This window comes from Pantoea sp. XAF26B01_ASV70 (genome assembly GCF_054512635.1).
In genome coordinates this window covers 736346-1196743 of sequence record NZ_CM137251.1, presented here as the reverse complement: position 1 = coordinate 1196743, position 460398 = coordinate 736346, and the positions used below count along the sequence as shown (strand labels likewise).

General features: G+C 55.1%; 431 protein-coding genes, 9 tRNA genes, 3 rRNA genes, 2 other RNA genes, 6 pseudogenes and 1 other annotated feature (2 of these 452 only partly in view). Of the genes and pseudogenes, 187 read left to right on the top strand and 264 right to left on the bottom strand.

The window, feature by feature from the left end:
• Positions 1–133: the end of a phosphoribosylglycinamide formyltransferase gene (gene purN / locus ACX8ZY_RS05760; protein WP_010260066.1), read on the top strand. 506 nt of this gene lie to the left of the window's left edge; only the last 133 of its 639 coding nucleotides appear in the window; the start codon falls outside the window, past its left edge; it ends in the stop codon at positions 131–133.
• 109 nt (positions 134–242) lie between these two features.
• Here purN and pstB read toward each other — a convergent pair whose 3' ends face one another.
• From pstB to ACX8ZY_RS05745, 3 genes are read right to left on the bottom strand one after another with little or no spacing between them, the layout of a single operon-like run.
• Positions 243–1010, bottom strand: coding sequence for a phosphate ABC transporter ATP-binding protein PstB (pstB, locus tag ACX8ZY_RS05755; RefSeq protein ID WP_421665270.1), 768 nt, complete (start codon positions 1008–1010; stop codon positions 243–245).
• A gap of 12 nt (positions 1011–1022) precedes the next feature.
• Positions 1023–2657, bottom strand: a complete 1635-nt coding sequence (pstA, locus tag ACX8ZY_RS05750; protein WP_010260070.1) for a phosphate ABC transporter permease PstA — start codon at positions 2655–2657, stop codon at positions 1023–1025.
• On the bottom strand, positions 2654–4741 hold the full coding sequence (locus ACX8ZY_RS05745; protein ID WP_256849947.1) for an ABC transporter permease subunit: 2088 nt from the start codon (positions 4739–4741) through the stop codon (positions 2654–2656). Before ACX8ZY_RS05745 ends, pstA begins: the two co-directional genes overlap by 4 nt.
• 150 nt (positions 4742–4891) lie before the next feature.
• On the opposite strand from ACX8ZY_RS05745, the gene ppk1 reads away from it, so the two are divergent.
• The 5 genes from ppk1 (at position 4892) to mgtE (ending at position 11001) form a co-directional block, all read left to right on the top strand.
• Positions 4892–6952 (top strand): polyphosphate kinase 1, encoded by a 2061-nt coding sequence (ppk1, locus tag ACX8ZY_RS05740; protein ID WP_010260075.1) that lies wholly within the window; start codon positions 4892–4894, stop codon positions 6950–6952.
• 5 nt (positions 6953–6957) lie between these two features.
• Positions 6958–8484 carry an exopolyphosphatase gene (ppx, locus tag ACX8ZY_RS05735; protein WP_010260078.1) on the top strand — a complete coding sequence of 509 codons (1527 nt, stop codon included), beginning with the start codon at positions 6958–6960 and terminating at the stop codon, positions 8482–8484.
• A 41-nt stretch (positions 8485–8525) separates the two neighbouring features.
• Complete coding sequence (gene tehB / locus ACX8ZY_RS05730) at positions 8526–9140, top strand: tellurite resistance methyltransferase TehB (RefSeq protein ID WP_010671332.1); 615 nt, start codon at positions 8526–8528, stop codon at positions 9138–9140.
• 101 nt (positions 9141–9241) lie between these two features.
• Positions 9242–9427: a YfgG family protein gene (locus ACX8ZY_RS05725; RefSeq protein ID WP_010671331.1), complete on the top strand. Its 186-nt coding sequence runs from the start codon at positions 9242–9244 to the stop codon at positions 9425–9427.
• 140 nt (positions 9428–9567) lie between these two features.
• Positions 9568–11001 (top strand): magnesium transporter, encoded by a 1434-nt coding sequence (gene mgtE, locus ACX8ZY_RS05720; protein WP_320513360.1) that lies wholly within the window; start codon positions 9568–9570, stop codon positions 10999–11001.
• A 3-nt stretch (positions 11002–11004) separates the two neighbouring features.
• Here mgtE and ACX8ZY_RS05715 read toward each other — a convergent pair whose 3' ends face one another.
• Positions 11005–11502, bottom strand: coding sequence for a helix-turn-helix transcriptional regulator (locus ACX8ZY_RS05715; protein ID WP_022624132.1), 498 nt, complete (start codon positions 11500–11502; stop codon positions 11005–11007).
• A 20-nt stretch (positions 11503–11522) separates the two neighbouring features.
• A complete protein-coding gene (locus tag ACX8ZY_RS05710; protein ID WP_307618444.1) occupies positions 11523–11768 on the bottom strand; it encodes a hypothetical protein in 246 nt (81 codons plus the stop codon).
• Positions 11769–11961: 193 nt separating this feature from the next.
• On the opposite strand from ACX8ZY_RS05710, the gene ACX8ZY_RS05705 reads away from it, so the two are divergent.
• Positions 11962–12141 (top strand): hypothetical protein, encoded by a 180-nt coding sequence (locus ACX8ZY_RS05705; RefSeq protein WP_022624131.1) that lies wholly within the window; start codon positions 11962–11964, stop codon positions 12139–12141.
• Between the two features lie 30 nt (positions 12142–12171).
• Here ACX8ZY_RS05705 and ACX8ZY_RS05700 read toward each other — a convergent pair whose 3' ends face one another.
• The 3 genes from ACX8ZY_RS05700 to guaB form a co-directional block, all read right to left on the bottom strand.
• On the bottom strand, positions 12172–12945 hold the full coding sequence (locus tag ACX8ZY_RS05700; protein WP_191920008.1) for a DUF3750 domain-containing protein: 774 nt from the start codon (positions 12943–12945) through the stop codon (positions 12172–12174).
• A 310-nt stretch (positions 12946–13255) separates the two neighbouring features.
• Positions 13256–14836 (bottom strand): glutamine-hydrolyzing GMP synthase, encoded by a 1581-nt coding sequence (guaA, locus tag ACX8ZY_RS05695; protein ID WP_022624130.1) that lies wholly within the window; start codon positions 14834–14836, stop codon positions 13256–13258.
• A gap of 68 nt (positions 14837–14904) precedes the next feature.
• Complete coding sequence (gene guaB, locus ACX8ZY_RS05690) at positions 14905–16371, bottom strand: IMP dehydrogenase (protein WP_010671324.1); 1467 nt, start codon at positions 16369–16371, stop codon at positions 14905–14907.
• A 168-nt stretch (positions 16372–16539) separates the two neighbouring features.
• Between guaB and xseA the strand changes: the two genes are divergently transcribed.
• The 3 genes from xseA (at position 16540) to ACX8ZY_RS05675 (ending at position 19702) form a co-directional block, all read left to right on the top strand.
• On the top strand, positions 16540–17913 hold the full coding sequence (gene xseA / locus ACX8ZY_RS05685) for an exodeoxyribonuclease VII large subunit (protein ID WP_111534410.1): 1374 nt from the start codon (positions 16540–16542) through the stop codon (positions 17911–17913).
• 446 nt (positions 17914–18359) lie between these two features.
• Positions 18360–19373 carry a M4 family metallopeptidase gene (locus ACX8ZY_RS05680; protein WP_459260720.1) on the top strand — a complete coding sequence of 338 codons (1014 nt, stop codon included), beginning with the start codon at positions 18360–18362 and terminating at the stop codon, positions 19371–19373.
• The gene (locus tag ACX8ZY_RS05675) at positions 19370–19702 is read left to right on the top strand and encodes a protealysin inhibitor emfourin (protein WP_010671321.1); all 333 of its coding nucleotides are present in this window, start codon (positions 19370–19372) and stop codon (positions 19700–19702) included. Before ACX8ZY_RS05680 ends, ACX8ZY_RS05675 begins: the two co-directional genes overlap by 4 nt.
• Before the next feature lie 44 nt (positions 19703–19746).
• On the opposite strand, the gene ACX8ZY_RS05670 is transcribed toward ACX8ZY_RS05675, so the two are convergent.
• The 13 genes from ACX8ZY_RS05670 to ACX8ZY_RS05610 all read right to left on the bottom strand — a co-directional run bounded on the left by ACX8ZY_RS05670 (position 19747) and on the right by ACX8ZY_RS05610 (position 39870).
• Positions 19747–22188, bottom strand: a complete 2442-nt coding sequence (locus ACX8ZY_RS05670) for a glucose/quinate/shikimate family membrane-bound PQQ-dependent dehydrogenase (RefSeq protein ID WP_010257526.1) — start codon at positions 22186–22188, stop codon at positions 19747–19749.
• Between the two features lie 312 nt (positions 22189–22500).
• The gene (locus ACX8ZY_RS05665; protein WP_010257531.1) at positions 22501–22722 is read right to left on the bottom strand and encodes a zinc ribbon domain-containing protein; all 222 of its coding nucleotides are present in this window, start codon (positions 22720–22722) and stop codon (positions 22501–22503) included.
• Between the two features lie 62 nt (positions 22723–22784).
• Positions 22785–24275, bottom strand: coding sequence for a ribosome biogenesis GTPase Der (der, locus tag ACX8ZY_RS05660; RefSeq protein ID WP_010257536.1), 1491 nt, complete (start codon positions 24273–24275; stop codon positions 22785–22787).
• A 174-nt stretch (positions 24276–24449) separates the two neighbouring features.
• Entirely contained in the window at positions 24450–25631 is a 1182-nt protein-coding gene (gene bamB / locus ACX8ZY_RS05655) for an outer membrane protein assembly factor BamB (RefSeq protein WP_010257539.1), read from the bottom strand.
• A gap of 19 nt (positions 25632–25650) precedes the next feature.
• The gene (locus ACX8ZY_RS05650; protein ID WP_320513358.1) at positions 25651–26268 is read right to left on the bottom strand and encodes a YfgM family protein; all 618 of its coding nucleotides are present in this window, start codon (positions 26266–26268) and stop codon (positions 25651–25653) included.
• Positions 26269–26307: 39 nt separating this feature from the next.
• On the bottom strand, positions 26308–27582 hold the full coding sequence (hisS, locus tag ACX8ZY_RS05645; protein ID WP_010257545.1) for a histidine--tRNA ligase: 1275 nt from the start codon (positions 27580–27582) through the stop codon (positions 26308–26310).
• 105 nt (positions 27583–27687) lie between these two features.
• Positions 27688–28809: a flavodoxin-dependent (E)-4-hydroxy-3-methylbut-2-enyl-diphosphate synthase gene (gene ispG, locus ACX8ZY_RS05640; RefSeq protein WP_003848692.1), complete on the bottom strand. Its 1122-nt coding sequence runs from the start codon at positions 28807–28809 to the stop codon at positions 27688–27690.
• Between the two features lie 37 nt (positions 28810–28846).
• Entirely contained in the window at positions 28847–29866 is a 1020-nt protein-coding gene (gene rodZ / locus ACX8ZY_RS05635; protein ID WP_033758630.1) for a cytoskeleton protein RodZ, read from the bottom strand.
• On the bottom strand, positions 29856–30590 hold the full coding sequence (gene pilW, locus ACX8ZY_RS05630) for a type IV pilus biogenesis/stability protein PilW (protein ID WP_033772872.1): 735 nt from the start codon (positions 30588–30590) through the stop codon (positions 29856–29858). Before pilW ends, rodZ begins: the two co-directional genes overlap by 11 nt.
• A gap of 80 nt (positions 30591–30670) precedes the next feature.
• On the bottom strand, positions 30671–31840 hold the full coding sequence (locus ACX8ZY_RS05625) for a bifunctional tRNA (adenosine(37)-C2)-methyltransferase TrmG/ribosomal RNA large subunit methyltransferase RlmN (protein ID WP_010257560.1): 1170 nt from the start codon (positions 31838–31840) through the stop codon (positions 30671–30673).
• Between the two features lie 187 nt (positions 31841–32027).
• Positions 32028–32459 (bottom strand): nucleoside-diphosphate kinase, encoded by a 432-nt coding sequence (gene ndk / locus ACX8ZY_RS05620; protein ID WP_003848684.1) that lies wholly within the window; start codon positions 32457–32459, stop codon positions 32028–32030.
• A gap of 175 nt (positions 32460–32634) precedes the next feature.
• Entirely contained in the window at positions 32635–34974 is a 2340-nt protein-coding gene (pbpC, locus tag ACX8ZY_RS05615) for a peptidoglycan glycosyltransferase PbpC (RefSeq protein WP_158131447.1), read from the bottom strand.
• Positions 34975–39870 carry an alpha-2-macroglobulin family protein gene (locus tag ACX8ZY_RS05610; RefSeq protein WP_421665268.1) on the bottom strand — a complete coding sequence of 1632 codons (4896 nt, stop codon included), beginning with the start codon at positions 39868–39870 and terminating at the stop codon, positions 34975–34977.
• Between the two features lie 146 nt (positions 39871–40016).
• Between ACX8ZY_RS05610 and sseA the strand changes: the two genes are divergently transcribed.
• Complete coding sequence (gene sseA, locus ACX8ZY_RS05605) at positions 40017–40859, top strand: 3-mercaptopyruvate sulfurtransferase (protein WP_258994198.1); 843 nt, start codon at positions 40017–40019, stop codon at positions 40857–40859.
• Positions 40860–40899: 40 nt separating this feature from the next.
• On the opposite strand, the gene sseB is transcribed toward sseA, so the two are convergent.
• The 5 genes from sseB to trmJ form a co-directional block, all read right to left on the bottom strand.
• Entirely contained in the window at positions 40900–41664 is a 765-nt protein-coding gene (gene sseB / locus ACX8ZY_RS05600; protein ID WP_010257582.1) for an enhanced serine sensitivity protein SseB, read from the bottom strand.
• Between the two features lie 46 nt (positions 41665–41710).
• Positions 41711–42997 (bottom strand): aminopeptidase PepB, encoded by a 1287-nt coding sequence (gene pepB / locus ACX8ZY_RS05595; RefSeq protein ID WP_010257585.1) that lies wholly within the window; start codon positions 42995–42997, stop codon positions 41711–41713.
• Positions 42998–43158: 161 nt separating this feature from the next.
• The gene (locus ACX8ZY_RS05590) at positions 43159–44319 is read right to left on the bottom strand and encodes an IscS subfamily cysteine desulfurase (protein WP_421665267.1); all 1161 of its coding nucleotides are present in this window, start codon (positions 44317–44319) and stop codon (positions 43159–43161) included.
• 88 nt (positions 44320–44407) lie between these two features.
• Positions 44408–44905 (bottom strand): Fe-S cluster assembly transcriptional regulator IscR, encoded by a 498-nt coding sequence (gene iscR, locus ACX8ZY_RS05585; RefSeq protein ID WP_010257591.1) that lies wholly within the window; start codon positions 44903–44905, stop codon positions 44408–44410.
• Positions 44906–45035: 130 nt separating this feature from the next.
• Positions 45036–45788: a tRNA (cytosine(32)/uridine(32)-2'-O)-methyltransferase TrmJ gene (gene trmJ / locus ACX8ZY_RS05580; protein ID WP_010257594.1), complete on the bottom strand. Its 753-nt coding sequence runs from the start codon at positions 45786–45788 to the stop codon at positions 45036–45038.
• Between the two features lie 132 nt (positions 45789–45920).
• On the opposite strand from trmJ, the gene suhB reads away from it, so the two are divergent.
• The gene (gene suhB, locus ACX8ZY_RS05575) at positions 45921–46724 is read left to right on the top strand and encodes an inositol-1-monophosphatase (RefSeq protein ID WP_008926709.1); all 804 of its coding nucleotides are present in this window, start codon (positions 45921–45923) and stop codon (positions 46722–46724) included.
• 63 nt (positions 46725–46787) lie between these two features.
• Here suhB and ACX8ZY_RS05570 read toward each other — a convergent pair whose 3' ends face one another.
• From ACX8ZY_RS05570 to ACX8ZY_RS05560, 3 genes are all read right to left on the bottom strand, one after another.
• The gene (locus ACX8ZY_RS05570) at positions 46788–47801 is read right to left on the bottom strand and encodes a TIGR04086 family membrane protein (RefSeq protein WP_010257601.1); all 1014 of its coding nucleotides are present in this window, start codon (positions 47799–47801) and stop codon (positions 46788–46790) included.
• Positions 47802–48005: 204 nt separating this feature from the next.
• Positions 48006–48986, bottom strand: a complete 981-nt coding sequence (locus ACX8ZY_RS05565) for a nickel/cobalt transporter (RefSeq protein ID WP_208443343.1) — start codon at positions 48984–48986, stop codon at positions 48006–48008.
• The gene (locus tag ACX8ZY_RS05560; RefSeq protein WP_421665266.1) at positions 48977–49603 is read right to left on the bottom strand and encodes a DUF1007 family protein; all 627 of its coding nucleotides are present in this window, start codon (positions 49601–49603) and stop codon (positions 48977–48979) included. The genes ACX8ZY_RS05565 and ACX8ZY_RS05560 overlap by 10 nt, the downstream gene beginning before the upstream one ends.
• A 155-nt stretch (positions 49604–49758) precedes the next feature.
• On the opposite strand from ACX8ZY_RS05560, the gene csiE reads away from it, so the two are divergent.
• Positions 49759–51027: a stationary phase inducible protein CsiE gene (gene csiE / locus ACX8ZY_RS05555; protein WP_010671313.1), complete on the top strand. Its 1269-nt coding sequence runs from the start codon at positions 49759–49761 to the stop codon at positions 51025–51027.
• Here the strand turns inward: csiE and ACX8ZY_RS05550 are convergent.
• Both ACX8ZY_RS05550 and glyA read right to left on the bottom strand, forming a co-directional pair.
• A complete protein-coding gene (locus ACX8ZY_RS05550) occupies positions 51009–52157 on the bottom strand; it encodes a 3-phenylpropionate MFS transporter (protein WP_033772425.1) in 1149 nt (382 codons plus the stop codon). The two genes, csiE and ACX8ZY_RS05550, sit on opposite strands and share 19 nt — an antisense overlap.
• 128 nt (positions 52158–52285) lie before the next feature.
• Positions 52286–53539 (bottom strand): serine hydroxymethyltransferase, encoded by a 1254-nt coding sequence (glyA, locus tag ACX8ZY_RS05545; RefSeq protein WP_010257616.1) that lies wholly within the window; start codon positions 53537–53539, stop codon positions 52286–52288.
• Positions 53540–53866: 327 nt separating this feature from the next.
• Here glyA and hmpA point away from each other — a divergent pair, with 327 nt between their 5' ends.
• Positions 53867–55051 carry an NO-inducible flavohemoprotein gene (hmpA, locus tag ACX8ZY_RS05540; RefSeq protein ID WP_124890208.1) on the top strand — a complete coding sequence of 395 codons (1185 nt, stop codon included), beginning with the start codon at positions 53867–53869 and terminating at the stop codon, positions 55049–55051.
• Positions 55052–55117: 66 nt separating this feature from the next.
• Here the strand turns inward: hmpA and glnB are convergent, their stop codons facing one another.
• The 5 genes from glnB to purL all read right to left on the bottom strand — a co-directional run bounded on the left by glnB (position 55118) and on the right by purL (position 63541).
• Positions 55118–55456 (bottom strand): nitrogen regulatory protein P-II, encoded by a 339-nt coding sequence (glnB, locus tag ACX8ZY_RS05535; protein ID WP_003848647.1) that lies wholly within the window; start codon positions 55454–55456, stop codon positions 55118–55120.
• A 184-nt stretch (positions 55457–55640) separates the two neighbouring features.
• The gene (glrR, locus tag ACX8ZY_RS05530) at positions 55641–56975 is read right to left on the bottom strand and encodes a two-component system response regulator GlrR (RefSeq protein ID WP_010257627.1); all 1335 of its coding nucleotides are present in this window, start codon (positions 56973–56975) and stop codon (positions 55641–55643) included.
• The gene (gene qseG / locus ACX8ZY_RS05525) at positions 56975–57643 is read right to left on the bottom strand and encodes a two-component system QseEF-associated lipoprotein QseG (RefSeq protein WP_033788051.1); all 669 of its coding nucleotides are present in this window, start codon (positions 57641–57643) and stop codon (positions 56975–56977) included. The genes glrR and qseG overlap by 1 nt, the downstream gene beginning before the upstream one ends.
• Positions 57644–57646: 3 nt before the next feature.
• Positions 57647–59074 (bottom strand): sensor histidine kinase, encoded by a 1428-nt coding sequence (locus tag ACX8ZY_RS05520; RefSeq protein WP_064690323.1) that lies wholly within the window; start codon positions 59072–59074, stop codon positions 57647–57649.
• 579 nt (positions 59075–59653) lie between these two features.
• Positions 59654–63541, bottom strand: coding sequence for a phosphoribosylformylglycinamidine synthase (gene purL / locus ACX8ZY_RS05515; protein WP_137230154.1), 3888 nt, complete (start codon positions 63539–63541; stop codon positions 59654–59656).
• A 267-nt stretch (positions 63542–63808) separates the two neighbouring features.
• On the opposite strand from purL, the gene mltF reads away from it, so the two are divergent.
• Positions 63809–65275 (top strand): membrane-bound lytic murein transglycosylase MltF, encoded by a 1467-nt coding sequence (gene mltF / locus ACX8ZY_RS05510; RefSeq protein WP_033758659.1) that lies wholly within the window; start codon positions 63809–63811, stop codon positions 65273–65275.
• On the opposite strand, the gene tadA is transcribed toward mltF, so the two are convergent.
• Both tadA and yfhb read right to left on the bottom strand, forming a co-directional pair.
• Positions 65272–65763, bottom strand: coding sequence for a tRNA adenosine(34) deaminase TadA (gene tadA / locus ACX8ZY_RS05505; protein ID WP_421665265.1), 492 nt, complete (start codon positions 65761–65763; stop codon positions 65272–65274). The two genes, mltF and tadA, sit on opposite strands and share 4 nt — an antisense overlap.
• A 63-nt stretch (positions 65764–65826) precedes the next feature.
• Positions 65827–66465 (bottom strand): phosphatidylglycerophosphatase C, encoded by a 639-nt coding sequence (yfhb, locus tag ACX8ZY_RS05500; protein ID WP_010257641.1) that lies wholly within the window; start codon positions 66463–66465, stop codon positions 65827–65829.
• 154 nt (positions 66466–66619) lie between these two features.
• On the opposite strand from yfhb, the gene ACX8ZY_RS05495 reads away from it, so the two are divergent.
• Both ACX8ZY_RS05495 and ACX8ZY_RS05490 read left to right on the top strand, forming a co-directional pair.
• On the top strand, positions 66620–67459 hold the full coding sequence (locus ACX8ZY_RS05495; protein ID WP_010257643.1) for a MurR/RpiR family transcriptional regulator: 840 nt from the start codon (positions 66620–66622) through the stop codon (positions 67457–67459).
• A gap of 55 nt (positions 67460–67514) precedes the next feature.
• Positions 67515–67763 (top strand): YfhL family 4Fe-4S dicluster ferredoxin, encoded by a 249-nt coding sequence (locus ACX8ZY_RS05490; RefSeq protein WP_010671305.1) that lies wholly within the window; start codon positions 67515–67517, stop codon positions 67761–67763.
• Here the strand turns inward: ACX8ZY_RS05490 and acpS are convergent.
• The 11 genes from acpS to rpoE all read right to left on the bottom strand — a co-directional run bounded on the left by acpS (position 67760) and on the right by rpoE (position 77214).
• Positions 67760–68140 (bottom strand): holo-ACP synthase, encoded by a 381-nt coding sequence (acpS, locus tag ACX8ZY_RS05485; protein ID WP_033758661.1) that lies wholly within the window; start codon positions 68138–68140, stop codon positions 67760–67762. The two genes, ACX8ZY_RS05490 and acpS, sit on opposite strands and share 4 nt — an antisense overlap.
• On the bottom strand, positions 68140–68871 hold the full coding sequence (gene pdxJ / locus ACX8ZY_RS05480; RefSeq protein WP_010257647.1) for a pyridoxine 5'-phosphate synthase: 732 nt from the start codon (positions 68869–68871) through the stop codon (positions 68140–68142). Before pdxJ ends, acpS begins: the two co-directional genes overlap by 1 nt.
• A 72-nt stretch (positions 68872–68943) precedes the next feature.
• Entirely contained in the window at positions 68944–69672 is a 729-nt protein-coding gene (recO, locus tag ACX8ZY_RS05475) for a DNA repair protein RecO (protein ID WP_010257651.1), read from the bottom strand.
• Positions 69673–69676: 4 nt separating this feature from the next.
• On the bottom strand, positions 69677–70582 hold the full coding sequence (era, locus tag ACX8ZY_RS05470; protein WP_010257653.1) for a GTPase Era: 906 nt from the start codon (positions 70580–70582) through the stop codon (positions 69677–69679).
• A gap of 141 nt (positions 70583–70723) precedes the next feature.
• A complete protein-coding gene (rnc, locus tag ACX8ZY_RS05465; protein WP_010257656.1) occupies positions 70724–71404 on the bottom strand; it encodes a ribonuclease III in 681 nt (226 codons plus the stop codon).
• A 131-nt stretch (positions 71405–71535) separates the two neighbouring features.
• On the bottom strand, positions 71536–72510 hold the full coding sequence (gene lepB / locus ACX8ZY_RS05460) for a signal peptidase I (protein WP_207254050.1): 975 nt from the start codon (positions 72508–72510) through the stop codon (positions 71536–71538).
• Between the two features lie 9 nt (positions 72511–72519).
• Entirely contained in the window at positions 72520–74319 is a 1800-nt protein-coding gene (gene lepA / locus ACX8ZY_RS05455) for a translation elongation factor 4 (protein ID WP_010257661.1), read from the bottom strand.
• 218 nt (positions 74320–74537) lie between these two features.
• Complete coding sequence (gene rseC, locus ACX8ZY_RS05450; protein ID WP_010257664.1) at positions 74538–75002, bottom strand: SoxR-reducing system protein RseC; 465 nt, start codon at positions 75000–75002, stop codon at positions 74538–74540.
• Positions 74999–75955 carry a sigma-E factor regulatory protein RseB gene (gene rseB / locus ACX8ZY_RS05445; protein ID WP_137244784.1) on the bottom strand — a complete coding sequence of 319 codons (957 nt, stop codon included), beginning with the start codon at positions 75953–75955 and terminating at the stop codon, positions 74999–75001. The genes rseC and rseB overlap by 4 nt, the downstream gene beginning before the upstream one ends.
• The gene (gene rseA / locus ACX8ZY_RS05440; RefSeq protein ID WP_010257667.1) at positions 75955–76608 is read right to left on the bottom strand and encodes an anti-sigma-E factor RseA; all 654 of its coding nucleotides are present in this window, start codon (positions 76606–76608) and stop codon (positions 75955–75957) included. The genes rseB and rseA overlap by 1 nt, the downstream gene beginning before the upstream one ends.
• A 27-nt stretch (positions 76609–76635) precedes the next feature.
• A complete protein-coding gene (rpoE, locus tag ACX8ZY_RS05435) occupies positions 76636–77214 on the bottom strand; it encodes an RNA polymerase sigma factor RpoE (RefSeq protein WP_010257669.1) in 579 nt (192 codons plus the stop codon).
• Positions 77215–77628: 414 nt separating this feature from the next.
• On the opposite strand from rpoE, the gene nadB reads away from it, so the two are divergent.
• Positions 77629–79248 (top strand): L-aspartate oxidase, encoded by a 1620-nt coding sequence (gene nadB, locus ACX8ZY_RS05430; protein ID WP_010671303.1) that lies wholly within the window; start codon positions 77629–77631, stop codon positions 79246–79248.
• On the opposite strand, the gene trmN is transcribed toward nadB, so the two are convergent.
• Positions 79233–79982 carry a tRNA(1)(Val) (adenine(37)-N(6))-methyltransferase TrmN gene (gene trmN, locus ACX8ZY_RS05425; protein WP_061703688.1) on the bottom strand — a complete coding sequence of 250 codons (750 nt, stop codon included), beginning with the start codon at positions 79980–79982 and terminating at the stop codon, positions 79233–79235. The two genes, nadB and trmN, sit on opposite strands and share 16 nt — an antisense overlap.
• A gap of 165 nt (positions 79983–80147) precedes the next feature.
• Between trmN and srmB the strand changes: the two genes are divergently transcribed.
• Entirely contained in the window at positions 80148–81476 is a 1329-nt protein-coding gene (srmB, locus tag ACX8ZY_RS05420; RefSeq protein ID WP_010257676.1) for an ATP-dependent RNA helicase SrmB, read from the top strand.
• Positions 81477–81693: 217 nt separating this feature from the next.
• Here the strand turns inward: srmB and grcA are convergent, their stop codons facing one another.
• Positions 81694–82077: an autonomous glycyl radical cofactor GrcA gene (grcA, locus tag ACX8ZY_RS05415; protein WP_010672180.1), complete on the bottom strand. Its 384-nt coding sequence runs from the start codon at positions 82075–82077 to the stop codon at positions 81694–81696.
• A 242-nt stretch (positions 82078–82319) separates the two neighbouring features.
• Here grcA and ung point away from each other — a divergent pair, with 242 nt between their 5' ends.
• Positions 82320–83000, top strand: a complete 681-nt coding sequence (ung, locus tag ACX8ZY_RS05410) for a uracil-DNA glycosylase (protein WP_010257681.1) — start codon at positions 82320–82322, stop codon at positions 82998–83000.
• Positions 83001–83059: 59 nt separating this feature from the next.
• Here the strand turns inward: ung and grpE are convergent, their stop codons facing one another.
• Entirely contained in the window at positions 83060–83641 is a 582-nt protein-coding gene (gene grpE, locus ACX8ZY_RS05405; protein ID WP_010257683.1) for a nucleotide exchange factor GrpE, read from the bottom strand.
• Between the two features lie 122 nt (positions 83642–83763).
• Here grpE and nadK point away from each other — a divergent pair, with 122 nt between their 5' ends.
• The 3 genes from nadK (at position 83764) to bamE (ending at position 86922) form a co-directional block, all read left to right on the top strand.
• Positions 83764–84642 (top strand): NAD(+) kinase, encoded by an 879-nt coding sequence (nadK, locus tag ACX8ZY_RS05400; RefSeq protein ID WP_010257685.1) that lies wholly within the window; start codon positions 83764–83766, stop codon positions 84640–84642.
• An 84-nt stretch (positions 84643–84726) separates the two neighbouring features.
• Positions 84727–86388 (top strand): DNA repair protein RecN, encoded by a 1662-nt coding sequence (recN, locus tag ACX8ZY_RS05395; RefSeq protein WP_010672177.1) that lies wholly within the window; start codon positions 84727–84729, stop codon positions 86386–86388.
• Between the two features lie 186 nt (positions 86389–86574).
• On the top strand, positions 86575–86922 hold the full coding sequence (gene bamE / locus ACX8ZY_RS05390) for an outer membrane protein assembly factor BamE (protein WP_010672176.1): 348 nt from the start codon (positions 86575–86577) through the stop codon (positions 86920–86922).
• 95 nt (positions 86923–87017) lie between these two features.
• Here the strand turns inward: bamE and ACX8ZY_RS05385 are convergent, their stop codons facing one another.
• Both ACX8ZY_RS05385 and ACX8ZY_RS05380 read right to left on the bottom strand, forming a co-directional pair.
• Positions 87018–87311 carry an RnfH family protein gene (locus tag ACX8ZY_RS05385; protein ID WP_010672175.1) on the bottom strand — a complete coding sequence of 98 codons (294 nt, stop codon included), beginning with the start codon at positions 87309–87311 and terminating at the stop codon, positions 87018–87020.
• Positions 87304–87738: a type II toxin-antitoxin system RatA family toxin gene (locus ACX8ZY_RS05380; protein ID WP_010257692.1), complete on the bottom strand. Its 435-nt coding sequence runs from the start codon at positions 87736–87738 to the stop codon at positions 87304–87306. Before ACX8ZY_RS05380 ends, ACX8ZY_RS05385 begins: the two co-directional genes overlap by 8 nt.
• Before the next feature lie 158 nt (positions 87739–87896).
• Here ACX8ZY_RS05380 and smpB point away from each other — a divergent pair, with 158 nt between their 5' ends.
• The 5 genes from smpB (at position 87897) to ACX8ZY_RS05355 (ending at position 91934) form a co-directional block, all read left to right on the top strand.
• Positions 87897–88379, top strand: coding sequence for an SsrA-binding protein SmpB (smpB, locus tag ACX8ZY_RS05375; RefSeq protein ID WP_010257694.1), 483 nt, complete (start codon positions 87897–87899; stop codon positions 88377–88379).
• 43 nt (positions 88380–88422) lie between these two features.
• Positions 88423–88784: a transfer-messenger RNA gene (ssrA, locus tag ACX8ZY_RS05370) on the top strand.
• 191 nt (positions 88785–88975) lie between these two features.
• Positions 88976–90172, top strand: a complete 1197-nt coding sequence (locus ACX8ZY_RS05365) for an integrase domain-containing protein (RefSeq protein ID WP_421665264.1) — start codon at positions 88976–88978, stop codon at positions 90170–90172.
• Entirely contained in the window at positions 90173–91345 is a 1173-nt protein-coding gene (locus tag ACX8ZY_RS05360; protein ID WP_421665263.1) for an AAA family ATPase, read from the top strand.
• Positions 91338–91934 (top strand): HNH endonuclease, encoded by a 597-nt coding sequence (locus ACX8ZY_RS05355; protein WP_421665262.1) that lies wholly within the window; start codon positions 91338–91340, stop codon positions 91932–91934. Before ACX8ZY_RS05360 ends, ACX8ZY_RS05355 begins: the two co-directional genes overlap by 8 nt.
• Positions 91935–91980: 46 nt before the next feature.
• Here ACX8ZY_RS05355 and ACX8ZY_RS05350 read toward each other — a convergent pair whose 3' ends face one another.
• The 3 genes and pseudogenes from ACX8ZY_RS05350 to ACX8ZY_RS05340 all read right to left on the bottom strand — a co-directional run bounded on the left by ACX8ZY_RS05350 (position 91981) and on the right by ACX8ZY_RS05340 (position 93286).
• Positions 91981–92205, bottom strand: coding sequence for a DUF2188 domain-containing protein (locus ACX8ZY_RS05350; RefSeq protein WP_421665261.1), 225 nt, complete (start codon positions 92203–92205; stop codon positions 91981–91983).
• 447 nt (positions 92206–92652) lie between these two features.
• Positions 92653–92903: pseudogene (locus ACX8ZY_RS05345) on the bottom strand (ogr/Delta-like zinc finger family protein).
• A 32-nt stretch (positions 92904–92935) separates the two neighbouring features.
• The gene (locus ACX8ZY_RS05340; RefSeq protein WP_421665389.1) at positions 92936–93286 is read right to left on the bottom strand and encodes a hypothetical protein; all 351 of its coding nucleotides are present in this window, start codon (positions 93284–93286) and stop codon (positions 92936–92938) included.
• Here ACX8ZY_RS05340 and ACX8ZY_RS05335 point away from each other — a divergent pair.
• Positions 93258–94966, top strand: a pseudogene (locus ACX8ZY_RS05335) (primase-like DNA-binding domain-containing protein); the annotation flags it as partial. The gene ACX8ZY_RS05340 and the pseudogene ACX8ZY_RS05335 overlap by 29 nt on opposite strands.
• Positions 94967–95252: 286 nt before the next feature.
• On the opposite strand, the gene ACX8ZY_RS05330 reads toward ACX8ZY_RS05335, so the two are convergent.
• The 6 genes from ACX8ZY_RS05330 to ACX8ZY_RS05305 form a co-directional block, all read right to left on the bottom strand.
• Positions 95253–95834 (bottom strand): hypothetical protein, encoded by a 582-nt coding sequence (locus ACX8ZY_RS05330; protein ID WP_421665260.1) that lies wholly within the window; start codon positions 95832–95834, stop codon positions 95253–95255.
• A 15-nt stretch (positions 95835–95849) separates the two neighbouring features.
• Positions 95850–96176: an STAS-like domain-containing protein gene (locus ACX8ZY_RS05325; protein ID WP_421665259.1), complete on the bottom strand. Its 327-nt coding sequence runs from the start codon at positions 96174–96176 to the stop codon at positions 95850–95852.
• 4 nt (positions 96177–96180) lie between these two features.
• On the bottom strand, positions 96181–97107 hold the full coding sequence (locus tag ACX8ZY_RS05320) for a hypothetical protein (protein WP_459260692.1): 927 nt from the start codon (positions 97105–97107) through the stop codon (positions 96181–96183).
• Between the two features lie 1186 nt (positions 97108–98293).
• Complete coding sequence (locus ACX8ZY_RS05315) at positions 98294–100492, bottom strand: DEAD/DEAH box helicase (RefSeq protein ID WP_421665257.1); 2199 nt, start codon at positions 100490–100492, stop codon at positions 98294–98296.
• Positions 100489–101805, bottom strand: coding sequence for an ATP-binding protein (locus ACX8ZY_RS05310; protein WP_124890273.1), 1317 nt, complete (start codon positions 101803–101805; stop codon positions 100489–100491). The genes ACX8ZY_RS05315 and ACX8ZY_RS05310 overlap by 4 nt, the downstream gene beginning before the upstream one ends.
• Before the next feature lie 3 nt (positions 101806–101808).
• On the bottom strand, positions 101809–104118 hold the full coding sequence (locus ACX8ZY_RS05305; RefSeq protein ID WP_421665256.1) for a TerB N-terminal domain-containing protein: 2310 nt from the start codon (positions 104116–104118) through the stop codon (positions 101809–101811).
• 254 nt (positions 104119–104372) lie between these two features.
• Here ACX8ZY_RS05305 and ACX8ZY_RS05300 point away from each other — a divergent pair.
• The 6 genes and pseudogenes from ACX8ZY_RS05300 to ACX8ZY_RS05275 all read left to right on the top strand — a co-directional run.
• A pseudogene (locus ACX8ZY_RS05300) lies at positions 104373–104669 on the top strand (transposase); the annotation flags it as partial.
• A 489-nt stretch (positions 104670–105158) separates the two neighbouring features.
• On the top strand, positions 105159–105989 hold the full coding sequence (locus ACX8ZY_RS05295) for an RNase A-like domain-containing protein (RefSeq protein ID WP_421665255.1): 831 nt from the start codon (positions 105159–105161) through the stop codon (positions 105987–105989).
• Between the two features lie 3 nt (positions 105990–105992).
• On the top strand, positions 105993–106295 hold the full coding sequence (locus tag ACX8ZY_RS05290; protein ID WP_010672164.1) for a contact-dependent growth inhibition system immunity protein: 303 nt from the start codon (positions 105993–105995) through the stop codon (positions 106293–106295).
• A 288-nt stretch (positions 106296–106583) separates the two neighbouring features.
• The gene (locus ACX8ZY_RS05285; protein WP_010672163.1) at positions 106584–106829 is read left to right on the top strand and encodes a YmjA family protein; all 246 of its coding nucleotides are present in this window, start codon (positions 106584–106586) and stop codon (positions 106827–106829) included.
• A gap of 342 nt (positions 106830–107171) precedes the next feature.
• Entirely contained in the window at positions 107172–107660 is a 489-nt protein-coding gene (locus ACX8ZY_RS05280) for a cold-shock protein (protein ID WP_010257735.1), read from the top strand.
• Between the two features lie 326 nt (positions 107661–107986).
• Positions 107987–108841, top strand: a complete 855-nt coding sequence (locus ACX8ZY_RS05275; RefSeq protein WP_010257738.1) for a PA4780 family RIO1-like protein kinase — start codon at positions 107987–107989, stop codon at positions 108839–108841.
• 67 nt (positions 108842–108908) lie between these two features.
• On the opposite strand, the gene ACX8ZY_RS05270 is transcribed toward ACX8ZY_RS05275, so the two are convergent.
• Both ACX8ZY_RS05270 and mgtA read right to left on the bottom strand, forming a co-directional pair.
• Positions 108909–108956 (bottom strand): hypothetical protein, encoded by a 48-nt coding sequence (locus ACX8ZY_RS05270; RefSeq protein WP_370584677.1) that lies wholly within the window; start codon positions 108954–108956, stop codon positions 108909–108911.
• A 49-nt stretch (positions 108957–109005) separates the two neighbouring features.
• Positions 109006–111708: a magnesium-translocating P-type ATPase gene (gene mgtA, locus ACX8ZY_RS05265; RefSeq protein ID WP_421665254.1), complete on the bottom strand. Its 2703-nt coding sequence runs from the start codon at positions 111706–111708 to the stop codon at positions 109006–109008.
• Positions 111709–112366: 658 nt separating this feature from the next.
• Between mgtA and ACX8ZY_RS05260 the strand changes: the two genes are divergently transcribed.
• The 6 genes from ACX8ZY_RS05260 (at position 112367) to speG (ending at position 118139) form a co-directional block, all read left to right on the top strand.
• Positions 112367–113935 carry an ABC transporter substrate-binding protein gene (locus ACX8ZY_RS05260; protein ID WP_010257743.1) on the top strand — a complete coding sequence of 523 codons (1569 nt, stop codon included), beginning with the start codon at positions 112367–112369 and terminating at the stop codon, positions 113933–113935.
• Positions 113935–114987 (top strand): ABC transporter permease, encoded by a 1053-nt coding sequence (locus tag ACX8ZY_RS05255; RefSeq protein WP_010257745.1) that lies wholly within the window; start codon positions 113935–113937, stop codon positions 114985–114987. Before ACX8ZY_RS05260 ends, ACX8ZY_RS05255 begins: the two co-directional genes overlap by 1 nt.
• On the top strand, positions 114984–115841 hold the full coding sequence (locus tag ACX8ZY_RS05250; protein ID WP_010257750.1) for an ABC transporter permease: 858 nt from the start codon (positions 114984–114986) through the stop codon (positions 115839–115841). The genes ACX8ZY_RS05255 and ACX8ZY_RS05250 overlap by 4 nt, the downstream gene beginning before the upstream one ends.
• Complete coding sequence (locus ACX8ZY_RS05245; protein ID WP_010672160.1) at positions 115831–116661, top strand: ABC transporter ATP-binding protein; 831 nt, start codon at positions 115831–115833, stop codon at positions 116659–116661. Before ACX8ZY_RS05250 ends, ACX8ZY_RS05245 begins: the two co-directional genes overlap by 11 nt.
• On the top strand, positions 116654–117331 hold the full coding sequence (locus tag ACX8ZY_RS05240; RefSeq protein WP_154210726.1) for an ABC transporter ATP-binding protein: 678 nt from the start codon (positions 116654–116656) through the stop codon (positions 117329–117331). Before ACX8ZY_RS05245 ends, ACX8ZY_RS05240 begins: the two co-directional genes overlap by 8 nt.
• A 262-nt stretch (positions 117332–117593) precedes the next feature.
• Positions 117594–118139, top strand: a complete 546-nt coding sequence (gene speG / locus ACX8ZY_RS05235; RefSeq protein ID WP_003850356.1) for a spermidine N1-acetyltransferase — start codon at positions 117594–117596, stop codon at positions 118137–118139.
• Here speG and ACX8ZY_RS05230 read toward each other — a convergent pair whose 3' ends face one another.
• The 4 genes from ACX8ZY_RS05230 to ACX8ZY_RS05215 form a co-directional block, all read right to left on the bottom strand.
• Positions 118140–118559, bottom strand: a complete 420-nt coding sequence (locus ACX8ZY_RS05230) for a hypothetical protein (protein WP_010257757.1) — start codon at positions 118557–118559, stop codon at positions 118140–118142.
• An 85-nt stretch (positions 118560–118644) separates the two neighbouring features.
• Positions 118645–119580, bottom strand: coding sequence for a homocysteine S-methyltransferase (gene mmuM, locus ACX8ZY_RS05225; RefSeq protein WP_010257759.1), 936 nt, complete (start codon positions 119578–119580; stop codon positions 118645–118647).
• Positions 119570–120979, bottom strand: a complete 1410-nt coding sequence (mmuP, locus tag ACX8ZY_RS05220; RefSeq protein WP_033758676.1) for an S-methylmethionine permease — start codon at positions 120977–120979, stop codon at positions 119570–119572. Before mmuP ends, mmuM begins: the two co-directional genes overlap by 11 nt.
• A gap of 135 nt (positions 120980–121114) precedes the next feature.
• A complete protein-coding gene (locus tag ACX8ZY_RS05215; RefSeq protein WP_003850360.1) occupies positions 121115–121450 on the bottom strand; it encodes a DUF2002 family protein in 336 nt (111 codons plus the stop codon).
• 153 nt (positions 121451–121603) lie between these two features.
• Between ACX8ZY_RS05215 and ACX8ZY_RS05210 the strand changes: the two genes are divergently transcribed.
• The 12 genes from ACX8ZY_RS05210 (at position 121604) to emrB (ending at position 134916) form a co-directional block, all read left to right on the top strand.
• A complete protein-coding gene (locus ACX8ZY_RS05210) occupies positions 121604–121921 on the top strand; it encodes a DUF883 family protein (protein ID WP_010257764.1) in 318 nt (105 codons plus the stop codon).
• A gap of 303 nt (positions 121922–122224) precedes the next feature.
• The gene (gene nrdH, locus ACX8ZY_RS05205; RefSeq protein WP_010257769.1) at positions 122225–122467 is read left to right on the top strand and encodes a glutaredoxin-like protein NrdH; all 243 of its coding nucleotides are present in this window, start codon (positions 122225–122227) and stop codon (positions 122465–122467) included.
• Positions 122468–122471: 4 nt separating this feature from the next.
• Positions 122472–122885 (top strand): class Ib ribonucleoside-diphosphate reductase assembly flavoprotein NrdI, encoded by a 414-nt coding sequence (nrdI, locus tag ACX8ZY_RS05200; protein ID WP_010257771.1) that lies wholly within the window; start codon positions 122472–122474, stop codon positions 122883–122885.
• Positions 122855–124993 (top strand): class 1b ribonucleoside-diphosphate reductase subunit alpha, encoded by a 2139-nt coding sequence (nrdE, locus tag ACX8ZY_RS05195; RefSeq protein WP_122889765.1) that lies wholly within the window; start codon positions 122855–122857, stop codon positions 124991–124993. Before nrdI ends, nrdE begins: the two co-directional genes overlap by 31 nt.
• Before the next feature lie 8 nt (positions 124994–125001).
• Positions 125002–125961, top strand: a complete 960-nt coding sequence (gene nrdF, locus ACX8ZY_RS05190) for a class 1b ribonucleoside-diphosphate reductase subunit beta (protein ID WP_010672156.1) — start codon at positions 125002–125004, stop codon at positions 125959–125961.
• A 501-nt stretch (positions 125962–126462) separates the two neighbouring features.
• The gene (gene proV / locus ACX8ZY_RS05185) at positions 126463–127659 is read left to right on the top strand and encodes a glycine betaine/L-proline ABC transporter ATP-binding protein ProV (protein WP_010672155.1); all 1197 of its coding nucleotides are present in this window, start codon (positions 126463–126465) and stop codon (positions 127657–127659) included.
• Entirely contained in the window at positions 127656–128747 is a 1092-nt protein-coding gene (gene proW / locus ACX8ZY_RS05180; protein ID WP_010257782.1) for a glycine betaine/L-proline ABC transporter permease ProW, read from the top strand. Before proV ends, proW begins: the two co-directional genes overlap by 4 nt.
• A gap of 61 nt (positions 128748–128808) precedes the next feature.
• Positions 128809–129807: a glycine betaine/L-proline ABC transporter substrate-binding protein ProX gene (gene proX / locus ACX8ZY_RS05175; protein WP_010257785.1), complete on the top strand. Its 999-nt coding sequence runs from the start codon at positions 128809–128811 to the stop codon at positions 129805–129807.
• A gap of 213 nt (positions 129808–130020) precedes the next feature.
• A complete protein-coding gene (locus tag ACX8ZY_RS05170; RefSeq protein WP_045139739.1) occupies positions 130021–131208 on the top strand; it encodes an MFS transporter in 1188 nt (395 codons plus the stop codon).
• Between the two features lie 302 nt (positions 131209–131510).
• On the top strand, positions 131511–132041 hold the full coding sequence (gene mprA / locus ACX8ZY_RS05165) for a transcriptional repressor MprA (RefSeq protein ID WP_003850381.1): 531 nt from the start codon (positions 131511–131513) through the stop codon (positions 132039–132041).
• Between the two features lie 150 nt (positions 132042–132191).
• Positions 132192–133364, top strand: coding sequence for a multidrug efflux MFS transporter periplasmic adaptor subunit EmrA (gene emrA, locus ACX8ZY_RS05160; RefSeq protein ID WP_010257791.1), 1173 nt, complete (start codon positions 132192–132194; stop codon positions 133362–133364).
• A gap of 16 nt (positions 133365–133380) precedes the next feature.
• Positions 133381–134916, top strand: a complete 1536-nt coding sequence (gene emrB, locus ACX8ZY_RS05155) for a multidrug efflux MFS transporter permease subunit EmrB (protein WP_010257793.1) — start codon at positions 133381–133383, stop codon at positions 134914–134916.
• 36 nt (positions 134917–134952) lie between these two features.
• On the opposite strand, the gene ACX8ZY_RS05150 is transcribed toward emrB, so the two are convergent.
• A complete protein-coding gene (locus tag ACX8ZY_RS05150; RefSeq protein ID WP_010672152.1) occupies positions 134953–136134 on the bottom strand; it encodes a tRNA/rRNA methyltransferase in 1182 nt (393 codons plus the stop codon).
• A gap of 159 nt (positions 136135–136293) precedes the next feature.
• Here ACX8ZY_RS05150 and trxC point away from each other — a divergent pair, with 159 nt between their 5' ends.
• From trxC to ACX8ZY_RS05125, 5 genes and pseudogenes are all read left to right on the top strand, one after another.
• A complete protein-coding gene (trxC, locus tag ACX8ZY_RS05145; RefSeq protein WP_010257800.1) occupies positions 136294–136713 on the top strand; it encodes a thioredoxin TrxC in 420 nt (139 codons plus the stop codon).
• A gap of 81 nt (positions 136714–136794) precedes the next feature.
• Complete coding sequence (locus ACX8ZY_RS05140; RefSeq protein ID WP_421665253.1) at positions 136795–137472, top strand: tRNA-uridine aminocarboxypropyltransferase; 678 nt, start codon at positions 136795–136797, stop codon at positions 137470–137472.
• A 138-nt stretch (positions 137473–137610) separates the two neighbouring features.
• Positions 137611–140268: a bifunctional acetate--CoA ligase family protein/GNAT family N-acetyltransferase gene (locus tag ACX8ZY_RS05135; RefSeq protein WP_124890284.1), complete on the top strand. Its 2658-nt coding sequence runs from the start codon at positions 137611–137613 to the stop codon at positions 140266–140268.
• Between the two features lie 117 nt (positions 140269–140385).
• Positions 140386–141741: a CDP-diacylglycerol--serine O-phosphatidyltransferase gene (gene pssA, locus ACX8ZY_RS05130; RefSeq protein WP_029519515.1), complete on the top strand. Its 1356-nt coding sequence runs from the start codon at positions 140386–140388 to the stop codon at positions 141739–141741.
• Positions 141742–141767: 26 nt separating this feature from the next.
• Positions 141768–142074 (top strand): annotated as a pseudogene (locus ACX8ZY_RS05125) (YfiM family lipoprotein).
• Between the two features lie 9 nt (positions 142075–142083).
• Here ACX8ZY_RS05125 and ACX8ZY_RS05120 read toward each other — a convergent pair.
• The 9 genes from ACX8ZY_RS05120 to rluD all read right to left on the bottom strand — a co-directional run bounded on the left by ACX8ZY_RS05120 (position 142084) and on the right by rluD (position 153767).
• Positions 142084–143373, bottom strand: coding sequence for an MFS family transporter (locus ACX8ZY_RS05120; protein WP_010257813.1), 1290 nt, complete (start codon positions 143371–143373; stop codon positions 142084–142086).
• Positions 143374–143650: 277 nt separating this feature from the next.
• A 5S ribosomal RNA gene (gene rrf / locus ACX8ZY_RS05115) occupies positions 143651–143766 on the bottom strand.
• Positions 143767–143857: 91 nt separating this feature from the next.
• A 23S ribosomal RNA gene (locus tag ACX8ZY_RS05110) occupies positions 143858–146766 on the bottom strand.
• A 209-nt stretch (positions 146767–146975) separates the two neighbouring features.
• Positions 146976–147051: transfer RNA gene (locus ACX8ZY_RS05105), tRNA-Ala, on the bottom strand.
• Between the two features lie 146 nt (positions 147052–147197).
• Positions 147198–147274: transfer RNA gene (locus tag ACX8ZY_RS05100), tRNA-Ile, on the bottom strand.
• A 74-nt stretch (positions 147275–147348) separates the two neighbouring features.
• Positions 147349–148890, bottom strand: a 16S ribosomal RNA gene (locus tag ACX8ZY_RS05095).
• Together the 16S, 23S and 5S rRNA genes with 2 tRNA genes alongside form the textbook arrangement of a ribosomal RNA operon.
• A 472-nt stretch (positions 148891–149362) precedes the next feature.
• Positions 149363–151948 (bottom strand): ATP-dependent chaperone ClpB, encoded by a 2586-nt coding sequence (clpB, locus tag ACX8ZY_RS05090; RefSeq protein ID WP_029519628.1) that lies wholly within the window; start codon positions 151946–151948, stop codon positions 149363–149365.
• Between the two features lie 113 nt (positions 151949–152061).
• A complete protein-coding gene (yfiH, locus tag ACX8ZY_RS05085) occupies positions 152062–152790 on the bottom strand; it encodes a purine nucleoside phosphorylase YfiH (RefSeq protein ID WP_425021283.1) in 729 nt (242 codons plus the stop codon).
• Entirely contained in the window at positions 152790–153767 is a 978-nt protein-coding gene (gene rluD / locus ACX8ZY_RS05080) for a 23S rRNA pseudouridine(1911/1915/1917) synthase RluD (protein WP_010248442.1), read from the bottom strand. The genes yfiH and rluD overlap by 1 nt, the downstream gene beginning before the upstream one ends.
• Before the next feature lie 129 nt (positions 153768–153896).
• On the opposite strand from rluD, the gene bamD reads away from it, so the two are divergent.
• The 4 genes from bamD (at position 153897) to pheA (ending at position 156657) form a co-directional block, all read left to right on the top strand.
• The gene (bamD, locus tag ACX8ZY_RS05075) at positions 153897–154628 is read left to right on the top strand and encodes an outer membrane protein assembly factor BamD (RefSeq protein WP_010248444.1); all 732 of its coding nucleotides are present in this window, start codon (positions 153897–153899) and stop codon (positions 154626–154628) included.
• Between the two features lie 281 nt (positions 154629–154909).
• The gene (gene raiA, locus ACX8ZY_RS05070; protein ID WP_003849030.1) at positions 154910–155245 is read left to right on the top strand and encodes a ribosome-associated translation inhibitor RaiA; all 336 of its coding nucleotides are present in this window, start codon (positions 154910–154912) and stop codon (positions 155243–155245) included.
• A 101-nt stretch (positions 155246–155346) separates the two neighbouring features.
• Positions 155347–155471 (top strand) — a sequence feature (Phe leader region).
• Positions 155348–155395, top strand: a complete 48-nt coding sequence (gene pheL, locus ACX8ZY_RS05065) for a pheA operon leader peptide PheL (protein ID WP_193555295.1) — start codon at positions 155348–155350, stop codon at positions 155393–155395. Its footprint overlaps the feature before it by 48 nt.
• Before the next feature lie 22 nt (positions 155472–155493).
• Positions 155494–156657: a bifunctional chorismate mutase/prephenate dehydratase gene (pheA, locus tag ACX8ZY_RS05060; RefSeq protein WP_010248448.1), complete on the top strand. Its 1164-nt coding sequence runs from the start codon at positions 155494–155496 to the stop codon at positions 156655–156657.
• 56 nt (positions 156658–156713) lie between these two features.
• Here the strand turns inward: pheA and tyrA are convergent, their stop codons facing one another.
• Together tyrA and ACX8ZY_RS05050 are read right to left on the bottom strand one after the other, a co-directional pair.
• Entirely contained in the window at positions 156714–157835 is a 1122-nt protein-coding gene (gene tyrA, locus ACX8ZY_RS05055) for a bifunctional chorismate mutase/prephenate dehydrogenase (RefSeq protein ID WP_033758683.1), read from the bottom strand.
• A gap of 5 nt (positions 157836–157840) precedes the next feature.
• Positions 157841–158920, bottom strand: coding sequence for a 3-deoxy-7-phosphoheptulonate synthase (locus ACX8ZY_RS05050; protein ID WP_010248468.1), 1080 nt, complete (start codon positions 158918–158920; stop codon positions 157841–157843).
• Between the two features lie 288 nt (positions 158921–159208).
• Between ACX8ZY_RS05050 and ACX8ZY_RS05045 the strand changes: the two genes are divergently transcribed.
• A complete protein-coding gene (locus ACX8ZY_RS05045; RefSeq protein ID WP_010248470.1) occupies positions 159209–159745 on the top strand; it encodes a GNAT family N-acetyltransferase in 537 nt (178 codons plus the stop codon).
• A gap of 96 nt (positions 159746–159841) precedes the next feature.
• On the opposite strand, the gene rplS is transcribed toward ACX8ZY_RS05045, so the two are convergent.
• The 5 genes from rplS to ffh all read right to left on the bottom strand — a co-directional run bounded on the left by rplS (position 159842) and on the right by ffh (position 163353).
• A complete protein-coding gene (gene rplS / locus ACX8ZY_RS05040; protein ID WP_003849035.1) occupies positions 159842–160189 on the bottom strand; it encodes a 50S ribosomal protein L19 in 348 nt (115 codons plus the stop codon).
• Positions 160190–160233: 44 nt separating this feature from the next.
• Entirely contained in the window at positions 160234–160998 is a 765-nt protein-coding gene (gene trmD, locus ACX8ZY_RS05035) for a tRNA (guanosine(37)-N1)-methyltransferase TrmD (protein ID WP_010248477.1), read from the bottom strand.
• 35 nt (positions 160999–161033) lie between these two features.
• Positions 161034–161582 (bottom strand): ribosome maturation factor RimM, encoded by a 549-nt coding sequence (rimM, locus tag ACX8ZY_RS05030; RefSeq protein WP_010248480.1) that lies wholly within the window; start codon positions 161580–161582, stop codon positions 161034–161036.
• Between the two features lie 18 nt (positions 161583–161600).
• The gene (rpsP, locus tag ACX8ZY_RS05025; protein WP_003849041.1) at positions 161601–161849 is read right to left on the bottom strand and encodes a 30S ribosomal protein S16; all 249 of its coding nucleotides are present in this window, start codon (positions 161847–161849) and stop codon (positions 161601–161603) included.
• A gap of 142 nt (positions 161850–161991) precedes the next feature.
• On the bottom strand, positions 161992–163353 hold the full coding sequence (gene ffh, locus ACX8ZY_RS05020) for a signal recognition particle protein (protein ID WP_010248486.1): 1362 nt from the start codon (positions 163351–163353) through the stop codon (positions 161992–161994).
• A gap of 166 nt (positions 163354–163519) precedes the next feature.
• Here ffh and ACX8ZY_RS05015 point away from each other — a divergent pair, with 166 nt between their 5' ends.
• Both ACX8ZY_RS05015 and ACX8ZY_RS05010 read left to right on the top strand, forming a co-directional pair.
• Entirely contained in the window at positions 163520–164320 is an 801-nt protein-coding gene (locus ACX8ZY_RS05015) for a cytochrome C assembly family protein (protein ID WP_010248489.1), read from the top strand.
• A 15-nt stretch (positions 164321–164335) separates the two neighbouring features.
• The gene (locus ACX8ZY_RS05010; protein ID WP_022623780.1) at positions 164336–165622 is read left to right on the top strand and encodes an HlyC/CorC family transporter; all 1287 of its coding nucleotides are present in this window, start codon (positions 164336–164338) and stop codon (positions 165620–165622) included.
• Between the two features lie 61 nt (positions 165623–165683).
• On the opposite strand, the gene luxS is transcribed toward ACX8ZY_RS05010, so the two are convergent.
• From luxS to tam, 14 genes are all read right to left on the bottom strand, one after another.
• Positions 165684–166199, bottom strand: a complete 516-nt coding sequence (gene luxS, locus ACX8ZY_RS05005; RefSeq protein ID WP_009086888.1) for an S-ribosylhomocysteine lyase — start codon at positions 166197–166199, stop codon at positions 165684–165686.
• A 150-nt stretch (positions 166200–166349) separates the two neighbouring features.
• Positions 166350–167957, bottom strand: coding sequence for a glutamate--cysteine ligase (gene gshA / locus ACX8ZY_RS05000; RefSeq protein WP_033770020.1), 1608 nt, complete (start codon positions 167955–167957; stop codon positions 166350–166352).
• A gap of 31 nt (positions 167958–167988) precedes the next feature.
• Positions 167989–168417 (bottom strand): YqaA family protein, encoded by a 429-nt coding sequence (locus ACX8ZY_RS04995; RefSeq protein WP_010248498.1) that lies wholly within the window; start codon positions 168415–168417, stop codon positions 167989–167991.
• Positions 168414–168980 carry a fructose-1-phosphate/6-phosphogluconate phosphatase gene (yqaB, locus tag ACX8ZY_RS04990; protein WP_031594176.1) on the bottom strand — a complete coding sequence of 189 codons (567 nt, stop codon included), beginning with the start codon at positions 168978–168980 and terminating at the stop codon, positions 168414–168416. Before yqaB ends, ACX8ZY_RS04995 begins: the two co-directional genes overlap by 4 nt.
• Before the next feature lie 596 nt (positions 168981–169576).
• Positions 169577–169653: transfer RNA gene (locus ACX8ZY_RS04985), tRNA-Arg, on the bottom strand.
• A 222-nt stretch (positions 169654–169875) separates the two neighbouring features.
• Positions 169876–169952, bottom strand: a tRNA-Arg gene (locus tag ACX8ZY_RS04980).
• Between the two features lie 75 nt (positions 169953–170027).
• Positions 170028–170104: transfer RNA gene (locus ACX8ZY_RS04975), tRNA-Arg, on the bottom strand.
• An 8-nt stretch (positions 170105–170112) separates the two neighbouring features.
• A tRNA-Ser gene (locus ACX8ZY_RS04970) sits at positions 170113–170205 on the bottom strand.
• Between the two features lie 283 nt (positions 170206–170488).
• On the bottom strand, positions 170489–170674 hold the full coding sequence (gene csrA / locus ACX8ZY_RS04965) for a carbon storage regulator CsrA (protein ID WP_008927091.1): 186 nt from the start codon (positions 170672–170674) through the stop codon (positions 170489–170491).
• Between the two features lie 250 nt (positions 170675–170924).
• Complete coding sequence (gene alaS / locus ACX8ZY_RS04960) at positions 170925–173552, bottom strand: alanine--tRNA ligase (RefSeq protein ID WP_010248506.1); 2628 nt, start codon at positions 173550–173552, stop codon at positions 170925–170927.
• Between the two features lie 133 nt (positions 173553–173685).
• Positions 173686–174204 carry a regulatory protein RecX gene (locus tag ACX8ZY_RS04955; RefSeq protein WP_010248508.1) on the bottom strand — a complete coding sequence of 173 codons (519 nt, stop codon included), beginning with the start codon at positions 174202–174204 and terminating at the stop codon, positions 173686–173688.
• Positions 174205–174326: 122 nt separating this feature from the next.
• Positions 174327–175394, bottom strand: a complete 1068-nt coding sequence (recA, locus tag ACX8ZY_RS04950; RefSeq protein WP_010248510.1) for a recombinase RecA — start codon at positions 175392–175394, stop codon at positions 174327–174329.
• A 95-nt stretch (positions 175395–175489) separates the two neighbouring features.
• Positions 175490–175984: a nicotinamide-nucleotide amidase gene (gene pncC / locus ACX8ZY_RS04945; protein ID WP_187495309.1), complete on the bottom strand. Its 495-nt coding sequence runs from the start codon at positions 175982–175984 to the stop codon at positions 175490–175492.
• Between the two features lie 105 nt (positions 175985–176089).
• The gene (gene tam, locus ACX8ZY_RS04940; RefSeq protein ID WP_033770048.1) at positions 176090–176866 is read right to left on the bottom strand and encodes a trans-aconitate 2-methyltransferase; all 777 of its coding nucleotides are present in this window, start codon (positions 176864–176866) and stop codon (positions 176090–176092) included.
• 167 nt (positions 176867–177033) lie between these two features.
• On the opposite strand from tam, the gene ACX8ZY_RS04935 reads away from it, so the two are divergent.
• Positions 177034–177921, top strand: a complete 888-nt coding sequence (locus ACX8ZY_RS04935; protein WP_033758690.1) for a dihydrodipicolinate synthase family protein — start codon at positions 177034–177036, stop codon at positions 177919–177921.
• Between the two features lie 34 nt (positions 177922–177955).
• Here the strand turns inward: ACX8ZY_RS04935 and ACX8ZY_RS04930 are convergent, their stop codons facing one another.
• The 7 genes from ACX8ZY_RS04930 to ACX8ZY_RS04900 form a co-directional block, all read right to left on the bottom strand.
• Entirely contained in the window at positions 177956–178291 is a 336-nt protein-coding gene (locus ACX8ZY_RS04930) for a zinc ribbon domain-containing protein YjdM (RefSeq protein ID WP_010248517.1), read from the bottom strand.
• An 80-nt stretch (positions 178292–178371) separates the two neighbouring features.
• Positions 178372–179454, bottom strand: coding sequence for a lytic murein transglycosylase B (gene mltB / locus ACX8ZY_RS04925; protein WP_010248519.1), 1083 nt, complete (start codon positions 179452–179454; stop codon positions 178372–178374).
• Positions 179455–179603: 149 nt separating this feature from the next.
• Complete coding sequence (gene narI / locus ACX8ZY_RS04920; RefSeq protein WP_010248521.1) at positions 179604–180281, bottom strand: respiratory nitrate reductase subunit gamma; 678 nt, start codon at positions 180279–180281, stop codon at positions 179604–179606.
• Complete coding sequence (gene narJ, locus ACX8ZY_RS04915) at positions 180278–181006, bottom strand: nitrate reductase molybdenum cofactor assembly chaperone (RefSeq protein WP_459260677.1); 729 nt, start codon at positions 181004–181006, stop codon at positions 180278–180280. Before narJ ends, narI begins: the two co-directional genes overlap by 4 nt.
• Entirely contained in the window at positions 181003–182547 is a 1545-nt protein-coding gene (gene narH, locus ACX8ZY_RS04910; RefSeq protein WP_010248525.1) for a nitrate reductase subunit beta, read from the bottom strand. Before narH ends, narJ begins: the two co-directional genes overlap by 4 nt.
• Positions 182544–186305, bottom strand: a complete 3762-nt coding sequence (locus tag ACX8ZY_RS04905) for a nitrate reductase subunit alpha (RefSeq protein WP_158131419.1) — start codon at positions 186303–186305, stop codon at positions 182544–182546. The genes narH and ACX8ZY_RS04905 overlap by 4 nt, the downstream gene beginning before the upstream one ends.
• A gap of 101 nt (positions 186306–186406) precedes the next feature.
• Complete coding sequence (locus ACX8ZY_RS04900; protein ID WP_010248529.1) at positions 186407–187798, bottom strand: NarK family nitrate/nitrite MFS transporter; 1392 nt, start codon at positions 187796–187798, stop codon at positions 186407–186409.
• Between the two features lie 361 nt (positions 187799–188159).
• On the opposite strand from ACX8ZY_RS04900, the gene narL reads away from it, so the two are divergent.
• Together narL and mutS are read left to right on the top strand one after the other, a co-directional pair.
• Positions 188160–188762, top strand: coding sequence for a two-component system response regulator NarL (gene narL, locus ACX8ZY_RS04895; protein ID WP_050442355.1), 603 nt, complete (start codon positions 188160–188162; stop codon positions 188760–188762).
• A 306-nt stretch (positions 188763–189068) separates the two neighbouring features.
• Positions 189069–191630, top strand: a complete 2562-nt coding sequence (gene mutS, locus ACX8ZY_RS04890) for a DNA mismatch repair protein MutS (RefSeq protein WP_010248533.1) — start codon at positions 189069–189071, stop codon at positions 191628–191630.
• Positions 191631–191769: 139 nt separating this feature from the next.
• Here mutS and rpoS read toward each other — a convergent pair whose 3' ends face one another.
• The 13 genes from rpoS to cysG form a co-directional block, all read right to left on the bottom strand.
• Positions 191770–192762, bottom strand: a complete 993-nt coding sequence (gene rpoS, locus ACX8ZY_RS04885; protein ID WP_003849090.1) for an RNA polymerase sigma factor RpoS — start codon at positions 192760–192762, stop codon at positions 191770–191772.
• A gap of 57 nt (positions 192763–192819) precedes the next feature.
• Positions 192820–193920: a murein hydrolase activator NlpD gene (nlpD, locus tag ACX8ZY_RS04880; protein ID WP_010248535.1), complete on the bottom strand. Its 1101-nt coding sequence runs from the start codon at positions 193918–193920 to the stop codon at positions 192820–192822.
• A 162-nt stretch (positions 193921–194082) separates the two neighbouring features.
• On the bottom strand, positions 194083–194709 hold the full coding sequence (locus ACX8ZY_RS04875; RefSeq protein WP_010248537.1) for a protein-L-isoaspartate(D-aspartate) O-methyltransferase: 627 nt from the start codon (positions 194707–194709) through the stop codon (positions 194083–194085).
• Positions 194703–195464: a 5'/3'-nucleotidase SurE gene (surE, locus tag ACX8ZY_RS04870; protein ID WP_158131418.1), complete on the bottom strand. Its 762-nt coding sequence runs from the start codon at positions 195462–195464 to the stop codon at positions 194703–194705. Before surE ends, ACX8ZY_RS04875 begins: the two co-directional genes overlap by 7 nt.
• Before the next feature lie 191 nt (positions 195465–195655).
• Positions 195656–196696 (bottom strand): tRNA pseudouridine(13) synthase TruD, encoded by a 1041-nt coding sequence (gene truD / locus ACX8ZY_RS04865; protein WP_158131417.1) that lies wholly within the window; start codon positions 196694–196696, stop codon positions 195656–195658.
• A complete protein-coding gene (gene ispF / locus ACX8ZY_RS04860; protein ID WP_010672129.1) occupies positions 196693–197175 on the bottom strand; it encodes a 2-C-methyl-D-erythritol 2,4-cyclodiphosphate synthase in 483 nt (160 codons plus the stop codon). Before ispF ends, truD begins: the two co-directional genes overlap by 4 nt.
• On the bottom strand, positions 197175–197891 hold the full coding sequence (ispD, locus tag ACX8ZY_RS04855; RefSeq protein WP_010248543.1) for a 2-C-methyl-D-erythritol 4-phosphate cytidylyltransferase: 717 nt from the start codon (positions 197889–197891) through the stop codon (positions 197175–197177). The genes ispF and ispD overlap by 1 nt, the downstream gene beginning before the upstream one ends.
• 3 nt (positions 197892–197894) lie before the next feature.
• Positions 197895–198212: a cell division protein FtsB gene (gene ftsB, locus ACX8ZY_RS04850; RefSeq protein ID WP_010248545.1), complete on the bottom strand. Its 318-nt coding sequence runs from the start codon at positions 198210–198212 to the stop codon at positions 197895–197897.
• 177 nt (positions 198213–198389) lie between these two features.
• Positions 198390–198710 (bottom strand): DUF3561 family protein, encoded by a 321-nt coding sequence (locus ACX8ZY_RS04845; RefSeq protein ID WP_010248547.1) that lies wholly within the window; start codon positions 198708–198710, stop codon positions 198390–198392.
• A 54-nt stretch (positions 198711–198764) separates the two neighbouring features.
• A complete protein-coding gene (cysC, locus tag ACX8ZY_RS04840) occupies positions 198765–199370 on the bottom strand; it encodes an adenylyl-sulfate kinase (RefSeq protein ID WP_010672130.1) in 606 nt (201 codons plus the stop codon).
• Positions 199370–200797 carry a sulfate adenylyltransferase subunit CysN gene (cysN, locus tag ACX8ZY_RS04835; protein WP_124890295.1) on the bottom strand — a complete coding sequence of 476 codons (1428 nt, stop codon included), beginning with the start codon at positions 200795–200797 and terminating at the stop codon, positions 199370–199372. The genes cysC and cysN overlap by 1 nt, the downstream gene beginning before the upstream one ends.
• A gap of 11 nt (positions 200798–200808) precedes the next feature.
• Positions 200809–201717 (bottom strand): sulfate adenylyltransferase subunit CysD, encoded by a 909-nt coding sequence (gene cysD / locus ACX8ZY_RS04830; protein WP_010248554.1) that lies wholly within the window; start codon positions 201715–201717, stop codon positions 200809–200811.
• 9 nt (positions 201718–201726) lie between these two features.
• Positions 201727–203142, bottom strand: a complete 1416-nt coding sequence (cysG, locus tag ACX8ZY_RS04825; RefSeq protein ID WP_421665250.1) for a siroheme synthase CysG — start codon at positions 203140–203142, stop codon at positions 201727–201729.
• Between the two features lie 362 nt (positions 203143–203504).
• Between cysG and ACX8ZY_RS04820 the strand changes: the two genes are divergently transcribed.
• Together ACX8ZY_RS04820 and ACX8ZY_RS04815 are read left to right on the top strand one after the other, a co-directional pair.
• Positions 203505–204518: an aminopeptidase gene (locus ACX8ZY_RS04820; protein ID WP_459260676.1), complete on the top strand. Its 1014-nt coding sequence runs from the start codon at positions 203505–203507 to the stop codon at positions 204516–204518.
• A gap of 9 nt (positions 204519–204527) precedes the next feature.
• The gene (locus tag ACX8ZY_RS04815) at positions 204528–204812 is read left to right on the top strand and encodes a YciI family protein (protein WP_459260675.1); all 285 of its coding nucleotides are present in this window, start codon (positions 204528–204530) and stop codon (positions 204810–204812) included.
• A 60-nt stretch (positions 204813–204872) separates the two neighbouring features.
• On the opposite strand, the gene ACX8ZY_RS04810 is transcribed toward ACX8ZY_RS04815, so the two are convergent.
• The 3 genes from ACX8ZY_RS04810 to cysJ are packed head-to-tail and all read right to left on the bottom strand — an operon-like array spanning position 204873 to position 209136.
• A complete protein-coding gene (locus ACX8ZY_RS04810; RefSeq protein WP_010248562.1) occupies positions 204873–205607 on the bottom strand; it encodes a phosphoadenylyl-sulfate reductase in 735 nt (244 codons plus the stop codon).
• A complete protein-coding gene (gene cysI / locus ACX8ZY_RS04805; RefSeq protein WP_022623798.1) occupies positions 205604–207325 on the bottom strand; it encodes an assimilatory sulfite reductase (NADPH) hemoprotein subunit in 1722 nt (573 codons plus the stop codon). Before cysI ends, ACX8ZY_RS04810 begins: the two co-directional genes overlap by 4 nt.
• On the bottom strand, positions 207325–209136 hold the full coding sequence (gene cysJ, locus ACX8ZY_RS04800; protein WP_459260674.1) for an NADPH-dependent assimilatory sulfite reductase flavoprotein subunit: 1812 nt from the start codon (positions 209134–209136) through the stop codon (positions 207325–207327). Before cysJ ends, cysI begins: the two co-directional genes overlap by 1 nt.
• Positions 209137–209435: 299 nt before the next feature.
• Here cysJ and queD point away from each other — a divergent pair, with 299 nt between their 5' ends.
• Positions 209436–209795 carry a 6-carboxytetrahydropterin synthase QueD gene (queD, locus tag ACX8ZY_RS04795; protein ID WP_010248568.1) on the top strand — a complete coding sequence of 120 codons (360 nt, stop codon included), beginning with the start codon at positions 209436–209438 and terminating at the stop codon, positions 209793–209795.
• A 109-nt stretch (positions 209796–209904) separates the two neighbouring features.
• Here the strand turns inward: queD and queE are convergent, their stop codons facing one another.
• The 6 genes from queE to rlmD all read right to left on the bottom strand — a co-directional run bounded on the left by queE (position 209905) and on the right by rlmD (position 218740).
• Complete coding sequence (gene queE / locus ACX8ZY_RS04790; protein WP_010248569.1) at positions 209905–210576, bottom strand: 7-carboxy-7-deazaguanine synthase QueE; 672 nt, start codon at positions 210574–210576, stop codon at positions 209905–209907.
• 400 nt (positions 210577–210976) lie between these two features.
• Positions 210977–212272, bottom strand: a complete 1296-nt coding sequence (gene eno, locus ACX8ZY_RS04785; protein WP_010248571.1) for a phosphopyruvate hydratase — start codon at positions 212270–212272, stop codon at positions 210977–210979.
• Positions 212273–212348: 76 nt separating this feature from the next.
• Positions 212349–213986, bottom strand: coding sequence for a glutamine hydrolyzing CTP synthase (gene pyrG, locus ACX8ZY_RS04780; RefSeq protein WP_010248572.1), 1638 nt, complete (start codon positions 213984–213986; stop codon positions 212349–212351).
• A gap of 229 nt (positions 213987–214215) precedes the next feature.
• Positions 214216–215004 carry a nucleoside triphosphate pyrophosphohydrolase gene (gene mazG / locus ACX8ZY_RS04775; protein WP_050680051.1) on the bottom strand — a complete coding sequence of 263 codons (789 nt, stop codon included), beginning with the start codon at positions 215002–215004 and terminating at the stop codon, positions 214216–214218.
• 158 nt (positions 215005–215162) lie between these two features.
• Entirely contained in the window at positions 215163–217394 is a 2232-nt protein-coding gene (gene relA, locus ACX8ZY_RS04770; protein WP_010248576.1) for a GTP diphosphokinase, read from the bottom strand.
• Between the two features lie 29 nt (positions 217395–217423).
• Positions 217424–218740: a 23S rRNA (uracil(1939)-C(5))-methyltransferase RlmD gene (rlmD, locus tag ACX8ZY_RS04765; RefSeq protein WP_421665249.1), complete on the bottom strand. Its 1317-nt coding sequence runs from the start codon at positions 218738–218740 to the stop codon at positions 217424–217426.
• Between the two features lie 94 nt (positions 218741–218834).
• On the opposite strand from rlmD, the gene barA reads away from it, so the two are divergent.
• Entirely contained in the window at positions 218835–221564 is a 2730-nt protein-coding gene (gene barA, locus ACX8ZY_RS04760) for a two-component sensor histidine kinase BarA (protein ID WP_191918843.1), read from the top strand.
• Between the two features lie 54 nt (positions 221565–221618).
• On the opposite strand, the gene ACX8ZY_RS04755 is transcribed toward barA, so the two are convergent.
• The 6 genes from ACX8ZY_RS04755 to ACX8ZY_RS04730 form a co-directional block, all read right to left on the bottom strand.
• Positions 221619–222758 (bottom strand): glycerate kinase, encoded by a 1140-nt coding sequence (locus ACX8ZY_RS04755; protein WP_031291930.1) that lies wholly within the window; start codon positions 222756–222758, stop codon positions 221619–221621.
• Between the two features lie 75 nt (positions 222759–222833).
• Entirely contained in the window at positions 222834–223718 is an 885-nt protein-coding gene (gene garR, locus ACX8ZY_RS04750; RefSeq protein ID WP_010248583.1) for a 2-hydroxy-3-oxopropionate reductase, read from the bottom strand.
• Positions 223719–223737: 19 nt separating this feature from the next.
• A complete protein-coding gene (gene garL, locus ACX8ZY_RS04745) occupies positions 223738–224508 on the bottom strand; it encodes a 2-dehydro-3-deoxyglucarate aldolase (protein ID WP_010248585.1) in 771 nt (256 codons plus the stop codon).
• Positions 224509–224553: 45 nt separating this feature from the next.
• Entirely contained in the window at positions 224554–225885 is a 1332-nt protein-coding gene (gudD, locus tag ACX8ZY_RS04740) for a glucarate dehydratase (RefSeq protein ID WP_010248587.1), read from the bottom strand.
• A gap of 10 nt (positions 225886–225895) precedes the next feature.
• Positions 225896–227242 carry an enolase C-terminal domain-like protein gene (locus ACX8ZY_RS04735; protein WP_421665247.1) on the bottom strand — a complete coding sequence of 449 codons (1347 nt, stop codon included), beginning with the start codon at positions 227240–227242 and terminating at the stop codon, positions 225896–225898.
• Entirely contained in the window at positions 227239–228600 is a 1362-nt protein-coding gene (locus ACX8ZY_RS04730; RefSeq protein WP_010248591.1) for an MFS transporter, read from the bottom strand. Before ACX8ZY_RS04730 ends, ACX8ZY_RS04735 begins: the two co-directional genes overlap by 4 nt.
• 574 nt (positions 228601–229174) lie before the next feature.
• Here ACX8ZY_RS04730 and garD point away from each other — a divergent pair.
• On the top strand, positions 229175–230734 hold the full coding sequence (gene garD / locus ACX8ZY_RS04725; RefSeq protein WP_010672140.1) for a galactarate dehydratase: 1560 nt from the start codon (positions 229175–229177) through the stop codon (positions 230732–230734).
• Between the two features lie 77 nt (positions 230735–230811).
• On the opposite strand, the gene ACX8ZY_RS04720 is transcribed toward garD, so the two are convergent.
• The 4 genes from ACX8ZY_RS04720 to syd all read right to left on the bottom strand — a co-directional run bounded on the left by ACX8ZY_RS04720 (position 230812) and on the right by syd (position 233515).
• Positions 230812–231258, bottom strand: a complete 447-nt coding sequence (locus ACX8ZY_RS04720) for a flavodoxin (protein ID WP_010248594.1) — start codon at positions 231256–231258, stop codon at positions 230812–230814.
• A 12-nt stretch (positions 231259–231270) separates the two neighbouring features.
• On the bottom strand, positions 231271–232050 hold the full coding sequence (gene truC / locus ACX8ZY_RS04715) for a tRNA pseudouridine(65) synthase TruC (RefSeq protein ID WP_033772508.1): 780 nt from the start codon (positions 232048–232050) through the stop codon (positions 231271–231273).
• Complete coding sequence (locus ACX8ZY_RS04710) at positions 232050–232379, bottom strand: YqcC family protein (RefSeq protein ID WP_010248600.1); 330 nt, start codon at positions 232377–232379, stop codon at positions 232050–232052. Before ACX8ZY_RS04710 ends, truC begins: the two co-directional genes overlap by 1 nt.
• A gap of 587 nt (positions 232380–232966) precedes the next feature.
• Complete coding sequence (gene syd, locus ACX8ZY_RS04705) at positions 232967–233515, bottom strand: SecY-interacting protein (RefSeq protein WP_010672142.1); 549 nt, start codon at positions 233513–233515, stop codon at positions 232967–232969.
• A gap of 62 nt (positions 233516–233577) precedes the next feature.
• Here syd and queF point away from each other — a divergent pair, with 62 nt between their 5' ends.
• The 3 genes from queF (at position 233578) to xni (ending at position 236747) form a co-directional block, all read left to right on the top strand.
• A complete protein-coding gene (gene queF / locus ACX8ZY_RS04700; protein WP_022623809.1) occupies positions 233578–234423 on the top strand; it encodes an NADPH-dependent 7-cyano-7-deazaguanine reductase QueF in 846 nt (281 codons plus the stop codon).
• A 169-nt stretch (positions 234424–234592) separates the two neighbouring features.
• Positions 234593–235957: a nucleotide 5'-monophosphate nucleosidase PpnN gene (gene ppnN / locus ACX8ZY_RS04695; RefSeq protein ID WP_010248605.1), complete on the top strand. Its 1365-nt coding sequence runs from the start codon at positions 234593–234595 to the stop codon at positions 235955–235957.
• Positions 235958–235991: 34 nt separating this feature from the next.
• Positions 235992–236747 carry a flap endonuclease Xni gene (xni, locus tag ACX8ZY_RS04690; RefSeq protein WP_158131411.1) on the top strand — a complete coding sequence of 252 codons (756 nt, stop codon included), beginning with the start codon at positions 235992–235994 and terminating at the stop codon, positions 236745–236747.
• 24 nt (positions 236748–236771) lie between these two features.
• On the opposite strand, the gene rlmM is transcribed toward xni, so the two are convergent.
• The 4 genes from rlmM to ACX8ZY_RS04670 all read right to left on the bottom strand — a co-directional run bounded on the left by rlmM (position 236772) and on the right by ACX8ZY_RS04670 (position 239787).
• Complete coding sequence (gene rlmM, locus ACX8ZY_RS04685) at positions 236772–237872, bottom strand: 23S rRNA (cytidine(2498)-2'-O)-methyltransferase RlmM (RefSeq protein WP_010248609.1); 1101 nt, start codon at positions 237870–237872, stop codon at positions 236772–236774.
• A complete protein-coding gene (locus ACX8ZY_RS04680) occupies positions 237865–238260 on the bottom strand; it encodes a DUF423 domain-containing protein (RefSeq protein ID WP_010248611.1) in 396 nt (131 codons plus the stop codon). The genes rlmM and ACX8ZY_RS04680 overlap by 8 nt, the downstream gene beginning before the upstream one ends.
• A gap of 50 nt (positions 238261–238310) precedes the next feature.
• Positions 238311–239228, bottom strand: a complete 918-nt coding sequence (locus ACX8ZY_RS04675) for a transcriptional regulator GcvA (protein ID WP_003854641.1) — start codon at positions 239226–239228, stop codon at positions 238311–238313.
• A gap of 334 nt (positions 239229–239562) precedes the next feature.
• The gene (locus tag ACX8ZY_RS04670; protein WP_010248613.1) at positions 239563–239787 is read right to left on the bottom strand and encodes a YgdI/YgdR family lipoprotein; all 225 of its coding nucleotides are present in this window, start codon (positions 239785–239787) and stop codon (positions 239563–239565) included.
• Positions 239788–239996: 209 nt separating this feature from the next.
• Here ACX8ZY_RS04670 and csdA point away from each other — a divergent pair, with 209 nt between their 5' ends.
• Both csdA and csdE read left to right on the top strand, forming a co-directional pair.
• The gene (gene csdA / locus ACX8ZY_RS04665) at positions 239997–241205 is read left to right on the top strand and encodes a cysteine desulfurase CsdA (protein WP_022623811.1); all 1209 of its coding nucleotides are present in this window, start codon (positions 239997–239999) and stop codon (positions 241203–241205) included.
• Between the two features lie 2 nt (positions 241206–241207).
• Positions 241208–241663: a cysteine desulfurase sulfur acceptor subunit CsdE gene (gene csdE / locus ACX8ZY_RS04660; RefSeq protein WP_010672147.1), complete on the top strand. Its 456-nt coding sequence runs from the start codon at positions 241208–241210 to the stop codon at positions 241661–241663.
• Here csdE and tcdA read toward each other — a convergent pair.
• Complete coding sequence (tcdA, locus tag ACX8ZY_RS04655; RefSeq protein WP_010248618.1) at positions 241642–242454, bottom strand: tRNA cyclic N6-threonylcarbamoyladenosine(37) synthase TcdA; 813 nt, start codon at positions 242452–242454, stop codon at positions 241642–241644. The two genes, csdE and tcdA, sit on opposite strands and share 22 nt — an antisense overlap.
• 48 nt (positions 242455–242502) lie before the next feature.
• On the bottom strand, positions 242503–243651 hold the full coding sequence (mltA, locus tag ACX8ZY_RS04650) for a murein transglycosylase A (protein ID WP_010248620.1): 1149 nt from the start codon (positions 243649–243651) through the stop codon (positions 242503–242505).
• A gap of 203 nt (positions 243652–243854) precedes the next feature.
• Between mltA and ACX8ZY_RS04645 the strand changes: the two genes are divergently transcribed.
• The 3 genes from ACX8ZY_RS04645 to ACX8ZY_RS04635 all read left to right on the top strand — a co-directional run bounded on the left by ACX8ZY_RS04645 (position 243855) and on the right by ACX8ZY_RS04635 (position 244204).
• Positions 243855–243931: transfer RNA gene (locus ACX8ZY_RS04645), tRNA-Met, on the top strand.
• A 65-nt stretch (positions 243932–243996) separates the two neighbouring features.
• Positions 243997–244073: transfer RNA gene (locus tag ACX8ZY_RS04640), tRNA-Met, on the top strand.
• Positions 244074–244127: 54 nt separating this feature from the next.
• Positions 244128–244204: transfer RNA gene (locus tag ACX8ZY_RS04635), tRNA-Met, on the top strand.
• Positions 244205–244314: 110 nt separating this feature from the next.
• Here ACX8ZY_RS04635 and amiC read toward each other — a convergent pair.
• Positions 244315–245559: an N-acetylmuramoyl-L-alanine amidase AmiC gene (gene amiC / locus ACX8ZY_RS04630; protein WP_033772514.1), complete on the bottom strand. Its 1245-nt coding sequence runs from the start codon at positions 245557–245559 to the stop codon at positions 244315–244317.
• Positions 245560–245791: 232 nt separating this feature from the next.
• Between amiC and argA the strand changes: the two genes are divergently transcribed.
• Positions 245792–247120, top strand: a complete 1329-nt coding sequence (argA, locus tag ACX8ZY_RS04625; protein WP_010248624.1) for an amino-acid N-acetyltransferase — start codon at positions 245792–245794, stop codon at positions 247118–247120.
• Between the two features lie 49 nt (positions 247121–247169).
• Here argA and recD read toward each other — a convergent pair whose 3' ends face one another.
• The 12 genes from recD to rppH all read right to left on the bottom strand — a co-directional run bounded on the left by recD (position 247170) and on the right by rppH (position 265677).
• Positions 247170–249011, bottom strand: coding sequence for an exodeoxyribonuclease V subunit alpha (recD, locus tag ACX8ZY_RS04620; RefSeq protein ID WP_010671032.1), 1842 nt, complete (start codon positions 249009–249011; stop codon positions 247170–247172).
• Positions 249008–252547 (bottom strand): exodeoxyribonuclease V subunit beta, encoded by a 3540-nt coding sequence (gene recB / locus ACX8ZY_RS04615; protein ID WP_421665246.1) that lies wholly within the window; start codon positions 252545–252547, stop codon positions 249008–249010. The genes recD and recB overlap by 4 nt, the downstream gene beginning before the upstream one ends.
• Complete coding sequence (gene ptrA, locus ACX8ZY_RS04610) at positions 252544–255435, bottom strand: pitrilysin (protein ID WP_158149024.1); 2892 nt, start codon at positions 255433–255435, stop codon at positions 252544–252546. The genes recB and ptrA overlap by 4 nt, the downstream gene beginning before the upstream one ends.
• A 108-nt stretch (positions 255436–255543) precedes the next feature.
• Positions 255544–258921 (bottom strand): exodeoxyribonuclease V subunit gamma, encoded by a 3378-nt coding sequence (recC, locus tag ACX8ZY_RS04605; protein WP_158149023.1) that lies wholly within the window; start codon positions 258919–258921, stop codon positions 255544–255546.
• A gap of 101 nt (positions 258922–259022) precedes the next feature.
• Entirely contained in the window at positions 259023–259349 is a 327-nt protein-coding gene (locus ACX8ZY_RS04600; RefSeq protein ID WP_244641243.1) for a prepilin-type N-terminal cleavage/methylation domain-containing protein, read from the bottom strand.
• Positions 259309–259713 carry a DUF2509 family protein gene (locus tag ACX8ZY_RS04595; protein WP_033758709.1) on the bottom strand — a complete coding sequence of 135 codons (405 nt, stop codon included), beginning with the start codon at positions 259711–259713 and terminating at the stop codon, positions 259309–259311. The genes ACX8ZY_RS04600 and ACX8ZY_RS04595 overlap by 41 nt, the downstream gene beginning before the upstream one ends.
• Positions 259710–260237: a prepilin peptidase-dependent protein gene (locus tag ACX8ZY_RS04590; RefSeq protein WP_192073220.1), complete on the bottom strand. Its 528-nt coding sequence runs from the start codon at positions 260235–260237 to the stop codon at positions 259710–259712. The genes ACX8ZY_RS04595 and ACX8ZY_RS04590 overlap by 4 nt, the downstream gene beginning before the upstream one ends.
• A complete protein-coding gene (locus ACX8ZY_RS04585) occupies positions 260234–260704 on the bottom strand; it encodes a prepilin-type N-terminal cleavage/methylation domain-containing protein (protein WP_158149022.1) in 471 nt (156 codons plus the stop codon). Before ACX8ZY_RS04585 ends, ACX8ZY_RS04590 begins: the two co-directional genes overlap by 4 nt.
• Before the next feature lie 187 nt (positions 260705–260891).
• Entirely contained in the window at positions 260892–261686 is a 795-nt protein-coding gene (gene thyA, locus ACX8ZY_RS04580) for a thymidylate synthase (RefSeq protein ID WP_033769926.1), read from the bottom strand.
• A complete protein-coding gene (lgt, locus tag ACX8ZY_RS04575) occupies positions 261683–262564 on the bottom strand; it encodes a prolipoprotein diacylglyceryl transferase (RefSeq protein ID WP_010248645.1) in 882 nt (293 codons plus the stop codon). The genes thyA and lgt overlap by 4 nt, the downstream gene beginning before the upstream one ends.
• 326 nt (positions 262565–262890) lie before the next feature.
• A complete protein-coding gene (gene ptsP, locus ACX8ZY_RS04570; RefSeq protein ID WP_010671041.1) occupies positions 262891–265137 on the bottom strand; it encodes a phosphoenolpyruvate--protein phosphotransferase in 2247 nt (748 codons plus the stop codon).
• A gap of 12 nt (positions 265138–265149) precedes the next feature.
• Positions 265150–265677, bottom strand: coding sequence for an RNA pyrophosphohydrolase (rppH, locus tag ACX8ZY_RS04565; RefSeq protein ID WP_009087042.1), 528 nt, complete (start codon positions 265675–265677; stop codon positions 265150–265152).
• A gap of 684 nt (positions 265678–266361) precedes the next feature.
• Here rppH and mutH point away from each other — a divergent pair.
• From mutH to ACX8ZY_RS04545, 4 genes are all read left to right on the top strand, one after another.
• A complete protein-coding gene (gene mutH / locus ACX8ZY_RS04560; RefSeq protein WP_010248652.1) occupies positions 266362–267039 on the top strand; it encodes a DNA mismatch repair endonuclease MutH in 678 nt (225 codons plus the stop codon).
• A 99-nt stretch (positions 267040–267138) separates the two neighbouring features.
• Positions 267139–267849: a TerC family protein gene (locus ACX8ZY_RS04555; RefSeq protein WP_010248654.1), complete on the top strand. Its 711-nt coding sequence runs from the start codon at positions 267139–267141 to the stop codon at positions 267847–267849.
• Positions 267850–267967: 118 nt separating this feature from the next.
• Entirely contained in the window at positions 267968–268186 is a 219-nt protein-coding gene (locus tag ACX8ZY_RS04550; RefSeq protein ID WP_003853956.1) for a YgdI/YgdR family lipoprotein, read from the top strand.
• A 140-nt stretch (positions 268187–268326) separates the two neighbouring features.
• Positions 268327–269367: an NADP(H)-dependent aldo-keto reductase gene (locus ACX8ZY_RS04545; protein ID WP_187496083.1), complete on the top strand. Its 1041-nt coding sequence runs from the start codon at positions 268327–268329 to the stop codon at positions 269365–269367.
• A gap of 40 nt (positions 269368–269407) precedes the next feature.
• On the opposite strand, the gene ACX8ZY_RS04540 is transcribed toward ACX8ZY_RS04545, so the two are convergent.
• From ACX8ZY_RS04540 to ACX8ZY_RS04520, 5 genes are all read right to left on the bottom strand, one after another.
• Positions 269408–269860 carry a GNAT family N-acetyltransferase gene (locus ACX8ZY_RS04540; RefSeq protein WP_061901157.1) on the bottom strand — a complete coding sequence of 151 codons (453 nt, stop codon included), beginning with the start codon at positions 269858–269860 and terminating at the stop codon, positions 269408–269410.
• The gene (locus ACX8ZY_RS04535; RefSeq protein ID WP_010248663.1) at positions 269857–270630 is read right to left on the bottom strand and encodes an FCD domain-containing protein; all 774 of its coding nucleotides are present in this window, start codon (positions 270628–270630) and stop codon (positions 269857–269859) included. Before ACX8ZY_RS04535 ends, ACX8ZY_RS04540 begins: the two co-directional genes overlap by 4 nt.
• 96 nt (positions 270631–270726) lie before the next feature.
• Positions 270727–271044, bottom strand: a complete 318-nt coding sequence (locus ACX8ZY_RS04530) for a PTS sugar transporter subunit IIB (RefSeq protein WP_010248665.1) — start codon at positions 271042–271044, stop codon at positions 270727–270729.
• Between the two features lie 15 nt (positions 271045–271059).
• A complete protein-coding gene (locus tag ACX8ZY_RS04525; protein WP_421665245.1) occupies positions 271060–272487 on the bottom strand; it encodes a glycoside hydrolase family 1 protein in 1428 nt (475 codons plus the stop codon).
• Positions 272484–273842, bottom strand: coding sequence for a PTS sugar transporter subunit IIC (locus ACX8ZY_RS04520; protein WP_010248669.1), 1359 nt, complete (start codon positions 273840–273842; stop codon positions 272484–272486). Before ACX8ZY_RS04520 ends, ACX8ZY_RS04525 begins: the two co-directional genes overlap by 4 nt.
• 178 nt (positions 273843–274020) lie before the next feature.
• On the opposite strand from ACX8ZY_RS04520, the gene ACX8ZY_RS04515 reads away from it, so the two are divergent.
• Positions 274021–274329, top strand: a complete 309-nt coding sequence (locus ACX8ZY_RS04515) for a PTS lactose/cellobiose transporter subunit IIA (protein ID WP_010671044.1) — start codon at positions 274021–274023, stop codon at positions 274327–274329.
• 32 nt (positions 274330–274361) lie between these two features.
• On the opposite strand, the gene lysA is transcribed toward ACX8ZY_RS04515, so the two are convergent.
• A complete protein-coding gene (lysA, locus tag ACX8ZY_RS04510; RefSeq protein ID WP_033758716.1) occupies positions 274362–275618 on the bottom strand; it encodes a diaminopimelate decarboxylase in 1257 nt (418 codons plus the stop codon).
• 102 nt (positions 275619–275720) lie between these two features.
• Here lysA and ACX8ZY_RS04505 point away from each other — a divergent pair, with 102 nt between their 5' ends.
• Positions 275721–276641 (top strand): LysR family transcriptional regulator, encoded by a 921-nt coding sequence (locus ACX8ZY_RS04505; RefSeq protein ID WP_421665244.1) that lies wholly within the window; start codon positions 275721–275723, stop codon positions 276639–276641.
• On the opposite strand, the gene ACX8ZY_RS04500 is transcribed toward ACX8ZY_RS04505, so the two are convergent.
• Positions 276638–277801, bottom strand: coding sequence for an MFS transporter (locus ACX8ZY_RS04500; RefSeq protein WP_010248677.1), 1164 nt, complete (start codon positions 277799–277801; stop codon positions 276638–276640). The two genes, ACX8ZY_RS04505 and ACX8ZY_RS04500, sit on opposite strands and share 4 nt — an antisense overlap.
• A gap of 361 nt (positions 277802–278162) precedes the next feature.
• Here ACX8ZY_RS04500 and ACX8ZY_RS04495 point away from each other — a divergent pair, with 361 nt between their 5' ends.
• The gene (locus tag ACX8ZY_RS04495; RefSeq protein ID WP_421665243.1) at positions 278163–278789 is read left to right on the top strand and encodes a serine protease family protein; all 627 of its coding nucleotides are present in this window, start codon (positions 278163–278165) and stop codon (positions 278787–278789) included.
• 300 nt (positions 278790–279089) lie between these two features.
• On the opposite strand, the gene lysS is transcribed toward ACX8ZY_RS04495, so the two are convergent.
• The 14 genes from lysS to ACX8ZY_RS04425 form a co-directional block, all read right to left on the bottom strand.
• Positions 279090–280610, bottom strand: coding sequence for a lysine--tRNA ligase (lysS, locus tag ACX8ZY_RS04490; RefSeq protein WP_010248682.1), 1521 nt, complete (start codon positions 280608–280610; stop codon positions 279090–279092).
• Between the two features lie 9 nt (positions 280611–280619).
• Positions 280620–281718 (bottom strand): peptide chain release factor 2 gene (prfB, locus tag ACX8ZY_RS04485; protein WP_099257461.1). Its coding sequence is split into 2 segments (ribosomal slippage): positions 280620–281642 and positions 281644–281718, totalling 1098 coding nucleotides; the frame shifts between segments, so codons are not numbered across the junction.
• A 231-nt stretch (positions 281719–281949) separates the two neighbouring features.
• Complete coding sequence (gene recJ / locus ACX8ZY_RS04480; RefSeq protein ID WP_033769918.1) at positions 281950–283683, bottom strand: single-stranded-DNA-specific exonuclease RecJ; 1734 nt, start codon at positions 283681–283683, stop codon at positions 281950–281952.
• Positions 283684–283686: 3 nt separating this feature from the next.
• Positions 283687–284400: a bifunctional protein-disulfide isomerase/oxidoreductase DsbC gene (gene dsbC, locus ACX8ZY_RS04475; protein WP_010671049.1), complete on the bottom strand. Its 714-nt coding sequence runs from the start codon at positions 284398–284400 to the stop codon at positions 283687–283689.
• 21 nt (positions 284401–284421) lie between these two features.
• Entirely contained in the window at positions 284422–285315 is an 894-nt protein-coding gene (xerD, locus tag ACX8ZY_RS04470; protein WP_010248689.1) for a site-specific tyrosine recombinase XerD, read from the bottom strand.
• A 260-nt stretch (positions 285316–285575) separates the two neighbouring features.
• Positions 285576–285794, bottom strand: coding sequence for an ogr/Delta-like zinc finger family protein (locus tag ACX8ZY_RS04465; RefSeq protein WP_187508690.1), 219 nt, complete (start codon positions 285792–285794; stop codon positions 285576–285578).
• Positions 285795–285872: 78 nt separating this feature from the next.
• Positions 285873–286973 (bottom strand): phage late control D family protein, encoded by a 1101-nt coding sequence (locus tag ACX8ZY_RS04460; protein ID WP_187508689.1) that lies wholly within the window; start codon positions 286971–286973, stop codon positions 285873–285875.
• The gene (locus tag ACX8ZY_RS04455) at positions 286970–287455 is read right to left on the bottom strand and encodes a phage tail protein (RefSeq protein ID WP_010248695.1); all 486 of its coding nucleotides are present in this window, start codon (positions 287453–287455) and stop codon (positions 286970–286972) included. Before ACX8ZY_RS04455 ends, ACX8ZY_RS04460 begins: the two co-directional genes overlap by 4 nt.
• A complete protein-coding gene (locus ACX8ZY_RS04450; RefSeq protein ID WP_187508688.1) occupies positions 287452–290487 on the bottom strand; it encodes a phage tail tape measure protein in 3036 nt (1011 codons plus the stop codon). The genes ACX8ZY_RS04455 and ACX8ZY_RS04450 overlap by 4 nt, the downstream gene beginning before the upstream one ends.
• Complete coding sequence (locus ACX8ZY_RS04445; RefSeq protein WP_071778615.1) at positions 290480–290620, bottom strand: GpE family phage tail protein; 141 nt, start codon at positions 290618–290620, stop codon at positions 290480–290482. Before ACX8ZY_RS04445 ends, ACX8ZY_RS04450 begins: the two co-directional genes overlap by 8 nt.
• Entirely contained in the window at positions 290617–290925 is a 309-nt protein-coding gene (locus ACX8ZY_RS04440; protein ID WP_061063398.1) for a phage tail assembly protein, read from the bottom strand. The genes ACX8ZY_RS04445 and ACX8ZY_RS04440 overlap by 4 nt, the downstream gene beginning before the upstream one ends.
• A 56-nt stretch (positions 290926–290981) precedes the next feature.
• Positions 290982–291497, bottom strand: a complete 516-nt coding sequence (locus ACX8ZY_RS04435) for a phage major tail tube protein (RefSeq protein WP_187508687.1) — start codon at positions 291495–291497, stop codon at positions 290982–290984.
• A 12-nt stretch (positions 291498–291509) separates the two neighbouring features.
• Positions 291510–292679 (bottom strand): phage tail sheath protein, encoded by a 1170-nt coding sequence (locus ACX8ZY_RS04430; protein ID WP_010248702.1) that lies wholly within the window; start codon positions 292677–292679, stop codon positions 291510–291512.
• A gap of 45 nt (positions 292680–292724) precedes the next feature.
• A complete protein-coding gene (locus ACX8ZY_RS04425) occupies positions 292725–293348 on the bottom strand; it encodes a recombinase family protein (protein ID WP_187508686.1) in 624 nt (207 codons plus the stop codon).
• A gap of 60 nt (positions 293349–293408) precedes the next feature.
• Between ACX8ZY_RS04425 and ACX8ZY_RS04420 the strand changes: the two genes are divergently transcribed.
• Positions 293409–294047 carry a glycine-rich domain-containing protein gene (locus tag ACX8ZY_RS04420; protein WP_242458874.1) on the top strand — a complete coding sequence of 213 codons (639 nt, stop codon included), beginning with the start codon at positions 293409–293411 and terminating at the stop codon, positions 294045–294047.
• Positions 294047–294439: a tail fiber assembly protein gene (locus tag ACX8ZY_RS04415; RefSeq protein WP_187508685.1), complete on the top strand. Its 393-nt coding sequence runs from the start codon at positions 294047–294049 to the stop codon at positions 294437–294439. The genes ACX8ZY_RS04420 and ACX8ZY_RS04415 overlap by 1 nt, the downstream gene beginning before the upstream one ends.
• 27 nt (positions 294440–294466) lie before the next feature.
• On the opposite strand, the gene ACX8ZY_RS04410 is transcribed toward ACX8ZY_RS04415, so the two are convergent.
• The 18 genes from ACX8ZY_RS04410 to ACX8ZY_RS04325 form a co-directional block, all read right to left on the bottom strand.
• Entirely contained in the window at positions 294467–294868 is a 402-nt protein-coding gene (locus ACX8ZY_RS04410; RefSeq protein ID WP_187508684.1) for a tail fiber assembly protein, read from the bottom strand.
• The gene (locus ACX8ZY_RS04405) at positions 294869–295828 is read right to left on the bottom strand and encodes a phage tail protein (protein WP_242458873.1); all 960 of its coding nucleotides are present in this window, start codon (positions 295826–295828) and stop codon (positions 294869–294871) included.
• Positions 295825–296436 carry a phage tail protein I gene (locus ACX8ZY_RS04400; RefSeq protein ID WP_187508683.1) on the bottom strand — a complete coding sequence of 204 codons (612 nt, stop codon included), beginning with the start codon at positions 296434–296436 and terminating at the stop codon, positions 295825–295827. The genes ACX8ZY_RS04405 and ACX8ZY_RS04400 overlap by 4 nt, the downstream gene beginning before the upstream one ends.
• On the bottom strand, positions 296433–297347 hold the full coding sequence (locus ACX8ZY_RS04395) for a baseplate J/gp47 family protein (protein ID WP_187508682.1): 915 nt from the start codon (positions 297345–297347) through the stop codon (positions 296433–296435). Before ACX8ZY_RS04395 ends, ACX8ZY_RS04400 begins: the two co-directional genes overlap by 4 nt.
• The gene (locus ACX8ZY_RS04390) at positions 297334–297690 is read right to left on the bottom strand and encodes a GPW/gp25 family protein (RefSeq protein ID WP_187508681.1); all 357 of its coding nucleotides are present in this window, start codon (positions 297688–297690) and stop codon (positions 297334–297336) included. Before ACX8ZY_RS04390 ends, ACX8ZY_RS04395 begins: the two co-directional genes overlap by 14 nt.
• On the bottom strand, positions 297687–298265 hold the full coding sequence (locus tag ACX8ZY_RS04385) for a phage baseplate assembly protein V (RefSeq protein ID WP_187508680.1): 579 nt from the start codon (positions 298263–298265) through the stop codon (positions 297687–297689). The genes ACX8ZY_RS04390 and ACX8ZY_RS04385 overlap by 4 nt, the downstream gene beginning before the upstream one ends.
• Positions 298266–298341: 76 nt before the next feature.
• The gene (locus tag ACX8ZY_RS04380) at positions 298342–298788 is read right to left on the bottom strand and encodes a phage virion morphogenesis protein (RefSeq protein ID WP_187508679.1); all 447 of its coding nucleotides are present in this window, start codon (positions 298786–298788) and stop codon (positions 298342–298344) included.
• Positions 298781–299212, bottom strand: a complete 432-nt coding sequence (locus ACX8ZY_RS04375) for a phage tail protein (RefSeq protein ID WP_187508678.1) — start codon at positions 299210–299212, stop codon at positions 298781–298783. Before ACX8ZY_RS04375 ends, ACX8ZY_RS04380 begins: the two co-directional genes overlap by 8 nt.
• A complete protein-coding gene (gene lysC / locus ACX8ZY_RS04370) occupies positions 299175–299414 on the bottom strand; it encodes an Rz1-like lysis system protein LysC (RefSeq protein WP_234305609.1) in 240 nt (79 codons plus the stop codon). Before lysC ends, ACX8ZY_RS04375 begins: the two co-directional genes overlap by 38 nt.
• A complete protein-coding gene (gene lysB / locus ACX8ZY_RS04365; RefSeq protein WP_010248724.1) occupies positions 299308–299736 on the bottom strand; it encodes an Rz-like lysis system protein LysB in 429 nt (142 codons plus the stop codon). The genes lysC and lysB overlap by 107 nt, the downstream gene beginning before the upstream one ends.
• Positions 299733–300104, bottom strand: coding sequence for a DNZ54_00345 family protein (locus ACX8ZY_RS04360; RefSeq protein WP_187508677.1), 372 nt, complete (start codon positions 300102–300104; stop codon positions 299733–299735). Before ACX8ZY_RS04360 ends, lysB begins: the two co-directional genes overlap by 4 nt.
• Before the next feature lies 1 nt (position 300105).
• The gene (locus tag ACX8ZY_RS04355) at positions 300106–300615 is read right to left on the bottom strand and encodes a lysozyme (RefSeq protein ID WP_187508676.1); all 510 of its coding nucleotides are present in this window, start codon (positions 300613–300615) and stop codon (positions 300106–300108) included.
• Positions 300596–300808 (bottom strand): phage holin family protein, encoded by a 213-nt coding sequence (locus ACX8ZY_RS04350; protein ID WP_013359096.1) that lies wholly within the window; start codon positions 300806–300808, stop codon positions 300596–300598. Before ACX8ZY_RS04350 ends, ACX8ZY_RS04355 begins: the two co-directional genes overlap by 20 nt.
• A 3-nt stretch (positions 300809–300811) precedes the next feature.
• Positions 300812–301015: a tail protein X gene (locus ACX8ZY_RS04345; protein ID WP_010248731.1), complete on the bottom strand. Its 204-nt coding sequence runs from the start codon at positions 301013–301015 to the stop codon at positions 300812–300814.
• Complete coding sequence (locus ACX8ZY_RS04340; RefSeq protein ID WP_187508675.1) at positions 301015–301479, bottom strand: head completion/stabilization protein; 465 nt, start codon at positions 301477–301479, stop codon at positions 301015–301017. The genes ACX8ZY_RS04345 and ACX8ZY_RS04340 overlap by 1 nt, the downstream gene beginning before the upstream one ends.
• Before the next feature lie 99 nt (positions 301480–301578).
• Positions 301579–302229 (bottom strand): phage terminase small subunit, encoded by a 651-nt coding sequence (locus ACX8ZY_RS04335; protein ID WP_010248736.1) that lies wholly within the window; start codon positions 302227–302229, stop codon positions 301579–301581.
• A 3-nt stretch (positions 302230–302232) separates the two neighbouring features.
• Positions 302233–303315: a phage major capsid protein, P2 family gene (locus tag ACX8ZY_RS04330; RefSeq protein ID WP_187508674.1), complete on the bottom strand. Its 1083-nt coding sequence runs from the start codon at positions 303313–303315 to the stop codon at positions 302233–302235.
• Positions 303316–303331: 16 nt separating this feature from the next.
• Positions 303332–304186, bottom strand: a complete 855-nt coding sequence (locus ACX8ZY_RS04325; RefSeq protein WP_187508673.1) for a GPO family capsid scaffolding protein — start codon at positions 304184–304186, stop codon at positions 303332–303334.
• Between the two features lie 143 nt (positions 304187–304329).
• Between ACX8ZY_RS04325 and ACX8ZY_RS04320 the strand changes: the two genes are divergently transcribed.
• Both ACX8ZY_RS04320 and ACX8ZY_RS04315 read left to right on the top strand, forming a co-directional pair.
• Entirely contained in the window at positions 304330–306099 is a 1770-nt protein-coding gene (locus ACX8ZY_RS04320) for a terminase ATPase subunit family protein (RefSeq protein WP_187508672.1), read from the top strand.
• Positions 306100–306147: 48 nt separating this feature from the next.
• On the top strand, positions 306148–307134 hold the full coding sequence (locus ACX8ZY_RS04315; RefSeq protein WP_459261089.1) for a phage portal protein: 987 nt from the start codon (positions 306148–306150) through the stop codon (positions 307132–307134).
• Positions 307135–307168: 34 nt separating this feature from the next.
• On the opposite strand, the gene ACX8ZY_RS04310 is transcribed toward ACX8ZY_RS04315, so the two are convergent.
• The 15 genes from ACX8ZY_RS04310 to ACX8ZY_RS04240 all read right to left on the bottom strand — a co-directional run bounded on the left by ACX8ZY_RS04310 (position 307169) and on the right by ACX8ZY_RS04240 (position 315360).
• Positions 307169–307978 (bottom strand): hypothetical protein, encoded by an 810-nt coding sequence (locus ACX8ZY_RS04310; protein ID WP_187508670.1) that lies wholly within the window; start codon positions 307976–307978, stop codon positions 307169–307171.
• Positions 307978–308217 carry a hypothetical protein gene (locus ACX8ZY_RS04305; RefSeq protein WP_187508669.1) on the bottom strand — a complete coding sequence of 80 codons (240 nt, stop codon included), beginning with the start codon at positions 308215–308217 and terminating at the stop codon, positions 307978–307980. Before ACX8ZY_RS04305 ends, ACX8ZY_RS04310 begins: the two co-directional genes overlap by 1 nt.
• Positions 308218–308908: 691 nt before the next feature.
• Positions 308909–309175 carry a hypothetical protein gene (locus ACX8ZY_RS04300; protein ID WP_010248748.1) on the bottom strand — a complete coding sequence of 89 codons (267 nt, stop codon included), beginning with the start codon at positions 309173–309175 and terminating at the stop codon, positions 308909–308911.
• Between the two features lie 73 nt (positions 309176–309248).
• Entirely contained in the window at positions 309249–309488 is a 240-nt protein-coding gene (locus ACX8ZY_RS04295) for a DinI-like family protein (RefSeq protein ID WP_010248749.1), read from the bottom strand.
• Between the two features lie 9 nt (positions 309489–309497).
• Entirely contained in the window at positions 309498–309686 is a 189-nt protein-coding gene (locus ACX8ZY_RS04290; protein ID WP_010248751.1) for a hypothetical protein, read from the bottom strand.
• Between the two features lie 197 nt (positions 309687–309883).
• Positions 309884–312253 (bottom strand): replication endonuclease, encoded by a 2370-nt coding sequence (locus ACX8ZY_RS04285; protein WP_187508668.1) that lies wholly within the window; start codon positions 312251–312253, stop codon positions 309884–309886.
• Positions 312253–313053: a DNA adenine methylase gene (locus tag ACX8ZY_RS04280; protein WP_187508667.1), complete on the bottom strand. Its 801-nt coding sequence runs from the start codon at positions 313051–313053 to the stop codon at positions 312253–312255. Before ACX8ZY_RS04280 ends, ACX8ZY_RS04285 begins: the two co-directional genes overlap by 1 nt.
• Positions 313050–313346: a DUF3850 domain-containing protein gene (locus ACX8ZY_RS04275; RefSeq protein ID WP_187508666.1), complete on the bottom strand. Its 297-nt coding sequence runs from the start codon at positions 313344–313346 to the stop codon at positions 313050–313052. Before ACX8ZY_RS04275 ends, ACX8ZY_RS04280 begins: the two co-directional genes overlap by 4 nt.
• The gene (locus tag ACX8ZY_RS04270) at positions 313343–313570 is read right to left on the bottom strand and encodes a TraR/DksA family transcriptional regulator (RefSeq protein WP_187508665.1); all 228 of its coding nucleotides are present in this window, start codon (positions 313568–313570) and stop codon (positions 313343–313345) included. Before ACX8ZY_RS04270 ends, ACX8ZY_RS04275 begins: the two co-directional genes overlap by 4 nt.
• Complete coding sequence (locus ACX8ZY_RS04265; RefSeq protein ID WP_061063428.1) at positions 313570–313797, bottom strand: DUF2732 family protein; 228 nt, start codon at positions 313795–313797, stop codon at positions 313570–313572. The genes ACX8ZY_RS04270 and ACX8ZY_RS04265 overlap by 1 nt, the downstream gene beginning before the upstream one ends.
• A gap of 69 nt (positions 313798–313866) precedes the next feature.
• Positions 313867–314205, bottom strand: a complete 339-nt coding sequence (locus ACX8ZY_RS04260; protein WP_010248762.1) for a DUF5347 family protein — start codon at positions 314203–314205, stop codon at positions 313867–313869.
• Entirely contained in the window at positions 314169–314363 is a 195-nt protein-coding gene (locus ACX8ZY_RS04255; protein ID WP_010248765.1) for a phage filamentation protein Fil family protein, read from the bottom strand. The genes ACX8ZY_RS04260 and ACX8ZY_RS04255 overlap by 37 nt, the downstream gene beginning before the upstream one ends.
• The gene (locus ACX8ZY_RS04250; protein ID WP_071778617.1) at positions 314348–314545 is read right to left on the bottom strand and encodes a hypothetical protein; all 198 of its coding nucleotides are present in this window, start codon (positions 314543–314545) and stop codon (positions 314348–314350) included. The genes ACX8ZY_RS04255 and ACX8ZY_RS04250 overlap by 16 nt, the downstream gene beginning before the upstream one ends.
• A 4-nt stretch (positions 314546–314549) precedes the next feature.
• Positions 314550–315059 carry a phage regulatory CII family protein gene (locus tag ACX8ZY_RS04245; RefSeq protein WP_010248768.1) on the bottom strand — a complete coding sequence of 170 codons (510 nt, stop codon included), beginning with the start codon at positions 315057–315059 and terminating at the stop codon, positions 314550–314552.
• Positions 315060–315129: 70 nt separating this feature from the next.
• The gene (locus tag ACX8ZY_RS04240; RefSeq protein WP_029519635.1) at positions 315130–315360 is read right to left on the bottom strand and encodes a hypothetical protein; all 231 of its coding nucleotides are present in this window, start codon (positions 315358–315360) and stop codon (positions 315130–315132) included.
• Between the two features lie 140 nt (positions 315361–315500).
• Between ACX8ZY_RS04240 and ACX8ZY_RS04235 the strand changes: the two genes are divergently transcribed.
• The 3 genes from ACX8ZY_RS04235 (at position 315501) to fldB (ending at position 317702) form a co-directional block, all read left to right on the top strand.
• Positions 315501–316064, top strand: coding sequence for a phage repressor protein CI (locus ACX8ZY_RS04235; protein WP_010248774.1), 564 nt, complete (start codon positions 315501–315503; stop codon positions 316062–316064).
• 2 nt (positions 316065–316066) lie between these two features.
• Complete coding sequence (locus tag ACX8ZY_RS04230; RefSeq protein WP_010248776.1) at positions 316067–317113, top strand: phage integrase; 1047 nt, start codon at positions 316067–316069, stop codon at positions 317111–317113.
• A gap of 70 nt (positions 317114–317183) precedes the next feature.
• Complete coding sequence (gene fldB / locus ACX8ZY_RS04225; RefSeq protein ID WP_010248777.1) at positions 317184–317702, top strand: flavodoxin FldB; 519 nt, start codon at positions 317184–317186, stop codon at positions 317700–317702.
• A gap of 128 nt (positions 317703–317830) precedes the next feature.
• On the opposite strand, the gene ACX8ZY_RS04220 is transcribed toward fldB, so the two are convergent.
• Positions 317831–318241: a protein YgfX gene (locus tag ACX8ZY_RS04220; protein ID WP_010671050.1), complete on the bottom strand. Its 411-nt coding sequence runs from the start codon at positions 318239–318241 to the stop codon at positions 317831–317833.
• The gene (gene sdhE, locus ACX8ZY_RS04215) at positions 318216–318482 is read right to left on the bottom strand and encodes an FAD assembly factor SdhE (RefSeq protein ID WP_010248781.1); all 267 of its coding nucleotides are present in this window, start codon (positions 318480–318482) and stop codon (positions 318216–318218) included. Before sdhE ends, ACX8ZY_RS04220 begins: the two co-directional genes overlap by 26 nt.
• A 226-nt stretch (positions 318483–318708) precedes the next feature.
• On the opposite strand from sdhE, the gene ygfZ reads away from it, so the two are divergent.
• Positions 318709–319695, top strand: coding sequence for a tRNA-modifying protein YgfZ (ygfZ, locus tag ACX8ZY_RS04210; RefSeq protein WP_010671051.1), 987 nt, complete (start codon positions 318709–318711; stop codon positions 319693–319695).
• 61 nt (positions 319696–319756) lie between these two features.
• Here ygfZ and trhA read toward each other — a convergent pair whose 3' ends face one another.
• Positions 319757–320422 carry a PAQR family membrane homeostasis protein TrhA gene (trhA, locus tag ACX8ZY_RS04205; RefSeq protein ID WP_267713207.1) on the bottom strand — a complete coding sequence of 222 codons (666 nt, stop codon included), beginning with the start codon at positions 320420–320422 and terminating at the stop codon, positions 319757–319759.
• 169 nt (positions 320423–320591) lie between these two features.
• Here trhA and ACX8ZY_RS04200 point away from each other — a divergent pair, with 169 nt between their 5' ends.
• Entirely contained in the window at positions 320592–321311 is a 720-nt protein-coding gene (locus ACX8ZY_RS04200; RefSeq protein WP_010248792.1) for a MurR/RpiR family transcriptional regulator, read from the top strand.
• Between the two features lie 115 nt (positions 321312–321426).
• Positions 321427–322866: a 6-phospho-beta-glucosidase gene (locus tag ACX8ZY_RS04195; protein ID WP_029519408.1), complete on the top strand. Its 1440-nt coding sequence runs from the start codon at positions 321427–321429 to the stop codon at positions 322864–322866.
• A 30-nt stretch (positions 322867–322896) separates the two neighbouring features.
• Here the strand turns inward: ACX8ZY_RS04195 and ACX8ZY_RS04190 are convergent, their stop codons facing one another.
• The 8 genes from ACX8ZY_RS04190 to ACX8ZY_RS04155 form a co-directional block, all read right to left on the bottom strand.
• Positions 322897–323640: an SDR family oxidoreductase gene (locus tag ACX8ZY_RS04190; RefSeq protein WP_061902050.1), complete on the bottom strand. Its 744-nt coding sequence runs from the start codon at positions 323638–323640 to the stop codon at positions 322897–322899.
• A 67-nt stretch (positions 323641–323707) separates the two neighbouring features.
• The gene (gene gcvP, locus ACX8ZY_RS04185) at positions 323708–326581 is read right to left on the bottom strand and encodes an aminomethyl-transferring glycine dehydrogenase (RefSeq protein ID WP_172608876.1); all 2874 of its coding nucleotides are present in this window, start codon (positions 326579–326581) and stop codon (positions 323708–323710) included.
• Between the two features lie 80 nt (positions 326582–326661).
• Positions 326662–327048 (bottom strand): glycine cleavage system protein GcvH, encoded by a 387-nt coding sequence (gene gcvH / locus ACX8ZY_RS04180; protein ID WP_010248802.1) that lies wholly within the window; start codon positions 327046–327048, stop codon positions 326662–326664.
• A gap of 23 nt (positions 327049–327071) precedes the next feature.
• The gene (gene gcvT, locus ACX8ZY_RS04175; RefSeq protein ID WP_010671055.1) at positions 327072–328169 is read right to left on the bottom strand and encodes a glycine cleavage system aminomethyltransferase GcvT; all 1098 of its coding nucleotides are present in this window, start codon (positions 328167–328169) and stop codon (positions 327072–327074) included.
• A 432-nt stretch (positions 328170–328601) separates the two neighbouring features.
• A complete protein-coding gene (gene ubiI / locus ACX8ZY_RS04170) occupies positions 328602–329804 on the bottom strand; it encodes an FAD-dependent 2-octaprenylphenol hydroxylase (RefSeq protein ID WP_010671056.1) in 1203 nt (400 codons plus the stop codon).
• Between the two features lie 13 nt (positions 329805–329817).
• Entirely contained in the window at positions 329818–330996 is a 1179-nt protein-coding gene (gene ubiH, locus ACX8ZY_RS04165; protein WP_158131398.1) for a 2-octaprenyl-6-methoxyphenyl hydroxylase, read from the bottom strand.
• Positions 330993–332315: a Xaa-Pro aminopeptidase gene (pepP, locus tag ACX8ZY_RS04160; protein WP_158131397.1), complete on the bottom strand. Its 1323-nt coding sequence runs from the start codon at positions 332313–332315 to the stop codon at positions 330993–330995. Before pepP ends, ubiH begins: the two co-directional genes overlap by 4 nt.
• Positions 332316–332361: 46 nt before the next feature.
• Complete coding sequence (locus tag ACX8ZY_RS04155; protein WP_022623836.1) at positions 332362–332940, bottom strand: YecA/YgfB family protein; 579 nt, start codon at positions 332938–332940, stop codon at positions 332362–332364.
• A gap of 170 nt (positions 332941–333110) precedes the next feature.
• On the opposite strand from ACX8ZY_RS04155, the gene zapA reads away from it, so the two are divergent.
• The 3 genes from zapA to ACX8ZY_RS04140 all read left to right on the top strand — a co-directional run bounded on the left by zapA (position 333111) and on the right by ACX8ZY_RS04140 (position 334348).
• A complete protein-coding gene (gene zapA / locus ACX8ZY_RS04150; RefSeq protein ID WP_008925677.1) occupies positions 333111–333440 on the top strand; it encodes a cell division protein ZapA in 330 nt (109 codons plus the stop codon).
• Positions 333441–333479: 39 nt separating this feature from the next.
• Positions 333480–333662: non-coding RNA, 6S RNA (gene ssrS, locus ACX8ZY_RS04145), on the top strand.
• Positions 333663–333754: 92 nt separating this feature from the next.
• Complete coding sequence (locus ACX8ZY_RS04140; protein WP_010671060.1) at positions 333755–334348, top strand: 5-formyltetrahydrofolate cyclo-ligase; 594 nt, start codon at positions 333755–333757, stop codon at positions 334346–334348.
• A gap of 344 nt (positions 334349–334692) precedes the next feature.
• Here ACX8ZY_RS04140 and serA read toward each other — a convergent pair whose 3' ends face one another.
• Together serA and rpiA are read right to left on the bottom strand one after the other, a co-directional pair.
• Entirely contained in the window at positions 334693–335931 is a 1239-nt protein-coding gene (gene serA, locus ACX8ZY_RS04135; protein ID WP_010248817.1) for a phosphoglycerate dehydrogenase, read from the bottom strand.
• A gap of 279 nt (positions 335932–336210) precedes the next feature.
• Complete coding sequence (rpiA, locus tag ACX8ZY_RS04130; RefSeq protein ID WP_010248819.1) at positions 336211–336870, bottom strand: ribose-5-phosphate isomerase RpiA; 660 nt, start codon at positions 336868–336870, stop codon at positions 336211–336213.
• A 182-nt stretch (positions 336871–337052) separates the two neighbouring features.
• On the opposite strand from rpiA, the gene ACX8ZY_RS04125 reads away from it, so the two are divergent.
• Positions 337053–337958: a LysR family transcriptional regulator ArgP gene (locus ACX8ZY_RS04125; protein ID WP_010248822.1), complete on the top strand. Its 906-nt coding sequence runs from the start codon at positions 337053–337055 to the stop codon at positions 337956–337958.
• A 256-nt stretch (positions 337959–338214) separates the two neighbouring features.
• On the opposite strand, the gene ACX8ZY_RS04120 is transcribed toward ACX8ZY_RS04125, so the two are convergent.
• The 7 genes from ACX8ZY_RS04120 to tkt form a co-directional block, all read right to left on the bottom strand.
• Complete coding sequence (locus tag ACX8ZY_RS04120; RefSeq protein WP_010248826.1) at positions 338215–338937, bottom strand: oxidative stress defense protein; 723 nt, start codon at positions 338935–338937, stop codon at positions 338215–338217.
• 143 nt (positions 338938–339080) lie between these two features.
• Positions 339081–339704, bottom strand: a complete 624-nt coding sequence (gene argO, locus ACX8ZY_RS04115; RefSeq protein WP_010671062.1) for an arginine exporter ArgO — start codon at positions 339702–339704, stop codon at positions 339081–339083.
• Between the two features lie 124 nt (positions 339705–339828).
• Positions 339829–340710: a small-conductance mechanosensitive channel MscS gene (mscS, locus tag ACX8ZY_RS04110; RefSeq protein ID WP_022623840.1), complete on the bottom strand. Its 882-nt coding sequence runs from the start codon at positions 340708–340710 to the stop codon at positions 339829–339831.
• Between the two features lie 190 nt (positions 340711–340900).
• Positions 340901–341980, bottom strand: a complete 1080-nt coding sequence (gene fbaA / locus ACX8ZY_RS04105) for a class II fructose-bisphosphate aldolase (protein WP_010248835.1) — start codon at positions 341978–341980, stop codon at positions 340901–340903.
• Between the two features lie 105 nt (positions 341981–342085).
• Positions 342086–343249 (bottom strand): phosphoglycerate kinase, encoded by a 1164-nt coding sequence (gene pgk, locus ACX8ZY_RS04100; protein ID WP_010248837.1) that lies wholly within the window; start codon positions 343247–343249, stop codon positions 342086–342088.
• A gap of 51 nt (positions 343250–343300) precedes the next feature.
• Complete coding sequence (gene epd / locus ACX8ZY_RS04095) at positions 343301–344320, bottom strand: erythrose-4-phosphate dehydrogenase (RefSeq protein WP_010671063.1); 1020 nt, start codon at positions 344318–344320, stop codon at positions 343301–343303.
• A 314-nt stretch (positions 344321–344634) separates the two neighbouring features.
• Positions 344635–346629: a transketolase gene (tkt, locus tag ACX8ZY_RS04090; RefSeq protein ID WP_050680498.1), complete on the bottom strand. Its 1995-nt coding sequence runs from the start codon at positions 346627–346629 to the stop codon at positions 344635–344637.
• A gap of 271 nt (positions 346630–346900) precedes the next feature.
• On the opposite strand from tkt, the gene loiP reads away from it, so the two are divergent.
• A complete protein-coding gene (gene loiP / locus ACX8ZY_RS04085; RefSeq protein ID WP_010671064.1) occupies positions 346901–347656 on the top strand; it encodes a metalloprotease LoiP in 756 nt (251 codons plus the stop codon).
• 55 nt (positions 347657–347711) lie between these two features.
• Here loiP and ACX8ZY_RS04080 read toward each other — a convergent pair whose 3' ends face one another.
• The 3 genes from ACX8ZY_RS04080 to speA all read right to left on the bottom strand — a co-directional run bounded on the left by ACX8ZY_RS04080 (position 347712) and on the right by speA (position 351385).
• The gene (locus ACX8ZY_RS04080; protein ID WP_010248845.1) at positions 347712–348122 is read right to left on the bottom strand and encodes a YidB family protein; all 411 of its coding nucleotides are present in this window, start codon (positions 348120–348122) and stop codon (positions 347712–347714) included.
• A 196-nt stretch (positions 348123–348318) separates the two neighbouring features.
• Positions 348319–349239, bottom strand: coding sequence for an agmatinase (speB, locus tag ACX8ZY_RS04075; RefSeq protein ID WP_010248847.1), 921 nt, complete (start codon positions 349237–349239; stop codon positions 348319–348321).
• Positions 349240–349408: 169 nt separating this feature from the next.
• A complete protein-coding gene (gene speA, locus ACX8ZY_RS04070) occupies positions 349409–351385 on the bottom strand; it encodes a biosynthetic arginine decarboxylase (RefSeq protein WP_010248849.1) in 1977 nt (658 codons plus the stop codon).
• Positions 351386–352228: 843 nt separating this feature from the next.
• On the opposite strand from speA, the gene metK reads away from it, so the two are divergent.
• Positions 352229–353380 (top strand): methionine adenosyltransferase, encoded by a 1152-nt coding sequence (gene metK / locus ACX8ZY_RS04065; protein WP_010248851.1) that lies wholly within the window; start codon positions 352229–352231, stop codon positions 353378–353380.
• 534 nt (positions 353381–353914) lie between these two features.
• A complete protein-coding gene (locus ACX8ZY_RS04060; RefSeq protein WP_033772546.1) occupies positions 353915–355312 on the top strand; it encodes a sugar porter family MFS transporter in 1398 nt (465 codons plus the stop codon).
• An 81-nt stretch (positions 355313–355393) separates the two neighbouring features.
• On the opposite strand, the gene ACX8ZY_RS04055 is transcribed toward ACX8ZY_RS04060, so the two are convergent.
• Both ACX8ZY_RS04055 and ACX8ZY_RS04050 read right to left on the bottom strand, forming a co-directional pair.
• Positions 355394–356626 (bottom strand): O-antigen ligase family protein, encoded by a 1233-nt coding sequence (locus ACX8ZY_RS04055; RefSeq protein WP_421665242.1) that lies wholly within the window; start codon positions 356624–356626, stop codon positions 355394–355396.
• 25 nt (positions 356627–356651) lie between these two features.
• Complete coding sequence (locus tag ACX8ZY_RS04050; RefSeq protein ID WP_061902044.1) at positions 356652–357800, bottom strand: glycosyltransferase; 1149 nt, start codon at positions 357798–357800, stop codon at positions 356652–356654.
• 141 nt (positions 357801–357941) lie between these two features.
• Between ACX8ZY_RS04050 and ACX8ZY_RS04045 the strand changes: the two genes are divergently transcribed.
• From ACX8ZY_RS04045 to ruvX, 6 genes are all read left to right on the top strand, one after another.
• On the top strand, positions 357942–358454 hold the full coding sequence (locus ACX8ZY_RS04045) for a SprT family zinc-dependent metalloprotease (RefSeq protein WP_069026548.1): 513 nt from the start codon (positions 357942–357944) through the stop codon (positions 358452–358454).
• Positions 358455–358530: 76 nt separating this feature from the next.
• On the top strand, positions 358531–359235 hold the full coding sequence (gene endA, locus ACX8ZY_RS04040) for a deoxyribonuclease I (protein WP_264353519.1): 705 nt from the start codon (positions 358531–358533) through the stop codon (positions 359233–359235).
• A 70-nt stretch (positions 359236–359305) separates the two neighbouring features.
• Positions 359306–360037 carry a 16S rRNA (uracil(1498)-N(3))-methyltransferase gene (gene rsmE / locus ACX8ZY_RS04035; RefSeq protein ID WP_010248866.1) on the top strand — a complete coding sequence of 244 codons (732 nt, stop codon included), beginning with the start codon at positions 359306–359308 and terminating at the stop codon, positions 360035–360037.
• Between the two features lie 106 nt (positions 360038–360143).
• The gene (gshB, locus tag ACX8ZY_RS04030) at positions 360144–361088 is read left to right on the top strand and encodes a glutathione synthase (RefSeq protein WP_010248868.1); all 945 of its coding nucleotides are present in this window, start codon (positions 360144–360146) and stop codon (positions 361086–361088) included.
• An 87-nt stretch (positions 361089–361175) separates the two neighbouring features.
• Positions 361176–361739, top strand: a complete 564-nt coding sequence (locus ACX8ZY_RS04025; protein WP_010248870.1) for a YqgE/AlgH family protein — start codon at positions 361176–361178, stop codon at positions 361737–361739.
• A complete protein-coding gene (gene ruvX / locus ACX8ZY_RS04020; RefSeq protein ID WP_003853387.1) occupies positions 361739–362158 on the top strand; it encodes a Holliday junction resolvase RuvX in 420 nt (139 codons plus the stop codon). Before ACX8ZY_RS04025 ends, ruvX begins: the two co-directional genes overlap by 1 nt.
• A 5-nt stretch (positions 362159–362163) precedes the next feature.
• Here ruvX and ACX8ZY_RS04015 read toward each other — a convergent pair whose 3' ends face one another.
• On the bottom strand, positions 362164–363159 hold the full coding sequence (locus ACX8ZY_RS04015) for a type IV pilus twitching motility protein PilT (protein WP_404543918.1): 996 nt from the start codon (positions 363157–363159) through the stop codon (positions 362164–362166).
• Between the two features lie 14 nt (positions 363160–363173).
• Here ACX8ZY_RS04015 and ACX8ZY_RS04010 point away from each other — a divergent pair, with 14 nt between their 5' ends.
• Genes ACX8ZY_RS04010 through hemW form a run of 4 tightly spaced genes read left to right on the top strand, consistent with a single transcriptional unit; the run spans position 363174 to position 366195 of the window.
• On the top strand, positions 363174–363881 hold the full coding sequence (locus ACX8ZY_RS04010; RefSeq protein ID WP_010671071.1) for a YggS family pyridoxal phosphate-dependent enzyme: 708 nt from the start codon (positions 363174–363176) through the stop codon (positions 363879–363881).
• Positions 363882–363893: 12 nt separating this feature from the next.
• The gene (locus tag ACX8ZY_RS04005; protein ID WP_010248879.1) at positions 363894–364448 is read left to right on the top strand and encodes a YggT family protein; all 555 of its coding nucleotides are present in this window, start codon (positions 363894–363896) and stop codon (positions 364446–364448) included.
• Positions 364449–364469: 21 nt separating this feature from the next.
• Positions 364470–365063, top strand: a complete 594-nt coding sequence (locus tag ACX8ZY_RS04000) for an XTP/dITP diphosphatase (protein ID WP_033769898.1) — start codon at positions 364470–364472, stop codon at positions 365061–365063.
• Positions 365056–366195: a radical SAM family heme chaperone HemW gene (hemW, locus tag ACX8ZY_RS03995; RefSeq protein ID WP_010248883.1), complete on the top strand. Its 1140-nt coding sequence runs from the start codon at positions 365056–365058 to the stop codon at positions 366193–366195. The genes ACX8ZY_RS04000 and hemW overlap by 8 nt, the downstream gene beginning before the upstream one ends.
• A 36-nt stretch (positions 366196–366231) precedes the next feature.
• Here the strand turns inward: hemW and ACX8ZY_RS03990 are convergent, their stop codons facing one another.
• From ACX8ZY_RS03990 to trmB, 3 genes are all read right to left on the bottom strand, one after another.
• Complete coding sequence (locus ACX8ZY_RS03990; protein ID WP_010671073.1) at positions 366232–366948, bottom strand: YggN family protein; 717 nt, start codon at positions 366946–366948, stop codon at positions 366232–366234.
• 65 nt (positions 366949–367013) lie between these two features.
• Positions 367014–367340: a YggL family protein gene (locus ACX8ZY_RS03985; protein WP_003853403.1), complete on the bottom strand. Its 327-nt coding sequence runs from the start codon at positions 367338–367340 to the stop codon at positions 367014–367016.
• Positions 367340–368059, bottom strand: coding sequence for a tRNA (guanosine(46)-N7)-methyltransferase TrmB (gene trmB / locus ACX8ZY_RS03980; protein ID WP_010248887.1), 720 nt, complete (start codon positions 368057–368059; stop codon positions 367340–367342). Before trmB ends, ACX8ZY_RS03985 begins: the two co-directional genes overlap by 1 nt.
• A 154-nt stretch (positions 368060–368213) precedes the next feature.
• On the opposite strand from trmB, the gene mutY reads away from it, so the two are divergent.
• The 3 genes from mutY to mltC are packed head-to-tail and all read left to right on the top strand — an operon-like array spanning position 368214 to position 370705.
• On the top strand, positions 368214–369299 hold the full coding sequence (gene mutY, locus ACX8ZY_RS03975) for an A/G-specific adenine glycosylase (protein WP_010248889.1): 1086 nt from the start codon (positions 368214–368216) through the stop codon (positions 369297–369299).
• Positions 369299–369571, top strand: coding sequence for an oxidative damage protection protein (locus ACX8ZY_RS03970; RefSeq protein ID WP_003853409.1), 273 nt, complete (start codon positions 369299–369301; stop codon positions 369569–369571). Before mutY ends, ACX8ZY_RS03970 begins: the two co-directional genes overlap by 1 nt.
• A gap of 54 nt (positions 369572–369625) precedes the next feature.
• A complete protein-coding gene (gene mltC, locus ACX8ZY_RS03965; RefSeq protein WP_010248892.1) occupies positions 369626–370705 on the top strand; it encodes a membrane-bound lytic murein transglycosylase MltC in 1080 nt (359 codons plus the stop codon).
• Positions 370706–371600: 895 nt separating this feature from the next.
• Here the strand turns inward: mltC and ACX8ZY_RS03960 are convergent.
• Positions 371601–373754, bottom strand: a complete 2154-nt coding sequence (locus ACX8ZY_RS03960; protein ID WP_022623848.1) for an ornithine decarboxylase — start codon at positions 373752–373754, stop codon at positions 371601–371603.
• Between the two features lie 565 nt (positions 373755–374319).
• Here ACX8ZY_RS03960 and acuI point away from each other — a divergent pair.
• Entirely contained in the window at positions 374320–375303 is a 984-nt protein-coding gene (gene acuI, locus ACX8ZY_RS03955) for an acrylyl-CoA reductase (NADPH) (protein ID WP_033772552.1), read from the top strand.
• A 27-nt stretch (positions 375304–375330) separates the two neighbouring features.
• Here the strand turns inward: acuI and ACX8ZY_RS03950 are convergent, their stop codons facing one another.
• From ACX8ZY_RS03950 to ACX8ZY_RS03925, 6 genes are all read right to left on the bottom strand, one after another.
• Complete coding sequence (locus ACX8ZY_RS03950) at positions 375331–375828, bottom strand: CinA family protein (RefSeq protein WP_010671076.1); 498 nt, start codon at positions 375826–375828, stop codon at positions 375331–375333.
• Between the two features lie 91 nt (positions 375829–375919).
• The gene (locus ACX8ZY_RS03945) at positions 375920–376696 is read right to left on the bottom strand and encodes a heme ABC transporter ATP-binding protein (RefSeq protein ID WP_301249366.1); all 777 of its coding nucleotides are present in this window, start codon (positions 376694–376696) and stop codon (positions 375920–375922) included.
• Positions 376696–377694 (bottom strand): FecCD family ABC transporter permease, encoded by a 999-nt coding sequence (locus ACX8ZY_RS03940; RefSeq protein ID WP_010671078.1) that lies wholly within the window; start codon positions 377692–377694, stop codon positions 376696–376698. Before ACX8ZY_RS03940 ends, ACX8ZY_RS03945 begins: the two co-directional genes overlap by 1 nt.
• Entirely contained in the window at positions 377687–378508 is an 822-nt protein-coding gene (locus tag ACX8ZY_RS03935) for a heme/hemin ABC transporter substrate-binding protein (RefSeq protein ID WP_277972000.1), read from the bottom strand. Before ACX8ZY_RS03935 ends, ACX8ZY_RS03940 begins: the two co-directional genes overlap by 8 nt.
• Complete coding sequence (locus ACX8ZY_RS03930) at positions 378505–379536, bottom strand: hemin-degrading factor (RefSeq protein WP_010248907.1); 1032 nt, start codon at positions 379534–379536, stop codon at positions 378505–378507. The genes ACX8ZY_RS03935 and ACX8ZY_RS03930 overlap by 4 nt, the downstream gene beginning before the upstream one ends.
• A 49-nt stretch (positions 379537–379585) precedes the next feature.
• The gene (locus tag ACX8ZY_RS03925) at positions 379586–381958 is read right to left on the bottom strand and encodes a TonB-dependent receptor domain-containing protein (RefSeq protein ID WP_421665241.1); all 2373 of its coding nucleotides are present in this window, start codon (positions 381956–381958) and stop codon (positions 379586–379588) included.
• A 239-nt stretch (positions 381959–382197) separates the two neighbouring features.
• Here ACX8ZY_RS03925 and ACX8ZY_RS03920 point away from each other — a divergent pair, with 239 nt between their 5' ends.
• On the top strand, positions 382198–382494 hold the full coding sequence (locus tag ACX8ZY_RS03920) for an Rdx family protein (RefSeq protein ID WP_010248912.1): 297 nt from the start codon (positions 382198–382200) through the stop codon (positions 382492–382494).
• A gap of 8 nt (positions 382495–382502) precedes the next feature.
• Here ACX8ZY_RS03920 and ACX8ZY_RS03915 read toward each other — a convergent pair whose 3' ends face one another.
• The 8 genes from ACX8ZY_RS03915 to ACX8ZY_RS03880 form a co-directional block, all read right to left on the bottom strand.
• Positions 382503–383042 carry a PadR family transcriptional regulator gene (locus ACX8ZY_RS03915; protein ID WP_421665240.1) on the bottom strand — a complete coding sequence of 180 codons (540 nt, stop codon included), beginning with the start codon at positions 383040–383042 and terminating at the stop codon, positions 382503–382505.
• 73 nt (positions 383043–383115) lie between these two features.
• Positions 383116–383898 carry a siderophore-interacting protein gene (locus tag ACX8ZY_RS03910; RefSeq protein WP_022623856.1) on the bottom strand — a complete coding sequence of 261 codons (783 nt, stop codon included), beginning with the start codon at positions 383896–383898 and terminating at the stop codon, positions 383116–383118.
• 331 nt (positions 383899–384229) lie between these two features.
• Positions 384230–384424, bottom strand: coding sequence for a hypothetical protein (locus ACX8ZY_RS03905; protein ID WP_010671084.1), 195 nt, complete (start codon positions 384422–384424; stop codon positions 384230–384232).
• A gap of 218 nt (positions 384425–384642) precedes the next feature.
• A complete protein-coding gene (locus ACX8ZY_RS03900) occupies positions 384643–385512 on the bottom strand; it encodes a helix-turn-helix domain-containing protein (protein ID WP_010248922.1) in 870 nt (289 codons plus the stop codon).
• A gap of 218 nt (positions 385513–385730) precedes the next feature.
• Positions 385731–385904 (bottom strand): DUF2474 domain-containing protein, encoded by a 174-nt coding sequence (locus ACX8ZY_RS03895; protein WP_010671086.1) that lies wholly within the window; start codon positions 385902–385904, stop codon positions 385731–385733.
• A 1-nt stretch (position 385905) separates the two neighbouring features.
• Positions 385906–386910 carry a cytochrome d ubiquinol oxidase subunit II gene (gene cydB, locus ACX8ZY_RS03890; protein ID WP_421665239.1) on the bottom strand — a complete coding sequence of 335 codons (1005 nt, stop codon included), beginning with the start codon at positions 386908–386910 and terminating at the stop codon, positions 385906–385908.
• A gap of 1 nt (position 386911) precedes the next feature.
• On the bottom strand, positions 386912–388324 hold the full coding sequence (locus ACX8ZY_RS03885; protein WP_010671087.1) for a cytochrome ubiquinol oxidase subunit I: 1413 nt from the start codon (positions 388322–388324) through the stop codon (positions 386912–386914).
• Positions 388325–389104: 780 nt separating this feature from the next.
• Complete coding sequence (locus tag ACX8ZY_RS03880; protein ID WP_010248931.1) at positions 389105–389485, bottom strand: winged helix-turn-helix transcriptional regulator; 381 nt, start codon at positions 389483–389485, stop codon at positions 389105–389107.
• Between the two features lie 98 nt (positions 389486–389583).
• On the opposite strand from ACX8ZY_RS03880, the gene ACX8ZY_RS03875 reads away from it, so the two are divergent.
• Together ACX8ZY_RS03875 and treF are read left to right on the top strand one after the other, a co-directional pair.
• Complete coding sequence (locus ACX8ZY_RS03875; protein ID WP_179257215.1) at positions 389584–390441, top strand: SDR family oxidoreductase; 858 nt, start codon at positions 389584–389586, stop codon at positions 390439–390441.
• 350 nt (positions 390442–390791) lie between these two features.
• On the top strand, positions 390792–392450 hold the full coding sequence (gene treF, locus ACX8ZY_RS03870) for an alpha,alpha-trehalase TreF (protein WP_331843227.1): 1659 nt from the start codon (positions 390792–390794) through the stop codon (positions 392448–392450).
• 80 nt (positions 392451–392530) lie between these two features.
• Here treF and ACX8ZY_RS03865 read toward each other — a convergent pair whose 3' ends face one another.
• The 4 genes from ACX8ZY_RS03865 to ACX8ZY_RS03850 form a co-directional block, all read right to left on the bottom strand.
• Positions 392531–393037: a ferritin-like domain-containing protein gene (locus ACX8ZY_RS03865; protein WP_033758779.1), complete on the bottom strand. Its 507-nt coding sequence runs from the start codon at positions 393035–393037 to the stop codon at positions 392531–392533.
• A gap of 10 nt (positions 393038–393047) precedes the next feature.
• Positions 393048–393530, bottom strand: coding sequence for a YciE/YciF ferroxidase family protein (locus tag ACX8ZY_RS03860; RefSeq protein ID WP_033758778.1), 483 nt, complete (start codon positions 393528–393530; stop codon positions 393048–393050).
• 503 nt (positions 393531–394033) lie between these two features.
• The gene (locus ACX8ZY_RS03855; RefSeq protein ID WP_004571242.1) at positions 394034–394198 is read right to left on the bottom strand and encodes a con-10 family general stress protein; all 165 of its coding nucleotides are present in this window, start codon (positions 394196–394198) and stop codon (positions 394034–394036) included.
• A 746-nt stretch (positions 394199–394944) separates the two neighbouring features.
• Entirely contained in the window at positions 394945–395910 is a 966-nt protein-coding gene (locus ACX8ZY_RS03850) for a diguanylate cyclase domain-containing protein (protein ID WP_459260673.1), read from the bottom strand.
• A gap of 528 nt (positions 395911–396438) precedes the next feature.
• Here ACX8ZY_RS03850 and ACX8ZY_RS03845 point away from each other — a divergent pair.
• The 3 genes and pseudogenes from ACX8ZY_RS03845 to ACX8ZY_RS03835 form a co-directional block, all read left to right on the top strand.
• Positions 396439–396654, top strand: a pseudogene (locus ACX8ZY_RS03845) (ParA family protein); the annotation flags it as partial.
• Between the two features lie 287 nt (positions 396655–396941).
• Positions 396942–397094 (top strand): AcaB family transcriptional regulator, encoded by a 153-nt coding sequence (locus ACX8ZY_RS03840; RefSeq protein WP_421665237.1) that lies wholly within the window; start codon positions 396942–396944, stop codon positions 397092–397094.
• Positions 397095–397147: 53 nt separating this feature from the next.
• Positions 397148–397336: an AcaB family transcriptional regulator gene (locus ACX8ZY_RS03835; protein ID WP_421665236.1), complete on the top strand. Its 189-nt coding sequence runs from the start codon at positions 397148–397150 to the stop codon at positions 397334–397336.
• Positions 397337–397663: 327 nt separating this feature from the next.
• Here the strand turns inward: ACX8ZY_RS03835 and ACX8ZY_RS03830 are convergent, their stop codons facing one another.
• A complete protein-coding gene (locus tag ACX8ZY_RS03830; protein ID WP_421665235.1) occupies positions 397664–397954 on the bottom strand; it encodes a hypothetical protein in 291 nt (96 codons plus the stop codon).
• Positions 397955–398046: 92 nt separating this feature from the next.
• Between ACX8ZY_RS03830 and ACX8ZY_RS03825 the strand changes: the two are divergent.
• The 53 genes and pseudogenes from ACX8ZY_RS03825 (at position 398047) to ACX8ZY_RS03565 (ending at position 446585) form a co-directional block, all read left to right on the top strand.
• A pseudogene (locus ACX8ZY_RS03825) lies at positions 398047–398460 on the top strand (DUF3577 domain-containing protein).
• 151 nt (positions 398461–398611) lie between these two features.
• Positions 398612–400951, top strand: a complete 2340-nt coding sequence (locus tag ACX8ZY_RS03820) for a DEAD/DEAH box helicase (protein WP_459260672.1) — start codon at positions 398612–398614, stop codon at positions 400949–400951.
• Positions 400912–401847, top strand: a complete 936-nt coding sequence (locus ACX8ZY_RS03815) for a hypothetical protein (RefSeq protein WP_459260671.1) — start codon at positions 400912–400914, stop codon at positions 401845–401847. Before ACX8ZY_RS03820 ends, ACX8ZY_RS03815 begins: the two co-directional genes overlap by 40 nt.
• A 693-nt stretch (positions 401848–402540) precedes the next feature.
• Complete coding sequence (locus ACX8ZY_RS03810) at positions 402541–402858, top strand: DUF4400 domain-containing protein (RefSeq protein WP_421665233.1); 318 nt, start codon at positions 402541–402543, stop codon at positions 402856–402858.
• A gap of 139 nt (positions 402859–402997) precedes the next feature.
• A complete protein-coding gene (locus ACX8ZY_RS03805; RefSeq protein ID WP_421665232.1) occupies positions 402998–403648 on the top strand; it encodes a hypothetical protein in 651 nt (216 codons plus the stop codon).
• Between the two features lie 12 nt (positions 403649–403660).
• Positions 403661–404203 (top strand): hypothetical protein, encoded by a 543-nt coding sequence (locus ACX8ZY_RS03800; RefSeq protein ID WP_421665231.1) that lies wholly within the window; start codon positions 403661–403663, stop codon positions 404201–404203.
• Positions 404204–404718: 515 nt separating this feature from the next.
• Complete coding sequence (locus tag ACX8ZY_RS03795; protein WP_421665230.1) at positions 404719–404817, top strand: hypothetical protein; 99 nt, start codon at positions 404719–404721, stop codon at positions 404815–404817.
• A 214-nt stretch (positions 404818–405031) separates the two neighbouring features.
• Positions 405032–405166: a DUF2976 domain-containing protein gene (locus ACX8ZY_RS03790; protein WP_421665229.1), complete on the top strand. Its 135-nt coding sequence runs from the start codon at positions 405032–405034 to the stop codon at positions 405164–405166.
• A 385-nt stretch (positions 405167–405551) separates the two neighbouring features.
• The gene (locus tag ACX8ZY_RS03785; RefSeq protein ID WP_459260670.1) at positions 405552–406439 is read left to right on the top strand and encodes a ParA family protein; all 888 of its coding nucleotides are present in this window, start codon (positions 405552–405554) and stop codon (positions 406437–406439) included.
• Positions 406432–407796 (top strand): SPI-7-type island replicative DNA helicase, encoded by a 1365-nt coding sequence (gene dnaB-PI / locus ACX8ZY_RS03780; RefSeq protein ID WP_459260669.1) that lies wholly within the window; start codon positions 406432–406434, stop codon positions 407794–407796. The genes ACX8ZY_RS03785 and dnaB-PI overlap by 8 nt, the downstream gene beginning before the upstream one ends.
• On the top strand, positions 407793–409502 hold the full coding sequence (locus ACX8ZY_RS03775; protein ID WP_459260668.1) for a ParB family protein: 1710 nt from the start codon (positions 407793–407795) through the stop codon (positions 409500–409502). Before dnaB-PI ends, ACX8ZY_RS03775 begins: the two co-directional genes overlap by 4 nt.
• Positions 409495–409752, top strand: a complete 258-nt coding sequence (locus tag ACX8ZY_RS03770; RefSeq protein WP_459260667.1) for a TraR/DksA C4-type zinc finger protein — start codon at positions 409495–409497, stop codon at positions 409750–409752. Before ACX8ZY_RS03775 ends, ACX8ZY_RS03770 begins: the two co-directional genes overlap by 8 nt.
• Positions 409742–410485: a DUF2786 domain-containing protein gene (locus tag ACX8ZY_RS03765; protein WP_459260666.1), complete on the top strand. Its 744-nt coding sequence runs from the start codon at positions 409742–409744 to the stop codon at positions 410483–410485. Before ACX8ZY_RS03770 ends, ACX8ZY_RS03765 begins: the two co-directional genes overlap by 11 nt.
• Positions 410486–410569: 84 nt before the next feature.
• Positions 410570–411166, top strand: coding sequence for a DUF2857 domain-containing protein (locus tag ACX8ZY_RS03760; RefSeq protein WP_069025672.1), 597 nt, complete (start codon positions 410570–410572; stop codon positions 411164–411166).
• On the top strand, positions 411166–411396 hold the full coding sequence (locus tag ACX8ZY_RS03755) for a ParE family toxin-like protein (RefSeq protein WP_069025673.1): 231 nt from the start codon (positions 411166–411168) through the stop codon (positions 411394–411396). The genes ACX8ZY_RS03760 and ACX8ZY_RS03755 overlap by 1 nt, the downstream gene beginning before the upstream one ends.
• A 78-nt stretch (positions 411397–411474) precedes the next feature.
• A complete protein-coding gene (locus tag ACX8ZY_RS03750; RefSeq protein ID WP_459260665.1) occupies positions 411475–412719 on the top strand; it encodes an STY4528 family pathogenicity island replication protein in 1245 nt (414 codons plus the stop codon).
• A 380-nt stretch (positions 412720–413099) separates the two neighbouring features.
• Positions 413100–413825, top strand: a complete 726-nt coding sequence (locus ACX8ZY_RS03745; RefSeq protein WP_459260664.1) for a PFL_4669 family integrating conjugative element protein — start codon at positions 413100–413102, stop codon at positions 413823–413825.
• Between the two features lie 13 nt (positions 413826–413838).
• Positions 413839–415857 carry a DNA topoisomerase III gene (locus ACX8ZY_RS03740; RefSeq protein WP_459260663.1) on the top strand — a complete coding sequence of 673 codons (2019 nt, stop codon included), beginning with the start codon at positions 413839–413841 and terminating at the stop codon, positions 415855–415857.
• 631 nt (positions 415858–416488) lie between these two features.
• Positions 416489–417001: an STY4534 family ICE replication protein gene (locus ACX8ZY_RS03735; RefSeq protein ID WP_459260662.1), complete on the top strand. Its 513-nt coding sequence runs from the start codon at positions 416489–416491 to the stop codon at positions 416999–417001.
• 75 nt (positions 417002–417076) lie between these two features.
• Entirely contained in the window at positions 417077–417631 is a 555-nt protein-coding gene (locus tag ACX8ZY_RS03730; RefSeq protein ID WP_459260661.1) for a single-stranded DNA-binding protein, read from the top strand.
• Between the two features lie 99 nt (positions 417632–417730).
• Positions 417731–418162 (top strand): DUF29 domain-containing protein, encoded by a 432-nt coding sequence (locus ACX8ZY_RS03725; RefSeq protein WP_311902400.1) that lies wholly within the window; start codon positions 417731–417733, stop codon positions 418160–418162.
• Positions 418163–418734: 572 nt separating this feature from the next.
• Positions 418735–420030, top strand: coding sequence for a PFGI-1 class ICE element type IV pilus protein PilL2 (pilL2, locus tag ACX8ZY_RS03720; RefSeq protein ID WP_459260660.1), 1296 nt, complete (start codon positions 418735–418737; stop codon positions 420028–420030).
• 1 nt (position 420031) lies between these two features.
• A complete protein-coding gene (gene pilM / locus ACX8ZY_RS03715; protein WP_459260659.1) occupies positions 420032–420475 on the top strand; it encodes a type IV pilus biogenesis protein PilM in 444 nt (147 codons plus the stop codon).
• Positions 420476–420485: 10 nt separating this feature from the next.
• A complete protein-coding gene (gene pilN / locus ACX8ZY_RS03710) occupies positions 420486–422159 on the top strand; it encodes a PilN family type IVB pilus formation outer membrane protein (protein ID WP_459260658.1) in 1674 nt (557 codons plus the stop codon).
• Between the two features lie 2 nt (positions 422160–422161).
• Positions 422162–423451: a type 4b pilus protein PilO2 gene (gene pilO2, locus ACX8ZY_RS03705; protein ID WP_459260657.1), complete on the top strand. Its 1290-nt coding sequence runs from the start codon at positions 422162–422164 to the stop codon at positions 423449–423451.
• Positions 423438–423947, top strand: a complete 510-nt coding sequence (gene pilP / locus ACX8ZY_RS03700) for a type IV pilus biogenesis protein PilP (RefSeq protein ID WP_459260656.1) — start codon at positions 423438–423440, stop codon at positions 423945–423947. Before pilO2 ends, pilP begins: the two co-directional genes overlap by 14 nt.
• Positions 423948–423954: 7 nt before the next feature.
• Positions 423955–425517, top strand: coding sequence for a GspE/PulE family protein (locus tag ACX8ZY_RS03695; RefSeq protein ID WP_459260655.1), 1563 nt, complete (start codon positions 423955–423957; stop codon positions 425515–425517).
• On the top strand, positions 425507–426622 hold the full coding sequence (locus tag ACX8ZY_RS03690; protein ID WP_459260654.1) for a type II secretion system F family protein: 1116 nt from the start codon (positions 425507–425509) through the stop codon (positions 426620–426622). Before ACX8ZY_RS03695 ends, ACX8ZY_RS03690 begins: the two co-directional genes overlap by 11 nt.
• Before the next feature lie 9 nt (positions 426623–426631).
• On the top strand, positions 426632–427222 hold the full coding sequence (locus ACX8ZY_RS03685; RefSeq protein WP_459260653.1) for a type 4 pilus major pilin: 591 nt from the start codon (positions 426632–426634) through the stop codon (positions 427220–427222).
• Positions 427223–427226: 4 nt separating this feature from the next.
• Entirely contained in the window at positions 427227–427712 is a 486-nt protein-coding gene (locus ACX8ZY_RS03680) for a lytic transglycosylase domain-containing protein (protein ID WP_459260652.1), read from the top strand.
• Positions 427709–428386, top strand: coding sequence for an A24 family peptidase (locus tag ACX8ZY_RS03675; RefSeq protein ID WP_459260651.1), 678 nt, complete (start codon positions 427709–427711; stop codon positions 428384–428386). Before ACX8ZY_RS03680 ends, ACX8ZY_RS03675 begins: the two co-directional genes overlap by 4 nt.
• Positions 428387–428391: 5 nt before the next feature.
• Positions 428392–429798: a shufflon system plasmid conjugative transfer pilus tip adhesin PilV gene (gene pilV, locus ACX8ZY_RS03670; protein ID WP_459260650.1), complete on the top strand. Its 1407-nt coding sequence runs from the start codon at positions 428392–428394 to the stop codon at positions 429796–429798.
• A 214-nt stretch (positions 429799–430012) separates the two neighbouring features.
• Positions 430013–430858, top strand: coding sequence for a plasmid transfer protein (locus tag ACX8ZY_RS03665; RefSeq protein ID WP_459260649.1), 846 nt, complete (start codon positions 430013–430015; stop codon positions 430856–430858).
• Between the two features lie 11 nt (positions 430859–430869).
• On the top strand, positions 430870–431583 hold the full coding sequence (locus ACX8ZY_RS03660; protein WP_459260648.1) for a TIGR03759 family integrating conjugative element protein: 714 nt from the start codon (positions 430870–430872) through the stop codon (positions 431581–431583).
• Positions 431562–432179, top strand: coding sequence for a lysozyme family protein (locus ACX8ZY_RS03655; RefSeq protein WP_459260647.1), 618 nt, complete (start codon positions 431562–431564; stop codon positions 432177–432179). The genes ACX8ZY_RS03660 and ACX8ZY_RS03655 overlap by 22 nt, the downstream gene beginning before the upstream one ends.
• Positions 432176–432706, top strand: a complete 531-nt coding sequence (locus ACX8ZY_RS03650) for an integrating conjugative element protein (protein ID WP_459260646.1) — start codon at positions 432176–432178, stop codon at positions 432704–432706. Before ACX8ZY_RS03655 ends, ACX8ZY_RS03650 begins: the two co-directional genes overlap by 4 nt.
• Positions 432706–433335: a restriction endonuclease gene (locus ACX8ZY_RS03645; protein WP_459261086.1), complete on the top strand. Its 630-nt coding sequence runs from the start codon at positions 432706–432708 to the stop codon at positions 433333–433335. The genes ACX8ZY_RS03650 and ACX8ZY_RS03645 overlap by 1 nt, the downstream gene beginning before the upstream one ends.
• An 11-nt stretch (positions 433336–433346) precedes the next feature.
• Positions 433347–433796: a hypothetical protein gene (locus ACX8ZY_RS03640; protein ID WP_459260645.1), complete on the top strand. Its 450-nt coding sequence runs from the start codon at positions 433347–433349 to the stop codon at positions 433794–433796.
• A gap of 228 nt (positions 433797–434024) precedes the next feature.
• Complete coding sequence (locus ACX8ZY_RS03635) at positions 434025–434579, top strand: hypothetical protein (RefSeq protein WP_459260644.1); 555 nt, start codon at positions 434025–434027, stop codon at positions 434577–434579.
• Entirely contained in the window at positions 434576–436690 is a 2115-nt protein-coding gene (gene traD, locus ACX8ZY_RS03630) for a type IV conjugative transfer system coupling protein TraD (protein WP_459260643.1), read from the top strand. The genes ACX8ZY_RS03635 and traD overlap by 4 nt, the downstream gene beginning before the upstream one ends.
• Positions 436677–437438 (top strand): TIGR03747 family integrating conjugative element membrane protein, encoded by a 762-nt coding sequence (locus ACX8ZY_RS03625; protein WP_459260642.1) that lies wholly within the window; start codon positions 436677–436679, stop codon positions 437436–437438. The genes traD and ACX8ZY_RS03625 overlap by 14 nt, the downstream gene beginning before the upstream one ends.
• A gap of 154 nt (positions 437439–437592) precedes the next feature.
• Positions 437593–437985, top strand: a complete 393-nt coding sequence (locus ACX8ZY_RS03620; protein ID WP_459260641.1) for a hypothetical protein — start codon at positions 437593–437595, stop codon at positions 437983–437985.
• A gap of 331 nt (positions 437986–438316) precedes the next feature.
• Positions 438317–438634 carry an integrative conjugative element protein, RAQPRD family gene (locus tag ACX8ZY_RS03615; protein WP_459260640.1) on the top strand — a complete coding sequence of 106 codons (318 nt, stop codon included), beginning with the start codon at positions 438317–438319 and terminating at the stop codon, positions 438632–438634.
• Positions 438631–438870, top strand: coding sequence for a TIGR03758 family integrating conjugative element protein (locus ACX8ZY_RS03610; protein ID WP_311902636.1), 240 nt, complete (start codon positions 438631–438633; stop codon positions 438868–438870). The genes ACX8ZY_RS03615 and ACX8ZY_RS03610 overlap by 4 nt, the downstream gene beginning before the upstream one ends.
• Positions 438871–438882: 12 nt before the next feature.
• Complete coding sequence (locus ACX8ZY_RS03605; RefSeq protein WP_311902368.1) at positions 438883–439242, top strand: TIGR03745 family integrating conjugative element membrane protein; 360 nt, start codon at positions 438883–438885, stop codon at positions 439240–439242.
• A gap of 9 nt (positions 439243–439251) precedes the next feature.
• Positions 439252–439626 carry a TIGR03750 family conjugal transfer protein gene (locus ACX8ZY_RS03600; RefSeq protein ID WP_311902367.1) on the top strand — a complete coding sequence of 125 codons (375 nt, stop codon included), beginning with the start codon at positions 439252–439254 and terminating at the stop codon, positions 439624–439626.
• Positions 439623–440282, top strand: coding sequence for a PFL_4703 family integrating conjugative element protein (locus ACX8ZY_RS03595; RefSeq protein WP_459260639.1), 660 nt, complete (start codon positions 439623–439625; stop codon positions 440280–440282). Before ACX8ZY_RS03600 ends, ACX8ZY_RS03595 begins: the two co-directional genes overlap by 4 nt.
• On the top strand, positions 440282–441160 hold the full coding sequence (locus ACX8ZY_RS03590) for a TIGR03749 family integrating conjugative element protein (RefSeq protein ID WP_459261085.1): 879 nt from the start codon (positions 440282–440284) through the stop codon (positions 441158–441160). Before ACX8ZY_RS03595 ends, ACX8ZY_RS03590 begins: the two co-directional genes overlap by 1 nt.
• Complete coding sequence (locus ACX8ZY_RS03585; protein ID WP_459260638.1) at positions 441157–442686, top strand: TIGR03752 family integrating conjugative element protein; 1530 nt, start codon at positions 441157–441159, stop codon at positions 442684–442686. Before ACX8ZY_RS03590 ends, ACX8ZY_RS03585 begins: the two co-directional genes overlap by 4 nt.
• Positions 442686–442961 (top strand): DUF7446 family protein, encoded by a 276-nt coding sequence (locus tag ACX8ZY_RS03580; protein WP_459260637.1) that lies wholly within the window; start codon positions 442686–442688, stop codon positions 442959–442961. The genes ACX8ZY_RS03585 and ACX8ZY_RS03580 overlap by 1 nt, the downstream gene beginning before the upstream one ends.
• Positions 442948–443364, top strand: a complete 417-nt coding sequence (locus ACX8ZY_RS03575; RefSeq protein WP_459261083.1) for a TIGR03751 family conjugal transfer lipoprotein — start codon at positions 442948–442950, stop codon at positions 443362–443364. The genes ACX8ZY_RS03580 and ACX8ZY_RS03575 overlap by 14 nt, the downstream gene beginning before the upstream one ends.
• Positions 443365–446169, top strand: coding sequence for a conjugative transfer ATPase (locus tag ACX8ZY_RS03570; protein WP_459260636.1), 2805 nt, complete (start codon positions 443365–443367; stop codon positions 446167–446169). It begins immediately after the preceding gene.
• Positions 446170–446180: 11 nt separating this feature from the next.
• The gene (locus tag ACX8ZY_RS03565; RefSeq protein ID WP_459260635.1) at positions 446181–446585 is read left to right on the top strand and encodes a hypothetical protein; all 405 of its coding nucleotides are present in this window, start codon (positions 446181–446183) and stop codon (positions 446583–446585) included.
• 160 nt (positions 446586–446745) lie between these two features.
• Here the strand turns inward: ACX8ZY_RS03565 and ACX8ZY_RS03560 are convergent, their stop codons facing one another.
• Positions 446746–447744: a PDDEXK family nuclease gene (locus ACX8ZY_RS03560; RefSeq protein WP_459260634.1), complete on the bottom strand. Its 999-nt coding sequence runs from the start codon at positions 447742–447744 to the stop codon at positions 446746–446748.
• 462 nt (positions 447745–448206) lie between these two features.
• On the opposite strand from ACX8ZY_RS03560, the gene ACX8ZY_RS03555 reads away from it, so the two are divergent.
• Positions 448207–450642 carry an ATP-binding protein gene (locus tag ACX8ZY_RS03555; protein ID WP_459260633.1) on the top strand — a complete coding sequence of 812 codons (2436 nt, stop codon included), beginning with the start codon at positions 448207–448209 and terminating at the stop codon, positions 450640–450642.
• Positions 450643–450786: 144 nt separating this feature from the next.
• Here the strand turns inward: ACX8ZY_RS03555 and ACX8ZY_RS03550 are convergent, their stop codons facing one another.
• On the bottom strand, positions 450787–452811 hold the full coding sequence (locus tag ACX8ZY_RS03550) for an acyltransferase family protein (protein ID WP_459260632.1): 2025 nt from the start codon (positions 452809–452811) through the stop codon (positions 450787–450789).
• Between the two features lie 312 nt (positions 452812–453123).
• On the opposite strand from ACX8ZY_RS03550, the gene ACX8ZY_RS03545 reads away from it, so the two are divergent.
• Genes ACX8ZY_RS03545 through ACX8ZY_RS03525 form a run of 5 tightly spaced genes read left to right on the top strand, consistent with a single transcriptional unit; the run spans position 453124 to position 457797 of the window.
• Positions 453124–453531, top strand: coding sequence for a TIGR03757 family integrating conjugative element protein (locus tag ACX8ZY_RS03545; protein ID WP_459260631.1), 408 nt, complete (start codon positions 453124–453126; stop codon positions 453529–453531).
• Between the two features lie 2 nt (positions 453532–453533).
• The gene (locus tag ACX8ZY_RS03540; RefSeq protein ID WP_459261082.1) at positions 453534–454499 is read left to right on the top strand and encodes a TIGR03756 family integrating conjugative element protein; all 966 of its coding nucleotides are present in this window, start codon (positions 453534–453536) and stop codon (positions 454497–454499) included.
• A 47-nt stretch (positions 454500–454546) separates the two neighbouring features.
• Entirely contained in the window at positions 454547–455926 is a 1380-nt protein-coding gene (locus ACX8ZY_RS03535) for an integrating conjugative element protein (RefSeq protein WP_459261080.1), read from the top strand.
• 1 nt (position 455927) lies between these two features.
• Complete coding sequence (locus ACX8ZY_RS03530; protein WP_459260630.1) at positions 455928–456275, top strand: hypothetical protein; 348 nt, start codon at positions 455928–455930, stop codon at positions 456273–456275.
• Position 456276: 1 nt separating this feature from the next.
• A complete protein-coding gene (locus tag ACX8ZY_RS03525; protein ID WP_459260629.1) occupies positions 456277–457797 on the top strand; it encodes a conjugal transfer protein TraG N-terminal domain-containing protein in 1521 nt (506 codons plus the stop codon).
• A 43-nt stretch (positions 457798–457840) separates the two neighbouring features.
• Here the strand turns inward: ACX8ZY_RS03525 and ACX8ZY_RS03520 are convergent, their stop codons facing one another.
• Positions 457841–458065, bottom strand: coding sequence for a hypothetical protein (locus ACX8ZY_RS03520; protein WP_459260628.1), 225 nt, complete (start codon positions 458063–458065; stop codon positions 457841–457843).
• A 235-nt stretch (positions 458066–458300) separates the two neighbouring features.
• Between ACX8ZY_RS03520 and ACX8ZY_RS03515 the strand changes: the two genes are divergently transcribed.
• Both ACX8ZY_RS03515 and ACX8ZY_RS03510 read left to right on the top strand, forming a co-directional pair.
• Positions 458301–459167, top strand: a complete 867-nt coding sequence (locus ACX8ZY_RS03515) for a hypothetical protein (RefSeq protein WP_459260627.1) — start codon at positions 458301–458303, stop codon at positions 459165–459167.
• A 977-nt stretch (positions 459168–460144) separates the two neighbouring features.
• On the top strand, positions 460145–460398 hold the start of the coding sequence (locus ACX8ZY_RS03510) for an integrase domain-containing protein (RefSeq protein ID WP_459260626.1). Its footprint extends 628 nt past the window's final position; only the first 254 of its 882 coding nucleotides appear in the window; the start codon lies at positions 460145–460147; its stop codon lies beyond the right edge, outside the window.

The window sequence follows — 460398 nt, the reverse complement described above, 5'->3', positions numbered from 1 at the left end:
GGTGCAGCATCAGGAGCATGCCATCTATCCGATGGTAATCGGCTGGTTTGTTGAGGGTCGTCTGGCGATGCGTGACGGCAAGGCCTGGCTGGATGGCGAACCGCTGCCGCCGCAGGGTTATGCTAACGACTGACCCGACAGGGGAAGCCGGGGCTTCCCCTGAAGTGCTGGCGGTCAGGGTAAAGGCTCAGGGAGCCTTTGAGCCGTCTGACATAACAACCTGCTCTGCTCCCGTTACTGACTTAACCGTAACGCCCCGTAATATAATCTTCGGTCCGTCGCTGTTTTGGCGCGGTAAAGATACGGTCAGTCTCATCAAACTCAACTAACGCGCCCTGATGCATAAACGCGGTGTAATCTGACACGCGAGAAGCCTGCTGCATGTTGTGCGTCACCAGCACCAGTGTGAAATGCTGCTTGAGCGTGGTCATCAGCTCTTCAATCACCAGCGTGGAGATGGGATCCAGCGCGGAGGTCGGCTCATCCAGCAGCAGAACTTCCGGTTCAATCGCAATGGCGCGGGCAATCACCAGCCGCTGCTGCTGTCCGGTCGAGAGCGTCAGCGCATTCTGTGACAGCTGATCTTTAACCTCACTCCACAGCGCCGCCGCGCGCAGCGCACGTTCACAGGCTTCGTTCAGCACCCGCCGATCGCGTACACCCTGTAAACGCAGCCCGTAGACCACATTTTCATAGATCGATTTTGGAAAAGGATTGGGGCGCTGAAACACCATGCCGACCCGACGACGCAGCGCCGAGAGATCCTGCTCAGGTCGCAGGATCGGCTGCGATCCCAGCAACACCTCACCCTCGACCCGGCAATGATCAATCACATCATTCATGCGATTAAAGCAACGCAGCAGCGTCGATTTGCCACAGCCGGAGGGACCAATCAGCGCGATAATCTTGTTTTTTGGCACCTGCAGCGAAATAGCCTGCAGCGCCTGGCGCTCGCCATACCACAGCGACAGCTGGTTAACGGTCAGCGCGATATCCGTGTCGGACGTCATAGTCATAGCCTGTTATTGAGTCATAAGGCGATAGCGTTCACGCAGACGGTGACGCAGGCCCATCGCCAGCAGATTAAGCGACAGAATAATCAGCACCAGCAGCAGCGCGGTGGCGAACACCAGCGGCCGGTCAGCTTCAATATTCGGACTCTGAAACGCCAGATCGTAAATCTGGAAGCCCAGATGCATAAATTTGCGATCCAGATGCAGATAAGGAAACACCGCGTCGACGGGCAGTTCCGGCACCATTTTTACCACGCCAACCAGCATCAGCGGCGCGGTTTCACCAGCGGCACGCGCCACCGCCAGAATCAGGCCGGTCAGCATGGCAGGCACCGCCATCGGCAGCACCACGTTCCACAGGGTTTCCGCCTGAGTCGCGCCCAGCGCCAGCGACCCCTGCCGCAGGCTGTTGGGAATGCGGGATAGTCCCTCTTCGGTCGCCACAATCACCACCGGCAGCGTTAGTAACGCCAGAGTCAGCGACGCCCACAGCAAACCAGGTGTCCCGAAGGTGGGATTGGGCAGCGCGCTGGCGAAGAAGAGCTGGTCTATCGTGCCGCCCACCAGCCAGACAAAGAAGCCCAGACCAAATACGCCATAGACGATTGAAGGAACGCCTGCCAGATTGACCACCGCGATGCGCACCAGTCTGGTCAGCGCATTGCGTCCGGCATATTCATGCAGCCAGATGGCGGCGATGACACCCAGCGGCATCACGACCACCGACATCAGCAGCACCATCAGCACGGTGCCAAAGATCGCCGGGAACGCCCCGGATTCACTCTCGCCTTCAGCGGGTGAATCACTGACGAAACGCCACAGCTGATGCAGAAAATGCAGCGTTTTGCCGGTCAGCGTCATCGCGTTCGGCTTCCAGCTGTCAACGATTTCGGTCAGCGGGATCGCATGTTCGGTGCCATGCACATCCCGCAGGATTAACAGATCGCGCTGACTCTGCTGTTGCAGCGAAGCCAGTGTCTCGCTCAGCTGATTAAAACGGCGCTGCAAAGCGGCCTGATTGGCCTGATATTCTGACTCGGCCTGCAGATCAAAGCGCCCGGCAGCACGGTTTGTGGCCGCCTGCTCATCAAGCTGCTCACGCTGGCTGTTGAGGCGCGCCATATCGACCCGGCGAATCTGATTAGCCTGCCGCACCAGCATCTGCACCTGTCCGAGCCGCTGATGCAGCAGTGCATCGGGATCCTGCGCAGTCAGCTCTTCATTATCCTCACGCAGGCCGACAAACCAGCCGTATGCCTGACCGTGGCTGCGGCGCTGCAGCACCATGATGTCCGCAGGCTGGCTGACCTGCGCTGCCGTGCGACTGTAAACCACCCGGAAATCGGGTGCGTCCCAGTCACGGTTACCGGTTTTAATCAGATAACGATTAACCTGTCCGCCGCTGTTGCCCTGCTCATCTGCCGGGGCCGGAAAGCGCCGCTGATGTTCCAGGGTTTCACCCAGCAGGCGCGTCTCGGCCCCTTCAGGCTGGCTAAAAGTGTAGAGATCGACGCGCTGCGGCCAGAAAGCGCGCACGCCCTGCCAGGCCAGTAACCCAATCAGCAGCGTAAAGGCCAGCAGGCAGACGGCTACGGCACCGGCGGTTAGCCAGCGCCAGCGATCGTTCTGTTGCATCGCTTTCATGCCTGCTCCTCGTGCTGGCTGTAGCGCTGGCGCAGCCGCTGACGGATCAGCTCGGCAACCGTGTTGATCACCAGCGTAAACAGCAGCAGCATCAGGGCGCTAAGAAACAGCACGCGATAATGAGCACTCCCCGCCGCCGCTTCCGGCATCTCAATGGCGATATTGGCGGACAGCGCGCGCAGGCCGCTGAACAGGCCACCTTCACTTTGCGGCGTGTTGCCGGTCGCCATCAGCAAAATCATGGTTTCTCCTACGGCACGCCCCAGACCAATCATCAGAGCGGCAAAAATACCGGCGGAAGCACCCGGCAGCACGACGCGGGTCAGGGTTTGCCACGGCGTCGCGCCCAGTGCCAGCGAGCCCTGCCCCAGTGCAGCCGGCACGCTGAACAGCGCATCCTCAGAGAGGGTAAAGATCAGCGGTACCAGCGCAAAGCCCATCGCCAGCGCGGCCACCAGCAGATTGCGCTGTTCGTAATGCGGCAGCCAGTCGCCCGCATCCGGTATCAACAGCGTGGGCAGCCACAGCGACAGCAGCGTGACCAGCAGCAACAGCGGCAGCAGAATCAGCACTTCATGACCCGGCTGACGCCAGCGCGGCGGTAAACGCGCGCTGAACACGCCGCACAGCAGCAGCGTGCCCGCCAGCGTCAGCGGCAGCAGCAGCACACCCACCAGCGCCTGACCAATATGCGGCGCGAGCCAGATCCCGGCAATCAGCCCCACCACTACGCTTGGCAGCGCACCCATCATCTCAATGGCCGGTTTGACCCAGCGTCGCAGGCCTGGCGCCATAAACCAGGCGGTGTACATCGCCGCCGCCAGCGCCAGCGGTGTGGCAAACAGCAGCGCTAAACTCGCCGCTTTCAGCGTACCCATCACCATCGGCATCAGGCTGAACTTGGCCTGATAACTGTCACCCGCCGCGGTCGATTGCCAGATCCAGTCCGGTCCGGGGTAATTTTCATACCAGATTTTTTGCCAGAAATTGCGCCAGGTGACGTCCGGCCACGGATTATCAAGCCGCAGGGTCTGCCAGCTTCCCGCCCGTTCAATCAGCAGGCTGTCGCCACGTGGCGAAAACTGCGCCTGCACAATGCCAGGTTCCAGCTGACGCTGCAGTATCGGGCCATCCTGCTTGCTGGCAAACAGCCGCAGCATCCCCTGTTTACTGAGCGTCGCAAACACGCGGCGTTGTGATTCCGTCACCAGAATGGTCTCACCGTCGCTGTTGGCAAAAGTACGAATGCGCTGCAGGCGCGGCCCCTGTTCGCTGGCGATAGCAAACCACTGCGTGACGCCGCTGCCATCCTGGATCAGCAGGCTTGTGCCGCCCACCAGCAGATGCAGACTTTTTGGCCGCTGCGGCAGGGCGTGCGTTTCGCGCAATAGTGCACGGTCATCGTCAAGTTGCCAGACCCGCAGCAGATTGCCTTCGGTGGTGTAGAGCAGATCGCCGGACGGCGAGAGCGCCAGCAGATCCAGCTGGCGTTGCGGCAGCGGGATAACCGAGGCCTGGCGATCGGTGCCGAGCGTCAGCACCCGGAGTCCGGCCTCAGTGAGTGCGGCTATACGCCACTGACCCGCATGGCGCGTCGCCAGCGCCATCTTCGTCACTGCGCCATCGGGCAGATGAAACGGTTTGTCTCCCAGCGGAAAACGCCACTGCTGGTCGGCGGTTGGCTGAATCAGAGTCAGCGCACCCTGCATATTCAGCAGTAACGTCTGCTCATCGGCACTCCGCACTATCTCCCCGGGCGGCGGGGTCAGGGCCAGTGCCGGTTCCGCAGGCTGACCATCCAGCGGAATAAAACGCGCCGCACCGCGCTCGCTGATGCGCCAGCCGACCTTCCCCTGATTGCCAATCGCTAAGGCTGGCGCACGATCCCAGAGTTGCTGGCTGGCCGCAATCTGCAGGCCCGGCGCATTAAACAGCGGTAATACCACGCCAATCAGCCAGCAGAAGAGCAGCAGCATCAATAGCAGGATCGCCACGCCACAGCAGGTGACCAGTCGCCGTGTCAGACGGTCAACGGCACGACGCTTACGATCGCTGAATTGGACAGGAATGTGGTTTGCGCTCATGCGGTTCCGCTAGCAGGCCAAAATAAGCCGCTATGTTGCCCGTAGCCGATTGATAAGACAACTCCTGGCGTTGGACAACGCTGCCATACTCTCGCCATAATGTTGGTGGATACTGGATCTTCAGTCCTGCAACCGCTAAATGGAGTGAGAATGGGTCAGGTAAAGCTTTATATTGAAAAAGAATTAAGCTGGTTATCCTTTAATGAACGGGTTTTGCAGGAAGCAGCAGACAAAAGCAATCCACTGATTGAGCGGATGCGCTTTCTGGGTATCTACTCCAATAATCTCGACGAATTCTATAAAGTGCGTTTCGCAGACCTCAAACGCCGCATTCTGATTGGTGAAGAGCAGGGTTCCGCCAGTACGCCACGCCATCTGTTTAAGAAAATTCAGCAGCGGGTAATGAAGTCCGATCAGGAGTTTGATGCGTTATATAACGATCTGCTGCTGGAGATGGCACGTAACCAGATCTTCCTGATCAACGAACGTCAGCTCTCATCCAATCAGCAGGCGTGGCTGCGCCACTACTTCAAGCACGAACTGCGTCAGCATATCTCGCCGATTCTGATCACCCATGAAACGGATCTGACCGAATTCCTTAAAGATGACTACACCTATCTGGCGGTAGAGATCATTCGCGGTGACAATATTCAGTATGCGCTGCTGGAAATTCCGTCCGACAAAGTCCCGCGTTTCATCAATTTACCGGCTGAGCCACCGCGCCGCCGTAAGCCAATGATCCTGCTGGATAACATTCTGCGCTACTGCCTGGATGACATTTTTAAAGGTTTCTACGACTACGACGCGCTCAACGCCTATTCAATGAAAATGACGCGTGACGCCGAGTACGACCTGGTCACGGAGATGGAGTCGAGCCTGCTGGAGCTGATGTCCTCCAGCCTGAAGCAGCGACTGACGGCGGAACCGGTGCGTTTCGTCTACCAGCGCGATATGCCAGACACGATGGTGTCGCTGCTGTGCCACAAGCTTTCCATCTCAAACCTGGACTCCATCCTGCCAGGCGGCCGCTACCACAACTTCAAAGACTTTATCGGCTTCCCTAACGTCGGCAAAAATAACCTGGTGAACCGCCCGCTGCCGCAGATTCGCCACATCGGCTTTGATGGCTTTCGCAACGGCTTTGATGCGATTCGCAATCGCGACGTGCTGCTCTACTACCCGTACCACACCTTTGAGCATGTGCTGGAGCTGCTGCGTCAGGCGTCGTTCGACCCCAGCGTGCTTGCGATAAAAATCAACATCTACCGCGTTGCTAAGCATTCCCGCATCATGGATGCGATGATCCATGCCGCCTATAACGGTAAAAAAGTCACGGTGGTGGTGGAGCTGCAGGCGCGCTTTGATGAAGAAGCCAATATTTACTGGGCGAAACGCCTGACTGAAGCGGGCGTGCATGTCATTTTCTCCGCACCAGGCCTGAAGATCCACGCCAAGCTGTTCCTGATTTCACGCCGCGAAGGCGAAGAGATTGTGCGCTACGCGCATATCGGTACCGGCAACTTTAACGAGAAAACCGCGCGTCTCTATACGGACTACTCGTTGCTGACCGCGGATGCGCGCATCACCAATGAAGTACGTCGGGTGTTCAACTTTATTGAGAATCCCTACCGGCCCGTGACGTTCGATCATCTGATGGTCTCGCCGCAGAACTCGCGCCGGATGCTGTATGAGCTAATCGACACCGAAATTGCTAATGCGCAGCAGAATAAGCCCTGCGGCATTACTCTGAAAATCAACAATCTGGTGGACAAAGGTCTGGTTGATCGGCTTTATACAGCCTCCAGCGTAGGGGTGAAGGTTAATCTTCTGGTGCGCGGAATGTGCTCATTAATCCCTGACTTGCCCGGGATCAGTGAAAATATTCGTGTCATCAGTATTGTTGACCGTTATCTGGAACACGATCGCGTCTATATTTTTGAGAATGGCGGCGATAAGAAGGTGTTCCTCTCCTCCGCTGACTGGATGACACGTAACATTGATTACCGTATCGAAGTGGCAGTGGCGATTCTCGATCCCCACATCCGGCAGCGCATACTCGACATTATTGCTATTCAGTTGAGTGATACGGTGAAAGCCCGCATCGTCGATAAAGAGTTGAGTAACCATTACGTCCAGCGCGGCAATCGTCGTAAAGTGCGATCGCAGCTGGCCATTTATGATTACATCAAGAAACTGGAACAACCTGAATAAATCCTATGCCAATTTCTCATAAAAGTACGCCAAAACCCCAGGAGTTTGCGGCGATTGACCTGGGCTCGAACAGTTTCCATATGGTGATTGCGCGGGTTGTCGATGGTGCGATGCAGGTACTGGGCCGCCTTAAGCAGCGCGTCCATCTGGCTGACGGGCTGGATGCCCGGCACAACCTCAGCGAGGAAGCGATGGAGCGAGGGTTAGCCTGCCTGGCCCTGTTCGCCGAGCGCCTGCAGGGGTTCAGTCCGAGCAACGTGACGATTGTCGGTACCCACACGCTGCGCGAGGCGGTCAACGCCGAAACCTTCCTGCAACGTGCGGCCGAGGTGATCCCCTATCCGATCGAGGTGATTTCGGGCCATGAAGAGGCTCGCCTGATCTTTATGGGCGTTGAACATACCCAGCCGGAGAAAGGCCGCAAGCTGGTGATCGATATCGGCGGCGGATCAACCGAGCTGGTCATTGGCGAGGATTTTGAACCGCAACTGGTTGAGAGCCGACGCATGGGTTGCGTCAGTTTCGCCCAGCTCTATTTCCCGAAAGGCGAAATCAGCCGTGAAAACTTCCGTCGCGCCCGTTTAGCGGCCGCGCAGAAGCTGGAAACGCTGGCGTGGCAATATCGTCTGCATGGCTGGCAATATGCGCTGGGCGCGTCCGGCACCATCAAAGCCGCCTGCGAAGTGCTGCTGGCGATGGATGAAAAAGAGAAGCTGATTACGCCTGAGCGCCTCGAAAAGCTTTATGACGAGGTGATGAAACACAAATCCTTTGCTGCACTCAGCCTGCCGGGTCTGTCGGAAGAGCGTAAAGGCGTGTTTGTACCCGGGCTGGCGATTCTGTGCGGCGTATTTGATGCGCTGGCCATTCGCGAATTGCGCCTCTCCGACGGTGCGCTGCGTGAAGGTGTGCTCTATGAGATGGAGGGCCGTTTCCGCCATCAGGATATTCGTAGCCGTACTGCACAGAGTCTGGCGAACCATTACGCTATCGACAGCGATCAGGCACGACGCGTGCTCGACACCACCGAGCAGCTTTATCTGCAGTGGCGCGAGCAGAATCAGAAACTGGCGAATCCACAACTGGCCGCACTGCTGAAATGGGCGGCGATGCTGCACGAAGTGGGCCTGACCATCAATCACAGCGGCCTGCAACGCCATTCAGCCTATATTCTGCAAAACACCAACCTGCCGGGCTTCAATCAGGATCAGCAGATGCTGCTGGCGGCGCTGGTCAGATTCCATCGTAAAGCGATAAAGCTTGATGAGCTGCCGCGCGTGACGCTGTTCAAGAAAAAGCAGTTTGTACCGCTGATCTTCCTGCTTCGCCTGGGTACCCTGTTGAATAATCAGCGACAGGCCACCACGCGTCCGGAGGCGTTAACCCTGAAATGCGATGACGGCCACTGGACGCTGACCTTCCCGGCGGGCTACTTCACGCAGAACAACCTGGTTCAGCTCGATCTTGAACGGGAGCAGGTTTACTGGAATGACGTCACGGGATGGAAACTGATCCTCGAAGAAGAAGTCTGACAACACGGGCGCCTGGCGCCCGTTTAACTGAAATGATGAATATGACACAACCAACCGCACCCCTTTCAGGCGAAAACTATTTTGCCGAAACCTATGGTTTAACGCCGCCCCACTCCGAAGTGGTTGCGGCGCTGCCCCAGCTCAACGTCGGCAAGGCGCTTGACCTTGGCTGTGGCGTGGGACGCAATACGCTGTTTCTGAATCAGCACGGTTTTGACGTCACGGCGTGGGATCATAATCCGCAAAGCCTGGCGCGCCTGCAGGAGATTATTGCGCAGGAAAATCTCAGCGGCATTCATACCGAGCAGCGCGACCTGAACAACACGCGCTTTAATGGCGGCTTCAACTTTGTGCTATCGACTGTGGTGATGATGTTCCTGCAGCCGCAGACTATTCCGCAGCTGATTGCCGACATGCAGGCCTGTACGGTCAGAGACGGTTTTAACCTGATCGTGGCGGCGATGAACACGGACGATATGCCCTGCCCGGCTGATTTCTCCTTTGCGTTTAAATCAGGCGAGCTCAGCCACTACTACCGCAACTGGCACATCGTGAAGTACAACGAGCACCCCGGTCAGTTGCATCGCACAGATGAAAATGGCAACCGCATCACCTGTCGTTTTGCGACGCTGCTGGCGCAAAAAGCGAGTTACTGATTTTTATCTGCTGTTTTTTTCAACAGCGATTGATTTCATCAGGCGACTGTGACTAAATATTGCAGTCGCCCCAGATGGGGTCATTACAGGAACCACCCCGCGTGAACAGCGCTATTTCTCCCCGAAGACGTCAAAAAACCGGCACCATGACCCGCATTGTGCTGCTGATTAGTTTTATCATTCTTTTTAGTCGCCTGATTTTTATCCTGCCTGCTGCCTTCGAGCATCATCAGCAACAGAAAGCTATTCCTGAACCGGTTGCCATAACATCAGGCGATACGCGATAGCGAATAACCAATAACGACATTTCGCCTGAAACGCACCTGAAACTTAAACGTTATCCAGATAACTGGACTCTTTTTTGCATCCCTTTTTCAGGCGAAACGCTACACTTCGTGCTGGTGCTTTCAGACTTAAGGGATCCAATGTGTCTGCCTCTCACTCTCAACGTTTAAGTGAAATACGTCATCGCATTCTGACGCTGCTGCTCAGCGAGCACGATCTGGTTGATGCCCTGCTGGAGAAATCGGGCGATCTCAATCCTGAACAGCAACGTGAAAATGCGGCCCAGCGTGACGCGCTGGAGCAGGACATTCTGCAACTGCATGCCGCTGACCTCGCGGATATTCTCGAAGCCCTGCCCGAAGAAGAACGTCAGGCGCTGTGGCGGCTGGTGCCGAACGAGCGGCGCGGCCATGTGCTGGTTGAAGCGTCTGAAACGGTCTGGGCAAGCCTCACCGAAGAGATGAGCGACCGCGATATCCTGCGCGCTATCCAGCCGCTGGATATCGACGATCAGGTCTGGCTGGCGCGTTATCTGCCACGTGACCTGACCGGACGCCTGCTGGCAACGGTGGAGCCCGCCCTGCGCGCCCGCATGCTCGATATGGTGCAGCTTGACCGTGACCGCGTAGGCCGGGTGATGGATTTCAATATCCTGACGGTGCGTGAAGATGTCACGCTTGCAACGGTGCAACGCTTTCTGCGCAAGCGCAAAAGCATGCCGGGCGGTACCGATAAACTCTTTATCACCAATAAAGATAATCAGCTGCTGGGCGAGCTGCTGCTGACGGACATCCTGCTTAACAAACCCAAAACCCTGGTGAGCGACGTGATGAACGCCCGCCCTACCACCTTCCAGCTCAATGATAAGGCCGAAGACGCTGCCAGCGCCTTTGAACGTTATAACCTCATTTCAGCCGCCGTCACCGATGCCAGGGGCAAGCTGATTGGCCGCGTGACCATTGAAGACATCATCGACCTGGTGAATGCCGAAAACGAAAGCAACATTCGTAAAATGGGGGGTATCAGTCAGGAAGAGGATGTGTTCGCGCCGGTGCGTAAATCGGTACGTAAACGCTGGGCCTGGCTGGCGATTAACCTCTGTACCGCCTTTGTCGCCTCCCGGGTTATCGGGCTGTTTGAAGGGACGATTTCGCAAATCGTGGCGCTGGCCACGCTGATGCCGATCGTCGCGGGTATCGGCGGCAATACCGGTAATCAGACTATCACCATGATTGTGCGGGCGCTGGCCTTACATCAGGTTGAACCGGGCAACTTTTCGTTTTTGATCGTCCGCGAGCTTGGCGTGGCGCTGATCAACGGCCTGTTCTGGGGCGGCATCATGGGCGGCATCACCTGGCTGATGTATGACAATATGGCGCTGGGCGGCGTTATGATGCTGGCCATGGCGCTTAATCTGCTGCTGGCCGCGCTGATGGGCGTGCTGGTGCCGCTGTTCATGACTAAAATGAATCGCGATCCCGCCGTCGGCTCCAGCGTATTGATCACCGCCCTTACCGACACCGGCGGCTTCTTTATTTTCCTGGGGCTGGCGACGATCTTCCTGCTGCCGCACTAATCGTCAGGCTTGCAGACCGTAACGTTGCAACGACCCGTTAAGATTGCGCTGCCGCGTTACCTGTGCCAGCTCTCGGGTCGCCGCAGGCAGCGTATAGTTACCTCGCTGACTCAGCCACTCCAGCACATCCGCTAAGTGCCAGATGGCGGTTTTACCGTCATGCACCGGCAGCGGAAACGGCGGGCGGTGGCTGAGCATCAGCTTACGCATATTCTGACGCGTCATGCCGATGATCTCCGCCACATCCGTCAATCCCACAAAATCGGGTGCGGCTTCCACCAGCGTGGCCCCCGGTATCGCACGCAGCACATCCTCTTCTGCCTGCTTCAATACATCCGTTGCAGAGTCGGACTCCCGGGTGAACTCCAGTGCAATTCTGCCCGGCATGCCCAGGCCGATTAGCGCATCATCACAGCCTGCCGCTGCCAGCGTTTCCAGCAGTTCATCCACCGGCGCATGCCCTTCCGGCAGGCTGAACCGTAATGTGAAACAATATTCCATATGCTTCTCCTTGTGCTGCATCAGGACTTCAGATAGTGACAGTTGTCGACCACGCGTCGCAGCGCGCGGGCATGCTGATGTGCGTTTTTTGGTGTGCTCCAGATACAGGTCAGACAAAACTCCCCACATCGGCACATCAACAGATTTTTCGGACAGTACATTTTGCCCCAGGCGTGATTGCCTCCCGTGACGACCAGCCAGCCATGGGATTCGGCGTAACGTAACGCCGTTTCGATCTCTTTGTTGGGATGCCGCTTCCTTGCCATGTTTTTCCCTATCCTGACGCCGAATTGATAAGTTGTCAACTGACAACCTGATGAAATTATCTTAGTGCGGCTCAGCATGCGCAGACTTTTTCTCGCAGTAAAACAGTCAGGGTATAAACTGGAAAACGTCACACAAAAAACGATCAGCGCCAGAAGTCATCTGGCAGCAGAAGCGATAATCAACGGAGGCAATATGTTTAAAGCAGAGGATTTTGTTCAGTCGAAAACCGGCGGCCCGAAAATGCAGGTGCTGCGCGTAGAAGGCGATACCTTATGGTGTGCACGCGTTGATGATGCGGCGAAAAAAGAGATCGAAGTGAAAGCAGAGAGCGTCAATCTCTATCACGAAGAGGGTGACTTTGGCGTGTGCTGAGGTGAAACGGCCCCTGACGGGGCCAGACTGTCAGGGCTTATCCTGCTGAAGGTTGTCATTTCCCAGGCCGCCAATAAACGGCAGACGCAGCCGGAACGGTGTGAAATCGACTCCCATGTTCAGACCCAGCAGATTGACTTCAAGTCCCTCTTCTGCACCCAGCGTCACTCCCGCCACGCCCAGAATCGACACCTGCAGGCCGCGCCCGGATGGCGGCAGCCCGACCGGACGCCACAGTGGCCGGTAATCTTTTCCCAGCGCGTTAGCGGGCAGATCAAGCCTTAAAGCGGGTACTTCGCGGCCAATATGCGCCAGGAAGGTGTTGCTGTTTGGTCCAGGCCAGGCGCGGTAGGTTGTCGGCCACGGATAGGATTTAATGGCGGCTTCAATCTGCGGGATCATCGCTTCTGCTTCCGGTCCGCGATGTTCCACCAGCAGCCGCGGTTTTGCGCCATACCAGTAGCCATCAGGCAGGTTGGTGTTGCGCCGGACTTTATCGCCGCTGCCCCAGCTAATCACTTCGTAGCGAGTGAAACGCGTTTCACCTGCGCGCTTGAAGATGATCCACGGATGCACCGCCACCGCCCCTTTCCAGCCGTAAGTCGGCGCAGCATAGACCTGTACAATAGCAAGGCTATATAAAGCGCGCGGGTCGGGCGCTATCCCGGCCGAATCGCGGCGGGCCGACCACCAGCCGCCCTGCTCTGTGTTATCGCTGTGACGCGTCGCCTGCGCGATGCTGGCTCCCAGCGATAGCAGCAGTACGGCAACAAAAAACAGGCTGAACACTTTAAGTGAGAGCATGACAACATTCCTGGTGACGTAAGAATCGCGAAACGCCTGTTCAGCAGACGGTTTCAGTAAGCGGCGGCTTTGGGATACGGACGATCGATGAAAGCGGCGGATAAAAGCGGGACACAACTGACGTCAGTTGCGGGCTTTTACTGCATGGAGGATAGCGTAATTTCCGGCAAAGTGAATAATAAAACGCCAGCGGCGAGGCGGGATGCGCTGAAAAGTTAAAACGGCGAGTCTGCGCACGGTCAGAGCAATAAAAAAAGCCCGCTGAGGAGCGGGCTGCAGACTTATCAGGGATTAACTGGCTGAGGCCAGGTTATTCCCACTCAATCGTCGCTGGTGGCTTACCGCTGATGTCATACACCACGCGGGAGATGCCGTCGACTTCATTGATGATGCGGTTAGAGACACGGCCAAGGAACTCATATGGCAGGTGCGCCCAGTGTGCGGTCATAAAGTCGATGGTTTCCACCGCACGCAGCGAGACAACCCAGTCATATTTACGGCCATCGCCCATTACGCCGACTGAACGTACCGGCAGGAAGACGGTGAAGGCCTGGCTGACTTTGTTATAGAGATCCGCTTTATGCAGCTCTTCAATGAAGATGGCATCGGCACGGCGCAGCAGGTCGCAATACTCTTTCTTCACTTCGCCCAGCACGCGCACGCCCAGACCTGGGCCCGGGAACGGATGGCGATAGAGCATGTCGTAAGGCAGGCCCAGCTCCAGACCAATCTTACGCACTTCATCTTTGAACAGCTCACGCAGCGGCTCAACCAGGCCCATCTTCATCTCTTTCGGCAGGCCGCCGACGTTGTGATGCGATTTGATGACGTGCGCCTTACCGGTTGCAGAGGCCGCAGACTCAATAACATCCGGATAGATGGTGCCCTGTGCCAGCCACTTAACGTCCTGCAGCTTCAGCGCTTCTTCGTCGAAGACTTCCACAAAGACGCGACCGATAATTTTACGTTTCGCTTCCGGCTCATTCTCACCTGCCAGCGCGTCGAGGAAGCGCGCTTCGCCTTCAACGTGAATAATGTTGAGGCCGAAGTGGTCGCCAAACATATCCATAACCTGTTGTGCTTCGTTCAGGCGCAGCAGGCCGTTATCTACGAACACACAGGTCAGACGGTCGCCAATGGCGCGATGCAGCAGCATTGCCGTCACGGAGGAGTCAACACCACCTGACAGGCCAAGGATCACTTTGTCGTTGCCGACCTGCACACGCAGGCGTTCAACCGCATCTTCAATGATTTTGGCTGGCGTCCACAGGGCTTCACATTCACAGATGTCGATAACGAAGCGCTCAAGCATCCGCAGGCCCTGGCGGGTATGGGTCACTTCCGGGTGGAACTGCACGCCGTAGAAGCGCTTCTCTTCGTTAGCCATAATGGCGAACGGACAGGTTTCTGTGCTGGCAACGGTCACGAAGTCAGCCGGGATCGCCGTGACTTTGTCGCCGTGGCTCATCCAGACATCCAGCAGCGGTTTGCCAGCGGCGCTGATCGCATCTTCAATATCGCGAACCAGGGCGCTTGGCGTCGTCACTTCAACCTGCGCATAACCAAACTCACGCTCGGTTGAGCCAGCAACGGTACCGCCCAGCTGCATCGCCATCGTCTGCATACCGTAGCAGACACCCAGCACCGGCACGCCAGCGCTGAAGACATATTCAGGCGCACGCGGGCTGTTCAGTTCGGTGGTGCTTTCCGGACCACCGGAAAGGATGATGCCGCTTGGATTGAACTGGCGAATCTGCTCTTCGGTGACATCCCATGCCCAGAGTTCACAGTAAACGCCCAGCTCGCGCACGCGACGTGCAACCAGCTGAGTATATTGTGAGCCGAAATCGAGAATCAGAATGCGATGCTTATGGATATTTTCCGTCGTCATTGAGGGTTTTCCAGAACGGTGACTTGATCAATAAAAGCGCCCGGCTGAAGCCGGGCGGGAAATCGGGATTATGAACCCATGCGGTAGTTCGGTGACTCTTTGGTGATGGTCACATCATGCACGTGGCTCTCATTGATGCCGGCGCCGCTGATGCGGACAAACTCCGCCTTAGTACGCAGGTCATCAATGGTCGGGCAACCGGTCAGGCCCATGCACGAGCGCAGGCCGCCCATCTGCTGATGCACGATCTCTTTCAGACGGCCTTTATAGGCCACGCGACCTTCGATACCTTCAGGCACCAGTTTGTCAGCGGCGTTATCGGTCTGGAAGTAGCGGTCAGAAGAGCCTTTAGACATCGCGCCCAGTGAACCCATACCGCGATAGGATTTGAACGAACGGCCCTGATAAAGTTCGATCTCGCCCGGTGACTCTTCGGTCCCCGCCAGCATCGAACCGACCATGACACAGGACGCACCGGCGGCGATCGCTTTCGCGATGTCGCCGGAGAAACGGATACCGCCATCGGCAATCACCGGAATACCGGTGCCTTCCAGCGCGGTGACTGCGTCAGAGACGGCTGTGATCTGCGGAACGCCCACGCCGGTTACGATACGGGTAGTACAGATAGAGCCCGGGCCGATACCCACTTTAACGGCGCTGACGCCTGCCGCAACCAGCGCCAGTGCGCCGGCACCGGTGGCTACGTTGCCGCCGACGATTTCAAGGTCCGGGTATTTGGCACGGGTTTCACGGATACGTGACAGCACGCCTTCAGAATGGCCGTGTGAAGAGTCAATCAGCAGCACGTCAACGCCCGCTGCAACCAGCGCATCGATACGCTCTTCGTTACCTGCACCTGCGCCAACTGCCGCACCGACACGCAGACGACCCTGCTCATCTTTACAGGCGTTAGGTTTACGTTCAGCTTTCTGGAAATCTTTAACGGTGATCATGCCCAGCAGATGGAAGCTGTCATCTACCACCAGCGCTTTCTCAACGCGCTTTTCATGCATCCTGTGCAGTACCACATCGCGCGCTTCGCCCTCTTTCACCGTCACCAGACGATCTTTCGGGGTCATGACTGCAGAGACAGGCTGAGAAAGGTCAGTGACAAAGCGCACGTCACGACCGGTGATGATACCCACCAGTTCGTTGTCGCGGTTAACCACCGGATAGCCCGCAAAGCCGTTGCGCTCGGTCAGCGCTTTGACGTCAGCCAGTGGGGTGGTTGGCAGGACGGTCTGTGGTTCAGTCACCACGCCGCTTTCATGTTTCTTCACCTTGCGCACTTCGTCCGCCTGGCGTTCGATTGACATATTTTTATGGATGAAGCCAAGGCCGCCTTCCTGTGCCAGCGCAATCGCCAGACCCGACTCGGTCACGGTGTCCATGGCAGCGGAGAGCATAGGAATATTTAAACGGATATTTTTGGTCAGCTGGGTGCTGAGATCGGCCGTATTCGGCAGGACGGTGGAGTGTGCAGGGACGAGCAGAACGTCGTCAAAAGTGAGTGCTTCTTTAGCGATTCTTAACATGGCAATACTCCACCTCGGGTGATTGAGAATAGATAAAATATTGCCGCGGCATTATACAGGCCGTAATCGATTGCCTCCAGCATTATTTACGAAAAACTCTTGATCCGCACTGGCAGCCCTGTAGTATCGATGAATTAACCTGCTGATTTGGAATTTGATCTTCGTCACATGTCGCTGCCACCCATCGCCAATATTTTTACCGTCAGCCGTCTCAATACGACAGTGCGTCAGCTGCTGGAGAAAGAGATGGGCCTGGTCTGGATCAGCGCCGAGATCTCCAACTTCACGCAACCGGCATCCGGTCACTGGTACTTCACGCTGAAAGATGATGGCGCTCAGGTTCGCTGTGCTATGTTCCGCAACAGTAACCGACGCGTTACCTTTCGTCCGCAGCATGGTCAGCAGGTGCTGGTTCGCGCCAACATCACTCTCTATGAGCCACGCGGTGACTATCAGCTGATTGCCGAAAGTATGCATCCGGCGGGTGAAGGCTTGCTGCAGCAGCAGTTTGAACTGCTGAAAGCAAAACTGGCCACCGAAGGACTGTTTGATCCGCAGCATAAGCAACCGCTGCCGGAACCGGCGCGTCAGGTCGGGGTAATCACCTCTTCCACCGGCGCGGCGCTGCACGATGTGTTACGCGTGCTGCATCGCCGTGATCCCTCCCTGCCCGTGGTCATCTACCCGACCGTGGTTCAGGGCGTCGATGCGCCAGCGGCTATCGTCCGGGCGATTGAAATCGCCAACCTGCGCAACGAGTGCGACGTATTAATTGTCGGACGCGGCGGCGGTTCGCTGGAAGATTTGTGGGGCTTTAACGATGAACGCGTGGCGCGCGCCATTTTTGCCAGCCGCATTCCCATCGTCAGCGCGGTGGGTCATGAAACCGATGTCACCATTGCCGACTTCGTTGCCGATTTACGCGCGCCCACCCCTTCCGCCGCGGCTGAAATTGTCAGCCGTAACCAGCTGGAGTTACTGCGTCAGTTGCAGTCACAGCAACAGCGGCTGGAGATGGCGATGGATTACTACCTGGCACGTCAGCAGCGGCTTTACTCCCGCCTTGAGCATCGTCTGCAACAGCAGCATCCGCAGCTGCGTCTGGCCCGTCAGCAGACCGCCCTGTTCCGCCTGCAGCAGCGACTGGGAGAAGCGATGGAAACCCGCCTGCGTCACGCCACGCGTCAGCAGGATCGCCTGTCGCATCGACTCAATGCCCAGCAGCCTCAGCAGCGGCTGTTCGATGCGCAAAAACAGCTGCAAAGCTGGCACTACCGCCTGCAGCAGAGCATGACAAAACAGCTGAGCACCAGCAAACAGCACTTTGGTCAGTTGGTGGCGCAGCTGGAAGGCGTCAGCCCGCTGGCGACGCTGGCGCGTGGTTTTAGCGTGACCACCGACACTGCCGGACAGGTGGTGAAGAAAACCGCACAGCTCCAGAGCGGCGACCTGCTCCGTACCCGTCTTGATGATGGCTGGGTTGAAAGCCAGGTGACGCAGTTACTGCCTGAGAAAAAGCGCCGCCGCAAAACCGCCTCCTGACTCTGCCCGTCAGCTCACATTTTTACACTTAACGCTGGCCTCACTAATGAGGTCTAACCCGCCTGATGGGTCTATACTTTCTGGCACATTCCCTGTCGCCAGGGCGTTTCAGATGGCTTGCCAAAGTTGTTGCCTCAGAAAAGCGCCGCCGCAAAACTGCCTCCTGACTCTGCCCGTCAGCTCACACTTTAACACTTAACGCTGGCCTCACTAATGAGGTCTAACCAGCCTGACGGGTCTATACTTTCTGGCACATTCCCTGTCGCCAGGGCGTTTCAGATGGCTTGCCAACGTTGTTGCCTCAGAAAAGCGCCGCCGCAAAACCGCCTCCTGACTCTGCCCGTCAGCTCACACTTTTACACTTAACGCTGGCCTCACTAATGAGGTCTAACCAGCCTGACGGGTCTATACTTTCTGGCACATTCCCTGTCGCCAAGGAGTTTCAGATGGCTTATTGCGTTATTCCTCCCTATATCCTTCGCAAAATCATCGCGCACGGTTCCGGCCACCAGCAGGAGCAGGCGCGTCGCACCCTGACACACGTCCAGCACCTGATGGCGGAACACTGGCAAAAGCAGCCGGTGGCAAAAAACGCGGCAGGCGGCCACGTGGATCGTGAAATTTATGATGCGCAAAGTCAGCAGACCCTGCCAGGTAAGCTGATTCGTCAGGAGGGCCAGCCCGGCAATGACGACGTGGCGGCTGAGGAAGCATGGGACTATCTTGGCGTAACCTATGACTTCTTCTGGCAGGCTTATCAGCGTAATTCGCTGGATAATCAGGGGCTGAAATTGCTCGGTACCGTGCACTACGGTGACAAATACCAGAACGCCTTCTGGAACGGTCAGCAAATGGTATTTGGTGATGGTGACGGCGAAATCTTTAATCGCTTCACCATTGCGATTGACGTTGTGGCGCACGAACTGGCGCATGGCGTGACGGAAAATGAAGCCGGCTTGATCTACTTCGAGCAGGCTGGTGCTCTGAATGAGTCGCTGTCAGATGTGTTTGGCTCGCTGGTGAAACAGTTCAGTAAAAAACAGCGTGCCGATGAGGCGGACTGGATTATCGGCGAAGGCCTGCTGGCAAGCGGCATCAATGGGCGTGGTCTGCGATCGATGTCTGAACCTGGCTCTGCCTATGATGACCCGATGCTGGGCAAAGATCCGCAACCGGCACACATGGATCATTACGTGAAGACACGTGAAGATAATGGCGGGGTTCATATCAACTCCGGCATCCCTAACCGGGCTTTTTATCTGGCAGCAATAGCACTGGGTGGTTATGCCTGGGAACAGGCGGGATATGCCTGGTACGACACGGTGTGTGACGACGAACTGCCACAGGATGCTGACTTTAAGACCTTTGCCCGCTTCACCGTTCAGCATGGTAAAAAACGGTTCAACGAATCGGTCGGCAGTGCTATTGAACAGGCGTGGAAGGAGGTTGGCGTGCTATGAGTGACCTGCCCGAACTCACTGATGACGCCACCATCATCGTCGCGCGTGAAGGCGGCATGGCCTTTATTCCGGGGCTACGCGCCGAACGACGCTTTATGCTGGGCGATCTGCCGCCGCCAGAAAGAGAGCGCGTCTGCCATGCGCTGCAGCAGGCGATGCCGCTGGGCGAACCGGAGGAGAAAGCCGCGCAGGTGGGCAGTGGCGACCAGCGCTATTTTCGCATCCAGATTCAGTATGCAACCCACCGCGAGGTTGGGACGATAGTGCTGTTGATTCCGGAACAGGTGGCGCCGCCTGAGTTGCAGGCGCTGTGGCGCGACGGCAAATAAGCAAAAAAAGGGCCGACAATGTCGGCCCTTTTCATTAAGCGTTGTTACTTGCTGTCTGGCAGCGCGTAAGCAATCACATAATCACCACGGTCCGGTGACTGACGTGCGCCACCTGCCGAGATCAGGATGTACTGCTTACCATCTTTCGGTGAGACGTAGCTCATCGGTCCACCCTGACTGCCCACCGGCAGACGTGCTTTCCACACCTCTTTGCCGGTTGAAGAGTCAAAGGCGCGCAGATAGTAATCCTGCGTACCCGCGATGAACACCAGGCCGCCCTGCGTGGCCAGCGTACCGCCCAGCGTTGGCATGCCAACCGGCATTTTCACGCGCATCTTGATACCGAATGGTCCGGTATCCTGCACCGTGCCGACCGGCACCTGCCAGACGATTTTCTGCGTTTTCATGTCAATCGCCGACAGCGTACCAAATGGCGGTTTCTGACATGGGATGCCCAGCGGTGACATAAAGCGATTTTTATTCACAGCATATGGCGTGCCTTTCAGCGGAACGGCACCCATACCGGTGTTGATCGCTTCGCCGCCGTTGCTGCCACGCGCAATATTGCTGGTATCAGCCGGGATCATCTGAACCCACAAACCCAGACGCATATCATTGACGAACAACAGGTGGTTGTTCGGATCGACCGACATGCTGCCCCAGTTCATACCGCCCAGCGAACCCGGGAAGCTCAGAGACTTGTCGGTGTCCGGCACGGTGAACAGGCCGTCATAGCGCATGGATTTGAAGCCAATGCGGCAGGCCAGCTGATCAAACGGCGTGGCACCCCACATGTCAGACTCTTTCAGCGTCTGGTTGCCAATCTGCGGCATCCCGGTCGAGTGTGGCTGCGTTTTAGTGTACTGCTCGTTCGGGATATGGCCCTGCGGCATCGGCAGTTCTTCGACTTTAGTCAGCGGCTTGCCGGTCATACGGTCAAGAACGAAGATCATGCCGGTTTTGCCGCCAATCACTACCGCTGGTGTGGTAGTGCCATCTTTTTGCGGGAAGTCGATCAGGCTTGGCTGCATCGGCAGGTCAAAGTCCCACAGATCGTTATGCACGGTCTGATAGACCCACTTCTCTTTACCGGTCGTGGCATCCAGCGCCAGAACCGATGCGCCATATTTGTGATCCAGTTCAGTACGGTTCGCACCCCAGAGGTCAACCGACGAACTGCCCATTGGAATGAACACGGTGTTCATTGCCGGGTCGTAAGACATTGGCGCCCATGAGTTCGGCGTACTGCGGGTATAATCTTTACCCGGCATCAATATCGCATTCGGGTCAACATTGCCTGGGTCAAACGCCCAGCGCATCTGGCCGGTGATAACGTCAAAGCCACGCAACACGCCACCCGGCATATCCGTCTGTACGTTATCCGCTACGCGACCGCCGACCACCACAGTGGTGCCAGCCAGGGTTGGCGCTGAGGTCAGCTGATATTGCGGATCCGGTGCCTTGCCCATGCCCGCTTTGAGATCAACGATGCCGTGATCGCCAAAGTTTTCACAGAACTCACCGTTGTCAGCATTGATCGCAATCAGACGCGCGTCGATGGTGTTCATCAGAATACGACGCTGACAGCTGTCACCGGCTGGCAACACTGCGGCAGTCACAGGTGAAGACCCCGGCTTATCTGGCTGCTGCAGCGGTTTCGTGGCGTCAAAGTAAGCCAGACCACGACAGCGCGGCCAGACTTCCGCTTTGGCATTGATTTCACGTTTCCAGATCTGCTTACCGCTGTTGGCTTCAACGGCGATGACGTTGTTGTGCGGTGTGCAGAGATAAAGGGTATTGCCAATCTGCAACGGTGTCTGCTGATCTTCTGCGCCGTTGCCGGTCGGGCTGACAGGGGTATCACCGGTGCGGAAGGTCCAGGCCACCTGCAGATCTTTCACGTTGTCGCGGGTGATTTGATCCAGCGCCACAAAGCGGCTGCCCTGCGGGGTATTACCGTAGTTATCCCAGTCTTTCTGCTGTTTCGCTTTATCTACCGGGATCAGCGGCAGCTCTTCGCCCGTGCCTGCAACGGTAGGATGTGGCTGGAACATCTGCACCAGCGTAACAACCATGCCTGCCGCCAGCAGCGCAGAGAACGCATAAGAGGGTTTTGCCAGTGAGTGCTTACCTTCATGTTTACGCAGTGAAGGCCAGATCAGGAAGGCAAGCAGCATCAGTCCGGCAGGCACCATCAGGCGTGATACCAGCGGCCAGAACTCCAGGCCCGCGTCGAATAGCGACCAGATCAGGGTGCCGACAAAGACCAGCAGGAACAGAACCACTGCCGAGGATTTGCGACGGAAGAACTGAATTGCGGAGAGTACAGTGACGATACCCGCAATTAAAAAGTACCCGCTGCCACCAAGTGCAACCAGTTTGCCGCCGCCAATTGCAAAAAACAGACCGGTGGCAAGCAGCACCAGTCCGAGCAGCACGGATGCTATTCCCAGCCCCTTTCCGGAGCGGGAGGATGTTTCAGCCATAATACTTACTCTCCTGAATAAACAGAGCGCCCGGACAGATGCCATCCGGACGCCGGCGCGATAAGTCAGTCCGCGCCAGGCACCGCTCGGTTTCAAATCAAATATAAACAGACCCGCGTCCGTGAGATCGAGGGGCCGGAAGAACACGGATGTGGCTTGCCCCTCCCACGACGCGGCAGGATTGTACCACCTGGTACATTACAGAGTGAACATCTACAACCCATTTGTTACGGCGCAATAGCATTTTTGCTACAAAATGAGCCAGTCGTTGCTCTGAATTCTCAGACGTTTTAAGCGTAGCTGAAAGCGGCGTCAGTGACCTGGCGGCTGGAAAAGGACGCGCTTGCGGGAGATAAGGCCATGTCCGTTCCGGCAAAAATAGTCCACCGCGCCGCAGGCTTTGAGCACCTCAAGCGGCTGATGACACGCCGGACAGCAGGGTTGTGCGGGGTAATGCGTACCGCAGGTATTACAGATAAATTCACCGTCACTGAGCGACAGCGGTTGCTGACATTTTTCGCAAATAATAGTCACTATTTTCTCCCTGCTCCGGTTTATTCAGGGCAAAAAAAAGAGGGCCAGATGGCCCTCTATTCTTAACGCTTGTTCTTTTTCATATGCGCCAGCAGACGCTTACGTTTACGCTGCTGCGTTGGTGTCAGCAGGTTACGTTTGCCTTCGTAAGGGTTATCACCCTCTTTGAACTGAATACGAATTGGCGTTCCCATCACGTTGAGTGATTTACGGAAATAGTTCATCAGGTAGCGTTTGTAAGAATCTGGCAGATCCTTAACCTGATTACCGTGGATTACCACGATAGGCGGGTTATAGCCCCCCGCGTGCGCGTATTTGAGCTTAACGCGACGACTGCGTACCAGCGGTGGCTGGTGATCGTCTGCCGCCATGTTCATGATACGGGTCAGCAGCGAGGTGTTTACACGCTTCGTCGAACAGTCATAGGCTTCAGTGATCGACTCAAACAGATTGCCGACGCCGCTGCCGTGCAGCGCAGAGATAAAGTGGATGCGGGCGAAGTCGATAAAGCCCAGACGGTAGTCCAGTGTCTCTTTCACTTCATCACGCACTTCCTGCGACAGGCCATCCCATTTGTTGACCACAATCACCAGCGAACGACCACTGTTGAGAATGAAGCCAAGCAGCGACAGATCCTGATCGGAAATACCGGCATGGGCATCAATCACCAGCATCACCACGTTGGCATCTTCAATCGCCTGCAGCGTCTTGATCACCGAGAATTTCTCTACGGTATCAGAGATTTTGGCACGCTTACGCACGCCCGCCGTGTCGATCAGAACGTATTCACGTCCATCACGCTCCATCGGAATATAGATGCTGTCGCGGGTGGTGCCCGGCATATCGTAGACCACCACGCGGTCTTCACCGAGAATACGGTTGGTAAGCGTTGACTTACCTACGTTAGGACGGCCAACAATCGCCAGTTTGATCGGCAGGCCCGTCGGGTCGAAGTTTTCTTCTTCCTCGGCGGCTTCCTGCTCAGCAATCTCGTCAGCTTCAAGCGCAGCCCAGTATGCCTGGTTCTCTTCTTCTTCCGTGAGCTCGACCGTCTCAACTTTGTCCATCCATGGCAGCAGTGCCTCTTCTATCAGGCTGCTCACACCACGACCATGCGATGCCGCAATGGCGTGGATCTCGCCCAGGCCCAGTGAATAGAAGTCCACAACCGCCTGATCAGGATCCATCCCGTCAGTTTTGTTGGCCACCAGGAAAGTCGCTTTCTGGCGGGAACGGAGATGCTTAGCGATTTGCTGATCGGCGGCCATCATGCCCGCACGCGCATCGACCATAAACAGCACGACATCCGCTTCTTCAATCGCCAGCAGTGACTGCTCGGCCATCCGCGTTTCAACACCCTCTTCGGTGCCGTCGATACCACCGGTATCAATAACAATAAATTCGCGCCCTTCCACTTCGGCGCGACCATATTTGCGATCGCGAGTCAGTCCAGGAAAATCCGCTACCAGCGCATCACGTGTGCGGGTTAAGCGGTTAAATAGCGTAGATTTTCCCACATTGGGACGCCCAACCAGCGCGACCACAGGTACCATAACAAAATGCCTCAATAAATAATTAATCGCCCGAATGGCGTGATTATAACGGCTCTGGCCGTCAAGTTCAGGCTTAAGGCGCAAAGAATACCATGCCTGACTAAAAACGAAACGGCCCCTGATTAAATCAGGAGCCGTCGGAACGGAGGATTTCACCTGCCAGACGTGTACCCGTTAACGGGTAATCGCATAAACCTCACCATCTTTCGACTGGATCAGCAGCTTATCGCTGGCGACCACCGGCTCGGTCTGGAAGCCTGAGCTATCCAGTTCCTGCTGCGCAACAAAACGACCATCCGTGGTGTTCAGCCAGTGCAGATAACCTTCGCTGTCGCCGACAACCAGATAGCCGTTGTAGAGCACCGGCGAAGTCAGGTTGCGATGCAGCAGATCGCTTTGACGCCAGATGGCGACACCGCCGTCAGCGTTAAGCGCAATCACACGATCGTCCTGATCGACCAGATAGATGCGGCCGGCATCCACAATCAGATCTTTCACACCACCAATTTCGCGTTTCCACAAAATCTGGCCGGAACGCAGATCCAGTGCTGTCAGATTGCCGTTATACGCCAGCGCGTAAACCACGCCATTGACGATAACCGGAGTGGTATCGACATCGTTAAGACGATCGATCTCAGTGGCACCGCTGACCTGGGAAATACGCTGCTGCCAGACCAGTTGTCCCTGGTTCAGCACCACGGCACTGACACGACCATTGTCGCCACCGACAATCGCGCCACCAAAAGCGACAGCCGGAGCAGATTCACCGCGCAGAGACAACGCTGGCATATCCAGGTTGACGCTCCACTTTACGGCACCGCTGCTCTGATCCAGGCCCTGCAACATGCCGTTGCTGGTATGAACCAGCACCAGACCATCGCTGACTACCGGACGTGACAGGGCTTCACCGGCGACTTTCGTCTGCCACGCCAGGCTACCATCACTGCTGTTGAGGGCATAAACCTGGCCGCGCTCGCTGCCAACATAGACCCGATCGCCATCAGCCGTCAGGCCACCTGATAACATGGCTGAGCGATTTTTAGAGAAGAAGCCGGTTTTCTCAGAGAGATCGACTTTCCATTTTTCTTTACCGTCTGCGGCATCGAGCGCTTTGACGATACCAAAGCGGTCAGCAGCATAAACCGTATTATCCTGCCAGGCAGGATGCAGATTTGAGTAGAAATCACCGACACCATCGCCTACCGAGGTGCTCCACACTTTCTGTGGCGTGAACTGATTTTCCACCTTCGGCAACGGGGCCATTTTTACTACATCTTCTTCGCCGCTAAACAGCGAACAACCGCTGAGCAAAGTGACTGAAATCAGTCCCGGCAGCAGGTATTTACGTAATTCCATGCGCTCTCTCTTGACTGGCTTAGCTTAAGTTATTCATCTTCATCTGCATCATTTGCTTCAATGCCGGAGAGGCGTCAGATTCAACCCCTTTACTCCAGGCATCGCGCGCGCCCTGCTTGTCGCCTTTGGTCAGCAGCGCTTCGCCGCGAATATCGGCCACAATGGCTGTCCAGCCATCACCCTTCACACCGTCAAGGGTTTTAAGCGCCGCATCCGCTTGATTCTGTTGCAGTTGAATGCGTGCCAGGCGCAGGTTAATCACCGCCTGCAGATTGGCATCTTTGGTATCTTTCAGTCCGTTTTGCAGCAGCGTCGCGGCTTTATCAAGCTGACCGGCGTCAACAAACTGCTTCGCCAGATCCATCGCAGCCAGCGCACCGTAGGTGTTGCTGTTTTCACTGGCAAAACGGTTTACCGCTTCCAGCGTCTCCGGTTTGCCCGCCTGCATGGCGCTGGTGAGCTGCTGATACTGCGCTGATACTGTCTTCGCCGTATCGTCCTGATGACTGCTCCAGTAACGCCAGCCGCCCAGCGCAGCAATGCCGATCACCACGCCAATAGCTAACGCTTTGCCATTGTTGGCAAAAAAGTTGCGCAGCGCGTCGGTCTGCTCGTTCTCATTGCTATACACTTCCACGCAATCCCTCTCCTTTCTATGGTTGGTGCTGTGTCACGCTTACTGTAACAGCGAGCGCAAGACAGCAGCAGCCTCTGCCTGATCCAGCGTTTGCTGCTCGCCACGGCGCAGATCTTTAATCACGACCTGACCGGCTTTGACCTCGTCCTCGCCTAACACCAGTGCGACGCGAGCGCCCCACTTGTCAGCACGGGCAAACTGTTTCTTGAAGTTGCCGCCGCCAAAGTTGGTCATCAGCCTCAGTTCTGGCGCTTCATCACGCAATTTCTCAGCCAGCTGCATTGCTGCAGACTGCACGCCCTGACCTGAAGCGATAACATAGACATCCACATTGCTCGTCGGTTCAAATTCAGGATTAACCGCCTGAACCAGCAGCACCAGACGCTCCATGCCCATGGCAAAGCCAACGGCAGGTGTTGCGCGGCCACCGAGCTGCTCAACCAGGCCATCATAGCGACCGCCACCACATACCGTGCCCTGTGAACCCAGGCTATCGGTGACCCACTCAATCACGGTGCGATTGTAATAATCAAGACCGCGTACCAGACGCTGATTGACGGTGTAGCTGATCCCGGCGTCATCCAGCAGGGCACACAGGCCGCTGAAATGTTCACGTGATTCGTCATCAAGATAGTCGCCAAGCTGTGGCGCATCATTCAGTAACTGCTGAATATCGGGATTTTTAGTGTCGAGAACGCGCATCGGATTGGTGTACATGCGGCGTTTACAATCCTCATCCAGCACCTCTTTATGCTGTTCAAGGAAGGCGACCAGCGCGTCGCGGTAATGCGCGCGTGCTTCCAGCGAACCGATAGAGTTGAGTTCCAGACGAACGTGTTCAGAGATACCCAGGGCTTTCCACCAGCGGGCGTTCAGCATGATCAGTTCAGCATCGATGTCCGGTCCCTGCAGACCAAACACTTCCACGCCAATCTGGTAGAACTGACGATAGCGGCCTTTCTGCGGACGCTCATAGCGGAACATCGGGCCCATATACCACAGGCGCTGCTCCTGGTTGTAGAGTAAACCGTGTTCGATACCGGCTCGCACGCAACCTGCAGTGCCTTCCGGACGCAGCGTCAGGCTTTCACCGTTGCGGTCTTCGAAGGTATACATCTCTTTTTCAACCACGTCGGTGACTTCACCGATGGCGCGTTTAAACAGTGGGGTTTGCTCCACCAGCGGTAAGCGAATTTCGCTGTAACCGTAGCTCGCCAGCGTCTGCTTGAGAACGCCTTCAATCCGTTGCCAGAGGGCGGTATCCGCAGGCAGGTAGTCGTTCATCCCGCGAATCGCCTGAATATTCTTCGCCACGTTAGAATCTCTTAATGCAAAAAAACCTGTCCGGCATCATACCTTATGAGGATGAAACCGCACAGGTTCAGTCAAAAAAGTCACGCACGCAAACCGCGTACGCCATTATTTTTCCAGATGCTGCACATCAATACGGCGACTGGCATCCAGCATCGACGCTTTAGCACGAATGCGCGCTTCCAGCTGATCGATCATGTCATTGTTGTCGAGACGATCGCGCTGACGCACACCATCCTCGTAGAAACCACTCTTCTTGCTGCCGCCGGTCACGCCCAGCGTAGAGAGGGTCGCCTCGCCAGGTCCGTTGACCACGCAGCCGATGATGGAGACATCCATCGGGGTGATGAGGTCTTCCAGACGCTGCTCCAGCGCGTTGACCGTGCCGATAACGTCGAACTCCTGACGTGAGCAGGTCGGACAGGCGATGAAGTTGATGCCACGAGAACGGATGCGCAGTGACTTGAGGATATCGAAACCGACTTTGACTTCTTCTACCGGATCGGCGGCCAGCGAGATACGCAGCGTATCGCCGATCCCTTCTGACAGCAGCAGACCCAGTCCAATCGCCGATTTCACTGCGCCAGCCCGCGCGCCGCCCGCTTCGGTGATACCGAGATGCAGTGGCTGTTCAATCTGTTTCGCCAGCAGACGATAAGATTCAACCGCGAGGAAGACGTCAGAGGCTTTGACGCTGACTTTGAATTGATCGAAGTTAAGACGGTCGAGATGATCGACATGGCGCATGGCTGATTCCAGCAACGCCTGCGGCGTCGGCTCGCCATACTTTTCCTGCAGATCTTTCTCCAGCGAACCGGCGTTCACGCCGATTCGAATCGGAATATTGTTGTCGCGCGCGCAGTCTACCACCATACGGATGCGCTCATTGTTCCCGATATTACCGGGATTGATGCGCAGGCAGTCGACGCCATACTCGGCGACTTTCAGGGCGATGCGGTAGTCAAAATGAATATCTGCAACCAGCGGGACGTTTACCTGCTGTTTGATCAGCCTGAATGCTTCTGCGGCATCCATGGTAGGCACCGAGATACGAACGATATCGACACCGACTCGCTCAAGGGCTTTGATCTGATTTACCGTCGCCTCCACGTCAGTGGTGCGGGTGTTGGTCATCGACTGGACAGCGATGGGTGCGCCGTCACCGACCGGCACCTTGCCGACGTAAATGCGTTTGGATTTACGACGGATAATGGGTGCTTCGTTATGCATATTTCTTCTCCACAATTGCCCGGTACGCGATACGCTGTTATTGCGCACCCAACGTCAGGCGAGCAACCTGGTTATTACGGATAAAACGACTTAAATCAACGGGCTGATTCTGATATTGCACCTGAACAGCGGAAGGCGCGCCAATTTTCAGACGATACGGAGGCGTTCCTGCGAGGCTGAGTTTACCACCACTGCGCTGAATGCCGCTGAACAGTTTTTTGCCGGTGGCATCGCTCACTTCCAGCCAGCAGTCGGCGTTAAAGGTCATCACCACCGCATTAGGGTCAGCAGCCGGTTCACTGACCGCCGCTGCACCTACTGGCATCTGAGGTGCCGTGCTGTTATTGGTATTCGTGTTCGCGGCCGCAGGTGCAGCCGCTGAGTTGTCCACGGGCGCCTGGCTCGGTGAAACCACGGCATTGCTGGTGGTATCCGGCTGTGCGGTGGTCGCGCTATTGCTGCCAGTGGCAGCCGGAGCCGCACTCGCTGGCGCACTGGCTGCGCTGTTGTCACTGGTGGTATTGCTTTCGTCAGGCGCGGCAGGTGCCGCGCTGTCACCACTGGATTCACCCAGCGGAATCGACTGGCCGCTATCACCGCTGCTGCTGTTCTGATCGGTCATCGGCACCAGATCATCCTGTGACTCTTTATGATTCTGCCACCACCAGGCACCGGTCAGACCCACCACCACAAACACCACCAGCCAGGTGAAAATCATCAACCAGCCGTCGCGTTTCTTGCGGCGTTTGCCCAGCGAGAAACTTTGCATCGGCTCGATCTTTGAAGCCCGAATCGGTGTCTGTTTCGCCATCATCGGCAGCAGTTCCTCTTCAGGAATGTGCACCAGACGCGCGTAGGAGCGAATGTATCCGCGCAGGAACGTGGAGGCCAGATCGGCAGGCGATTTGTCTTCCTCGATATCACGCACGGTAGAAAGTTTCAGGCACAGGCGTTCAGCGACGTTCTGCTGCGTCAGCCCCATCTGCTCACGGGCCAGACGCAGGCGTTCACCTGTTGAATGTAATGCAGAGTTTTCTTGAGTGGCTTCAGTATTCATTAGCTAAATAACGCTGGTACTGTATCGATTGCGGAAAACGTCGCGCTAACTGGTCGCCATAACGTGAAACGTCAGCGGCATCTCCCTGTAGCGCGGCGAAACGTAAGTGTAACGCCAGACTTCGTGCCGTTGCGGGCAGCTGTTGCTGGTAAATATCAAGCAAAACCTGCACCTTCGCCAGATGGTTATCTGCCATCTGCTTTTCAGCTTCCGACAGCAGCGAATCAGCTTTGCGTCTGTCAGCCTCAATGGCCTGGCGTAGTGTCCTGCGGGCAGCGGCAATATCGCCAGCCTGCAGATAACAAAACCCTGCCAGTTCAAGCGCGTCATTGCGTGCATCAAACTGCGGTGCTGCGCTTGCCCGACTAAACTGTTGATGCGCTTCGCCATACTGCCTTAAAGCGCAGAGAAACGCACCGTAATTGTTAGCAACAAAACCATTATCCGGGGCCTGCTGCTGTGCCAGTATAAACCGTGCCTGCGCCGCTGTCTGATTACCCTGCTTCTGCGCCAGTCGAGCCAGCGCAAGCGAGACCCGGTAATCCTCTGGCGCGGCGGCCTGTGCCCGCAGAAAGTTTCGCTCAGCTGCGGCATAGTCGCCACCCGCCAGATAGTGCATCCCTAACTGCAGACGCACCTCTTCTGCTCCGGGTTCGTGATGCTGGCTGACACACCCGCTTACAACAAACAGCGCCAGTAAAACGGCAGGTAATCCGTTACGCATAATCGTTTCCATCCGGTTGACGTTGACAGGCTGCAGCCTGCCACGCGTCATCACTTCAGGAAACGCTCCGAGTCACTCTTCTAGAGAGCCTTCACAGAGATGGCTTCACCCGCCATTTTTTTACGCATCGTACGCTTGGTACGGTCGATCACCTCACCGGCTAACTGACCACAGGCGGCATCGATATCGTCGCCACGGGTTTTACGCACGATGGTCGTAAAACCATAGTCCATCAGGACTTTGGAGAAACGATCGATGCGGCTGTTGGAGCTACGGCCATAAGGCGCGCCCGGGAAGGGGTTCCAGGGGATCAGGTTGATTTTACACGGTGTTTCTTTCAGTAATGCGGCGAGTTCATGCGCATCATCTGTGCTGTCATTGACGTGATCCAGCAACACATACTCAATGGTCACGCGTCCCTGATTGGCGTTGGATTTGCCAATGTAGCGTTTCACCGCCGCCAGGAAGGTTTCGATATTGTACTTTTTGTTGATCGGGACAATATCATCACGCAGCTTATCGTTAGGCGCGTGCAGGGAAATCGCCAGCGCGACGTCGATCATATCGCCCAGTTTATCCAGCGCAGGCACCACACCCGAGGTAGAGAGGGTCACGCGACGCTTCGACAGACCAAAACCGAAGTCATCCAGCATGATCTCCATCGCCGGGACCACGTTATTGAGGTTGAGCAGCGGCTCGCCCATGCCCATCATCACCACGTTGGTGATAGGACGCTGGCCGGTGATTTTGGCTGCGCCGACAATTTTCGCCGCGCGCCACACCTGACCAATAATTTCTGACACCCGCAGGTTACGGTTAAAGCCCTGCTGTGCGGTCGAACAGAATTTACACTCCAGCGCACAACCCACCTGTGAAGAGACACAGAGCGTGGCGCGGTCCCCTTCCGGGATATAGACCGTTTCCACCAGCTGGTCGCCCACACGAATGGCCCATTTGATGGTGCCGTCGGTAGAGCGCATCTCTTCTGCCACTTCTGGCGCACGGATCTCCGTCAGCTCCATCAGCCGGTTACGCAGCTTTTTGTTGATGTCGGTCATCTGCTCGAAGTCATCGCAGCAGTAGTGATAAATCCACTTCATGACCTGATCGGCGCGGAAAGGCTTTTCGCCCAGCGACAGGAAGAATTCGCGCATCTGCTGACGGTTGAGATCCAGCAGGTTTATTTTCTGGCTTTTGGGGGAGACGACAATAGGGGATGCGGACGCGGACGTCACAATCTGTTCGGACATAATATTCTCTGGCCTCGTTGTTACACGTTATGGCGCTGTTCAGGGATAGGTGAAAAAAATTGCGCCTTCATTAAGCTGAGTCAATGAAGGCGCAATATTGTACAACATCTGCAGCCTGATAACAGGCGGGAGTGACCTCCCCTACGCAGATTTTTGTAAAGCCGACGTAACGTTTATCGCCAGGCGATTAACGGGTACGTGGGCAGATCTCGTTTTCGCCAAAGAAATAAGCGATTTCGCGGGCAGCGGATTCAGCAGAATCTGAACCGTGCGTGGCGTTTTCGGTGAAGCTGTCAGCGTAGTCAGCACGCAGTGTGCCAGCCAGTGCGTTTGCCGGGTTAGTGGCACCCATCAGGTCACGGTGACGCTGAACGGCATTTTCACCTTCCAGCACGGAAACAACAACCGGGCCAGAGGTCATGAATTCAACCAGACCATCGAAGAATGGCTTGCCCTGGTGCTCAGCGTAAAAACCTTCAGCCTGCTCTTTGCTCAGCTGCAGCATTTTTGCGCCAACGATTTTGAAGCCAGCGCTTTCAAAACGGTTGTAGATAGCACCAATCACATTTTTAGCGACGGCGTTTGGCTTGATGATAGAAAAAGTACGTTCGATTGCCATGATGACCTCTGTCTTAACGTTCTGAAGAAACCGGTGGCGTCCGCCCCGGTTAAGAAACGGCGCCGATTATAGGGGCTGAGTCCGGCATTGCCTATCAGAGATCCCTAATTTGATGAAAATTCTTGATCTGAGTCGAAGCAGACGCGCCATAGTTATGATTTAGCGCAAAAAAGCGTCAGCCCCGGCTGAAGGTGACGGAGACAAGTTGCCCCTCTTCATCCATCACCACCAGCTGATACTCGCCCGGATGATCGAGCTGCAGCGACAGGCTGTCTGCGGCGTTCTGCGTCATCAGAGGCTCACCATTCAGGAACCACCAGCGCTGCGCGCCCTGCCCTCCCTGCACCGCGACCGGCATTGTCAGCGCGCTCCTGCCCGGCAGCGGTCTGACAATTTGCCCCTCAATCACGCCGGTAACGATCAGCGGAGCGCTGCTGCCCTGCTGTAACGGCGGACACCGGGCATCGACAGGGGGCAGACGTTGCGCCCGCCGCTCCTGAGGCGGCAGCCAGGCCTCCAGCGGCAGCGGCCAGACCAGCCGTTCATGGCGGGTGGCGCCGGGGCAGTCTGCTGCGACGCGCAGTCCCTGCGCATTCTGCCAGTAGCCCAGGCGTAATCCGCTGAGGCTCTCCTGGCCGGGAGCCAGCAATGTAGGCGGCAGCGTGTCGGCGGCAACCCAGCTTTGCCGCCGCTGGCGACAGTTTTCGTCTCCGGCGGGCAACGGCTGACCGCCAGGCCAGCAAATGGTCGCCACCGTCACCGAGGCCGGCCGCGGATCGCCCGGAACGTCACGTCTGCCGAGGCGACTCATCAGCAGGCTGTTGATCTGATTCATGACGGGCACGGCAGAGGCAAAACCAAACTGCCCGGCAACCGGCGTCGCATCCGGTCTTCCGACCCAGACGCCAATCAGATAACGGGGATTGATCCCCACCGACCAGGCGTCGCGGTAGCCATAACTGGTGCCGGTTTTCCAGGCCAGTGGCACCACATCGGGTACGCTGCCATTGCCCGCGGGCTGCGCTTCCCCGGCCAGGATACGCCGGATGATCCACGCCGACGCAGGCGAAAGCAGCGGCCGCTGCTGTAAAGGTTGATCGGGCATCCAGCGCAGCTGGCCGGCGTTGCCGTGGCGGGCAAAGGCGCTGTAGGCAGCCACGATCTCATCCATGCGCGCTCCGGTGCCGCCGAGAATCAGGGAAAGATTAGGTTCAGCGCCGGGGGGAAAACGTAAGTTCAGACCGACATTGCGCAGGCGCGCTGCAACGTTTTTCGGTCCCAGCGCCTCCAGAAGCTGCACCGCAGGCAGATTCAGCGACCGCACCAGTGCGTCACTGGCGCTGACCGGCCCGTGAAATCCGGTATCGAAGTTGCCTGGCCGGTAATCACCAAAGCGACGCGGCACATCCTGCAGCAGTGATTCAGCATGAATCAGCCCCTCATCCAGCGCCATGCCGTAAATAAAGGGTTTTAACACCGAGCCTGGCGAACGCACGCTGGCGATCATATCCACATGGCCAAAACGGCTGTCATCGGTAAAGTCAGCCGAGCCGACGTAGCCGCGAACCGCCATGGTGGTGTGATCCACCACCAGCATCGCCAGCGAAGTGCGTGGAGGAAGCTGATTTTTAACATTCAGCGCCAGGCTTTCCAGTTCGCGCTGCAGTGAGGGGTCGAGCGTAGAGACAATCTTATCGCTGTGGCTGATCGACAGCAGTCGCCGGGCCAGCAGCGGCGCCATCTGTGGCATCTGGCGCGGCGGCAGCCATACCGGCTCCTGACGGATTTCCGCCACCTGTTCAGCGGACCAGATGCGGTATTCCGCCAGCCGATCCAGCACTTTGTTGCGTGCGGCTTCTGCCCGCTCTGGCCAGCGATCGGGTCGCAGACGGCTGGGTGCCTGCGGCAAAACGGCCAGCAGCGCCGCCTCGCCCGGCGTCAGTTGTGACGGGGCTTTTCCCAGCCAGCTCCAGCTTGCCGCGCCCACCCCTTCCAGCGTGCCGCCAAAGGGCGCACGGTTAAGGTAGAGCGTCAGGATGTCTCGTTTGGAAAGATGCCACTCCAGCTGCAGCGCACGCCACGCCTGAATTATCTTGCCGCGCAGCGTCCGGGGTTGCGGGTCGATAAGGCGTGCCACCTGCATAGTCAGCGTGCTGCCTCCGGAAATCACGCTCTGATGGCGCAGATCCTGCCAGGCGGCGCGCAGCAGAGCCAGGGGATTGATGCCGGGGTGATACCAGAACCAGCGATCTTCATAGGTCAGCAGCGCCTGCAGATAGGCCGGAGCCACCTCCTCTGGCGTGACCGGATAGCGCCAGATCCCCTTGCTGTCTGCAAAGCGCCACAATGGTGTACCGTCGCTGGCAACAATCACCCGCGCAGGTTGCACCTGTTTAAGCGGCAACGGGAAAAGCCGATCCAGCCCCCATATCGCCAGCCACAGCGCCAGAAAAAAAAGCGGCAGCGCGAGCCACCACTTTTTGATGCTGCTGACGTTTACCACGCGTCGCGTCACTTACTGAATATGCAGCTGTGACGGCGTGCTGCCGGTGGCGCGCCACTCCGGCACATACATCGACTCGACCTGCGGTGGTGGCATCAGATAGCGACCCGGTGTGACCGCCCGCGCCAGGTAGACCAGCGTCGCGGGACGATAAGTATCCACCGCCAGTGCCGCCACAAAGCGATCGTCACGGAACTCAATGTGTCTGATGTCAGCCTGCTGCATGTCACCCATGCTCTCCTTCAGCGCATCCGCACTGTCGCCGAGGCTGGCGCTGCTGTCTGCCAGGTTCTGGTTTTCCAGCTCCAGACCGGCAGGCAGCAGATCCACCACCAGCGCATCGGTGATGCTGCGCTTCGACGAAACGGTCAGACGCACCACCAGCAACTCGCCGCTGCGCAGATTACTGAGATCGGCGGCTTTGCCATCCAGCGTAAAGTATTCACGTTTTATCCCGAGCACATTGCTCTCCGGCTGTGGCGCGGCCAGCGGATAACCGGTGACATCCAGACGACCATACAGCGGCGCACTGCCCGGATTACTGATGGCTAAGCCCTGCAACAGTCGTTCAGCCCCCAGCCCTTTATTCAGTGGCGCATCGCCCTGCAGAGGCTGTGCATTGCCCGACAGTTGCGCCTGCCAGCTTCCGCCCTGCGCACGCTGCAGCGTATGCGCCGCTAAATAGAGCGCGTTATTCTCCTGAGTCGAGAACCAGCGCTTGCCGTTGACCTCTTTTGACAGCGACAGCAGCAGACTATTCTGCAAATCAGGCTGCAGCTTATTCTCTGCTAACAGGGCTATCATCATCCCCTCATCGCGCACCGTGCTGCCATAGTCGCCATACCACTCTTTATCTGAGCGCGTCAGACTGGCACCCTGCATGATCGCAAGCGATGCGCGCTGCCCGTCACCCATCAGCTTCAGCGCCACGCCAAGCTGCATCAGCGCCAGGCCGGAGCGGGCCTTCTCACGCTTTTCATACAATGCGCGTAGCGCACCCAGCGGCGCACGCTGCTGACGCGCCAGCACCAGTCCGGCGTAAGCCTGCACGCTGAACTGCAGCGCGGCGTTGTTATCACTGCCGCCGCCACTGATCTGCGCGGGATCCTGCAGATAGCGCAGCAGCCGTGCGTTAGCGCGCTCAATTACGTTATCCGGCAGCGCATAGCCCGCCTCGCTGGCGCGAAGCAGGAAATCGGTCACGTAAGGCGTCAGCCAGAACTCCTCCTCACTCTGTTTGTCCCACAGCCCGAAGCTACCGTTGGCCCGCTGCATGCCCGCCAGACGGGCAATGCCGGTGTCGACGGCGGCCCGGCGCGCCTCATCACTGCTGGTTTTTATCCCCATCGCGGTCAGCTCGGCATGGCTGGTGTAGAGCGACGGCCAGAGGCCGCTGGTGGTCTGTTCCAGACAGCCGTAGGGATAGGCATAAAGCGCACTGATATAGCTGGCGATATTGAGCGGCGGACGATTGCTCAGCGTCAGCTGTCCACTCAGGGTCTGAGCATCCAGGCCGGTAAACGCGGTTGCCGCGACCTGCCAGGGCTGATCGGAATTGATGACGGCATCGAAATTCAGTGTCCGGGCCGGATAAGGTGGTCTGACGCCGATTTTCCACTGCTGTTTGCTGGGCTTCACCTGCTCGCCCGGCAGGTTCAGACCGGAAATCTGCACGGCGACCTCACCATCACCAAAGCCGGTTTTCGCCGTGACCGGAATCTGAAGTGTGGTACGTGCGCCTTTGGCCAGCGTCACGCTCTGGCTGGCAGCCCCGGCCAGATCCACTAAGCCACTGCTGCTCAGATCCACCTTCAGGGTTTGCGGCAGATCGGTCAGGTTAGTGAGATCCAGCGCCAGTGAGGCTGTATCGCCGCTGGCAAGGAAGCGCGGGGTGGCCAGTTCGCTGATCAGCGGCGCCGCGACCACCAGTTTACGTTCGGCCGCTCCGAAGCTGTCGTCGCTCCATGCCTGGGTCATCAGCCGCAGTTCACCGTTAAAGGTCGGGATCGGCAGCGTAATCGACCCGTTGCCCTCTTTATCCAGCGTGACTGCCTGTAACTGCTGCGCCACGATATTGACGTGCGTCACCGGCTTTTTGCCGCCGCGCGTCATCGATTCATCTTCGCCATCACCACCAAAACGCAGTGCCGCGAGCCGACCACCGCCTTCGATCAGCTGGCCAAAGACGTCGTACTGATCGACGTTATAGCGTTTACGACCAAAAAACGCCTGCCACGGATCGGGGGTTTTATAATCCGTGACGCTCAGAACGCCGCTGTCCACTGCTGACAGCAGTACATTCACTTTTTCAGGCAGCGGGCCGCCGTCACGACTGGCGTGGACTTTTACCGTCAGGCGTTGCTCAGGACGGATTTTATCGGGCGCATCCAGCGTCAGATTTAAGCGGCGCGCCTCCGTCGCCATCGGCAGATGCAACAGCCCCACCGCGCGTTTTGGCGTTGCGCCACTGACCTTATCGCCGTCTCGCACCACGATGGCGCTGAAGTAGAGATCGTGACGCTGCCAGCTCTCAGCAACAGGGACATCCACCGTTGTGCCGCCCTTAGGTACGGTCAGTGGCTGCCACCAGAGCGTGCCGCTGCTCGACTCCACCATCAGGTAACCTTTACCGGCCGCCGGTGACTCAACCTGCAGATGCACGGTGTCGCCCGGCTGGTAAGCGGCTTTATCCAGCTTCAGTCTGACCTGATCCGGGCGCAATGCCCCCGTGCCGTTGGTGTTATCCTGCCAGTCATAACCCGCCTGGAACCGGACACTGCTGACGATCTTCTCGCCCGCCTGCACTTCCAGCCGGTAGTGGCCCCACTCGACCGGGAAGCTGACTTTGGTGCTGCCATCAGCCGGGACAGAGATGGCGCGTTCATCTTCCTGCAGATCCTTGTCGCTATACTGCGACTGCCAGCCTTCGCTGTCAGAGAAGCTCCAGTAGTAATCATGGCGTTCACGGATCAGGCGAACATCCAGCTTCTCTGCCGCCAGTTTTTTGCCCTGACTGTTGGCATAGACAATGTCGAATTCGGCCAGGCTCTGTTCCGGCACAGTCGGCTCATCGTGATAGCTGTCACTGCGGTAGTCATAAACCGCCTTGTTACCAAACAGCGGCCGGATACCTGGCAGCGCTTCAGCGGGCCAGATGGCCTGGGTGGCACGACGGGTGACCGGACGTCCGCCGGTTTCCAGCAGGCTGGCCTGCAGGATCAGATTGAGCGGAGAGTGGAGCTGATCCCACTGATTTCCTACCGTGAGTTGTGCTTTACCGCTGGCGTCGAGCTTGAGATCCACCTCATCCAGCGTCCGCTTTAACCCCTCTTCGGTGATGTCACCAAACTGATAGCCTGGCAGTGCAGTCACCGCCTCGCGTGCCGGTCGCAGATAGAGTTGCCCCTGTAGCGTGTTACCTGCTGCTGGGGCGCCATAGAGATAGCGCCCCTCAATACCGAACTCAACACTGGCATCAACGGCCTGTGGCTGAGGGTCATTTTTCAGGGTTAACGCCATACGCTCTGGCAGAAAATCTTCGACGTGAAACTTCCACTCTCGCTTGAGGTTATCGCCGGTATTCAGTCGCAACATCCAGTCGCCGGTCATGGCCGACGCGGGCAGCGCCAGTCGCTGCTGGTAGAATCCCGCTTCAGGCTGCCAGACAAAAGTCCGCATCACCTGGCCATCGGGCTGCACCAGCTCCGCTTTGATCGGCTGCGCGGGCAAGGGGTGTCCGTCGGCATCGCGAAGCAGCGCATTCACGATGACCGTTTCGCCAGGACGATAGATATCGCGCGGACCAAAAACAAACAGCTGTTTGTCATAGCCCTGCGGCCCCGCGACCGGGAATTCAGCGAGATCCAGCGCCGGACGCGCCAGGTCGATCATTGAGGTCTGTTCTCCCTGAATTGCCAGCAGGAGCTTGCCTTTTTCATCCGCCTTGAGGCTCAGATGACCGGTGCTGTCACTGGTACCGCTTTGCAGCACCTGCCCCTTCTCATCCAGTAACCTGACGCTGACCCCGGAAAGCGGCTGACCGTCTGCCAGACTCTGGGCGAACAGTTCGAACCGGGTCGGGAAGCGATGCAGTGACAGGCCAATATCGCTGAGGGTGAAAAGCGTGGCGGGCTGGCTGTAGCGATAAGTACCGGCCTGCTTCATCACCGCCAGATAGACGCCCGGCTGCTGAAGTGCGGTAATGTCACGCATCGGCAGCTGCAATTTTTCACGCGTGTTACGCGCCGGATTGAGCTCAAAGCGTCCGCTATAGACCAGCTGGCTGCTTTTCAGCAGCTCCTGCGACTGCCAGCTTGAGAGGTTGTTGCCGTAATTCCACTGCGAGAGAAATTCCGCCAGGCCGGCATTCTTTATCCGGAAGAAATCGACATCGACCTGGTCAACATTCAGCGCCAGCACCGGCAGTCCGTGCGTGATACGCAGCGGCAGCAGTGAACCGCGACTGGCAAAGCCCACCATCGGCTGGATATCACGGGTGGCGATTTTCTGACTGTAATCGGCGGCAAGCGTCTCTCCGCTGGCCGCGCGCAGTCCCGCATCCACCGTGACGGTGAAGTGACGTGACGGCTCGGGATGGCGGAAGCGCAACGTTTTGCGGTTAGCAGAAAGTTCCCAGCCGCCATCCACCCGGCCCTGTTTATCGTCGGTCAGCCTGACTTTTTGCGCGATATCCTGTTTATCATCAAGCGGCTGACTGAAGGTTAAGACCAGCGCAGCGGCATTATCGATCTGCAGTTCCGAGAGATCGATAATCGTCAGCAGTTTGCTGACCTGGGAGGTTGCGGGTGCTTCTGCCGCCTGGAGAGGCAAAACAGGTAACAGGGTCGCTGACAGCAGCGAGCCACCGATCAGCATGCTGAGCAGCAGCCGGGTATTGCGTTTCTTCATGGTAGTTCCTTCACCGGGACGCAGGGAGTGTCGTTTGATTACGCAGCGCAATTTCATATCAATGCTCGCATTTAATCAACGCTTCTCTTGAGATGGTGCGCACATTCCCTGACACTGGTATGACAGATTGCTGAGATGAGGTTGTTATGACGACGCCACTGTTTGTGTCCGCCGACTGGTTACAAGAGCACTACAACGATGAGCGGCTTCAGGTGCTGGATGCACGGTTGTTGCCACCCGGTATGGAAGCGGTTCGCGATATCCAGGCCGAATATCTGGCGGGTCATTTACCCGACGCCCCTTACTTCGATATTGAAGCGCTTTCCGATCACACCAGCCCTTACCCCCATATGCTGCCCCGCGCCGAAAGTTTTGCCGTCGCGATGCGTGAACTGGGTGTCAGCAGTGATAAGCACCTGGTGGTGTATGACGAGGGTAATCTCTTTTCTGCGCCACGCGCCTGGTGGATGCTGAAAACCTTTGGTGTGGCTCAGGTGTCGATTCTGGCCGGGGGCTTGCAGGGCTGGAAAGAAGCTGGTTTTGCGCTGGCAACCGGCGAAGTGAATCTGCCGGAAGGTGAGTTTGAGGCCCACGCAGATGAAAGCCGGGTGAAACGCCTGACGGACGTACTGCTGATCAGCCATGAAGGCGGCGCACAGATTATTGATGCGCGTCCTGCCAATCGCTTTAACGCCGAAGTGGATGAACCACGTCCCGGATTGCATCGCGGACACATTCCCAACAGCCTGAACGTGCCGTGGAACAGCCTGGCTGAACAGGGAAAACTCAAGCCGGAGGCGGAACTTCAGACGCTGTTTGCCGATGCGGGCGTCGATATTACCCAACCGGTGGTCGCCAGCTGTGGCTCAGGCGTGACGGCGGTGGTGGTGATTCTGGCGCTGACGGCGCTGGGCGCACGGGATGTCACGCTGTATGACGGATCCTGGGGCGAATGGGGCAGTCGCGACGACTTACCTATCGCGAAATAAAAAACAGGCGGCCCATGAGCCGCCTGTTTACGTTGTTGTCTCAGATAATCCGCTCACTGCCCTTGAAGTCGCGCAGGAAACTGCCCCAGCGACGCTCATAGAATGGCGTGATGTGGGCGGTAAAGAAGTGGCTGATGCCGCGATCGTTCAGCGTCACCTCACAGATATCAACCGGCGCATCGTCCGGCAGCGTATCGGTTGCCACGCTGCCCGCCGCCTGAATGATCGTCTCAATGTTGCTGTCCGCTTCAATGCCAATCAGCAGATTGGGCGCTTCGTCAGCCCGCTCACGGATACTGGCGATAAACGCGCGACGCACCTGCTTATGCTTACTGAAGAGCTGAGTCAGTGAGTCGATCATCTGCGCAGGGGGTTCAGCCACCTCAGACAGCAATAGTGACTGTCCGCCTTCCAGCACGGTTTGCTGGCTTAGTGCACTGCCCTCTTCCGCCAGCAGATGGGTGATCTCGGCCGCAGTAAACTCTTTACCGGAAGGCAGTTTGGGATTGAGAAACAGCGTCTCGCCGCGCGTAATCTCAAACAGCGTTCGTACCGGCAGACGCAGCCAGGACTGCTCACCGCTCACCGCTTCACTCATCGCCTCTTCTGACGTGAAAAAAGGAATGATGCTGCTGCCATCCTCTTTTTCCCAGTGCTGCAGATCAACAGGCGTGCTGGCATCAAGCTGTTGCGTGGTGCTTTCACCTGGCACCCAGGCATCAGATTCCAGCAGCAGCTGAAAAAACTCGGGCCGATGGGCAGGCTCAGTGGCCGCCAGCTTCAGCACCTCTTCAAGACGATTCATAGTTTCCCTTTGAACAGCGGCGGCATCAGCCACCGCTGAGATCGGCTTATTTCAGTAACAGATTGGCGAGGGTACGCACGCCAAGACCTGTTGCACCCGCCGCCCACTGGTCAACTGCGCCTTTGCGATAGGTCGCGGAGCAGTCGATGTGCAGCCAGCCCTGCTGATAGTTACTGACGAAGTGTGACAGGAACGCTGCCGCGCTACTGGCACCCGCCGCATGTGACGGGCTGGCGATGTTATTGAGATCGGCGAAGTTAGACGGCAGATGGCTGCGATGGAATTCGGCCAGCGGCAGACGCCAGAAAGGTTCGTTCTCACTCACCGCGCTGCCCATCAGCGACTGTGCCATCACATCATCAAAGGTAAACAGCGCATGGTAATCGTTGCCCAGCGCCGTCTTGGCCGCACCGGTCAGCGTCGCAGCATCGATGATCATCGTCGGGTTCTGCTCGCTGGCGTCGATTAAACCGTCGGCCAGGACCAGACGCCCTTCCGCATCGGTGTTCATCACTTCCACCGATTTACCGTTGCGATAGCGAATAATGTCGCCCAGTTTAAAGGCGTTGCTGCTGACCATATTATCGGCACAGCAGAGGTAGAGTTTGACGCGCTTGTTAAGACCGCGCGAAATCGCCATGGCCAGCGCGCCGGTGACGGTCGCCGCGCCGCCCATGTCAGATTTCATTGAGTCCATGAAGCTGCTCTGCTTCAGGCTGTAGCCACCGGTATCAAAGGTAATGCCTTTACCGACCAGACAGGCGTAGACCGGGGCATCGTCGTCGCCGGTCGGGTTGTAATCGAGCGCCAGAAATACCGGCGGACGATTTGAACCGCGTCCAACGGTGTGCAGGCCCATATACCCCTGTACCCGCAGATCGTCGCCTTTGGTGATGCGATAGCTGACGGCGCTGCCGCCCACTTCACTGATCAGATCGACTGCATTGTGCGCCAGCTGTTCCGGCCCCAGATCTTCCGCGGGCAGGTTAATAACGTTGCGAACCCAGTCGATAATTTTCAGACGGCGATCAAACTCCGCCTGCTCATGTTCGCCCAGCGCCGGCCACTCAACCTGACGCTGGCCTTTCGGACCACGGAAGCCCTGCCAGAATGCCCAGCACTGCTCAAGGTGCCAGCCTTCGCCGGTCAGCGCCACATGGCGGATCCCCTGGCTGTCGATTTTGTGAGCCGCACGCTGAATGATATTCAGCGCATCCGCGCCGGTCAGATGCAGTGTCATGCCGCTGTCGTTGCTGCTGAGAATCGCTTTTTCGCCCCAGCGCGCATCGGCGGGCTGGCTGCTAAGCGTAATATTCATGGGTTGTGTGGTCATCGAAAAGCTCCATAATCGTTATCTGTTTCATCCAGCCTGATTGTTATAACGGCTTTAATAAGATGTTAAATATAATTCGCAGAGAGACCTGATAACAGATTCCGTCAGGTGTTGCCAGCGAAGTGCAAATATAGGCGCAATTTCCGGACTATGACCGGATATCAGGATTTCATTAAGGCCCGCAGACGGGTCACTGATTTCTGCACCAGGGCAATGGCGTAGTCGATCTCTTCCTCGGTTGTGAAGCGTCCCAGCGAGAAGCGCAACGAACTGTGCGCCAGCTCTTCACTCAGGCCCATCGCCCGCAATACATAGGAAGGCTCCAGGCTGGCGGAGGTACAGGCCGAGCCGGAAGAGAGCGCCAGATCTTTCAGCGCCATGATCAGTGATTCACCCTCAACGTCAGCAAAACTGAGGTTAAGAATGTTCGGTGCGCTCTGATGCAGATCGCCATTGAGGGTGACGTCGGGCAGTGTGCTGATGCCCTGCCACAGGCGATTGCGCAGAGTCTGCAGTCGCGCCATCTCGGTTTCGCGCTCTTCTGCTGCGATACGATACGCCTCGCCCATGCCGACAATCTGATGCACCGGCAATGTCCCGGATCGCATACCGCGTTCATGTCCGCCGCCGTGGATCTGCGCAGCAATCTGCACACGCGGTTTACGCCGGACATAGAGTGCGCCGATGCCTTTCGGGCCATAGAGTTTATGGGCAGAAAAGGACATCAAATCAACCGGTAACTGGCTGAGATCGATAGGCAGCTTGCCGACGCTCTGGGTCGCATCCACATGAAACAGAATCTCACGTTCGCGGCAGAGTTCGCCAAAGGCGGCGATATCCTGAATCACTCCGGTTTCATTATTAACGTGCATCAGGGTGACTAAAATCGTGTCGTCGCGCAGCGCCGCACGCAGCTGGTCAGGCGAGATAATGCCGTTAGCCGCCGGGGTGAGATAAGTGACAGCAAAGCCTTCACGCTCAAGCTGCTGGCAGCTATCAAGCACCGCTTTATGTTCTGTCTGGCTGGTGATGATATGTTTGCCGCGCGCCTGATGGGCGTGAGCTGCACCTTTAATCGCGAGGTTATCGGATTCAGTGGCGCCAGAGGTAAAGATGATTTCACGCGGATCGGCATTGACCAGTTCGGCGATATGATTACGCGCAACATCAACCGCTTCTTCAGACTGCCAGCCAAAACGGTGCGATCGCGAGGCCGGATTACCGAACGTGCCATCCAGCGTCAGAAACTGCATCATTTTGCTGGCCACACGCGGATCGGCCGGCGTGGTGGCGGCGTAATCCAGGTAAATCGGTAATTTCATTGCGCTACAGCTCCGTATAAAAAATCATACGTCTTTATAGCAGATTCGGCCCTGACCGCGTTAGCAGTAAGGGCCGCAACAGCGGGGATTACGAGGCGCGTTGGTTGACGTTAATTTCCTGCGTGCGCGGGCTCTGGAAGCGACGATTATCAATCGCATTCTGACGATCGGCTACATCCAGGATCTCCTGATTATTCACCAGCTCAGCCAGTGTAATATTGTTCAGGAAGTCACTGATACGCACGCTCAGATCGCGCCACAGCACGTGAGTCAGGCAACGCTCGCCGCCCTGGCAGCCTTCTTTACCCTGACATTTGGTGGCATCAACAGACTCATCAACGGCGGTGATCACTTCACCGACAGAGATGGTATTAGACGCTTTACCCAACAGATAACCGCCGCCCGGACCACGTACGCTGGACACCAGCTCATTTTTACGCAATCGGGAGAATAACTGCTCCAGATAGGAGAGCGAAATGCCCTGACGCTCTGAAATATCAGCCAGCGGGACCGGGCCTTCATGGGAGTGAAGGGCAACGTCCAGCATTGCAGTAACGGCATAACGTCCTTTGGATGTCAGTCTCATAGCGTACGACCTCAATAGCGTCCGGTTATCGGAGGATTAGCAACAGATGCTCTGAAGTCTGCCATTCCCGAGTAAATTGGTCAACTATTTAACCTGGTAAATTAGTCAGGTATTTAACCTGGTAATTCACTCAACTATTATCTGCTTCTTTTTTATCGTTTTTTCGCTTTTCAAACGACGAAAGCATGCCGCGCAGGATGTTCAGTTCATCGCGTTCCGGGCGGGCACGGGTGTAAAGACGACGCAGTTTGCTCATCACCTGGCCAGGATTGGCTTCACGGATAAAGCCGCTGTTCAGCATCATCTGTTCCATATGCTGATAGAAGCGCTCCAGGTCATCCACCAGCGGATAAGGTGACTCTTCATACTGTGGCGGCGGGCTGGCCTGCTCCTGCGCCTGTAACCATGCCATGCGCACTTCATAGGCGATAATCTGTACGGCCATCGCCAGATTCAGCGAGCTGTATTCCGGGTTTGCCTGAATTGCGACGTGATAGTGGCACTTCTGCAACTCGTCATTGGTCAGGCCGACACGTTCACGACCAAAAACCAGCGCAACCGGTGCCTGCTGGCCCTCTTCCACGCTTTTCACGCCACATTCGCGCGCATCCAGCATCGGCCAGGGCAGCGAGCGGGAACGTGCGCTGGTGCCGACCACCAGACTGCATCCGGCAATGGCCTCATCCAGCGAGTCGACAATTTTGGCGTCGCCGATAACGTCGCTGGCACCGGCCGCGAGTGAGATAGCCTGTGAGTCAGGCTTGACCAGCGGATTAACCAGATAGAGGTTGGTTAAGCCCATGGTTTTCATGGCGCGCGCAACGGAGCCCATGTTACCGGTGTGAGAAGTCTCGACCAGCACGATACGAATATTTTGCAACATGATTAGGGATACTCAGAAACGGGTCAGTAAAATCAGTAGAGAGAATATTAACATAAAGCAGGACATTTACCGAACACGCTGCTATACTCCGCGCCGTTTTCCCCGTTCTTTAACATCCAGCGAGAGATACCGATGCATCCAATGCTCAACATTGCCGTGCGCGCAGCGCGCAAGGCCGGAAATTTAATTGCCAAATATTATGAAACCCCGGACGCCGTCGAAGCCAGCCAGAAAGGCAGCAACGACTTCGTAACGAATGTTGACCGCGAAGCAGAACGCCTGATTATCGAAATTATTCGTAAATCTTACCCGAAACATACCATCATCACTGAAGAAAGCGGTGAACTGGCGGGCGAAGATCAGGATGTTCAATGGGTTATCGATCCGCTGGATGGCACATCAAACTTCATCAAACGTTTACCCCACTTTGCTGTTTCTATCGCTGTGCGCATTAAAGGCCGCACCGAAGTCGCCGTCGTTTACGATCCAATGCGCAATGAACTCTTCACCTCTTCACGCGGTCAGGGCGCTCAGCTGAATGGCTATCGTCTGCGTGGCAGCACGGCCCGCGATCTGGATGGCACCGTTCTGGCGACCGGCTTCCCGTTCAAAATGAAGCAGCACGCGCCGGCTTACATGAATATCATGACCAAACTCTTTACCCAGTGTGCTGACTTCCGCCGCACCGGTTCTGCTGCGCTGGATCTGGCCTATGTGGCTGCCGGTCGCGTAGATGGCTATTTTGAGATTGGCCTGAAGCCGTGGGATTTTGCGGCGGGGGAACTGCTGGTCCGTGAAGCGGGCGGTCTGGTGACTGATTTCACCGGCAACCACGGCTATCTGCTGTCAGGTAACCTGGTCGCGGGTAACCCACGTGTGGTGAAATCGATGCTGTCGAACATGCGTGATGAGCTGAGCGAAGCGTTAAAACGCTAAGTCTCAGTACAGAAAAAGGCGGCTTCTCAGCCGCCTTTTTTATTGCCTGTTACTCAGTGATGATTAACGACGTTCGTGTGACAGCACCTGACGAGGCTGAGTACGACGACCTACCATACCCATCACACCTGCCAGCACCGCTTCGATGATCAGCAGAATCAGGGCATACCAGCTCGCTTTCGCAGTCGCGGCAGCGGCTTTTTCACCGGCTTCACGCGCTTTCTGTTCAGCCTGCTGTTTCAGTTCCTGATACTTCTGAACGGCCTGCTGATAGCTCTGTTCAGTTTTGGCCACGATCTGATCCACTTCCTGATCGCTTTTGCCGGTGCGCGCTTTGATAATATTTTTCAGCGCATCACGATCGGCTGCCTGCAGGGTATCGGAATGACGATCCATCACCCCTTTTAACCAGTTAGCCAGATCAGTATCCGCTGTCTGTGGATGGTTTGCGGTGTTGTTAGCCTGGTTTTCAGCATTCTGCGCTTCTTTATTTGCATCCTGCTTTAAATTCTCTGGCTGTAATTCCGGTTTCCCGGTCTGGCGTAAAGTCGTTTCCAGTTCGTTCTGCAGGTTATCTAAATTAATATTACTCTCCTGCAGTTTGTCTTTTGCCATTTGGGTAACGGATGGCGCAGCGGCGGAAATACCACTACCCAGCGCCTGGAAGCCTGAGCCCACAATATTCATCGCGCCGCCTAATACACTGGTCGCCAGCGCAATAGCCAGGTAAATAGTGAAAATTGTGCTAAGGCCAAACATCAGTAAACCGTGCAGTGCGCCTTCGCGCTGAGCCAGTCGGCCTGCAACATAACTACCTGCAGCCATCGCGACCAGCATTTCAATGGCAGTCCAGACCAGCGCGCCTGTGCCCAGGCCGTCGAGTGGATTCTGTTCTTTCATCGGATCAATGGTTGTTGCACCAATGGCGGTTCCCAGCAGCGTCAGAATAATGTGAACGATCAACGCACAAATGACACCGGCAAACACGGCGCTCCAGGAAATACGTTTTAACGGCAATCCAGCAGGCCCGGTCGCCAGCGTTTCGGTGTAGCCATTATTAATACGGGTATCAGCCATGAAATATACTCCTCGCAATAAACAGAAAGCGGTCTTGATCTTTTATCATCCCGACGGCGGAATGCCGTTTTGGTATTATCAGCGTAGACAGGGAATAGTCATTTCACCACTAAACCAGCCAGAGAAAAAAATAAAGAGATGAATTCAGAGATAATTAACGAAGAGAAGAGCGCAGCGGCAATTTTATTTCCGCTGCGCTTTTATTCAGAAAGGTCGAATTCCGCCACCCAGCGTCATCTGCGCTGACTGCCATAGCGCGATACCCGCTACGATTAAAATCAGGCTGCCGGTTAAGGCCAGCGCGGGGATCAGCAGTCGCGTCATGCCTGCGGCAACGCCAGGCTGTGCCAGCCGTTGTGCCACCGTGCGCGCCTGCTGAACCAGCAGGCCAATCGCCGAAATGGTCAGTGCCGTGCCCAGCGCCATCACTGCAGCAGAGATAACCCCCCAGCCATAGACACCAATCACTTTGGCAAACAGCAGCATCATAATCGCGCCGGAACAGGGACGTAATCCCATCGACACCACCACCAGCAGCTGGGTTTTCACGCTGAGATTGCCGCTCATCTGCTGCGGTGTCGGAAGATGCGCGTGTCCACATCCGCACTGATCGTCATGCTGATGGTGAGGTTTGAAGGCGCGAAATACCGGGGCCGGACGCGGACGCAATGTCCGCCACAGCGAACGCAGCGCCCGATAACCGATCATCACGCCCAGCCCGATCACCAACAGATAACTGCCCTTCTCCAGCCAGAAACTGCTGAGATGCAGCTGTCGCGATGACGTTTTCAGTAGTACCAGCATCACCGTCACCAGGGCAATCGCCACCGAACCCTGCAGCAGTGAGGCGAGCAGCGTCAGCCTGATACTGGTTTTCACTCTGGTGGGATGGGTTGCCAGAAAGGTCGCGATCACCACTTTGCCATGGCCCGGCCCCAGCGCGTGCAGTACGCCATAAAGCAGGCTGAATATCACCAGCGAAATGCCTGCCTGGTGGGGCTGCTCCGCAACCTGCTGTAGCAGCTGAGTCATCTGCCGATGCAGATCTTTTTGCCACAGTACGCTCTGCATCAGAATCTGCGGCCAGTAGAGCCAGACCAGCAATGCGCTGCTCAGCAGCACGCCCGCCATCAGCCACAGCGGCCAGAGGCGGGAAGCCCGTAACGGTGTGGAGATTACTGACATGTCAGTATCACCGTCTGGGCAAACTGGCGGCCTAAATCCATCTCCTCTGCAGGCGCGTCGGCTTTATCCAGCGACAGCGCATACTGCTTAAGTGAATCATTGGGCTTTGGCGTGTTCAGCGCGAACTTGCAGCGCGCCTGCAGCGCCGTCGGCAGCGTTAACGCACCGGGATTGTCATAGAACATATCGACGAAATAGGTGGGATCAAAAGTCAGGATCTCAAAGCGCTGCCCGGTCAGCTTCGGGGGTTCCGCCAGCGGCAGAATAAATTCCAGCACCGCTTTATGGCCGTTACGTGACAGGTTGTATTCGGTTGGCAGATTCAAAAACTTTACCCGCTGTTGGTTGTGCCAGATTTCAGAAAAGTAGTGCTGGCCCAGCACGTTCGCCATCACGCCTGCCGCCAGCTTCTTCCACACCACGCTGCCTGGTTTCGCCTCGCCCGCGTCGTAAAGCAGATCGGCGGAGGTAATCTCATCCATGGTCCAGGTCATCTTTAATCCGGTAAAGGTTTCATCCTGCGCCACCAGTTCGGTTTTCATATCGATGAAGCTGTGAGGATGTGCCATTACAGCCGGACTTAAGACCATCAAGAGGGCAAAGAGTGTGCGTTTCATAATGTTATAAAGTAACGTTCCCGATGAAAAGAATCTATAAGTAACAAAATTTTGTGACCCGCCTTAAACCTCCGGCAAATAAACCGCGTAAACCGCGCAGGCGCTGACGGGGTTGACTATTCTTAGCTCAAAATAGCCTGCTGGAAACCTGATTGATGAGTTCTGCTACCCCTTTGGCACCACTCTTCACCCGCTCACAGCGTCAGTGCCATCTTTTATTGCTGCTGTTTCTGCCGACACCCGTGCTTACGCTTGAAAAAGTCTGCCAGCTGAATGGCGTCGATCCTGCTGTTGCCCGACAGGATATCGCGGATGTGGGCCTTGAGATACAGCGATATCACCAGCTGGAATTGCATCAGATGGTTGATGGCAGCTTTCGTCTTCATGGCACAGAGTTGGATCGGCGCCTCTGTCTGCTGCACAACCTGCGACGCAGTTTGCGTTTATCGCAGGATTTCGTCTGCGACCATTTTGCAGCTCCCCTGCGTCAGCGCCTGAAGGTGATGAAGATTGAGAAGGCGCTGTGGGATGAGACCAATTTACAGGCGCTGATCCAGCACTGTAGCCTGCGTCTGAAGCGCGATTTCAGCGAACGCGACCGGCTTTTTCTGCAGATTTTCATGAAATATGGATTGTGCCAGCGCCAGCCGGTGCTGTTCAGTGAAGCGCAGTGTCACTGGCTGCAGCAGAAGGCTGAGCGGCAGGCTGCCGAGGATGTGATTCACCACTGGCGCAAACGCTGCCACCTTGCGCCGCCCGTCAGTGAAACCGACTTCTGGACACTGCTGTTCAGCCAGATACATACGCCTGTCGTGGATGCGATTGCCCATCCTGCTGAGCAGCAGTTAATGGCTGCGACCCAGCAGTTAATTAATGACTTTGAACGGTGTGCCGACATCACTTTTGCTGATCGCGACGAGCTGCTTAACCAGCTCTATCCTCATCTGGCACAGGCGCTGGATCGCACCCACTTCACTATCGGCATCGACAACAGCGTGGCGCTGGATGTCAGCCGCCTCTATCCCCGCCTGTTGCGCACCACTCAGCAGGCGCTGCAGGCGTTTGAGCAGCAATACGGGATTGCGTTCAGCCCGGAAGAGGTGAGCTTAATTACCGTTATTTTTGGTGCCTGGCTGATGCAGGAGAATGCGTTGCAGGAGAAGCAGGTGCTGATTCTGACGGGTGACGATACCGATCTGGAGCAGGATGTGGAGCAGCAGATCCGGGAGATCACGCTGCTGCCGATCAATATTACCTATCAGGACGTGAAACAGTTTCAGCGGGATGGCGCACCGCGGGATGTGGACATCATCATTTCGCCCTACCCCACCTCGCTGCCACTCTTCTCCCCGCCGCTGGTGCATGCGGAACTGCCGCTGACGTTACACCATCAGCAGCGGATTCGTTATTTACTGGAGTCGTAGCCGGGACGCAGAAATAGCGCGGGCAGCGCCACCAGTGCCATCACCCAGAACAGATGCCCCTGCAGATGAGCGAACAGCACGCCGCAGATCATGGTCATTATCGCAATGCCACCCCCCATCGCCAGCGCGGAATAGAGCGACTGCAGACGGATCACTTCCGCTCCCTGACGCGCCGCAATAAAACGCATCGCCGCCAGATGACAGACGGTGAAGCTGCCACAGTGGAGGATTTGCGCCACAATCAGCAGCGGCAGCGCGGTAGTGGCGCCCATCAGACTCCAGCGGATCAACGCACAAATGCCCGAAAGCAGCAGCAGATCGCGCGCGCTCCAGCGGCGGAACAACCGGTTGCTCAGGGCAAACACGACGATTTCGGCCACCACGCCCAGCGACCAGAGATAACCCACCGTGGAGGCGGAATAGCCACTCTCCTGCCACCAGATAGCACTGAAGCCGTAATAGGCGGCGTGCGCACCCTGCAGCAGTGTTACGCAGAGCATAAATCGCCATACCGCATTCTCACGCAGCAATTCACGCCACACCTGCCAGCCGCCGCCCGCCGCGCCCTGCCGTTCATTACCCTGTGGCTGGGTGGCGGGTGACAGCATCATGCCTGCCAGCATAGAGATGACGCCGACGGAAAGCAGCAGCAGAATGGCGTTTGAAGAGTAAGCACTGACCAGCACGCCGGTTAACGCCGAGCTGATTACAAAGGCCAGCGAACCCCACAGCCTGACCGGCCCATACGCCAGCCCTATCTGCTGTGTCCAGGTGGCGGCCAGCGCATCGCTGAGCGGGACCAGCGGCGAGAAAAAGAGGTTAAAGCCGATCATGACCGTCAGCAGCCACATCCACTGCTCACCCACCCAGAAACCGGCAGCGAACAGGCAGGTCATCAGCGCCAGCAGACGCAGCGCCGTAATCAACCGTGAAGGATTTTTGACCTGAGAAGCGATAAGCAGACTGCCGACAAAGCGTGCCACCATGCCACAGCCGAGCAGCAGGCCAATCTTTTCAGCATCAAGACCGGTGCCTTTCAGCCACACGCCCCAGAATGGCAGATAGATGCCGTAACAGAAGAAGTAAGTGAAGTAGCCCAATCCGAGCCATCTGGCGGAGCCGATTGCCATATTCCCTCCAGCAAGAGTGCTGCCTGGCAGCATGAGTGGGCGCTACTCTGGCAGAGCGCCGCAGGACAGGCAATAAAAAAGGATGGCTGATGCCATCCTTTGTATGCTGTCTCACAACAGGTTAACGATTAAGCGTAGACCGGCAGACGGCTGCAGATTTCCAGCACTTTCTTTTTGGTGCGCTCAATGGTCGCTTCGTCATTGACGTTATCCAGCACATCCGCGATCCAGCCAGCCAGCTCACGCACGTCCGCTTCGTTGAAGCCACGACGGGTAACAGCTGGCGTACCGATACGGATACCGGAAGTGACAAACGGGCTTTTCGGATCGTTAGGCACGCTGTTTTTATTAACCGTGATGTTGGCACGGCCCAGCGCCGCATCCGCTTCTTTACCAGTCAGGTTTTTGCTCACCAGATCGATCAGGAACAGATGGTTATACGTGCCGCCAGAAACGATGTCATAGCCACGCTCAATCAGCACCTCAACCATCGCTTTGGCGTTTTTTGCCACCTGCTGCTGGTAGGTTTTGAATTCCGGCTCCATCGCCTCTTTGAACGCAACCGCTTTACCAGCGATAACGTGCATCAGAGGACCGCCCTGACCGCCAGGGAAGACAGCAGAGTTCAGTTTCTTATAGAAATCTTCGTCGCCGTTTTTCGCCAGAATGATACCACCGCGCGGACCCGCCAGCGTTTTGTGAGTGGTAGAGGTCACGATGTGCGCATGCGGGATCGGACTCGGGTAAACGTCTGCAGCAATCAGGCCGGCAACGTGTGCCATGTCCACAAACAGCCATGCACCTACGCTATCCGCGATTTCGCGCATTTTCGCCCAGTCGCAAACGCCGGAGTAAGCTGAGAATCCGCCAACGATCATTTTTGGCTTGTGGGTTTTCGCCAGTTCAGCCAGTTCGTCGTAGTCAATTTTACCGGTCTCATCGATACCGTAAGCCACAACATTATAGAGTTTGCCCGACAGGTTAACCGGTGAGCCGTGAGTCAGGTGTCCACCGTGCGCCAGGTTCATCCCCAGAATAGTATCGCCCGGCTGCAGCAGCGCGGTGTAAACCGCAAAGTTAGCCTGTGAACCTGAGTGTGGCTGCACGTTAGCGTAATCGGCACCAAACAGTTCTTTTGCGCGATCGATCGCCAGTTGCTCAACGATATCAACGTACTCACAGCCGCCGTAGTAGCGTTTGCCCGGATAGCCTTCAGCGTATTTATTGGTGAGCTGAGAACCTTGTGCCTGCATAACACGCGGGCTGGTGTAGTTTTCAGAAGCAATCAGTTCAATGTGCTCTTCCTGACGCACTGTCTCCTGCTCCATCGCCTGCCACAACTCGGCATCGTAATCGGCAATGTTCATATCACGCTTTAACATCCGGATCTCCTGACTCAGCTAACTTTCTGACGGTATTTACCCCCCTTCAGGGGCGAAGGCCCACAGTGTAAACCGTTTTAACAGGTGAAGGTAGGGTGAACCTCCTCTTTTTACGCAAACGATTGGCTGGCTACTGGCAGGGCTTTTTTACACCTTTTCACCCTGTTCAGACGCCACAATTTTTCTTCAGGATGTGACGGCGGTTTCTCAGGATGCACCAAAAAGTTGCCACTTTGACAACCGGGAAATTTATCGGGTTATTTACACCACAGGCGAGACGGCTATAAGATGCATTTAAAATACATCTTTAAATGAGAGGCCGCTTTTATGCTTGATGCACACACTATCGCCACGGTTAAATCGACCCTGCCTGCCATCGCCGCCTGTGGTCCTGCGCTTACCGCACACTTCTATGACCGTATGCTGTCGCACCATCCTGAACTCAAAAATGTTTTCAATATGAACAACCAGCGCAATGGCGATCAGCGTGAAGCGCTGTTCAACGCCATTTGCGCCTATGGCGCGAATCTGGAGAACCTGGCCGTGCTGCTGCCTGCGGTGGAAAAGATTGCACAGAAACATACCAGCCTGAATATTCAGCCTGCGCAATACGCCATCGTCGGTGAAAATCTGCTGGCAACCATTAAAGAGCTGCTGAATCCGGGTGAAGAGGCGCTGGCAGCCTGGGGCCGGGCCTATGGCGTACTGGCAGATGTGTTCATTAATCGCGAAGAGGAGATTTATCAGGCGACGGAGCAGCAAACCGGTGGCTGGCGCGGCACTCGTGCGTTTCGCATCAGTGCTGTTGAGCAGCAGAGCGAGGTGATTAAAAGCTTTACCTTCAGTCCGGTAGATGGCGGCCCGGTAGCGGCCTTTAAACCGGGTCAGTATCTGACGGTGCATCTGCAGCCCGCCAGTTTCGAACATCACCAGATTCGCCAGTACTCGCTTACTCACCTCAGTAATGGCAAAGATTACCGGATTGCGGTGAAACGTGAAGCGCAGGGCACCGTCTCCGGCTGGCTGCATCAGAATGGCAAAGTGGGTGATGAGCTGATGCTGGCCGCACCGCATGGCGACTTCTTCCTTGAGGTCGATGCTGCAACCCCGGTGGCGCTGATATCCGCGGGCGTGGGTCAGACGCCGATGCTGGCCATGCTGCATGCCCTGGCGGCCCGCCAGCACCGCGCGCCGGTCAGCTGGCTGCACGCAGCAGAGAACGGCAAACAGCACGCATTTGGCCCGGAAGTGATAGCTACGGGCGCGCAGCTCACCGATTTCGTCAGTCAGGTCTGGTATCGCGATCCCGCCGCTGAAGATGCCGGTCGCTATGACGCGCAGGGTCTGATGGATATCACCGCGATCTCCGCACGTCTCGCCTCACCCGACACCCACTTCTACCTCTGCGGTCCGCTGCCCTTTATGCAGCATGTGGTGGCGCAACTGCGTGATGCCAGCGTGGCAGATACACGCATTCATTACGAACTTTTTGGACCTCATAAAGGCATGTGATTGAGCGATAAAAAAAGCCCGCAGCGCGGGCTTCTTTATGCTGATAAAGAGCTGATAAAGATATAATCAGATCGCCTCTTCATCCTCTTCGCCAGTTCGGATGCGCACCACGCGCGCCACGTCGAAGACAAAGATTTTACCGTCACCGATTTTGCCGGTCTGCGCAGTGCGCATAATGGTCTCGACGCAGGTATCAACGATATCGTCGCCCACCACCATCTCGATTTTCACTTTAGGTAAAAAGTCGACCATATACTCTGCGCCGCGGTAAAGCTCGGTGTGCCCTTTCTGGCGGCCAAAACCCTTTACTTCACTCACGGTCATCCCGGTGATGCCGACTTCCGCTAAGGCTTCACGGACATCATCGAGTTTGAATGGTTTGATAATCGCATCAATCTTTTTCATGTCAGACCCTTTTTCACTCCCTCCATGGTCAGAGGGTTTATCAAGTATAAATGTTGCTGGCGCTGTCGGGCGGTAATATCCGGGATTCTTCAGGTTGCCGCAAGCGCTGCCAGATTATGCTGACCGCACCCATTCTGATTCGGGCCTGAGCAGGCAACCTGCCGGTATCACTCCGCAGCCTCCGCTACTCTTTGAAATCACTGGCATCCAGCTCATGACGAGACAGCAGCTTATAGAACTCCGTGCGGTTGCGTCCAGCCAGACGTGCGGCATTGGTCACATTGCCTTTGGTCATCTGCAACAGCTTACGCAGATAGTTCAGCTCAAACTGATTGCGCGCCTCAGCAAAGGTCGGCAAAGCGCTGTTCTCACCGCTTAACGCCTGCTCCACCAGCGCATCGCTGATCACCGGCGATGAACTCAGCGCCACACACTGCTCAATAACGTTAACCAGCTGACGCACGTTGCCCGGCCAGCTGGCCGCCATCAACCGCTTCATCGCATCAACGGAAAAACTGCGGATCTGCGGTTTATGCCGTTCCGCCGCCTGACGCAACAGATGATTAGCCAGCAGCGGAATATCTTCAGTGCGCTGATGCAGCGCCGGAATCTTCAGGTTCACCACATTAAGACGATAGAAGAGATCCTCACGAAACTCCTTTTTCTCCATCGCCTTCGGCAGATCGCGATGCGTGGCTGAAATAATGCGCACGTCAATCTCAATATCATGATCGCTGCCCAGCGGCCTGACCTTACGCTCCTGCAACACCCGCAGCAACTTAACCTGTAGCGGTTGCGGCATATCGCCAATCTCATCCAGGAACAGCGTGCCACCACCTGCAGTTTTAAACAGACCATCACGGGCACTGACTGCGCCGGTAAAGGCCCCTTTGGCATGCCCGAACAGCTCTGACTCCAGCAACTGCTCCGGCAGTGCGCCACAGTTAATGGCGACAAAGGGCTTGCCGTTTCGCGGGCTGGCAGCGTGAATCGCCTGAGCCAGCATCTCTTTACCGGTGCCGCTCTGCCCGTTAATCAGCACGCTGACGTCCGACTGCGCCACCATATGTGCCTGCTCCAGCAGCCGCAACATCAGCGGGCTGCGGGTGACGATCGCTTCCCGCCAGCGGTCATCGCTGACCGGCGCCTGCTGAGCCAGTGCTTCATCAATCGCTTTGTAAAGCGCATCTTTATCCACCGGCTTGGTCAGGAAGCTGAAGACGCCCTGCTGCGTGGCGGAAACTGCGTCCGGGATTGAGCCGTGTGCCGTCAGGATAATCACTGGCAGACCGGTGTGGCGTTTCTGGATCTCGCCAAACAGCGCCAGACCATCCATCTCATCCATCCGCAGATCGCTGATCACCAGCTCGATTTTTTCTTTCTGCAGCAGACGCAACGCTTCGGGTCCGCTGGCCGCGGTGGTGACCTGATAACCTTCGCTGCGAAGACGCATGCCCAGCAGCTTCAGCAGGCTGGGATCGTCATCCACCAGCAGCAGTTTTGCCGCTTGTCTGACCATTATTGCTCCTCATCCTGCGGCAGCGCAGTGCCATGGCCGCTGTCAGACACATCCGGGGCTTTCCGCGATGAAAGCTGGCGCTCAATATCAGTAAGCCGCTCCAGCTTATGCTGCGTGTCGCTGAGCTGCTGCTGTTGTTTAACCATCTGCTGGCGTATCGCCTCCAGCTGGGTATCGCTGCTCTGTTGCAGATGAACATAACGGGTGCGCGCTTCACTCAGGTCGAGCTGCGCGGCCTGATTACTGCGCCACAACTGGAACAGCGGACGCACAGACTGCGGGAAATCGCTGCTGTAGCGATCCAGGGTTTCAACATAGCGACGACGCTCCACTGGCGTCACGTTGCCGTTCGACATCAGCACGCCCTGCTTGAAGGCGCGCGACCAGCTCTCAACCGGCCAGCGGTGAGCTTCGGCTCGGGCCTCGGCGGGGGAAAGGCGTTCAGCACAATCGATCGCCCGCATCCAGTAGAGGGGATTACTCAGTGCCGCACTATTCTCTATCGTCCACAGGTCACTGCAGCGGGTCGCCAGGTAATCAGCCACGCTGACCTCGGGTTCCGCTACCTGATGGCCTGACGGCAGGGATGAGGTGGCCGGGGAGGTCGTACATCCGCTGAGCAGCAGCGTGGTCAGTGTGCTCAACAGCAAAGCGGGTAAATATTTCATCAGTCAGACATTCCCGGCTGTGGTGTTCAGTTCAATTCGAAAACAGACGTCAGCCTGCTCGCAGGAGACCAGCGTCAGGTCGCCATGCATCCGGCGCAGGCAATCTTTGGCAATACTCAATCCCAGCCCGCTGCCTTTTACCGGCCCTTTGCGCTGCTGGCTACCCTGGAAAAAAGGTTCGAAAATCATTGCCTGCTCTTCCGGCGGGATCGGCGTACCGCTGTTCGCGACATCAATCCAGACCCGATCGCCCTGCTGCTGACTGCGCAGCCAGATGGTACCGGATTCGCTGCCGTAGTTCACGGCGTTCGAATAGAGATTATCGATGACCCGCATCAGTAACATCGGTTCGGCAAGGCAGTGACTGACCGCCAGATCGACAACCGTCTGCATGAGTTTGGCGCGCGCCGAGAGTGCATGTGCATTCACCACCCCCTCCACAATTTCCGCCACGCTGACCGGTTCCAGCTGGATCGGGCCATCTGCCAGTTTACGGTTGTAATCAAGCAGCTGTTCAATCAGCCGCTGCAGATGACGGCTGCTGCCGTCGAGGATAGTGACCACCTCTTTTTGATCGGCGTTCAGCGACCCGGCTACCTCGTCCGCCAGCAGTTCGGTGCCTTCACGCAGGCTGGCCAGCGGCGTTTTCAGTTCGTGAGAAAGATGGCGCAGGAATTCATGGCGCTGCGATTCCAGCCACTGAAGCCGTTCGCTGAGCCAGACGATGCGCTGTCCCAGCGAGCGTAACTCGCGCGGGCCGCGAAATGTCACGCTGTTACCCAGTTCCCGGCCTTCGCCAAGCCGGTTGATCATCCGCTCAATACGCTTGACCGGCCCGATAATCATGCCGGTAAACAGCGTCATCAACGCCAGACTGATGATAAACAGAATCAGCGCCTGCCAGCCAAAAAACTGGCCGCGATCGGCAATTTCGCGCTGCAGCTGAAGGCCGCGCGAAAACACCACTTCGCGCGTGTCCTGCACCATCTGCGCATTGGTGGCAGAAAAACGATCCAGCGCCTCTGCGGCAGGCGTAACCGGATTACCGTTATCGCACTTTAACGGTGTCAGCAGCGGCAACGTCGCCTGTAAAGTCTGGAATGCGGGCAGCTCGGGCAGGCTGGCGCTGTGCGAACTCAGCATCTGGCTGTAGCGGGTGTGCTGGGTCTGATAAAGGCGCGCCAGCGAGGCATCATCCAGCACGCAGTACTGGCGATAGCTGCGCTCCAGCTCAACCGCCGTTCGTGCCATCGCCTCACTTCTGCGAACATCGGTGAAGGTATTGCGGTTGGTATCCGCTGCCTGTTCGCTTAACGCAGAGAGACTTTCCCACGCCTGCCAGGCCAGCACCAGCAACGGCAGCAGCACCAGAACAAATGCCATCAGCACCAGCTGACGCAGAGAACGGGGAAATAAACGCCATTTTTTCACGCAGCCGCTTCCTTAAGATTTGCTGTCTGGATGCTAACGGACTCTGTCAGCGGAAGAAAGGTGTCGGCGGAAGAAAGGGGAACAAAAGAAAACGGCAGGCTCGATGGCCTGCCGCTGGCACGACGCGTGATGCATCGCGTAAAAATGGGTGGAGCCTTACTCAACGTTACGTCCGGTGTTTGATAACGCAAGCGATTATCGGTCAGTTGGACGGCAGGCTCCGTTTGGTGCGTCATTCGGGCTTTATGAGCTCTTCTCCGCTAAGCGGGGCAATCATAAACAGGTGAATGAGCAGCTGCATGAGTATAGCAAGTTCCATGCCAGGAAATAAATCATTATATTTTTCAGCAGATTGAATAAGCTTACCGGACAACTGTTGCGCAAAATCTGATTACAGTAAGTGAAAACTGTCTCCGCTGAGCGACATGAAATCGCGCCAGAGAGGCGCCCATTAAAAATCAACGAGATAGATGTCGCCAAAAAGAGACAGTACGACATGCTCATTGTCGCCATTTGCCAACAGAGCCACAAAAAAGAGCAGGAGGCACACTGGCCTCCTGCTCTTTTCAGCGGATTACATTAACCCAGCTGTTTACGCGCATTGCGGAAAATACGCATCCACGGGCTGTCTTCGCCCCACTCTGCCGGATGCCAGGAGTTGCTGACGGTGCGGAATACCCGCTCCGGATGCGGCATCATGATAGTGACGCGACCACTTTCATTAGTCACGGCAGTGATGCCGTTTGGTGAGCCATTCGGGTTAGCCGGATAGGTTTCTGTTACCTTGCCGAAGTTATCGACAAAGCGCAGTGCCACCAGCCCTTTCGACTCCAGCGCCGCCAGATGCGAAGCATCACGCACTTCAACAAAGCCTTCACCGTGCGAAACGGCGATAGGCATATGCGAACCGGCCATGCCGTCCAGCAACAGCGAGGGACTGGCGGCCACTTCTACCAGACTGAAGCGCGCTTCAAAGCGCTCAGACTGGTTACGCACAAAGCGCGGCCAGAGATCGCTGCCTGGGATCAGTTCACGCAGATTAGACATCATCTGGCAGCCGTTGCAGACGCCCAGCGCCAGGGTTTGCGGACGATGGAAGAAGGTTTCGAACTCGTCACGCACGCGCGGATTAAACAGAATCGATTTCGCCCAGCCCTCACCGGCACCCAGCACATCGCCGTAGGAGAAGCCGCCACAGGCGACCAGTGCCTGGAACTCTTCCAGACCGCGACGTCCAGCCAGCAGATCGCTCATGTGAACGTCAATGGCGGTGAAACCTGCCCGATCAAAGGCGGCGGCCATCTCTACATGGGAGTTCACGCCCTGCTCACGCAGCACCGCGACCCTTGGACGTGCGCCAGTGGCGATCATCGGGGCAGCAACATCTTCCTGCGGATTAAATGTCAGATTAACGTTCAGGCCAGGATCGCTGTCGTTTTTCTTCGCTTCATGTTCCTGATCGGCACACGCCGGGTTGTCGCGCAGACGCTGCATCTGCCAGGTGGTTTCCGCCCACCAGGTACGCAACGTGTTGCGGCTTTCACTGTAGACCGCACTGTCACCAGAACGGATCACAAAGCGATCGCCCGGCTGCGCGCTGCCCAGCAGATGCGTCGAGTCGGCAAGGCCGTGATCCGCCAGGATCTGCTCAACCACGGCGCGATCGGCGGCGTTGATCTGAATCACCGCGCCCAGCTCCTCGGTAAACAGGGAGGCCAGCGCATCGTTACCCAGCGAGGCGATGTCAACGTCGATGCCGCAGTGACCGGCAAACGCCATCTCGGCCAGCGTCACCAGCAGACCACCGTCGGAACGATCGTGATAAGCCAGCAGTTTCTGCTCAGCCACCAGCGCCTGGATGGCATTGAAGAAGCCCGCCAGCTGAGCGGCATCGCGCACGTCGGCAGGTTTGTCGCCAAGCTGACGATAAACCTGTGACAGCGCGGTTGCGCCCAGCGTATTCGCGCCGTTGCCCAGATCGATCAGCAGCAGCAGGTTATCCTGATCGGCCTGCAGTTGTGGCGTGACGGTGCGACGGACATCTTCGACGCGGGCAAAAGCGGTAATCACCAGCGACAGCGGTGAGGTCATTTCGCGCTGTTCGCTGCCTTCCTGCCAGCGTGTTTTCATCGACATCGAATCTTTACCGACCGGGATGGTGATCCCCAGCGCCGGGCAAAGCTCTTCGCCGACCGCTTTCACCGCCGCATATAAACCGGCATCTTCACCCGGATGACCGGCTGCGGACATCCAGTTTGCAGAAAGCTTCACACGCTTCAGCGAACCAATATGGGTAGCCGCCAGGTTGGTCAGTGCTTCACCGACGGCCAGACGACCCGAGGCCGCGAAGTCCAGCAGCGCAACCGGTGAACGTTCGCCCAGGGCAAACGCTTCGCCGTGATAGCTGTCGAGGCTGGCGGTAGTCACTGCACAGTTGGCAACCGGGATCTGCCACGGTCCCACCATCTGGTCGCGCGCAACCATGCCGGTCACGCTGCGGTCACCGATGGTGATCAGGAAGGTTTTTTCCGCCACGGCAGGCAGATGCAGCACGCGGTTCACCGCATCGACCAGCGTAATGCCGTCACGCTGCAGGGCAGTACCCTGGGTCTGCTGCGTCACCACATCCCGCGTCATCTTCGGCGTTTTGCCCAGCAGGACATCAAGTGGCATATCGATCGGCTTATTACCGAAATGACTATCTTCCAGGCTCAGGTGCAGCTCTTCGGTGGCTTCACCAATGACCGCGAACGGTGCGCGTTCACGCTGGCAAATTGCCTCAAACTGCGCCAGCTGATCGGGTGCCACTGCCATCACATAACGTTCCTGTGATTCGTTACACCAGACCTCCAGCGGACTCATGCCTGGCTCATCACTCAGGATGTCACGCAGGTTAAACCGGCCGCCACGACCGCCATCGCTGACCAGCTCCGGCATCGCATTGGAGAGGCCGCCAGCGCCCACGTCGTGGATAAACAGAATCGGGTTCTCATCGCCCAGCTGCCAGCAGCGGTCGATCACTTCCTGACAACGACGCTCCATCTCCGGGTTATCACGCTGTACCGAGGCAAAGTCGAGATCGGCATCAGACTGACCCGAGGCCATTGATGATGCCGCGCCGCCGCCCAGGCCGATGTTCATTGCCGGACCGCCCAGCACCACCAGCTTCGCGCCTACGGTGATTTCACCTTTCTGCACGTGATCGGCACGGATATTCCCGATGCCGCCCGCCAGCATAATCGGCTTATGGTAGCCACGCAGCTCAGTGCCGTTGTGGCTGGTGACCTGCTCTTCATAGGTACGGAAGTAACCATTCAGAGCCGGACGACCAAATTCATTGTTAAATGCAGCACCGCCCAGCGGGCCATCGGTCATGATTTCCAGCGCGCTGACGATGCGGGCCGGTTTGCCGAAGTCCTCTTCCCACGGCTGTTCAAAGCCAGGGATACGCAGGTTCGATACGGAGAAACCGACGAGGCCCGCTTTTGGCTTCGAACCCCTTCCGGTTGCGCCTTCATCACGGATTTCACCACCGGAACCGGTCGCAGCACCGGGCCACGGCGAGATGGCCGTTGGGTGGTTATGGGTTTCCACCTTCATCAGGATGTGTGCGGCTTCCTGATGCCAGCGGTATTCGCTCTCTCCGGCGTCAGCAAAGAAGCGGCCAACCTCTGAGCCTTCCATCACAGCGGCGTTATCTTTGTAAGCAGAGAGCACGTAGTCCGGCGTCTGCTCCATGGTGTTTTTGATCATCTTAAACAGCGACTTTGGCTGTTTCTCGCCGTCGATAATCCAGTCGGCGTTGAAGATCTTGTGACGACAGTGCTCAGAGTTCGCCTGCGCAAACATATAGAGTTCAATGTCGTTGGGATTGCGGCCCAGTGCGGTAAACGCCGCCACCAGATAGTCGATTTCATCGTCGGCCAGCGCCAGACCCAGTGAGATATTCGCCTGAACCAGCGCCTGACGGCCCTCACCCAGCAGATCGACACTTTTCACCGGCTGTGGCGTGTGATGCGCGAACAGCTGTTCAGCCTGCGCCAGATCGCCGAAGACCGTTTCCATCATCCGATCGTGCAGCAGTGTGCCCAGCGTTTGCCACTGTGCTTCCGTCAGTTGTGGGGCCTGTACATAAAAGGCCAGGCCGCGCTCCAGGCGACGTACCTGCGGCAGGCCGCAGTTGTGGGCAATGTCAGTGGCTTTGGATGACCAGGGCGAAATGGTGCCGGGACGAGGCGTCACCAGCAGCAGACGCCCCTGTGGGGCATGTTCAGCGAGAGAGGGACCATATTTCAGCAGGCGCTGCAGACGGCTCTGTTCGTCAGCGCTTAAGGGCGTGCTGACATCAGCAAAATGGATGTACTCAGCGTAAATATCACTCACCGGCAGATGAGCGTCCTGAAAGCGGGTCAGCAGTTTGTTTACACGAAATGCCGACAGGGCGGGCGAACCACGCAGAATTTCCATTAATAAATCTCTCGTCAGGGCGCCGGGCGACGCTTCATTGGGCGCAACAGGGAAAACGGGGCGTATTATAGAGAAAGCGACCTCGCGACGAAACCGTTTGCGCACAATTTTTGGCGACCCGGATTTGCCTGAATTTTGCGCAAAAGCTGCTATAAAAGTTGCTCAGCGTGATTTTGTTGCGCAAAATGCCCCTCGCTCTGGGAGTTCAAAGAAGACAAATACTGCCTTTAAAAGACAGAGGCCTTAGAGCCAGCGAGAGATAACTATTTGAAACGCCTAAAATTTAATTATCTGTTTATCGGTCTGGTTGCCGTGCTGTTAGCGTTAGCGCTATGGCCATCCATTCCCTGGTATGGGGGTGGGCAGGACCAGATTTCACAGATTAAATCACGGGGAGTACTGCGTGTCAGTACTATCAATTCCCCGTTGACTTACTACACAGTGAACCAATCTCCGGCCGGTATGGATTATGAGCTGGCAAAACGCTTCGCCGATTATCTGGGCGTCAAACTCAAGGTGACAGTACGTCCCAACCTGAGCGATCTGTTTGACGATTTAGATGATGGCAAAGCCGATTTGCTGGCCGCGGGTCTGAACTACAACAGCGAACGCCTGACCCGCTATCAGACCGGGCCAGGCTACTACAACGTTTCGCAGCAGCTGGTCTATCGCGTGGATAAGCCGCGCCCTAAAAACCTCGGTGACTTAAAGGGGCGGCTGACTGTTGCGTCAGGATCGGCGTATCTGTCAACGCTGAAGAGCGCGCGGTCAAATCAGTACCCCGATCTGGACTGGGCGATCTCCACCGATCAGAGCCCTAAAGCCCTGCTGGAAGCGGTGGCAGACGGCAAGCTCGACTATACGATTGGCGACTCCGTGACCATCGCTCTGCTGCAGCGCATCTATCCGCAGCTGGCGGTGGCGTTTGACGTCACTGATGAAGAGCCGGTCACCTGGTATGTGCGGCACAGCGATGACGACAGCCTGAATGCCGCGATGCTCGACTTCTTTAACGGTATGGGTGAAGAAGGGGCGATGGCGCGGCTGGAGGAGAAATATCTCGGCCACGTCGGCACCTTTGATTATGTCGATACCCGCACTTTCCTGCGCGCCATCGATAACACGCTGCCTGACATCAAACCGCTGTTTGAGAAGTACGCCACCAGCATTGACTGGCGACTGCTGGCGGCAATCTCCTATCAGGAGTCGCACTGGAACCCGCAGGCCACCTCCCCTACCGGCGTGCGCGGCATGATGATGCTGACCCGTAACACCGCTGAGAGCCTGGACGTGGGCGACCGGACGGATCCCGAACAGAGCATTCGCGGCGGCAGTCAGTATCTGCAGGATATGATGGCGAAGGTGCCGCAGACCATCCCGGAAGATGAGCGCATCTGGTTTGCGCTGGCGGCCTATAACATGGGCTATGCCCATATGCTGGATGTCCGTAAACTCACTGCCCGCCAGGGGGGTAATCCAGATAGCTGGGCGGATGTGAAGCTGCGTCTGCCCATGCTGAGCCAGAAGCGTTACTACACCCAGACGGCTTATGGCTATGCCCGTGGGCATGAAGCCTATAACTATGTGGAGAACATCCGCAAATATCAGTTAAGCCTGGTGGGTTATCTGCAGGAGCAGGAAAAACGCCTGGCGCAGCAGGCTGAAGCACAACAAGCACAGGCCGAACTGGCCAAAGGCTATCCGGCGGTCGAACCGAAGATCGCCATGAATTAATCCTGGCGTTGCGCCTGACGCAGCGATTTTTTCTGCTCGCGACGCATACGGAAGAAGTCGCTCAGCATAGCGGCACACTCTTCAGCCAGCACGCCGCTCTGTAATTCAACCTGATGATTCATGCCGGGGTGCCCCAGCACATCGAGCAGCGATCCTGCAGCCCCACTTTTGATGTCGTGCGCACCGTAGACCAGCCGGCTGATGCGGCTGTGAACCATAGCGCCGGCGCACATCACGCACGGCTCCAGCGTCACGTAGAGCGTGGTATCCAGCAGACGATAATTTTCCAGTACTTTACCGCCCTGCCGCAACGCCATAATCTCCGCATGCGCCGTCGGATCGTGCTGGCCGATGGGCCGGTTCCAGCCTTCACCGATCACCCGGTCATTCTGAACCAGCACCGCACCCACCGGCACTTCGCCCTGCTCCCACGCCCGGCGCGCCAGGTCAAGCGCATGGCGCATCCAGTATTCATCTTGTTGTTTCATGCTGACCACTCCGGGCGACAGAAAAGCGGCGCATTATAGCGGTCTCACCGATCCTTTAGAAACTTATTCCAGCTGTTGCAGCTCACCTGCGGGTGTTACGCGCCAGCGATGCTGACAGAAAAACAGCAGCGGGTTGTCCTGTTTGCTGTCGCTATAGCCGCTGTAGAGCTGTAGCGGCGTGCCGATTTTCTCTTCCAGTTGTGCCACTTTCTCATGGCCGAGGCAGCGCATTGCCAGTACCCGCCCGCCCCAGCCGCGCTGCATCTGACTGGCAATCAGCTTCACGCGTGGCAGAAACGCGGAGTCGTAATAGACCTGCTCCACGAGAGACTGTGGCGATCCGGTGATGAGCCAGACGTCAGCATCATCACTGCCGAGATAATCGGTAAGGCGCTGCTGAACCACCGGAAAGGCTTTGACGCGCAGGCGGAACCACTGCGCAAATTCGGCTTCGAGTTGCAGCAGCGTCCGCTCAGAACGGCCAAAAGTAATAGACCAGAGCAGCAGGCTCATGGGCCAGCGTGCCGCCCGGCCTTTAAACAGCAAGCCGATACCCACTACCGGCAATAACGGCACCACCAGCAGCAGATTAAGCGGTCGGCGACGCAGCAGATAGCGCATAAAAGTGCCGAACATGTCCTGCTGGTGCAAAGTGCCATCCAGGTCAAAAAATACGACGCGACGTTGTGTTCCCCTGGTCAAACAACTCTCCTTCAGGCTGATTCTGGAATGATAAAGAGTAGTGTAGCCATCATCAGGCGCTACGGCGATGACTGTCATTTTTAATTCCGATGACTACAATGCCTGATGAATAGTTTATTCTTCACAGATTATCCCTGAATTACGAGGATTGGGCATGAGTTCATTGCTGCGCATTCGCCAGCTTTATCCACGTCTGGCATTGAACGAGCGTCGGCTGGCTGATTTTCTACTGTCGCAACCCGATCGGGCGCGCCACCTGAGTTCGCAAAAGCTGGCGGAAGAGTCTGGCGTCAGCCAGTCGAGCGTGGTGAAGTTTGCTCAGAAACTGGGATACAAAGGTTTTCCGGCGCTTAAGCTGGCCCTGAGTGAGTCACTGGCGGACAAAGATGCCATTACCGTACATAACCATATCCTCAGCGACGATCCCCTTAAAATGGTGGGTGAGAAGCTGCTGACGGAGAAACTCTCGGCAATACGCGCCACGCTGGATATCAACAGCGAAGAGAAACTCAACGATGTGTTACAGCTGCTGAAAAATGCCCGGCGTATTTTACTGGTGGGCATCGGCGCTTCGGGTCTGGTGGCGAAGGACTTCTCCTGGAAGCTGATGAAGATCGGCATCAATGCGGTGGCGGAGCAGGATATGCACGCCCTGCTGGCCAGCGTGCAGGCGATGGGGCCCGGCGATGTGCTGCTCGCCATCTCTTACACCGGTGAACGGCGGGAGATCAATCTGGCCGCGCAGGAGGCGGTTCAGGTGGGCGCCGATGTGGTGGCCTTTACCGGCTTTACGCCGAATACGCTGCAGCAGAGCGCCAGTTACTGTCTCTATACGGTGGCGGAGGAGCAGAGTACCCGCAGCGCGGCCATCTCCTCGACCACGGCGCAGCTGGCCCTGACCGATCTGCTGTTTATGGCGCTGGTGCAAAACGATCCGGAACGCGCGTCCAGTCATATTCGCCACAGCGAAGCGCTGGTGAAAAAGCTGGTCTGATCAGCGGCAGCGCGTATAATACCCGCGCTTTTTCTGTTGTTATCAGGTGGGTAAAATGGCGCTGTTGATTACGTCCAGATGCATTAACTGCGATATGTGTGAACCGGAGTGCCCGAACCAGGCCATTTCACTGGGCGATGCGATCTATGAGATTGATGTCAGCCGCTGCACGGAATGCGTCGGGCACTATGAGACGCCAACCTGTCAGCAGGTATGCCCCATCGACAACACCATCATCATTGACCCACAGCACACCGAATCACGCGATGCGCTGTGGGAGAAGTTCGTGCTGCTGCACGGCTAGCTTTCAATGATCACCGTGGCGCAGGCGTAGTGACGCTCATCGGCCAGCGTCACGTGAACGTGTTTAACGCCCAGCCTCTCTGCCACTTCAGCGGCATGCTGAAAGAAGCGTAATCCCGGTTTTCCCAGCGCATCGTTGTAAACTTCAAACTGATTAAATGCCAGACCACCGCGAATGCCGGTGCCAAAGGCTTTTGCCGCCGCCTCTTTTACCGCAAAGCGTTTAGAGAGAAAGCGCACCGGCTGCTTGTGCGACTGATATTGCTGCCATTCGGCTTCGCTCAGCACCCGCCGTGCCAGCCGGTCGCCAGAGCGCTCTATCACCCCGGCGATACGTTCAATCTCAACGATGTCCGTACCCAGTCCCAGAATAGCCATCAGCGACGGGCTTCACGCAGCAGTTGCTTCATCTCTTTCACCGCATCCGGCAGGCCACTCATCACCGCACGACCAATAATCGCATGGCCGATATTCAGCTCATGCATTTCCGGCAGCGCCGCAATCGGCAGCACGTTGTGATAGGTCAGACCGTGACCGGCATTGACCTTCAGTCCCAGGCTGGCGGCAAAGGTCGCGGCGTGGCGGATACGCGCCAGCTCAGCGTCACGCGCCAGTCCCTCTGGTGCTTCGGCGTAAGCGCCGGTATGAATTTCGATGTAAGGCGCGCCGCTGGCCACGGCCGCTTCAATCTGACGGTGATCGGCATCGATAAACAGCGAAACCAGAATGCCCGCGTCACTCAGCAGTCGTACGGCCGCGTTCATCTTCTCCTGCTGCCCCGCCACATCCAGCCCGCCTTCAGTGGTCACTTCCTGACGCTTTTCCGGCACCAGGCAGCAGAAGTGGGGCTGAATATCACAGGCGATGCCGATCATCTCATCGGTGACCGCCATCTCCAGATTCATCCGCGTCTGGATGGTGTCACGCAGGATACGCACGTCGCGATCAGTGATGTGACGGCGATCTTCGCGCAGGTGCACGGTAATACCGTCTGCGCCCGCCTGCTCGGCGATAAACGCCGCCTGTACCGGATCGGGATAGTTTGTCCCACGGGCGTTACGCACCGTGGCAATGTGATCGATATTGACGCCTAACAGCAACTCAGCCATGACCATCCTCACTTCTTATTCATCGTGATGTTGAGTGTACCGCGCAAAGTGAAACAGGCGGTACGACCCGCGCTATTCTTCTGCCTGTTCAGGCTTTTTCTTCGGGATAAACTGGCGGAACAGCTCCTGACTCTTCAGCGGCTTGCCACCAAGATAGGGCTTCAGGGCGATGCGGGTAAACCGCTTCGCGGCGCGCAGGGTGTCGGCATCGGGAAACTCTCGCTCGCACAGGGCGCGCAACTCGCGGCCGGTAAAGCTGCGCTGATTGACCACCAGGCTGGCAATAAAGCCGCGCTCTTCGCGGTAGCTGTAGGTCATGTTGTCGCTGACCGGCTCGCCGCTGCCGGCACAGTGCAGGAAATCGACGCCATAACCCAGGTGACCGAGCAGCGCCAGTTCAAAACGTCGCAGTGCCGGTTCGGGCTTGCCGTGCGTTGAGGCTAATGCCTGAAGGCAGTTGAGATAGTCGAAGAAGAGTTCTGAGAAGGGGAATTCCTGCTGCAATACGCGAGAGACCAGCTCATTGACGTAGAGACCGCAGTAGAGCGTGATGCCGCTGAGCGGTAAGGCCAGCGACACCGCTTCGGCATTGCGCAGGGTTTTGACTTCCCCGCGCCCGCTCCAGCGAACCAGCAGCGGGGTAAAAGGCTGTAACGCCCCCTTCAGCTGCGAGCGCCGCGAACGTGCGCCCTTGGCCAGAACCCGCACCCGCCCTTCGCTTTCGCTGAACAGGTCGAGCAGCAGACTGGTTTCGCTGAAGGGGCGACTATGCAGCACAAAGGCGCGTTGCCAGCCTTCCATTGAATCAGAGATCGTCTGTATAACCCAGGCTGCGCAGCGCACGTTCGTCATCTGCCCAGCCGGATTTCACTTTCACCCACAGTTCGAGATGCACTTTCGCTTCGAACATCTCTTCCATGTCTCTGCGCGCTTCTGTTCCGATGACTTTGATTTTGGCGCCTTTGTTGCCAATCACCATCTTCTTCTGCCCTTCGCGCTCAACCAGAATCAGACCGTGAATGTCGTAACCGCCACGTTCGTTGGTCACGAAGCGCTCGATCTCAACCGTAACGGAGTAAGGCAGTTCAGCACCCAGGAAGCGCATCAGTTTTTCACGGATCATCTCTGACGCCATGAAACGCTGTGAGCGGTCGGTGATGTAATCTTCCGGGAAGTGATGATCGGCCTGCGGCAGATGCTTGCGGGTAATCGCCGCAATGGTATCGACGTTTTTGCCGCTCTCAGCGGAAATAGGCACGATATCGAGGAAGTTCATCTGCTGGCTCAGGAACTGCAGATGCGGCAGCAGAATGCTTTTATCCTGGATGTTATCGACCTTATTGATCGCCAGCACCACCGGCACTTTATTGTCGCGCAGTTTGCCCAACACCATCTCATCATCGGGCGTCCAGCGGGTGCCTTCAACCACGAAGATCACCAGTTCAACGTCGCCAATGGAACTGCTGGCTGCGCGGTTCATCAGACGGTTAATGGCGCGCTTCTCTTCCATGTGCAGACCGGGAGTATCGACGTAGATCGCCTGATATTCGCCTTCGGTATGAATGCCCATGATGCGGTGGCGCGTGGTTTGCGGCTTACGCGAGGTGATCGACACCTTCTGCCCCAGCAACTGGTTCAGTAAGGTGGATTTACCGACGTTTGGTCGGCCAACAATCGCGACAAAGCCGCAATAAGTAACGTTTTCGCTCATTCGAGTCCTGAATTGTTCAGCGCCTGATGCGGCGCCGAAAGAGTGCTATTTGAGTCATGTGTCATTCAGCGTCTTCTGACGCCGGGATAGAGTGTCAGGTTAATGGTCAGTGCCGGTTCCGGCACTGTCACCCCGACAGATCTATTCAAGACCTAATTTTATCAGTGCCTGTTCAGCCGCTGCCTGCTCAGCTTTACGACGGCTGGAGCCGACGCCGACAACCGGCTCGGCCATGCCACTCACCTGACAGTGAATGGTGAATTCCTGATCGTGGGCTTCGCCACGTACCTGTACCACCAGATAACTTGGCAGCGGCAGATGACGTCCCTGCAGATACTCCTGCAGACGCGTTTTCGGATCTTTTTGTTTGTCGCCAGGACTGATTTCGTCGAGGCGGGTCTGATACCAGTCGAGGATCAGCTGCTCTACCCGCTCAATACTGCTGTCGAGGAAGATACCGCCAATCAGCGCTTCCACCGTATCCGCCAGGATCGATTCACGACGGAAACCGCCGCTTTTCAGCTCACCGGGTCCCAGGCGCAGGCACTCGCCAAGATCAAATTCGCGAGCCATTTCAGCCAGCGTGTTGCCCCTCACCAGCGTGGCGCGCATGCGGCTCATGTCACCTTCATCAACCCGCGGGAAGCGGTGATAAAGGGCATTAGCAATCACATAGCTAAGAATAGAATCGCCAAGAAATTCCAGGCGTTCGTTGTGCTTACTGCTGGCGCTGCGGTGAGTCAGGGCCTGCTGTAACAGTTCCGAATGAGTAAAAGTGTAGCCCAGTTTGCGCTGAAGCTTGTTAATCAGGATGGGGTTCATGCGATTCCAGTTCTTTGTTGCGTCTGTGACTCTGCATACCAAACGGGGCTGGTAATCCAACACGTTCCGTTTGGTGTGCAGTGGCCTCCCTGAGGAGGCCACCCGATTTGCCTGTTAATCAGACAATAATGTTAGTGGATACCACCGATGCGACTGAATCGCACGCCGGTTGGCCACTGGCCTTCTTGTTTCTCAAAGCTCATCCAGATAGCGACCGCTTTACCGACCAGATTACGCTCCGGGACAAAGCCCCAGTAGCGGCTGTCGGCGCTGTTATCACGGTTGTCGCCCATCATGAAGTATTGCCCTTTCGGCACGACCCAGCTCGCCTGCGGCTGACCCGGCTGCTGATAATACATGCCTGCCTGACTCTGCGCTTCGTTTACCAGCAGAATGTCATGCGTCACGTTACCGATTGTCTCTTTGCGGGTTCCCAGGCGCAAACCACCGCGCAGGGTATCGCCCTGCGGCACCTGATAAAAACCGTTGCCGGTTTCGTTGCCATCAAAGCCGCTAAAGGTCTGAACAAATTTGCTAGGCTCAACGTCGGTGTAAGTCACCGCTAACGCTGTGTCACAGGCTTTATCATCGGAGCAGGTCGGTTTCACCGTCAGCGTTTTGCTGTAAGGATCATAAATGACTTTGTCGCCCGGCAGGCCGATAACGCGCTTAATGTAATCCAGGCTCGGATCTTTCGGGTATTTAAATACCGCGATATCGCCGCGCTTCGGCTGACCGGTTGGGATCAGCGTCGTCTGGGTGATCGGATCCTTGATGCCGTAAGCAAACTTCTCCACCAGGATAAAATCACCAATCAGCAGCGTCGGCATCATCGAGCCAGAGGGAATCTGGAATGGTTCGTAGATAAACGAACGCACGATGAAAACCACGGCCAGCACCGGGAACACGGATGCGGTCGTTTCAACCCAGCCTGGCTTTGCAGCGACCTTCGCCAGCGTTTTGCTGTCGAGCGCGTTACCGGTCTGGGCCTGAGCCTCAGCCTGTTTCGCGCGACGCGCGGGTGCCCATTTAAAACGATCAATTACCCATACGATGCCAGTAATCAGCGTCGCTATCGCCAGAATCAGGGCGAACATATTAGCCATTGGAAATCCTTATTTGCTGTCCTTACCGACATGCAGAATGGCGAGGAACGCTTCCTGTGGCAGCTCAACGTTACCAACCTGCTTCATTCGCTTCTTACCATCTTTCTGCTTCTGCAACAGTTTCTTCTTACGGCTGACGTCACCGCCATAACACTTGGCGAGAACGTTTTTACGCAGCTGTTTCACCGTTGAACGCGCGATAATGTGGTTGCCAATGGCAGCCTGAATCGCAATATCAAACTGCTGACGCGGGATGAGCTCTTTCATTTTCTCAACCAGATCGCGTCCGCGATAAGGCGCGTTGTCACGGTGGGTAATCAGCGCCAGCGCATCCACACGCTCAGAGTTAATCAGTACGTCGACGCGTACCATGTCTGAAGGCTGGAAACGTTTAAAGTTGTAATCCAGCGAGGCATAACCGCGCGAGGTTGATTTCAGACGGTCAAAGAAGTCGAGTACCACTTCAGCCATCGGAATTTCGTAAGTCAGTGCCACCTGGTTGCCGTGGTAAACCATGTTGGTCTGCACGCCACGCTTCTCAATACAGAGCGTGATGACGTTGCCCAGATACTCCTGCGGCAGCAGCATGTGACATTCGGCAATCGGTTCACGCAGCTCTTCGATATTGTTCAGTGCCGGCAGCTTGGATGGGCTGTCGACATGAACGATTTCGCCGCTGGTGGTCACGACTTCATACACCACCGTCGGTGCGGTAGTGATCAGATCGAGATCGTATTCGCGCTCCAGACGCTCCTGGATGATCTCCATGTGCAGCAGACCGAGGAAGCCGCAGCGGAAACCAAAGCCCAGCGCCGTTGAGCTTTCTGGCTCATAGAACAGCGAGGCGTCGTTCAGGCTCAGCTTACCGAGCGCATCACGGAACGCTTCATAGTCGTCAGAGCTGATTGGGAACAGACCGGCGTAAACCTGCGGCTTCACTTTTTTAAAGCCTGGCAGCGCTTTGTCTGCCGGGTTACGTGCGGTAGTCAGCGTATCGCCCACGGGTGCGCCGAGGATATCTTTAATGGCGCAGACCAGCCAGCCTACTTCACCGCAGTTCAGCTCATTACGATCAACCCGTTTCGGGGTGAAGATACCCAGGCGGTCAGCGTTATAAACCTGACCGGTGCTCAGGACTTTGATCTTGTCGCCTTTGCGCATGGTGCCGTTTTTCACGCGCACCAGGGAAACAACACCAAGGTAGTTATCGAACCAGGAGTCGATAATCAGTGCCTGCAGCGGCGCTTCCGGATCGCCTTCTGGCGGCGGAATGTCGCGCACTAAGCGTTCCAGCACTTCCGGAACGCCGACGCCGGTTTTAGCTGAGCAGCGCACCGCGTCAGTTGCATCAATGCCGACGATATCTTCAATTTCCTGCGCGGCGCGATCGGGATCGGCAGCGGGCAGGTCAATTTTGTTCAGAACCGGCACCACTTCCAGATCCATCTCCATCGCGGTGTAGCAGTTCGCCAGTGTCTGCGCTTCAACACCCTGACCGGCATCCACCACGAGCAGCGCGCCTTCGCAGGCGGCCAGTGAGCGGGAAACTTCATAGGAGAAGTCTACGTGGCCTGGGGTATCGATGAAATTGAGCTGGTAAGTTTGGCCGTCTTTCGCGTGATAATCGAGTGTGACGCTCTGTGCTTTGATGGTGATGCCACGCTCGCGCTCCAGATCCATAGAGTCAAGAACCTGCGCAGCCATTTCACGAGCGGTGAGGCCGCCGCAAATCTGAATCAGGCGGTCAGAGAGCGTAGATTTGCCATGGTCGATATGAGCGATGATGGAGAAATTTCTTATGTGCTTCATTTATTGGGATATCTTCGCTTAAAATTCAGTTGAAAACCTGAGCACAGACACATTCAGGAAGATCGCTCTTTACCCACAATCCTGTCAGCCTCATTAATGACGACGCATATTACACTGTTAACGCCGCGCATAAAAGAATGGAACGTGGTGGAAGCGAAACAGATATCTGCGCGAGGCAGAACAGACAAAGGCCGCGGGATGCGCGGCCTGGACGTGCGTTACGCTTCGCTTTCAACACGCAGCGCATCGGGAGGCAAGGCGATGTTCAGAATGACCGGCTGAAAGGCTTCCCGATCGCCGAATTTCATTGAAACGCCTTTGGCGACAATAAAACCCCCGATGCCGCCCAGCAGCGCACCGCAGGCGGCGGCCAGATCGCTGCTGAACAGCGCCTGAAACAGCCCGGAAACCAGGAACAGGCCAAACAGCGGCGTCATGTAGACCAGCAACGCTGAACCCAGCAGGCTGCTCTCTTTGATACCGAGTTCGATCCGCTGCCCCGGCTGCAGCGGCTTGCTGCTGGCGATTTGCATCACGTGGGCATTCTTCGGACCGAGCTTATTCAGCATATGGCTGCCACAGCCTTTACGCGCCTGGCAGCTGTTGCAGGAGGTTTTAGCTTCGGTGTGCAGCGTGGCGATGCCATCCTGCCATGCCACCACGGTGGCCCATTCTCTCATCATTTTTGTGACCCCAGGTCGATGCTGTCCGCAATACGTTTTGCGGTAGAGGGCGGTAATTCGCCGATCACCGCTATTTCGCTATTATTGCGCACAACGGTCTGTACCGTACGACGCCCAGTGCGCAATGTCTGCGTTGTGCTGGTTTTATCGGCCGGCGTCACGTTGATCGCGAAACTAAACAGGCCATCGCTGTAGAGCTTCGATTCCATATTTTTGTTCAGACCGGGTAGCGTGCGACGATTCTGCGACACCAGCGACATACCGGCAGGTATCCAGCCAGGCTGCCAGGTGAGCGTGACCGCATCCCCTTTCGGCACGGAAAGCGACGGAGGCAGATTGGCTTTCTCCAGCCCCTGCATCAGATTACGCACCCCTTCGTCCACTGCAAAGCTGATGACGCGGAACTGCTCCAGCGTTTCGCCATCACGATCGAGCAGGTCGATGCGCAGCGGCAGCTTGGTGTCCACATCCAGCCAGACCACATAGCTGTAACGGGTGCCATCGCGTGAAACGATGCGCAACACATCACACATCTGATCGGCAATGCGCGAGCGGCCTACGGTAATAAAATCATAGGCTGTGGCGAGCTTGGTGAAGTCAGCAAAAATCACCGACGGCAAAGCATCGATAATGTGATTGCCGGGTAGCGAAAAGGGATCGAGGCCGGGTTCGAAGTAACTGATATCGTTGCCGCGCTGGATGACTTCCCGACGTGGCCCGTCCATCTGCAACAGCTGCGCGAATATCCGGTTATCGATTACAGCATGACGATAACGCAGCGATTCGATGCCGATGCGGGAAACGTTGATATAGGCGAATTCGTAGTTGAGGTTCTGACTTGCCTGCTCCATCTGCTGCAATAGCGCCCCGGACGCAGAAGGTTGCGCCGGGGCGGCAGATGACCACAACAGGCTGCCTGTCAGCAGGCTAACAGCATACCAAAGCGGCTTCATTACTGCTGTTGCTGTCCTAATGATTGGTTTCCGGGAACATCAACCTGCGCCTGTTTTGGCGCAGTGGTTTCAAACTGCAGCTGGTCAGCGTGCAGGCGACGTTGCAGTTCGTAATCCTGCAGCATGGCATTTACGCGACGACGCTGGTCCTGAACCTGCTGGTTAGAACTGTTGGTGTCAAATGCATCAGACGGCACGCCCAGGCTCACCGGAGACGCTTTGCCCATCATCGGCATCGTATTGAACACCGGAGAGTCAGAGGTCTGCGTGGCGCTGCCCTCTGGCTGGTTATAGTGCTGAACGCCTACGATCACGGCCAGTGAAACACAGGCAGCGACACCGACCTGGGTCAGTTGCGCAGCCCACGGGCGCGCTTTTTTCCAGAACGGCATTTTTTCCCAGCGGGAAGGTTCTGGCTGAGCTTCAGGGATCAGCGTTGTAACCGTACGCAACGGTTCTTTTTCGATGGCAGCAGCGACGCGCGCAGAAATATCAAAATGCAGGACATCGCCCACATCACCGCGCATGGTGTCGCGAATGAGATGATAGCTTGCCCAGCTTTTCTGTAATTCTGCGTCCTTAGACAAGGCGGAAAACAGCTCGTTATCTAAGGTCTCACCATCCATTAAAGCGGAAAGTTTTTCTTTCTGCATGCCTATGTACCCTTCCAGTAGCCGTTATCACTGACGTTGGATAAGCGGTTGAACTTTGTTATCAATGGCCTCTCGCGCACGAAAGATACGTGATCGAACAGTGCCTACCGGGCAATCCATAATGACGGCGATCTCTTCATAACTCAGACCGTCCAGTTCCCTGAGGGTGATTGCCATACGCAAGTCCTCGGGTAGCGCCTCGATGGTACGAAAGACAATTTGTTTCAATTCTTCTGACAACATTAAGTTCTCAGGGTTCGAAATTTCTTTTAATGCACCCGCACTTTCGAAATTTTCTGCGTCAATAGCATCCACATCGCTGGATGGCGGACGACGCCCCTGAGCAACCAGGTAATTTTTCGCTGTATTTACCGCAATGCGGTACAGCCAGGTATAAAACGCGCTATCGCCCCGGAATGAATCCAGTGCGCGATACGCTTTAATAAACGATTCCTGTACTACATCAGGTACGTCGCCCGAGGGAACATAGCGTGAAACCAGGCTCGCCACTTTATGCTGGTAACGAATCACCAGTAAGTTGAAAGCTTTTTGATCTCCCTTCTGTACGCGCTCGACAAGGACCTGGTCCGTCAACTGCTCGCTCATCCGAGGTAATGTCTCCCCAAATTTTTCATACGCATAAAGTAACTGCCAGCACATCTCATGGTTCTGAGCAAGCATGCGCTTAGAGTTGTGATGTGGTGCGAAGTTCACTTCTCGCCCTGATATTTACCGCTCCGATGGACATTACACAGGTTCTTCGTTTTCGTTCAGTGTAAGGAGCGTAAATCGCAGGCAGAGTAACCTATGACAACAGCTTTTTCATCATTAAATCCTTTAGGTTTAATAAGTTTGCTATAAAAAACCGCGCCAAAAGCAGTCCGGTTTTAACTCACTGATATTAAGTAACTTTGGGAAATCATCAGACAAAAACCTGCGCCAGATGTTTAAAATACTTCACAGCAACCCCCATTGCGCTTATGCTCAGCCCTATTCTTGTTTAGTAAATTAAACATTATGATGAATGCGAACCCGGATTATCAGTGTGATGTACTCATTGTGGGCAGCGGTGCTGCTGGCCTGTCGCTGGCGTTACGGCTGGCAAAACAGTACCAGGTGACAGTTCTCAGTAAAGCGCAGGTCAATGAGGGGTCAACCCTTTACGCCCAGGGCGGTATTGCTGCGGTATTTGATGAGACTGACAGCATCGAGTCACACATCGAAGATACGCTGATTGCCGGAGCAGGATTATGCGACCGTGAAGCCGTCTCGTTTATCGCCAGTAATGCCCGGCATTGCGTGCAGTGGCTGATCGACAACGGTGTCGCCTTTGATCTCGATCCGCAGGCGGCCGGCGACATGCGTTATCACCTGACGCGGGAAGGCGGCCACAGTCATCGCCGTATCCTGCACAGCGCTGACGCCACAGGCCATGCGGTTGAAACGACGCTGGTAAGCCAGGCGTTGAGCCATCCCAACATCCGGATTCTGGAACGCACCAACGCGGTCGATCTGATTCTTTCAGATAAAATCGGCCTGCCAGGCCCACGCCGTGTAGTAGGCGCGTGGATCTGGAACCGTAATCGCGAACAGGTGGAAACCTGTCGGGCACGGGCCGTGGTGGTTGCAACCGGTGGTGCCGCCAAGGTCTATCAATATACGACTAACCCCGACATCGCCTCCGGTGACGGGATCGCAATGGCCTGGCGTGCCGGCTGCCGGGTTGCCAATCTGGAATTTAACCAGTTCCACCCGACCTGCCTGTTTCATCCGCAGGCGCAGAATTTCCTGTTAACCGAAGCGTTACGCGGAGAAGGTGCCTGGCTGTTGCGTCCCGATGGCAGCCGTTTCATGCCCGATTTCGATGAGCGTGCCGAACTCGCCCCGCGCGATATCGTCGCCCGGGCCATCGATCATGAGATGAAGCGGCTGGGCGTTGACTGTATGTATCTGGATATCAGCCACCAGCCTGAGGAGTTTGTTCGCGCGCACTTCCCGATGATCTATGAGAAGTTGCTGACCTTTGGCTTTGACCTCACCAAAGAACCCATCCCGATTGTGCCTGCCGCGCACTATACCTGTGGCGGCGTAGTCGTTGATCAGCACGGCCAGACCGACGTCAGTGGCCTCTATGCCATCGGTGAGGTGAGTTATACCGGCCTGCATGGCGCTAACCGCATGGCATCCAATTCGCTGCTGGAGTGTCTGGTTTATGGCTGGTCCGCTGCAGAGGAGCTGATTCGCACCCTGCCGGCCATCGAAGCCGTTACTGCGCTACCCGCATGGGATGAAAGCCAGGTCGATGACGCCGATGAGCGCGTGGTGATCCAGCATAACTGGCACGAGCTACGGTTATTCATGTGGGATTACATGGGAATCGTCCGCACGACCCGCCGACTGGAGCGGGCGCTGCGCCGCATCAACCTGCTTCAGCAGGAGATCGATGAATATTATCGTCATTTCCGCCTCTCTAATAACCTGCTGGAGCTACGGAATCTGGTGCAGGTCGCTGACCTGATGGTGCGCTGTGCGCTGGAGCGAAAAGAGAGTCGCGGCCTGCACTATATCCGCGACTACCCGGATTTACTGCCCGAGGCGCGGCCAACCATCCTGACGCCGCCGGACTACATAAAAAGGTAGAACTCCCGCGTCAGGCTACACCACTCATCAGAATAGCGGGTGTCCGGCGTACGGATAGCAAGGCGCTCCAGCAGGGTTTCCCCGGCCTGCGGCGACAGCCCCAGCAGAACGCGGTGTGGCGGACGATGGGCATATTCCGCCACGTCCAGCCGGAAACGCAGATGCCAGCCATCCGCCTGCGCCAGGGCGATGAATTCCTGGCCGGTCGCGGTGGGCAGCACCACGCAGAACATCCCCTCTTCTTCAATCAATAATGCAGCACTGCGTAACAGTGTCTGATGATCGAGCGAGGCCGTGGCACGGGCGCTGTCCCGTGCCGCTGTCGAACAGGCCACGCCAGGCGCAAAATAAGGCGGATTGCTGACGATTAGCGAGTAACGTTTATCGCACTGTTCGGCCCAGTCGGCGATATCACGCTGATGAACCTGAATACGTTCAGGCCACGGCGACTGCTGCACATTCTCCTGCGCCTGAAGCGCGGCTTCCGGTTCTAGCTCGACCGCATCGATGTTGACCGGCGATGGCGTACGCTGCGCCAGCATCAGCGCGATAAGCCCGCTGCCGCTGCCAATATCCAGAATACGTTTTACCCCGGCAACCGGTGCCCAGGCCCCAAGCAGAATGGCATCGGTGCCCACTTTCATCGCACAGCGATCGTGCGCGACAAAAAATTGTTTAAAGGTAAAACCGTTCTTGTTTAACTGTGGCCGTTCACGCGGCTTATCCTGCATCATTCGTCACTACCATCGTTTTTTTCCTGCCGTACGGCAGCGCATGAGTGTAACGTGACAACAGAGGGAATTCACGCGGCAGACAACCCCAGGCGCAGCCGAAACGGATTAACAGATGAAGATTCAGTCTGATCTGTCTATAATCAGCGCCCCAAACTGAGGTAGACCATGACAGTAACCACATTTTCCGAACTCGAACTCGACGAAAGCCTGCTACAAGCGTTGCAGGAAAAAGGCTTTACGCGCCCAACAGTGATCCAGGCTGCTGCAATTCCGCCCGCGCTGGAGGGCCGTGACGTTCTGGGTTCGGCACCTACAGGGACCGGGAAAACCGCCGCGTATCTGTTACCGGCGTTGCAGCACCTCCTTGATTTTCCGCGTAAGAAATCTGGCCCGCCACGCATCCTGATTGTGACCCCGACCCGCGAACTGGCGATGCAGGTCGCCGATCATGCGCGTGAGCTGGCGAAACATACCCATCTGGACATCGCCACCATCACCGGCGGCGTGGCCTATATGAACCATGCCGAAGTGTTCAGCGAAAACCAGGACATCGTGGTCGCCACCACCGGCCGTCTGCTGCAGTACATCAAAGAAGAGAACTTTGACTGCCGCGCAGTAGAAACCCTGGTGCTGGATGAAGCGGACCGCATGCTCGATATGGGCTTTGCCCAGGATATCGAAACCATCGCGGCTGAAACGCGCTGGCGCAAGCAAACCCTGCTGTTCTCTGCCACGCTGGAAGGCGACAATATCCGTGACTTCGCCGAGCGTCTGCTGAACGATCCGGTTGAGCTGGAAGCGGACCCAAGCCGCCGTGAGCGCAAAAAGATCCAGCAGTGGTACTACCGCGCTGACGATCTGCAGCACAAAACCAAATTACTGATCCATCTGCTGAAACAGCCGGATGTGACGCGCAGCATCGTGTTCGTGCGTAAGCGTGAACGTCTGCATGAGCTGGTGAGCTGGCTGCACGAAGCGGGGATTCGTAGCAGCTATCTTGAAGGCGAAATGGTGCAGGCAAAGCGTAACGAAGCGATTAAACGTCTGAGTGAAGGCCGCGTTAACGTGCTGGTTGCGACGGATATCGCCGCGCGCGGCATTGACGTTGAAGATGTCAGTCACGTCTTCAACTATGACATGACGCGCACCGCCGATACCTATCTGCACCGCATCGGGCGTACCGGTCGTGCGGGCCGTAAAGGCATCGCCATCTCACTGGTTGAAGCGCACGATTTCGTGCTGCTGGGCAAAATCACCCGCTATGTGAACGAGCCGATCAAAGCGCGCGTGATTGATGAGCTGCGTCCTGAGACGCGGGCACCAAGTGCTAAAACGACCGGCAAACCGTCGAAAAAGGTTCTGGCGAAGCGTGCAGAGCAGAAAGCCAGTGAAACAGAAAAACCGCGTGTGAAAAAACGCCATCGTGATGCCAAAAATGTCGGCAAACGCCGCAAGGCAAGCGGCAGTACGCCAGCTAACGAGAATGCGGAATAAATCATCGCAGCTATAAAAAAATCGCCTCACAGGAGGCGATTTTTTTTATCTGATAATCAGTAACAGCCCTTTCACAATCTTTTATCTGCCAGAGCGCTTTCTTCATGACACTGGCATCAGCGTGCCGGGAAGTTAACTGTTTATCTTATTCATAATATTAATAAAAATTGCTGTGTGCGCTTTGCGCTAATTTTCAGCAACCGATAACTCAGGCTGCTCAAAGACTTTCAGTAAAGGTACGGGTAATCACGTCGCGCTGCTGCTCAGGTGTCAGTGAGTTAAAACGCACGGCATAGCCTGAAACACGGATAGTCAGCTGCGGATAGTTTTCAGGATGTTTAACTGCATCTTCCAGCGTTTCGCGACGCAGAACGTTGACGTTCAGATGCTGTCCACCTTCAACACGTACCTGAGGTTTGATTTCAACCGGCACTTCACGGTAAGCGAATTCGCCCAGTTCGCTGATGGCGACAACCTGATCTTCTTCGTAGCCCGCTTTTGCACACAGGCAACGCGCTTCGGCTTTCTCTTCGTCCAGCAGCCAGAAGGAGTTCAGTAGTTGTGAATTGTTTGATTGAGTGATCTGGATACCAGTGATCATGATTGCGTCTCCCGGGTAATACGTGGATAAATCAAATTTGAGGCCCCGGTATATCACCTTTGATCTCGGACAGTTTTGACCTGTATCAATATTAATCAGGCATTCCGGCCGCTTTTAAGCTAACCCGTTGATCTCAATACCCCTGTCACCTAAACTTAATTTGTATTATTCAAATTATTTTTGCCTTCAGGTCAGCGGCAGGAACCGCTAAGCTTATGGCACTAACGTTAAGGGAGTTAAACATGGCTGAAAAGCTGACCTGGCACGACGTGCTGGCTGAAGAGAAAGAGAAACCCTATTTTATCGAGACGCTGAAGCAGGTCGCCGATCAACGCGCCGCAGGTGTCACGGTCTATCCGCCGCAGAAAGATGTCTTCAACGCCTTTCGCCTGACGGAACTGGGCGACGTCAACGTCGTGATACTCGGTCAGGATCCCTATCACGGGCCTCATCAGGCGCACGGCCTGGCCTTCTCGGTACTGCCCGGCGTCCAGGTGCCGCCCTCTCTGCAGAATATCTACAAAGAGCTGATGCAGGATATTCCAGGCTTTCAGAAGCCCAATCATGGCTTTCTTGAGAGCTGGGCAAAACAGGGCGTGATGTTGCTGAACACCGTGTTGACGGTTGAGGCGGGCAAAGCGCATTCCCATGCGCGATTTGGCTGGGAGACCTTTACGGATAATGTGATTGCGGCGATTAACCAGCACTGTGAAGGGGTGATTTTTCTGCTGTGGGGTTCACATGCGCAGAAGAAAGGCAGCATTATCGATCGCCAGCGCCATCACGTGTTGCAGGCTCCGCATCCCTCGCCGCTCTCCGCGCACCGTGGCTTTTTCGGCTGCAAACACTTTTCAACAACCAATGAGCTGCTGAGCGCTGCCGGTAAAAAGCCGGTGGACTGGACGCCGGTTTTACCGGACTAACGCCAGAAAGCACACGGCCGCGTCAGTGCGCGGCCGTGTAACGGGATTCAGGCGTTGAATCAGCTTTTCGCTTTAGAAACCGCAACCATCGCAGGGCGCAGCAGGCGGCCATTCAGCGTATAGCCACGCTGCATCACCAGCATGACATGGTTTGGCTCAAACTCTTCAGACTCCATCATCGACATAGCCTGATGCACTTCCGGGTTAAACGGCACGCCGGTTTCGCCGACCACTTCAACACCGAATTTACGCACGGCGCCCAGCAGGCCTTTCAGGGTCAGTTCAATCCCTTCAATCATCGAAGCCAGCTGTGGATCCTCTTTGTTCGCCACTTCCAGCGCACGCTCGAGACTGTCGATTACCGGCAGCAGTTCGTTGGCAAACTTCTCAAGCGCAAATTTGTGCGCCTTCTCAACGTCCATCTCGGCACGACGACGAATGTTCTCAATCTCTGCCTGCGCACGCAGCTGGGCATCGCGCACACCGGTCTGTGACTGCGCTAATTCAGCTTCGAGCTGAGCAATACGCTCATCACGCGGATCCACCTCTGCCGCTGTCTCCGCTTCCTGAGGTTGCTGCTGATCCTGCTGAATTTCGTCTGAGACTTGCTCGTTTGGGGTGTTCTGTTCTTTACTACTCATGAATTTCTCCGCGTTTTGCACATTCATTTCGCTGGTTGGCTTATTATGGGGATTGGTATGACGGATTCAAGGGAACCTATCACATTGCCTTACCGTTTTGGCTTATAAGGAACACCGACCAGATGAACAAACACTTTAACTGCATTGGTATTGTGGGCCATCCGCGCCATCCCACCGCGTTAACCACGCATGAGATGCTCTGGCGCTGGCTGACAGCCAAAGGTTATCAAGTGATCGTTGAGAAGCAAATTGCGCAGGAGCTGTCGCTTCACGACGTGCAGACGGGCACGCTGGCGGAGATTGGTCAGCAGGCCGATTTAGCGGTCGTGGTGGGCGGTGATGGCAATATGCTGGGCGCAGCGCGGGTGCTGGCGCGCTACGACATTAAAGTGATTGGGATTAACCGCGGTAATCTCGGCTTTCTCACCGACCTTGACCCGGACAATGCGCAGCAGCAGCTGGATGAGGTGCTACAGGGCAACTATTTCGTCGAGAGCCGCTTTCTGCTGGAAGCGCAGGTGTGCAAATCTGACTGCTCGCCGCGCATTGGCTCCGCTATCAACGAAGTGGTGCTGCATCCCGGCAAAGTCGCGCACATGATCGAATTTGAAGTCTACATCGATGAAGTGTTTGCCTTCTCCCAGCGATCGGATGGGCTGATTATTTCGACACCCACCGGCTCGACCGCCTATTCGCTCTCTGCGGGCGGCCCGATTCTGACGCCGTCACTCGAAGCAATCGTGCTGGTGCCGATGTTCCCGCATACGCTGTCAGCGCGGCCACTGGTCATCAACAGCAGCAGTACCATCCGTTTGCGCTTTTCCTCGCGTCGCAGCGACCTGGAAATCAGCTGTGACAGCCAGATTGCGCTGCCGATACAGGAAGGCGAGGATGTACTGATACGACGCAGCGCCAACCACCTGAACCTGATTCATCCCAAAAACTACAGCTATTTCAATACACTGAGTTCAAAACTGGGCTGGTCAAAAAAATTATTCTGAAATGCGGCATCACCTCTTTACTGGATAAAAAACCAGTTTATACTGTATGAAAAACCATATGTGTTTATTCATACAGGTGAACCTATGCTGGCCCAACTGACCATCAGTAATTTCGCTATCGTTCGTGAGCTCGACATTGATTTTCAACGCGGCATGACAGCAATCACTGGTGAGACCGGTGCCGGTAAGTCTATCGCGATTGATGCGCTGGGATTATGCCTGGGTGGTCGTGCTGATGCCGACATGGTGCGTCAGGGTGCCAGCCGGGCCGACCTCTGCGCACGTTTCCAGCTTAAGTCCTCCCCTTCTGCTCAGCGCTGGCTGATAGATAATCATCTGGATGACGGCAACGAATGTCTGCTGCGCCGGGTTATCAGCGCTGACGGACGTTCCCGTGGCTTTATCAATGGCACGGCGGTGCCGCTCTCTCAGCTGCGCGATCTCGGCCAGTTACTGATTCAGATCCACGGTCAGCATGCCCATCAGCTTCTGCTCAAACCAGACCACCAGAAACATCTGCTGGATGCCTATGCCGGTCACGACGATCTGCTGCAGCAAATGCGCGCCAGCTATCAGACCTGGCATCAGAGCTGCCGCACCCTGGCGCTGCATCAGCAGCAGGCGCAGGAGCGCGAATCCCGTCGCGAGCTGTTGCAGTATCAGTTGAAAGAGCTGAACGACTTCGCTCCGCAGCAGGGTGAATATGAGCAGATCGACGAAGAATACAAGCGTCTGGCCAACAGCGGACAGCTGCTGTCGACCAGCCAGCAGGCACTGCAACTGTTAGCAGACAGCGATGACAATAATCTCAACAGCCTGCTCTACAGCGCGCGTGAGATGATTTCAGAACTGACCTCGCTGGATGAGAAACTGAATGGCGTTCACAACCTGCTGGAAGAGGCGGCGATTCAGCTGAGCGAAGCCAGTGATGAGCTGCGCCACTACTGCGACAGCCTCGATCTGGACCCTAACCGCCTGTACGAACTGGAACAGCGCATTTCGCGCCAGATCGCCTTAGCCCGTAAACATCACGTCACTCCTGAAGGGCTGCCTGAACTGCATCAGCAACTGCTGGCAGAAGCGGAACTGCTGTCTCAGCATGAGAGCGATCAGGAGAGCCTGCAATCACTGGTGGGTGAACACTATCAGGCAGCGTTGTACAGCGCAGAGCAGCTGCATCAGCAGCGCAGCCACTATGCCGATGAGTTGCAGCTGCTGATTACCCAGAGTATGCATCTGCTCTCGATGCCGCATGGCCAGTTTAAAATCGCGCTGACCTTTAACCCGGATCAGCTGACCGCAGACGGTGCGAGCCGCGTCGATTTCCAGGTGACCACTAACCCAGGTCAGCCACTGCAGCCGCTGGGCAAAGTTGCTTCGGGCGGTGAACTGTCACGTATCGCCCTGGCGATTCAGGTGATCACCGCGAAGAAAATGGAAACGCCGGCGATGATTTTCGATGAAGTGGATGTTGGAATCAGCGGCCCGACCGCCGCCGTGGTGGGTAAACTGTTGCGTCAGCTGGGCGAATCGACTCAGGTGATGTGCGTAACCCACCTGCCGCAGGTTGCCGGTTGTGGTCATCAGCACTTTTATGTCAGCAAAGAGACCGATGGTGCGATGACCGAGACCCATATGCAGCCGCTGGACAAGCGTGCACGTCTGCAGGAACTGGCGCGACTGCTGGGTGGCAGCGAGGTCACACGCAATACCCTGGCCAACGCAAAAGAACTTTTAGCCGCATAGCAGCGCACTTTTTTAACCGGCTGGGGTCATAAGCTTGCTCTGTAGAGGTTTCCAATAGCGAAAAGGTTTATTATCATCGGCACTTATGTCGCCAAAGTAATAAAGCCTGCCGCAGGCAGAGTTCAGATTTTGATGGCAAGAAAACCGCCTGTAAAAGGCGTTTGGCCCCGGAAAAGGAATGTATAGATGCGCTGTAAAACGCTGACTGCCGCGGCAGTAGTAATGTTGATGATGACCGCCGGATGTTCCACCTTAGAGCGCGTGGTCTATCGTCCTGATATCAACCAGGGTAACTATCTGGTAGCTAACGACGTAGCCAAGATCCATACCGGTATGACACAGCAACAGGTGGCTTACACCCTCGGTACGCCGATGATGAAAGACCCGTTTGGCAGCAACGTATGGTATTACGTGTTCCGTCAGGAGCCAGGTCATGAGCGCGTGAAGCAGCAGACGCTGACACTGAACTTTGATGGTAACGGTGTTCTGACTAACATCGACAATAAGCAGAATCTGGCCAGAAACAGCGACTGATTGAACGTAAGACCGTTTAAACGACAGACAGCAAAAAGGCGCACTGAGCGCCTTTTTTTATGCCCGCTATCCACTGAGCCTGAAGGGATAGCGACTTATTTTTTGCTTTCTGCCGCTCGCTCTGCGCGCTGACGGCGCAGCTCTTTGGGATCGGCAATCAGCGGACGATAGATCTCAATACGATCGCCCTCATTAACTTCATCACCCAGCTTCACTGGCCGACTGTAGATGCCGACTTTATTACTGGTGAGGTCAATCTCCCTACGCAGTTCCAGTAGCCCTGACTTGTGGATGGCCTGCTCTACCGTGCTGCCCTGCTCCACTTTCACGTAAAGCTGATACTGTTTTTCAGGTAAGGCGTAGACCACCTCAACGGAGATCTCAGGCACTGTAGACCTCTTTGGCACGCTGAGTGAAAGCCTGCACCATGCTGTTGGCAAGCTCTTTGAAGATACGGCCAAAGGCCATCTCTACCAGCATGTTGGTGAATTCAAACTCCAGGCTTAATTCAACCTTGCAGGCGTCATCGCCCAGCGAGACGAACTTCCAGCCGCCGGTCAGCTTGCGGAACGGTCCATCAACCAGTTGCATATGGATGCTCTGGTTATCTGTCAGAGTATTGCGGGTGGTAAATGTCTTGCTGATGCCCGCTTTCGACACATCCACGGACGCAGTCATCTGATTATCTGACGCATCCAGCACGCGGCTTCCGGTGCAACCCGGCAGGAATTGCGGATAGGCATCCACATCATTTACAAGTTTGTACATCTGCCCGGCACTAAACGGGACCAGCGCCGAACGACTAATCTGAGCCATAATGGTTCCTGTTCATCACGAAACCGCTGAATAATAGCATTTTCAGCGATTAAACAAAAATGTCCCCGAGTGAGGGTGTGCTAGAATATCCCGTTTCCTGCCGCCCCGCTGGACTGGGGATGCGATAACCGACTAAGTGATGTAAAATACGCCGCACTATGACAAAGAAAAAAGCACACAAACCCGGTTCTGCCACTGTTGCCATGAACAAACGCGCCCGTCACGAGTACTTCATTGAAGAGGAGTACGAAGCGGGATTGTCGTTACAAGGATGGGAAGTTAAGTCACTTCGTGCTGGTAAAGCCAACATCAGCGACAGCTATATTCTGCTGCGCGATGGCGAAGCCTTTCTGTTCGGTTCAACCTTTCAACCCTTAGCCGTTGCCTCCAGTCACGTGGTCTGTGACCCAACGCGCAGCCGTAAGCTGCTGCTGAAGCAACGTGAACTCGACTCCCTGTATGGCCGCGTAAACCGCGAAGGCTACACCATTGTGGCGCTGTCGCTGTACTGGAAGAACGCCTGGTGCAAACTGAAGATTGGTGTTGCACGCGGTAAAAAAGAGCACGACAAGCGCGATGATATCAAAGACCGCGAATGGCAATTAGACAAAGCACGTATCATGAAGAATTCAAAGCGTTAAGCACTGGATTTTGAGTTGTTTTGTTGTTAGTATTTGAAGTTCTGGGGCTGATTCTGGACTCGACGGGATTGTGAAGCCTTAGGAGCATGCCGAGGGGCGGTTTGCCTCGTAAAAAGCCGCAAAAAAATAGTCGCAAACGACGAAAACTACGCACTAGCAGCTTAATAACCTGCTTAGAGCCTTCTCTCCCTAGCTTCCGCTCTTAAGACGGGGATCAAGAGAAGTCAAACCCAAAAGAGATCGCGTGGATGCCTTGCCTGGGGTTGAAGCGTTAAATCCAATCAGGCTAGTCTGTTAGTGGCGTGTCTGTTCGCAGCTAACCGGCGAATGTAAAAACTGACTAAGCATGTAGTGCCGACGGTGTAGTAATTTCGGACGCGGGTTCAACTCCCGCCAGCTCCACCAAATTCTTGGTTGATGGTTACCAGAACCATCATCGAAGTCCTGAGAGCCCGCAAGGTGAAAGCCTTGCGGGCTTTTTTGTGTTTGTAACCCTCCGAGACGATCCGCCTGAATCCAGAGGTAATTGGTATAAGAATTGGTATACGGTAAGATATATCCTAAAAACGTATACCAATTCACGCAGGAACGTCTCCATGGCTAGGACAACGCGCCTTATAACCAATACTAAAGTACTTAGCTCAAAAGCCATCGATAAAGATTCAACACTGCATGACGGCGATGGGCTTTTTATGTTGGTAAAGACTACCGGCAAGAAGCTTTGGCGTTTTCGCTACCAACGACCTTCGACTAAGCAGCGAACTATGCTGGGCTTAGGTGCCTTCCCTGCCCTTTCGCTGGTAGATGCAAGACGACTACGTGCTGAGTACCTCTCATTACTCGCAAATGGTATTGACCCACAGACCCAAGCTGAACAGGTCACAGAACAGCAGCAGATCGCCTTAGACAGCATTTTCTCAACTGTAGCCTCTAACTGGTTTTCATTGAAGCGAGCCACCGTTACCCCCGATTACGCGAAAGATATTTGGCGTTCTCTTGAGAGAGATATTTTTCCAGCCATTGGCAAGATTCCCGTGCAGGAGATTAAAGCTCGCAAGCTCATAGAGGCATTGGAACCGATTAAGGCCCGTGGTGCTCTTGAAACCGTTCGCCGGCTGGTGCATCGTATTAATGAGATTATGATTTATGCCGTTAATACCGGGCTAATTGATTCTAATCCTGCATCAGGGATAGGCATGGCTTTTGAAAAGCCCAAAAAGCAGAATATTCCAACACTGCGACCGGAAGAATTGCCGAAGCTTATGCGTTCTTTGAAAATGTCTAACCTATCCGTTCCAACTCGGTGCCTAATTGAATGGCAGCTTTTAACCCTTGTGCGTCCTTCGGAAGCATCCGGTACTCGATGGGCAGAGATCGATCTTGATGCAAAACTCTGGATAATTCCAGCCGAACGGATGAAGGCGAAGCGTGAGCATATTGTACCTCTATCTCCTCAGGCGTTAGAGATTCTGGAAGTGATGAAGCCAATCGGCGCACATCGTGAACATGTTTTTCCGAGCAGAAATGATCCCAAAAAACCGATGAATAGCCAGACTGCAAATGCCGCTTTGAAGAGAATTGGTTATGAAGGTAAGTTAGTAGCTCATGGGTTGCGTTCGATTGCGAGCACTTATCTGAATGAATCAGAATTTAATTCAGATATTATTGAGGCGGCACTGGCTCACGTCGATAAGAATGAAGTAAGACGAGCTCATAACCGTTCAACTTACTTGACGCAGAGAGTGGAATTAATGAATTTTTGGGGTTTAAAAATCAAGTGTGAGAAAAAATAGATGAAATCAGAATCAACATCGCTAGTCAGTATTATCACAGGAAACAATGGCTCAGGGAAAAGCTCGATATTAGCTGAAATTTCAAAGCAAGAATTCGTTACAGGAAAAAATGTAATATGTTTATCAAACACATCAACCAATAAGTTCCCAAGAATAAAAAGCCATCGTTTTCACGTTCTTAATCAGTCATCTAATACACTTACCAAAGCAGTAAAAAAAATAGTGATAACTAACAGTCACAATAAGATAGGATCATCGCATGCACACATTTTCCCAAGAGTGTTGGCATATTTAGATTTCAATGAGCAACTCACCTTTAAATTTACAATCTTCCCCTATGAAAGTTTCATTAGAAAATTTCAATCCGAGATGTACAAAAACGAGTCAATCGGTAGTGACATCGATGAAATAACAACTCACCTAAAAAATCTAATCGAAATAAATGATGACACTTCTTCTAATGATTATGGAGTGAAAGGTTCTCACATACTTTATTTGGAGTATGCTTTCACATATGAGTCAGAAAAAAGAATCAACATCCTACACAATCGTCTTATTGAACTAATGCTAAAGCATGAGCGAATTCTAAAAAAGAATCATTTAATACATAACATTGAAATAACCCTAAGCCGTGGGCATAGTATAATACCATCCTCTCATTTAAGTTCCGGCGAGGCATGCTATATGGCAACGCTGGCTTTTATCCTTACATATATATCGGATAAGAGCGTAATAGTAATTGATGAGCCTGAGAATAGTTTACATCCTCGCTGGCAAAAAAAATACACATCAAATCTTCTGGATCTATTATATTATTTCGACATAAAAATAATATTAGCGACACATTCGCCCATGATTGTTATAGGGGCGGTTGAAGACAATACCAGCCTAAGTGTCTTCAAATCGGAAAATAGCACTCTTTATCCTCTTGAAGGAAATGAAACCAATATTGATGAAGTAATGGTGGATGTGTTCGGTGTACTAACGTCAAGAAGCAGATATTTTAGCTACAAGATAAATGAGATTCTTAATGAATATAACAATAACAAAATAGATATAAATTCAGCACGCGATAAATTAAATAAAACAAAATCACTCGGACCTGATGAAAGTCAAATGAAAATAATTGAAGCGGCCAATGAAATATTGAATCAAATGGTGAAAAATGCCTAACTTCACATTTACAGCAGAAAATATCGATCACATTCGCACTGCTATATCCGAAAATAAATCCGATAACAAGGTAAAGGTGTGGGAACATAAATTGCTTGAATCCATGAGAAGAGAACTCAAACAATACATTCTTTCCAACCGTAATGATGGTATTAAATGTGCTTATTGCTTAAAGGATTTTTATAATGAACATAATATGAGTATTGATGTTGAACACATTCTCCCCAAGTCACAATACCCAGAATATACGTTCACACTCAAAAATTTAGCGGTGGCCTGCAAGAGATGTAACTTATTAATAAAAAGAAATGACATTTCATTTTTGAACGCCAACTTCATAAGAAAAAAACCGTTTAACTCAAAATATTACAAAATACTCCACCCTGTCATCGACAGAAAAAATCACTTATCTCTTTTGGATGTCCATTTCAATGGATGCCACATTATCAAGTATCAAACAAACAGTGAAAAAGCAAACAACACCTACATTTACTTCAAGTTAAATGAAGTTGAGATAGAAACATTAAATAGCGCCCAAGGAATAAAACACATAATTGACTTACTTCACACATACAACCCAAGAAATTAGCAATAAAAAACATCTAAGTAGCCGCCGCAAGGCGGCTTTCACTCAATTAGCCTTTGGATTTTCTTGGATCATCTTTCCGCTGATAAGTGCGCTCTTCTTGAAATCGCCCGTCCTCTTTGTGAATTTTAACCGAGCCTGTTTTATCAGTCATATATTCTTTCATTTCCCTGACAATCTCACTTTTAGTTGTCGCCGTCTTACTTGGCCTTTCATTACCTTCTTTCTGAAGTTTCCACTTATCACCATCCTTAGTAATGTGATATTTATCCATTAGAACCTCCAAGTGTAGTTAGACATAACAGATGACAGTAAAAATTTTATACAGAACGAGGCACTAGATTTGTGCCGTAACTCTCATTCTGAAACTACGCCTCCGACAAACACAATAAATAATATTGGCAACGAATCGACGGTTGGTTTTACTGCATCTACATATCGCATACCGGAGATCATATTAATATTACGTTCTACCAATAGCGCGCAATGCTACCCCCGCCTCGCCTGCCCGTTTTGTGCATCGTTTTTTATGCAACTGCATGAACCATGTAAAGCCGGGCCGGGCGTGGGCTGAGATGATGTCTGTAACCCCGCATTCTGCATGCAAATCCATGCACCTTATGCATGCATCGCTGTTTACAAACCGGGCTGGCCAGAAAAAGGGCGTTGAAAGGGCGAAATGCGGACACAAAAAAGCCTCTGTTTTCAGCGGCCGTGGTAGTTAATGCAGGGTGCGGAAGGATGAACCGTAGCGCCCGATAGTCTGGCGTTCTTTAACCGGCTCCGGGGTGACTGCGGGGGCCGGTTCGGGCTGCGGCGGCGAGGTGATCACCTTCGTGATGCTCTCGCTGGTTTTAAATGAGCAGGAGCAGTCGAGATTAGTGCACTGGTGATAGCGTTCTTTAACCTGTTCGGACATATAGCGGCTTGATTTGGCATGCGCCGGGCTTTTGCATGCGGACAGTGCATCATTTGGCATTGCCCTCTTTGAGACGTTCGCGTTTTTACTTTAGCGTTTCAGTCAGTTTTTGCCTGCCCATGGGACTCTGATACAGCTTCATATCGACGCCGGTCAGCGCCGGACGCCACAGCCCGATATTCTCCAGCACGGGAGCTTCCGTCAGCGCCTTCTCAGGCAGCGCTGCGGCCGCACGGGTCAGCGCATTACCAATCAGCTCCGCCACGACCTGCATATCGCTGAGCGCGTCGTCGTCACGGGGATTGACCTTCTCACGCTGAAGGCGCAGGCGGATGGCCCACAGCAGCGACGGGCTGACGTTGCGCAGCGCAGACTGCCAGGTCGCATCGGCAAACTCATTAAAGGTTGTCCTCTGGCTGACCGAGGGGGACGCCACCGGCCTGACGGTGCACCGGCTCAACGGCCAGGCGGTGTATGTCGCTCTGAGCGCCAACAACCTGCCTGCGCTGGCAGAGCTGCTGCATGCTGAATACCCGAATGCGCTGATACTGATTGCCGCTGATAATGACGAAAACGGCACCGGTCAGCTGCGCGCCGAAGCGGCCGCGAAGCGCTGCAACGGCAAACCCGCGCTGCCGCCGATGCCCGGCGACTGGAACGACGTCTTTCAGGCCGAGGGCGAAATGACCACTCAGGCAATGCTGACCGCGTTTACCCAGCCGAAAGCGCTCAGCCCGTTTGAGTCGGTGAGCGAGGCCGACCTGAAGGCCATGAGTGCCAGCCAGAAGGCCGAGCTGCTGGCTGCGCACTACCTCAACACGCTGGCCGTGCCGGTGGTGGGCGAAGACCTGTGTCGGTATGAGGGCGGCGCGTGGCAGGTGCTGCCGTACCGCGTGCTCCGCCGCGAGATTGCCGCGAGATTGCCGCGCTGTTCCAGAAGGTGCGCGCGCCGTTCTCCGCCACCGGTATCGGCGGCGTTGTGGATACCCTCAAGCCGATGGTGCCGCAGATGGGTGCACCGGGCCGGCGGCTGATTGGCTTTCGTAACGGCGTATTCGACACCGCAACCGGCATCTTCAGCCCGCATAAAAAAGAGCACTGGCTGCGCACCATTAACAGCGTCGACTACACCACTCCGAAGGCGGGCGAAAACCTGGCCGACGACGCGCCAAACTTCTGGCAGTGGCTGACGCGGGCGGCAGGTCGCAATGAGGCAAAGCAGGAGCGTATCCTCGCGGCGCTATTTATGGTGCTGGCAAACCGCTACGACTGGAAGCTGTTCCTTGAGGTGACCGGCCCCGGCGGCAGCCGAAAAAGCGTGATGGCTTCGATTGCCCGCCTGCTGGCCGGGGAAGACAACACCACGGCCGCCACCATCGACACGCTGGAGTCGTCCCGCGAACGCGCCAGCGTGGTTGGCTACTCGCTGATTATTTTGCCCGACTAGGAAAAATGGAGCGGCGACGGCGCGGGCATCAAGGCGATTACCGGCGGTGACGCCGTGGCGATTGACCCGAAGTACCGCGACGCCTATTCAACACACATCCCGGCGGTGATACTGGCGGTGAACAATAACCCGATGCGCTTCAGCGACCGCAGCGGCGGCGTGTCCCGTCGCCGGGTTATCCTGCCGTTCCCGGACGTGATACCGGCGAACGAACGTGACCCGCAGCTGCTGGAAAAGATTGCCGGTGAGCTGGCGGTTATCGTGCGCCACCTGATGCAGCGCTTCACACGTCCTGACGACGCCCGCGAGCTGTTGCAGGCGCAGCAGTCGTCAGAAGAAGCGCTGGAAATCAAGCGCAGCGCCGACCCGCTGGTCGACTTCTGCGGCTATCTGACCCCGCTCAGCACGGCAACCGGGCTGTTTATCGGCAACGCGAATATCCGGCCCATGAACCCACGCCGCTACCTGTATCACGCCTACCTGTCCTTTATGGAGGCCAGAGGCCATCAGCATCCCATGAGCCTGACGGCGTTCGGGCAGGCGGTGCCGCAGACCCTGAAGGAGTACGAGATTGAGCTGCTGAAGCGTAAGACGAAGAACGGCATCCAGACCAGCCTAGAGCTAAGCGAAGACTGCGAGGCCGACTGGCTGCCGCGCTGCGATGCATAAGTAATTCAATAACACCAAACCGGCTACGGCCGGTTTCTATGTAGCTAAAGTAGGCTGACTAATAAAATATTATCAGTTCTCGTTTTGAAGCAGCGCATGGTCGGAAATAAATAAATTTTTTTGATCAAGTATAAATTAGAGATATCCATTTCCAATTCTATTTTTTTAATTTACTTTGCCAGTCGACCATGTACTAAAAGCCTATATTGACAATATGACGCAGCACGAAGTGATCAAAGCAGGTCATGATAATACTGTTATCAATATAATTGAAACGAGGGATATATCATTGAAGACTTTTATGCCACTCATCTATCTCATCTGATTTTTCCTTTATTCTTTCCCAAATTTTTTTGTGCGATGAAGGAGGGTATTTAATTTGAAAATGATCATATACCTCCCCCATCATATTAATACATTCATTCATGATATCACTGGTTCGGTCAGATCTACTGGAAGGTGAAAGCTTATGAGCTTCTTCGCATTCATATGTAGAAGATAGAATCAAAGTTGATACTCTGGATTCAATCCCTACACCGCGTTGCTCAAGAAGAGTAAAGTATCGGCTAGCCTGATTGGATTTTGAAAATATAATCATGATATGTTCAGACGCTGCATTTTCAGCTTTAGAGCTAAGAGCAGGATCAAGCGGGTCAAACTCAGAGGTTTTTTTTAACCAAAAATTGATTGATACATCTGAAATTTCATTAATAACTTTTGCTAATGCATCAACTAATGATTTTGTTTCAGAACGCGTAGCAATTTTCATTTGATTACTATAAGTAACCGCCCAACCTACAAAAACCAATACAACACTGGTAAAACTAAACATCCATCCATATTTGGACATTTCTGACAAAAAACTCATACAAAACCAACCACCCTAAAAAGATTGAGGTTGAGCCTGATCGATAAATTTTTCGATCAGCTCTTTATAAAATGGCATATCACTTTTTATAATAAGCCTTTTTTTCAGATCAGTTTTTGCTACACCTTCACGTCTCACCAATCCCCCAAAAGCTTCTTCAAGAAACGATGAACCAACCCCCATAGAGATACCACGGAAGTCTATAACCACTTTTTCGGTGCCTTCTTTTAATGCAGGCACAAGAAACTCTCGCCTAAATCGCTCAGCACTGTTTGGGCTATCTGAACCGTATCTGCCGAACGGTTTTTTTGAGAAATCTTTTGCAATAACTATGTTTGTCATGACCTCATCTCCTGGGAGTAAGTGACCATTCAAGCAAGGTTCCAGGTATGTACTCACTGATTTTCTCGCATCTAGGCTGATCGTCATTAGAATTATAGCTGTAACTCACGTTGCCAGTTAAGATCAGAAGTGTTTCAGCATCCCCACCACCTGATTCAATCGGTCTCTTTATGTCTTCAGAGCCGTTTCCTCTGCCTGAGTCTACAAACCTAGTTTGACCTTGGAGCATGGCTTTTCTTACTGAAGATATCTGTTTTTCATAGCTAATACTATCGGCATTTGGACTAAAGGTTTTGAAGATACCTAAGCCTAAATCACAGATGATAAACACAACTGTGTTGTCTTCTTCACTAAACCAAGCACACTGCCACCAACGCTTACCTTTCATTAACGACAAATCTCGGCTAAAACTTGAGTGTTCATACGCATGGTGAGAGACATTGAGTAAGGCTTCTCCGATCGCCACCTCAAGAAGGGCGTGCTGACTCTCATCTAAAGAGGCCTTTAACTTCAAAACCTGTACCGTCGATGCTAAATGTTCATAGGGGTCAACTGCGGTCTGAAAAAATCTCCCTTCAGCAACTAAAGACTCCATTTTTTTTTCAGTATTGGCCATCAGTGCTTTTGAAAGCCCGGTCTGAATGATCCACTTATAACCCTCTGGACTGCTCTCTCTTTTTGGCCACCGGAAACTAAAAAGGTTCATATCTTCTGTTAGTAATCTTGCGCGGTTAACTATAGCGAACAGCAATAGTGACGCTGCAGCTGACGCAAATGTCACTTTTTCAAAGCTTATTACAACTTTCTTCTTGAGAAGGATGCTCTGCTTATCGATAGATTTCAGGAAAACTAAGGTGTCATACCTTGATTCATCTGAATAGATGCACAATTTAGGAGGGGCCTTTAAGGATTCCATTGAAATAATTTTCAACTCAACTGATAAAAAAGATGCGAGAGTTTACATAAATTTTATTGCATTGTTAACACTTAGATACGCTATTTTTAACTAAAGACATGAGAATAAACCTAAAAATATAAATATTTTCCTATATTTTTAGGTTTATCAATGTGATAGAAACCTTAGTGTAAATTTTGATTACTGCTGATTTTAGCAAAAGCTTAAGTATCTCTTACCTAACAAATTTAATGGCATCTTTAAAGCTCACGCGCTGAAAACCTGAAAATTTTTTGAGCGTTATATTATCCGTAAGATTCAAATCTAAATTGTGCTTTTTAGCCTCGAATGATTCTATGTCGCGTACCTAGACAGTGTTATAGGAGCTTAAGACATATGAGATAAAGCTGTCTAGGTACAAGATAAACATCTTCAATTCAACCAGCTAGTAGCAGCACAATGACTGCGAGTCCAATCAGCCGTAGCGCCGGGAGTCATAAATCATTTGTTAACCATTAAATCTGATACGGCATAATTTTATGCCTGAAAGTGAACGGTGTTCACCGTGGGTGAAGAGTAGTGAACAGTGTGCACTTAAGTAATCACAACTTAACTCATTGATGTAAAATGAAAAAAAATAAAGAGTGAACAGTGTGAGCACTTTTCCGTAAAATCTTTTTTCTGAAAATCCTCAAAGAATTAGTTTAGCATTTACTCTTTCATACCACGGCATCACGTCCATACTTCAATAACTTCAACCTGCTATAGCTAATGGCAACATGTGTAACTGACTATGCATAGTCACTAACTATTGACCTTTTAAAAGCCACAGACGAAACGGCATTGGTATACGGTTAGGTATATCAACGAAAGTTGAATTCAATTAAATCAATTATAAACACTAAGTTGTAGAAAAAATTCAGACTCCGCCAGCTCCACCAAATTCTTGGTTGATGGTTGCCAGAACCATCATCGAAGTCCTGAGAGCCCGCAAGGTGAAAGCCTTGCGGGCTTTTTTGTGTTTGTAATTTGTCCCGTGAAGTCTGAAGACAACTGATTGGATTCCAAACAAGGCCCAACTCGCGAGCATCTTAACGCCAGGAGCTGAACTAGGTGACGTTGAGCAAAATGCTCATCGTCCGCTTTGCACCAAGAGGGGGCATTGCTAACAGCAACTGGCCTCAAACAACGGGGGAACAAATCCCACTATTGCGTAGCTAGTTTATTGAAGATGCTGCTTCAACCAAATACAAGTACCTTCAATGTCATACGCTTTTTCCCCAAATCCCTTCGCAAGAAGGGACTCTGGTAAATACTCGTCATATTTATCCAAGTACTTTTCTGGAACATCTGTAGCAAGATCAAATGCAGATGGTAAGCCTGACAACAGCATTTTTTTAAGCGCCTGTTGAACAGTTGTTACACTTGCATCATCAATCTCGATAACACCTGCGAAAGAATTAGCTTTAAAACCACAACGTATGAGCAAGGCTGTAATCGTATTCACAACTTTATCCCCCATCCAGGGAATTACGTAACAGTGTTGCCCACTCGTAATAAAATACTCATTTTGCAGGTTATAACGCTGAAAGTTACTACTGCCTTCCGCAAATAGGTTTCTGGCGGCAGCATCGGCATAATCTACTCTCTTACAACCTATCGCTATGCGGTAATCACTTTCCCTATAGATAGCGAGCATTTCCTGACGAACGGCATCATGAATAGACATTCCTCCCCCACTAAATTGTGGTGGCTGACCGCCTTTGGTCGCCTCTACATAGATAACTTTTCTCTCTGTCTCGATCTCTGTCACTTTCCAGCGCCGCCCACCGAAGATGATGTGTTGGTCTGGTAGCAGTGGGGAGTCCACAGGTATTGTTCCAAGGGTTCTGTTTCCGGTGACAATGCGGAACTCTTCTGGTGTATTGAACACGGCATAAAAAGTGTAATGGTTAGTCAGTTTCTCCCCCTCTGCCCCAACAACCATTTCGCCGCTAGCAAGTTGAGTGAGCAGGCCACAGGTTCCCATATGTTTAAGCAGACTTTTGAAATCGTTTAAATCTACATTTTTAAACGGCCCTGTCTGACATAGTTGTGACCAGAGCTGATCAGCACGAACTCCACCCCATTGTGCCGTAATAGCAAGAACCTGGTGTAGCAGCGTGGAGTAATGCATCTGTCGAGCATCAGCTGGTTCAAACCATTGTTTAGAGATCATCAGTCTGATCATTGCCATCGACTGGACCAACTGCAGCCGTAGGTGGTCAACGATACTGCTAGTCACAGTAAGCTCATTTTCTGTAATTAGCATTCTTAGAACTGATGGGGAGTCGCGTCGCCCAGAACGCCCCATGCGCTGACGCAGACTGGAAACAGAATGCGGAGGCGTAACTTGAACAACCGACTTAACCTTACCGATATCAATTCCCAACTCGAGCGTCATTGTACAAACAGCTGTTGTGGGTAAATTTCCTTTCTGAAGCCGAGCTTCAAGCGCCTCACGTATTTCCCTGGCAAGAGAACCATGGTGGGGAAAAAATTCATTCGGAACAATATGTTCCTCACACATGTCGCTCAACGTTGCCGCAATGCTTTCAGTGCGCTTTCGGCTGTTTGCAAAGACCAAATGAGAATCACCACGGCAAAGTCTAAAAATGTCAGCGCAAAGGTCATGTTCAGCTGAACTCTGAAGTTCTTCCTCTTTTTGGAGTACTCGCTCCAGGTACCCTTTGACCTGTACCTGAAGAGTGGCCGTGCTATTACTATCAGTAACAGTTACGCAGGGGAGTCGTTTGTCCGGGCGCAACAGTTCAGGCACTTTATCCAGTTCCCCCAGCGTGGCACTCAACGCAACGCGGGGAATTGGATTTACCTGGCGTCCTAGCACATGGTCAATTCTATTGAGCAGAGAAAGCAGCTGTACGCCTCGCTCTGAGCCAATAAAAGCGTGAAACTCATCAATAACAATGTATGCGACTGAAGAAAACGCCTGTTTGAGCCAGCCCATTGAGTTTATGAGTAAAGACTCAAGTGACTCAGGTGTAATGAGTAAAATGCCAGCAGGGTTCGTCCGAGCCTTCTTCTTTTTGCTTTGTGGTACATCCCCGTGCCAGGGAGTCACTGGCATGTCCAATGCATCGCCAAGGCTCTCAAGACGACGGTGCTGATCGTTAATCAATGCCTTCAACGGACTGATATAGATGATGCCAAATCCATCAGTGAGATCTGCAACTGCCGAACAGGCAGGAAGAAAGAAAGCCTCTGTTTTACCCGCTGCTGTACCTGCACTGATTAGCACGTCTCGATCACGGGCTAAAATTTCCGGGATAGAACTCTCCTGCAAGGGCCTTAATGTAGACCACCCCTGCTTGTAAACCCACTTACGGACGCGGGGATCGAGACTATCGTAGGCACTGCTCATAGTTTGAAGTTCGCAAGGCCGTCGTCGTCATCACTTTCCTCCACAATGGCGTCATCCATATCGCTGGGTCTGTCCACTTCAATTGCCACACCCTCGATTAGTGTTTGCCAGTTCATCTTTCTGTTTTGTTCCAGCACGGCCAGCATATCCAGGAAACCTTTTATGGTATTACGGGGGGTACGGAAGTAAGCGTCTCCAATGGTTTTACTACAGTGATGCAGAAATCCAGTCAGTGCCTCATCTGGTACCAGATAATTCTCTAACTCTCCGCCTGCAAAAACATGGCGAAGATTTCTCAGTAAAATATAGAGTTCCTCAGGGGTGAGGCTTGCAAGATGCAAAGTGGGAGACGAATAGTCAATCACTCCTGCTTTTTGCGCGAATCGGTTTTCAGCCAGACGTGATTGGAGCGCCTCATAGCTGTAAAGACCTTTGCGCGGATCGAAAAGGAACTCTGGCGTCCCCCCGAGAATAAAACCAATATTCTCGGCTGAGCCTTGCAGGCAGTCATTCAGAATCCGCAAAATCTGTTCGTAGTTCGCTGTTCTTGCTTGCGTATTATTCAGCTTAAAGAGGTTCACCATTTCGTCGAGGCTGACCAAAAGACCGGCATAGCCTGCCTGTCGGACAAAAAGACTCATCAGTTTCAAAGAATCATAGAATGAAGCGTCTGAGATAATAGTCCGAACGTCGAGATCGTTTCGAGCATCAGTTTTGGTGGTGTACTCTCCCCGCAACCAGCGAATGGCATTAGATTTTAGCGTTTCGTTATCCTGCTCATGCCCCCGCCAGAATGCATCAATGACCTTCGCAAAGTCATATCCGCCCACCATATCTGACAGAGCTGCCAGGCGTTTATGAATAACTGATGAAACCTCTGAGCCGTCCGTGTCAGCTTCCTTTCTTGCCTCCGTAACGAACCTTTCAACAACGCTAAGTAACGCATTACCATCCGGCTTGTTTCTGGTGGACATGTTTTTCATAAGTTCTGAATAGAGATTACGAGCCTGACCTCCCGATGAGTGAATACGTCTGTCAGGAGAAAGGTCTGCACTGACTGACACCAGCTTCTTCTCTAGCGCAATAGAGCGCACAACACTCAGAAAGAACGTTTTACCAGAACCATACTCACCGATGATAAGCCTGAAGCTTGCACCACCGTCAGCAATCCTCTCAATATCCTGATGGAGAGCAGTGATCTCATTCACGCGGCCAACCTGGATATGCTGAATGCCAATCCTTGGCGTTACACCTGACTTAAGTGATTGAATAATAGCATCGCGTTCTTTCACTCTTATACGTGTTAAAGACATTCACTATCCCTCTAATTCTTTGGCAATTTCCAGGTCAACCCAGATATCATCATCGGCATCGTCCAGCACCGGAGCATCAACAACCGCATAGGACCAGTCATTGATCACCTCAAGCGCACCGCCGAGCATCAAATTCAAATTTCCGCACAATTCTGTCGCCTCTTTCCGGGACCACTGTTCTTTCTCCAGCAAACTGCGATAAAGCTGGCTATGTGCGGAGTCAAGGCCCCCCGCCTCCGTTAATAAGGCTGCAGCACTTACTGGTTCTTCCGGTTCTTCTTCAGTGAAAATTGTGTTCAGTAATTTACGGACATCATCCGTGGCAGACTCGTGGCGGGCAAGTACATTAGCATCCAGTGTGAACCCTGCCGTTGGCTGAACAGCTGGTACCGACGAGACGAGATCATGTTCAGCTGCGGAATGCTGATGGATATTGCTCGAGACAGATGAGGGATCCAGACCTAAACTTGAATAAATCTTCTCAAGCTGTTTAATTTCAGCAGGCGCTATTGTCCCATCCGAGCAGGCAACACTAACGATAACTTTACCCACAGCAGCTTTTCCCGCAGCCCCCATCAACTCAATCCTGCTTTTCATTCCCGTCATATTGGCTGGGGTATGAAGCTGCCAAGTTAAATACGCATGTAGAGAGCGCTTTTCATCATCGGTGAAGCCAGTATTATTGTTGATGGCATTCTCAAGCACTTTCTGCTCGGCTTGATCAAGAGAATTGTCAATCAAAGCTACCATCGCCCCTAATCTGAGAGTCATTACAGCTGAGATAAATTCAGCTGAAGGTGAGAAGCGTCCACCTTCGGCGGCTGGGAATAGAACAAGTGCACCATCAACATCAGCCTTCACAAGGTGATAATACGGGTCAGGTGCCAGGCTGTAGCCCATCTTCAGAGCAAAGGCCTGCATCAAATCGGCCTCTTTTTTATTGATTTTAGTGGGGCAACTGGCATTCATATGTGCCCAAAATTCAGCAACTGAGACTAATCCCTCATTACCGAGGATCGCCTCATCAGCCCAGAGTTTGAATGAGCTTAATATTTTTTCTGCGCTTTCATTAACGATCTCTGAAGGGAGCAACATAATTGCAGCAGTATCATTGACTGAAGTACCTTTTCTACCAAGGTAACGACTGTAAGCATCAAGTTCATCTGTACATATTTCGGCAAGGGCCATAATTTTCTGGACAGGTCCCTTCAATGCACTTGGATCAGGCAGGTCGGGAACAGGAAGTCGGACGCCTCGTAAACTAGGACTTGCCGGTGTGTAATCTAAACGTAAGCGCGTTTTATTCGCCTTAACGACCATCCCTTCACCATATTTGAGGGTGTAACGCCGTTTGAAAAGCGCAGCAAACTCTTTGGCACAGCGGCGAGCCGGGGTACGCAGCGCATACTCGGTATGGTTTATTACCCATTTCAATGCCAGTTCGGCAGATACAGGAACGCCCTCATGCACAGTTTTTGCCAGAGCCAGCTTAAATTGCATGCCATTGCTGAAACCTGAGTCGCTATCGAGCGCAGTGGCTAAATCCATGTTCGGGCGCAGAATAGACATGGCTTCGAGTAACTGGGTCGAATATCCACGGAAAGAGCGGTTCTCATTGAATACTGATCTTAACCGGGAGATTTCATTGAACAGGTTACGGAACTCAGCATTAGAGACATTTTGGTCAGTAGAATCTACAAGTGCTTTTCTTTCCAGACCGTAGAGATATATAAAAACATAGCCTATGGGACATGAAGGGTCGGACCTATCGCTGGCAAGCCAACTGACATACGCGCCACGTGCTTCTGGTGAAAGAGAGGAAAAACTTGGCCAGTACCCTAATGAACTGTCTTCGTAATAAAAAGAAGTGGGTTGTATCTTACATGTGTCATCAATTAATGATGCCTCACTTCCATCGTCATAATAGCCGCCTGACTCCTGATCTGAGGGCTTCATACGTTGCCCTAAGTAAATGTAGCCACCGCTAATTGCTACACCAGCTACAGTTATCATCTCACCTGGAAGTACCCACCGCGCCAATGCTCCTGCTGATTTTGAAGTTTTCTGATGATGATTGGTTGTTACTCGGAATTCTACGCCCCGGCCACTGCTCAGTGTAAAGGTTGCCAAGTCGTCATCTTTACCATCATCTTTTCGCACAAGGTCCTCTTTTTTCTTGATGTCAGCAACCCATGCTTTGGGTGGAGCTTTGACTGTTCTGGGAACAGAAGGCCCTGCAGACCTATGCTTTTTCTTTTTGAAAAAAAACAAATAAATAACATAAATCGCTGCTAAAAATATCCATAACTCCATGAATATAAACCTTAAAAATGACTTCTCATGCACACCGAAAAGAGGGTGAGGAAAAGCATAGCAAGTGGAATAATCTCAAAATAATACTTCTAATTTGCGAGGGTTAAAAGCAAATCGCCATCAAAATTAACCCAATTATTTAAGCGATAAAATTCATTGAATAACGCACTTAACCAGCATTGATGACCTGCTCCTCTTTGATTAATTCACCGCGATATTAGTAATGTCTTCATAAGTCACATGAAGACATCCCCATGAAGAAGCGATTTTCCGACGAGCAGCTCATCAATGTCCTCCGCGAGACCAAAGGCGGGGTTTCGGCACGGGAACTCTGCGGCAAGCATGCTATTTCAAACGCTACCTTCTACACTTGACGCAAAAAGTTTGGCGGCATGGAGGTACCCGAAGTGAAGCAGCACTGGGCCGATAGCTCTGTTGACAGACCAGATGCGGGATGCCTTGGAAGTCAAATGTTAGGCAATGGGGCTTTCGAAACGTCGTGCCTGCAGGTTAACAGGTTTCCCCTGTCAACCTGTCGTAAGGAAAGCAAAATGCTAATCTCACAGACGAAGAGACTCCTTCTGTAAACTCCCCTTCCCACAAAAAACCTGACATTTTCTTTTAGGACCAACAATGGTTCCAAAATGAAAGTCTAACTGAAGGTCACAAGCCACTGAACAACAAGTCATATAACCTATTCAGGCTCAGCCTGCCGACCATTATCGAAGTCCTTAGAGCGCGTAAGATGAAAATTTTACGTGCTTTTTGTATCTGCGATCTTCTTTAAAACATACATCCCAATTGATGCAATTATTGCTTAATCTTCTGACTAATTTCATAAACTAACGAAACTGGCTAGCGCCCTGCTGTGTGAGTTAACCACCATAGTTAGTGACCTGAGTATATTATTTTAAAAACAAAAAATGAATAATTCAGATAACGAAGATTTAGAGAAACAGTGTTTATTTAAGTTAGATCTAATCAAGGCACATACTTGCCTGGTTTAAAAAGGATTTCGTTCACACAGATGGAGTTGAATCATGGATGATGGGTTAAAAATTGTATTGTCTCCTGTGCAGCTGGCTGCTGCCCTTTCTGACAAATCAGTCACCGAATCAGAGACTATGTCTAACCGTCTTATGGGCGGGCTGGGGCTGGTAATGGGAACGCTGGAGCTGGCCGGGGCAACTGCGCTTTGTATGGCACCCGAGCCTACAGGCTTAACAAAGGCGGCCTGCATCATTGTTGGCGCGCACAGCATGGACAGTATTAATACCGCAGCAAATCAGGTTCTGAGCGGCAAGAATGTTCGTAGTGCAACATATCGCGCCGCCGTTGAGATGGCGAAACAGTTTGGTGCTGATGAAGATACTGCCTGGAAGGTAGGTTTGACCGTGGATGTTGCTGTACCTGTTGCTCTTTCTCTGGGGGCTGGAGCAGTTAGAGTTGCAGCCATTCGGACAGGACGCATCAAACTTATTCAACATGAATCAGTAACTGGTCACACGCCCGGAGGCCATGCAATTTTAAAGCATATTGGTAAAACGCAGCATGAATTAGCAGCCCGGTTAAAAAGCACAGAAAATATGGCTCGCCCGCCAAATGCCATTAGTTCTTTCACCAATATAGATCTGGCCGAAAAATCAGTATCCGATGCCATAAAAGTAAATAAAGAGTGGATAAAAATTTGGGCGGCAAGCAGACCAGGACATAATTTAAACATCAAATATGACACCGGGAAAGCCATTGGTTACTCCCTGTTCAGGGGTAGTCAAAAACTGACTCCGGCAACGAAAGTCAAGGTTGTTCTTAAATATGAATTGTACAACGGCAAGCCTTACTATATTCTGACTGCATTCCCGGAGGTTTAAATTATGTTACTCACTACTAATATAGATATTCTGATTGAAGGGACATTAAATCAGGACTTTGATTTTATTACAGGTGCTGACACCATTGATGAAGCTATTGATATTTATACAGCTGAATTAACACTCCAGGACCGTGAAGACCTAAAAAAAGAAGTGATGAACTTTCTGACATATGATGATGAAATGATAAAATCAGAGTTCAGAGACAGGTATATTAACGCCTTTGCACCGGAAGATGGTAAAGGGTTGCTTCTGCGAATACTTGAAAGCATCAACAAGCATAGTGACCATGGCAATCCCTTATAAACGAGCATTGGTGTTCGATGGAGGGTTACCAGAACTTCATCGAACTCCTCAAAGCCCGCGAGATAAACGTACTGCGGGCTTTTTGTGTCTGTGCAGCCCTGCGGCCTTCCGTGCGGATGCGTTTCAGGCATGTATATCAACACTTTCTGCAATGTCATTACTATAGTTCCTTCCGCCCTCCCCACTCCCCCTTTACAGCCCCAACCCAAACACGAAATAATACCCCTCTACGCCGGGCCACAACGCCCTGCCAACGCTTAAACCCAAACTCAACTCTGCGGACAATTTATGAATAACGAAATCTCTCTCAAATACTATGATGTCGCAGATGAGTATGCGACGGAGTCCGCTAAGCCGGTGAGCGAAGCTGAACGTACCCCGCTGGCGCATTACTTCCAGCTGCTGATCACCCGTCTGATGAACAACGAAGAGATCAGTGAAGAGTCGCAGCAGGATATGGCGCGTGAAGCGGGTATCGATGAGCAGCGTATTGATGAGATTGCCGAGTTCCTGAACCGCTGGGGCAACGAGTAACAAACACTCACCGGCAGACGAGCTTTGCGCAGTTTGCCGGTAATCTGCCTGACTCAACAACCTGATTCGACACAGCGCCGGTATCCCCGTAACAACGCCCAGTGCTGATAGCCACGTGTCTCACGTGGCTGATGTCCGTTCCCTGACCTACCACCCCATCACTTCGTCTTTATCTGTCGCTACACACACTCCATCACACACGCCTTCATCCGCCACAAAGCCCCCTTCCGCCGCTCACCCTCTGGCGCACCTGAAAATTATCATCCAGACTTATATAGTCTGCGCAGGCATTGTGTTTTACACTGCGCGCTGTAAAAAACTGAGTAGATTAAGCAGGCAAAAATGGCGATGAACGGAACGATCACAACCTGGTTTGAAGATAAAGGTTTTGGCTTTATCAAAGATGAAAACGGTGATAACCGCTATTTTCATGTGATTAAGGTCGCCAATCCTGATCTGATCAAGAAAGATGCGGCGGTGACGTTTGAACCCACCACCAACAACAAGGGCTTATCCGCCTATGCGGTGAAGGTCGCGCCGACAAGCAAATACATCTATATCGCAGGCGAGCGGCTCAAGATCACCTCGATTAAGTCTTATCTGGTCTACAACGAAGAAGTGCCGGTCGATGCCGGTGTCGATAAAGAGAACGCGGTGTTGTCAGTGGGACTGTTGCTGAATAATATCCGGCCGAAAACTGACCCGAACGCCAATGAGATGCGCTCGCTGAAAAAGCTGGCCGTCACCACCTTCCAGGGTACGACACTGATCTTCTCTGAAGACGAGATCGACATTGAAAGCACGGTTAAAGTGCTTAAAGGCCTGAAGTAATCCCGAATGCGGGCCGAAATTCTGTTGGCAGGATTTCGGCCTTCAGCCTCCCGCCAGCCTGCTATTCAGGCACATTTCTCTGACACGAAATCCCCGCCCACAGGGCTGATACATGACAAAGCGCTCCTCTGGCGGATAAAACCGTCCTGCTCTCCCCTCTAATCCATTGTTTATGATAAAACAAAGGTCAAAAGCGCAGCTCATCAAGGTTCATCCCCACAAAGCGACTTTCCAGGGTAGAATTAGAAACTTTGTTCAGTCATTGCCAATGTTTTCCATCATCGCAAAGTGATACGAAAAGCGGGTGAAATAAGGTATAAAGCCGCATGAAAATCCCAAACAGAATCCAGCCCCTGGTCGATGACGGCCTGATTGACGATGTCCTGCAGCGGCTGAAAAGCGGCAAAGAAGCAGACGTCTATACCGTGCTATGCGGCGGCAAGGTGCAGTGCGCCAAAGTCTATAAAGAAGCGACCCAGCGTAGCTTCAAGCAGGCCGTGCAGTATCAGGAAGGTCGTAAAACCCGTAACAGCCGTAACGCCCGCGCCATGCAGAAAGGCACAAAGTTCGGCCGTAAGCAGCAGGAAGAGTCCTGGCAGACCGCCGAAGTAGATGCCCTGTTCCGCCTGGCGAACGCCGGTGTTCGCGTGCCACAACCTTATCTCTGCATCGACGGTGTGTTACTGATGGAGCTGGTGACCGATGCCAATGGCTCGGTCGCGCCACGTCTCAGCGATGTCTCTCTGTCTGAAGAGCAGGCGGTGACGGATTTCCACACCATGATCCGTAACATCGTTCGTATGCTCTGTGCCGGTATCGTTCACGGTGACTTATCCGAGTTCAACGTACTGCTGGATGACCAGGGACCGGTGATTATCGACCTGCCACAGGCGGTCGATGCGGCGGCCAATAACCATGCCGAGTCGATGTTCGAACGTGACGTGGACAACATCACCTCCTACTACGGTCAGTTCGCTCCGCAGCTGCTGAAGACGCGCTACGCCAAAGAGATCTGGCTGCTCTATGAAGATGGCAAGCTGACGCCGGAAACACCGCTTACCGGGAAGTTTGTGGAAGAGGAGCGCGTAGTCGATATGGATTCTCTGATGGATGAGATCATCACCGCAGAAGATGAATATTACGAGCGCCAGCGCGCCAGCCGTGAGCGCGACGAAGAGTAACTGCATCAATAAAAAAAGGCAGCGAGTCCCCTCGCTGCCTCTCACTTACCGCACTATCACAACGCCATCACCGCACGATGACCGTCAGCGCAATCAGAGTTAAGCCGATGATCATCACGCCGACAAAGACCTTATCGAGCCTGCTTTTTTTCATCTTCTCCTCCCTAGAACCACTGACCAAAGCGACGGATATAGAATCTTTTCATGCCCTGCGCCACCAGGCAGTAGCTGAACAGCGTCAGCACCAGCCACGGGAAATATTGCCATGGCAGTGGCACCAGACCGACCATCGCACCCAGCGGTGAGAACGGGATCAGGATGCCCAGCGCCATCACCGCCAGCGTAGTCAGCATCACCGGTAAGGTGGCGCGGCTCTGAATAAACGGAATCTTCCGGGTACGCAGCATATGCACTACCAGCGTCTGTGACAGTAGCCCCTCAATAAACCAGCCGGACTGGAACAGCGACTGCACGCCTGCATGGTTAGCGCCGAAAACAAACCACATCAGCGCAAAGGTGGTGACGTCAAAAATTGACGAGGTCGGACCCATCCACAGCATGAAGCGTTTGATGTTGCCGGCATCCCATTTACGCGGCTTATTCAGAAACTCACGGTCAACCTTGTCCCACGGCAGCGCCAGCTGGGAAACGTCATACATCAGGTTCTGAATCAGCAGATGAATCGACAGCATCGGCAGAAACGGAATAAAGGCACTGGCCACCAGCAGCGAGAAAACGTTGCCGAAGTTGGAGCTGGCGGTCATGTTGAGATACTTGATGATGTTGCCAAAGGTCTCGCGTCCTTTGAGTACACCCTCATTCAGCACCTGTAAATCCTTCTCCAGCAGGATGATGTCCGATGAGGCTTTCGCCACATCCGCCGCGCTGTCCACGGAAATCCCGGTGTCGGCTGCCCGCAGCGCAGGCGCGTCGTTAATGCCATCGCCCAGGAACCCGACGGTGTGACCGTTCTGCTGCATCAGCCGCACCAGACGGGATTTTTGCAGCGGCGTCAGCTGAGCAAACAGGGTGCAGCGCTCGGCTTCCTGAGCCAGCTCATCATCGTTCATCGCCTCAATCTGATCGCCGGTCAGCATGGCCGGATCGGTCAGCCCGACATCGGCACAGACCCGCAGCGTCACCAGCGGATTGTCACCGGTCAGCACTTTCACCGTCACACCGCTGTCACGCAGGGCTTTAATCGCCTTACCCGCGCTGGCTTTAGGCGGATCGCGGAAGGTCAGCATTCCCTGGATAATCAGATCGCGCTCATCGCTGTCGCTGAGCGGCGCGTGCAGCTCGCCATCACGGGTTGCCACCAGCAGCACGCGATAACCCTGCTGATGATAGTGTTCAGTCTGCGCCAGCAGCGCCGCGCGCTGTGCCGCATCCAGTGCGACCACCGTGTCGCCCTGCCGCACGGCAATGCTGACGGCCAGCATCTCTTCCACTGCGCCTTTGCAGATCAGTTGTGAACGATGCTGAGTCAGATCTTCCACCAGCACCGACACCCGACGGCGGGTAAAATCAAACGGCAGCTCATCGATCAGCTGGAACTGGCTGCGCTGAGACTGTGAAATGACCTTGTCGCCCGCGCAGAGTAAGGCGCGATCCATCAGGTTTTTCGCGCCACTCTGGCTGCCGCTGTTGAGCCATGCCAGCAGCAGCACCTGTGCATCTTCGTTGCCCCGCGCATCCAGATGATGCGCCAGCAGGATGGTGTCCTGGGTCAGCGTGCCGGTTTTATCAGTGCAGAGCACATCCATCGCGCCGAGGTTCTGAATGGCGTTGAGCTTTTTAACGATCACTTTGCGGCGTGACATCGCAATCGCGCCCTTAGCCAGGTTGGCGCTGACAATCATCGGCAGCATTTCCGGGGTCAGTCCGACCGCAACGGCCAGTGCAAACAGCGTGGCATCCATCCAGTCGCCTTTGGTGAAGCCGTTAATCAGCAGCACCACCGGAACCATCACCAGCATAAAGCGGATCAGCAGCTTGCTGACGCTGTTCACCCCGCGATCAAACGCGGTTTGCGGACGGCTTCCGGTCAGCGATGAGGCCAGGGAGCCGAACCAGGTTTCGCCGCCCGTCGCTACCACGACTGCGCTGGCTGTGCCGCTGGCCACGCTGGTGCCCATCAGGCAGATATTCGGTGATGCCAGCCGCTCCTGGGCGGTCTGACCTTTGGCATCGATACCCGCATCGCTGCTCTGTTTCTCAACCGGCAGCGACTCGCCGGTCAGTACTGCTTCACTGATAAACAGATTACGTGAACTCAGCAGACGGACATCGGCAGGCACCTGATCGCCGGTGCTGAGCAGAATGATATCGCCCGGCACCAGTTCACTCATATCCACATCCTGACGCTGCGCGGTTTCGCTGCCTGGCTCACGGCGCAACACGGTGACCTGGCTGCGCACCAGTGACTTCAGTGCCTGCGCCGCACGGTTAGTGCGAAACTCCTGCCAGAAGCGCAGCAGCCCGCTCAGCATCACCATGGTGAAGATGATGATCACGCCGGAGAGATCGGTCTCCTGACCGGCGCGCAGCGGCAGAATATAGTCGGTAAACAGGCTCACCAGCGCCAGGACCAGTAATACGTAGATAAACGGGTTATTAAACGCCATCAGCAGCTGAATCAGCGCAGGTGGCGCTTTCTCATGCGCCACTTCATTACGGCCATACAAAGCCAGTCGTTTCGCCGCCTCAGCCTGGGTCAGGCCCTGACGCTGACTACGCAGGTTCGCCAGCGTCATATCAATGTGCTGGTTTGCCTGCTGCGCCACGGCAAACATTTTTTTACTTTTTTTATCATTACGGTTGCCGGATGAAGTGATCGCAACCTGTTCCAGTTTCATGTCGCTCATTTCGACATCTCCCTGATTTAAAGCAATAGTTGTCCTGCACGGGAAATAACGTGCATGGATAAAACCTGGCGTGGCCGGGTTATTTAATGGGGTGACTTTCAGAAACAGTCAGGTTATTCCGCCGGCGCGCTAAATAATGACGCGCGCAGGGTTACCTGACGCCGGTTATACGCGGCGTTTTAAAAGTCTGATATCAGCGATTGGGCGCAGCCTGGGCTACGCCAGACGGGGCGGAGGAAAAAGAGCGAATATAAACAGCAGCATAACGCGCACTCCTGGTGATGACAGGATTACAATTAAGGAGCGCGATCGTTAATTAAAGCGGGGATCGCTGCTCGCCGGTTGGCAAGCAGCAGAGGAAACTCAGCTTGCCAGAATAAAGGTTAATCTCGGGTGACTGTCCAACTGAATTCTCCTGAAGTTATCTGCCGCCATTATAAAGAGAGGCCGGCGTCGGTAAAGCAATAACGTATTGAATAACGGTTTCGTTGAGGATTTGTTTCTGCTCAGGTTGCCGCTTCGGTAACAGCGTGGCGATCTTCTTATAACCTCCAGGTAATGCTTATAACCTTTTGGCATATGATTAGCCCATATTCGACTATTCTTCGCATCGGCCCTTTCGTAAACTCGCGTAACTTTTTAGAGGCAAGGAAATTTCATGAAAACTATAATTCCATCACTGCTGGCGCTGACGCTGGCTGCCGCCTTCACAGCCCAAGCCGCAACACCAAAAGATACGCTGGTGATTGCACAATCAACTGACGACGCAGACAGCTTCGATCCGGCCAAAGGGTTTGAACTGACCAGCGTTCAGGCTTTTACGAACATCTATCAGCGCCTGGTACAGTCTGACCCGCAGAATCCGGTGGACCTGAAACCTACACTGGCCACCTCTTGGCAGCCCGGCAGCGACAACCGCAGCCTGACCTTTGAACTGCGTAAAGATGCGAAATTCTCTACCGGCAACCCGCTGCGTCCGGAAGATGTGATCTTCTCGCTGGGCCGCGTGGTGAAGCTGAACCTCGATCCCTCTTTCATCCTGACGCAGCTCGGCTGGAACAAAGATAACGTCGATGGCTTCCTGAAGAAAGTCGACGACAATCATGTGCAGATCAGCTGGACCGCCAACGTCAGCCCGACCTACGTCCTGAGCCTGCTCTCTGCCCCGGTTTCGTCCATCATTGATGAAAAAACCGCGATGGCGAACCAGAAGAACGGCGATTTCGGTAACGCCTGGCTGGCCACCCACTCGGCGGGCAGCGGCCCGTATCAGATCCGCAAAGTGGTGATGCATCAGGTGGTGCTGCTCAGCGCTAACCCGACCTCACCAGCGGGCGCGCCAAAAATGAAGAACATCCTGATCAAAAACGTACCGGAACCGGCTGCGCGTCGTCTGCTGCTGGAACAGGGTGATGCCGATATCGCCCGTAACCTGGGTGCCGATCAGATTGCTGCGCTGAACGGCAAACCGGGCGTGAAGACGGAAGCGATTCCCATGGCGTCGCTCTACTACATCCAGTTCAACATCGGCGCGAACGAAACGATGAAGAACCCGGCCTTCTGGGAAGCGGCACGCTACCTGTGGGATTACAAAGGCATCGCCAGTGAGCTGCTGAAAGGCCAGTTCGACGTGCATCAGAGCTTCCTGCCTAAGGGCTTCCTGGGCGCGATCAACGACACGCCATACAGCTACGATCCGGAAAAAGCCAAAGCGATTCTGAAGAAAGCGGGCCTGAACAACGTCACCTTCAAGCTCTCCACCAGCAACCAGCCGCCTTATCTGGATATCGCACAGGCGCTGCAGGGCAGCTTCGCCAAAGCGGGCGTGAAAGTGGAAGTGGTGCCGGGTCTGAGCTCCGAAGTGTCGACCAACGTGAAAGCGCATAAATATGAAGCGACGCTGAATGCCTGGGGCTCCGACTATTTCGATCCCAACACCAATGCCGCCTCGTTTGCTTACAACCCGGAAGATGGCAGCAAAACCATCGCCTTCCGTTCAGACTGGCACATTCCTGAGCTGAACAAGCAGGTGATTGCGGCGACCGCCGAGAGCGATCCGAAGAAACGCGTGGCGCTGTATGAAGCGATGCAGCGTGAAGTGATGAAGAACTCACCGTATGTGATTGGGATGCAGGCGAAGAACCTGATCGCCCTGCGCGACAACCTGAAAGGCTATGTGCAGGGCATTAACCCTGACATGGTGTATTACTCGCAGGTCACTAAGTAATGGCACAGTCTGTTCCTTCAGCCGGGTTCGCCCGGCTTTTTTGGCAGCGTGGCGGGCGCCTGATCGGTAGCGTACTGTCGCTGCTGGTCACGCTGCTTGGCCTGCTCGCCTTTACCTTTATGCTGTCGCATCTCTCGCCGATCGATCCGGTGCAGCAGATCGCCGGCGATCACGCCAGTGAAGCGACCTATGAGCAGGTGCGTCATGACCTGGGTCTCGACCAGCCGGTGCTGATGCAGTTCTGGCGCTACGTCGAACATCTGGCGCAGGGCGATCTGGGCGTCTCCCGTCTCACCAATCAGTCGGTGAGCGGCGACCTGATGACCACCTTCCCCGCCACCATCGAGCTGGCGACCTGCGCGATGATCTTCGCGGTGGTGTTCGGTGTGACGCTGGCGCTGCTGGCCGCCTGGAAACCGGGCAGCTGGATCGATAATCTCGCCCGCTTTGTCTCGCTGCTGGGCTACTCGGTGCCGGTGTTCTGGCTCGGCCTGCTGGGCCTGCTGCTCTTCTATGCGGTGCTGCACTGGTCCGCCGGACCGGGACGGCTGGATGATATCTGGGTTTATACTCTGGAGCCGAAGACCGGCTTTGTGCTGATCGACAGCTGGCTGTCGGGTGAACCAGAGATGTTCCGCAATGCAATTGCGCACCTCTGGCTGCCGGTGGTGATCCTCGGCCTGCTGGCGATGGCGGGCATTACCCGCCTGCTGCGTGCTGCGCTGCTGGAAGAGAGCAGCAAAGAGTATGTGGTGCTGGCGCGTGCTAAAGGCGCGGGTCGGGTGCGCATCCTGCTGCGCCATATCTTCCCCAACGTGCTGGGCACGCTGGTCACGGTGATCGCCCTCTCCTACGCTACGCTGCTGGAAGGCTCGGTGCTGACTGAAACCGTCTTCGCCTGGCCAGGTGTGGGTCGCTATATGACCAATGCGCTGTTCTCCGGCGATGTGCCGGCGATTCTGGGCTCAACCCTGTTAATCGGCAGCTGCTTTATCCTGATTAACACCCTGGCGGATGTTTTAACCTGGTTAACCGATCCGAGAACCCGATGACGCAACAACTCTCTGAACTCGAAACGCTGCGACCACGCCGTCGCCGTCAACGCGTTACCTCGTTAACCGTTGGGCTGACGCTGGTGGCGATTCTTATCCTGATGGCACTGCTGGCGCCGCTGATTGCACCGTTCGATCCGAACGTGCAGACCATGTCGAGCCGTCTGCTGGCGCCGTCGGCACAGCACTGGTTCGGCACCGACGGCTTTGGCCGCGATCTGCTGTCGCGCGTGATTTACGGCGCGCGTCCGACCCTGCTGCTGGTGTCGCTGATTCTGGTGCTGACTATTCCGGCCGGGCTGCTGATCGGCATCACCGCCGGTTACGTGGGCGGCTGGACCGAACGCCTGCTGATGCGCATTACCGATATCTTTCTGTCACTGCCCAACCTGGTGATCGCGCTGGCGCTGGTGGCGATTCTCGGCCCTGGCCTGATGAACGGCGCGCTGGCGCTGGCACTGACCAGCTGGCCGCCGTTTGCCCGTCAGGCACGCGCCGAAACCCTGGCACTGCGCCGCAGCGACTACCTTGCCGCCGCGCGGATGCAGGGGATTACGGGCTTTCGCCTGATGTTCGGTCATATCCTGCCGCTCTGCATGCCGACGGCGGTAGTCCGCGCCGCACTGAGCCTGGGCGGGATTATCCTGGCCGCGGCCGGACTCGGTTTCCTCGGTATGGGCGTTCAGCCGCCGACAGCGGAATGGGGTTCGATGGTGGCCGAAGGCAGTAAAGTCATTTTTGATCAGTGGTGGGTTGCTGCTGCACCGGGCGCGGCGATTCTGTTTGCCAGCCTGGCCTTTAACCTGACAGGCGATGGCCTGCGCGACCGACTGGATACCCGTCATGCAAAATAATCTGCTCCATGCCGAGGGGCTGACCATCCGCAGCGACGATGCGCTGCTGGTCGATAACATCAGTTTTTCCGTGGGCCGCGAGCGTGTGGCGCTGGTCGGTGAGTCCGGTTCCGGCAAGTCACTGACCGCCCGCAGCCTGATGGGCTTACTCTCGCCCGCGCTGCATCTGCAGGCCAGCCAGCTCCAGGTGGCCGGTGAAAATGCGCTGACGCTAAGCGAGCGTCACTGGAACCAGCTGCGTGGTAACCGCGTGGCGATGGTGATGCAGGACCCGAAGTATGCCCTTAACCCGACGCGCACCATTGGCTGGCAGGTGGAAGAGCCGCTGATCCTGCATCGCCGCCTGAGCCGTGCCGAGCGCAAAGAGAAAGTGTGTGAAATGCTGGATGCGGTCGGCCTGCCCGATCCGCGTCGTCTGATGCAGCAGTATCCGCATCAGCTCTCTGGCGGCATGGGCCAGCGTGTGATGCTGGCGATCGCCCTGATTACCGATCCGGACTTCCTGATCGCCGATGAACCGACCTCCGCGCTGGATCATGCCATGCGCGATCAGGTGCTGGCGCTGATCCGCGGTCTGGTGGAGGCGCGCAACATGGGCCTGCTGCTGATCAGCCATGATTTGCAGCAGGTTTCAGAACATTGCGAGAGGGTGATGGTGATGTATAAAGGCCGGTTGCTGGATACACTGCCCGCCGCTGATCTGCCGCACGCTACCCATCCCTACACCCGCACGCTGTGGGCCTGCCGTCCGGGCAAAGCGACCCACGGACAGACTTTACCGGTGCTGGACCGCGCTGCGCTGGAGGCAAATTATGATTAAGCTGCAGGATCTAAGCGTCGCCCACAAACAGGGTTATGAGCTGCGCACCGTGGTGCATGAGGTTAACCTGGAGGTTAACGCTGGCGAGTGTTTTGGTCTGGTGGGTCCGTCAGGCTGCGGCAAGTCGTCGCTGCTGTGGGTGCTGGCAGGTCTGAACCCACACTGGCAGGGTCAGATGCAGCTTGCCGGTCACGAAGTTCAGCCGGGTAAAGCCTTCACCGGCGCGCTGCGTCAGGAAGTGCAGATGGTGTTTCAGGATCCCTATGCCTCGCTGCATCCGCGTCACCGGCTGCGTCGCACGCTGGCGGAGCCGCTGAAGCTGCTGAAACGCGACAATATCAACGATCGTATCGATCAGGGCTTCCGTCACGTCGGACTCGATCCCGCTATGGCGGATCGCTATCCGCATCAGCTCTCCGGCGGTCAGCGTCAGCGTGTTGCCATCGTGCGCGCCCTGCTGCTGCAGCCGAAGATCCTGCTGCTGGATGAGCCGACGTCGGCGCTGGATATGTCAGTGCAGGCGGAGATCCTCAATCTGCTCAACGATCTGAAACAGCAGGATGGCCTGACCATGGTGCTGGTGAGCCACGATCCCGACGTGATCGATCACATGTGCGATCGCGCCGTGCACATGTCGCAGGGTCGCATCATCGAACAGATCTCTGCCTGAAATCAGGCCGGACGGTGTTCACCTGCCGTCCGGCGCTGCTGCATCCGCCGCGCCTTTCTGTAACATCCCCTTCTTCCGCCATTAGCGTCATCCTCTCCATTGCCAGAACGGCGCGCTGTTCTCTTCCTCTGAGTCATTAGATTGCCACGCGACGCTGTAAACCTTTACAGGCTGAAGCAGGCACGCGAATGCGACAGCGCAAAACGCAGCGGCTGGCTGATGCGGTATACTCGCGACCATTATTTCATGAGAGGAAAAAGCAATGACGGTAAAACTACGTCCGCTGGAACGGGAAGACCTGCACTTTGTCCATCAGCTGGATAACAACGCCAGCGTGATGCGTTACTGGTTTGAGGAGCCGTATGAGGCGTTTGTGGAGCTGTCCGATCTCTACAACAAGCACATTCACGATCAGACCGAACGTCGCTTTGTGGTGGAGCACAGCGGGCAGAAAGCGGGATTAGTGGAACTGGTGGAAATCAACCATGTGCACCGCCGAGCCGAGTTTCAGATCATTATCGATCCGGCCCATCAGGGCAAAGGACTGGCAACCCAGGCGGCAAAACTGGCGATGGATTACGGCTTTTCGGTGCTGAATCTCTACAAGCTCTACCTGATTGTCGATCAGGAGAACGAAAAAGCGATCCACATCTACACCAAGCTCGGCTTTGAGATCGAAGGCGTGCTTAAACATGAGTTTTTCATCAACGGGGAGTACCGCAACACCATCCGCATGTGCATTTTCCAGCATCAGTATCTGGAACGCCATAAAACGCCAGGCGGAATGGTGAAGCCGACCGCGCAGTAATCAGCCGCGCGCGCCAACCGGGTTCATAAAGGGACGCGGGTGTTCAGGCTTAAGGTCGTACATGCCGCCATAGAAGGGATCGACCAGCAGCCAGCCGGGGAATCCACCCAGCGGGATATTGCCCAGCAGATACCACAGGTTAGCGCGTGCCTCGATAGGCACCGTGACCGGCACGTAGCCCGGGCTTTCCAGCATCAGCAGGTAGTGCTTTTTGCCGAAGTAGCGGCCGGTAGATTTTTCCAGTTCAACGGTCTGCGGCGTGAAACCCTGCGCAACCGCATAGCCACGCTCATCCTGCACGGTAAAGCGCGCGCCCTGCGGCAAGGAGTCGATGCGCACCAGTTGGGTTTCATTGCCGACAATGGTGGCACAGCCGCTAAGCAGCAGCGCGGCGGCCAGGGCCAGAATTCGCTGTTTCATGAAGGGGTCCACAGAGTGATCAGTGATCAGAGTGTAGACCGCCCTCTCCGCCTCAATCGGGCTATCATCGCCCGATTCAGCCAGCTTATTGCGGTTGACAAGCGCGGGCGATAGCCGCGATGTCGTTGGGTGAGGTGCGACAGCAGCCGCCAATCAGCTTCGCGCCCGCCTGCTGCCACTCTGCCAGTTTGTCATGCAGCGTGCAGCCTGATGGCGCTGAGTGCCAGGTTTTGCTACTGGCATCATACTGCTCGCCAGAGTTGGGATAGACCACCAGCGGCTTGTCGGTCAGCTTCTGCAACTGCTGCAGCGCAGGCGTCACGCTCTCAAGTGCCACACAGTTGATCCCCACCGCTACCACCTGCGGCTGCTGATTCAGCCAGCTCACGACGTCTGACAGCGGTGTGCCGTCGCTGATGTGTCCGGCGTCACGCAGGGTAAACGAGAACCAGGCGCGGCCTTCAGGAAATTCAGCCAGCAGCTTCACCAGCGCCTGCGCTTCGGCAAACGAAGGCAGGGTTTCGCAGGCCAGCAGATCGGCACCCGCCGCCAGCAGCGCCTGTACGCGTGGGCGATGAAACGCCATCATCTCCGCTTCCGGCAACGCATAGTCGCCGCGATATTCCGAACCATCCGCCAGGAAGGCGCCATAGGGACCGACCGATCCCGCTACCAGCAGCGTTTTTGCGTCGGGCCGGACCGCCAGATAATCGTGACGGGCGCGCCGCGCCAGCTCGACGCTCTGCGCGATCAACGCCAGTGACTCCGCCTCATCAAGGCCACGTGTGGCAAAGCCCTGCGGCGTCGCCTGGTAGCTGGCGGTAATGGCACAGCGCGCGCCGGCGACAAAATAGTCGTAGTGCACCTGATAGATCAGCTCAGGATTTTCCATCAGCACCTTAGCTGACCATAACGCATCGGCCAGATGACAGCCGCGGGCTTCCAGCTCAGTGGCCAGGGCACCATCCAGAATCAGCAGTGGTGACTCCGTTAAAGCCTGCGCGACAGGGTTATACGACATCATTGGCCTCCTCAGGCTTCGGGGATGATTTGTGGGTCAGATGGTAAGCGGCATAGCAGAACAGCACAAACGGGATGCCACACCACAGCGCGATACGCTGAGTCGGATCAAACGCCAGACCGACGCAGGCCAGCAGGCAGAGCAGGAAACCCAGCACCGGCGTCAGCGGATAGAGCGGCGCACGGTAGGCCAGATCGGCCAGCGATTTGCCCTGCTGAAGATGACGACGACGGAAAACAAAATGCGAAGCGCAGATGCTGAGCCAGACGGCCACCACTGCAAAGCCGGAGATAGCTGACAGCGCCACAAACACCGTGTCGGGCGCGACCACGCTGGAGACCAGCGCCAGCAAACCACCCACCATGCTGACGGTGATCGCCAGCATCGGCACGCCGCGCTTGTTCACCCGGGCAAAGGCGCGCGGCAGCGTATTTTCATTGGCCAGCGACCAGAGCATCCGCCCGGAGGCATAGAGTCCGGAGTTGGCCGCAGACAGGATAGCGGTCAGGATCACAAAGTTAATAATGTCAGCCGCCCACGGGATGCCGATCTTTTCGAAGACCAGCACGAACGGGCTTTTCACGATACCCGCCTGATCCATAGGAATCAGCGCCGCCAGCACAAATACCGTGCCGATGAAGAAGATAATCAGCCGGGCCACGGTAGTACGGATCGCCAGCGGCAGCACTTTCTCCGGCTGCTGGGTTTCACCGGCCGCAATACCGATCAGCTCGGTGCCGGAAAAGGCGAAGTTGACTGCCACCATGGTCATCAGAATCGGCAGTACGCCGTTGGGCAGCCAGCCGTGCGCCGTCAGGTTGCTCAGACCCGGTGCGGGCGTGCCATCCTTCATCGGGATAAACCCAAACATCGCCGCGCCACCGAGCACGATAAAGGCGACAATCGTCACCACCTTAATCAGCGAGAACCAGAACTCCCCTTCGGCGAAGAAGCGAGTTGAGATGACGTTCAGCAGATAGATGGCGCAGCAGAAGACCAGACACCAGATCCATACCGGGATCTGCGGGAACCAGTACTGCATACAGAAGCCCGCCGCCGTCAGGCTGGAGCCGAGGGCGACGGTCCAGGTGAGCCAGTAGAGCCAGGCCACGGTGTAGCCGGTTGCCGGGCTGAGATAGCGTGCGGCATAGACGTGGAACGCGCCGGTTTCCGGCATCGCCACGGAGAGTTCGCCCAGACAGACCATCACCAGCCAGACCACCAGCGCGCCAATCAGATAGGCGAGCAGCGTCCCCGCCGCCCCGGTGGTGGAAATGATGTAGCCGGTGTTAAAAAACAGGCCGGTGCCGATTACGCCGCCCAGCGATAACATCACCAGATGGCGCACTTTCATGGTGCGTTTAAATTGTTCCTGCGAGGGAGTTGGCTGTTCGCTCATCACTTTTATCCGTATGGACGTCTAAACATCTATAAGGGACAGTTTTATACGCGTCACAGCCGGTAATTGCAACGGCAGGGAAACAGGGAGGAGGTAAAGGCGGTTCAGTGCCCCGTCGCGGCGGGGCCTGATGCGTTAGCCGAAAACGCTTTGAATATAACGTTCCAGCGCCATGCGGGAACTAAATCCGTGCGGGATGCCGTAGTGTTCCTGTGAATCACCCGCCAGGTAGAGAGGGAATTGGGTGTAGTGATCGCAGGTCTTCATTTCTGAAGCAGGTTCAGCGAACGGCTGGCTCTTCTCTTTCAGTGTCGGGTGAATGACGAGTGCCATGCGCCCCATGCGCGCTTCGCGATTCACATAAACATAGTTCTCTCCACGGCGATAACCATAGGCCCGTGGGGTAATTTCATCGACTTCGAAACCCGCTTTTTCCAGTACGCGCGCTACCTCATCTGGTCGTAAATACATGCTCGATCCTCTCCTCTTTCAAAAGCTTCGCAACCTTACAACAGCATGACAGAGTGGGCATTCGGAATTTTCCCTAAAGAACACTCCCGCGTCTCGTTTATCTCAAGGTCGTCTACACTAGTATTACGTTTTTAAATCAAAGGGAGCTAAAAAATGTTTAATCGCACTGTAAAAAACGATGACATTGATATTAATCAGGATGTTAACGAACTGGCCGATTCACTGGAAGCGCTGCTGAAATCTTACGGCAGTGACGCCAAAGACGAAGTGGATTCTGCACGCAGTCAGGCAGAAAAGCTGCTGAAACAGACCCGCTCCAGACTGAACGGCGGCAGCAACCGTGTCTCACAGGTTGCGCGTGATGCCAGTGCGCAGGTTGACACCTATGTCCATGACAAGCCATGGCACGGTGTTGGTATCGGTGCCGCTTTCGGTATCGTAGTGGGTGTGCTGCTGGCTTCACGCCGCTAAGCTCAACTCTAAAAAATCTCCTGAGCCCTGCCCTGTGCGGGGCTTTTTTATGCCCTTTTTCTGGCCGATGACATTTACAAAAGATTTTTCCAGGCTGCAGGGCGCATCCCTGCTGGCTTTGCCGCTGTTGCGCAAATGCAAATCATAAAACCCTATATCTGGTAGGCTTGACCCACAAAACCACTACATCTAGTATTTATCTCATCAGCACGACACCAGATGTCCGGCAGAATGAGGCCCGCAACTTGCCGCGTCTGCTTTGTTTTCGGGCATCAGAACCGCATATAGAGGGAAATACGAATCATGCGCATTATTATTTACACTAAAGATAACTGTGTCCAGTGCACGGCAACCAAAAATGCGATGGACCGTCAGGGTCTCGCCTATCAGCTTATCAATCTCGACAGCCAGCCCGAGGCGATCGACAACCTGAAATCACTGGGTTACCGCCAGGTACCGGTCGTGATGGCGGATAACGATCACTGGAGCGGTTTCCGCCCGGACAAAATCGCCACGCTGCGCACGCTTTCTGCTGTCGGAGGATAAACACATGTTCCCGCTGGTCTATTTTTCCAGCCAGTCGGAAAACACCCACCGGTTTGTGACGCGCCTCGGCCTGCCTGCCCGGCGCATCCCGCTTGATGCCCGGCAACAACTGCATATCGACCAGCCCTATATTCTGGTCGTGCCCAGCTATGGCGGTGGCAGCAGTCGCGGTGCGGTGCCCGGTCAGGTGATTCAGTTTCTTAATGATGAGGCGAACCGACGCGGTATTCGTGGCGTAATCGCAGCGGGCAACCGTAACTTCGGTGCCGGTTACTGCCTGGCGGGCAGCATCATTGCAAATAAATGTCAGGTTCCCTGCCTCTACCGCTTCGAGCTGATGGGAACGCCTGACGATATCGCGAAAGTTAAAGCGGGAGTAACCCAATTTTGGCAACAACAGACACCCTCAACGGCGTGACGCTCGATTATCACGCCCTTAATGCCATGCTCAATCTCTACGACGCCGAGGGCCGCATCCAGTTCGACAAGGATCGCGAAGCGACACGTCAGTTTTATCTGCAGCATGTGCAACCCAATACCGTCCCCTTCAATAGCTGCGCTGAGCGTTTACGCTATCTGGTGGCAGAGAGCTATTACGAAGCGGAAGTGCTGAACCAGTACGATTTTGCGTTCCTGCTTGCGCTGCATGAGGTGGCGGAAAATTGGGGATTTGAGTTCAAAACCTTTCTCGGTGCCTGGAAGTACTACACCAGCTACACCCTGAAGACCTTCGACGGCAAACGCTATCTGGAAACCTTCGAACAGCGCGCCTGCATGGTGGCGCTGACGCTGGCTCAGGGCGATGAAAAGCTTGCGCGGGCCCTGCTGGAGGAGATCCTTAGCGGCCGTTTTCAGCCCGCTACACCAACCTTCCTGAACTGCGGCAAACAGCAACGCGGTGAGCTGGTCTCCTGCTTCCTGCTGCGCATCGAAGACAATATGGAGTCAATTGGTCGCGCCGTGAATTCGGCACTGCAGCTCTCAAAGCGCGGCGGCGGCGTCGCCTTTTTGCTGTCGAACCTGCGTGAGTCCGGTGCGCCAATCAAACGTATTGAAAATCAGTCGTCGGGCGTTATCCCGGTGATGAAAATGCTGGAGGACGCCTTCTCTTATGCGAATCAGCTCGGCGCGCGTCAGGGCGCTGGCGCGGTGTGGCTCAATGCGCACCATCCCGATATTTTCCGCTTCCTTGATACCAAGCGCGAAAACGCCGATGAGAAGATCCGCATCAAAACCCTGTCGCTGGGCGTGGTGATCCCCGATATCACCTTCCAGCTGGCAAAAGAGAACAAACCGATGGCGCTGTTCTCGCCTTACGACGTTGAACGGATCTACGGCCAGGCCTTTGGCGATATCAGCATCAGCGAGAAGTATGATGAGATGCTGGCCGACGACCGCATCCGTAAAACCTATATTCAGCCACGCGACTTCTTCCAGACGCTGGCCGAGATTCAGTTTGAGTCGGGCTATCCCTACATCATGTATGAGGACAGCGTGAACCGCAGCAACCCGATTGCCGGTCGCATCAATATGAGCAACCTCTGCTCTGAGATCCTGCAGGTGAACAGCGCCAGCGAGTACAATGACGATCTCAGCTATCGCCGGATCGGCAAAGATATCTCCTGTAATCTCGGCTCACTGAACATTGCGCACGCCATGGATTCACGCGATCTGGCGCGTACCGTGGATGTGGCGATCCGCGCCCTGACCTCGGTGTCGATGATGAGCGAAATTGGCTCGGTGCCCTCGGTCGCCGAAGGCAATCGCCGTTCGCACGCCATTGGTCTGGGTCAGATGAACCTGCACGGCTATCTGGCGCGGGAAGGCATCGCCTACGGTTCACCGGAAGCGCTGGATTTCACTAATCTCTACTTCTACTGCATCACCTATTATGCGCTGCGCACCTCTAATCAGCTGGCACAGGAGCGTCAGCAGACCTTCGATGGCTTTGCGGAATCGCAGTACGCCAGCGGCGCCTACTTCGATAAGTATCTGCAGCGCGAATGGCTGCCGCGCACGGAACGGGTAGCGACGCTGTTTGCCGATGCCGGACTGGCCCTGCCGACACAGGCGGACTGGCAGGCGCTGCGCGACGCGGTGATGCAGCACGGGCTGTTTAATCAGAACCTGCAGGCGATCCCGCCAACCGGTTCAATCTCCTACATTAACCATGCCACCTCCAGCATCCATCCGATTGTCTCCCCTATCGAGATCCGCAAAGAGGGCAAAACCGGCCGCGTCTACTATCCCGCGCCGTTTATGACCAATGAGAATCTCCATCTCTATCAGGATGCGTATCAGATTGGGCCGGAAGCGATTATTGATACCTACGCAGAAGCGACTCAGCATGTCGATCAGGGCCTGTCGCTGACGCTGTTCTTCCGCGATGACGTCTCAACCCGTGACATCAACAAAGCGCAGATTTACGCGTGGAAAAAAGGCATCAAAACGCTCTATTACATTCGACTGCGCCAGATGGCGCTTCAGGGCACGGAGGTTCAGGGTTGCGTCTCATGCTCCCTGTGATGAAAACGATGAAATTAAAACAGATTCAGGCAATTAACTGGAACCGCATTCAGGATGACAAAGATCTTGAAGTGTGGAATCGTCTCACCAGCAACTTCTGGTTGCCGGAGAAAGTGCCGCTCTCCAACGATCTGCCCGGCTGGCAGACGCTGGATAAACAGCAGCAGCAGCTGACCATCCGGGTATTCACCGGCCTGACGCTGCTCGACACTATCCAGAACGTGGTCGGCGCGCCGGGGCTGATGGAAGATGCCATTACCCCGCACGAAGAGGCGGTGCTGTCGAATATCAGCTTTATGGAAGCGGTGCATGCCCGCTCCTACAGTTCGATCTTCTCAACCCTGTGTAACACCCAGGATGTTGATGCCGCTTATCAGTGGAGCGAAGAGAATGCGCCGCTGCAGAACAAGGCACGCATCATCCTGGAACACTACCAGGCCGATGATCCGCTGAAGAAGAAGATCGCCAGCGTTTTCCTGGAGTCGTTTTTGTTCTATTCCGGCTTCTGGCTGCCGATGTACTGGTCGAGCCGTGGCAAGCTGACCAACACCGCTGACCTGATTCGCCTGATTATTCGCGATGAGGCGGTGCACGGTTACTACATCGGTTACAAATATCAGCAGGCGCTGGCTGCCGCTGACGATCTCCGCCGCGAAGAGCTGCAGCAGTTCGCCTATGATCTGCTGCTGGCGCTGTATGAGAACGAAGTGGCTTATACCGAGGCGCTCTATGCCGATGTCGGCTGGGTAGAGGAGGTGAAAACCTTCCTGCACTACAACGCCAACAAAGCGTTGATGAATCTGGGCTATGAGGCGCTGTTCCCGGCGGAGCTGACAGCGGTGAATCCGGCCATTCTGTCGGCTCTGTCGCCCAACGCCGACGAAAACCACGACTTCTTCTCCGGTTCAGGCTCCTCCTATGTGATGGGAAAAGCGGTCGAAACCGAAGACGAGGACTGGAATTTCTGAGGGTTACCGGGTGCTGTTTTGTCAGCATCCGGTTTTCTCTGGCAGTGCCGTATCAGCCGCGCCATTCCGTCTAATCATAAGAAAAAAATATTACTGCAAAACAGCCTGACTATTTCACCGTTTGTTGATTCTCACCCGCCCCGCATTTCCTTTTTTTTCGACCAATTATTCCACTGAACATGATCGTTTCAGGCGTGATTATTTCCCTGCATCGGAATCCATTATTTCCGTAATATTTCACGTCAGTGACGCTTGTTTTTCTCCCTTTCAGCCGGCAAATCGGCTGAAATGCCAAAAACCCGCCAATGATTTCACAAAAAATTAATCCACGCTTATCCCTTGTGAGCACTGAAGATAATCGGCATCTGAATGTCCCGCGGCCGGCCAATATCCCACTTCAGGGTTGTCAGATAACGTCAGTGTGCTACGGTATGGCCTGCTTAAATTTCAGCGGGAACGACAGGATAATATTAGATATTTCAACCAGGATTTAATGACTGCATGGCTATTAAGCTCGAAGTAAAAAATCTCTATAAGATATTTGGCGACAATCCGGATCGCGCGTTTAAATATATTGAAAAGGGTGCGACCAAAGATGTCATTCTTGAGAAGACAGGGCTCTCTCTTGGTGTAAAGAACGCCAGTCTGGCCATTGAAGAAGGCGAGATATTCGTCATCATGGGGTTATCCGGTTCAGGAAAATCGACCATGGTTCGCCTTCTCAATCGTCTGATAGAGCCGACGCGCGGCCAGGTGATTATTGACGGTGTCGATATTGCCAAAATATCAGCCAGCGAACTGCGCGACGTGCGCAGAAATAAAATCAGCATGGTATTCCAGTCATTTGCTTTGATGCCGCACATGAATGTATTAAATAATACGGCATTTGGCATGGAATTAGCGGGAGTCGCACTGGCTGAACGCCAGGAAAAAGCACTGGAAGCGTTACGTCAGGTCGGGCTGGAGAATTATGCGCACGCTTACCCGGATGAACTTTCCGGAGGGATGCGGCAGCGCGTCGGATTAGCCCGCGCACTGGCCATCAATCCCGACATCTTATTAATGGATGAGGCCTTCTCCGCTCTGGATCCGTTGATTCGTACTGAAATGCAGGATGAGCTGGTTAATTTACAAGCCAGGCATCAGCGCACCATCGTCTTTATTTCCCACGATCTTGATGAAGCGATGCGTATTGGCGACCGTATTGCCATTATGCAGGGCGGCGAAGTGATACAGGTTGGTACGCCGGATGAGATCCTGAATAACCCAGCCAATGACTATGTCCGCACCTTCTTCCGTGGCGTCGATATCAGTCACGTATTCAGCGCCAAAGATATCGCCCGTCGTAGCGCAGGAGCGTTGATCCGCAAAGCGCCAGGTTTCGGCCCGCGCTCCGCCATTAAGCTGCTGCAGGATGAAGACCGTGACTACGGCTACGTGCTGGAAAAACAGAAGTTTCTTGGCGTGGTCTCCACCGACTCGCTGAAAGCCGCGCTGGCAGCAGGTCTGGGACTCGATAGCGCCCTCCTCGACTCGCCAGCCGCGGTGCCTGCCGATACCTCACTGAGCGATCTGCTCTCGCACGTCGCTCAGGCGCCCTGTGCGGTGCCAGTGGTCGGCGAGGAGAATCAGTATGTCGGTATCATTTCCAAAAGCACGCTATTGCGCGCGTTAGATCGTGAAGGAGCCCAGCCATGAGTCAGGAAACCACCAATCCGTGGGATAGCGGCACCGCCGCCAGCAGTCAGGCTGCGCCCACCAGCAGCGGCGGTGCCGATGCCTGGGGCACGCCCGATGGCAGCGCGACACCCGATGCAGCCAGCAGCAGTGACTGGCTCAACAGCGCCCCTGCGCCCGCGCCGGAACATTTCAATATCATGGATCCGTTCCACAAGACCTGGATCCCGCTTGATCACTGGGTGACTACCGGCATCGACTGGGTGGTCAACCATTTCCGCCCGTTGTTTCAGGGTATCCGGGTACCGGTTGACTATATTCTCAGCGCCTTTCAGCAGCTGTTACTGGGAATGCCCGCGCCGGTAGCGATTCTGGTGTTTGCGCTGATCGCCTGGCAGATCGCGACACCCGCCATGGGCATCGCCACGCTGGTATCGCTGATCTTGATTGGCGCAATTGGCGCCTGGTCGCAGGCGATGGTCACGCTGGCGCTGGTGCTTACCGCGCTGATGTTCTGCATTCTCATCGGCCTGCCACTGGGGATCTGGCTGGCCCGCAGTGAACGGGCAGCGCGTATCGTACGCCCCTTGCTGGATGCGATGCAGACGACACCCGCCTTTGTCTATCTGGTGCCGATTGTGATGCTGTTTGGTATCGGCAACGTGCCAGGCGTGGTGGTCACGATTATCTTCGCCCTGCCACCGATTGTGCGTCTGACTATTCTCGGCATTAAGCAGGTGCCCGCCGATCTGATCGAAGCGAGCGAATCCTTTGGTGCCAGTCCGCGTCAGCTGCTATTCAAAGTGCAGTTGCCGCTGGCGATGCCCACCATTATGGCGGGCGTCAATCAGACGCTGATGCTGGCGCTGTCGATGGTGGTGATCGCCTCGATGATCGCCGTGGGCGGACTCGGTCAGATGGTCCTGCGCGGTATTGGCCGTCTCGATATGGGGCTGGCTACGGTGGGTGGCGTGGGGATTGTGATCCTTGCCATTATCCTTGACCGTCTGACCCAATCTTTTGGTCGCGATAGCCGCAGCCGCGGTAATCGTCACTGGTATCACACCGGCCCGCTGGGCCTGATCTTCTCTCCTTCGCGTAAAAAATAATCTGTCGGGCGGTGCCTGCGCGCCGCCCATCCTGACGCGACATCTGAAATAAGGAATGACTATGCGCAACAGAGCCTCTCTGCTCGCCGCCGTGGTAACCACGCTGGCCGTTTCACACGTCTCCGCTGCCGATCTGCCGGGCAAAGGTATTACGGTACAACCCATACAGAGCACTATCGCTGAAGAGACTTTTCAGACCCTGATTGTCAGCCGCGCGCTGGAAAAACTCGGCTATCAGGTCAGCAAGCCGAGTGAAGTGGATTACAACGTTGGCTACACCTCTATCGCCGCTGGCGACGCCACCTTTACCGCGGTGAACTGGCAGCCGCTGCATGACGACATGTACAAAGCCGCCGGTGGCGATCAGAAGCTCTATCGTCAGGGAACCTACGTTACCGGTGCCGCCCAGGGTTATCTGATTGATAAGAAGACCGCCGAGAAATATCACATCACCAATATCGAACAGCTGAAAGATCCTAAGATCGCCAGCCTGTTTGACGCCAACGGCGATGGCAAAGCGGATATGACCGGCTGTACGCCAGGCTGGGGCTGTGAAGCGGTGATTAATCATCAGAACAGCGCCTTCGGTCTTAGTGATACCGTAACCGCCAATATGGGTAACTATTCGGCGATGGTGGCGGATACGCTGGCACGCTACAAACAGGGTAAACCGATCCTTTATTACACCTGGACGCCCTACTGGCTGAGCGATGTGCTGAAGCCGGGCCGCGATGTGGTCTGGCTGCAGGTGCCGTTCTCTTCGCTGCCTGGCGAACAGAAGGATGTGGATACTAAGCTGCCAAACGGCGCGAACTACGGTTTCCCGGTTAACACCATGCACATCGTCGCCAACAAAGCCTGGGCGGCGAAAAACCCGGCGGCTGCCCGTCTGTTTGCGGTCATGAAGCTGCCCATTACCGATATCAATGCTGAAAACTCAGCAATGCATGCCGGACAAAACTCAGAAGAGGCGATTAACCGTCATGTGGATGGCTGGATTAAGGCGCATCAGGCTGAGTTCGATAAATGGATCAGCGAGGCGCAGGCCGCCGCGCAATAACATGAAAACATTTCCGCCCCAGGGCGGTTGATAAAAGTGCTGGCTCAGTGAGCATACGCTTTTAGTCGGGCAGTTATCTGAGGGCAGAAATTTTTCTGCCCTTTTTTTTATGGCTGCTTTCCCGACTGGTATGGCCTGTTAATAAACATGCGTGTGAAATAGTTTTTTGAGTTACTATTAACCTCAAATGATTATTAGCGACCGATGCTGTTTATGAATGCGACTCGCCAGGGTCTGACGCCTGCTTTAGTAATACTGATGTCAGTAGCAACCGGCCTCTGCGTAGCCAGTAATTACTACGTTCAGCCACTACTGAATACCATCGCCCAACAGTTTGATCTCTCTGTCAGCCTCGCCGGATTTATTGTCACCACGGCGCAGCTGGGCTACGCCTGCGGTCTGCTGCTGCTGGTGCCGCTTGGCGATCGGTTTGAACGACGCAGCCTGATTGTTACGATGATCCTGCTGGCTGCTGCGGGCATGGTGATTATCGCCCTTTCGCACTCCTTTCTCTTTTTACTGCTGGGCACGGTGATGACCGGCCTGTTCTCGGTCGCCGCACAAATCCTGGTGCCGCTGGCCGCCACGCTGGCAGAGCCGGAGCGGCGCGGCAAAATAGTGGGGACGGTAATGAGCGGTTTGCTGCTGGGGATTCTGCTGGCGCGCACCGTGGCAGGCGGCCTGGCGCAGCTTGGCGGCTGGCGTACCGTCTACTGGACTGCCAGCCTGCTGATGGTGGTGATGGCCCTGGCGCTGTGGCGATCGCTGCCGCGCGTAAAACAGTCCGTGCCCATGAGCTATCCGCAACTGCTGGCCTCCATCTTTCGCCTGTATGCCGGTAATCGGGTGCTCCGCACCCGCGCCTGGACCGGCTGCCTCTCCTTTGCCAATTTCAGCCTGCTGTGGACCTCAATGGCCTTTCTGCTCGCCGGGGCGCCTTATCACTTCTCAGAGGGCGAGATTGGCTTGCTGGGGCTGGTCGGTGCCGCGGGTGCGCTGGCCGCACGTCAGGCGGGCGCGCTGGCTGACAAGGGTAAAGCGAAGCTGACCACCCGACTGGGCCTGCTGCTTATGCTGCTGTCGTGGGCTGCCATTGCGTGGGGCGCGGAGCAGCTTGCGCCGCTGATCGTCGGCATCCTGCTGCTGGATCTGGCGGTACAGGCCGTCCATATCACCAATCAAAGCGTGATCTACGCGCAGATGCCGGAGGCGCGGAACCGTCTTAATGCCGGTTACATGACCAGCTACTTTATGGGTGGCGCGGCCGGCTCACTGCTCTCCGCGACCGCTTACCATCTTTGGGGCTGGTATGGCGTCTGTGGCGCTGGCGCGCTGCTGACTGTGGTTAATCTACTGATTTGGGCAGCCGGATCGCGCTTTGAGCCGGAAAAAATCAACTGAAGCCTGGCCGGACAGCGCATTGCGTCTGGTCACAAATGGTTAGGTTTGTTATGGTTAGTAGCAAACCTATTCACTTCAGTTATTTTTCCCCGCGATATTATTAAATTTGCCCCCTTTTTGATCACGTTCCGGCACAGCGGCTGCCGCCGGACGTACGGGTTTTTGACCCAGGGCCAGGGAATGGCCTGGAATACCTTTGATGGTGAATAGTGATTCTGTCAGCGATCACCTGCCAAAAAGTGACTACGCTTATCCTGTCACCATAGTTATTATACAAGTTGCAATTAGTGAGGTTTTTTTTAATGGAAAGTTCGTTTACTCCCATTGAGCAGATGCTAAACATCCGTGCCAATCGCCATAAGGATTTTCCGTTGCAGGAAATTATTCTGACGCGTCTCTGTATGCATATGCAGGGTAAACTGCTGGACAACCGTAATAAGATGCTGAAAGCACAGGGTATTAATGAAACCCTGTTCATGGCGTTGATTACGCTGGATGCACAGGAAAACCATAGTATTCAGCCCTCTGAGCTCAGCTCTGCCCTTGGTTCTTCGCGCACCAATGCCACGCGCATTGCTGATGAACTGGAAAAGCGCGGCTGGATTGAGCGTCGCGAAAGCGATCACGACCGTCGCTGCCTGCACCTGCATCTGACCGATAAAGGGATGGAGTTCCTGCGTCAGCTGCTGCCACCTCAGCATCAGAGCCTGCAATACCTCTGGTCTTCGCTCTCCGTCGATGAGAAGTCACAGCTGGAAGGCATCACCCGTAAGCTACTTAATCGTCTTGATAAAATGGATGAAGATCAGCTGATCGCCTCGCTTTCCCGCTAATAGCAATAAGTGCGACACAATCACCTGTCGGAATCGTTATTTTAATTTCCTTTTTTATCTGGCCAGCGCTCAGTCGCTGGCTTTTTCGACTCGGGCGCTGGCGAAAAGGGATTTCTGCCGCCCGACTAAATGGAAAACGTGGAGAAAGACATGAGTGCAACGGCAGAAGCACAAAGCCCGCAACCGTCAGCCAACAAAAAGAAGAAGCGCAAAAGTGTGCTCATCGTGCTGGCGTTGATCTTTGTGCTGATTGGTATTGCCTGGGGAGTTTACTGGTTCCTGGTCCTGCGCCATTTTCAGGAAACGGATGACGCCTACGTTGCGGGTAACCAGGTGCAGGTGATGGCACAGGTCTCCGGTAGCGTGAATAAAGTCTGGTTTGAAGATACCGATTTCGTCAAAAAAGGCGATGTGCTGGTTTCACTGGATAAGACGGATGCGGAGCAGGCGTTTGAAAAAGCGCAGACGGCACTCGCCACCAGCGTGCGTCAGACGCATCAGCTGATGATTAATGGCAAACAGTATCAGGCCAGCATTACATTGCAACAGACCGCTCTGGCGCAGGCACAGGCCGACCTGAAACGCCGTGAGCCGTTAGGTGCGGCTAATCTGATTGGCCGTGAAGAGTTGCAGCACGCCCGCGATGCTGTCGCGACGGCCAAAGCACAACTGGACGTGGCGATTCAGCAATACAATGCGAATCAGGCGATGATCCTCAACACCTCACTGGAAAATCAGCCTGCCGTGCAACAGAGCGCGGCTGAGCTGCGTGACGCCTGGCTGGCGCTGCAGCGCACCGAAATCCGTAGCCCGATGGATGGTTTTGTCTCCCGTCGCAGCGTACAGGTCGGTTCGCAAATTTCCACCAGCACCCCGCTGCTCGCCGTCGTGCCTGCAACGAATCTGTGGGTCGATGCCAACTTTAAAGAGACCCAGCTGGCTGGCGTTCGTATTGGTCAGCCTGTCACCGTAGTTGCCGACATCTACGGTGACGAAGTGGTTTATCAGGGCAAAGTTGCAGGACTGGATATGGGCACCGGCAGCGCCTTCTCACTGTTGCCGGCACAGAATGCCACCGGTAACTGGATCAAAGTGGTTCAGCGCCTGCCGGTTCGTATCGAACTGAATCAGGAAGATATCGCCAGACATCCGCTGCGTATTGGTCTCTCAACGCTGGTTAAAATCGATACCACCAGCAAAGAGGGCAGCGCGCTGGCCACCAGCGCCCGTCAGCAAGCCGCTTACAGCAGCAACGCACTGGCGATTGACCTTGCGCCGGTCAATCAGCTGATCACCGATATCGTCCGCGCCAACGCCGGATGATGACGCGGAGGCTGTAATGGCACAAAAACCGCTTGAAGGAATGCCGCTGGTCCTGATGACCATTGCGCTATCGCTGGCGACGTTCATGCAGGTTCTGGACTCGACCATCGCCAACGTGGCTATCCCCACGATTGCCGGTAATCTGGGGGCGTCGAACTCCCAGGGAACCTGGGTGATCACCTCGTTTGGTGTGGCCAATGCGATCTCGATCCCGCTGACCGGCTGGCTGGCAAAACGCATCGGTGAAGTGAAGCTCTTTACCTGGTCGACCATTCTGTTTGCTATCGCCTCCTGGGCGTGCGGCATGTCAGACAGCCTGGAGATGCTGATCTTCTTCCGCGTCATTCAGGGGATCGTCGCGGGTCCCTTGATCCCGCTGTCGCAAAGTCTGCTGCTCAACAACTATCCGCCTGCCAAGCGCAGTGTTGCGCTGTCGCTGTGGGCGATGACGGTGATCGTCGCACCGATCTGTGGCCCGATACTGGGCGGCTGGATCAGCGATAACTATCACTGGGGCTGGATCTTCTTTATCAACGTGCCCATTGGTGTGGCGGTGGTGATACTGACGCTGCAAACCCTGCGCGGCCGGGAAACCAAAACCGAAATCCGGCGTATCGATATGGTCGGGCTGGTGCTGCTGGTGGTGGGGATCGGCTGTTTGCAGGTGATGCTGGATCGCGGAAAGGAGCTCGACTGGTTTAACTCGTCCGAGATCATCGTGCTCGGGGTGGTGGCCGTGATTGCGCTGTCAGTCCTGCTGGTGTGGGAGCTGACTGACGATCACCCGATCATAGATCTGTCGCTGTTTAAGTCGCGCAACTTCACCATTGGCTGCCTGTCGATCAGTCTGGCTTATATGCTCTACTTCGGCTCGATTGTTCTGTTGCCGCAGCTGCTGCAGGAGGTCTACGGCTACACCGCAACCTGGGCCGGTCTGGCGTCTGCGCCGGTGGGCATTTTGCCGGTGATCCTGTCGCCGATCATCGGACGCTTTGCCCATAAGCTCGACATGCGACGGCTGGTCACGTTCAGCTTCATTATGTATGCCGTCTGCTTCTACTGGCGCGCGTATACGTTTGAACCGGGAATGGACTTTGGTGCCTCAGCCTGGCCGCAGTTTATTCAGGGCTTTGCCGTGGCCTGCTTCTTTATGCCGCTGACCACCATTACGCTGTCGGGACTGCCGCCGGAGCGCATGGCCGCTGCCTCCAGCCTGTCGAACTTTATGCGTACCTTTGCAGGCTCGGTGGGAACGTCGATTACCACCACTATGTGGAGTAACCGCGAGTCGATGCATCATAGCTACCTGACGGAGTCGATCACCCCGTACAACGTCAATTCGCAGCAGATGTATAGCCAGCTGGAGAGCATGGGGATGACGCAGCAGCAGGCGTCGGCCTGGATCGCGCAGCAGATTACCAATCAGGGACTGATTATTTCAGCGAATGAAATTTTCTGGGCGTCGGCGGGGGTCTTTTTGATTCTGCTGGTGCTGATCTGGTTTGCCCGCCCGCCGTTTAGCGCAGGCGGCGGTGGCGGTGGCGCGCACTGATGTGACACAGCAAAACGGGCCTTTCGGCCCGTTTTTTTATGCGTTCTGACGCCACCATTCGGCGAGCAGTACACCGGTTGCGACCGAGACGTTAAGGCTTTCTACGTTGCCGGTGCCGCCAATCGACAGGCTCATGTCACCCTGTTTGAACGCGGTATCAGAAAGACCTTCACGCTCCTGCCCTAACACCAGCACCATTTTCTCCGGCAGCTGAGCCTGCGCCAGCGGCGTGCCCTGATGGCTGGAGGTGGTGACGATGGTGTAACCCGCTTTACGGAACGCTTCCAGACCTTCACTGAAAGTTGCGCCGCTGATAGCCTGCACATGCTCAGCACCGCCTTCTGCGGTACGTACCGCTGCGCCGGACTCCAGCAGTGAGGCGTCGTTCACCAGCAAACCTTTTACGCCAAAGTGCGCGCAGCTGCGCATAATCGCGCCGAGGTTATGCGGGTTGCTGACATCTTCCAGTGCCAGCACGCAATCTTTGGTATTCGCCTGGCTCAGCCATTCAGAAACCGCCATACCCATGCGCTTTTTGATCAGGAAGCAGACGCCACCATGATGCTCAGTGCCTGACGCTTTGGTAATCTCTGCATCTTCCACGACGTGATAGGCTTTGCGGTTAGCCGCCAGCCAGCGCAGCGCTTCGCGGAAACGCGGTGTCACTTCCTGCACGAACCAGGCGCGAACAATCGCTTCAGGACGGCTCTGGAACAGCGCCTGACAGGCGTTCTCACCATAGACGCGCGTCTCTTCGTTACGCTGACGACGGATCTGTTCGGGATCGACGAAGCTCTTGCCGCTGATGCCGCCATGATCCGGCTTATCGCTTTCGGTTGCCGGACGATCTGCTGATGGCGCGCGTGACACGGTGCGCCATGGGGAATCGCTGCTGCCATAGGCGCCGCGATTATCATCGCCACGATCGTTGCGGCGGCCTGCGCCATCGTCTGAACGGCGTGGAGCGCCACGTCCGCCTTCATCACGACGCGGTGAACTGCTGCGACCGGTGTCGTCGCTGCGACGGCCAGCGGAGCGACCACCTTCCTGACTGCGTTCAGTACGGGGGCCAGACGAACGACGATTATCATCCGAACGGGCAGCAGCGTGACCACCTTTGCCTGTACGAGGATTAGGCGCGCGCGCGCTTTTATCGTCCTCGCCACGCACGTACATCACCTTAACCTTACCGCTCTTGCCTTTAAATTCGTCGTTCATGTCTTCCTCCTGCATTGAGAGCGCGCAGATTACCTGATGTGCTGGCGCTTAGCTATCAACTATTGAACCTATAGAGCAATCCAGATTGAGAGGGAATCCGTCTCCTTTCATAATGAACAATATTTATCAGACTGACACTTTTCAACATCAGAGGTTCCTATGAATACGGTATGCGCTTCCTGTCAGGCAACCAATCGCGTTCCTGAAGAACGCCTTGCCGACGTGGCGAAATGTGGTCGCTGTGGAAATGCGTTATTTGATGGCGAAGTGGTGAATGCCACCAGCGCTAACTTTGACAAATATCTGCAGGATGATCTGCCGGTGGTGATCGATTTCTGGGCGCCCTGGTGTGGTCCCTGTGTCAATTTTGCGCCGGTGTTTAAAGATGTCGCCAGTGAACGCAGCGGTAAAGTCCGCTTTATTAAAGTGAACACCGAAGCGGAACCGGCCCTGAGCGCCCGTTTCAACATTCGCAGTATCCCGACCATCATGCTGTTTAAGAACGGCGAACGGGTCGACATGCTGAATGGCGCGATGCCCAAAGCGCCTTTCAATGAATGGCTGGATGAGTCACTTTAATCTTCAGAGGCCAGCCTGGCTGGCCTTTTCCTTTTCGCCTGCGCTTCGATTACACTGACGTTTTTCCTGCCCTGAATACTCATGTCTGATAATGCTGTTTTGCGCTTGCGCACCCAACGCCTGGCCCGATCCACCCGTCCTTTCCTCGCGCGCGGGAATCGGGTCATCCGCTGTCAGGGCTGCCTGCTGCCAGAGATCAACTGTCTCTGCAGTCAGATTGTGCCGCAGTCCGCCCGTAGCCGCTTCTGCCTGGTGATGTTCGATACCGAGCCGATGAAGCCGAGCAACACCGGTCGGCTGATTGCCGATATTCTGCCGGATACCCAGGCTTTTGGCTGGTCACGCACCGAGCCGGATCCGCTGCTGCTGGCGGCGGTGCGCAATCCCGATTATCAGCCGCTGGTGGTTTTCCCGGCATCCTATGCCGACCCCGGTCGCGAAGTGCTGACAACGCCGCCCGCCAGTGGCAAGCCGCCGCTGTTTATTATGCTGGATGGCACCTGGACCGAAGCCCGCAAAATGTTCCGTAAAAGCCCCTGGCTCGACGCCCTGCCGGTGATGTCGCTGGAGGTCAGCACCCCGTCGCGCTATACGCTGCGTGAAGCCCACGGCGCAGGTCAGCACTGCACTGCTGAAGTGGCCGCGGCGCTGCTGGCGCAGGCGGGCGATCAGCTGGCGGCTGAGGCATTATCTCACCATTTTGATCAGTTCCGCGCAGCCTACCTGGCAGGGAAACCGCACCACGCCGGACAGGCTTAATCGCCCAGTCACCTCCTGGCGGGAGCGTCCCTGCGGTGACAGAGATTAAAATCGGAATGCGCAGCCTGCGATCTGCCCGGAAGCACTGCCAGCAAAAAGCGTTTACAATCACGCAAATCCCGAACTCTGGAGAGCGAGATGAGCCAACGCGGACTGGAAGCGCTGTTACGACCTAAATCAATTGCGGTGATTGGTGCCTCGGTCACGCCAGGGCGCGCCGGATACTTTATGATGCGTAACCTGCTGGCGGGCGGTTTTAGCGGCCCGGTGTTGCCGGTGACGCCGAAATATAAAGCGGTCAGCGGCGTACTGGCCTGGCCCACCATCGACAGCTTACCTTTCGCGCCAGACCTGGCAGTGATCTGCACCCACTCAAAACGTAACCTCGAACTGCTGCAACAGCTCGGGGAGAAAGGCTGCAAAGCCTGCATTATCCTCTCTGCGCCCGCCAGCCAGTCGGCCGAACTCAAAGCCTGCGCCAGCCAGTGGCAGATACGTCTGCTGGGCCCGAACAGTCTTGGACTGCTGGCCCCCTGGCAGGGATTGAATGCCAGCTTCTCGCCAGTGCCGATAGAGAAAGGCCGTATCGCATTTATCTCCCAGTCCGCCGCCGTATCCAACACCATTCTCGATTGGGCGCAGCAGCGTAATCTCGGATTCTCCTGGTTTATCGCGCTGGGTGACAGTCTGGATACCGATGTCGATGATCTGCTCGACTTCCTGGCTCGCGACGGTAAAACCAGCGCTATCCTGCTTTATCTTGAGCACCTCAGCGATGCGCGTCGTTTTGTTTCTGCCTCACGCAGCGCCTCCCGTAATAAACCGATTCTGGTGATCAAGAGTGGTCGCAGCCGGGAAGCACAGGCGCTGCTGGGCACCCACAGCGGTCTGGACGCCGCCTGGGATGCAGCCATTCAGCGTGCCGGGTTACTGCGGGTGCAGGATACCCATGAGCTCTTCTCCGCCGTCGAGTCGCTGAGTCATATGCGGCCGCTGCGTGGCGACAGGCTGATGATCATCAGTAATGGTGCTGCCCCCGCCGCGCTGGCGCTGGATGAGCTCTATGCCCGCAACGGGAAACTGGCGCAGCTCAGCGAGCAGACGATTCAGCAGCTCGAGGCGCTGTTGCCCGCTGGCGCAGGCCGCGGCAACCCGCTGGATTTAAAAGATGACGCCACAGCAGAACGTTATGCCGCCTGCACAGAGATCCTGCTCGACAGCCATGAACTTGATGCATTGATGATTATTCATGCGCCAAGCGCGGTCGCGCCCGCGACTGAAACGGCCGGACATCTGATCGACACCATCGCCCGTCACCCGCGCGGTAAGCTGGTGACGCTACTGACCAACTGGAGCGGCGAGTTCTCTTCACAAGCCGCGCGCCGAGCCTTTACGCAGGCGGGGATACCGACCTGGCGCACGCCAGAGGGAACGGTGACCGCTTTTATGCATCAGGTTGAGTACCGCCGTAACCAGAAGCAGCTGCGCGAAACCCCTGCCCTGCCCGCCACCCTGAACCTGGACAGCGCTCATGCACACCAGCTGCTGTCACAGGCGCTGGAGCGCGGTGTTACTGCGCTGGATACCCATGAAGTGCAGCCGGTACTGCAGGCTTACGGCCTGGCCACGCTGCCGACCTGGATCGCCAGCGACAGTAAGGCGGCAGTGGCCATTGCCGATCAGATTGGCTATCCGGTGGCGCTAAAATTGCGTTCACCCGATATCGCGCATAAATCGGAGGTGCAGGGCGTGATGCTCTACCTGCGTAATGCCAGCGAAGTGGAGCATGCCGCTGAGGCCATTTTTGATCGGGTAAAACAGACGTTGCCGCAGGCACGTATCGAAGGGCTGCTGGTTCAGAGCATGGCGAGTCGTGCAGGCGCACAGGAGCTGCGGGTCGTGGTCGAACAGGATGCCCTGTTTGGCCCGATCATTATGCTGGGGGAAGGCGGCGTTGAATGGCAGGCCGATAAACAGGCTGCCGTTGCCCTTCCCCCGCTGAATATGACGCTGGCACGCTATCTGGTGATTCAGGCGATCAAGAGCGGAAAAATCCGCAGCCGCAGCGCGCTGAATCCGCTGGATATCCCCGGTTTAAGCCAGCTGCTGGTGCAGGTCTCTAACCTGGTGGTGGATTGCCCGGAGATCCAGCGACTGGATATTCATCCGCTGCTGGCGGCGGGCAATGATTTTACCCTGCTGGATGTCACCCTGACGCTGGCTCCGTTCCACGGCGATAACGAAGCACGGCTGGCAATACGTCCTTATCCTCAGCATCTGGAAGAGCAGGTAGAGTTAAAGGATGGGCAATTCTGCCTGTTCCGGCCCATTTTGCCAGAGGATGAACCCCTGCTGCGCGATTTCATCAGTCAGGTCACCAAAGAAGATCTTTACTACCGTTACTTCAGTGAAATCAGTGAGTTTACTCATGATGACCTCGCCAACATGACCCAGATCGATTATGACCGCGAGATGGCGATTGTGGCGGTACGTCAGCATCAGGGACGCCCCGAGATCATCGGCGTCACCCGCGCTATCTCTGATGCAGATAACATTGATGCGGAGTTTTCGGTGCTGGTCCGTTCCGACCTGAAAGGCTTAGGGATGGGCCGTCGTCTGCTGGAAAAGATGATCCGCTACACCCGGCATCACGGCTTGCAACAATTGAACGGTATCACCATGCCCCATAACCGCGGCATGATTACGCTGGCACGAAAGCTCAATTTTCATGTTGATATTCAACTGGATGACGGTATTGTCAGCCTGAAATTGTCTTTACAGAATGAGATCAACTAACCTTGTAGAGAAAGGTAAAAAACGTTCGAATCGGCGGAGTTGATGTTATTATTTATGGTTATAACCCTGATTTGATGGCAAAAGGCCATGCAATGAACAGAGAAGAAGTGCACTGTGATGTTGTCTAAATTTAAACGTAACAAACACCAACAACACCTCGCACAGCTGCCGAAACTGTCACAATCCGTTGCGGATGTGTCGACACTTTACTCGCCTGCCGAATTTCGCCAGACGTTGCTGGAGAAGATTGCGGCAGCGCAGACTCGCATCTGTATTGTTGCGCTCTATCTGGAAAATGATGACGCCGGACGTGCCGTCATGGATGCGCTTTATAGTGCGAAGCAGGCGCGGCCGGAGCTGGATATTTCGATTCTGGTTGACTGGCACCGTGCGCAGCGTGGGCGAATTGGCGCAGCGCGAGGCGTAACCAATGCCGACTGGTATTGCGAAATGGCAACACGTTATCCGGATATCGCCATCCCGGTTTATGGTATCCCGGTCAATACCCGTGAAGCGCTGGGCGTGCTCCACCTTAAAGGGTTCATTATTGATGACATGCTGCTCTACAGCGGCGCCAGCATCAATGATGTCTACCTGCATCAGCATGATAAGTATCGCTATGACCGTTATCAGGTTATCCGTAATTCCCAGCTGACCGATACGATGTATGACTGGATCACGCTCAATCTGAAGTCAGCAGAGGCGGTAAACCGACTCGATTTTGCTGAGCGCCCCTCAAGTCCTGAAATTAAAAATGAGACACGCCAGTTCCGTCAGGACCTGCGCGGTTTCAATTATCAGTTTGAAGGGAATGCCGGCAACGATGAACTGACGGTCACGCCGCTGGTCGGTCTGGGTAAGCATAGCCTGCTCAATAAAACCATTTTCCACCTGATGCCCTGTGCGGAACAGAAGCTGATCATCTGTACCCCCTACTTCAACATGCCCGCCTTGCTGGTACGTAATATCATTCATCTTCTGCGTCAGGGAAAACAGGTTGAGATCATCGTCGGCGATAAAACAGCCAATGACTTCTATATTGCGCCCGATCAGCCGTTCAAAATCATCGGCGCACTGCCTTACCTGTATGAAATCAATCTGCGTCGCTTTATGAGCCGTTTGCACTACTACGTTACGACCGATCAGCTGGTCGTGAGACTGTGGAAGGATGGCGAGAACAGTTATCACCTTAAAGGAATGTGGGTTGATGACGAATGGCAGCTGATTACCGGTAATAACCTCAATCCACGTGCCTGGCGGCTCGATCTGGAAAATGCGGTGCTGATCCACGATCCTCATCAGGAGTTAGCGGCTCAGCGTGAGAAGGAGCTGACGTTAATCCGGCAGAACACGACGGTAGTGACGCATTTCCGTGAGCTTGAAAGTATTGCTGATTACCCGGCCAAGGTGCGCAAGCTGATTCGCCGTCTGCGCCGGATACGTATCGATCGCCTGATCAGCCGGATTCTTTAATCACTGCGGTCAATAAGGCATCTGCTATGCGAAGTGTGCTGCTTGCTGGGCTGTTGTGTAGTGGATGCGCCCATATGGCGGAAGATCAGTAGACCGGACGAGATAAAGCGGAGCATTTTGTCGCCTCTGCAGTCCTGGCCACAGCAGGCAGTGAATATGAGCAGCGCCAGCACCATTCTGACCGGCAAAGCCAGACTGTTTTCATTAACGCCTGGGGCGGGAAAAGAGTGGTATGACAGCCGCCCGAATGGCAGCGGCTGGAGCTGGAAAGATTTCGCCTGGGATGCCGCCGGTGCTGCCAGCGGCATTGCCCTGTGGAATCTGAGTCAGTAGCCTTCTCTGTTAAAGCTTAATCCCCTTACCGCGCTTGTGCAGCAACAGCGACACCAGAAATGCCACCGCGCCCATCGCTGAAACATACCAGAAGAAAGTCGTCTCAATCCCCTGCTGCTTCATCAGCAACGCAACATACTCTGCCGACCCACCAAAGATCGCATTCGCTACTGCGTAAGATAGCCCTACACCCAGTGCGCGTACCTGTGGCGGAAACATTTCTGCTTTAAGGATGCCACTGATGGCGGTGTAGAAGCTGGTAATCAGCAGCGCCAGCATGATCAACAGGAAAGCCACACCAGGGCTCTGCACGTTTTGCAACAGCGTCAGAATGGGGACCGTACAGATGGCCGCGCCCGCGCCAAAAATCATCATTGAGGTGCGACGACCGATTTTATCTGACAGAGCACCAATAATCGGCTGAATCAGCATAAAGACCAGCAGCGCACCGGTCATCAGGCCGCTGGCGGTTTTAGGATCCATACCTGACGTATTAACCAGATACTTCTGCATGTAGGTAGTGAAGGTGTAAAAACTCAGGGAGCCGCCTGCGGTGAAACCCAGCACCATCAGGAAGGGACGAGTATGATTGCGCAGTAACCCGATTACGCTACCCGCATCGCGATGTTCGCGGCTCGTCTTATCTGAGGTCTCTTCCAGTGAGCGTCGTAACCATAATGCGACAACGGCGAGGAGTGCGCCGAGGAAGAACGGAATACGCCAGCCCCAGCTTCGCAGTTCTGCATCCGTCAGCAGAAATTGCAGGACCACGACGGTGAGTACCGCCGCTAACTGGCCACCAATCAGCGTGACATACTGGAATGAGGCGTAGAATCCTTTACGTCCTTCCAGAGCCACTTCGCTCATGTAGGTTGCACTAGTCCCATATTCTCCGCCCACCGATAATCCCTGAAACATACGCGCCAGCAGCAGAATGACGGGCGCAGCCACGCCGATCGTTGCGTAACCGGGTAAGCAGGCGATCACCAGCGAACCAAAACACATCATGCAGACCGAAACCAGCATCGAATTTTTTCGGCCATGTTTATCGCCGATATAGCCGAATAGCCAGCCGCCAATCGGACGCATTAAAAATCCTGCCGCAAAAACGCCCGCTGTTTGTAACAACTGAGTCGTGGTATCGCCCTGCGGAAAGAAAATGTGGGCAAAATAGAGTGAGAAGAAGGAGTAAACGTAGAAGTCGAACCACTCAACCAGGTTACCTGATGACGCGCCGACGATAGCCCAGATACGTTTCTTTGTATCATCCGTCTGAGTTTTATTATTTGTGGGTGCCATGCCTTACCTCTGTTCCTTGCTGATCAACAGCGTTTAAAGGAGTGAGTAAAGCATTTAAGTCTACTGGAGGTAAAGGCGGCGTAATCCGAGATTATTATTGTGAGCCATGTCGCTAATTATCGAAAAATCAGCGGGTTGCTGGTCATTCAGAAGTGAAAAATGGGTAGTTAAGGGTGACATACCGCATGCCTGCAGGTCACGTTTTCAGCTTAACGTGGCAAAGTGCAGACGTAAAAAAGCCCCGCACTTCCGTGCGGGGCTTCTTCACTTATTTAATGCCTGGCAGTTCCCTACTCTCGCATGGGGAGACCCCACACTACCATCGGCGCTACGGCGTTTCACTTCTGAGTTCGGCATGGGGTCAGGTGGGACCACCGCGCTAAAGCCGCCAGGCAAATTCTGTCTCCGCGCCGCCCGTAAGGCCGCGCAGATATATCCGGTACAGGCTGAAAATTGTGTCTCTCAAAAACGCCTCTGGCGTTGTAAGGTTAAGCCTCACGGGTCATTAGTACCGGTTAGCTCAACGCATCGCTGCGCTTACACACCCGGCCTATCAACGTCGTAGTCTTCAACGTCCCTTCAGGACTCTCAAGGAGTCAGGGAGAACTCATCTCGGGGCAAGTTTCGTGCTTAGATGCTTTCAGCACTTATCTTTTCCGCACTTAGCTACCGGGCAATGCCATTGGCATGACAACCCGAACACCAGTGGTGCGTTCACTCCGGTCCTCTCGTACTAGGAGCAACCCCCCTCAATTCTCCAGCGCCCACGGCAGATAGGGACCGAACTGTCTCACGACGTTCTAAACCCAGCTCGCGTACCACTTTAAACGGCGAACAGCCGTACCCTTGGGACCTACTTCAGCCCCAGGATGTGATGAGCCGACATCGAGGTGCCAAACACCGCCGTCGATATGAACTCTTGGGCGGTATCAGCCTGTTATCCCCGGAGTACCTTTTATCCGTTGAGCGATGGCCCTTCCATTCAGAACCACCGGATCACTATGACCTGCTTTCGCACCTGCTCGAGCCGTCACTCTCGCAGTCAAGCCAGCTTATGCCATTGCACTAACCTCACGATGTCCGACCGTGATTAGCTGACCTTCGTGCTCCTCCGTTACTCTTTAGGAGGAGACCGCCCCAGTCAAACTACCCACCAGACACTGTCCGCAGCCCGGATTACGGGCCTACGTTAGAACATCAAACATTAAAGGGTGGTATTTCAAGGTTGGCTCCACGCAGACTGGCGTCCGCGCTTCAAAGCCTCCCACCTATCCTACACATCAAGGCTCAATGTTCAGTGTCAAGCTGTAGTAAAGGTTCACGGGGTCTTTCCGTCTTGCCGCGGGTACACTGCATCTTCACAGCGAGTTCAATTTCACTGAGTCTCGGGTGGAGACAGCCTGGCCATCATTACGCCATTCGTGCAGGTCGGAACTTACCCGACAAGGAATTTCGCTACCTTAGGACCGTTATAGTTACGGCCGCCGTTTACCGGGGCTTCGATCAAGAGCTTCTCCTTGCGGATAACCCCATCAATTAACCTTCCGGCACCGGGCAGGCGTCACACCGTATACGTCCACTTTCGTGTTTGCACAGTGCTGTGTTTTTAATAAACAGTTGCAGCCAGCTGGTATCTTCGACTGGCTTCGGCTCGGGGAGCTAGTCCCTCCACCTACGCGCCAGCGTGCCTTCTCCCGAAGTTACGGCACCATTTTGCCTAGTTCCTTCACCCGAGTTCTCTCAAGCGCCTTGGTATTCTCTACCTGACCACCTGTGTCGGTTTGGGGTACGATTCTGTGTTACCTGATGCTTAGAGGCTTTTCCTGGAAGCTGGGCATTTATCACTTCAGCACCGTAGTGCCTCGTCGTCACGCCTCAGCGTTAACAAGCGTCCGGATTTACCTGGACACTCCGCCTACACGCTTAAACCGGGACAACCGTCGCCCGGCTGATATAGCCTTCTCCGTCCCCCCTTCGCAGTAACACCGAGTACAGGAATATTAACCTGTTTCCCATCGACTACGCCTTTCGGCCTCGCCTTAGGGGTCGACTCACCCTGCTCCGATTAACGTTGAACAGGAACCCTTGGTCTTCCGGCGAGCGGGCTTTTCACCCGCTTTATCGTTACTTATGTCAGCATTCGCACTTCTGATACCTCCAGCATGCCTCACAGCACACCTTCGACGGCTTACAGAACGCTCCCCTACCCAACAACACATAGTGTCGCTGCCGCAGCTTCGGTGCATGGTTTAGCCCCGTTACATCTTCCGCGCAGGCCGACTCGACCAGTGAGCTATTACGCTTTCTTTAAATGATGGCTGCTTCTAAGCCAACATCCTGGCTGTCTGTGCCTTCCCACATCGTTTCCCACTTAACCATGACTTTGGGACCTTAGCTGGCGGTCTGGGTTGTTTCCCTCTTCACGACGGACGTTAGCACCCGCCGTGTGTCTCCCGTGATAACATTCTTCGGTATTCGCAGTTTGCATCGGGTTGGTAAGCCGGGATGGCCCCCTAGCCGAAACAGTGCTCTACCCCCGAAGATGAGTTCACGAGGCGCTACCTAAATAGCTTTCGGGGAGAACCAGCTATCTCCCGGTTTGATTGGCCTTTCACCCCCAGCCACAGGTCATCCGCTAATTTTTCAACATTAGTCGGTTCGGTCCTCCAGTTAGTGTTACCCAACCTTCAACCTGCCCATGGCTAGATCACCGGGTTTCGGGTCTATACCCTGCAACTTAACGCCCAGTTAAGACTCGGTTTCCCTGCGGCTCCCCTATACGGTTAACCTTGCTACAGAATATAAGTCGCTGACCCATTATACAAAAGGTACGCAGTCACCCTGATAAATCAAGGCTCCCACTGCTTGTACGTACACGGTTTCAGGTTCTGTTTCACTCCCCTCGCCGGGGTTCTTTTCGCCTTTCCCTCACGGTACTGGTTCACTATCGGTCAGTCAGGAGTATTTAGCCTTGGAGGATGGTCCCCCCATATTCAGACAGGATACCACGTGTCCCGCCTTACTCATCGAGCTCACAGCATGTGTGTTTTTGTGTACGGGAGTATCACCCTGTACCCTGCGACTTTCCAGACGCTTCCACTAACACACAAGCTGATTCAGGCTCTGGGCTGCTCCCCGTTCGCTCGCCGCTACTGGGGGAATCTCGGTTGATTTCTTTTCCTCGGGGTACTTAGATGTTTCAGTTCCCCCGGTTCGCCTTGCAGCACTATGTATTCATGCTGCAATGATGCACAGAGTGCACCGGGTTTCCCCATTCGGACATCGACGGCTGTAGCGGTTCATATCACCTTACCGTCGCTTTACGCAGATTAGCACGTCCTTCATCGCCTCTGACTGCCTGGGCATCCACCGTGTACGCTTAGTCGCTTAACCTCACAACCCACAGGCGTTTTACAACGCTGCGAATTGCAAGCATTTGAGAGACTCGAACGCATCGCGTTGCCATTCCTTATTACGGAGGAATGGCGCGCTGCGTCGTTTCAATTTTCAGCTTGTTCCGGATTGTTAAAGAGCATAATACGTCGCAGCACACCGTCGCCGGTATGCTCTGAGGTATTTCAGAAAAAAACAGATAAACGGTATGGTGGAGCTAAGCGGGATCGAACCGCTGACCTCCTGCGTGCAAGGCAGGCGCTCTCCCAGCTGAGCTATAGCCCCATACAGTTACTGCAGAGACCACTACTACCACTCAACCGAGTTACATTCTTCAGGAGAAGGATGTAATTTCTTTTCAGGCAAGGCATGCGGAAGGGACGTTTACTCAGGTAAACGACCGCGCGCATAACGCAGCATGAGAAGAAATTTGGTAGGCCTGAGTGGACTTGAACCACCGACCTCACCCTTATCAGGGGTGCGCTCTAACCACCTGAGCTACAAGCCTGTAGAGGTTTTTTCTGCTCGTTACTTTTTTATCAGACAATCTGTGTGGACACTGCGCGGGAAGGTATCTTCAGGTAAGGAGGTGATCCAACCGCAGGTTCCCCTACGGTTACCTTGTTACGACTTCACCCCAGTCATGAATCACAAAGTGGTAAGCGCCCTCCCGAAGGTTAAGCTACCTACTTCTTTTGCAACCCACTCCCATGGTGTGACGGGCGGTGTGTACAAGGCCCGGGAACGTATTCACCGTGGCATTCTGATCCACGATTACTAGCGATTCCGACTTCACGGAGTCGAGTTGCAGACTCCGATCCGGACTACGACGCACTTTGTGAGGTCCGCTTGCTCTCGCGAGGTCGCTTCTCTTTGTATGCGCCATTGTAGCACGTGTGTAGCCCTACTCGTAAGGGCCATGATGACTTGACGTCATCCCCACCTTCCTCCGGTTTATCACCGGCAGTCTCCTTTGAGTTCCCGACCGAATCGCTGGCAACAAAGGATAAGGGTTGCGCTCGTTGCGGGACTTAACCCAACATTTCACAACACGAGCTGACGACAGCCATGCAGCACCTGTCTCACGGTTCCCGAAGGCACTAAGGCATCTCTGCCAAATTCCGTGGATGTCAAGAGTAGGTAAGGTTCTTCGCGTTGCATCGAATTAAACCACATGCTCCACCGCTTGTGCGGGCCCCCGTCAATTCATTTGAGTTTTAACCTTGCGGCCGTACTCCCCAGGCGGTCGACTTAACGCGTTAGCTCCGGAAGCCACTCCTCAAGGGAACAACCTCCAAGTCGACATCGTTTACGGCGTGGACTACCAGGGTATCTAATCCTGTTTGCTCCCCACGCTTTCGCACCTGAGCGTCAGTCTTTGTCCAGGGGGCCGCCTTCGCCACCGGTATTCCTCCAGATCTCTACGCATTTCACCGCTACACCTGGAATTCTACCCCCCTCTACAAGACTCAAGCCTGCCAGTTTCAAATGCAGTTCCCAGGTTAAGCCCGGGGATTTCACATCTGACTTAACAGACCGCCTGCGTGCGCTTTACGCCCAGTAATTCCGATTAACGCTTGCACCCTCCGTATTACCGCGGCTGCTGGCACGGAGTTAGCCGGTGCTTCTTCTGCGGGTAACGTCAATCGACAGGGTTATTAACCCCATCGCCTTCCTCCCCGCTGAAAGTACTTTACAACCCGAAGGCCTTCTTCATACACGCGGCATGGCTGCATCAGGCTTGCGCCCATTGTGCAATATTCCCCACTGCTGCCTCCCGTAGGAGTCTGGACCGTGTCTCAGTTCCAGTGTGGCTGGTCATCCTCTCAGACCAGCTAGGGATCGTCGCCTAGGTGGGCCATTACCCCGCCTACTAGCTAATCCCATCTGGGTTCATCCGATAGTGAGAGGCCCGAAGGTCCCCCTCTTTGGTCTTGCGACGTTATGCGGTATTAGCCACCGTTTCCAGTGGTTATCCCCCTCTATCGGGCAGATCCCCAGACATTACTCACCCGTCCGCCACTCGTCACCCAAGGAGCAAGCTCCTCTGTGCTACCGTCCGACTTGCATGTGTTAGGCCTGCCGCCAGCGTTCAATCTGAGCCATGATCAAACTCTTCAATTTAAGTTTGATTTGCTTAAACAAGTTAAGCGGTGCTCATCTGTAAAACGTCATAATGAATTTCATTATGTGTTCACTCGTGAGGCTTGATATTTTCTTACGTCCGGAGACGCTGATATCAATCCTGCGAGTGCCCACACAGATTGTCTGATAAATTGTTAAAGAGCAGTGCGAACAGTGCGTTAGCGTCCTGTCGCGAGGTGGCGTATATTACGCTTTCCTCCTGCAGAGTCAACATCTATTTCAGAAGTTTTTCTCCGGCGGCGCAGTCTCCTGTGCCTTCTGACCCGTTTTCCGTTTCCGGTTTGCCGTGTCAGTGGAGGCGCATTATAGGGAACGGCTCAGATAGCGCAAGTGCAAATTGAGACTTTTTTACTGACCGTTCACTTTGCACTCAAAAGGAGTATTAAATAAGCAAAAATCCCTCAAAAGGGCAAAAAAAACGGGCCAGAGGCCCGTTTTTCATTCCACACCCTTACTGATGTGCAGTAATGATGTTGTTCTCCACATCCATTTCGATGGTTTTGCCTGGCACCAGCGAACCGGCAAGGATCTGCTGAGCCAGCGGGTTCTCGATCTGCTGCTGTATCGCACGTTTCAGCGGACGTGCACCGTAGACTGGATCATATCCGTTCTCCGCCAGCAGTTTGATCGCATCATCAGAGATGTGCAGCTGATAACCCCGTTCATCCAGACGTTTGTACAGCCGCTGCAGCTGAATCTGCGCAATGGACGCAATATGTTTCTCAGCCAGCGGATGGAACACCACCACCTCATCAATACGGTTGACGAACTCAGGACGGAAATGCTGTCCGACCACACCCATCACGATATCTTTCATTTCCGGGTAGCTGAGATTGCCGAACCGCTCCTGGATTAAATCTGATCCCAGGTTAGAGGTCATAATCACCACGCTGTTACGGAAATCGACCGTCCGGCCCTGCCCATCCGTCAGACGCCCATCATCCAGCACCTGCAGCAGAATGTTAAAGACATCAGGATGCGCTTTCTCTACTTCATCCAGCAGGATGACCGAATAAGGCCGACGGCGCACAGCTTCGGTCAGATAACCGCCCTCTTCATAGCCGACATAACCCGGAGGTGCACCCACCAGCCGTGATACTGAGTGTTTTTCCATAAATTCGGACATGTCGATACGAACCATCGCATCGTCACTGTCGAACAGGAAGTTAGCCAGCGCTTTACACAACTCCGTCTTACCGACCCCGGTTGGCCCCAGGAACAGGAAGGAACCGATAGGCCGGTTTGGATCAGAAAGGCCTGCGCGACTACGGCGAATAGCATTCGATACCGCCTCAACCGCTTCATCCTGTCCGATAACCCGGCCATGTAAGTCCTGCTCCATGCGCAGTAACTTATCGCGCTCACCTTCCATCATTCGTGCGACAGGGATACCGGTCCAGCGTGCCAGCACATCGGCAATCTCCACATCGGTTACCCGGTTACGCAGTAACTTCATGGTCTTGCCTTCCGCCTGAGTCGCTGCGGCTAACTGTTTTTCCAGTGCCGGAATTTTACCGTACTGCAGCTCTGACATCTGAGCGAGGTCACCCTGGCGACGTGCCTGCTCTAAATTCAGACGCGCCTGCTCAAGTTCCGCTTTGATGTTCTGCGTGCCGGACAGCGAGGCTTTCTCTGTCTTCCACTCATCTTCCAGCTCGGCGTATTCGCGCTCTTTCTGGTTGAGCTCGGTTTCCAGCATTTCAAGACGCTTGATACTGGCATCGTCCGCCTCTTTCTTCAGCGCCTGCTGCTCCAGCTTCAGCTGAATGATACGGCGCTCAAGGCGATCCAGTGACTCCGGCTTCGAGTCCATCTGCATACGAATGCTGGAAGCTGCCTCATCGATCAGGTCAATCGCTTTATCCGGCAGCTGCCGGTCAGCAATATAACGATGAGACAGGGTCGCCGCCGCGACAATCGCCGGGTCAGTGATTTGCACATGGTGATGCAGTTCATAACGCTCTTTCAGACCACGCAGAATGGCGATGGTATCTTCCACACTCGGCTCAGCCACAAAGACTTTCTGGAAACGACGCTCCAGCGCGGCATCTTTTTCAATGTACTGGCGATACTCATCAAGCGTAGTGGCACCCACACAGTGCAGTTCACCACGCGCCAGCGCAGGTTTAAGCATATTGCCGGCGTCCATCGCACCGTCCGCTTTACCGGCTCCCACCATGGTGTGCAGCTCGTCGATAAACAGAATGACGTTGCCTTCCTGTTTCGACAGGTCACTCAGTACGCCTTTCAGACGCTCTTCGAATTCACCGCGATATTTCGCCCCGGCCACCAGCGCACCCATATCCAGTGCCAGTACCCGACGTCCTTTCAGACCCTCAGGCACTTCACCATTGATGATGCGCTGCGCCAGCCCTTCGACAATCGCGGTTTTACCCACGCCAGGTTCACCAATCAGTACCGGGTTGTTTTTGGTACGGCGCTGCAGAACCTGGATGGTGCGGCGAATCTCTTCGTCACGACCGATGACCGGGTCGAGTTTGCCCTTCTCTGCCCGCTCGGTCAGGTCGATAGTGTATTTTTTTAAAGCCTGGCGCTGATCTTCAGCCCCCTGATCGTTCACGTTGTCTCCTCCCCGCATCTGTTCAATCGCACTGGTGATTTTTTCGCGCGTTGCGCCCGCTGCTTTGAGCAGATCGGCCAGTGAGCCCCGCGATTCCAGCGCGGCCAGAACAAATAATTCGGATGAAATAAAGTTATCGTTGCGCTTCTGCGCCAGCTTGTCGCACAGGTTTAATACCCGGACGAGGTCAGATGAGGGTTGTACATCGCCTTCGCTGCCTTCAACTTGTGGCAGGCGATCAATAGCCTGCTCAACCTGAGCGCGAAATGGCGTAACGTCGACACCGGCCGAAGTCAGTAAAGGTGAAACCGATCCGCCTTCCTGTTTGAGCAATGCGCTCATCAGATGCAGAGGTTCAATGAATTGATTGTCGTGTCCCAGAGCGAGGGACTGCGCGTCGGCGAGAGCCAGTTGAAATTTGTTAGTAAGACGATCCAGACGCATAATTCCTCCCATTACAGGTCAAAATGCTACTGGAGATTAAATGAGGTCATCCCTCAAAATTTCAAGGTTAATGACCTGAGATTTGAGTAAAAAATACGCTAACTGGACCGTCTTATGGCGTAAGGTTATAACAGCCAGATCAAAGTTGCCATACGCCCGGTGATCCCATCGCGGCGGAAAGAGAAGAAATCGTCGCGCTGCGTAAAGGTACAACGGCTGCTGGCGCTGACTGAATTCACGCCCGCTGCCTGTAGTCGCATCTGCGCCAGCAGGTCGATGTCGGCGTAAAAGCGGTCACCTGATGGACGGAAAGCCTGCACAGCCCTGGGATCCTGAGCCATAAAGGCCTGACGGACTTCTTCGCCGACCTCAAACGCATCAGGTCCGATTGCCGGTCCAAGCCAGGCATGAATCTGATCAGGTGGCGAACGAAACTGCGCCAGCGTATTTTCCAGTACACCCGCACAAAGTCCGCGCCAGCCTGCATGTGCCGCCGCCACTTCCGTGCCATCCTGCGAACAGAACAGGACCGGAAGACAGTCAGCGGTCATGATGGCGCAGACGACGCCGGGCTGATCGGTAATACAGGCATCAGCACGTAATGGCGTACTTCCCCCTGCAGTCAGACGCACAGCCTCAGTGCCATGAACCTGATCCAGCCACTGCGGCATGGCAGGCAAACCCGCCTCTTCCAACAGCAACTGCCGGTTACGCGCCACCGCATCCGGATTATCCCCCACATGCCCGCCAAGATTCAGTGCATCCCAGGGCGATGTGCTGATGCCGCCCTGTCGCTGCGTCGAGCAGGCCCGAACGCGTGACGGAGCGGGCCAATGAGGAGTAATCAGATTCATCACCAATTCAACTGGTCTTTAAATTCTTCAGTGTCTGCTTTTAACGCCGCGATTAAATCAACCATGTCCTGCGGAAGCGCAGCATGGAATTCCATTTCAATACCGCTGATGGGGTGATAGAGGCGCAACATCGTGGCGTGCAGTGCCTGACGATCGAAACCGCGCAGCGTAGTAATAAATGCCTCTGACGCGCCTTTTGGTGGACGCGGACGGCCACCGTAAAGCGGATCGCCCACCAGCGGATGGCTGATGTGAGACATATGCACACGGATCTGGTGAGTACGACCGGTTTCCAGACGCAGGCGCAGACGGGTATGGGCCCGGAAGTGCTCCATGATGCGGTAATGCGTGACCGCCGGTTTACCCATTGGGTGTACCGCCATGTGGGTGCGTTTGGTTGAGTGACGGCTGATAGGCTGCTCAACGGTGCCGCCCGCAGTCATGTTGCCAATCGCAACCGCTTCATATTCGCGGGTGATTTCGCGACGCTGCAGCGAGTCCACCAGATGCGTCTGAGCCGGAACGGTTTTCGCGACCACCATTAAACCGGTGGTGTCTTTATCCAGGCGGTGTACGATGCCCGCGCGCGGCACATCCATAATCGCCGGATAGTGATGAAGTAAGGCGTTTAATACCGTGCCATCCGGATTACCGGCGCCAGGGTGAACCACGAAGTCGCGTGGTTTGTTGATGACAATAATGTCTTCATCTTCATAAACGATGTCGAGTGGCAGATTCTGCGGTTCCCAGCGCTGCGCCTCCTCGATCTCAGCGTCAATCGCGACCAGCTCGCCGCCCAGCACTTTTTCTTTGGGTGTATCGACCATGACGCCGTTTACAGTAACGCGACGATCGAGGATCCACTCTTTTATGCGAGAACGTGAATAATCAGGGAACAATTCCGCCAAAGTCTGATCTAAGCGTTGTCCGAGTTGTGATTCGGATACCGTTGCGGTGAGTTGAACTTGTTGTGCCATATACAGCTTCTTCGTTAACGTTGGGTTTTCACGGCGATGCCGTTTAATATAATGTGCTATCGTACCTGGTCATTACCGGGAGCTATACGGACAGCTTCCGCCATAACATTTGAGGATAATCACTTCGTCATGACGCGTATGAAACATCTGGTGGCTGCTGCCACACTGAGCCTGGCACTTGTTGGTTGTTCCGGCTCAAATGACGCGGTACCGGACAGCCCGCCTTCTGAAATCTATGCTACAGCGCAGCAAAAGCTGCAGGACGGTAACTTTAAAGCTGCGATTAAGCAACTGGAAGCGCTGGATAATCGTTATCCGTTCGGTCCTTATTCGCAGCAGGTGCAGCTGGATTTAATCTACGCGTACTATAAAAATGCCGATCTGCCCCTGGCGCAGGCTGCCATTGCTCGCTTTATGCGTCTGAACCCCACGCATCCGAACATTGACTATGTCATCTATATGAAAGGTCTGACGGACATGGCGCTGGATGACTCCGCGCTGCAGGGCTTCTTTGGTATTGATCGTTCTGACCGCGATCCGACGCACGCTCGTGATGCTTTCCGCGACTTCTCTCAGCTGCTGCGGAGTTACCCGAACAGCCAGTATGCGGCTGATGCTCAGAAACGCCTGGTCTATCTGAAAGACCGTCTGGCTAAATATGAGCTGTCAGTGGCGCAATTCTATACTAAGCGTGAGGCTTATGTCGCGGTTGTTAACCGTGTCGAAGGTATGATGCGCGATTATCCGGATACGCAGGCAACACACGATGCCCTGCCGCTGATGGAGAATGCTTACCGCAATCTGCAGCTGAACGCTGAAGCCGATAAAGTGGCGAAAATCATTGCAGCTAACAAAAGCTGATAGTCAGACAGATTTCCAGCCATAAAAAAAGCAGCCTCTCAGGGCTGCTTTTTTTTGCTCACAGAACAGTCAGATTTGGATCTGTTCTCAGCGAGCTAACTCATCAAGCATGCCGTGTTAATCGTTTCGCTTCAAGCCATTTCGGCCAGTTTCTCTGCCTTTCTCACAGAATGTTGTGACTGACAAAAAGTGACATTTTTTCGTGATCGAAATCCCACATTGAACGCTTTTTCGCGCTATGCTGAGAAGACCAAGACGGAAATGACAGAGAGGTAAGAACGATGATTCTGAACATTACCAGTAAACAAATGGACATCACTCCGGCAATCCGAAGCCATGTTGAAGACCGTCTCGCCAAGCTCGAAAAATGGCAAACCGACCTGATTAATCCACATATTGTCCTTTCCAAAGAGCCCAAAGAATTCGTGGCTGACGCCACTATTAACACACCTAACGGGACTCTGGTGGCCAGCGCCAAGCACGATGATATGTATACCGCTATCAACGATTTGATTGCCAAGCTCGAGCGTCAGCTGAATAAAGTTCAGCACAAGTCTGAAGCACGCCGCGCCAGTGCCAGCGTGAAAGACATCATTCCCGCCGACGAAGAGTCCTGATTTTCTTAACGCTGTTTCTTAACGCGCCTCCGGGCGCGTTTTTTATTGACAGCTTTTAAGCAGTACGGTTACTCTCAGGTCACTCTCTTTTCGGACATTACCATGAAACCTGATCTGTTTTTCTTCGCTTTCTTTTTTACCTTCCCCTGAACGGGAGGCCATTCGTCGTGTGAAAATGAAAGCGAAGACGAACACCGAAGCCTCCCAACCGGGAGGCTTTTTTTTTGGATAGCATACAGGTGAGCCCTATGAATCCCGATAATCCATTGCTGGCGCTACGCGATAAAATCAGCGCCGTGGATAAAAAACTTCTGACGCTGCTGGCCGAGCGTCGTTTGCTGGCAGTGGAAGTTGCACAAGCGAAACTGGCGACGCATCGCCCGATTCGGGATGTGGAGCGCGAACGCGCGCTACTGGAGAATCTCATCGTACTGGGTAAGGCACACAACCTGGATGCGCACTACATCACCCGTCTGTTCCAGCTGGTAATTGAAGATTCCGTGCTGACTCAGCAAGCGCTGCTGCAAAAAAACCTCAACCATCCCCATGCGCATGCCGCCCGTATCGCCTTCCTGGGCCCGAAAGGCTCTTACTCGCATCTTGCAGCACGCAACTACGCGTCGCGCCATTTCGATAGCATGGTGGAATGTGGCTGCCTGAAGTTTCACGACATCATCAAACAGGTCGAAAATGGCGTGGCTGATTACGCCGTGATGCCGATTGAGAATACCAGTTCAGGCTCGATCAACGATGTCTACGATCTGCTGCAACAGACCAGCCTCTCAATCGTGGGCGAGCTGACATTGCCTATCGACCATTGCGTATTGGTGAATGGCCCCACCGATCTTCAGCAGATTGAGACGGTTTACAGCCATCCTCAACCGTTCCAGCAGTGCAGCCAGTTTATTAATCGTTTCCCGCACTGGAAAATCGAATACACCGAGAGTACCGCGGCAGCGATGGAGAAAGTGGCTGCGCTCAACTCACCTAAGGTGGCGGCGCTGGGCAGTGAGGCCGGCGGCGAACTCTATCAGTTGCAGGTGCTGGAACGTAATCTGGCGAATCAGCAGCAGAACCACACCCGCTTTATCGTGCTGGCCCGCAAAGCAATCGAGGTTTCTGACCAGGTGCCAGCGAAAACCACGCTGATTATGGCAACCGGCCAGCAGGCGGGTGCGCTGGTCGACGCGCTGCTGGTACTGCGTCAGCACAACCTGATTATGAGCAAGCTGGAGTCCCGCCCGATTAATGGTAATCCGTGGGAAGAGATGTTTTACATTGATGTGCAGGGCAACCTGCAATCAGAGCGGATGCAGCAGGCGCTGCAGGAATTACAGACCATGACCCGCTCTCTGAAGGTACTGGGCTGTTACCCCAGCGAAAATGTGGTTCCCGCTGAACCTGGCGAATAAAAAGAAGAAAAAAGGCATCCAACTGGATGCCTTTTTCATTGATGGATGGCTGTCATTTATGGGCGGCTGTCATTGGCCGATCGCAACAGGCTTCGGCTTTCGACCAGGAAGCGTTTTGCGTGATCGCCAAACCACTGTTCAACCCGGTTAAAGCTGGCGATAAACGCCTGCTTGTCGCCCTGCTCCAGCAGCGCAATCGCTTCACCAAACCGCTGGTAATAGCGTTTTATCAGCGCCAGATTACTCTCTGAAGACATGATGATATCCGCATAGAGTTGCGGATCCTGAGCGAACAACCGCCCCACCATCGCCAGTTCAAGCCGGTAAATGGGCGACGAGAGCGCCAGCAGCTGATCCAGATTGACGTTCTCTTCGGCTAAATGCAGACCATAAGCGAAGGTAGCAAAGTGACGCAGCGCCTGAATGAATGCCATGTTCTGGTCATGCTCAACAGCGCTGATACGATGCAGACGCGCACCCCAGACCTGAATCTGCTCCAGGAACCACTGATACGCTTCCGGTTGTCTTCCATCACACCAGACCACCACCTGTTTTGCCAGGCTGCCGCTGTCCGGGCCAAACATCGGATGCAGACCCAGCACAGGCCCGTTATGGGCAGCCAGCATTGCCTGCAGAGGCCGGTTTTTGACCGACGCCAGATCGACCAGAATACAATCTTCCGGCAGTGGTGGCAGTTGGGCAATCACCTGCTCGGTCAGGTGAATCGGCACGCTAATGATCACCATTCCGGCATCGCTGAGCAGAGTCTCAGCCTGAGGCCAGTCCTCTTTATCCAGCGTTTTAACCGTGTAGCCTGATAGCCCGAGCATTTTTTCAAACAGCCGGCCCATCTGGCCCTTACCACCGACAATCACCACCGGGCGCAGTTCAGGACAGAGGGTTTTAAAGCCTTTGTCATTCTCGCTGGTATAGGATTCCCGCATCACGCGACGCAGCACATCCTCAATCAGATCCGGTGGGACGCCGAGCGCTTCGGCCTCTTTACGACGGGAAGCCAGCATCGTCGCTTCACGCTCAGGCACATAAATAGGCAGGCCGTAACGGCTCTTCACTTCACCTACTTCGGCCACCAGTTCCAGTCGCTTAGCCAGCAGATCCAGCAACGCTTTATCAACACTGTCAATTTGATCGCGTAACGCGGTCAGTTCAGCCACCATTGCTCTTACACCTCTTGTGACAGACGCGCCGACAGCACTCCCTGCAGATCCTGATGCATTTCACGCAGCAACGTTTCGGTCACTTCCCAGTTGATGCATGCATCGGTTACGGAAACGCCATACTTCATTTCGCTGCGTGGCTGCTCAGAAGACTGGTTACCTTCATTGATATGGCTTTCCAGCATCAAACCAATGATTGAACGGTTCCCGTCTTTGATCTGCGCAATAGCGGATTCCGCTACGCCAGGCTGACGGCTGTAGTCTTTGTTCGAATTACCATGGCTGCAATCTATCATTAAGGCTGGACGCAGTCCCGCCTTGAGCATCTCTTTTTCACACTGCGCGACATCTTCAGGACCGTAGTTCGGCGCTTTGCCGCCACGCAGGATCACGTGACCATCCGGATTGCCCTGAGTCTGCAGCAGGCAGACCTGACCGGCCTGATTAATCCCGACAAAACGGTGTGGCATTGCGGCTGCACGCATGGCGTTGATTGCCGTTCCCAGACTGCCATCGGTGCCATTTTTAAAGCCTACCGGCATCGACAGGCCCGAGGCCATTTCACGGTGCGTCTGCGATTCAGTGGTACGGGCGCCAATGGCAGACCAGCTGAACAGGTCGCCCAGATATTGCGGACTATTGGGATCCAGCGCTTCAGTGGCCAGAGGCAAACCCATTTCAACCAGGTTCACCAGCAGCTGGCGCGCAATGTGCAGACCCGCTTCCATATCAAACGAGTTATCCATGAAAGGATCGTTGATCAGCCCTTTCCAGCCGACGGTGGTACGAGGTTTTTCAAAATAGACGCGCATCACGATAAAGAGCTGATCTTTCAGCTCTTCGGAAAGGGTTTGCAGACGACGAGCATAGTCCAGTGCCACTTCGGTATCGTGAATTGAGCAGGGTCCGCACACTACCAGCAGACGCGGATCGCGGCCGGCAATAATGTCAGAGATGGTCTGGCGCGACGCCGCGACCTGATCCTGCTGTTCAGTGGTCAGTGGAAACTTCGCTTTCAGCTCTTCAGGCGTGATTAATACCTGTTCACCGGCGATATGCACATTGTTCAGCGCGTCTTTTTGCATGATGGCGATCCTTTGGCTCGTATTGGCAGTCATGGACTCCTCACTGAGGAATGCAAATACTGTATCACAGGCAATACATAGCGCAATATTATATGTACACTTTTATTACCACGGATGAAGAAGGGTGCGAAATATACTTAAAATAAACAATAAAATCATGCATATATTAAAAACCTCAATCACAAAAAACCAAAGACAATTGTACAAATAAGTTTACATTTAAGGTTATTGCCTTTCTTCTACCCACAGGCAGAATAAAAGAATCATTCTGTTCGCGCTGAGAGAGTTATGTACCCATCACCACAAAATATTTATCTGCGACCTTTTGAGCTCAGCGACGTATCTGCGTTTACCACTGCGGTTAATGCCTCGCTGGATAGCCTTATCCCATGGATGGTCTGGGCGCATCACGATTATCAGCCTCATGAAGCAGAAAGCTGGATCCGCTTTACCCACTGGCAACGGATGAAAGAGGAAGCGGAAGAGTTTGCCATCGTTGATCAGCATGACCAGCTGCTGGGGGGCGCAGGAATACGCTTTGCCCGTCATCCGGGTGACACCAGCGCAATTGGCTACTGGGTTCGCAGTGATGCACAGCGTCAGGGAATCGCCAGCCGCGCGGTGGCCGCGTTGCTGCCGCTGGGGTTTTCACGCCCAGAGACCCGGGTGATTGAGATTCTGGCAGCAGAGGATAACCTGGCCAGTCGGGGCGTGGCTGAGAAGTGCGGTGGTCAGTTCATTGGCTGTCGCTATGGCCTGATCGTCTTAGAGGAAGGGCCGGTTAATACCGCGATTTATCATTTTCAGCGGCCGGACGACGGTTAACTGCAGGCAGTAAGGTTGACTGTGACATAAAAAAGGGGCTGGCAGATGCCAACCCCTTGTTTGCTATTAACTTTTAGATGTCGCGTTAGCGATACCTTAGTTAAGACGCTCTTTAATACGAGCAGACTTACCAGTACGCTCACGCAGGTAGTACAGTTTGGCTTTACGCACAGCGCCACGACGTTTAACAGCGATGCTGTCAATTACAGGTGAATGAGTCTGGAATACACGCTCAACGCCTTCGCCGTTAGAAATTTTGCGAACAGTGAATGCAGAGTGCAGACCGCGGTTACGGATAGCGATAACCACGCCCTCGAATGCCTGCAGACGTTTTTTAGAACCTTCAACGACCCATACTTTCACTTCCACGGAATCACCCGGGCGGAAGGAAGGTACGTCCTGTTTCATCTGCTCTTGTTCAATTTGCTTGATAATGTTGCTCATAATTAAATCTCATATCCTGGGTAAACTGATAGTCGGGGAAGAGCTTACTCTTCCACATCATCGTTTTGTTGCTGCTGAGATTCCCGCTGGAACTCATTCAGCAACCTTGCTTGCTCTTCAGTCAGAGCCAGGTTTTCCAGAAGTTCAGGTCTTCTCAGCCAGGTACGGCCTAGCGACTGCTTCAGACGCCAGCGGCGGATATCAGCATGGTTGCCTGACAGTAATACTGCCGGGACCTCCACGCCGTCTAACACTTCAGGTCGGGTATAGTGCGGACAATCCAGCAAACCTTCCGAGAAAGAATCCTCATCGGCTGACGCCTGCTTGCCGAGCACGCCAGGAATAAACCGGGCGACTGCGTCAATCATCGTCATCGCTGGCAGTTCCCCGCCGCTGAGAACGTAATCACCGATTGACCATTCTTCATCAATTTCGGTCTGAATTACGCGCTCATCAATCCCTTCATAACGGCCACAGACCAGAATTAACTTGTCCCGTGCCGCCAGTTCGCAAACGCCCTGTTGGTCCAGTTTGCGACCCTGAGGTGAAAGATATATCACCCTGGCCCCATCACCTGCCGCTGCTTTCGCTGCGGAGATGGCATCCCGTAAGGGTTGTACCATCATCAGCATTCCCGGTCCGCCGCCGTAAGGACGATCATCCACGGTACGGTGCCGGTCGTGCGTGAAGTCACGAGGACTCCAGCTCTGAATGCTGAGCAGACCGTTTTTTACAGCCCGGCCAGTTACCCCGTAATCGGTAATAGCGCGAAACATTTCTGGAAACAGGCTAATAACACCAATCCACATTGTATTCGCCGTTACGTTACCGTTCGATTCGGAGATCAAAAACCAGGATCCCAATCTACCTCAATGATGCCAGTAGAGAGATCGACTTTCCTGATAACCTGTTCATCAAGAAACGGAATTAACCGCTCCTGAGCACCGAATGCATCCTTCAGGTTTGCCTTAACGACGAGAACGTCGTTCGAGCCGGTTTCCATCATATCGATGACTTTACCCATCTCGTAGCCTTCAAGGTTAACTACCTGGCAGCCCATAAGGTCTTTCCAGTAGTAGTCGCCCTCTTCCAGCGATGGCAACTGCGTCGAGTCAACCTGAATTTCGCAATTGGTTAACTGAGCCGCCGCATCCCGATCTTCAATGCCTTTGACTTTGATGATCAGGTCCTGATTGTGGTGCTTCCAACCGTCCAGTTCGACCTGCTGCCATTTACCGGCGCGCTGGATGAACCAGGGTTGGTAGTTGAAGATGCTTTCAGCGTCTTCAGTGGAGGAAAACACTTTGAGCCAGCCGCGAATACCGTAGGCGGCTCCCATCTTACCCAATACAATCGGGTTAACAGGAGGCTGTGCGGCAATTTGTCTGCTCATGCTCACCACCGTGACAGATTAAGCTGCTTTCTTAGCTTCTTTGACCAGCGCGTTAACGCGATCAGAAAGCGTTGCGCCCTGGCCAACCCAGTGCTCGATACGATCCAGATCAAGACGCAGACCTTCAGCCTGACCAGATGCGATCGGGTTGAAGAAACCAACGCGCTCGATAAAACGACCGTTGCGTGCATTGCGGCTGTCAGTGACGACGACCTGATAGAACGGACGCTTTTTAGCGCCGTGACGTGCCAAACGAATTGTTACCATAACATCCTCTTCAGTTAATAAAACACCCGGCCCCCATCGAGGAACGGGGTCCGGGTGCTGTATAAAAAGCCCGAAAATTTTACTCATTTTGGCGAAAAAAGCAACCTAAACCGTGCCATTTCGGGCTTTTTTGTGGAACGCTTTAGCGGCCAGGAAAACCTGGCGGCATCATACCCTTCATGCCGCGCATCATTTTCGCCATACCGCCCTTCTTCATTTTCTTCATCATACGCTGCATATCGTCAAACTGCTTCAATAAGCGGTTAACGTCCTGCACCTGCATACCGGAGCCGGTCGCAATGCGGCGCTTGCGTGAGCCTTTGATGATCTCTGGTTTTTCACGCTCTTTGCGTGTCATCGAGTTGATGATCGCTTCCATGCGCACCAGCACTTTGTCATCCATCTGTGACTTCACATTGTCAGGCAACTGTCCCATACCGGGCAGTTTGCCCATCAGGCTGGCCATGCCGCCCATGTTGCGCATCTGCTTCAGCTGCTCAAGGAAGTCGTTGAGATCAAAACCGTCGCCGGTTTTCAGCTTCTTAGCCAGTTTCTCAGCCTGATCGCGGTCAACCTTGCTTTCGATATCTTCGATCAGTGACAGCACGTCACCCATGCCGAGGATACGCGAAGCAATACGCTCCGGATAGAACGGCTCAAGTGCATCGGTTTTTTCACCGACACCCATAAATTTAATCGGCTTACCGGTGATATGACGAATCGACAGCGCCGCACCGCCTCGTGCATCACCATCGACTTTGGTCAGGATAACACCGGTCAGCGGTAGTGCTTCATTAAAAGCTTTAGCCGTGTTTGCCGCATCCTGACCGGTCATGGCATCGACCACAAACAGCGTTTCTACCGGATTGATCGCGGCATGAACCTGTTTGATTTCGTCCATCATCGCTTCGTCAACGTGCAGACGACCGGCGGTATCCACCAGCAGTACATCGTAGAACTTCAGGCGAGCTTCACGCAGCGCATTGTTAACGATATCGACCGGCTTCTGGCTGAGATCGGATGGGCAGAAATCCACGCCCACCTGCTGTGCCAGCGTTTCCAGCTGTTTGATTGCCGCCGGACGATAGACGTCGGCAGAAACCACTAAGACTTTCTTTTTGTGCTTCTCACGCAGGAACTTACCCAGCTTAGCGACGCTGGTCGTTTTACCGGCACCCTGCAGACCCGCCATCAGCACCACGGCTGGCGGCTGAGCAGCCAGGTCGAGTGCATTGTTCTCTGCACCCATCGCCGTAACCAGCTCGTTACGAACGATTTTGATAAACTCCTGACCCGGAGTCAGGCTTTTATTCACATCATGGCCGACCGCGCTCTCTTTCACACGGTTGATGAAGTCACGCACCACCGGCAGCGCAACGTCAGCCTCAAGCAGTGCCATGCGCACTTCACGCAGGGTCTCTTTGATGTTCTCTTCAGTCAGCCTTCCGCGGCCGCTGATGTTTCGCAGGGTTTGCGACAAACGATCGGTTAAATTATCAAACATGGTCTCTCACTAAAAAAAAGATCGCGAGGCGCCTGATCGGCAGAATGCGGCGGATTATAACACGAAGCCTCAGCGATCTCTGCAATTGCCCCTCAGATCGTTTGGAGCCTGCTTCGGCTGGCGCTATACTGCCTTTTTCCTTATCTGACTGAACCTGAAAGGATCTATGTTCGTTTTCGCGATAGTGGCGCTATTCGCCTACTCCTTAAGTCTTGCCCTGATCATTCCCAGCCTGTTGAAACGTAACGGCGGCTGGCGGCGAATGGCGATGCTCTCTGCCTGTGTGGCGCTGGTGACACACGCGGTGGCCTTGCAGCAACGCATATTTGCTGTTGATAGCGGACAGAATTTAAGCCTGCTCAACATAGGCTCGCTGGTCAGCCTGTTGATTTGCGCCATCATGACCATTGTGGCGTCACGCAACCGTGGCTGGCTGCTGCTGCCGATTGTTTACAGCTTCGCGCTGATCAATCTGGCCTTCGCCACTTTTGTGCCCAATGCGTTCATCACCCATCTGGAAACCACGCCAGGCATGATGATCCATATCGGCCTGTCGCTGTTCGCCTACGCGACGCTGATTATTGCCGCGCTCTATGCACTGCAGCTGGCGTGGATCGATTACCAGTTAAAAAACAAGCGACTGGCGTTCACACAGGATATGCCGCCGCTGCTGACCATTGAACGTAAGATGTTTCACATCACCCAGGTGGGCGTCGTGCTGTTGACGCTGGTGCTCTGCACCGGTCTGTTCTATATGCAGGATCTCTTCAGCGCAGAAAACGTCGATAAAGCCGTGCTCTCTATCATCGCGTGGTTTGTTTATATCGTTTTGCTCTGGGGGCACTATCATGAAGGCTGGCGTGGTCGCCGCGTCGTCTGGTTTAACTGCAGCGGTGCGGTGCTGTTAACCATGGCTTACTTCGGCAGTCGCATCCTGCAGCATCTGCTTGTCCCCACCTCTCGTTAAAAAGGAAGTTCTGCGTTGGAGAATGTTTCAACCACCACGCTGATTATTATTCTCTGCGTCATGGTACTGGTTTCCGCCTGGTTTGCCGGCTCGGAAACCGGAATGATGACGCTTAACCGCTATAAGCTGCGCCATCAGGCTAAAAACGGCAGTCGCCCCGCACGCCGGGTGGAGAAGTTACTGCGTCGCCCCGACCGGTTGCTCAGCCTGGTATTAATCGGCAATAACCTGGTGAATATTCTGGCTTCCGCACTTGCCACCATTGTTGGCATGCGTATTCACGGTGACGAAGGGGTCGCGATCGCAACCGGTATCCTGACCTTTGTGGTGCTGGTATTTGCTGAAGTGCTGCCAAAAACAGTGGCGGCCCTCTATCCCGAACGCGTCGCCTTTCCCAGCAGCCTGCTGCTGGTCCCGCTGCAATACATCATGCTGCCGCTGGTCTGGCTACTGAACACCATTACGCGTCTGCTGATGAGGATGGCGGGTATCCGCGCTGACGGTGCCATTAACTCCGCGCTGAGCAAAGAGGAGTTGCGTACCATCGTCTATGAATCGCGTAGCCTGATGTCACGCCGTAATCAGGACATGCTGCTCTCCGTGCTCGACCTGGAGAAAGTCAGCGTTGATGACATCATGGTTCCGCGTAACGAGATCGTCGGCATTAATATCAACGATGACTGGAAGTCGGTGGTGCGCCAGTTGAGCCACTCGCCGCACGGCCGTATTGTGCTGTTCCGGGACTCGCTGGATGACTGCGTCGGCATGCTGCGGGTGCGCGAAGCCTGGCGCATGATGACGGAGAAAAAAGAGTTCACCAAAGAGACGCTGCTGCGCGCCGCCGATGAGATCTACTACATCCCGGAAGGGACACCGCTGAACACCCAACTGGTGAAGTTCCAGCGCAACAAAGAGAAAGCGGGCGTGGTGGTGGATGAGTATGGCGACATCAAAGGGCTGGTGACGATAGAGGACATTCTGGAGGAGATCGTGGGTGACTTCACCACCTCCATGTCACCATCACTGGCAGAAGAAGTGATGCCGCAGAATGATGGGTCCGTGCTGATTGAAGGCAGTGCCAGTGTGCGTGAAATTAACAAGGCGTTTAACTGGCAGCTGCCAGAGCAGGAAGCGCGCACCATCAACGGCATGCTGCTGGAAGCGCTGGAAGAGATCCCTGCCATCGCCACCCGTGTTCAGATCGGCCACTACAACGTCGATATTCTGGACGTGCAGGACAACATGATTAAACAAGTGCGCATCACGCCGAAGACGCCACTGAAAAAATCGGTAGGGTCCTGAAGCGATAAAAAAACGCCGCAATCGACATGATGCGGCGTTTTTTTTAGCAGCAAAGCCCTGACTAGATGTGCAGTTCTTTCAGCTTTTCAGCAGGCAGTTTCAGATCTTCGTTGCGGTTAACGCCGATCTCATGCGCCAGCACATTGCGGGCGATCTGCTGCGCTTCATCCAGTGAGTGCAGCTTGTAGCTGCCGCACTGGTATTCATTCAGCTCAGGGATCTGGTTCTGATCTTTCACTTTCAGAACATCTTCCATCGCCCCTTTCCACGCTTTGGCAACGCGCTGCTCGTCTGGTGTACCAATCAGGCTCATGTAGAAGCCGGTGCGGCAACCCATTGGCGAGATATCGACGATTTCCACACCATCACCATTCAGGTGATCACGCATGAAGCCGGCAAAGAGATGCTCCAGCGTATGAATGCCACGCTCAGTGAGGATATCAATGTTCGGGCGGCAAAAACGCAGGTCAAAAACGGTAATCGTATCGCCATGCGGAGTCTTCATGGTTTTCGCCACGCGAACTGCCGGTGCGCCCATGATGGTGTGATCAACGGTAAAACTGTCCAGTAGTGGCATACGTCACCTCCTGTTCTGAGAATTTTTTTTAAAACGATGAAACTTTTCTGTTCGCCCAACGTCTGAATATATGAAAGACGCGCATTTGTTATCATCATCCCTGACAACAGAGATGTTAATTTGGCCACATTGATGTGGCCTTTTTCTTTTCTACCCTTCCCGGCTCGCCAGATACGCTTCAAAATCCAGCTTATCATTTGCTTCCAGCTGCTGCTGTGCAGCAACAGACGCCTGCGCCTGACGCGTGAAATCTTCTTCTGTCAGCACTTCCAGCGGCTCTTCGCAGAGCAGATGGCGATACTGTTCAGCCAGCGCCACGCCGGTTCCGGTTACACCATTGTCCTTCATTGCCTGAAGGATGCGCGCCGAGTAGGTTAGCTCAGGATCGTCGAACGATGCTACCAGTTGATCGCAAACCTGCTGATATTCCGTGCTGTCCTGATTATGACTGTCTAACACTTCAGCAACCCGACGCAGATCGGCAAACAGGGTTTTGCCCACTTCAACCAGCGAATGTTCCGCTTCTCCGCAGCCTACGGCAATTTTCTGGTCCGGTTTACGCCCTTCCAGCACAACCCGGTTCCAGTTTATACGGGTGCATTGCAACTCATCTGCACTCATTTCCGGCGCATCGGCCAGGGTACACCAGATCAGGAACAGGTCGAGGAAGCGAACCTGATTCTCATCTACGCCGATCGCAGAGAACGGATTGATATCCAGCGAACGCACTTCAATGTACTCAATACCACCACGCAGCAGCGCATCAGAGGGCGCTTCACCCGAGCGTGTCACACGCTTAGGCCGGATTGGCGCATAGAGCTCGTTTTCAATCTGCAGCACGTTGGTGTTGAGCTGCAGCCAGTTACCGTCGGCATCTTTAGTGCCCATCGCTGCATACTCTTCTGACGGCGTCTTAATCGCTTTCTTCAGCGCAGTGACATAGCCTTCCAGTGAGTTAAACGTGATGCCCAGAGAGCTCTGCGATTTATTGGTGTAGCCTAAATCGCTCAGACGCAGTGAGGTAGCATACGGCAGCCACATCGTGTCTTTGTCGTTGGTTTCGAATGGCAGCGCGCTCTCACGGCCCTGCAGGAAGCTGGAGCTGATAGCAGGCGATGCGCCAAACAGATAGGGGATCACCCAGCCGAAGCGATAATAGTTGCGGATCAGCCGCAGATAGCCCGCCGAGATCGTCTCTTTTCCGCTTTCCTTATCTTTCACGTCAGCCCACTCCTGCCAGAATGAGAGTGGCAGTGAGAAGTTATAGTGAATGCCGGAGATGGTCTGCATCAACGCGCCGTAGCGGTTTTTCAGTCCTTCGCGGTAGAGCGTCTTCATCTGACCAATATTGGACGTGCCATATTGCGCTAGTTCAATATTGTCCGCATCGTCAATCACGCATGGCATACTAAATGGCCACATGCGTTCATCACCCAGTTCACGGGCAACGTGACGATGAATATCGCGCAGGAATGCCAGCATATGATCAATGCTGTGATCCACTGGCGTAATAAACTCCAGCAACGTTTCGGCAAAGTCAGTGGTGATCCAGTCATGTTTCAGCGCCGAACCCAGAGATTCCGGGTGGCCGCTTTTTGCCAGCTCGCCATTTGCCTGTACACGCAGCGTTTCACGCTCGATGCCACGGCCAATACCTTTAAGGGCATTGGGATGCGCTTCCAGCCAGGAGAGCGCTTTAGATACGTCCGGGATCACATTACCCCCCCGCTGTGATAATAATTTATTTTTGTTCAGCATAATGTTAACCGTAGCCTCGAATCTGTGCGAATCAATGCCACCATTGCATACCCTGTAATGTGGCAGTCGCGATAACGATATAACGCAGTGTTTTGCCGACAGCGAGAAACAGCATCGCGGGTAGCCAGGCGAAACGTAACCAGCCTGCCAGAACGCAGAGCAGATCACCTATCACTGGCAGCCAGCTGAATAACAGTGCTGCAGGTCCCAGTCGGTGCAACCACGTCATTGCTGTGTCATGCCATCGCCCCTGACGTTTTAACGGCAGCAAGCGACCAATAAGAATGTTGGTTAAGCCGCCCAAGGTGTTTCCCAGTGATGCGGCCAAAAGCAACCCGTAAACTGATGTCTTTTTTGCTATCAATAGTGCTATCAGCAGTGCTTCAGAACTTCCCGGCAGGAGCGTTGCACTTAAAAAGCTGCTGCCGAACATCGAGGCATAGGTAAGAACGTCACTCACAGTAAGCGGACATCCACCACAGCCATACCTGCCGCCTTCGCTGCCTGAATACCAAAGTCCGCATCCTCAAACACCACACAACGTGCCGGCGTCACACCCATCAGCTCAGCGCAGCGTAAGAAGGTTTCAGGCTCAGGTTTATGACGCTGTACGTCGTCAGCACCGACGACGGCCGAAAAGAGCTCACGTACGCCCAGCTGCGTCAGTAACGCCTCTGCCATGCTGTGTTCGCTTCCGGTACCGACCGCCATCGGACGACGCCCGTGATACGCTTTCACCACCTCCATTAAAGGCAGTGGCTTCACGTTTTCCAGCAGCATCGCTTTCACGGCAGCGGTTTTTTCTGCGGCAAGAAGATGAGGGTCGAGTGACGACTGATTGGATTCAATGATGAACTGCGACAGCCGCCAGGTTGGTGCGCCATTGAAGTCGATAATACGTGCTTCATCCAGCGTTAATCCATAACGCGTCAGTACCTGACGCCACGCTTTTCGATGTGTCGGCTCAGTATCAAGAATCGTGCCGTCCATATCGAAAATCAGGGCGTCATATTGATCGTACATTGTCACTCCGGACATTCATCAAATGAGACATTACTTTAGCCTAATGTGGACAGGTTGTCGCCAGGGGGGATGAACAGCAAATGCTTTGAAAGCATTAACAATTTTTGTTTTCAGATAAAGGTGATCGTGCACGACCAGCGATAAACGTACGAAATTCCAGCGTTTTTTTAACATTCTTCTGGCAGACAAGCGGCGGCGGACGGGCATGGGCAGCAAAACAGAAGGCGTTGATGCGGGAAACAGGCGTTTCGGATCGCTTAAGTCAGGATGATGAATCAATGGGGCAGATTAAACAGGAAAAGAGTGCGTGTGAAGCCAGAGGGAAACTGCAGAGGTTTTTCAGGATACTCACTCAGCGTTTGCTGTACGGGCGGTTACGGAAGTAACGCTATCGTGTTTAGTGAGGTCTTAGCGATCATCGCGCCATGATACTTTGAGGGATTTTGAGGCTAAAGAAGAAGATGGTGCATCCAGGAGGATGACTCAGCTTGCGCTTCGCCCTGCGGGCCGTTGCTGATGCAACGTTATCCCTCTTCGTGCGGCCGGAACGCTTATTGCGTCATGTCACACTGAGGAACTGCCAACATTCGAGAAGATGGTGCATCCAGGAGGATTCGAACCTCCGACCGCTCGGTTCGTAGCCGAGTACTCTATCCAGCTGAGCTATGGATGCATTGGGGTCTATCTTTTGGGGTCTATCTTTTGAGGTACAAATTTTTATGGACTTACAGAAACCAACCTGAGGATGTTACAAAGAATGGTGCATCCAGGAGGATTACTCAGCTTGCGCTTCGCCCTATGGGCCGTTGCTGATGCAACGTTATCCTCCTTAGTGCGGCCTGAACGATAATCACGTCATGACACACTGAGGCACTGTCCATATTCGGGAAGAATATGGTGCATCCAGGAGGATTCGAACCTCCGACCGCTCGGTTCGTAGCCGAGTACTCTATCCAGCTGAGCTATGGATGCATAAAACAAATTCTTGTACAACGCAGGGTGCTAACTACTCACCATGAAAGGAATTGCTAATTCGCTTTGTTTCGATGGTGCATCCAGGAGGATTCGAACCTCCGACCGCTCGGTTCGTAGCCGAGTACTCTATCCAGCTGAGCTATGGATGCATCGAAAATGGCGGTGAGGGAGGGATTCGAACCCTCGATACAGCTTTTGACCGTATACTCCCTTAGCAGGGGAGCGCCTTCAGCCTCTCGGCCACCTCACCTTACGCTTTCTTTCGAACTGTGCGTCTGAACGTTGTTTCTGCTCATCGGCACTGCGTGGCGCACATATTACTTTCCCGGACTTTTAAGTCAAACAATTTTTCCGAAACTTTGTTTGATTGAGCAAATCACACACAATTGGGACAAAATGGCGACAAAAAGAGTGAATTATCAACAATGAAAGATGATGGCGTTAACAAAACAGAGGAGGAACAGGTAGAAAGAAAAGGCAGGATTTTTACAGAAAGCGGTAGCGCCTCGCACAGGTGCGAGACGCTGAATCCGTTAAACGCTGGTTTGTTGCGTTTTTTCAGCCTGGATGCGTTGATAGATCTCTTCGCGATGCACAGACACTTCTTTCGGCGCGTTAACACCGATACGAACCTGGTTACCCTTAACACCCAGCACCGTTACAGTTACCTCATCACCGATCATGAGGGTTTCACCAACTCGACGAGTTAGAATAAGCATTCTTTGCTCCTTGAAAGATTAAAAGAGTCGGGCTTGTACAGGCTCCCGGCATTATCCATCATTTAACGCTGCACAATGTGTATGAGAAATACACCAATGCACATCGATGCGCCAATACATTCTGCTGATAGTTAGTTTAGCCGAAATACACTACATCAACCTGACTTTGTCATTTGCTGCTTTAGCATCGTATTAAAAAGCGCCGGAACAACCGTTCTGACGCTTTTTACGATGCCTTGTTTTAATTCACTTACAGACGGCTGCTGACCCAGTCCTCAACCCCTGCTAATGCGCCTTTCAGAGCACCCGCATCGTTACCACCAGCTTGTGCCATATCAGGACGGCCACCGCCCTTCCCGCCAACCTGCTGAGCCAGACCGGCAATCAACTCACCCGCTTTAACACGGTCAGTCAGATCTTTGGTCACACCCGCAATCAGCGACACCTTACCTTCAGTAACCGTTGCCAGCACAATAATCGCCGACCCCAGCTGATTCTTAAGATCATCAACCATGGTACGCAACATTTTCGGTTCAACATTGTTGAGCTCACTGACCAGCAGTTTCACTCCCTTAATGTCGATAGCATTGCTGCTCAGTGAAGCGCTCTCCTGCGCGGCTTGCTGATCGCGCAGTTGCTGCAACTCTTTCTCCAGAGCCCGTACATGATCGACCAGACCACGCACTTTCTCATTCAGGTTGCTGCTGTTCGCTTTTACCAGCTGCGCAAGATCCTGCAGCTGGCTGCTCTGCGCATTGACCTGCGCCAGCGCGCCTTCACCCGTAATCGCTTCGATACGACGAATACCGGCTGCGGTACCTGACTCCGCCTGAATACGGAACAGCCCGATGTCACCCGTGCGCGCAGCATGGGTACCACCACACAGCTCAACAGAGAAATCACCCATGGTCAGAACGCGCACGCGCTGATCATATTTCTCGCCAAACAGTGCCATTGCCCCTTTAGACTTCGCCGCATCCAGATCCATCACTTCGGTTTCAACCGGCAGGTTGCGACGAATTTGCGCATTGACGATATCTTCGACCTGACGAATCTCCTGAGGTTTCATCGCTTCGAAATGCGAGAAATCGAAACGCAGGTACTTGTCGTTAACCAGCGAGCCTTTCTGCGCCACATGCTCACCTAAAACCTGACGCAAGGCGGCATGCAGTAAGTGAGTAGCAGAGTGGTTAAGACGGATGCGCGCACGGCGTGCCGCATCAACCTGTGCCTCAAGGCGATCACCGATACGCAACTGCCCTGCGGTCAGCTTACCGACATGACCGATTGCCTGACCATATTTTTGTGTATCCTGGACGCTAAATTCAGCATTCTTCCCTTTCAGCAGACCGGTATCGCCTACCTGGCCACCCGATTCGCCATAGAATGGCGTTTCATCCAGCACGACCACAGCATCCTGACCCGCGGTCACTTCATCAACCGCCTCGCCTGCAACATAGAGCGCTTTCACCGTGGCAGCTAAATCGAGCTGGTCGTAGCCTTTGAAGGATGAGGCGGCATCAATACGAATAACGTTGCTGTAGTCAGCGCCGAAGCCACTCGCTTCACGTGCGCGCTGACGCTGCTGCTCCATCGCCCGCTCAAAGCCGGCTTCGTCGATCTTCAGATTGCGTTCGCGGCAGACGTCAGCCGTTAAATCAGCCGGGAAACCAAAGGTATCGTAAAGACGGAAGACGATTTCACCATCCAGCGTGTCGCCCTGCAGTTTTTCCAGCTCTTCGTCCAGCAGCGCCAGTCCGCGCTCCAGGGTTCTGGCAAACTGATCTTCTTCGCTTTTCAGCACCTGCTCAACCTGAGCCTGCTGGCGCTGTAACTCTTCACCTGCGGCACCCATGACCTCAATCAGTGGCGCAACCAGTTTATAGAAGAAGGCCTCTTTGGCGCCCAGCATGTTGCCATGACGTACGGCACGACGAATGATACGACGCAGCACATAGCCACGGTTCTCATTAGACGGGATGACGCCATCGGCAATCAGGAAAGCACAGGAGCGAATGTGGTCGGCAATGACACGCAGCGATTTGTTACTGAGGTCAGTGGCACCGGTAACCTGTGCCACGGCCTGAATCAGTTTCTGGAACAGGTCGATTTCATAGTTGGAGTTGACGTGTTGCAGAACGGCAGAAATACGCTCAAGGCCCATTCCGGTATCAACCGACGGTTTTGGCAGCGGCAGCATGGTGCCATCAGCCTGACGGTTGAACTGCATAAAGACGATGTTCCAGATCTCAATGTAACGGTCACCATCTTCTTCCGGGCTGCCCGGCGGGCCACCCCAGATGTGATCGCCATGATCGTAGAAAATCTCGCTGCACGGACCACAAGGACCGGTATCGCCCATCTGCCAGAAGTTATCTGACGCATACGCGCTGCCCTTGTTGTCGCCGATGCGAATAATGCGTTCACGTGGCACACCGATTTCATTCGCCCAGATATCAAAGGCTTCATCGTCGGTTTCATAGATCGTCACCCACAGACGCTCTTTTGGCAGGCTGAACCACTGCTCGCTCGTCAGCAGTTCCCAGGCAAAACCAATCGCCTCTCTCTTGAAGTAGTCACCAAAGCTGAAGTTACCCAGCATTTCAAAGAAGGTGTGGTGACGTGCGGTGTAACCGACGTTTTCAAGATCGTTGTGTTTGCCGCCTGCGCGTACGCAGCGCTGTGACGTGGTCGCACGTGTGTAGTCACGTTTGTCCTGACCGAGGAACACATCTTTAAACTGGTTCATCCCGGCGTTAGTAAACAACAACGTTGGATCGTTATTCGGTACGAGGGAGCTGCTGGTTACAACCTCATGTCCCTTGCTATGAAAAAAGTCGAGAAACGCTTGACGGATCTCAGCAGTGCTCTTGCTCATATATATCCTGGAATCACGCTAACGAACGTTCCCTCTGATCGGCGCGACCACATTCTGGTGGTGCCTGATTAGCGGAACAAAAAGTGGGAATAAGATAAATTTTCTTCAGTGGGAAGTAAAATTACATCGGCTTTTAGTCATCAAAATTTCTGAAAATGGACTGGATATCTTCGCTCATAAAGCCCTTTGACTGCAGATAGCGTAGTACTTTCGCTTTCTCTTTCCACTCTGTGGGCAGCGGGTGTCCGAATTTTCGTTCAGCCAGTTGAGCCGCGCACGCCGCCCAGTCTACCTCAGTCTCTTCCATTGCAAGATCAATGGCTTCACGGTCGATGCCTTTCTGGCCCAGTTCAAGGCGCACGCGCTGCGATCCAAAGCCCTTACGGCTCCGGCTCTGAATAAATCGTTCGGTGAAACGCTCGTCGTTTAACCAGCCGCTTTCCTGACACCAGTTAAGAACCTGTTCCAGCAACGCTTCGGTAACAATTTCGGGCTCTTTTTTCTGCGCCCACGCAGCACGCTGCGCTGATTGTTGCAGTTTACGCGCTAACTCTGCACGGCTGTGGTCGCGCTGACCCAGAATACGCATCGCACGGTCAAGCAGACGAGAGTAAGAGACGACATTAGGTTGGGGTTGAGAGGGTTCAGTCATACTGCGCACCTTGTACAAACAGAGGGAGATTATGGCGACAGAACAGGACAGAGGGAAGGCAAGAAAGATAATAGAGGGGGATAAAACTACGGGAGAGGCTTTCGCCCCTCCCGCATCAGAGATTAGAAGTCTTCGTTCGCTTCAGCCGCGTCTTCTTTCTCAGCAGCCTTGTCGGCTGCTGCGAGTTTTTCATCCGCGCCGTTGAGCAACATCTCACGTAACTTCAGATCAATCTCGTTTGCCACAGCAGCATTCTCTTTCAGGAAGTTGCCGGCATTCGATTTACCCTGACCAATCTTGTCGCCATTGTAGCTGTACCATGCACCCGCTTTTTCAATCAGCTTGTGCTTCACGCCCAGGTCGACCAGCTCACCAAAGGTATTGATACCTTCGCCGTACATGATCTGGAACTCAGCCTGTTTGAATGGCGCGGCGATTTTGTTTTTCACCACTTTAACGCGGGTCTCACTGCCGACCACGTTATCGCCCTCTTTGATTGCACCGATACGGCGGATATCAAGACGGACAGAGGCGTAGAACTTCAGCGCGTTACCACCAGTGGTGGTTTCCGGGTTACCAAACATCACACCAATTTTCATACGGATCTGGTTGATGAAAATCAGCAGGGTATTGGACTGCTTCAGGTTACCGGCCAGTTTACGCATCGCCTGGCTCATCATACGTGCCGCGAGGCCCATGTGTGAGTCACCGATTTCACCTTCGATTTCCGCTTTAGGCGTCAGCGCCGCGACGGAGTCGACGATGATCACGTCAACGGCACCAGAGCGCGCCAGCGCATCACAAATTTCCAGCGCCTGCTCACCAGTGTCTGGCTGAGAGCAGAGCAGGTTATCAATGTCTACGCCGAGTTTCTTGGCGTAAACCGGATCAAGCGCATGCTCGGCATCGATAAAGGCACAGGTTTTACCTTTACGCTGTGCAGATGCGATAACCTGCAAAGTCAGCGTGGTTTTACCTGAAGACTCAGGTCCGTAGATCTCAACGATACGGCCCATTGGCAGACCGCCTGCGCCTAATGCGATATCCAGCGACAGCGAGCCGGTAGAGATAGTTTCCACATCCATTGAGCGGTCTTCACCCAAGCGCATGATGGAGCCTTTACCAAATTGCTTCTCAATCTGGCCAAGCGCGGCAGCTAAAGCCTTCTGTTTGTTTTCATCAATCGCCATTTCAACTCCTAATCAAGCCGGGTAAACACGCACTCAGGGTGCCTGTACTCTTTCTGTTGCCGACAATTATACTGTATAGTCATACAGTATCAAGTTTAATTTGTCAGAAATTCGCCATACAGTTTCTGCAGGGCCCATGCCACCGACTGGCGGCGTACGGCATCACGATCGCCGCTAAAATTCTGCTGAAAAGTCAATACCTTATCCTGCGGCCCGGCAAAGCCAAACCATACCGTACCCACCGGTTTTTCTTCACTGCCGCCATCCGGACCGGCAATACCGCTGACGGAGATCGCGTAGTCAGCATGGGCCGCCCTGCGGGCACCCAGCGCCATCTCCCGCACCACCACATCACTTACCGCACCATACTGCAACAGCGAAGCAGCCTGAACACTGACCATCTGCTGTTTGGCCTGGTTACTGTAGGTCACAAAACCCCGCTCGAACCAGGCGGAGCTGCCGCTGATATCGGTAAAAACTTTGGCAATCCATCCCCCCGTGCAGGATTCCGCACAGGTTACGGTGGCATTGCGCTGCTTCAGCTTCTCACCTATCTGCGCACTAAGCGCCTGCAATTGCTGATCATCCATTGCGACTCTCCCTTTGGCTGTGGGTTGAAGGTGGTGCAGAAAAACCGCTTTTTCAAGGTCACTCACCATTATTACGCTGTTTTTGCGGCCAGCTTTCCACTGCGCTTACCGGTTTTTCACCGCAACCATAAAAAGACGCGGGAAGGCGAGCAACACCTGACCATCGGCCTGAGCCGGATAAGCCGCGAGCAAACGTTGATGATAATCGGTCAGAAACGCCGTCTGTTCGGTCTCATCCAGCGTTGCCAGGAAAGGCCGTAAACCGGTCGCCTGCAGCCAGCTGATAATCGCCTGTGCATCGGCCATCACGTGATAATAGGTGGTACGCCAGATATCCACCTCACAGCCTGCCTGCGTCAGCAGATCGTAATACTCGCCCGTGGAAAGCAGCTGTGTACGTTCAGCGGCATCGGCATTGATGCGTGAACGCCAGCGATCCGTTGCCGCCACCTCGCGCATCAGCCGGTGCGACGGCTCATTCAGGTTATCAGGCATCTGGATCGCTAACACGCCACCGGGCGCCAGCTGGCTGACCAGATGGGGAAACAGCGTTGCGTGATTATCCAGCCATTGCAGAGACGCGTTGGCGTAGACCACCTGCTGCGGCACATCGGCCTGCCAGTTGCGGATGTCCGCCTGGATAAAACGACAGTGCGGCAGGCGTTCAGCGGCCTGAGTTAACATCGTGGCGGAACTGTCCAGCCCGGTAATCTGCGCCAGTGGCCAGGCATCGGCGAGCAGCTCGGTGCTGTTACCGGGCCCGCATCCCAGATCGGTCACCTGCTCAACCTGTTCCAGGCTGAGGCGCGCCAGAAGTTCGCGGGCTGGACGGGTTCGTTCTGCTTCAAACTTACGGTACAGCACAGGATCCCACTCTTTCATCATGACCTCTCGCTCAGTTATCAGATGCATCCGCTTACTGAGACGGATGAAAGAGGAAAAAGTGCGACCCGTTGCTCATTTTTGAATCATGCGCTGGCAGAGACCGGCCGGAGTCATTAAGTTAAAACACTGTTTCATTTTTTTAACATCCGATTCAGGAGTCATTTATGAGTGAAAAATCGCCCTTTGCCGGTGTCTGGTGCCCTTCAGTCACCCCGTTTAATGCGCAGGGTGCGGTCGATATTGATGCGCTCGGGCGACATTTCTCCCGCCTCAATGACTCCGGTATCGATACCTTACTGGTGATGGGCAGCATTGGCGAGTTCGCCTCACTGACGCAGCAGGAACGCTTACAACTGATTCAGGAAGCCAGACCCTTGTCATCGCTGAAGATGGTCGCGAACGTCTCGGCAACCTGCATTCCTGACATGCTGGAGCTGGCTGAAGCCGCCTGGAAAAATGATTTTGACGCGGTGATGGTGCTGCCACCCTACTATTATGGCCAGACGCAAAACCAGCTGATGCACTACTTCGAAGCACTGGACGCGCAGCTGGGTGGTAAATGGTTTGCCTACAACTTTCCGGCCCGCACCGGCTGCGATCTGACGCCCGCGCTGATTGCCGCCCTGGCGGCAAAGCTGCCCAACTTCGCCGGCATTAAAGATACGGTGGATTGCCTGTCGCATAACCGGATGATGATTGAAGAGACCCGCAAGGTGCGTAGCGATTTCGCCGTACTGTCGGGGTATGACGAGTACCTGCTCCCGAACCTGCTGGCGGGCGGTGCCGGTGTCATTTCAGGACTGAATAATATTGTACCGGAGTACTTTGCGCAGATGATGACGGCATGGCGAAGTGGCAATCTGCCGGAGCTGACGCGCCTGCAGCAGCAGATCGGCCGTCTGATGGCGATTTACAGTATTGGAGATGATTTCGTAACGACAATTAAAACGGCCGTGGCACGGCGCTATGACTCGATGAGCAGCGGCTCACGAAACTACGGTGGCACGCTGAATGCGGAACAGTGTGCCGCAATTGATAAGCTGTTCAGCTAAGCAGGAAAGCGGGCGCATCCCTGCGCCCCCGATCTCAGTTCTTTTTCACAAACTCAGATTTTAATTTCATCGGGCCAAAACCGTCGATTTTACAATCGATGTTGTGGTCCCCTTCAACCAGACGAATACTTTTCACTTTGGTACCGATCTTCAGCGATGAAGAACTGCCCTTCACCTTGAGATCTTTGATCACCGTGACGCTGTCGCCATCTGCCAGCAGATTGCCGTTGGCATCACGCACTTCAAGTGTTGCGTTGCTGCTGTCACCTTCTCCCTCGGTCCAGATGTGACCGCAGGAGGGGCAGTTAAGGTTATCGCCATCTTGCCAGGTGTAATCGGCGTGACAAGCCGGGCAGGCAGGTAAAGACATAATGACTCCAGAAATATCAGTGGCTGTGTGGCCTGAAAAAGGGCGTCATCATATAACCTTACAGTTAACAAGGATAGCCTTTATAACAGGCCGCCCTGGCGCGCCTTGCTCACCGCCTCACCCAGCTGCCACACCGCCATCGCATAATGGGTACTGTGGTTGTAGCGGGTAATGACATAGAAATTGGGTAAGCCGTACCAGTACTGGTAGCTGGTGCCCAAATCCAGGCGTAGCAGACTGACCTGATCGTTACCGTTCAGCGAGCCCTGTGGTGACAATCCTGACGCCGCCAGCATGCTCACGCTGTAACGGGTTTTGAAGCCATCTTCCAGCATCGGTGCCTGACCGCTGGCCGGTACCGCCACATTTTCGCCGCTGCGCCAGCCATGCTTCTGGAAATAGTGCGCCACGCTGCCGATAGCATCCACCGGATCCCACAGGTTTGCATGACCGTCGCCGTTGAAATCAACCGCATAATCATTGTAAGAGGAGGGCATAAACTGACCATAGCCCATCGCCCCGGCAAAGGAGCCTTTCAGCGCCAGCGGGTCATCCTGCTCTTTGCGCGACATCAACAGAAAGGTTTCCAGCTCGCTGCTGAAGTACTCTGCGCGGCGCGGATAGTTAAAGGATAAGGTCGCAAGCGCATCCAGAATCCGCGTTTTCCCCATCACACGACCCCAGCGGGTTTCCACGCCAATGATGCCCACGATAATTTCCGGTGGCACGCCATAAACCTGCTGTGCGCGTTGCAGGGCATCCTGATACTGATTCCAGAACGCCACCCCATTTTGCACGTTATCGGGCGTAATGAACTTGTTGCGATAGCGGATCCAGGCGCCATTAGGCCCTGGCGCTGGCGTATAGCTTGGTGCCTGACGGTCCATTAGTCGCAGCACATAATCCAGTCGTTTGGCCTGACCGATGATGTTGTGCAGTTGCTGACGGTCAAAGTCATGCTTCTCCACCATCTTATCGATAAATTGCTCTGCTGCCGGGTTACCGGCAAAGTCGCCAAACATCGCCTGTCCGCTGTGCGACGGCTGCAGTAAAAAACCGCCCTGTGGCGCAGCCAGCATCTTCTGCTGGGACGGGACTTCAGGTTTGCTGCTGCAGGAGGCCAGAAGCGGAATGAACGCAAGGAAGGCTAACTTGAGGCGCATCGGTTATCCATAAACGAGGGGTAATTTCAGATGCGGTAATAGTAGACGTTCAGCGCAATGACATACAGGGCAAAATCTTAAAAAAACGTCAAGGCAGCCGTGGGCTAAAGTGGCTGCGGGACTCTCTCTGTCCCGCAGCCATCATGCGCTTAGCGGCGGTTTCTCACCAGCTGATAGCGACGGGTCAGATACTCAACCGGCGCGCTCCAGATATGCACCAGCCGGCAGAACGGGAACAGCAGGAACAGCGTCATTCCCAGCACCATGTGCACGCGGTAGATAAACGCCACGCCGTCGAGATGCTGCGAAGCGCCACCGTGGAAGGTCACCACCGCCTGCGCCCAGCCCACCAGCTTCATCATTTCACTGCCGTCCATATGCTGGGCGGAGAAGGGAATGGTCAGCAGGCCCAGCGTCGCCTGAGCCACCAGCAGGGTCATGATCAGAATATCACCGACGCTACTGGTCGCCCGCACCCGTGGATTGGTCAGACGGCGCTTCAGCAGCAGTCCACCGCCCAGCAGTGTCATCGCCCCGAACAGGCCACCGGCAATCATCGCCAGTTTCTGCTTCACGTCGATCGGCAGGAAGGATTCATACATCCAGTGCGGCGTCAGCATCCCGACGATGTGACCGAAGAAAATACCGATGATGCCGATGTGAAACAGGTTGGAGGCGAGACGCATCCCTTTTTTGTCCAGCATCTGACTGGAACCGGCACGCCAGCTGTACTGCCCGTAGTCATAGCGCAGCCAGCTTCCCACCAGGAAGACCGTTCCGGCGAGATAGGGGTAAATATCGAAGAAGAAAGTGTTAATAAAATTCATGCTGATTCTCCTGTGGTACGCGCCGTCGCCGCGGCGATGTCCAGATACTGCGGCGCGACCGCATCGGCGAAGCGACGCTGATGCATCGCCTGCTGCGCCGAGGCGCAGCCCTGTTCGCCGAGAAATTTAATCTGCTCCTCTTCCCAGACAGCATCCAGTGCTGCCGGCGTATCGTCACGCGCTTCCTGCGCCACCTGTGGCTTGAGGGCCGCAGGATCAACCGCGCTACCGGACAGCGTCAGTAATACTGTGAAGAGATCGGCGTAGGGGCTCTGACGCTCTTCAAGCCGCGCCGCCAGCAAGGCCAGGATAGGCACGATGTCGTCCAGTCCCTGACACGTGGCCTCATCGCTTTTACAGGCGAGATACTCCAGGTAGAGCGGCAGGAAATCGGGCAGCTCTTTGCTGTTCAGCTCCAGACCATCGGCACGATACTGTTCCAGCAGATCAACCATCGCCTGACCGCGATCGCGTGACTCACCGTGCACGTGTTCAAACAGCAGCAGCGAGGTGGCGCGGCCACGATCAAACAGTTCGCAGTAGTCAGCCTGCACGTCGAGCAGTGGCCGGGCACAGAGCTGATTGATAAAACGCACCAGCCGTGCACTCTGCTGCAGGTTGAGTTCAGTGGCGTCATCCAGCGCCGCGATCAGGTCGGAAGAGTGGGTAAACAGCGCCTCGTCCGGGTAGTCCAGCAGCCGCGAAAGAATCCGTAACGTCATCATGAGGCATCCTCCGGACGAATGGTTTTCTTACTGACGTCGATGGCATCAATACGGCGGCTGTTGAACAGGTTGAATTTGCTGTCACTGCCGTGACAGCCATCGCCAAAGCTAAAACCGCAGCCTTTGCTTTCCGGGAAGGCTTCACGCGCCAGTTCGCGATGGCTGGAGGGCACCACAAAGCGATCTTCATAGTTCGCGATCGCCAGATAGCGGTACATCTCCTGCGCCTGCGCTTCGGTCAGGCCGACCTGCTCCAGCGCCCGGATATCATGCTCACCGTCCACGCTTTCTGCGCGTTTATAATGACGCATCGCCAGCATCCGCTTCAGTGCCAGCAGCACCGGTGCGGTGTCGCCTGCGGTCAGCAGGTTCGCCAGATACTCAACCGGAATGCGCAGGCTCTCCACATCCGGCAGCACGCCGGTGTGCGCCAGCGCCCCGCCATCCACCGCCGACTGAATCGGTGACAGTGGTGGCACATACCAGACCATCGGCAGCGTGCGGTATTCAGGGTGAAGTGGCAGCGCCAGCTTCCACTCCATCGCCATTTTATAGACCGGTGAACGCTGTGCTGCATCGATCACGCTCTGCGCAACGCCATCTTTCAGCGCCTGCGCAATCACCGCCGGATCGTTGGGATCAAGGAAGATATCCAGCTGGCTCTGATAGAGATCTTTCTCGTTTTCCGCTGCGGCCGCCTGTTCAATGCGGTCAGCGTCATAGAGCAACACGCCGAGATAGCGGATACGGCCGACACAGGTTTCTGAACAGACGGTGGGCTGGCCCGCTTCAATGCGCGGATAACAGAAAATGCATTTTTCTGATTTGCCGCTTTTCCAGTTGAAGTAGATCTTCTTGTACGGACAGCCGGTGAGGCACATCCGCCAGCCGCGACATTTATCCTGGTCGATCAGTACGATGCCATCTTCGCCACGTTTGTAGATCGCGCCGCTTGGGCAGGTCGCCACACACGCCGGGTTGAGGCAGTGCTCACACAGACGCGGCAGGTACATCATGAAGGTGTGCTCAAACTGACCGTAAATCTCCTTCTGGATATTATCGAAGTTCTTATCCTGCGAACGTTTGGCAAACTCGCCACCGAGGATCTCTTCCCAGTTCGGGCCGTTTTCGATCTTTTTCATCCGCTGACCGGTGATCAGCGAGCGCGGACGCGCAATCGGCTGATGCTTACCGGCGGGCGCATTGTGCAGATGCTGATAATCAAAATCGAACGGTTCGTAGTAATCATCCAGCGCGGGCACATCCGGGTTGGCGAAGATCTTCGACAGCAGACCGATGCGACTCCCCATGCGCGGCTCCAGCTTACCGTTGATCTTACGGATCCAGCCGCCCTTCCACTTCTGCTGATCTTCCCAGGCGTGCGGATAGCCGACACCGGGCTTGCTTTCGACGTTGTTAAACCAGGCGTACTCCATGCCCTCGCGGCTGGTCCAGACGTTTTTACAGGTCACCGAGCAGGTGTGGCAGCCGATACATTTGTCGAGGTTCAGCACCATGCCGACCTGTGAACGAATTTTCATGGTTTTACCTCCTGCTGGCTGCCCTGGCAGGCATCGTTGCCTTCCCCATCTAACCAGTTAACGTTGTTCATTTTTCTCACTACCACGAACTCATCGCGGTTAGAGCCGACGGTGCCGTAGTAGTTAAAGCCCCAGGAGAGCTGCGCATAACCGCCGATCATATGGGTCGGTTTCGGGCAGGTCCGCGTCACCGAGTTATGGATCCCGCCGCGCTGGCTGGTGATCTCCGAGCCAGGGATATTCACGATACGTTCCTGCGCGTGGTACATCATGGTCATACCGGCCGGGATGCGCTGGCTCACTACTGCACGTGCGGTCAGCGCACCGTTGGCATTGAACGCCTCGATCCAGTCGTTATCCACGATACCCAGCTCACGAGCGTCATCTTCACTCATCCAGACAATCGGTCCGCCGCGCGACAGTGTCAGCATCAGCAGGTTGTCGCTGTAGGTGGAGTGAATGCCCCACTTCTGGTGTGGCGTCAGGAAGTTCAGCGCCTTCTCCGGGTTACCGTTGGGTTTGCTGTTCAGCAACGGCTTCGCCGCGCGGGTATCGATTGGCGGACGATAGACCATCAGGCTCTCGCCAAAGGCGCGCATCCACTCATGATCCTGATAGAGCTGCTGACGGCCGCTCAGGGTTCGCCACGGGATCAGCTCATGAACGTTGGTGTAGCAGGCGTTGTAAGAGACATGTTCATCTTCCAGCCCTGACCAGGTCGGACTAGAGATAATTTTGCGCGGCTGCGCCTGGATATCGCGGAAGCGAATCTTCTCATCTTCTTTATTGAGCGCCAGGTGGGTGTGGTCACGACCGGTAATCACGCCCAGTGCCTGCCAGGCTTTCACCGCCACCTGACCATTGGTTTCCGGTGCCAGCGCCAGGATCACTTCTGCCGCATCGATCGCCGTGTCGATATTCGGCCGCCCCGCTGCCGGGCCATCCGCTTTGACGTAGTTCAGCTGCTTGAGGAAATCGACCTCTTTGCTGGTGTTCCAGCTGATACCTTTGCCGCCGTTACCCAGGGTCTCCAGCAACGGTCCCAGCGAGGTAAAGCGCTCCCAGGTCGCCGGATAGTCGCGCTCCACCACCATAATGTGTGGCGCGGTTTTACCCGGAATCAGATCGCATTCGCCTTTTTTCCAGTCTTTCGCCTCAAAAGGCTGCGCCAGTTCCGCGGGTGAGTCATGCAACACCGGCAGAGTAACGACGTCCGTTTCAACGCCTAAATGACCCGGGCAGAGATCGGAGAAGGCTTTGGCGATGCCTTTGTAGATCTCCCAGTCACTTTTTGAGTCCCAGGCAGGATCGACGGCCGCCGAAAGCGGATGAATAAACGGATGCATATCCGAGGTATTCATATCGTCTTTTTCATACCAGGTCGCCGTTGGCAGCACGACATCGGAGTAGAGACAGGTGCTCGACATGCGGAAGTCGAGTGTGACCACCAGATCCAGTTTGCCTTCGGCACCCTGATCCAGCCACTCCACCTCTTCCGGCTTCACGCGGCCCTGCTGGCCTAAATCTTTGCCCTGAATGCCGTTTTCCGTGCCCAGCAGATACTTCAGCATGTACTCATGCCCTTTACCGGATGAGCCGAGCAGATTGGAGCGCCAGACAAACAGGTTACGCGGGAAGTTCTGCGGATCGTCCGGCTGTTCAGCGGCAAACCGCATGGTGCCCTGCTTCAGGCTTTCCACGGTGTAATCCAGCGGCGACTGACCGGCGGCTTTCGCCTGCGCCGCGATGTGCAGCGGGTTGACGTTAAGCTGCGGCGCTGAAGGCAGCCAGCCCATACGTTCGGAACGGACGTTAAGGTCGATCAGGCTGCCGCTGTAGCGACTTTTATCCGCCAGCGGGGAGAGCAATTCGCTGGTGGCCAGGGTTTCATAGCGCCACTGACTGGAGTGGTTGTAGAAGAAGGAGGTGCTGTTCATCTGGCGTGGCGGACGCTGCCAGTCCAGGCCAAAGGCCAGCGGGGTCCAGCCGGTCTGCGGACGGAGTTTCTCCTGGCCGACATAGTGCGCCCAGCCACCGCCGCTCTGACCGACGCAGCCGCAGAAAATCAGCATGTTCATCAGGCCACGATAGTTCATGTCCATGTGATACCAGTGGTTCATACCGGCACCGACGATGATCATCGAACGACCGCGGGTCTTCTCGGCGTTTTCGGCAAATTCACGGGCAATGCGAATGATGTTCTGACGGGAGACACCCGTAATCTGCTCCGCCCAGGCCGGGCTGTACGCTTTGATGTCGTCGTAGGTTTGCGCGCAGTTGGCATCATCCAGACCGCGATCCAGACCATAATTCGCCAGCGTCAGATCGTAGACGCTGGTGACCAGTGCTTCACTGCCATCCGCCAGTTGCAGGCGTTTCACCGGCAGCTTATGCAGCAGGATTTCGTCCAGCGCAACGCTGTTGAAATGCTCGCTGGTAATGCCACCGAAGTAAGGGAAACCAACCTCCACCACCTCATCGTGGCTGCCGAGCAGGCTGAGCTGCAGTTCAACTTCCTGATGTGATGCCCCATCACGCTGCTCAAGGTTCCATTTGCCTTTTTCGCCCCAGCGGAAGCCGATAGATCCCTGCGGCGCGGTCAGCTCCCCGGTCGCCTCGTTGATCGCGACGGTTTTCCACTCCGGGTTATTCTCCTGACCGAGCCCATCCACCAGATCGCTGGCGCGCAGCTGACGGCCGGCGGCGTAAAAACCGCCCTCACGGGATTCCAGCAGCACCAGCATCGGCATATCGGTGTAACGGCGCACGTAGTCGCGGAAATAGCCAACTTCGCGATCAAGATGAAACTCTTTCAGCATCACGTGGCCCATCGCCAGCGCCATCGCGCTGTCGGTGCCCTGCTTCGGACTCAGCCACTGGTCACACAGCTTCGCGACCTCAGCATAGTCCGGCGTGATCGCCACGGTTTTCGTCCCTTTATAGCGGACTTCCGTAAAGAAGTGCGCATCCGGGGTACGGGTCTGCGGCACGTTAGAGCCCCAGGCAATAATGTAGGAGGAGTTGTACCAGTCAGCCGATTCCGGCACGTCGGTCTGCTCGCCCCAGGTCATCGGTGAGGCCGGCGGCAGATCGCAGTACCAGTCGTAGAAGCTCAGACAGGTTCCGCCAATCAGTGACAGGTAACGTGCGCCCGCAGCGTAAGAGACCATCGACATCGCCGGAATCGGTGAGAATCCCATAATGCGGTCAGGGCCGTAAGTCTTCGCGGTACAGATGTTCGCGGCGGCGATCATCTCGTTGACTTCCTGCCAGCTGGAGCGGACAAAGCCGCCGCGTCCACGCGCCTGTTTGTAGCTTCTGGCCTTTTCAGGATTGCTGATGATGGATGCCCAGGCGTCCACCGGGTCGCTGTGCTGCGCTTTCGCATCGCGCCAGAGCTGAATCAGCTTCTTGCGCATTAACGGATATTTCAGGCGGTTAGCGCTGTAGAGATACCACGAGTAGCTGGCACCGCGTGGGCAGCCACGCGGCTCATGGTTTGGCAGATCGGGACGGGTACGCGGATAGTCGGTCTGCTGGGTCTCCCAGGTGACCAGTCCATTTTTGACGTAGATTTTCCAGCTGCATGAGCCGGTACAGTTAACGCCGTGCGTGGAGCGCACGATTTTATCGTGCTGCCAGCGACTGCGATAGCCATCTTCCCAGTCGCGGTTGCTGTTTAACGTCTGGCCATGCTGGCCGGAAAAGGGTTCGGCCAGCTGTTTGAAATAGCGAAACCGATCTAGAAACTTGCTCATCCGGAATACTCCTGAAGGCTTAATGTGACATTGCTGACTCTGCATCTGTCCCGACACAGAAAGTGAAATTGTGCCGGTGCGCCACACCGGCTTTGTCGTTATCAGGCGCGTGCTTTTCGGCCGTAAACCAGCCAGGTCACCGCGATGCAGCAGAGATAAAAGACCAGGAAGATTTTCATCGCGCCGGCGGGTGAACCGGTCATCGCGAGCGACAGGCCAAAAGTCTGCGGAATAAAGAAACCGCCCAGCGCGCCAATCGCGGAGATAAAGCCGAGCGCAGCAGAGGTTTCTGTTGCCGCTTCACGCTGTGCCAGCGCATCGTCGCCGCCCTCAGCTTTGATACGTTCCAGCGTCAGCTTACGGAAGATCACCGCAATCATCTGGTAGGTGGAGCCGCTGCCCAGCCCGGACGTCAGGAACAGGCCCATAAACACGGCGAAGAAGGCAACGAACGAGCCATCATGTCCGGCACCCGGCAGGGTGAGGAACAGCAGCGCAGCAAACAGCGCCATCAGCACGTAGTTGACAAGCGTGACGCGGGTACCGCCGAAGCGGTCAGAAATGATGCCGCCTGCTGAACGGGCCAGCGCGCCAATAAAGGGGCCGAAAAAGGCGTAATGCATGATCACGACATCAGGAAATTGCGTCTTCGTCAGCATGGCAAAACCGGCAGAGAAACCGATAAATGAGCCAAAGGTGGCCAGATAGAGCAGCGCCATAACCCACAGGTGTGGACGTTTCAGCACCGGCAACTGCTCACGCAGCGAGGATTTCGCCGCCGCCAGGTCGTTCATGCCGAACCAGGCCGCCAGCGTGCCGATCGCCAGGAACGGCACCCAGATCCAGGCGGCATTTTCCAGCCAGATGCTGTCGCCGGTGACGGTGGTCTGACCCACATCGGCAAAACCAAAAATGGCACAGGAGATCGCCAGCGGGGCGACAAACTGCATTACGCTGACGCCAAGATTACCGAGGCCGCCGTTAATACCCAGCGCGCCGCCCTGACGGGCTTTGGGAAAGAAGAAGCTGATATTGCCCATGCTCGACGCGAAGTTAGCGCCACCAAAACCGCACAGCAGGGAAATCACCATAAAAGTGGTGAATGAGGTCTGGCTGTCCTGTACGGCAAAGCCGAGCCACAGGCAGGGAATGATCAGGATGCCGGTGCTGAAGGCGGTCCAGCGACGTCCTCCAAAGATGGGAATAACAAAAGAGTAAGGCACACGCAGCAACGCGCCAGAAACCGACGGCAGTGCGGTCAGTAAAAAGAGCTGCTCAGTGCTGAAGGTAAAGCCAACTTTATTCAGGTTAACCGCAACGGTGCTGAACAGCATCCAGACGCAGAAGCCCAGCAGCAGACAGAAGACAGAAATCCACAGGTTACGGCTGGCGATACGTTTACCACGCGCCTGCCAGAACGCATCGTTTTCCGGTTGCCAGTCCTGAATTAACGCGCCGCGCGTCGGGGTTTGCAAAGAGGTGGATTGGGTCATAAATCTCTCATCAGCAGAATAATAATTGTGCGTATCCTGCGCATCCGCCGTGGTGTCGGGCTTGATACAAATCAACGGCAATGCAGGTTACAGAGGTGCAGCGCCCTCTCTTCACCCCGGTTAAGTAGTTGACTGAATTCAGATAACCCTTATAAATCATAGGGTTTAAACACGGCCGCCCATGCCTTCTGTAAAAGGGTGTCCGACTGGAAATAAAGGAGTAGTCCATTGGGGGTATATAGCGACCCCGCTTCACCGGTAAGATAGGCTCTCCGCCCGCTCAGGGCTGGCGTATGTGACAGGAACAGGAGCCATTGTGACGGCAGAGAAATTTACGCTTTTATTGATCGACGACCATCCCATGCTGCGCAATGGCCTGAAGCAGCTGATTGCGCTGGATGAAAGACTGCAGGTGGTTGCCGAAGCGGGTAATGGCATTGATGGCCTGGCGCTGGCACAGCAGCATGATCCCGACCTGATCCTGCTTGATCTTAATATGCCAGGTCTGAACGGACTGGATACCCTGACCCAGCTGCGTGAGATAGCCCTTTCTGGCCGGGTAGTGGTGTTCAGCGTTTCAGATAATGAAGAGGATGTGGTCAGCGCGTTGAAGCGCGGCGCTGATGGTTATCTGCTGAAAGATATGGAACCGGAAGCCTTACTGAAAGCGCTGCATCAGGCTGCTGCCGGTCAGATCGTGCTGAGCGAGGCGTTAACCCCGATTCTGGTCGCCCGGTTGCGTGAAGCGCAGCCTGCTCAGACGCGCGACATCAATCAGCTGACCCGGCGCGAACGCGATATTCTGCAACTGATCAGCGACGGGATGACCAATAAAGCGATTGCCCGCAAGCTGGCCATCAGTGAAAGCACGGTTAAGGTTCACGTTAAATATCTGCTGAAAAAGATGAACCTTAAATCCCGACTTGAAGCCGCCGTCTGGGCGCTGCAGAACGGGCTGCACTGACACTTTCCCCTTCCCGATGCGGCGCATTGCCCTCCTGCCGGCCATAAACTGCCGCAGAAATCGCGAGCCGCCTCGCAGCCCCGCATCAGCGTCATGAGAACAGGCACTTTTTTGTCGCCAGCCGCCGCCACATTTGCCAGGATGCCTGTCAGGTTACACCCGGTCAGGATCGCGGCTGTGCATCACGCTGGCATATGCCCTGCCCTATTCGTTATCATCTGATTATCCTGCGCGCCTGGAATCCCTTTCGGTTTCATGGGCGTTGACCGCCAGAAATTTACCGCATTAAAAATGAGCTAAAACCTTATGCAAGAGCCAACCGAAAAGGACTTTCCTTCCCACACGCCGATGATGCAGCAGTACCTGCGTCTCAAGGCGGAGCATCCTGACATTCTGCTGTTTTACCGTATGGGTGACTTCTACGAGCTGTTTTATGACGACGCAAAACGTGCCTCGCAGCTGCTGGAGATTTCACTCACCAAGCGCGGTGCGTCAGCGGGCGAACCGATCCCGATGGCGGGTGTGCCCTATCATGCGGTTGAAGGTTACCTGGCTAAACTGGTGCAGTTGGGCGAATCCGTTGCCATCTGCGAGCAGATAGGCGATCCGGCGCTGAGCAAAGGCCCGGTCGAACGCAAAGTGGTGCGCATCGTTACCCCAGGTACCATCAGTGATGAGGCGCTGTTGCAGGAGCGGCACGACAATCTGCTGGCGGCGATTGTGCAAAGCCCGCGCGGTTTTGGCTACGCCACGCTGGATATCAGCTCAGGCCGTTTTCGCCTCAGCGAACCTGCCGATGCTGAAACCATGGCGGCAGAGCTGCAGCGTACCAATCCGGCGGAGCTGCTCTACCCCGAAGATTTTCAGGCGATGTCGCTAATCGATCAGCGACGCGGCCTGCGACGCCGTCCGCTGTGGGAGTTTGAGATCGACACCGCGCGCCAGCAGCTGAACCTGCAGTTCGGCACCCGCGATCTCAATGGCTTCGGCGTAGAGAATGCGCACCTCGGACTGAGCGCGGCGGGCTGCCTGCTGCAGTATGTTAAAGATACCCAGCGCACCACGCTGCCCCACATCCGCTCGCTGAGCATGGAGCGGCAGCAGGACAGCATCATCATGGATGCGGCCACCCGCCGTAATCTGGAGATCACCCAGAACCTGGCAGGCGGCACCGACAACACCTTAGCGGCGGTGCTGGATAAAACGGTCACCCCGATGGGTAGCCGGATGCTGAAACGCTGGCTGCATATGCCGCTGCGCGATGCGCGCATCATTAACCAGCGTCAGGAGTCGATTGCTGAGCTGCAAAATCTCAGCGACGTGCTGCAACCGGTGCTGCGTCAGGTCGGCGATCTGGAGCGAATCCTGGCTCGCCTGGCCCTGCGCACCGCACGTCCGCGCGATCTGGCTCGCATGCGTCATGCGTTTCAGCAACTGCCGGAACTTAACCAGCTGCTGGCCGATGTTGAGGCGCCCCAGTTGCAGAAGCTGCGCACGCAGATGGGCGAGTTCACTGCGTTACGTGAGCTGCTGGAACAGGCGGTGATTGAGTCACCGCCGGTGCTGATCCGCGACGGCGGAGTGATTGCGCCCGGCTACAACGCGGAGCTGGATGAGTGGCGCGCACTGGCAGATGGCGCAACCGACTATCTTGACCGGCTGGAGATCCGCGAACGCGAGAAGCTGGGACTGGATACCCTGAAGGTCGGCTTTAACGGCGTGCATGGTTATTACATTCAGGTGAGCCGCGGACAGAGCCATCAGGTACCGATGCACTATGTCCGTCGTCAGACCCTGAAAAATGCTGAACGCTATATCATTCCGGAGCTGAAAGAGTACGAAGACAAAGTACTCACCTCCAAGGGTAAAGCGCTGTCGCTGGAAAAAAGCCTGTATGAAGCGCTGTTCGATCAGTTGCTGCCGCATCTTGAAGCGCTGCAGCTGAGTGCCGCCGCGCTGGCAGAGCTGGATGTGTTAAGCAACCTGGCAGAACGTGCCTGGTCCCTGAACTATTGCCGCCCGGTATTGCAGGATAAAGCCGGGATTAAAATCAGCGGCGGACGCCATCCGGTGGTGGAACAGGTTCTGAAAGAGCCGTTTATTGCCAACCCACTGTCACTGGCACCCCAGCGCAGAATGCTGATTATTACCGGCCCCAACATGGGCGGTAAAAGTACCTATATGCGCCAGGCGGCACTGATTGCGCTGATGGCATGGATTGGCAGTTTTGTTCCTGCCGATGAGACGCTGATTGGCCCGCTGGATCGCATCTTTACCCGTGTCGGTGCCGCTGACGATCTCGCCTCCGGGCGCTCGACCTTTATGGTTGAGATGACCGAAACCGCTAACATCCTGCACAACGCCACCGAAAACAGCCTGGTGCTGATGGATGAGATTGGACGCGGAACATCCACCTACGACGGTTTATCGCTCGCCTGGGCCTGCGCCGAAAACCTGGCGAACCGCATCAAGGCGATGACGCTGTTTGCCACCCATTATTTCGAGCTGACAACCCTGCCGGAAAAAATGGAAGGCGTGGTCAACGTCCATCTGGATGCCGTTGAGCATGGCGACACGATCGCCTTTATGCACAGCGTCCAGGAGGGTGCGGCAAGTAAGAGCTATGGTCTGGCGGTGGCGGCGCTGGCCGGCGTACCCAAAGAGGTGATTAAGCGGGCACGCAATAAGCTGAAGGAACTTGAGACCGTTTCAAACCACTCCGCGTCATCGACGGTCGATGGCTCTCAGCTGCCGCTGCTGGTTGAAGAGACCTCGCCTGCCATGGAGGCGCTAGAGGCGCTGGATCCCGATACGCTGACACCGCGTCAGGCACTCGACTGGATTTATCGTCTTAAATCGCTGGTCTGATATTACATCCCGTACATCGCACCGCGTTAATGCGCGGTGCGATGCTTGCTCGCCCGCAAATCACTTTTCTGCAGACATAAAAAAAGCGATGGTTTTCACCATCGCTTTTCGCATTCAAACTCAGATTTACTGTTAACGATTATTCACGAAACAGTGCTTCAATGCTGAGGCCCTGCGCCTGCAGGATTTCACGCAGACGGCGTAAACCTTCAACCTGAATCTGGCGTACACGCTCGCGGGTTAAGCCGATTTCACGACCCACATCCTCAAGTGTTGCCGCTTCATAGCCCAACAGGCCGAAACGACGTGCCAGCACTTCACGCTGCTTGGCGTTCAGTTCGAACAGCCATTTAACGATGCTTTGTTTCATATCATCGTCCTGCGTGGTGTCTTCCGGGCCGTTGTCTTTCTCATCGGCCAGAATATCCAGCAGCGCTTTTTCAGAATCACCGCCTAATGGCGTATCAACCGAGGTAATGCGTTCGTTGAGACGTAACATGCGGCTTACGTCATCAACCGGTTTATCAAGCTGCTCTGCGATCTCTTCCGCACTCGGCTCATGGTCGAGCTTGTGGGAAAGTTCACGCGCAGTACGCAGATAAACATTCAGTTCTTTCACAATGTGAATCGGCAGACGGATGGTACGGGTTTGATTCATGATCGCCCGTTCAATAGTCTGACGAATCCACCAGGTGGCGTACGTTGAGAAACGGAACCCGCGCTCCGGGTCAAATTTCTCTACGGCGCGAATCAGGCCGAGGTTACCTTCTTCAATCAGGTCCAGCAGAGCTAAACCACGATTGCTGTAACGACGAGCGATTTTCACCACCAGGCGTAAGTTACTTTCGATCATACGGCGACGGGAAGGGATATCACCCCGCAATGCACGGCGAGCGAAAAAGACTTCTTCCTCTGCCGTTAACAACGGAGAATAGCCAATCTCCCCGAGATAGAGCTGCGTCGCATCTAACACACGTTGCGTCGCACCCTGTGATAGCAACTCTTCTTCCGCTACGTCGCTATCACTGGCTTCATTTTCAACGAGTGCCTTCTCGTCAAAAATTTCAGCTCCGTTCTCATCGAATTCCGCGTTCTCATGTAACTCGTTTACTTTCAGCGTATTCTGGCTCATAAGCGGCTCCTACCCGTGATTCCAGGGCAGAACATAAACCTGTTTTGTTCTGCCGGATTATCGCTGCGGTAAATAACGCAACGGGTTTACGGATTTCCCCTTGTAACGAATTTCAAAGTGTAATCTGACTGAACTGGTTCCGGTGCTACCCATGGTAGCGATCTTTTGCCCCGCCTTAACTTCCTGTTGTTCCCGGACCAGCATTGTATCGTTGTGGGCGTAGGCGCTCAGGTAATCATCGTTGTGTTTAATGATGATTAAATTACCGTAACCCCGGAGTGCGTTACCTGCGTAAACCACTCGTCCTGAAGCAGTGGCGACCACAGATTGTCCGCGCGTCCCGGCGATATCGATACCTTTATTGCCACCTTCGGCGGCAGAGAAGTTATCGATGATCTTCCCGTCAGTCGGCCAGCGCCAGCTTCCGACCGGCGTTGAACTGTTGGTTGTACTGCTAACCGTTGGGGGTGCGGTAACGACTGGAGCTGTTGTCGTTGCAACATTTGCTCCATTCGAAGGCAACATTTTGCTGCCACCCGAATTACCTGAATCATCAGAATACGTAATAACAGGTTGCTGTGCAACAGCAGGCGATTTAATTTGTGGTGCCGCCGGAACGCCGCCCTGCGTTGCATCAGCAACGGTAATGGGATTGCCGCCGGTAATCGGCTGACCCGACCCATTGCCAATCTGCAAAGTTTGTCCGACATTCAGGCCATATGGCGCCGGAACATTGTTGCGCTGGGCTAAATCACGGAAATCGTTGCCGGTAATCCAGGCGATGTAAAACAATGTGTCGCCACGCTTAACGGTATAAGTTTCACCGGAGTAGCTACCCTTAGGAATGTTCTGATAACTGCGATTGTAAACAATCCGGCCATTCTGCGTCTCAACATTGCTGTTGGTACTAATCATTCCACCACTAGCGGGGGCAGATGCTGAATTTTTGCTTAACATTTGTCCCTGGGCTGGCGTGGCAGGAACGCCGCCTGAACTCATGTCTGCTCCAGACTGGTTAGTGTTCATGCCACCATTATCGCCAACGCGACTGATGGGTGCCTGTGAGTTGTCGCTGGAGCTACAGCCTGCCAGCCAAAAACCTACCAGTGAAAGCGCCGCCAGACGGCGTAACTGAAAAAGTGTGCTTCCCGTGCTCATTAATCCCCCGTGATGGCAACTCTGATCTATCTGTTTCACTGTATCTGCCAGCAGGATACTCTGCGCGGCGCGATAAAATCTGCGTTTTCGATGAATAAACTGGATAGTAACAACATCAGGTACGTGGTGCTATGAAACAGTTGTGAAGAAATACGAAGAGGGTCAGGCCAGATCGCCCTGCACCAGCGGGACAAAACGCACTGGTTCAATGGTCTCTTCCATCACCTCTTCGCCCTGACGACGCAGGCGCTTCAGTACCTGCTGATCTTCACCAACCGGCAGCACCATGATGCCGCCTTCTGCCAGTTGTGCTATCAGCGCAATCGGAATTTCAGGCGGTGCAGCCGTGACGATGATGGCATCGAAGGGGCCACGTGAAGGCCAGCCCTGCCAGCCATCACCATGACGGGTTGAGACATTATGCAGATCCAGCTGTTTCAGACGACGCTTGGCCTGCCACTGCAGCCCTTTGATGCGTTCCACTGAATAAACATGGTCCACCAGATGGGCAAGAATCGCCGTCTGATAACCTGAACCCGTACCAATCTCCAGCACACGCGAATGCGGATTAAGTCCGAGCAGCGCGGTCATCCGCGCGACCATGTAGGGCTGTGATATCGTCTGACCGGAGCCGATGGGCAAGGCTACATTGTCCCAGGCTTTATGCTCGAACGCTTCGTCGATAAAACGTTCACGCGGCACCTCGCTGATGGCTTTCAGCAGGTTTTCATCATCGATGCCCTGCTGACGCAGTTGTGACAGCAACGTCTCAATACGCCGATTCACCATGCCAGGTTCACCTCAGCTTTAGCCAGCCAGTCACTGAGAACGTTCTGCGCGCTGTGCGCCGTTAAATCGACATGGAGTGCCGTGACAGAGACGTAGCCCTGATCCACGGCGGCGAAGTCTGTATCCGGGCCCGCATCCAGTTTTTCGCCTGGCGGACCAATCCAGTAGAGTGTATTGCCACGCGGATCCTGCTGCGCAATCACCTGATCCGCCGGATGGCGACTGCCACAGCGCGTAACGCGGATGCCTTTGAGTTCTGACAACGGCAGATCGGGAACGTTGATGTTGAGAATGCGGCCGGTGCGCAGCGGTTTATGCGTCAGTGCCCTGAGGAGCGCGCAGGTCACGGCCGCCGCGGTGGCGTAGTGCTGATGGCCATTGAGCGAAACCGCGATAGCCGGCAAGCCAAGATGTCGCCCTTCCATCGCTGCCGCCACCGTGCCGGAGTAGATCACATCATCGCCCAGATTGGGGCCGGCATTGATGCCCGACACCACAATGTCGGGACGCGGCTGCATCAGCGCATTCACCCCCAGATAGACGCAGTCGGTCGGCGTCCCCATCTGGACGGCGATATCGCCGTTTTCATGGGTGAAGGTGCGCAGAGGCGTTTCCAGCGTTAATGAGTTCGAGGCACCGCTTCGGTTACGATCGGGGGCAACAACCTGCACGTCAGCAATCTGCCGCAGGGCTTTCGCCAGAGTCTGAATGCCTGGCGCATGAATGCCGTCATCGTTACTGAGCAATATCCGCATTTCGTTCTGACCTTTTTTTATTCGACTGGTCGCCTTGACGGAACCTGTTTTAACGGCATGGCAACAGGTGAGGAATAGACGGCGATTTTTGCATTCTAGCGAGGCGCGCAACGAAGTGGTAGGCGTAAATCACACGACGGTGGGGGTTTGCCGCAACATTACCCACACTGCGGGTCAGGTTGCGGCGAAGATTACTCATCAATCTGATCGGGCGAGTCCGCGTGGGTCAGCAGCTCCCGGACCACGCTGGTGGCAAAGCTGCCCGCTGGCAGCCAGAATGCCAGTTCCAGCGTGACATCATCCCACCAGCTCCACTGCATATCGCGCGGCACCACCAGCATGGCACGGCGTGCAGCATCGACCTTCTCACGTTCAATCAGTCCCAGCAGCAGCGTCTCATCAGCCAGCGCCTGCTGTTCAAAGGCCAGCGCGTCAGCCTGCGGGCCAGGCTCGCCCCGTCCCGGCAGCGGCGCGGTGATGCGCAGCTCATGCTGATCAACCCGGCGCTGTGACTCTGCCAGTTCATCAGGCTGCGCGACAAACCAGCTGCCTCGTCCGGTCAGCTGCAACGCATCGCCGTTGAGCACCTGAGTCAGCCCACCCTGCTGTTGCAGACGCGCACTGGTCACCTGATTAAACAGCGAACTGCGCGCGGCAGAGAGCATCAGGCTGCGCTTGTTGCGGTCGCGAATAATGATCTCATTGCGCGCCCACTTTTCAGCCATCACCAGGTTATTGCCGCCGCGGCCAAAGCGCTGTTCACCAAAATAGTTGGGCACGCCCGCATCACGAATCTGCGCCAGACGCGTTTCAACCGCATCACGGTCACTGATCTGGCGGATGATCAGCCGGAACGCGTTCCCCGCCAGTGCGCCGATGCGCAGCTTACGTTTGTGGCGCACCGCCTGCAGAATCTCGACCCCTTCCAGCTCAAAACCGCGAAGATCGGGCATCGCATTACCCGGCAGACGAAAACAGAGGGTCTGTTCCGTCACCGCATGGCGATCTTTCATTCCGGCATAACTCATGTCGCGCTGATGAATACCGAGATACTTCGCCAGTGCCTCAGCCACAAAGCGGGTATTGGCCCCCACTTTACGGATGCGCACCAGCAGGTGCTCACCTTCACCATCCGCGCCATAACCGAGATCTTCAACCACCACGAAATCTTCCGGATTGGCTTTGATCACGCCGGAGGCCACGGGTGTACCGTGCAGGTAATTCAGCATCATTGCCTGTCAGCTTTCAGGACTAACGCCACCGCTTCACAGGCGATGCCTTCGCCGCGCCCGGTAAAGCCCAGCTTCTCGGTGGTGGTCGCTTTGACGTTGACCGCATCCATATGGCAGCCCAGATCTTCTGCAATATTGATCCGCATCTGTGGCACGTGCGGCAGCATTTTCGGTGCCTGAGCAATAATCGTGACGTCGACATTACCAATGCGATAGCCTTTGGCTTCGATACGGCGCCAGGCCTCACGCAGCAGGCCGCGGCTGTCCGCCCCTTTAAAGGCCGGATCGGTGTCAGGAAACAGCTTGCCGATATCGCCCATCGCCACTGCGCCCAGCAGCGCGTCAGTCAGCGCATGCAGCGCCACATCGCCATCCGAATGGGCGATAAAACCCTGCTCAAACGGGATCCGCACACCGCCAATCACTAACGGACCCTCTCCGCCAAAGGCGTGAACGTCAAAACCGTGACCGATACGCATCATGCGCTCTCCTTTAATTGAATCTGACTCAGATAAAAAGCCGCCAGCGCCAGATCTTCTGGCCGGGTGACTTTGATGTTATCACTGCGTCCGCTGACTAACAGCGGGTGGTAGCCGCAATACTCCAGCGCCGAGGCTTCATCGGTGATGGTCGCGCCTTCTGCCAGCGCCCGCGTCAGGCAGGCGGTGAGTAGCGCATGAGGGAAAAATTGCGGCGTTAAGGCGTGCCAGAGATCGTCGCGCTCTACGGTATGGGCCACCGCGGCTTTGCCCGGCTCGCCCCGTTTCATGGTGTCACGCACTGGCGCGGCCAGAATCCCGCCAACGTGGCTCTGTTCACGCACGTTGAGCAGTTGCTGGAGATCGTCGGGATGCAGACAGGGACGCGCGGCGTCATGGACCAGCACCCAGGCGGAACCCTGTGCGGCCTGCAATCCGGCCAGCACCGATTCGGCGCGGGTCTCTCCGCCTGTCACCCTGAGCACGCGCGGATCGCGTGCCAGCGGCAGTGAAGCGAAGTGCTGGTCATCAGGACTGAGGGCGACAATCACCTGTTTGATAGCGGGATGGGAAAACAGACGCGCAATGCTGTGTTCCAGAAGGGTGTGCTGACCAATCGTCAGATACTGCTTCGGACAGGTTGCCTGCATGCGGCTGCCGATCCCGGCAGCGGGCACCACGGCAATCACATCCGCAAGGGAGGCCAGAGTGTTCATGTTTTATCGTTGTTGGTTAAGCGCTGCTTGTTGCGCGTTGCGTTTGTTCTGGTCAGGCACCAGACGATAGAAAGTCTCACCGGGCTTAATCATGCCCAGTTCATTGCGTGCACGCTCCTCGATCGCTTCCGAGCCGCCATTGAGATCGTCAATTTCGGCAAACAGCTGATCGTTTCGCGATTTCAGTTTGGCATTGTTTGCCTGTTGCACCGCGACATCATCATTGACGCGCGTATAGTCATGGATGCCATTTTTCCCCAGCCACAACGAATATTGCAGCCAGCCAAGCAGCACCAATAACAGTAACGTCAGTTTTCCCATCCCGCCCCCTAAAAACGGCCCAATCATCCCATAACTTTGCACAGGACTCCACACCAGCGGAGAAAATGGCGCGCTTTGCTGCGCGTCTGCGCAAAATATGAATCAGTACCGATTCAGACGGGAAAAGATTTGTAACCTGCCGATGCGTTTGCACATCAGCGCGGGCGCACTGAGGGCTTACCAGCCAGAGAGAAAAGAGAACATTAACCAGAAGAGCGTGACAACCATGATCACCGTGGCGAGCGCGGCCCACAGCCACTGTCCACTCAGCAGCGTATTCAGCGCGATACCCGTGACCACCGCAACCGGCAGCAGCGCCAGAAAGAATGGCCAGGTATAAAGAAAGAAGAACAGCGTGTTAGAGCCGAACAGCAGGAAAGGGATCGCCAGCGCGCACCAGTAAGCGAGAAAGCCGATAACGCCGCCCGGCAGCAATGAGCGCGGCTCATCCGGGGAGGAGTCATCTTTTCGAGCGAGCATTGGGGTAATGTTCTGCATAGGCATCCTGTTGGCGCGAGGGCGGCAAATCAGAAACGATTTGCCGCTGTCTCTTCAGGATTTGATGATATCGCGGTCACGCAGCAGGTCTAACAATTGGGCGGCCAGTTTTGTAACCAATTGTTCGCCATCCAGCTGGATTTCCGGGCTATCGGGCGCCTCATAGACGCTGTCGATGCCGGTGAAATTACGCAGTTCACCGGCGCGCGCTTTGCGATACAAGCCTTTCGGATCACGCGCTTCACACACGGCTAACGGCGTATCGACAAATACCTCGATAAACTGTCCCGGCTCCAGCAGATCGCGCACCATCTGACGCTCGGCGCGATGCGGCGAAATAAAGGCAGTGAGCACCACGAGTCCGGCATCCACCATCAGTTTCGCCACTTCACCGACGCGACGGATATTCTCTTTACGGTCATCATCGCTGAAACCGAGGTCACGACAGAGGCCGTGACGCACATTGTCACCATCCAGCAGATAGGTGCTGACGCCGATGCGGTGCAGCGCCTGCTCCAGCGCACCGGCAACGGTGGATTTCCCCGAGCCCGAAAGGCCGGTGAACCACAGCACCACGCCCTGATGGCCATGCTGCTGTTCGCGTGAGGCGCGTGTCACCGGATGATCATGCCACACCACGTTATCGTCGTGCTGCGCCATTACTGACCGCCCAGCAGGTCGCGCGCATTCCAGTGTGGGAAGTGGCGGCGCACCAGCGCATTCAGTTCCAGCTCAAACGCGCTGAACTCACCGGTATTAACCGGGGCATCATGGTTTGGCTGATGGATCATGCCGGCACCCACGGTGACGTTGCTCAGGCGATCGATAAAGATCATGCCGCCGGTTACCGGGTTCTGCTGATAGCTGTCGAGCACCATCGGTTCATCAAAGGTGATCTCAATGCGACCGATACCGTTCAGCGGCAGCGTATCGACCTGACGCGTCTCCAGCGAGTTGATCTCGACCTGATGCAGCACCTTCTCTACCCGGCCACGGGTTTTCTTACCGGCGATTTTCAGGTCATAACTCTGACCGGCCTGCAGCGGCTGTTCTGACATCCAGACCACGTCAACGCTGGCAGACTGAACCGCTGCCAGCTCTTCACTGGCATCCACCAGCAGATCGCCACGGCTGATATCAATCTCATCCTGCAGCACCAGGGTAATCGCTTCGCCTGCACCCGCTTCCTGCAGATCGCCATCGAAGGTCACAATGCGGGCAATGGTCGACTCCACGCCAGAAGGCAGCACTTTAACGCGCTGGCCTACCTGCACGCTGCCCGACGCCAGGGTGCCGGCATAGCCACGAAAATCGAGGTTCGGACGGTTGACATACTGCACCGGGAAACGCATCGGCTGATGATCGACGACGCGCTTCAGCTCCACGGTCTCCAGCACATCCAGCAGCGTCGGGCCGCTATACCACGGCATGGTCTGACTGGCAGAGGCGACGTTATCCCCTTCCAGCGCCGACATCGGCACAAAGCGGATATCGAGGTCTTCCGGCAGCTGCGCAGCAAAGTCGAGGTAATCCTGTTTGATCTGCTCGAAGCGTTCCTGGTTGTACTCCACCAGATCCATCTTATTGATCGCCACCACCAGGTGTTTGATCCCCAGCAGCGTCGAGATAAAGCTGTGGCGGCGGGTCTGATCCAGTACGCCTTTACGCGCATCGATCAGCAGGATCGCCAGATCGCAGGTTGACGCGCCGGTCGCCATGTTACGGGTGTACTGCTCATGTCCCGGCGTGTCGGCGATAATAAATTTACGCTTTTCGGTCGAGAAGTAGCGGTAGGCCACATCAATGGTAATGCCCTGCTCACGCTCAGCCTGCAGACCATCCACCAGCAGCGCCAGATCGAGCTTCTCGCCCTGGGTGCCGTGACGTTTGCTGTCGTTGTGCAGCGACGAGAGCTGATCTTCATAGATCTGACGGGTGTCGTGTAGCAGACGTCCAATCAGGGTACTTTTTCCGTCGTCAACGCTGCCGCAGGTCAGAAAACGCAGCAGGCTCTTGTGTTGTTGCGTGGTCAGCCAGGCTTCAACGCCGCCCTGGTCGGCAATCTGTTGTGCAATTACGGTATTCATCTGGCGTCTCCTTAGAAATAACCCTGACGTTTTTTCAGTTCCATCGAACCGGACTGATCGCGATCGATCATGCGGCCCTGACGCTCGCTGGTGGTGGAAACCAGCATCTCTTCGATGATCTCCGGCAGCGTCTGCGCCTCGGACTCTACCGCGCCGGTCAGCGGCCAGCAGCCGAGCGTACGGAAACGGACCATTCGTTCGGTGATCTCTTCACCCGGCTGCAGGTTGATGCGATCGTCATCGATCATCATCAGCATGCCATCACGCTCCAGCACCGGACGCGGTGCGGCGAGATAGAGCGGCACGATCTCGATGTTTTCCAGGAAGATGTACTGCCAGATATCCAGTTCGGTCCAGTTCGACAGCGGGAAGACGCGGATGCTTTCACCCTTGTTGATCTGACCGTTGTAGTTGTGCCACAGCTCAGGGCGCTGGTTTTTCGGATCCCAGCGATGGAAGCGGTCACGGAATGAGTAGATACGCTCTTTGGCGCGTGACTTCTCTTCATCACGACGTGCGCCGCCAAAGGCTGCATCAAAACCATATTTGTTCAGCGCCTGCTTCAGCCCTTCGGTTTTCATGATGTCAGTGTGTTTGGCACTGCCGTGAACAAAGGGGTTGATGCCCATCGCCACGCCTTCCGGGTTGCGGTGAACCAGCAACTCTGCGCCCATCGCTTTCACGGTGCGATCGCGAAATTCGTACATTTCACGGAATTTCCAGCCGGTATCCACATGCAGCAACGGGAACGGCAACGTGCCTGGGTAGAAGGCTTTACGCGCCAGATGGAGCATGACCGAGGAGTCTTTGCCGATGGAGTACATCATCACCGGATTGCTGAACTCCGCCGCCACTTCGCGAATGATGTGGATACTCTCCGCCTCCAGCTGACGCAGATGAGTGAGTCGTTTTTGGTCCATGATTTTCCCTCAAGCCAGATTGACAACGGCGGACTCGCGAGCCCCCTGCTGTGCTGAATGTTTAAACCAGGCGAGTTGCCCGTGCAGATTAACCACCTCTCCGATCACCAGCAGCGCCGGAGTGGGTGCCGAGGCGGCCAGCGCCTCAAGTTGTTCTAAGGTGCCGGTCAGCACCTGTTGATCCTGACGGGTGCCGCGACTGATCACCGCCACCGGCGTTGATGGCGCGCGACCGTGCTGAATCAGCGCCTCGCTGATGGCAGCGGCTTTAACGGTTCCCATGTAGATCGCCAGCGTCTGACGCGCACGCGCCAGCGATGGCCAGTCAATGTCATCCCCATCGGGACGGCAGTGACCGGTAATAAACATCACGCTCTGCGCGTAGTCGCGGTGGGTCAGCGGAATACCGGCATAGGCCGTCGCACCGGCTGCCGCGGTGACGCCCGGCACCACCTGGAACGGCACACCCGCCTGCTGAGCCGCCTGCAGCTCTTCGCCGCCGCGGCCAAAGATAAAGGGATCGCCGCCCTTGAGGCGCACGACGCGCTTGCCTTTCAGCGCCAGTGAAACCAGCATCTGATTGATCTCTTCCTGCGGCAACGTGTGCGCGCTGGCCCGTTTGCCGACGCAGATGCGATCGGCATCGCGGCGCACCAGATCCAGCACCTCTTCGCTGACCAGATGGTCGTAGAGCACCACATCGGCTAACTGCATCACCTGCAGGCCACGCAGCGTCAGCAGACCGCTGTCGCCCGGCCCGGCGCCCACCAGAAAGATCTCGCCCTGACGGGTCGGCTCTTCCAGCAGCTCACGGTCCAGCGTGCGTTTCGCCTCTTCGACGTTACCGGCAGACATCTCACTGGCGAACCGGCCATCGAAAGCGCGTTCCCAGAAGCGCCGACGGTCAGACATGCGGCTGAAGCGCTGTTTGACTTTATCGCGCCAGAGTCCGGCCACTTCAGCCATCTGACCCAGACTGGCAGGCAGCAGCGTTTCGATTTTTTCGCGCAGCATGCGTGCCAGCACCGGTGCGGTGCCGCTGGAGGAGATCGCCACCACCAGCGGTGAGCGGTCAACAATCGAGGGGAAGATAAAGGTGCATTTTGGCTGGTCATCCACCACGTTAACCAGCTTATGCCGCGCATTGGCGGCTTCAAACACCTGGCTGTTGAGATGGTTGTCGTCGGTGGCGGCAATCACCAGGAAAACGCCATCCAGCTGGGCCGGGTTAAATTCGGTCGCCAGCCACTCCAGCTCCTGCTTATCCAGCAGTGCCTGCAGTTCAGGGCAGAGTTCACGAGATGCGATCAGAACGCGCGCACGTGCACGGCGCAGCAGTTCAATTTTTCGCGCCGCAATATCTCCCCCGCCGACAACCAGAACCGGGCGGCCAGAAAGATCGGCAAAAAGAGGCAAATAGTCCACGTTAACCCTGATGTTTTAACTTTGTATTAACGCGACTATACGTCGCTGAGTTTATCCAGATGAAATTACGAATTGGAATGAGTAGTTACCGAATGGAATAACGACGCCGCAAAGCACAGAACAATTTGGTATTAACAGATGAAATTTAATGGCTTTTTCGTGAACAGGCTCACATATTGAAAGCCACACCTGCGGCAGCAAAAGCAGATAAGTGCCAGCGATAATGGTCCGTTACGCCTTTCGGTAGTGACAGCGCCCGATTCCACTAACAAAGTCACGGGACAAAAAGGATATAATGCGCGCGGCATGGCTGGCCCTGGCCCCATGCGGAACGGCTCCCGAATAATGAAAAAGGATGCACTATGTTTTATTCCCTCCGCTTGAGGGTAGCGACAATTTTATTTGGCGCACTCATTTCTCCGCTGGCTCTGGCCACTCCGCCTGGCCAGTTTGCCGAACAGCAGGTCCGGCACATCGCCACCTTGTTTCCTGGCCGGATGAGCGGCAGCCCGGCTGAGCTGATGGCAGCCGACTACCTGCACCAGCAATTTACCGCGCTGGGGTATAAGACCAATACCCGCCAGTTCAGGACCGGCTATAAGTGGCAGGAAGAGGACGGCACGCAGCGCTGGCATAAGCTCACGGCAACCTCGGTGATTGCCGCGAGTGCAGGCAGCGTGCCGCAGGAGATTCTGATCGTGGCACATCTGGATACCTGGACGCCGCAAAATAGCAGCCAGGCCCAGCACAACCTGGGCGGCTTACGCCTGCAGGGCGTCGATGATAATGCATCGGGTCTTGGCGTGATGCTGGAGCTGGCGCAGCAGCTGAGCCGCAAACCGCTGCACTACGGCATACGCTTTGTGGCGCTGAGCGCCGGAGAGGCAGATCTGCACGGCATGGATGATTATGTTGAGCGGATGAGCACGCGTGAGAAGAAGAATACCCTGCTGGTCATCGATCTGAATAGCCTGATCACCGGCGATCATCTCTATTTTAACAGCGGCATGAATACGCCCCGGGCGGTGCGCAAGCAGACCAGCGAACGAGCCCTGTTACTGGCACGTCAGCAGGGCATTCCCGCCGCCAGTCATCAGCTGAACCGTAAAGACTTTGACGCTCTTAATGCCTTCGACAAGGCGGGCTTTCCGCTGCTGGATGTGACCGCCAGCAACTGGACGCTGGGTAATAAAGATGGTGCGCTGCAGCGTCATCGTAGTCCCCACTTTCCTGATGGCGTTACCCGCCATCAGACTGACCTGGATAATCTGAGCTATCTCGACCGCTGGCTGCCGGGGCAGATAACCTTGCGAACCCGCGACAGCGTTCGCGTGCTGCTGCCGCTGCTCAGTGAACTGACCAATCCCAAAGTGTAAGGATCTGACATGTACGTGGTCTTTCTGAATTACGTTCGTCCGGTAGAAGAAGTTGAAGCTCTGCTGGCAGCCCATATCGAATGGCTGGATCGCTATTTTGACGCGGGCTTTTTTATTGCAGCGGCACGTAAAGATCCGCGCACGGGCGGCATGTTACTGGTCAGGGAGATGGAACGAGAAGAGCTGGATGCAATTTTAGCGGAAGATCCGTTTGTCACGGTGGCAGAGTATGAGGTGACGAAAGTGAATGTGACCCGTGCAGCAGAGGCGTTTGCCGGATTAAAAGGCGCTTAGCTTTCCGCCTGACTCCAGCCAAAAACTTCTCTCCCTGTGTTCGGGGAGAGAAGTCCTGCGTCAGCCTTCGTGCAGACCACACTCGCGCTTGAGACCGAAGAAGCGCGTCTCTTCTTCTGCCATACCCGGCTCCCACTTGCGGGTGGTATGGGTATCGCCCACCGAGAGATAGCCTTCATCCCACAGCGGATGGTACTTCAGCTTATGCTGCTCCAGATACTGATGAATCTGGCGGTTATCCCAGTCGATAATCGGCAGCAGCTTAAAGACGCCACGCTGTACGCCCAGCACCGGCAGATTCGCCCGACTGCCCGACTGGTCGCGGCGCAATCCGGCAAACCAGGTCTGCGCGCCCAGGGTTTCAATGGCGCGATTCATCGGCTCAACTTTGTTGATCTCGTTATATTTCTCAATCCCCTCGACGCCCTGCTCCCACAGTTTGCCGTAGCGCGCTTCCTGCCAGGCCGGTGAGGTTTCGGCGCGGAACACTTTAAGGTTGAGATTGAGCTGGTCCGCCAGCTCATCAATAAAACGATAGGTCTCCGGGAACAGATAGCCGGTGTCGGTCAGGATCACCGGAATATCGGGCTGCTGACGCGTCACCAGATGCAGCGACACCGCGGCCTGAATACCGAAACTGGAGGAGAGCACATAGGCACCCGGCAGATTCTCCAGCGCCCAGCTGACCCGCTCTTCCGCTGATGACTTCTCCAGCTGCGCATTGGTCGCGGCCAGCGCCATAGCACGCTGGACTTTGGACATCTCATTCAGTGCTGCGAGGTCGGGGTGACTCATTTTGCTTCCTCCCAAAAATCGCGTGCCGGGTCCAGCACCGGCGCAACAATGCCCGCGCGGATGGTGAAGTCACCAAAGCCTTCAGCGGCCTGGCGCTCAGTGGCCCAGCGTCCCACCAGCTCATCAATGGTGGCGAGAATTTCGCTTTCGTTAATGTTTTCACGGTACATGCGGGGAATACGCGTTCCGCTGCGGTTTCCACCCAGATGCAGGTTGTAGCGACCTGGCGCTTTACCCACCAGACCCAGCTCAGCCAGCATGGCACGGCCACAGCCGTTGGGACAACCGGTAACGCGTAACACTATGTGCTCATCGCCAACGCCATGCGCATGCATGATCCCTTCCACTTTGGTCACGAAGGCAGGCAGGAAGCGCTCGGCTTCTGCCATCGCCAGCGGACAGGTCGGGAACGCCACGCAGGCCATCGAGTTTTCGCGCTGTGCCGTAACGTGATCCATCAGACCATGTTCGCGCGCGATTGCTTCGATCTGCGCTTTTTCGCTTTCCGGCACGCCCGCCACAATCAGGTTCTGGTTAGCGGTCAGGCGGAAATCGCCCTGATGGATTTTCGCAATTTCAGCGATGCCGCTTTTCAGCGGTCGGCCCGGATAGTCGAGCAGGCGACCATTTTCGATAAACAGCGTCAGGTGCCATTTGTTGTCGATGCCTTTAATCCAGCCAATGCGATCGCCACGGGTGGTGAACTCATAAGGACGGATCGGCTCAAACGTCACGCCTGCCCGTTTTTCAACTTCGGCTTTAAAGGTCTCGACGCCAACGCGTTCCAGGGTGTACTTGGTTTTGGCGTTTTTACGGTCGGTACGGTTGCCCCAGTCGCGCTGCGTCGTGACCACCGCCTCGGCAACGTCGAGGATCTTCTCCACCGGGAAGTAACCAAACTCGCTGGCGGTGCGCGCGTAGGTCGCTTTGTTACCGTGCTCAATCGACAGCCCGCCACCCACCAGCAGGTTAAAGCCCACCAGCTTGCCGTGCTCGGCGACAGCGACAAAGTTCAGATCGTTGGCGTGCAGATCCACGTCGTTATGCGGCGGGATCACCACGGTGGTTTTGAATTTACGCGGCAGATACGTTTCACCGAGGATCGGCTCTTCGTCGGTGGTGGCGACTTTTTCTTTATCCCACCAGATCTCCGCATAGGCACGGGTGCGTGGCAGCAGATGCTCAGAGAGTTTCTTGGCCCACTCATACGCTTCCTGATGCAGCTCCGACTCAACCGGGTTCGACGTACAGAGCACGTTACGGTTAACGTCGTTGGCGGTCGCCAGCGCATCCAGCCCCACCTCATGCAGCATCTGATGCGTCGGCTTAACGTTCTTCTTCAGAATGCCGTGAAACTGGAAGGTCTGACGGTTAGTCAGACGGATGCTGCCATAGATAGTTTTATCGGTGGCAAATTTGTCGATGGCCAGCCACTGAGTCGGCGTAATGATGCCGCCCGGCAACCGGCAACGCAGCATCATGGCGTGGCGCGGCTCCAGCTTCTGCTCCGCACGTTCGGCACGAATATCGCGATCGTCCTGCTGGTACATGCCGTGAAAACGGATCAGCAGGAAGTTGTCGCCGGTAAAACCGCCGGTCAGACCCTCTTCCAGATCTTCTTTAATGGTGCCGCGCAGATAGTTGCTCTGCTTCTTCAGACGCTCAGCGTCTGCTAATTTGCCTTCTACAACCAGCGGTCCAGGGTGTTTATCGCTCATTAGTAAACGTCTCGCTGATAACGGCGCTCAATGCGCAGCTCACTTAAAAATTCGTCGGCCGTTTCACGATCCATTCCGCCGTGTTCGACCACCACATCCAGCAATGCCTGCTCGACGTCTTTTGCCATACGATTCGCGTCGCCACAGACATAAAGATGCGCGCCCTCTTCAATCCAGCGCCACACTTCGGCCCCTTTCGCGCGGATCTTATCCTGTACGTAAATCTTCTCTGCCTGATCGCGTGACCAGGCGAGGTCGATATGAGTCAGCAGACCATCTTTCACATATTTCTGCCACTCCACCTGATAGAGGAAATCGTCGGTGAAGTGCGGATTACCAAAGAATAGCCAGTTTTTGCCGCTGGCATCGTCGTTGTCGCGCTGCTGCATAAAGGCGCGGAACGGCGCGATGCCGGTGCCCGGACCAATCATGATCACTGGCGCATCCGGATTAGCCGGCAGGCGGAAGTTGTCGTTGTGTTCGATGAAGACCCGGACTTCGCCCTCTTCTTCGATGCGATCGGCCAGCCAGGTCGATGCACCGCCGCCACGCTGGCGACCTTCAATATCAAAGCGAACGGCACCGACGGTGATATGCACTTCGGTATCGGTTTCAGCCTGCGAAGAGGCGATAGAGTAGAGTCGCGGCGTCAGCGGTCGCAGCAGTCCGGTCAGCTGTTCAGCGCTGAGTTCGGACGGTGCCAGGCGCACCATATCCACAATCGGATAGTGCTGCGCATAGTGCTGCAGCCTGGCTTTATCATCCACCAGTGAGAGCAACTCCGCGTTGCGTGACAGCTGGGCATACTGCGCCACGATCTGCGCGGTGTTAACCGTCAGCTCGAAATGCTTTAGCAGCGCCTCCGCCAGCGGCAGGGTTTTCCCCTGAACCTCTACCGGCTCATCGCCTTTCAGCCAGACCAGCTCCAGCAGTTCGCTGACCAGCGCCGCGTCGTTCTCATACCAGACGCCCAGCGCATCGCCAGGCTGGTAGCGCAGACCGGAATCGCCCAGATCGATTTCGATATGGCGCACATCTTTGTCTGAGTCCCGTCCGGTAATTTTCTGATTCACCGCCAGACTCGCGCTGAGCGGCGACTCTTTAGTATAGGGGCTGGTGGTGACTTCGTTGACGCTGCCGGCTGCTGTCGCCGCAGCCTGCGCCGGGGATTCAGTGGGAACGCGTTTCTTGAGAATTTCCGTCAGCGCAGTGCGCCAGGCGGCGGCCTGCTCCGCATACTCAACATCCGCATCAACGCGATCCAGCAGACGCTCGCCGCCCAGCTCCGCCAGTCGGCTGTCAAAATCTTTACCCGCCTGACTGAAGAATTCATAAGAGGTGTCGCCCAGGCCAAACACTGCGAAGGCGGCACCCTCCATTTTCGGTGCCTTTTTCGACATCAGGAATTTATGCAGCGCCACCGCCTCTTCTGGCGGTTCGCCTTCGCCCTGGGTGGAGGTTACAACCACCAGCATTTTTTCCTGGCCAATCTGTTTGAACTTGTAATCACCGGCATTCACCAGGTTTACGTTCAGCTTTGCGGCCAGCAGGTCATCACGCAACTGCTCAGCCAGACGACGTGCGTTGCCGGTCTGGGAGGCAGAAAGCAGCGTAATGGCGGGCGCTTCGGCCGGAGCCGGAGCAGATGCAGTGCTGGCGACGGCGCTACCCGGGGTCTGTTCCACCCTGCCCCAGAAATAGCCTGACAGCCACGCCAGTTGAGTCGGGGAATAATCTGTCGTCGCCGCCTGTAAGCGAGCGAGTTGTTCCGGGGAGAGCGGAAGCAGTGAACCAGGTGCCTGAGTCGTCATCGCGTTAAAAATTCCAGTATCAGAAGTCCGGACCGTAAAATGGCGGAAGAGTGCGTAGGTTACCGGTCCGTATATTAACGATTAAATACACCTTCGACATATCAAATAACCAAAATGACTAAATGGTTTTCCAGGTAGGAATAATCGTTAAAAGTGGTAAGCAAAGCGGTGATATATCAGTTAATTAGCTGGACGCCACTGTATAAACGCGCAGGAAAAGTATCGGTTTGTGCGGTTCGGGTGCGAAAAAAGCGGTAATCAGGTAGAATTCAGCGGTTTTTTAATGTCTGAGAGCCATTATGTCTACCACCTTGTTTAAAGAGTTCCAGTTCGAAGCCGCGCATCATCTACCGAATGTGCCGGCCGGACACAAATGTGGCCGTCTGCACGGTCATTCGTTCCTGGTTCGTCTGGAGATTACCGGCGAAGTGGATGCGCATACCGGCTGGGTTATGGATTTTGCTGAGCTGAAGGCGGCGTTTAAGCCGGTCTACAATCGGCTGGACCACTACTATCTGAATGATATTCCTGGCCTGGAAAATCCCACCAGCGAAGTGCTGGCGAAATGGATCTGGGATCAGATGAAGCCGCAACTGCCGCTGCTTAGCGCGGTGATGATCAAAGAAACCTGCACCGCAGGCTGCGTTTACCGCGGCTAACCCTGTCGGATCGAACCCTTCGATCCGACGCGGCTTTTCTCTCCGTCCTGCCTCTGACGCTCAACCCTTCCCTGTGGTTAACGGCTCATAGCGTGCCGCGTTATCAGGATCAGGCGATATTGAGATATTTATGGGTCTGCATCGACAGACGCCAGTTACGGGCAATGCAGGTCTCAATACAGAGCCGGGTTGCATCATCTTTGCGGCTGATTGGCTGCAGGGCGATGATACGCGCTTTGGTGTCATCAATGCCTGCCAGCAGCCGATCCAGCGCTTCCACATCACGCTCGCGCGCTACCGGATGCTTGATTTCATCGGCCCGGCTCAGCGCCTGGGGCAGAACATCGTAGCCGCCGCGCATGTTGACCTTCGGCGAGACGGTCACCCAGGTCCGTTCAGAACAGTGAATCTCGTGGGTTCCGCTGGTCTCAATCTGGCACTGGAAACCGTGCTGCTCCAGCGCAGTGGTTAACGGACGCAGATCGTAAATCGCCGGTTCACCACCGGTGATGACCACATGACGCGCCGTCCAGCCCTGCTGCGCAATGGCACTCACCAGGGTCGCCGCGTCGGCATCCCCCCATGCGTCGCTTTCCACCGTCTTGATCAAAATATCGCCCAGCGACGTTTCCCGATCTGTCCGCTTTTCCCAGGTGTGTTTGGTATCGCACCAGCTACAGCCCACCGGGCATCCCTGCAAACGAATGAAAATGGCAGGCACGCCGGTGTAATAACCTTCGCCCTGCAGTGTCTGGAACATTTCGTTAATCGGGTATTGCATTACGGACTCGCTTGAAAAAAACAGGGCGCTGATTATGGCAGATTTGCCGCGCAGCTCAACCACGCGTTGTGCCTTTTCTCCGCGCCGGACAAAACACAAAAAAGGGGCTTCAGATGGCTGACAGGCTCAAAACGTAGATGGCCAGGACCGAAGAGCAAAGCGTCCCGCGCTCAGGACAAAAACGCCGGAAGCGTTTTTGAACAACGCAAAGCGTTGGCCCGGTAACGGGCGCACCTCAGGGATGAGGTGCGTTATCGCACGGACCGGGCCGGCAGAGATGCCGCTTTGGCGATCGGGCCTTGCCATCTGCGTCTGCGCACCGCCACCAACAAAAAGCCCCGCACAAGGCGGGGCTTCAAAGGCCGATGATGTCACCTAGCGCGACATCAACGCACAGTCATTACTGACCTTTAACTTCTTTCAGACCGTTGAATGGCGCTTTAGAACCCAGCGCTTCTTCAATACGGATCAGCTGGTTGTACTTAGCAACACGGTCAGAACGGCTCATTGAACCGGTTTTGATCTGGCCCGCTGCAGTACCTACCGCCAGGTCAGCGATGGTCGCATCTTCGGTTTCGCCTGAACGGTGAGAGATCACGGCAGTGTAGCCCGCGTCTTTCGCCATTTTGATCGCAGCCAGAGTTTCGGTCAGAGAACCGATCTGGTTGAATTTGATCAGAATGGAGTTAGCGATACCTTTATCGATACCTTCTTTCAGGATCTTGGTGTTGGTAACGAACAGGTCATCACCCACCAGCTGGATTTTGTCGCCCAGTACTTTGGTCTGGTAAGCGAAGCCGTCCCAGTCAGATTCGTCCAGGCCATCTTCGATAGAAACGATCGGATACTGTTTAGTCAGATCTTCCAGGAAGTGGGTGAACTCTTCAGAGGTAAACGATTTACCGCCTTCACCGGCCAGAACGTATTTGCCATCTTTGTAGAACTCAGATGCCGCACAGTCCATCGCCAGGGTGATGTCTTTGCCCAGCTCGTAGCCTGCTGCTTTTACCGCTTCAGCGATAACAGCCAGCGCTTCGGCGTTGGAACCCAGGTTTGGCGCGTAGCCGCCTTCATCACCCACTGCAGTGCTCATGCCTTTGCTTTTCAGCACTTTTGCCAGGCTGTGGAACACTTCAGAACCCATACGGATGGCTTCTTTCAGGTTCGGAGCGCCAACCGGCTGGATCATGAATTCCTGGATGTCGACGTTGTTGTCGGCATGTTCGCCGCCGTTGATGATGTTCATCATTGGCAGTGGCATAGAGTATTTGCCTGGGGTGCCGTTCAGTTCAGCGATGTGCTCATACAGCGGCTGACCTTTAGAGGCTGCAGCGGCTTTAGCAGCTGCCAGTGAAACAGCCAGAATGGCGTTAGCACCGAAGTTAGATTTGTTCTCAGTACCGTCCAGGTCGATCATGATCTTATCGATGTTCGCCTGATCTTTCGCGTCTTTGCCTTTTACCGCTTCAGCAATCGGACCGTTTACTGCAGCAACGGCTTTGGTTACGCCTTTGCCCAGATAACGTGATTTGTCACCGTCACGCAGTTCCAGCGCTTCGCGTGAACCGGTAGAGGCACCTGATGGTGCAGCTGCCAGGCCTACGAAACCGCCTTCCAGATGCACTTCAGCTTCAACAGTCGGGTTACCACGTGAGTCGATAATTTCGCGACCGATGACTTTTACGATTTTGGACATTACGATTTTCCTCAGTACAAGTTAGTCAATCCTAAGACAAGCAACGCGCGAAAAGTTCGCGCGCTGCCTGTGAAACTTACTTCGCTAAACGCTTCTGATGCTCATGTGCGGCTTTAACAAAGCCGGCAAACAGCGGATGGCCGTCGCGTGGGGTCGAGGTAAACTCAGGATGGAACTGGCAGGCCACAAACCACGGATGGTTCGGGATCTCAATAATCTCAACCAGTTGATCATCACCAGAGCGACCTGCTACGCGCAGACCGGCTGCTTCAATCTGCTTTAACAGCATATTGTTCACTTCATAGCGGTGGCGATGGCGCTCAACGATAGTGTCAGAGCCGTAGAGCTGGCGAACCTGGCTGCCCGGCGTTAACTGACACTGCTGGCTGCCCAGACGCATGGTGCCGCCCAGATCGCTCTGCTCGCTGCGGACTTCGACGTTGCCATCTTCGTCACGCCATTCGGTGATTAATGCCACCACCGGATATTTACAGTCTGGCACAAATTCCGTGGAGTTGGCGCCCGGCATCCCGGCGACATTGCGGGCGAACTCCATCAGCGCAACCTGCATGCCCAGGCAGATGCCCAGGTACGGCACGTTGTTTTCACGTGCATACTGCGCGGTCATCAGCTTGCCTTCCACGCCACGGTAACCGAAGCCACCCGGGATCAGAATCGCATCCAGATCTTTCAGTAATTCGACACCGCGTGATTCAACATCCTGCGAATCGATCAGTTTGATGTTCACGGTGACGCGATTTTTCAGGCCGCCATGTTTCAGCGCTTCGATGACCGACTTGTAGGCATCCGGCAATTCCACATACTTGCCCACCATACCGATGGTGACTTCACCACCCGGATTGGCTTCTTCGTAGATCACCTGCTCCCATTCGGCCAGGTTGGCTTCCGGTGCATTCAGGTTGAAGCGCTTGCAGATATAGTCATCCAGGCCCTGCGATTTCAGCATGCCAGGAATCTTGTAGATGGAATCAACGTCTTTCAGCGAGATAACCGCTTTTTCAGGGACGTTACAGAACAGGGCGATTTTAGCGCGTTCGTTGGCCGGTACGGCACGGTCAGAACGGCAAATCAGCACGTCTGGCTGAATACCAATCGACAGCAGCTCTTTCACCGAGTGCTGGGTCGGTTTGGTTTTCACTTCACCGGCAGCCGCCATATACGGCACCAGCGTCAGGTGCATATACATGGTGTGTTCGCGGCCCACATCAACGGCCATCTGGCGAATCGCTTCCAGGAACGGCAGTGATTCGATATCCCCGACCGTGCCGCCGATTTCGACCAGTACCACATCATGACCTTCACCGCCTTCAATAATGCGTTCTTTGATGGCGTTGGTGATATGCGGAATAACCTGAATGGTTGCGCCCAGATAGTCGCCACGGCGCTCTTTGCGCAGGACTTCTGAGTAGATACGGCCAGTGGTGAAGTTGTTACGACGCGACATTTTGGTACGGATGAAGCGCTCGTAGTGACCCAAATCCAGATCGGTTTCAGCGCCGTCATCAGTGACGAAAACTTCACCGTGCTGCGTCGGGCTCATGGTGCCTGGATCCACGTTGATATACGGGTCCAGCTTCATGATGGTCACGTTCAGACCACGGGCTTCGAGAATGGCTGCGAGGGAGGCTGCGGCAATGCCTTTACCCAGAGAGGAAACGACCCCGCCGGTCACAAAAATATAATTCGTTGTCATGCTGAACCTGAGAGTTTAGGTTTAAAGACGGTGGAATAACCAGGACGGGAAAACAGTATACTGGAAACCGCTATCAGCCACAATTGATGAATCACCGCCATCCTCCAACGCATTGCTGCGGCTAACATAGCCGATAGCCGCCAATGAAATGTTGACGTGCGTCACAAAGTTGCCGTCAGGCTGAATCGAGTAAGCGAAAGCGGTGGCTTTATGCACAGCGCTGGAATAATCAGCGCTTCTCGCCCCGTTTCACTTGCTGCCAGGCGGCCTCCATCTGCTCCAGCGTGGCACCCGGCATACTTAACCCCTGTGCAGCGATGATCGCTTCGACTTCGCGGAAGCGGCGCTCAAACTTGTCATTGGCCTTTTGCAGCGCGGTCTCTGCTTTGCTGCCAAGATGGCGCGATAGGTTAACCGTGGCGAACAGCAGGTCGCCAATCTCCTCTTCCAGCTTCTCACCATCCACCACGCTCTGCTGCGCCTCGTGCATCACTTCATCAATCTCTTCATGCACCTTAGCCACCACCGGCCCCAGCGTGGTCCAGTCGAATCCGACATTGTGACAACGCTTCTGAATCTTGTGGGCGCGCATCAGTGCGGGCAGTGCCTTAGGGATATCATCCAGCGCCGAATGCTGGGCTTTGTCAGCCCGCTCAGCGGTTTTTATCGCTTCCCAGTTTTTCAGCACTTCGCTGCTGGTTTCTGCTGTGGCATCGCCAAAAATGTGTGGATGACGGCGCTCCAGCTTGTCGCTGATTGCGTGGCAGATATCCTCAAAATTAAAGCGATCCTGTTCGCTGGCCATCTGCGCATAGAACACCACCTGAAACAGCAGATCGCCCAGCTCACCGCGCAGATCGTCAAAATCTTCGCGCTGGATAGCGTCCAGCACTTCGTAGGTCTCTTCCAGCGTATAGGGCGCGATGGTGGCGAAGGTCTGTTCACGATCCCACGGACAGCCATGTTGTGGATCGCGCAGGGTTTTCATTATGCCAAGCAGGCGCTCAATAGCGTTCATTCAGGAGGATCCTTGATTAGTGAGATGACAGGCAACGGGCGAAGAGGCAAAGCGTACAACACGGCAGGACGCTATTCACCGCGTCCGGCCGTGTCTGGTGGTGCAGAAAACGCCTGCGCAACCTCCAGCTGCCGGTTGCCTCAGTGCCTGCCTGAATATCAGTGCAGGCGACGGGCGTCAATGATATCAGAGACCTGGTTCAGACGCGCCAGGACACGTCCCAGTACCTGATGGTTGTAGATCTCAATATCCATGTCGATGGTCGCCAGCTGTTTTTTGGTGTCGCTGCGGCTTGAGACGCCCAGGACATTCACTTTCTCATTGGCGAGAATGGTGGTGATGTCACGCAGTAAGCCGCTGCGATCGTTGGCGGTCACGCGCACCACCAGCGAATAGCCGCTGGAGTAGCTTTCGCCCCACACCGCATCGACGATACGTTCCGGCGCATGCGAAATGAGTTCAGCCAGCTGGTCGCAGTCGGCGCGGTGAATAGAGATGCCGCGTCCCTGGGTGATGAAGCCGACAATATCATCCCCCGGAATCGGCTGGCAGCAGCGGGCAATGTGGTGCATCAGGTTGCCCACGCCTTCCACGACGACGCGTCCGCTCTCTTTGCGTGAAGAGGGAGTGTACGATTTCTGGGTCAGCTGACGCAGCGCTTCGCGATCTTCCTCTTCGGCGCTCGGCTTATTGAGCTTCGCCTGCAGGAAGTTAACCATCTGGTTAAGACGAATATCGCCGCCGCCAATCGCCGCCAGCAGCTCTTCAAGCGAGGTCACGTTATAGCGCGGCAGCAGCAGTTTTTCGGCTTCACGCAGGCTGATATCCAGCTGATTCAGTTCGTTATCCAGAATCTGCCGTCCGGCGATAATATTCTTGTCGCGATCCTGCTTGCGGAACCAGTTGTGGATCTTCGAGCGCCCACGGTTGGTGGTGATGTAGCCCAGATTCGGATTGAGCCAGTCGCGGCTCGGGTTCGGCTGCTTCTGGGTGATCACTTCAACCTGATCGCCCATCTGCAGCTGGTAGGTGAACGGCACGATGCGGCCACCGATTTTCGCGCCGATGCAGCGATGACCGATGTCGCTGTGAATATGATAGGCAAAGTCGAGCGGCGTCGATCCAGCGGGCAGATCCACCACGTCGCCTTTCGGGGTAAAGACGTAGACCCGGTCATCGAACACCTGGCTGCGGACCTCTTCCAGCAGTTCGCCGGAGTCCGCCATCTCTTCCTGCCAGCTGATGAGCTTACGCAGCCAGGCGATCCGCTCTTCATGACCGGCCGCGCCACGCGCGCTGCTGGAAGTTGGCCCCTCTTTATATTTCCAGTGCGCAGCCACGCCCAGTTCGGCATCTTCATGCATCTGGCGGGTACGGATCTGGATCTCCACCGTTTTGCCCTGCGGCCCTAACACCACCGTATGAATCGACTGGTAGCCGTTGGGTTTGGGGTTAGCGACGTAGTCATCGAATTCACTGGGCAGATGGCGATAGAGCGTATGCACCGTACCCAGCGCACCGTAGCAATCCTGCAGGCGATCGGCGACGATGCGCACCGCCCGCACGTCAAACAGCTCATCAAAGGCCAGCGATTTTTTCTGCATCTTGCGCCAGATGCTGTAGATATGTTTCGGACGGCCATAGACTTCAGCGCGCACGCCCTCTTTGACCATCTCTTTGCGCAGATTGCTGACGAAGTTTTCGATGTACTGCTCACGGTCAATACGCCGCTCATGCAGTAATTTGGCGATGCGCTTATATTCGTCGGGATGCAGGTAGCGGAAGCAGTAATCTTCCAGCTCCCATTTGAGCTGACCAATACCGAGACGATTGGCCAGTGGCGCATAGATATTGGTGCTCTCTTTGGCGGCCAGTACCCGCTCATCTTCCGGCGCATCTTTCATTTCGCGCAGATTCATGATGCGTTCAGCCAGCTTCAGCACTACGCAGCGGAAATCTTCTACCATCGCCAGCAGCATGCGGCGGACGTTATCCACCTGTTCAGAGGCCATGGAGTCGTTGTGGATCGCTTTCAGCTGGCGGATGGCGTCCATATCGCGCACGCCGTGTACCAGCGAGACAATGCCTTTGCCGACGGCGGTTTCCAGCTCCTCTTCACTCACCACTTCATCGTTAGCCAGCGGGAAAATCAGCGCTGCACACAGGCTTTCGATATCCATGCTGAGCATTGAGAGGATTTCAACCATCTCAATACCGCGCCACAGCAGCAGCGACTGATCAGGATGGCCCTGCGTCTGCGCTTCGCAGTAGCGCCAGGTCTCGGCCACACGTTGACATGATTGCGGGTTGGCAATACCGAGACTGGCGATCCACTGGTCGAGGGCGAAATCCCCCTCAGTATTTAAATGCGCACTTCTGACCGCAACCATAACCTCTCCTGCACAACGACATACATCGCTTATGTTTTTCTGAACAGCACCATGGATTCGAGATGACGGGTATGTGGGAACATATCCAGCATCGCGACCCTTTCCAATTGGTAGCCTGCCGACAGCAATGTCTGGCTGTCGCGGGCGAGTGTGGTGGGATTACACGAAACATAGACCACGCGATCTGGTGCAAGTTTAACCACATGCGCCATTACGCCCGCAGCCCCGGCGCGTGCCGGATCGAGTAATACCTTGTTAAATCCCTGTGCCGCCCACGGCTGGCGCGACACTTCTTCTTCCAGATTATGCTGAAAGAAACTGACATTTTTAAGATTATTCAAATCAGCATTATACGCTGCCTGCCGCACTAATGCTGCAATCCCCTCCACACCAACCACATTATGTACGAAGATTCCTATAGGAAGTGTGAAGTTTCCCATGCCGCAAAACAGATCCAGCACCCGGTCTTCCGGCTGCAGATCGAGCCAGGCAATTGCCTTCGCGACCATCTGCTGATTAACACCATCGTTAACCTGAATAAAATCCTGTGGGCTGAAGGTTAGCTTAAGCTGGTGAGATTGATAAAACGGCGTCGACTCATTTAACGCACTCAACTCTTCCTCGCCCGCATCCAGGAACAGCATCAGCTGATGCTTATGCGAAAACTGTTCCAGTTTTTCACGGTCATCCGCATGCAGCGCATCAAGATGGCGCAGAATCATCAGCGGCCCGTTGTCTGCCAGCACCAGCTCCACATGCCCGAGACGCCTGACGGCGCGTAAGTCACTGAGACACTGATGCAGTGGAACCATTAAAGCCTCAAGTTCGGGCACTAAAATGGGGCATTGCTGAATATCGACCAGATCGTTGCTGGCTTCCTGACGGAAGCCCATCTGCAACCGCTGCGCCTTATTTTGCCATTGCAGCCCCAGACGGGCGCGACGACGATAGCCCCAGGGCTGACCGGCAATCACCTCATCTACCGCCACATCTTGTGCGGCGGCCTGGCGCAGCATCCGGCTCAGCGCCTGGGCTTTGCTCTGCTGTTGCAGCGCCACATCGGCATGCTGCTGCTGGCAGCCGCCGCAGCGTTCATAATGTGGGCAGCGCGGCGTGACGCGCGCCGGACTGCGGCTAATCAGTCGTGTCACTTTCGCCCGGGCAAATTGACGTTTATCCTCTGTCAGCATGACCTCCGCCTGTTCCCCAGGCAGGGCACCGGCGACAAAAAGGGTTTTGCCCTTGTGACGCGCCACCCCTTGTCCGAACGGATCGAGCGCCTCAATGGTGACGGTGATCCGTTGTTGCGTCGTCACGCGCTGTTTTGCAACGTAAAATTGCGCCATAGTGTTATTAATTCTCTTTATCGAAAACGACCTGCATTGTTTTTGTCGACAGCATGCACAGGGACGTTAATGCCGGAGTAGCCAGGCGACTATTATGACCAAATACAGCCTGCGGGCGCGAATGATGATTTTAATTCTGGCACCCACGCTGATGGTTGGCCTGCTGCTCAGCTCATTTTTTGTGGTGCACCGCTACAATGAACTGCAGCGCCAGGTTATCGATGCCGGAGCCAATATCATTGAACCGCTGGCGATCTCCAGCGAATACAGCATGACCTGGCACAATCGTGACGCCATGCGTGAACTTGTCAGCCTGCTGCACCGCCGCCATTCGGGCATCGTCCGGGCGATCTCGGTGTTTGATAATCACAACCAACTCTACGTCACCTCCAATCACAAGCAGAACCTCAGCCTGCTGCAACAGGATGATATCCGCGCCCTGCCCGACGATGTCTCCATGGAGCGTCACGGCAACGTATTGATTCTGCGCACACCGATCACCACCGAGCGTTACGATGTGGATGAATTGCCGGACGAAGATGCCAAGCCGTCGGGCAATCCGCTGGGCTACGTGGCGATAGAACTGGATCTGCAGTCGGTGCGCCTGCAGCAGTACAAAGAGGTGTTTGTCGCCACGCTGATGCTGCTCTTCTGCCTCTGCCTGGCCATGCTGTTTGCCTATCGTCTGATGCGTGATGTCACCGGCCCGATCCGCAATATGGTCACCACCGTTGACCGCATCCGTCGCGGCCAGCTCGATAGCCGCGTTGAGGGATACATGCTGGGTGAGCTCAGCATTCTGAAAAACGGGATTAATGCGATGGCGATGTCGCTGACCGCCTATCACGAAGAGATGCAGCACAATATCGATCAGGCGACCTACGATCTGCGAGAGACGCTGGAACAGCTGGAGATTCAGAACGTTGAGCTGGATCTGGCGAAGAAACGCGCCCAGGAAGCGGCGCGTATCAAATCTGAGTTTCTGGCCAATATGTCGCATGAGCTGCGGACGCCGCTTAATGGCGTGCTGGGCTTTACCCGGCAGATGCTGAAAACCCAGCTGCGCACCACCCAGCGCGACTATATGCAGACCATTGAACGTTCAGCCAATAACCTGCTCAGTATTATCAATGACGTGCTCGATTTCTCGAAGCTGGAAGCGGGCAAACTGATGCTGGAGGCGATCCCCTTCCCGCTGCGTGCCACACTGGATGAAACGCTGGTGCTGCTGGCCCCGTCGGCGCATGACAAAGGGCTGGAGCTGACGGTGGTGTGTGACAGCAGCGTGCCGGACAACGTGATTGGCGATGCGCTGCGCCTGCAACAGATTCTGATTAACCTGATCGGTAACGCCATCAAGTTTACCGAGAAAGGGTATATCGGCCTGCGTGTCGGACAGCGGGTGATTACGCAGTCGAGCGTCGAGCTGGAGATTCAGGTTGAAGATAGCGGCATCGGCATCTCTGAGCAGCAACAGACACAGCTGTTCCAGGCGTTCCGTCAGGCTGACGCCAGCATTTCGCGCCGTCATGGCGGCACCGGGCTGGGGCTGGTGATCACCCAGAAACTGGTGCGGGAGATGGGCGGCGAAATCACCTTCAGCAGCCAGCCGGACAAGGGCTCCACCTTTGTGATTCGCGTGCAGCTGGATCTCAATCCCAATGCGCCCGGCATGCCACGCGTGCTGGATGCGCTGTCACATGCGCGCATTGCCTATGTTGAAGCGGATGCTAACGTTGCCAGCGCAGCACTGGAGATGTTAAGCGCCACACCATTGCAGATCGATTACAGCGAAACGCTGGAGGGTTTAAAAGCGTCTCACTATCCGCTGCTGCTGATGGCGATGCCGGTCGACATCAGTCAGCCCGAGCTGCTCAATGAACGCATGATTAATGCGCTGCTGGATCGGGCCGACAACGTGCTGATGGCGCTCCCCAGCCCGATGATGTTGCTGGCGGATGAGCTGAAGGTACGCGGCATTGACGGTTGCATCGCTAAACCGATCTCCCTGACGCGACTCCTGCCGATGTTACTGGATCTGCATACCCGTCAGATCAGTGAACTGCCGCTTTCACCCCGGCTGCCGCTGACGGTGATGGCGGTGGATGATAATCCCGCCAACCTCAAGCTGATTGGCGCGCTGCTGGAGGAGCAGGTGCAGAACATCCTGCTGTGCAGCAGCGCCGAACACGCCATCCGTGAGGCACGTCAGCAGTCGCTGGATGTGATTCTGATGGATATTCAGATGCCGGATATCGATGGCATTCGCGCCAGCGAAATTATCCGCAGCATGCCGCATCATGCCAGTACACCGATTGTGGCGGTCACCGCCCATGCGATTGATGGCGAGCGTGAACAATTGATCAAGGCGGGCATGAATGACTATCTTGCCAAACCGATTGATGAGAGCAAGTTAAGACAGTTGCTGGCGCGCTATACGCCACCACCAGTAGTCACCGTGCCGGAACTGCTGCCAATATTACCTACGCTGGACTGGCAACTGGCGCTGCGACAGGCGGCGAACAAAGCCGATCTGGCGCGCGATCTGCTGCGGATGCTGCTGGAATTTTTACCGGAAGTGCATGCGAAGATGGCGCAGTTTATGTCGACCAATGAGGTCAACGCCCTGCGTGAGATTATTCACAAGCTGCACGGCAGTGCCAGCTACAGCGGCGTGCCGCGCATGAAGCAACTCTGCCATCAGCTGGAAAGAGAGCTGCTGGAGGCCAGCGATATCGCTGCGCTGGAGCCGGAACTGCTGGAGCTGCAGGATGAGATGGAGAACGTCGCCCGAGAAGCCCGCCAGCTGTTAGGGATTGGATAAGGCTATTGGTTAGTTAAACCCGGCCGATGTGGAGTGGCCGGGTAAGGCTGGTGGTTAGTTAAACCCGGCCAGCTTTAACGTGGCTGCCACATTACGTGCCGTCATCTCAACATTCTTTCCGGCGCTGGCGAGTGCCTCATCCAGCGTACAGATGCTGTAGAGCACGCTGAATACCGCATCGATCCCGTGCTGATGCACCACGCCGACATCGGCCGTCAGGCTTCCGGCGATGCCAATCACCGGCTTATTAAAGCGCTTTGCCACGCTGGCGACGCCGATCGGCACCTTGCCATTAATACTCTGGCTGTCGATACGCCCTTCACCGGTAATTACCAGGTCAGCATCTTTTACCTCTTCCGCCAGCCCCAGCGCTTCAGTAACAATCTCAATGCCGCGCCGCAGCTCTGCCTGACAGAAGGCGTGCAGCGCCGCCCCCATACCGCCCGCTGCGCCGCCGCCCGGAATATGCAGCACATCAATATCGAGATCGCGGTGAATAATCGCGGCGTAATGGGCCAGCGCCTGATCGAGCTGCTGCACCAGCGCCGGTGTCGCCCCTTTCTGCGGGCCGAAAATGGCCGATGCACCCTCTTTGCCCGTCAGCGGATTCGTGACGTCACAGGCCACTTCAATGCGGCACTGATGAATGCGGGCGTCCAGCGCGTCAATATCGATGCTGGCAAGATCGGCGAGTGCACCGCCACCGTGACCGATCTCGCAGCCCTGGTCGTCCAGCAGCCGGGCGCCCAGCGCCTGCATCATGCCGGCTCCGCCATCATTGGTGGCGCTGCCGCCGATACCAATGATGATGTGGCCGACCCCCTTATCCAGCGCATGTCTGATCAACTCGCCGGTGCCAAATGAGGTCGTTATCAGCGGGTCACGCTGCGATGCAGGCACCCGCTCCAGTCCACTGGCCGCTGCCATTTCGATATAGGCGGTGGACTCATCGCCGGACAGGCCATAGAAGGCGTCAACCTCTGTTCCCAGCGGCCCCGTCACCTTCAGCCTGACGATTTTTCCCTTCGTCGCCGCCACCATCGCTTCTACCGTTCCTTCACCGCCGTCGGCGACCGGTATTTTCACGTAATGCGCATCGGGAAAGATGTCACGGAAACCCGCTTCAATCGCCGATGCCACATCCAGGGCGGATAAACTCTCTTTATATGAATCCGGTGCGATTACGATTTTCATAGGCAATCCGAGCGCAGTTGAGTAATTGAAACGGCTCTGAACCAGTCCGGTTTCCGCAGAGACCGACACCGGGTTTTAGCGGGCGATTTCAACCTTCGCTAACTTCTCATAATAGCAGGCCAGCGCGCTGTGGTCGGCGCTACCCTGCCCGTCGTTACGCAGCGCCTGCATCATCTCCATCACCGCCGCCGTCAGCGGCAGATGCGCGCCGATGCTGTGCGAGGTATCCAGCGCGTTCGCCAGATCTTTGATATGCAGGTCAATGCGGAAGCCGGGTTTGAAGTTGCGATCCATCACCATGGGCGCTTTGGCATCCAGTACCGTGCTGCCGGCCAGGCCGCCACGAATCGCCTGATAAACCAGATCCGGATTCACACCCGCTTTGGTCGCCAGTGATAACGCCTCGGACATCGCCGCAATATTCAGCGCCACAATCACCTGGTTGGCCAGCTTAGTCACGTTACCCGCACCGATGTCGCCGGTATGCACCACCGATCCCGCCATCGATTTCATGATGTCGTAGCAGGTATCGAACACCGCTTTATCACCGCCGACCATCACAGAGAGCGTGCCTTCAATCGCTTTAGGTTCACCGCCACTGACCGGCGCATCCAGCATTTTGATCCCTTTTTCTGCCAGCGCATCATGGACTTCACGGCTCGCCAGCGGCGCAATGGAGCTCATGTCGATGACCACCAGGCCTGGCTTCGCCCCTTCGATAATGCCATTTTTACCCAGACAGACTTCGATGACCTGCGGCGAGTTGGGCACCATGGTAATCACCACATCGCACTGCTCAGCCACCTCTTTTGGCGATTTCGCCACGGTCGCGCCCAGTTCAGTCAGTTCCGCTTCGTTGTCAGCGTTATGATCGCGCACCACCAGCGAATAACCGGCTTTCACCAGATTTTTACTCATTGGTTTGCCCATAATACCCAGGCCGATAAATCCAATTTTCATTGCGTTTCCCCTTGATTGATTAGCGCTTAAATTTGTCGCATAACGCCTGAGAGGCGTTGCGGAACATACCGACATCGCTGCCGACGGCGACAAAAGTGGCACCCCACTCCAGATAACGACGCGCGTCCGCTTCCACCGGTGCCAGAATGCCGCTCGGCTTACCGGCGGCTTTGGCGCGTTCAAAAATGTGTTTAATCACTTTCAGCACTTCAGGATGCGCAGGCTGACCGAGATAGCCCAGCGCAGCAGAGAGATCGCCCGGCCCGACAAAAATACCGTCGACACCGTCCACCGCCGCGATGGCGTCAATGTTGTCGACCGCCTGCTGGGTTTCGATCTGCACCAGCACCGTGATGTTGTCATTGATGGTGCTGTTGTAATCCGGCAGGGTGCCGTACATGTTGCTGCGGTGCGAAACCGAGACACCGCGAATGCCGGCTGGCGGATAGCGGGTTGAGGCGACGGCACGCACTGCTTCCTCTTCGGTCTCGACAAATGGCACCAGGAAGTTGTTAAACCCGATATCCAGCAGACGCTTAATAATCACCGGCTCGTTGCAGGGCGGACGCACCACGGGCGCACTGTGGCTGCCTTTAAGCGCCATCAGCTGCGGCACAAACGTGGTGATATCGTTGGGCGCGTGTTCGCCATCCAGGACCAGCCAGTCAAAACCGGCCAGCCCTAAAATCTCGGTAGAGATCGGGCTGGCAAGCGCACACCAGCTGCCGATCAGGGTTTCACCCGCTAACAAACGACGACGAAATCCATTTGGCCAGGCTGCATTACTCATGGTTAAACTCCTGTGACGATGGCTCCCCGTGGGGAGCCGAAAAGGTTAACGTACTAGGCAGGGACGTTTGTTGTCGTAGGTCCATCCCGGCACTAAAAATTGCATCGCTTCGGCATCGTCACGCGCGCCCAGCCCCTGCTTCTGATAGAGCGCGTTGGCCTGCATCACCTGATCCATATCCAGCTCGACGCCGAGACCGGGCTTCTGCGGTACCTGCACCATGCCGCCTTTGATCTGGAATGGCTCTTTGGTCAGGCGCTGATTGCCCTCCTGCCAGATCCAGTGGGTATCAATGGCGGTGATCGCGCCCGGCGCGGCAGCGGCGACGTGGGTGAACATCGCCAGCGAAATGTCGAAGTGGTTATTGGAGTGCGAGCCCCATGTCAGGCCGAAGTCGTGACACATCTGTGCTACCCGCACCGAACCCTGCATGGTCCAGAAGTGCGGATCCGCCAGCGGAATGTCCACCGACTGCAGCGACAGGGTATGGCCCATCTGACGCCAGTCGGTGGCGATCATATTGGTGGCGGTTGGCATGCCGGTGGCGCGACGGAACTCCGCCATCACTTCACGGCCGGAGTACCCCTGCTCTGCGCCACAGGGATCTTCTGCGTAGGCGAGCACATCTTTGAGCTGTTTGCCGAGCATGATCGCCTCGTTGAGCGACCAGGCCCCGTTGGGATCAAGGGTGATACGGGCTTCAGGAAAACGCTTAGCCAGCGCAGTAACCGCTTCGGCCTCTTCGCCGCCGCGCAGTACGCCGCCTTTGAGTTTGAAATCGTTGAAGCCATATTTCTCATACGCCGCTTCCGCCAGCCGCACCACCGTCTCCGGGGTTAGCGCTTCTTCGTGGCGCAGGCGATACCAGTCGCAGGGATCGCTCTCCTGGCTCTGGTAAGAGAGGGACGTTTTGCGGCGGTCGCCGATGTAGAAGAGATAGCCGAGCATCTCAACGCGGTCGCGCTGCTGTCCGTCGCCCAGCAGCGAGGCCACATTAACCTCCAGATGCTGACCCAGCAGATCGAGCAGCGCCGCTTCAATGCCGGTCACCACATGAATAGTGGTGCGCAGATCGAAGGTCTGGGTGCCGCGCCCGCTGGCATCGCGGTCGGCGAAGGTGCTGCGCACCAGGCTGAGAATGTTTTTGTATTCGCCCACGGTTTTGCCAATCACCAGCGACGCTGCATCTTCCAGCGTCTGGCGGATTTTTTCGCCGCCCGGGATTTCGCCGACGCCGGTGTGTCCGGCGTTATCTTTGATAATCACAATGTTGCGGGTAAAGAATGGCGAGTGAGCGCCGCTGAGGTTCAGCAGCATGCTGTCGTAGCCTGCGACCGGAATAACCTGCATGGCGGTGACTTTCGGTGTTGAACTCATCTCCTGCTCCTTATGCTGTTGCACGGCCAAATGCCGGGCGTTTGCGATCAAATGTCCAGCCGGGGACCAGATATTGCATCGCCGTGGCGTCGTTACGCGCGCCGGCGGGCAGTGACTGATAAAGCTGATTGGCTTTGTTTACCTGCTCCCAGTCGAGCTCAATGCCCAGACCCGGCGCATCCGGCACGGCAAGTTTCCCGTTGCGGATTTGCAGCGGATTTTTCGTCAGGCGCTGATCGCCCTCCTGCCAGATCCAGTGGGTATCAATCGCGGTAGGATTGCCTGGCGCTGCCGCACCCACATGGGTGAACATCGCCAGCGAAATATCGAAGTGGTTATTGGAGTGGCAGCCCCAGGTGAGGCCCCACTCATCGCAGAGCTGCGCGACCCGCACGGCGCCGCTCAGCGTCCAGAAGTGAGGATCCGCCAGCGGAATATCGACTGCATTGAGCATCACCGCGTGATTCATCTCGCGCCAGTTGGTGGCGATCATATTGGTGGCCACCGGTAAGCCGGTTGCGCGCCGGAACTCGGCCATCACTTCACGTCCCGAATAGCCCTGCTCCGCGCCGCACGGATCTTCAGCGTAGCTCAGCACATCCTGCATCCCTTTACACAGCGCTATCGCCTCGTCCAGCAGCCAGGCGCCGTTCGGGTCGACCGTAATGCGGGCGTCGGGAAAGCGCTGCTTCAGCGCCGCCGCGGTGGCAATCTCCTGCTCGCCCGGCAACACGCCGCCTTTGAGCTTAAAATCTTTGAAGCCATATTTATCCGCAGCCGCCTCAGCCAGCCGCACAACGGCATCGCTGGTCAGCGCTTCCTGATGACGCAGGTGATACCAGTCGTGGCTGGCCTGCTCACCACTCAGATAGGGCAGATCGGTCTTGCGGCGGTCGCCGAGATAGAACAGATAGCCCAGCACCGTCACTTCATCACGCTGTTTACCTGGCCCCAGCAGTTCAGCCACCGGTACGCCCAGACACTGTCCCAGCAGATCGAGCAGCGCCGCTTCCAGCGCGGCTACTGCGTTGACCCGCAACTCAAAAGTCCAGGCACCGCTGCCGAAGGTGGTGAAGTCAGCCGACTGATTGCCTTTGTGCACCTGCTGCACCAGACGGTTCATTCGCGCAATCTGCTGGCCTTTCACCTGCGGAATCGCCTCTACCAGCGTCTGATAGATGGTGTCGCCGCCGGGGGCTTCACCGACGCCGGTGTGACCGGCGCTGTCGGTGAGAACCACAATATTGCGGGTAAAACAGGCGTTGTGCGCACCACCAATATTGAGCAGCATGCTGTCATAACCGGCGACCGGGATGACCTGCATCTCAGTAATCACCGGCGAACTTTGCGTATTCATAATGCATCCTTACCGGGCCAGGTTTTCAGTTCGACACGTTTGATATCGCCCGCGATCACCAGGAAGCTGAATGCGGCGACAAAGGCATGAATACCGACATAGATCAGCGCGCCTTCAAAGGAGCCGCTGGTGGCGATGATGTAACCGATGGCGATAGGCGTCACGATGCCAGAGAAGTTACCGAACATGTTGAACAGACCGCCGCTCAGGCCACTGATCTCTTTCGGTGCGGTATCTGCCATCACCGCCCAGCCCAGCGCACCGATGCCTTTACCAAAGAACGCCAGTGCCATGAAGAACACCACCACCCATTCGGTATCGGTGTAGTTACACATCACCATCGAAATAGAGAGCAGCATGCCGAGCACGATCGGCGTTTTACGCGCGATATTCAGGGAGCCGGTTTTACGCATCAGCCAGTCGGAGATCACCCCACCCAGTACGCCGCCGAGGAAGCCGCACACCGCCGGAATCGAGGCAATAAAGCCCGCTTTGAGAATCGACATGCCGCGCGCCTGTACCAGATAGACCGGGAACCAGGTGATAAAAAAGTAGGTTAAGGCGTTAACGCAGTACTGACCGAGGTAGATACCCAGCATCATGCGTGACGTCAGCAGCTGTTTGATCTGGAACCACTTCTCGCTCCAGCTCACTTTGCGGCTATCCTTTTTGACATCCATGTTGATCAGCGCACCGCCCTGCTCCATGTACTCCAGTTCGGCTTTATTCACGCCTGGGTGATCGGTGGGATCGTGGATCACTTTCAGCCAGATGAAACTGAGGATGATGCCCAGGCCGCCCATGAACCAGAACACGTGCGCCCAGCCCACGGAAGAGACCAGCCAGCCCATGATGGGCGCGAAGATAACGGTGGCGAAGTATTGGGCCGAGTTGAAGATCGCCACGGCCGTGCCGCGCTCCTGCGCCGGAAACCAGGCCGCGACGATGCGGCTGTTGCCAGGGAAAGAGGGCGCTTCGGCCAGTCCCACCAGGAAGCGCAGAATAAACAGCGACATGATGATGCCGAAGCCGCTGAACAGATCGACGAACCCTTGCAAAAAGGTAAAGAGCGACCAGGTAAAGATGCTCCAGAAATAGACGCGTTTTGAGCCGAAGCGGTCAAGCAGCCAGCCGCCCGGAATCTGACCAATAACATACGCCCATGAGAAGGCTGAGAAGATATAGCCGAGTCCGACCGAATCGAGGCCAATATCTTTTGACATCGCCGAACCGGCAATCGAAATCGTTGCGCGGTCACCGTAGTTGAATGAGGTGACGATAAATAACATCACCACAATCCAGTAACGGGCATTGGTGCGTTTCTGCACCGTTTCCGCGGTCTGGCTGAAACTATTCATGATGCACTCCTGAAATATAGCGTGAGCTACATTCGCTCTGACTGCATACACATCGCGTTGGGTATCAGAGAGAAGTTGGGTTAAACACGGCGATCTTTTTGTTTTGGCAAACTTTATTTATCCATCCGGTGTCTGGCAGCCGCGGCGGTTAATAACTCCAGGCAACCTCTTTCGGATGAATAATACGTCGTGACAGATAACCTGACTTTGGCTAACGGAACTCAGTATAAGAACAGCCTGAGGCGATCACATTGGCGCATCGCCCTGGAATAATCGCCTTATTCAAGTGATTGTCTGGCGAATGCACAAAAGCCTGCGGTATAGCTCACGAAAGTGGCAAATACCCGTGCAAAATCCGCCCCGGATAACGCTTTCCCCCGCTGTTTGTGAGGGTCTTCACTTGCTTTTGGATAATCGACCCAAAACAGCGAGGTGAATTGCCTTAATGGTGGTCATTTGCACAATGCGCGACCCGCCCCGCCTCCCTATACTGAAGCAGGCAAACAAGGGCGTGACAGGTCAGATTATTAAAGCGTGCCGCACAAGTACGGTACGACAGACAGGAAGGTGAGCGATGAACCCAAAAACAGATGAACAACCGCTCTATATCAAAGTCCATGAGCACGACAATGTGGCGATTGTGGTTAACAGCCTCGGCCTGCCAGCCGGTACGCAGTTTGCGGATGGCCTGACTCTCACAGAGCATGTGCCGCAGGGCCACAAAGTGGCGCTGAGCGCGATTAATCAGGGTGCAGAGATCGTGCGTTATGGCGAAGTCATTGGCTATGCATTGCGGGATATTGCCCAGGGCAGCTGGATTGATGAATCACTGGTTGCGCTGCCGGAAGCCCCTCCGCTGGAGAGTCTGCCGTTAGCCACTCAGGTTCCGCCTGATTTGCCGCCGCTGGAGGGCTATACCTTTGAAGGTTACCGCAATGCGGATGGCAGCGTAGGCACGCGTAACCTGCTCGGCATCACCACCAGCGTCCACTGCGTGGCCGGTGTGGTGGATCATGTCGTACAGATCATTGAACGGGATTTACTGCCGCGCTATCCGAACGTGGATGGTGTGGTTGCCCTGAACCACCTTTATGGCTGTGGTGTGGCGATCAACGCACCGGCGGCGGTCGTGCCGATTCGCACCATTCATAACCTGGCGCTGAATGCGAATTTCGGCGGCGAAGTGATGATCGTCAGCCTCGGCTGTGAAAAGTTACAGCCAGAGCGTCTGCTGACTGGCACCCCCGACGTGCAGGCGATTTCGCTGGACGACCATGACATCGTGCGTCTGCAGGATGAAAAGCTGGTGGGCTTTGGCGCGATGGTCAATGAGATTCTGCAGGTGGCGGAGCGTCATCTCCAGCGGCTGAATCAGCGCCAGCGCGAAACCTGCTCCGCAGCAGAACTGATTGTCGGCATGCAGTGTGGTGGCAGCGATGCATTTTCGGGCGTGACGGCAAATCCGGCAGTGGGCTTCGCCTCTGATCTGCTGGTGCGTTGCGGTGCCACCGTGATGTTCTCGGAAGTCACGGAAGTGCGTGATGCGATTCACCTGCTGACGCCGCGGGTGATTAATCAGGAAGTCGGTAAGCGCTTACTGGAGGAGATGGCCTGGTATGATAATTACCTCGACCAGGGCCAGACCGATCGCAGCGCTAACCCGTCGCCGGGCAATAAAAAAGGCGGGCTGGCGAACGTGGTGGAAAAAGCGCTTGGCTCGATCGCAAAATCGGGACGCAGCGCCATTGTTGAAGTGCTCTCGCCCGGCCAGCGGCCCACGCGACGCGGATTGATCTACGCAGCGACGCCCGCCAGCGATTTTGTCTGCGGTACGCAGCAGCTGGCATCCGGTATCACCCTGCAGGTGTTTACTACTGGTCGCGGTACGCCTTACGGTCTGGCCGCGATTCCGGTGATCAAGATGGCGACGCGTAATGCGCTGGCAGAGCGCTGGCACGATCTGATGGACATCAATGCCGGGACGATTGCTACCGGTGAAGAGAGTATTGAGCAGGTGGGCTGGCGACTGTTTGAATTGATTCTGGATATCGCCAGTGGCAGGAAGCAGACCTGGTCCGATCGCTGGGGCATTCGTAATCAGCTGGCGGTGTTTAACCCGGCGCCTGTCACCTGACAGTGCATTCAACGGATATCGCCGTGCGCGCAACCCAGGCTTATCTCTGTAAGGCAGAGATAAGCCTGGCCTTGCAATCAGAGCTGCGCGCCCCAGGCTTCAACCCACGGCGAGGTTACCGCCTCCGGTTCCGGATTTTCAGTGGCATCAACCAGTAACACCTCACCAACCCGCTGAGCGCCCTGCTCCTGCAGCAGCGCGTCAAAGGTTTTACCCGCGCCACAGAAATGGTCATAGCTGCTGTCACCCAGCGCAATCACGCCATAGCGCAGCGCGGGCTGATGACCGAGCTGATCTTTAATCGCATGGAACAGACCTGAAATCGTGTCGGGAAAATCGCCATGCCCGGTAGTAGAAGTGACAATTAACGCCACGTCGCTGGCATAGTTTTGCCAGTCAGCCAGCGTCGGATCGTCAAACACCGTTACGCTGTGCCCCTGCTGCTGCAGAATGGGCTCTGCTTCTTCCGCGACCAGTAGCGCATTGCCATATACCGTACCTACAAAAATGCCAATCTTTGCCATCTGCTTTCTCCCTTATTCTGAAACGTTATCCTGTCCTGGCGCTGCGTCAAACTCAACCCGCGGCACCTCAGGAATGCGATCCTGCCAGCCAAACTGGTTCATCAGGTTCTGCCAGACGCCATCCAGTCCGGCGCGAAGCAGCAACGGTTCACCGGTTACCGGATGAGTTAATGCCAGGCTGCTGGCGTGCAGCATCAGGCGGTTAGCGCCAAAATGTTCGGCAGCACCCCGGTTCTGACGCAGATCGCCGTGCGCCGAATCGCCAATAATCGGATGACGCAGGTGTGACATATGACGACGCAGCTGATGCTTGCGACCGGTTTTAGGAGCCAGTTCAACCAGGCTATAACGCGAAGTGGGATAACGGCCAATGCCGACCGGCATCTCGACCGTTGCCAGTGACTGATAATCGGTGACCGCGGGCTGTGCGGTGCGCGCTTCCGTGGCGTGTTTATCGGCAATTTTATCCAGCTCTTCCACCAGCGGATAATCGAGCGTCCCGCTGCTCTCCAGCCAGCCGCGAACCACAGCGTGGTAGGTTTTCTGCATCTGGTGCTGTTCAAACTGCAGGGAAAGCAGACGTCCGACTTCACTGGAGAGCCCCATCAGCAGTACCCCTGACGTGGGCTTGTCGAGACGATGCGCCGTAAACACATGCTGCCCAATCTGATCACGAACGGTCTGCATCACAAACACCGTTTCATGGCGATCCAGCCAGCTGCGATGAACCAGCCAGCCGCTGGGCTTGTTGACGGCAACCAGCCACTCATCCTGATAGAGTATCTCCAGCATCAGTGGGCAGCATCCGTGATTAACGCATCAAGTTGACGCAGGGTCAGCAACAGCGGCGCAATACCCGGCTGGTCAGGCACCAGAGCCACCTCATAATAGGGGGCCACGGCAAAATTTTGTGGTAACGGATGTCGGGCCGCAATCAGGGCATGCATCCGGGGGACTAACACCCACTGGAGCCACTGCAGCGGCTCCAGCGTATCCAGGCAAAAGGGTTCGCGGCTCTCGAGCGCCCCCTCGGCCGGCGGGGTACTCTGCCAGAGATGATGCTCACGCATCACCGCTTCCAGTTGTTCCAGCCGTTGCGTAATCAATTGTTCATGCGCCATGCGCCACCTCCGCGAGCAGTCAAAAATGGGCCGCAAGCATATCACTTGTTGGCACAGGCACAAAAAAAGGGAGCACTGTATAAACAGTGCTCCCGGTTCGTTTGCAGCCATCCCGCCACGTTAATGCTCCCTGCTCTTCCATGACAACTTGTCCAGTGCGAACTCCTGTCGCGCATCGTCCTGATGTATCCTTAGCATCCTGGCCCACCACCTCTTCTGAGGGGGTTCTCATTCTCCATCCTGGAGGTGTCCCTTGCTCAATCCTGAGCGATCCTGTTTCATCCTGAAACCTTCCGTGTGCCGTAAGCTCCGTTACGTTCCTGCCTCATGGCTTATCATCATCCTGACGATATCTTTTTCCTAAGCCTCCTGCAGTGCGAAACATTTTGACAGAACTCGTTACGCGCACAAGGTACTCACAGCAGAACTTTACGAAATGTGCGGCGTAAATTCAGATAAACGCCATTAAGTTGATGATTCACAATATTTTTACATCTCAGCCTTCCGGAAGTCTCACCTGTTATATAGCGATCTCTCACAGCACGTGTAAGAGATGTCTCACAAGACCAGGGGCAAATCACTGCAACTCAGATGATAACCGGTTGTAATGACTTAAGAAATATCTCAAGCGTTTCCGCTAATTTTACACGCTGTTTACCGCCGGGCTGCTCCAGAATCACTTCGCCGCTGAGATTAGAAAGCGAGATGATCTCCTGTTCTGACTCGGTGGTGGCGATAAACAGCGTAGGCGACTGTTTAAGGCGGCGCTGCATCACCAGATGCCCGATCAGATTCTCCTGTAAACGCAGGAAATCATCCTCACTCCAGACCTGTAAGAGTGTCAGCTGATTCTCACCAAAACTGGCCTGCATATCGCCGGCAAACTGCGTGGTATAGAAAGCCGTGATCTGCGGCTGGAGCTGGATGTCGATCGCCCGCTCAACCGCATCCAGCGTCTGTGGCAGAGTAAAAGGCTGCGGCTGCCAGACGACCCGCTGATCGCGATCCTCCAGGGCACAGGGCGAAGGTACGCCAAAGAGATCGCTGCTGGCCGGCGCATGCCCGGCCTGCTGAAGCCAGTGCTGGCAGTACCGGGTGGTAAAGTCGCGCAACGCGGCGGCAGTTTGCTGCATCATTCATATTCTCACTTCTGATGGGTTACACTTAGCCACTTTGATTAATTTTGGTGGTAACCGCAATGACTACTCACGAACAGGATCAGGCACTCAGCAACCTGACGCTGGGCAAACCCACAGCCTATCACGATCATTATGACAACAGCTTATTGCAGGCGGTGCCGCGCAGCCTGAATCGTGAACCCCTTGGCCTGTTTCCCGACAGCCTGCCCTTTACCGGCAGTGATATCTGGACCCTGTATGAACTCTCGTGGCTCAACAGCAAAGGTCTGCCACAGGTTGCCGTTGGCGAAGTGGTGCTCGATGCGCAGAGCCGCAACCTTATCGAGTCAAAAAGCTTCAAGCTCTACCTTAACAGTTTCAACCAGACCCGCTTTGCCGACTGGGGCGAGGTTCGTCAGACGCTGGAGCGTGACCTGAGTGCCTGTGCTGAAGGTGAAGCGCGGGTCGCGCTGTTCCGTCTCAATGAAGTGGAAGGTCAGCCCATCGGCCATTTTGAGGGGGTTTGTATTGATGAGCAGGATATCGCCATAGAGGATTATCGCTTCAATGCTGACTATCTGGCCGATGCTGCGGGCAGCGAAATCGTTGAAGAGACGCTGGTCAGCCACCTGCTCAAGTCAAACTGTCTGATTACCAATCAGCCCGACTGGGGCTCCGTGATGATTCGTTATAAAGGCCCGCGTATCGACCGTGAAGCACTGCTGCGCTATCTGGTCTCATTCCGCCAGCACAACGAATTTCACGAGCAGTGTGTCGAACGTATTTTTAATGATGTGATGCGTTTCTGCCATCCGGAAGCGCTGACGGTGTATGCACGCTACACCCGTCGTGGCGGACTGGATATCAATCCATGGCGCACTAATGTGCCCTTCTCGCCCGGTTTTTCGCGGCTGGTCCGTCAGTAGTTTGCGAGACTTCTCGCAGGCTGCATGCACTAAGCGCAGTTCCGCTTGAGCTGTGCGGGCCGACAAGGCTACTCTGGTGATGGCGGCTACCTGCGGGTGGCCGACCAGGGATTTTCGTCACTGCCGTTGCAGTGCCAACACGCACCCAGGCGGGTGTAAAGGAGTTCATTTGATTACCCATATCAGCCCTCTTGGCTCAATGGATCTGCTTTCACAGCTGGAAGTCGATATGCTCAAGCGCACAGCCAGCAGCGACCTCTACCAGCTGTTTCGCAACTGCTCTCTTGCCGTGCTTAACTCCGGCAGCCAGACTGACAGCAGCCAGGAGCTGCTCTCCCGCTTTGAAAATTTCGACATCAATGTGTTGCGCCGTGAGCGCGGCGTCAAACTGGAGCTAATCAATCCACCGGAAGAGGCGTTTGTGGATGGACGCATCATCCGTTCACTGCAGGCTAACCTGTTTGCGGTGCTGCGTGACATCCTGTTTGTCAGCGGCCAGCTCAACATGCCGGGTCGGTTAACTGCGGCTGAAGAAAATGACTCCGCCACTATTACCAACACCGTGTTTTCCATTCTGCGTAACGCGCGGGCGCTGCACATCGGCGAGTATCCCAACACTGTGGTCTGCTGGGGCGGTCACTCGATCAACGCCGTTGAGTACCAGTATTGCCGCAATGTCGGAACTCAGCTTGGACTGCGTGAACTGAACATCTGTACCGGCTGCGGGCCGGGTGTGATGGAAGCGCCAATGAAAGGGGCCGCCGTAGGCCATGCTCAGCAGCGCTATCGTGACAGCCGCTTTATCGGCCTGACCGAACCCTCCATCATTGCGGCAGAACCGCCGAATCCGCTGGTGAATGAGTTGATCATCATGCCGGACATCGAAAAACGTCTGGAAGCTTTTGTGCGCATCGCCCATGGCATCATCATTTTCCCGGGCGGCGTAGGGACCGCAGAAGAGTTGCTCTATCTGCTGGGCATCCTGATGAATCCGCAGAACAGCGATCAGGTATTACCGCTGATCCTGACCGGGCCGGAAGAGAGCGCCGACTACTTCCGCGTGCTGGATGATTTCATCGTTAACACCCTGGGCGAACAGGCGCGTAAGCATTATCAGATCATCATCAACGATGCAGCCGAAGTGGCGCGTCTGATGAAGAAAGCGATGCCGCAGGTAAAAGAGAATCGTCGCGAAACCGGCGATGCTTACAGCTTTAACTGGTCGATTCGCATTGAACCCGATCTGCAGGTGCCTTTCCTGCCAACCCATGAAAACATGGCGAATCTCAATCTCTACACCAATCAGCCACCCGAAAAGCTGGCTGCTGACCTGCGCCGCGCCTTCTCAGGCATCGTAGCCGGTAACGTCAAAGAGATGGGCATCCGCGAAATCCGCGAGAAGGGACGCTACAAACTGCATGGCGACCCCGACATCATGCACCGCATGGATGAGCTGCTTCAGGGATTCGTTGCACAGCAACGCATGAAACTGCCAGGCACCGCCTACATTCCCTGCTACGAAATTATCAAATAAACCAGGAGGCAGCCCCCGGGCTGCCCATACTCTCATGGCTCTTCATCTTGTTATTGTTGACGCGTTGAATCTGATTCGCCGTCTGCATGCGGTACAGGGCTCACCCTGTGTCGAAGGCTGCGTGGCCGCGCTGCGCCAGATACTGGGTCACGCCCATCCGACTCATGCGGTGGCGGTGTTTGATGGCGAAGCACGTCATCAGGGCTGGCGTCATCAGCTGCTACCCGATTACAAAAGTGGTCGCCCGCCGATGCCAGACGATTTACAGGCAGAGATGCCGGCGTTACAGGAGGCCTTTCGCGCCGCAGGCGTAAGCTGCTGGATAGCGGGCGAGGATGAAGCGGACGATTTAGCGGCGACGCTGGCGGTGAAAATGGCTCAGGCCGGACATCAGGCCACCATTGTTTCAACCGACAAAGGCTACTGTCAGCTGCTGGCACCTGAGATCCGCATCCGCGACTACTTCCAGAAACGCTGGCTTGATCTGCCTTTTATTGAGGCTGAATTTGGTGTGGCGCCACAGCGGTTACCCGACTACTGGGGATTGTGCGGCATCAGCAGCAGTAAAATTCCGGGCATCACCGGCATCGGTCCGAAAAGCGCGAAACAGCTGCTGACAGAGTTTCACACGCTTGAAGGGATCTATCAGCAACTGGATCAGGTGCCAGCCAGATGGCGGGAGAAGCTCGCTGAGGGTCGGCAGATGGCAGAGATCAGCCGTCAGGTCGCAACCCTGAAGCGGGATCTGGTGCTGCAGGGCAATCTGAATACGCTGCGTTATACCGGCTGAGTGCCCTTGCACTCAGCCCGGCGATTAACGTTCGTCGCGACGACCACCGGCAGCCGCCCAGATTCGGCGCACATGTACCGTCACTTCTTCGCGGTCATGATAAAGCTGGCGGGCGCGAATCTGCACGTTAATGCCATTATCATCAAATCGTTCCTGCATCATGGCCAGATTCTGCGTCACCTCTTCATAGCGCTTTTTCATGGGCAACTTAAGGTTGAAGATCGCTTCACGGCACCAGCCGTTAACCAGCCAGTCGGTCATCAGGTTAGCCACGCGCACCGGCTTCTCCACCATGTCACACACCAGCCAGCTGATGTTGGTGCGTGGCGGACGGAATTTAAAGCCATCTGCTTTCTCGTGCATCACCTGGCCCGTATCCATCAGGCTCGGTGCCATCGGTCCGTTATCCACCGCATACACCATCATGCTGCGCTGCACCAGCTGATAGGTCCAGCCGCCCGGACAGGCACCGAGATCCACGGCGTACATGCCGCTGGCTAAACGCTCATCCCACTCATCCGCAGGAATAAAGACGTGAAACGCCTCCTCCAGCTTAAGGGTGGAACGGCTTGGCGCATCGGAGGGGAACTTAAGGCGTGGAATACCCATGTAAAACGGCGAGCTGTTTTCCCGGATGGAGTAGCCGACGTAACAGGTGCCTGGCGCGATGAAAAACACATGCACGACCGGGCGTTTCGGGCTCTCATAATTCAACAGGATTTTGCTTTCACGCAGTGCCGAGCGCAGCGGCACGGTGAACTTGCGGCAGAACTTAGTCAGCTCTTTGGCTTCGTTGGTGTCTGGCACTTCAACACGCAGTTCGCCGCCCTTTTCCACTACGCCGGTCAGCATGCCGACAATCGGGGTAATGCGATCTTCCTGCGGCAGGTCACGCAGCATTTCGCCGACGACCAGCATCTGACGGGCAAAAATCAGCTCGTCAAATGGCAACTCACGTGCCAGCCGCTCGGCATCTTCAAACTGATAGCACTCAAACAGCACGTAGCCAGAGTCATCTTTAACCCGCGGAAAGCCGTAGATTTCACGTTCAGCCGCTTTGGCGCTGATTTCCGCCGCACACTCTTTTTCAAAACCGGGACGACAATAGAGTAAAACTTTATTCATGGCGTTCTGCCTTTCGTTTAAGACGCAGCGCGCCAATCAACATCAATACCCAACCGGCGAGGAAACAGACCCCGCCCACGGGTGTGATAAAAACCCAAAACTTCAGATGTGACAGCGCCAGACAATAGAGGCTGCCACTAAACAGCACGGTGCCGAGCGCCATCAGCGCACTGCTCCAGTAAAACCAGATATTGGCGCGGCGTAACATCGCAGCACCCAGCCCCATCACCGCTAAGGTGTGATAAGCCTGATATTCCAGCCCGGTATGAATCCAGGCCATTTCAGCCGCACCAAGCGACTGACTCAAAACGTGGGCACCAAATGCGCCAAAAGCCACCAGCAGAAATCCGCTGATAGCCGAAAAAACAAACATGGCACGACTGGACATTAACCGATCCTCAGAGTCCTTTTGCATCTGAATGCAAATAAATCAATATGTTATTGTTGATAGCGAAAGCGGAATTTTTCTTGTTCGGTTGCAGCTTTTTCCAGGATCCACTGTCGGAAGGCGGCTATTTTACCCAGTTCTGCCTGACTGTCATGACAAACCAGATAAAAAGCGTTTTTACTGACTAATACATCATTAAACGGGCAGATTAATCGCCCGGCTTCTATTTCGCTCTGCGCCATGACGTTATTCGCCAGCGCCACGCCCTGACCATGAATCGCCGCCTGCAATACCATGGCGCTGTGGCTGAAGATTGGCCCCTGCTGCACATTGATATGCTGCAGGCCCAGTTGCCGGATATAAGATTGCCAGTCCCGGCGGGAGGCATCATGCAGCAGAGTAAAACGCGACAGATCCATCGGCGTTTTCAGCGGATTATCCCCGGTCATCAGCGACGGTGAACAGACCGGCAGCAGATATTCGGCATAAAGTTTTTCAACCCGCAGGCCGGGCCAGTTACCCCGGCCGTAAAAAATCGCCACGTCGACATCGTCGGCCAGTTTCTCTTCGTCGCGGTCAACCGCCTGGATACGCACGTCGATTCCCGGATAAGCCATATTAAAGCTGGAGAGGCGGGGAACCAGCCACTGAATGGCAAAGCTCGGCAGTAAACTAACGGTCAGCGCACCCTTGGCACTGCGTGCCTGCAGTTTGCGGGTCGCTTCGTTGATTGCCGAGAAAATCTCTTTGATATCGAGATAGTAGCTTTGTCCTTCTTCGGTCAGTAATAGCGAACGATTCCTCCGGCGAAATAGCTTTAACCCCAGAAAATCTTCCAGAGATTTAATCTGATGGCTTACAGCAGCCTGGGTGACAAACAGCTCTTCTGCGGCTTTGGTAAAGCTTAAATGGCGTGCAGCTGCATCAAAAACACGCAGTGCGTTGAGAGGAGGAAGGCGTTTCGACATGGTTTTCCGTATCCGGATCGGCAAAAAATACGCTGGCTTATACAAAGCGTTTACGTATTAGAATTTTTAATCCGAGGCATTATAATTTGTCCGTTGAGGAACCTCCAGCAAATACCTATAGTTGCCGCACTTCCTGAGCCGGAACGAAAAGTTTTTAGATTTGTGAGTGAGTTCGCAGATTTTCTGAAAGCTTTTGGCTTGTGGTCGTGATGTTGTGTTTGCAATTTTTGGTCCGACGATTGCGGATCGAACTCTTAATTCCTGTAGATTTACCCTGTCTGTCCATAGTGATTTTTAAATAGCACCGCAAATTGCGGTGCTTTTTTTTTGCTGCTTAGTTGCCAGACTCTACCATCTCTTTGACATCAGAGCGGTTGATTTGCTGCTCGTTGCCATTCGCATCTTTATAGCTGATCATGCCGGTATCGTTATCGACTTTAGGCTTGCCGGCAGCCACAATGGTGCGACCATCATTGGTATGCATCACGTAATTGCTTGAACAGGCACTCAGGGTAAAAGCCAGGGTACACACGGCCAGTACTGCGGTTAATTTTTTCATCTGCTATCTCCTTGTAGATTGATTGCATCAAACCACCCGCGTTACGCTAACCAGAGGCAGCCGATAAGTGAGATCGACTAGTAAACGTCCGATCGTTATGCGGGTTTGGTTCAAACCTTGCAATATTCAGCATAACGCGCTTTTCCAGCTTTGCCAGACGCAGACCATTCTTTCAGTGTGGTCCTAATTTTTCTTATCATGGACCAGGCATGACCGCATTCAATCCCACCGCATTTCGCCAGCAGTTTCCCGCACTCGCCGACGCAGGCGTTTATCTCGACAGCGCAGCGACCACGCTGAAGCCGCAGGCTGTCATTGACAGCACGCAGCAGTTTTACAGCCTCAGCGCGGGTACAGTCCACCGCAGCCAGTTTGCCGCCGCCCAGGCCTTAACCCATCGCTATGAGCAGGCGCGCAACCAGGTTGCCCGCTGGCTTAACGCCGCTGACGATCGTGAGATTGTCTGGACGCGCGGCACCACCGAAGCGATAAACCTGGTGGCAAACAGCTGGCTGCGTCCGCGCTTACAGCCTGGTGATGAGATTGTGGTCAGCGAGGCAGAACACCACGCCAACCTGGTGCCCTGGCTGATGGCTGCGCAGGCGTGCGGTGCCCGCGTCGTAAAATGGCCGTTAGGCGCAGATCGCCTGCCGGATATCAGCCAGCTGCCCGCCCTGCTCAACAGCCGTACCCGCCTGCTGGCGATCGGACAGATGTCGAACGTCACCGGCGGGTGTCCCGCACTCGCTCAGGCGATCCCGCTGGCTCACGCCGTGGGCGCGAAAGTGATGGTCGATGGCGCACAGGGCGTGGTGCATTGTCCGCCTGACGTACAGGCGCTGGATATCGACTTTTACGCCTTTTCCGGACATAAGATTTACGGCCCGATGGGCATTGGCGCGTTATATGGCAAAGCGGAACTGCTGGAGGCGATGGAGCCCTGGCAGGGCGGCGGTAAGATGATAACGGATGTCGATTTCAGCGGATTCACGCCGCAGCCGGTGCCGTGGCGTTTTGAGGCTGGCACCCCGAATGTGGCGGGCGTGGTGGGCCTGAGTGCAGCACTGAGCTGGCTGGCACAGTACGATCTGCCCGAAGCGGAGCGCTGGAGTCAGCAGCTTGCGACGCTGGCGGAAGAGCAGCTGGCGGAATTACCCGGTTTCCGCAGCTTCCGCTGTTCAAATGCCAGCCTGCTGGCATTTGAATTCGCTGGCCTGCATCACAGCGATCTGGTGACGCTGCTGGCTGAGCAGGGAATCGCCCTGCGCGCTGGCCAGCACTGCGCGCAGCCGTTGCTGGCGGCGCTGGGCGTCAGCGGCACGCTGCGGGCCTCTTTTGCACCCTATAATAATCTGCAGGATGTTGATGCGCTGGTGCGCGCTATGAAGAGCGCCATCTCGCTGTTATCGGAGTTTTGATTATGCATTCATCGCCGTTAGCGCCACACCCGTTTGGCGAACAGATTACCGTTGCCAGCCTGAAAGAGAGCTTTGGCCGCTTTCATCAGTGGGAAGATCGTTATCGTCAGCTGATCCAGCTGAGCCGCCAGTTGCCTGCCTTACCCGGGGAACTGAAAACAGCAGAAATTGAACTGAGCGGTTGTGAAAATCGGGTCTGGCTGGGCAGCCAGTTACGCGAAGATGGCACGCTGCATTTCTATGGTGACAGTGAAGGACGTATTGTGCGCGGCCTGCTGGCCGTGCTGCTGACCGCCGCTGAGGGCCAGACGCCGCAACAGCTGCTGGCGATGGATCCCTTAAAACTGTTTGATGAACTGGGCCTGCGCGCCCAGCTCAGTGCCTCCCGCAGCAGCGGCCTGCAGGCGCTGGCCGCCGCAGTGGAGCACGCCGCGCGTCAGGCGCTGACGGCGTCCTGACGGGCAGCACGCGCCAGAAACTTCTTCAGCGCATGCGAGACGGCAACAAAGCCGAAGGTGGCGGTTACCATGGTGGCCGCGCCAAAGCCGGAGGTGCAATCCATTCTCTTCGGCCCCTCCGCTGTGCTGCGTGAAGCACAGACGCTGCCATCAGCCTGCGGATAGACCAGCGCTTCGGTAGAAAAGACGCAGTCGATGCCAAGTTTGCCCTTGCTGTTTTTCACCACGCCCAGGCTTTTCAGTCGTTCGCGCAGCTTTGCCGCCAGCGGATCCTGGATGGTTTTCGCCAGATCGGCGACCTGGATCTGAGTGGGATCGATCTGCCCACCCGCGCCACCGGTGGTGATCAGCGGGATCTTATTCCGGCGGCACCAGGCGATCAGCGCCGCTTTCGGTCGCACGCTGTCGATAGCATCGATCACATAGTCGAAACCGGCTGCCATCAGTTCGGCGGTGTTCTCTGGCGTAATAAAGTCATCAATGCAGATCACTTCACAGTCAGGATTAATCGCACGCAGCCGTTCTGCCATCACTTCTGTTTTAGCTTTGCCGACGTTGCCCTGCAGCGCATGAAGCTGCCGGTTGGTGTTGGTAATACAGACATCATCCATATCAATCAGGGTGATTTTACCAATCCCGGTGCGCACCAGCGCTTCCGCCGCCCAGGATCCGACACCGCCAATACCGATGACGCAGAAGTGTGCGTCAGCAAAACGTTGCAGCGCATCCTGGCCATAGAGACGCGCCGTGCCGCCAAAGCGCTGATGCCAGGCGTCATTTAACACTTTCATAGTTGAACCTGTTACGTCGTGCGGGCCCGAAGGCCCGCAGAGAAGAAGTTAGTTAGCGCCGAGAAGCAGTGAACCATTATTACCGTTTTGCGGGCTGGAAAACAGCGGTTGTCCGGCACCCGGTGCGGCTTTAATTACCCAGACGCGTCCGTAGTGATTATAGAAGCCCGCCAGATGCGCAGCGTCGGGGCCGATACCCTGATAGATATCAAAGTGCTGGCCTTTAATCGCGCCACCCACGTCGAGTGCCACCATCAGGCGCATCTCATATTTGCCGTTGAATTTGCCCTTCTCATTTAACTGCGGCACTTCAGCCAGCAGTACGGTGCCCGCCGGAATAATTGAGCGGTCAGACGCAACGGAGGCTTTCGCCACCAGCGGAACTGCGCTGGCACCGCGCACCGGCGTAAATGGCTCAGCCTTAAAGAAGACGAATGATGGGTTGGTTTCCAGCAGCGCACGGACCTCCTGCGGTGAGTGCTCCTGCGCCCACTGACGAATCGCCTGCATCGACATATCTTCGCGCTTCACTTCACCGCGATCGATCAGCTCTTTGCCAATGCTGTGATAACCCCAGCCATTTTTACCGGCGTAACCAAAGAAGGTCATCGGGCGGCCATCGCCAAAGTCGACATAACCACTGCCCTGCACATCCATCATGAAGTTATCAATCAGGGAATTGCTGTAGGCGATGATGTAGCGGTCATCGAGTCCGCCACTATAGATAGAGGCGCGGCTCGGTAATTTTTCTCCGCGTTTGCGCGGCGGCATACGGTAGATGGGATACTGGAATTCGCCCTGACGGGTGTAGCGCGCTTCTACTACCGGCGTGTAGTAACCGGTGAACTGCACGTTACCGTAGTTATCCGTTCCCTCCATCTGCCAGGCGTTAAGCCCATACTGACGAAGCTGTCGGGTATCGGCACCCGCCATCAGCCAGCTCTCAATCGCGCTATAGGTGCCGTTCTGACGGCTATACAGCGCAGATGAGGCGGACTGAATCTGACGGACCTGCTCGCCAAAGTCTCTGCCATTAACCGGTGCGCCTTTGGCATTGGGCTGATTCACCAGCGCCAGCGGTTGTTCCAGTTTGCCATCTTTATATTGCTGACCGCGATCGGTCGGTTTGGAGCTACAGGCCGCCAGCAGCGTAATTAACGCGCCAGTGAGTGCATACTTCACCCAATGTGATTTCATTATCTTCTCTTTTTATAACTGTTCGCCCCGCGACGATAGCAAAGCCCCCGACAGAATGAAATGCATCCGCTCAGACGTCACGCATATCAGTTTAATAATTAACCAGATGGTTGAATCCTTCAGCAACTGGCTGTTAATTTGGCTTTTATCTGCAAAAAGGGGTTGCATGAATTAGCGCGGAGAGTATAGTGCGCTTCCACGGACGCGGGGTGGAGCAGCCTGGTAGCTCGTCGGGCTCATAACCCGAAGGTCGTCGGTTCAAATCCGGCCCCCGCAACCAATACTTCTGCAGCAGTTTTACAGAAGTCACAATGTGAGAAGTAAAAGTAATAGAAGCAATACGGACGCGGGGTGGAGCAGCCTGGTAGCTCGTCGGGCTCATAACCCGAAGGTCGTCGGTTCAAATCCGGCCCCCGCAACCAATACTTCTGCAGTTGTTTTACAGAAGTCACAATGTGAAAAAAGTATGATACGGACGCGGGGTGGAGCAGCCTGGTAGCTCGTCGGGCTCATAACCCGAAGGTCGTCGGTTCAAATCCGGCCCCCGCAACCAATCATTTAAACACCTGAAAGGGTGTTTTTTTGTTTCTGACGTTCCCAAAAGCCCCTTCAGCCTCTCTCTGCCCTGAAAAGCGCGCGGATAGCCCGGCTACCCGCACTCTTTTACCGATGGGCCAGTGCCGCCCCACTCTCCACATACGCTTTGATGCCGTTCAGAATCGCCTCAGCCACCTGATGCTGGTAACGGGTGGTTCGCAACTTGCGCTCCTCCTCCACATTACTGATAAACGCTGTCTCGACCAGAATTGACGGGATATCAGGGGCTTTCAGCACCGCAAATCCGGCCTGATCCACGGTGCGTTTGTGCAGATGGTTGATGCGCCCCATGCGATGCAGCACCTCTTTGCCGAATTTAAGGCTGTCATGAATCGTCTGACGCTGCACCATATCGAACATGGTGTGATCGAGATAGCGGTCACCGCTTTTGCTGACGCCGCCAATCAGGTCTGATTCATTCTGAGTCTGAGCCAGGAAACGAGCCGCCGCCGAAGTGGCACCGCTGGTTGATAAGGCAAACACTGAAGAGCCGCGTGCCGCGCGGCTGGTAAAGGCATCCGCATGGATCGACACAAAGAGGTCGGCACGCTGTTTACGGGCTTTGGCAACCCTGACGCGCAGCGGAATAAAGACATCTTCATTGCGCGTCATATAGGCTTTCATATTGGACTCTTTATCGATCAGCGCTTTGAGTCGCCGTCCAATCTTCAGCACAATATCTTTCTCACGGGTCTTATATTTGCCGTGCGCGCCCGGATCTTCCCCGCCGTGACCGGGATCGATCATGATAATGATCGGCCGGTCGCGCCCCGCTTTGCCGGGTAAGGGCGCCTGCACCCCTTCATCTTTCTCCAGATCGCCCTGGTTATAATCTTTCAGCAGGGCCAGCAGAGGATCGTCCTCAACCTGGTTCTGGCTCGGATAGAGATCGACCACCAGCCGGTGATTGATCCCGGCGACCGGCGAGAGATTAAAGATCTTCGGCGCGACGTTGCGCTTTAATTCCAGTACCACGCGCACCGTGTTGCTGTCGAACTGACCGACACGGGCATTTTTAATAAAGGGATCGTCGACCCGAACCTGCTTATCAACCCCTTTCAGAACCGGATTGAGATGCAGCCCCTGAATATCAATCACCAGGCGTTCGGGATTGCTCAGCGCAAACTGCTTGTACTTCAGCGCGACATTGGACTCCAGCGTCATCCGCGAGTAGGTCGATGAGGGCCAGATACGCACCGCCACAATGTGGTTCTTCGCCGCCAACCCTATCCGGCTGACGCTTAACAGCAGTAAGGCGCCCGTCCCCTGTAAAAATCGTCTGCGTGAAAAATGGGAATTAACGTCTGACATGCCGCTCCAGCTGCTGTGTAATGTCTAAAAAAGCGCCAGTTACTAAAATGGCGGCGAAAACTTTATCCAATCCGCAGCATGATGTCACCCCGGAAACCCTAAATAATGCAGGCTGTTAGCGGCTTTGACACCCAGAAAAACGTAAATTTTCGTCAGGATTAAGACTTGCAAAACCGGGCGTAAAAGCATAAAAATACAAAAAATACGAATAAACATTCACTGAGGGTTGGCCGTGAAGGAACGTAGTACCGAACTGGTTCAGGGTTTTCGCCATACCGTTCCCTATATCAATGCCCACCGGGGTAAAACCTTTGTCATCATGCTGGGTGGCGAAGCGATTGAGCATGAGAACTTCTCTGGCATCGTTAATGATATCGGCCTGCTGCATAGCCTGGGCATTCGCCTCGTCGTGGTGTATGGCGCACGACCGCAGATTGATGCCAGCCTGGCTCAGCAGCAGCTGGAGCCGGTTTACCATAAGTTTACCCGGGTCACCGACGCGCAATCGCTGGAGTTAGTGAAGCAGGCCGCCGGCCGACTGCAGTTAGATATCACGGCCCGCCTCTCAATGAGTCTCAACAACACGCCGCTGCAGGGCGCGCATATCAACGTGGTCAGCGGCAACTTCATTATTTCACAGCCGCTGGGCGTGGATGATGGCGTGGATTACTGTCACAGCGGCCGTATCCGTCGTATTGATGAAGAGGCCATTCATCGTCAGCTGGATAACGATGCGATTGTGCTGATGGGCCCGGTTGCGGTTTCAGTTACCGGCGAAAGCTTTAACCTGACCTCGGAAGAAGTGGCTACCCAGCTGGCGATTAAACTCAAAGCGGAGAAAATGATCGGCTTCTGCTCTGAGCAGGGCGTGCTGAACAGCGAGGGTGAAATCATCTCCGAGCTCTTCCCGAATGATGCGCAGGCCCGTATCGATGAGATTGAAAAGGAAGGCGATTATCTTTCCGGGACCGTTCGCTTCCTGCGTGGGGCGGTGAAAGCCTGCCGCAGTGGTGTTCGCCGCAGCCATTTAATCAGTTATCAGGAAGATGGTGCACTGTTGCAGGAGCTCTTCTCACGCGACGGTATCGGTACCCAGATCGTTATGGAGTCGGCAGAGCAGATCCGTCGCGCCAATATCAATGATATCGGCGGCATCCTCGAACTGATCCGTCCGCTGGAGCAGCAGGGTATTCTGGTGCGTCGCTCGCGCGAGCAGCTGGAAATGGAAATTGATAAGTTCACCATCATTCAGCGCGATAATCTGACCATCGCCTGTGCAGCACTCTATCCGTTTATGGATGAAAAGATTGGCGAAATGGCCTGTGTGGCGGTTCATCCTGACTATCGCAGCTCTTCACGCGGTGAGATGTTGCTGCAGCGCGTGGCACTTCAGGCACGCCAGATGGGGCTGGAAAAACTGTTTGTGTTAACCACCCGCAGCATCCACTGGTTCCAGGAACGCGGCTTTACGCCGGTAGATATTGAGTCCCTGCCCGAGAGTAAAAAAGAGATGTATAACTATCAGCGCCGTTCAAAAGTGTTGATGGCCGATCTCACCTGATTCAATCCGTAAGGGACAGGCCCCCCCGCGTGGTCTGTCCCCTCTCTTCTCAGCCAGATTCCCCTAGTCGCTCCACCAGACCGCTGCGTCGCTGCGTTTGCAGCTGCACGGCACGCTGAAATACGCCGGGTTCGCTGTAGATGGTCAGTTGCCGCCGTGCACGTGTAATCGCGGTATAGACCAGTTCACGGGTCAGCACCGGCAGAAACTGCGTGGGCATCACCAGCGCGGTATGATCAAACTCCGAGCCCTGTGATTTGTGCACCGTCATCGCCCAGGCCGTTTCATGTGAGGGTAACCGGCTCGGCTGAATCGCCTTGATCGATCCATCCGGCAGCGGGAAAAAGACCTTCAGGTTGCCCTCTTCATCCCGCATCGTCATGCCGATATCGCCATTAAACAGGCCGAGCGCGCTGTCATTTCGGGTGATCATCACCGGACGCCCTTCATACCAGCGGCTGCCCATGCCAGGACGACGGATGCGTTGCAGCTGCATCAGTCGCTGCTCAATACGCTGGTTCAGACCCTGCACGCCAAATGGCCCGTCACGTAATGCACACAGCAGCTGATAACGGCCAAAAGCGGCAATCACTTCTGCGGGCGACGACTGCTGTCTGATCAACTGCAGGAAGGGCTGATAACCCTGGGCTACCTCATCCAGCATCGCCTGATAAGCGTCAGCGCTGTTCAGCGGCTGGTAACTGATATCCTCATAAGCCGCAGCAAACACCGCCCTGACCTGCTCTGCATCGCCACGATTGATCGCTTTTGCCAGCTGGCCGATGCCTGATGAGTCATCAAAACGATAACTCTTCTGCAGCAGACAGATACTGTCGCGGACTGCGGGTGCCTGCACATCGTCACTGCCCTGCAGTGTGCAGCCGGTCAGCAGCGCGAGCTGTTCAGCCCGTGCCAGGCTGTAGCCGCTTTCGGTGCAGCGGCAGATGTCGCCCAGCACCGCACCGGCTTCGACCGAGGCCAGCTGATCGCGATCGCCCAGAAACACGACGCGGGCATGGGCAGGCAGCGCGGCGATCAGTTTTGCCATCATTGAGAGATCGACCATCGACGCTTCATCAACCACCAGCACATCAAGGTGCAGTGGGTTACCGGCATGGTAGCGCAGCCGCTGAGTGTCGGGCTGTGCGCCCAGCAGGCGATGCAGCGTGGTGGCTTCGGCAGGAAAACGCCGGCGTTCTTCGTCGCTGACCGCCAGTTCCTGCAGTGCACTGCCCAGTGACTCGGTCAGTCGCGCGGCGGCTTTGCCGGTCGGTGCCGCCAGCTGAATCCGCAGTGCACCGGGATTCAGGCGAATCAGGGCAGCGAGGAGTTTCGCCACTGTGGTGGTTTTACCGGTACCCGGCCCGCCGGAAATAACCGCAGTCTTGCGGGTCAGCGCCACGGCCGCCGCAATTTTCTGCCAGTTCTCCGGCTGGTCGTCAAACAGGCTGTTCAGCACGTCGCCTGCAGCATGCATATCAAACGCAGTTTTCACTTCCTGCGCAGCGAAGAAGTCGGCGACCCGGCCTTCGCTTTGCCACAGCCGATGCAGATATAAACGCTGATTACTCAGCACCAGCGGCGTAACCAGGCTGCCATCACTCACAGCCGACCAGTCAGCAAAGCGTGCTGTCCAGTCTTCCGGCGCACCAGCGGCGTGCCAGATCGCCTGAGCCAGCGCAGGCTGGCGACCAGCGAACAGATTCGCTTCGCAAAGGTTGCTCAGCGGTAAACAGACGTGCCCCTCACCCGCGTCAGCGCTGACGCAGGCCGCAGCGAGCAGCAGCCCAGGCTGTGATTCCGGGGCCACCAGTTGGGCAAACTGTATATCCAGCGGTCGCAGGAGACGCTTCTCTACCGCCTGCAGCAGCAGACTCAGCATGTCACTCATAACATCTCCCCGGTTTCACCAAACAGTGCATCAATTTCTTCCACAAAGGCTTCAGCAGGTCGGGTGGCGAAAATGCCGTTGTCCGGCGAGCTGCCATCCATCCCGCGCAAAAACAGATAAAACACCCCACCAAAGTGACGCTGATAGTCGTAGTCCGGCAGGCGATGCTGCAGATAGCGATGCAGCGCCAGCGTATAGAGCTGATATTGCAGATCGTAGCGGTGGCCAATCATCGCCTGCGCCATCGCCTCTGGCGTGTAAGCGGCGTGGCTATCCCCCAGCCAGTTCGATTTGTAGTCGAGCAGATAATATTTTCCCTGCCAGCGGAAGACCAGATCGATAAAGCCCTTCAGCATGCCCCGCACCTGACGAAAATCCAGGGGGGCGGCCTGCTGAGAGAGGCTGTCGTGCCGGCGCAGCAGAGCGTCAAGATCCGCCGCAGTCAGCAGATTGTTGATCGGCAGATAGAACTCCATCTCAATCAGGCGTTCGCTGCTTTTTATCGCCGACAGCGTCAGCCCCTCAGCATTGAGCGGCGTATGTAAGACCCGGTCAATCCACTGTTCCAGAACCGGCAACCAGCTCAGCGGATAGCCATTATGCTGCAGCTGATCTTCCAGCCAGACGCTGTCCGGCGGTTCGGTAAAGTCGATCGACTCAAACAGACCATGCAAAAACGTACCGGGTGCCGCTCCGCGCGGAAAGTGGTGGGGTGTCAATGCAGCCTCTTCACCCTTCTCTTCTTCGCCCGCGGCATCAATATCAAAGTTGGGCATCGCATCCAGCAGCGGCGAGCTGTGATGCTGTTGCAGGCCTGAATAACTGGTTACCCGCCAGACGTCAGCCAGCGAGCGCGTAATGTCGCGGCTGCTTAAAACCTCATCGCCCTGCTGCGCATCCTGCCACATCTCTCCTGGCAGCAGAGCCTCTTCAACCAGCGCAATCCCTTCACCGGTTAACGCATTCAGTCGCTGAGTGAGCTGCTGCGCATCCGCCGCCTCGCCCTGCTGCACCAGGTAGCCCAGTGCGCTCCTGTGCAGATCGCTTTCGCCCTCTTTTTTGCGGGTGCCTTTGATCAGTGGCGCAATGCCGACGCTGCAGTGATAGACCGAACGGGTCAGCGCCACGTAGAGCAGACGCAGATCCTCCGCCAGGCGCTCCTCTTCGGCCAGCGCCAGACTTTGTGCATCACCCTGCACATCCAGCAGTGCCGTGAACGTGTCGCGATCGTGATAAAGCGCGCTGGCCGCCTCGCGGAACCCGGCAGCAAATGGCAGCCAGACCAGCGGATATTGCAGTCCTTTCGATTTATGGATGGTGATGATCTGCACCAGATGGCGGTCGCTTTCCAGACGCAGCTGCTGGCTGGAGGCCTGGCTGTTTGGCCGGGCAATCTGCTGCGCCAGGAAGCGCACCAGGGCGTGCGGACTCTCCAGCTGCACCGAAGCCTCCTGCAGCAGTTCACCCAGATGCATCAGGTCAGTCAGGCGACGTTCACCGTTCTCCGAGGCCAGCATATTCTCTGCCAGCTGCCGCTTGATCATCACGTCACGCAGCATCGGTAACACGCCGCGCTGATGCCAGAGCTGCTGCCAGACGGCAAACTGCTCCACCAGCACATCCCACTCACGTTCATTCTGTGTCAGCGCGTCGAGCGTTGCTGCATCGATGGCAAAAATAGAGGTCGCCAGCGCGCTGCGCAGCAGACGTTCCTGCTCGGGTGCCTGTATCGCCTGCAGTAACCAGAGCAGTTCGCGCGCTTCCGGCGTGGTGTAGACGCTGTCCCGGCTGGAGAGATAGACCGAAGGGATCGACAGCGCATTCAGCGCGTCGCGGATTAAACCGGCCTCATTACGACTGCGCACCAGCACGGTGATATCGGAAGCCCGCACCGGCTGCAGCGCCTCGCCTTTGCCCAGGCGGGCGCGCCCCTGCTGTCCGGCCACCAGCCAGCGGCTGATATCGGCCGCACACTGCTGTGCCATAAACTGCTGGTAATCGCTGTTACCCACGCCCTCGCCAGGCTGCAGCCAGAACCGTAACGCCGGTTGCTGCTGCTCGTCAAAAATCAGTTTCAGCGACTGATTGGGCGCAGCAGGCTTAACTGGCTGAAAGGGGATCGCCGAGAACAAAAAAGGCGAATCGAGCTGAGAAAAGAGGCGGTTGACGCTCCCGACCATCTCAGGTGATGAACGCCAGTTGGTATCGAGCGTGTAGTGAGCGCTGACTTCGTTTCTGGCCCGCAGATAGGTAAAAATATCCGCACCGCGAAACGCATAGATCGCCTGCTTGGGATCGCCGATCAGAAACAGTGCCTGTTCAGGCTGATTAATATAGAGCGTGCGGAAGATGCGGTACTGCTGCGGATCGGTATCCTGGAATTCATCAATCAGGGCCACCGGGTAACGCGCCCGGATGGTTTCTGCCAGCAAAACGCCACCTGGCTGCTGCAGCGCTTCATCCAGTTTACTGAGCAGATCGTCGAAGCCTAACAGCGCACGTAACCGTTTCTCGCGCTGCACCGTGGCGCGCACATCGGTCAGCGCCTGCGCAATGATGACATCCCGCAGCGACAGCGGTTCTGCCAGAAACTGATCGATCGCCTCAAAAAGCGAATGACGCGGCGCTTCACCCTTTTTAGTTTTCTCCTCCAGCACCTGCTGTCCAAAGCGCTCCAGCTCTTTGGGCAGCTGATAATCCAGCGTGTCACTGCTGGCCCACTGCGTGACGCGGGCGACCCAGTTGGGCAGATGTTTACTGCTGTAGCTGCGCTTATCAACGCCAGATGCAGTGATAATGCCCTCAACATCGGCGCTGAGCGCCTGCCACTGCTGCTTGATGGCCTCGATGCGCGCCAGATTGCGGGCGTGCCGTGATGCCAGCGTCTCATCGGCGGCAGGCGGACGTTTCAGCCCCGGGGACTCCCCCTGTAGCCAGGGGCGCAGCGTGGCCAGCAGACTGTCCGGCCCGCTCCACTCTGCGGCGATGATCCGCGCCACATCCAGACTCAGTGGATAGCACTGACGACGCCAGAAATCGGCGGCCGACTGCTTCAGCAGCGCCTGCTCATCTTCAATCAACTCCTGCTCGAACAGCATGCCCGACTCAAAGGCATTGAGATTCAGCATCCGCTGACAGAAGCCGTGAATGGTAAAAATGGCGGCTTCATCCATCTGCCGCTCGGCAGCCAGCAGCTGCGCGGCGGCCTGAGCCAGATCAGGCATCTGCTCCAGCAGTAACTGGTGCATCGGATTGCTGCTTTTGCCGCGGATACAGGCCAGACGTAGCTGATGAATATTCTCGCGGATGCGCCCGCGCAATTCGGCGGTCGCGGCCTCGGTAAAGGTCACGACTAAAATTTCTTCGACAGAGAGCGGCCGGCTGTAGGCGTTTTCACCGCCCAGTCCCAGCAGCAGGCGCAGATAGAGCAGACCAATGGTAAAAGTTTTTCCGGTGCCCGCTGACGCCTCAATCAGCCGCTCGCCTCTGAGCGGCAGCGTTAAAGGATTCAGCGATACGGGAGGTAACTGCGTCATTGGGTCTCACTCTTTACCGGCAGCGACTGCTGCAGTTGTGCCACTTCACTCCAGGTTTTCCAGCCAGGCTGACGGGCAAACTCAACTTTGCCATTGCCGGTGCCTGCAATCTGCGAGGTCATCACCATGCCCTTATGTTCGATCACGGCCTGCCGGAAAAAGTCTGCCAGGCTGGTCGGGGTTAACCGCTGAACCTGCTCTGTCATTTTTTGCCGGGTATCAAAATGATCATTCTGCCGATCAAAGTCGCGGCTAAAGCGATCCGCTTCCTCAAAGAGCGTCTGAGGACGCTGCTGCAAATCATTGATCATCGCCTGCTGATACTGGGCAAAGTCTGCCTGGCTCATACTGCGCAGACGTTTTTCCGCCTGCGGGTAGAAGGCCTGATAGCGCTGCAACAGCCAGCCCGGTTGTTTGCTGTTACTTTGCAGCAGGAAGCCGATCCCCCACTGGCGACCCACAGGCATCTGGAAGGCAAACACCGCGTAGCCGAGCTGCTCTTTGGTGCGTAACTGATTGTAGAACCACGGCTGCACAATCTGGCTCAGCATGGAGCTGTGCGCCATGCTCTGATATTCACTGTATCCCAGTGGAACATAGAGCGCGGCAAGAGCGGAGTCGGTGCTGCTGCCTTTTTGTTGCAGGTTGGCTTTCAGCGGTTTTTTAATCGAGACATACTGACTATGCCAGTCGCGGGTCGCATGACTCTGCATCTGCTGTTTGAGCTCATGCCCCAGCTGCGTCACGCTGTCAGCACTGAGGTTGCCCACTACCAGCATCTCCGGCGTCGCGTCGCGGAACAGCGTATCGCGATAGTCAGTAACATCCTTAAGTGAGAGTGTGCTTACCAGCTTGCGGCGAGCCTCGCGCTGGGTATATGGCAGCTGCGACAGCAGTTGCATCGGCTGAATCGCCTGTTCAAACGCTTTGCCCTTTTCCGCCGCGTCCAGCCGCTCCAGATACCAGGATTTCGCCTGCTCCAGCTGCTGTTCTGTCGGCTGGAAAGTGGCATAACCTTCCACCAGTTTCTTCAGCAGGGTCGGCAGACGCTGAGTGAAGCCGTTGGCGCTGAATACCAGCCCTTCATCTTCACCCGTTGAGAAGCTGATACCGCCCACTGAAGCCTGTGAATTAAGCTCGTCCAGCGCCAGGCTGGAAAGGTAGTCATTCAGGCCAAACAGCACCTGCTGACGGGCATCACTGATGGTGTGCTTATTGCGTAACGCCAGGGTGATCGCCGCTTTTGGCTCGCTGGCGTAATAACGACTGGGCATCCAGTAAATACGCATATCATCCTGGTTATCCAGTCTCACCGGATGCTGATACGTTTTGCCGTCTGACGGTAACAGGGTGAAGTCGTCCGGGATATAGGGGTTCAGCACGGGCATCGCCAGCGTAATCTGGCTGGCGCGCTGCTGCCAGTCTGCAAAGGTTTGTGGGGTGATCTTCTCAACCTGATAAGGCGCATCCACAAAATAGGCTTTTTTGTTGTGCGGCTCCTGCGGGCTGATGTACCAGATACGCGCATGCTGCGGGGTCATCTCTTCCAGCCGGGCATTAATCGCGGCGGCATCGTACTGATCCGCCAGATAAGGTGCATCCAGCGTATGTTCAACCGGTACGCGCAGCATGGTGTCGGCCAGCCATTCAATGTAATCCATATCGCGGGTAATTGAGGGATAGCGGAAGTCGAGCGCCAGCACATGCGAAACTTCATCGAAATAGCGCTTATCATCCCCCTGCTGACGCAGAAGATTGATGTAGCTGAATATCGCCGCCACGACCTGGTCGCGCTGCGCCAGCCCTTTATCAGTCAGTGACGCGGTAATCGCAAACACGCCGCTGTTACGCTCGGTCATTGGGTCAGCACCCGCATTCACCCCGTCGGCCAGTCCCTGTTTTTGCAGCCAGTCAGTCAGCGTGTTTTTGCTGCGGTTACTGATTAAATAGCTGATCAGCGTGTCGGTTTTACTGCGGAACCGATCGCTGTTATTGGCAATGCGGAATTCAATTTTGAGCTGCTTGCGCGGCTGGGCCGGAACGTAATGGATGATGATGCCCTGCTGCGCATCGGTCACCACCGGCTCCGTAATCTCCGGCACGCTGGCGTCATGATTTTGCACCCGGCCAAAGGTTTTAGCCGCAATCGACGCCATCTCCGGCAGCGTTTTGTTGCTGTAGATCACCGCTTTCATCAGATTGGCGGAGTAATGCGTATGATAAAAGTCCTGCAGCGCCTGATGCAGTTTGCTGCCTGGCTTATCTTTCAGAGTCTCAAGATTGCCGCCCGAGAAACGTGACGCCGGATGCGCCGGGTTCAGGGTTTCTGCACCGACCTGGGCCATACGCAGGCCATCGCGCGAGCGCGCCATGGTCAGCTCGGCATTCACGGCGTGGCGCTCGCGGTCAGCGTTAACCGGATCCAGCAGCGGCTCAGCCACCGCATCCGCCAGGCGATCAACTGCCGGTTCCAGCGCGTCATTTTCCACTTCCAGATAAAAGGCGGTGCGGTAGGAGGCTGTGCTGGCGTTGTGGCTGCCGCCATGCTTTTTCAGGAATTCAGCCAGGTTGTCGGGCTGCGGGTAGTGCTTTGAACCCATCAGCACCATATGCTCAAGGTAGTGCGCCAGTCCCGCCTGCTGATCGGGATCGTCCAGCGATCCTATCGGCAGCGTCAGCGCCGCCAGCGATTTCGGTGCCACAGGATCGGAAACCAGTAATACCGTCATCCCATTATCAAGCCGGATAGCCTGATAGTGGCGGGGATCCTGTTCACTTTTGCGAATAGTGTCGTTAACCGGCTGCCAGCCTGATGATGCCTGCGCCTGCGCTGTGCAAGCCATCAGGCTTAACATTAGCGCCGCTATCCAGCGTGCGTGTACCCGCATGTAAACCCCTCTCGTTTCCCGATAAACCGCCAATGTCGGACGCGGCGGCTCAAAGCAGAGCAAAATTTTTGTGTAATGAGTCAGTCAGCAAAAACGCCTTCTGATCGGCTATTCATCATCCTGATGTGCAGCCAGCACCGGTAAATACCAGCGCTGTGCCGCCTCAGTTATCTGCTGTAGTTGTGGCTCATCCAGCACCCGGCAAAGACGTTGCAGATAGGGATCGCTGCCTTCACCCTCAACCTGATAGTTGCCTGACCAGGCCGTCAGCAGGCGATTACGCGCCTTAAGCTGGGTTGCCTCATCAGTCAGTAACTGCTGACTTTTTTTGTCGTAGCTGGCGGTCAGCCACGCGCCGCCACTTTTGTTAAGCAGCATCAGCGGCTGACGCATACCCGCGAGATATCCCGTGACATACTCATTCAGCGCAGCAATCGCCTCTGCCTGCGGCAAAGCAAGGAAGCACCAGCGGCTCTGCTGCCGGCCAAACATCCGGCTGCTGCCGGTGCCGCCCAGCGCGCAGTAGACCAGATGTTCCAGCCAGAGTAGCAGTCCGTCGTTCATGTTGAGTACGCCAGGCCGCCAGCGCAGCAATCCATCACTCTGAACCTGCGTCAGCCACCCGGTTAAGCTGACCTGCTCCAGTTGCAGATTCACTTCCCAGCTCTCGCCGTCGCTGCGCTGGGTGACCACTTCTGCCGCTACTTCCTGCATCTCATCGCGCTGCGCCTGCCAGAACAGCTCACCGAACGCGCCATAAGGCAGATTACCGGCCGCACGATGGTGCGCATAAAGCCGCTGAGTATCCTCGCCTTCGACCAGGGCATTCAGCAACTGCGCGTTAATCTGATAACGCTCAAGGTTGTCGAGCGCAAACGGCTCGCTGTCAGGCAGTTCGTTCTCCTCCAGCCAGAAACTCACGCCAAGCCGCTGGTGGAACCAGGCCCGGACCGGATGTCGCCAGAAGCGCAGGAACGCCTCCAGCGTTAGCGCGTCAATTAACGGCGCCTCCAGCGGCTGCACAAAATCGGGCTGCGGCTGCCCCGCGCCTCGCGCAGCAGGCAACCACTCACGGGCGAAACTTTGCAGTCTGGCAGCAGGCTGGAAGTTTTCGGCGGCAAACGGCATCCGGCTGTGCAGGTGCTGCAGGTGCATCCGCACCCGTTCGGCACTCTCATCCAGCTCAAGATGGCCATCACCGTCCAGATAAAAACTCTGTCCAATGTAATCCAGCAGTTCTGTGACCAGCACCGAGGGGTAGCGTTCCGTATTATCCTGAATCGCCCGGCCGATATAACTGATATAGAGCTGCTGCTGCGCCGAAATCATCGCCTCCAGGAAGAGATAGCGGTCATCATCGCGGCGACTGCGGTCGCCTTTGCGGGACTGCTGCTGCATCAGATCAAAACCTAACGGTGCTAAAGTACGGGGATAGACGCCGTCGTTCATGCCCAGCAAACAGACCAGCTGAAAAGGAATGGAGCGCATCGGCATCAGGGTACAGAAGTTAATCTGCCCCGCCAGGAAACGCTGACTGATGCGCTGTTGATCAAGCCGGCTACGCAGATCATCGCGCAACAGCGCCACCGGAATCGCCTCTTCAAACCGCGCATCCATGCCATATTCAATCAATTGCTGCCACTGCTCTTCCACCAGCAGCAAGGCGGCCTCGGTTTCTGCATCGGGGCTGAAAAAGGCATTGAGCAGTTCCCGGCACATGGGCAGCCAGGCCGCCAGTGGCCGGGGTTCGGCAAGCAGCTGCCGCCAGTGATTAAGCCGGGAGAGCAATTCAGCCAGATGTCCCGCCAGCTCCCCCACCAGACCACCCGACTCGTCATAAGGCAGAATCCCTTCCCAGTCACCGTTATGGCTCTCCATCGCATAACCCAACAGCATACGCTGCAGGCCAAAGCGCCAGGTGTGCTGGCCGGTAACCGGTAGTGACAGGGCTTCTACGCTGGCATCATCCAGCCCCCAGCGTACCCCCGATTCGCTGACCCAGCGCCGCAGTAAACGCAGGCCGCTTTCATCAATGGCGAAGTGGGAAGCGAGCGCTGGGACATCGAGCAGCGCCAGCACATCCTCCGAGACAAAACGGCTGTCCGGCAGTGCCAGCAGATGCAAAAACGCCACAATGGCCGGATGAGCCTGACTGGCACGGCGATCTGAAATCGCAAACGGCAGATAGCGATCGGCAGGTGCATTGGCGAACACCGCCTGAATAAAAGGGGCGTAGGCGTCGATATCCGCCACCATGACGATGATGTCACGTGCTTTCAGCGTCGGATCGGCCTCCATCATTGCCAGCAGATGATCCTGCAACACTTCAACTTCGCGCTGGGCACTGTGGCAGACCTGCACCGCAATTGATCGATCCTCCGGATCAAGGCAGCGCTTCTGATCGCTGTGTGCCAGTTCCGCCGCATTCAGTCCGATGATGGCGTTATCCTGCAGATTGAGAAGATCGTGCTGCATACAGTGCAGCAGGTTGTCCGGCTCCACATCGACAAAAGCATCGATGTCGTCGTTTGACTCCATCTGACTGAGCAGAAACAGGTTGTCACGCCCCAGCTTGCCCCAGGAGGCGAGCAAAGGGTTGGTCAGTTGCTGTTCACCAGCGTCGTTAAACAGCGCCGGTGCCTGCTCTGCATCCCGGAAGAGTCCGCGTGATTCATCAGCACCATGGCGGCGGCGCTGACGACTTTGCAGTTTCGCCAGAAACGCATAATCCTGAATATCGCCCCAGTAATCGCGGCAGGGATTGGTGAACAGCAGATGGATGTCGATGTGACGTCCCAGCGCCTGCAACGCCTGCAGATAGACCGGCGGCAGCGCAGAGATGCCACAGATAAAGACCCGTTTGGGCAGATTTTCCGGCGTGCTTTTCGCCTGATCCAGCGTCTGGATAAATCGCGCATAGAGGTTGGCGCGGTGCCATTCAGGCTGGCGCAGGGCCTGGGTATAACTCACCAGATCGCGCCACAGTGCGGCCTGCCAGCGCTGCGCCTCGCCCAGCCCCTCAATGGTTTCGCCGCGCTCCCAGCTGTTGAGCCAGTCGGCACGATAGACCAGATACTGGTCGAACAGATCGGCCACGCGGGAGCTGAGCTGAAACAGTTTACGCTTGTCGCCGTCGTCATGGAGATAGTGGCGCAGAGAAGCAAACTCTTCATGCTTCAGCATCTCCGGCAGCCGGTGCATCAGCTTCCAGCCCATGCTGGCCTTACTGAAAGCACTTTCTACCGGGATATCGGGCAGTACGCGGACGAACATCTCCCAGATAAAACTGGCGGGCAGCGGAAATTCGATATTAGCAGCAATACCAAAGGTTTGCGCCAGCTCCATCTGCAGCCACTGCGCCATACCCGGACTCTGCACCAGCACCATTTCTGAGGCGAAAGGATCATCAAGAGGGTCATGTTTAATCACCGCAGCCGCCAGAATCTTCAGCACATCAAGCTGATTTGAGTGATAAACGTGAAACATGAAAACTCCTGTGATAACTCAGAACGTGACTGCGGTATTGCGGCTCTGTCACTTTACCGCGTATCGCGGTTGAAACCCATCAAAAGGGCAACCGGGGAGAGTTAACATCGCAGCCGCGTCAGGGTGGCACTGCGCTGATAAGGCCCCGTCACGTCAGCCCGATCCAGTGTGCAACCTGAAGGGCCGCTCTGCTGTTGCAGTATTGAGGTCCAGCCGGGGCTCTCATGTCCCATCAGTTGCTGCTCAGCCACCCGCCATGCCTCACGCTGATACCACTGCTGGCTGAATCCCAGTGCCAGTGCGCGATGATAGTGCAACAGCGTGCTGCTGCTTAATGCCATTAACAGCAGAGCAAACAACACTTCCGGCAGGCTGAATCCACCGCGCTTACTGGCAGGTGGCCGGGGGCGTAAGCGGGCAGTAGTCAATCCAGCCGTGCGGCAACGCGGTAATCTGATTGCCCCGTAACCGCACCCACTGCCAGACTGCCATGCCACTGCCGCTGGCCTCCCCTTTAAGCAGACCTTCATCCTTTTCACCTCGTTGTAAACAGCTGCGCCAGCCCTGGCGATCATCCTGCTGACAGCTGGCCGCCTCACTGGCTGACCAGCTCAGGGAGAAGCCCCATTGCAGCGCAGACTGCGCCCGCCAGAAATCCTGAATAAACTGCTGCTCATCCGCCAGCAGTCGCATTCCCTGCTCAGACATCTTACGGCTGGCATGCAGCGTAAAGCTGCCAATGACCATAATCATCAACACCATGCCCAGAGCGCTGCTGCCTCGCTGCTTCACAGGTTCTCTGCCTCAATCCAGCTCTCCATCGTTTCAAGCCAGCGTCCGGCCCGTCCCTGCAGCACTAATCTGACCTGCGTGCCCTGCTGGCTGACGCTGAACTGCTCCAGCGTCATAAACGCGGGGTCGGAGAGCCGCTCCCAGCCCGCTGACTGACACTGGTCAACACCTCGCTGCATCTCAAGCTGCTGTTGTCGCAGGCGATAACTGTAATAGTCACTCTCTGCATGGCTCACCCCTTCCCATTTACCGTTGCTGTTCTCATCCCAGCGCAGCAGCAGGCAGTTCTCTCTGATTTGCAGCGCCCCACTGCCACACTCACCGTGACAATAACCGGCACGCCGCACCGCTTTTTCCAGTGTCGCCATCATCTGCTGTAACTCCTGACGCAGCTGCGCCCGTTGCATCACGCCGGCGTTCTCTGCCAGCAGCAGCGGCAGAAAACGGCCAGCACTTAACATCACGACGGCGCTGATTGCTAAGGCGATCAGCATCTCCAGCAGGCTGAATCCGGCCATTTTCAACGGCACGTCTCCTCATCCGTCATGCAGAGGCGAATACGGGCTCTTGCCGAGATAATCAGCCGCATTCGTCCGGCGCTGTTACCCAGCTCAATGCTGCCCGCCCGGGCCACATTACGTCGGCCATAGAAGCCCGGTTCACCCCGGATGTCATAGAGCGCAACGCCAGCGTGCGGCGCTACGAATTGCAGCCGTTTTCGGCTATCACAGCCTGCAACGGGGCGGCTTCCGGCACCGATGCACCAGGGATCGCCAGGCCGTGACCATAAAATCAGGTCGCTATTTTGCCGGTTGGCCTGGGCACGCAGCCGAAGCAGAAATCCCTGCAGTTGCTGGGCGCTGTCGCGCAGTTGCAGCCGCTGTTGCCAGCGCTGCCAGCCATGCAGCGCGGCAAGACTCAGCATGCCGGCAATCACCATCACCAGCAGCAGTTCCGGCAGGGTAAAACCGCGTAAGTATGCTGTTTTCATGGTGTCAGAGTGCGGGTGATGAACAGATGAAACAAGGCGCGATTTGGCAGGCTGGAAAGCACGTCGCAGAGAATCTTCCCCAACAGCATGAATTGGCAGAAGCGTGCGAGCGTTGCCGTAGATTTACCGGTTGGCGGGCAAAAAAAAGCCCCGGCGATGAAGCCAGGGCGTTATCTTTTATCGCGAATCAGATGGCGACAGGGGCTTTGATCGCGGGATGCGGATCGTAGCCTTCAATCTCAAAATCTTCGAACTGATAGTCAAACAGCGACGATGGTTTGCGTTTGATAACAAGTGATGGCAGCGGACGCGGTTCGCGGGTCAGCTGCAGGCGCGCCTGCTCCAGATGGTTACTGTAGAGGTGGGTATCACCGCCGGTCCAGACAAAGTCGCCCACCTGCAGATCGCACTGCTGCGCCACCATATGTACCAGCAACGCATAGCTGGCGATGTTAAACGGCAGGCCCAGGAAGATGTCGCACGAGCGCTGATAGAGCTGGCAGGAGAGTTTGCCGTCCGCCACGTAGAACTGGAAGAACGCGTGGCAAGGAGCCAGCGCCATCTCGCTCAGCTCGCCGACGTTCCAGGCAGAAACGATAATCCGGCGTGAGTCGGGATCGCGCTTCAGCTGCTCCATCACCTGGCTTAGCTGGTCAATCTCCTGGCCGCTGGCCGTTCCCCAGCTGCGCCACTGTTTGCCATACACCGGGCCGAGATCGCCATTCTCATCCGCCCACTCATCCCAGATGGAGACGTTGTTTTCTTTGAGATAACCGATGTTGGTATCACCTTTCAGAAACCACAGCAGCTCATGAATAATTGAGCGGATATGACATTTCTTGGTGGTGACCAGCGGAAAACCATCCTGCAGGTTGAAACGCATCTGGTGACCAAAAATTGAAAGCGTACCGGTGCCGGTACGGTCAGCTTTTGGCGTGCCTTCGTGCAGCACATGTTGCATTAAATCCAGATACTGTTTCATTTTTCCTCGCGAAATTGTGGCTGCGGGCGACGACGATACGCCCAGATCATCATAATAATACCGGCAATAATCATCGGCACAGAGAGAATCTGTCCCATACTGATTCCGCCTTCAAACAGGCCAAGCTGGGCATCCGGCTGGCGGAAGAACTCAACGATAATACGGAAGGCGCCATAGCCAATCAGGAACAGGCCAGAGACGCTGCCCATCGGGCGTGGCTTACGAATAAACAGATTCAGGATGATGAAAAGCACTATCCCTTCCAGCACCAGTTCGTAGAGCTGCGAAGCATGACGCGGCAGCACGCCGTAGGTGTTGAGCAGCGCCTGGTATTGCGGATTGGTGGCGGCCAGCGCGACATCTTCGCTGCGGGAGCCAGGGAACAGCATGGCATAGCGGAAGCCCGGATCGACACGGCCCCAGAGCTCACCGTTAATGAAGTTGCCGAGACGACCGGCACCCAGACCGAACGGGATCAGCGGCGCGATGAAATCAGCCACCTGGAAGAAATTACGTCGGGTGCGGCGGGCAAAGACCAGCATGACGACAATCACCCCGATGAGGCCACCGTGGAACGACATGCCGCCATCCCAGACTTTAAACAGATAGAGTGGATTTTCCAGGAACAGCGGTAAGTTGTAGAACAGCACATAGCCGATGCGTCCACCCAGGAAGACCCCCAGGAAACCGGCATAAAGCAGGTTCTCCACTTCCTCTTTTTTCCAGCCGCTGCCCGGCTGATTGGCGCGGCGGACAGCCAGCCACATGGCGAAAACAAAGCCCACCAGATACATCAGACCGTACCAGTGAAGCGAAACCGGTCCAATCGAGAAGATCACCGGATCGAACTGCGGAAATGCAATATAGCCGTTATTCATCATTCACCGTCTATTTTTCAACCCTGAAAAGGGGCGTTGTCAGGCACATAAATTAAGGCTGCGCATCATAGCACAGCCGGTTTTGTGAATTGTCCCGCAAATGTAAACGCGGATAACGCCCAGAGTCTGACTCGTCAGGCGTACATTGTTGCAGCCAGACTGGTCATGTACAGCGCGCAACAACCGGAGCGTACACATAGTACGTGAGGATTACTCGCTGTGCTCGCCCCTTCAGGGCCGCCCTGACGGGCGTTCAGGTTGCTAAAGCAGCCTGTGTGAGCACTGCCCAGGGCCAGAATGGCAAATAAAATAGCCTGAAGTGGCGCTTAGCGACCGCCGCGGATCAATCCACCCAGCCCGCGACGCTCCATAAAGGTCGAGACCAGATGACGAACCTCGGTGGCGGTATGAGCATTCATACCCTGCTCGCTGAGTTGCTGTGCTTCTTCGTGATCCAGATGGCGCAGCAGGTATTTCACCCGTGGTACGTTTTTGCCGTTCATGCTGAGATGGTGATACCCCAGCCCGACCAGCAGCGCCACGCACATTGGATCGCCGGCCATTTCACCACACAGGCACAATTCCAGATTGGCCAGACGGGCTTCCTGCGCAATCGTATTCAGTGCGCGCAGCATCGCCGGATGCAGCGAGTCGTAGAGATTGGCCACGCGGGTGTTGTTGCGATCCACCGCCAGCAGATACTGGGTCAGATCGTTGGTGCCAACCGAGATAAAATCGACCCGTGATGCCAGATGCGGGATCATAAACAGCATCGACGGCACTTCAATCATGATGCCGATGCGCGGCGCGGGGATCGTATAGCCCAGCATCTCTTCGACTTCGCGTCCTGCGCGATCGATCAGCTTTTTCGCTTCGTCGATCTCATCGATATGGCTGATCATCGGCAGCAGAATACTGAGGTTGCCGGATGCGGCGTTAGCACGCAGCATTGCGCGCACCTGCACCAGGAAAATTTCCGGCTGGTCAAGCGTCAGGCGGATGCCGCGCCAGCCCAGACAGGGATTCTCTTCACTGATAGGCATGTAGGGTAGCTGTTTATCTGCTCCTACATCCAGGGTACGCAGCGTCACAGGCTTGTTGTGAAACAGCTGTAACATGCCCTGATACTGTGCCACCTGCTCCTCTTCCGACGGGAAGCCGTTCTGCAGCATAAACGGGATTTCGGTGCGGTAGAGACCGATGCCATCCACCCAGTTGCCCAGCGTCTGCTCATGCTCCGGGCTTAAGCCGGCATTCAGCATCACCTGCACGCGCTCGCCGCTTTTCAGTTCACCGGGCTGATCGACCACGCCTTCCGCCATTTTGCTCAGCGCATTCTCTTCGCTGATCAAACGCTGGTACTCCTGCACCAGCACCGGCTCGGGATCGATCAACAGCTCACCGCGATACCCATCGACGATCAGCAAACGTTTGTTGAGCTGATGGGGCTGGATATCAGCGCCCATGACCGTCGGGATCCCCATCGCGCGGGTCAGAATCGCCGCATGGGAGTTGGCTGCGCCGTCACGCACCACCACGCCCGCCAGCCGCTCATGCGGCAGCTCAGCTAAGGTGGTGGCGGTCAGCTCATCGGCCACCAGCACAAAGCGTTCCGGCCAGGCATTGGTGCCGACCAGCGTATCGTCAAGGTGAAACAGCAGGCGCTGACCCAGCACCCGCAGATCGCCTGCGCGTTCACGCAGGTAGGTGTCCGTCAGGCTGGCAAACTGTTCAGCAAACTTCTCGATGACCTGTTTCACTGCCCATTCAGCGACCGAGCCGCGTTCGATCTCATCGAACAGATCTTTTTTCAGTCGGGCATCGGTTAACAGGTGAGAGTAAAGGTCGAAAATGGCCGCACTCTCTTTCTGAGCGCTGGCGCTGAAGCGTTTACTGAAGCGACGAAATTCACTGGTGGCTTCGCTCATGGCGAGCGACAGACGCTCACGTTCGCGATGAACATCCAGCGTTGAGGCAGCCGAAACCTGATCGAGCAGTGGCTGCGTCTCATCCACCCAGCCCGGTGCCACCGCCACGCCAGGCGCAGCTGCAATTGCGCGCACCCGCGTCTGCCGGAACTGACCAAATAGTTGAGCCATCTGCGACTGCGACAACAATGCCGCCATCTGGGTGGCAAGGGTGACCAGAAACGACTCTTCGCTTTCATCAAACTGACGGTGCTCGCGCTGCTGCACCACCAGCACGCCCAGTAACTGGCGACGGCTGATAATCGGCACGCCGAGGAAGGAGCGGTAGCGCTCCTCTTTCACTGCGGGGATATATTTAAAGCTGGGATGACTCTGGGCGTCAGCAAGGTTAATCGGTTCGGCCAGACGGCCTACTAAACCGACGATCCCCTCGTCAAACGCCAGGGTCACGGTGCGGCCACGCGGTTTTTTAAGTCCGCGCGTCGCCATCAGGTAGTAGCAGTGACGATCGTGGTCGGCGAGGTAAACGGAACAGACTTCCGTATCCATCGCCAGACAGATCTCATTAACCAGGATGTCGAGTGCTTCATTGAGACGCGGCGCACTCGCCACTTTTTCTACAATTTCGCGCAACTGAGTGAGCATAAAGGGCGTGGCCTATCCTCTCTTACGTCGATGGGCAGGATTATTTCGCTGCCCCGCACTCTCCTGCATAGACATCACCACGCCAGCGAATTCCTTCATCACCCGACGATAAACGTCGCGCTTAAAGGAGACAACCTGACGCACCGGATACCAGAAACTGACCCAGCGCCAGCCATCGAACTCGGGCGTGCTGCTGTGCTGCACATTGATATCCGCGTCATTACACATTAACTGCAGAAGAAACCACTTTTGTTTCTGGCCGATACATACCGGCTTTGTGTCCCAACGCACCAAACGTTTTGGCAACTTGTAACGTAACCAGTTACGGGTAGAAGCAAGTATTCGAACATCTTTCCGGTGTAATCCGACTTCTTCGAACAGTTCGCGATACATCGCCTGTTCTGCGGTTTCACCGGGATTGATGCCTCCCTGAGGAAATTGCCAGGAGTGCTGTCCAAAGCGCCTGGCCCATAACACTTGTCCCTGCCGGTTACAGATTACGATACCAACATTCGGGCGGTAGCCATCATCATCGATCACCGGACTACCTCAAAGCAAAATTTGAATGAGCTGATTGTTTCACACTCCTTACAGGCGGTAAACCACTGGATTCATGGGGGGTTAAGCCATCATCGCCGGGATAACTCACAGAAAATGGCAAAGTTATAAACAATGACCGAGAAAAAGATCGATCTTATTCACCTTTTCTGTGGATAGCTTTGTGCAGAACGCGGGAGTTATCTGAATAACCTTTTCCGTGCGCGCTGAAGAGCCAAAATGAGCCAGCAACACATCATTATGATTTTTAATGAAATTAAATCGAAAACCTTACCGGTAAATCTTTTATAAACAGTGAATATTTTCATGGTAACTGACAATTGCTTAAAATATAAGCACACTGCTTTTTATCCACAGATAATCGCTCAGGGTTAGGCCAGAGCGGCGAAATTATGGCCAGATCGTGAAAAGTCAAGGCTGTAAATGGAACCAGTACCGCACTCAGACGGTGGTTATCCCATTTTTCTGTGGATAACCGGGCTGGAGATCCTGTTCATTGTTGCGGGTAAGCTGGGATAACCCTGAAGCACCTGGGGCGGCGAGCGTGCAATCCGCTAAAAAAAGCACGATCTATCATGTTATTATCGATCCCTGACGCGGATTATTTATGTGAGAAACGTGACTCACCTGCTGTTGTACAATTTTTAACCAATGCGAGTATTCACCATGAGTTACCAGCCAGGACCACCTGAAGATGAAGCCAGCCTGCTGGCACGCGCGCAGGATTTAGCCGGTTTAACCCTGGAAACCCTGGCCGCGCGCGCCGGTCTGCCCATGCCTGCGGATCTCAAACGTGATAAGGGCTGGGTCGGCATGCTGCTTGAGTGGCATCTTGGTGCCAGCGCAGGCAGCAAAGCGGAGCAGGACTTTGCCCATCTGGGTATCGAACTGAAAACCATCCCGATTGATGCGCAGGGTAAACCGCTGGAAACCACCTTTGTATGCGTGGCACCTCTGACCGGCAACAGCGGCGTGACCTGGCTCACCAGCCATGTGCGCCACAAGCTGGCGCGGGTATTGTGGATCCCGGTTGAAGGCGGGCGTGAGATTCCGCTGCGGGAACGCCGTGTCGGCGCGCCGCTGTTATGGAGCCCCGATGCAGAAGAAGATGAGATGCTGCGGCAGGACTGGGAAGAGCTGATGGATATGATTGTGCTGGGTCGCGTAGAGCAGATTACCGCGCGACATGGTGCCTGGCTGCAAATACGGCCCAAAGCCGCCAATAGCAAAGCGCTGACAGAAGGAATCGGCGATCAGGGCCAGCCAATCATGACGCTGCCGCGCGGTTTCTACCTGAAGAAAAGCTTCACCGGGCCCCTGCTGGCGCGTCATTTTCTCCTCTGAACGTCGCCACCCGCGTTGATGTGTCGCAATTTTGTGGGAGATCGGCGAAATGAATGCGTATAATCGCCGTTTACTTTTCGTTTAGGATTAAATGTCGGTATGTTTGAGTGGATTTCCGATCCCAACGCCTGGCTGGCGCTGGGCACCCTGACCATCCTTGAGGTGGTGCTGGGTATTGATAACATCATTTTCCTGTCGCTGGTGGTCGCTAAACTGCCAAAACACCAGCAAGCCAGCGCACGTCGCATTGGTCTGATGGGCGCGATGCTGATGCGTCTTGGCCTGCTGGCTTCTATCGCGTGGGTAGCCCGTCTGACTAACCCGCTCTTTACGCTGATGGATCATGCGTTCTCGGCGCGCGATCTGATTCTGCTGTTTGGCGGACTGTTCCTGCTGTGGAAATCGAGCATGGAGATCCATGAAACGATCGAAGGCAGCGAAGGCGAACACAACACCCGCGTCCATTCCTTCCTGGGTGCGATTGTGCAGATCATGATGCTCGACATTATTTTCAGCCTCGACTCGGTGATCACGGCCATCGGCCTCTCCGATCATCTGTTCATTATGATGGCGGCGGTGGTTATTGCCGTGCTGATGATGATGTTCGCTGCGCGCGCGATCGGTGAGTTTGTTGACCGCCATCCGTCAGTGAAAATGCTGGCTCTCTCTTTCCTGATTCTGGTCGGTTTCACCCTGATCCTGGAGAGTTTTGCGGTCCACGTACCAAAAGGTTACATTTATTTCGCTATGTTCTTCTCAATGGCGGTTGAGTGTCTTAACCTGATGCGCAGTAAGAAAAAGCACGCCTGATAAAGTCAAGGGCGAGCCTGCTCGCCCGGTTATTTTCAGATTCATACGATTAACCCTGCCGGCAAAACCATTTATTACTACACTGTTTGCACTTGACCATTTGTGAGGATTAGGCGTGATGAAAGGGTTGGCAGGAGTAGCACTGGTGATGGTAACCGCCGCATTCTTAAGTGGATGCAGTTCTGATTATGTCATGGCGACCAAAGATGGCCGGATGATCATGACCGAAGGCAAGCCGAGCATTGATAAAGAGACCGGCCTGGTGGAGTACACTGACCAGACGGGTCATATGGTGCAGATTAACAGCGATGAGGTTTCTACGATCATTGAACGTTAAGTGCCCGATTTAATCACCTGCCACCGATTCCCGGCTGGCAGGTGATTTCCCCGACTTTTCCCCCTTCCTTCCCCGCCATTGCTCGCGCTATAGTCCCTGAGGACACAACATTCCATTCCATAAAGAAAAGGAAGCTGGCAATGCACTATCATCGTATTCCCCACAGCACGCTGGAAGTGAGTCAGCTGGGGTTGGGCACCATGACGTTTGGCGAACAGAACAGCGAAGCCGACGCCCATGCTCAACTGGATTTAGCTATCCGTTCCGGCATCAACTTTATTGATACTGCCGAGATGTATCCGGTGCCCCCGCGTCCGGAAACCCAGGGTCTGACCGAACAATATATTGGCAGCTGGCTTAAACAGCGCGGCAGCCGCGACAAAATCATTCTTGCCAGTAAAGTGGCCGGGCCTTCACGTGGCAATGATGCGTCGATTCGCCCGGATATGGCGCTGGACCGTAAAAACATCCGCGCAGCACTCGATGCCAGCCTGAAACGCCTGAATACTGACTACCTTGACCTCTACCAGCTGCACTGGCCACAGCGTCAGACCAACTATTTTGGCAAGCTTGGCTATCAGTACAGCGAAACCACCGCTCAGGTGACGCTGCTGGAGACGCTGGAAGCGCTGACCGAACAGGTGCGCGCTGGTAAGATCCGCTATATCGGGGTGTCGAACGAAACCGCGTGGGGCGTGATGCGCTATCTGCAGCTGGCGGAGAAGCATGAGCTGCCGCGCATTATCAGCATTCAGAATCCCTACAGCCTGCTGAACCGCAGCTTTGAAGTGGGTCTGGCCGAAATCAGCCAGCATGAAGGCGTAGAGCTGCTGGCATATTCCAGCCTGGCGTTTGGAACGCTGAGCGGCAAATACCTGAATGGCGCGCAGCCTGCGGGCGCACGCAACACGTTGTTCAGCCGCTTTACCCGCTACAGCGGCGAGCAGTCACAAAAGGCGATTGCCGAATATGTGGCACTGGCTCAGCAGCATCAGATCGACCCGTCGCAGATGGCCCTGGCCTATGTGCGTCAGCAGCCGTTTGTGGCCAGCACGCTGCTGGGCGCCACTACGCCTGAACAGTTGCAGATCAATATCGACAGCTTCAATCTGACCTTAAATGCAGAGATCCTGGAAGGCATTGAGGCGATCCACCATCGTTATACCTATCCGGCTCCCTAAGCGCTCTGTTGCCAGCTGCCGCGATGGCGGCTGGCATCTCTTACAGGTCGCGATAATAGAGTTTTACCGGCTTAGCGGGATACTCCAGCGCTTCGCCCTGTGGCAGCCAGCCATAACGTTCGTAGTAGCCCCCAAACGTTGACCATAACCATAACCGTGGATAGCCTTGTGCCTGCGCATAGGCGATGACATGCTGCTGCAGCGCCTCACTGACACCTTTGCCGCGCACCGACTCATCAACATAGAGCGCCGCCAGCCAGGGGAAAAGATCCTGACGGCTGATCAGGTCGCAGCGCCAGAATCCCACCGTGCCGACTGCCCTGCCCATCTCCACGGCAACGAAAGTCACTGGAAAATCAGCACCGATAAGGCTGCTGTTCACCACACTGGCAAAGAACGCCCGGCTGGTGGCTTCACCAAATGCGCGCCACTGCCAGTCGATGATCTGATCGGCAAATTGGGGGGCATCGCTGAGCGATACAATCTCAATCACATCAGTTTCCCCTGAAAGATCGGGACTGAATCAAACAGGTAGCCATCAAAGTCAGGCGCATCGGCGTCGGAAAGCTCCAGCAGCGTATTCTTGACGTTCTCAAGGTGCTGCCAGGTAGATTGCCAGGCCCCCATCACATCACGCCGACGCAGAGCGGCCAGGATAGTCTGGTGATCGCCAAGCCACTTCAGGCGATAGGCGCGGGTTTCAAACTGCGGGCGCAGCTGCTGCCAGAGCGGGCTACTGTCATGATGTCGCCAGATGCTGGTGACGGTATCGAGCAGCATCTGATTCTGACTGGCACCCGCCAGCAGCAGATGAAACAACTTGTCGTTGTCCTGACTGCTGTCGTTGGCGGCGATAGCACGCTGCTCCTGTTCCAGCGTTCGGCGCAGATTTTCAATGTCCGCTTTGGTCGCCATTTTTGCGGCAAAGGCTGCAATATTGCTCTCCAGCAACTGACGTGCCTGTAGCATTTCAAACGGGCCAACGTCGCTGCGGAAGAAGGCCTCTTCTTCATCATCACTGGCGGAAGGAATACGCATCACATAGACGCCGGAGCTCTGGCGGATATCCACCGTACCTTCCAGCTCCAGCATCAATAATGCCTCGCGCACGATGGTCCGGCTGACGCCCCAGGTTTCAGCCAGCTGACGTTCAGGCGGCAGGCGCGATCCCACCGGATAGTGCCCGTCACAGATCTGCTGACGCAGGTGCTGACCAATTTCCTGATACTGCTTTTTTTCTTGCGGCGCTTCGGCTTTGTCCACACTGTCACCCTTTGCAATCAATGCGCTAACGGCATTGCCGCGGTTCCCTGCGCGACAATGCCCGCGAACCGGAGAGGCTGGCTCGCAAACTGGGGCTCAGTGTATCAAAGCCAGCGCCTGATCGAGTACCTTTGCACCATTCAGCGTGCCGTAAGCAACCGTATCGATCACCGCGATGGGCAACTGATAGCTGTCGGTGAGTTTTCTGTTCTCCTCCAGTTTGAAGCGCACCTGTGGCCCGAGCAGCACGACCACCACCTCGTTGCCGTAGTTTTGCAGCTCTTCACGCAGGTTTTGCTCCGGAATGGCGTAGATCTGAAATGCCAGACCGCGCGCGGCAGCCTCCTTTTCCATCCGCGTCACCACCATTGAGGTCGACATGCCCGCAGCACAGGCCAGAACAATTCTTTTCATGCTCGTTTCCTCGCGTTATTTCGGCTCATCATCAAGCCACAGGGTAAATTGCTGCGTGTCGCGCAGCGTACGGAACCAGTGGGCAGATTTCTTCATACGGCGCTGACGCTGCTTATCTAAGTCGATTTCGATAAGACCATAGCGATTTTTAAAGGCATTCATTGGCGAGACATTGTCGGTAAACGCCCACAGCATATAGCCCTGACAGTTAATCCCCGCCTGACTGGCGCGTATCGCCTGATGCAGGTGCTCGCTGATAAACGCGATGCGGTAATCGTCCTGAATCTCCCCGTCGGCATTTTTGAACTGCGCTTCGTTCTCAATTCCCATACCGCTTTCAGCCACAAACCACGGGATATTGCCGTACTCATCGCGCATCCGCTGCGCCATATCCCAGATAATTTCGGGTTGAATTTCCCAGCCGCGTGAAGGGTTCATCCGTCGCCCCGGCAGTTCAAAGTGTTCGTAATACCAGGCGGGATGAAAGGGTGTCTCGGGATGCCAGGCGCGGGACGGTGCCTTCACGCGATGCGGATAGTAGAGATTAAGCCCGACTTCATCGACGGTATTGGCGGCAATAATCGCCAGCTCTTCCGGGGTGGTTTCCCACTCAATCTGATGCTTATCAAGCAGCGCCAGCAGCTCCGCCGGATACTCGCCTTTAATGGCGGGATCGAGAAACACCCGGTTGTAGAACAGGTCATAAATATGCGCCGCCTTCTGGTCGTGCGGGGCTGACGATCGCGGATAGGTGACTTCCGGATTGAGTATGGTACCAATGCGACCGGCATAGCCTGCCGCGCGGAACAGCTTCACTACCCGGGCGGTAGCAAGATTCTTGTGGTGGTTCCACTGCATCCATTTATGGGTGTTCTGCTCATAAGGCCAGCGCAGCGCGTCGAGATAGACGCGGGTCTGCACCACAATCGGCTCGTTAAACACAAACCAGCGCGTGACCCGACCGGCATAGCGTTTAAACACCTGTTCGACATAACGGATAAAGAGTTCAACGACATGCTTTGACTGCCAGCCGCCATACTGCTCCAGCAGCGTGGCGGGCAGCTCGTAATGCTCCAGACAGAGCATCAGTTCAATGCCCTGGCGCTTCATTTCATCAATCAGCCGGTCATAGTAAGCCGCGTATTCCTCATCGACCGTAGCGGTTTCGTAATCGATCAGGAAACGCGACCAGTTGATTGAAGTGCGGTAGTGGGTCAGCCCGCTGGCCTTCATTAGCGCCACATCCTCACTAAAGCGGTTGATAAAGTCGGTGGCAACCGCCGGGCCGTAGCCGTTGTGCCAGACGTGACGATCCTGCTGATACCAGGCGTCAGGCCAGGAGTCCTGCCCCGCTTTTTTTCCGCTCCAGCCTTCCGTCTGCCAGGCGGAGGCAGCAGCTCCCAGAATGAAATTCTCAGGTATGTGGACAGTCTGACGACTCATAACACCTCCGTTCTGTTAGGGTTCAGCTCAGGTTGCAGGCTCTTTGCTTCCGCTGCTTCTGCTGCATCCGCGCGGCGGGCTGCGACTTTCACAAATGGCAGATAGATAAGTACTGACACCAGAATGCAGACGATCTGCGTCACCACCGCACCCATCGATCCGGCCGTTGACAGCCAGGCATTGATAATCGGAGGCGTGGTCCATGGCACCATCACCACGGCTTTCCCGGCAAATCCCATCACCGTAGCGAAGTAACCGATAGAACCTGTCACTAGCGGTGTGATGATGAAAGGGATAGCCAGTATCGGGTTAAGCATAATCGGCATACCAAATATAACCGGCTCGTTGATATTGAAAATGCCTGGCCCGAACGACAGTTTGGCGATTTCACGCATCTCTTTGCGTCGTGTTGCCAGCATCACGGCGGTGAGCAGCCCGATGGTCAGGCCGGAACCGCCGATGCTCATATAAACATCCCAGAACGGCATGGTGATGATGTTCGGTGCCTCTTTTCCCTGCTCAAAAGCGGTCATGTTGACCATAATCGCGCCCAGCAACAGCGGCTCACGGATCGGCTTCACCATCTGGTTGCCGTGAATACCAATCACCCAGAACAGCTGGGCGACGAACATCAGAATCAGAATGCCCCACAGGCTCTGCACCACCGACTCCAGCGGCTGCTGCACCACCTGGTATACCGCGTCGTAAAGGTACATGCCGGTGACGCGATGGAAGATAAAGCCAAAGGTCGCTATCAGCGTCACGGTGATGATTGAGGGGATGAGCGCGGAGAAAGAGGCGGCCACATTGGGCGGCACGGTGTCGGGCATTTTGATTTTCAGCCGCTCAACCTGTTCGAGGCGGCAGTAAATCTCTACCGACAGAATGGCGATAAACATGCCGAGAAACAGGCTCTTGGTATCGGAGAATTGTTTGGCCAGCACGTCGGTGACCAGGTGCATCTGCCCATCGACCATCATCTGTAAGGTGGTCGGCGTTACGGATACAAAGCAGATGATCGCCAGCAGGCCGGGAAACAGCGTTTTTATACCGTTGATGCGCCCAAGCTCAATACCAATCAGGAACACCGCACCAATGTTGAGAAAGCTGAGCGTGGCGTAATTGATACTGCTGGTGATGGGCTTGAGGTCAGCTAAAAAAGCCAGGGCGGCAAAGCTGGCAAGGCCATTTTTGCTGTCCAGCACCATGTTAGAGATCAATACCGAGAAGGCGCCAACAATGATCACCGGCATCAGGGTAATGAATGAGGCTTTAATCGCCATGATGTAGCGATAACTGTTAAAGCGGGTAGCAAAGCTGCCCAGGGAATCGATAAGGCGGTCCTGTAGAGACATGATCAACCCTCAGAGATGTAAGATCGGTATTCCTGTAATCGTCGTGGTCTTCCCTGTCAGTGGCATACCAAACTGACGAATCTCCTCGGTTTTTTCTGTGACGAACCTCCCGGAAACGTTTATTGGCATTCCAGTATGATTAAAACGGCCAATTTGGCATACCAATAGCGGAGGCGTTATGGATTACGAACAGACCATGATGGAATTGCTGATCAATGCAGGGGAAGCCCGTTCGTCGGCGATGATGGCGATTCAGTGTGCGCGCAAACGCGACTGGACCGGGGCTGACGCGGCGCTGGCAGCTTCAGATACCGCGGCAAAAGCGGCACATAAAATTCAGACCGCGTTGATTGGTGCAGACGAGGGAAGCGGAAAATTGCCGGTCACGCTGATTCTGGTGCATGCGCAGGATCATCTGATGAATGCAATGCTGTGCCGCGAGCTGGCAGAGGAGCTGGTCATGCTGCGCAAAGAGATCTATGGCTGACAGGCGGCGCGCTGGCCGCCCGGGTGAGGTGATTAGCTGATTTCCAGTGCCAGTAGCGACTCAATAGTCTGCGCGCGGCGGATCTCGCGCGGCTGGCCCTGCTCAAACAGCACTTCCGGGATCAGCGGACGGCTGTTGTAGTTAGAGGACATGGATGCACCGTAAGCACCGGTGTCGTGGAAGACCAGGTAATCGCCAACCTTTGCCGCCGGAATCGCGCGTGGTTCGACCATGCCGCCCTCCAGCTGGGTAAAGACATCACCCGATTCGCACAGCGGGCCAGCGACCACCGTGTCGATAGTCTGCTGCTCATCAATGGCCCGCTCATCGCCCGCCATCAGCGAGATATGGTGATAGCTGCCATACATTGAGGGGCGCATGAGGTCACTGAAACCGGCATCGACCAGGACGAAGTGACGGCTGCCCATCGACTTAACCGCCCGTACCTGAGAGACCAGCACACCGGCCTCGGCCACCAGGAAACGGCCCGGTTCGATCTCCAGCTTTATCGCGTGACCCAGATGCTGGGCAATACGCTGCCGTGCTGCATCCCACAGGCCGAAATAGTGATCGGTATCGATCGCCTCTTCACCATAGCGATAAGGCACAGAGAGGCCACCGCCCGCAGAGATCGCGGTCAGATCCTGACCCGACGCCATCACCAGTTCAACCATCGCATCACAGACCTGCTGCAGATGCGCATAATCGACGCCTGAGCCGATATGCATATGAATGCCCACCAGCTGCAAGCCGTGCTGCTTAATCGCCGCCAGCGCCTCGGCTAAATCGGCGTGCCAGATACCGTGCTTGCTGTTTTCGCCACCGGTATTGGTTTTCTGACTGTGGCCGTGACCAAAACCAGGATTGACCCGCAGCCACACCGCATGTCCCGGTGAGACCGCGCCGAGCTGATGCAGCATATCGATCGATCCGGCATTAACCGGCACCTTTAACGCGGTCACCCGCTCCAGCGTCGGCTGATCGAACAGATCCGCGGTAAAGACGATCTCATCACCGCCGGGCTGGTAACCCGCGGCCAGCGCACGTTCGATCTCACCCAGCGATACCGAGTCCACTTTCACGCCTGCTGCGCGCATCAGGCGCAGGATATGCGTATTCGAGCAGGCCTTCTGCGCAAAGCGCACCACATCAAATGCCTGCAGCTGGGCAATACGCGCCTGAATAATCTGCGCATCATAAGCCCAGAATGGCCCGGTGTAGCGGCGTGCCAGCGGCAGCAGGTTAGCGGCGCTGAGTGCGGTTTCGGTACTCTGTAAGGAACGTGGCATGGCAATTCTCCTGTGGCAATAGCTGCATTAAGCCAGAATCGTGTCATAGCGAAAAATATCTGTTTTAATAGCATCTATGCAGAATGGATATAGGAAGGGTGCGTGGCGAACATTAACTGGCGGCATATCGAGATTTTTCATGCGGTGATGACCAGCGGCAATCTGACTCAGGCCGCGACACTGCTGCACACCTCACAGCCGACGGTGAGCCGGGAGCTGGCACGCCTGGAGCAGCAGCTGGGATTAGAGTTGTTCGGACGGGTTCGTGGTCGCCTGCAACCGACGGTGCAGGGATTACGTCTGTTTGAAGAGGTGCAGCGATCCTGGTACGGACTGGATCGCATCATGGAAGCGGCTGAAGGGCTGCGCCAGTTCCGTCAGGGTGAGCTGTCGATCGCCTGCCTGCCCGTTTTTTCGCAGTCGCTGCTGCCACCACTGTGTCAGCCCTTTTTACAGCGCTACCCGGATGTGAGCCTGAATGTGATTCCGCAGGAGTCGCCGCTGCTGGAGGAGTGGCTGTCAGCACAGCGCTACGATATCGGCTTAACCGAAACCCAGCACGCTCCGGCCGGCACTGACCGTCTCGCCCTGCTCACCTGCGATGAAGTATGCGTATTGCCTCAGAATCACCCTCTGAGTCAGCGTTCAGAGCTGACGCCGCACGATTTTGCGGGCGAACAGTATGTGAGCCTGTCGCGCAGTGACAGCTATCGTCAGTTGCTGGATGCGCTGTTTCATGAGCAGGGCGTCGAGCGGCGGCTGGTGATGGAGACGCACAGTGCCGCTTCAGTGTGCGCCATGGTCAGAGCGGGCGTGGGCATTTCAATTGTGAATCCGCTGACGGCGCTGGATTACGCCGACAGCGGTGTGGTGATGCGTCAGTTCAGCGTGGCGGTTCCGTTTACCGTCAGCCTGGTGAGGCCGCAGCACCGCCCTGCATCGGCGCTGGTCGATGCCTTTGTCAGCCATCTGCAATGGCAGGTGGCTGACTTTCCGGCACGCATCGCCGCCCGCCTGGCTTAAGCGCGAACCCTAGCGGCTGCGCGGCCCGATTTGCGGAAAGTGATCAGACAGATCAGCAGGCCGATTGCCGCCAGCGCAGCGGCAGCAACCGGCACCGCCGTCAGGCCATATCCACGGCCAATCACCGCACCGCCGACCCAGGCACCCAGCGCATTGCCCACGTTAAACGCCGAAATGTTCAGGGTTGAGACCAGGTTAGGCGCCTCTTTGCCGTGACGTACCACGTTGATCTGCAGACCCGGCACCGTCGCAAAGGTCGCCATCGCCCACAGGAACAGGGTGATCTCCGCCAGCCACAGCGCATGGCTGGTCCAGCTGAACAGCAGCGAGAAGATGGCGATCAGGGAGAAGCTGAGGATCAGGCTAAAGGAGACTTTCCAGTCGGCCAGTTTGCCGCCAAGAATATTACCGACCGTCAGGCCTGCGCCAATCAGGAACAGCGTCCAGCTGACGCCGCGATCGCTGATGCCCGTCACCTCTAGCAGCAGCGGCGCAATGTAGCTGAACAGCGCAAACATCGCCGCGGCAAAGAACACCGTCATCAGCAGCGACAGCCACAGTTTCCCGTTGGCCAGTGCACCAATTTCACTCGCCAGGTGAACCGGCTTTTCCTGTTTATTGTTGGGCAGACTCACGATCAGGGCGATAAACGCCAGCACGCCAATCACAGCCACGCCCCAGAAGGTGGCTCGCCAGCCAAACATCTGTCCGAAACTGGTTCCCAGCGGAACGCCCAGCACGTTGGCTAAGGTTAGTCCGGTGAACATCAGTGCGACAGCGGAAGCCTGACGACCGGCTGGTACCAGACTAGCGGCGACCACCGCGCCAATACCGAAGAAGGCACCGTGACAAAGCGCGGTGACGATGCGTGCCAGCATCAGCAGGTTATAGTTGTAAGCCAGCGCACACAGCAGGTTGCCGACAATAAATATCACCATCAGCAGAATCAGCGTTTTTTTACGCGGCAGCCTGGCGGTGAGCAGCGCCATAATCGGCGCACCTATCGCCACGCCCAGCGCGTAGCCGCTGATCAGCCAGCCCGCCGACGGAATTGACACCTGAAGGTCACGCGCCACCTCCGGCAGCAATCCCATAATGACAAACTCAGTGGTTCCGATGGCGAACGCACTCAACGCCAGCGCCATTAATGCTACAGGCATAACACTCTCCCAATATCATTTGCAGGTGAACTGCACAGACGCGCAGCCCCTCGACGCTTATTAAAATTTGATCTGCGTCACGGTGAGCATTACAGCACAGTGCTGATGCGCGACATAGCCTGCGCGCAGCAAAGGATTATTGCCGGGGCCGCAATAATCCTGCTGCTTTGCCGGAACAAATGGCTTTGTCAGCCTGCTGGCTAAGCCTGTTAAAGCGCACATGACCCAGGGTCAGGTTGTCATTTCCCGCGAACCCGTTACGCTTTTTAGTGCGTATTTAATTAATAAATCCTTAACGTTGCCGATATATCCCTAATCAATTGCCAGGTGATGTGATCAACTTCTGACGCAGGGAGAGAGAATGCAACGACTCATAGCCTTAATGGTGTTTGGCTTAACCGGCTGCTCGGTGGGTCATTATGAGTACAGTAAAGAAGCTGAAAAACGGGTGGATATGACCGTGACCGGCATTCCCACCGTGCTGGGTTTAGGCACGCTCGGTACCACCATCCCACTGACGCCGGAGTACAGCCTGACCGCCGCACATGTGGCAAAGTTTTCGCTTTACCGGGTCAAAGCCTGGCATCCGCAATGCGATCTGGCCGTGGTCTACCACAAAAACAGCGAAATGAACCTGCCACCCAACTTTCGTAACAGCCACATCGGCGATCAGGTCAATCTCTACGGCTACAGTTTTATTTCGGCCATGCCGGTCAGTTCCAGCGGGCAGAACCTGATCAATACCACGCTGGCGAACAGCTGGAATAAGCCGGACTGCGTCGTGGTGGCGGCGAATGCGGGGGTGGTCAAAGGGATGTCGGGCGGCGCAGTCTATAACGCCTCTGATGATACGCTGGCGGGCGTGATTATTGGCTACAGCAATAACATCAACGACAATGTCAGCGGTAAGACACTCTATAAGAACGTTGCGCTCTATGTGCCTTACTCGCGATTTCAGACATGGCTGGATCAGGCGATTAAATCCTGATATCTGCTGAACGAACAGATGTAAAAAAGGCCGGAATTTCCGGCCTTAAGCTTGGTGACAAAGTCGGGCCTGGTTCGCTGTAAGACCGAGCCTGCACAGGTAACACGGTCAGATCGGAAAGACGCAAAAACTGTCATCCATGACCGCTCGGCCCACGCCATCCATGGCGCGGGACGCTTTCCTCTTCTGACCGTGTTCCCTGTGCCGTGAGTTTATCAGTTGCTGCCAAATTCACTCTGATTCGGCTTTGTCATCACGCTGTCAGGCCTGAAGATCAGGCCTGACAGCGACTCATAACGATTACTTGCTGCCTGGACGCAGTGCCGGGAACAGAATCACATCGCGGATAGTGTGGCTGTTGGTAAACAGCATCACCATACGGTCAATACCGATACCCAGACCGGCGGTTGGCGGCAGACCGTGCTCCAGTGCGGTGACATAGTCTTCGTCGTAGAACATCGCTTCGTCGTCGCCAGCATCTTTAGCATTCACCTGCTGCAGGAAACGCTCAGCCTGATCTTCCGCATCGTTCAGCTCGGAGAAGCCATTACCGATTTCACGACCGCCAATGAAGAACTCAAAGCGATCGGTGATTTCCGGGTTCTCGTCGTTACGACGGGCCAGCGGAGAGACTTCAGCCGGATATTCAGTGATGAAGGTCGGCTGAATCAGATGCGCTTCTGCGGTCTCTTCAAAGATTTCGGTTACGACACGGCCCAGACCCCAGCTTTTCTCAACCTTGATGTGCAGTGATTGAGCAATCGCCACCGCTTTATCAAAGTCTTCCAGATCGGCCAGATCCGTTTCCGGACGGTATTTCTTGATCGCTTCACGCATGGTCAGTTTTTCAAACGGCTTACCGAAATCAAACTCCTGCTCGCCGTAAGGCACCACGGTGCTGCCCAGCACATCCTGCGCCAGCGTACGGAACAGGCTTTCGGTCAGCTCGATCAGATCTTTGTAATCCGCATAAGCCATATAGAGTTCCATCATGGTGAACTCTGGGTTATGACGTGGCGAAATACCTTCGTTACGGAAGTTACGGTTGATCTCGAACACGCGATCGAATCCGCCCACCACCAGACGCTTCAGATAAAGCTCTGGAGCGATACGCAGATACATGTCGATATCCAGCGCATTGTGATGGGTGATGAACGGACGCGCAGACGCGCCGCCAGGGATCACCTGCATCATCGGGGTTTCCACTTCCATAAAGTCGCGGCCCACCATGAACTGGCGAATGCCGGCCATGATCTGCGAACGAATTCTGAAGGTGTTACGCGACTCCTCGTTGGCGATGAGATCAAGGTAACGCTGACGGTAGCGCGTTTCCTGATCGGCCAGGCCGTGGAACTTGTCCGGCAGCGGACGCAGTGCTTTGGTCAGCAGGCGCAGTTCAGAACAGTGAATCGACAGTTCGCCGGTTTTGGTTTTGAACAGTTTGCCGCGCGCGCCCAGGATATCGCCGAGATCCCACTTTTTGAACTGCTCGTTGTAGATGCCTTCAGCCAGATCGTCACGCGAGACGTAAAGCTGAATCCGGCCACCCACATCCTGCAGGGTCACGAAAGAGGCTTTACCCATGATACGACGGGTCATCATACGTCCGGCAACGCTGACTTCGATGCCGAGATCTTCAAGCTCTTCGTTGCTCTTCTCGCCATAGCTCTCATGCAGCTGGTTTGAGAGACTGTCACGACGAAAATCGTTAGGAAACGCCACGCCATTTGCACGCAGCACGCTCAGCTTTTCGCGACGCGCTTTCAGTTCGTTATTTAACTCAACGGCGGCATCAGCGCTCTGCGGTTGTTGTTCAGACATGTCGGTTCCTTATAACCCTGCTTTTAAACTAGCTTCAATGAATCGATCCAGGTCGCCGTCCAGCACCGCCTGGGTGTTACGCGTCTCTACGCCGGTGCGCAGATCTTTGATGCGTGCATCATCGAGAACGTAAGAACGGATCTGACTTCCCCAGCCGATGTCGGACTTATTGTCCTCCAGCGCCTGTTTCTCAGCGTTTTTCTTCTGCATCTCAAGCTCGTACAGCTTCGCTTTCATCTGCTTCATCGCCTGATCTTTGTTCTTGTGCTGAGAACGGTCATTCTGACACTGGGTGACGGTACCGGTTGGAATATGGGTAATACGTACCGCAGATTCCGTCCGGTTAACGTGCTGGCCGCCCGCCCCTGACGCACGATAGACGTCAATGCGCAGATCGGCCGGGTTGATGTCGATATCAATATCGTCATCCACTTCCGGATAGATAAAGGCTGAGCTGAAGGAGGTGTGACGACGGCCGCCGGAGTCAAACGGGCTCTTACGCACCAGGCGATGCACGCCCGTTTCGGTACGCAACCAGCCAAAGGCGTAGTCGCCTGACACGCGAATGGTCACAGATTTAATGCCTGCAACTTCACCTTCAGACTCTTCGATAATTTCGGTTTTGAAGCCTTTGGCTTCGGCCCAACGCAGATACATACGCATCAGCATGCTGGCCCAGTCCTGCGCTTCGGTGCCGCCGGAACCCGCCTGCAGATCGATGTAGCAGTCGGCGCTGTCATACTCGCCAGAGAACATGCGGCGGAATTCCAGCTCGCCCAGCTTGCCCTCAAGGACATCCAGCTCGGCAACCGCTTCGTCGAAAGTCTCTTCGTCTTCCGCTTCTACCGCCAGTTCAAGCAGACCCTGCACATCTTCCAGGCCCTGCGACATCTGATCCAGCGTCTGCACGATCGCTTCCAGCGAGGAGCGCTCTTTGCCCAGCGCCTGAGCACGCTCAGGTTCGTTCCAGACATCGGGCTGTTCCAGCTCGGCGTTTACTTCTTCGAGGCGTTCTTTCTTGGCATCGTAGTCAAAGATACCCCCGAAGAACGTCGCTGCGCTCACTGAGGTCCTGAATACGGTTTTTGACCGGGTTGATTTCAAACATGGCTTTAGCGTCTTTCTTATGTTCGATGGGACAGGAAATTTAACGCACAAGTTTACCCGAAACTGGCGGCAGTTTGTAGCGCTGAGACAGCGGGCTGATGCCGGGGCGGCGTGACGCGTTGCATTTGCTTATCGGGCTGCGACGACAACCGCTCGCACCGCAGGTTAACGCAGGGAAAAAACAGGCTGACGCGCCTCTGCCGTGACCGGAGACGCGCGCGCCTTAGAAAAATCAAAGCGGCCAGATATGGTCAATGATCAGCTGTACCGAGCGGTTACCACGATACTCATTGATATCCAGCTTATAGGCCAGTTCGACCTGGCGAATGCTGCTGTCGGGCCACAGGGTGGTATCGACATTAAAGGCGATCCCGTCGATCAGCGGACCGCCGTCCAGCGGTTCGACCATCACTTTCAGATGTCGCTCGCCCACCAGCCGCTGTTGCAGCAGCTTAAATTTGCCGTCAAAGGCGGGTTCCGGGAACGCCTGGCCCCAGGGGCCCGCTTCGCGCAGCATCTCAGCGGTCTGCAGCGAAAACTCCTGCGGCTGCAACGCACCATCTGACCAGATGATGCCCTGCAGAGATTCGCCATCCAGCCACTCACCGACCAGATCGGCAAAGCGCTGACGAAACTCCTCGTAGCGTGCGGTTTCCAGTGATAAGCCTGCCGCCATGGCATGACCGCCAAACTTCAGCATCAGGCCGGGATTCAGCGTATCCAGACGCTCCAGCGCGTCGCGCAGATGCAGACCGGCAATTGAGCGGCCTGAGCCTTTCAGCGTGCCGTCGCCCGCCGGAGCAAAGGCAATCACCGGACGATGGAAACGCTCTTTCAGACGGGAAGCGAGGATCCCCACCACCCCCTGATGCCATTCGGGATGATAAAAGGCCAGCCCCAGCGGTAGATCGCGCTGCTCACGCTCCAGCGCCTGACACAGCGCCAGCGCTTCGCTCTGCATGCCCTGCTCTATCTCTTTTCGTGTCTGGTTCAGCGCGTCCAGCTCACTGGCTAACATCCGTGCCTGACTGAGATCCTCAGTCATTAACAGCGCCACGCCCACCGACATATCGTCGAGCCGGCCTGCGGCATTGAGCCGTGGCCCCAGCGCAAAGCCGAGATCGCTGGCTGCCATCTGACGCGCATCGCGATTAGCAATCTCCAGCAGCGCCCGGATGCCTGGCCGGCATTTTCCCGCCCGGATGCGGCTGAGTCCCTGCCACACCAGAATGCGGTTGTTGACGTCGAGCGGCACCACGTCGGCAACCGTGCCGAGCGCCACCAGATCCAGCATCTCCGCCAGATTGGGTTCGGTGCGAGTGGCACCAAACCAGCCCTGGGTGCGCAGATGGGCGCGCAGAGCAAGCATCAGATAGAACGCAACGCCCACGCCCGCCAGTGCACGTGAGGGAAAGTTGCAGTCCGGCAGATTGGGATTAACGATCGCCTCAGCGGCCGGTAAGGTCTCGCCCGGCAGGTGGTGGTCGGTAATCAGCACCGGAATCCCGTGCTGATGGGCACATTCAACGCCGGCGTGGGAGGAGATGCCGTTGTCGACGGTCAGGATCATCGCCGCGCCGCGCGCGCGCGCCTGCTCAACCACTTCAGGGCTGAGGCCATAACCATCTTCAAAGCGGTTAGGCACCAGATACTGCACGTTGCCGCCGCCCATGCTGCGCAGCGCCATGACCGTCAGCGCGGTACTGGTCGCGCCATCGGCATCAAAGTCGCCCACCACCATAATGCGACGCCCATCCAGCAGCGCCTGATGCAGCAGTTCCACTGCGCTCTCAATCCCGCTTAAGGACTGGTACGGCAGCAGGTTTTTCGCCCCGCGCTCCAGCTCTGCCGCGTCGCGCACGCCGCGTTGCAGATAGAGTCGTTTCAGCAGCGGCGGCAGCGTCGCCGGAAGCGCATCGTCAACCGTCACCTCACGGCGACGGAGTTCCACATCCTGTTTTACCACCGATTAACCACCACGCTTCTGATTGTCCAGCACCTGCTTCAGCTCCTGCGGCGACTGATAACCTGGGATCATCATGCCGCTGTCTGTCAGCATCGCGGGCGTGCCCTGAATGCCGAACAGCACGCCAAGTTTATAGTGCTGGGCGATATCGATTTTGCAGCTGTCTGGTGCGGCCATCTTCGGCGCATTGCCTTTCATCGCCTCATCAAACGCTTTATTGCGGTCAGCGCTGCACCAGATCGCTTTCATCGCTGGCTCAATCTGACCATTCAGCCCTTCACGCGGAAACGCCAGGTAGCGCACGGTGATGCCCAGCGCATTGTAGTCCGCCATCTGCTCGTGCAGCTTGTGACAGTAGCCACAGGTGATGTCGGTAAAGACCGTGATCACGTGCTGCTCTTTAGGCGCTTTGTAGACGATCATCTCCGGCACCAGCGCTTCGACTTTTTTGTCCAGTAGCTGGTTGGTGACGTTGACCGGCTGTTTGCCGCTGACGTCATAGAGCGGGCCCTGGATCATATGTTTGCCGTCGTCGGTCACGTAGAGCACGCCGCTTTCTGACAGCACGGTTTTAAAACCCGGCAGCGGTGACGGGCTGATCTCCGTCTGGTTCAGACCGAGCTTTTTAAGTGATTGCTGAATGGCGCTGTCATCGGCCTGTGCGAGACCGGAAAAGGCGCTGGCTAAAAGAGCCAGCATGGCAAAATGCTTGTTCATTTTTGTCCTTATCGCCGCGGTTCAGGCCCGCGGATGGTGTTGTTGATGCAACTGACGCAGGCGCTCAGTGGCGACGTGCGTATAAATTTGGGTGGTGGAGAGATCGCTGTGTCCCAGCAGCATCTGTACGACACGCAGATCGGCACCGTGGTTCAGCAGATGGGTCGCAAAGGCATGGCGCATCACATGCGGTGATAACTTTTCGCTGTCGATCCCCGCCAGCGTGGCGTAATGCTTGATGCGATGCCAGAAGGTCTGGCGCGTCATCTGCTGCGCCCGATTACTGGGAAACATCACGTCCAGCGTCTGACCGTTGAGCAGCCACGGACGACCATGTTCCATATATTGCTCCAGCCAGTAAACCGCTTCTTCACCTAAAGGCACCAGCCGCTCTTTATCCCCTTTACCGATAACCCGGACAACGCCCTGGCGCAGGCTGATGTCGCTGAGCGTCAGGCCAATCAGTTCGGAGACGCGCAGGCCCGTGGCGTAGAGAAGCTCCAGCATCGCTTTGTCGCGCAGCTCCAGCGGGATATCGATATTCGGCGCCTGCAACAGTCGCTCGACCTGCGCCTCACTGAGATCTTTCGGTAAACGCTGCGGCAGTTTTGGTGCTGACAACAGCGCGCTGGGATCGTCCGGGCGCAGCTTTTCGCGGTAAAGATACTGGAACAGGCGACGCATGGCGCTGAGCAGCCGCGCTGAGCTGGTCGCCTTGTAGCCTCCCTCCAGCCGTTCAGCCAGAAACTGCTGCAGATCCAGCGGCGCAACGCTAAGCAGCGTCAGCTGATGATGTGCCAGCCATCCGGTCAGCGTCTGGAGGTCCTGGCGATAAGAGGAGAGAGTGTTCTGCGCCAGATTGCGTTCAATCCAGAGCGCATCAAGAAACTGTTCTGTCAGATCGCTGTCCTGCACGTTATCTCCGCCGTCTGGTGTAAAATCATGCTCATTATGCCTGATTCAGCAGCGCTTCTGGTACAATTGCGCCAAAGTCAGTATTTACAGAGTGTTATCTGCATGAAAATCGGTCTATTTTGAATAGACCAATAAATATTCTTTATATTCATATACATATAAAATTTTTTATTTGTTAATGGCGGCAAAATGGCGGCACAACTCTTAACTTTCAGGCAAAAAAAAACCCGCATTTGCGGGTGTTTTTTTTCGCTTTTTTATTACAGCCAAAGCATTTGCTGATGATTTCTACCTGGGTGCGGAGGCACTGGCTTCACATCGCCCGGCATCATTATGATTGATGACACTGTTTCTAAAGACTTAAAGGTGCAGCTACAGTTGATATTTTGACACTGGTTATAACGTTCTTTAGTTTCCTTAGATATCTGGTTGCTGCTGCGAGTATGAGCCGCATTCCCGCATATTGGACAATTCATCATTATTTGATACACCTCGCAGTTGAACTCTTTTACGAACTTTCCGATGGATTGTAATGCTTTTGAGTACTTTTGAAAGTGTTATTCCATTTCTAATGAGTCAATCTTCACTTCCAGTTCGATACTGGTCGTAAATCCACTATCGGCGCTCAGGCTGTGCGTCAGCGTTGTGATGACCCATTCCCCGGCATCTACCTGCTGTTTGAAGCCGCTGACCTTCACCGGCATTTCCGTGTATAGCTCCGCGCGCCCCTTTGCCAGCTGAATAGAAAATGTTGCCACACCACGCTGCAGGCGTTCCCACTGCATTTTTGCCGCTCGTTCGGCGTTGCCACGGTTCGCGTAAGTGCGGCTAAGCACCAGCACGTTCTCGTCCGTGCCGATCAAGTAATCCCCCTGCTTCGCCTCTGGCTCTTTCTTCTTCGCCGTGGTTTTACGTCGCCTGCGCTTCACCTTTGCTACAGGCTTTTTTGCCGGTTCACGGGTGTGCAGCCAGCTGGCGATCACGCCGGTGTAAGCGTCGCGGTCCGCCAGGGTGAAGCGGTGGCTGTCTCCGTCCCTGCGCTGAAGGGTGATCACCGGCAGCGCCTTACCGCTTGCCGTCTTACCCTGTCCCTGCCGGATAAACAGCAGATTGCCGTCCTTAACGCAGGCCACTGCGCCGCACTGTTTAGCCAGGCGCATCAGAAAGCTGGCGTCTGATTCGTTGGTCTGATCAAGATGGTCAATTTCTGCGGTGGCCACGTCCTCACCCATCGCCGTTTTCAGCTTATGCCGCCCGGCGATATCCCGGACAATTTCGCCCGCTGTGGTTTTGTGCCAGGACTTCTCCCGCTTCGTGTTCAGCGTCTGCCGGAAGTCCGCGCTGCGCGCCCTCAGCGTCAGGCGGTCAGGCGTGCCGCTGTGCTCGATTTCGTCAACCACGTAGCTGCCTTTCGGAAAAAGTGCCTCACCCTGCCAGCCCAGCGACAGCGACAGCACGACGCCCCGGCGCGGCAGCTGCAGCTGGCCGTCCGCGTCGTCCAGCTCGATGTCCAGCTGATCCGCCTCAAAGCCCCGGTTGTCAGTGAGCGTCAGGCTCAGCAGGCGCTTTTCAAGCTTCTGCGTGATGTCTGCGCCGTCCATCGTCAGCCGGAACGCCGGTGAGTTCTGCTGGCCGTTAATCCACGGGCTGGTCATCATGAAAATAATCCTCCCGCTGCGGCACTCACCTTACCGGCGGCGGTGGCGGCTGCGCCCTGCATGGCAGACAGCTGATCGCTGAGGCTGCCAAACATTTCGCCCAGCGATTCATCGGTGCGCTTCAGCGTTAGCGTGAATTCAATGCGGCGGCACACGCCGCTGCTGAAAAACTCCGCTTTGGTCTGGCTCAGGCTTTCAATCACGAACATGCCGTAAATCGTCCCGCTGCCCTCGATAAGCGGCCACGCGCGACCCAGCTCTGCAATCTGCTCCAGCGCGAACAGCGACAGCCTGCCGCCGGTAATCTCCGGCAGCAGCACGCCGGAAAGCGTCAGCGTGTCGTTGTCCGGGCCTAAAAACTGAAGCGACGGCCTCACGCCCACGCGGCTGTTTGACGGGAAACGCCAGCTGCGCTGATACTGGAGTTCCTGATAGGGCACCGTCTTCAGCATGAAAACAAATAAGCCCAGCGTCATCATCATTCCTCAAATCCTCCCCTGTCCCGGTAACTGCTGCGGGCGCGGGCCTGCGCCTGCCGCTCTTTTGCCTCCAGCCTGCGCATCAGTTCATCAAGTAAATCGCTGTTGCTCTGTCCCGGTTGCTGCACCAGATGAATGTCATATTTACCGTGCATCACAATAGGCGGCTGACCTGCCGGATTGATGCCTAATGCACTTACACCGCGAGACGACGCGGGCAGGCTCATAGGGTGCAGCGGTGCAGCTGTGGCAGGTGCGGCCGCACTGCCCAGCGCCAGCGCCGCCATTGCGGCAAGCCGTGCGGTGCGCCTGCGGCTGGTCACATTAACCGGCCCGTTAATCAGCTCAGGCCCGTTCTCTCCGACGATGCCGGTGCGGCCTGACGGAATATTTCCACCGGTGTCGTACATGCGCGGGAACCCGCCCGGCGGCAGCACCACTTTTCCGGCTGCATTAACCGTGGCCGCCTGCTGGCGCGTAACCCGCTCCGGCAGTTTTGCCTTTGCCGCCTCCTGCGTAACGATGCCGAGCTTTTCCAGCAGCCAGGACACTCCTGATTTCAGCGTGTCCAGCGGGTGCATCACCATGCTGAGGCCATCGGCCAGCGCCTGACCAAACGCCTTACCCTTAGCGGCTGCGCTGTCCAGCTCAGCCCCCGTGGACTGCACCGGCGTCAGCAGATCGCGGAACCAGCCAAACAGCGCCTGCACTTTATCCCCAATCCACTGAAAAACCGGCTTGAGCGGGCCAAATGCCTCACTGATTGGTGCTGCGGCAGCCCTGAACCCTTCAACCACGCCGCCGAGAAACGCCTTAATCGGCTGCCAGTATTTCCAGACAACCAGCGCCACGCCTGCCAGCGCGGCGACCAGCAGCCCGACCGGACTCAGCAGCGCGCCGATTGCCCATGAAATGCCGGTCAGCGCAACGCGAAGCACCGCCACGGGACCAGACGCCAGCCAGCGCAGCACCTGACCCGTACCCATCAGCAGCACCCGCCCTGCTGCTACCGGGTTCATTATAATTCCGGCAGCAGCGGACACGCCGCGCATGGCTCCCCTGAACAGGCGCAGTGGCGCTCCGGCCACCGCCTTAAGAGCATTACCAGCCATACCTGCACTGGCACGAAGTGAGGCAAGCGGCCCGGACAGCAGGCTAACGCGTCCGCCCGTATCGCGCAGCCCCCGACGCAGCAGATTAAGGGGGGCGCTTCCCAGCCAGCCAAGCATACTGCCCGCCCGTGACGCTGCTGTAGCAATCCCCGGCAGCGCCTTAATACCCAGCACGCTGCAGCTCAGGCGCAGCAGTGCCAGCGGGCCAAGAATGGCCGCTGCCGCCAGTGAAAGCGCACCCACTGCGGTAACAGCGATGGCGAAACCTGCCGCCATCCTGAACAGTGCCGCCGTCAGCTGCGGATGCTGCTTCACAAAATTACCCAAGGCGCTGGCAAGGTCGCCCAGCCAGTCAACCAGCCGTTTGAGGTCAGGGGCAACGGTGGCACCGATTGCGGCCAGGGCATTCGTGAATGAACCGCCCGCCGCATCCCAGCGGTTTGCCAGCGTTTTAAGTGAGGCGTCCACTCGTTCACGCAGTGATGCCTGATTCTCAAGTTTCGCGGCTGTTTCCCTGTACCCTTCTATCCCCTTGCTGATCATGATGTTCAGCGCCTGCAGGGTTTCGGCGTCGTCACCAAAAAGGGTATTCAGCACCGACTGTCGCTTGCCGTCGTCGGTAATTCTCTTCAGCTTCGCCAGCTGCGTATACAGGTTTTCAAGCCCGGCAAACTGACCTTTTTTATTCTGAAAATTCAACGTGATTCCGGTGCCCGCCAGCGCGTCGTTTGCCTTGCCAATTTTTTTGTTATTCAGCGTGGCCTGAAAAATCTTGCGGTAGGCATTGCCCGCTGACTCACCGGCCATACTCGCCTGATCAGCCATCACCAGCAGCGGCGCAAAGGTTTTCGCGGCGGTAATTCCCTTCTGATGGAGAATATCCATCGCGCTGCCGATTTTGGAAAATCCCTGCAGCATGTTGTCCGAATCGACGCCCGCATAAAATCCTTTCTGGATAATGTCGGTGAGCGCCATCATGTCCTTTTCGCTGGTCTGCGTGGCGTCCTGCAGCTTCGCCGCAAACTCCGCCGCATCGGTCGGGGCCATCTTCAGCTGCACGCCCAGATAGGCAGTTGCTTCCCCCAGCCCGCCGAGTATCGCCTGTGCAGTCATCCCCTGACGGCGAAGCATGGTCATCATGTTCTGAAAGTCTGCCGTGGTTCCGGGCAGTTTGTCGCCCAAGCTTACGGCCAGCCGGTTAATCTGCTCATACTCCGGCAGCACTTTTGCCCCCGGCCCCATCATGGACGCGGCCAGCTGCGTTGCGGCGTTCTCCGAGTCCGAATAGGCCCTTACAGGGGCCATCAGGGTAACGCCGGTCGTCACGCCGGTGGCAACCATGCCCGCCCCGTTACCGGCCAGCTTGTTACGCGTTTCGTTCAGTTTTTCATGACGCGCCCGGATGGCGGCCAGCTTCTGCTGACGTTCGCCCAGCTTTCGCAGTTCGGCCTGCTGTCGCTCAATCGCCCCTGTTGCCGCCTGTGCATCAGTACGCAGTTGGCGCTGCGCAGCACTCAGCTGCTTTGTGTCGATACCGGCGGCGCTCAGCGCCTCACGCTGGCGCTGCACTGACAGGCGCAGCCCGTTATAGGTCTGCTGCAGCTGGCTGGCGCGGCTCTTTGCCTGCTCAAGCAGCCTGGCCTGCTGCGCAGTCGGGCGATTCGTTGCGGCAAACTGCTGCGCCAGTGCGGCGGCCTCCTGCCGGGCACCGGCCAGATTTTTTTCAGTGATGGCAAGCTGGCTGCGCGTTTTGCGAAAGCCATCAATGCGGCCCGCCTGCTCGTTGAGGGATTTCAGGCCGTCTTTACTGGCCTTCAGCGCGGCGGCCAGCTCTTTCGAGCCGTCGCGCGCATTGCGGAAGGGGCGCGTGATTTTATCAACCGCGCTTAAAACCACCTGCAGACGCAGGTTTGTGTCACTCATCGTCACCGGCTCCGCTTCGCTGGATTGCTTTATGCCGCCACTCCAGCACGTCCGTCAGCGATTCCGCGTACATGACCGGCGGCGGCCAGTGAAAAACGGTAGCAATATCGGCTACCAGATCTTCAACCGTCAGGCCGTCGGGAAAGCTGACAGCGCCGACTTCGGCAACAAAAAAGAGACAACCTCAACGGACAGCGACAGCAAATCCGCCGGGTCCATTTCGTTGATTTCCTGCGCGGTCAGCGCCGGGCTGGTAACGCGGGGCAGCACAACCATCATGGCGTTTACGTCCATGTCCATCAGCGCCTGCAGGCGGGTGCCGCGCAGCGCGCCAGACTGCGGCTTGCGCACGGTGACGGAGGTGATTTCAGTTTTGCCTCGCAGGATCGGGGTGTCCAGCTCAACGGCTTTTTCATTAGGTGCAATTTTGTCTGTCATGATGCGATTCCATTAAAAAGAGAGATAAGCGGCAGGCGCGCGGCCTGCCGGTGTGATTACAGGCCCAGCGCGTTGCGGTGCGCTTCCATCAGGTCCTTACCATCCACGATGTGGATCATGTTCACGATGTCGATCTCGTAAACCACTTCGCCGTTGATGGTCAGCTTTGCGTAACTGTTAGTTGCGGACACTTTGGTGGTGCTGGATTCGCCAGTTTTCCATTCGCCGGAGTCCAGTTCCTTATAGCGTCCGCGCGTGACCAGCTCGACCGCCTGCACTTCGCCGGTATCGTCGCGCTGAATGGAGCCGGTAAAGCGCAGCTGGATGCCGTCCACGGTTTCGATGCCAAGCTGCTTAAACAGCAGGGCTTCAGTGCCGCCCACGGTGAATTCCGTATCCAGCGCGCCGTCGTCCAGGCCCATGTCGATGTCCACCGCACCGGCCATGCCGCCGCCGCGATACTTTTCAAACTTGCGGGTGACTTTCGGCAGCGTCACGGACTCAACCAGCCCCTGCCAGTTATTGCCTGCGTTGAACACGTTCAGGTGCTTGAGTTTGCGGGGTAATGCCATCTTTCCGTCTCCTTATGCGCTGATGCGGCTACTGAAATCGACCAGATACTGGTCAGTGATGCGCTGACGCAGTAGCAGGTTTTCCAGCGGGGGCACCGGCGTGTAGTCGTAATCGATCAGCAGCTTGCCCGCCTTCAGCGTTTCCTTATCGTTCACGCTTTCATCCAGCCAGCAGTCAGCGCCAATCAGATAGCCCTGATTCACCAGGCTGCGCAGCTTCGCGCGGATGCCCTCGATGATGTCGCGGGCCAGTGACGGGTTCAGCGCACCGTCAACGGACCACATCTGCGCTTCTGCCATCGTGTCCATGAGCACCTGCGCGGTGCGTGTGTAGCACTCAAACTGAAACAGCGCGTCATCACTGAGGCAGCGGGAACCCCAGAAGCGGAAGCCGTCTTTGCGGATCAGTGTGGTGATGTCGTTCTGGTTCAGTAGGCCCGCATCTGTGGCCGGGTCCTGCAGGTCCCAGAAAACGTCTTTTGAAATGCCGGTGACACCGTTCACGCCAACGTTTGACAGGGACTTATGCCAGCCGGTCTGTTCGTCGATTTTGGCGCGCAGACCCAGCGCGCGGGCGGTGGCATAGGCCGTCGCGTCCGCCTTCAGCACCGTGTCAAAGCTGATGAAGTCAGGCCAGATCAGCATCCCTTCGCGCTGGCTGAAGTTGGCACGGTAGGCAATCGCTTCCTCAACGCTTTTGCAGCCATACGCGGACAGGTAGGCAAAGCCGCGCAGGCTCTGCGCCACGCTCAGCAGCTCAGTGGCGACGGCTTTGGTGTCGTGGCCCGGCACGCCGAGAATACGGGGTTTGACGCCGCACACGGATTGCGCGGCCAGTAGCGCCTTCATGCCGGTGCGCTGGCCGTCAGTCACCCCGCCGATGATGTTGGCAGTGGTTTCCGCTTCGGTCTGTCCCTGCGGCACGCGCACAACGACGGTGACTGGCTTTGACTGGTCCGCGATGGCGTCCAGTGAGCGGGCCAGCGTGCCGGATTCCCCGGCCTTGCCGCTGGCTGTGAGCACGTCGGTTAACAGCACCGGGCGGTTTAGCGGGAAGGTGGCCGCGTCGGCGTCGTCGCCGGTGCAGACCAGCCCGACAATCGCGGTACTGACGGTGGTGATGGTTCGGGTGCCCTCGTTGATTTCCTCAACGCGCACGCCGTGGTGATAATCCTGTGCCATGTGGCGGTTCTCCTGTGAAGGGGTCCCGCTATGGTCTATGGTCCGCTATGCCAGGGCACGCGCTGGCCGTTGTGCCGTCTCTGGCACAACAGACAAAACATTTTCGCGCAGGGCTTTCTGTTCCGGGGCGGGGATATAGCGGTAAATCGTCTTCACGGACACGTCCAGCACCAGTGACACCTGCAGCAGTGTTGCGCCCTGCGCCAGCATCCGCCGGGCACGTTCCACGGTTTCCGCCGTCATCTTCCGACGCCTTCCGCCGATGCGCCCTTTTTCACGCGCGGCGGCCAGCCCGGCGCGGGTACGCTCCACGATCAGCTCACGCTCCATTTCTGCCAGGGCACCCATGACGTGAAAGAAAAACCGCCCCATAGGCGTGCTGGTATCAATGCTGTCGGTCAGGCTGCGGAAGTTAACGCCACGTTCGCGCAGCTCTTCCGTCAGCATCACAAGATGGCGCATACTTCTGCCGAGCCGATCCAGCTTCCACACAACCAGCGTGTCACCGGGCTGCAGGCACCGCAGCGCCTTCTTCAGCCCCGGCCTGTCGCTGGTCTTTCCGCTTATCCTGTCCTCAAAAATCAGCTCACAATCTGCGCTCTGCAGCGCAATCCGCTGTAAGTCCGTGTTCTGGTCATTTGTTGACACCCTGATGTAGCCAATAAGCACGCTGATTTCTCCGCAAATGGGCGCAAGTGTGCCAGCGCAGCCCGCCGCAGGGCCAGGATCTTGTTTCTCATAAACCTCGGTATTAGCGAAAAGTTTTCCGGGCGCTGGATTGGCCGCCAGATTTTCACCACGCCGGGCGCGATCAGCTACAAACCCACACCCGGCACTAAACGTGCCCGAATCATCATTACCGGCGGCGGCGGGCGCGGTTATGGTTTTCTGGGCTGGGGCGAAAACTATCGCGCACGCGGTGCCGGTGGCGGCGCTGGCGGTACAGCAATCGCAATGTTGGCTGTTGATGACAGCAAAACGTATGCGGGGATTGTTGGCGCTGGCAGCAAAGAGAGCAACAATTCAACCAGCAGTGCCTTTAACGGGCAGATTACAGCGGGCAACGGTGCGAACTCAGTTGGTGATGCAGGAGGAGCCGGGGGAACTGCAGTTGGCGGGGATATTAATATTCAGGGCGGCGACGGCAGCGATTCCCCCGGCGTTATTACCGGAGGCGCTAACCCTTATCGTGGGGGTTCCGGGGACGGTGGGGCCAGCTATTGGGGAGGTGCTTCACGGAGTGGCGAAGGGATTGCATCAAACGACCGGGCTTCATTTGGTGTGGGCGGCGGAGGCAACATCCGAACTTCGCCTTACTACGGCAACTACGGGGCTGACGGTATTATCTACATTGAGGAATTCAGCTGATGAAAACTTATGCCCGGATTGAAAATCAGTGCGTTGCTGAAATCGTATCGCTGAATGTGAAGCCTGAAAAACTCTATCATCCGTCACTGGTATGGGTTGATATCACCGCGCTGCCCGAACAGCCTGATGTTAATTATAACTATAGCGACGGTGTATTTAGCGCCCCGGCGACAGAAGCTGAGAACGCGGTGCTGATTGCCAGCAGCAGGCTGGCTGCTGAAATGGATGAGGCAAACCGGACAATTGCGCCGCTTCAGGATGCCGTTGATATCAGCATTGCGACAAATGCGGAGATTGCCCGCCTGGCAGAATGGAAGCGATACCGGGTAGAACTTAGCCGGATTGATACCAGTAAGGCACCCGATATTGAATGGCCAGTCAGGCCGGAATGAAGAAAGCCCGCTATGCGGGCTTTTTGTTTAGGCGGGCTGCTCAGGCCAGATAATTTCCTCAGCGTCTTTTGTATTAATCCGCATCAGCATGACACGGTATTTTTTCCAGGCGATAAGCTGACTTGCTTCTTCATTCGTCGCTATTCCTAAGTCGTTCGCATCCTGCAGGGGCTGTATAGCCGCGTCAGCTTCAGCCCTCAGCCTGCTGCGCTTGTCTTCTGCCTGGCTGATAAGTTCCTCTGCTGTCGGTAATGGCTGTTCAGTCAGGCAGGGCCGCATATCAGCACCACAGGCAATCAGCTTTCCTTCCGCCTGCCCGGACAGTAAATCAGCCCAGGCCTGTTCGGTAATATTGATCGCATCTTCCGGGATATCCCGATTAATGGCGGTATCATAAAAGGCATTATTTGAGGGCGAATATTTTTTCATTTAAATTCCTAAGGCTATCCACCAGATGCCCTGCTGAGTAGTATCCGGGCCGCTGTTTGTTAGAGAGAAGGATGATTTATCGCGAAATTGCACACCTACTGCGTATTCGCCTTTTGACGGAATTGAAGATCCCTTATTAGCAATAAGTGAAAATCCGGCACTTGGAAACGAGACAGGAAGCGTAACAGTCGTGGTTGTCTGCTGTGCAAAGCTGCCGCTCCCCCATTGCAGGATCAAACCGTTCGGAAATTTGCAGTACCCGTTTCCACTCTTAACGATTGAAAAGAAACTCATGTCAGGTAATTGCCCGGCACCGTTCCCGACGGTCTTTTTTGCCGCGTCGCCTAAACCGAGGTTTTTGAGAACGTCAGCAACCAGCCCGGCGTCTTTGATTTCTGCCAGGGCGCTTGCGATCTGCAGGTACTGGCTGTGTGGGTTTTTAGCATCGGTATGATTTTTCATTACACTGTCAGCGTAAGCTTTCACCTCGATCACAGCATCATCAACATATTTACGCGTTGCCAGCACCACGGAGGGGTCAATCTTCAGGGTGATGGCATCGGTGCTGTTGATGATCAGAATCATGCGCACGGTCTGCGTGCGCCCGCTGCCTTCCTGCAATGCGGGCTTATAGGTTTCAGGTGTGTTGCATACCGCGATCAGCGTGCCGTCAGCGTCAAACAACCCCATTTCCCTGATCCAGAATCCGCCCGACGTTTCGGGGATCACCTGTTCGGCAATCATCTGGCTGGCGTTGGCCGGGTCAATGCTCAGCGTGTTGATGGCTGCGCGGCGCACCTCGTTAACCAGCTTTGTCTGGCTGGCGTTCGGTGTCGGCAGCGTGCCCCCACCATCGCCCACGGCCATCTGCGTGATATTCAGTTTTGTACCAAGTGCGGCGGCGTTGGCAATCTTCGCCGCGCCCAGGTTGGTTACGATTGCATAGTATTTTTGTGTCATGGTCCCACTTCCATCAGATCAATAACGTGAACCGCCGCGCCGCCATAAACTGCGCCGCCGACGGAAATAAGCTCCGGGGTGTACGGGTAAACAGTCAGGTCATCACCGTCATAGCTGGCCGCCGCTATCCGCATTTCCCCACTCACCTGCAGGTTGATGGACATCCCCAGCAGGTGACGACTGCAAGGCTTCGCATCGCTGATCAGCCGCTCAAGTTCCTGATAGGTTTCTTCAGTTATGCCCTGGTCCTGCACGCCGATGTCCAGCCGGAACGTGCCCGGCGGCTCACTGGTTTTCCACCACTCAATAACCCGGATCAGGAAGCCGAACGGCTCCACCACGCGACGGATGGCGCTGATGGTGCCTTTGTGCTGATGGATGTAAAACGCATCGCTCACCACCTGCCGCTTAACGCTCTCCGCCCAACTTTCGTCCCATCGGTCCACCGAAAACGCCCAGGCCAGATATGGCAGAAAACTCACCGGGCATGTGGCCGGGTTCCATAAGTCGCGCAGCGGCACGCTCAGCCCGGAAATGCCGCTGCAGGCTTCTGCCAGGCGGCGTTCCAGCGCAGACGAGCCGGGCGGCATCAGGCTGCTGTTGCTCATGTCACCCCCTGATCGCCCGCCACGGAAATGTCCGTGCCGGTGCAGTAGCCCGCCTGCGTGCGGTCCATGATGATGTCCTGCGCCGGTTCGGTGATTTCCACCCAGTCCACACCGGCCACGCGCATCACCGCCCCGTAGGACTCACGCCGCACGCTGCGGCCCAGCTTTTTCTGCTCGTTCAGGTAAGCGGCCAGCTTCGCGTTTGCCGCCTCAAGGCAGGGACCGGCGGCCACGCCGTCAAACAGGTGCAGCCTGGCCTTCACGCTGTAGCTGCGAATAGTTGCACCCTGAACCGTCACGCGGTCGGCTACCGGGCGCACGCTGTCGGCGCTCAGCGCGGTGTTAACTGTGGTCAGCAAATCCGCTGCCGCCGTGCCGTCGCCCTCACGGCTCAGGACGGTGATCAGCACCGTCGCCGGTGACGGGCTGGTTGCAGACACGTCCTGCACCCGGCCATCGGCGCTTTTTGCGTGGAACTCATACGCGCCCGTCGGCCCGGCCACGCTCAGCCCCTCAAATGCTTCCGGCACGCGCACGCGCAGATCATCGTCCGATTCCATTACCGCATCCACCGGCGGCACCGCGTCGGGGTTCGCAGGGGTAACAGTCAGGCGCTGCACGTTGTTGCGGGCGGCCATCTGGTCCAGATCGCTGCCGATGGAGTAAGCCACCATTACCGCCTGCGCCGCCTCGTTAATGCGCTGGCGCAGCAGAATTTCCCGGTAGACGTTCTCCTGCAGGCTTTTAACAATCGGATCGGACTCCAGCGCCAGCACGCGGCGCATGGCGACCTGTTCATCCGCAGGATAAAGCGCAATCAGCGCCTCCTTGCGCTCAGCCAGCAGCGATTCAAAGTCCGGCACCTCAATAATCTGCGGCGCAGGCAGCTGGGAAAGATCAATTACCGCCACTGTTCACCCCCGTTGAAACCGTCAGAGAAAGCGGTGAGCCGTCGGCGCGCTGGCCGCTCAGATCAACCTGCATAGAGCCGTCCGCATTGCGCGTGATGTTTACCGAGGCCAGCCGGATGCGCGGCTCCCAGCGGCTCAGTGCGGTATAGGTGGCGGCCATTACCTGCAGTTCGGTGGCGTCGTTCTGCGGCCAGTCAATCATCGCGGACAACATCGAACCGTAATCACGCCGGGCAATGCGGCTGCCTTCCGGGGTGATCAGAATGTCGCGCACGCTCTGGCGGATGTGTTCGATGTCAGTAATGGCTTCGCCGGTGTCGCGGTTCATACCGAGATACATCATTGCGGACCTCCTGACGTGTCGCTGCCACTCTTCACCTTGATGTGTAAGTGCTTATCAGCAATCACGCCGTTAGAACTCATTGAACCGCCGCCATGGGTAACATCGCCGTTCATCGTGGTGTCACCGTTAATCCGTGTCTGGCTGGCCTCTATCCCCAGCGCATCGGTGATCAGCTGAATGCCGTCTGCCGCTTCAATTCGCACGCTTCTGATGTTCTTTATCAGCAGCTGGCCGGTTTCCGGCTCGTACTGAAACCAGCCGCCGTCCTTGAATACGGTAGTGGTGCCGTCTTCCGAGTAGTCGGGCGGCGGGAAGGCTTCGGAATAAATGGCGGGCAGCGCAAAGGCGGTTTCAAGATTGCCGCCCAGGCTCAGCAGCACAACCTGTTCCCCGACGGTGGGCTGCCACCATGTGCGTGTGCTACCGGCACGCAGGGTAAGCCAGTTAATCCAGTTGGTTTCGAGATCGCCCGTTTTCACCCGGCACAGCCAGTTCACCGGGTCCACTTCGGACACGGTGCCGGTGCGGATCAGGTTGGTGATAAGGCGCATGATTTCGGTAAGTTTTTCGTTCATGGTCTGAGAGTGTCACTTTGGCAGGAACCGGGCATCAGCCCGGCGTTGTCTGAGGCATGGCACAACATCCGAATCGCTATTCAGTCAGCCAGCGCAGCAGGACTTCCCGCACCGTGCTTTCCACGTCACCATTCACGCCCAGCAGCGGACGTTCTGCATATTTCACCATCGGGCCGCGACGGCTTACCCGGTCCCGCAGGCCGTAGTGATGGACGCGGGCCAGCTTCTGCACCCCCGGCACAAAGGCAACCTCAGCGGCGTCCGCGCCTGCCTGCGCCTTCAGATATTTTGCCGTTTTCAGCTTCGCGAACATGCCGCGACGGATGCGGCCCTTTTTGCTGCGGGCACTGATGCGGCGCGGCTCCCATGCGGTGCCGTCCGGGGAACGTTGTGCTGTGATGTTTGCCTGCTGAATGCGGCGCACGTCGCGCGCCACTTCCCGCAGCATCTTTTTCCGGGCCGCCGGTTCCAGCTGTGAAAGCAGCGCCGCCAGCCAGGCATCTACTTCATGCAGTTCAGCCATGCTTTACCGTCCAGAACTCCTCCGGTGCGTCCGGCTCCGGCACTGCCTCAATGCTGATTTTCCCGTCTACCGTCGTTGCCACAACGCGCTCGGTCAGCTTCAGGTCCATGCTGATGTCGCAGCGGTCATTGCCCAGAATATCGACCTCAAACGAAAACAGCCTTTCGCGCGCTTCGCTGTTCTGCAGCGCGTCGGGCTGGTTTTCCTGCAACCACAAAAGCACCGGGGCCATCAGCAGGTTCTGGTCGCCGGTAAAGTCGGTGATCACCACGTTCAGGGTGTAGCGATACTCCCACGACAGGGACGCGGCGGACGTGGCGACCAGTTGGCCGCTGTCCACGAACAGGTGCAGGCGGTCCGGGTTGTCAGCCACATAGAGGACCGACTTATTCAGGGCGCTGCGTAAGGACTGCGGCTTGTTCATCGTCTTTTTCCTGACAGCTGATGATGGTATCGACTTTACCGGCACATGCCGCCCAGGCTGCCTCCGTTTCGTCCAGCAGGGCCAGAAGGTCGCCGTTAGTGCGCGGCGCTGCCGGGTCCAGCTGGCAGCGGGTGATTTTCGGACAGCCACTCACGGTAAGATTCACCTCCGGCGAGGGCCGGTCGCTGGCGCAGCCGGACAACAGGATCAGGCAGAGGGGCATCAGCCCAGCGGCGAAGGTCTTCATTTTCACGTTTCAGTTCCTCAATCTTTCGCTGCCGGTCGCGCAGCAATTGGCCGTTGCGTTCGGCGGCGGCGTAAAGCTGCGTCTGCGCCTGGCTGCTGGTCTGCGTCAGGATGTTCAGGGCAATCAGCTGACTGTTTTTCTGGCTCAGCTTTTTGCCCTGGCCCGCAATGGTGGTCTGCTGCGCATCAATCCTGCCGTGGGCGCTGCTCAGCCGGTAAGACTGCACGCCAGCGAATACCAGCAGGATCAGCACGATGGCGATCAGTACCCGAATCATGCTGCCGCCCGTTCAAGTTCAGACCTGATCATCCGGCGATAAAAAACCGCATGAATACCGGCAAATGCCGCCAGCTTCCAGCCCGCGCCCCACATCACCACTGCAATAAATACGCGGTGATACCATCTGAGCGGCACGCGGTCAGCCAGCTGCGCAAACCTCAGTAGCCACGCAAACACCTGCTTTCGGTCACTGCCGGTCAGGGCGCAGGCGTACAGGCCGGAAAACCCGATAACGGCCCAGGCGAAGAAGTCAGCCCACAGCAGCGCCGCCAGCGGATAGCCCGCAAAGCTGCCGTGACTGATGCTGACCAGCGTCAGCAGGACGGTGAGTAACGCCGTAAACCACCATTTTTTAAACAGCTGCATTTCAGACTCCTTTTAGGCACCAGGCCAGCTCTCGCCCGCGCCGGTTATCCAGCCCCTGATTGAATACGCCTTTCACGTACACCCAGCGCGGCAGCTGATAACACGCCTCGCGCCACTGGCCCTTTTTCAGCAACGCCACCATCGTTGAGCCGCAGACGTTGCCGGTGCCGACGTTGAACGCCAGCGACACCAGCGCGTCATAAACCTGCTGCGGCATGGAGACCGCCACGCAGCGCGCCAGTGCCGCCTCGGTGCGTAACACGTTCGTGATGAAATTCCCCGCCGCCTGCCGTTCCGTAATGGACCTGCCCGGCACCACGCCGGAGGTGTTGCCGATCCCGTCGGTCCACTTCCCCGCGCTGCACTGGTACGGCTGCAGGCGGCAGCCCTCATAATCGGCAATGAGCCGCAGCCCCTCCACGGAGGTGTGCAGCTGCTGAAAACCGGGCAGCGTGGCGGCCAGTGCCAGCACCACGCCCACGGCGCAGCGTTTAACGATCTGCAGATTCATAATCACCCCGCGTGATGCGACCGCTCAGCAGCAGCTGATAGGTTTTGTGTTTGTAGTACCAGCTGATAAGCGCCATCAGCAGGCCGATGAATACCCCGGCCACGGTGGACACGTCCTTCAGGTCCATGCCGCCCAGCCACGCCATCACTACCGCCATGCACCAGGTGATAAAGGTGCTGATTTTTTCCCACATGATTCAGTCCCAAAGCTGGACGGCCTGCACGGTGGCCGTCGTTGTCACGTCCGGCAACTCCACCTCCAGCCCGTGCGGTAAGAGGGGGCCGTGCTCCGCCAGCCCCGGATTTGCCTGCAGTACCTGTTCCGTCATCCCCTGCGTGCGCCCGTAGTGACGCCAGCAGAGTGCGTCCACCGTGTCATACTGCTGCGCACGCACTTTCATCAGATAAGCTCCACGGTGCAGTGCGGCATGTCCTGCACGCGGCTGACAGCCCAGCGCGCATCGCGCCAGAGATCGCCGCTGGCATCACTCAGTTCTTCGCCGCGCTTAACCGCTGTCGCGGTGGCGTCAAAATCCTGATAGCGCTCGTTCAGCACCGCGCGCGTCCAGCACCACACCGCATTTTCATAGTGATGCAGCCGCACGCTCACACCGGCCAGCGTCTCAGCCGGAACGTCAGCCAGGCCGTTATGACCGGCCAGCTCCTGCCGCTCACGCCACGGATAAAGCTCTGCGTTAACCTCCGCCATCGCGGTCAGCACCACCTGACGCAGACGCTCCGGCGTCACGGTGCCGTCAACGCGCATCACGCTGCGGAACTTCGCCAGATCAACGTCCGGCCAGAATGAGTTGTTGGGGATGATGTCCGGCGCTGCCGTCGCCTTCTGTGGCGCGATAAATTCCATTGCTCTGTTACTCCTGAATAGGTGGGCGGTGGACGGGGTTTTGATGCGGCGCTGCCTGTCGCCACCCCGTGCCGCCCCGCGCGTGGGCACGTCCGGTTATCAGCTGGCGTTACGGATTTTCCGCTCCAGCTGCTCAATGTCTTTTTTCACACCGCAGCGTTCATCAAGCTGCATGGCCTGCTGAAGATGGTTCAGCGCAGAGACGGGCTGGCTTTCGCGCAGCACCCAGCCGATGGACTTATGCAGGCGCGCGCGCGACTGATCGGGCATATCCCGATCGCCAATCGCATCAAGCGTCTGCAGCAGCAGTGCGGAATCGAAGGTGTTTTTTGCCTGAAGGGCATTTTTAGCGGCGTCTGCCATTTCTTCGGCCAGCAGCGTCTGGACGTTGCGGTTAAAGCCCTGCGGCATTCCCCAGCCGTGCTTCAGCGCATGGCGGCCAATGGTGAGCGCACCGGCATAGTCACCGGCATCAATGCGCCAGAGCATCACGTACATCAGCACGTCGTCCTGCTGCGCACCACCGGCGGCCAGCACACCATCCACCCAGGCAACGTATTTCGGCAGGACTTCCACCTTAATTTCCGCCTTCTTCACGGTGGACTGAATGCCCTTAAGGCGGCGGCGGTCTTCATTCAGCTGCATCAGCATCAGCTCATAGCCGCTGGCGTGGCGAACACTGCCGCCCTGACGGGCGGCCTGTTCAGCCTGGACGCGCTGGCGGTGCTGCCGTGCGGGACTCAGGCTCATGAATTAACCCTCTTCACCGGCGGGCTGCTCAGTAACAACGGCTGACTGCTCAGCAGCAGCGGCCACGATTTCGATATTCTCGATCAGCGCCGCGCAGCGGTAATCCTCCACCACGTAAGCCTCATTGACCGACTCGAAGTTTTCGATGCGGTCACGCTTCGGATTATCAATCAGCGAACGGCGGCGGGAATCTTCCTGCCAGTAGATGGACAGATTATCCAGACGGGTGATCAGCACGGCGTTTGCCGGGAAGTACGGCGCGCGCACCGCCTGCAGGCCGCCCATGCGTTTCTGGCTGATGATCATGTCAGCGGCCAGCTTTTCGGTGTTGGCCTGATCGCTGTTGACCAGCGGGAAATACTTGTCGGACAGCAGCTCACGTCCGCAGATAACCACCAGTTCGTCGTCGTCCTGGAAGATGGGATCGATAAGCTCGTTCACCGCATCCATCACCAGCGCGTCAAGGTTGGCATAGGCTCCGCCCTTGCCGACCTTCACCGGCGCGGCAGTGGTTGTGCCTTCTTTGGTGGTGCTGCCCATGACGTTATCCGGCGCATCTTCGCGGACCTTCTGCAGCCAGCCCTTATTCACGTCCTGCAGCAGCGGGTTTTCCGTGCGGTTGGAGGTTTTGGCACGCTTCACGCCGTTGAAGCCGATCATGATGCGGTCCAGTGCCTGACGCTTAACGATGGCGTCGCGGATGCGGGTCTGGAAGTCCTGAAACTTCGCCCACAGGTCCAGCTTCGCGTAGGTGATGGCCGTATCGAAGTTGGTCTGCTCGCACTTGTAGCTGATGTCCGACATATCCGTAGGGTCGGTCGGCTCACGCTCTTTGGCACCGGTATCGGTGGTGCCTGCGATGGTGCTGCCGACGCCGAGGCCCAGCAGCTGACCTGACTGATCGGTTACGCCGATCACGTTAATCAGGGTCAGAAATGCCGTTGACTGCTGAATGGTATCTTCCAGCGTCTGCGCCACGGACGGTTCCACGCTGAACTTGCCGTGCAGCTCTTCCTGTTCAACTTTGTAAACGCGCGCCAGCTGCACCAGAAAGGCGTTGAAGGCAAAACGGGTATTCTTTTTCATGGGGTTTACTGCTCCTTTAGCAGTTGGTCAGGTGTCCGGCTGGCGCATTGCCACCCGGCGTGCGCTGGCGGAAATCTTTGCGGCCGTCTTCGCGCTCCAGCTGCTCTTTCAGCTCACTGAAATCAGCTTTCTGAGCGTCAAACTCAAGTACGCGCGTCTGCAGGTCTGCTTCCAGCTTGCTCAGGCGTTCGGTCTGCTCCTGCAGCGCCTTGTCGGTGCGGGTGCCGTACTGCTGCTGTTCGCTGGCAATCAGCTCAACCGCCTGATGCACGTCGCTGAAGCGGGCGGCATCGGTCTGCTGCTGCTTTGCAAACATGGCCTTGATGCGGGTAAACAGGGCGGGCTTTTCCTCCGGCACGTCTTCCAGCTCAATCACCGTTTCGGTGGCCGCGCTGAACAGGTTTTCCGGGTGCTGCTTGCGGTTTGCCAGCGGGTTCTGCTCCGCTTTGGCACTGAAGGCCAGCATTTCGGTGCCGAGGCTTGCCGGGTCGTCAGTGACGGCCAGGCCAACCAGATAAGGTGCGTCGGTATCGGCAAACTTCAGGCTGATTTCCATCGACGTAAACAGCTTCTGCATTTTGCCGGTCATATCGATCAGATCATCCGACGGGGAAATCGTGGCAAAAAGCCCCAGCTTGCCTTTCAGCAATCCGTCTTTGATTTCCTCCGTATCCAGCGCATCAACGACACCGAACCGGCGGAACGGACTGTCCGGCGTGTAGCCCTTGATGTGTTCCATGTTGATGACGGCGGTATAAACAGCCGGATCGTATTTTGCCGCCATCTGCTCAAGCCAGCTTCGCTCGATGGTGCGCCCGTCCGTGGTGGCACCTTCCACCCCGATGCGGAAACGCTTTGCTTTCTTTGCCATTGTCCAGGCTCCGTTGTGATAAATCGCTCTGAGGCCCTATGTTTGCGGCGAGGGGGGTAGCGAAACAACGCGCGGACGTTGTGCGGCTTACCACACAATGAGGGACAGCAGAAAAGGCGGCGGCGGGGCCGTATTTTGGCTGCATGAACATGACACCCGCCCCAGAAGACCTCGATCCCCGCAGGCAGGCTTTGCTGCTGTACTTTCAGGGATACCGCATCGCCCGCATTGCTGAAATGCTGGGAGAGAAACCCGCAACCGTTCACAGCTGGAAAAAACGCGACAGGTGGGGCGACTATGGCCCGCTGGATCAGATGCAGCTGACCACCGCCGCACGCTACTGCCAGCTGGTCATGAAGGAGACGAAGGAAGGAAAAGACTATAAAGAAATCGACCTGCTGGCCCGGCAGTCCGAGCGCCACGCCCGGATCGGAAAATTTAACAACGGCGGCAATGAAGCGGACCTTAACCCCAACGTGGAAAACCGCAACAAAGGCCCGCGGGCAGCACCAGTAAAGAATCTGTTCACCGACGAGCAGGTTGAGAAGCTGCAGGAAATCTTCCACAACTCGATGTTCGGCTATCAGCGTCAGTGGTGGGAAGCCGGTAATAAGCACCGCATCCGCAACGTGCTTAAATCCCGCCAGATTGGCGCCACCTTTTACTTTGCCCGCGAGGCGCTGATCGATGCGCTGACCACAGGCCGCAACCAGATATTTCTGTCGGCCAGCAAGGCGCAGGCGCACGTCTTTAAGCAATACATCATCGAATTCGCCAAAGAGGCGGACGTTGAACTTAAGGGCGACCCGATGACGCTGAGTAACGGCGCGTGCCTGTACTTTTTAGGCACCAACGCCCGCACCGCACAGAGCTATCACGGCAATCTTTACCTGGATGAATATTTCTGGATTCCGAAGTTTCAGGAACTGCGCAAGGTGGCGTCCGGCATGGCGCTGCATAAAAAGTGGCGGCAGACCTACTTTTCCACGCCGTCCAGCCTGACGCACAGCGCCTATCCGTTCTGGTCCGGCGCGCTCTTTAACCGGGGCCGCACGAAGGCGGACCGCGTAGACATCGACCTGACGCACCCGAACCTGTCGCCGGGCCGCTTCTGCGATGACGGCCAGTTCCGCCAGATTGTCACCGTTGAGGATGCGGTGCGCGGCGGCTGTAACCTGTTTGACCTCGACCAGCTGCGCCTGGAATACAGTCCGCCGGAATACCAGAACCTGCTGATGTGTGAATTCGTGGATGACCTCGCGTCCGTATTCCCGCTGCAGCTGCTGCAGAAATGCATGGTGGACAGCTGGGAAGTGTGGAAAGACGATTTCGAAGCACTGGCGCTGCGTCCGTTTGGCTGGCGTGAAGTCTGGATCGGGTACGACCCGGCGAAGGGCACGCAGAACGGCGACAGCGCCGGGTGCGTGGTCATGGCTCCACCCGCCGTGCCGGGCGGTAAGTTCCGCATCCTTGAGCGCCACCAGTGGCGCGGCATGGACTTCCGGGCGCAGGCTGAGTCCATCAAAAAACTGACGCAGCAGTATAACGTGACCTATATCGGCATCGACTCCACCGGCGTGGGGCTTGGGGTTTATGAAAATGTAAAAGCGTTTTTCCCTGCGGTGAAAGAGTTTGTCTACAACCCGACCGTAAAAAACGCACTGGTACTGAAGGCGTTCGACATCATCAGCGGCGGGCGGCTTGAGTTCGACGCCGGACACCTCGACATCGCGCAGTCATTTATGGCAATCCGCCGCGCCACCACGGCCAGCGGCAACCGCCCGACCTATGAAGCCAGCCGCAGCGAAGAAGCCAGCCACGCGGATTTAGCCTGGGCGGCCATGCACGCGCTGGCAAACGAACCGCTGCAGGGTGAATCCGCCCACACACGCAACATCATGGAGATTTTTTAAATGAGCAAACGCAGGAACCGCACGCGCACGCAGCCCGTGCAGGAGCAGATGACCGGCGGCCCGGCGGCGGAAGCGTTCACCTTTGGCGACCCGATCCCGGTGCTGGACCGCCGCGAACTGCTGGACTACGTGGAATGCGTTGTGCTTGACAGGTGGTATGAGCCGCCGGTGAGTTTTGACGGGCTGGCGCGCACGTTCCGCGCCGCCGTGCATCACAGCTCACCCCTGAACGTGAAGCGCAACATTCTGACCAGCACGTTTATACCGCACCGGCTGCTGAGCGGGCAGGCGTTCAGCCGCTTCATTCAGGACTATCTGGTATTCGGTAACGCCTACCTTGAGAAGCGGACTAACCGCCTGGGCGGCGTGATTGCACTGGAGCCATCGCTGGCGAAATTCACCCGGCGCGGCACCGATTTAGACACCTACTGGTTTGCACAGTACGGCCTGACCACGCAGCCTTACCAGTTCACGCCGGGCAGCGTGTTTCACCTGATGGAACCGGACCTTAATCAGGAGATTTACGGCCTGCCGGAATACCTGTCCGCTATCCCGTCAACGCTGCTGAATGAGTCGGCCACGCTGTTCCGCCGCAAGTATTATCTCAACGGCAGCCACGCCGGTTTCATCATGTACATGACCGACGCCGCACAGAATCAGGAGGACGTGGACAACATCCGCAAAGCGATGAAGAGCGCGAAGGGCCCTGGCAACTTCCGCAACCTGTTTATGTATTCACCTAACGGGAAGAAAGACGGCATTCAGATCATCCCGTTGTCAGAGGTGGCGGCGAAAGATGAATTCCTGAACATCAAGAACGTGAGCCGCGATGACATGATGGCCGCGCATCGCGTTCCGCCGCAGATGATGGGGATTATCCCGAACAACACAGGCGGGTTCGGTGACGTTGAAAAGGCCAGCCGCGTGTTTGTGCGCAACGAACTTATGCCACTGCAGAAACGATTTGAAGAACTGAACAACTGGCTCGGTGAGGATGTTATTCGGTTTGCACCTTATGTACTGGATATCGAATAACAGACACAAAAAAGCCCGGCTAAGCCGGGCTTATTCAATGCCGATTATGTCGCTTTCTTTTTCTATTAGAGACAGGCTTTTGCTCTCGATTGTTATCCACTTTCTGATGTGTATCCATATCAAACCAGGAAGCCTGTGCAACTTCGCTTAAAGGAAAAATCACACTTGTATCAACATCACCCAGCTCACTGTAATCATTAGAAAAAAGAACCCGAAGATTATCTTTTTCTCTGTAACCTGACATGATTGGGTTGATTGATACTTCAAGATTAGGACCTTGCTTCTCGTTTGGTTCGCTAATCATATTCACTGTGCCAACGTAAACCTTTCGGCTTTTAAGGCTTACCAGCACAGGCTTTGCGCTTGTAGCAGAGTCGAAAAACAGCTTACCCAAAGAACCCTCTGAAAGTAATTCTTTAAGTGCCCACAACCGGATTACCTGCTTAAAAAAATCAGCCTGCCCATCGTCATTCTTAAAACCGCTCAGCACGTTCGCTGCCAGATGGATTACGAACCTTATGATCTGAGTCCACGCTACAGCAATCATCACCATGCTAAAAGACAAAAGAATTAACCATGATGTAAGTCGGTTCTGCTTAGAGTCATTACTTAGATCAATCCAGTTCGTCAGCCAGGTAGCTAAAGTAAAACCGGGTATGGCCCACTTCATCAGATAAGCGGCACATATCGAGGCGAGCAGGCACCATATGCCATATGTGGCCACCTTCATGTAAAGAAGCTGGCCATCATATCTGTGTAAGCGGAAGTAGATTTTAATTATGTAACGCGAGGAAATTATTATCTGCCCGCTGGCGAGCAGTGGGATTATGAGAAGTGCAAACATTAGTCCTCGTCATTGTCCTTGCTACCAGCAGCAACAGCCTGCGCATCCTTCTCGACAAATCGTTTAGCTGCTTTCCGATAATGAGACAGCTTTTCACCATTGTCATTACGCACAATCACTGAACCGCGGCCAACAACGCTAATGTCTTTGACTCCCGACTCTTTCAAACGCTCTGCCATGGCTTTACCGCCTGCCACGTAAGGGTTCCAGCCGAACATTTTCATCACTAAATCTTGCATACAAACCTCCTTAACCTTCCCACGTGAACCGCTTAACTTCGTAAGCAATTTACAGGTACTGCCCCTATGGGGCGGCGAAGTTTAGCACAGTTGCGCTAGGGCTTTAAGCGCTTTCTCTGCACAATTTAGACAGAACTTATCCTTCATAGTTCCGCCGTGGATGAACCACACTTTAGTCGCATCACATACTGCTATCTTTTAAAAACTAACTTAACTTAAGTTGTCATTAGCCATTTAATCAAGTGCAAATGATGCACAACACGATAAAATTTATTGCTTAAAGTTTTGGAAGATGCGGTGGTAATCACCGGCAATTCGTTACGCTCTCACTACAACACAGAAGTTTAATGTTAAATGTCATTTGCTTAATGACGGCCCTCAAAGCTGATTGACCTCATAGCGCAATTGAGAGCCTCTACGTCACCATACGGGGCGAACTCTTTTTTCGACCTCAAACCAGATCTGCCTCAAACAACGCGCCAGCGGCCCGGAAATTGCGCCGCATTCTGACCACCTGGCCCCCACAGCGCGCGCTCGTAGCCCCGCCACGCCTGCCCGCTTTATGCAGTGGTTTTCATGCACCTGCATGACATAAGCAAAAGCCCGCCAGTACTGGCGGGCCGGAGGGCTAACGATCCTTTGGGGATCATGCGGATTCATGCAGCATAGACATGCACTCATGCGCATGGAGTCAGAACAGAGAAAGGTTATTATCCAGGGATATGTATTTCACATCAGCCGGGGCAGAATTTTTCACCGCCTGCAGGTATAAAAGTCCCTGTGAAAGAGAAACAGGGGCCGGGATTTCAAGCCAGAAAACACCATCATAAGTCCGGCCCAACCAGAAGCCGCCGCCGTTCTCTTTTGGCCGCTGAAAGAAAACCAATCCGCCAGGCGCATAATCAGTCAGGCTTTCGCCCCGGTAAACTACCTGAAAATTTGAATCGCTTCCGGCCATCGCCTAACGCCTCGCAATGCTCGTTGTTCAACCTTGCCATCGCCAAAAGTGAATTTTGACGCCAGCAACGTTATCAGTGTTGATACTGCCAGCTGTCGTCTTCCCATACTGCCTGCAGAATATCCATAACATTCTTTTTATCATCGTCCTGTCTGACTCCGCTCAGGACCACTCCGTTAGCACTACCCTTACGAATGCGAATACTTGTATCGGGATAAACCGGCAGGAAATTTCTGTAAAGCTCAGCTTCAAGGGCGCTGAGAATGTCTTCACTGATTTTCGGCTCTTTGTTAATCATAATTTCAATATGCATAAGTCCCTCTCAATGGCGTTCGACTTCAGATTTAAATGATTTGGCCTTTCTAACCTCAGCCATCAATTCACCTGATAACTCTACTAACCAGTGAATTGCCATTTCCTTTTCTTCGAAATCGCACGTATCAAAAGCAACTTTTTTAAGAATAAAATCAATGCGCTGGAGTTTAATTTCCTCCAGAAGATGATCGCTCATTTGTCCTCCCTCGACGTAACAACTGTATATGCGTACAGTATAGTATGGTCTTAAAAATGTGAAACGTTTTTTACGTTCAATAAGGGCTTATCCTAAAAAAATATCGATTGGGTGATGTTTTCAACTCGTTATTTTAATTGGATAAAGCGAAATCATGAGGGACTAGAGCGGCTTCGCTTATAGCTGTTGGACATGAATCAGCTCCATTTCCGCCATTTATCATCTTCCTGTAACCGCCCGTTCCGGTAGAAAATGCGCATACCCGCACCAGAATTAAGACTGCCCCCGGACAGAAGCAGGTTTGTTTCTTTATCTTCCCCGGTAAAACCCCTCACCCGCAGTTCTCTAACCAGAAGTGCCCGCTGACAGTCGTCAATTTCCTGCTTATAACTCTTTTTCTGGCGCGGCTTTACCACCCGAAGACGCGCCAGCAGTTCCCGGCGTTGCTTTCTGGTCATATTGTCGAAATTTGCCGGACCATAAAGAGGCGCTTCACCCGGTTCTATAGGTTCAACAGATACCGGATTGCCCCCTGAAGTGTTCAGTTTTTCATCAGGGGGACAGTTATTGCCACGAGTCCAAGGGGCGCTTGCGCCCTGGTCGGCTGTCGCCTCCTGAACGTCAACGGCCTTACGAACCATTTTCCACTTCGTTGCGTGCGTGCAAATGCGGCCAGCCACTAACGGGGACCAGATGCCATAAATACGGGTGCCGTGATCGCCGTAAGGGGTTGGCTCTTCGTTAAGCTCGTAGGCAGTTCTGACGATGTGATGTTTACGTGGAACCAGAACGCCGCCCTGTTTCATGATGTAGGTGGCAAAGCAGCCCACATCTGCAGCGGCCAGCACGGCGTCCAGCTGCGCGTTTTCAAGCACCGGCGCACCGGCCTTTTTATCGCTCTGATTTCTCAGCGCCTGACCGGCAAGCAGGCGCAGTTCCCGGTAAGCCTGGCGGCCCGGAATGCCAAAGAAGCGGAACTGCTGAACACGGTGAAGTGACGCCCACGCGCCTACGTTCTCCGCACTGTCACGCAGTGATTTGCCGGTTTCGGCGCTGATTTCATCTGACAGGCCACGCCCGTCGATATTCTTGCTAACGTATTTAGCGATATAACTGGTCGGTGAACCTTTGCGCGGGTTGATCAGCTCAGACTTAAAGCGCGGCCCGGTATTGCTGCCAAGCTCTTCACGGTCTTCACGAATGGCGAATTTCCGCAGCAACGCGGTGACTGAACGGCGCTCCTTTTTGCGCATGAAGCACAGCAGGTGCCAGTGTACGGTGCCGTCATGATGTGGCTCAGCAACCCGCACGCCATACCAGCGCATACCGGCTTTGTGCATGGCCTTGCGGAAGGCGGCAAACGTATCAACCAGATAATCACTGCTCTGGCGAACGGTGGCCGTGGTCCACTTCGGATTCGGTCTGCCGTTGTTAAGCGTTGCGTGAAAACGTGACGGGCAGGTAATGGTGTAAAACACGGCGCAGTCGCCGCGCATTTCCGCGATAAGCTCCAGCCCCTTAACGCAGGCCATCATTTCATTACGGCGGTGTGCCGGGTTGCTGCTACTGGCATTCACCACGTCTTCCATATCCAGCGTATCGCCTTCATCGCTGATCAGCTCATGTGAGCGGAAGAACTCCAGAGACTTCCTGCGCTGCTCACGCTTATGGATCACCGCTTCAAAGCTGACATAGGGGGATGCTTTTTTGTTGACCAGGCAGACAGCGCGCAGCTGCTCTTCACGCCATTCACAACGCAGCTGCCATAACTTGCGATACCACCAGTCAGCGCAAAGCATACGTGCCAGCGAGGCCGGGATCAGATCATAGGGCACGGGCTTGCGGCGGCGCTTTTTGCGGCGTAGCTGCTCAAAGGCCGGGGGGATTACGTCCAGACGCATCGCTTCCGCTGCAACAAGTTCCCATGCCTGGCGGACCTGCTCCGGCGTCACGTCGTCACTGACAAACAGATGGCCGCTGGCCTTATCAAGACACATGCTCATGTGCGCTGCGACCAGCGTAGATAAACGCTTGACCTGATTCTGGTTCATTTCAGGCAACGCCAGCAGGCCGTCAAGCCCGTCATGACCGGCCATAAAACGGAATGAGGCTGAAATCTGGCTTTCGCGCACGCGGGCCAGCCTCTCAAGGCAGGGGCGGATAGTTTCGCGCAGGTAGCGGGAATAAGCCTGCGGCCTGCCGAGATTGTGGAAAAACTTAACGCGCTCCATGAGTGGCTTGCTGATGTGCGAAGGCTGGGCGCTGACATCGGCCACGATAACCAGATCGGGATTAAACTGCTGCTGTTCGCGGGCCATCTTTGCCCGGCTGACGATTCTGTCCTGCACAATTTCGCGCTGGACAGGATCGCGTGACTCATTGAAAAAGTAGCGGTCCCAGACCTGATCGCTCACTGCCTCACGGCGCAGCTGCTCCTGCTCGTTATCCGCAGCATAGAGAGCGATCAGGTTTGAAAGCGCGGACACCGGCGCAACCTCCGCCGGGTCCAGCTGTGGGTTTATTACCTTTTTTGGGGCGTTCCACGGGTAAGCGAATACCTGAGCCATTACACCGCCAGACTCATGTGACGCGCCGCGATGATTTCCGGTGCGCGCTTGCCTTCACCGGCAGCCACGCCAACAGAGCGGGCAGCAGTGACTTTTGTCAGGTCAAATTCGCGGTAGATGCTGCGGGTAAAAAGTGTGTCGCTGTTTGAAACGATCACCGGATTGCGCTCAGAGATACCCAGCAGAATGCAAGCCAGCGAGTGCTGATCGTCGTCGCTGAACCCTTCGGTGTGATAACCGTTAAACGTGCCGTGATAAGGCGGATCGCAGTACACGACATCACCGGCACGGACCATGTTCAGGGTTTCGCTGTAGCCCAGGCATTCAAACGTAGCGCGCTGGGCCTTCAGGGCAAAAGCCTCAATTTCTGCCAGAGGGAAATATGGCTGTTTGTAATGGCCGTAAGGATTATTAAATTCGCCGCGCTTGTTATAACGGCAAAGGCCACGGTAGCCGTGGCGGTTCAGGTAGAGGAATTGCGCAGCACGTTCCAGCAGTGGCAGTGCCGCGTTGAAGTTAAAATCTTTGCGGACCTGATAATAACTCTCTTCCGTTTTGTTCTGATTAAAGAGCGATAACGCCACGACAATAAACGGGCGCGTATGTTCTTTAACCTGGCGATAGAGGTTAATCAGATCGGGATTCACGTCGGCCACCAGATAAGCCGGGTAATCCGTATTCATCATGACCGCACAGGAACCGGCAAACGGCTCAACCAGACGATCACCGGCGGGCAGGTGCTTAATCAGCTCAGGCATTAAGCGGGACTTATTGCCCGCCCACTTCAGAATGGTGCTCATAGCTCACCACCTGCAGCCGATTTTAAAGTCTGATCCGCAGGTACAGAGTCAATCCGTTCGATAGAAAGCATGGCCCAGCTGCCTGCACCCGGTATCAGCTTTTCAATAGGCAGTATATGAGTGATTACCACCATCAGTTCAGAGCCGGTATATTCCCCATCCCATTCCCGCAAACGAAGAAAATCACCGCATATAAAGTCGCGGTCATTCTCTCTAAACTCTGCTTTTTTATCTCCACATGACACGGCATTGAAAAAGAACGGGCCGATTTTTAAATCATGAATCTTCTTCATACTGCACCACCTTTGTAATGCGCGCTTTTCAGCTCACTGACTTCTTTACAGGTCACGCAGAGGGAAACGCCCGGCAGTGCGCGGCGACGCTTCTCCGGGATTTCTTCGCCGCACGACAGGCAGAAAAACTCACTCGCCCCTGCCGGGCGGTGAGTCGCGTTAGCCAGATTGCGCGCCAGTTCTTCCTGTACGCGCTGCTGTACCAGATCCATTGAGTCGGCCATCAGTGCAGCTCCTGCGCCTGGTTCTCAAAGCGTTCTGCTTCTTTGTCCAGCAGCTCGATGATTTCCGCCGCTGACATTTCCTGTTTGCGGGCATGAATTGCCAGTGCGGCCAGGCGGATAGAAACGGACAGCGCATCATCAGAACGCTGCTCAGTTTTGGCCTTGCTCAGCAGGGCATTAAGCGCGTCGTCATCAGCTTTAAAATTACGGGTCTGGATATTTCGCATTTCTCTTTCTCCTGAATTCGGGCAAAAAAATGCCCGGCGGGTTTACGCCATTTAATTTCTTTGGGTTAATTAATTAGGTAACGTCAGATTCTTTGGAAATAAACTCACGACTGCTTTTAAGTGATTCATTGCGCTAATCAGCGCCGTTTTTTCGTCACTCGTCAGTTCACTGAAATCAACGCCGTGACGTTCTTTGCTGATATTAGCCAGGAAGAAAATTGCGCTCAGTGCGCGGCCATTCTGTTCAGCCTGGTGATCGCGCTTATTACGCATGTCTGCGATAAAGCGGTTTAGTTCGTGGCTGCAATCGCCGTACATCATGGTACGAAGCGCAGAGATATGATTAAGCGCACTGGCACGCTGCCCCGCGTTCATCTGAACAGTGATACTTTCAGCTTTGTAACCCATGATTCTTTCCTCTTACCCGTTAATCCTGCCAGCAGTTCGGCTTGTGAGATTGCCGGGTGCCAGCGCTTACTTGCTTTCGTTTCTATCCAGCCATGCCCTGATGCTGCTAACTGTGGGGGTGGCGACTGATTTTTCAAAAGCCTTACAAATACCGGCATAATTCACTTTTCCCCTTACTTATTTCTCTTACATTTTCACCACGAAAACGCTCACCATTTATCAGGGTAAAAAAGCCACTGCCGTCGCCTGAAATAGACGGGTAATAAAGCGCGACATTTTCAGCATCCACTGACATTTCCTTTCCGCGATAGCGAAAGAAATAGGTTAATTCCTGACTCATATCCCTAGCTCATGCCTATTGATGATCCGATTGCGCCTGCAATATCCACAGTTGACGCGATGGTAGGATTTGAATGAATACGCGCCTGTACAGCGAGAGCCGCCAGCATCATGCAACGAATGCCGGTATTAGCTGCTTCAACAATCCCGCGACGGCATGAGGTCGTAATGCTGGCTTGGTTTGCCGCACTGGCAGCAAGCGTTCCGACCTGCGCGGAGGCGTTGAGCACGTAAGCGGAAAACTTTTCTGCGGCATGTTCATTCACTGGAACGCAAGGCAGACAGTGCAACTGCGCCAGCATCCCATCCATCAGAGTCGCGTCCTCGGTTAGATCAGTCAGCAGCAGCACTTCTGTAACAGTCAGTTGATGCACCTGATCAGGATTCAGCTTGTTGCGAAGCGTCTGCACTTTCATGCCAGCTTGCTGAGCCAGCTCCCGCATGTTGTGAGTCAGCGCAAATTTGCGGCAGGCGTCTTCATAGTGGTTATGGGTGGAAGTCTTAAAATCAAACATCGCTTTATATATCCCTATTCCGATATTGTTTTCAGGCGGCTCATGAAGTCCTCAATCGCGCACCAAACTCTTAGCTTGAGAACTTAACTTGATGCTCAGAGAGTGCGTCGATTGCTAAAGCAGCTACGTTAATCAAAACAAGTTCACGCTTGCCATCCTTACGAAGGCGGTGACGGTAAGAAGAAAGACGGCCATCGCCAAGCATGAGATCGATGGTTTTCAAATCTAAGCCTGTAGCTTCGCTGTAACGCTCTTTGGTCATGTGTGGAACCAGAAGCGTGATTGAAATGTTGTTTTGCATCATGCAATACTCTCAATATTTGCCTATTGATATCTAATTAAGCCCAATCAGACCTAATGAGAACCCGAATTCGCACTTCGAGGCTAATTTAGATCCGATATGGGGTACTTGTCAAATTCAATTGAACCCTAATGAGAACTATGGACTTTAATACAGGTGGTCAGAAAGTGGTGCAAAGGCTTCTTGAGGCTTACGGCTTTAAGACACGCCAAGCCTTATGTGACAAGCTCGGAGTGTCTAAAAGCACGATGGCTTCCAGATACATGAGGGATATATTTCCTGCTGATTGGGTGATTCAAGCATCAATCGAAACGGGGATTAATGTTGAGTGGCTGGCCTTTGGTACGGGGGAAAAGTACGCAAATGAGAACCATGTAACTTCTAAGGTTCCCAGTGCAGTGCTTGAGGACGGAGAACTAAATCCAGGTGAACCACTGTTTTACGACAAGCAGCTTTATCCAGAGGATCTAAATTCACCTTGCGTGCTCTTTGTTGGCAAAGGCAGATACCTTATGGACCAAGGCATTAAAGACATTTGTGATGGTTTGTGGCTGATGGATATAGATGGCAAAAAGTCGATTAGAGAAGTGATGCGCCTTCCTCAGCACAAAGTGAGAATCACCAATGAATCAGGTAGTTTTGACTGCCCTGTAGCTGACGTGAAATTCATTGGTTTAGTCACTCTGGTAATGCACAAAGGCTAACTATGAGCGTGCGCAAACTTCCTACAGGGAAATGGATCTGTGAATGCTACCCTCAAGGGCGCGATAGCAAACGAGTAAGGAAAACTTTTCCCACCAAAGGTGAGGCTGTTGCATTTGAGCAGTACATAACAAATGAGTCGGCAAGTCGCCCGTGGATCATTGAAAAGAGTGATAAACGGACCATGCTAGACCTTGCTGAACTTTGGTACACCTTACACGGCCAAAGCCTGAGCGCTGGCTTAATGGTATATCGCAAGCTCAAGCACGTTATAAAGGCAATGGGAAACCCAAAAGCAACCGATTTCACCGCTAATGATTTTGCTCATTACAGAAAAAAACGCCTCACTGGTGAGATTTTTTTAGACAAACGCTTTCCATATCCTGCAACCAATAGCACTCTGAATATGGACCATTCACATCTGAACAGCATGTTCAGCGAGTTAGGAAGGCTGGGTGAGTGGAACTACCCTAACCCACTAGAAAAGTTACGCAAATTAGTTACTACTGAGCGGGAAATGTCCTGGCTTGAGCAAGAGCAAATTTTAGAACTCATTGATATTACCGCCGCCCAGCTCACTTTGAACCGAGTGATAAGAGTCTGCTTGTGTACCGGAGCAAGATGGAGCGAAGCACAGAATTTAAAAAGATCTCAGCTAAGCCCCTACAAAATCACCTTCACTAACACCAAAAGCAAAAAAAACAGAACTGTACCTATCGATCGGCAGTTTTACGACGAACTCGCAAAAATTAAAACGGAGTCTTTATTTGAAGATTGCCATTACGGCTTTCTGCGAGCGATTAAACAATCCTCAATCGAACTGCCTAAAGGTCAGATGACACATGTTTTGAGGCATACTTTTGCCGCCCACTTCATGATGAATGGCGGTAACATTTTAGTGCTTCAAAAAATCTTAGGGCATCATGACATCAGTATGACAATGAGATACGCACACTTTGCACCTGAACACCTTGAAACAGCTATCAGATTCAACCCTTTGAACATGGCAAAAAATGGCGACGATTTGGCGGCAGAAATTAACAGTCCCTAGTATTCATTAGATGTCATTAGGTTATTAACTAGTTGTTATCTAAGTAAATGTATGAATTTTATAGGTAAATATGAAAATCGGTCTATTTTACGGTTCCAGTACCTGTTACACCGAAATCGTAGCGGAGAAAATTCGCGATTTTATTGGCGAAGAGTTAGTGACGCTGCATAACGTGAAAGATGACGACCCACGCCTGATGGAGCAGTACGATTTGCTGATCATGGGCATCCCGACCTGGGATTTCGGTGAGTTGCAGGAGGACTGGGAGGCGATCTGGCCGCAGTTGCCCGCGCTGAATCTGCAAAACAAGATTGTCGCACTGTATGGCATGGGCGATCAGATTGGCTATGGCGAGTGGTTTTTAGATGCGCTCGGCATGCTGCACGATTTGCTGCAGCCGATGGGGGTACGTTTTGTTGGCTACTGGCCGCTTGAAGGCTATGAGTTCACCAGCCCGAAACCGCTGAGTGCCGATGGCTCACAGTTTGTGGGTCTGGCGCTTGATGATGTGAATCAGTTTGAGGTCACCGATGAGCGCGTTGAGCAGTGGTGCGAGCAGGTGTTAACCGAAACCGCCGGACTGCTCTGACGGCCCTTCTGCCGGTGTCGAACCGTAGCCTGAACAGGTGAGCGGCTTTAATCGCTCTTGCCTGTCATTATTGAACCGCAGTGCAGGCAGATGAACGGCTTCAGACGCTCTTGCCTGCACTGCTGCCATTAATGCCGCGCCGGGCTGAAGCAGCAGGCGCGTAACGCCCGCCATTCGCCAGGCTGCATATTGTCCTGCATCAGCCACCAGCGCAGCGTGGCACCCTGTTCGCTCTTCGCCACCAGCAGCACGCCAACGGGTAACCAGCGTAGTGGCTGAGTTGGCCGCCAGCGTTTTCCCTGCCAGATCCAGCAATGGACGCTTTCCCGCTGTAACGTACCGTGCCGTTGAATCAATCGCCAAACGCTGCGCCAGCCCTCAGCCAGCAACAGCAGAATAATCGGCGCTTTAACCAGCCAGCCGCCTGCAGGCAGCGTCATCAGCACCACGCCAGTCACGGCTGCTATCAGCCAGGCGCAGACTAACCCGCACGCCAGACGAGAGGGCCGCAGCTTACATTGCCACCGGGCCGCGAGCATGGTTACGCTGCTGGATCAGGTTCACCATCCGCTTAAGCTCCGGATCCTTTGGCTCACCGTGATTCATCAGCCAGTTAAACAGATCGGGATCGTCACTCTTTAGCAAATCCACAAAGACCTGCTTATCGGTGTCGCTCAGCGTCTCATACTCAAATTTGAAGAACGGCATAATAGCCACATCCAGTTCCAGCATGCCGCGACGGCAGGCCCACTGAATGCGTGATTTATCATTAATATCCATGCATCAATTTCCACAATTCACAACGTGGCGCCTAGTGTAACCTGGTTTAATGCGGCTCGCAGGCGCAGCGTCGCATGCTGTGCAACCTGCCACATTTCAGGCTGGATCTTTTCAGGGTTATCACGCCTTTTGTGCGCCGTTTTCCGTAAACAGGTTGCATTGCCAGTCGGCTCTTTTAACATTGAAGATATTATTCCGGATGAACCTTCTTATACAGGATATCTCCATGCCCACATTTACTTTACCGCCGCGCCAGCCTGCCGCGTCGTCTCGTCTGCCGTTAACCCTGATGTCACTGGATAGCTGGGCGCTGGTTTCCATTACTGGTGCCGACAGCACCTCTTACCTGCAGGGTCAGTTAACGCTGGATGTCGCCGCGCTGGATGCCGACCACCATTCGCTCGCCGCACACTGCGATGCTAAAGGCAAAATGTGGAGCAATATGCGCCTGTTCCATCGCGGTGAAGGCTATGCTTATCTGATCCGTCGTGAGCTGCGCGACACCCAGCTGCCCGAGTTAAAGAAATACGCCGTGTTTTCTAAAGTAACGATGGTGGCTGATGATGAGTCAGTATTGCTGGGCGTGGCCGGTTTCCAGGCGCGCGCCGCGCTGGAAAATCTGTTTGATAGCCTGCCCGACAGCGAAAAACCGGTGGTGCAGCAGGGAGAAACCACGCTGCTGTGGTTTGCCCATCCGGCCGAACGTTTTCTGATTGTCACTTCGCTGGCCCAGGCAGAAGCGCTGAAGCAGAAGCTCAATGACGATGCACAGTTCAATGACAGTCAGCAGTGGCTGGCGCTGGATATTGAAGCGGGCATTCCGGTGATCGATCCCGCCACCAGCGTGCAGTTTATTCCGCAGGCCACCAACCTGCAGGCGCTGGATGCTATCAGCTTTAAAAAAGGGTGCTATGCCGGTCAGGAGATGGTGGCCCGGGCGAAATATCGCGGCGCCAATAAACGCGCGCTCTACTGGCTGGCGGGTCAGGCAAGTCATCTGCCAGAAGCCAATGCCCCGCTGGAGTTGCAGATGGGTGAACGCTGGCGTCGAACCGGCAGCGTGCTGGCTGCGGTGCAGTTAGATGACGGGATTAGCTGGATTCAGGTCGTGATGAATAACGATCTGGAGCCGGACAGCGTGCTGCGGGTGGAAGGTGATGAAGGCGGACATCTGACCATTCAGCCACTGCCCTACTCGCTGGATGAAAGCTGATTGAGCGTATGGCCCTTCCGCTAAGGGAAGGGCCAGTGCCACAATTCAGAGCAGGCTCAATTTAGCGCACATAAAAGTAGATAGCGCAGAAGTGGCAGAGACTCCCACCCAGCACGAACAGATGCCAGATGGCGTGGTTAAACGGAATACGGCGCGCCACATAGAAAATCACCCCCAGCGAATAGATAATCCCGCCTGCGGCAAGCAGCCAGATGCAGCCCGGCGGCAGGATCATCGCCAGCTGATAAACCACAATCAGCGACAGCCACCCCATACAGAGATAAGTCACCAGCGACAGCGCTTTAAAGCGATGCGCAATCGTGAGCTTGAACAGGATACCGGCCAGCGCCAGCCCCCAGATCACCGCCATTAATCCATACGCCAGCGGCGTCCTCAGCGCGACCAGCAGAAACGGCGTATAGGTGCCGGCAATCAGCAGATAGATGGCGCAGTGATCAAACTTTTTCAGCCAGGGTCTGGCCGGGCCAGCCGGAATAGCGTGATAGAGCGTCGAGGCCAGAAACAGCAGGATCATGCTGCCACCATAGAGGCTGTAACTGATAAAAGTGAGGGTGTCGGCCTGCCTCTCCGTTGCCTGATTGAGCATCAGCATCAGTCCGACGATACCGAACAGGCAGCCAAGACCGTGACTGATACTGTTGGCAATTTCCTCGGCGAACGAATAGCCCGCAGCGTGTTGATGTTTGTGAGAGAGTGTGGGGGTCATAACAGGTTCCTGATCAGCTCCATAGCAGTGATATCGTTATCCAGCGTAGCCAACAATTTTTTCAGTGTACACTTGTACGCTAAAATTATCCTGGTGAAATTCACTATCCCTTAAACCGGGTGATGAATCTGGTAAACTGGCCGCCAGTCAACTGTTCAATGAGTCATTCATGTTTTCGCATAGCGATCTCGCCCGCCTTAACGATCTGGAAATGCAGGTCTATCAGTTCATCATTAAGCACCGCGAAGGCGTCAGCTACATGACGATCCGCGAGCTGGCTGAGCAGGCTGGCGTCTCCACCACCACCGTGCTGCGTTTCTGTCGCAAGATGGGCTGTGAAGGCTGGTCGGAATTCCGCATCCGCCTGCGCTTAAACGAACAGCAAAGTGCGCCAATGCTCAACACGGCGGGCGTCAGTGAAATGCTGAGCTTTTTTAAGAGCATCAATAATCCGGAGTTTGAACAGCTCATCGCTGAGGCCGCGCAGAAGATTAATCAGGCTGAGCGGGTCTTCTTTATTGGCGTCGGCACCTCCGGCAGTCTGGCAAAATATGGCGCACGCTTTTTCTCTAACCTCGGTAAATTCAGCCACGCGATTGACGATCCCTATTATCCGGTCAGTCCCGATCTCTATGAAAACGCCATTGCCATTATTTTATCGGTTTCCGGCGAAACGGAAGAGATCCTGCGCATTGCCAGCCAGTTCAGCCTGAATAAGTGCAAAATCATTGCGATAACCAACACGGAAAGCTGCTCGCTGGCGAAGATCGGTGATTTCAACCTCTGCTACCATGTGCCCATCATCCGTATGGCGGACAATTCCGACATTACGACTCAGGTGCCAGTGACCTATATTATTGAAGCAATCGGCCGCCAGCTGGGGAAATAAAACAGCCTGTTTTTTGGATGTAACAAACGTAATTATTGCCGCGCTGTTATATCGTGACTTTCATTATTGCCTTGCTACACTCAGCTCAATTTCAATATCCGTAATGGGGTGAAGCATGAGTGCAGAATTGCAGTTACCAAAAGGCTTTCTTTGGGGCGGAGCGGTGGCAGCGCATCAGGTTGAAGGCGGCTGGGATCAGGGCGGCAAAGGCGTCAGCATTGCTGACGTGATGACTGGCGGTTCACACGGCGTTGACCGGGTGATCACCGACGGCGTGCAGCCGGGTCATTTCTACCCAAACCACAAGGGTGTGGAGTTTTACTCCCACTACAAACAGGATGTCGCGCTGTTTGCCGAGATGGGCTTCAAATGTTTCCGAACCTCGATTGCCTGGACCCGTATCTTCCCTAACGGTGACGAGCAACAGCCCAACGAAGCGGGCCTGCAATTCTATGACGACCTGTTTGATGAACTGCTGAAGTATGGCATTGAACCGGTCATCACCCTTTCGCACTTCGAAATGCCTTATCACCTGGTCAAAGAGTATGGTGGCTGGCACAACCGCAAAGTGGTCGACTTCTTTGTGCGCTTCAGCGAAGTGGTGCTGAACCGCTATAAAAGCAAAGTGAAATACTGGATGACTTTCAATGAGATCAACAACCAGCGTAACTGGCAGTATCCGCTGTTTGGTTACTGCTGTTCAGGTGTGATCTTTACCGAACATGAGAAACCGGAACAGGCGATGTATCAGGTGATGCACCACCAGTTTGTTGCCAGTGCAAAAGTGGTGAAACTCGGCCACGACATCAATCCTGATTTTCAGATTGGCTGCATGATCGCCATGGTGCCGGTCTATCCCTTCTCCTGCCACCCGGACGATGTGGTGCTGGCGCAGGAATCGATGCATCAGCGCTATGTGTTCAGTGACGTGCAGATGCGCGGCTACTATCCGGCCTACACCCTGAAAGAGTGGGCGCGCAAGGGTTACGACATTCAGATGGAAGCGGATGATGCCGAGACGCTGCGCCAGGGCTGTGCAGACTATGTCGGTTTCAGTTACTACATGAGCAACGCAGTGAAGACCGATGCCAGCGGCGTTGACGATCCGATCACCGGCTTTGAAGGTGTGGTGAAAAACCCGCATGTGAAAGCGTCCGACTGGGGCTGGCAGATCGATCCGGTTGGCCTGCGCTACGCCATGAACGAGCTGTATGAGCGTTACCAGAAGCCGCTGTTTATTGTTGAAAACGGCTTTGGTGCTATCGATAAGCCAAACGCCAATGGCGTAATTGAAGATGATTACCGCATCGACTATCTGCGTGCGCATATCGAAGAGATGAAGAAAGCTGTGGCGTACGATGGTGTTGAATTAATGGGCTATACGCCGTGGGGCTGCCTCGATTGCGTCTCGTTTACCACCGGCCAGTACGACAAACGTTACGGCTTTATTCATGTGAATAAAAACGATGATGGCAGCGGCGATTTTTCTCGTGGGAAGAAAAAGAGTTTCAGCTGGTATCAGCAGGTTATCGCCAGTAACGGCGAAAACCTGTAAGTCATCACGCCGCATCAGCGGCGAAGTGAGTTAACGCCCACCGGCAGCGTCAATGATGCTGCCGGTGACGTAAGAGGCCGCGTCGCTGGCCAGCCAGACGATCGCTTCCGCCACCTCTTCTGCTTCACCGCCGCGTCCCATCGGGATCACGCTGGCAAGCCTGTCCACTCTGCCTGGCTCTCCGCCATCGGCATGCATCTCTGTATAGATAAATCCCGGACGTACGCCGTTGACCCGAATCCCCTGCTGCGCCACTTCCAGCGACAATCCTCTGGTCAGCGTGTCCATCGCCCCTTTTGAAGCGGCGTAATCGACATATTCGCCAGGCGCACCGGTACGCGACGCGGCCGATGAGACGTTGACGATGGAGCCGCCCTGGCCGCCGTGATGCGTGCCCATCCGCTTAACCGCCTCACGACAGCAGAGAAAAGACCCAATCACGTTGGTGGCAAAGACCTTATGCAGGCGTGCCGCATCCAGCTGCTCGGTGCGACACTGCTGAAACAAAATCCCGGCGTTGTTCACCAGCAACGCCAGCGGTTCGGACTGCTGGTCGAGCTGCGCAAACATCGCCATCACCTGGGCTTCATCACTGATATCTGCCTGAACAGCAAAGGCTTCACCGCCCTGCTGCCGGATCTGCGCCACCACCTGTTGAGCTTCCGCTTCGCGCTGACGGTAGTTCACCGCAACCCGATAACCCCGGGCGGCCAGTAACAGCGCTGTGGCCCGCCCGATACCGCGGCTGCCACCCGTAACCAGTGCCAGTTTCATGCTGATTCTCCAGTACAAAGGGCCGACGAATCGGCCCCTTTATGGTTAACGTTTGCCTGCGGGAAAATTACTGATAGTCGCTCATCGGCACGCAGGAGCAGAAGAGATTACGGTCGCCAAACACATCATCCAGACGTTTTACCGTCGGCCAGTATTTGTTGTGGCTGCCCGCCGGGAAGACTGCCAGTTCACGGCTGTAAGGATGTGACCACTCACTGACGATTTCCAGCTGAGTATGCGGCGCATTAACCAGTGGGTTGTCGTTCAGCGGCCATTCACCTGACGTCACCCGATCAATCTCCATGCGGATCGCCAGCATCGCGTCGATAAAGCGATCCAGTTCGATTTTGCTTTCCGATTCGGTCGGCTCCACCATCAGGGTGCCCGCCACCGGGAAGGACATCGTTGGTGCGTGGAATCCGTAATCGATCAGGCGCTTAGCAATATCCAGCTCACTGATGCCGGTCTGCTCTTTCAGCGGACGGATGTCGAGAATACATTCGTGCGCCACGCGACCGTCACGGCCGGTGTAGAGCACCGGATAGGCAGACTGCAGCCGGCGGGCAATATAGTTGGCATTCAGAATCGCGACCGAACTGGCCTGTTTCAGCCCTTCCGCGCCCATCATGCGAATGTACATCCAGCTGATTGGCAGAATGGATGCACTGCCAAACGGCGCTGCGGATACGGCGCCCTGCTGCGTCAGCACACCGTCAATCTGCACCACGCTGTGTCCCGGCACAAACGGAGCCAGGTGCGCTTTGACGCCAATCGGTCCCATACCCGGACCGCCGCCGCCGTGCGGAATGCAGAAGGTTTTATGCAGATTCAGGTGCGAGACATCCGCGCCGATATAGCCAGGCGTGGTGATGCCGACCTGCGCATTCATGTTCGCGCCATCCAGATAAACCTGACCGCCATACTGATGCACGATCTGGCACACTTCGCGAATGGTCTCTTCATAAACGCCATGAGTTGACGGGTAAGTCACCATGATGCAGGAGAGCCTGTCGCCCGCCTGAGCCGCTTTCTCGCGCAGATCGCCAAGGTCGATGTTGCCCTGTTTATCGCAGGCCACCACCACCACGTCCATGCCCGCCATCTGGGCTGAGGCCGGGTTAGTCCCGTGCGCCGAGCTTGGGATCAGGCAGAGATGACGATCGCCCTCGCCACGGCTTTCGTGATAACGACGGATCGCCAGCAGTCCGGCATATTCACCCTGCGCGCCGGAGTTTGGCTGCATACAGAGCGCATCATAGCCGGTGAGCTGCACCAGCCACTGCGAAAGCTGGCCGATCATCTGCAGATAGCCGGTAGCCTGTTCAGCCGGGCAGAATGGATGCAGCTCCGCAAATTCCGGCCAGGTGATCGGGATCATCTCTGCCGCGGCATTGAGCTTCATGGTGCAGGAGCCCAGCGGGATCATCGCCTGATTCAGCGCCAGATCCTTTTTCTCCAGGCTGTGCATGTAGCGCATCATCTCGGTTTCGCTGTGATGACGGTTGAACACCGGATGGGTCAGGATCTCGCTGTGGCGTTGCAGGCCAGCAGGAATCGCGTGGCTCTCGCTGGCCACTTCGCTGTCGAGCTTTTCCAGGTCCTGACCGTGTTCATCACCCAGCAGAATGGCAAACAGCGCCAGAATATCTTCGCGGCAGGTGGTTTCATCCAGCGTGATGCCCACGGCGTTATGGATGTCGCTACGCAGGTTAACGCCAAAGCTCAGGGCGCGGTTCAGCACGGCGGCTTTATCCGCCACTTCCACCGTCAGCGTATCGAACCAGTGCTGATGGCGCAGCTTCAGGCCGCCCTGTTGCAGCCCAGCCGCCAGAATGTTGGTGAAGCGATGAATGCGTGAGGCAATGCGTTTCAGGCCCGCCGGGCCGTGGAACACCGCATAGAGACCGGCGATGTTTGCCAGCAGCACCTGCGACGTACAGATGTTGGAGTTGGCCTTTTCACGGCGGATATGTTGTTCACGGGTCTGCATCGCCATACGCAGCGCCGTGTTGCCCGCCGCATCACGTGAAACACCAATGATACGGCCTGGCATAGAGCGTTTATGCTCGTCGCGGCTGGCGAAGAATGCCGCGTGAGGGCCGCCGTAGCCCATTGGCACGCCGAAGCGCTGAGCTGAACCAAAGACAATATCTGCACCCTGTTTGCCTGGCGCTTCCAGTAACACCAGCGACATAAAGTCCGCCGCCACGCTGACCACCACTTTGCGGGCTTTCAGTCCGGCAATCAGCGCGCTGTAATCGTGCGCTTCGCCGGTAGTGCCCACCTGTTGCAGCAGCACACCAAACAGGTCGTCATGATCGGGTGCTTTGTCCGCGCTATCAATAATCAGTTCGAAACCGAACGTCTCCGCACGGGTGCGGACCACATCCAGCGTCTGCGGATGGATATCATCGGCAATGAAGAATTTATTGGCATTTTTGAGCTTACTGACGCGTTTTGCCATCGCCATCGCTTCAGCGGCAGCGGTTGCTTCGTCCAGTAGTGAGGCGGACGCGATATCCATGCCGGTAAGATCCAGCGTCAGCTGCTGGAAGTTCAGCAGCGCTTCCAGACGGCCCTGGGAGACCTCGGGCTGATACGGAGTATAGGCGGTGTACCAGCCCGGATTCTCCAGCATATTACGCAGGATGACCGGCGGGGTGATCACCGCGCTGTATCCCATACCGATCCAGGATTTGTAACGCAGATTCTGGCTGGCAATCGCTTTCAGTTCGGCCAGAGCCTGCTGTTCAGTGGCGGCTTCGCCAACCGCTGGCGGGCCTGGCAGCTGAATGTCTGCCGGCACAATCGTGCTGATTAACGCTTCCAGCGAACGGGCACCAATAGCGTCAAGCATCTGCGCCTGCTGCTCAGGTGAAGGACCGATATGGCGCTCAATGAATGCACCGTTGTGTTCAAGCTGGCTGAGAGTCTGAGTCATTAGCAGTAAATCCTGAATCGGGCTGGGGGAACCGGAGAGCAAACATAAATCTGCGGCCTCTGTGTGAGGCCGCCTGACGACTACTCGTCGATGGAGGCTTTGTAAGCATCCGCATCCAGCAGCGTGTCGATTTCAGACGCGTCGCTGGCTTTGATTTTGAATAACCAGCCGCCTTCATAAGGCTCGCTGTTGACCTGCTCCGGTGAGTCAGTCAGTGCTTCGTTGACCGCCACAATCTCACCGCTGATCGGCGCATAGATATCTGAAGCCGCTTTAACGGATTCCGCGACCGCGCACTCTTCACCAGCGGCAAACGTCGCGCCCACTTCCGGCAGATCGACAAACACCATGTCGCCCAGTAGCTCCTGCGCGTGTTCAGTGATACCCACGGTGTAGCTGCCATCTTCTTCTTTGCGCACCCACTCGTGGCTGTCGCGGTACTTCAACGTATTCGGCACATTGCTCATTGGCCATTTCTCCTGAATAAAATTTACTGAGCGACCGGTTTACCGGCGCGGACAAAAACGGGACGGGTAACCTGGACCGGCATCTGGCGGTTACGGATCTCAACGATGGCGGTGCTGCCGACTGAGGCCGGTACGCGCGCCAGGGCGATGCTGCAACCCAGCGTCGGTGAGAAAGAGCCACTGGTGATGATCCCCTCCTGCGGCTGCCCCTGGTCATCGGTGAAACGCACCGGCAAGCCGTTACGCAGCACCCCTTTTTCAGTGAGGATCAGCCCCACCAGCTTTTCGGTACCGCGTTCACGCTGCAGTTCCAGCGCTTCCCGGCCGATGAAATCGCGGTCAGCAGGTTCCCAGCAGACCGTCCAGCCCATGTTGGCAGCCAGCGGTGAAACGCCTTCATCCATCTCCTGACCATACAGATTCATACCCGCTTCCAGACGCAGCGTGTCACGTGCGCCCAGTCCGGCAGGTTTAACGCCAGCAGCCAGAAGACGCTGCCAGAAATCGGCCGCCTCCTCTGCAGGCATAGCAATCTCATATCCCGCTTCGCCGGTATAGCCGGTGGTGGCGATAAACAGGTCGCCCGCCTGCACGCCGAAAAATGGCTTCATGCCGGCAACGGCCTGACGCTGCTCCTCGCTGAACAGCGTCTGAGCCTTCTGCTGCGCCTGCGGACCCTGCACGGCAATCAGCGCCAGGTCGTCGCGTTCCGTCAGAGTAATGCCATAGCCCTGCGCGTGTTGCGTGATCCAGGCGAGATCGTTTTCACGGGTGGCAGAGTTCACCACCAGCCGGAAGAACTCTTCGCTCATAAAGTAAACAATTAAATCGTCAATGACGCCACCCGAGGCATTCAGCATCCCGGTGTAGAGCGCTTTGCCTGGCTGGGTCAGTTTTGCCACATCATTTGCCAGCAGGTAGCGCAGGAATTCACGGGTACGCGGGCCTGTCAGGTCGACGATGGTCATGTGAGAGACATCAAACATACCGGCGTCGGTGCGCACCACATGATGTTCATCCATCTGGGAGCCATAGTGCAGCGGCATCATCCAGCCATGAAAATCCACCATGCGGGCACCGCAGGCCTGATGCTGTTCAAACAGAGGTGTTTGCTGAGTCATAACCATCCTGTGCAGAAGCGAGTGAGTGCAAAAGTGCGCCGGAATTCAGTGCCGACGCAAACGTTCTCTTAGGGCTGACGTTACCACCGAATCTGACGATTAACCATAAGCAAACCGGGGTCGAAAGCAGAGGCACAGCCTAACCAGGAACGGCTACCAACAGGATATAAAACTGCAATTTTGTGATTAATCGCGCAATAAATGCAGGGAATTTAAATATACGCAGCAAATTTATGCGGGATGGCATTCAGGATGTTAAAAAAATCCCGCGCCCAGCGGACAGAAGAATGAGAAAAAGTAATGCGAATTCGCCCGCAAAATTAGAATAAATCAAACGAAGACCTGTGCTGGTGCAGCGTTGCCTTTTTGTGGTGCAGAGCGGTGTCAGGCGTAAAAAAAGCCAGCAGAAGCTGGCTTATCAGAAGGGCGAATTTAGCGTAGCCAGGCGGGCAGATCATTCAGCCCCATCGCCTGCTTCAGCATCATGGGTTTAACACCCGGCAGGCGGTCAGCCAGTTTCAGACCCACGTCGCGCAGCAATTTTTTCGCCGGATTATTGCCTGCGAACATTTCACGGAAGCCCTGCATTCCCGCCAGCATCATTGCGGCGCTGTGCTTACGGCTGCGCTCATAGCGACGCAGATAGAGGTGCTGACCAATATCTTTGCCCTGCTGATGCAGACGGCGAATCTCACCGATCAGCTCGGCGGCATCCATAAACCCAAGGTTAACGCCCTGACCCGCCAGCGGATGAATGGTGTGAGCCGCATCGCCCACCAGCGCCAGACGGTGTGCCGCGAAGTTGCGGGCATAGCGCGCCACCAGCGGAAACGATTTGCGCTCGCTTTCCAGCTGGCACAGGCCGAGCCGCATATCAAACGCCACCGAGAGCTGCTGATTGAACAGCGCTTCCGGCATGGTTTCCAGACGGCTCGCTTCCTGCGGCGAGAGCGACCAGACGATGGAACTGAGATGCGGATCCTGCATCGGCAGGAAAGCCAGAATGCCGTCGCCATGGAACACCTGGCGCGCTACTGCGTCGTGCGGCTTCTCAGTGCGGACATTAGCCACTAACGCATGGTGATCGTAATCCCAGAAGGTCAGCGGAATATCGGCTTTGTTGCGTAGCCAGGAGTTAGCGCCGTCAGCGGCAATCATTAATCGCGCACTTAACATGCTGCCATCCTGCAGAGTAACAAAGGCTTCGTTGTCACCAAACGCGACCTGCTGTAACTGCGAAGGTGCCATTATCGTCACGTCGCTGCAGGCGCTGGCACGTTGCCAGAGCGCATTGTGGATCACCGGGTTTTCGATGATATGTCCCAGATGCGACAGGCCCTGCTGCTCATCATCAAAGGCGATGGAGCCGAAGCTGTCCTTATCCCATACTTCCATGCCGTGATAAGCGCTGGCGCGCAGCGAGAGAATGGTCGACCAGACATCCAGCTTCTGCAGCAGCCGTTCGCTGGCGGCATTGATTGCCGACACGCGAACTGACGGTGACGCACTCAGCGCCAGCGGTGGCTCCGGTGATTTTTCCAGTACGGCGATGCGCAGTCCGCTGCCCTGCAAGCCGCAGGCCACCGCCAGTCCCACCATACCGCCACCGGCAATCACCACATCAAAAGTTTGCATCTGAGCCTCTTTATTAACGCTTAACCCAGCCAAGCGTGCGCTCAGCCAGTTGATTTCTTAACCACGGCAGATGATCCATCGCCAGCAGGCCCAGGTTACGTCCTGCCACCAGCGGGCCATAGCGATTCGCAAAGACGCGAACCAGTCCGTCGGTGATACCGATGGTGGCGGCGCGGTCGGGCTGACGACGCTGCTGATAATGATGCAGCACCGCATAGCTGCCGGGGTCCTGCTGCTGCCGATGGGCGGCTGCCAGCGTTTCAGCCAGCGACATCACATCGCGCAGGCCCAGGTTGAAGCCCTGCCCGGCAATCGGATGTAGCGTCTGCGCCGCATTGCCCACTACCGCCACGCGATGCGTCACTGGCGACATCGCCCGGTGCAGCGCCAGCGGGTAATACTCACGCTGGCCGGTGTGGGTGAATTTCCCCAGCCGCCAGCCAAAGGCACGCTGCAGCTGGCTGAGGAATTCGGCCTCGCTCCACTGCTCAATGCGTTCACGCTGCGAAACCGGATGACACCAGACCAGCGACAGGCGATTGCCGGACATCGGCAACAGCGCCAGCGGGCCATGTTCGGTAAAACGTTCAAATGCCCGGCCCTGATGAGGCAGCGCGGTGGAGACATTGGCAATCACGGCAAGCTGTTCATAGTCGTCTCTTTGCCACTGAATGCCGCACGAAGCCGCCAGCGCAGAGCGCGTGCCATCCGCCGCCACCAGCAGTTTGCCGCTGAGTTGTTCGCCACTGTCCAGCGTCACCTCAACCTGCTGCTCATGGCGGTTAGCCTGGATGACACGAGCCGGACAGCGCAGCGTTACGCCGGGTGCTTTTTTCAGTTCCGCAAACAGACGCTGACCGACGTCAAACAGCTCGACAACCTGTCCCAGCGCCGGAATAGCGTAGTCAGACGCCGCCAGCGACACAAAACCGGCGTGACCGCGATCGGAGACATGGATGTCGGTAATCGGCGTGGCACAACGGGCGATGTGCTGCCACAGATTGATGTCCGCAAGCTGCTGGCAGGTACCGGCAGAGAGCGCAATAGCGCGGCCATCGAAACCGGGATGCGCCCGACTGCCAGGCTCGCTGCTTTCAATCAGCGTTACCGGCAGTGTGCCCTGGGTCAGATGGGAGATCGCCATCGCCAGCGTCGCCCCGGTCATGCCGCCACCGGCAATCAGAATCGTCATGCCTGTTTTGCCGCCGCCATCAGTGCTTCAATCTCATCCGCCTCTTTCACGACGCTGTCGGTGAGATTTTCAATGCCATCTTCAGTGATCACAATGTCATCTTCGATTCGGATACCAATGCCGCGATACTGCGCGGGCACGTCGGCATCCGGTGCGATATAAAGACCCGGCTCGACGGTTAACACCATGCCCGGCTCCAGTACGCGGTCGCGGCTCGGGGTGCCGTAGTGGCCGACATCGTGAACATCCAGTCCCAGCCAGTGGCCCAGGCCATGCATATAGAACTGACGATGGACTTCCTCGGCGATCAATGTATCGACGTCGCCCTCCAGGATGCCCAGCTCCACCAGCCCGGTGACCAGGATGCGCACCACTTCATCATTCACTTCACGAATGCTGATGCCCGGCCGGAACAGTTCAAGCGAGCGATTGAGGCAAGCCAGCACGATGTCATAAATCGCGCGCTGCGCCGGGCTGAATTTGCCGTTAACCGGGAAGGTGCGGGTGATATCGCCTGCATAGCCGTGGAACTCACAGCCTGCATCGATCAGCACCAGATCGCCGTCGCGCATTTCGCTTTCGTTTTCGGTGTAGTGCAGAATGCAGCCGTTAACTCCGGCACCCACAATGGTGTTATAGGAGGGAAAACGCGCACCGTGACGGTTAAATTCGTGCTGAATTTCCCCTTCGAGCTGATACTCGAACAGGCCTGGCCGACAGGCTTGCATGGCGCGGGTATGCGCCAGTGCACTGATTTTCCCGGCGCGACGTAACAGTTCAATCTCATCCGCATCTTTAAACAGGCGCATCTCATGCACCCAGGGACGCCAGTCAGTGAGGGTATCGGGCGCACTGAGATGCTGGCGGAAGCCGCGACGCAGCTTATCCAGCGCGCTGAACACCAGTGTGTCCGCGTGGGCATATTCGCCCTGCGCATGGTAAACCACATCCAGGCCATTCAGCAGCAGGTGCAGCTGGTCACCAATATCATTCCAGGGTAAAGCGCGATCGACGCCCAGTTTGTCGGGTGCGGCCTCCTGACCCAGGCGACGGCCAGACCAGGTTTCCGCCGCAGGATCGCGCACGCGATTAAACAACACGCTGTGGTTATGATTCTCATCGCTTTTGATCAGCACCAGCAACGCCTGCGGCTCGTTAAAACCGGTGAAATACCAGAAGTCGCTGCTCTGGCGGAACGGATATTCGGTGTCATTACTGCGCATCACTTCTGGCGCAGCAAAGATTAACGCTGCGCTGCCAGGCACCATCTTCGCCAGCAGCGCCTGACGACGCTGCAGGAATCGTTCCAGTGAAATCATCTCTGCACTCCCTGTAAACTGACCGGTTAAACTCGTTGACCTGAAATTAGTGTAGCGTCGGTTTTTGCACTTCTGGCGCGGTTGGCTGCGGGCGGGTGAACGTATCGTGGCACAGCAGCGCGGCGACACGTACATACTCAATCACCTCCTCCAGCGACTGCTCCAGCTCCTCCTGGTCTTCATCTTCTTCGTAACCGAGCTGTGCGATGGTGCGCAGATCATCGATTGCTTCGCCGGTTTCGCCGGTGACTTTATCCAGTTTAGGCTGTGTTACGCCCAGGCCGAGCAGAAAATGGTTAACCCAGCCCGCCAGCGCGTCGGCACGGTCAAATACAGTGATGTCGTCGTCAGCAGGCAGCAGCAGCTGAAACAGGAAGCCTTCATCTTCCAGCGTAGTCGCCGTATGCTCGTGTAGTTCCGCCAGCGGCACGGCAAGAGTGTGTGAAAACGCCATGCCTTCGTTAGCCAGATCGTGTACCAGCGTCTTCCAGCTGGTGTCCTGGTTACCACCGCAGAGGATCCCGCTCAGCAGGCCGTGCATTTCTGCGGGCGTCATTCCAACGCCCTGCTGTGAGAGCACCGCCGCGAGCGCGTTGTAATCGGGGGTTGCGTTCTGTAAGGACATAAGTTTTCATCGTCGTTGGCAGAATAAGTTCGTGTTATGCTACCACTAGCTGCCTCAAGGTTTCCAGAAAAGGGGTTGTATCTTATTTCGTGGGTCTATATAGTTGCCCGCCTCCCAAGCCATTGACTGCTAAGGGAGTTGCGAGCGAAGTAATCAGTCAGGAAGGTGGCATGTCTGCACAACCGGTAGATTTACAAATTTTTGGTCGTTCGTTGAGAGTAAATTGTCCGCCAGAGCAGCAAGATGCGCTCAATAGCGCGGCTGAAGATCTCAATCAACGGTTGCAAGATCTAAAAGTTCGCACTAGAGTCACCAATACAGAACAACTGGTGTTCATCGCCGCGTTAAACGTCTGCCACGAGCTGGCGCAAGAGAAAGTGAAAACGCGCGATTATGCTGCTAATATGGAACAGCGTATCCGTATGTTGCAGCAGACGATTGAACAGGCATTAGTTGAGCAGGGTCGCATCTCTGAGCGTGAGGGTGCGAAGTTCGAATAAAACTTCATGGTTGCTATACTTAAGTAACGGTGAGGTAAATTTTCTCTGAGATGTTTGCATGTGGGCCAGTCCCCTGAGCCGATATTTCGAAAAAACAGAATGTGACGCTCGTAACCTGTGTGCATGCTCGGTTCGTCCGAGAAGCCTGATGGTTATGACGGCATGTTCACCTTGAACCAAGGGTTCAAGGGTTACAGCCTACGGCGGCATCTCGGAGATCTCTCTTCCTGTAGTCCTGCTTTTTTCCCCTGACTGACATGTTATAGTCGCTCAACAGCGACTTATCCGGCGGGGAAATCATGTCTGAACCTTCCATGTCTGAACCTTCAATGACCCAGCGTCAGGCGATTCGCCAGCATGTGCGACATCTGCGACGGGCACTTACCGATGAGCAGCAAACGCAGGCCGCTGAGCAGCTCGCTGAACATGCGCTCAACTACGCCCCGGTGACTGAAGCGCGCAATATCGCCCTTTTTCTGTCGGTGGATGGCGAACTCAATACCCGTCCGCTGATTGCCCGCCTCTGGCATCTGAAAAAAACGGTCTGTCTGCCGGTTTTACACCCCTTCTCTCCCGGTAATTTGTTGTTTCTGCGCTACTCGCCCGATACCCCATTGCTCAAAAATAAGCTGCGCATTCCTGAACCGCCGCTGGATATCCGGCAGGTGATCACCCTTGATCAACTGGATCTGATGATGGTGCCGCTGGTGGCGTTTGATCAGCATGGGCAGCGTCTGGGGATGGGCGGCGGCTTCTACGATCGCACCCTGCAGAACTGGCGGCAGCACGGTTTTTTGCCGGTGGGCCTGGCACACGATTGTCAGCAGGTCGATAGCCTGCCGGTGGCAGAATGGGATGTGCCTTTGCCGGCGGTAATGACGCCATCAAAACTCTGGCAGTGGGAGTAGAAGAGTCGCTTTTGCAGACAAGTGAAAACCCATACCTGGGCGCATCTGGCAGCAATGAAATAGCTTAACGCGCAGGGAACATGGTCAGAAGAGGAAAGCGTCCCGCCGCCCGAATAAAAACGCCGGGAGCGTTTTTAAACAACGCAACGCGTTGGCCCGGTTACGGGCGCACCTCAGGGATGAGGTGCGTAATCGCGCGGGCCGGGCATGCCATGGATGGCGGCTTTTGCATCTTTCCGATCTGACCGTGTTCCCTTCGCAGTCTCGGTCTTACAGCAAATCGGGACAGCCTGTATTAACTACCTGAAGAGACGCGACTAAGCGCCTGTTCAGGTTGGTAGCGCTTAGTAAAGCAGACGGGCGCGAATGGTACCCGGAATCGCCTTCATCAGTTGCAGCGCGTTCTCAGCCACTTCCGGCTCTGCATCAATGTCGATCACCACATAGCCCATAAACGGCGAGGTTTGCAGATACTGGGCGGCGATGTTGATGCCCTGCTCGGCAAAAATCTGGTTGATGGCCGTCAGCACGCCAGGGCGGTTCTCATGGATATGCAGCAGACGACTGGCGCTGATACCGTGAATCGGCAGTGACACTTCGGGGAAATTCACCGCCGACAGGGTCGAGCCGTTATCGGAGTATTTCGCCAGCTTGCCCGCCACTTCAATGCCGATGTTCTCCTGCGCTTCTTCCGTCGAGCCGCCAATGTGCGGCGTCAGGATCACGTTGTCGAACTCACTCAGTGGAGAGATAAACGGCTCGCTGTTGGTAGCTGGCTCGCTCGGGAAGACGTCGATGGCTGCGCCACCCACATGCTTGCTGGCCAGCGCATCGCACAGCGCCGGGATATCCACCACCGTGCCGCGTGAGGCGTTAATCAGCAGCGCGCCAGGCTTCATCTGCGCCAGCTGCTCTGCACCAATCATATCCTGTGTAGAGACGGTTTCCGGCACGTGCAGGCTGACCACATCGCTCATGTTGAGGAGATCGGCCAGATGGCGTACCTGCGTGGCATTACCCAGCGGCAGCTTATTTTCAATGTCGTAGAAGAAAACATGCATACCCAGGCTTTCTGCCAGCACGCCCAGCTGCATTCCGATATGGCCGTAACCGATAATACCCAGTTTTTTGCCACGCGCTTCAAATGAGCCTTTGGCAATCTTATTCCAGATGCCACGGTGTGCTTTCGCATTCGCTTCCGGGATGCCACGCAGCATCAGCAGCATCTCACCAATCACCAGCTCCGCAACCGAGCGGGTATTTGAGAACGGCGCATTGAACACGGGAATACCCCGGCTGGCAGCCGCCTGCAGATCAACCTGGTTGGTACCGATACAGAAACAGCCAACGGCGACCAGCTTTTCAGCCGCCGCAAAAATCTCTTCAGTGAGCTGGGAGCGGGAACGGATACCAATAAAGTGTGCATCACGGATCGATGCTTTTAACGCGTCGGAGTCCAGTGCGCCCTTATGGAATTCGATGTTGGTATAGCCTGCAGCCCGCAGGTTCTCCAGCGCGCTCTGATGGACACCTTCCACCAGCAGGAACTTAATCTTATCTTTTTCCAGTGATACCTTTGCCATTTCCCGATCCTATTCAGCATTCAATGAGGACTACCATAAGCCAGCCTTCTGTCAAAATATCAAAAAAATCGCGTCGGGCAATACAAACGATTGCCCGGCCGCCAGCACGGCAGCGGCTGACGGCAGCACATTGCCGGACAAAATAAGGAGGTCGGACTGGAAGAGAGAACGAACCCGCTGCCGATGACGGTTATGTGACATAAGTCACCAAATTTCACCGCAGCGAGAAAAGATGATTTGCAGGCAGAAATAACCGACGCCGCATCGACGCCGGACAGATCATTTTTTGATGGTTTTCACGCCATCAGGCCCGCCAATCAGTGCAATATCGGCACCACGCGCGGCAAAAAGGCCCACGGTAACGACGCCAGGCAAGGCGTTGATGGTTTTTTCCAGCTCAATGGGATCGAGAATGCGCAGATTATGCACATCGAGAATAATGTTGCCGTTATCGGTGACCACGTTCTGACGATACTCAGGCAAGCCGCCCATTTTCACCAACTGACGCGCCACATAACTGCGCGCCATCGGGATCACCTCGACCGGCAGCGGGAAACGGCCCAGCACATCGACCTCTTTTGAAGCGTCAGCGATACAGATAAAGGTTTCAGCCACGGCGGCCACGATCTTTTCGCGCGTCAGCGCCGCGCCGCCGCCTTTGATCATCTGCATCTGTGGGTTGATCTCATCCGCGCCATCTACGTACACCGACAGCAGGTCAATCTCGTTCAGGTCGAACACCTGAATACCTAGGCTCTTCAGCTTCTGGGTTGAGGCATCCGAGCTGGAGACGGCACCTTCAATCTGATGCCTGACCGTGGCAAGCGCATCGATAAAGTGGGCAGCGGTGGATCCGGTGCCCACACCAACAACGGTGCCCGGCTGCACGTACTCAAGTGCAGCCCAGCCAACGGCTTTTTTCAGTTCATCCTGGGTCATGGTATGTTTAAAACCTGTGCGACAACGAAGTGCGCGTAGTATAAAACAAGGCTTGCTGAAAATGCTCGGCTGACCGACGTGGATTTATCGCTTTGGAAGCCAGCCCACAAAAAACAAGAGAGCCATCACAGGTGATACTTTTGTGGCATAGTGACATCCATCCTGAAGGAGAGAGAAGAATAATGAAACGCCCGGATTATCGAACGCTTCAGGCGCTGGATTCAGTGATCCGCGAACGCGGATTTGAGCGTGCCGCTCAAAAATTATGTATCACCCAGTCAGCGGTTTCACAGCGTATCAAGCAGCTGGAGAATCTGTTTGGTCAGCCGCTGCTGGTGCGAACCGTGCCACCACGTCCGACCGAACAGGGTCAGAAACTGCTGGCGTTGCTGCACCAGGTGGAACTGCTGGAAGAGGAGTGGCTGGGCGATGAGAACAGTGGCACCACGCCACTGCTGCTGTCGCTGGCGGTCAATGCCGACAGTCTGGCGACCTGGCTGCTGCCTGCGCTGAAAGATGTGCTGGCAGATTCCCCTGTACGCCTGAATCTGCAGGTCGAAGATGAAACCCGCACCCAGGAGCGTCTGCGTCGTGGTGAAGTGGTGGGTGCGGTGAGTATTCAGCCGCAGCCGCTGCCCAGTTGCCTGGTGGATCAGCTCGGTGCGCTCGACTACCTGTTTGTAGCGTCGCGCGACTTTGCCGATCGCTTCTTCCCCAACGGCGTCACCCGCTCTGCCCTGCTGAAAGCGCCTGCGGTGGCGTTTGACCATCTTGATGATATGCATCAGGCCTTCCTGCAACAGAACTTTGATCTCTCACCGGGCAGTGTGCCCTGCCACATCGTGAACTCCTCTGAAGCCTTTGTGCAGATGGCGCGACAGGGTTCAACCTGCTGTATGATCCCGCATCTGCAGATTGAGCGTGAGCTGGCGAGCGGTGAGTTAATAGATCTGACGCCAGGCTTGTGTCAGCGCCGGATGCTCTACTGGCATCGTTTTGCGCCGGAAAGCCGGTTAATGCGTCGGGTGACCGATGCGCTGATTGCGCATGGACATCGGGTACTGCGTCAGGATGACGTCGCAGCCTGAAAACAAAAACGGGGCGAAAGCCCCGTTTTTACTGCTGACAAATTATGCCCCGAACGGCTGTAAGGATGGATTGGCTCAGGGAACAAGGTCAGATCGGAAAGGCGCTTAAGCCAATCCCTGGCCGCTCGGCCCGCGCCGTCCATGGCGCGGGACGCTTTCCTCCTCTGACCATGTTCCCTTCGCTTTGAATTTATTCATTGCGGTCAGATCCTGAGATTCATCGGCAGTCTTAACGGGGCATCAGCCCCATTTTGCACTATGGCGTATTGGGCTTGATCTCAAACACCACATCAACCTGATCGTCAAAGTTGATGCTCTGCTGATCGTAGGTCTCCTGCGCCGAGGTATCTGCCGCTGCAGCCGCTTTATACATACGGTTCATCGGCATCGGCTGATAGTTAGCGACCTGATAACGAATGCTGTAGATCGATCCCAGCTTCGCGTTAAAGCCTTCAGCCAGCTGTGATGCCTGCTGAGTCGCATTTTTAATCGCTGCTTTACGCGCCTGCTCTTTGTAGCTCTCCGGATTTGCCACGCCTAACTCGACGCTACGCACCTCATTCAGACCGGACTTCAGCGCCCCGTCCAGCAGATCATTCAGCTTGTCCAGCTGACGCAGGGTTACCTGCACCTGACGCACCGCACGGTAGCCTTTCAGGACGGATTTACCCTCTTTGGTGTAATCGTACTCAGGCTGGGTGCTCAGGTTTGCCGCATCAATATCTTTCTTCTCAATGCCGTTTTTCTGCAGAAAATCGAAATATTGTGCAACCCGGCTATCCGCCTGCTTTTTCGCATCTGCGGCATCTTTTGACGACACGTTCACCACGATAGAGAGCGTGGCGATATCGGGACGGGCATCGACCGTTGCCTTGCCTGAGGTCACCACGTGTGGCCCGTTCGGTAACTCATCAGCGTGTACGCCAGGCAATGCCCCGGCGCTCATGATTGCGGCCAGAGCCAATGCTTTCAGTTTCATGAAAGTCCTCCTTGAAAAGGTACTATGACGGCTTCCAACCGGCGAAGCCCAACAGCGCATCAGTATACGCCATGCTTTGAGTGGTCATTATGGCAAAAGTTCGGCCTCCGCGCGGCAATAACCGCATCGGATCGACGTTGGGATCAAAATCCGGCAATGCCCTGGCGCGCCAGTTGCAGGGCGATAAACCACATCACCGCGCCCACCAGCAGGTTGATGATGCGCTGGGCTTTGGCGGTGCGCAGGCGTGGTGACAGCCAGGCGGCCAGCAGCGCCAGACCAAAGAACCACAGGATCGACGCACTGATGGTGCCCAGCGCAAACCACTGACGCGCGGTGGTGGTCGGCAACTGACCGCCAAGACTCCCCAGTACCACAAAGGTATCGAGATAGACGTGCGGGTTGAGCCAGGTCACTGCCAGCAGCGTCGCGATAATGCGTCCCCTGCTCTGCTTTAATGGCTCACCATCCGCCAGATCGGCGTCGCCGCGAAAAGCGCTACGCAGTGCGCCCCAGCCATACCACAACAGAAAGGCTACACCCGCCCAGGTGATCACCATCAGCAGCAGTGGAGACTGGCTCAGCAAGGCGCTGCCGCCAAAGATCCCACCGCAAATCAGCAGAATATCGCTCAGCGAGCAGAGGGCCGCCGTCATCAGATGATACTGACGCTTCACGCCCTGATTCATCACAAAAGCGTTCTGCGGGCCCAGCGGCAGAATCAGCGCGGCGCCCAGGGCAAGCCCCTGAAAATAGAGAGATAACACAGAATTATTTCCTCACATCGTTAGAGGAGGAGAAGTATAAAGAGAGAGGATGATTAGCGGAAATTGAAAGAATTAATCTGCGATTAGCAAAATGAATGGGCGACAGACGCCGCCCACTGAAAGATTACTGTGGCTGAACCTGGGTTGCTTCTGCTTCAGGCGTCGGCTTCTGATGCAGATGCACATCCATCTGCGGATAAGGAATACCAATCCCTTTTCCATCCAGCGCACGCTTAAAGTTCTTCAGCAGATCCCAGTAAACGTCCTGCAGGTCGCCGCTGTTGCTCCAGCAACGCACCACAAAGTTCATAGAGGAGGCTGCCAGTTCGTTAAGACCGATCTGAATACCTTTATCTTTCAGCACGCGGCTATCCGCTTCTACAACCTGTTGCAGTAAGGCGATCACTTCATCCACATCCGCCTCGTAAGCCACGCCAATGATAAATTCATTACGGCGAACCGGTTCACGCGAGAAGTTGACGATGTTCCCGCTGATGATCTTGCCGTTTGGCACCACCACGATTTTGCCGTCTGCCGTTCTCAGCGTGGTGGAGAAAATCTGCACATGCAGCACGGTTCCCATAACGCCGCCCAGATCGACGAACTCGCCGGTGCGAAACGGACGGAAGGTGACCAGCAGAACGCCTGCAGCAAGGTTAGAGAGTGACCCCTGCAGCGCCAGACCCACGGCCAGACCCGCAGCACCCAGCACGGCAATCACCGAGGCGGTCTGCACACCGATGCGTCCCAGCGCTGCGATAACGGTGAAGGCGATAACCCCATAGCGCACCAGTGCGGAGAGGAAGTCCGCCACGGTAGCGTCTATGTGACGGGCGCGCAGCAGGCGATTTACGGCATTAGAAATGATACGGGCGATAATCATCCCGATAATAATGATGGCAATAGCTGCAACGATATTTACGGCATAGCTGATGATCAGCGCCTGATTGCGAACCAGCCAGTTACCTGCGTTGTTTAAGCCGTCGACGACGTGTAACTCTTCCATTAATAAGCCCTGTTGTTAGATTCCCACCGGGAATGAAAAAACTGCCAGATGACATCCGACACCCTGCCATCAAGGGTAATCAATTATCCCCTTAAGCGCCAAACCGACCGGCGTTTAACCCTGTTTTTCCAGAAATTGTGCATAAAAAAAGGCCCTTTCGGGCCTTTTTTGTACGGTAACGACTCTTCAGTTACAGCACGTCGACAGCGTTAAGCTCTTTGAAAGCCTGCTCCAGACGCACTACCATAGAGGCCTGGGCTGAACGCAGCCAGACGCGTGGGTCGTAGTATTTTTTGTTTGGCTTGTCAGCGCCTTCCGGGTTACCCAGCTGCGACTGCAGATAGCCTTCGTTCTTTTTGTAGTACTGCAGGATGCCGTCCCAGGTTGCCCATTGGGTATCGGTATCGATGTTCATCTTGATCACGCCGTAGCTGATAGACTCTTCGATTTCTGCAGCAGAAGAACCTGAACCGCCGTGGAAAACGAAGTCCAGCGCGTTGTGCGGCAGGCCATGTTTTTCACACACATATTTCTGCGAATCGCGCAGAATGGTTGGGGTCAGTTTCACGTTACCTGGCTTGTAAACGCCGTGAACGTTACCGAATGAAGCCGCAATGGTGAAGCGCGGGCTGATAGCATTCAGTTTTTCGTACGCGTAGTTCACATCTTCTGGCTGGGTGTAGAGTGCAGATGCGTCCATGTGGCTGTTATCAACGCCATCTTCTTCACCACCGGTGCAGCCCAGTTCGATTTCCAGCGTCATGTCGAGTTTCGCCATGCGCGCCAGATATTTGCTGCTGATCTCGATGTTCTCTTCCAGTGACTCTTCTGACAGGTCGATCATGTGAGAAGAGAAGAGTGGCTTACCGTTTTTCTGGAAGTACTCTTCACCTGCGTCCAGCAGACCGTCGATCCATGGCAGCAGTTTCTTGGCACAGTGGTCAGTGTGCAGGATAACCGGCACGCCATACTGCTCAGCCATCAGGTGAACATGGTGCGCACCCGCGATAGCGCCGAAAATTGCCGCGCCCTGTGGTTTGTCAGTCTTGAAGCCTTTACCCGCGATAAATGCAGCACCGCCGTTAGAGAACTGGATGATGATTGGCGCTTTAACTTTCGCCGCTGCTTCCAGTGCCGCATTGATGGAGTCGGTGCCGACGCAGTTTACGGCTGGCAGTGCGAATTTGTTCTCTTTCGCAACTTTGAAGATCTTCTGTACGTCATCACCAGTGACAACGCCGGGTTTTACGAAATCAAAAATTTTAGACATGATTGTGTCCTGTTTCGTGACCGTTGTTCCCCTTGAGGAACGTCGATTTAAACGCCCAGACGGGCAAGACTTCAGGCGATGCCGCCAGGCATCGCCCCCAAAGGATTACTGCTTCGCACGCTCTTCCAGCATGGCAACTGCAGGCAGTTTTTTGCCTTCCACGAACTCAAGGAACGCGCCGCCGCCGGTAGAGATGTAGGAAATTTTGTCTTCGATGCCGAACAGGTCGATAGCCGCTAAGGTATCGCCGCCGCCTGCAACAGAGAAGGCATCGCTGTCTGCAATGGCGTTAGCCACGATCTCGGTGCCTTTACGGAAATTAGGGAACTCAAACACGCCCACCGGGCCGTTCCACAGGATGGTTTTAGCATCCTTCAGGATGGCAGCCATCGCCTGTGCGGTTTCATCACCAAAGTCCATAATCTCTTCGTTATCCGCAACTTCCGAAACCTTTTTCACGGTAGCGGTCGCAGTTTCAGAGAATTCTGTGCCGACACGTGAGTCAGTTGGAACCGGAATACCGTGCTGATCGCGCAGGCCTTTAGCCGCTTCAACGAAATCTGGCTCATACAGGGATTTGCCGACGTTGTTGTCGATAGCGACGAAGGTGTTGGCAATGCCGCCGCCCACAATCACGGTGTCCGCGATTTTGACCAGAGATTGCAGCACGTCAAATTTGGTAGAGACTTTTGAGCCCCCTACCACAGCCACCAGCGGACGCTCCGGGTTGCTCATGACTTTACCCAGCGCTTCCAGTTCTGCAGAGAGCAGCGGGCCAGCACAGGCGATAGGGGCAAATTTGCCGACGCCGTGGGTAGAAGCCTGTGCGCGGTGCGCGGTACCAAAGGCGTCCATCACAAAGACGTCGCACAGAGCAGCATATTTTTTAGACAGTGCTTCGTCATCTTTCTTTTCGCCTTTGTTAAAGCGAACGTTTTCCAGCACAACCAGTTCGCCAGCGCCGACTTCAACGCCATCGAGGTAATCTTTTGCCAGGGTCACGGTGGTGCCGCTAAGCTTGTCTTTCAGGTAGTTAACTACCGGCAGCAGCGAGAACTCTTCATTATATTCACCTTCGGTCGGACGACCCAGGTGAGAGGTAACCATTACTTTCGCGCCCTGTTTCAACGCCGCTTCAATGGTTGGCAGAGAAGCACGGATACGTGCATCAGACGTCACTTTACCTTCTTTAACCGGTACGTTCAGATCGGCACGGATCAGAACGCGTTTACCAGCCAGATCCAGATCGGTCATCTTAATTACAGACATGGTGAATCCTCTCGTTGATTCTCATAAGTTTTGCCAGACGCATACCGCGTCTTACCTGAAACCGCTTGCGGCCATCGCTAACGTCGTGTCGAGCATTCGGTTAGCAAAGCCCCATTCGTTGTCACACCAGACCAGGGTCTTGATAAGGTGTTGACCGCTGACCCGCGTTTGTGTTCCGTCCACAATGGCACTGTGCGGATCATGGTTAAAATCTACTGAGACTAACGGTAATTCCGTATAGTCAACTATACCACGAAATGTCCCTTCTGCCGCGCTTCGCAACAGGGTGTTAACTTCACACGCCGTCACCGCCTGATGCACAGAAACGCTGAGATCAATGGCCGTCACGTTAATCGTCGGGACGCGAACGGCTATCGCCTCGAAGCGATCGTTGAATTTCGGAAAAATACGGGTAATGCCTGCCGCCAGGCGAGTGTCCACCGGAATGATCGACTGACTGGCTGCACGCGTACGGCGCAGATCGCTGTGATAGGCGTCGATCACCTGCTGATCGTGCATCGCCGAGTGGATCGTGGTGACGGTGCCGGATTCGATACCAAACGCATCATCCAGCAGTTTAATCACCGGGATAATGCAGTTAGTGGTACAGGAAGCGTTGGAGACGATGCGGTCACTGGCGGTGAGTGACTGCTGGTTAACGCCATACACCACTGTGGCGTCGAGATCGTTTCCGCCGGGATGAGAGAACAGCACTTTTTTGGCGCCAGCCTGAAGATGCGCTTCGCCATCAGCGCGTGAGCCATAGACGCCGGTGCAGTCCAGCACCACATCCACGTCGAGTTCACGCCACGGCAGATCGGCAATGGCTGCACGGTGCAAAATGCGCAGGGTATCGCCACCCACCCACATTACATCGCGCTCCTGGCGGACATCGAAAGCAAAACGGCCATGGCTGGTATCGTATTTCAGCAGATGCGCCATACCGGTGGCTTCTGCCAGCTCGTTAATCGCGACCACGGTGATCTCTGCACGTCGGCCCGTTTCATACAGCGCGCGCAGGACGTTGCGTCCAATCCGGCCAAAACCATTTATCGCTACCCGTACCGTCATTTCTCTCCTGCCACGTCAGACTGAAAAAAACGTGCCGTTAGCCTGAGCGTTTCACTGCATTTTGTACAGGAGATTCTTACCCGGCATTGTCCGAAACCAGGGCGATTTGCCTGGCGACTGAAACGGTTCAGCTACAATAATAGAAGGAAGGAATAACAGGAATGATTGTGATCAATCTGGCTGCTTAAATTTGGATCTGCGTCACAAATTAAGGCAAAAGGCGGTTATTACTGCAGGAATAAAAAAATAAAAGGGACGAAAATCTCGTCCCTCTGTTTTTACAGCCGGGCGGGAACAGGCCCGCCTGACCGGTTTTACGCCAGCAGCGCTTTCGCTTTCGCGACGACGTTGTCGACGGTAAAGCCAAACAGTTCGAACAGCTGATCGGCAGGTGCAGATTCGCCGAAGCTGGTCATGCCCACGATAGCGCCGTTCAGGCCGGTGTATTTGAACCAGTAATCAGCGATGCCCGCTTCGATTGCGACGCGTGCGCTGACCGCTTTTGGCAGTACGGATTCACGGTACTCATCACTCTGCTTGTCGAAGGCATCCGTTGATGGCATAGAGACCACGCGCACTTTGCGGCCTTCGCTGGTGAGTTTGTCCCAGGCACCGACAGCCAGTTCAACTTCGGAACCGGTGGCGATCAGGATCAGCTCAGGCGTGCCATCGCAATCTTTCAGCACGTAACCGCCGCGCGCTACGTTAGCCAGCTGAGCAGTGTCACGCTCCTGCTGCGCCAGGTTCTGACGGGAGAAGATCAGCGCAGTCGGGCCATCTTTACGCTCAATGGCATATTTCCACGCCACCGCGGATTCAACCTGGTCACATGGACGCCACAGGCTCATGTTTGGCGTGGTGCGCAGGCTCGCCATCTGTTCAACCGGCTGGTGCGTCGGGCCATCTTCGCCCAGACCGATAGAGTCGTGGGTGTAGACCATGATCTGACGGATCTTCATCAGTGCCGCCATACGCGCTGCGTTACGCGCATATTCAACAAACATCAGGAAGGTCGCGGTGTAAGGCAGGAAGCCGCCGTGCAGCGCCAGGCCATTGGCGATTGCGGTCATACCGAACTCACGCACGCCGTAGTGGATGTAGTTACCCGCAGCATCTTCGTTGATCGGCTTAGAGCCAGACCAGATTGTCAGGTTGCTGGGTGCCAGATCGGCTGAGCCGCCCAGGTATTCCGGCAGAATTTTACCGAAAGCTTCAATAGCATTCTGTGAGGCTTTACGGCTGGCGATCTTCGCCGGGTTCGCCTGCAGCTGCTCAACGAACTTCTGCGACTCTTCCTGCCAGTTAGCTGGCAGTTCGTTGCTGACGCGGCGTTTAAACTCGGCAGCCAGTTCAGGATGAGCCTGTGCGTAAGCGGCGAATTTCTCATTCCATGCAGACTCTTTCGCCTGGCCCGCTTCTTTCGCGTCCCACTCAGCGTAGATATCAGAAGGAATAACGAACGGCGCGTGGTTCCAGCCCAGCTGCTTGCGGGTCAGTGCCACTTCATCATCACCCAGCGGTGCGCCGTGTGAATCATGGGTACCGGCTTTGTTCGGTGAACCAAAACCGATAACGGTTTTGCACATCAGCAGTGAAGGCTTGTCGCTGACGCTTTTCGCTTCTTCGATCGCTTTCGCAATCGCATCCGCATCGTGACCATCGACGCCGCGCACCACGTGCCAGCCATAAGCTTCAAAGCGCTTAGCGGTGTCGTCGGTGAACCAGCCATCAATGTGACCGTCGATAGAGATACCGTTGTCATCATAAAACGCCACCAGTTTGCCCAGCTTCAGCGTACCGGCCAGTGAGCAGACTTCGTGCGAGATACCTTCCATCATGCAGCCATCACCCATGAAGACATAGGTGTTGTGGTCTACGATGTCATGACCCGGACGGTTGAACTGTGCTGCCAGCGTGCGCTCAGCAATGGCAAAACCTACTGCGTTAGCGATGCCCTGCCCCAGCGGACCGGTAGTGGTTTCAACGCCCACGGTGTAGCCATATTCCGGGTGACCTGGAGTTTTTGAGTGCAGCTGACGGAAGTTTTCCAGTTCGCTAAGGGGCAGATCGTAGCCGGTCAGGTGCAACAGGCTATAGATCAGCATTGAGCCGTGACCGTTAGAGAGCACGAAACGGTCGCGGTCAGCCCACAGCGGGTTGGTTGGGTTGTGGTTCAGGTAGCCGCGCCAGAGTACTTCAGCGATGTCCGCCATGCCCATTGGGGCACCCGGATGTCCCGATTTCGCTTTCTGTACTGCATCCATACTTAACGCACGAATGGCGTTGGCAAGCTCTTTACGAGAGGGCATTTTCTACTCCAGGTCGGATTAATGCTTCGCACCTTAACTTATTGTTATTAATGAGTTACCGGGCAAAACAAGGAAAAAGTTGCCCATCAATGTACATGAGAAACGGGGCAAAAGTACATGCTGTAAAACGCTAAATGCAGCCGCTTCGTATGGCTTTTCCAGCCATATCTGCTAGCAAAGTGCAGACTGGCACGCTATAACCAAATCGTTTATTCACCTGTCTGAGTTTCAGGTGTTTGTTTTTCTTACCTTGTTATGAATGGGATACAGCATGAAAATCAAAAAAATGGTGTTAGCGCTTGGACTGACGACGCTGCTGAGTGGCTGTCAGGGTTTAGACAATAATGCGCTGATGCAGTCGGGCGCGCAGGCGTATCAGGCTTATACCCTCAGCGACGATCAGGTAAAGCAGCTGAGCGATAAATCCTGTGAGCAGATGGACAAAGATAATCAGATTGCGCCTGCTAACAGTGATTATCAGCAGCGTCTGAACAAGATCGCCGCGGCGCTGGGCGATAACATCAACGGCGTACCGGCTAACTACAAGGTTTATCAGACCAAAGATGTCAACGCCTGGGCGATGGCAAACGGCTGTATTCGTGTTTACAGCGGTCTGATGGATATGATGACTGACAATGAAGTGGAAGGCGTGCTGGGTCATGAGATGGGCCACGTCGCGCTAGGTCATACGCGCAAGGCGATGCAGCTGGCGTATGCCACAACCGCGGCCCGCACTGCAGCCGCCTCGGTTGGCGGCGTGATTGGTTCACTGTCGCAGTCGCAGCTGGGTGAAATGGGTGAAAAACTGGTGAATGCGCAGTTCTCCCAGACGCAGGAATCACAGGCGGATGACTACTCCTACGACCTGATGAAGAAGCGCAATATCGATCCAATGGGCCTGGCCACCAGCTTTGAAAAGCTGGCGAAGATGGAACAGGGACGTCAGAGTTCGATGTTTGACTCGCATCCCGCCTCTGAAGCGCGCGCCGCGCATATTCGTGAGCGAATTGCTGCCGACGGCAAGTAATTCCGCCTCTGAGCGCGCATGCATCCGGCGTGCGCGCTTAGCCGTGCGAAGTCCGCTAGCGCTTAAATATCTGATCCACCATCGAGCCCAGATCCAGCTTATTGTCATGCAGCGCCTGTTCATCCATGTGTCCCTGCGGTGACATTTTATCAATCAGCTGCGGCAATAGCGCGGCCAGTGTACCCGATGCACCTTTCACATCGGTGCCGAGTTTGTCGGCCAGTGACTGCAGTTCATCCTGACCAAAAGCAGACTGAATCTCACTGTGGCCAACCGGATGGTTATCGCCGGTGCCGATCCAGGAACCAAACACCTCACCCAGCCCGCCCTGCTGGAATTTTTGCAGCAGCACTTCAATACCGCCCTGCTCCTGCACCCAATGCCAGACAGCCTGTAACTGTCCCGGCGGATGCCCTTCACTCTGGTTGCCATCCAGTGCGCCAGCCAGTTCATCAAGAAAGCCCATGATTATCTCCACTACGCCATTTTTACGCTGTAAGTTTAGTTGCAGATAGGGGTTCGCGCCTGACGGTTACCCGTCGGGGTCAGAAGGGAATCGATCGGATCCGGCAAAGAGAGGAAGATCACAGCAGCGGCGTCCGCCCGACGGACAGGACGCCGCGTTCAGCGCCTGCCGGACTGAAGCCGGCAGGCAGCAGGCATCAGCCTTTGTTTACAGCCTGAACATGCAGCATATCCAGCGCCAGCGTAGCCGCTGCCAGTGCCGTTAAATCAGCATGATCGTAACCCGGTGCGACTTCCACCAGATCCATGCCGACAATGTTCATGCCCTGCAGGCCACGGATCAGCTTGGTCGCTTTATCGGTGGTCAGCCCGCCAATCACCGGCGTGCCGGTGCCAGGCGCATGCGCCGGATCCAGACAGTCGATATCGAAGGTCAGATAGACCGGCAGATCGCCGACGGTGCGTTTCACTTCGGCGAGAATATCATCAACGCTGCGGTCGTTGACCTGCGCCGCATCCAGCACGTTGAAGCCCAGGCTCTTGTCGAATTCGGTGCGGATACCAATCTGCACTGAGTGCTGCGGATCGATCAGACCCTCTTTCGGCGCGGTAAAGAACATGGTGCCGTGGTCGAAGGTCGGGCCGTTGGAGTAGGTGTCGGTATGCGCATCAAAGTGCACCAGCGCCATCTTGCCGAAGTGTTTTGCATGGGCGCGCAGCAGTGGCAGTGTGACGTAGTGGTCGCCGCCAAAGGTCATCATGCGCTTGCCATTGGCCAGCAGTTTTTCAGCATGGGCCTGCAATTTGTCGGAGAGATCCTGCGAATCACCGAAGGCGTAAACCAGATCGCCGCAATCGACGACGTTCAGACGCTGACGCAGATCGAAATCCCACGGCCAGCGGCAGCCTTCCCAGGCCAGATTGGTGGAGATCTGGCGAATCGCACCAGGACCCAGGCGACTGCCCGGACGACCCGAGGTCGCGGCATCAAACGGCACGCCGGTGATAACCCACTCGGCGTCGCTGTCGTAAGGCTGAAAATTCAGCGGAAAACGCATGAAACCAAAGGCGTTAGAAACCAGGGAGTTGTCGTACTGATTGCCAAGCGTGTTATACATAATTGCTCTCTCTATGTGCGTAAGTCGGGCCAGCCCGCAAACCATTAAGGTTGAGATGAAAAAAATCCCCTCCGCGTCGTTAGGCCCGACGAGGAAGGGATTGAGTGAGTCAGATTATCGACATAGTTAACGGCAACTGCAATATGCGATTACCGGTCGCCATAATCGATTATTCATCTTCTAAATAGGTATAGCCGTAGAGGCCGCTCTCGAACTCTTCCAGGAACTGCGCGCGCAGCTCTTCGTCGAGATCGGATGCCTGAACCTGATTGCGGAACAGCGCCATCAGCTCATTGGGATCAAGCTGCACGTAACGCAGCATGTCCGCCACGGTGTCGCCTTCATCGGAGAGCTGCACTTCCACATCGCCATTTTCGCGTGCGTAGACATCCACCGCTTCGGTGTCACCAAACAGGTTATGCATGTTGCCCAGAATTTCCTGATAAGCACCCACCATAAAGAAGCCCAGCATGGGTGGGTTATCAAGGTCATATTCCGGCATCGGCATGGTCGTCGCGATACCGTCGCCATCCACGTAGTGATCGATGGTGCCATCGGAGTCACAGGTGATGTCGAGCAGCACGGCACGGCGCTCCGGCTTCTTGTTCAGCCCTTCCAGCGGCAGTACCGGGAACAGCTGATCGATACCCCACGCATCCGGCATTGACTGGAACAGCGAGAAGTTAACGTAGATCTTATCCGCCATCCGCTCCTGCAGTTCGTCGATGATTGGACGGTGTGCACGGTTGCTCGGATCGAGATGCTGCTGAATATAGTGGCAGATGCTCAGATAGAGCTGCTCAGCCCATGAACGCTGCTTGAGATCGTAGGTGCCTGACGAGTAGCCGGTATGGATATCAAACAGATCCATCTGGCTGTCATGCAGCCATTCACGCAGCGAACGGCGGGTACTTGGCTCGTGCATCTCCTGCCAGGTTTCCCACATGCTGAGGATCGGGCGCGGCGCATCCGCATCCGGCGTTTCAGGTTCGCTGAACTCGTTGCGCTCCACACCAATGATGTTGGAGACCAGCACCGTGTGGTGCGCGGTTACCGCACGACCCGACTCGGTGATCACCGTCGGATGCTCCAGACCGTGCTCATCACAGGCAGCACCAATCGCCCAGATTACGTTGTTGGCGTACTCATTCAGGCCGTAGTTGACCGAGCAGTCAGACTGCGAGCGCGTTCCTTCGTAATCGACGCCCAGACCGCCGCCGACGTCGAAACATTTGATGTTGACGCCCAGCTTGGCCAGTTCAACATAGAACCGCGCCGACTCACGCACGCCGGTAGCGATGTCGCGGATGTTGGACATCTGCGAGCCCAGATGGAAATGCAGCAGCTGCAGGCTGTCGATGCGACCCGCTTCACGCATGATCTCAACCAGTTTCAGCACCTGGGTGGCTGACAGGCCAAACTTCGACTTTTCGCCGCCGCTCGACTGCCATTTACCCGAGCCCTGCGAAGCCAGACGCGCACGGATACCAAGACGCGGCACCACATTCAGACGCTCTGCTTCTTCCAGCACCAGCCGCACTTCGGTCATCTTCTCCAGCACCAGATAGACCTTATGGCCCATCTTCTCGCCGATCAGCGCCAGACGAATATATTCGCGATCTTTATAGCCGTTACAGACGATCACCGAACGGGTCTGACCGGCGTGCGCCAGCACCGCCATCAGCTCGGCTTTTGAGCCCGCTTCCAGTCCCAGCGGTTCGCCGGAGTGGATCAGTGACTCAATCACGCGTTTGTGCTGGTTAACTTTAATCGGGTAAACTAGGAAGTAGTCGCCTTTGTAACCGTAAGATTCACGCGCACGTTTAAAGGCGGCGTTAATGGAACGCAGACGGTGTTGCAGGATCTGCGGGAAGCAGAATAAAGCAGGCAGACGCTGGCCCTGCGCTTCGCGCTCTTTGACCAGACGAGCTAAATCGACGCGCACGTCAGGACGATCCGGATCGGGACAGACACTGATGTGGCCCAGTTCGTTAACGTCGTAATAGTTGTTGCCCCACCAGGCGATGTTGTACGTACGCAACATTTTGCTCGCATCCTGATCGTTCATTGCAACCTCCTGCATGGAGCGGAGTGTACCCTGTTCGCCAGCTGACGAACCTTTGATATTCTTCATGTCGTCAGACATCGCGAACCTCAATTTTCCGTTGAAAGATGAAACTGTTAACCGGCTTTATGGCCGCTAATCTGAAAACCTGTTGCCACATTAAACGCAATGTCCTGTTCACCTGACGTTGCCGTCAGCGCGATTCACGCATGAGAGTTAAGTGTAAAACACCCGGGCCATCTCCGTTTAAACAGAGAACATTTAACTGATCTGTATTGACCATGGATAACCTGCGTCGTTCCGCTGCGCGTGCGCAGAGAAGAGACAAAACCGATCGAGCAGAGATAAAGATTAGCCTGCGCCTGTGTCGGTAAAATTACCGCATCGGACATCGCGTCGGCAGGAAAGAGAAACAGATGGGAGGCAGGAGAGAGCCAGCGCCGCGCCGCAGCGCAGAGAACCGGAAGAAGAAAAAGCGTGGTTCATTACTTGTATCACCTCCGCATATGCCAGGGGCACATGGAAAACAACCTGGGTGAAAGCCAGACCAGAGTCTGACAGGCGCGACGCAAACAGTGGCGTCATCCTTGCTGCTGCTATCAAAGCAGCGGCGTTTTATACAGTTTACCGCCGTAAAATGCAAAAATATTATCGGGGAATTGCGTGTAGCGTCAGCAAATTATGCCGATAACAGAGACAGGTTAAATGCTGAAACAGAAAAAGGGCTGGTAATTGGTTTACCCTCTATCCTAAAATAGCCGTCCAGATGGTTTTCCATCTAAACAGGTTACTATCCAGGCGGTGTTGGCCTGCTGTGCTGACACAACCTCACTGCTCGCGGCTTTGCCTGAAGGGGCGTCAGGTCAGACCACCTCACTGGCGCTATGCAGTCGTACTCAAACCATATTTAAGGTAAAGAACAGAATGGCTAAACACCTTTTTACGTCCGAGTCTGTATCAGAAGGACATCCCGATAAAATCGCCGACCAGATCTCCGATGCTGTGCTGGATGCGATCCTTGAACAGGATCCTAAAGCGCGCGTGGCCTGCGAAACCTACGTTAAAACCGGTATGGTGCTGGTTGGCGGTGAAATCACCACCAGCGCCTGGGTTGATATCGAAGAGATCACCCGTAAAACCGTACGTGAAATCGGCTATGTCCATTCCGATATGGGCTTTGACGCCAACTCCTGCGCGGTATTAAGCGCGATTGGTAAACAGTCTCAGGATATCAATCAGGGCGTTGACCGTACCGATCCGCTGGAACAGGGCGCGGGCGACCAGGGCCTGATGTTCGGCTATGCCACTAACGAAACAGACGTGCTGATGCCTGCGCCGGTGACCTATGCGCACCGTCTGGTACAGCGTCAGGCTGAAGTGCGTAAAAACGGCACCCTGCCGTGGCTGCGCCCGGATGCCAAGAGCCAGGTCACTTTCCAGTATGACGATGGCAAAATCGTGGGCATCGATGCAGTTGTGCTCTCTACCCAGCACGCTGAATCCATCAGCCAGAAAGATCTGCAGGAAGCAGTGATGGAAGAGATCATCAAGCCGGTTCTGCCTGCAGAGTGGCTGAGCGCCTCGACCAAATATCACATCAACCCAACCGGTCGCTTTGTGATCGGCGGCCCGATGGGCGATTGCGGTCTGACCGGTCGTAAAATCATCGTAGACACCTACGGCGGTATGGCACGTCATGGTGGCGGTGCGTTCTCGGGTAAAGATCCATCTAAAGTTGACCGCTCTGCAGCCTATGCGGCGCGTTACGTGGCGAAAAACATCGTAGCAGCCGGCCTGGCTGACCGTTGTGAAATCCAGGTCTCCTACGCTATCGGCGTGGCTGAACCCACTTCTATCATGGTGGAAACCTTCGGTACCGAGAAAATCTCTACCGAACAGCTGACGCTGCTGGTGCGCGAGTTCTTCGACCTGCGTCCATATGGTCTGATCCAGATGCTGGATCTGCTGCACCCAATCTATAAAGAGACCGCAGCTTACGGTCACTTTGGTCGTGAACATTTCCCATGGGAAAAAACCGACAAAGCTGCCCTGCTGCGTGAAGCGGCTGGCCTGTAAGGTTACCGGCTGCTGATAAAAACCCTGCCACTGCGGCAGGGTTTTTTATTGCCTTTTCAGCCCCATTGCTAACCGGAGCAATTTTGCTCCCGCTACCCTTCTGAACGACAGGCCAGCGCAATTTCTGGTGAGCGCGTGACGACAAAAAAAACGCATCTGCCCGACATCTTCTTCTCTCTGCAGCAAATTTTCAGTTCTCAACTACACTTCTTTTCGCTTTTTCTGACGACTAAATGTTAACGATTACAAATTGAAATGCTTTGTTTATCCGATATTTAGGAATTAACGCACGTAGTTATTCTGCTGAAAATGCGTTATTTTCAGCGTCGTCTGATAGCCAGTAAATAGAGCATTGTCAGAAACTTAATGAGTGCTATACCTCACTGGTTAATTAATCTTTCCGGGAAAAATATGCTGAATTTCAGGGTTTCAGCGTGTGTAAGCGATTACACTGATGTGATCAGGCTCACTTTTTTCCCGCAAAAGGTTTTTTAACATTGATAAAAACAATGATGGATAAACCTGGAGGCTAAAATGCCTGGCAATACACACAAAAGCAGAACTTCAAATAAGGCGATGACCTTATTTGTCTGCTTTCTGGCGGCCCTTGCGGGTCTGCTGTTCGGTCTGGATATCGGCGTTATCGCCGGTGCTCTGCCGTTTATCGCAAAGGACTTTAACGTCACCCCTCATCAGCAGGAGTGGATCGTCAGTTCCATGATGTTTGGTGCGGCGGTCGGTGCTATCGGCAGCGGCTGGATGTCATCCCGCCTGGGCCGTAAAAAAAGCCTGATGGCCGGTGCGATTCTGTTCGTTATCGGTTCACTCTGGTCGGCGATGTCGCCAAACCCGGAAATGCTGATCAGCGCCCGCGTTCTGCTGGGCCTGGCAGTCGGTATCGCCTCTTATACTGCCCCGCTTTATCTTTCTGAGATCGCTCCGGAAAAAATTCGCGGCAGTATGATTTCGCTTTATCAACTGATGATCACCATCGGTATTCTTGGCGCTTACCTTTCCGATACGGCGTTCAGCTTTACCGGCAACTGGCGCTGGATGCTGGGCATCATCACTATTCCGGCACTGTTGCTGCTGGTCGGCGTTTTCTTCCTGCCAAACAGCCCACGCTGGCTGGCGGCACGAGGCAACTTCCGCGATGCTCAACGCGTACTGGATCGTCTGCGTGACACCAGCGAGCAGGCAAAACGTGAGCTGGAAGAGATCCGTGAAAGCCTGAAGATCAAACAGTCTGGCTGGGGTCTGTTCACCAGCAGCAGCCACTTCCGTCGTGCGGTCTATCTCGGCATCCTGCTGCAGGTAATGCAGCAGTTTACCGGCATGAACGTCATCATGTACTACGCGCCAAAAATCTTTGAAATCGCGGGCTTCACCAACACCACCCAGCAGATGTGGGGCACGGTGATTGTGGGTCTGGTTAACGTACTGGCGACCTTTATTGCCATTGGCCTGGTGGATCGCTGGGGTCGTAAACCTACCCTGATTCTGGGCTTTATGGTGATGGCAGCCGGTATGGGCGTTCTGGGTACGATGCTGCACTTCGGCATTCACTCGGCGGGCGCACAGTACTTTGCGGTAGGTATGCTGCTGATGTTCATCATCGGTTTTGCGATGTCAGCCGGTCCGTTGATCTGGGTACTCTGTTCCGAAATTCAGCCGCTGAAAGGCCGCGATTTCGGTATCACTGTCTCCACCACCACCAACTGGATCGCGAACATGATCGTAGGTGCGACCTTCCTGACGATGCTGAATACGCTGGGCAATGCGAACACCTTCTGGGTCTACGCACTGCTTAACCTGTTCTTCATTCTGCTGACGGTGATGCTGATCCCTGAGACCAAAAACGTCTCGCTGGAACACATCGAACGTAACCTGATGGCAGGTAAAAAACTGCGCGACATCGGTTCACGCGACTAACTTTACCCGGTAAAAAACGCGGTAAAAAAAACGGCGGGGTTTCTCTGGAAACCCCGCCGTTTTTATTTGTTCAACGCCCCACTACGCTGTGGTTACCCGCGTTACCGGCAGGGGCCGCCGTATGCAGCAGAGCGCCAGCGCCATAATGAAAATGGTCGCGGTCTGATTATAGGGCAGCACCGAATCGGTCAGTCCGGTGGTAAACAGTGCCACCATCGGCAGCGCCACGCCGCGCAGATCACACTTCTTCAGCCAGCCCGCCAACACAGTCAGATAGAGCAGCGCCAGCGACGCCGTACCCAGCCAGCCCTGCAATGACGTCACCTCGAGGAACTCGTTGTGCATGTTGTATTTAACGTTGGTGAAGCCTTCAACATTGAGAGGATAGTGCGCAGTGATGAACTGACGCGCCTCAGTGGTGCGCGCATCCGGCGTCGCAAAACCGCCATGGTGCTCAATAAAGTTGACCGCCCCGCCCCAGATGGCGACACGTGCGCCCAGCGAGGTCGAACTGTTTGAACCAAAGTTCTCAATATCCTGCACTCCCTCTACCCAGCGGTTGCTGGTCATCAGAACCAGCACCGCCATTACACCCACCAGCAGAGCGCTAATCCGCCAGTTGGTCAGCAGCGACAGCCGGTAGGTCTGCACCAGGAACAGTAGCCCCACGGCAATCAGCGCAATCAGGGTCACACGGGTGCCGCACAGGTAGAGCAAGGCAAAGGTCACTGCCAGCACAGCGATATCGGCAACCTTCCAGTAAGCGTGCGTCTCATAGCGGCTTAGCCACAGCCAGGCACAGTAGATAAACAGAATCATGTAAGAAGACATGGAGGCGGCTTCGGTGGTGAGCTTGATGCGGATATTCTCAGTGTAGAGATGCTCGTGGATACCAAAGCCCAGCGTAATCAGCAGGCCAAGAAGGATGAGCCCTTTTCCGACGCGTAGCGTAGTCAGGGAGACACGATCCCCATAAACAGCCAGACTGAGCAGCACAAAGGCACCCATCAACAGCCGCTTCGCGCCCAGCAGATAGTTGCCCATATTAGTGATGGCATCGCCTGAGGGCGCGGTTTCGATCCCCTTCACGTGAATCGCCCAGAACAGTCGAATCAGGGCAAAGATAATCAGCACAGCAAACAGGGCGATATAAAAACCGTTCTCTTTAAACTCCACCCGCCTGCGCACCAGGCCATACAGCACGGACGCGATAGAGAGATAAGAGACCAGATAAAATATTTTTTGCGGCAGGCCGGTAACAAACATATTCAGTGACAGCGCCAGGCAGAGCGCAATAACTGAAAAATTAACCATTAACGTTAATCCATTGCGACTGATTTTATTCGTCATGCTTAACCTCAGTAAGGCGGTTAAACACACTCATCAGGTGCTTCATATAATTTTCCTCATAAAAACCGGTGATGCTCGCTTTAATAGCCTGATGATCGGGGAAGTGGAAATCCCCGCTCATAGCGTTGAGAATCGCGGCCAGCGCCATGCTGTCATGGGTGGGATAGAGCTGACCATTAATACCGTTCTGAATAATTTCCGCCGGGCCGCTGATGCAGTCGGATGAAACACAGTAGACGCCGCGCGACATCGCCTCCAGCAGGATCAGCGGGAAGCCTTCGAAGTTAGAGGTCATGACCAGGCAGGTGACCTGTCTGATATGGCGGATGACATACTCCCAGGCATTCTCCTGCCAGCCATGCCAGGTGATGCGATCCTGAATGCCGAGTTGCGTCACGTAGTGCTGACATTGCGTCAGATCTTCCCCGTCACCCACTATCTCCAGCGTCCAGGGCGCATCCAGCTGCTGCAGGGCATCAAACAGATCTTTAAGCTGTTTCTGCCGCTGATAATGGACGCGACCAATATAGAGAAACTTCAGCGCCTGGGGTCTGCCGATTACCGTGTCATTGCGTTTGATCGGGTTATAGATCACGTCAACGTCAGTGGCGCGTGCGCCCAGTTCCACCAGCTGCTCTTTAATCTGATTACTGATCGCAAAATGGTGATCGGCCCGCAGCAGATAATGGGGACGATAACGTTCACGCGGAGGCAGGTGCATCCAGCTCGACAATACGATTTTACGTCCTGAAAGCGTGATTGCCCGGCGCGTCATCAGGCAGGGAATGGTGTTGAGGGTCAGGACATGATCGGGCTGATAACGACGAAAGAAGGCGGCCATTCTCAGCGTATGAATAAGATTTTTTATTTTCTTATTCCGCAGCGTGCAGACGCTCTCAGCCAGAACAGCATTGGCGGTCCAGGCGCGGGAGTGGCTCTCCTCTCCGCTGTTGATAATAAACAGCCCTGCTTCGGTACCGGGTTCCGCATTCAGGGCCTTAATCAACTGACCAGTCACATTTTCCATCCCACCACGACCGGCCATCAGATCCGTCACCAGCACAATCCGTTGTTTCCTGACGTTATCATTATTTTTCATTGGTTTATCCATGCCCTGTGCCGTTCGCTTTTCATCCATCCACTCTGCGGTGAATCTCATTAATAGAATATTCTAAAAAAGCCCATAACAATATTTAAACCAGAAATTTTCCCCCAGCCAGAACCACACTTGTCGCTGGCGACGTTGAGTTCCTGCGCGGCGGCGATTATTCTGAGCGCCATGAAAACGCCTCGTCTCCCCATTGCCCTGCAGCAGGCCGTAATGCGCTCGCTGCGTCAGTCGCTTGAACGTGCGAATCAGGCGCTGAAAACCCGTTATCCGGAACCGAAGCTGCTCTACCAGCAGCGTGGTACGGCGGCGGGCACCGCCTGGCTGGCGTCCTGGGAAATTCGCATCAATCCTGTGCTGCTGCTGGAAAACCAGCAGGCATTTATCGATGAAGTGGTGCCGCATGAGCTGGCGCATCTGCTGGTCTGGAAGCAATTTGGTCGCGTTGCGCCGCACGGCAAAGAGTGGAAGTGGATGATGGAGCAGGTGCTGGGCGTTCCGGCACGGCGTACTCACCAGTTTGAGATCGCATCCGTGCGCAGCAACACCTTTGCCTACCGCTGTCAGTGTCAGCAGCATCAACTGACCGTGCGCCGCCACAATCGTATACTGCGCAAAGAGAGTGAATATCGCTGCGTGCACTGTGGCAGCCTGCTGACCGCGGGTGAATTTGTCGCGTCCTGAGAAGAATCCCCATTCCGCCCTATTCCACATTCTGTTACCCTGCCGCCCTTTTTCGTACTGAGTAGAAATCTGGAATATGTCTCGCATACTAAGTCTGGCGGTTGCGCTGCTGTTTGCGCCCGCCGCTGACGCCCTCAACCTGAATAACTATCATCAAAATAACTTTCAGCAGGCCAAAACCTTTGCGGCGGCGATCAACGCCGATGCACCGGGTTCTTTTTACTGTGGCTGTAAGATTCAGTGGCAGGGAAAAAAGGGGATTCCCGATCTCAACAGCTGTGGCTATCAGGTGCGCAAAAACGCCAATCGCGCCGCACGCATTGAGTGGGAACATGTGATGCCCGCCTGGGAGTTTGGCCATCAGCGTCAGTGCTGGCAGGATGGCGGTCGTAAAAACTGCAGCAAAGATCCCGACTACCGCCGCATCGAAACCGACCTGCACAACCTGCAGCCTGCGGTGGGTGAAGTGAATGGCGACCGTGGCAACTTCGCCTACAGTCAATGGAACGGCAGCGAGCAGCAGTACGGCCAGTGTGAGATGAAGATCGACTTTAAACTCAAACAGGCGGAGCCACCTGCGCGGGCGCGTGGTGCCATTGCCCGCACCTATTTCTATATGCGCGACCAGTATCATCTGCGTATTTCGCGCCAGCAGACGCAGCTGTTTACCGCCTGGAACAAGCTCTATCCCGTAACAGTTTGGGAGTGCGAACGCGACCAGCGCATTGCAAAGGTTCAGGGCAATCACAATCCTTATGTGCAGCAGGCTTGCCAGCGCTAAAATCCCTGCCCTACACTAGCTCTTTTTCCAATGACGCCGCTGCAGCGCGGCGTCCGGTCTCAGGAACCTTATGCGTATACCTCGCATCTATCACGCCGGGCCATTAAGCATCGGCAGTGAAATTACCCTGGATGAAGATGCATCCAATCATGTGGGCCGGGTGCTCCGGATGACGGCAGGTCAGCGTCTGGAACTCTTTGATGGCACTAATCTGACTTTTGCAGCAGAGATCACGCATGTAGATAAAAAGCGTGTAAAAGTATCGGTCACAGAGAGCCAGCCGGACGATCGCGAGTCACCGTTACATCTGCATTTAGGTCAGGTGATGTCGCGCGGTGAAAAAATGGAATTCACTATCCAGAAATCGATCGAACTGGGCGTGAATGTCATTACACCCTTGTTTTCCGAGCGCTGTGGCGTAAAGCTTGATGCTGAGCGTCTGGCGAAGAAGATCCAGCAGTGGCAGAAAATTGCTATTGCCGCCTGCGAGCAGTGCGGCCGTAATCGCGTGCCGGAGATTCGTGAAGCGATGACGCTGGAAGCCTGGTGTGCAGAAGCGGATAGCGGTCTGAAGCTTAATCTGCATCCGCGCGCCAGCCACAGCATCAACACTCTGCCCCAGCCTGTTGAGCGGGTAAGGTTGCTGATTGGCCCTGAAGGCGGTTTGTCTGCGGACGAGATTGCGATGACGGCGCAGCACGATTTTACTGACATTCTGCTTGGCCCACGGGTATTGCGTACCGAAACTACCGCGCTGACAGCCATTACGGCACTTCAGGTGAGGTTTGGCGACCTGGGTTAAGCGATACTTTCAGCGGAAAGAGAGCAGGCATGATGTCCTGACCGATCGGCCCACTGCAGACCGAACCAGACGAGGCGGTAAATGCCGCCTCACCGAGGAGATAATAATGATTAAACTTGGCATCGTGATGGACCCTATTTCGTCCATCAATATTAAAAAAGACTCCAGCTTCGCTATGCTGCTGGAAGCACAGCGCCGTGGTTATGAAATTCACTACATGGAGATGCACGATCTCTCCCTGCGCGGTGGCGTGGCCTCGGCCCGTACCCGCCTGCTGACCGTCGAGCAGAATCCTGAGAACTGGTATCAGTTCGGCAGCGAGCAGGTGATCCCGCTGGCTGACCTGAATGTGGTGCTGATGCGCAAAGATCCACCATTCGATACCGAGTTCATCTATGCGACCTACATTCTGGAGCGCGCTGAAGAGCTGGGTACGCTGATCGTGAACAAACCGCAGAGCCTGCGTGACTGTAACGAAAAGCTCTACACCGCCTGGTTTGCCGAGTTTACGCCTGACACTCTGGTGACTCGCAGCAAAGCGCAACTGCGCGCTTTCTGGCAGGAGCATGGCGACATCATCATGAAGCCGCTGGATGGCATGGGTGGTGCGTCGATTTTCCGCGTGAAGAAAGATGATCCTAACTTTGGCGTGATTACCGAAACCCTGACCGAGCATGAGAGCCGTTTCTGCATGGCGCAGAATTATATTGCGGCGATCACCGAGGGTGACAAACGCGTGCTGGTCGTCGATGGCGAGCCGGTGCCTTACTGCCTGGCGCGTATCCCGCAGGGCGGTGAAACGCGTGGCAACCTCGCCGCCGGTGGTCGCGGTGAAGCGCGTCCGCTGAGCGAAAGCGACTGGGAAATCGCGCGCCGTGTTGGCCCGACGCTGAAAGCAAAAGGGCTGATTTTTGTCGGTCTGGACATCATCGGTGATAAACTGACTGAAGTTAACGTGACCAGCCCAACCTGCATTCGTGAAATTGAGGCTGCGTTCCCGATCTCCATCACCGGCATGTTGATGGATGCCATTGAGAAGCGCCTGGGCTGAGCATGACGCCGGGGCGAAGCTCCGTGATCAACCCAATACCGGTGCGGCCGTCGCGTGCCGGTTATTTTTTTGGTACATCGTGTGAGAATGAATTTACAACATCACTTTTTGATTGCCATGCCTTCATTGCAGGATCCTTTCTTCAAACGTTCCGTGGTCTATCTCTGCGAACATAACGAAGAGGGTGCAATGGGACTGATCATCAATAAACCCATGGAAAACCTGACGGTTGAAGGCATTCTGAAGAAGCTCAAAATCTCTGCTGACGATCGCGATCCGGCGATCAAGCTGGATAAACCGGTGTTTACCGGCGGCCCGCTGGCGGAAGATCGTGGCTTTATCCTGCACTCCGCGCAACGCACCTTTACCTCCAGTATTCGTGTTTCAGATAACACGATCATCACCACGTCCCGTGACGTGCTGGAGTCGATCGGTACGGCGTCTCAGCCCACTAACGTGCTGGTTGCTCTGGGTTACTGCGCCTGGGAAAAAGATCAGCTGGAGAATGAGCTGATGGAAAATGCCTGGCTGACCACGCCCGCTAACAGCAACATCCTGTTCCAGACGCCGATTTCAGAGCGCTGGCGCGAAGCGGCGCGCAGTATTGGCGTCGATATTCACAACATGGCCAGCGACGCCGGACACGCCTGATGTCAACTCAAACTCTGTTAGGATTCGACTTCGGCACCAAAAGTATTGGTGTCGCCGTAGGTCAGCAACTCACTGGCAGCGCCCGTCCGCTGACCGCCCTGAAAGCGCAGGATGGCATCCCGGACTGGCTGGTAATTGAAAAACTGCTGAAAGAGTGGCAGCCCGATTTCGTGGTGGTGGGATTACCGCTGAATATGGATGGCACCGAGCAGCCGCTGACCGATCGCGCACGTAAATTTGCCAACCGCCTGCACGGGCGCTTTGGCATCCGCGTGGAGCTGCAGGATGAACGACTCAGCACGGTAGAAGCGCGTGCTGGCCTGTTTGAACGCGGCGGCTATCGCGCGCTCAATAAAGGATCGGTCGACTCACAGTCTGCTGCCATCATTTTGCAGGACTGGTTCGAAAACCATTACTGACATCCTCACTCAATCAGTCCGGCTGCCTGACGCGCCAGCCTGCTCTGCTCAAACGTCTGCATACCGGCCTGTGCGCCGGTTTGTAACAGAGCAGGGATCTGGTGCATCTTGCCTTCTCTGATCAGATTGGTGATGCCAGGTGTGGCGATCAGTACCTCAAACAGTCCGATGCGCGAACCGGCAACTGACGGCACCAGCCGCTGTGCAATTACCGCTTTCAGGCTGCCCGCCAGCTGAGTACGCACCAGCTGTTTCTCCTCTGCCGGAAAGACATCAACCAGCCGATCCACCGCCTGCGCTGCGCCACGCGTGTGCAGCGTCGCCAGCACCAGATGGCCGGTCTCCGCAGCTGTCAGTGCCTGACGAATAGTCTCGCTGTCGCGCAGTTCGCCCAGCAGTATAACGTCGGGATCTTCACGCAGTGCTGCCTTTACTCCCAGCGAGAACGAACCGCAGTGCAGGCCGATTTCACGCTGCTGTATCAGCGACTGCTGGCTGTGATGGATAAATTCAATCGGATCTTCCAGCGTGATGATATGCCGCGCCTGCTGGCGGTTCAGCGCATCGACCAGCGCCGCCAGCGTGGTTGATTTACCGCTGCCGGTCGCACCCGTCACCAGAATCAGCCCATCCTGCTGCTCCAGCAGCGTCGGGACAATGGCGGGCAGTTGCAGGCTCGCAAGCGTCGGGCATGCCGTGGCGATGATGCGCAGTGCCAGTGACAGGCCGTTGCGCTGCATAAAGAGATTCGCGCGCAGACGCTGACCATCGGCCAGGCTCAGGGCGAAATCGAGCTGCCCTGCGCGCTCCAGCTCCTGACGCTGCGGGTCACTTAGCCAGCGGGCCATAAACTGCGCCATCCATGCACCAGAAAGCGGGCACTGCTGCGGAATCGCCTCCAGCCTTCCCTGCCGCCGCCAGTAGGGCAAATGTCCGCTGCAAAGGTGCAGATCGGCGGCATTATGCTTTACACTAAGCCCCACCATTTCATCCAGATTCATAATTTCTCCTGACTATGACCTCAATCCAGCAGAACCTACAGCAAGTGCGGCAGCGAATCGCTGCTGCTGCCGCGAGTTGCGGCCGCGCACCAGAAGAAATTACCCTGCTTGCAGTCAGTAAAACCAAACCTGCGAGCGCGGTCGAAGAAGCCTTTGCCGCTGGCCAGATTGCCTTTGGTGAAAATTACGTTCAGGAAGGGGTTGAAAAGGTCCAGGCACTGGCCGCACATCCTGAGCTGGAGTGGCACTTCATCGGCCCGCTGCAGTCCAATAAAAGCCGTCTGGTGGCGGAACATTTCGCCTGGTGTCACACCATTGACCGCCAGCGCATCGCGCAGCGGCTCAACGATCAGCGGCCTGCTTCGCTGCCACCGCTGAATGTGTTAATTCAGGTAAATATCAGTGACGAGAACAGCAAATCTGGCATCATGCTGGAGGCCGTTTCCGGGCTGGCGGAGCAGATCGCTGCCCTGCCGCAACTGCGGCTGCGCGGATTAATGGCGATTCCGGCAGCAGAGAGTGATTACGCGCGGCAGCTGGCGGTGTGTCAGCAGATGGCGGAAGCCTTCCGGCAGCTGCAACAGCACTATCCGCATGCAGACACGCTTTCGCTGGGAATGAGCGATGACATGGAGGCGGCAATCGCCGCAGGCAGTACGATGGTGCGTATCGGCACCGCCATTTTTGGCGCACGAGATTATGCGCACAACTCACAACAATAACAGAGGAACTTCATGTTAACACTGACGTTTTTAGTAAAAACGCTGATCGATCTCTACGTCATGGTGCTGCTGTTACGCATCTGGATGCAGTGGTCCCGCTGCGATTTTTACAATCCAGTGGCGCAGTTTGTCGTAAAAGTGACACAGCCGATTGTTAAGCCGCTGCGCCGTATACTGCCGGCACTGGGACCGATTGATACCGCCTCGCTGCTGCTGGCATTTGTGCTGACTACGCTGAAATACCCGATTTTATTGCTGATTCAGGTGGGCGTCTTCTCGGTCGACCCAACCAATCTGCTGGTCGGCCTGCTGTCGCTGGTTAAATCCGCCGGCTATCTGGTCTTCTGGGTGATTATTATTCGCTCCCTGATGAGCTGGATCAGCCAGGGCCGGGGGCCTGTCGACTATCTGCTGGTGCAGTTAACCGAGCCGATGATGGCACCTGTTCGCCGTATTCTGCCTGCGATGGGCGGCATCGATTTCTCAGCGATGATCGTCATCCTGGTGCTGTATGCCCTGAACTTTCTCGGCATGGACCTGTTCCCGGGTCTCTGGTATCTGCTGTAAATGAATCAAACTGGAACTGTTATGCAAAAAGTTGTCCTCGCAACCGGCAATCCCGGCAAAGTGCGTGAACTGGCGGAGTTACTCTCCGCCTTTGGTCTGGATATCGTCGCACAGACCGACCTTGGGGTTGAATCGGCGGAAGAGACCGGCCTGACCTTTATTGAGAACGCGATTCTCAAGGCGCGTCACGCGGCACAGATCACCGGATTACCGGCCATTGCCGATGATTCCGGCCTGGCCGTAGATGCGCTGGGCGGCGCGCCCGGCATCTACTCGGCGCGCTACGCCGGTGAAGAGGCCAGCGATCAACAGAACCTGGAGAAGCTGCTGCAGGCGCTGGAAAACGTACCGGACGGTCAGCGCCAGGCACAATTTCACTGCGTGCTGGTCTATCTGCGTCATGCGGAAGATCCGACCCCGCTGGTGTTCCACGGCAGCTGGCAGGGTGAGATCACCCGCGCCGCCGCTGGTGCCGGTGGTTTTGGTTACGACCCGATTTTCTTTGTCCCGGCGCTGGGTAAAACCGCGGCCGAACTGAGTAAAGCGGAAAAAGGTGCAGTTTCTCACCGGGGTAAAGCATTGACGCTGTTGCTGGAAGCGATGTGTAATGCCTAATCTGCCGCCGTTAAGTCTCTATATCCACATTCCGTGGTGCGTACAGAAATGTCCCTACTGTGATTTTAATTCCCACGCGCTGAAAGATGAGGTGCCGCACGTTGAATACGTGCAGCACCTGTTGCGCGATCTGGAGATCGATTTACCGCTGATCAATGGCCGGGAAGTGCGCACGATCTTCATCGGTGGCGGCACGCCCAGCCTGCTGAGCAGCAGCGCGATGCAGATGCTGATGGATGGTGTGCGGGAGCGTCTGACGCTCTCGCCCGATGCGGAAGTGACCATGGAAGCCAATCCGGGCACCGTGGAAGCGGACCGGTTCAGCGCCTATCAGCGCGCCGGTATCAACCGTATTTCGATTGGCGTACAGAGTTTCAGTCCGCAAAAGCTGCAGCGCCTTGGCCGCATTCACGGCCCGGAAGAGGCGGTCCGCGCCGCTGAACTGGCCGAGTCGCTGTCGCTGCGCAGTTTTAACCTTGACCTGATGCATGGCCTGCCCGATCAGTCGCTTGAAGAGGCGCTCGATGATTTACGTCAGGCGATTGCGCTTAATCCGCCGCATCTCTCCTGGTATCAGCTCACGATTGAACCCAACACCCTGTTTGGCTCACGCCCGCCGGTGCTGCCGGATGATGATGCACTATGGGATATTTTCGAACAGGGCGATCAGCTGCTGCAGGCTGCCGGTTATCAGCAGTATGAGACCTCTGCCTACGCGAAGCCGGGTTATCGCTGTGAGCACAACCTCAACTACTGGCGCTTCGGCGACTATCTGGGGATTGGGTGTGGCGCACACGGCAAGCTGACGCAACCGGATGGCCGCATAGTCCGCACGGTGAAAACCCGTCATCCGCGTGGATTTATGCAGGGGAACTACCGCGAAAAACAGTATGACGTTGCCGATAGCGACAAGCCGTTTGAATATTTCATGAACCGCTTTCGCCTGCTGGAAGCCGCGCCGCGTGACGAGTTCAGCCGCTATACCGGTTTATCAGAGCAGGTGATCCGTCCGCAGATGGATGCCGCGATTGCCGCTGGTTACGTGACTGAAACCGCGGAGCAGTGGCAGATTACGGAGAAAGGGAAGCTGTTCCTGAATTCGCTGCTGGAGCTGTTCTTAGCAGAAGAGTAACAAAAGCGCCTCAGCCCGACAGGCTGAGGCGTTGACCTATTTTTTCAGTGCACCGGTAAGCTGTTTACGCTGATCTTCCAGCGAAATAACGCGATTACACACCTCGTGACCGAAGTTCTGGAAATCCTGCTCCTGCTTGCTCCACTCAGCCTGAATCGACTGCTGCAACCCGCCCAGATTACCCATAATCGCCTGCAGCGGATTACTGCCGCCGCTGCCCTGCTTACTGCCCATCTCGTTCAGGCTATCCTGCATCACGCCGCCCAGTGTCGACTGCACCAGCCTTTCACCTTCGGCGCGAACCTGATCAATCGCCTGATGGTGGAACGTCAGCCCATCTTCACGGTGTTCAATGATGCGGTTCATCTGCTGTTTCAGCTGACCATTCAGCGTGGTCAGGCGATTACGCACGTTGCTGTCGGTGCCCAGTTTTTCAACGATGACCTGATCCAGTGCCGAACGCCCTTTCTCCAGACGTGATGTCGCCCCGCTGTCGATCCACGGCAGATCGCGACGCAGCGCGTTCTGATAGTCGATCGCTTTCTGGCGTCCGGCCGTATCGAGCGTGACCTTCTGTCCATTGAACTGCACGTCGCCCTGCGGCGAGATTTCCATATTGCCGTTGGCACCGACCACCTGCACGCTCTGCGGCTTAATCACCACATCGTCCTGCGGCTTAACGCTGCATTCATAGGCTGCCTGAGCCTGGGTTGCTGCCACCAGCAGCACAGCAAGAAGCGCTTTACGCATCATATCTACTCCCTAAGATCGGGTCTGAAACCCTTTGATCGGGCCTCAGCCCGACACTGTGTGACGACTTAGTCCCACCAGACGTCAAAGAGTTCAGTCATCTGAACGTCCTGCAGCTTGCGATCTTCCAGCCATTTACGAACCAGAGCACGATGCTCATCGGTGCATTTGCCGGTTTTCTGCAGGCAAACCAGACCTTCCCACACCAGGTAACCGCTGCCATCGAAGGCCAGGCCGTTAGGGTCGATCGCTTCATTGATGAACTGGTTCAGCGTCTCATCAATTTCGCTTTCGCTGGTGCCTTCCGGGAAGCGCCAGGCAACCGAGAAGCCCAGTTCCTGGAACTCATCGATGTGCAGTTTTTTACGTAAACGGCGGCTGCGTTGTGTGGCCATTATTTCACCCTCTCAAACATTAAATCCCATACGCCGTGGCCTAAACGCTGCCCGCGCTGCTCAAACTTGGTCAGTGGACGCGTCTCAGGACGCGGCACATAATTCTGTTGTTCTGACTGGTTGCGGTAACCATCGATGCTGTTCATCACTTCCAGCATATGCTCCGCGTAGGCTTCCCAGTCGGTCGCCATGTGGAAAACGCCGCCCAGCTTCAGTTTACGCATCACCAGCTCGGCAAAAGGCACCTGGACGATACGGCGTTTATTGTGACGCGCTTTATGCCACGGATCGGGGAAGAAGAGCTGAACCATGCGCAGCGAGTTATCCGGAATCATCTTCTCCAGCACTTCCACCGCGTCATGGCACATCACCCGAAGGTTCTGCACATCGGCTTCTTTGGCGGCGGCCAGACAGGCACCCACGCCCGGCGCATGCACTTCAATACCCAGGAAGTTCTGATGCGGCGTGTTCTGCGCCATCGTTACCAGCGAAGCGCCCATGCCAAAGCCAATTTCCAGCGTCACCGGGGCTTCGCGGCCAAACAGCGCGGGCAGATCGACAGGCTCCGGCTGATATTCCACCCCCATGACCGGCCACAGGGTGTCCAGCGCCTGCTGCTGGCCTTTGGTTAAGCGGCCCTGGCGGCGCACAAAGCTGCGGATCCGGCGTAATGGCCGCCCGTTCTCATCAAATTCTGGGGTGATGACGTCATTAATCATGTAAAAGCCTGCTGGTTAGCCTGTTCCGGGAAACGGGCATTATGCAAAGTTCATAAGCAGAAGCAAGCCTTTGCAATCTTCCGGTTTACACCCAGGTGCGCATGTGCTGGAATTCCTGCCTGAGTGTAGAGTAAACACGGAAAATTTCCTTCTTATGATGCAAGCGCCGCAGTTCGCGCAACAGGTGCTGGACTGGTATCAGCGCTTTGGTCGCAAAACCCTGCCGTGGCAGCTGGAGAAAACGCCTTACAAGGTGTGGCTCTCCGAAGTGATGCTACAGCAAACCCAGGTTGCCACGGTTATTCCCTATTTTGAACGCTTTATGGCGCGCTTCCCCACGGTTACCGATCTGGCTGCGGCTCCGCTGGATGAGGTGTTACATCTCTGGACCGGCCTCGGCTACTACGCCCGTGCGCGTAATCTGCATAAAGCCGCAAAGCAGATTGTCGAGGTTCATCAGGGCGAGTTCCCGCGTAATTTCGATGATGTCTCTGCCCTGCCCGGCGTAGGCCGCTCCACGGCGGGCGCGATCCTGTCGCTGTCACTGGGGCAGCATTTCCCGATTCTGGATGGCAACGTCAAGCGCGTGCTGGCCCGTTGCTATGCTGTCAGCGGCTGGCCGGGTAAGAAAGAGGTCGAAAAGCGGCTCTGGCAGATCAGCGAAGAGGTCACACCCGCCGAGGGCGTCAGCCAGTTTAATCAGGCGATGATGGATCTGGGTGCTATCGTCTGTACCCGATCGAAGCCGAAGTGCGAAATCTGCCCGCTGAACAGCGGTTGTGAGGCGTATGCCAGCAGCAGCTGGGCGAGCTATCCCGGTAAGAAGCCTAAGCAGGTGCTGCCAGAGCGCAGCGGCTGGTTCCTGATGATGCAGGATGGTGATGATGTCTGGCTGGAGCAGCGCCCGCCTGTGGGCTTGTGGGGCGGCCTGTTCTGCTTCCCGCAGTTCACAACGGAAGCGGCGATGACAGACTGGCTGGCGGCCCGCGGCATCCATGCAAAACCGCAGCAGCTTACTGCGTTTCGTCACACCTTCAGCCATTTCCATCTCGATATCGTGCCAATGTGGCTGACGTGGCCTTCTGTCGGGGCGGCGATGGATGAAGCAGGCGGTCTCTGGTATAACTTAGCGCTGCCACCATCTGTGGGATTAGCCGCACCCGTTGAGCGCCTGTTACACGAGCTGCGCTATCCCCGACAACTGGCTTTGAACAGTTGTGAGATTAATGAGGAAGAATAATGAGCCGCACTATTTTTTGTACTTTTTTACAGCGCGACGCGGAAGGACAGGATTTTCAGCTCTACCCGGGCGATCTGGGTAAGCGCATTTACAATGACATTTCCAAAGAAGCCTGGCAGAAGTGGATGGCGAAACAGACCATGTTGATCAACGAGAAGAAGCTCAACATGATGAATCCCGAAGATCGTAAAGTGCTGGAGAAGGAGATGATCAATTTCCTGTTCGAAGGTAAAGACGTTCATATCGAAGGCTATACACCGCCAGAAGCGTAAACATTCCGGGCCTCATCGCTGAGGCCGGTTATCCAGGTCAGGCTTGCACTCCCAATGAATAAAAAATTAATCGCCCTGCTGGTGATAGCACCACTTTTGGTTTCCTGTTCCGGGTCAAAGAAACAGCAGTCCCACGAGGAGTGGGTAAAAGATACCAACGCCTTTGATATTCTGATGGGGCAGTTTGCTCATAATATTGAGAATATCTGGGGTATCAATGAGGTCCTGATCGCCGGACCCAAAGATTACGTCAAATATAGCGACAACTATTACACCCGCAGCCACATTAACTTTGAAAGCGGTAAGCTGACCATCGAGACGATTTCTGGCACCGATCCTATGGCCAGCCTGCGTCAGGCAATCGTGACCACCCTGTTGATTGGCGAAGATCCGGGTAATGTCGATCTCTACTCTGACGCCAACGATATTGAAATCAGTAAAGAGCCGCTGCTGTATGGGCAGGTGCTGGATAATACCGGTCAGCCGATTCGCTGGCAGGGTCGCGCGGAAGCCTTTGCTGACTATCTGATTCAGAATAAATTGCAGCGCCGCACCTCGGGTCTGCATGTGATTTACACCATTTCGATTCCGATGGTGCCGAATCACCTGGATAAGCGTGCGCACAAATACCTGCCGATGGTGCGTAAAGCCGCCGATCAGTATGGTGTCGATGCCTCGTTGATTCTGGCGATTATGCAGACCGAGTCGAGCTTTAACCCCTACGCCGTGAGCCATTCTGATGCGCTGGGTCTGATGCAGGTGGTGCAGCATACTGCCGGTGTTGACGTGTTCCGCATGAAGGGTAAATGGGGCAAGCCGAGCCGCAGCTACCTGCTGGATCCAGAGAACAATATTGATGCGGGTACCGCTTATCTGTCGCTGTTGCAGCGTAGCTATCTGGGCGGCATTCAGGATCCGGTGTCACGCCGTTATGCGGTGATCACCGCCTATAACGGCGGCGCAGGCAGCGTGCTGCGCGTCTTCTCCAGCGATAAAGACCGGGCGTTTTCGATGATTAACGGCATGTCACCGAGCAAGGTTTATTCGACCCTGGCGAACCAGCATCCGTCGGCGGAATCGCGTCGTTATCTTTATAAGGTGAGTACCGCGCAGAAGAGTTATCGGGGATTCTGATTGGCTCAGCGCTAAAGCGGGGGAGTGTTCGCTGCGCGAACGGGCTTGGGTGCAGCGCCTGAAGCTGGGATTGTTCGCTGCGCGAACAGGCTATGAGAAGGTTTCGTTCGCTTAGCCGCGGGTATGCACTGAGCGGGTTCCGCCCGCCAGGCGGTCAGGAGTTTCAGATCGCCCGAGCAGGCGGACGTATTAAGGGGCGGACGCCCGCCCCTTAATAATCCCGGCGTCCGGCTGCCTGCGCGCCCCGCTGTGCGGGGTACCTTCGTCACGCCCTGCAGCCGACGGACCGTCCGGACTCGCCATCCCTGGCTCGTGCCGTCCTTTCGCCGACGTCCTGTCGGCTCATCCTGGCCTCCGGTTGTTCCTCAGCGCTTCGGACGCCTCTCCCAAACCCCCGCCTGTAATTATCTTTTCATTTCGCTGTTGCCATGCTGTCTGATGGTCTGATAGCGAAGACCATCCCGGAAACTTACAGCGACAGCGAACCTGCCATAAAAAAGCAGAGATAACAGCGAGGGGGGTAGGGAGGCCGTCAGAACCGCTGAGCGGATGAGGGATTTCAGGACGAGCGACAGGGATGTCGCGAAGAGGCGGGTTCGCGCCATGGATGGCGCGTCCCGCCGGTCCGTGAGAAATCCTGAAGTAGCGAAGGGACCGCGAAGCGGCGGTGAAGCAGGCCGGAGCCCGGGGTCAAGGGGGCGCGGCGACTGGCGCCCCCTTGTCGGTCGCCTGCAGAGGCGAATCTGAAACTGCCCGGCTTACCAGGCGAACGAAAATCTCTCACAGCCCGTTCGCGCAGCGAACCCAGGGCCTGCCAGGCGAAACCTTCTCAGCCCCGTTCGCGCAGCGAACAAAAAGGCAGGCGGGCCGCTACCCGCCTCTGCCCACGCTCAGATCAGCGCCCCACTATCATATTCGCCACCAGATACTTCCGTCCCTGGTCATCCTCTTCGGTGTAAACGCCCTGCAGCTCTGGTGAGAAGCCAGGCAGCAGATTAAGCCCCTCTTCCAGCGCCAGGAAGTAACGCTGCACCGCGCCGCCCCAGACTTCTCCAGGGACGACGCACAGCACACCCGGTGGATAAGGCAGTGCACCTTCCGCGGCAACCCGGCCTTGCGCTTCGGCTATCGGCACCAGCTCCACTTCGCCGCGAATATAAGCCTGATGCGCATCCTGCGGATTCACCCTGACAGGCGGGAACTCCGCGGCGCGGAACATCAGGCGCTGCAGATCCTTGACGTTGTGACTGACGTAAAGGTCGTGCATCTCCTGGCAGAGGCGACGCAGGGTATACCCGGCATAGCGTTCAGCATTTTTGCGGTAAATGGTCGGCAGCACTTCGGCCAGCGGCGCATCCTCTTTGACGTGCTGTTCGAACTGCGCCAGCATCGCCACCAGATTCGCCATCTTCTCCGGACTCTCTGCCGGGGTCAGCAGGAACAGGATTGAGTTGAGATCGCACTTCTCCGGCACAATGCCGTTTTCGCGCAGATAGTTCGCCAGAATGGTCGCCGGAATCCCGAAATCACTATACTCACCGCTGGCCGCATCAATCCCCGGCGTGGTCAGCAGCAGTTTGCAGGGATCCACCCGATACTGATCGCGCGCATAACCCGCGAAACCGTGCCACTTCGCCTGCGGTTCAAAGCTGAAGTAGCGCAGATCGCGGGCGATCGTCTCAGTGGGCGCATCCTGCCAGCGCTGACCATCCACCGTCTCAGGCACAAACGGCAGGATCATCTCACAGCGATCCAGGATCGCTTTACGCGCCTCAATACCCAGCGTGACGCACTCATCCCACATACGACGCCCCGCTTCCCCCTGATGCATTCTGGCGTTGATATCCAGCGCGGCAAACAGCGGATAAAACGGGCTGGTGGATGCGTGCAGCATAAAAGCGTTATTCAGTCGCTTATGCGGGCAGAAGCGGCGCTGTCCGCGAATATGATTATCTTTTTTATGGATCTGCGAAGTCTGCGAAAAACCTGCCAGCTGCTTATGCACTGACTGCGTGACAAAAATGCCGGGATCGTTCTCATTCAGTTGCAGGGTCAGCGGCGAACAGCCTTCCATCAGTGGAATGAACTGCTCATAGCCGAGCCACGCGGAATCAAACAGGATGTAATCACACAGATGGCCGATGCGATCCACCACCTGACGCGCGTTGTAGACCGTGCCGTCGTAGGTGCCCAGCTGGATGATCGCCAGACGGAAAGGCCGCTCTTCAGCCGCGCGCTGCGGAGCCACGGCCGCGATCTGCTCGCGCAGATAAGCCTCATCAAAGCAGTGCGCGTCAATGCCGCCAATAAAGCCGAAGGGATTGCGCGTCGCTTCAAGATAAACCGGGGTCGCGCCCGCCTGAATCAGCGCGCCATGATGGTTCGACTTGTGATTGTTGCGGTCGAACAGCACCAGATCGCCACGCGTCAGCAGCGCATTGGTCACCACTTTGTTGGCACTTGAGGTGCCGTTGAGCACAAAGTAGGTTTTATCGGCGTTGAACACCTTTGCCGCATACTTCTGCGCATCTTTGGCCGAGCCTTCGTGGATCAGCAGATCGCCCAGTTTGACATCGGCATTGCACATATCAGACCGGAAAACATTCTCGCCGTAGAAGTCGTAAAACTGTTTGCCCGCCGGATGCTTTTTAAAGAACGCACCGCCCTGATGTCCGGGACAGGCAAAGGTGCTGTTCTGCATATCGACATAGCGGGTCAGCGTTTCGAAGAAAGGTGGCAGCAGCGCCGCTTCATACGCCTGCGCAGCCGCTTCCAGCGCGATCCACTCCTGCGGATCGCCATTCAGCTCACCGCTGACGCCGGGCAGGTGCATCACCTCTTCTTCAAACGCGTTAGCGACAAATACCGGCAGATTAAAGCCGGTATGACGCAGCAGCGCCAGCACGCCGCTACGGGTATCCGCCAGCGAGACGACAACCGCCGCCACATCGGTGAAATCGGTGTTATCCAGCGTCACCACGTCTCGCGCAGTGTTCAGGGTCAGACTGGGCGCCACAGCGGCGCTGGCAGCAATTTTCAGTGGAGTCATAACAGAATCCCTAACGTCAGGGAGGAAGTGCCAGAGGCACAATTATGGGGACAGTGCCCCGGCGAATACTTAACAGTCAGAAGGCGTTACGCAGCCCGTGGAGAGCAGATCCATAGCCGCTGCCCGGCTGGCCTCACCGCATGGTGAATAACGGAGATATTGGAAAAGAGGATAACCCGGTGAGCGCCGGAAAAAGCGAACGGTAATCCGGGCGGATGCGCGGTGAACCGGACATGGCGACGTCCTCTGTGGCAAAGAAGCAGGGTCAAAAAGTGGCGGTCATAATGTCATCTTTTTCAGGCATGGACAACCCGAACCAGGTAATTATTCAGTCACCCTCTTCGCATGTAACAACATGATTTTTATAGTCTATTTATCATAAAAAATTCACAATACGACTAATTATCTGAATTATATGCAGATTTATGCACTTAACTCACTGCCGCTGTCAGCCTGTTTTTCCGCTCGTGTCGTCTTCATTGCCGGGAGACGGGGCCATTGCCCTACCGCATTGCATCTGCCAGGCGTAAACTGATCTTCTCTTTCCCACTCTGCCGGAGGCTGCATGTTCAAGGCACTGGTCATTGAAAATGACGAACAAGGTTACCGTTCCCTGCTGAAAGATCTCCCCGAATCTCAACTGCCTGACCACGATGTCACGCTCGACGTCAGCTACTCATCCCTGAACTACAAAGATGCCCTGGCTATCTGTAACAAAGGCCCGATTGTGCGCCACTTCCCGATGGTGCCAGGTATCGATTTTGTTGGCCGGGTGACGGCCAGCCGCCATCCCGACTGGAAAGAGGATGATGTGGCGCTGCTGACGGGCTGGGGCGTGGGCGAAAAACAGTGGGGCGGCCTGGCACAGAAAGCCAGCGTCAGTGGCGACTGGCTGGTGCGCCCGCCCGCCACGCTGAGTCCGCTGCAAACCATGGCAATCGGTACGGCGGGACTGACCGCAATGCTCTGCGTGATGGCGCTGGAAAAACAGGGCATTACACCTGAACAGGGGCCGGTACTGGTAACCGGTGCTAGTGGCGGCGTCGGCAGCTATAGCGTCAGCCTGCTGGCGCGTCTGGGTTATCAGGTGATCGCTTCCAGCGGGCGCACCAGCGACCATGCCTATCTGATTGAAACGCTGGGCGCGGCATCGGTCATTGACCGTGAAGAACTCTCCCAACCCGGCAAGCCACTGGCAAAAGAGCGCTGGGCCGCCGCGATAGACAGCGTAGGCAGTCACACCCTGGCGAATGTGCTGGCCGCCACCCAGCGCGACGGCGCGGTTGCCGCCTGTGGTATGGCGCAGGGACTCGACCTGCCAGCCAGCGTCGCACCCTTTATTTTGCGTGGCGTTACGCTGGCCGGTGTCGATAGCGTGATGTGTCCGAAGCCGCTTCGTCAGCAGGCGTGGCAACGACTCGGTGAGCTGATGGATAGCGAACGGCTCAGTAAGCTGAGCCGGGTGATCCCGCTAAGTGAAGCCAGAGAGGGTGCGCAGGCATTGCTGGATGGCAAAGTGCAGGGTCGTCTGATTGTCGACTGTCGCTAATCCTGTTTAAAGGCGCGTTTCGCGCCTTTAACGATCGGCTCGCTGCAGCCGTTTTATGAGTCCTTCCAGCGCGAACTGTGTCCCCTGCTCCATCACCGATTTCGGATCGCCGCTGAACTGATGGCATTCCGCTTCATCTCTGCCGTCGGGCAATACCCAGCCAAACCAGATGGTGCCCGCCGGTGTACCATCTTCGCCGCCATCCGGTCCGGCATAGCCGGTAATGGATAATCCCACCGGCTCGCCGGAGCGGGCGCAGGCGCCCTGCACCATCTCCCGCGCCGTCTGTTCGCTCACCGCCGTATGCTGTTTCAGCGTGTCAGGGCGCACCCCCAGCAGACGGATTTTGGCATTTTCGCTGTAGGTCACAAAGCCGCTGGTATAAAAGTCTCCGCTGTTTTCCACCGCGGCCAGCGTCATGCTGATCAGCCCGGCGGTACAGGATTCGGCGGTCGCCAGATGAAGTCCGGAAGAGAGTAAAATATTCCCCAGTTGCTCAGCGGTCTGATCTAATGATTTTGCCATTATGGTCTCCTTGAATCTGTCCGGAACTCCAGGTATAGCGCAAAATCAGCGAATAAAACCGCGCAAGGCGATGTTTTTAAAGCGAAACGGTCTAAATACGCAGCTGGATATGCGGCTGTCCACTCCCGGTATGCGCCACTACCTGCAGATCGGCCTGGTACCAGCGCGTCAGCGTCGCTTCCGTCATCACCGTCTGCGGCGAGCCTTGTGCCACCAGTCGGCCTGCGTGCAGCAGCAGTATGCGATCGGCCCATAATGAGGCCTGATTAAGGTCATGTAACACGGTACAGACGGTGAGATCTCCTGCGCGCGTCAACTGGCGTAGTAAACGCAGGGTTTGCTGTTGCCAGAAGAGATCCAGCGCCGAAGTCGGCTCATCCAGAAACAGCCAGCCGCGTGGTCTTCCCTCATGCCAGAGCTGTGCCAGCACCCGTGCCAGCTGAACCCGTTGTTGTTCACCGCCAGAGAGCTGGCGGTAATCGCGCTGCACCAGCCCTTCACAACCGGTCAGCCGCATGACCTCAGCCACAATCTGCGACGTCTGCGCCTCCGGCCAGGGCGCACGGCCCATCGCCACGACCGACTGCGCAGACTGTGCAAAGGTCAGGTTGTTCTGCTGGCGCATCACTGCCCGGCGTCGTGCCAGCTGCTCACGCGGCCATGCCGTCAGCCGTCGATCGCCCAGCCAGCACTCGCCCCGATCGGGCGACAGAAATCCCGTCAGCATCCGCAGTAGCGTCGACTTACCCGCGCCGTTGGGGCCAATCAGCGCCACCAGCTCGCCACCTGACAGCGTGACGTCGAGATTATCGATAACGGTTTTGCCGCCGCGCGCGAGACACAATCCCCTGGCCTGTAAAATGTCCATCACTCCAGCCCTCGCTGTTGACGCAGAATCAGCCAGAGAAACCACGGACCACCAATCAGGCTGGTCAGCAACCCCACCGGCATCTCGGCAGGAACCACCAGAGTGCGCGCCAGCGTATCGGCCAGCAGCAGCAGAATCGCCCCCGCCAGCGCTGAGCCAGGCAGCAGCCAGCGATGATCGCCGCCAAGGCAAAAACGCATCACGTGTGGCACCACCAGCCCGACGAAACCGATCACGCCGCTGACCGAGACCGCCGTACCGACCAGCAACGCACTGAGGATCAGCAGTTGATGCTGAGTACGCTTCACATCAACCCCCATGTAGTGCGCATCCTCTTCGCCCGCCTGCAGCAGGTTAAGGTGGCGGGCGCGAGTCTGTAACAGCAGCAAGGCTGGCAGAATCAGCAGCAGGCAGATCAGCAGTGCAGGCCACTGTGCCTGGCTGAGGCTTCCCATGCCCCATAACGACAGCTGGCGCAGCTGCTGGTCGTTGCTCAGCCATGACAGCACGCCTACCGCCGCCCCGCACAACGCATTAATCGCAATGCCGACCAGCAACAGCCGCGAAAGATTGCCGCGCGCCAGCCGACTGAAACTGAAGATCAGCAGTGTAACCAGCAGACTGCCGATAAACGCGGCGATCATCGGTAGCCACAATGCCAGCGGTGCCGGCAACGCCAGCGGAATAATGATTGCCAGCGCCACCGCCAGTCCCGCCCCGCTGCTGATCCCCAGCAAACCGGGATCGGCCAGTGGGTTACGAAAAACACCCTGCATCACTGCGCCAGAGACTGCCAGCGCCATGCCCATCACCACCGCCAGCAGCACGCGCGGCAGACGGATATCCAGCCAGATCTGCCAGATAAGATCGCTGAGCGGTGCCTGCCACAGCGCCCGCACTGAAAGCGACATCGCCCCCAGATTTGCCGCCAGCACCATCGCCACCAGCAGGAAGATCAGCATCAGCACCAGGCCACGCAGCGCATTATCCTTAATCATGGTTCAGCGATTCCGCCGCCTGACGCAATTTCACGATTGCCCGCGGCGTATCAAGACCAAACCCCAGCAGTGCCATGGTGTCGATCACCAGCAGACGATGCTGCTGCCCGGCAGGCGTCAGCGCAAGACCCGGTAACTGCCACAGCTGCGCTTCGCCGCCCAGGGTTTTCAGGCCATCCTCGCCTATTACCACCAGATCCGGCGCGGCGGCGATCACCCCTTCCTGCGACAGTGCCTGATAGTGCGGCACCGAGCCCATAGCATTCTCCAGCCCGGCGCTGCGAATGGCGCCATCGGCCGCAGTCTGATTTCCAGCCGCCATCGACTTCATGCCGCTGTTGGCCATGATGTAGAGCACTTTTACCGGCAGCGGTTGCTGCGGCAACTGGCGAATCTGCTGCGTCATTTGCTGCGCCAGTGCCTGAGCTTCGCTTTCACGCTGCAGCGCCTGGCCCACAGTGATAATTTTCTGCGGAATTGCCTGCAGGCTGCTGTCGCCGCTGACCGTGACCACCCTGACGCCCGCGCGGGCAATCTGTTGCAGCACCAGCGACGGTTGCGCCTGCGCGCTGGCGATCACCAGCGTCGGTTTCAGTGCCAGAATGCCTTCGGCGTTGAGCTGACGCATATAACCCACGTCCGGCAGTCGGGCGGCCTGCGCCGGACGCAGACTGGTGCTGTCGCGAGCCACCAGCTGTGACTGGGCATCCAGCGCATAGATAATCTGAGTAACGTCACCGCCAATCGACACCACCCGCTCCGCCGCCAGTGATGGCAGCGTCATCAGCAGCCATAACAGCATCACTCTTTTCATGCCGCCGCTCCCGGCGTGCGGAGTGCGCCAATCTGCTCGCGCCAGCGTGACTGCTCTGGCGTACCTTCCGTGCGCTGACCGTAGAGCTGGGCTATCTGCGTGCCGTCGGCGGCGAACAGTTCCAGGCTGGTAACAAAGCCATCGCCCGTTGGCTTGCGTGTTACCCAGCTTTCGCTGATCTGATCAGCCATCAGATGCAGGGTGAACTGCGGATTGAAGATGTTGAGCCAGTTTTCCACTGGCTGCAGCTTCTCTACCCTGCCGGTGAAAATCTGAGTACAGCCACGGTTGCCGACAAAAATCATAATTTCATTGCCCGCCTGCTGTGCCATCTGTAGCAGGCGCTCAAGCGCGTCGTTGCCGGTCTGCCAGGCGAGATCCTCACCCACCGCGCGAAACGCCTGCGGCCGTGACACCTGGTGGCGCTTCAGCAACGCGAAAAACTGATGAACATCGGTCATGGCGCGCCATTCACGGTCGATGGCGGTGGCATCAATCGCCTCCGTCAGGGGAGCCGCGGCAACCGGCTCAACCACGAGCGGCGTCGCCGCGGCGTCGGTAAAGTCGGCGATCAGCGTCTGCCACGCTGCCATGCTGGTCTGCTCCGTGGCGTAAACTTTCAGTACCGCATCGCCATGACGATCAAAAATCTGAATGCTGTGACGAACGCCCTGCCCGGTCGGCTCCTGCAGAGCAAAGGCGCTGCACCACTGACCGACGAACAGGCGCAGATCGAGCGCACGGGGATTAAGCACCAGGCCACCATGCGCGCCAATCTGTACATTGTGGTATTCACCCAGGTGTTCATGTACCGCATAAGCGTTACGGGTAATGTTTTTGGTTTCGCCGACTGCGCCCAGTGCCTTCAGCAACGCCGGAAAATCGCGTTTCAGCGCCACGGCATCAACGCCGATGCGCGCTTCACACAATTCCGCTTCGCTGATGCCGATCAGCGCGGCCAGGTCGCGGGCATATTTCTTCGGTTGTTCACCTTTAAGGACAAGATAGTGCTGATAAATCGGGTTCATGACTCAGGCTCTCTTAGTAATGCCCTGCATCAACGCAGGGCGACGGCTATCAAAAATCGACGTTAACACCTAACTGGAAAGTACGGCCCGGCATCACGGCCAGTGCCTGATCGTTGCGCTCCTGCTGAGTGGCGCTGGTCAGTTCACGGCTGCTGAGGTAATCCCAGTATTTGCGATCGGTTATGTTGTAAAGCCCGCCACTCAGCCTGACGTTGTGCGCGACACGCCAGTAAGCGGTCATATCCACCATGCCATAACCGGGCACCCGCATGTAATCGGTGCTGGAGTCGGCCAGGCTGCTGCCGTTGTTAGCGAAGCTTTCGCGGTTAGTCGCGCTGGCTTGCTTACCTTTGACAAAGGTAGCGGTAACGGCGGCACCGTAGCCGCGCGCCTCATCATCCCAGGCGAGTCCGACGATCGCTTTCATCGGGGCAACACTCTCAAGGTCGATGTAGCGGTCACCAAGGTAGCTCGACTTTGCCGCGCCCTGCGTGTAACCAAACGCCAGATTGGCGCTCAGACCCTCGACCTCGCTGAACCAGCTACCGAAGTTCACTTTACTGCTGATTTCAGCCCCGTAGATGTAGGCTTTATCGCGGTTCTCCGCCTGATAGGTGGTGTAAATGTTGGCAGGCACATTGACGAACTGACCCGGATTAGCCGCCCGGCTGTAGCGGGTAAAGGCAATAAAGTTTTTATAGTCGTTATAAAAAGCGGCAGCGTTAAGCGTGACGCCTTTTGCCACCTCTCCTTTTACACCCCACTCGTAGTTGTTGCTGGTTTCGGTTTTCAGATCTGCATTACCAATCAGCGCATACTGCGCGGTGCCGGCATAGCTGGAGCCAAGGTTCCATGAACCATAAAGCTGGGTATCGTTGGGGAACTGCGCGCCACGGGTATATTGCAGATAAGTCATCAGCTTCGGTGTCAGATCGTACTGGAAGGCGATCGACGGCAATATCTGGGTGTCGCTGTTTGGCGATCCATAGAGCGCTGAAACTTCGCTGGCGTCGAGCACGCTACTGTTCGTGGTCAGCGTCGCCACATCACGCGGTCGGGTGTTCTGATAGGCCACGCGCGCGCCCGGCACGATGGCCGCCCGATGTCCGTCAGCATCGAAGCTGATGGTATCCTGCAGATAACCACCCACGGTGTAGCTGCGACTGTTAGCCTGCGGCTGCATGATCGCAGTAAAAGCACTGGCTGGCGGTGACTGACGGAAAGGTCGCTCAGTATCCACCAGGCGCGCATTCAGCCCGGCACTCAGTTCATGTCGCCCGACGCTTTTGAGCGCGCGGGTGTCAAAACCGTAGCTGTCGCTGTTGTAGTCGGAATAGACGGTTTGCCTGGCGGTGGCACTCGACGGCATCCGGGTGTTGTCATGCGCCTGGGTCTGCTGCCAGTAAATGCGGGTCGTCAGGCTGTCGATCAGGTCATTGTAAGGGGTGTACTCATCCGCCAGGCTGATGCCCCAGCGGCGGGTATCACTCTGCTGCTGTGCCGTCCCCCAGACTGTATTGCCTGAAGTGCTCCAGCTGTCGTAATGGCTGTGGTGGGTTTTGTGATAGTAATCGACCGTCGCGCTGAGCTTGTGAGCATCATTGGGCTGCCAGATGCCGGAGGTCATAAAGGCGTCGGAGTGCCAGTTAGCGGGATACGCATCCAGCGTATCGCTGTTGTTACGGGTCTGCTGTCCGTCACGGCGGCTGTAAACAAAGATGCCGCGCAGCTCATCGTCACCGGCAGCGGCGGTGATGCCGTTATGCCAGCTGCGACTGGATGAGTCATAGTCGCTCTGATAACTGAACGCGGTCGCTTTTCCGGGATGCAGGTAATCGTCGGGAGACTTATTACGGAACGAGACGTTGCCGCCAATCGAGGTGTTCGGCTGTTCCACTGCTGTGGCGCCCTTCTCAATCTCAATACGGCCAAACATATAAGGATCGATGTAATCGCGGCCAATGCCAAAGCTGTCGAGACCTGCGCGTCCTACATAGCTGCGGCCAGTGGCCTGCGGCAACGGAATACCGTCCACATCCAGACCGACGCGGTTGCTTTCGAGGCCACGAATGTTGTAGCCGGTATAACCGGCCCGATCAAAACCGCTCTTACCGGCTGATGAACCGCCACGGGTACCGGTAGCACTGATCAAAGGTTCATAGCGCATGATCGATCCAAAGTCAGTGGCACCACGCTGTTGCAGATCGCTGGCAGAGAGCGAGGTTTTACTGCCTGCCGTTTTTTTAATTTCCGGTGCCGTCACCGTCATTACCGGTTCGGCACTGCTGCCATAGCGGTCAGAAAGGGTTAGCGTGGCAGATTCACTGCCCGCAGCATAAGTGCAGGTGGTATTGATGAAGGTGGCGAGCAACGCCAGTTGAGTCAGACGCGGTTGCGTCAATCTCCGAAAACGTGGTGACATAGGCGCGAATTACCTGATTAATTGTTAGTATTCGCTCACTTGCTTGCTGGCAACAGTAAAACGGCTCCGCATAAAAGCCGTGAAAAGTCAGAACATCATGCTGGTGTAGTAATTATCGCCCGGAATTTAATGCAACTGATAATCATTATCAATCTTATTTACATTTAGATATAAACCACAGCGCACAAATTGTTAACCCGAATGCATTGGCATTTATCAACACGTAAAGGAATAGAGTTATGGCGCAAAAACCTGTGGTTGTTATTCACTACTGTATGCAATGCAACTGGCTGATGCGGTCAGCGTGGATGGCACAGGAACTTCTGCATACGTTCGCTGAGGATCTGGCGGAGGTGACGCTGAAACCGGGCACCGGCGGTATCTTTGAGATTACGCTGGATGAGCATCTGCTGTGGGAACGTAAGCGGGATGGTGGCTTCCCGGATGCGACCACGCTGAAACAGCGTGTACGGGACATCTGCTTCCCGGATCGTACGCTGGGCCACATCGACAAACACAAAACTGAAGTCAGCTAACTCCGCGATTAGCTGAGGGTGATTTTTTCTGCCGCGTCGTGCAGCGCTTTAATCAGCGTCTGCAGCGCGGCTTCTGAGATATCTTCCTGCGCAAGCCGCCGGTTCAGCGCGACCTTCAGCCCATGAATCGCCTGCTCAACAGCAGGAATGCTGCGGTTATTGACCAGAATCGCCAGCGTAGAGAGACGTGTAATCAGGCTGCTGACCGTTTCACGGTTCTCTGCCAGATGCGCTTCTCCCGATGCCGTCAGGCGGTAGGCTTTACGCGTTGCCTGCGCATCCACCACCTGAATCGCCTCCATCTCTTCCAGCAGCGTCAGGTTGGGATAAATGATCCCCGGACTGGGCGAATACTCTCCCTTTGACAGCTCCTCGACAGACTTGATCAGCTCATAGCCGTGAGCGGCATTCTGCGCCAGGAAATGGAGCATCAGCAGGCGAATCTCACTCGCTTCCAGCATCTTTTCACGTCGCTTGCGCCGTCCGCTGCAACTGCCTGCGCGCGCAGTCTGATCCTCAGATGAAGTGGAAGTCGGATGCTGTTTCATGGTCTGCCCTGCTGCGAAAAAAGTGGGATTGATGGTAGTGCGCCGCCTGGCAAAACTCAATTGCCTTAGCGGCTTACTTCTGGTGCCAGTAGGCCACCGCCCGTACGAAGTCACTGTTGAGGCCGCGCTGCACCGTGAAGTAGTCACACAGCGCTTTAACAAACTCACCTTCGCCGGTCAGCCAGACAAAGTAATCTTCCGTCGGGATAGTGATCTGATCCAGCCGGGCAATCAGCTGGCTGAGCTGCGCTTTCTGCATCTGGCCGCTGCCGAGCCAGTTTGTCGTCACATCAGCCGTATCAGATAAATAGTCGCGGCCCGTCGCTTCATCGGTAAAGGCATAGAGATGCAGCGCCTGCGCCCGGGCGTCACGCTGACGGCGCGCAAAAGCCGGCAGCCCGGTTTCATCACAGACATAGAGCTGGAATGCGTAATCGGTCGGCACCACCAGCGAACCGCGTGGGCCGCCGACAATCAACCGATCGCCAGGCTGCGCCTGAGTTGCCCAGTCACTGGCTACGCCCTGCTCATGAATATAGAAATCGAGGGTCAGTGAAGATTCACCATCGAATTCCAGTGGTGTGTAATCACGCGCCTGCGGACGCAGCCCTTCGGGCCAGACAATCCCCGCATCGGTGATTTGTGGCAGAGCCAGTGTGGCCCCTTCAGCGGAAGGGAAGAAAACCTTAATGTGGTCATCAAAGCCTGGCGACGTAAAGCCCGCCAGATCGCTGCCGCTGAACCGGATACGCCAGAATTTACCGGCAATGTTAGTTTTACTCGCGACCTGAATATGACGGAAACGCAATTCATTACGGACGCGCTGTGGTACACGCTGATCGGCTGATACAGGCAAAATTTCTCTCCTGAAACGGGATGGATGCCCGTGACTCAAGGGCATGCTGATAATAATGGAATAACAATCATTCTCATCTGAAGTACCAAGATTAGCTATGATATATCTTCACTACAAGAACGAAAAATGCGATCCAGCGGCTTAAGATATATTTTATGCCTGTACGGGTGTGCGTAGTGCAGACGAAGAGCGGCCCTGATAAGAGCGTTCAGAGAGAGGTAAGCAGCAGGTGCGGCGTGTTTACGGGGGCAGGCAGAGAAGGCGGAAACTGTCCGGCTCCTGACGAGCCGGGCATGATGTTGCGCCGCACATTCTGGCAGCGCGTGACCACTTACAGTGTGTCGTTGAATCCTGAGAGGGAAGGATTGCTGCTGGTGTGTTCCGGCAGCTCACCATCACCCAGAATTTCATGCTGGGTGGCCTGAGAGTGCGGATGCAGTCCGGCAGGAGGTGAAAAAGGTTCAGCCTGTTGTGCCATCGCCATGACAGGCAATGCCAGGATCAGTGAAATCATTAAGCGTCGCATAGTTGTCTTCGTTTGTTTTTTTGACCAGAAAAGGCCTGAAATGCAGGTAAATATTCCAGCCCTGGCACAGATGCACGATGATTCAGGCATGGCAGGGTTTCGGGAGAGGATTTTACGCCAGAACGGCGAGTTATTTTATAAAATCGTGCGGTTTGTCACGGTTTACCGCACGAATTATGCATTAACAGGGTCGGGAGCCACACACCCTGCCCTGCTGGCTACGCCTGCATCACCGGAATAGAAAAAACGCCGCTCAGCCAGTCGGGCTTACAGTGCGCAAAATCGAGACGCAGCAGATCTTTACCGGGACGACGTGACACACCCAGTGCTGGCAGATGCTGATAGTAGATATCCTCGATAAAGCGTGTCAGCTGCTCCGGGCTGCCGCTCCAGCGGATCGACGCATAGAGTCCACGAACCTCGCTCCAGCTGGCGGTGTTGTCACCCAGCAGCCCGGCATGTTGCGGCTCCAGCGCCTGAAACAGGCTGATATTTTGCTGATCAGCAGAGCTATGGCCGGGGCCATACTGAAAGCCTAACCAACCCTGCGACACGCGGCCGCCCGCCAGCGCCACCAGTTGCCGCGCCTGTTCAGCCACCCGGTGATCGCGATCGGCAATGTAATCGCCAAACTTACACTCCCACTCCAGCGTTTCTCCGCACAGATGCAGCTCTTCCTCACGCTCCACCAGCGTTGCACGCTCTGCCAGCGATCGCACCAGAATGCGGCCATGGAAGTTTTTAACCGGCAAATGGGGAATACGGCGAAACGCGCCAGGCGTCAGCGAAAAGTGACCTTTGAATACCCGGGTAAAATTTTGCTGGTTATCAAAACCAAAACGTACGGCGATATCGATCAGCGTCATGCGGGTCAGACGCAGCGCCATAGCGGCCATCGTCAGACGCCGTTTACGGGTGTAAGCCGCCAGGGTCTGTCCGGTCATCTCCTTAAACATGCGCTGCATGTGCCATTTGGAATAACCTGACTTGAGGGTAATCTGATCGATATTAAGATCGTCGGTGAGATTGGCTTCAATCCACTCGACCAGATCGTTGATGTGCTGTTTTTTAATGGCCTGACTGAGCATGATGGCGATTTACGACGCGGGTTAGGACTGGGATTTCAGTTACAAAAGGATAACAAAAATCGCAAATCGGTGTAAGGAAAGGGTAAGCATTGCGCGCCCGTTCAGGGCGTTTCCGCATTAATTGCTTAGGTTACTAACTAAAAAAGGCTGACTTACGTCAGCCTTCTGATTATTGATAAAAACTGCGCCGGATAGCTGTAAGATGGAGCCTGCGACAACTAATGACTGCGCATTCCGGCCGCTGTCATCATCATACGGAACAGCGAGGCGACAACGCCCAGCGCCAGCACGCTGGCGGCATAGATAAACACCAGCCACATCACACGCTTCCACCATGGCGCTTTCGTTTCTTCATTGTGATTGTGGTCTTTCATGCTGCTGAGGCTTTTCATATCAATGATATCCTGCGTCTGCTTTGATTTTTCCACGGAACACGTAGTAGCTCCAGAAGGTGTAGCCCAGGATCATCGGGATAATCAGCAGGCTACCCACCAGCATAAAGGCCTGGCTCTGCGGCGGTGAGGCGGCAGCCCAGATGGTCACTGATGGCGGAATAATGTTTGGCCAGATACTGATGCCCAGCCCGGAGAAGCCCAGGAAGATCAGCGCCAGCGTCAGCAGGAACGGTGAATAGTGCGCCTCGCGCTTAATGGCGCGCACAATGCCCCAGGAACAGAGCAGCACCAATACCGGAACCGGCAGGAACAGGAACAGGTTGGGTTTGCTGAACCAGCGATGCGCGATATCCGCATGCGCAAACGGTGTCCACAGGCTGATGATGCCGATAATCACTAACAGCGCAATCACCAGCGGCGTAGCCAGCGCAGACATTTTACGGTGCAGTTCGTTCTCGGTCTTCATGATAAGCCAGGTGCAGCCCAGCAACGCGTAGGCAACAACCAGACCCAGGCCGCAGAACAGCGGGAACGGTGCCAGCCAGTCCATTGCGGAACCGGCAAAACGGCGTCCCTCAACCGGAATACCATCCAGCAACGCACCCACGGCCACACCCTGACTGAAGGTGGCGATGACTGAACCGGCAATAAATGACTTGTCCCAGAACGCCCGATGGCCTTCTACCGCCTTAAAACGGAACTCAAAGGCGACACCACGGAAAATCAGGCCAATCAGCATAGCGGTCAGCGGAATCGACAGCGCATCGGCAATCACCGCATAGGCCAGCGGGAACGCGCCGAACAGGCCAGCGCCACCCAGAACCAGCCAGGTTTCATTTCCGTCCCAGACCGGCGCGACGGTGTTAACCATCATGTCGCGCTCGCCAGCATCTTTATTGAACGGGAACAGCAGACCAATACCCAGGTCGAAGCCATCCATCACGATATACATCAGGGTTGCGAAAACGATAATCGCAAACCAGATAACGGAATAATCGATCATCTTAGTGGTCTCCATCCTTAAAGGTGGCAGCGGAAAGCGGACGCGCCGGGGTTTTCTTCTGACCAGGACCACCCTCTTCGGTGATATGGCCTTCGCCGGTAACCGGTCCCTGCTTAATCAGACGCATCATGTAGTGATACCCCACGCCGAACACCGAGCTGTAGACCAGAATAAAGGCCAGCAGGCTGATGCTCATGTGCATATCCCCATGTGCCGAGACCGCATCAATCGTGCGCTGCACGCCATAGACCACCCACGGCTGACGACCGATTTCAGTGGTAAACCAGCCTGCCAGAATCGCAATCAGACCCGACGGCCCCATCAACAGCGCAAACCACAGGAAAGGACGCGACTCATAGAGACGCCCTTTGAAACGCAGCCACAGGCTGACCACGCCCAGCGTAATCATCAGCAGGCCCAGCGCCACCATCACGCGGAAGGACCAGAAGATGACCGTTGAATTAGGCCGGTCCTCTTTCGGGAAGGACTTCAGCGCCGGGACCTGCTTGTCCAGGCTATGCGTCAGAATCAGGCTGCCAAGATAAGGCACCTCCAGCGCATACTTGGTACGTTCCTGCTCCATGTCGGGGATCCCGAACAGGATCAGCGGTGTGGCTTCACCCGGTGGGTTTTCCCAGTGCCCTTCAATCGCCGCGATTTTGGCAGGCTGGTGTTCCAGCGTATTCAGACCATGAGCATCACCAATCATCGCCTGAATCGGCGCGACAATCAGCGCCATCCACAACGCCATTGAGAACATCTTGCGGATTGCGGGATTGTTATTCCCCTTCAGCAGATGCCAGGCCGCCGACGATCCCACAAAGAAAGCACTCGCCAGGAACGCCGCTACAGACATATGGAACAGGCGATAAGGGAATGAGGGGTTAAAGACGATTTTGAACCAGTCCTGCGGAACCACGATGCCATTCTGGATGATGTAGCCCTGAGGCGTATGCATCCAGCTGTTAGAGGCCAGGATCCAGAAGGTGGAAATCAGCGTACCGAGGGCGACCATGCAGGTGGCAAAGAAGTGCAGCCCGGGACCCACGCGATTCCAGCCAAACAGCATCACGCCCAGGAAGCCCGCTTCCAGGAAGAACGCCGTCAGTACTTCATAGGTCAGCAGCGGACCGGTGATACTGCCAGCAAACTCCGAGAAGCCGCTCCAGTTCGTCCCGAACTGATAAGCCATGACCAGTCCTGATACCACACCCATCCCGAAGTTAACGGCAAAGATTTTCGACCAGAAGTGGTAGAGATCGCGATAGGTGTGATCGCGGGTTTTGAGCCACATACCTTCGAGCACGGCCAGAAAACTGGCGAGACCGATGGTGATGGCGGGAAAGATAATATGGAAGGAAACAGTAAATGCGAACTGAATCCTGGCCAGATGAAAGGCATCTAATCCGAACATTGCTTACCTCTTTGCCACATAGAACACCATGTATTTACTTATAATTAACAACTTAAGCCTGATGCGCCTGGTTCTCTGCGCTTATTGAAATTCCCGCCGCAAATTTAAAACTATTCGCGGCGAGGAAATAGAAACAGTGGGGTTAATGAAAACTATAACAGTCTTTATTGATTCTGATCATTGTTTTTGACGGGAATTATTTATTTAAAAATAAGGCCTAAAGGTTAATCAGAGCGTGTTTATGTGTCGTTAATGTTAAGGTAATTTGTACTTTAAAAATCGATCGCGCTAAAGCGAACCTTGCCCGAAAATTGCCTTCAACAGGCTGTTTTCAGACACTATTTTGTTATAAACCCTGATTGAGTAAAGGTCAAATTTTAGAGCGTCTAAATTAAATACCTTTATTTTTTAACAGGTTAAAAGAGTAAATAGTTACCTCTGCCGCTTTGTTTGCTTTTTTGCTTTTGCCTGGCTAATGCAGCTATAACTTCTGACAGAAAAAACGCAGAACGGCGCTTTTAAGCGCCATCAGAGATGTTAATAAAATGAGTCAAAAAGAAGGTATGAATTAACAGCGCGCTGCGGGCAGTCGATTATTCCGGGCCAGAGATTCATAAAACGATTTAATAACCAGCAACCGTGCGAAAAGAGCGCCGGGATTATTTGCGCTGCCGTTACGTTATCGCGCTTTCAGGAAGTGAGATAACAGACAAATGGGGTCAGAAATTTGCAGCGAGTATACCCATGCCGTCACGTTATGACGGCTGATACAGGGTGATTTTACTCTGCCGCAGATTTTTCGCGCTGTGCCAGAATCCGGCTCAGGTTCAGCTCCAGCCAGTCAGCCAGCCCCACAACCTGTTCACCGACTTCGCGTCCAAGCGGGGTTAAGCGATATTCCACGTGCGGTGGCACCACATCGTAGGCGATACGCTGCACGAAGCCATCTTCTTCCAGGTAGCGCAGATTCTGCGCCAGCATCCGCTCGCTGACGCCACCGACCGTCCGGCGCAACGCACTGAAGCGCAGCGTCTGGTCCTGCAGGGCCAGCAGAATTAATACGCTCCAGCGGCTGGTCACGCGTTTCAGCACGTCACGTGACGGGCAGTTAACGTTGAGCAATTCGCCGCGGATAAATTTTTCACTCATTTTTTCAGACATTTAACTTACCCATCTCAAACTAACAATTCTGTAAGTACTTACTAAAAATTAGTTTATACACTAGTCTGAATTTCACCAACAGCCACAGGAGTATTAACATGATTGCAGTTACAGGTGCCACCGGCCAGCTGGGCCGTTTCGTGATTGATGCATTACTGAAAAAAGTCCCGGCGGGAGAAATTGTTGCCGCCGTCCGTACGCCTGCCAAAGCGGCCGATCTCGCAGCGCTGGGCGTCATTGTCCGCCAGGCCGATTATGGCCAGCCAGAGACGCTGGAGGCCGCTTTTGCAGGCGTGGATAAGCTGCTACTGATCTCCGGTAGTGAAGTGGGCCAGCGTGAAGCGCAGCATAAAGCCGTCATCGAGGCTGCTCGGGCGGCGGGCGTGGGCTTTATCGCCTATACCAGCCTGTTGCATGCGGATACCTCGCCGCTGGGCCTGGGCGTTGAACACCGTGCAACAGAAGCGCTGCTGAAAGCCTCTGGCATCCCGTTCGCCCTGCTGCGTAACGGCTGGTACAGCGAGAACTACGCAGCCAGCATCCCACCGGCGCTGGCACATCATGCGTTTATTGGCGCAGCAGGCGAAGGTCGTATCGCCTCGGCAGCGCGTCAGGATTACGCTGAAGCGGCGGCAGAAGTGATGACCCGTGAGGATCAGGCGGGCAAAGTGTATGAACTGGCAGGTGATGACAGCTACACGCTGACGCAGTTTGCTGCGGAGATTGCCGCGCAGAGCGGTGAGAAGGTCGATTACGTCAATCTCTCTCAGAGTGAGTTTGCGGCGGCGCTGAAAAATGCAGGCCTGCCAGAAGGTCTGGCGGAAATGCTGGCAGATTCCGATGCCGGTGCAGAGAAAGGCGGTTTGTTCGATGACTCCCGTCAGCTGAGCCAGCTCATTGGTCGCCCTACCACCACCTGGCAGGCTGTCATTCGCGCGGCGCTGGCGAACCGTTAATTCTGTCGTTCATGAGCGGGCAATCGGGTCCGCTCACCTCACTCTCCTGCCGAATTCCCGTTAGGTATGCCACTTTCTGCACTCTTTGCGGCTGCGGTTTCTTTTACAAAATGTGAATAAATGCCAGTTTTCTTCAGGTTAAATTTTTTTATTCAGGTCGCTAAGAGATTCATCTGAAATGCGTTTTTTGTGAACATCACTATATTTGGTTGAATTATCTGGAATTTATCCAAAAACCTCGATTAATCGACAATATTTATTACGTTCATAGATATTCTGCATTGTTGTTCCGGGGGATGAGAGGTCTATAATTTGTCCTTTGTGCAACCACGACCGCTCAGGAGGCCGTTATTAATACCCATCGCCAGCAACAAAATGCACTTGAAGAGGTTCGTGCCGGGGCGGAAGTTGAGTATCAATACGATCCCCATGAACTGAAGCTGGATCGCATGCAGGATTCTGAACCGGAGCCGGAGCTGATTGAAGGCTTGCCGGCGCCGGATGCGCTGACCCCTGCCGATCGTTATCTGGAACTGTTTGAACATGTTCAGATGTCGCGGATTTTCGAGGACAGCAAAACCTTCCCCGACTGTTCGCCCAAGTACGATCCGCTGGATGTGCTGATGCGCTATCGTCGACAGAAACGCAGCAATGATTTCGACCTGTCGCGTTTTGTCGCCGATCACTTTTATCTGCCTGGCGTAAACGAAAGCTTTTATGTCTCCAACCCGGATAAAACGCTCAATGAGCATATCGACGACCTGTGGCCGGTTCTGACCAAAATGCCGCAGCAGCATATGCCGCACTCATCGCTGCTGCCATTACCCAAACCCTATGTGGTGCCGGGCGGACGTTTTGGCGAAACCTACTACTGGGATTCTTACTTCACCATGCTCGGCCTGGCAGAATCGGGCCGTGACGATCTGCTGCGTCACATGGCGGATAACTTTGCCTGGTTGATCGATAACTACGGTCATGTGCCAAACGGCAACCGTACCTATTACCTCAGCCGCTCGCAGCCACCGGTGTTTGCCCTGATGGTTGAGCTGTTCGAAGAAGATGGCGTGCGCGGTGCTAAGCGCTATCAGGAACAGCTGATGAAGGAATACCAGTTCTGGATGGACGGTGCCGGTTCACTGATGCCGAACCAGGCTTATCGTCACGTGGTGCGGATGCCAAACGGCTCACTGCTGAACCGCTACTGGGATGACCGCGATACGCCGCGTGATGAGTCGTGGATTGAAGATGTGGAAACCGCACGCGAATCGAAACGTCCTGCCAGCGAAGTGTATCGTGACCTGCGTGCCGGAGCGGAATCGGGCTGGGATTACTCCTCGCGCTGGCTGCGTAACCCGAAACGGCTGTCGAGCATCCGTACCACGCAGTTTATTCCTATCGATCTGAACTCGTTCCTGTACAAGCTGGAGCTGATGATCGCCACCCTGTCGCACGCGAAAGGGGAAGAGCTGACCGCGCTGGCCTGGCAGAAAAAAGCGGAAGCGCGCAAGCGTGCGATTACCCGTTATCTCTGGGACAGCACCGCCGGTGTGTTCCGTGACTACGACTGGCGTCGGGAGCGTTTCGGTGCCTTTACCGTCGCCTCCGTGGTTCCGCTGTTTGTCGGTCTTGCAACGCCGCACCAGGCGCACCTGCAATCGATCTCGCTACGCCATCTGCTATTGAGCAACGGCGGCCTGCTGACCTCAATGGTGGAAAGCGGTGAGCAGTGGGATCGACCCAACGGCTGGGCACCGATGCAGTGGATGGCGGTTGTTGGCCTGAATAATTACGGTGAAGAGACGCTGGCGACTGAAGTGGCAGTGAACTGGCTCAACACGGTCAACAACTTCTATCAGTTGCACCATAAGCTGGTAGAGAAGTATGACATCAGCGGCGAGCGTGCCCGTCCTGGTGGCGGTGGTGAGTATCCGTTACAGGATGGATTCGGCTGGACTAACGGCGTTACACGTAAGCTGATGACGATGTATGGGCATTTAATGGCTGACTGAGTTTCGCAGCCTGTAAACCTTTAAAACGCAAAAAGCCGGGCTATCCCGGCTTTTTCATGTTTCATGCAGGCTATTAAGCGCTACTTCTTCGCTTCAGTGCCTGGTTGTGACGCCCGTTGCAGGAACTGCTGTGTCACTTCAGGCAGGTGCTGCAGCAGCCACTCCGCCATCGCCACTTCCTGATCGCGGATCTCATTCAGTATGCGCACGCCCTGCGCATCACCGACCTGCTCAGCCGCGGCGATCAGGCTGGTGTAGCTGGCGATCTCGGCATTCTCGAATACATAGCCACTGATGGCGCCCTTCACCACTTCATCTGAGTTAAACATGCCGCCCACGGCCTGGCCGGTGGCTGCCATTTTGCCCATCGCATCTTTCATTACAGAGTGATCGATACCGTGGCTGTCGAGCAGCTGTTCCAGCAGAGTCAGCTGATGTTTAGTTTCATCCAGATGTTGCGCCAGACGCTGTTCCAGCGCCGGATAGTGTTCAAGACGACCTGACATCTTGCTCAGCATGCTTTCTGCTTGTTTTTCCATCGCATGCGCATCGCGCAGCCAGTCGTGATAATGTTCAATCGCAGTCATGTGTTGCTCCTTAAGAGACGGTAATAGACTCAGCTACCGAGGTGAGCTTCTCATCCGTTTGCTTCTCTTCATTCAGGGTTTCTTCCAGCAGCTGCGCGGCTTTGGTGTAACCCAGCTTCAGCGCCAGCGCATGCAGCGTACCGTAGGTGGCAATCTCATAGTGCTCAACTTTCTGCGCCGCACCGATCAGCCCCTGATCGCGAATCTCGCCTTTCTCGACCGAGTCGATAATTTCCTGCGCTTCTTCAACCAGACCTTCCAGCGCATGGCATTTCATTCGTTTGATTTTGACTTCAGGTGTTACTTCCACCAGTTCGTCGAGTCGTTCAATCTGAGCACGGGTCTCTTCCAGATGCTGATTAAACGCAGCGATAAGATTTTCGTCACTGGCTGCACGCGCCATTTTAGGCAATGCACGGGTTATCTGCTTCTCAGCGCTGTATACATCGGATAAGTCATGGATGAACAGATCGTTTAACGTTTTCACTGTCATAAGATAGCCTCATTGATTAAAAAGCTGCGTCTGTAATAACGCAGCGCCAGTCATATCGTTGACACCTGAAAAGTCTAGTGGAGATTCTTAATATCGCACGCAGCATCAGTATGAATTTAAGACAAAAGTGGCATATAAAATGCATTTTCCTTTTTACAGCAAAGATTTAGCTGAATAATGTTTTTATCGTTGCCGCTTCGTTAGCTGCGCTGGATTTTGTACAAAGTAATAAATCGTTGTATACATTTTTTAAGATTAACTGCATAAAAAAGTACCAGTCAAAAACTTACCTGTACAAAGTTGTATTTAACCGTATAGCTTTAATCGATCGGAAATAAAAAACCGGAAGGGTAAACCCTTCCGGTTCAATTAACAGCTCCCGCCATTGCCAATGATGGAGCAATGACATAATTCAGGGTGTAATTATCTTCACGAGGAACTAAACAGATTCAAAATGCCCGGCTAACAGAGTAACCCTGCCGTCACAGCAGTGTTAAAGACGTTCAGCTCCGGCGGCTAACCTTACCTCCCTTGCGCCCCGCTTCAATGGCACGTTCAGGATCGTTCTTGAAGTTGCCGCCGCTTTTCTGGCCTCCTTTGCGCCCTGCTTCAGCAGCACGCTCTTTGTCGGCCGCAAAATTCCCGGCCCCACCGCGATATTGTGTCATATGCGTCCTCTTTGAATTTTAAAAATTGGAATTTGCACAGTTAACGCTTCATCAGGCCGATTCAGCAACATAAATGTAGACAGAAAATCGGACCGATCAAGTCAGAGAAATAAAAAACCCGTCACAGTTCTGGTTTATTGGCCTTACTACCCTCAACCGAAATGATAACGGATTCCAACCATCGCTCTTTTCAATTCATAAAAGAGCCGCGGCATGAAAAATCTTTATAACGAAAATCGCCGCGCCCTATTAATCGATCTTTTTCAAAAAAAGTCCAATTGAAAAAAATATAAGCGAAGCGGTAAATAGATAGATTAATCAACATCAGGTAGTGAAGATGATCAATAAACGATCAATTTCCCCAAGCGAAGCGCTAAATAGAAATTTAAAACCCTGCTTTTACGTCAAAAATAAGCGAAGCGTGAAGCATTGATGGCACCAGTTAAAAATAGCCGGAATCGATCAATAAACGATCAATTCTGCTGATTTAATGAAAATTTTTATTAAAAAGAGAGGTCAGATTTAGCGATGAAATTTGAATCTAAGCGAAGCGGATGAATTTCTGCTTCCTGAGGGCAAAAAACAGGTTTTCGGAATAGTACTAAAAAGCATTTTCTGCGGGGATACGCATAAATTTTGCATGCCTGCGAAAAGGGGAATTCAACGTTATGAATGAGATGGCGCAAAGCCATGAGGGGGAGATTGTGCGTTAATGGCAGGCAAAACATATGCCCTGTTCAGCAGAGTCAGAGGGAGTCGGGAAAAGTGGAATCAAAAGCGACACCGCGCTTGCCATTTTTCTTGATGCGGTACATCGCTTCATCAGCACGCTGCAGTGCAGTATCAAAGTCATCTTTGTCCTGCGCCTGAGACACACCGACAGACGCCCCAATGAGGGCATGCCCGTTTGCCATATCAAAAGGTGTCATTACCGCGTCAAGACAGGCGTGCGCCAGTTTCTTTACCCGCGGATGGTTCAGCGCCCAGGGTATTAACAATACAAACTCGTCGCCGCCCAGTCGGCCAATGATCACTTCTGCCGGAGAGAGTTCCGTAAACCGCCGACTTAACTGGATGAGGACTTCATCTCCGCTGCGGTGCCCCAGGGTGTCGTTGACGTGTTTGAAGTTATCCAGGTCAATAGAGACCACGCAGAGCGGTCCCTGAGCTTTCATTTCACAGAAATAATTCTGCAGAGCATGACGATTGTTGAGCAGCGTAAGGGGATCGTGCAGCGCCAGCAGGGCGAGCTGCTCCTCATATTGCTTCTCTTTGGTCATATCGATGTGAGTACCGATCACTTTAACCGGCTCTCCGTGCGCATTCCATTCGCTGACCCGGCCCCGATCCAGCACCCACGTAATGCTGCCATTTTTGGCGATCATGCGGTGCAGAGCCTCGTAATAAGGCGCTTTCCCGGCGATGTGGTCGTTGAATGCCTGTAGAACGTCGGCGGCATCATCGGGATGCAGGCTCTCTTTCCAGGATTCAAAGTTGGCGTCGGTCTCTTTGGGCTGGAAGCCCAGCATCGCCCCCCAGCGCCGGTTGAAGATCACCAGTTTGCCGCTGGGAATATCCAGCTGCCACAGGAACAACCCGGTACCATCCAGCGCCGCATTGAGTTTTGTGCGGGCGTCATGCGCTATACGCTTCAGACGCGCATTGTGCTTTTTGAGGTTCTGTATCTGCAGACGCAGCGCTTCTTCTGACATAACCGTGTGAGAGGAGGAAAAAGGGGTATTGTGCCTGTCAGGCTGATTCTGTAAAGGGTGGCTTATAAAACACGATTAGCCGCGGTCAATTGCAGGCTGGACAGGATATCAGGCGGTGCCAGTCTGGCAATGCAGCACAGAGGCAAACCTGGCAATTGGTTTCGCCATGAAATCTGTTTGTGTTGCTACAGGGTTGAGAAGTGGAATGGGCGCGGGAGAGGCGAAATTCGGAATGTTCGGGGAGATGGCGAATCGGATGGCCTTAAAAAAGCAAAAACCCGCCAGAAGCGGGTTCTTTAAAGATGGTGCCCGAACCCGGACAAAAATGCCGGGAGCATTTTTGCATCGCGCCGCTTCGCGCGACCCAGAGGGCGAGCCACAGGGATGTGGCGAGTGAATCGCACCACGGACACGCGGATTTTCAACCCCCATGTACAAAGTTTAGGTATGTTTTTTACCGTATTTAATGCATCAAACTGGCATTGACGAAACAATCAGGTGTTCAACCGAACATGACTTCAGATTTGCATGCAGAAAATACTTCCCGTAATTTCCACCACAGTTGCAGAAGGCAAATCTACGCAAGCCGCGAACCTCTGTGGGTTTCTTACTGATGCTGATTCAAAGACGTTTTTAATCGATGGCGACTTCGGCCAAGCTAACGCTAGCATTACCTATCAACTAACCTATGAAGCGACATTTGGTATGTATGAGCTGCTGATGCAGACCGTGGATCTCAGCGATGCCAGAAAATGAGAGCTGGCCAATTCAGCCACATTCCTGAATTTCAACCTGCAACTGCCCAATCGGCACAACCTCAACCGACTGCGCGAGCTGCCAAATCTGTAGCTGACATCGTCGGCATCTGATGACCTTCGCGGACTTAGCAGATCACAAGTACTCCGCATGCCGCGTATTGTTCAGCGCACCGGTTTGATGAGTCGTGAGGCTGAGAGTGATAACCCTTATGCAGATATGGTGCTTTCATAACTTGAAAACGCGCTAGATTTGGGACTACGGAGATCCAGAAGTTGATCTATGAGCTGGAGGCATCACTTAAATCTATCCCCGTAAGGATTTCACTGAAGGATGTGCCGTCGGTGTCGCCGCTCAATATTGGCGTCTTCAGCCGCACGATGGGTTATCGCAGCGTCTGGCTGTTGGTTACGATCAGCTCGCGATGAAAGTGTTTTAGGCATTTCATTATGGCCTGATAAGCGGCAAAGAGCGCGATGAAATGCTCAGCAATGGCGGCCATATTGTACGCAAGGTATATGGAGTCGGACAGAACTATCGTTCCTTCGATGTGATGCAAGCACATCTGGAGGAAAAGACTGTGATTATCAACGAAGCGATCAAGAAGCTGGGCGACGTTGTACTTGATGTGATAACGGAAAAATGCTCTCCGACTTATCATCAAATCTAAAAGAACTGACGGACAATAGTGAAGCTTCTGAATAAATTCCAAGCGCTTTAGCAAAGTATTTTATGTCCGTAGTGATGCTAATAAGACCGCCTTCGATGTAGCACCTCATGACTGCAGGATGGTTGGATGTCTTGTATGGTACAGCAAATCATCAGTCCGTCAGGCAAATCACCGCACATCCGATTTGGTTTGTATGGCGCACGCCCTCCGTGAAACCGCGCCGGGTATTCAGCTCACGGAGTAACGAATAAACCATCGGTCTGCGTGCGGACCCTGAGCTCTAGCAATTGCTGGCGCTTTTTTTATTTTCATCTCCGCAAAACTACTTTATCGCTGAAATCCGTTTTTAGCGGCAGGATATTGGAACGGCATTATTGTTGTCGTCTCAACAACCAACCAATGTTTCAGCAGCCTGAGAGAGACGCTTACGCGGTTGCCGTGTAAAACTTCATTATCTGAGAGAAGTGCTGCTTCTGCAATGGTCGATCCGCTCAACCTCTTAATGCGGATATCATCTGTGTGATGAGGTTCTTTGTACTGACCCGCCAGCGCGGCAAAGCTATCCGCGCTTCCTGACTGAAAACATTTATCCATCAGGGATGAATATTTCTCCGTCACTATATCCCACTTCTGGAGTAAACATTATTACTGAGACCACTACTAACAACGCCAGCACCACTACTACCAAAAATGAATACTTCATTTTCAAAATGAAGAACTTGGATTATCAGAGCAACATTCGCAGAATTAAAACCCGTACTGGAAGCTTCTTAAGCGTTTTGATAAATGCGCTGTGCGGCCCCACTGACTCCCCTACCTATGTGCGCTTTGATGCAACAGTCGCCGGTGAAGAAGCAAAAGACCTTATAAGCCGCTGCCAGAAAGCAGTAGACGAGGACTAGAAAGCGCTACTTAGGTTTACTCTCAGCAATCTGATATCTGACATTTTCACCCTTAACCAAGGTGACCATGCAGGCGAACAGCGATTTCGCTTGAAAGCCAGATTGATTAAGTTCCATTAGATCCAGATTGGTAGGGCAATGGTTCACAAGGTTGAACTGAGTGAGACAAATCCACCTACCAGAAAAAACAATTCTAATAATTATGTTGAAAATTCACTCTAAAGCAGAACTTAATGCCATGATGTAAACATCATGGCATTTTTTTCATTTAAATTTGCTAATAACTCGAACAGATGTATATTGTTTTATACTTCAACATTAATTTCAAGAAAAACATCTCATGGTGGAAACCATCATTTTAACGGAGTGATATATGGAAAATGAGATAAAGATAACACTTCCACTTATCAAAGATGTAAACAAAAAAGTGGGCGGCAATTCAATTGTTAGAATTTTACTCCCCAGCATTACCATCAACGTAAAATTCACATCTAAGCAAGATGATATTTTCAAATACTTTACAAACTTAGAACACCCTCTTGATTATATATACATTACCACTAAAAAGAAAAAACCTGATGAGTTAAGCGACTGTTTCTTGCTTCACATTAATAAATCTGACATGTCAGAAATTGATGAAGAAACTGAGCTCTCATGGATTGACTTTCCATTGATTCATAAGGATAGCAGCAATCTAAGTGATTGGACTAACAAGTTCATCTTCAAGAATGAAGATAAAACATCGGATGTTAAAGGATTGAGAAAACCTCAGATAGGGGCTTTACATGCAGTTAGCGCATATCTGTATGGTGAGAAACCTTTTTCTCCAGCCACAGTAGTCTTACCTACAGGTACAGGAAAGACTGAGACAATGCTATCTCTTTTTTTCTATCATAAGTTAGATAAATTATTAATATTGGTTCCTTCAAATGCTTTAAGAAAGCAACTTTCGAATAAGTTCATAACTCTAGGATGTCTTCCTGAGTTTGGTATAACGCCTACTTTGTCCCCGTATCCAAAAGTTGCAATAATAACTGCTGGTATTAAACAGCGAGAGGCAAAAGAGATAATTATAAATTCAAATGTAATCATTGCCACCCCCAACATTTTGAACGCAAGTAACCAATCCGAAGCAAAGATTCTGTTTGATGGTTGCAATGCTCTTTTTGTAGATGAAGCCCATCATATAAGTGCACATAGTTGGGATAATGTTAGACAGAATTTTCTTGAGAAGCCTGTCGTTCAATTTACAGCCACTCCGTTTAGGAATGATGGTAAAAACTTGGGCGGAAAAATAATTTATAATTATACATTGGGATCAGCTCAGAAAGATGGTTATTTTAAGAAAATCTCCTTATCTACAGTTGAAGAATACATTGAGGCAGATAAAGACGCTAGCATTGCAAGTAAAGCAATAGCTATTTTAAGAAAAGATTTGGATGACGGTTACGATCATCTACTGATGGCAAGAGTAAGCACGCAACTTCGTGCTGAAGAAATATTTAATACCTATAGGGATGTTGCCCGAGATTTAAATCCGGTAATCATTCATTCTGGGCTATCACAAAGGGATATTAGAGATAGGTTGGAAAGATTAATCGAGAGAAAAGCTAAAATAGCAATTTGCGTAGACATGCTTGGTGAGGGATTTGATCTTCCGAATCTTAAAATTGCAGCAATACATGATCATCATAAAAGCTTGGCTATAACACTTCAGTTTATTGGCCGCTTCACTCGAATAAGTCATAAATTTAAGATTGGTGATGCATCTGTTATTGTAAATATCGCAGATCCGAACGTTGAAAAGGAGTTGCAAAATTTATACTCCCAAGATTCGAACTGGGATCAAATTCTAAAAAGGCTTTCTGAGGAAACTATAAGTAAAGAAATCAGACTACAAGAACTTGTAGAATCACTTAAGTCTAAAGGTGATTTATACAAACAGATTTCACTTTGGAACTTAAGACCATCATTTTCAGTAATGCTATTCAAGGCCAATTGCAAAGAGTGGAATCCTGAACTAGTTCTTAATATATTACCAAAACTAGAGCAATCATGGCACTCAATATCTGAAGACAGACGTATTTTAATGGTTTTAGGTGTTAGAACATCACCAATTAGATGGGGTAACTTTAAAGATGTTAATGATATAAATCATCTCATACTAATAATTTACTATAATGAAGATTCTGGTAATCTTTCGGTATACTCAAACGATTATCTTTTCTTTAGGATTGAGAAATTAATAGAAAATTTAACCAACTCTACTTCTGAGCAAGTTTCTGGAACTCGGGTTTTTCAGGTTCTCAATAACGTACAATATCCTTTAGTTTTAAATCTTGGCTCCTCAACTACCGGTGCAATTAGCTTTACCCAATTTTTTGGTCCAAATGTATCTGATGGATTAACTGATATTGAAAAAAAGAGTGCGACTCTAAGTAATATTGCCATCATGGGATATGAAGATGGCAATAAGATATTATGGGGATGCTCACAGAGAAAAGGTAAAATTTGGTCACCAAAAGCTGGAAGTATATTAGAATGGAAAGAATGGGTTGATTCAACATGGAGTAAGATTAATGAGGAAGATCTTGATGAACATAATATCACTAGAGAATTTTTACGACCTGTGAAGATAAAGTCCACATATGAAGAAAATCCTGTTTCAATTCAGTGGGGGAGTATTTACAAACAAGATTTGAAGAAAATGTAACATTATCCTTTGGCAAAGATGATTTCAATTTATATGATATTGATCTAAAAGTTAGCAAGGAAAATGGTTATATTAACACTCATATAATTTCACCTAAAAATCATACTATCTACAAGATAGACATAAGTGAAGAACATACCGGGGGATATGACTATGAACTTTTATCAGGAGAAGAAATAAAATTCACTATTGGTTCTAACAGAGAGTTATATTTCAGAGAGTTAATGTACCAAGACCCTATAGTAATTCACTATATAGATGGTTCTTTTACCTATAACTGTTATTTAGTCAAAGTTTCAAACGAAATTAACTTTTTTGATTCCAGTGATTTAATCTCTTATAATTGGGGTAGCAATCTAACCAAGGAATCCATGGGTAAAGAAAGAAATAAAAACACAGTGCAACACAAAACATTCACTATTATTAAAGATTCTTACGACATTATTATCAATGATGATGAAAGTGGAGAGGCAGCAGACTTAGTATGTATTAAAGAATACGATGACCATATATTGCTTAGTCTTTATCACTGCAAATTTTCCGCTACGGAAAAGCCCGGAGCTCGTCTCCAGGATCTTTACGAAGTTTGTGGTCAAGCACAGAGAAGTATCAGGTGGAAACATACAGGCATGAACTTCCTCTTTAAGCATATAAAAAAGAGAGAGGAAAAATGGCGCCGATATGGTTACTCTCGTTTCTTAGTTGGTGACATGCCAAAAATACAATACATTAGAGAACTGTCTAGAACAAAGCCGCTTAAATTTAAAGTTACAATTGTTCAGCCCGGCATCAAAAAAGAAACCATAAGTGATGAAATGTTAAGGTTACTTGGTAGTACAAAGACATTCATCAAGAAGACAACAATGGCTGAATTGATTGTTCTTTCTTCTGATTGAAAAGAAATTACCAGTAAGGCTTATCATCCTCTTTGCTGGTATTTCGTTCAACTAAATTAACTCTTAAAAATCTAATAATCAATATATAGGCCAGCCAGGCTTCGATAATAATCATTATCATGCTATCAATACTAATAAGTGAGGTTTTCATTATTGAATCTATATTAGCATCATCATTATTAAAACTAACGATTCAATCTAGCGCTTGTGCCTCAACAGGTGAGGCTAGTAGCTTTCTTATCAATAACCTTAAATCTTCATATGACATTATTAGGTGTGTTGATTTTTCTGAATCCTCTCTTACGAAAAAAGAAATATAGAGTTTTAAAAAGTTAATGGGTGGGTCTTGAGGATATTTTTCTCCTGATTTGAACCTAGTGAGTGCACTAGGCATCGAAGCCCTCAACAACACCGAACGCAGCTACTACGCCGAACGCAGGGTAAAATAGCAGTACGAGCGCACCGAAAAAGAGCTCAAATTCCAGCGCGAAGTTGATGCCACTTATAAGTACCTGATGCCCAACATACTGTCATGAATATGGGCAATGCAGCAGCTATCACGCATGACTCAGATGGTCGCCTTGCACTGTCCGTGTGCGAAGCAGATCGCCAGCGCTGCCCAGCCTTACTTTCCGCCGTTCTCGCAGATAAGCGCCATGTAGCTATCTATCTTGTCGATAGCGGCTTGTAGGGATGGATCGCCTAGCAAATCAGGTGATGGAAAGCGGCGGCCATGCAGTTTTTTCTAGTTTGAGTACAGATAGCCGCTTGCTGGCATCGGCACTTCAAGAATATCTGTTAGTTACGATTTACTATGTTGTGGTGACGCTGATTCCTGTGACGATTCTTTTGCTATTAATACCGCTGTTTTTAGTGGTGGTGCTAGTCGCGGTGGTTGATGGCTTTAATCGGCGCTATGGTGCGGCTTATGAATCCAGCTTTCTTTATCACCATGTCATACGCTTCGTTAAACCCGCGTTCTATGTTTCTTGTGTGGTGTATCTGTCGTGACCGTCGGCGATGTACCCAAATCTGCTTTTTCTGCCTGCAGCGCTAATGACAGAAATGGCGTTGTCGTCAGCATGCAAGACGCTATGGCTGTAAGGCAGAAAATAAAGTAAGCTATGAAATCATCAAGCAATACTCATGAATGGCAATTGGTAAAATGACCACTATCTTAATTTCAACTCTCACATGGATCGTTAGTTTTTTAGTTTATAGACATAATACTAACAAAGACAAAAGCTCTTTAATTTTAGAGTTGAGTAAGGAAGTCTCGAATAATTGCAACAACAAACTAGTTATTGAGTATCTCTTCTCAGTAATTTATGGAGTCAAAGGCACGGACTGCTCTGACATTGAATTATTAGTAAGCCACCCTCTACCTCAAAAAGCAGTTTTAAATTATCTGTCTGTTCAAAGATATATTCACGCATATAAGTTATCGGATGACAACGGTGAAATCCATGTTAATGTCGCTAAAGGATGGAGGAAGGGATGGAGAAGAAGAGTAAACCAGGTAGGGTTTTTAATAGTCATACCCGTGATGTATTGGTTTACAAAAATATTCAGCGATGTATCTTATAATTATTTTCTCACTATATACGAACCCTCCTTCCCCTCAGTAATTAAAAGTGGAGGAATTATAGAATTCCTCATGGAGGCCATTTTCAATATAGCCATACCTATGATGTTTTCAATTATAGCTTATATGGCATTCAGGAGTTTTCATTCTTCTACCATGATTGATGTAACGGCCAAATTCCTTGACCCCACTTACACAACCGATAACCACAATTAAGGATTTCTAAGCATGCTTAGTTTTTTCAAAAGAAATGCAGCTACAATAATCGCTACCTTTGCATTTTTAGCTACATGCTCTCAGCTTTGGCTTCAGCGAGACTTTTATAAAACATCGTTGAGGCCGAAAATTACTGCGTATTACTCTATTGATGGAAGGAGTGAATCAAAAAGAAACGGAATTTATTTTTACAACGGGGGGCTGGGTAACGCAGTTGTTCATAAAACTCTGGTAACCATTGATGGAAAACCTGTTAATCACTCACATTTCGGTGATTTCTATTCTGCCATAAACATGCTTGGCCTTGATGCTGGTTGTTTTTTATATGCAACCCCAAGACAAAACGACTTCCTAATAAAAGATAAGGAAACCTTTTTCATTGAGGCTAACGATAATGCTAAAGGGCTATGCGGCTTGAGCCAGACAATATTATCTTTAAAAGAACAGTTATTACAAAACGAACGTTTCAATTTTAAGATTCAATTCACTTCCGCTTATGGTGAAAGATTTACTTATGACTATCGCAAGAATACGCAAAGTGAAGGATGGAATTAAATTTCTATAACTAAAAAGCTTAATCCCTAGTGCTGCTCATATGACTTCTCTCACCTTAGGAGAAGCCATATGAACGCTACGACCATCTGTCAATCATTAGCCTCATTATTGTTTTCATTCTTCTTCCTCTTCATGGGTTAAGCTGCAGAACTCGATGAACTCGCCACTACCTAATGTCTACTAGAGCAAGTACAGCTCTACCGCGCCCGTAACGTCTCCGCGGAGTCCGATCCCCAATAATCGCCAAAATTATCTGTTCGGCTACTAGAAAGCCAACAAAGAACTCAACATTTTGCGTGCTGGGATTTACCGTTATACGCAGCCTTCGCGTGCGCAGCCGCCAGATACGGCAAAGTCAGCGGCGATTACACTCGAGGCCGTCCGCTATGGCGATGACCGTCGTGAAGATTAACGCTTTTAAAACGGCATCTGGCAACATTGATATTAGCGTTCTGTATATATTGTCCGTTGGGCTACTACTGTGCGTGCTGCTTATCTAGGCAGCATGGGCGGCGATGGATGTCTGGCATGGCTGGCCAAATACAAAAGTCAGGGATGCCGCGCTTGCCCGATTTGATATCCGTTCTGTGGCTTTACTGATCGCCTGCATTTGAATGTTCGACAGTTAACGCAGGCTTTTTCGAAGTAACTTTACCCGTCAAAGGGGAATGTTCCATCAACATCAATGTTTGTTTGCTTGTCTCGCTTCAAGGAACGTCAGTTGATCGTCTGGGTTCCGAATTGATTGTGGCCTGGCTGACATAAAAACCGGCGCTGGCCGCTCTTCCATCCGTTGAAGCGCCGGAATCCAGCGGCGGTAATGAGTTGATGGGTCAGATCAAAGGTTACGCGCAGGACTTTATTGACTTCACGGGTTTGCTGGTCTGTGCCATGGCATTTATCAATGTCGCAACCAGCACGGCGCATACGTTCGTTGAGGTGCTAACAAGCCCCCCACCTTAACTAGGTTTGGCTCCACATCGTCGCAACCGATGTCGTGCTAATGCTCGCGACTATCTGGCTAATCGGCCAGTCTACCGAAACCATTCTGTAAGGGCATAAGCATATAGACAATCTGTTTCCTGCCTGCTTGACTGAATGCCGAACCTGTTGTTATTCGCGGTTTAACAACGTCGGAATGAGGGCTGAAGGAGAAGAAACACCGGATGGGCAATGTCGATCGCTCCACAAACGAAAAACCCCCGCCGAAGCGAGGGTTTCAAATTTTGGTGCCCGAACCCGGAATCGAACCAGGGACACGGGGATTTTCAATCCCCGTGTTTCTGAATTGCAGTTGAGTGCACATTTGCTCGTACCTGGATAACAGTTCAGTTGTTCAGGTGATTAAATGCATTCAAAAACTAAAGTTATACCCGTTGTTTCTACCAAAGGCGGAGAGGGTAAATCAACTCAAACCGCTAATCTTGGTGGGTTTTTGGCCGATGCCGGCCTGAAGGTTCTCCTTATTGATGGCGACCATGCCCAGCCAACAACCAGCAGTATATTTCCCCTGACTTATGAAGCCCCCTGCGGACTGTATGAACTGCTTATGCAGAGCGCAGACCTGTCAGAGGCCGATAACATTATCTCCCGCACTGACATAGATAATCTTCATCTTATTGCTTCAAACGATCCCCGTAATCTCCTGCCCACTCACATGCTTAATGTGCCAGACGGACGAGTTCGTCTGCGTAATGCGCTCTCTGCACCCTTATTCAAAAGCTATGACGTCATTCTAATAGACTCACAGGGCGCCAAATCAGTGATGCTTGAGCTTATTATACTGGCCTCGACCGGTGAAATGATTGGCATGGTTAAACCTGTATTGCCGGACGTCAGGGAGTTTTTGAGGGGAACGGTCGCGCTTATGGAAGACCTGCTGCCTTACTCAGCCTTCGGGATAAAACTACCGGCCATTCGAATGCTCGTTAACTGCATGAAGTATAACTCTCTGGCAAAAGCGACTATCGGGCATGCAGAAAGCATCATTAACAGCAAAGAATACAGTGCACATACTGATGAGATAGTCGTATCAATGCTGCAGACCCGTATCTATGACCTGGCCGTATATGAACAGGGGCATGCCAGCGGAAAACCCGTGCACCGGCTGGAAAACAAAACGTCCCGCGTTAGCGATTCCGCATTCGATTCCATGCTTAAGCTGGCGGGCGAACTATTCCCGGAGCATCAGGCGCGATTTGATGCCTTCGCCGTTAGCGGAGGTGTGAATGTCTGACAACCGCAGAAATATACCTGGCCTTTACTCCCAGGACGCTGAACAGAGCGTCATTGGCGGATTGATGCTGGATAACGACTGCTGGGATGAAGTTATTCTGCGCATCAGCACAGACGACTTTTTCCACAGGATTCATCGCGAAATCTTTAAGGCAATGTCTCAACTCGTAGCAGCAGGCAAACCGATCGATCTTCTTACGCTGGCTGAAAGTATTGAAAATCGTGGCAAAGACTCGCTTGAACAACTGGGTGGATTTGCTTACCTGGCCGAGCTTACCAAAAATACCCCGAGCGTGGCCAACCTCACGCATTACTGCGATATCGTAGCCCGCTACAGTCGCGGTCGCCAGCTGGCAGCAATCGGTAATGAGATACATGCATCTGCTGTTGCACCTGGCGCGAATATCCCCGCTGTAATGGAAATGGCCGAACAAAAAATCACGCAACTGGCAGAGCGGGCCGAACCACAACAGGGCGTGACCATTGTGGATGGTCTGGAAAAACTGGTGGCCGAGCTTGAACGTCGCTGCCAGACGCCCGACGGTATCACCGGCACGCCGACTGGGTTTGACGAACTGGACACCTTCACAAGCGGTCTTCAGCCGGGTGACCTCGTTCTCGTCGCGGCACGCCCCTCCATGGGAAAAACTGCACTCCTTATCAATATCATCATGAATTCTTTGATGAAAAAAACAGAATCCAACGGCCAGTTTTACAGTCTTGAACAGCCAACTGAACAGATTCTGATGCGCGTGGTGTCGTCGCTCGGTAACGTTGACCTGACCCGTATGAAAAGCGGAATGATGGACGAAGAGGACTGGGCACGCGCGTCGGGTGCCTTCGCGTTGCTGACAGGAGATATTAAAGATCGCCTGCTCATTGATGATACCAGCGGACTGACACCGGCCATGCTTCGCGTGCGTGCGCGGCGTAATGCCCGACGCTACGGTAATCCCTCTATCATCGGCCTCGACTACCTGCAGCTTATGCGCTGCCCGGATCAGGAGAATCGTACCCAGGAAATCGCCGAGATATCACGCTCACTCAAAGCGCTGGCGAAAGAGATGGAGTGCCCTGTGGTGGCTCTTTCTCAGCTCAACCGTTCTCTGGAAAGCCGTGCCGATAAACGGCCCAACAACGGTGACCTGCGTGACTCCGGTGCGCTTGAGCAGGATGCTGACGTTATCATCTTTGTTTACCGTGATGAGGTCTACAACGAAAATTCACCAGATAAGGGTCTGGCTGAACTGATCATCGGTAAACAGCGTCAGGGGCCTACCGGCACCCTGCGTTTGCGGTTTGAGGGACGATACACCCGCTTTGAAAATCTTCTGGCCGACTCGGGGAGATTCGCATGAGCAACATACGTAACCTCGATCTGGGAAAAGCCATGCTGCAGAGGGGCAAAAGCCCTGTTCAGCTGGCTGAAACGCCTGTTGCTCCGTTACCGGTCAGTGAAATGGCGATGGTGCTGACGCTGGATCAGCTCAGGCCCAATCCTGACAACCCGCGCAAAAGTAAAAATCCGCGCTATGACGAAATCAAGGCCTCAGTGCTTGCCAGCGGGCTTAACACGGTTCCTAAAGTCACCCGCGATCCGGACGGAGAAGACGTTTACATTTTCAGTGACGGTGGAAACACACGCTACCAAATCCTCAGTGAGCTCTGGCAGGAAACGGGTGACGAGCGTTTCTATCGAATTTTAACCGTCTCTAAGCCCTGGCCGGGCCGTCTCAAATGCCTTGTTGGCCACCTTGCTGAGAATGAAGTCAGGGGAGACCTGACGTATATAGATAAAGCGTTTGGCGTTCATAATGCGCGGTGTATTCAGGAGGAGATCCTGGGCCGTGCGGTGACATTACGTGAGCTCTCGGAACTGCTGAATAAAGAGGGACTTCCGGTTGATAACTCTACTATCAGCAGAATGGAAGACACCATAAAGTACCTGTGGCCCTGCCTGCCAACATTACTGAACAGTGGCTTTCCCCGCCTGCAGGTTCTCTCTTTACTCCGTATACGTTCCCAGGCCAGTAAAGTATGGGCGCAGTATGTTAATGAGTCAGTCCCTGCCATCACTTTTGATGAAGTTTTCTCTGCCAGTTGCCACCCATTTGATCACCCTGACAGTTATGCTTTTGAGACCTTCAGGGATGAGTTTATCGGACAACTGGTGAAGGCTCTGCCGCATCCCAGCCTCAACTATGACCGCTGGCTGATTGAACTTGACCCTAAGGAGCAAAAGCGCCGCGAGCAGTTTGGTCAGCCGCCAGCCATGCCGCCGCTTACGCTCAGTCATTCGCCGGAGCGTCCCGGCGGTAAGTCTGGGCCTGTCACCGTTCTGCCGGATGATACCACCGGCGTCACGCCCGTTACCGGCCTGCGCTCAGGCACCCTTACCAGTTCAACTGGTCCCGAGCCAGCCCCTGAACCAGCGGGCAACATCGTATTGCCTGAAAGTCACGGCATCAGCCCCGGCAGCCTCTCACGCAGTGAAATCCAGAATGATCTCTTTGGAGGCCGTCCCGTTATTACCGGTAACGACGTTGACATTAACGGTGAACAGGGCGCGGGGCTGGTTTCCCCGGGTAGTCTTTCCCTTGCATCGGCGTTTGGTGAGCGGGATGACGCGGTGCCGGTATCAGCCGGGTCCGTAAGCTTTGCCGAAACCGGCCTTGAGCCGGTCAGCGACATCTGGCTGATCCCGGCTATGCAGGATGATGTGGAGCACCTCCAGGACATGGCCTACCGGCTGGTCTATGAAATTGCCGAAGCGATGGGCTGTGAAAGTGGCATTAACGAGGACAAAAGCCCTCAGTCTGCAGGCTTTTCCGTTACAGGTCGCAGTGATGAGTTCAGCCTGTTCCTTGCGGGCCTGTCCGGCCTTCTGCCAAATCAGCAGTGCAACATGTTTATGTTCTGTCTGAATTTTTTTGGTTCACAGGAACCGGCTGACACGCCGGTTCTAGACGACATCATGGTGGTCAAAATGATGCGCCTTATCCGCATCATTCGCCGCCTGCGTGAGCTGCAGCGCCTTGCCGCAAAAGGGGGAGAAAATGTCTGATGACTTAAATGACGAAATGGCCCAGGCCAGCACAGCCTTATTTATTCAGCACGGCATTGACGCCATCCGCTCGCAACTCCGTTCTGATGAGCCGTCAAAAGCGTTCTGTGAGTGTTGCGGAGCTGACATTCCGCTGGCCCGTCAGCGTGCGATGCCCGGTGTGAAGCTCTGCGCAGGCTGCAAGGAAGTTGATGAGATAAAGCATCGCCACATCGCGGGCGGTCAAAGGGGGGTGCGTCATGCAGGATAAGTCAAAACTCGCCAGACGTATCCGTCGCCTGATGGCCCTGGGGACACAGAACAGCAATGCCCATGAGGCCGCCCGGGCGGTTGCCCTGGCCCAGCGCCTCATGCGCCGTCACGGCCTGACTGACGACCAGCTGGCGATGACCGGGATCAGCGAGTCAGTCTGTGAGCAACTGACCAGCAACGCGGAAAAAGTTCCTGCCTGGATGAATTCGCTGGCCACGGTGGTGTGCATGGCTACGCAGTGCCGGTGCTGGTTTGGCTGGTACGGCTATGTGACTTCGGGTGGATTACGCACGATTCGCCGGTCGCTTCATTTTTACGGCTTCGGTGAGCGTCCTGAGCTGGCCCTCTACATCTATACCGTCCTGCAGCGCAAGCTGCGGGCGGAAACAGACAGCCATATGTCGACTTACCGCAGGCAGCGCATTAAGAAGAGTACGCTGCGCAGCCGCGCCGACCAGTTCCGTGAGGGCTGGGTCTCCGGCGTGTGGAAGGTGCTGCAGTCGTTCAGTACTTCCGATGGTGAAAATCAGGTGCTGCAGCGCTGGCTGACGCAGCGGCATTCCGGGCAGAACATGGCCGCCGTCAAAACGCGGGAGGCGAAACGCTGTCGCGGCGACATGTCGGCCCGCACGGCGGGATGGTTTGCTGGCCGCCAGGCCGAACTCAGTCACGGCCTGGCGGGTGCGCAGGCCACTCAGCAGCTTACGGTGGGAGAAACACACAATGATTAACACACTTTTATGGTGTGCCTGCCTGTCGGGCTGGCTCTGTGATGCGGTAATGGTGGCCAGCCAGGTCGCTACAGGAGGTGGCTTGTGAGCCAGCAGAATCTATCCAGCGCAACGGCGGCCATTCTGAGCTCGCTGCTTATGGACATTAAATGCGGCAACATCCGGCGCTGCGAATCGCTGGGCATGTCGGTCGAGGAGATACGGGCGCTGAGCGGCCTCAGCCTCGATGAACTGCACTACATCGGTCAGTCAAAGGTGTCTGTTCTGGACGTCACAGTCAATCACGAGAATTTCTGGCTGATACTCAACCAGGCCCGTAATGAGCAGGCCCGCATGCTGATGATCGACCGTGCCCTTGAACTGGGCGGCTCCATGGAGCTGATGGACAAGTACTTCGGCATGTCGCCCTCCGACGTGAGCAGCCGGCGCCGCCTGATGGGGATTGAGTCCCGTCAGGGCCGGACTCAGTCGCTGACCGAAGAGCAGGACGCCCAGCTCTGGGATGAGTGGAAAAATTCAGGGCTGCGGTCTCCGGACTCGCACCAGGCGCTGGAGGCGATGATGCTGGCGGCTGAGCTTCACGGCCTGTCGCTGACCGCCGTGTGGACACGGGTCTGCCAGTGGTGCCGTGAGGCATCTCAGCGGGCTTACGCTTTACCTGCGCTGCGAAAGGAGGCCTGATGAAGCTGAGTGACTTTTCACGGCGTCAGCAGGTTGCACCGGCGGTTCGCCGCCGTTCTCAGCAGCTGTTCCTTGCGGTCTGCAGCGGCAAAAAGGTGTTCCGGCGGCTAGCCCTCAACGGCTACCTCAAGGTTGACGTCGGCCCCTGCTGGCGGATGCTCAGCAAGGACGGAGGCCGGCAGTGGTGGCTGATGGACCATGAAACGTATAACCGTGAAATACGCCGGTGACGGACGACCAGCGATGACCAGACAGTGCCGGGTTAATCCCGGCACTGTGCTGTCTCAGGCAAAAAAGGGGAACATAAAATGAACATACCCGCCGACAGCATCGTGGCGCACACGCTGTCACGCATGGAAAAAAGCCTTGAGCGCAGGGCTGTTAACGGCGACGCCGGTCAGGAACGGAGCGGCCTGCTGTTCATGGGAAACGTCCACGACGCGTTTCCCCGCCGGCTCTTTCTCGACAAGCGCCTGTCGCCGCTTGATAAAACGGCCTGGGTGATGATACGGCTTTACGCGCAGCAGAATGAGGGCGCGGTGTTTCCGACCTATGACGAACTGCAGGCGCAGCTTGCCTCGGCGCACTCTGACAAGGCCTCGCGTGAAACCGTGAGCCGCACGCTGCTGATGCTGCGGCTCACGGGCTGGATAAGCCTGTGCAAAAAGGTGCGCGACGAAGGTGGCCGGGTGCGCGGCAACATCTATGCCCAGCACGATGAGCCGCTGGGCTATCGTGATGCGGAGACGTTCGACCCGGGCTGGCTGACGCTGGTTGAGCAGAGCTGCCAGAGTAAGAACAAGTCCGTGCGCATGACGGCGCTGGCCATCGTTAACGACATTCTCCAGGACAAAAGTATGCGCCACCGCCACAGCCGCCTGGCGCTGATTGAAAGTCGCCTTAATGCTCCGTCGACACCGCTGGCCATGGTGGGGAAAAGCGGCGCGGTACGACAGGGTTCGAAAAACGAATCCGGTCAGGAACCCCGTGAACCCCCCCCTGAAATACTGAGTTCGGAATCCGAACTCAGTCAGGATAAAGACGCCAGAACCCTGAGTACGGATTCCGAACTCAGTCTGAAATCAGGTACTTACAGCAGAGTTCGAAAATCGAACCGTAACGTACGTTCTTTCACACAGAGTGTGATTAAAACAACGTACGTCGCTGACGCGCCGACTCTGCCTGACAGCTTTCTGGCCATGCTGAGCAGTGAAGACCGCCAGATGGTCAGCGTGCAGTTCGGTGCGCTGCCCGTGCCGGTAGCTAAAGGGTTGAGTAGTGTGCTACAGAAACAGCTGCGCAAAGGCCGCCTTGCGAATCCAGCCGGCTGGATGTTCGCCATGCTGAAACGCGCCAGAGAGGGCGAATTCCGGCAGTCTGAGGCTACGGGCACACCCGCAGTCCAGAGTGGAACGGGACCTGCTAACGTTGTCTCAAACAGGCCAGCATCGGCTGCCGCCTCGTCCGTCACGGCTGCGGTGTTGCCTGAAAACCGGGCGACGTCTGAACAGGTTTTCGCTGCTATTGCCGCTATCAGGCAGCAGTTCAGATAACGGATTAAGTGTGGCTGCTCGAAAGCCTGGTTTGTTGCCAGTGGCAACAAGGTTAAAAACTGAGCGGTGAGTTTAATCGTACTGATTGTCAACCCTATGAAATATTAAACACCAATTGAATTTGATTAAAAAACATACTTGCTGCCAGTGGCAGCAAGGTTAAAAATTGAGCAATGAGTTTAAATCGTACTAATTGTCAACTCTATGAAATATTAATCACCATCCGAATTTGATTAAAAAACATACTTGCTGCCAGTGGCGGCAAGGTTAAAAATTAAGCAAATTAAATTGCAGCCAGCTGATTATGAGTTTCACGTTGTTGTAAAACCTTAGATTTCAGGAAGATGTCGCTTCATCTTAACTGACGGCAGGTGACAACAATGGCTGACAACACGGACAAACGGACAGGTGCATTACAGTCCGAAATGACGATAGCGCTTCATACTAATTATGCAATCGGGCTCTGGCAGGGGCGCAAACCAGAAAAGAATGAGTCTGATAAGCCCGGGCGGCACGGGATCATCGGTATGCCTCAGTTTTTTCAGAGAGCGGGCCAGATAAACCAGGATTCTCTTAAGAACAACCCCTGGGCTGATCAGGCGATGTTCCAGCTTGAAGAAAAAATCAGGTCTGCTTCTGACGCCATGACTTCTTTGCTGGAGCAGATAGAAAAAGACATGGGCATGCTGCCTAAAGGTGTGAAGGTCAGCGACGTTGAATCAGCTGAGCCACTTGATATTAATGTCTTTACCCGAACGCCTCTGGGCTATCGCTGTGTGTTCCTGCTCATGGGATTTGATCAGTTTGCCAAAAAGGTCCTGCAGGCTTCGCATTATGGTCTGGTCACGCGCTCTAAGAGAGACCAGTATCTGAGCGAGGGTGGGCGCCTGCTGCGGCAGATTTACGGAACGGTACTCTCATACCGTCGTGTTGACGCCACACGTATTGATGCCGCTGAGGACAATGAAACCTGGCGAAAAGCCTGTGAAGCAGTCGGCGAACCTGACCGGGCCGTTCTGCTCGGGGAAAAGCGATCGGCGTTTTCCCCGCCGGTTAATGAAGCCAGCGTGAACCTTCTGCGCCTGCGCTATAAAGCGGGTCAGTAAGCGGAGGCAGGTCATGCGCTTATTCATGTGTGAAAAGCCCTCTCAGGGGCGCGACCTTGCCGCCGTGCTGGGTGCGACCCGTCGCGGTGACGGTTTTATGACGGGTAACGGCGTGACGGTCACCTGGGCGATTGGGCACCTGCTGGAGACCGCACCGCCAGAGGCATACGGGCAGCAGTACGGCAAGCCCTGGTCGCTGTCTGCACTGCCAATCCTCCCTTCTGTGTGGCAGGTTATGGTCAAAAAGGAGACACAGGAGCAGTTTAAGGTTATTGAGAAACTGCTCAGGCAGGCAGATGAGGTCGTCATTGCAACCGACGCCGATCGCGAGGGTGAAGTTATTGCCCGCGAACTGCTGGACTATTGTGACTGGGAAGGCCGGGTTCTGCGCCTCTGGTTTTCAGCACTTGACGAGCTCAGTGTCAGAGCAGCTCTGAGCGACCTGCGCCCGGGTCAGGCAACACTCGGTATGTATTATGCCGGGCTGGGACGCTCCCGCGCGGACTGGCTGGTCGGCATGAATCTCTCTCGCCTCTATACGCTTCGGGCCGCCGAGGCAGGTTTTGAGGGTGTGGTCTCGGTCGGCCGGGTGCAGACGCCCACGCTGGCGCTGGTTGTTCGCCGGGACCGTGAGATAGCGACATTCGTGCCGAAGCCTTTCTGGCAGGTTAAGGCCGTGCTCAGTGCTTCCGGTATCAGTTTTCAGGCGTCGTGGGTGCCGGCCGCCGTCTATACGGATGAGGAAAAGCGCTGCATTCACCAGAACGTTGCCCTGCAGGTGGCGCAGCTCTGCCGGCAGGCGGGTGTTGCCACCGTGACCGAGTACGAAACGAAACGGGAGAAAGAGGCCGCCCCGCTGGCCTTTTCACTGGGTACGCTGCAGCGGGCCTGCGGAAAGCTCTGGAATATGTCTCCGCAACAGGTGCTGGACACCGCCCAGAGCCTGTATGAAAAGCACAAGGCCACAACCTATCCCCGCACCGACTGCGGCTGGCTGCCTGAGTCAATGCGTGAAGAAATCCCGGCCGTGTTTGATGCCATGGCGCGGACTGACACTTCACCTGAGTTCGCATCCCTGCTTTCACAGCTGGACAGAGGATTTGTCTCCCGCATCTGGAATGATAAAAAAATCACGGCGCACCACGGCATTATCCCCACTCGCAATGCCGTTCAGCTGTCCACCCTGAGCGAGACTGAGCGCCAGGTCTATCTGCTTATCCGCCGCAACTACCTGGCCCAGTTCCTGCCGCTCTGCGAGTCGGACGCAACGCGAGTTTCCTTTGATATCGGCGGCCAGCTGTTCCGCACGACCGGCCGCACTCAAGTCTTAAAGGGCTGGAAGGTGCTGTTTGCAAAGGATGAAGAGGATAAGGACGCAGCTGAGGAAGACAGCGCAGGTACCCTGCCGCCGCTCAGCAAAGGTGCGCAGTGTGGCGTTACCGGCGCAGATGTTAAGCAGCTGATGACCCAGCCGCCTGCGCACTACAGCTTTGACACGCTGATTGGTGCCATGATGAACGCGGCTGCGCACGTTACGGATCTTCAGCTGCGTAAAATCCTCAAAGAAAACGCCGGTCTCGGCACTGAGGCGACACGGGCCGGCATCATCGAGCAGCTGCTCAGCCGCCGTTTTATCGCGCTCAAAGGCAGCAAACTTCTGGCAACAGACCTGGGTGCGGACGTCATTGATGCCCTTCCACCGCAGCTGACCGACCCCGGTATGACCGCACTCTGGGAGCAAGCCCTTGATGAAGTGGCTGCCGGACGGATGAAACTCAGCGACTTTCTCCAGCGTCAGACCGCCTGGACCACGACGTTAGTCAGTCAGGGGATGCAGCAGCGCATCAGCATCCGGGTGCCGCCTTCGCCACCGTGCCCGCTCTGCGGCAGCAAAACCGCCCTGCGCAGGGGCCCTAAAGGAGAATTCCGCAGCTGTACGCGCTATCCCGAGTGCAGAGGCATCATCAGTCTGGACAGTGGTAAGCGTAAAAGCGCCGGCAGGACTAAGTCGTCAAAAACAAAAAAGAATTAAGCCACTTTATCCGATTGCGGGCCGTTTGCGCCTTTGTTATTGTGACGCCGGCTCTGAAGCCGCACCCCGCGACTGCGGGCTCCGTCAGCATCTAATGCATGTGTTGCCGGAATACAGTCTGGCCGTCCCCGCCCACACCTGAGCGGGAGGTGACAAGGCACGAAAACTCCGTGAAGCCCGTGCCGGGCGCTGAACACGCCAGCGGAGCCACTGCCCCAGGCAGATTAACTAAAGGTCGATGGTGCAGACCCCCATGGCGGTGCCGCGAGGTGCCGCTTTTTATTATCCGCGCACTGATGAATTTTCACACGTAGCGAGATTGACAACCGCTGCGTCCCGATGAAAGATAAAGAGGCTAACCGTTGTCCTTCCGACAACTGCCAATGTTCCGGTGATTTGAGAGGAACGCCTTCGGGTAATCACATGCCAATGCCATCACAACCTGAGAGATGGCGCTTTCGGGCGGTTCAAACCTGTTTAACCTTTGCGAACAGGTGCCTTTTCAAGGTCAAGGTCCACTTCACCAATACAGCCTGTCGGCATTTACTGCTGACCCCCTGCGGGAAACTCTCTCCCGCACGGGACTGATGTTTCTCCGCACCCTGTTTCGTTTTACTCCGGAGATAACACCATGACTGCAACTGCAAACACCCCTGCTTTAAATAACGCCTCAGCTGCTGCCGGTACATCAGGTAACAGCCCTAAAGAGAAAGAGTATTTCAACCTTAACGTCAGCGGCATCGGCTATCTCAGTACGATACGCCGTGTTCAGGGCGCTAACGGTGAATTTACCTGCGCCGTGGTCAATGCCCTGACCGGTCCGACTGACAATGCCTCCTACACGCGTTTTGACGTCACCGTTGCGGGTGTAGAGGCAACCAGACTCATTAACCGCTGTCACAAAGCGGTCGATGAAGAGGAAAAAATCCTTATTGGGTTTGTCCTCAGCGGCCTGAAAGCCGACGTGTTCACCCTGCAAAGCGGTGAGCATGCCGGTGAATCCCGTCCCTCACTGAAGGCGCGCCTGATAAAGGTCGACTTCATCAAAAAGGGTCAGGATGTCGTTTACAAGGCCCCGAATGCTTCCCAGACGCCAGAAACCGGTCCGGCCCCTCAGAAGGCTTACGATCCAGAATCGTTCTAAGCGTCACGGACACACCGCCGGAACACATCCCGGCGGGTGTGTTCCTCTCAACCCCATTTCTAAGAGGAATTCATTATGTCCGCACGCGGCGTCAACAAAGTTATCCTGGTCGGTAATCTCGGTCAGGACCCCGAAGTTCGTTACATGCCAAACGGAACTGCAGTGACCAGTCTTTCTCTGGCCACTTCAGAAACCTGGCGTGACAAACAGACCGGTGAAAACCGTGAAAAAACCGAATGGCATCGCGTCGTGCTGTTTGGAAAGCTGGCTGAAATAGCCGGTGAATACCTGCGTAAGGGTTCACAGGTTTATATCGAAGGCAAACTCAGAACACGGGAATGGCAGGATAGCGAAGGTACTAAACGCTATACGACCGAAACTGTGGTTGATGTAAACGGAACGATGCAGATGCTGGGCGGGGCGAAAAACAGCACCAATACCAGTGGAAACAATAAGCCGTCAGGCCAGCAGAGTGGATGGGGCCAGCCACAGCAGCCACAGCCTTCTCAGCCACAACATTCGGCTCCCAGAAATCCGGCGAACGAGCCGCCAATGGACTTTGACGATGACATACCGTTCCTCGGACACGGTTATGGCGTCTGTCGTAAGGCCATTTACGCAATTTCGTAAAGGATTCATTAAGTTAAACCCTCGTGGCGCCAGTTCTTTCTGGCGCTTTTTTATTCTATAATGATATTCACAAATCAGGAATGTCACTGGAGATCAACCATGAATACACGATATGAAGCCGATGTTGTTGCCTGGGCACAGGAGCAGGCGGCTTTACTGCGTGCGGGTCGTTTCTCTGAGATTGATATTGCTAATATCGCCGAGGAGATCGAAGACGTGGGCAAAAGCGAAAAGCGTGAATTAGCCAGTCGCATGGCGGTTCTGCTTGCACATCTTCTCAAATGGAAGTTCCAGCCTGGACGCCGTGGATCTAGCTGGCAACGTACCATCAAAGAGCAGCGTAAAGCCCTGGCGCTTCACATTAAAGGTACGCCTAGTCTGAAAGTGGCTCTGGCTGATCCCGACTGGATTGCGACCGTCTGGGCCGATGCTGTCTCTTCTGCCGCACAGGAAACACAGCTTGATGTTTTTCCTGAAGACTGTATCTGGGATATGGGGCAAATCCTCTCCCTGGACTTCTATCCAGAATAGAACTCCCCCTGCTCATTACTGATCAACATAGCCAGCTTATGCTGGCTTTTTTTTGAAGAGATTAAAGGCGTCTCTGTCATCCGGGAGCATACGTGAGCTCAGTCAGCGAGGTAAACACTGTGATGATCTTGATGAAGGCATCTCTGTCGAAGGCCAGCTCACACTCAGCAGTCTGGTACATTGTCGCCCCTGAGAGTCAACGCCGTCAGGCCATAAAACTCGCTTTTGTGGCCTGACGGCGTTCCCCCGCAGGGGTAGAGTATGCATGAAATTATGCTGATGATGCCCGATACAATAAATCCCTGAACCTGAAACAGACCTCCCTGTAGGTACGCTCCTTATTCACCTCATTCTGTTAACCAGATGAGGCCCCCACAATGTTATTCCGACGTACCAGACCGTTTACGGGGTGGTTTTCGTGCGTTGTTTTCATTTCATGGATAACTGAGTGGCCTGGTGTAACGAGCCTATTACCTTTTTCTTAAAATCCCGCTCAGAGTTTTACGTTGTCGGTTTTTGCCCCGCAGCCAGAATAGCAATCCTGATTAAGACTATTCCTGGGGTGGAACCTGATGGCAGTACCTTCCGGACCGGCCGCAAAACGCGCCGGCATCATTGCCTGCACTGTCATGCTGGCAGGCTGTATGAATACAGCCGCGACAGATACCGCATCGGGGTATACCCGCAGCCACACACCGGCCCGGTTTGATGATATCTACCGCAACCGTTCGCCCGAGGTGGTGCGCTACGATCGCTATACCCTGGTCAGCACCCGGCCTGCCGATGCGCAGCTGGACCCGCTGAATCAGGTGGTTGATATCACCATGCCCGCGCAACTGGTCAGCACGGTCGGTGAAAGTTTCCGCTATCTGCTGCTGGAGTCAGGCTATTCACTATGCTCAGCAACCACCGCTGCGTTTTCCGAATTGCTGAGTCGTCCGTTGCCTGTCGTTCAGCGCACCATAGGCCCGCTGAAGCTCAGCGAGGCGCTTCAGGTTGTCGCGGGTCCCGCCTGGCGACTGAAGGTAGACGAGGTAAACCGTGAAGTCTGCTTTGAGCTGCGCGATCAGTACCGGAGCTTTTCAGCGCCGGTTGCCAGCCTGACCGCGACTCGCCCTGCTGTCAGCACACCGGTAACTAAGCCCTATACAGCTCCGATCGTGCAGAACAAACCTGTCGCGGTTCAGGCAACGGCATCCGGGCTTGCACGTAATCCTTTCACCGGCGATGTGGTAGCGCCGTCCGGGCTCAAACCTCAGAGTCTTAGCGTACCCTCGCCGGTACTGCAGCAGACTCAGCCTTCATCAGCATCCGGAAATTTAACGGACTCTTCAAAGAAGCCGGCCCCTTCAGCGTCAGCGGGAACCTCAGCTGCTGCGCATACCCCGGCGCAGCAGAATCACACAGTCATTACTCAGACAGCAGACAAAACCAAAACCGCCCGCCTGACTACAGTGAATGTCGCACCAAAAGCACCTTCGTCTGTTCATCAGAAGCCTTCAACGGCGGTTGCACCTGCGCCCGCTGCCGACAGCCGCATTGTGCCGAACTATTCAACCGGTACGCCGGTAATGCCGCCTGCCACGGGTCAGACCTGGCGGGCTGAACCGGGCTCCACGCTCAAAGAAGCGCTCACTGCCTGGACGGCAAAAGCGCCCTGCGCCAATGGCGGCAACTGGGTGCTTATCTGGCCTGTAACGCTCGATTACCGCATCGATGCCCCCCTGGTATTTCACGGCAATTTTGAGTCCGTTCTGGTGCAGGTATTTGATTTGTACCGCCACGCTGAAAAGCCGCTGTTTGCCGAAGCAAACCGTATTCAGTGCCTGGTGTCCGTCAGCGATACGCCGACACCAGGAGGCCGCTGATATGGGGTTCGCCCTGCCAATTATCGCGCTGGCCATGTTCTTCGGGCTTATGGCCAGTGATGCACAGCGCCGTAATTCTGACGTTGTCACGCAGTCAGTATTCGTGGCCGTGCCCGCCCGGCTTGCCACTGACATGCTGCGTACCGCTGATGCAGTTAACGACTGGCGCCATGGCCGCTCAGTGGGTGATGGCCCCGTATCACCCTCACAGTTCGGGATGATGCCGGCCCCTGACAGGAAAATTAAAAGCGTGATACAGAGCGGCCGGCTGTGGGTGTGGATCGCCGATACGCCTGGCGTTTATGCCGCGCTACGCCGTCAGTCTGCCTCGTCCGCGCTTGTCCTGACTGTATCAGGCGGCCGCCTGCGTATGTACGACGGCACAGACATGAATCTTCCCCTTCCGTCCGGCGTGACGGAGGGGAGCATTGTTTACCTTAACTGAGGAACAGCGGATGTCGCGCACCCCTTTAAAACTGACGCTGCTGGCAATGGCTGTGCTGCTTTCTGCGTGCTCGGTCAAAGATGTCTCAACAATCGAAAAAGAGAACAACGCTCAGGCTGACACAACCCAGCGCGTTCTTAAAAGCCGGCTGGATATATCTCAGCCAGCTGTCGTATGGTCAGATAAGCCCTGGGTCAACCTCAGGCCAATACAGCCTGTAATATCGGCACCGGACAGCGTAAAACTGCCGCCATGTCAGGTAGTTCTGAACAACCCTGAAGGGCTGACGCTGGCGCAGATAGCAAGCCGTATTAACACCATTTGTGATTTTCGCGTATTCATTTCACCGGAGGTCGCTGCCGCACTCATGCGATCTGCCGTCGGTGGCGTGGCGACCTCCCAGATGAGTGGCCGCCTCCCGGCTCCGGACGACAACGGTCGTGTTCCGCTGGCGAAAATGGGCATGCAGCAGGCGCAGACCACAACCGTCTCCACTGAGCCACTCCTTTTCCAGGGAACGCGCTTCCTGGGCGACGCCCAGGAGGCCCTGAACATCGCGGCCAGCACGCTGGGCCTTTCCGTCCGGCGCTCAGTGGGGCGCGTGGATTTTTATATTCAGGACACGCGCACCTTCCAGCTCGCCATCCTCAACACCAAAGTTAACAGTACCGCGTCGATAACATCCGGGGCCGGTACGCAGCTGGGCTCAGAAGGCGGCACCGGCGGCACTAAAGGTGACGTCAGTTCTAATCAGAAAACGGACTACGGGATGAACAGCGACCTGTACAACGATATCCGTAAAACCGTTGAACAGATCCTCACTCCGAAAAGCGGCCGCTACTGGCTGTCCGATGCCACCGGCACGCTCAGCGTGACTGATACGCCTGAAGTGCTGGACCGGGTCGGTCGCTATATCGATTACCAGAATAAAGTCCTGAGCCGGCAGGTTCAGCTTAACGTGCAGATCGTCCGCGTTACCCAGACAAGTAATGTCGACAGAGGCCTGGACTGGGGCCTTATCGTTAAAAGCGTCACCGGCTTTGGCGCGACGCTCGGCAGCACATTTGCCGGCGCACCAACCAATGCCGGCAGCGCAGGTATTTCCATTCTGGATACAGCTAGCGGCGGTGCAGCGAAGTTTTCCGGTTCGCAGCTGATGCTGAGGGCACTGGCTCAGCAGGGCACCGTGACCATGGCGCTCAACCAGACCGACCCGACCGCAAACCTGACGCCAGTGGCCTACCAGCTTTCAAAAAGTACCGGCCTGCTGACCAGCTCTAATTCAACGGCTGTTGCCAACGTGGGCGTTACGTCGAGCCAGACCGTCACCAGTATCACGACCGGCCTGTTTATGACCATGCTGCCGTTCGTTCAGGAAAACGGGGATATCCAGCTGCAGTTTGCCTTCAGTTATACGACTCCGCCGGACGTGAAAAGCTTTATCAGCAAGGACGGCAATACCCGAAATGACGTAGCCAACACGGCAACCGAAGGGCTGGCACGCAAGGTCAATCTGCGTGCTGGTCAGACGCTGGTGCTGACCGGCTCTGAACAGCAAAACGCTTCTTCAGACAAGCAGGGAACCTTCACGCCTGACAACTTCATTCTGGGCGGCGGTCAGAGCGGAGCGAAAAGCCGCTCCACGCTGGTCATCATGGTTACGCCGGATTTATTGGGGCAATAGCGATGAAAATCAAAAAGAAAGCGTCACCTCAGCTCAATGCCGGCGTTACGGTCAGGGACAAAAAGAACCGCCGTGAATGGGTGGCCGGCATGGAATGGGAAAAGGCATCTTCAGGCATGCAGTGGCTCCGTCACGGCGTCAGGGCTGCTGATACGCATTACCGGATTCAGGGGGGCCGCCCGCATTCTCTGGTGGGTAACGTTTCTCCGGGCCGGACCCGAAGTGGTGTGTATTCACTGGCCCTGGCGTTTCAGCTCTGTGAAGGCGGCAACGTCTGGGGCATATACCGGCTGAGTATTGAGCAGGATATCTGGGTGTTTTTTGCCGTCAGTAACGGTCGCCTGTCCGTTATGGGCGACGTTACCGGCACACAGGCGCAAGTGCTTGCCGCCGCCGAACACTTCCTGCTTTTCAATGATTCTGAATCGGGTGAACTTCGCTGTGCCGCAAAAGCTGAAGACGGCGTTGATGCGCTTTCCTTCACGTCGCGCCTGACCAGAACGCAGCTCAGACGCTGCCGCCTCCACCGTCGCGTGAACCCGGCGACGCTCGCGCTTCCTTCTTTACTGCTCATTACACTGCTGGGCGCCGGCTGGTATGCCCGCGACACCCTCAGCGAACGGGCGAAACAGGCGGCCGACGAAGCCGCGTTTCGTGCAAGGCTTGCCATGACGCCGGCAAAACCTGTGCTGCCTGCTTCAGCGCCGCATCCCTGGGCGCATCAGCTGCCGGTGCCTGTGATGCTCAGCTTCTGCTGGCTGACGCGTGAACCGCTGAACGCCTCTGTTGCCGGCTGGCGCGTTTCAGATGCGGAATGCATTCCAAAGGGCATCCGTTTGCGCTACACCGCCACGCCGGGCGCGACGGTGAGCGATTTTGCCAGACGCGTCAAAGAGTTGTTTGGCCTCGATGCGGTTTTCAACCTTCAGGAAGGCGGCAAAAACGGGGATGTGTTTATCCCTGCCAGGGTTACCCCTGCGCAGTTTGAAGACGAAAAGCTGCCCGGTGCTGATGAGCTGCTCATGCGCTTCATCTCTCACCTGCAGCGGCGAAACATTGACGTGAAGTTTGATGAAGTTAAGCCGCCTGTTCTCGCCCCCGGCCAGGAAATGAAAACCGCACCGCAGGACTGGCGTGAGTTCACTTTCATCATCAACTCTCGCCTGCAACCAGAACTGCTGTTTCAGGGGCTGGATACGACCGGAATTCGCCTGACGAGCATGGCCCTCTCCATGAGCGAGCAGGCGAAGTTCAATTACACCATAAAGGGGAGCGTTTATGCGCAGAAATAATCCAGCGGGTCTCTGCCTGCTGTCATGGCTGCTGGTAAACGCTGCCACAGCGACAGCAGCCGGGAGCGATCCGCTGCCGCCCAACGTCACCCTGGGCGAGCTCGAATCAGCGCAGGCTCAGAACCTGTTGCTGGAGCAGAAAGTGCAGACGGCGCGGCTGCAGCAGCAGTTGCGTGAGAGTCTGACAACAGTAACGTCTGCGCCAGCCCAGGATGGGGGTGTGCCACCGCTCACATCTTACCCTTCAGCCGGTCAGATGCCTGTCTCCCAGGCACTGACGAAAGATACCGGCAGCGCAGCTGTGACTAAGCCAGCCGCCATCAGACTGGTCGAAATCTATGGAAGTCCCGGAAAGCTCCGCGCCCGTTTGCAGTTGCCCAGCGGAGGCATCACAGAGGTGGTGAAAGGCGACCCGATCCCGGGCACGTCAAAGCGCGTGACGGCCGTAACTGAAACCGTGGTGCGTCTCAGTGACGACACCGAACTTTCATTCTGAGGTGAAGATGATCCCGGCTAAGGAAATCGCAGACTTTGTATTTGCCGAGCACCACCCTGTACAGGGTGTAACGCTGCTAATTGATAAAAACCGCCGGCAGGACCCGGCCATTCAGCGCTGGGCCGTGGATATGGCAAAACAGCATCCCGGTGCAGAAACAGAGTTTGTCACGCTAAGTGAGCTAAGCCAGCGCCGTGAAAGCGCTGTTGCTCAGGGGCTGGTTGTAACGGAAAACGATCTCAATAAAAAAGACGTCAGCCGCTCTCAGGATAAGGTTCTGGGTTATTTCAGTCTGGCGTATGAGCTTAACTCCTCCGATATTCATGTGGAAATAAGCGCAGAACGTAAACTCACGATTATAAAGATGCGCATTCACGGTGAGCTCGAAGTGATTGACGAGCTGACCGATGAAGAAGGGATCACGCTGGTTTCAACTGTATATATTTCGATGTGTGACGTCCGCGAACAGTCCTTTTTCATGGGGCGTGAGCAGTCGGGCCGTGTTAACGCGAAGTTTGCACGTCAGGCCGGATTATATGGGGCCCGCTACGAGCACCGCGCCACACCTGACGGGCTGTTTGTCGTCATGCGCATGATCCCCGATGACAGCAAACATATGCCCACACTGCCCCAGCTCGGTTTTCTGCCCGAGCAGGTCAGACTCATCATGCTGATGCTCCGGCTACCCTCGGGCATGATTCTCCTGACGGGGCCAACAGGCTCTGGCAAGAGTGCCAGTATGCGTTCGTTCTGCGATCTCTGGATGAAACTGACGGGTGGAAAAAAGCTGCTGCTGACCCTAGAGAACCCGACAGAAGGCCTGATGCCCGGTGCCATTCAGACTCAGGTCATGCCGGATGATAACTCCCCTGAAGCCATCAGCCGGGCATGGAATAACGGTAATGCTTCTTCTCTGCGACTCGACCCGGATGCGCTGGGAACGGGAGAAATGCGTGACCTCTATTCCATCCTTGCGGCTATTTATGCCTGCGAAACAGGTCACATTTTCTTCTCAACGCTGCACACCAAAACCCCAATCGGCGCCCTCCGGCGCATGGAGCTATTCGGTATTGACCGCCGCCTTCTGGCTGACGCTTCCCTCATCGCCGGGCTTATAGGTCAGCGACTGGTGCCCCTGCTCTGCGAGAGCTGCAAAATTCCCTGGTCACAAAAAATGCCAGAGCTCGACACGGAGAGTCGTGAACGACTGGAGCAATACTGCACCGTTGAAGGGGTCTGCACGCCACAGCAGCTTTTCTTCCGAAACCCTGAAGGCTGTGATTGCTGCAGAAGGGTTATCCCGTTTAATGGCCGGGTGGTCAGTAAAGGTGTAACAGGGCGTGCTGCAGTTGCAGAGGTCATGCGCACTGATGCCCGTATGATGAAAATCTGGCTGTCAGAAGGACCTGATGCAGCGCGTCTGGACTGGATCAAACGGGGCGGTATCTCACGCCTGATGCACCTCATGCGCTACCTTGCCGAAGGCAGGGTCGATCCGCTGGAAGCTGACCTGATTTGCCCTCTGGATGAAGACGAACACCTGCACAGCGAAGCATCTCATGTCGCGTAATCTGCATTTCAGGACTGAGCGGAGCATGTCCCTCTTTGAAAAATGCCGCTATCACGCCGTCAGGCTGACCTTCACCGGTGCACATCGCCAGGTGTTTTACGAAAACATGCGTTTCCTGCTGGAAAACAGAAAGCACCTTGAGACCTCGCTGAAAATGATCGGCGAGGTGCACACCAGTTTCGGTGAGAAATGGCATCCCTACCTTGAACTCACCGAAGACTGCCTGGAGGGGCTCCGGGATAACTCGCCGGGCCGGACTCTCGCGGATGTGCTGGCGGTGTGGGTGCCCTACGAAGAGGCCGCGCTTATCAGTGCCGGGATGAAGACGGGCAATATTCCTGTTGCCCTGATACAGGCAGACAAACTCATCAACGCCCGTGAGCAGATCTTTGGTCAGGTCGTGTTTGCGTCCGTTTACCCGCTGGTCCTGCTCGTTCTGGGCGGCGGCCTGCTCGGGGTCAATAACCTGTCCCTGGTTCCGATGCTCAGCAGAATGTCTGACCCGGCCAGCTGGACCGGAGCACTCGGGTTTATGAAGGGGCTTTCTGACTGGACAGAACAGTGGGGGCCTGCAGCGGCATTCTCTGGTGCGGCTCTGGTTGTGGCCAGCCTGTGGTCCCTTCCCCGGTGGCGCGGCAGAATCCGGCGTATTGCTGACAGCATTATGCCCTGGTCTCTCTACAAAGACCTGCAGGGGGCGGTGTTCCTGATGAACACCGGTGCCCTTCTGGGGGCCGGCGTTCAAGAGCTTGAAGCCATGCAGCTGCTGCACAGCTTCGCGCCGCCCTGGCTGCAGGAGCGCCTTGAGGCAGCGATGGACGAGATGAGTGAGGGCAACTCGCTCGGCATGGCGCTGCGCAAAAGCGGCTATGACTTCCCGAGCCGTGAAGCCGTGAACTACCTGTCGCTGCTTGATGACGGTGACGGTTCAGCCACGCTCATCAGCAACTATGCCGAGCGCTGGCTTGCACAAACCCTTAAACGGGTAGCCCGTCAGGCTACGGTAACCCGCCTTATATCCATGCTCATGATTCTGGGTTTCTTCGCGCTCATCGTTCTGATGGTCATGCAGATCCAGGACAGCAGTTCACTTAACCTTCATTGAGGACGCACCATGTCTTTTTTAAACACTACTGCAGGAAAACATCCGGACCGGGGCTGGGGATTTTTGGAACAGGGCGCCATTGCCCTGACTTATATTCTCATCGCCGCAATTGTCGTGGGGGGGATCTGGAAACTGTTCAGTGCCAAAGAAGCTGCGCAGGAGGTGACCAGCCTGCAGACTATGATGAGCAACGGGACGGCACTAAAAGGACCTAACGGCTATGACTTCAGCAGCGGCGCCTCTATGACCGGCTTCCTGATCCAGAAAGGCGGCGCACCGTCCGGCTTTACCGTTCACGGCACGGCCTCATCCGGCACCGCGATGCTGACCAACAGCTATGGCGGCCAGGTGACCATGGCGCCGGTGGCAAACAGTAATGGTTACAACAACGGATTCTCCGTGACGACCCAGAGTGTGACGCAGGCCGGCTGCATTGAAATTGCCACCCGCATGACTTCAGCAGGCTCCGCCAGCTCAATGGCCATCAACAGTACCGATTTCAGCAGCGGGCAGGTGAACTCCGAAGCAATTGGTAAGGCCTGTACCGCAGACAGCGGCCGGACCGGCAATAACACGCTGGTCTTCACGCATAACGGCTGATGCTATGCGTAGTACTGTGCTGACTGGTTTGATGTTAACAGTGCTGTTCTGCGCCCGCGCGAATGCGTTTTGTTTTGACGCGGCGGGCGCAAAATACCACATCGACCCGCTACTGATTCAGGCGATCGCAACCGGTGAGAGCAGCCTGCACGCGGGCATTACGCACATTAATCGTGACGCACGAACCGGGCGGGCCGTCAGCACCGACTACGGCCTGATGCAGGTGAATTCAACCCATATTCCGTCGCTCATCGCGAAGGGTTTCATCAGCAGTCCGCAGGATTTGCTGACGAAGCCCTGCCTAAACGTGCAGATAGGCACTTGGATTCTGGCCTCGCATTTTCAAGTGTGTGGCATCAGCTGGAACTGTCTGGGCAGCTATAACGCCGGATTTCGTAAAGACCGGCACGAAACCCGCGAGTCCTATGCCAACCGCGTGTATGCCATCTATAAAAAACTGCTGTTAAAAGAGCGGAGAATGACACTGTGACACTGCTGACCCTGAGTATGCCCTGGCAGTTTGCTGCCCTGATATTTCCTGTTTGCGTGATGCTGTTCCGGCTGCTGGCTTACCGTGTACGTAAAAGTATGCAGTCGTATCCCTTAATCACTGACTGCGCCGATACGGCCACGTCAGGGATTGTCTGGCTGTATGCGTGTGCCGCCACGGCTGTTGTTCTGGCTCCGTTGCCGGAACGCCTGCCGGCGTTGTTTTTTCTGCTGTTTCTGTTCAGGCTGACGCTGACCGATGCGCTGAACGGCCTGTTGCCCCGCATTCTGACCGTCAGTTGCCTGCTGGCCGGTCTGGCGGTGTCGCTCTGGCATTATGACTATTCAGGTTTCAGGCCTGCGATAGCAGAGCTGTGTACAAAATTCTCTTATGCGATCCTCATGATGCTCACCGCCGAGGGATATCGCCTTTTAAGCCTCGCTGTACACGGTCATGAAAACCCGGCGTCCGGCGATGTGTGGCTGTCAGGTGCTATCTGTGCCTGGCTGGGACTCAGGGGCTTTCACGCCGTGGTTATCGGGGTCGTGCTTTTTATGCTCTGGCAGGTACAGTTACGCCGCATTTCTGAGGGCGGTCCCTTAGGCCCCTGGCTTGCAGCCGGTGCCGTGATGGTTACGCTCTTTCAGCTTTATCAGCCTCTTGTTACCTGGTGAACACCATGCCAACACAAAAACTTCCCGATCGCGGCTGGGCACTGATCAGCACCGGCGCTGCGCTCATCGTTCTGGTTTTTATTACCACCTGGGGCAGCTCACTGATCCAGGACTGGCAGGCCAGGCAGAACTGGCTCAGGAGCGCCACGCAGGCCTCGCGCTTTACCCAGGCCGTGAAAAGTTATTCAGGCCGCTATTACGATACGCTGCAGTCGACCGCGCCGGTCACGATCACGCCGGCCATGCTTAAAAATACGGGTTTTCTGGAGCCGGGTTTCACAGAAACCAACGATTATGGCCAGAGATATCTTGCCTCTGTGGTGCGAAATTCGTCACAGAATAATCAACTTCAGGCGCTGGTTTACACGCAGAACGGCAGTCAGCTGCCCTTTATGGCCATGGATCAGATTGCCATAAGTATTAATTCTGGCATGGGGGGGTATATCAATACAGCAGGCACCGTGACCGGCGCCCGGGGCGGCTGGTCTGCTCCGCTTCAGACATTTAATGCCAGCACCACGCCCGGGCATATTGCGGCGCTTCTGACCACGGATGAGCTGGGTGCATCCCGTGCCGAAAGCGACCGGCTTTACCGGTTTGCGGTAAACGGCAAACCCGACCTCAACACCATGCATACCAGCATTGATATGGGCGGTAACAATCTGAACAACACCGGTAATGTAAACGCGGCAAACGGTAATTTCAGCAGTAACGTCACGGCTGCTGGCACCGTGACGGGTCAGGATGTGAACGCAAGAGGTAACATGAATGCGGGAAATGCAGTTTCAGCAAACGGCACGGTGACGGGTCAGGACGTCAACGCGCGGGGTAATATTTTTGCTGCGAACAGCATAGCTGCCAATGGTGACATCCGTAGTAACGGCGGCTGGTTTATCACCCGCGACGGCAAAGGCTGGCTTGATGAATCTCACGGTGGCGGTTTTTACATGTCCGACAATGACTGGGTCCGTGTTGTTAATAACAAAAATATTTATACCGGTGGTCTGATACGGGGTGGCAACGTCAGAGCTGATGGTGATATTTCGGCGGGAGGCATTCTGTATCAGGACAGCATTAACATGGAAAACACATCATGCAGCCCGGATGGAGCTATAAGCCATCAGGCAGACGGTGCATTACTTTCATGCCAATCACGAGTATGGCGCCTGCAGTCTGCCACTAAAACTATCGTTTCGGCATCTTCAGATGTGATGCGTTTTTCCGCAGCAACGGCAACCTGCCCAGCTCCAAAAAAAGTCGTGGGCGGAGGCGGTAACTGTGAAAGTCTGACTCACCAGGGAACAGTCTGGCTGGTCACATCAATTCCTTCAGGTGATGCGTCATGGTTCGCATACTGCGACTCAACCAAAAATCAGATTATCCGATCAACAAGTTATGCAATTTGTGAATAAGACGTCAGCTTTGCTGAAGGCGTTTCTTAATCAGCACGATCAACAGGCTGAAAGGCGCAATTCATACAGCTAATTTTTACTTACCGCTGGCCTTACACAAGACATGCAAAGTTCATTAAATCTTCAGAACCGGCTGATGAGTTAATCATCGCCATTGCATCGTGAATTTTGCACCTTATGGCCGTTCTGCTGAGCAGCCATAAGGAATTAACCGATGTCTCTTATCCACGCCTCACCCGATGAACTGGTGCCGGAAGTCACCGGCACCAGTCATGCTCCGGATGAGCCTGCCCATGATGCTGTTCCCTCATTACCCCGAAAACCGCCGGTTGATCTGCGAAGAGTCGCCCGTCACGTCAGTCTCGGCGTGCTGGTTGCCGCACTGCTTGGCACCCTGACTGCCTCGGGGGTGCTGCTGTATAAAGTCTCAAATCTGACCATACGGGTTAACACCCTCGATGCCGCCTTCCGCAGCGGCCAGATAGGCCAGCTTTCCGCTAACGTCACCGTCATGCAGGAAAAGCTGAAAGCGCTGGAAAAACAGATGGCTGCACTGGAGCCGGTGCAGGAAAAAATCAGTACGCTCTCTTCCGAACAGCTGAAACTCAGCACCCGCCTGAATCAGCTCAGCGATGACGGTCTCAGCGATCAGCAGTCTGTGCAGCAGCTTCAGCTGCAGGTCGGACAGCTCAGCCAGACGGTTAAGGCGTCGGCCTCGGCACTTGAATCGCTGAAACAGCAGACCATGTCGACACCAAAAGCCCCCGAGCCTGAAAAGGCTACCCCTCAGCCGTCTCAGAAGGCGGCCGCCTCCCCAAAAAAGACTAAACGGTCAGTCAGGCACGCGGCGATGCCGGCTGCACCGTTCGTGCTGACCGGCATCGAGCGCCGGGGCGGCCAGACCTTCGCCGTCGTTATTCCCCGTGGCGTTGACCTGATTTCGTCGATGCGCCTGCTCTCGCCCGGTGACGGCTTTATGGGCTGGACCCTGCGTGCGCTTGAGGGCAATGCCGCACTGTTCAGCTTCAGCGGCAACGCCGTTCGTATTCAGGTTCAGTGAAAGGAAAACGCATGAAAAAAACACTCACCGCAGGTCTCTTACTCCTGCCGCTCTGGGCCCTGGCATCCGTTGCGCAGACGCCAGCAGTTAACAGTCGCGTGGCGCCACTTCAGGAAAACACGTCATCCCAGTTGAGCACACAACAACAGGCTCAGCAGTGGGGCCTGTCTGACAGTGACTGGAGTCGTTATCAGACGCTGATGAAGGGGGATCGCGGGATCATGTCACCCGGCCTTGACCCGCTGACGGCGCTTGGCGTTGAGACCGATAACAGCGCAGAACGCCGTCGTCTGGCAGAGTTGTGGGTAAAACACGAATACCAGCGAACCGAAAAGGAGCTGGCTTTCCAGCGCGACGTCAACGCCGCCTGGCTGCGACTGTATCCCGAAACGCTCGCGGTCAACATGGGTGCCAACGCGGCCGGTATAGCACACGACACGCAGGGTCGCCTGGCGCTGTTCCTGAAGGAAAACTGTTCGCGCTGCGATGCGCGGCTTGCCGCCGTTCTGGCTGACAACCGCGCCGTCGACCTGTATCTGGTCGGCATCGACAGCGATGACGGACTGCGTGCCTGGGCCGTTAAGCACAACATCCCGGTAGAAAAAGTCCGCAGCCGTCAGATTACGCTTAATCACGACAACGGCCTGTGGTTCAGGTATGGCATGGGCCAGATGCCCGTCATTCTGCAGCAGGGGGTAAACGGATGGCAGGTCGCAGCGTACTGAAGCAGACCGCTGCCGTGGTCTGCTTTGTCAGCTGCGCCTGCGGTGCGGCTGACAAAGGTCAGGTTATTCCGGATGCATACCGGCAGATAGCGGCAGCAGAAAGAGTGCCGGCAGAGTCGCTGTATTCACTGGCGATGGCCGAAAGCACCCGCAAAACCGTCTGGGGTGCGAAACCCTGGCCATGGACTATAAACGTTGCCGGGCGGGGTTATCACTATGAAACGCGTGATGCGGCTTTCACTGCGCTGCTGGAATTTATGCAGCGCTGGCCCCTGAAGAACATCGACGTGGGTGTTGCGCAGGTCAACCTCGGCTGGAACGGTCATTTTTTCCCGACCTACCGCGACGCTTTTGATCCTTACCTCAACCTCCGCGCCGCCGCCCGCATTCTCCGGGCCTGTTACGACGCACGTCCCGGCAGCTGGTTAAACGCGGCCGGCTGTTACCACCATCCCGCCGGCGGTAAAGCGGCCCAGACCTACATCGCCATTGTCCGTCGCAAGCTTGGCCAGATTGCTCCTGATAAACCCGGCGCACAGTCCGCATCGCCGGTCGATCTCGCCAGTAACACTCTCACATGGATCGAACCCAAATGATGAAACAATACTGCCTTATCCGTAACGTCCTCTTCAGCGCCTGCCTGCTCTGCGTCGTTACGGGAGCCAGCGCCGCGCTGGTTGTGGTCGGTGACGTGGGCGGTGAGCCCACAGCGCCGTACTTTAATGCCATCAACGCTGATAAAGATGCTGTAGCCGGTGCCCCCTCTGTACCGGCTGCGCCCCCTGAATCGCTGTCTATTTCTGACATGCTCCCCGTCAGCACGTCAGAGATGAGTCCGGGTCCTGTGTCACCTCAGGCCTTACAGCTCGCAGGTATGCCACCGGTATTTGTAGTGGGTGACGATCCGCTTTCAAAACAGTGGCTTTCACAGCATGCAGCAGAGCTCAGTCAGATGCGTGCCACAGGCATGGTCGTGAACGTGAAAGATGCGGCGGCGCTGACGGCCCTCCGGGCGCTTTCGCCGTCCATCGAATTGGTGCCGGTCAGCGGCGGTGACCTTGCCCGCCGACTGCACCTGGCTCATTACCCCGTACTGATTACTGATAAGGGGCTGTCGCAATGATGCCGGTAACTGTCATTGCTGAGCTGATTAGGGCGAATCCTGTTCAGGTCGCAGTTGCTGTGGCAGTGGCTTTTGCTCTGGTGTACCTGCTTTCTCCTTTATGTCTCAGGCGCGTAAGCAGTCGCCACCGCCGTTATCAGAAACGAGCAGCATCGGCACTCGCCCGCCTGCCGCAGCTGCGTGACGATGCCGCACGCATGGTCTGGCTGCGCAGAATGAATCCGTATGTCTTTGAAGAGATGCTGCTCACGGCACTGTCCCGTCAGGGATTTCGTATCAAGCGTAACGCCAGCTACAGCGGTGATGGCGGTATGGACGGGCAGGTCTGGATAGCAGGAAAGCGCTGGCTGATTCAGGCAAAGCGCTATGGTGCCGCCATCAGCGCCCAACATGTAGTTGCATTCGGAGAACTGGCCAGTAAGGAAGGGTGTCAGGGACTGTTCATTCACACCGGCCGTACGGGCGAAGTCAGTCGTAAGGCCTTCAGATGTAGTCCGGCCATCATCCTTATCAGCGGCCAGCGCCTGCTTCAACTGCTTGCTGGCGATCGCCGGTGGCTGGACTTCCAAGGCGATGATCACCCCCTACCATCACGAACCCGTTCCGGTTCACCTTCAGCACACTTATAAGGAAGCTCGCTATGCGCATATTTTTTAGAACCGTTCAGGCCACTGTCAGTAATCTGTTGCAGTCAGTGGGGATTAATAACGCATTCTCAGTCATTCTCATCCCTGTACTCTGGGCGCTGGCCTTAATGGCTTTCCTCTTCCTTTACCTGATTAAAATCGTCTTTCTCTGGCCATTCATCTTTTTCACAGCCGTGACAGCCGTCTTCATTGCTGTTATTCCGGTTCTGATGCTGACAAATCCGCTTTTTACCCCTGATGCCGCATTTGAAGGGATGATACGAGTATTCCACCAGTTACCTCATCTGTGGGTGGCGTTCATCCTGTTGGGCTTAATGGCCGACATGCTGCTGTTTTTAAGCCGGGAATATAACCGTGAGTTTGTGAGAGCCTTTGACCTTATATGCAAAAGGTACGGAGGTCAGGCCTCAGGTAGCGACTTAATCCTCAAGCAGAGAGGCTGAGCCATGGTCATGAACGACTTTCTGGCCAGAACCACGGCGAATCTGCCTCACTGGGCCCGAGAAGCTATCGGGGTATGGGATGACACTCTGCTGCGTCAGCAGAGTGACTTTCTAAGGCGACATTACTGGACGGAATCCGGCTGTATCAACGTTTTTTGCATTAAAGGTACGGCACATCCGGATTATCAGGGCCTCAGCTGGTATGAGTTTTTGCATCAGGGCAAGCATATGAGCAAAAATATTGCCCTGCTTGAAAGTCATCCCGCTTATTACACCGCGATGGTCACGAAAAAGCCTGTAATGTGTTTTAACAGCTATAACGGCATAGAATGGTTTACCGGTGCGGACGGTAATCATCGTAGTGCCCTGGCTCGGTTTCTGTTTAACGAGCAGGAAAAGTACTGCCTGCACGGTGTGCAGCTGAATCACTATGAATTTATTGAGCCGCTTCTGACCGTTTATCTGGCCCTTCGGGAAGAACTGAGCCTGCATACGGCGCATGGCTGCCATGTGGATATGAACGTGAACCGCATACACCGGTGCAGTGAGGATAATCCCGGCTGGAAAACCGATTTTTATACCACTTCACTCTATTTCAGCACCGGTTCATGGAGTCGTGACTGCCATGATCACCCTGCAGTGAGTGTTATGACAGCCCCCCTCGACATTACTGACCCCAATGAGGGCTGGAAACTACTGGTTTCCCTAAGAATGTGGCGCGAGCAGCGTGAGGCTAAGCGTAACGACATCTTCAGCTGGCTTGCTGAGAGGAGGCGGGCATGAGCGATCGTTATGTTATGGAGTCGCTGCTCCGTCCCGCCGTCGAGATGTATTCGGCCACGGTTGCTGGCAGCGCCACGTTTATCTGCCTGACGGCGCCCTGGTCTGTTGCGCTGGCGCCCTCGGTAAGCTGGGTGACGGCGGCAGGTTTTGGCGTGCTGGCCCTGAAGCGCACATCTCAGGGGTTAAAAATCCTGCGCTATCGTCGAAATATACGCCGCCTCTCGCGCTATGCACTGACCAGTGACCAGATACCGGTCAGCCGCCGCCACCTGTTCCTCGGGAAGGGGTTTCAGTGGTCGCCCCGCCATACGCAGCGGCTGATGGAGGCCCGCCGTCCGGAATGTGAAATCTACGTCCAGCCTTCGGTCATGTACCGCATGGCCCGGGAGCTGGAAAAAAAGATGGAGTACAGCCTGCCGTGGCTGTGCCGGCTGACGTCGGCAGACTCCGCCCTCAATCCGTTCCGGCCGTTGCCCCCGGTCGGCGGCAGTTCTGTTTATCACGGGGTTGAGCCCGATGAAGTTAACGTCATGTCTGATCTGGGCGAACGCGTGGGCCATATGCTGGTCATGGGCACCACCCGCGTCGGCAAAACCCGCCTGGCTGAGCTGCTGATTACCCAGGACATCCGCAGGCGCAACGCCGCCGGCGAATTTGAGGTGGTGATTGTTTTTGACCCCAAAGGTGACGCAGATCTGCTCCGGCGAATGTATGCCGAATCGCACCGCGCCGGACGGCAGGACAATTTCTGGGTATTTCATCTGGGTTGGCCTGACATCAGCGCCCGCTACAACGCCGTGGGCCGCTTCAGCCGTATCTCCGAAGTGGCGTCGCGCGTGGCGGGTCAACTCTCCGGCGAAGGGAATTCTGCAGCCTTCCGTGAATTTGCCTGGCGGTTCGTCAACATCATTACCCGGGCACTGGTTGCCCTTGGCCAGCGTCCTGACTACAACCTGATACTGCGTTACGTCACCAATATCAGCGAACTCTATGAGACCTATGTTGATAACCTGCTGAACGAAAAGGCACCGGCACTGATGGGCAGCCTGGAGGCGCTGATAAAGTCAGGCATAAGTGAAAAAGACCTGCCACGCCACCTTCAGGGGCGTCCGAACGGCGTGAAAATCTGGGCGTCTGAGCAGGTGCTTGGCAGTCCTCAGGGTAAAAAACTCTGGGACCCGGTGCTCGATGGCCTGCGCAGTGCGGTTCAGTATGACCGGACGTATTTCGATAAAATTGTGGCCTCGCTGCTGCCGCTGCTGGAAAAGCTCACCACGGGCAAAACGGCCGCGCTGCTGGCGCCTGATTACACCGACCTTAACGATCCGCGACCGATACTCGACTGGCACAACATCATCAAGTCACGCGGCGTGGTCTACGTCGGCCTCGATGCGCTGTCTGACCCGGTGGTGGCCGCCGCCGTGGGAAACAGCATGTTTGCCGACCTGGTTTCTGAAGGGGGACATATCTACAAATTCGGGCTGGGCGATGAGGGCGATGAAAAAGCCGGGAAGGCCGTCATCAACCTGCACTGCGACGAGTTTAACGAGCTGATGGGTGATGAGTTTATCCCGCTCATCAACAAAGGCGGCGGTGCTGGCTTCCAGGTCACGGCCTATACGCAGACGCTGTCCGACATTGAGGCCCGCATCGGGAATACGGCCAAAGCGAGCCAGGTTATCGGTAACTTTAACTCCCTGGTGATGCTCCGGGTGCGTGAGAAAAACACGGCCATGCTGATGACAGATCAGTTGCCTGAGGTTGGGGTGTACCAGAAAACCCTGACGTCAGGCGTGACCGACGTCTCACGCCCGGGCGAAGGCACGGACTTTAACAGTAACGTTAACGATCAGGTGACGCTGGTGAAAGTGCCGATGATTAGCCCGTCTGACATCATCAACCTGCCTAAAGGGCAGGCCTTTGCGCTACTGGAAGGCGGACGGCTGTGGAAGATCCGGATGCCACTCCCGGTCAGCGATGACAATGACCGCTTTATGCCATCGAGCCTGAAACAGCTGGCTGACACGATGGAAAAGAATTATCACAGCGCTGAATCCTGGTGGACGGGTGGTGACGCCGGAAGTCCAGGGGGCCTGTATGTCCCAGAATGACGCGGGGAATACCCGAAACAGTACGCCCTCAAAGCCCCGCCAGTCGGGCCCGTTTACGCTGCTGCTGTGGGACCTGCCGCTGAGTCTAGTCGGTATCCTGATAGGTTCGCTGTTTGTCAGCCTGGGTGTTGAATATGCGTGTATTACTTTCCTGTGGCCGGACGAGGGCGCCGCACACAGCTATCAAGTCATGCTTGCTGAAAGCCACTGGCTTTCAGCGGGATACACCCGAAGCCTGCTGATGGCCACGCCGGTAGAAACCATCACCCGCTGGGTTCAGGCCGCGTGGCACTGGCTGTTTGTGGACAGCGGACTCAGCCACTGGCTGGCCTCTTTCAGGGAGACGAGTCGCAAAGGGAGCGGCCTTGTTCCGTCCCTGAACGGCTTCGGTGCATCCCTCATCAGCTGGCTGGGAGAGTATCTGCAGGCCACGCTCTGGGTGACGCTGATCTTCTTTATCCGGGTAATGATCCTGTTTCTCAGTATCCCGCTGTTCGGGCTGGTCATCATCACCGGCATTGTGGAGGGGCTGGTCAGGCGCGACCTGCGTCGCTACGGGGCGGGGTATGAGTCGAGTTTTGTCTATCACCACGCCAAACGCTTTATCAAGCCGGCACTGTACGGCCCCTGCATGCTGTATCTGGCCTGGCCGACAGCTGTGTGGCCAAATCTGTTTTTGCTTCCCTCTGCGCTGCTGGTAGGTGGCGTGCTGGCTCTTGTCACCGCTTCGTTTAAGAAGTATCTATGAGACGATATCTGTGAGTATTTAGGGGGAAGTATGTCCATGGCGCCTGAGCAGTTTCAGGCTTTTTTTGTGATAAGAAATATTTAATTAATATAAAATTTACTTTTACAATAAGATGTTTGGCCACTTCATTAAAATTAGAATGCATGGGAGTTATATGAAAAATAAACGTTATACAATCAATGGGTTATACGCAATTTTAAGAGATTTCTATTTAGATTCATTTCCTCACTCTTCAAGTTTTGATGCTTTACAGGTATTAAACTTTGAAATTAAAAAGATCAATAAAAGCGCTAAGATTGAGGAGTCTAACTTCAGATACTCTTTTGATAATCCTAACCCAACGGTAGTAGACGCTGATAATCCTTATTCAAATGAAAATGGCAGTGAAGGCAGGAATGTCGAAGAATATTTCGAAAATGCTGGAAGTAATGAGATAAGAAACATTATTCAGGATTTGCATGGTTTAGAGTCGTGGCTTTGGACTGCAGGGTTTATAGAAAACAAAATTGCCACTGAAAAACTTTTAGCCAATAAAAAGCTCATCTAATTGAAGATAGCCCACTGAAAAATCTACTTTTCAGTGGGCTATATTTATTCTACGAATAGAATCAGCGACCGGCCTCATAAGCCACATTATCAGTTCATCTTATCAATACTCAAATTGTCAAAATAAAACTGCACGCCCAGCTGTTCGGGAGTGACCATGGGACATGAGCTATGGTTGTTAATTCACTGCTCAGTCATTCATCGCCCAGGCGGCGCGCTTTTCGCCAGAAACAATCTGCTTTTATTTTCAGAAATCCATAAAGATTTTACTGCTGCCAGGCGTGCGCGGTTGCGTCACTCTCACCGATATCTGTTACCCGGGAGAGCCGTACATGCGCCGTTTACCCCCTTTCATTGCACTCCTTGCCTGCCTCATGCCTGCCGTAGCGTGTCATGCCTCCGAAAAGGACGAGCTCGCGCTGGTAATGCGCCAGCTGGATCAGGTCCAGGCAGGGCTGGACCGCGCCCGCGTGGTGGCGAACCAAAATCAGGATGCCCGCTTTTACTTCGACTATCAGCAGGCAACCCGCGATATCGCCACCATGAAACAGGGCATTTCCACCTACCTCGAACCGTCGCGGGCACAGCCCAGCACCGGCTCAGCGTCGGTAACCGGTCAGTACCGGGCGCAGGAGCCGGCGTGGCGATGAACGGTGCACAGACCTCCGGCTGGGCGGCGGGCACCGGCGGCAGCCTGACGCCCGCTCAGCTGAATATCCTCATCCTGAGCACGCTTGCGATCGTCATCCTGCTCTTCTCTGCCTGGGCCATCGTGCAGGGCTACCGGGGATGGGCGTCGAAAGCCATCACGCTCAGGCAGTTCAATGAGCTGGTTATCCGTCTGGTTCTTCTGTACCTGCTGACCCTCTTTTTCTTCTTTAACTGAAAGGACACCACCATGAAATTTCGTTTTATCCGGCTGTGCCGGGCCGCACGATTACGCGCCACGCTGCTGATTCTGCCATTGGTTGCCGGTCAGGCCCGGGCCGGGCTGCCTTCCGTTCAGCAACCGACCACGGGCGGCGGTGGCGGGCTCTGGAACACCTGGATGGGCTACGCGAAAATGGGGGGGCTGGCTCTGGGACTCCTGGTGTGTGTGGGTGCTTTTATGGCGGTGGCACATGCCGTTATTACCTCGTTTCACGACGTGCGTAAGGGCAAAGGCACCTGGACCGAGCTCATCCTTTACAGCGTCGTCGGCATCATCCTCATCCTTGTAGTGATTTACCTCGCGACACAGGCAGCGGACATCATCTGAGGAGCGCTTATGGCCGTTATCGACTTTCTCCCTGACCGGCTGAATTATCCGCCCGTGGTGTACCGGGGGTTCACCGCCGGCGAGTTTCTGCTGGCGGCAGGCACGGGCAGTCTGGCAGGGATTCCGCTTGCCGTGCCGCTCTGTCTGGTCCCGCACGTTGGCTGGCTGGCATTGCCGACCTGCATGCTGTTGATGCCGATCGTCACTGTCTTTATCGGTGGGGGATGGGTTGCCGCCTACAAGCGCGGCAAGCCCGAGAATTACATCTGGCAGCGGCTGGAGCAAATCCGCTGCCGCCTGGGCCTCTCGCGATCGATGATTCTGGCCAGCCGCGCCTGGGAGCTTCAGCGGACGTCCGGACTGTCATTAAGGAGGCGCACATGAGCCGGTTTCGTAACGGGATCACCGCGCGTGATAATCACATTTTTTCCCTGCGTGTTGCCTGCGGGCTGCTGTTCGCCGGCATGCTGGTCACGTCAGTTGGCTGGATGCGGGCGCCCTCGGATATGACTATCCACATTCCCCCTGACCTGCGGTCGGGCAGCACGCAGAAGTGGTGGGTCATCCCGCCCTATACGGTGTACGCCTTTGCTTTCTACATTTTCCAGCAGCTCAATGCCTGGCCGACTAACGGTGAGGTGGACTATGCGGCGAAGATTGCCCAGCTCAGCCCCTATCTGACGCCGTCCTGCCAGGACTTCCTGAACAGAGATTACGAGTTTCGTAAAAACAGCGGCGAACTTAAAGACCGCGTGCGCGTGGTGTATGAAATTCCGCGCCGTGGCTACAGCGACAGCAGCGTCGATATTCTGAGTGATGACCGCTGGGTAGTCCGGCTCGACCTGGTGGCAGACGAGTACTATCACACCGAGAAGGTAAAACGCGCCCTGGTGCGTTACCCCCTCAAAGTCGTGCGCTGGGAAGGTGATCCGGCCCGCAATCCGTTTGGCCTGGCACTGGACTGCTATGACTCCACGCCGCAGCAGCTTGAAGCCATTGCGCAGGCGGAGCCGGAGAAAAAGTCAGGAGTTTTCCAGTGATGAAACGCCCTCTGATACTGCTGTGCCTGCTTCTTGTTTCAGGCCTGACGCAGGCGGTTGAACTTATGAAGTGGGAGCGCATCCCGCTCCAGATACCGCTCACCGTCGGCCAGGAGCGCATCGTTTTCGTCAACAAAAACGTACGCGTGGGGTTTCCGCCGACTCTCAACGGCAAAGTGCGCATCCAGAGCACTGGCGGCGCGGTCTATTTTGACGCCAGCGAGGCCTTTCCGTTGACGCGCATTGAGCTGCAGGACAAAGAAAACGGCGAGGTCATCCTTCTTGACGTCAGCGCCGCGCCCGGCAAAGTGACCCGCGAACCGGTAAAACTGGTGTATGACGGTGAGGTCGCCACCGCAACGGCCAGTGACAGACAGACCGTGAGCGGCGATGCCGGCGGCAGCAAAAGCACATCTTCAGCGACTGATGCTCCTCCGGCACGCAAACCGCCAAAACTCAGTGCCCCGCTGCCGGTGGTGCTGACCCGCTATGCCGCCCAGAGCCTGTACGGTCCGGTTCGCACCGTCGAGCCGGTGCCGGGCATCAGCCCCGTATCGCTGAAGCTGCCTTCCTCCATCACAACGCTGATGCCCGGTGAGCCCGTTTCGGTCACGCCGATGGCGGCCTGGAGTCTGCTGGGCGACAGTGTGGTGGCGCTGCAGGTGCGTAACCGTTCAACCGACAAGGTGGTCCTCGACCCGCGCGAACTGCAGGGCCAGTTCGAGACTGCAACCTTTCAGCATCGCTGGCTGGGCCGTGCCGGCACGCCGGAAGACACAACGGTCGTATACCTGGTCATTCAGGGACGTCCCGAAGGCGCGTTTATTGCTGAACCTGTCGCGGTCATGCCCAAAACGGCACGGAGGGAGAAGAAATGAGCCAGCCCGGTGCAAACCTGCTAGTGAAAATTGCGGTGCCCGTGGTGCTGACCGCCGCCATCGTCGTTGGCGTCAAATCCTGCTCGGATTCAAAGGAAAAAACGACGTCCACGCAAAAAACCACCAATGCAGCGCTGAAAGATTTGTCGCCTGATGAGCTCAAGGCGCTGGGTGTGGAAGGCGACACGCCGCAGGACACCCTGCGCACGATAGTGGGCAACTTTCGCCACGTTCAGGACCGGCTGGATGTGCTCGCCGGCGATAACAAAAAGCTGAATGAGGAAAACGCGGACCTGAAAAAGACCAACAGCAACGTGGATGCGCAAATCAACGAGGCCGTGGCCAACGCCCGGGCAGACGAGGCTGACAAGCGGGCAAAGCTCAGTGCAAAGGTTTCCGACCTCAGTTCGCAGGTCGGTCAGATGCTTGAGCAGCTGAAAAACAAAAATGCCGCAACACCTGACAAAAGCAGCACACCCGGCAGCGATATTCCGATCGGACTGGGCTATGACAGTGGCAACAGCGCCAGCGCAACGGTGTCATCACCCTCCGGTGACGGTCTGCAGTGGGTCGAGCCCAAAGACGGTATCCCGGTGGATGCCAGCGGCAAACCCGTCAACGACAGCAATAAAAACAGCGCAACCGGCTTCTCGTTTGCCACGTCGTTTGGTGAAGCGGGTGACGCCGGGAAACAGACCGGCACGGCGGTGTCCACTGCCGTCAGTCAGGCCGTTCCGGATGCGGTGAAACCTGTTGACCCGGTATTTACGCTGCCGGAAAACTCCACGCTGGTCGGCAGTCGTGCCATGACGGCGCTGCTCGGCCGCATCCCTATTGACGGTAAAGTCACCGATCCTTACCCGTTCAAGGTGATGCTGGGTAAGGACAACCTGACGGCGAATGGCATCGAGCTGCCGGACGTTCAGGGTGCCATCGTGTCGGGAACGGCGACCGGTGACTGGACACTGTCCTGCGTGCGCGGTTCGATTACCAGCATCACGTTCGTGTTCTCGGACGGCACGGTACGCACGCTTCCTTCGCCCGACAGTCAGAACGGTAATGGCAATGGCAACAGCCAGAATGCGCAGAACAGCAGCGGAAACGGCAATAACAGTATCGGCTGGCTGTCCGATGACAACGGCATTCCCTGCATCTCCGGCACCCGCAAAAGCAACGCATCCACCTATCTGCCGACCATCATTGGTCTGGCAGGCGCAGCCGCAGCCGGTGATGCTGTTTCCCAGAATCAGATGACGGGCCAGACCAACGCGATGGGCGGGGTGACGCAGACGCTCACTGGTGATGCGGGTCAGGCCGTACTGGGTAAGGCGCTGTCAGGGAGCATGAAAGAGACGGTTGACTGGGTAAAGGCGCGTTATGGCCAGACGTTTGACGCTATTTATGTGCCGCCGGGTCAGACCGTGGCGCTGCACATTACCCGCCAGCTGGCGATCGACTACGAAGAAAAAGGCCGCAGGGTGAAGTATGACTTCAGCCTGGCAGGCTCAGGTACGGGGATGGACTGATGAACAGCCAGATTAAAGACAGTAATGAACTTGAGTACCGCGTGGGGTATACCCCGCTCAGTGGCCGCCTGTATGCCGGGCTTGTCCGGCGTGACACGGGCAAGTGGGAAGCTGGCACAAAGGATGTGACGGACTGTGCCATGCTGGCCGTCGCGCAGAAGCTGATTCGTGAAGAGACCGATTTTCTACTCAGGCAGGCGGACGGCCGCATCCTGCGCCTGTCTGCTGTCATATCTGAGCGGGACACTAAGGAGGCCGATGATGCTGAAGCGTAACCCCTTAATCTTACTCATCCTGAGTGGTACGGTCACGCTGATGCTGAGCGGCTGCAGCACCTCCAAAGATGAAATGCTGCCCCCGGGAGACAGCACCATGCTTGAACTCTGGAATAACGGTGCGTCCACCACGCACGCCACGGCAGAGAGCCGAACCACGCTGCGACGGCCGGTGTCTGACAGCGAGCGCACGATTGGCCAGCAGACCCGGGACAGCTACAGCCGCACCCAGGAAAACGAAATCCAGCAGACATTTCCGCGCCTGCCCAACCCCGACATGGTGATGTACGTGTTTCCGCATCTGGCCGAAGGCAATACGCCGGTGCCGGGCTACAGCACCGTGTTTCCGTTTTACAGTCAGGTGCAGTATGCGCTGCCCGGCGAACGCACGGAGGCGCTGTAAATGGCCTTTCGTCTTTTTCGCCGCCGCCGTGAAGCGCAGACTGAACATCAGCACGGTAACGGGCCGTTCTCGGTGGAGGGCCATGAGCCGATCACCCGTGACGGCCGGCTGACGCACGCCGATGAGTCAGGCCTGTATGCCACCGGTCCCTCCATCATTGACCACGTTCCCTGGGGGGAATATCTGCCGGAGCACCAGTGCATCCTGCTCGATGACGGCGTGTCGGTCGGGGCCGTTTTTGAGATCAATCCCGTCGGCACCGAAGGTCGTCCCGAATCGCGTCTGGAGGAAATCCGCGACGTGGTTGAAAATGCCCTGCAGGACAGCATCCCCGAGCTGGACTCGCACCAGTGGGTGGTGCAGTTTTTCTGTCAGGACGACTCCGATCTGTCGGCCTACATGGATTCCATCCGGGGCTATGTCAGACCCCGGGCACAGGGGACGGCCTTCACAGAGGCCTGGCTGAACGAGCAGGAACGTCATCTGAAAAACGTGGCCGCTGAAAAAGGCCTTTTTCTGGATGAAACCGTGACCGGTGCGCCCTGGCGCGGGCAGATCCGTCGCACGCGCATGGTGGTTTACCGCTGGGTGGAAACGCCTTACCGCGATCCGATGGCGCCGGAAGTGTTACTGAATCAGGTCTGCGGCCGTCTGACTTCGGCAATGAGCGGTGCCGGCATCCGTTCCGTGCGACAGAACGGCGAGCAGATACACAACTGGCTGCTGCGCTGGTTCAACCCGGCCCCCCAGTGGACGGACAAGGCCACGCTGTACCGCTGCGCCCGCCACAGCGACGATACGCCCGGCGATCTTCCGCTGCTCAATGACTTCAGCGAAAGCCTGTGGTTCACCCGCCCCCGCAGCGATGCGGACAGGGGCATATGGTGGTTCGATAACCTCGCCCACAAAGCAGTGCCGGTTGCGCGGCTCCGCAGTAGTCCACAGACAGGCCACCTCACCGGCGAGGTAAAGCGCGGCGACAACATCAACGCCATTATGGATCTGCTGCCGGAAGGCACCGTGCTGGCCATGACGCTGGTTGTGCAGCCGCAGGACAGGCTGGAGGCAAACTTTGCCACCCTGAGCCGCAACTCAATGGGGGAAAATGTCGATTCGACGCGTGCGCGCGAGGATGCCGCCACGGCCCGCACATATCTGGGCAACAAACACAAGCTGTACCGCGCGGCCATTACCCTGCTGATAAAAGCTACAGACGAGGATGCGCTGAGCAAACGCTACCTTGACCTCAGCAGTAAGCTGCTGAACTGCGGGCTGGAGCCGGTCAACCCGGAACACGATATCGGCCCGCTCAGCACTTACATGCGTGCCCTGCCGATGTGCTTTAACCCGCAGCATGACCGGCACAACTGGTACACGCGCCTGATGTTTGTCCAGCACTTTGCCTGTATGGCACCGGTTTACGGGCGCGACACCGGCACCGGCCATCACGGCCTGACCTTTTTTAACCGGGGCGGCGGACCGTTGTCTTTCGATCCGCTCAATAAAGAGGATCGCACCCAGAACGCGCACCTGTTGCTGTTTGGTCCGACCGGTGCCGGTAAGTCTGCCACGGCGGTGGACAAGCTTTCGCAGATGGTGGCCATTTACCGTTCGCGCATATTTCTTATTGAGGCGGGTAACAGCTTCGGCCTCTACGGGGATTACTGCGCCTCGCTGGGCCTCAGCGTTCACCGCGTCAGCATCAAGCCCGGCAAAGTGGTATCGCTGGCACCCTTTGGCGATTCGCACCTGCTGATGAAGGTAAAGGCCGACGAGCTTCTTATCAGTGAGGAAGAACTGCCTGAAACTGATGCTGACGACGAGGATGATGAAGACGGTGAACGCGACGTTCTGGGTGAGATGGAGATCGCCGCACGCCTGATGATTACCGGAGGCGAGGCCTCGGAAGAGTCCAGAATGACCCGTGCTGATCGGGGAATGATCCGCGAGGCTATCATGAACGCGGCCCGGAAGGCTTACGCAGAGTCCCGTCAGATGCTGCCCGGGGACATGATGTTTGCGCTGCAGGACATTGCCCATGACGTAAGCCAGGGCGACGACGGTCGCGAAAAGCGCACGCCGGCACGCCGCGCACGCGCAGAAGAAATGTCAGAGGCGCTGCGTATGTTCACTGAAGGCTTTGAAGGCGAGCTGTTCAACCGTCCGGGCACGCCCTGGCCGGAGGCCGACGTCACGATCGTGGACCTGGGGCAACTGGCCCGCGAAGGGTACGAGGCGCAGATGGCCGTGGCGGTGATTTCACTGCTCAACACCATCAACAACATCGCCGAGCGCGATCAGTATCTCGATCGTGACATCATCGTGCCCATTGATGAGGGGCATATCGTCACCACTAACCCGCTGCTGGGTCCTTATGCCACCAAAATTGCCAAAATGTGGCGAAAGTTAGGCACCTGGCTGTGGATCTTTACTCAGAACCTCGCTGACTTCCCCGATACGTCGAAAAAGATGCTCAACATGGCCGAATGGTGGATTTGTCTGGTCATGCCCCCTGAAGAGGTTGAGCAGATTGCCCGCTTCAAAACACTCAACGATGAGCAGAAGGCGATGCTGCTCTCTGCCACCAAACTGCCGCGCAAGTATACCGAGGGCGTTGTACTGTCGCGCAAAGTGCAGGCCCTGTTCAGGGCGGTGCCGCCGAGCCTCTATCTGGCGCTGGGCATGACTGAAAAAGAAGAGAAAGCAGAGCGCCGGGCCATTATGGATGAATTTAACTGTACGGAACTTGAGGCCGTTTACCATGTTGCACGTCGTCTTGACGAGAGCCGTGGTCTTATTCACTGACAGGGGATTTTATGAAAAAACTGACCATGGCACCGCCACGGGTTGTCCAGGACAAGGCATTAGTCGCCACTGTCATTTTTACCGTCCCGCCACAGGGACAGGCTACGGTCGGTGAGACGGATAACCTTGCCATGCTGCAGCTTCGGGAAGAGATAGGTCAGCGCCTTGAGCATCCCTTACTGGTATCGGTCTATCCGCATCGCGTCGGGCGGCGCAGCTGCACGGCGGTTCATCTTTCCGGTGCCAATAACAAGGCACTGGACATTCTGATCACCGTCACAGGTAACACGCTCTGGCCAACAGAGGGGGATTACAGGACCGGCATTCGCTGGAATATCTGTGTGCCTGATGCGACTGATATGTTGTGGGTGCTGAAGGAGATAGATCGCACGACAGAAGCTGAAATGAGCCATTAAACAGACCCTCTGTTATCGCCCGGCACCGGTGTGTGGTGTCGGGCGATAACAGAGGCTGCGGGTGCGGGCGGCATAGAGCCCGCCTGAATTACGATTCCAATAAGTACAAGCCTGTATGCTATGGGCTAAAATTGGAAAGCCATTCGACAATGTATGATTATTATACATCATTGATAAAACTTGGGGTATTTACTGGTTCAATGTCAAAAATGTATTTAATAATGCCAGCTTTCAGGTTTTCTTCAATTCCCCCCCTGAAGTCTGAGATGTTTGAGATTATTGTGTCGTGTTGCAAATGATGTCTCCAATGTACTTCATCTTCTCGACCGTGAAAGGACAGCAACCTAGTTAAGGCCATATGAGCAAATATTGCTGATTCTTTGTCAATTATATTATGCATCACTACATGAGATTCAGAGTGTGACTCTATTGTAGTAAGATCCCAAGAATGGAATAGTTGCTGAGCAATTGGCGAAAGATGTTTTAACTGCTCGTTTTGGCCGTTAGTGAAATACACGTCATCTATGACCATTTTCCAGCGCTCTTGTATCCCTTCATCAGTTTTGAAGGTTTTAATAAGCTTTTCTTTCTTAAAGCTAATATGAACACCCGAATTAACTTGTGGAGTATATGAGAAGTCGCCCAGAAATTTACTCATTAAACTATTTCTCATTGCATCATTGAAATTAAGATTGAAATTTTTCTTAGCTTTTGTAAAGATATCAAGCTCTACCAAGCTCCAAATGCCATATTTTCTCCACGCAATTAAAACGGGCAGACCTAACATTTGCCCATAAGCCTTTAACCTAGATACGTAATCAGGCCGAAAAGACAAAACATTTTTCTTGCAGGACTTTACTTCAATTAAAACAGTAATATTCCCTGCACCACGCACTTTAAAGTTTGCTAGTAAATCTGGAACCTGAAAAGTCTCGTCAGAACTAGTCGGATACTGCTGCTGATCTAATTTATGAACTAAATTACATTTACCGAGCCAACCACAGATAATTGAAAATTCGTCTTCTAACGGAAGGCCTATATTAAGCCTATTCACTCGTTCAGCGATAGATGTAGCGTCAGCCGCCCAACCTAGCTGCTCCAGCGATTCATGAATAAGTCTCTCTAAATCTGACGGTTTATCTTTCAAAGTAGCGGTCATTAGGATTACCCAAACATTCAACAAGTTATTTATAAATAACTATCTATTTTGTTAAGCGCAAGTGTCAAGGTGATGGTGTAAGTATCCCAGAAATCCGTGCTAGCAACTTTGAAAGTCCCCCCTGCAATTCGGGTTGGCCAATGTCTGCTTCTTGCTCACAGCCGTCGTTCACTTCGTCCCTACGACTATTTTTAGCTAGATTAATAACCAAAGCCTGCATTGCGCAGGTTATGGTCTATTTGATCATAATTAATGGTGTGAGCATCTCCCGCCACACGGTGCTACAGGGCGCGTTGTTCAAGTGATTCCTCAGTGCTGTTTTACAGTTTTATTGTGCCTCTCCGTCCTTCCTATCCGCATTGATCTTAAGAGACATTCTTTCAGACCCGCATTATGACTTCCTTATTTGAATCTGAGTCCGTGTCAGGAAAATGGTCCTGAATCCATAACAGGAGCATCCTGATGCGACATCCTTTTGAACTCGATCCCGAAATCATTCACCACATCATCTACAGCCAGGCTGGCTCCGTGGCCAAAGCCTTAATCGAACTCATCATGAACAGTGTCGATGCCGGCGCGGGCGCGGTCACCCTGGATATTACCCCGGAGGGCTTCACTTGTGGTGACGATGGTCATGGTTTTGCCTCACATGACGATGTGAAACGCTATTTTGGCCGGTTCGGTACGCCACACCGTGAAGGCGATGCCACTTACGGCCGCTTTCGCCTCGGACGTGGCCAGATTATGGCACATGCCCGGACCGTCTGGCGCTCACGGCGCTGGCAGATGGAGGTCGACACGCGGGTGATGGGGTATGAATATGAACTGACAGAGCCCGGTGAGATTCAGGAGGGGTGCGCCATCAGCGGTGAGTGGTATGCGCCGTTGTCCTCTCAGGAGCGTATGTCCTGTATTCAGGAAATACGCGATCTGGTGCGCTACACGCCCGTTTCTGTGAATCTGAATGGCAACGTGATCACCCGTAAACCGGAGCTGGAAAAGTGGGACGCTGAGGATGAGGTCGCCTGGTATCGCCTGCGCGAGGACGGTGCGGTGTCCATCTACAATCAGGGTGTGCTTGTGCGACATGACCCGGGTCATATCTGGGGCGTGGGCGGCCTTATCGTGAGCAAGAAAGCCATCGCACTCAACGTCTCCCGCACTGAAATCCTGCGTAGCAATTGCCCGATCTGGAAGCGGGTTGCGGCGAAATTTAGCGAATTGGCGCAGGCCTTTTCTGACAATACCGGCAGCCACCGTAAAACCGAGGCCCGTCGCGAAAAAACCGCGCGTGCGCTGCTTGCCGGTGAGGGTGATCTGCAGAAGCTGTTTAACGGCGAAGAGGTTATTACGCTTCTCCCGGGTAAGCAGCACCTCACCGTGGGGGACTTTCTGCGCAGGTGCTGGAAATCTCAGTACTCTGAGGATAAACACTGTTTCACGCTTGCTGAAGTAGCCGGTGACGTCCCTAGAGGCGAGCTGATTGCGCGTGCCGGTATTGTGACGGTCATGCACCCTGTTACGCTTACCCGCTTTGGCTGTCACAGTCCTGACGACTTCATGGAGTGCATGAGCCGCGTCCGCGACAACCTCCTTGCTTATCGAATGCAGCTGCCGCCTGACGGTCGCTGGGGGCATCACTTCAGCAGGGAGCTGCAGCTCGTCGATTTTGACACGCTGAGTGCTCAGTTTACCAACCACATGCAGATGGTGAGTGAAACCGAGCTCGATAAAGAAACCCGCAGGGCCTGGACAGCGCTGCGCTACTGCCTGGCCCAGTATGCACGGGTGTGCTCGGGCGGCGAACGCTGTAGTACCTCCCGGTCTTACGGCGGTGTGCGATTCCAGATCCTGCTGGGTGAGTCGACGTCGGCCGAAGCCTGGACGGACGGTGAAACGTACATCGCCTATAACATTGATATCGTGCGTCAGCTTAAAACCGATGCGCTTAAAACGGCCAGTCGCCTTTTCAGCCTTACTGAGCATGAGGTGGCACACGAGGGTGACAGTCTGGACTGCGGTCACGATGAGGGATTTTATCAGCGGTTTCACGACATCAGCACAGAGTGTACGACTGAACGTCAGCATTTTATGCACGTCTGGCTAATGAAATACACGACCAGCCTTGAAGGTGCCGATAAGCGTGCCAAAGGTCGCGTCTGGCAGGAGCGTTACCTGGTTGAACGCGCCAGCACTGGTCGTGAAAGGAATGGCCTGCCCGGGCTCATCAGTGCTGAGAGTCTGTCTGATGACATCGGAGCAGCTGTCGAACCGGAGGACGGTGACCGCCTGGCCTTCCTCAATCAGCAACTCGTGGTAGCTGGCACACATACACCCGAATCCATCAACTGGGCTGACGTTGTGGCTGCAGGAATTGAGAAGGCAGAAATCGCCCGTGAGCAAAGGGCTGAGGCCAGAAGAGTCAGAGAGGCAGAGTTTGAAGCTGTATACCCGGAAGTCATGGCGCGCAAATTGCAAATTGAACAGGAGATTAAATTTGAAGAGGAGCAGTCGGAGCGTGATTTTCTGGAATCCAACCGTTGCCGCCTGCTTGAGGCTCTTCCAGGCGCGACTCCTGACAACCTCACGCAAGAAATCTTTGAATATCTTCTCTACGCTACAAATACGGAGGACGAGGAAATGGATGCCTGGCAACGAAGGACGTGGGAGCAGCCCGGGCCTTATCACCCCCTTATCAACCCTGCCACGGGTGACAGTTACACTGACGCTGAAAAGGCGGATTTTCTGGCCAGTGACATTCCGGAGCACTGGCGTCCGCTGGTTCGTGATAATGAAACAAGGTGGATGATTGAACGGAACGCGGCGGCGGCGGGCTTTCTGTGGGAGCCAGACTATCTGGAGTGGCGACAGTCTAATGAGACTGGCAGTCTGGATTAAAAAATAAAAAACGGGGTCTGGGGACCCCGAACTGAATTGCTAATTTATAGCCAAAACACGTTGCACCTTTGCCGAGACCGTTACTGGCAGATTATCAGAGTCTAATCTGCTAATCGGTGAATGAGCCCCCTTTAAAGCTTAAGTTTATTCCAGAGGATTTCCAAACTTCCGCAAGTACTCCTGACCAAATCTATAAGAGGCAAAATCATTCAGGTGGCCAACGTCACGATAGATTGGAGTTCCGTCCAGTGCAGTAATGCAATAACCGCTTTCGCACTGCACTTTCTTAGGGTCAATCACAATTAAGCTTGGGAACTCTTTCTGCAACTGATTGAACAGTGGCAGCGTCCATTCATTTTCAGGACTCTGCGGATTCTGATTGTCGCATTCATCCTGGCGATAGGGCTGTCTGAAGATAGTATGGTGACGGATACACTTCTGATAATTAACGGGCATAGGGGCTATGCTCCTTATAATCACCGGACGAGCGCCTGATGCTACTATGGCATTCAAAGAATGTCGTATAGCTCTGTTGATGCGTTCCTTAGTAAGTGCATCTGATCGTTCATCGCCTAGATGATTGATGATGTGAGGTCCGCCTAAGTACCACTCCCAGACCTGACCCAGAATGACATAATCGTAGTGATTTTTTGCGATCAGCTCATAATATTTCACCGCATTATCATGGCATTTATCAAAAGTCTGATTTCTGAATGTCCACCAGTCATAAAGGTATGTATCCGGCAGAGCTAAGCAAAGTGCTGTACTTAGGGCCGTCATACGGATGTGAGCATTCTGAGCCAGTACATCGAAAAAGCCCCAGAAATGGTTTGAATGGGAATCGCCAATAAGCAGTGCTGTCTTCTTACCTTTAAGGTCCCCGAACATACATTTGTCTGCATTCTGAGATCCATCCAGGCAGTCTGGCCGATGTCCGGCCTGGGCTAATCCAGCACTGATATTATGAGCTACGCGGTCATATTCAGCACCGAATCGTCCAGGCATGCCGTCGCGGTTTTCAGCATATTTGAACGCAGCGTTGAAGATGATGATCGGGACAATGATTAGCAGAGGAATTGTGTATTTCAGAGGCCAGCGATAGCGCCTGCACGGCTGTTCCACGACATAATAACTTATTAGCGACAGCAGGACCGTCAGTGTCAGACATACAAGAAGTGTCGTGCCAGCGAGGTCATAACCCAGGTAGCGCGCGATGGCCAGAACGGGCCAGTGCCAGAGGTATAACGAATAAGATATTCTGCCCGTGAATGTCACGGGTGATAGTCCAAAAAGCCTTGATACGATGTTGTTTTCATACGTACCGGTAAACATAATTAAAGCTGAAGCAGTGACGACCAGCAAAGCATAGATGTTTGGGTAGAACCCAATAACGTCAGGTTGAATCGCGATGTAAAGCAACGCAGCCAGCGATAAAATGCTTATGCCGTTTGAGACGGCTGTAGGGATTGAGCGAACATAGCGGGTCAGAAAAAATGCAGCCCCGCCCATCATGAATTCAAATATACGGGTAAGCAGAGAGTAATAAGCAATATCGGCCTGTCTACTGGCCATAATCAGGGCCAGTGCAACTGCCATTGGCGTCAGGATAAACCACGCTGCAGCAAGTGCATTCGTCGGGTTGCTGATCACCTTCTGAAATGACTTAAGACGTAGGATGGTGCCGGTCAGTAAAATTCCCAGCGGAAGAAACAGATACCATTGCCACTCAATTGCCAGGGACCATGTATGGAGTAAGGGAAACAGATCGGCTGCGGGAGACGCATAGGCAGCACTTTGACGCGCAAAGAACTGATTTGAAAGCAATAAAGCGTTATAGTAACTACTGTGCAGGTATGCCAGGAAATCGTCGGGAAGGTAAATACAGAACGTGGCTATCAGTGTCGCCAGCGACATGATGATAAAAGCTGGCTGTATGCGCCAGAGACGGTGCACGAAAAAGTTCGCCAGGCTGAAAGTACTTTTCTCTCTTTGTTTTACGATAATTCCCGTTATTAAAAAACCGGAAATCGCAAAGAAAATATCGACCCCTATAAAACCCGAAGCTATCTGACTAATTCCGGCATGAAAGAGAATGACAAGAGCGACAGCTAATCCTCTGAGTCCATCAATGTCTTTACGATATGTATCTGTGAAGTTTTTATTTAACATGAAGCGCACTATATCAGGAGGTAGTAAATTGCTAATTTTCGGGCAATTTATCACCTACGAATAGATGCCACCAGTAACATTTTTTTTGCTTCATCGCTGAGGGACATCACCAGGCTCAGATTTTACTTGGCACTTCTGCTTCATTGGCTCTGGGGTTGATTGCCTGCAGCAAAGCCTTACCTGCCCTGAGAATTTACCGATCGCGCGATCAGTGACGGTATTAATTATCATTTTTCAATTAAGAGTTAACAGCTGTAAGCATGCATTCCCTGATGCACCCTGACTGCATCATTCACTCAGGGAGTGCTATCCATGAAAATCCCCCTCTGCAGCCTTGCCGTCCTGTTTTTGAACGCAGGTGCCCATGCCGGCACCGTGATTTACACCGATCATGCTCACCCCGTCACCGGCGAACTGAGCCCCGACGTTACGGTCATTGAACTGGATGCGCCTGACCGTCTCCAGTCCGAACTCTTCGGCCCGCTTTCGACGAATCCGGAGCAGGCTGAGCAGCAGGCCAGAGCCGTCATCGCCTCCCCGGCGTTCCGTCAGCGTCAGCAGTCGTTAGCGGGCAGCTATGCCGGTGTTACGCATGCCTGGTCACTCGGGCTTGAGAAGTACCCCGCCGTGGTGTTCGACGATAAATGGGTGGTGTACGGCACCACCGACGTTGCAGCAGCCCTTGCGAAGCTCGATGCCTGGCGGGAGAAGCAGCCGTGAACATGCACCTTTCCTGCCCCCGCCGCCTGATGCTGGCCACGCTGTTTACCTGCACTGGCACCCTCGCCAGCATGAACACGGCGAGCCTGGTCTCCAGCGCCATGAGCCCGGACTGTATCAGCTGGCGCATCAGCGGCATCTGTTACTGGCTGCTCTGTACGCCCTTTGGCTGCTCGGTTAAAACCTCGGTCAAGGTCACTCACTACATTCCTGAAGCGGTCGTGTCCGCCTACCTCAGTCCGGGCGACAATCCCTGGACCGAAATGTCAGCCGTGAGTGCAACGGCGGGCGGCGCTGAAAGCCTGGTGTCCGGCGGACTCACCGGCGTACCTGCAGGCGGTGGGCGTCAGGAGATGAAGGCTCCGGGCATGCGGAAACAAAACCTGCATTTTTACTATGGCGATGCGTATGGCCACCCGGCGACGTCGATCATCGGCGGGATGGTGCCGGGATACTCATGCCGCTCAGCCGCCACGCCGTTCGTACCGTATTTCGTCAGCGCCATGGACGCCCTGGCCTGGCGAACAGGCGTACCGGAGTCCGTCTATCCTGAAGCGCTGATCCCGGGTAAGAGAGAAATCGGCAGCACGTTTGCCGGCGAGATGTGGGGCAACGTTTATCCCCGGAGCGGTTTCGTGACGCAGACCGACAGCTACAAGTCGGCGGCGGTCGTGGTTCAGCGCGTCGCCGACATCATCACCCGGGAGGGGCAACTGCACGTCTACAACCTGCTAAAAGGCCAGCGGTCGCCGGGCTACTGGCCCCCGGACTCTGTCACCGAAAACACCAGCACAAAAAACCACAAATGGCAGCGGCTCTCGCCCCAGTTGTCGCAGAGCTGCGCGGTCTTTCCGGATACGGGTGGTCAGACGGCAGAAAGCGGGGATTACGCCTGGGCGCTCTGGCAGCCCTACAGCTGCTGCAAGCGACGTGGCCAGACCTTCCTGTACAGCATAGATTTTTCATAAGGACACACAGCATGATGAATTTCAGCGTTAAAAAACTGCGCGTGGCCATGGGCGCATTATTACTTTCACTGACGATGCCGGCACTGGCCATTGATTCCACGCTTTCCGCACAGGGTGCCGACGTCAGCGGCGCCATCAACGATGGCCTGTTCTATTCAATCGGCGGCGGATCGGTGATTTCGCCGCCCTCAACCCGGAGTAACATGTCGCGCCTCGGCCTGGACGGCGGCTGGAGTAGCGATTTGATGTGCGGCAACTTTGATCTGAAAACCACGGTCGGAAACCAGCTCAACGGCATTACCAGCGGTTTTAAAGACCTGATGGGCAACGTCATTCAGGGCGCGACCGGCGCCGTAATGAGCATGCCGGCGATGGCTATTCAGCGTGCTAACCCGGGTCTGTATGAAATGCTGACTAACGGCGTGCTGCAGGCGGGGCTCAACTTCGACAAGGCTCAGATGAACTGTCAGAACATGTCCAAAAAGCTGGCCGATTACACCCTAGGCAGCAAGTGGCAGCAGGCCGCCGTGTCAGAAGAGTACAAAGACATTGTTTCATCGAGCGGCGGTGACGCGGTATCAAGCGACCAGAAGCTCCAGAAGGCCACTGGCGAAGAGGGCGTAACATGGGTAGGTGGCCAGAAACGCGGCGGCAAGGGACAGCAGGCGATTCAGCCCACGCGCGACCTGGCAAAAGCCGGCTACAACATGATGAACAGCCTGCCGGTGACCAGCAACAGCAGTGTCGGCTCAGCCAGCTGTAACGGTACGGTCTGCCAGCGCTATAAATCCTCCGAAGAAGCCGCAGCGGCCGTTGTTAAAGTCCTCGGGGATCGCTCTATACGGACCTGCCGTGAAACCAGCGAATGCACCAGTGGCGGCGCGGATAACCAGCCGGGCAGCACCGTTGCCGGCACCGGCTTCTCACCGGTACTGGAAGACGCCACCAAAACCAACCTAGAGCAGCTCGGCAAACTGGTTAACGGCCAGCTTCAGCCCACGACCGATAATCTGGCCACGCTCAAAACCGGCAGCCTGGTGGTCACGCGCGGCGTTATTCAGGCGCTGCGCGATGACCCGGACCGGGCCGCACTGGTACAGCGGCTGGCGGGTGAACTGGCCATGTCTGACACGGTTGAGGCGGCCCTCACCATGCGACGCATGCTGACGTCCGGTGAGTCTGAGCCGAACGCGGCCGAACAGCCTGAGGCCATCGCCGAGGGTGACCGTCGTGTTGATGCGCTCGACCGCGAGCTGAACGCGCTGCGCAACGAAATGGAGCTGCGTAAGTCCATCAGCAGCAACAGTCTGCTGACCACGCTTGAGCGCCAGGGTGAACGTAATCAGGATAATCAGCTGCAGCAGAAAGCCGGCAACCAGGACCAGGGCTTCAGCCAGATGAGTCAGCCTCAGCCGGGAGCCAGATAACATGAAACGCAGACTCCTGATCGGCCTGACCGGCCGCATTCTTCTGATATTCCTCAGTACCGTCGTGGCTATGGGCGCGATATTTGGCCTGGCATCGGTGTTCATGGCATACGACCCCGATGGCCATCTTATTCAGAAGTGGCTCTACGACAGCCGGTGGGACATGTTTGCCTGGCGACTGTGCATGTACGTGTGCATCGCCTGTATCTGGATTATGAATCTCCGGCCGCGCCTGCTGAAGCGCTGGCCGGAAGCCGCTGTACGCCTGCCCCGTACTGAGCTGCTTGTCGTCATCTATGCCCTGGTCACAGAGTACGTGGCCTGGTCTAACGCGGTTCAGGGAGGCTGAAATGACGGCGAACAGTTACCTGGAATACTTCCTCATTCTTTTTGGCTGGGTGCTCAATAACTCAATGTGGGGCATCCTCAGCAGCACCGGCCTGTTTGCGCTGCCGCTGGTTTTTAAGGTCCTTGGCGTGTGGCTGAAGGTCCGGGAGGAAGGTGCCGATGAGGGAAACAAAGGTGTTCTGGCGCTGCCGCGCATCGAGCACGCCATCTATGTCTCGTTTCTGATCATGCTGTTCTGCTGCGTTCCGCTGCTGCCGGTGGATATCAGCACCATCAAGTTTGACGATTCGCGGGCGAAACAGTGCGGCTTCAGCGTGCCCACGCCCCAGAACTCTGGCTATAAAGGGCTGGTCAACGACTTCGACGGGCGTACGGCCGAAGTGCCAATCTGGTGGTATCTGCTGCATGCGATGTCGAAAGGCACCACGCAGGCAATGATTGCGTCCATTCCCTGCGGCACGCAGCTGCGGCAGCTGCGCTTTGACGTTCAGAACACTAAACTGCGCGACCCGGTGGTGCTGCAGGAGGTGCAGGACTTCGCAAACCAGTGCTACTCCCGGGCCTATTTTAAGCTGAAGAACAGCAACAGCCAGTTGAGCGATGCCACCATCAACTCGGTTGGCTGGATTGGCAGCGACTATTTTCTCAAAACCTCGGGCTATTACGACACGTATACAGCCATGACGCCCCGCAGACGGTGGCCATACAGCAGCAGCCGGGACAGCGGCTATCCGGATACGGGCCAGGGCGGATATCCGACGTGCAAAACCTGGTGGTCAGACAGCACTAACGGACTGCGCAAGCGTGTACTGGCCAGCATCAGCGACTCGACCAGAACCGAGCTTCAGCGCCAGTTCCCGGGCACACAGTGGGAAGAGCCGGCACTGCGCTGGCTGGTGAGCCCCAGCAACGCAGAAATTTCAGGCAGCGGTGTCACCTATATGTCCGGCAGTGCGGACACAACGAGTGGTATCGGAGGGAGCCTTTCGCGGTTTGCGTCTACTGTCGGGCTGGGCATGAAGCAGGTTGAGGCGCTGCCCGGCTTTGATGCGCTCAAGCAGGCGCTGCCTATGATCCAGGCGCTGCTTCAGATGATGATAATCATCGTCATCCCCGTGCTGATGATGTTCAGCGCCTATGAGCCAAAGACGGTAGTAACGATTTCGTTTGCGCTGTTTGCGCTGCAGTTCATTACGTTCTGGTGGGCGCTGGCGGGCTGGCTGGATGACAGACTGATCACCATCCTTTACTCAAACCTGGCTGAAGGGGGACTGGCTTCGGGGCAGCCTATTGCAGACTTCCTGAGTTCTCCGCGTGACGGCTGGATCATGAACCTGGTACTGGGGATGATGTATGTGGTGTTTCCGGCGTTCTGGGTAGGTATGTTAGGTTGGGTGGGTGTGCAATTAGGGGCTGCTATATCTTCAGCTATGGAAAAAGGGTCTGTTCAGTCTAAACAGGCAGGAGAACAAGCAGGAAAAGCAGTGCAAGACGCAGCAACATCACAAATCAAAAAGATTTAGAACTGCCTAACTAGTACTGGATTTGAGTGAACATTATCCAGTACTAGTCATCCTCACTGTAATACATTTTCTCACCATTTACATAATTGCCCCAGCCTTGACTACCCAAAGTGTAGCCATTCTCTTTAGAAACAGAATGGTGCTTCTCGCGGGCCCCTTTCATATGGCTAAGTACAGAAAAAGTAGCCCGTACTGAATCTTTCAAATCCTCACTAAAGCTCCGGCCATTCTCGTACTTATCAAGCTCATCATTCCAGTCACTGGCCATGAAGTCTGCCTCCGATACTATTGTATGCGTCCAATCTCAGATTACTTTAAAGACAGCTAAATTGGCAAGTTTTTGTACAACTCTCGGCACTTGGGTTTTTAAGGCTAATCAGGTGAAATCATTTCCCTTAGAGCTAAGCCAGTTTTGCAATTGATTACAAAATTTATCTGGCGCGAAGCAAGCTGAATAATTTAAATAAAAGCGGATTTATCGTTTGAAACAGACTGGAATGAAAATGAGATCATTTAAAACTTTTGAACTTGATAGAAGCCTGATTAACTCAAGAGTTCGGATAAAAAACGAAATCCTTTCTGCTTGCATTGGCTATGGGAGTAAAGATCAGCAATATAAATTCATCACAGGCTTTTGTGACCAAAAAAGAAACGGATATGCAATTTTAGTTGAGTTTATTTCAATTTTATTTGATTACCTTAAACTACCCATTCAAAATGACAGGATATATTCATGGTACAGGAATGATAGCAATGTTAAAGGTTTGATAGAATCTCTCAGTAAGTCACAATTAAGCGAAATCATTACCGAGTTAAATGAAGTTTACGAAAATACACAGAGTCTTTTAAACTCTGCAGGAGTTACTCATGTTAACTTAAGGCGCGAGATCCCCCCCAAAGGGATATCACACCACATAAGTAAAAGAGTCAGAATATCGCAATTCGGAATTGACAGAATGAGCTATGATAGCTTGCTGATGCTTTATAAAGCATCAGCAAATATTCTCGGTTACGAAACAATACCTTTATACATGGATGTTGCAAACTCTTTCACCGACACTAACAAGAAAGGCGGTTACGGCTCTATATCTCTGAATTTCAATATACCGATAGAAGATGTATTGTATTCTTACCTTACTCTCCCAGGCAATCAGATGGAAGGCGAGGAATGGGTTGCAATTAATCGCTCTTCTACTGGCATTATTGAATTTCCTGTTTCAAACATTACCATTGATGACAAAACAGTCGAATCCTTTTATGAAGATGCCTGTAGTCATCTAAGTGCTGAATGTGCAAAGCAATTATTCGATTTAGAGTACTCAAAAACATGGGGGAACGTGCCACATTTACCCTCACGCTTTCTATCTTAAAATCCAAAAACCTGAAGTCCTTAGTGTAAGGGATCTTTTAACGGTTTGCCTTCAGGGCTGTTCCCGTATTTTTCCCCACATGCATCTATAACATTTAGCTTGTAAATGGATCTCATAACGATCTAACATTCCGGTCGTTGTACCGTTGCTTTAGCAACACGCCAATGTCCCGGCAATCTGAGAGGGGCGCCTTCGGGTGATTGCACTGCCAAAACCGTCATGACCTGAGAGACGGAGCCTTCGGGCGGTAACTTCGTTTAACCTTTGAGAACGAAGATCGCGTTGCGATAAAGGTCCTTTCTTTTACAAAGCCATTCCTGGCATTTTCTGATTACGGTTTCGGCCGTATCGCTTTCACTTTTCTGTACGCATTGACGCTGAAGGGCTGCTGCGAACTTTGCAACGCGGGTATGACCATTTGGAACATTTGGGCATCTTCCACGTTTGCATTGAAAGCAGAGGAGCGCGGCGTCACTTGTGTACGAGTGAAACGAGTACCAAGTGACGCGCGCAGCGCATTACGGTCAGCGCTTACGCACTGTACCTTCAACGTCGGTTTTACCAACTGACCAACACGTATTAAAGGATTTCTGACGTCCTAAAGACGTTTTTCCTCTCATTACTGATCCACTTTCAACCTATCGTTCATTTACTTTTAGAAGCATTGAACGCCACTTAAATAAGGAGAAATCGGCACGACATTGATGGCGACACCAGACAGCTGGTGTGTGGAGGCAGACTGATTCATTTCAGCCCGGCGAAAGTCGCGAACAGGTCAGAGACCTGGGGAGCCTTGCAATAACTCAACATTTCGCCGCCCCGATGCACAAATGTCTGCCGAGACGCAGGAAGCGCAAAATGAACCGTGCCGTCGGGGTGAAATTCCATCGTCTGTTACCGCTGTGCAGCCGGTGACAGAACTTTTCCGTTCACACGGACGGAAAAGTTCTGTCACCTCATTGAATGGAGAGTGGTCTGTGGCAAAGCTGAATAAAAATTTAAAAACCCTTGCCCGCCAGGCGGGCGGAAGTTTCAAAACTGTATCTGACCGTACAAAAATTGCTAACCGGTTTGCTGACAGAATGATCAGTCTTAACATTCAAATTAGGGACATTAAAAACATAAAGACAAATCACATAGAAATTTATATTCGAAGCCGTCTGGCAGAAAATATATCCAAACGTACGCTACAAAATGAAATGGCGGCGATACGTGCAATGCTGCGTGTATC

Excerpts from the sequence above, each read along its gene's own strand:
- ACX8ZY_RS03960 (WP_022623848.1), bottom strand. The coding sequence starts at position 373,754 with ATGACTCCACTGAAAATTGCTGCCAGCGCCGCTGTGGCGCCCAGTCTG.
- ACX8ZY_RS05015 (WP_010248489.1), top strand. The coding sequence starts at position 163,520 with ATGTTCGTTTTCGCGATAGTGGCGCTATTCGCCTACTCCTTAAGTCTT.
- ACX8ZY_RS03585 (WP_459260638.1), top strand. The coding sequence starts at position 441,157 with ATGAGCCAGCCCGGTGCAAACCTGCTAGTGAAAATTGCGGTGCCCGTG.
- ACX8ZY_RS04810 (WP_010248562.1), bottom strand. The coding sequence starts at position 205,607 with ATGAGTCACCCCGACCTCGCAGCACTGAATGAGATGTCCAAAGTCCAG.
- ACX8ZY_RS03855 (WP_004571242.1), bottom strand. The coding sequence starts at position 394,198 with ATGACACAATATCGCGGTGGGGCCGGGAATTTTGCGGCCGACAAAGAG.
- ACX8ZY_RS03620 (WP_459260641.1), top strand. The coding sequence starts at position 437,593 with ATGAAAAATAAACGTTATACAATCAATGGGTTATACGCAATTTTAAGA.
- ACX8ZY_RS04450 (WP_187508688.1), bottom strand. The coding sequence starts at position 290,487 with ATGAGTGACACAAACCTGCGTCTGCAGGTGGTTTTAAGCGCGGTTGAT.
- ACX8ZY_RS04335 (WP_010248736.1), bottom strand. The coding sequence starts at position 302,229 with ATGAGCCTGAGTCCCGCACGGCAGCACCGCCAGCGCGTCCAGGCTGAA.
- ACX8ZY_RS03755 (WP_069025673.1), top strand. The coding sequence starts at position 411,166 with ATGAAGCTGAGTGACTTTTCACGGCGTCAGCAGGTTGCACCGGCGGTT.
- rplS (WP_003849035.1), bottom strand. The coding sequence starts at position 160,189 with ATGAGCAACATTATCAAGCAAATTGAACAAGAGCAGATGAAACAGGAC.
- ACX8ZY_RS04415 (WP_187508685.1), top strand. The coding sequence starts at position 294,047 with ATGAAAACTTATGCCCGGATTGAAAATCAGTGCGTTGCTGAAATCGTA.
- glnB (WP_003848647.1), bottom strand. The coding sequence starts at position 55,456 with ATGAAAAAGATTGATGCGATTATCAAACCATTCAAACTCGATGATGTC.
- ACX8ZY_RS03520 (WP_459260628.1), bottom strand. The coding sequence starts at position 458,065 with ATGGCCAGTGACTGGAATGATGAGCTTGATAAGTACGAGAATGGCCGG.
- ACX8ZY_RS04455 (WP_010248695.1), bottom strand. The coding sequence starts at position 287,455 with ATGATGATGACGCTGGGCTTATTTGTTTTCATGCTGAAGACGGTGCCC.
- raiA (WP_003849030.1), top strand. The coding sequence starts at position 154,910 with ATGATTCTGAACATTACCAGTAAACAAATGGACATCACTCCGGCAATC.
- rodZ (WP_033758630.1), bottom strand. The coding sequence starts at position 29,866 with ATGAATACTGAAGCCACTCAAGAAAACTCTGCATTACATTCAACAGGT.
- ACX8ZY_RS04900 (WP_010248529.1), bottom strand. The coding sequence starts at position 187,798 with ATGACCCAATCCACCTCTTTGCAAACCCCGACGCGCGGCGCGTTAATT.
- ACX8ZY_RS03595 (WP_459260639.1), top strand. The coding sequence starts at position 439,623 with ATGAGCCGGTTTCGTAACGGGATCACCGCGCGTGATAATCACATTTTT.
- yqaB (WP_031594176.1), bottom strand. The coding sequence starts at position 168,980 with ATGTACGATCAATATGACGCCCTGATTTTCGATATGGACGGCACGATT.
- ubiH (WP_158131398.1), bottom strand. The coding sequence starts at position 330,996 with ATGACGATTCTGATTGCCGGTGGCGGCATGACCGGGGCGACGCTGGCG.
- pilO2 (WP_459260657.1), top strand. The coding sequence starts at position 422,162 with ATGAAAATCAAAAAGAAAGCGTCACCTCAGCTCAATGCCGGCGTTACG.
- ACX8ZY_RS03800 (WP_421665231.1), top strand. The coding sequence starts at position 403,661 with ATGCTTAGTTTTTTCAAAAGAAATGCAGCTACAATAATCGCTACCTTT.
- ACX8ZY_RS05365 (WP_421665264.1), top strand. The coding sequence starts at position 88,976 with ATGGCTAGGACAACGCGCCTTATAACCAATACTAAAGTACTTAGCTCA.
- ACX8ZY_RS03805 (WP_421665232.1), top strand. The coding sequence starts at position 402,998 with ATGGCAATTGGTAAAATGACCACTATCTTAATTTCAACTCTCACATGG.
- ACX8ZY_RS04930 (WP_010248517.1), bottom strand. The coding sequence starts at position 178,291 with ATGTCTTTACCTGCCTGCCCGGCTTGTCACGCCGATTACACCTGGCAA.
- lepB (WP_207254050.1), bottom strand. The coding sequence starts at position 72,510 with ATGGCTAATATGTTCGCCCTGATTCTGGCGATAGCGACGCTGATTACT.
- nadK (WP_010257685.1), top strand. The coding sequence starts at position 83,764 with ATGAACAAACACTTTAACTGCATTGGTATTGTGGGCCATCCGCGCCAT.
- ACX8ZY_RS03565 (WP_459260635.1), top strand. The coding sequence starts at position 446,181 with ATGAAAAAACTGACCATGGCACCGCCACGGGTTGTCCAGGACAAGGCA.
- ACX8ZY_RS04360 (WP_187508677.1), bottom strand. The coding sequence starts at position 300,104 with ATGCAGCTGTTTAAAAAATGGTGGTTTACGGCGTTACTCACCGTCCTG.
- ACX8ZY_RS03790 (WP_421665229.1), top strand. The coding sequence starts at position 405,032 with ATGGGTCAGATCAAAGGTTACGCGCAGGACTTTATTGACTTCACGGGT.
- ACX8ZY_RS05550 (WP_033772425.1), bottom strand. The coding sequence starts at position 52,157 with ATGGCAATCGGCTCCGCCAGATGGCTCGGATTGGGCTACTTCACTTAC.
- ACX8ZY_RS04710 (WP_010248600.1), bottom strand. The coding sequence starts at position 232,379 with ATGGCGCATGAACAATTGATTACGCAACGGCTGGAACAACTGGAAGCG.
- ACX8ZY_RS03820 (WP_459260672.1), top strand. The coding sequence starts at position 398,612 with ATGGAAAATGAGATAAAGATAACACTTCCACTTATCAAAGATGTAAAC.
- ACX8ZY_RS05625 (WP_010257560.1), bottom strand. The coding sequence starts at position 31,840 with ATGTCCGAACAGATTGTGACGTCCGCGTCCGCATCCCCTATTGTCGTC.
- smpB (WP_010257694.1), top strand. The coding sequence starts at position 87,897 with ATGACAAAGAAAAAAGCACACAAACCCGGTTCTGCCACTGTTGCCATG.
- ung (WP_010257681.1), top strand. The coding sequence starts at position 82,320 with ATGGCTGAAAAGCTGACCTGGCACGACGTGCTGGCTGAAGAGAAAGAG.
- ACX8ZY_RS04375 (WP_187508678.1), bottom strand. The coding sequence starts at position 299,212 with ATGAACAAGCCGCAGTCCTTACGCAGCGCCCTGAATAAGTCGGTCCTC.
- iscR (WP_010257591.1), bottom strand. The coding sequence starts at position 44,905 with ATGAGACTGACATCCAAAGGACGTTATGCCGTTACTGCAATGCTGGAC.
- ACX8ZY_RS03575 (WP_459261083.1), top strand. The coding sequence starts at position 442,948 with ATGCTGAAGCGTAACCCCTTAATCTTACTCATCCTGAGTGGTACGGTC.
- recO (WP_010257651.1), bottom strand. The coding sequence starts at position 69,672 with ATGGAAGGCTGGCAACGCGCCTTTGTGCTGCATAGTCGCCCCTTCAGC.
- ACX8ZY_RS04820 (WP_459260676.1), top strand. The coding sequence starts at position 203,505 with ATGTTTTATTCCCTCCGCTTGAGGGTAGCGACAATTTTATTTGGCGCA.
- ACX8ZY_RS04675 (WP_003854641.1), bottom strand. The coding sequence starts at position 239,228 with ATGTCGAAACGCCTTCCTCCTCTCAACGCACTGCGTGTTTTTGATGCA.
- glyA (WP_010257616.1), bottom strand. The coding sequence starts at position 53,539 with ATGTTAAAGCGTGATATGAACATTGCCGATTACGATGCCGAGTTGTGG.
- trmD (WP_010248477.1), bottom strand. The coding sequence starts at position 160,998 with ATGTGGATTGGTGTTATTAGCCTGTTTCCAGAAATGTTTCGCGCTATT.
- ACX8ZY_RS05710 (WP_307618444.1), bottom strand. The coding sequence starts at position 11,768 with ATGGCAAGGAAGCGGCATCCCAACAAAGAGATCGAAACGGCGTTACGT.
- csiE (WP_010671313.1), top strand. The coding sequence starts at position 49,759 with ATGAGTTCTGCTACCCCTTTGGCACCACTCTTCACCCGCTCACAGCGT.
- ACX8ZY_RS05120 (WP_010257813.1), bottom strand. The coding sequence starts at position 143,373 with ATGGCACCCACAAATAATAAAACTCAGACGGATGATACAAAGAAACGT.
- ACX8ZY_RS04955 (WP_010248508.1), bottom strand. The coding sequence starts at position 174,204 with ATGACTGAACCCTCTCAACCCCAACCTAATGTCGTCTCTTACTCTCGT.
- ACX8ZY_RS04355 (WP_187508676.1), bottom strand. The coding sequence starts at position 300,615 with ATGAATCTGCAGATCGTTAAACGCTGCGCCGTGGGCGTGGTGCTGGCA.
- ACX8ZY_RS03795 (WP_421665230.1), top strand. The coding sequence starts at position 404,719 with ATGGATGTCTGGCATGGCTGGCCAAATACAAAAGTCAGGGATGCCGCG.
- ACX8ZY_RS05315 (WP_421665257.1), bottom strand. The coding sequence starts at position 100,492 with ATGAGCAGTGCCTACGATAGTCTCGATCCCCGCGTCCGTAAGTGGGTT.
- ACX8ZY_RS04050 (WP_061902044.1), bottom strand. The coding sequence starts at position 357,800 with ATGGATGAAAAGCGAACGGCACAGGGCATGGATAAACCAATGAAAAAT.
- ACX8ZY_RS04845 (WP_010248547.1), bottom strand. The coding sequence starts at position 198,710 with ATGCAGAACATTACCCCAATGCTCGCTCGAAAAGATGACTCCTCCCCG.
- rseB (WP_137244784.1), bottom strand. The coding sequence starts at position 75,955 with ATGAAGCCGCTTTGGTATGCTGTTAGCCTGCTGACAGGCAGCCTGTTG.
- ACX8ZY_RS05310 (WP_124890273.1), bottom strand. The coding sequence starts at position 101,805 with ATGTCTTTAACACGTATAAGAGTGAAAGAACGCGATGCTATTATTCAA.
- nadB (WP_010671303.1), top strand. The coding sequence starts at position 77,629 with ATGAATGCGAACCCGGATTATCAGTGTGATGTACTCATTGTGGGCAGC.
- ACX8ZY_RS03665 (WP_459260649.1), top strand. The coding sequence starts at position 430,013 with ATGTCTCTTATCCACGCCTCACCCGATGAACTGGTGCCGGAAGTCACC.
- mltC (WP_010248892.1), top strand. The coding sequence starts at position 369,626 with ATGAATAAAAAATTAATCGCCCTGCTGGTGATAGCACCACTTTTGGTT.
- ACX8ZY_RS03530 (WP_459260630.1), top strand. The coding sequence starts at position 455,928 with ATGAAACGCAGACTCCTGATCGGCCTGACCGGCCGCATTCTTCTGATA.
- ACX8ZY_RS05045 (WP_010248470.1), top strand. The coding sequence starts at position 159,209 with ATGTACCCATCACCACAAAATATTTATCTGCGACCTTTTGAGCTCAGC.
- ACX8ZY_RS03590 (WP_459261085.1), top strand. The coding sequence starts at position 440,282 with ATGAAACGCCCTCTGATACTGCTGTGCCTGCTTCTTGTTTCAGGCCTG.
- fbaA (WP_010248835.1), bottom strand. The coding sequence starts at position 341,980 with ATGTCTAAAATTTTTGATTTCGTAAAACCCGGCGTTGTCACTGGTGAT.
- trxC (WP_010257800.1), top strand. The coding sequence starts at position 136,294 with ATGAATACGGTATGCGCTTCCTGTCAGGCAACCAATCGCGTTCCTGAA.
- queF (WP_022623809.1), top strand. The coding sequence starts at position 233,578 with ATGACTACTCACGAACAGGATCAGGCACTCAGCAACCTGACGCTGGGC.
- ACX8ZY_RS03775 (WP_459260668.1), top strand. The coding sequence starts at position 407,793 with ATGAGCAACATACGTAACCTCGATCTGGGAAAAGCCATGCTGCAGAGG.
- recA (WP_010248510.1), bottom strand. The coding sequence starts at position 175,394 with ATGGCGATTGATGAAAACAAACAGAAGGCTTTAGCTGCCGCGCTTGGC.
- ACX8ZY_RS04000 (WP_033769898.1), top strand. The coding sequence starts at position 364,470 with ATGCAAAAAGTTGTCCTCGCAACCGGCAATCCCGGCAAAGTGCGTGAA.
- sseB (WP_010257582.1), bottom strand. The coding sequence starts at position 41,664 with ATGAATCGTCTTGAAGAGGTGCTGAAGCTGGCGGCCACTGAGCCTGCC.
- tkt (WP_050680498.1), bottom strand. The coding sequence starts at position 346,629 with ATGCCCTCTCGTAAAGAGCTTGCCAACGCCATTCGTGCGTTAAGTATG.
- ACX8ZY_RS05330 (WP_421665260.1), bottom strand. The coding sequence starts at position 95,834 with ATGAGTTTTTTGTCAGAAATGTCCAAATATGGATGGATGTTTAGTTTT.
- ACX8ZY_RS05150 (WP_010672152.1), bottom strand. The coding sequence starts at position 136,134 with ATGAACGACGAATTTAAAGGCAAGAGCGGTAAGGTTAAGGTGATGTAC.
- ACX8ZY_RS04555 (WP_010248654.1), top strand. The coding sequence starts at position 267,139 with ATGTTTGAGTGGATTTCCGATCCCAACGCCTGGCTGGCGCTGGGCACC.
- mmuM (WP_010257759.1), bottom strand. The coding sequence starts at position 119,580 with ATGTCGTATAACCCTGTCGCGCAGGCTTTAACGGAGTCACCACTGCTG.
- ACX8ZY_RS05355 (WP_421665262.1), top strand. The coding sequence starts at position 91,338 with ATGCCTAACTTCACATTTACAGCAGAAAATATCGATCACATTCGCACT.
- trmJ (WP_010257594.1), bottom strand. The coding sequence starts at position 45,788 with ATGTTGCAAAATATTCGTATCGTGCTGGTCGAGACTTCTCACACCGGT.
- gcvT (WP_010671055.1), bottom strand. The coding sequence starts at position 328,169 with ATGACTCAGCAAACACCTCTGTTTGAACAGCATCAGGCCTGCGGTGCC.
- gshA (WP_033770020.1), bottom strand. The coding sequence starts at position 167,957 with ATGCTGAACAAAAATAAATTATTATCACAGCGGGGGGGTAATGTGATC.
- ACX8ZY_RS04670 (WP_010248613.1), bottom strand. The coding sequence starts at position 239,787 with ATGAAAAAATTAACCGCAGTACTGGCCGTGTGTACCCTGGCTTTTACC.
- ACX8ZY_RS03930 (WP_010248907.1), bottom strand. The coding sequence starts at position 379,536 with ATGAACCCGATTTATCAGCACTATCTTGTCCTTAAAGGTGAACAACCG.
- ACX8ZY_RS05675 (WP_010671321.1), top strand. The coding sequence starts at position 19,370 with ATGAGTGACCTGCCCGAACTCACTGATGACGCCACCATCATCGTCGCG.
- ACX8ZY_RS04315 (WP_459261089.1), top strand. The coding sequence starts at position 306,148 with ATGACCGGCGGCCCGGCGGCGGAAGCGTTCACCTTTGGCGACCCGATC.
- lysS (WP_010248682.1), bottom strand. The coding sequence starts at position 280,610 with ATGTCTGAACAACAACCGCAGAGCGCTGATGCCGCCGTTGAGTTAAAT.
- pilV (WP_459260650.1), top strand. The coding sequence starts at position 428,392 with ATGCCAACACAAAAACTTCCCGATCGCGGCTGGGCACTGATCAGCACC.
- pstA (WP_010260070.1), bottom strand. The coding sequence starts at position 2,657 with ATGAAAGCGATGCAACAGAACGATCGCTGGCGCTGGCTAACCGCCGGT.
- ACX8ZY_RS03900 (WP_010248922.1), bottom strand. The coding sequence starts at position 385,512 with ATGCTCAGTCAGGCCATTAAAAAACAGCACATCAACGATCTGGTCGAG.
- ACX8ZY_RS04545 (WP_187496083.1), top strand. The coding sequence starts at position 268,327 with ATGCACTATCATCGTATTCCCCACAGCACGCTGGAAGTGAGTCAGCTG.
- narL (WP_050442355.1), top strand. The coding sequence starts at position 188,160 with ATGCTGCGCAATGGCCTGAAGCAGCTGATTGCGCTGGATGAAAGACTG.
- ACX8ZY_RS05250 (WP_010257750.1), top strand. The coding sequence starts at position 114,984 with ATGACGCAACAACTCTCTGAACTCGAAACGCTGCGACCACGCCGTCGC.
- queE (WP_010248569.1), bottom strand. The coding sequence starts at position 210,576 with ATGCAATACCCGATTAACGAAATGTTCCAGACACTGCAGGGCGAAGGT.
- ACX8ZY_RS05745 (WP_256849947.1), bottom strand. The coding sequence starts at position 4,741 with ATGAGCGCAAACCACATTCCTGTCCAATTCAGCGATCGTAAGCGTCGT.
- tam (WP_033770048.1), bottom strand. The coding sequence starts at position 176,866 with ATGAAAGAGTGGGATCCTGTGCTGTACCGTAAGTTTGAAGCAGAACGA.
- epd (WP_010671063.1), bottom strand. The coding sequence starts at position 344,320 with ATGACGGTACGGGTAGCGATAAATGGTTTTGGCCGGATTGGACGCAAC.
- ACX8ZY_RS03785 (WP_459260670.1), top strand. The coding sequence starts at position 405,552 with ATGCATTCAAAAACTAAAGTTATACCCGTTGTTTCTACCAAAGGCGGA.
- ACX8ZY_RS03985 (WP_003853403.1), bottom strand. The coding sequence starts at position 367,340 with ATGGCCACACAACGCAGCCGCCGTTTACGTAAAAAACTGCACATCGAT.
- ACX8ZY_RS05295 (WP_421665255.1), top strand. The coding sequence starts at position 105,159 with ATGGATGATGGGTTAAAAATTGTATTGTCTCCTGTGCAGCTGGCTGCT.
- ACX8ZY_RS04015 (WP_404543918.1), bottom strand. The coding sequence starts at position 363,159 with ATGAATCTGGATGAAATGGTGGGGCTTAGTGTAAAGCATAATGCCGCC.
- acpS (WP_033758661.1), bottom strand. The coding sequence starts at position 68,140 with ATGGCTATTCTGGGACTGGGTACGGACATCGTTGAGATTGAACGTATC.
- ACX8ZY_RS03925 (WP_421665241.1), bottom strand. The coding sequence starts at position 381,958 with ATGTCACCACGTTTTCGGAGATTGACGCAACCGCGTCTGACTCAACTG.
- ACX8ZY_RS04080 (WP_010248845.1), bottom strand. The coding sequence starts at position 348,122 with ATGGGCTTTCTTGATGAACTGGCTGGCGCACTGGATGGCAACCAGAGT.
- tadA (WP_421665265.1), bottom strand. The coding sequence starts at position 65,763 with ATGAAACAACAAGATGAATACTGGATGCGCCATGCGCTTGACCTGGCG.
- rlmD (WP_421665249.1), bottom strand. The coding sequence starts at position 218,740 with ATGGCGCAATTTTACGTTGCAAAACAGCGCGTGACGACGCAACAACGG.
- tyrA (WP_033758683.1), bottom strand. The coding sequence starts at position 157,835 with ATGGTGGCTGAACTGACCGCGTTACGCGATCAAATTGACAGTGTTGAT.
- ACX8ZY_RS03860 (WP_033758778.1), bottom strand. The coding sequence starts at position 393,530 with ATGACAGTGAAAACGTTAAACGATCTGTTCATCCATGACTTATCCGAT.
- ACX8ZY_RS03945 (WP_301249366.1), bottom strand. The coding sequence starts at position 376,696 with ATGGACATTTTACAGGCCAGGGGATTGTGTCTCGCGCGCGGCGGCAAA.
- cysN (WP_124890295.1), bottom strand. The coding sequence starts at position 200,797 with ATGAATACCGTAATTGCACAACAGATTGCCGACCAGGGCGGCGTTGAA.
- grcA (WP_010672180.1), bottom strand. The coding sequence starts at position 82,077 with ATGATCACTGGTATCCAGATCACTCAATCAAACAATTCACAACTACTG.
- ACX8ZY_RS03655 (WP_459260647.1), top strand. The coding sequence starts at position 431,562 with ATGGCAGGTCGCAGCGTACTGAAGCAGACCGCTGCCGTGGTCTGCTTT.
- proV (WP_010672155.1), top strand. The coding sequence starts at position 126,463 with ATGGCTATTAAGCTCGAAGTAAAAAATCTCTATAAGATATTTGGCGAC.
- ACX8ZY_RS05570 (WP_010257601.1), bottom strand. The coding sequence starts at position 47,801 with ATGGCTGATACCCGTATTAATAATGGCTACACCGAAACGCTGGCGACC.
- ptsP (WP_010671041.1), bottom strand. The coding sequence starts at position 265,137 with ATGCTCACTCAGTTGCGCGAAATTGTAGAAAAAGTGGCGAGTGCGCCG.
- ACX8ZY_RS03685 (WP_459260653.1), top strand. The coding sequence starts at position 426,632 with ATGTCTTTTTTAAACACTACTGCAGGAAAACATCCGGACCGGGGCTGG.
- mutS (WP_010248533.1), top strand. The coding sequence starts at position 189,069 with ATGCAAGAGCCAACCGAAAAGGACTTTCCTTCCCACACGCCGATGATG.
- mltA (WP_010248620.1), bottom strand. The coding sequence starts at position 243,651 with ATGAAATCACATTGGGTGAAGTATGCACTCACTGGCGCGTTAATTACG.
- ACX8ZY_RS04735 (WP_421665247.1), bottom strand. The coding sequence starts at position 227,242 with ATGAATACGCAAAGTTCGCCGGTGATTACTGAGATGCAGGTCATCCCG.
- bamB (WP_010257539.1), bottom strand. The coding sequence starts at position 25,631 with ATGGAATTACGTAAATACCTGCTGCCGGGACTGATTTCAGTCACTTTG.
- ACX8ZY_RS03885 (WP_010671087.1), bottom strand. The coding sequence starts at position 388,324 with ATGTTCGGATTAGATGCCTTTCATCTGGCCAGGATTCAGTTCGCATTT.
- garR (WP_010248583.1), bottom strand. The coding sequence starts at position 223,718 with ATGAAAATTGGATTTATCGGCCTGGGTATTATGGGCAAACCAATGAGT.
- ACX8ZY_RS05245 (WP_010672160.1), top strand. The coding sequence starts at position 115,831 with ATGCAAAATAATCTGCTCCATGCCGAGGGGCTGACCATCCGCAGCGAC.
- emrA (WP_010257791.1), top strand. The coding sequence starts at position 132,192 with ATGAGTGCAACGGCAGAAGCACAAAGCCCGCAACCGTCAGCCAACAAA.
- speG (WP_003850356.1), top strand. The coding sequence starts at position 117,594 with ATGACGGTAAAACTACGTCCGCTGGAACGGGAAGACCTGCACTTTGTC.
- ACX8ZY_RS03615 (WP_459260640.1), top strand. The coding sequence starts at position 438,317 with ATGCGCCGTTTACCCCCTTTCATTGCACTCCTTGCCTGCCTCATGCCT.
- nrdI (WP_010257771.1), top strand. The coding sequence starts at position 122,472 with ATGTTCCCGCTGGTCTATTTTTCCAGCCAGTCGGAAAACACCCACCGG.
- ACX8ZY_RS04140 (WP_010671060.1), top strand. The coding sequence starts at position 333,755 with ATGTCTGAACCTTCAATGACCCAGCGTCAGGCGATTCGCCAGCATGTG.
- ACX8ZY_RS04520 (WP_010248669.1), bottom strand. The coding sequence starts at position 273,842 with ATGTCTCTACAGGACCGCCTTATCGATTCCCTGGGCAGCTTTGCTACC.
- ACX8ZY_RS03625 (WP_459260642.1), top strand. The coding sequence starts at position 436,677 with ATGTCCCAGAATGACGCGGGGAATACCCGAAACAGTACGCCCTCAAAG.
- thyA (WP_033769926.1), bottom strand. The coding sequence starts at position 261,686 with ATGAAACAGTATCTGGATTTAATGCAACATGTGCTGCACGAAGGCACG.
- ACX8ZY_RS04440 (WP_061063398.1), bottom strand. The coding sequence starts at position 290,925 with ATGACAGACAAAATTGCACCTAATGAAAAAGCCGTTGAGCTGGACACC.
- ACX8ZY_RS04875 (WP_010248537.1), bottom strand. The coding sequence starts at position 194,709 with ATGGTGAATCGGCGTATTGAGACGTTGCTGTCACAACTGCGTCAGCAG.
- recB (WP_421665246.1), bottom strand. The coding sequence starts at position 252,547 with ATGACGCAGTTACCTCCCGTATCGCTGAATCCTTTAACGCTGCCGCTC.
- pyrG (WP_010248572.1), bottom strand. The coding sequence starts at position 213,986 with ATGACAACGAATTATATTTTTGTGACCGGCGGGGTCGTTTCCTCTCTG.
- narJ (WP_459260677.1), bottom strand. The coding sequence starts at position 181,006 with ATGATGACGTTACGGATTCTTTCGCGGCTGCTGGACTACCCGGACGAG.
- ACX8ZY_RS05610 (WP_421665268.1), bottom strand. The coding sequence starts at position 39,870 with ATGAAGAAACGCAATACCCGGCTGCTGCTCAGCATGCTGATCGGTGGC.
- ACX8ZY_RS04350 (WP_013359096.1), bottom strand. The coding sequence starts at position 300,808 with ATGTGGGAAAAAATCAGCACCTTTATCACCTGGTGCATGGCGGTAGTG.
- ACX8ZY_RS05170 (WP_045139739.1), top strand. The coding sequence starts at position 130,021 with ATGAATGCGACTCGCCAGGGTCTGACGCCTGCTTTAGTAATACTGATG.
- ispG (WP_003848692.1), bottom strand. The coding sequence starts at position 28,809 with ATGCATAACGAAGCACCCATTATCCGTCGTAAATCCAAACGCATTTAC.
- ACX8ZY_RS05490 (WP_010671305.1), top strand. The coding sequence starts at position 67,515 with ATGGCGCTGTTGATTACGTCCAGATGCATTAACTGCGATATGTGTGAA.
- ACX8ZY_RS03810 (WP_421665233.1), top strand. The coding sequence starts at position 402,541 with ATGGATCGCCTAGCAAATCAGGTGATGGAAAGCGGCGGCCATGCAGTT.
- cydB (WP_421665239.1), bottom strand. The coding sequence starts at position 386,910 with ATGATCGATTATTCCGTTATCTGGTTTGCGATTATCGTTTTCGCAACC.
- ACX8ZY_RS05715 (WP_022624132.1), bottom strand. The coding sequence starts at position 11,502 with ATGGAATATTGTTTCACATTACGGTTCAGCCTGCCGGAAGGGCATGCG.
- pstB (WP_421665270.1), bottom strand. The coding sequence starts at position 1,010 with ATGACGTCCGACACGGATATCGCGCTGACCGTTAACCAGCTGTCGCTG.
- rluD (WP_010248442.1), bottom strand. The coding sequence starts at position 153,767 with ATGGCACAACAAGTTCAACTCACCGCAACGGTATCCGAATCACAACTC.
- surE (WP_158131418.1), bottom strand. The coding sequence starts at position 195,464 with ATGCGGATATTGCTCAGTAACGATGACGGCATTCATGCGCCAGGCATT.
- ACX8ZY_RS04195 (WP_029519408.1), top strand. The coding sequence starts at position 321,427 with ATGAGTGCAGAATTGCAGTTACCAAAAGGCTTTCTTTGGGGCGGAGCG.
- ispD (WP_010248543.1), bottom strand. The coding sequence starts at position 197,891 with ATGAACACTCTGGCCTCCCTTGCGGATGTGATTGCCGTGGTGCCCGCT.
- ACX8ZY_RS05215 (WP_003850360.1), bottom strand. The coding sequence starts at position 121,450 with ATGTATTTACGACCAGATGAGGTAGCGCGCGTACTGGAAAAAGCGGGT.
- ACX8ZY_RS04305 (WP_187508669.1), bottom strand. The coding sequence starts at position 308,217 with ATGCAAGATTTAGTGATGAAAATGTTCGGCTGGAACCCTTACGTGGCA.
- xni (WP_158131411.1), top strand. The coding sequence starts at position 235,992 with ATGGCTCTTCATCTTGTTATTGTTGACGCGTTGAATCTGATTCGCCGT.
- pilN (WP_459260658.1), top strand. The coding sequence starts at position 420,486 with ATGTCGCGCACCCCTTTAAAACTGACGCTGCTGGCAATGGCTGTGCTG.
- ACX8ZY_RS04905 (WP_158131419.1), bottom strand. The coding sequence starts at position 186,305 with ATGAGCAAGTTTCTAGATCGGTTTCGCTATTTCAAACAGCTGGCCGAA.
- rseC (WP_010257664.1), bottom strand. The coding sequence starts at position 75,002 with ATGATGAGAGAATGGGCCACCGTGGTGGCATGGCAGGATGGCATCGCC.
- ACX8ZY_RS04430 (WP_010248702.1), bottom strand. The coding sequence starts at position 292,679 with ATGGCACAGGATTATCACCACGGCGTGCGCGTTGAGGAAATCAACGAG.
- mltB (WP_010248519.1), bottom strand. The coding sequence starts at position 179,454 with ATGCGCCTCAAGTTAGCCTTCCTTGCGTTCATTCCGCTTCTGGCCTCC.
- emrB (WP_010257793.1), top strand. The coding sequence starts at position 133,381 with ATGGCACAAAAACCGCTTGAAGGAATGCCGCTGGTCCTGATGACCATT.
- era (WP_010257653.1), bottom strand. The coding sequence starts at position 70,582 with ATGAGCGAAAACGTTACTTATTGCGGCTTTGTCGCGATTGTTGGCCGA.
- ACX8ZY_RS04320 (WP_187508672.1), top strand. The coding sequence starts at position 304,330 with ATGAACATGACACCCGCCCCAGAAGACCTCGATCCCCGCAGGCAGGCT.
- pssA (WP_029519515.1), top strand. The coding sequence starts at position 140,386 with ATGTTGTCTAAATTTAAACGTAACAAACACCAACAACACCTCGCACAG.
- hemW (WP_010248883.1), top strand. The coding sequence starts at position 365,056 with ATGCCTAATCTGCCGCCGTTAAGTCTCTATATCCACATTCCGTGGTGC.
- csdE (WP_010672147.1), top strand. The coding sequence starts at position 241,208 with ATGCATTCATCGCCGTTAGCGCCACACCCGTTTGGCGAACAGATTACC.
- ACX8ZY_RS04680 (WP_010248611.1), bottom strand. The coding sequence starts at position 238,260 with ATGTCCAGTCGTGCCATGTTTGTTTTTTCGGCTATCAGCGGATTTCTG.
- bamE (WP_010672176.1), top strand. The coding sequence starts at position 86,575 with ATGCGCTGTAAAACGCTGACTGCCGCGGCAGTAGTAATGTTGATGATG.
- ACX8ZY_RS03740 (WP_459260663.1), top strand. The coding sequence starts at position 413,839 with ATGCGCTTATTCATGTGTGAAAAGCCCTCTCAGGGGCGCGACCTTGCC.
- ACX8ZY_RS04240 (WP_029519635.1), bottom strand. The coding sequence starts at position 315,360 with ATGCAAAACAACATTTCAATCACGCTTCTGGTTCCACACATGACCAAA.
- ACX8ZY_RS05705 (WP_022624131.1), top strand. The coding sequence starts at position 11,962 with ATGTTTAAAGCAGAGGATTTTGTTCAGTCGAAAACCGGCGGCCCGAAA.
- ACX8ZY_RS03650 (WP_459260646.1), top strand. The coding sequence starts at position 432,176 with ATGATGAAACAATACTGCCTTATCCGTAACGTCCTCTTCAGCGCCTGC.
- ACX8ZY_RS04330 (WP_187508674.1), bottom strand. The coding sequence starts at position 303,315 with ATGAAAAAGAATACCCGTTTTGCCTTCAACGCCTTTCTGGTGCAGCTG.
- guaA (WP_022624130.1), bottom strand. The coding sequence starts at position 14,836 with ATGACGACGGAAAATATCCATAAGCATCGCATTCTGATTCTCGATTTC.
- ACX8ZY_RS04530 (WP_010248665.1), bottom strand. The coding sequence starts at position 271,044 with ATGAAAAGAATTGTTCTGGCCTGTGCTGCGGGCATGTCGACCTCAATG.
- glrR (WP_010257627.1), bottom strand. The coding sequence starts at position 56,975 with ATGGTCAGACAAGCGGCAAAACTGCTGCTGGTGGATGACGATCCCAGC.
- tcdA (WP_010248618.1), bottom strand. The coding sequence starts at position 242,454 with ATGAAAGTGTTAAATGACGCCTGGCATCAGCGCTTTGGCGGCACGGCG.
- ACX8ZY_RS05140 (WP_421665253.1), top strand. The coding sequence starts at position 136,795 with ATGTCTGATAATGCTGTTTTGCGCTTGCGCACCCAACGCCTGGCCCGA.
- pilW (WP_033772872.1), bottom strand. The coding sequence starts at position 30,590 with ATGCGTAACGGATTACCTGCCGTTTTACTGGCGCTGTTTGTTGTAAGC.
- suhB (WP_008926709.1), top strand. The coding sequence starts at position 45,921 with ATGCATCCAATGCTCAACATTGCCGTGCGCGCAGCGCGCAAGGCCGGA.
- lgt (WP_010248645.1), bottom strand. The coding sequence starts at position 262,564 with ATGAATAACGGCTATATTGCATTTCCGCAGTTCGATCCGGTGATCTTC.
- ACX8ZY_RS04325 (WP_187508673.1), bottom strand. The coding sequence starts at position 304,186 with ATGGCAAAGAAAGCAAAGCGTTTCCGCATCGGGGTGGAAGGTGCCACC.
- pepB (WP_010257585.1), bottom strand. The coding sequence starts at position 42,997 with ATGACCACACAACCCATGAATATTACGCTTAGCAGCCAGCCCGCCGAT.
- luxS (WP_009086888.1), bottom strand. The coding sequence starts at position 166,199 with ATGCCACTACTGGACAGTTTTACCGTTGATCACACCATCATGGGCGCA.
- ACX8ZY_RS05260 (WP_010257743.1), top strand. The coding sequence starts at position 112,367 with ATGAAAACTATAATTCCATCACTGCTGGCGCTGACGCTGGCTGCCGCC.
- ispF (WP_010672129.1), bottom strand. The coding sequence starts at position 197,175 with ATGCGTATCGGTCACGGTTTTGACGTTCACGCCTTTGGCGGAGAGGGT.
- rsmE (WP_010248866.1), top strand. The coding sequence starts at position 359,306 with ATGCGTATACCTCGCATCTATCACGCCGGGCCATTAAGCATCGGCAGT.
- ACX8ZY_RS04220 (WP_010671050.1), bottom strand. The coding sequence starts at position 318,241 with ATGCTCGCGGCCCGGTGGCAATGTAAGCTGCGGCCCTCTCGTCTGGCG.
- ACX8ZY_RS04055 (WP_421665242.1), bottom strand. The coding sequence starts at position 356,626 with ATGGTTAATTTTTCAGTTATTGCGCTCTGCCTGGCGCTGTCACTGAAT.
- csrA (WP_008927091.1), bottom strand. The coding sequence starts at position 170,674 with ATGCTTATTCTAACTCGTCGAGTTGGTGAAACCCTCATGATCGGTGAT.
- ACX8ZY_RS04310 (WP_187508670.1), bottom strand. The coding sequence starts at position 307,978 with ATGTTTGCACTTCTCATAATCCCACTGCTCGCCAGCGGGCAGATAATA.
- qseG (WP_033788051.1), bottom strand. The coding sequence starts at position 57,643 with ATGAAATATTTACCCGCTTTGCTGTTGAGCACACTGACCACGCTGCTG.
- recN (WP_010672177.1), top strand. The coding sequence starts at position 84,727 with ATGCTGGCCCAACTGACCATCAGTAATTTCGCTATCGTTCGTGAGCTC.
- ACX8ZY_RS05280 (WP_010257735.1), top strand. The coding sequence starts at position 107,172 with ATGGCGATGAACGGAACGATCACAACCTGGTTTGAAGATAAAGGTTTT.
- ACX8ZY_RS04285 (WP_187508668.1), bottom strand. The coding sequence starts at position 312,253 with ATGGCTCAGGTATTCGCTTACCCGTGGAACGCCCCAAAAAAGGTAATA.
- rseA (WP_010257667.1), bottom strand. The coding sequence starts at position 76,608 with ATGCAGAAAGAAAAACTTTCCGCTTTAATGGATGGTGAGACCTTAGAT.
- queD (WP_010248568.1), top strand. The coding sequence starts at position 209,436 with ATGTCTACCACCTTGTTTAAAGAGTTCCAGTTCGAAGCCGCGCATCAT.
- ACX8ZY_RS03725 (WP_311902400.1), top strand. The coding sequence starts at position 417,731 with ATGAATACACGATATGAAGCCGATGTTGTTGCCTGGGCACAGGAGCAG.
- ACX8ZY_RS05285 (WP_010672163.1), top strand. The coding sequence starts at position 106,584 with ATGAATAACGAAATCTCTCTCAAATACTATGATGTCGCAGATGAGTAT.
- relA (WP_010248576.1), bottom strand. The coding sequence starts at position 217,394 with ATGGTTGCGGTCAGAAGTGCGCATTTAAATACTGAGGGGGATTTCGCC.
- ffh (WP_010248486.1), bottom strand. The coding sequence starts at position 163,353 with ATGTTTGATAATTTAACCGATCGTTTGTCGCAAACCCTGCGAAACATC.
- ACX8ZY_RS03580 (WP_459260637.1), top strand. The coding sequence starts at position 442,686 with ATGAACAGCCAGATTAAAGACAGTAATGAACTTGAGTACCGCGTGGGG.
- ACX8ZY_RS03745 (WP_459260664.1), top strand. The coding sequence starts at position 413,100 with ATGGCTGACAACACGGACAAACGGACAGGTGCATTACAGTCCGAAATG.
- ACX8ZY_RS04585 (WP_158149022.1), bottom strand. The coding sequence starts at position 260,704 with ATGAAAACAGCATACTTACGCGGTTTTACCCTGCCGGAACTGCTGCTG.
- ACX8ZY_RS04290 (WP_010248751.1), bottom strand. The coding sequence starts at position 309,686 with ATGAGCGATCATCTTCTGGAGGAAATTAAACTCCAGCGCATTGATTTT.
- ACX8ZY_RS03940 (WP_010671078.1), bottom strand. The coding sequence starts at position 377,694 with ATGATTAAGGATAATGCGCTGCGTGGCCTGGTGCTGATGCTGATCTTC.
- ACX8ZY_RS03640 (WP_459260645.1), top strand. The coding sequence starts at position 433,347 with ATGCGCATATTTTTTAGAACCGTTCAGGCCACTGTCAGTAATCTGTTG.
- gcvH (WP_010248802.1), bottom strand. The coding sequence starts at position 327,048 with ATGAGCAATGTGCCGAATACGTTGAAGTACCGCGACAGCCACGAGTGG.
- loiP (WP_010671064.1), top strand. The coding sequence starts at position 346,901 with ATGAAAATCAAAAAAATGGTGTTAGCGCTTGGACTGACGACGCTGCTG.
- ACX8ZY_RS03770 (WP_459260667.1), top strand. The coding sequence starts at position 409,495 with ATGTCTGATGACTTAAATGACGAAATGGCCCAGGCCAGCACAGCCTTA.
- zapA (WP_008925677.1), top strand. The coding sequence starts at position 333,111 with ATGTCTGCACAACCGGTAGATTTACAAATTTTTGGTCGTTCGTTGAGA.
- ACX8ZY_RS05360 (WP_421665263.1), top strand. The coding sequence starts at position 90,173 with ATGAAATCAGAATCAACATCGCTAGTCAGTATTATCACAGGAAACAAT.
- bamD (WP_010248444.1), top strand. The coding sequence starts at position 153,897 with ATGACGCGTATGAAACATCTGGTGGCTGCTGCCACACTGAGCCTGGCA.
- gshB (WP_010248868.1), top strand. The coding sequence starts at position 360,144 with ATGATTAAACTTGGCATCGTGATGGACCCTATTTCGTCCATCAATATT.
- ACX8ZY_RS04500 (WP_010248677.1), bottom strand. The coding sequence starts at position 277,801 with ATGCCTGTAGCATTAATGGCGCTGGCGTTGAGTGCGTTCGCCATCGGA.
- trhA (WP_267713207.1), bottom strand. The coding sequence starts at position 320,422 with ATGACCCCCACACTCTCTCACAAACATCAACACGCTGCGGGCTATTCG.
- lepA (WP_010257661.1), bottom strand. The coding sequence starts at position 74,319 with ATGAAGCACATAAGAAATTTCTCCATCATCGCTCATATCGACCATGGC.
- ACX8ZY_RS04755 (WP_031291930.1), bottom strand. The coding sequence starts at position 222,758 with ATGAAAATCGTAATCGCACCGGATTCATATAAAGAGAGTTTATCCGCC.
- mazG (WP_050680051.1), bottom strand. The coding sequence starts at position 215,004 with ATGAACGCTATTGAGCGCCTGCTTGGCATAATGAAAACCCTGCGCGAT.
- truC (WP_033772508.1), bottom strand. The coding sequence starts at position 232,050 with ATGCTGGAGATACTCTATCAGGATGAGTGGCTGGTTGCCGTCAACAAG.
- grpE (WP_010257683.1), bottom strand. The coding sequence starts at position 83,641 with ATGAGTAGTAAAGAACAGAACACCCCAAACGAGCAAGTCTCAGACGAA.
- narI (WP_010248521.1), bottom strand. The coding sequence starts at position 180,281 with ATGAATTTTATTAACACTTTCTTCTTCGATATTTACCCCTATCTCGCC.
- ACX8ZY_RS04250 (WP_071778617.1), bottom strand. The coding sequence starts at position 314,545 with ATGAGTCAGGAATTAACCTATTTCTTTCGCTATCGCGGAAAGGAAATG.
- ACX8ZY_RS04730 (WP_010248591.1), bottom strand. The coding sequence starts at position 228,600 with ATGAATAGTTTCAGCCAGACCGCGGAAACGGTGCAGAAACGCACCAAT.
- ACX8ZY_RS03610 (WP_311902636.1), top strand. The coding sequence starts at position 438,631 with ATGAACGGTGCACAGACCTCCGGCTGGGCGGCGGGCACCGGCGGCAGC.
- ACX8ZY_RS04390 (WP_187508681.1), bottom strand. The coding sequence starts at position 297,690 with ATGATGTATCTCGGTATGAACCGCGACACCGGCGAAGCCATTACTGAC.
- ACX8ZY_RS05495 (WP_010257643.1), top strand. The coding sequence starts at position 66,620 with ATGAGTTCATTGCTGCGCATTCGCCAGCTTTATCCACGTCTGGCATTG.
- ACX8ZY_RS04525 (WP_421665245.1), bottom strand. The coding sequence starts at position 272,487 with ATGAGTCGTCAGACTGTCCACATACCTGAGAATTTCATTCTGGGAGCT.
- ACX8ZY_RS05290 (WP_010672164.1), top strand. The coding sequence starts at position 105,993 with ATGTTACTCACTACTAATATAGATATTCTGATTGAAGGGACATTAAAT.
- ACX8ZY_RS04120 (WP_010248826.1), bottom strand. The coding sequence starts at position 338,937 with ATGAAACTGAAAGCATTGGCTCTGGCCGCAATCATGAGCGCCGGGGCA.
- ACX8ZY_RS04460 (WP_187508689.1), bottom strand. The coding sequence starts at position 286,973 with ATGATGACCAGCCCGTGGATTAACGGCCAGCAGAACTCACCGGCGTTC.
- sdhE (WP_010248781.1), bottom strand. The coding sequence starts at position 318,482 with ATGGATATTAATGATAAATCACGCATTCAGTGGGCCTGCCGTCGCGGC.
- ACX8ZY_RS05380 (WP_010257692.1), bottom strand. The coding sequence starts at position 87,738 with ATGGCTCAGATTAGTCGTTCGGCGCTGGTCCCGTTTAGTGCCGGGCAG.
- gcvP (WP_172608876.1), bottom strand. The coding sequence starts at position 326,581 with ATGACTCAGACTCTCAGCCAGCTTGAACACAACGGTGCATTCATTGAG.
- pncC (WP_187495309.1), bottom strand. The coding sequence starts at position 175,984 with ATGGATGATCAGCAATTGCAGGCGCTTAGTGCGCAGATAGGTGAGAAG.
- ACX8ZY_RS03660 (WP_459260648.1), top strand. The coding sequence starts at position 430,870 with ATGAAAAAAACACTCACCGCAGGTCTCTTACTCCTGCCGCTCTGGGCC.
- guaB (WP_010671324.1), bottom strand. The coding sequence starts at position 16,371 with ATGTTAAGAATCGCTAAAGAAGCACTCACTTTTGACGACGTTCTGCTC.
- ACX8ZY_RS04010 (WP_010671071.1), top strand. The coding sequence starts at position 363,174 with ATGACCTCAATCCAGCAGAACCTACAGCAAGTGCGGCAGCGAATCGCT.
- ACX8ZY_RS05590 (WP_421665267.1), bottom strand. The coding sequence starts at position 44,319 with ATGAAATTACCGATTTACCTGGATTACGCCGCCACCACGCCGGCCGAT.
- ACX8ZY_RS04295 (WP_010248749.1), bottom strand. The coding sequence starts at position 309,488 with ATGCATATTGAAATTATGATTAACAAAGAGCCGAAAATCAGTGAAGAC.
- ACX8ZY_RS04935 (WP_033758690.1), top strand. The coding sequence starts at position 177,034 with ATGAGTGAAAAATCGCCCTTTGCCGGTGTCTGGTGCCCTTCAGTCACC.
- ppk1 (WP_010260075.1), top strand. The coding sequence starts at position 4,892 with ATGGGTCAGGTAAAGCTTTATATTGAAAAAGAATTAAGCTGGTTATCC.
- ACX8ZY_RS04495 (WP_421665243.1), top strand. The coding sequence starts at position 278,163 with ATGCAACGACTCATAGCCTTAATGGTGTTTGGCTTAACCGGCTGCTCG.
- lysA (WP_033758716.1), bottom strand. The coding sequence starts at position 275,618 with ATGCCACGTTCCTTACAGAGTACCGAAACCGCACTCAGCGCCGCTAAC.
- ACX8ZY_RS05230 (WP_010257757.1), bottom strand. The coding sequence starts at position 118,559 with ATGAAACAGCGAATTCTGGCCCTGGCCGCCGCGCTGCTGCTTAGCGGC.
- mgtA (WP_421665254.1), bottom strand. The coding sequence starts at position 111,708 with ATGAGCGACATGAAACTGGAACAGGTTGCGATCACTTCATCCGGCAAC.
- srmB (WP_010257676.1), top strand. The coding sequence starts at position 80,148 with ATGACAGTAACCACATTTTCCGAACTCGAACTCGACGAAAGCCTGCTA.
- ACX8ZY_RS05560 (WP_421665266.1), bottom strand. The coding sequence starts at position 49,603 with ATGAAACGCACACTCTTTGCCCTCTTGATGGTCTTAAGTCCGGCTGTA.
- ACX8ZY_RS04005 (WP_010248879.1), top strand. The coding sequence starts at position 363,894 with ATGTTAACACTGACGTTTTTAGTAAAAACGCTGATCGATCTCTACGTC.
- ACX8ZY_RS04060 (WP_033772546.1), top strand. The coding sequence starts at position 353,915 with ATGCCTGGCAATACACACAAAAGCAGAACTTCAAATAAGGCGATGACC.
- cysJ (WP_459260674.1), bottom strand. The coding sequence starts at position 209,136 with ATGACGACTCAGGCACCTGGTTCACTGCTTCCGCTCTCCCCGGAACAA.
- ACX8ZY_RS03735 (WP_459260662.1), top strand. The coding sequence starts at position 416,489 with ATGACTGCAACTGCAAACACCCCTGCTTTAAATAACGCCTCAGCTGCT.
- ACX8ZY_RS05325 (WP_421665259.1), bottom strand. The coding sequence starts at position 96,176 with ATGACAAACATAGTTATTGCAAAAGATTTCTCAAAAAAACCGTTCGGC.
- ACX8ZY_RS04025 (WP_010248870.1), top strand. The coding sequence starts at position 361,176 with ATGAATTTACAACATCACTTTTTGATTGCCATGCCTTCATTGCAGGAT.
- ACX8ZY_RS03545 (WP_459260631.1), top strand. The coding sequence starts at position 453,124 with ATGAAAATCCCCCTCTGCAGCCTTGCCGTCCTGTTTTTGAACGCAGGT.
- ACX8ZY_RS05565 (WP_208443343.1), bottom strand. The coding sequence starts at position 48,986 with ATGTCAGTAATCTCCACACCGTTACGGGCTTCCCGCCTCTGGCCGCTG.
- rpoS (WP_003849090.1), bottom strand. The coding sequence starts at position 192,762 with ATGAGCCAGAATACGCTGAAAGTAAACGAGTTACATGAGAACGCGGAA.
- ACX8ZY_RS05700 (WP_191920008.1), bottom strand. The coding sequence starts at position 12,945 with ATGCTCTCACTTAAAGTGTTCAGCCTGTTTTTTGTTGCCGTACTGCTG.
- hmpA (WP_124890208.1), top strand. The coding sequence starts at position 53,867 with ATGCTTGATGCACACACTATCGCCACGGTTAAATCGACCCTGCCTGCC.
- ACX8ZY_RS04235 (WP_010248774.1), top strand. The coding sequence starts at position 315,501 with ATGGACTTTAATACAGGTGGTCAGAAAGTGGTGCAAAGGCTTCTTGAG.
- ACX8ZY_RS03915 (WP_421665240.1), bottom strand. The coding sequence starts at position 383,042 with ATGAAACAGCATCCGACTTCCACTTCATCTGAGGATCAGACTGCGCGC.
- metK (WP_010248851.1), top strand. The coding sequence starts at position 352,229 with ATGGCTAAACACCTTTTTACGTCCGAGTCTGTATCAGAAGGACATCCC.
- ACX8ZY_RS04380 (WP_187508679.1), bottom strand. The coding sequence starts at position 298,788 with ATGGCTGAACTGCATGAAGTAGATGCCTGGCTGGCGGCGCTGCTTTCA.
- dnaB-PI (WP_459260669.1), top strand. The coding sequence starts at position 406,432 with ATGTCTGACAACCGCAGAAATATACCTGGCCTTTACTCCCAGGACGCT.
- rpiA (WP_010248819.1), bottom strand. The coding sequence starts at position 336,870 with ATGACCCAGGATGAACTGAAAAAAGCCGTTGGCTGGGCTGCACTTGAG.
- ACX8ZY_RS04435 (WP_187508687.1), bottom strand. The coding sequence starts at position 291,497 with ATGGCATTACCCCGCAAACTCAAGCACCTGAACGTGTTCAACGCAGGC.
- trmB (WP_010248887.1), bottom strand. The coding sequence starts at position 368,059 with ATGATTAATGACGTCATCACCCCAGAATTTGATGAGAACGGGCGGCCA.
- ACX8ZY_RS03570 (WP_459260636.1), top strand. The coding sequence starts at position 443,365 with ATGGCCTTTCGTCTTTTTCGCCGCCGCCGTGAAGCGCAGACTGAACAT.
- ACX8ZY_RS04270 (WP_187508665.1), bottom strand. The coding sequence starts at position 313,570 with ATGGCCGACTCAATGGATCTGGTACAGCAGCGCGTACAGGAAGAACTG.
- ACX8ZY_RS04720 (WP_010248594.1), bottom strand. The coding sequence starts at position 231,258 with ATGGCAAAGATTGGCATTTTTGTAGGTACGGTATATGGCAATGCGCTA.
- ACX8ZY_RS04515 (WP_010671044.1), top strand. The coding sequence starts at position 274,021 with ATGGATTACGAACAGACCATGATGGAATTGCTGATCAATGCAGGGGAA.
- ACX8ZY_RS03905 (WP_010671084.1), bottom strand. The coding sequence starts at position 384,424 with ATGCGACGCTTAATGATTTCACTGATCCTGGCATTGCCTGTCATGGCG.
- amiC (WP_033772514.1), bottom strand. The coding sequence starts at position 245,559 with ATGTCAGACGTTAATTCCCATTTTTCACGCAGACGATTTTTACAGGGG.
- pilL2 (WP_459260660.1), top strand. The coding sequence starts at position 418,735 with ATGGCAGTACCTTCCGGACCGGCCGCAAAACGCGCCGGCATCATTGCC.
- ACX8ZY_RS03560 (WP_459260634.1), bottom strand. The coding sequence starts at position 447,744 with ATGACCGCTACTTTGAAAGATAAACCGTCAGATTTAGAGAGACTTATT.
- pepP (WP_158131397.1), bottom strand. The coding sequence starts at position 332,315 with ATGATTTCACTGGAACGATTCCTGCAGCGTCGTCAGGCGCTGCTGGCG.
- rnc (WP_010257656.1), bottom strand. The coding sequence starts at position 71,404 with ATGAACCCCATCCTGATTAACAAGCTTCAGCGCAAACTGGGCTACACT.
- ACX8ZY_RS04265 (WP_061063428.1), bottom strand. The coding sequence starts at position 313,797 with ATGCGAAATATCCAGACCCGTAATTTTAAAGCTGATGACGACGCGCTT.
- traD (WP_459260643.1), top strand. The coding sequence starts at position 434,576 with ATGAGCGATCGTTATGTTATGGAGTCGCTGCTCCGTCCCGCCGTCGAG.
- ACX8ZY_RS03695 (WP_459260655.1), top strand. The coding sequence starts at position 423,955 with ATGATCCCGGCTAAGGAAATCGCAGACTTTGTATTTGCCGAGCACCAC.
- ACX8ZY_RS03880 (WP_010248931.1), bottom strand. The coding sequence starts at position 389,485 with ATGTCTGAAAAAATGAGTGAAAAATTTATCCGCGGCGAATTGCTCAAC.
- ACX8ZY_RS03750 (WP_459260665.1), top strand. The coding sequence starts at position 411,475 with ATGAACATACCCGCCGACAGCATCGTGGCGCACACGCTGTCACGCATG.
- speB (WP_010248847.1), bottom strand. The coding sequence starts at position 349,239 with ATGTATAACACGCTTGGCAATCAGTACGACAACTCCCTGGTTTCTAAC.
- barA (WP_191918843.1), top strand. The coding sequence starts at position 218,835 with ATGACCAAATACAGCCTGCGGGCGCGAATGATGATTTTAATTCTGGCA.
- rpoE (WP_010257669.1), bottom strand. The coding sequence starts at position 77,214 with ATGAGCGAGCAGTTGACGGACCAGGTCCTTGTCGAGCGCGTACAGAAG.
- pilM (WP_459260659.1), top strand. The coding sequence starts at position 420,032 with ATGGGGTTCGCCCTGCCAATTATCGCGCTGGCCATGTTCTTCGGGCTT.
- ACX8ZY_RS03950 (WP_010671076.1), bottom strand. The coding sequence starts at position 375,828 with ATGGCAAAATCATTAGATCAGACCGCTGAGCAACTGGGGAATATTTTA.
- acuI (WP_033772552.1), top strand. The coding sequence starts at position 374,320 with ATGTTCAAGGCACTGGTCATTGAAAATGACGAACAAGGTTACCGTTCC.
- pilP (WP_459260656.1), top strand. The coding sequence starts at position 423,438 with ATGCGCAGAAATAATCCAGCGGGTCTCTGCCTGCTGTCATGGCTGCTG.
- eno (WP_010248571.1), bottom strand. The coding sequence starts at position 212,272 with ATGTCCAAAATCGTAAAAGTCATCGGTCGCGAAATTATCGACTCACGT.
- proX (WP_010257785.1), top strand. The coding sequence starts at position 128,809 with ATGCGCAACAGAGCCTCTCTGCTCGCCGCCGTGGTAACCACGCTGGCC.
- mutH (WP_010248652.1), top strand. The coding sequence starts at position 266,362 with ATGAGTTACCAGCCAGGACCACCTGAAGATGAAGCCAGCCTGCTGGCA.
- ACX8ZY_RS03600 (WP_311902367.1), top strand. The coding sequence starts at position 439,252 with ATGGCCGTTATCGACTTTCTCCCTGACCGGCTGAATTATCCGCCCGTG.
- lysB (WP_010248724.1), bottom strand. The coding sequence starts at position 299,736 with ATGATTCGGGTACTGATCGCCATCGTGCTGATCCTGCTGGTATTCGCT.
- ACX8ZY_RS04260 (WP_010248762.1), bottom strand. The coding sequence starts at position 314,205 with ATGGGTTACAAAGCTGAAAGTATCACTGTTCAGATGAACGCGGGGCAG.
- endA (WP_264353519.1), top strand. The coding sequence starts at position 358,531 with ATGTCTCGCATACTAAGTCTGGCGGTTGCGCTGCTGTTTGCGCCCGCC.
- mprA (WP_003850381.1), top strand. The coding sequence starts at position 131,511 with ATGGAAAGTTCGTTTACTCCCATTGAGCAGATGCTAAACATCCGTGCC.
- gudD (WP_010248587.1), bottom strand. The coding sequence starts at position 225,885 with ATGAGTTCAACACCGAAAGTCACCGCCATGCAGGTTATTCCGGTCGCA.
- ACX8ZY_RS04550 (WP_003853956.1), top strand. The coding sequence starts at position 267,968 with ATGAAAGGGTTGGCAGGAGTAGCACTGGTGATGGTAACCGCCGCATTC.
- mmuP (WP_033758676.1), bottom strand. The coding sequence starts at position 120,979 with ATGAGCGAACAGCCAACTCCCTCGCAGGAACAATTTAAACGCACCATG.
- nlpD (WP_010248535.1), bottom strand. The coding sequence starts at position 193,920 with ATGAGCACGGGAAGCACACTTTTTCAGTTACGCCGTCTGGCGGCGCTT.
- ndk (WP_003848684.1), bottom strand. The coding sequence starts at position 32,459 with ATGGCAATCGAACGTACTTTTTCTATCATCAAGCCAAACGCCGTCGCT.
- ACX8ZY_RS03935 (WP_277972000.1), bottom strand. The coding sequence starts at position 378,508 with ATGAAAAGAGTGATGCTGTTATGGCTGCTGATGACGCTGCCATCACTG.
- speA (WP_010248849.1), bottom strand. The coding sequence starts at position 351,385 with ATGTCTGACGACATGAAGAATATCAAAGGTTCGTCAGCTGGCGAACAG.
- recC (WP_158149023.1), bottom strand. The coding sequence starts at position 258,921 with ATGTTTCACGTTTATCACTCAAATCAGCTTGATGTGCTGAAGATTCTG.
- ACX8ZY_RS03895 (WP_010671086.1), bottom strand. The coding sequence starts at position 385,904 with ATGAAAAGCCTCAGCAGCATGAAAGACCACAATCACAATGAAGAAACG.
- cysD (WP_010248554.1), bottom strand. The coding sequence starts at position 201,717 with ATGGACCAAAAACGACTCACTCATCTGCGTCAGCTGGAGGCGGAGAGT.
- nrdF (WP_010672156.1), top strand. The coding sequence starts at position 125,002 with ATGAAATTAAAACAGATTCAGGCAATTAACTGGAACCGCATTCAGGAT.
- ACX8ZY_RS03990 (WP_010671073.1), bottom strand. The coding sequence starts at position 366,948 with ATGATGCGTAAAGCGCTTCTTGCTGTGCTGCTGGTGGCAGCAACCCAG.
- csdA (WP_022623811.1), top strand. The coding sequence starts at position 239,997 with ATGACCGCATTCAATCCCACCGCATTTCGCCAGCAGTTTCCCGCACTC.
- ACX8ZY_RS04045 (WP_069026548.1), top strand. The coding sequence starts at position 357,942 with ATGAAAACGCCTCGTCTCCCCATTGCCCTGCAGCAGGCCGTAATGCGC.
- ACX8ZY_RS05210 (WP_010257764.1), top strand. The coding sequence starts at position 121,604 with ATGTTTAATCGCACTGTAAAAAACGATGACATTGATATTAATCAGGAT.
- ppx (WP_010260078.1), top strand. The coding sequence starts at position 6,958 with ATGCCAATTTCTCATAAAAGTACGCCAAAACCCCAGGAGTTTGCGGCG.
- ruvX (WP_003853387.1), top strand. The coding sequence starts at position 361,739 with ATGTCAACTCAAACTCTGTTAGGATTCGACTTCGGCACCAAAAGTATT.
- ACX8ZY_RS04345 (WP_010248731.1), bottom strand. The coding sequence starts at position 301,015 with ATGAAAGTGCGTGCGCAGCAGTATGACACGGTGGACGCACTCTGCTGG.
- ACX8ZY_RS04815 (WP_459260675.1), top strand. The coding sequence starts at position 204,528 with ATGTACGTGGTCTTTCTGAATTACGTTCGTCCGGTAGAAGAAGTTGAA.
- truD (WP_158131417.1), bottom strand. The coding sequence starts at position 196,696 with ATGATGCTGAATTACCTGCACGGTACACCCGTGGCCTCCGGCGTGATC.
- ACX8ZY_RS04405 (WP_242458873.1), bottom strand. The coding sequence starts at position 295,828 with ATGACACAAAAATACTATGCAATCGTAACCAACCTGGGCGCGGCGAAG.
- ACX8ZY_RS04340 (WP_187508675.1), bottom strand. The coding sequence starts at position 301,479 with ATGGAATTTATCGCGCCACAGAAGGCGACGGCAGCGCCGGACATCATC.
- ACX8ZY_RS03690 (WP_459260654.1), top strand. The coding sequence starts at position 425,507 with ATGTCGCGTAATCTGCATTTCAGGACTGAGCGGAGCATGTCCCTCTTT.
- garD (WP_010672140.1), top strand. The coding sequence starts at position 229,175 with ATGAACCCAAAAACAGATGAACAACCGCTCTATATCAAAGTCCATGAG.
- ACX8ZY_RS03515 (WP_459260627.1), top strand. The coding sequence starts at position 458,301 with ATGAGATCATTTAAAACTTTTGAACTTGATAGAAGCCTGATTAACTCA.
- ACX8ZY_RS03835 (WP_421665236.1), top strand. The coding sequence starts at position 397,148 with ATGCTCAGCAATGGCGGCCATATTGTACGCAAGGTATATGGAGTCGGA.
- alaS (WP_010248506.1), bottom strand. The coding sequence starts at position 173,552 with ATGAGCAAGAGCACTGCTGAGATCCGTCAAGCGTTTCTCGACTTTTTT.
- cysI (WP_022623798.1), bottom strand. The coding sequence starts at position 207,325 with ATGAGCGATAAACACCCTGGACCGCTGGTTGTAGAAGGCAAATTAGCA.
- ACX8ZY_RS03525 (WP_459260629.1), top strand. The coding sequence starts at position 456,277 with ATGACGGCGAACAGTTACCTGGAATACTTCCTCATTCTTTTTGGCTGG.
- ACX8ZY_RS03555 (WP_459260633.1), top strand. The coding sequence starts at position 448,207 with ATGCGACATCCTTTTGAACTCGATCCCGAAATCATTCACCACATCATC.
- trmN (WP_061703688.1), bottom strand. The coding sequence starts at position 79,982 with ATGATGCAGGATAAGCCGCGTGAACGGCCACAGTTAAACAAGAACGGT.
- rimM (WP_010248480.1), bottom strand. The coding sequence starts at position 161,582 with ATGAGCAGACAAATTGCCGCACAGCCTCCTGTTAACCCGATTGTATTG.
- ACX8ZY_RS04230 (WP_010248776.1), top strand. The coding sequence starts at position 316,067 with ATGAGCGTGCGCAAACTTCCTACAGGGAAATGGATCTGTGAATGCTAC.
- ACX8ZY_RS04465 (WP_187508690.1), bottom strand. The coding sequence starts at position 285,794 with ATGATGAATTGTCCAATATGCGGGAATGCGGCTCATACTCGCAGCAGC.
- ACX8ZY_RS04280 (WP_187508667.1), bottom strand. The coding sequence starts at position 313,053 with ATGAGCACCATTCTGAAGTGGGCGGGCAATAAGTCCCGCTTAATGCCT.
- garL (WP_010248585.1), bottom strand. The coding sequence starts at position 224,508 with ATGAGTAATGCAGCCTGGCCAAATGGATTTCGTCGTCGTTTGTTAGCG.
- sseA (WP_258994198.1), top strand. The coding sequence starts at position 40,017 with ATGACGACGCCACTGTTTGTGTCCGCCGACTGGTTACAAGAGCACTAC.
- fldB (WP_010248777.1), top strand. The coding sequence starts at position 317,184 with ATGAAAATCGGTCTATTTTACGGTTCCAGTACCTGTTACACCGAAATC.
- syd (WP_010672142.1), bottom strand. The coding sequence starts at position 233,515 with ATGATGCAGCAAACTGCCGCCGCGTTGCGCGACTTTACCACCCGGTAC.
- ACX8ZY_RS04275 (WP_187508666.1), bottom strand. The coding sequence starts at position 313,346 with ATGAAGAAGATTCATGATTTAAAAATCGGCCCGTTCTTTTTCAATGCC.
- ACX8ZY_RS03865 (WP_033758779.1), bottom strand. The coding sequence starts at position 393,037 with ATGACTGCGATTGAACATTATCACGACTGGCTGCGCGATGCGCATGCG.
- ACX8ZY_RS03550 (WP_459260632.1), bottom strand. The coding sequence starts at position 452,811 with ATGTTAAATAAAAACTTCACAGATACATATCGTAAAGACATTGATGGA.
- mutY (WP_010248889.1), top strand. The coding sequence starts at position 368,214 with ATGATGCAAGCGCCGCAGTTCGCGCAACAGGTGCTGGACTGGTATCAG.
- ACX8ZY_RS03680 (WP_459260652.1), top strand. The coding sequence starts at position 427,227 with ATGCGTAGTACTGTGCTGACTGGTTTGATGTTAACAGTGCTGTTCTGC.
- ACX8ZY_RS03535 (WP_459261080.1), top strand. The coding sequence starts at position 454,547 with ATGGGCGCATTATTACTTTCACTGACGATGCCGGCACTGGCCATTGAT.
- ACX8ZY_RS05305 (WP_421665256.1), bottom strand. The coding sequence starts at position 104,118 with ATGGAGTTATGGATATTTTTAGCAGCGATTTATGTTATTTATTTGTTT.
- narH (WP_010248525.1), bottom strand. The coding sequence starts at position 182,547 with ATGAAAATTCGTTCACAGGTCGGCATGGTGCTGAACCTCGACAAATGT.
- nrdH (WP_010257769.1), top strand. The coding sequence starts at position 122,225 with ATGCGCATTATTATTTACACTAAAGATAACTGTGTCCAGTGCACGGCA.
- ACX8ZY_RS03875 (WP_179257215.1), top strand. The coding sequence starts at position 389,584 with ATGATTGCAGTTACAGGTGCCACCGGCCAGCTGGGCCGTTTCGTGATT.
- ACX8ZY_RS03540 (WP_459261082.1), top strand. The coding sequence starts at position 453,534 with ATGCACCTTTCCTGCCCCCGCCGCCTGATGCTGGCCACGCTGTTTACC.
- ACX8ZY_RS05350 (WP_421665261.1), bottom strand. The coding sequence starts at position 92,205 with ATGGATAAATATCACATTACTAAGGATGGTGATAAGTGGAAACTTCAG.
- ACX8ZY_RS04245 (WP_010248768.1), bottom strand. The coding sequence starts at position 315,059 with ATGTTTGATTTTAAGACTTCCACCCATAACCACTATGAAGACGCCTGC.
- ACX8ZY_RS03850 (WP_459260673.1), bottom strand. The coding sequence starts at position 395,910 with ATGTCAGAAGAAGCGCTGCGTCTGCAGATACAGAACCTCAAAAAGCAC.
- ACX8ZY_RS05275 (WP_010257738.1), top strand. The coding sequence starts at position 107,987 with ATGAAAATCCCAAACAGAATCCAGCCCCTGGTCGATGACGGCCTGATT.
- der (WP_010257536.1), bottom strand. The coding sequence starts at position 24,275 with ATGGTACCTGTGGTCGCGCTGGTTGGGCGTCCCAATGTGGGAAAATCT.
- pdxJ (WP_010257647.1), bottom strand. The coding sequence starts at position 68,871 with ATGGCTGAGTTGCTGTTAGGCGTCAATATCGATCACATTGCCACGGTG.
- ACX8ZY_RS03730 (WP_459260661.1), top strand. The coding sequence starts at position 417,077 with ATGTCCGCACGCGGCGTCAACAAAGTTATCCTGGTCGGTAATCTCGGT.
- ACX8ZY_RS04125 (WP_010248822.1), top strand. The coding sequence starts at position 337,053 with ATGAAACGCCCGGATTATCGAACGCTTCAGGCGCTGGATTCAGTGATC.
- ACX8ZY_RS03645 (WP_459261086.1), top strand. The coding sequence starts at position 432,706 with ATGCCGGTAACTGTCATTGCTGAGCTGATTAGGGCGAATCCTGTTCAG.
- purL (WP_137230154.1), bottom strand. The coding sequence starts at position 63,541 with ATGGAAATTCTGCGTGGTTCGCCCGCCCTGTCGGCATTTCGTGTAAAC.
- serA (WP_010248817.1), bottom strand. The coding sequence starts at position 335,931 with ATGGCAAAGGTATCACTGGAAAAAGATAAGATTAAGTTCCTGCTGGTG.
- ACX8ZY_RS05135 (WP_124890284.1), top strand. The coding sequence starts at position 137,611 with ATGAGCCAACGCGGACTGGAAGCGCTGTTACGACCTAAATCAATTGCG.
- rlmM (WP_010248609.1), bottom strand. The coding sequence starts at position 237,872 with ATGAATAAAGTTTTACTCTATTGTCGTCCCGGTTTTGAAAAAGAGTGT.
- ACX8ZY_RS05240 (WP_154210726.1), top strand. The coding sequence starts at position 116,654 with ATGATTAAGCTGCAGGATCTAAGCGTCGCCCACAAACAGGGTTATGAG.
- recD (WP_010671032.1), bottom strand. The coding sequence starts at position 249,011 with ATGAGTGACATGCTGAGTCTGCTGCTGCAGGCGGTAGAGAAGCGTCTC.
- ACX8ZY_RS04255 (WP_010248765.1), bottom strand. The coding sequence starts at position 314,363 with ATGCCGGTATTTGTAAGGCTTTTGAAAAATCAGTCGCCACCCCCACAG.
- rpsP (WP_003849041.1), bottom strand. The coding sequence starts at position 161,849 with ATGGTAACAATTCGTTTGGCACGTCACGGCGCTAAAAAGCGTCCGTTC.
- ACX8ZY_RS05050 (WP_010248468.1), bottom strand. The coding sequence starts at position 158,920 with ATGCAAAAAGACGCGCTGAACAATGTGCATATCGCCGGTGAACAGGTA.
- ACX8ZY_RS05670 (WP_010257526.1), bottom strand. The coding sequence starts at position 22,188 with ATGGCTGAAACATCCTCCCGCTCCGGAAAGGGGCTGGGAATAGCATCC.
- ACX8ZY_RS03920 (WP_010248912.1), top strand. The coding sequence starts at position 382,198 with ATGGCGCAAAAACCTGTGGTTGTTATTCACTACTGTATGCAATGCAAC.
- ACX8ZY_RS03605 (WP_311902368.1), top strand. The coding sequence starts at position 438,883 with ATGAAATTTCGTTTTATCCGGCTGTGCCGGGCCGCACGATTACGCGCC.
- pheA (WP_010248448.1), top strand. The coding sequence starts at position 155,494 with ATGAATCCCGATAATCCATTGCTGGCGCTACGCGATAAAATCAGCGCC.
- ACX8ZY_RS04385 (WP_187508680.1), bottom strand. The coding sequence starts at position 298,265 with ATGAACGAAAAACTTACCGAAATCATGCGCCTTATCACCAACCTGATC.
- ubiI (WP_010671056.1), bottom strand. The coding sequence starts at position 329,804 with ATGCAAACTTTTGATGTGGTGATTGCCGGTGGCGGTATGGTGGGACTG.
- ftsB (WP_010248545.1), bottom strand. The coding sequence starts at position 198,212 with ATGGGAAAACTGACGTTACTGTTATTGGTGCTGCTTGGCTGGCTGCAA.
- ACX8ZY_RS04155 (WP_022623836.1), bottom strand. The coding sequence starts at position 332,940 with ATGTCCTTACAGAACGCAACCCCCGATTACAACGCGCTCGCGGCGGTG.
- ACX8ZY_RS03970 (WP_003853409.1), top strand. The coding sequence starts at position 369,299 with ATGAGCCGCACTATTTTTTGTACTTTTTTACAGCGCGACGCGGAAGGA.
- clpB (WP_029519628.1), bottom strand. The coding sequence starts at position 151,948 with ATGGGAGGAATTATGCGTCTGGATCGTCTTACTAACAAATTTCAACTG.
- ACX8ZY_RS05255 (WP_010257745.1), top strand. The coding sequence starts at position 113,935 with ATGGCACAGTCTGTTCCTTCAGCCGGGTTCGCCCGGCTTTTTTGGCAG.
- ACX8ZY_RS04190 (WP_061902050.1), bottom strand. The coding sequence starts at position 323,640 with ATGAAACTGGCACTGGTTACGGGTGGCAGCCGCGGTATCGGGCGGGCC.
- xseA (WP_111534410.1), top strand. The coding sequence starts at position 16,540 with ATGTCGCTGCCACCCATCGCCAATATTTTTACCGTCAGCCGTCTCAAT.
- dsbC (WP_010671049.1), bottom strand. The coding sequence starts at position 284,400 with ATGAACAAGCATTTTGCCATGCTGGCTCTTTTAGCCAGCGCCTTTTCC.
- tehB (WP_010671332.1), top strand. The coding sequence starts at position 8,526 with ATGACACAACCAACCGCACCCCTTTCAGGCGAAAACTATTTTGCCGAA.
- ACX8ZY_RS03635 (WP_459260644.1), top strand. The coding sequence starts at position 434,025 with ATGAGCAAAAATATTGCCCTGCTTGAAAGTCATCCCGCTTATTACACC.
- ACX8ZY_RS04410 (WP_187508684.1), bottom strand. The coding sequence starts at position 294,868 with ATGAAAAAATATTCGCCCTCAAATAATGCCTTTTATGATACCGCCATT.
- ygfZ (WP_010671051.1), top strand. The coding sequence starts at position 318,709 with ATGCCCACATTTACTTTACCGCCGCGCCAGCCTGCCGCGTCGTCTCGT.
- yfiH (WP_425021283.1), bottom strand. The coding sequence starts at position 152,790 with ATGAATCTGATTACTCCTCATTGGCCCGCTCCGTCACGCGTTCGGGCC.
- cysC (WP_010672130.1), bottom strand. The coding sequence starts at position 199,370 with ATGGCGCAGCACGACGATAACGTGGTGTGGCATGATCATCCGGTGACA.
- ACX8ZY_RS04200 (WP_010248792.1), top strand. The coding sequence starts at position 320,592 with ATGTTTTCGCATAGCGATCTCGCCCGCCTTAACGATCTGGAAATGCAG.
- ACX8ZY_RS04300 (WP_010248748.1), bottom strand. The coding sequence starts at position 309,175 with ATGGCCGGAAGCGATTCAAATTTTCAGGTAGTTTACCGGGGCGAAAGC.
- ACX8ZY_RS03765 (WP_459260666.1), top strand. The coding sequence starts at position 409,742 with ATGCAGGATAAGTCAAAACTCGCCAGACGTATCCGTCGCCTGATGGCC.
- ACX8ZY_RS04400 (WP_187508683.1), bottom strand. The coding sequence starts at position 296,436 with ATGAGCAACAGCAGCCTGATGCCGCCCGGCTCGTCTGCGCTGGAACGC.
- proW (WP_010257782.1), top strand. The coding sequence starts at position 127,656 with ATGAGTCAGGAAACCACCAATCCGTGGGATAGCGGCACCGCCGCCAGC.
- ACX8ZY_RS05680 (WP_459260720.1), top strand. The coding sequence starts at position 18,360 with ATGGCTTATTGCGTTATTCCTCCCTATATCCTTCGCAAAATCATCGCG.
- pgk (WP_010248837.1), bottom strand. The coding sequence starts at position 343,249 with ATGTCTGTAATTAAGATGACCGATCTGGATCTGGCTGGTAAACGCGTT.
- ptrA (WP_158149024.1), bottom strand. The coding sequence starts at position 255,435 with ATGCGGGTACACGCACGCTGGATAGCGGCGCTAATGTTAAGCCTGATG.
- mscS (WP_022623840.1), bottom strand. The coding sequence starts at position 340,710 with ATGGAAGAGTTACACGTCGTCGACGGCTTAAACAACGCAGGTAACTGG.